Raw genomic sequence first — 346667 nt, forward strand, 5'->3', positions numbered from 1 at the left:
TGATCGTGTCCAACACGACGCTGGAGCGGCCCGGGCGGCGGCGGCGGCGGGGGCGGCGGCGGCGGAGCCGCCGGCTCGGCGCCGAACGCATAGCGCAGGCCCAGCGTCACGGTGTGCGACTGGTCGTAGTCGCCCGACATCGAACCGAACGGCACAGCGCCCGCACCCGACACGGAAGTATCGAACTCAGCGTCGCCCGTCAGGTAACGATAGGTCAGGTCGACGTTGGCGCGGTCCGAGATGGACCAGGCCAGGCCAGCCAGCGCCTGAGCGGCGAATTTGTAGGAGCGATCATCCGCTTCGAAGTTCACAGCCGGCGTCTGGCGCAGGCGGCCGACGGTGTCGACGTTGACGCGGTTCACACCGACGCCCAGGCCGACGAACGGACGGATGGTCCATTCCGGCGAACCGAAGTCGTACAGCACGTTGGCCATCAGCGTCGTCGACGTGATGTCGCCTTCCGGCGAGTGGCACGGGCCGGTGGCCGGCGTCAGGTTGCACAGGCCTTGCGGGCCCGAGACGGCGCGCACCTTGCCGATGTCGCCCGAGCGGTAGCCGCCTTCGAGCTCGACGCGCCAGTTCGGGTTGAAGCGGTAGCCCAGACGAGCAAAAGCCGCCCAGCCGTCGTTCACTTCCCAGTTCCAGTTGTGGCCGTTCGTCGACGCTTCCGTATTGATGTCGTCGATGATGTGGTAACCGGCGTCGATCGCGCCGTACCAGCCGTCCGGCTCAGCCGAGGCAGCGCCTGCTGCAAACAGGCCCGCGGCGGCGACACTAGCCAGAAGTTTCAGCTTCATGGTGTCCTCACACTCATAGTTGATCCGATACCCGACACATTTTCACCGCGCCGGCGCTCGAAAGCCGAACGACGTTGCAGTGCAGCGGTTCCCTCGCCTAGCGTTGAATGTGGCGACTGTGGCGCCGTTTCAACATAAGGGTCAGTCGCCGTCGCAAGCCGGACAATAGGGCTTCACTGTAGCGGCGAGCATGAATGGGGAATGAACCGAACATGAGCATGCGCTTCGACGGACAGGTGGCGATCGTGACTGGCGCGGGCGGCGGACTGGGGCGCCAGCACGCCCTGGCCCTGGCGCGACGCGGGGCCAGGGTGGTGGTCAACGACCTAGGCGGCGCCCGTGACGGCAGCGGCGGCTCCGCCAGCGCCGCCGAGGCCGTGGTCGGGGAGATCCGGGCGTTTGGCGGCGAGGCCGTCGCCAACGACGCCTCCGTCACGGACGCGGCGGCGGTCCAGGCCATGGTCGCCGAAACCATGGCCGCCTGGGGCCGGATCGACATTCTGGTGAACAACGCCGGCATCCTGCGCGACAAGAGCTTCGCCAAGATGGAGCTGGAGGATTTTCGCCTCGTCGTGGACGTCCACCTGATGGGGGCGGTGAACTGCACCAAGGCTGTCTGGGACGTCATGCGTGCGCAGAATTACGGCCGGATCGTCATGACGACGTCGTCTTCCGGCCTTTTCGGCAATTTCGGCCAGTCGAATTACGGCGCGGCGAAAATGGCGCTGGTGGGGCTGATGCAGACCCTGTCGATCGAGGGCGCCAAGAACGAAATTCGCGTCAACTGCCTGGCCCCGACCGCACACACCCGCATGACCGAAGACCTGCAGGGACTGCCGCTGGAGGCCCTGGCGCCCGAACTGGTCACGCCAGGGCTGTTGCATCTAGTCAGTCGCGACGCCCCGACCCGCGTCATCCTGGCCGCCGGCGCCGGCGGGTTCGAGCGCGCCTATGTCACCCTGACCCAGGGCGACTTCATCATCGGCGAGGACGCCGCCGAACAGGTCGCCACCCGGTTCGACGCCATTTCGGACCGGACGGCCGAAATCGTACCGGAGATGGGCGCCGCCCAGGGCATGATCGAGTTGAACAAGGCCATGCGCGCCCATGAGGGCTGAAATGCCCTAGGACGGGCCTGCCATCGACAGCGGCGCGGCCATCAACGCTTTCACGTAACGGTCGCGCCAATGGGCGACGTCGGTGTCGCGCACCACCTGCATCAGCGCCTTCCACTTTCGGATACGCTCTTCCAGAGGCATGGTCAGAGCCTTGCGGATGGCGTCCGACAGTTCCTCGCGGCTGAACGGATTGACCAGCAGGGCCTCGCCCATCTGCTCGGCCGCCCCAGCGAAGCGCGACAGGATCAGCACGCCGGGATCCTCGGGATCCTGGGCCGCGACGTATTCCTTGGCCACCAGGTTCATGCCGTCGCGCAGCGGCGTCACCAGCCCCGCCCGAGCGGCGCGATAAATGCCCGCCAGCTGATCCCGTCGATAGGTGCGGTTCAGATAGCGGATCGGCTGCCAATCCATGTCGGCATAAGCGCCGTTGACGCGTCCGGCCAGAGCCTCCAGCCGCCCCCGCATGTCCTGGTAGGTGTCGACGTCATCGCGGGAGATCGGCGTCACCTGCAACAGGAAGACGTCGCCGCGCATGGCGGGATTGTCCTCCAGGAACTGCTCATAGCCGAGCAGCCTCTGCTCCAATCCCTTCGAGTAGTCGAGCCGATCCACGCCCACGATCATGGCGCGGAAGGCGGCCGAGGCCGACATGCGGTCATAGGTCTTCTGACCCAGCAAGGAATCGCGAGCCGCCAGAAAGCCGTCCACGTCAATGCCGATAGGAAAGACCCCGACCTGAACGCTGCGGCCGAAGGCGTGAACACGACCTTCCTCCCCGATCCGCCCCTTGGCTTCGACCTCTACATAGCGCTGGAACAATTCCATCCACTCGCGGGTCTGAAAGCCCAGCAGATCAAAATGGAACATCGATTCCACCAGCCGTCGGTGATGCGGCAGCGTCACCAGCAACTGCCGCGCCGGCCAGGGCGTGTGCAGGAAGAAGCCGATGCGGTTCTTCACCCCCAGGCGGCGCAGATCCCGCGCCATGGGGATCATGTGATAGTCGTGGATCCAGATGACGTCGTCGGGCTGGAGCAACGGCTGCAACACTTCGGCGAAGCGGCGGTTGGTGCGCTCATATCCTTCGCCATAGGACCGTTCATAGGCCGTCAGGTCGACGCGGTGATGGAACAGCGGCCACAGCGTCTTGTTGGCGTAGCCGTTGTAATATTCGTCGACGTCCTGCGGCTCCAGATCAACGGTGGCGACGGTGACGCCTGCGCGGTCCTCGATGTTCAGCTCGCCGGTGAAATGCTCGACCGTCTCGCCGGACCAGCCGAACCACAGGCCGTCGTATTTCCGCAGGGCCGCCGACAGCGCCATGGCCAAGCCGCCGGCCGACCCCGCCGCCGGATCCTTGGGCGCCGAAACGCGGTTGGAGACGACAATCAACCGGCTCATCGCGCGTCCGTCCACGACCGACTGAGCAGAACCGCGCAGTTGATGATGCCCACCAGCGAATAGGTCTGCGGGTAGTTGCCCCACAGTTCGCCGTCCTGGATCGAGATGTCCTCGCTGAGCAGGCCCGCATGGGTGCGGCGGCTGAGCATCTCCTCGAAGATCACCCGCGCCTCTTCGGTGCGGCTGTTCAGGTGCAGGGCCTCGATGTACCAGAAGGTGCAGAAGTTGAAGGCCGTCTCCGGCTCGCCGAAGTCATCGGGATGGATATAGCGGAACAGATAGGGGCCGCGCTTCAGGTCTCGCTCGACCGCCTCGAAGGTCTTCACCTGGCGCGGGTCGCGGGCGTCGAGGAAACCCAGGTCGGTCATCTGCAGCAGGGAGGCGTCCAACTCGGTCCCGCCGAAGCTGGCGGCGAAGCGGCCCTCGTCCGGCAGATAGGCCTCGGCCTCGATGCGCTCGCGGATAATGCGGGCGCGCTCGCGCCAGAACTCGCGCCGATCGTCCAGCCCCAGGTGATGCGCCGCCTTGGCCAGGCGGTCGCAGGCCGCCCAGCACATGACCGAGGAATAGGTGTGCACCCGCGCGATGGTGCGGAACTCCCACAGGCCGGCGTCGACCTGATCGTGCAGGGCGAAGGCGCGGTCGCCGACGGTCTCCAGGGCGCGGAAGTCCTCGATCGTGCCGGGCCGCAGCAGGCGCTGGTCGAAGAAGGCCTGAACCAGAGGCAGGACGATCTGACCGTAAACGTCGTGCTGAAGATGCTCGTGCGCCTGGTTGCCGACGCGCACCGGCTTCATGCCGCGATAGCCCTCGACCGTATCGACGACGCGCTCGACGATGGCGGGCTCCAGCCCTACGCCATAGACCGGCTGGACATGGCCGCCCGCCGCGTCATCGACCAGATTGCGCAGATAGCCGAGATAGCTCTCCAGAATGTCCACCGCGCCCAGCCGGTTCAGCGCCCGCACCGTATAATAGGCGTCGCGGATCCAGCAGTAGCGATAGTCCCAGTTGCGCCCGCTCTCAGGGAACTCGGGCACGGAGGTCGTCATGGCGGCGACGATGGCGCCCGTCTCTTCATAGACGCACAGCTTCAGGGTGATGGCGGCGCGGATCACCGCCTCCTGCCAGTCCAGCGGCAGATAGAGGGTGCGGGTCCAGTGCTTCCAGTGGACGATCGTCTGGTCCAGCGCCGCGTTGACGCCCGCCAGCACCGACTGGTCATAGCCTTCGTCCGGGCCGAGGAAGAAGGCCATCTCCTCTTCCAGCCGGAAGGTCCGTTCATCCAGCACATGGCTGACCGGGCAGTTGGTGGTCAGGCGCAGGGTCACGTCGCTGCACAGATAGCGGATATGGTTGGAGCCCGAGGTGCGCTCCGCCGCCCGCGCGCCCCAATCGGCCGACGGGCGCAGGCGCATGGTGACGCGCGGCGCCCCCGACAGGGGCCGCACCACGCGCCCGAAGGCGATCGGCCTATAGATGCGCGAGTGCTTGAGATGCCGTGGACAGAAATCCAGGATCTCAACCGCTGCTCCGTCTCCGGCCGTCAGCACGGTGCGCAGGACGGCGGTGTTGCGGACATAGGCCTGCTCGACCGCGACCAGCCCCTCAAGCTCCACCGCCCAGAAGCCGTGTTCCGGCGAGGCCCCGTCCATCAGGGCCGAAAAGACGGGATCGCCGTCGATGCGCGGAGCGCAGGCCCAGACGAACCGCCCCTGCCGATCGACCAGTGCGCTGACCGAACAATTGCCGATGGGAGCCAGATCCAGGTTGGGCGTCATGCGCGCGCCTCCTTCTCCTCTGCGGCCGCCGCGGCCAGAGCGCCGAGCCAGTCGAGCACCGTCTCCACGTTTTCGAGCCGATAACGGGCCGCCGTCGGCCGCTCAGGCCCGACCAGGACGCCGAAACCGCCCAAAGCTTCCGCCGCCCGGAAACCCGCCTCGTCGGTCAGGTCGTCGCCGACCATGACGGGCATGGCGCCGGCGAAGGGCGCCTCGGACATGAAGGCGGCGACGGCCGTGCCCTTGTCGGCGCCGGGCGTCTTGAGCTCCAGCACCATCGACCCCGGCTGAAGCGCCAGGCCGGTTTCGTCCGCCAGGGCGGTCGCCAGGGCCAGGGCCGCGTCGGCCTGGCTCGGCGCCTGACGGAAATGCAGCCCCGCCGACAGACCCTTGTCCTCGACCAGGACGCCGGGCCGCGCCTCGGCGAAGTCGTGGAAGGCGGCCAGCGCCGCCTTCACCGAAGGCGCAGGGTCGCGGGCGCTCAGCACGCCGTCTGCGCGGCGACGCTGCAAACCATGCACGCCCGAGGCTGCCCGCGCCGCCCCGTCGACGATACGGTCGATCTCGGCCAGGGTGCGGCCGCTGACCACCGCCACCCGACCGCCCAGGGCGTGGGTCAGCCGCGCGACGGTGCGGGTGCGGCGCGGCTCCGGCCCTACGGCGTCCGGCGTCGGCGCCAGCGGGGCGAGAACCCCATCCAGATCAAGGAAAAGCGCCGCTCCGTTCAGACGGATCGGCGGCGCAGGCAGTGCGGGGCGCGCAAACCCCTGTGCAAAAGACATGCGTTTCAAGTTGCTTTCTGTGCGTGGAACATATGGCAACGCATGACGACCATAATGGTTGTCGCTATTCATCGTTCATTCACCCGCTGCGACGCCATTGTGCCGAACTCTCGAATGAGGCATTTGCCACTGCGCTACGAAGAGCCGCAGAAGCGGCCCCGGCGCCTGGAGCCGTCATGACTGCTTTTTCCGTTCCTTCCTCTCCTGAACAACTCGCGGCCATGTCTGATCGAGCGCGCGAAGTCGTGCGTCTGAACATAGAAGCTCTGGAAGCGCTGGAACGTTCGCTGGATTCCTCGATCGCGCGGGCGGCGGACATCATCCTGTCGCGGCCCGGCTATGTCGTGGTGACGGGCATGGGCAAGTCGGGCCACATCGGCGGCAAGATCGCCGCCACCCTGGCCTCGACCGGAACCAACTCCTTCTTCGTCCACCCGGCCGAGATGAGTCACGGCGACCTGGGGATGCTGCGCCCCGACACCACCCTGTTGGCGTTGTCCAACTCGGGCGAAAGCCGCGAACTGCGCGACCCGCTGATCTTTTGCGCACGCAACGGCATTCCGGTGATCGGCGTCACCCAGCGTCCGCAGAGCTTCCTGGGCCGTCACTCCGCCGTCTGCCTGACCATGCCCAAGGTGGCCGAGGCCTGCCCCAACGGCCTGGCGCCCACGACCTCGACGCTGATGTCCCTGGCCATGGGCGACGCCTTGGCCATGGTGCTGATGGACCGACGCGGCTTCACCCGGGAAGATTTCGGCCTGCACCACCCCGGCGGCGCCCTGGGCATGAGCCTGCAGACCGTGCGCGAATGGATGGGCGACAACGCCGCCGCCCCGGCCAGCGTGCCGCTAGACGCCGGCTTCGGCGCCGTCGTCTCGGCGATCACGGAAGGCCGCAAGGGCGCGGTCGCCGTCCTGGCCGCCGACGGCGCCCTGGCCGGCATCATCACCGACGGCGACGTGCGCCGCGCCTTCGCCAACGACATCTCGGCCCTGCACGCCGAGAACATCATGAGCCGCAGCCCGATCACCGTCGATCCCGAGGCGCGCATGAGCGACGTCGTCGATCTGCTGACGGCCAACAAGATCAGCAATCTGTTCGTGCTCGAGGATCGTCGCCCGGTCGCCATCATCCACATCGCCGAGCTGATGCAGGCGGGCTACGTCTCCTGATGGTCGAGGATGTCCTCTTCGACGCCAGCCGGTTGCTCAGCCGGACCGAGCGTAGCGCCCCGACCGGCGTGGACCGGGTCTGTCTCGCCTATGCCGAATGGCTGATCGAGCACCCGACCTATCGGATGACGCCCGTACGGGCGCGCAAGGACCAACTGGCGCGGGTGGACAATGACTGGTTCCGCGAGCGGCTCGCTGAACTGCGGACGCGCTGGACGGGGCCCGGCGCCGTGACCGAACTCGGACCAGAAGCCCGCAAGCTGTTCGACGCCCTGCGTTCGCCGGACGACAGCGTCTCGATCATAGGGCGCGCGCCCGAAGAACAGGCCCCGCCCAAGACCAAGCCGAAGCGGATCTGGAAGCAGTATTTCAGGTCGCGTCGCATCGCCGCCCCCCCGTCGGCGCGCGCCTACATCAATGTCGGACATACGAGTCTGAACACGCCGGACATCCTCACCGCCCTGGCTGGTGGAGGCATTGAGCGGATCATCATGGTTCATGATCTGATCCCCGTGACCCACCCGGAGTTCTGCCGTCCCGGCGACGGGCTGAAACATGAGCGACGAATGACCAACGTGTTGCGTCACGCCTCGCGGATCATCGTCAATTCCCAGTACACGGCCGACGAGCTGAAAAGCTTCGCCGACCAGTCGAACATCGCCGCCCCGCCGATCGACGTCGCGCACCTGGGGCTGGAGCGCACCTTCGACAGCCGCACCACGATCGCCCCCGCCCGCCCCTACTTCCTGCACGTCGGCACGATCGAGGCGCGCAAGAACCTGGCCTTCCTGCTGACGGTCTGGCGACGGCTTCAGGAGACGATGGGCGCCGAGACGCCGCGACTGGTCCTGGTCGGTCGTTACGGCTGGGAAAACGAGGCCGTGCTGGATCACCTGCAACGCTCGCCCAATCTGCGCGGCCTCGTGCATCAGGCCGAAAACCTGCCCGACTGCGCCCTTTCGGCTCTGATGCGAGGCGCGCGGGCCATGGTCGCGCCGTCATCGGTCGAAGGCTTCGACCTGCCCGCCGTTGAGGCCAGCGCCATGGGCGTGCCCCTCATCGCCTCCGACATCGCCGCTCACCGCGAACTGGTGCCGCACGCCCGTCTCATCGATCCGCTGGACGGCCTGGGATGGCTGGCCGCGCTTGAGAACTGGACGCGCAACCCGCCCGTCGCGCCGCCCTATTCCGCGCCCAACTGGGACCAGCATTTCGATGTCGTCCAGAAACGGGTGCTGTCTGCCTCTGGCGGCGCGACCGCCTGAAGGGTAAGCATCTGATGAAATTGAACAGAGGCCCCATGACCAGAACCGCCGCCAGCCTGCTCATCGTCGCCCTTCTGGCCGGGTGCTCGACCCTGCCCCGCGACGGGCCGTCCGGCCGCAACGTGGTTCAAGGCTCGTCCACCCCGGAACGGACGGGCGACTACGCGCTGGTCGACCTGGACTTTGCGCTGAGCGAACGCCTGAAGGCCGCGCCCCCGCCGTCCTTCTCGACCCTGGCTCTGGCTTCCAGCGACGCGCCTACGGACGTGATCGGCGTCGGCGACACCCTCGCCGTCAGCATCTTCGAGCCTGGCGGCAGCCTGTTCGGCGGCGGCTCGTCACGCGACGGCGCCAGCAGCGGCAACCAGACCCTGCCGCCGCTGATGGTCAACCGCAACGGCGCCGTTCCCATCCCCTTCGCCGGCGAAGTGCCCGTACAAGGACTGACCCCGTCGCAGGCCTCGGCGGTCGTGCGCCGCGCCCTGACCGGCAAGGTCGCCAATCCGCAGGTGATCGTCACCATCGCCGGCAACGCCTCCAACGCCGTCACCGTGCTGGGCGACGTCCGCAACCCGGGTCGTCAGCCTCTGTCGGCCAACAGCGACCGCATTCTCGACGTCATCGCCGCCGCCGGCGGCCCGTCGCGCTCGCTTCACGACATCGACGTGCGTATCCAGCGTGACGGCAAGGTCTATACGGCTCCCATGTCGATCGTCACGACCGAGTTCAACGAGAATGTGCGCCTGCAACGCGGCGATCAGGTCAACCTGGTCTATAAGCCCCGCCGTTTCAGCTCCTTCGGCGCCTTCAACGCCGTGGCGCGCAGCGAACTTCCGCCCGGCCCGCTGACCCTGGCCGAGGCGCTCAGCGGCGTCGGCGGTCTGGATTCCAACATCGCCAACGCCCGTTCGGTGCTGATCTTTCGCTTCGAACGGCCGGAAGTGGCCCAGGCGCTGGGCATCCAGCAGCCCGTCACCTCGCGCGGCGTGCCGGTGGTCTATCGCCTGAACCTGAATGAGGGCGAAGGCTTCTTCATCGCCAGCAACTTCCAGATGCAATCAGACGACCTCATCTATACGCCGCGCGCAGGCGCGGCCGAGATGCGCAAATTCTTCGAAGTGGTCCAGAGCATCACCCGCGTCGTCTATGACGTCTCGGTCACCGGCAATCTGAGCCTAAACTAAAGGCGATGCTGAGCCGCTTCGGACGCCGTCGCGACGCCCCGGGCAGCGAGCAGGCTGTCGCGCTTCGTGACGCCGTGCCGGACGGCGTGGACAGCCTGCTTGGGGAAATCGCCGCCATAGAGGCGGCCGCGTGCGACGTCTATGACCGCCATAATCTGCCCGCCCAGTGGGGTCAGTATCGCCGACAAGGTGAGAACGGCGCCTGGGAGAAACTGGCCGATCAACTCAGCCCTGCCGAAAAATGGGCGATGATCCAGGCTGCGCCGTCCGAAGAAGGCTGGCGCTTTGCCTCGCTGGACGGCATAGGCGCCCTCTCTGCGATCCCAGAGGTGCGACACGCCTCCGCCGTTCTGGCGGCCTGTCGCGGCCTGCGTCAGAGATTAACCGACGCCGAACCCATAACGCCGCAGGATTTGGCCGACGCCATCCGCCTGGGCGCCGCCTGGCGTCGCCTGGACGCCGAGAGCGCCGCCTCTCCCCTGCTGTTCCAACCGCTCGCCAGCAGCCGCTAGGCGGACGCCAGTCCGGTCGCCGCGGCGAGCAGCTCGAGAGAGCGCACGCGGGCGGCCGGATCCCAGATCTGGCTGGTCAGCATCAGCTCGTCCGCCCCGGTCTGGGCGATGAAGGCGTCGAGGGCGGCCTTGGCCGTCGCGGGCGCGCCCACCGCCGAACAGGCCAGGGCGGCGTCGATCATGCCGCGCGCCGCGCCGTCCAATCGTTCGTAATAACCCTCGACCGGCGGCGGCAGCTTGCCGGGACGGCCGGTCCTCAGGTTGACGAAGGCCTGCTGGACCGAGGTGAACAGCAGGCGCGCCGCCTCATCCGTGTCGGCCACAAAGGCGTTGTAGCCCAGCATGACGTAGGGCTTCGCAAGATGCGGCGACGCACGGAAGGTCTGACGATAGATGTCGAGGGCCCGCATCATCTCGCCCGGCGCGAAATGGCTGGCGAAGGCGTAGGGCAGGCCCAGGTGCGCCGCCAGTTGGGCGCCGTAGGTCGAGGAGCCGAGGATCCAGACCGGCACGGCCTGCCCCTCGCCCGGATTGGCGATGATGCGCTGATCCGGCGTCGCAGGCGCGAACCACTGCATCAGCTCCATCACGTCCTGAGGGAAGGCGTCGTGATCGCCCTGAAGCGTGCGGCGCAGCGCCCGCGCCGTCGCCTGGTCCGATCCAGGCGCGCGGCCCAGGCCCAGGTCGATCCGGCCGGGGTGGAGCGCGTTCAGGGTGCCGAACTGCTCGGCGATGACCAGGGGGGCGTGGTTGGGCAGCATGACCCCGCCGGCGCCGACGCGGATGGTCTTCGTCGCCGCCGCCACCGCGCCGATGACGACCGAGGTCGCGGCGCTGGCGATGCCCGGCATGTTGTGGTGCTCGGCCAGCCAGTAGCGGCCGTAGCCCAGCCGCTCGGCATGGCGGGCCAGATCGATGGTGTTGGCGAGCGCCTGGCCCACGTCGGAGCCTTCCGGCACGGGGGCGAGGTCGAGAATGGACAGAGGGATCATCCGACCGATATGGGGCCGCTTTCCAGCGACGCCATACCGGCCGTGACGATCAATCGTCTATGGGCGGGCGCTTACTGACCGGCGGGGCAGTCGCCGATGCGCTCGGCGGTCATGGTAACCTTGGTCTGGGCCATCTGCGGCGTCGGCGCCGGGTCCATCTTGGTCGTGACCTCGGTGACGTAGCGGCTGTTGAAATCGCCGGTCACGCGGATGGTGGAATCCGCCTTCATATTGCCCGGCAGGGTGCAGGACGAGGCGGCGACCATGGCGTCGCCCTGACGCGCGAACGGCTGGGTCGTACAGTCGGCGCCCGGCTGCTGGGCGCTGGCCGGGGCCTCCAGCTTGGCTTCCTTGATGCAGATTTCCTGCGGCGGCACGGCGGCGCCGCCCGACATGCCTTCCATGGTCGTGGACACGCGCCACAGGCCCGGCTTGGGCGCATCGAGCGTCGCCGGCGCGGCGGCCGTCGAGGCGGTCTCAGCCCCGTCAGCGGCCGGGGTTTCGGCCTTGTTGCTGTTTCCGCAGGCCGACAGACCCAGCAGGCAGGCGACGGCGACGCCGCCGATAATCGCTGAACGCATGGAGCGCTCCCCTCTCGTTAAGAACCGAGGGGACAACGCCGTTCCGGCTTAACGGTTCACGCGGATGTGAGATTCAGTCGAGGACGACGCCCGTGGTGCGCATGATCTCGGCGCGCAGCTCGGGCAGGCCGAAGCCCTTTTCCGACGAGGTGACGGCGACGTGCGGATAGGCGGCCGGGCGCTTGGAGATGGCCTTCAGCGTCGCCGCCTGGACCTTCTCCGCCTCGCCCTTCTTCAGCTTATCGGCCTTAGTCAGGACGATCTGATAGGAGACGGCCGACAGGTCGAGGGCGTTCAGCGCCTCGTCATCCACCTTCTTCAGCCCGTGACGGGCGTCGATCAGCAGATAGACGCGCTTCAGCGTCACCCGACCGCGCAGATAGTCGCGGCCCAGATCCTGGAACTTCTTGACCGTGGTCTTGGACGCCTTGGCCCAGCCGTAACCGGGCAGGTCGACCAGACGCATCCGCCCGTCCAGGTCGAAGAAGTTGACCTCGCGCGTGCGGCCCGGCTCGTTCGAGGCCCTGGCTAGCTTGTGCATGCCGACCAGGCCGTTGATCAGGCTGGACTTGCCCACGTTGGAGCGCCCGGCGAAGGCGATCTCGGGCAGATCCGGGGTCGGCAGCTGCTCGATCTTGGCGCAGCCCAGGACGAAGCTGGCCTGGCGCGCGAACAGGACGCGCGCCGCCTCGACCTCGGCGTCCGAATACTCACCGACCTTGGGCTCGTCAGAAGCGTCCAATCGATCAGGCCTTCTTGAAGCGGGCGAGGAAGGTGTCGATCGGGTTTTCGGCCTTGAAGCGGTGCATGATCACATACTGCTGGATGATCGACAGCACGTTGTTCCACGCCCAATAGATCAGCAGGCCGGCCGCGAACGGGGCCATGATGAAGGTGAAGACGATCGGCATCAGGGCGAAGATCTGACGCTGCATCGGATCCTGCGCCGGCGGGTTCATCGCCATCTGCAGCCACATGGTGAAGCCATAGACCAGCGGCAGCACGCCCAGATGCAGCGGGCCGTTCAGAATGCCGCCCAGAAGCGGCAGGGTCGCCGGATCCCACGGAATGGCGCCGAACAGGTTCCACACCGTCGAAGGGTCGCGCGCCGACAGGTCGCGGATCCAGCCGAAGAAGGGCGCGTGACGCATTTCGATGGTCACGAACAGCACCTTGTACAGGGCGTAGAAGACCGGGATCTGCACCACCATCGGCAGACAGCCCGCCAGCGGATTGATCTTCTCCCGCTGATAGAGGGCCATCATTTCCTGCTGCTGCTTCTGCGGTTCGGAGCCGTGCTTCTTCTTGATCTCCTCCATCTTGGGCTGGAGGTTCCGCATCTTCGACAGGCTCTCGTACGACTTGTTGGCCAGCGGAAAGAGGATCAGCTTGACCACCACCGTCAGGGCCAGGATGGCCAGGCCGAAGTTGCCCAGGACGCCGTAGAAGAACTCCACCACGGTAAAGATCGGGCGCGTCAGGAACCAGAACATGCCCCAGTCGATGGCGTAGACGAAGCGCGGCAGGTTCAGCGACTGCTCATAGGCCTTCAGCACCTCGGCGCGCTTGGCGCCGGCGAACAGACGCTGGGTCTCCTCGATCTGGCGGCCCGGCTGGATGGTGTGGGTGGCGCCCAGCATGGCGGCTTCGTGGATGTTCATCCCGTTGGCGTCGCGCACCGAGAAGCGGCCCTCGATGGTCTCGTCCTGGGTGGGGATCAGGGCCGCCAGCCAGTATTTGTCGGTGATGCCCAGCCAGCCGCCGGTCGACTGGTTCTCGATGCGCGGCTTCTTGGCCCAGTCCTTGTACTTGACCTGTTCGGTCGAATAGCCGTCCTCGTCGCCGAAGGTGCCGATGGCGCCTTCGTGCAGGATCATCTGCTTGCCCAGGTCGACCGGAACGCCCTGGCGCTCGACGCGGCCGTAGGGGGCGATGGCGATGGCCTGGGTTCCCAGGTTGGCGACCGTGTCCTTGACCGTGAACATATACTGCTCGTCGATCGAGACGACGCGCGTGAAGCGCAGGCCCGAGCCGTTGTCCCAGGTCAGTTCGACCGGGGTGGTCGGCGTCAGGGTCGAACCCTTGGTCAGGCGCCAGACGGTGTTGGGGCCGGGCACGCCGCCGGCGACGTTCGGGCCGCTCCAGCCGAACTGGGCGAAATAGGCGTGCTCCATGCCCTGCGGGCGGAACAGCTCGACCGGCGGCGAATTCTTGTCCAGCGTTTCCTTGTAGTTCGTCAGGTACAGGTCGTCGATGCGCGCGCCCTGCAGCGACAGCGAACCCTTCAGGGTCGGGGTCTGGATCGGCACCCGCGCGACCGTGCCCAGAGCCTGGGCGCGGTCCTTGATGAAGACGCCCGGCGCGGCGCCCGACGGCGTCAGGCCGGCGTCGGCCGAGGCCTCGCGCGCCTTCTGCTGCTCGGCGGCGACGATCTGCGCCTGACGGCGGCTCTCGGCCTGCGGGCGCATCACCATGAAGTAGTAGACGCCCATGATCAGGGCCGCGCACACGAAGAAGATGATGGTGTTGCGCGAGTTCTCGTTCTGCATCGGGATCAGCGGTCCTGGTCGGCGGGGCGCGGGTCGGGGGCGGCGCGGTTCGATATCTGGGCGGGCGAAACGGCCCGGTCTCCCATATCGGGAGCCGCGCGCGGGGTTGCGAGCCTTGTAAGGGCCGATTTCACATCGTCAAGCAAGCGGTCCCAGTCGCGGTCCGCCGTGCCCATGCGGGCGATGAACACATAGTCGCATCCCGCCCGCCCGTGCAGGGGCGTCAGCAGCCGGGCGGCCTCGCGCAGACGCCGCTTGGCGCGGTTGCGCACGACGGCGCCGCCGATCTTGCGGGTGGCGGTGAATCCCAGGCGCACCGAAGGGTCGCCGTCGCCGCGATCCAGTTGCTGGACCACCACGGCGCCGCGGGCCTGAGAAACGCCTTTGGCGGCCGCCAGAAACTGGGGCCGCCTCAATAGGCGATCGATTTTCATCAGATCGGTCATGCGCCCCGCCCTGAAGGGTAATGGGCGCGTGACGTCAGGCCGTCAGGCGCTTACGGCCTTTGGCGCGGCGACGCGCGACAATCTTTTGACCGTTCTTGGTGGCCATCCGCGAACGGAAGCCGTGACGGCGCTTGCGCACGAGTCGCGACGGCTGATAGGTCCGCTTCACGGTCGGCTCCGGGTTACTGGGGTTGGCGACAGACACAAGCGTCAGCCGCGAGAGAGGCGGGCGTATAAGCGGCGGCAGGACGAGAGTCAACGCCGAAGCGGCTTTTCCACATCGCCGACAGGGGCGCACGGCGTCTGGAAATACGCTAAGGATGTCAGGAAGAAGAGGACGGAGCGCGGCTTGGACCGGGTCAAAAGATTTCTGCCCCTGGCCCTGCTGCTGGCCGCCGTCGCCCTGATCTTCGGCATGGGCTGGAATCGCTACCTGTCGCTGGACACCCTGCGCGAGCATGGAACGGCGCTGGAGGCCCTGACCGCCCAGCACTATCTGCTGATGCTGGGCGCCCTGATGCTGATCTTCGCCCTGCTGACGGCCAGCGTGGTGCCGGGCGTGGTCTTCATCACCGTGACGGCGGGCTATCTGTTCGGGCCGTGGGTCGGCGGCGTCGCCACAGCCTTCGCCGCCACCGTCGGCGCCCTGGCCGTCTATTATGTGGGGCGCACCGCCCTGGGCGATTCCCTGCGCCGCCGCGCCGCCGCCGATACGGGTCTGCTGAACAAGGTCTGCGCCGGAGTGGACAAGAACACCTTCTGGTATGTGCTGGTCGCGCGCCTGGTCGTCACCGTGCCCTTCCACATGATCAATGTGGCGGCGGGCGTGATGGCCGCGCCGCTGCGGCCCTATGTCGTCGCCACCTTCATCGGCCTGTTGCCCGCGCACACCATCTATTGCTGGATCGGCGATAGCCTGCACGACGTTCTGGTCACGGACCCGAATCCTGACATTCGGAGCCTGTTCGCGGAATTCTTCTGGCCTCTGATGGGGGTAGCCTTCCTGTCCATGCTGCTGCCCCTGCTGCTCAAGCTGGCCCAGAAGCTGCGCGCCCGCCCCCGCATGGAGGCGTCATGACGGAACGCGAGGCCCTTCCGACCGACGTGCAGACGCCCCTGTCCCCCGCGACGGCCGCCAGGCCGCCTGCGACGCGCCCCGCCCCGTGGAACGTCCTGCGCCAGCGGCTGCAACCCCGCGCGCCCGACGGCCTGTCCAGCCGCCTGCTGCTGCTGACCGTCGCCTTCACCCTGGCGGTCGCCGCCCTGATCATCGTGCCCAGCGCCGCCTCCTTCCAGGAGCGGTGGCTGATGGACCGGCTGCAGGCGGCTGAGCTGGCCTCGGTCGGGGTCGAGGCCCTGCCCTATTCCGCCGTCGAGGACTCCACCGCCGAACAGTTGCTGAGCATCGGCGGGGTGCAGTCGGTCGTCATCGGCGAACAGGGGGTGCGGCGCCTGCTGCTGCAAGCCCCCAACCTGCCGCGCGCGCCCGAACTGATCGACCTGCGCCAGCGCAACGTCGGGGCGCGGCTGCTGGACCCGTGGAAGACCCTGTTCGGCCACCCCGACCGTTCGCTGCGGGTGCAGGCGGCGCCGCGCTATCGCTCGGGCGATCTGGTCGAGATCCTGGCCCCGGCCCAGCCGCTGAAGAAGGAGCTGGAGGGCTTCCTGGTCAACAGCCTGATGATGTCGCTGCTGATCGCGGCGGTGGCGGGCGGCCTGCTCTACGCCTCCCTGTCGATGCTGGTGCTGCAGCCCCTGCGCCGCGTCACCCGCTCGATCGAGCGTTTCGCCGCCAATCCGGAAAGCCCGGCCGAAACGCCCTCGGACCGTCAGGACGAGATCGGCCGGGTCGAACGCGAACTGGCCCGCATGCAGGAGGAGGTGCGCCAGTCCCTGCGCTCGCGCGCCCGCCTGGCCGCGCTGGGCGAGGCGGTGGCCAAGATCAACCACGACCTGCGCAACATGCTGACCTCGGCCCAGATGGCGTCCGAGCGGCTGTCGACCTCGTCCGATCCTCTGGTGGCGACGGCCCTGCCCCGGCTGGAGCGGGCGCTGGACCGGGCCTCGACCCTGGCGCGCAACGTCCTGGCCTACGGCAAGACCGAGGAGCCGGCGCCCCAACTTCAGAAGATGCTGCTGGCCCGCGCGGTGGCCGCCGCCGCCGAGGACGCGGGGCTGGAGCCGGACGGCGTGCGGCTGGTGCGCGACCTGCCCGCCCGCTTCACCGTCAACGCCGACCCGGACCAGCTTCATCGCATCCTGGTCAATCTGATGCGCAACGCCCGCCAGGCCATCGAGGCCGCGCCGGAAAGCCACGCCGCAGGCAAGGGCAAGGGCTCGATCACGGTCAGCGCCGAGGCCCGCGACGGCATGGCCGCCATCGGCGTGCGCGACGACGGCCCCGGCATCCCGCCGCGTCTGGCCGATCGTCTGTTCGAGCCCTTCGTCAGCGGCGGCGGGGCCGACGGCACGGGCCTGGGCCTGACCATTTCGCGCGAGCTGGCGGCCAACCACGGCGGCGCCCTGACTCTGCTGGACACCGGACCGCAAGGCACGCGTTTCGAGCTTCTGCTGCCGCTGTAGGACGCCGCACGGCAGCCTTACGCCGCGCCAGACGTTGTTTCCTCTGAAAGCCGAAAGCGCCAAGCTTGCGGTCTTTCTCATCCTCCCCTGCAAGGAGAGCCCCATGACCCGCCCACTGTCCTCGCAAACCCGCCCCATCCGTCCTCTGGCGGCGCTGATGCTGACCACGACCCTGGCCGTCTCGCTGACGGTCGGCTCCGCCTACGCCCAGAGCCAGACCCGTCCGCAACCGGCGCCGAAAGATCCCGTGGCCGAAATGCTGCTGTCCAAGGGCGAGCGCTATCATCGCGCGCCGGATTCGGCTCAAGACCCCGACGAGTTGCGCCAGACCCAGGCCCTGAACGCCGAGATCGTGGCCCAGAACGACCTGGCCGAAAATGAAGACCGCGCCAATCAGTCCGCCCAGGCCGAAGCCCAGCGCCGCTGGCAGGCCGAGGTGGATCAGATCGAGGCCCAGGCGCGCGCCGATCGCGAACGTCACGAGGCGGACCTGCGCGCCGCCGACGAGGCCCAGGCCCGCTATGAGCGCGACATGGCCGACTGGCGCGCCACCGCCGCCGCCTGCGAGCGCGGCGACACGGCGCGCTGCAACGCAGGCCGCAAGACGCCGAACTGAGGCTTCAGACAAGCAAAGGACGCCGCCGACCTGCGTCGGGGCGCCCTTTGTTCATGTCGCTCGGCGACCGGATCAGGCCTCTGCGGATTCCGTGCGGCGTTTCATCATGTTGTCGAAGCTGTCCCAGACGCCGTCGGCGCCGTGCCAGGCGCCTTGCGTCGCGGCCTTGGAGTATTCGGTGGCGCGCGCCTCAAAGAAGTTGGCGTGTTCGACGCCCGACAGCAGGGCCTGCAGCCACGGCAGCGGGTTTTCCGTCACGCCATAGACTTCCGGCAGGTGCAGCTGGCGCAGGCGCCAGTCGGCGATGAAGCGGATGTAGGCCTTGATGTCGTTCGGCGTCATGCCGTTCACCGGGCCCATTTCGAAGGCCAGGTCGATGAACTTGTCCTCCATTTCGATCACCGTCTTGCAGCAGTCGACGATGTCGTCGGCCACGGCCTTGGTGACGGCGCCCGTCTCCTTGTTGAAGGCGTGGTACAGCTTGATGATGCCTTCGCAGTGCAGGCTCTCGTCGCGCACCGACCACGACACGATCTGACCCATGCCCTTCATCTTGGACTGGCGCGGGAAGTTCATCAGCATGGCGAAGCTGGCGAACAGCTGCAGCCCCTCCGAGAAGCCCCCGAACATGGCCAGGGTCCGGCAGATGTCGGCGTCGGTGTCGACCCCGAACTGGCCCATGTAGTCATGCTTGTCCTTCATGGCCTCGTATTCCATGAAGGCGCCGAACTCGCTCTCGGGCATGCCGATGGTTTCGAGCAGCAGGGCGTAGGCCGCGATATGGATGGTCTCCATATTGGCGAAGGCGGCCAGCATCATCTTCACCTCGGTCGGTTTGAACACCCGGCCGTAGCGCTCCATGTAGTTGTCCTGCACCTCGATGTCCGCCTGGGTGAAGAAGCGGAAGATCTGGGTCAGCAGGTTGCGCTCGCCGTCGTTTAGATTGGCGGCCCAGTCCTTGACGTCCTCGCCCATCGGGACTTCCTCGGGCATCCAGTGGACCTGCTGCTGCTTCTTCCACATGTCGAAGGCCCACGGATAGCGGAAGGGCTTGTAGGCGGCCGAGGGGGTCAGCAGGCCGGGCGTGCCGGGACGAATGATCGTGGCGGGAGCGTTCATCGAAGAAGACCTGGGGCGAATCCGGAGAAGGTGCGTTCACCATGCGTCCACCGACGCGCGGGGACAAGGGAAGATGCGCATATCTAGCGATCACTTTTCACCCGACCGCTAGATATGGTGTTTCCATGACAGGAAACTGGGGAGGAAGATGGGGATGGTTTTCACGCTTTACGGCGCAGCCGGTTCGGGCTCGACCCCGGTCGAGGCGACGCTGCGGCTGATTGGACTGGACTATCAGGTCATCGAGGCCGCGACCTGGGAGGGCGAGGCCGAGCGGGACAAGGTGGCGCAGGTCAATCCGATGCGCCAGGTGCCAGCCCTGGTCACGCCGGGCGGCGAGATCATCACCGAAAGCGCCGCCATCCTGATCTGGCTGGCCGATTCCCACCCGCAGGCGCAACTCTCGCCCGCCCTGGACGATCCACGCCGGGCGCAGTTCCTGCGCTGGATGAGCTTCATCCCCGCCGCCGTCTATTCGATGTTCTGGGTGCGCGACGAACCGTCCCGTCTCGGCGGCGACAATCCTCAGGCCCAGGTCGAGATCCAGCGACGCACCGTCGAGCGCATCGCCGACTGCTGGCGGATGATGGACGCCCAGATCACGCCCGGGCGCTTCCTGCTGGGCGAGGAGATGACGGTGCTGGACCTCTACGTCGCCGTCGCCAGTCGCTGGACGCCGCAGCGTCGCCGCTTCTACGCCGAGGCGCCGGGCATGGGCGAGGTCGTGCGCCGCATCGACGCCCTGCCCGCGCTTCAGCCGTTCTGGGCCGAGCGGTTTCCCTTCGACGACGGCTGGGAGGGCTAGGCCGCCAGACGCGCGTGCGCCGCGCGGAACGCCTGGTCCACGGCGGCGTAGAGCCGTTCATGGGTGATCGGCTTGGCCAGATGGCCGTCCATGCCCGCGCCGAGACAGCGCACGGCGTCCTCAGGCATGGCGTCGGCCGTCACCGCCAGCACCGCCGCCAGCGATGAAGCCGAACCGCCGCTGCGAATCATCTGCGTCGCCTCCAGCCCGTTCAGGCGCGGCATCCTCACGTCCATCAGGATCAGGTCGAACGCCTCGGCCGATGCCTGTTCGACGGCCTGTAGCCCATCCGCCGCATCGACCACCCGGCACCCGGCCGCCTCCATCATGATCCGCAACATCAGGCGGTTGGTCGGATGGTCGTCCACCACGAGAACGCGCGTGACCTGCCCGTCGGAGGACGCAGGCGCCGCCGCCTCCGCCGCACCGTCGCTCTCGCCCGCGCCCGCGCCCGCGCCCGCGTCCAGTCGCACGGCCAGAATGAATACCGAGCCCTGCTCCGACGTTTCGCCTAGAACCACGTCTCCACCCATGGCGCGGGCGTGGCGACGCGCGGCGGGCAGGCCCAGCCCCGCCCCCCCGTGCCGCCGGTTCAGGGAATCGTCGCCCAGTTGGAATAGGTCGAACAGCGCCGGCTCCAGGTCCGGTGCGATTCCCGGCCCCGTGTCCCGCACCGTCAGGGTCAGGCCTTCGGCGTCCAGTCGGGCCTCCAGCTCGATCCGGCCTCTCTCGGTGAACTTGACCGCATTGGACAGAAGATGCCTCAGGGCCGAGGCCAGCCGACGCGGATCGCCCATGCGCAAGGCCATGTCCGGCGCGTCTAGCTTCAGCTCGAACGCCACCCCCTTGGCGCGGGCGGCGACCGCCGCCGGGGCGCAAAGGTCGCGGATCAGGCCTGTCGCATCGAAGGGTTCGGCCCGCACCGCATCATCCCCGGCCGAGGCGTCCAGAACATCCTCGACCAGTCGCCGCATCTCCTCCCCCGCCTGACGAACCGCCTCGACGTAGGTCTGCGCCTCCTCCGTCAGGTCGTCGCGCTGAGACAACAGGTCGGCGTAGCCGCAGACGCCGTTCAGCGGGGTGCGCATCTCATGGCTCATAACCGCCAGGAACCGCGCCTTGGCGGCGGCGGCGGCCTCAGCCCGACGCCGTTGCTTCAAGGCCAGGGCGGTGCGCCGCGCCAGCCGCGCGACGCCGGCCCGACGCTCCGCCATCAGGGCGCTGAGCGGCAGGGAGGTCAGGACCAGCACCATCAGGAAGACATGGTACAGCGGCATCTGCCGCAGCCGCAGGGGCAGCTGGGCCAGGGCCGCGACCTCCGCCACCGGCGCGGCGGCGACGGGACCGTATCCCTCCAGCGTCAGAATGCAGCTGATCCCGACGGACACCAGGATCGTCGCGGCCATCCACGGCGGCGACAGACGATAGGCCGCCAGCATCAGCGGCGGAAAGATGAGAAACAGCAGCGAACTCGGCTGGCTGAAAACCCAGAAGACCATCGCCGCCGTCAGCCCGGTCATGCCCAGCGCGAGCCAGGGGGCGGTCGCCTCGTCGCGGAACCTTCGGGCCCGCGCCAGGAACAACAGATTGGGCGTGACGATCAGCAAGCCCAGCGCCTCCATCATGAACAGGTGCGTCCAGATGAAAGCCGTCAGTTCCGGCGCATAGTCGCGCAGCCACGCCGCCAGGAGGCAGGAGAGGGTAGTGGTCAGGAACACCGCCGGCGCGACGGCGCCCAGGGCGAAACACAGGAAGCGGCGCGGGCGCCGCAGATCCAGCGCCGCGCCGCACAGTCGACGCGCCAGCACGCCCGCGATCAAGACCTGACCCAGATTCAGCAGGGGGTTCAGCCACACGAAGGGCTGGGAATCCCCTCTCAACACCGCGCTGACCAGGTTCAATCCGAGGCAGACCAGCAGGGTCGCCGTCGCCTTGCGTCGAGGAAGCAGCAGATAGGCCGCCAGAAGCACGCCGTTGGCGGGCCAGACGATCACGGCGCTGTAGGTCGCCGCGCTCCATTGGCCGATCAGCAGGCACAGGACGAACAGGACGACATAGGCCGCCGCCGGAGGGCCGGCCTCGCGGCCGGCCGCATGACGAAACATCCGCCAGCGTGCCTGCATTGCTGTCTTCACCCTCCCCGGTTGGTCGCCAGCTTCTCCCGGAAGAAGTTAAGGAAATCTCCCCCGAAGCGCGTCAGAGCAGCCCCATCGCCCTCGCCTCGCGCTCCAGCCCCTCACGGAACTCGGGCGCGGCCAGATCGATCAGGGCGCGAGCGCGGGCGTCGTCGGTCAGCCCCTTCAGATTGGCCGCTCCATGCTCGGTGACGACATAGTGAATGTCGTTGCGCGGGGTCGTCACCGGACCGTCCAGCCGCGCCACGATGCGCGAGGCCGCCCCCTTCGCCGCGGTCGAGTGGCAGGCGATGATCGACTTGCCGCCCTCGGACGCCGCCGCGCCGCGCACGAAATCCAGTTGGCCGCCCGACGCCGTATATTGCCGCCCGTTCAGATGTTCCGAGCAGCAGGCGCCGAACAGGTCGATCTGCAAGGTGGCGTTGACCGAGATCATCCTGGCGTTGCGGGCGATGACGGCGGGGTCGTTCACATAGTCGACGGGGCGGGCTTCAAAGGCCGGGTTCTCGTGCAGGAACTCATAGGTCGAGCGGTTCCCCATCGAAAAGGTGAAGACCGTCTTGCCCGGATGCAGGGTCTTGCGCGCATTGGTGACGACGCCCGCCTGCATCAGTTCGACCAGACCGGGCGTCAGCATCTCGGTGTGGATGCCTAGGTCGCGATGGTCATGAAGGGCCGCGCACACCGCGTCCGGCAAGGCGCCGATGCCCATCTGCAGGGTCGCGCCGTCCTCGACCATCTCGGCGATCAGGGCGCCGATGGCCAGATCCTGCGGCTGCTGCGGCGCCTTGCCCGCCTCCAGCAGGGGCGCCGCATGCTCGACCAGGGCCGCGACCTGAGAAACATGGACGCGGCAGTCGCCGAACACGCGCGGCATGTGCGGATTGACCTCGAGGATCACCCGCTGCGCCGTCTTCGACACGGCCAGGGCGTAGTCGGTGTTGGTCCCCAGGCTGAAATAGCCCTCGGCGTCCATCGGCGAGACGGTCGCCAGCAAGGTGTCGACACCGATCTCGCGCGTCAGCACGCGCGGCGTCTGCTGAAAGCCGGTCGGCACGAACCAGACGGCGCGGCGGCCCTCTTCGATCCCGCGCGCCTCCAGCTTCCGCTCGATGGCGCCGTGGAACAGGCTGTACGGACGGATGCGGTCGGTCAGTTCGTAGCGCATCACCGTCTCGCCCGCGATGGCGGTGGACAGCAGATAGTAGAGGTCGACGTCCCCCACCTGCCGCGCCTCGGCCCGGTCGGCCAGGGCCTTCAGCAGGGCGGGCGGCTGGCCGACGCCCAGGGCCATGGCGACCTTGGCGCCTGACGGGATCAGGGCCGCCGCCGCTGCGGGCGTCGTCAGGCGTTCGGCGTAGAGGGCGGCGAAATCGGTCACGGGGAAACTCCTGAAGCGTCGTCCTGAAGGGGCGTCCGTCGCTGCGCGGCGACGGCTTCTGGGACCACTATCCGACAGCCGCGCCCGGTCGCGGCGCTAGACCTTGGTCTAACCTAGGGCGCGTCCTGCAAGGGCGCGTCGTGCAGGCGCTGGCGGCGTTCGGCGGCGTAGGCGACCAGCCACAGGGCCATCGACCAGGCGGCGCCCACGCTCCAGCCCGCGAACACGTCAGACGCCCAGTGCGCGCCCAGGTAGATTCGCGTCAGCCCGATCAGAAGGGCGATCACCACCGCGCAGCCCAGGACGTAGGCCTTCAGCCGCTTGCGCGGAAAGGCGCGCGTCAGCATGACGCCCAGCGTCAGGTAGAAGACGGTCGACAGCAGGGCGTGGCCCGAGGGGAAGCTGGCGTTCAGCGTGTCCACCGCCTGATAGATCTCGGGCGGCCGTTCGCGCTCGAACAGGGCCTTCAGGCCTTCGCTCAGGGCCACCCCGCCCGCCAGGCCGACGACCAGCATCAGCGCCGACAGCCGCTTGCCCATGATGAGCAGAAAGCCGATGGCGATGACGGCGAACAGGGTCAGCACCGATATGCCGCCGAGCGAGGTCAGATCCGCCGCCGCCTCGTGCAGCCACCACGGCCCCCAGGGCCGCCCCGGATCATCGGCGAAGGGCCGCACCGCCGCCAGAACCGCATGGTCGAAGGCCTGTCCGTCAGCCTCGCGCATGTCGTCGGCCACCTCGATGAAGGTCAGCACCCCCAGGGCGACCACCAGCATGGCCGCCACGGCGGCGATCTCCGTGCGGGCGACGCGCAGGGCGCGGGTCAGGAAGGCGGTGGGATGCGGGGCCATGGGGCGCTAACGGCCAAGCTAGTGTCTCGTTCCCGCCGATTTTCCGAGCCCGCCGGGGCGTCATCGCCGCCATTTCTACATCACAGCGGGATCGCAACGCCCGCCCCGTACCGACCCGCCGCCATGCAAGCGAAAAATCACACTTCGGAGACGATAAATTGGTTGGCGCCCCCGCCGCCTTAACACTAGATTTAGATAGTCGAGGTGTTATCCACACAACATCTGGCGTTATCCACATAGGCACTGGGGACTGACGATGGCAGGCGGCGAAGCGTTGCAGACGACGGAATTCTCTACGGTTTCCTCGGCTCCGTCCGAGACCAAGCCGGAGCTGACGGTGGTCGGCGGTCTGAAACTGGACCGCACGCGCGACGCCCTGCTGACCGAGTTCGGCAAGAAGACGCTGGAAGACCGTTACCTGCTGGCGGGCGAAAGCTATCAGGACATGTTCGCCCGCGTCGCCACGGCCTACGCCGACGACGCCGACCACGCCCAGCGCGTCTATGACTATATGTCGAAGCTGTGGTTCATGCCGGCGACGCCGGTGCTGTCGAACGGCGGCGCGGATCGCGGCCTGCCGATCTCCTGCTTCCTGAACTCGGTCAACGACAGCCTGGACGGCATCCAGAACGTCTGGAACGAGAACGTCTCCCTGGCCTCGAACGGCGGCGGCATCGGCACCTATTGGGGCGGCGTCCGCTCCATCGGCGAGAAGGTCAAGGGCGCGGGCCAGACCTCGGGCATCATCCCCTTCATCCGCGTGATGGATTCGCTGACCCTGGCGATTTCGCAGGGCTCGCTGCGTCGCGGCTCGGCCGCCGTCTACCTGGACATCCACCACCCGGAAATCGAGGAGTTCCTCGAAATCCGCAAGCCGTCGGGCGACTTCAACCGCCGCTCGCTGAACCTGCACCACGGCATCAACATCACCGACGCCTTCATGGAGGCGGTCCGCGACGGCAAGCCGTTCGACCTGATCTCGCCCAAGAACGGCGAGGTCCGCAAAACCGTCGACGCCCGCAACCTGTGGACCAAGATCCTGGAAATCCGGATGCAGACGGGCGAGCCCTATCTGATCTTCTCGGACACGGTGAACCGGCAGATGCCGCAGCACCAGAAGGATCTGGGCCTGTCGGTCAAGCAGTCCAACCTGTGCTCTGAAATCATGCTGCACACGGGCCTGGACCATAAGGGCGTCGAGCGCACCGCCGTCTGCTGCCTGTCGTCGGTCAACGCCGAGACCTTCCTGGAGTGGCGCGAAGAGCCCCGCTTCATCGAGGACATCATGCGCTTCCTCGACAATGTGCTCGAGGACTTCATCACCCGCGCCCCGTCGTCGATGGCCGCCGCCGTCTATTCGGCCCAGCGCGAGCGTTCGGTGGGCCTGGGCCTGATGGGCTTCCACTCCTTCCTGCAGTCGCAGGGCGTGGCCTTTGAATCGGCCATGGCCAAGAGCTGGAACATGCGCCTGTTCAAGCACCTGCGCCGCGAGGCCGACAAGGCCAGCCGCACCCTGGCCGAGGAAAAGGGCCCCTGCCCCGACGCCGCCGATCGCGGCGTGATGGAGCGGTTCAGCCACAAGCTGGCCATCGCCCCGACCGCCTCGATCTCGATCATCTGCGGCGGCGCGTCGGCGGGCATCGAGCCGATCCCGGCCAACATCTACACCCACAAGACCCTGTCGGGCTCCTTCGCGGTCAAGAACCCCTATCTGCAGGATCTGCTGGGCGAAAAAGGCATCGACACCGAGGCCGTCTGGTCTTCGATCCTCGAGAACGAAGGCTCGGTCCAGCACCTGGACGCCCTCAGCGACGACGAGAAGGCCATCTACAAGACCGCCTTCGAGCTGGATCAGCGCTGGGTCATCGAACTGGCCGCCGACCGCACCGGCGACATCTGCCAGGCGCAGTCGCTGAACCTGTTCATCCCCGGCGACGTCAACAAGTGGGATCTGCACATGCTGCACTGGTCGGCGTGGGAGCGGGGCCTGAAATCCCTCTACTACCTGCGCTCCAAGTCGGTGCAGCGCGCCGCCTTCGCCGGCGCCGAGGACAAGAAGGAAGAAGAGATCGATCCGAACCAGCCGGACCTCTTCTCCATCGCCCGCACCGACTACGACGAGTGCCTGGCCTGCCAGTAAGGCAAGCCCTCACACTCAACGCCATCGCCTTTGAGCCGCCCGGGGAACCCTCTCCGGGCGGTTTCGTTCGTCATAAAGGAATATGGCGTAAAAGAGTCCGTTGCGGTTCCCCGGCGTTCGTGCACAGTGGGGGCGTTAACGGATCGGGAGGCACCGTTGATGCGTCGGATGGCATGGGCAGGATGGATCATCGCGGCGGTCGCGCCGACGGCCGCCTTCGCCATGCCGCAGACCGTGGCGGAAGGCCCCATCGCCGCGCGGGGCGGCGACGCCGTCCGGTTCGAGGACGCCGCCGCCCGGCTGGACAGCCGCCTGCCCTTCACAGCGGAACCTGACGCCGCCTTCGGCGCCCCGGTGCAGTTCAACGATGTCGCCCGATTGAGCGCCGATCAGGGCGAACTGCGCCAGGAGGCCTGGTTCGCCGGCGACGGCTTCACCGACCGGCTGCGGATCACCACGACAGGCGAACTGCGCCGCGCCGACGGCTCGCCCGCGCCGCCCCGCGCCCTCGACCCCGTCGCCTTCTCGGGCGAGAGCTATGACGTCACCTATACGCGCGGCTGGACCGCCGCCAAGGGCCGCACGGCCTCGGGCCTGGAGGTGTCGCTGACGCCCCACGCCGGCTTCGGCGTCGGCAGCGACGGCCCCTCGGCCGAGGCGGGCGCCACCCTGCGCATCGGCGAGAATCTGGACCGCCTGGCCCCCAACGGCGACGAAGCCTTCGGCGAACGGCCGCGCTGGTATCTGTACGCGGCAGGCTCCAAGCGGGCGGTCGGCTACAACTTCGCCCGCACGCGCGACGGCGACTTCGCCCGCTCGGGCGTCAGCCAAGACGCCGGAACCTATCTGGGCGACGCCTCCATCGGCGTGGCCTATCGCCGGGGCGCGGTGCAGAGCTCCTTCGGCGTCGTCTATCGCGAGATCGAGGCCAAGGGCCTGCGCGGCTATCAGGGCATCAGGACCGATGTGTCGGAAGGTCTGGTGGCCTTCCAACTGACGATCCGCCCGCCGCGCTAGGCGACCTCGCCCCCTTACTGCGTCCGCGCCACGCCCTCGCGGCGGCTGTCGGCCGCCCCGTCCCAGCGCCCGTTCCGCCACAGCCCGCCATGCAGGCCCGAGGTCTCGGTCGTATTGGGCCGCAGCTCGACGCCGCGCGCCGCCATGCCGTCGCGCACCGCCTCGGGGAAGCCTTCGGTGTCGGCGCCGAAGTCGTCGCCCTTGGCCACTAGGTTCGGCAGGTCGAAGGCCTGTTGCAGCGGCAGGCCCCAGGCCAGGGCGCCGATCAGGGCCTTGGCGTTATAGGCCAGGATGGACGAGCCGCCGGGCGAGCCCAGCAGGCCGACCAGACGTCCTTCGCGATCCAGGATCAGGGCCGGCGACATGGACGAGCGCGGACGCTTGCCCGCCGCCACGGCGTTGGCCGCCGGCGTGCCGTCGGTCGCCGTCGGGACCAGGGAGAAGTCGGTCAGCTGATTGTTCAGGAAGAAGCCGCCCGCCATCCGGCCCGAACCGAACAGGCTCTCGACCGTAGTGGTCATGCTGACGGCGTCCCCCTTCGCATCCACCACGACCAGGTGCGAGGTGCCCGCCGGTTCGCGCGTGGCGTCCGCGCCGACATTCGGCGCCCCTGCCGGCACGCCATAGGGCGCCGCCCCGCGCAAGGCCGGCGCCAGGGCCGCGCGCTCGGCCACATAGGCCGGGTCCAGCAGGCCCGCGACCGGCACGGAGACGAAGGCCGGATCGCCGAAATAGCGATCGCGGTCGGCGTACATCAGCCGCTGCAGCTGGCCGAAGGCGGCCCAGGCCTCGGGGCTGTCCGGACCCTTGTCGATGTCCGGCGTCTGCTCGGCCATGGCCAGCAGTTCCAGGATGGAGGCGCCGCTGGACGGCGGCGGCGGCACGCAGATGGTGTAGATCTTGTAGGGACCGCACACGGCCTCGCGCACCACGGGGCGATAGCCGGCGATGTCGGCGGTGGTCAGGGCGCCGGGACGCGGGCCTTCGTTCACGGCCGCGACGATGGCCTCGGCCAGCGGGCCCTGCTGCAGGGCGGCGGCGCCCTCGCGGGCGATGCGGCGCACCGTTTCGGCGTAGGCCGGATTGCGCAGGGTCTCGCCCGCCTGATAGCGCGCGCCGTCCGGCTTGGTGAAATACTTGGTCGCCCAGCGCGTCTTCGCCTGGGGCGCTGAACCGTTGATCATGCCCGCCAGACGCGGGCTGACGATGAAGCCGTCCTGCGCCAGCGTTTCGGCGTCGCCGAACAGCTCGGACCAGGCCAGGGCGCCGTGCTGCTTCTGGGCCAGGGCCAGCATGGGCACCACGCCCGGCGCCCCGGTCGAGCGCCCGCTCAACACCGCATCCCCGAACGCCAGAGGCTTGCCGTTCTCATAGAAGAGCTCGGGCGTGGCGGCGGCCGGCGCGGTCTCGCGCCCGTCATAGACGGTGACGGCGCCGCTTTCGGCGTCATAGAACATCATGAAGGCGCCGCCGCCCAGACCCGAGGACTGCGGCTCGGTCAGGCCCAGCACCGCCTGGATGGCCACCGCCGCGTCCACGGCCGAACCGCCGCGCGCCAGCACCTTCATCCCCGCCTCGACCGCCAGAGGATTGGCCGCCGACACGAACGGTCCTCTGGCGACGGACGCTTGCGCCCCGATCGGCGCCTCAGCCGGAACCGGCGCCGCCTCGGCCCGAACCCCTTCCGTCGTCGTCGCGCAGCCCGTCAGCAACAGGGCCGCCAGCGCCGTCCCGGCTGTGAGAGAGGAAATCCTGCGTGCAGGACGCAGATGGGAGAAGGAAAAGGCGCGCACTCAAGCACTCCGGGGCATTACAGGGAGGCTTTATGCCTAGGCCCGCAGGCCCCCGAGGCCAACCCCGCATTTTCTCAAGATTTTCTGAGAAAACCTGCTTGCCAGCCCCGAAGCGACCCGCTAGATACCCGGCCCTGCCCGCAAGGCAGTGCGCACCCGTAGCTCAGCTGGATAGAGCACCAGACTACGAATCTGGGGGTCAGGAGTTCGAATCTCTTCGGGTGCGCCATTCTCTCCATGTCGTTATATTTCAATGACTTGAGACCGCTCTCGCGGCCGTTTTCCATCGCTTTTTACAACGCCTAGGTCATCTGGATGCGGCCTGCTGGACGCGAGATTAGCGCTAGCGATAATTCCACGATCAACCCAGGCTGACGCGAACATGCCTCCCTTCGTCGTGAGGGCGATTATCGTGGGGCCTCTGGGATCGACGGCCTGCCCTCATCTGCGGCAGAATGGACAAGCAGTGATGGGCGAACCGTCTCCGTTCACGAGCCAAGGCGCCCAGTCGCTCCTTCAGTGAATCTCGCCCGCCCCTTTCGTCCAGCCTGCAAGGACCGGCTCTGGTTGCTCGCGGAGGAAATTCTTAGGGGCAAACCTTTTTAAGTTCGCCTTCGTTCAGCGTAGCTAAAGCTTAGCTACGCGCGATGATTTCCGCGTCCGGATAGTCTCGAGCTTTTTTGTAGAGGATCACGTATCCCAGCAGCTTGGTGGCTTGCCATCCGGCAGGCAGCTGCTTGACAATAACCTCAATAGATTGCCGCGCGGTCCGGACGCCCGGTTCCAAGCGAACGATCGTATCGGCAAGATCAGCATGCGGCGGCCCATTGGACGTGCGCCGTTGAGCTCTCAAACTCCATGGAACTCTAGCGCGGATTGCTGCCAAAGCAACGGAAACAGGCCCTTCAAACGCAACCTCGAATTCCAACGGAAGATCGATATCGGCCGGGTATAGAGCATCGAAATTTGTAGGCTTGTTTTTGGTCGTGTCTCGCTCTCGCCCCGGATCGTTTGAGCCAAACCCGCTACCGTTCCAGGCCCGAGCCCGAACGCCCCCCATAGCTCTTATGAGGTCCGTTTCTATATCCATTGCCATGAAGACGTAGATTCTCAGCGCTTTGAACGTGACCTTAGATGGGTCAAGGTTTCGCCGATGAAGAATTTTACGGCTATGCCGAAGTAGTCGATGAGCCGACCCAGCGTCAGGCCGAAGCCTCGATATGGCGCTATTCGCGCGCCCCGTTTCGGAAAACCTCGCGGGGAAACTCGTGGCCGTTCCCAAGAACCGGAACAGCGGTGTTTCTCAATGCCAACCCAACTTCTTTCGTCAAGCGACCTTAGATTATGGATGGCTTAGCAAGCAAACACTCGTCGCCGGTACCGGTTCCAGCTTGACGAGATGCCGTCACTCTGCCGGACTTTCGTGCAGAAAGCCTTGCGAGGACGGGGTGTCAGCCGCTAACCAGCCATACGCTGCCTTACGCTGAATGCCGGGTTTGCTGGCGGCAATGAATGACCGCTCCTGGCGCAAGGCGGAAGGGTCAGAGAGCCCGACGACTTAGACTGGCGCGTGCAACTGCTCGATCCTCTCTAGTTCCCCGCGCCCCTCGATTGCGGCCTTGGACAGATCATGCGTGGTCTGGAGATTGATCCAGTACTGGGGCGACGTGCCAAACACCTTGGCCAGGCGCAGAGCCGTGTCGGCCGTGACCGACTGCTTCTCACGCACCAGACGCTCGATACGGGCACGATCCTTCAGTCCCATGGCCTTGGCGAGAGCGCCGGCGCTGAGACCGTAGGCGGGCAGGTAGTCTTCCCGCAGGTGTTCGCCAGGATGCGGCGCCGGCGCCGCGAAGTTGGCGAAGTCATGCATCCCCATCGGCGAACTTCTCTCTTCCTGGTCCGATCCGGACCGCTCCACCAAGCCTCCGCTCAGTGGTAATCTACAAACTCAACATCCTCCGGCCCCTGATCGGTCCATCGGAAGCAGATGCGGAATTGGTCGTTCACACTGATCGACCACTGCCCCGCCCGGTCCTCGTGCAGGCGGTGCAGGCGGTTCCCCGGCGGATGTTTGAGATCATCGAGCCGCGTCGCCGCATCCAGCTGAAAGAGGCTGCGCCGCACCCGCTTGAAGAGGTCGGCCGGAAAACCTTTGGGGCAGTTGCCCTCAAAGACCTCCCTAGCCTGTTTGCTCTTCCAGCTGAGGATCACGGCTAAAGCCTTCCATACGCAGTTTGTAGCGAGACGTGCTACATAAATCAAGCTATTTGTAGCGCGATTCGCTACATGTTGAACGGCTGGGCCTGGGCGGATTTTATAGTCAGGCTTTCAGTCGGACGCCGGGGCCGCCGGAAGAATCGGGCGGAAGGAAGACCACACCGGCAGATTCCAGAGCCTCCTGCATACGCTTCATATTGGTCGTGAGGATCGCACCCTTCCCGCTCTCAAAACGGAGAATGGTGGAATCGGCCACGCCTGACATTTGCGACAGCTCGCGGACGCTGATTTTTAATGCGGCGCGGGCCATTCGTATCTGACTCGGCTCCAGCATAACCGAAATTCCTCCTCACGTGATGAAATTTCGTTGACATCGTCGCGGAAATTCGGTGGAGTGTAGGTGAAATTCTATCAAACTCCACCGTTCAGCATGATCTGAGCGACCGGGCGGCTGCGCGGGAGGCCACGCATGCCTGACCACCAGGATACCCAAAGACGTGCGATTCCTCCTCGCGGGAAAGAGACACTGAGCTCAGCGAGTGCGGTGTCATGAGAAACCGACCGCGCGATCCTGACCTCCACCTTGCGCGGGCGTTCGCCCATAACGCCCGCGCCTTCCATGCGATGGCCTGGACCGATGATGACCGCATCGGCGCCCGGTCGGCCTACCACTCCGCCATCGCCATCGAACTCGGCCTTAAAGCCTAACTGCTCCATCGTGGGCTCTCCGACGACTGGAACCTCACCTACCTCCGTCACGATCTGACCAAGGCGCTTCGGTGCGTCCGGATGCTGGGGTTTCAAAACATCCCAGACGGCATCGCCGACATACTCGGACCGTTCTACGCCTCTGGCGCCCTGCGCTCCGGTATGTGCAATCCAGAACTGCCGCTACCGCCCGACGCGATCGACGAAGCCATCTGCGACCTCCTCAGCGCAGTGGAGGCCGCCATCGGGGTGGAATGTGAGGCGACCCCATGAGGCGCTGGCCCTCGCCGCTCCGACGGCACCCTCGTCGATCCGCCGAAGATCGCCAGCGCCGGATTCTCGTCCGGGCGATCCGCCGACTGCCACGCGACTATCGCGACGTCTTCGTTCTCCATCGCTTCGCCGGAATGTCGCTGGAGCAGATCGCCGAACATCCGGGTATCGACCAGCAGGCGGTTGAAACGCGCCTGACGGAGGCGCTCGTAAGGCTCAGCCGCGCCGTCGATGAGGCGGGCGGTTGGGAGCCTTCTGAAGGGCAATGAGGGTCTAGGGCAGGATAGGCTTTGCGCCGGCATTATCTGACAAGCGGAGCCGTATTGACCCTCATTAGTGGTTGAAGAACAGCGCCGTCCGCCCGCTTCAACGCCGCTTCGCGCCCTGCGGGCTGCGGCAGGCGCCGCAGGCGTTGACCCGGTCGGCCGCCGCCGCTGGGGGCCCGGCATGGATCGAGGGATCGATCCGTTTTGCGAGAAAGCGGCGGCCGGAGATTTGCGAGGGAGAGGTTACGAATATGCGCGCGCTTATAGAGCGGACAGCCTGGCGGGCATGCACGTCCAGCCGTCATCAGAGCCGCAGGTGCGTCGGCGCCCGACTCCGCCAGTGCGGCGAGTTGGCGTACAGTCGGTCGTCCGCGTCACCGACACCTGGCCCGATGATCTCCCGATCAGTCCGGCCGAGCTTCTGGCGGTGGAGGCGTGGCTTGGCGAGGTGCTCGACGAGATTCTGGGGCCGCGCCTCTGAGAGGAGCAGGGCATGAGCTGGAAACCTATTGCCACAACAGCAGGCGTCCAGACCCGCGCCGCCCTCTATCTTCGGGTCTCGACCGGGCGGCAGGCCCTCAACGATCTGTCGATCCCCGACCAGCGCCGCCAGCTTGAATCATACTGCGAGACCAAGGGATGGAAGCGACGGCGGAATATGTCGAGCCGGGCAACACCGCCACGGGCGACCGGCGCCCGTCCTTCCAGTCGATGATCGAGGCGGCGCTGACCAAGCCGCCCCCCTTCGACGTGATCCTGGTGCACAGCTTCTCGCGGTTCTTCCGCGATCAGTTCCAGTTCGAGCTCTACGTTCGGAAGCTGGCGAAGAACGGGGTGCGGCTGGTCTCGATCACCCAGGAGCTGGGCGATGATCCCATGAGCGTGATGATGCGCCAGATCATGACGCTCTTCGACGAGTATCAGTCCCGCGAGAACGCCAAGCATACCCTCAGAGCCATGAAGGAGAACGCCCGCCAGGGCTTCTGGAACGGCGCACGGCCGCCCATCGGCTACCACATCGTCGCGGCGGAGCAGCGTGGGGCCAAGATCAAGAAGACGCTGGAGATCGATCCGCTTCAGGCTGAGACGGTGCGGACTATCTATCGCTGGGCGCTGACGGGCGACGGCTCGTAGGGGCCGATGGGATTGAAGACAATCGCCACCAAACTGAACGAACAGAACATCAGAACCCGCGATGGCGGACGCTGGGGCGTCGGCACCGTGCATCAGATTCTGACGCGCTCCACCTACATGGGTGAGCACAGGTTCAATACGCGCGATCACCAGACGAGGACGCCGAAGCCGGAATCCGAGCACGCCGTGATGGCGGTGCCGCCCATTGTCTCGAAAGCGGACCATGACGCTGTCCGGGCGCGCCTGGCGTCGCGGAATCCCAAGTGGACGCCGCCGCGCGTGTCGATCGGCCCGAACCTGCTGACGGGCATATGCTTCTGTGGGTTCTGCGGCGGCGCCATGACCCTGAGGACTGGGAAGGGCCAGGCGGGGGGCCAGTATCGCTACTACGCCTGTTCGACCAGGGTGCGGATGGGCGAGGCGGGATGCACTGGGTTGGCCGTCCCCATGCACAAGCTGGATGACGCGATCATCAACCACCTCGAGACCCGGCTGCTCGATCCGGATCGCCTCGCGGCGCTGATGGAGCAGCTTCTGGATCGTCGAGAGGAATGGGCCGATCAGAGGCGCGGCCGCATCGCGGAGATGCGCAAGCGCGCCACCGAAGCCGAGGCCAAGCTGAACCGGCTCTATGAAGCCATCGAGAATGGCCTCCTCGCGCCGGACGACGCTTCGCTGAAAGATAGGGTCGCTGAACTGTCCGGCATCCGCGATCAGGCAAGGGCGGACGCCGATCGGATCAGCACCTCAGTGGAGCGGTTTGCGCCCACGATCACGTCGGACGCCTTGGCGCGGTTCGCCACCGCCGCGCGGCGTAAACTGCGGGATCGCACAAGCGGCTATCGTCCGGATCACCTGCGCGCCCTGACGCAACGCGTGGAGGTCATCAGCAAGACCGAGGCGCGCATCATCGGATCGCGAACCGAGCTTTTGCGGGCTTTGGCGTCTAGCGATGGTGGGAATTACGCCGCCGCCGGCGGAGTTCTCGGTTCTGAACGGAAGTGGCGCACCCGAGAGGATTCGAACCTCTGACCCCTGCCTTCGGAGGGCAGTACTCTATCCAGCTGAGCTACGGGTGCGTCTGCGGCGCGAGGGCCGGACGGCGGTGCTTACAGCATGGGCCGGATCGCCTCAATCCCTGATCTGTTTCCGCAGCCGCTTCTTGGCGAGAGGGACGCAAGAGCCTAGCGTCACGGCCGAAGAGAGGGAGTCTCCATGCGCGTCACCACCATCGCCGCCCTGGCGGGCGCCGCCGTCCTGCTGGCCGCCTGCGCCGCATCGCCGAAGTCGGGAAGCGACAGTCTGGACGCCGTGGCGCGCGACTATGTCGCCCTGACGCTGGAGATCGGCGAGCGCGAGCCGGGCTATGTCGACGCCTATTACGGCCCCGCCGAATGGGCCGAGGCGGCCAAGGCCAATCCGCGCGCCCTGCCCCAGTTGGCCGAAGGCGCGGCCGCCCTGACCCGACGCCTTGAGGCCCTGCCCGAACGGGGACTGGACGACCAGAGCCGCCAGCGCCGCGCTTATCTTCTGGCCCACGTCTCAGCCGCCTCGGCGCGGCTGCGGATGCTGCAGGGTGAGAAGCTGGGGTTCGCCGACGAGGCTGAGGCCCTGTTCGGGGTCCGGCCGGAGTTGCGGCCGCTGGCGTCCTATGATCCGGTTCTGGCCCGCATCGACGCCCTGGTTCCCGGCGAAGGGCCGCTGGCGGAACGAGTGGCCGCCTTCCGCGCCCGGTACGTCATCCCCAAGGACCGGCTGGATACGGTGATGCGCGCGGCCATCACCGAGTGCAAGGCGCGCACCGAGCGCCATATGGCCCTGCCCGCAGGCGAAACCTTCACCCTGGAGTTCGTCAACGACAAGCCCTGGTCCGGCTACAACTGGTTCAAGGGCGGCGCCTTCAGCCTGATCCAGGTGAACACCGATCTGCCCATCTACATTGACCGTGCGGTCGATCTGGGCTGCCACGAAGGCTATCCCGGCCACCACGTCTACAACGCCCTGCTGGAGCAGACCTTCGTCAAGGACAAGGGCTGGGTCGAGATGAGCGTCTATCCGCTGTTCAGCCCCATGTCCTTCATCGCCGAGGGCAGCGCCAACTACGGCATCGACCTGGCCTTCCCCGGCCATGAGCGCACGGAGTTCGAGGCGCGCGTGCTGTATCCGCTGGCGGGGCTGGACCCGACGACGGCCGAGGCGCAGACGCAGCTTCTGGCCCTGACGCGCGAGCTGGCGCGGGCGGAGTATACGGTGGCGGACGACTATCTGGCCGGGCGGATCGACCGCGAGACGGCGCTGGACCAGCTGCAGAAATACAACCTCGTCGCGCGCGACCGGGCGGCGCAGCGGCTGAGCTTCATCGAGACCTATCGCTCCTATGTCATCAACTACGGCCTGGGCCGCGACATGGTGCAGGCCTGGGTCGAGCGTCAGGGGCCGGACCACTGGAAGACGACGGAACGGCTGCTGGCCAGCCAGACGCTGCCGGTCGATCTGGACTGAGGCGGTTCGCAACCCGCGGCGGGCCAGAGGCGTTAAGGCCAAGGTTCAAATCTCAGAGGGGCTTTCACCCATGCGTATTCGTATCCTGACCATCGCCGCCGCCTCGGTCCTGGCGCTCGGCGCCGCCGCCTGCACCCAGGCTGAACAGCAGAAGGCCGAGGCCAACGCCGAAGCCGCCGGCGACAAGGCCGCCGACGTCGCCGCCCAGACGGGCGAAGTCGTCGAGTCCGGCGCCATGAAGGCCGCTCAGGCCGTCGAGGAAGGCGCGGGCAAGGTCGCCGACAAGCTGGAAGACAAACAGGCTGAAGCCGCCGCCGAGGGCCGCCCCGGCGCTGTCGATCCGGCCACGGACACCCGCGTTCCAGCCAACAACTGACGGCAGGCGCCAGAGACATCAAGGGGCCGCGCGACTTCGATCACGCGGCCCCTTTTTATTCTCCCCATTGCGGGAGTCTGAGGGTCAAGTCGCGTCAGATCGGGAGGCCCCGAAGGGCCAACGATCGCGGCCTGCTCAACTGCGCTCAAGCAGCGAGCGACCGCGTCGCGAGCGATAGCGCCCTCAGATATGAATGGCGTGGCCCAGCGCGCGCAGGGACGCCTCGTGGAAGGCTTCGCCCAGCGTCGGGTGAACGTGAATGGTTCCGGCCACGTCTTCCAGCACCGCGCCCATCTCCAGCATCTGGGCGAAGCTGTTGGACAGCTCCGACACGTGCTGGCCGACGGCCTGAATGCCCAGCAGGCGGTGGTCCGTCTTCGAGGCGATGACGCGGACGAAGCCGCCGTCCTCGCCCGCCTCGATGGCCAGGGCGCGGCCGATGGCGGCGAAGGGGAAGACCGCCTGGATCACGTCATCGCGGCCCTTCACGTCATCGAGACCGAGGCCTGCCGAGACGATCTCCGGCTCGGTGAAGCAGACGGCGGCGATGGTGGTCGGGTCGAACACGCGATCATGTCCGGCGATGATCTCGGCCACGACCTCGCCCTGGGCCGAGCCCTTGTGCGCCAGCATGGGTTCGCCGGTCAGGTCGCCGATGGCCCAGACGTTCTTCATGCTCGTGGCGCAGCGATTGTCGATCTTCACGAACGGGCCGTTCATGGCGACGCCCATGTTCTCCAGGCCCCAGCCCTTCGTCCGCGCGCGGCGGCCGACAGTGACCAGCACCTTGTCGGCGTCCAGCTGCATCGGGTTTCCGTCCCTGTCGGTGACGTTCAGCTTGCCGTCCCCGAAACCGCCCGCGCGGGCGCCGAGCAGCAACTGCACGCCATGCTTCTCCAGCCACTTGGCGACCGGGTCGGTCAGAGCCTTGTCGTAGAGCGGCAGGATGCGCTCGGCCATCTCGACGATGGCCACCTCGGCGCCCAGCTTGCGGAAGGCGATGCCCAGCTCCAGGCCGATGTAGCCGCCGCCGACGACGACCAGCTTCTTCGGAACCTCGGGCAGGCTCAGGGCCTCGGTGGACGAGATCACGTCGCCGCCGAAGGGCAGGAAGGGCAGCTCGACCGGCTCCGACCCCGTGGCCAGGATGACGTGTTCGGCGGTGATGCGGATGTCGCCGTCGTCGGTCTTCACCGTGCAGGTCTTGGCGTCCGAGAACTCGGCCCAGCCCTTGATGACCTTGACCTTGGCCTTCTTCAGCAGGGCGGCGACGCCCGTGTTCAGCTTCTTGACCACGCCGTCCTTCCATTCGACCGTCTTCGACAGGTCGATGGCCGGGGTGGAGGCGGTGATGCCCAGCGTGCCGTCGCCGGCGGCCTTGGCCACCGTCTCATACTTGCCCGCTGCGTGGATGATGGCCTTGGACGGGATGCAGCCGACGTTCAGGCAGGTGCCGCCGAGGCCCGGCGAGGCGTCCACCAGCACGGTCTCCAGCCCCAGCTGGCCGCAACGGATCCCCGCCACATAGCCGCCGGTCCCGGCGCCGATGATCAGGACTTTGGTCTTGAGGGTCTGGGTCATTGGGCTCGTTTCAACTCTTGAAAGCGGCGCAGAACGCGTTGGGTGTCAGGGGCGTTGTCTACCAGGATGATGAAGTCCCAAGGCGCGGAAGCGTCTTCGAGTCGGCCAAGCAAGGTCACGCCAAGGCCGTTTCTTACGACCGGCAAGCCCGGATGCTCTCCATATTGATCCACGGCGGCGTGCAGATTTCCGTGCGCGCAGTTCACGAAATACTCCCACGGAATTGCAAGCCGGTCTGGTTCGCCCCGCCCCCAGAATGTCTGGGTTCGACGGATTTCCATGGTGGCGTTTCCATATCGGCCATCGGGCTGCTGATAGTTTTCGATGATCCCACGGAACAGCACCGTGGCGCGCCGAAGGCCCTGATCCTCGTATTCCTGCCTACGTTCCACGTAGTTGGGCGAAGGCGTGCAGGCGAGAACAGGCGCGGCGCAGACTGTAGCGAGCATGGCAGCGATGATCAGGGTGCCAGTTTTCATCTGCGACATCCTCTCCTCCGCTCACCCCCGCCTTAGCAGGGATGAGCAAAAGGGGTTGAGTTCGATCAGTTCATCCACAACGTCGCCGGGTTCTCCAGCAGGTTCTTGATCTTCTGCACGAAGACCGCCGCGTCGTGGCCGTCGACGATGCGGTGATCGAAGCTGGAGGACAGGTTCATCATCTTGCGCACGACCATCTGGCCGTTGCGCACCACGACGCGCTCCTCGATCTTGTTGGGACCGACGATGGCGACTTCGGGGTGGTTGATGATGGGCGTGTGCACCACGCCGCCGAGCGTGCCCAGCGAGGTGATGGTGATCGTCGAGCCGCTAAGCTCCTCGCGCTTGGCGCTGCCGTCCTTGGCGGCGCCCGAGACGCGGGCGATCTCCTCGGCCGTATCGTAGGCGTCGCGCGCCTCGGCGTGGCGGACGACCGGGACCATCAGGCCGTTCGGCGTCTGGGCGGCGATGCCCAGATGGACGGCGTTGTGCTGGGTCAGCACGCCCGCTTCGTCATCATAGGTGGCGTTGATGTTCGGCTGATCCTTCAGGGCCACGACGATGGCGCGGGCGATGAAGGGCAGGACGTTCAGCTTGGCGCGTCCGGTGCCCTTGTTCTGGGCGTTCAGGTGGGCGCGCAGCTCCTCCACCGCCGTCATGTCTATGTCCTCGACATAGGTGATGTGCGGGATCCGACGCACGCTCTCGGCCATCTTCTCCGCGATCTTGCGGCGCAGGCCGATGATGCGGACCTCGTTGGTTCCCTCGGCCCGGGCGTAGAGCGAACCGCCCGAGGCCGCAGCCGGGGCGAACGTGCCGCCGCGCGCGACGAAGGCGTCCAGATCGGCGTGCTCGATGCGGCCTGCGGGGCCGCTGCCCGGCACGAAGACCAGGTCGATGCCCAGATCGCGCGCGCGGTTGCGCACGGCGGGGGAAGCCAGCGGGCGCTCGCCCGGCTGGCGGCCGGTCAGGGCCGGAACGGGCTTGGGGTCAGCCTTGGGCGCAGCCGCAGGCTTGGCGGTCGGTGCGGCCACGGGCGCTGATGCGGTCTTCTCAGCCTTGGCGACGGGCGCCGGAGCGGCGGCCGGAGCTTCGGCGACATTGCCCTTGCCCTCGACCTTGAAGCTGACCAGCGGGCCGCCGACGGCGATCTGCTGACCGGCTTCGCCGTGCAGGGCGACGACGACGCCGGAGACGGGGCTGGTCAGTTCGACCGTCGCCTTGTCGGTCATGACCTCGGCCAGGATCTGGTCTTCCTGAACCGCGTCGCCGACCTTGACGTGCCAGCCGACCAGTTCGGCTTCGGCCGTGCCTTCGCCCACGTCGGGCAGTTTAAAGACGTGGTTCGCGCCGGCGGCGACGACGGGCGCCGCAGCGGCTTCAGCCTTCGGCGCTTCGACGGCGACCGGAGCGGGCTCAGGGGCAGCGGCCACGGGCGCGGGGGCCGGTTCATCGGCGGCGGCGTTGCCTTCGCCCTCGACCTCGAACTCGGCCAGAGGGCCGCGTACGGCCATCATTTGACCGGGCTCGCCGTGCAGGGCGGTGACGACGCCCGCGACCGGGCTGGTCAGTTCGACCGTGGCCTTGTCGGTCATGACGTCGGCGACGATCTGATCCTCGGCGACCGTATCGCCGACCTTGACGTGCCAGCCGACGAGCTCGGCTTCGGCGGTGCCTTCGCCCACGTCAGGAAGCTTGAAAACAAAACGACCCATCTTAGCGACCTCCCGTCATGACGGCTTTCAGCGCGTCGGCGACCCGCTGCGGTCCGGGGAAATATTCCCATTCAAAGGCGTGCGGATAGGGCGTGTCCCAGCCGGTCACGCGCGCCACCGGCGCCTCCAGGTGATAGAAGCAGCGCTCCTGAACCAGAGCGCTCAGTTCGCCGCCGAAGCCCGAGGTTTTCGGCGCCTCATGCACGATGACGCAGCGGCCGGTCTTCTTGACCGAGGCCTCGATGGCCTCGATGTCCAGCGGCACGAGGGTGCGCAGGTCGATGACCTCGGCGTCCACGCCCGCATGTTCGGCGCCCGCCAGCGCCACCCAGACCATTGTGCCGTAGGCCAGGATGGTGACGTCGGACCCTTCCTTCATCACGCGGGCCTTGCCGATCGGCTCGATGTATTTGCCGGTCGGAACCTGGGCCAGTTCCTGGGCCTTCCACGGGCTGACCGGCTTTTCGTGCCAGCCGTCGAAGGGGCCGTTGTAGAGGCGCTTGGGTTCGAAGAAGATGACCGGATCGTCGTCCTCGATCGCCGCGAGCAACAGGCCCTTGGCGTCATAGGGGTTGGACGGGATCACCACCTTCAGACCGGCGATGTGGGTGAACAGGCTTTCCGGCGACTGACTGTGCGTCTGGCCGCCGAAGATGCCGCCGCCATAGGGGCTGCGCACCACCATCGGCGTGGTGAACTGGCCGCCCGAGCGATAGCGCATCTTGGCCGCTTCGGAGACGATCTGGTCGTAGGCCGGATAGATGTAGTCGGCGAACTGGATCTCGACCACCGGGCGCAGGCCATAGGCGGCCATGCCGATGGCGGCGCCGACGATGCCGGTCTCCGAAATCGGCGCGTCGAAGCTGCGGTTCATGCCGTGCTTCTTCTGCAGGTGGTCGGTGACGCGGAAGACGCCGCCGAAATAGCCCGCGTCCTCGCCGTAGGAGACGACGGTGGGGTCTTCGGCCATCTTGACGTCCAGGGCCGAGTTCAGGGCCTGGATCATGTTCATCGGCGCAATGGCGGGCGCGTCCGGGGCGACCGACGCCGGGGCGTCCTTCTGATCGACCATGTCGGCTTCAATCTTGTCGTTGATCTCGGCCATCACTCAGACTCCCACTTCGCGGCGCTGTTCGACCAGGCGCCAGTCCTCGGTCGCATAGACCTCCTCGAACATGGTCTTCACGCTGGGACGCGACTGGCCCAGGGTGCCGATGGCTTCGGATTCCTTGGCGGCGGCGCGGACCTTCTCGACCGCTTCCTTCTCGGCTTCTTCCTGCTGTTCGTCCGACCATTCTCCCAGACCGATCAGGTGCTGCTTCAGGCGAGCGATCGGGTCGCCCAGCGGCCACTTCTCGTGCTCGTCGCCAGGGCGATAGCGGCTGGGGTCGTCCGAGGTCGAGTGCGGGGCGCCGCGATAGGTGAACAGCTCGATGATCGTCGCGCCCTGATTGGTGCGGGCGCGCTCCTCGGCCCACTGGGTCGCGGCCCAGACGGCCAGGAAGTCGTTGCCGTCGACGCGCAGGGCGGGCAGGCCATAGCCGATGCCCTTGGACGCGAAGGTGGTCTCAAGCCCGCCGGCGATGCCCTGGAAGGACGAGATGGCCCACTGGTTGTTGACGATGTTCAGGATGACCGGCGCGCGATAGACGGCGGCGAAGGTCAGGGCCGAGTGGAAGTCGCTCTCGGCCGTCGAGCCGTCGCCGATCCAGGTGATGGCGATCTTGTCGTCGCCGCGGATGGCCGAGGCCATGCCCCAGCCCACGGCCTGAATATACTGGGTGCCCAGATTGCCCGAGATGGTGAAGAAGCCGTAGTCCTTGGCCGAATACATGATCGGCAGCTGGCGGCCCTTGATGGGGTCTTCGGCGTTCGAATAGATCTGGTTCATCATGGTCGCGAGCGGATAGTCGCGCGCGATCAGAAGGCCCTGCTGGCGATAGGTGGGGAAGCCCATGTCCTCGCGGCTCAGGATCATGCCCTGGGCGACCGCGATGGCCTCTTCGCCGGTGCACTTCATATAGAAGCTGGTCTTGCCCTGGCGGTGGGCGCGGTGCATCCGGTCGTCGAAGGCGCGCGTCAGGATCATGGCCTTCAGGCCGCGACGCATCGTCTCAGGGTCCAGCTTGGGATCCCACGGGCCGACGGCCTTGCCTTCATCGTCCAGCACGCGGATCAGGCGGAAGGCGTGATCGCGCATTTCAGCAGGCGTCGTGCTGACCTCCGGGCGGTCGACAGCGCCCGGCGCATCGAGCTTCAGATGGCTGAAATCAGGCGCATCGCCCGGGCGGCCCGAAGGCTCCGGCACGCGCAGCGACAGGGTCGGGGTGTTTTTCATTATGCCTCCCGTCCGGTTGAACCGTCCGCGTTTCCTCTATGCAGAGGGCATAGCATGGCGCGTGATTGTTGGCTCTCCTAAAAATACCCTTGCCAAAAGCCAATTTGAGGTATTTTATTGCGCCGAAACCTAATTCGGAGAAAGCCTTTGGCCGACGAACTCGATCCTATCGACGCGCGCATCCTCGACATCCTTCAGCAGGACGCGGGCCTGTCCGTCGCCGAGGTGGCCGATCGGGTCGGTCTCTCCGCTTCGCCCTGCTGGCGACGGATCAAGAGATTGGAGGATAGCGGCCTGATACGCAAGCGCGTCACTTTGCTCGACGCTGGCCTCCTGGGCCTGGACTTCGAAGTTTACGCCATCGTCAAGCTGAGCCTGCCGACCCGCGAGAACCTCACCATCTTCGAGGAAGCCGTCGAGGGCTGGCCCGAGGTGGTGCAATGCGCCACCATCACCGGTCGCGAAGACTATGTCCTGCGCATCATCACCACCGACATGCATGCCTTCGACCAGTTCCTGCGCGACAAGCTGCTGACGCTTGGCATCGTCTCCAACTGCGAGAGCCACATCGTCACACGCGGCGTGAAGAGCGTCACCACCCTGCCCCTGGGCATCGTCACGCCGCACGTCGGCTGACCCCCTGACCTTGGTCGCGCCGTCGTCTTTCGTCAGCTCAGGCGATCGAAGGCGACGGCGTGAACCTTGTCCCGCCCCAGCAGGGCGGTCAGCGGCGGGACGGGAAACAGGCCCGTGATCGCCGGATCGCGCACGTCCAGCCCGCCGGTGAAGGCGCCGAAGGCGGGCAGGATCAGCCGCCGCCCGTCGGTGACGAAGCAGGGGCGGCGCACGCCCCGGCCATAGGCGGCGACCCGGGCGGCGGGATGCAGATGGCCCGCCACTTCGCCCGGCGCGGGCTCGACCTGCGGCTCATGGATCAGGAACAGGCCGCCCAGCGCCATCGTCTCGACCACCCGGCCCGGCAACTGGTCCAGCGCCCCGGCCAGAGCGTCGAGGTCATGGTTCCCCTCCAGCCAGACCCAGTCGCGCCCGGCCGCCAACTTCTCCAGCCGCGCCAGCTGGGCGCCGTCCATGCGCGACACCGCTTTTGAATCGTGGAAGCTGTCGCCCAGCAGCACGACCATGCGTGGGTCCAGCGCCTCGATCTCGGCCTCCAGCCGCGCCAGGGTTGCGGGGCTGTCATAGGGCGGCAGCATCTGACCGCGCGCGGCGAAGGCCGAGCCCTTCTCCAGGTGCAGGTCCGAGGCGATCAGGGTTTGATGCGTCGGCAGCCACAGGGCGCCGGAACAGCGCAGCACGCAGGCTTCGCCGTTGACCGTCAGCTTCAGCCCGCCGCACGGATGGCGGAACGGGGACAGGGTTGCGCGCAGGGCGTCGTTCACGCCGCCCCTTTCAGCGCGTCAGGCGCGTCTTCCATGACTTCGGCGATCAGGGCTTCAGCGCTTTCATCCAGAATCATCTCGGCGGCGTCTCCCCCGACGCGTTCGCGCCCGATCTGCACCAGCACCGGCACGCTGAAGGGCGAGGGCCTGTCCAGCGCCTTATGGACGATGCGGCCGTGGATGCGGCTCAGTAGTTGGCCCAACCGCGCCACGTCCAGCAGGCCCGTCGCCGCATCCGCCCGCGCCGTCCTCAGCAGCAGATGGTCCGGCTGATGCCGCCGCAGCACGTCGTAGATCAGGTCGGTCGAGAACGTCACCTGCCGCCCGGTCTTCTCCGCCCCCGGCTGGCGCTGCTCGATCAGGCCCGAAATCAGGGCGCAGTTGCGGAAGGACCGCTTCATCATGAAGCTCTCCTCCAGCCAGGCCTCCAGGTCGTCGCCCAGCATGTCCGGTTCGAACAGGGCGTCCAGATCGAGGTCGTCCATCGGCCGGATCGACCAGATGGCCAGCGAATAGTCCGTCACCACAAAGCCCAGCGGCCCGACGCCCATCCGGTCCAGCCGCCGCGTCAGCAGCATGGCCAGCGTCGTATGCGCCAGCCGCCCCTCGAACGGATAGGCGACCAGGAAATGCCGCGTCCCGCGCGGGAAGGTCTCGACCAGCAGAGTCTCGGCTTCGGGGATGGCGCTGCGCAGGTCTTGCAGCTCCAGCCACTCCTGCACATCGGGCGGCAGGACGCGCCAGTGATCGCGGTCCTGCACCATGCGCCGCACCCGTTCGGCCAGCGACGTGCCCAGCGGGAATTTGGAGCCGCCGTAGGAAGGAATCTTCGGGTCTTTATCGACGGCGGGCGAGACGAGGGCGTCGGTCTTGACGATGCCCTGAAAGGCCCAGACCTGACCGGCGAAGACGAAGGTGTCGCCGGGCGTCATCTGCTCGAAATACCACTCCTCGGCCTCGCCGATCTTGCGGCCTGCGACCAGGTGTTTGCCGCCCGCGCGTCGCCCCGCGACCCGCACATTCAGGTTGGCGGCCGAGACGATGGCGCCGACGTTCATCCGGTGCCGCTGGGCCATCTGGGCGTTGCGCACCGTCCATTTGCCGTCGCCCGTCCGCACGATGCGGGCGAAGCGGTCATAGGTCCGCAGCGCATAGCCGCCGGTGGCGACCAGATCGACCACCTCCTCGAAGGCTTCATAGGTCAGGCCGCGATAGGGACCGGCCGTCGTCACCTCGGCGAACAGGTCGGCCAGGTCGAAGGCTTCCGAGCAGGCGCAGCCCATGACGTGCTGGGCCAGCGTATCCAGCGTGCCGGTATGCTCCGGCTCCCAGTCGAAGGCGTTCTCGGCCACGGCCTCGCGCGCCGCCTGGCACTCCAGCATCTCGAAGCGGCTGGCAGGCACCATCAGGGCGTGCGACGGCTCGTCCAGCCGGTGATTGGCCCGGCCGATGCGCTGGACCAGACGGCTGGCCCCCTTGGGCGCGGCCAATTGGATGACCAGATCGACGTCGCCCCAGTCGATGCCGAGGTCCAGCGTCGAGGTGCAGACCACGGCCTTCAGATCGCCGCGCGCCATCGCCGCCTCGACCTTGCGCCTCTGTTCGGCCGCCAGGGAGCCGTGGTGCAGGGCGATCGGCAGGTCGTCCTCATTGATCGCCCACAGCGACTGGAAGACGAACTCAGCCTGCCAGCGGGTGTTGACGAAGATCAGGCTGAGGCCTGCCTGCTTGATGGCGTCGTAGACCTCGGGGATGGCGTGGACGCCGGTGTGCCCGGCCCAGGGCACGCGGCCCTCGCTGACCAGCACGTCGATCATCGGCGGCGCGCCGGGGTCGCCGAGGACGACGCGAATTCCTTCTCCCCTTGTGGGAGAAGGCGGGCCCGAAGGGCTCGGATGAGGGGTGCCTTCGGGGCTGGATGAAGAGGGTTCGGAAACGTTGCGAGACCCCTCATCCGTCAGACTTCGCCTGCCACCTTCTCCCACAAGGGGAGAAGGGGAGAGCCAGTCGGCGATCTTTTGCGGATCGTCCACCGTGGCGCTCAAGGCCACTCGCCGCATCTTCGGCGCGAACGTCTGCAACCGCGCCAGCCCCAGCGCCAGCAGATCGCCGCGCTTGCCGCTCCAGATGGCGTGGACCTCGTCCAGCACCACGCACTTCAGATCGGCGAAATAAGACCGCGCCCCTTCCCAGGCGCAGAACAGGGCCAACTGCTCCGGCGTGGTCAAAAGGATGTCGGGCGGGAAGTCGCGCTGGCGCTGCTTCTTGGACTGTTTGGTGTCGCCGGTGCGGCTCTCGACGTGGATGTTCAGCCCGATCTCGCGGATGGGCGTCATCAGATTGCGCTCGACGTCGGTGGTCAGGGCCTTCAGCGGCGACAGATAGAGGGTATGGACGCCCGCCCCCGGCCCGGTCTGCGGCCTTGCCCCCCGCTCGGCCAGATCGATCAGGCTGGGCAGAAAGCCCGCCAGCGTCTTGCCCCCGCCTGTCGGCGCCACCAGCAGGGCGTGCTGTCCGGCCTTCGCCGCCGCGACCATGTCCAGCTGATGCCGACGCGGCGACCAACCCCGACCGGCGAACCAGTCGGCGAACAGGGGCGGAAGCGTTGCAGTGATCAGCGTCGTCACGCCAAGCCTATAACATGTTCCCGTTCCGTTTCATCACCTCTGGCGCTATTGAGCGAGGGTGACTGCTGAATCCGCCGACATCCGGACCGTTCCGTCCCTGACGTTCGACCTGCCGCCCGCGCTGGCTACGCCGCCGGGGGCCGGGGCCGTGTGCGACGATCAGGGCGCGCGAAAGATCGGGCGGGGCGCGGCCGAAGGCCTGTTCACGGGCGCCGACGTCATCGTCGCCCACGCCGGATTGACGGCGCGACGGCTGGGTCTGGCGCCGCCGCCGCGCTCGACCGAAATGCTGGATGCGCTGGAGCTGTTCGCCTTCGTGCGCCCGGCCCGGTTCTGCGCTCCGTCGGCCAGCGGACTGGCGCTGGCGCTCGGGCGCGAGGAGCCGAGGGGGGCCGAGGCCCAGGCCGCCGCCCTGCGCGCCGCCGCCGCCGACCTGCTGGCCGAGCTGGCCGCGCCCGCCTATCCGGGGCGGGAGGAGGCCTATACGCTGGCCCTGACGCTGGAGCGGGCGGGCTGGGGCTGGGCGTCGCGGGTGCTTCAGGCCCTGCGCGCCGGGCCGTTGCGGAGCCGCCAGCAGCGCGGCTCGGGCCTCGACGTCTGGGCGCGGCTGCAGGAGTGGGAGGACGAGGCGCCGCGCGGCGAGGCCGGGTCGGCCCCCGTCGATTCTGAGAGCGCCCGCATCCGTCTGGACAAGCTGCTTCAGGCCTCGGGTCTGGACGAGACGCGGCCCGCCCAATCCGACTATGCAGCCGAGGCCGCTTATGCCTTCTCGCCCCGCAATGAGGAGGGCCGCCCGCGCGTCCTCCTGGCCGAGGCGGGGACCGGCACGGGCAAGACGCTGGGCTATCTGGCGCCCGCCAGTCTGTGGGCCGAGCGCAACGCCGGGGCGGCGTGGATCTCCACCTACACCCGCGCCCTGCAACGTCAGATCGATCGCGAGAGCCGCGCCCTGTGGCCCGATGAGGCCGAGCGCCGCCGCAAGACGGTGGTGCGCAAGGGGCGCGAGAACTACCTGTGCCTGCTGAATCTTCAGGACATGGTGCAGGCGGCGCAGCTGGGGAACGGCGACCTGATCGGCATGGCCCTGGCCGCGCGCTGGGCCGCCCATACCCGCGACGGCGACATGACCGGGGGCGACTATCCCGGCTGGCTGTCCGGCCTCTATGCCACCGCGCCCATGCATCAGGCGGGCCCGGCCAATCTGGTCGACCGGCGCGGGGAGTGCGTCCACGCCGCCTGTCCCCACTATCGCCTGTGCTTCGTCGAAAAGACCATTCGCGCCAGCCGTCGCGCCGATCTGGTGGTGGCCAATCATGCGCTGGTGATGACCCAGGCCGCCTTCGACGGCGCCCGCACCGCGCGCGGCCTGAAGCAGGACGGCGAGACGGCGGCGCTGAAGCGCATCGTCTTCGACGAGGGCCACCACCTGTTCGACGCGGCGGACAGCGCCTTCTCCGCTTGTCTGTCTGGGCAGGAAGCGGCCGAGCTGCGCCGCTGGATCCGGGGGCCGGAGGGGCGCGGCCGTCGCGGGCGCGGACTGGAACAGAGATTGGGCGATCTGACCGCCGACAATGAAGCCGCATCCAAGGCCCTGAAGGACGCGCTTCAGGCCGCCGCCCAACTGCCGGGCGAAGGGGTGTCAGGTCGCATCGCTCCGGCGTCCGGCGAAGTGAACCCCATCGGGCCGATCGAGCGGTTTCTGGTCGCGGCGCTGGAGCAGCTGCGCGCCCGCGCGGCCGAGACCGGCGGCGCCGAGTTCGGCCTGGAGTGCGCCCTGCGCCCCGTCGCCGAGCCGGTGCTGGAAGCCGCGCGCGAGGCCGCCCGCGCCATCGCCGATGTCGAGGCGCCCCTGCTGGCCCTGTCGCGCCATCTGGAAGACATCCTCGACGAGGAGGCGGCCGAACTGGACGGCGCTGCCCGCGCCCGCATCGAGGGCTCGCTGCGCGGGCTCGACCGGCGCGCGCGCATGACCCTGCCGGGCTGGCGCTCCATGCTGGCGGCGCTGGAGGAAGGGGGCGACGAACCCGACCCCGACTTCGTCGACTGGTTGTCAGCCGAAGCCGCCTTCGGCCGCATCCACGACGTGGCCCTGCGTCGCCACTGGATCGACCCCACCGTGCCCCTGGGGGCGGCGGTGGTCATGCCGTCGCACGGGGTGCTGGTGACCAGCGCCACCCTGACCGACCCGGCGGCGGAAGACCCGTTCGACCTCGCCCGGATGCGCACCGGGGCTGCGCGCCTGATCGAACCGGCGCGCACGCTGAAGGTCGACAGCCCCTTTGACTATGCGACCAACAGCCGGGTCATCGTCGTCAACGATCTGGTCAAGGACGACCCGCGCCAGATCGCGGCGGCCATGCGCGAGCTGTTTCTGGCGGCGGGCGGCGGAGGACTGGGCCTGTTCACCGCCATCCGGCGGCTGAAGGCGGTCTATGAGCGGCTGGGGCCGGAGCTGGCGCGGGCGGGTCTGCCGCTCTACGCCCAGCACGTCGATCCGCTGGAGGTCGGGGCGCTGGTCGACGTCTTCCGGGCTGAACGGGACAGCTGTCTGCTAGGCACCGATGCGGTCAGGGACGGCGTGGACGTGCCGGGGCGGTCCTTGCGCGTTCTGGCCTTCGACCGCGTGCCGTGGCCGCGCCCTGACCTGTTGCACAAGGCGCGGCGCGAGCGGTTCGGCACGGGTTCGGGCGGTCGCTCCTGGGACGACGCCCTGGCGCGCGGGCGCATCGCCCAGGCGTTCGGACGCCTGATCCGTCGGGCCGACGACCGGGGCGTCTTCGTCATGCTGGACGCCGCCTGCCCGACCCGCCTGTTCGCCGCCCTGCCGCCGGGGACGGAGGTGCTGCGTCTGGGGCTGGCCGAGACGGTGGAGTTGACCAAGGGCTTCCTGGCGGAGCAGATCGGCTGACCATGTCGCGCACCACCCCCGCCACCGTCGCCCTGAGCAAGGCCGGCGTCGCCTTCGAACTGCACCCCTACGACTACGATGCCGACGCGCCGCGCGTGGGGTTGCAGGCGGCCGAGGCCCTGGGCTGGGCGCCCGAGCAGGTGTTCAAGACGCTGATGACCTTGGTGGACGCCAAGCCCGTCTGCGTCGTCGTGCCCTCCGACTGCGAGGTCAGCATGAAGAAGCTGGCCGCCGCCGCCAGGGGCAAGTCGGCGCAGATGATGAAGCCCGCCGACGCCGAGCGTCTGACCGGCTTCAAGGTCGGCGGGGTCAGTCCCTTCGGCCAGCGGAAGGCCGTCCCGACCTTCATCGACGAGACGGCGATCCTGTTCGACCGGGTGCTGATCAACGGCGGCCGGCGCGGCCTGCTGCTGGAGCTGGCGCCCGACGAGGCCGCGCGGGCCTGCGCGGCGACGTGGGCGGACCTGACGGCCTGATCAGCCTAGCTCTCGAACGTCACGACCACGCTGTCGGCGGAACGCTCGGCCTCGCCGTGGAACACCGCCTCGATGTTGTTGCCGTCCGGGTCCAGCAGGAAGGCGGCGTAGTAGCCGGGGTGATAGGGCCGCTCGCCCGGCGCGCCGTTGTCGGTTCCGCCCGCCGCCAGGCCCGCCTTGTGGAAGGCCTCGACCATGGCGCGATCCTTGGCCTGGAAGGCCAGGTGGCAGCGGCCGGTCGGCCGACCCTGCGCCGCGATGCTGTCCACCGCCGAGACGAACAGCTCGTCGGCCCAGAAAAAGCGTTCGGCTTCGCCGGCGATCGGCACGCCAAGGGCCTCCAGCACCGCGCCGTAGAAGCGACGACTGGCCTCAAGGTCCGGCGTCACCAGTTGCAGGTGGTCGATCAGCCGACCGCGATGAAGCTGCTGCGTCTCCATGGTCTTCGTCTCCTGTCAGATTGCGATTCGAACGGGCGGCAACCTGGCCTGTTCCTGCTGACAGGACGTGTCAGCAGCCTCGCGTCCTGCTAAAGCGCGCACATGACCGACACGAGCGCCGCCGCCCCGCATCACAGCCGCAAGGGGCTGATCATTCCCTTCGTCATCGTCGCCGTGGGCCTGGTCCTGTGGACCGGCTGGTGGTTCTTCCTGACCCAGCAGATCGAGCACCGCATGGAGGCCAAGATCGCCGGGTTGCAACAAGGCGGCTGGACGATCGAGCACGCCGGGATTTCCACCACCGGCTGGCCCATGCATGCGCGGGTGACGATCAAGCATCTGGACGTCGTCGCCCCGTCCGGCCATGCGATCGCGGCGCCCGAGATGATCGCCCAGGCCAACGCCTACAATCCCACGCGCTGGGTGCTGGCGGCGCCGGACGGCCTGACCGTCACGCGCGGCGAGAAGGGCAAGACCGCCATCCGCGCCGAGGGCATCCGCATGAGCGTGCACGGCCTGACGCAGCGCTGGCCCAATGTGGCGCTGGAGCTGGAGAAGCCGGTCTTCACCGCCCTGCCGGACGCCGAGCCCTTCCCGGTGAAGCAGGCGCGTCTGGTGCAATTCTACATGCGGCCGCACCTGGTCGGCTCGGACACGCCGACCGATGATGTGGACGTGCTGTTCCGTCTGGTCGACGGCGAGGGCCGCCCGAACGGCCCGGTCGAAGGCTTTACCCAGTCGGGGATGCTGAACGCCCAGATCGAGGCGGTGATCGAAAAGGCCTCGGCCTTGCGCAAGGGGGCGGACGCCAAGGGCTTGCTGACCGCCTGGACGGCGGCGGGCGGTCGTTTCATCGACGTGAAGGGCCAGCTTCAGGCGGGCGAGAGCAAGGCTTTCGTCTCCAGCGACGCCCTGTCGGCGGACGCCAAGGGGCGGCTGGAGGGTCAGGTCTTCGTGCGCGCCGAGAAGCCGCTGGCGGCCATCGTCGGCCTGGCGGGCGCCCAGCAGGGCGGGGCGCTGGACCGCGCCGCCGCGGCCAGGGCCGCCGCCGCGACGCCTCAGGGCGGGACCGGCGACGCAGGTCAGGGCGTGGAGCTGGCCATCCTGTTCCGCGGCGGGCGCACCTATCTGGGGCCGTTCGCCCTGGCGCCCGCGCCGCAGCTGTTCTGATGCTGCCATTGTCATGCTGATCGAGCCGCCCGCCGACGAAGCGCGCCTGTCGCTGGAGCGGGCCGTGGCCGTGGCCGCCCGCGCCCGGCTGGCGGCGGGGCCGCGCGGCTCGGTCGACGGCGACGCCATCGCCCTGCGGGCCGTTCTATCGGGAACGAGCCTGTCGGAAAAGGCGGCGGTGCGCGCCGTGCTGGGGCGGCTGGAGGCGGCGGACGGGCGGCCCTTGATCGCCTGCGGGGCGCTGTCGCAGGTGCTGGCGGCGGATCGCTGGGGGCTGGCGGCGCGGCCGATGGCCGAGGCGGATCAGGCCCTGATCGCCGTGCGCGACGGCGCGGCGCAGAAGGCGCGCGCCCTGATCGATCTGTCGGCGCGGCCGTGGTGGGGGCGGTTGCTGGCCCTGCCCATGCTGAAGATCATCGCCGCCCTGCCGGATGACGCGGCCGGGACGCCGCGCGCCCTGATGGTCGGGACCGAGGCGCCGGGGCCGACGGGCGACGACCGCACCTTCTGGGTCACGGACAGCGCCTGGCCGGATGCGCGCATCGTCGAGGCTCTGGGGCAGGCGGGTCTGGCGGCCGAATTTCTGTCGGGCGGCGGCGGGTTGAAGCTGTTCGTCCTGACGGGCTATGTGCAGGCGGAAGACGTCAGGCTGGACGGCGCGCCCGGCGGCCTGACCGGCGTCATCGGCGCCGCTCCCGTCTTCTGACATATTGCGGCTGACATATATTGCGACCGGCAGGGGATGACGCGCGCATGACCGAAGCGAAACAGGCGCCGTCCGGCGGCGCGCCTCAACCCAAGAGCGGCGTGCTGGACATCGCCCCCTATGTCGGCGGCAAGAGCGCCATCGCCGGGGTGGCCAAGCCGATCAAGCTGTCCTCGAACGAAAACGCCCTGGGCGCGGGCGAGAAGGCGCGCGAGGCCTTCGCCACCGCCGTCTCTTCGATCCACCTCTATCCCGACGGCCGGGCCGACCGCCTGCGCGCGGCCGTGGCCGAAGCGCATGGGCTGGAGCCGGAACGACTGATCTTCGGCAACGGCTCGGACGAGGTCTTCGCCCTGCTGAACCAGACTTATCTGGAGGCTGGGGACAACATCGTCACCAGCCAGTACGCCTTCGTCGCCTATCAAATCTCGGCCCGCGCCTGTCAGGCCGAGATCAGGCTGGCGGCTGAGCCGGGCTTCCGCGCCGACGTCGACGCCATGCTGGCCCTGGTCGATGCGCGGACCAAGCTGGTCTATCTGTCGAACCCGGCCAATCCGACCGGCAGCTTCGCCACGGGCGAGGAGATCCGCCGCCTGCACGCGGGCCTGCCCGCCCACGTCATCCTGGTGATCGACGAAGCCTACGCCGAGTTCGTGACCGAGCCGGACTGGGAAAGCGCCTTCGATCTGGCGCGCACGGCGCCCAACGTCGTCGTCACCCGCACCTTCTCCAAGCTGCACGGCCTGGGCGGCCTGCGGGTCGGCTTCGGCTATGCGCCGCCGGCGGTCGAGCAGGCGATCGACCGCATTCGCCTGCCGTTCAACGTCTCCGTTCCGGGGATCGAGGCGGCCATCGCCGCCCTGGGCGACGAGGCGCACCAGAAGGCCTCGCGCGATCTGGTGGCCGAGTGGCGGCCGCGCCTGATCCAGGCCGTGCGCGGCTTCGGGTTCGAGGTGCTGCCCGCCTCGGGCAACTTCATCCTGATCCGCTTCCCGGATGCGAAGCGCCCCGCCTCGGCGGCGCAGGACTATCTGCAGTCCCAGGGGATCATCGTGCGCGGCGTGGCGAGCTACGGCCTGCCGGACTGCCTGCGGATCACGGTCGGAACGGCGGACCAGAACCGCGCCGTCATCGACGCCCTCAGCGAGTTCGCGGCGCGCTGAGGCCTCAGGGTCTAGTCCCCGCTGTTAAAGCGCACCACGCCGATCACCCCGGCGCGCCAGATGTAGTCGTCCTCGATCAGGGGGCTGTCCTTGATGTCGCCCAGGCGCTGTTCATAGTTGACGAAGGCGCCCATGCCGTAGCGATCGCCGATCGGGATGGCCAGCAGGGCCGCCGCCCCCGCCGCCGACAGTCCGCCCGAGGGTTCGAAGGCGGTGAAGCCGCTGCTTGAGGCCTCGGCTGCGCTGACGCCGTAGTAGCGCTGGACCCGTTCATCGTCGGCGGCGCGCATATAGGCCATGGTCTGCAGCAGGCCGACGCGAGTCACGCGCTGGTGGCTGATGGAGCCGTAGTATTCCATTCCGGCGTCGTCGCCGGTGGCATCATGTTGGATGCGGCCGCCCACGACGATGTTCCCCGGCAGGCGCTTGTAGGCGTAGAGCGCCGCATCGGCGCCCAACTCCGGGCGATCCATGCCGTCGATGTCGCCCGCCGCGAAGCGGGGGCGCAGTTGGACGCCGGCGTGGAAACCGTCGCGCTTGATCGCATTCCAGCCCAGGCCGTCCAGGCCGTTGGCGTAGACGATATCGCGATAGGAGGCCGAACCCCAGGCGGTGAAGCTGGCCTCGTCGCTATTGTTGCCGGTGGCGCTGAAGCCGCGCACCACGCCGCCGCCGATGTCGACCTTCCACGTCTGCGGGGCCTCTGCCGGTATGAACGGCTGCGACTGCGCCATGGCTGCGACAGGCAGGCCCGCGACGGCGACGGTCAGCAGAGCGAGGCGGAGGTTGGTGCGTGAAATCATGAGCGAGTCCCAGGTCAACGGCTGATGATATAGAGGCCCGCTCTCCAAAGCCTAGGTTTTAGGCGGCAACAAGGCGGTCGAGGCCCCTTCGATCCGGCTTTCCAGCTCAGCCATGAAGGCGGCGCGCTTCAGACCGGCCGGGATCGGCGGCAGGAATTCGAAAACGACCGTACCCGGATAGCGTTTGAAGCCGTGCGCCGGCCAGTGGACGCCCGAGTTGGTGGCGACGGGCCAGCAGGGCGCCTCGACGTCGCGATAGATGGCGGCGACGCCGGGCTTGTAGTCGGCCGGTTCGCCCGGCGTCGTGCGGGTGCCCTCGGGGAAGATCAGGATCTGACGGCCCTCGGCCAGACGCGCGCGGGTCTGGCGCACCATGTCCTTCAGCGCCTTGGCGTGGGCGGCGCGGTCGACGGCGATCATCTTCGTCTTCCAGGCGAACCAGCCGAAGAAGGGCAGAGGCATCAGCTCCTTCTTCATCACGAAACAGGCGTCGTCCAGGAAGGCGAAGGGGGCGATGACGTCCAGCATGCCCTGGTGTTTGGCGGCGATCAGGGCCGGGCCGGTCGGGCGATGCTCAAGCCCGCGCACCTCGACCTTGACCCCGGCGATCCAGCGCAAGCCGAACAGGGCGAAACGCGCCCACAGCTTGATCACCCCCATGGCGACCCCGTGCGGCATCAGCAGCGCCGGCGACAGGCCGACGGCGAACAGCGGCATCGACAGGTAGAGCCACAGGGTGAAGATCAGGGATCGGACGGTCGTCATGCGGCGGTCTTGCTCGGTTCGGAGGCGTCGGCCTCAGCGGTCGGGCCAGGGCGTTCGGGGTGACGGCCGGTCAGGCGGTGCATTCCCTCGCGGCCCAGCACGGCCAGGTACTTCATGTATTCCAGCGCCATGCGCCGAGCGGTCTCGGTCGCGCGCCACCACCCGGCGTCGTCCAGCGAGGGCGTGGAGACCGCATACGGCGTCAGCTTCACCCCCGGCGCGGCCCCGCGGATTTCCAGCAGGCTGCGCGGCATATGGTAGTCGGAGGTGACGACGATCAGATGGTCATAGCCCTTGGACCGCGCCCAGGCGGCGATCTCCTGGGCGTTGCCGACGGTGTTCTCAGCCTCGAAACCCAGGTCGACGCAGCAGTTGAACAGCTTGCTGGAGCCCGGCGTCAGGGCGCGCAGCTCCTGACGGCGGACCTCGCGATTGACGCCCGAGATCAGCAGCCGGTCGCCCTTGCCCTGCTCCAGCAGGCGGATGGCCGCGTTGACGCGCTCGGCCGAAGGGCCGGTCAGGGAGACGACGGCGTCGGCCCGTGCGGGGTCGGGCGCAGGCGTGAACTCGCGCACCCGCTCGGCGAAGACGAACAGGCCCGTCAGCCACATCAGCGCCACCACGGCGATCAGCGTCAGGAACTTCATAGGAGACTAACTAGCTACGCTGGCCCAGCTTCGCCAGCGCCGTGAGGCGGGCGGCCAGCACGGCGACGGCGCCGGCCAGCAGCGGGCAGGCGATCAACACCAGCAGATCGACCCAGGCCAGCGGCAGGGCCGGGGTCAGTCCGCCTTCGCCGCCGATCAGGCGCAGCGCGGCCAGCATCAGCGCCGCCAATCCCGCGCCCGCCGCGCCCGCGGTCGCCGCCAACAGGCCGAACCGCTGCTGAAACAGCGCCGCGATCGCTCCGTCCGAGGCGCCGTTCAGCTCCAAAGTTTCAATTACCGCGGCCTGCGCCGCCATTCCTGCGCGGGTGGCGTAGGCGATAGCCGCCCCCGTCGCCGCCGCGATCAGCAGGAAGGCCGCACCCGCCAGCGCAGTGATGAAGCCCGCCGAGCGCTCGACCTCGCCGCGCCAGAGGCTGTGATCATCAACCGTAGCGTCCAGGCCCGCTTCAGCCAGAGCCCGACTCATCGTCGGCGCGCCCGCCGGCGCCTCTGCGTCGAGACGGGCCGTCACCAGATACGGCAGAGGCAGATCCGGCAGCACGGCTTCTCCCACCCAGGGCCGCAACAGGGTCTCCGCCGCCTTGCGGTCCAGCGCCTCGGCCTCGGACACCCCCTTGACCCCGGCCAGAACTTCAGCGGCGCGCGCAGCGGCGGCGGGTCCGGTCTCATCGACGCGCGGCCGCACCTGAACCGTGACCTCGGCCCGCAGGCGCCCGGCCCAACCGTGCGCCGCCCGGTCAGCCGCCATGGCGCCGACGGCGGCGATGGACGCCAGGAAACACAGGACGGCGATGACCACGACCAGCCAACGCTCGCCGCCCGTCTCACGCGGCAGAAGTTCAGGACGGGCTGAACGCCGTCGACCGATCATGACGCCGTCTCCGAAGCGGCTTCGCGGATCAGGCCCAGTCGTCCGCCTTCCAGCCGCAGGACGCTCGCACCGCTCCGCTCGGCCAGGACTTCGTCGTGGCTGGCGATCAGGACAGTGGCGCCCAGTCGGTGCAGCGACTGGAACAGGCGCATCAGCTTCTCAGCCATGGCCGCGTCAACGCTGCCCGTCGGTTCGTCGGCCAGGATCAGCCGGGGGCGCGTGACCACGGCCCGGGCGATGGCCAGGCGCTGCTTCTCTCCGCCCGACAGCGTCGGCGGCAAGGCGTCCAACCGCTGACCCAGACCGACCCAGCGCAGCATCTCTCGCACGTCCTCGGCGTAGTCACCCGTCCCCTCTCCCGCCAGACGCAGCGGCAGGGCGGCGTTGTCGAACGCCGACAGATGGTCCAGCAGGCGGAAGTCCTGGAAAATCACGCCCATGCGACGGCGAAAGGCGGGAACGTCGCGACGCGGCAGATGCGTCACCTCGCGGCCGAACAGGCTGATTCGCCCCGCCTGCGGCCGGGCCGCCAGGGTCAGCAATCTCAACAACGACGACTTGCCCGCGCCCGAAGGTCCGGTAAGGAAGTGGAAAGAGCCGTTTGGCAGTGTAAGGTTAACGTCCCGCAGCACGGCGGGCCTGTCCGTATAGCCGAAACCCACGCCCTTCAGGCGGACGGTGTCGGGTGTGGAATCCGGGTCAGCGGCGCGGCGGTTCGAATCAGGCATCGGGTTTCGTATTGGACCGGGGCGTTGCGCCGCGACAGGAGGGGGCGATAAGCCTCGCAGTCAGCTGACATGATACTGACCTGCCCCGCCTGCGCCACTAGCTATTTCGTTTCAGATGAGGCGATCGGCCCCAACGGTCGCCGCGTGCGCTGCAAGACGTGCGGCCATGACTGGCGCGCCAGCCTGGAAGACGCGCCGCTGGAGTTGGAGCCCGCAGCGGGCGCCAACGCCGTCACGCCGACCGAAACCATCGAGGAAACCTCGCCCGAGAGCCTGGCGGAGACGCCCGCGCCCGAACTGCCCCGCGCCTTCCGCGCCAAGGCCGAGCGCAAGCGCCGGGTGCGCAAGGCGGCGGCGGCAGGCGCCGCCTGGGCGGCGGCGGCGGCGGTCGTCCTGGGCCTGATCACCGGCGGCGTGCTGTTCCGCGAGGAGATCGTCCGGAAATTCCCGGTCACCGCCGGCGCCTATGAAACGCTGGGCCTGGACGTGAACATCGTGGGCCTGGAGTTCGAGGCCCAACGGGCGCGCGTCGCTTCGCACGATCCGGGCAAGGTCGTCGTCTCCGGCGCCGTGCGCAATATCCGCGAGACCGAAGTGGTCTCGCCTCCCATTCGCGCCGTGCTTCAGGACGAGCGCGGCGTGGAGGTGGCCAGCCGCGTGGTGCGCCTGGACGGGCCGCCCGTCCTGCCCGGCCAGGTCAAGGGCTTCGCCGTAGTCATCGCCGACCCCCAGGGCAAGGGTGCAAAGATGACGACAAAATTCATCCTCATGCCTCCCGCCAAGGCTCCGCCTCGGCCACATGAAGAAGCATCCCCGCGTGAAGACGGCGGCCTGCGCCGCTGAACGCCTTCGACCTTGGTCAAGCGCCTTCGCCTCTCGACTCACCCCCTGTCCAGGCGGTATCGCCGGGCATGGCTGACATCCAAGCGCCCCCCGCCCCCACGGTTCTTCTGTCCCAGGCCGAGATCGAGGCCGTCGTGGCCGATCTGGCGCGGCGCATCGCCCCCCATGTCGACGATGAGACGGTGGCCGCCGTCCTGCTGACCGGCGGGCTGTGGTTCGCCGCCGACCTGACCCGCGCCCTGGCGCGCGAGGGTCGCAACGTCCGCTTCGACGCCCTGTGGCTGGCCTCCTACGGCGACGAACAGACCAGCCGGGGCCGGATCGAGGTCCGCGCCCCCTATCAGCGCTCGCTCGACGGGCGGAAGGTGCTGATTCTGGATGACGTGTTCGACACCGGCCTGTCGCTGGCCGAGGCGGTGCGGATCACGCGGGAGGCGGGCGCCGCCGAGGTGTTGACCTGCGTCTTCGCCCGCAAGCCCTGGCCCAAGCCCCGCGCGCCCGAGCCCGACTTCGTCGGCTGGGAGGCGCCGAACCGCTTCCTGGTGGGCTATGGCCTGGACCACGCGGGCGGAATGCGCGGCCTGCCGGACATCTGCGCGCTGGACTGAGGCTTAGAGCCAGTCCGCCATCGGCTCGCGGGCGAACATCTCGTCATAGGTCGGGCGTGGGCGGATGACGGCGTAGCGGTCGCCGTCGACCAGAACCTCGGCGGCCAGGGGGCGGGTATTGTATTCGCCGCTCATCACCGCGCCATAGGCTCCTGCGCTCATGAAGACCACCAGGTCGCCTGCCTTCAACGGCGGCAGGTCGCGATCGCGCGCGAAGGTGTCGCCGGTCTCGCAGACCGGGCCGACGACATCGTGGGGCAGGGCTTCGCCCGCCGTCGGCCGCACCGGCTTCAGGTCGTGGAAGGCGTCGTAGAGGGCCGGACGCATCAGATCGTTCATCGCCGCGTCCAGCACCAGGAAGCGACGGCCGTCCGTCCGTTCATTGACCTGAATGACCCGGCTCAGCAGGACGCCGGCGTTGGCGGCCATCAGGCGCCCCGGTTCGAAGGCCGCCTCGACATCCAGCCCGTCCAGCACTCGCGCAGCCATGGCGATGTAGTCGGCCGGGGACGGCGTCGCCGTCTCGCCGTAGTAGGGCACGCCCAGGCCGCCGCCGAGATCGAGGCGGGTGACGCCGTGTCCCTGGGCGCGCAGGTCTTCCGTCATCTGGCGCAGCACCCGGAAGGCGGCCTCCAGCGGAGCCAGGTCGGTGATCTGGCTGCCGATGTGGCAGGCCAGACCCACAGGCGTCACGTGAGGCGAGTTTGATGCGCGGGCGTAGAGGGTCATCGCCTCTTCCACCGGCACGCCGAACTTGTCGCCCGCGCCGCCGGTGGTGATCTTGGCGTGGCCGCCGGCGCCGATCTTGGGATTGACGCGGATGGCGATGGCGGGGGCGGCGTCCTTGGCGGCCGCGACGGCGATCAGCCGGTCCAGTTCGGCCGAGGATTCGACGTTGATCTGGCGCACGCCGACATCGATGGCGAAGGCCAGTTCGGCGTCGGTCTTGCCCACGCCCGAGAAGATGATGCGCTCGCTCGGAACGCCCGCAGTCAGGGCTCGGCGGATCTCGCCCTCGGACACGGTATCTGCGCCGCAGCCGAGTTTCGCCAGGGTGGCCAGCACCGACAGGTTGGAGTTGGCCTTGACCGCGAAGGCGATCAGGGCCTCGCCCAGCGCGTCCTTATGCCCGTCGCACGCCTCGCGCAGCAGGCCGTAGTGACGGCGCAGCGTCGCCGAGGAATAGACGTAGGTCGGGGTGCCGACCGTCTCCGCCAGCGTCTCCAGCGAGACGCCCTCGGCGTGCAGGACGCCGTCCTTGAGATCGAAATGGTGCACCGGCGGGGCGTCCAGTCAGAAGGTCGGAGCGAAGGCTCAGTTCACCTGCGGCGGCTTGCCGAACGGGTCGGACGCGCCGTTGTCGATGGGCATCTGGCGCGGCGGCAGGTTCTGCATCGCCGGCTCGGGCAGGTGCTCGGCCGAGCGGTCGCGGATGGCGCGCTCGGTCTGCTTCTTCGGCGTCGCGCCTTGCGGCGGTTCGAGGTCGGCCATGCGGCCGCAAGCCGAGAGCAGAAGGGCGGCGGCGCCCGCCAGGATCAGGGTCTTCTTCACAGACGTCTTCGTCACAGGCGGCTTCTCCAGTCGGCGATGCGCGCGCGGACCTGTTCCGGCGCCGTGCCGCCGAAGCTCTGGCGGCTGGCGCAGGAGGCTTCGGGCGTCAGCACTTCATACACGCCTTCGGTGATCCGGCCATCCAGGGCCTGCAATTCCGTCAGCGGCAATTCGCCCAGCCCCAGGCCCAGGGCCTCGGCCCGCTTCACAGCGGCGCCGGTGACGTGGTGCGCCTGGCGGAAGGGCAGGTTCAGCTCGCGCACCAGCCAGTCGGCCAGATCGGTGGCGGTCGAGAAGCCCGCGCCGGCGGCGGCGGCCATCTTCTCGGTGTTGGGGCGGATCACGGCGACCATGGCGGTCATGGCCGTCAGCGCCAGGTCGAGCGCGTCGAAGGCCTCGAACACCGGCGGCTTGTCCTCCTGCATGTCCTTGGAATAGGCCAGCGGCAGGCCCTTCATCACCGTGGTCAGGGCGATCAGGGCGCCGTTGATGCGGCCCGTCTTGGCCCGCACCAGCTCGGCGGCGTCGGGGTTGCGCTTCTGCGGCATGATGGACGAGCCGGTGGTCAGGTCGTCGGGCAGGGTGGCGAAACCGAACATCGGCGTCATCCACACCACGATCTCCTCGGCCAGACGGGACAGGTGGCCCGCCGCGATGGAGGCGGCGGCCAGGCTTTCCAGGGCGAAGTCGCGATCCGAAACGGCGTCCAGGCTGTTGGCCATCGGGCGGTCGAAGCCCAGCGCCTTGGCCGTCATGTGGCGGTCGATGGGGAAGGGCGACCCGGCCAGGGCGGCGGCGCCCAGCGGGTTCTCGTTCATGCGGGCGCGGGCGTCGGCGAAGCGCCCGGCGTCACGGCCGAACATCTCGACATAGGCCATCAGATGGTGGCCGAAGGTCACCGGCTGGGCCGTCTGCAGATGGGTGAAGCCCGGCATCAGGTCGCCCGCGTGCTGTTCCGCCCGGTCCAGCAGGGCGGCCTGCAGATCCTTCAGTTGCGCCACGGTGCGATCGCAGGCGTCGCGCACCCACAGGCGGAAGTCCGTCGCCACCTGATCGTTGCGGCTGCGCGCCGTGTGCAGACGCCCCGACGGCTCGCCGATCAGTTCCGACAGGCGGGCCTCGACGTTCATGTGAATGTCTTCATAAGCGTCGCGGAAGGGGAAGGAGCCGTCCCGGATTTCGCCCTCGATGACGTCCAGACCGCCCAGGATGGCCTCGGCGTCGGCCGGCTGGATGATGCCCTGCTGGGCCAGCATGCGACAATGGGCCCGCGATCCGGCCAGATCCTGCGCCCACAGGCGTTTGTCGACGCCGATGGAGACGTTGATGGCCTGCATGATGTCGGCGGGCTTGGCGCTGAAGCGCCCGCCCCATAGAGACTGCCCCTGAGCGGGGACATCTTGCTGTGGTTTGGAAGGCGTATCGGACATGAGCGGCTCTGGGCGGACTTGGGCGGGCGTGGCGACGTTCGCGGTGATCGGCGTGATCGGCGTGGGCGCGGCGCTGCTATACGTCAATCATCATCAGGGGCGCAAAGACTCCGCGCCCGTTTCAGCCGCGCCGAAACAGCCGAGCACGCGGCTGATCACCTATGCGCGCGGCTCCCTGGCCCGGTTGCAGGCGCCGCCGCCCGCCCCGGCTCCCGACTACGCCTTCCGCAACGCCGCCGGACAGGAGGTGCGCTTCGCCGACTTCGCAGGCAAGGTGACGGTGGTGAATCTGTGGGCCACATGGTGCGCCCCGTGCCGGATCGAGATGCCGACCCTGGCCGCCCTGGCCGACCACTACAAGACGCGCGACGACTTCGCCGTAGTGACCGTCAGCATGGACGCGGAAAAGACCGTCGACGACGCCCGCGCCTTCATCGCCGACCACGCGCCGCTGGAATTCTACATCGATCCCAAGTTCCAGCTGGCCTTCGAATTCCCCGGCAAGGGCGCCATGCCCCAGACCATGGTGCTGGACCGCCGGGGTCAGGTTCGCGCCGTGCTGGTCGGCGAGGCCGACTGGGCCAGCCCCGAGGCCAAAGCCCTGATCGACGACCTGCTGGCCGGAGGCTGAGGCCAGCCTCCGGCGCTGCTTGTCGGAGACGGCCCAAAGGGTTGATCCTCCAGCCGCACAGGAGGCTGCAATGAGCGTTGAGACCCATTACCTGGCCGTCTTCACCAGCGACAAGACCGGCCCCAAATGGCGGGCCTGGCGCGCCATGAGCGAGGCCGAGCAGGCCGAGACGGCCCGCCTCGGCGTCGCCGCCGTCGCCGAATGGGAAGAGGCGCACCGCGACTCCATCGTCTTTCAGGGCGGCCCGCTGGGCCCGACCAAGCGCATCGACGACGACGGCGCCGTGACGGACGTGGTCAACCTGCTGACCGTCTTCATGGTCGTGCGCGCCGACAGCCACGAGGCGGCGGCCCGCCTGTTCGAGAACCACCCGCACATGAACCCCTTCCCCTGCGACGGGGTGGAGGTGATGCCGGTGCTGGGGTGAGTGCGCTTCTACCTATGCCATCATCTGATTCGATACTTGGTTCAGGTGACATCAATCGGCAAGTCACTACACAACTAACCGACGTATGCGATCTTCCCAGTCGCTCCCATGAATAATTCGGTCGCGATGCAACCCACCAGTCAACACTTCAGCTTTAGTCAAGCGTGATACCGTTTGCCAATCATCGCCAAAAACGTAGGTAGCATTGCCACCTTTAGTGCTTTCGAGGATTGCGAGCTTCTTTTTGGGGAACACGAACGCAACGTAGTCCCGGAACCCCCCCGCCCCGACATACACAGCGTCAGGCTCAAGCAGACCTAGAACTTGGTGACGCCACATGACCGGACCAGCATACCGCGCGCTCCGTCGGCCAATAGCCTGCTGGACATGCTCCCGGATTGCAGACCACGGGTATTGACCGGAGGGCAACAAATGCCAATTCACGCGACGGATGGGCGGCGGTTTGACAGAGGCCAAATCTTGGGTCCGGACATCGCAGCTTCCAAACAGTTCCAAGAACACATTAACGGCGTGCTGCACTTCGTCGGAAGTCGCGCTCGACCAGAGCAACTCATCTGAAACGATGTAGCCGCTCCCAACCACAGCCATGAACGTGAGCTCAATGGCGGGGGGCGCAACGAAGGTCCGCGGGTAGCACGAGCGGTAGATGGCCTTGTAGTCGGTGACCGTTTCAGTTCCGCCGCCAGGCAGCCATTGCTCCCAGCTCCACTCGATCGTGGTTATATACCGTTCTTCTTTAGGCCGATCCCTGTGGACAATGTAACGCCCCTCGGCATTGAATCGAGTGATGGGCCCAATTGCGCTCGGAAGAACCGCATCCCCCTCAACCGGATCATCGAAACCGACACGAACTAACCGGTCAGGCGTCGAGTCCACAACGACCCTCAGACGTTGCCCTTCAGGCAAGTGCCCCAGGTGACGGGCAATGTTACGAATTCGTTTTTGGTTAAATATCATCAGGCGCACTCCTGCTGACATAACGCCGTGATTCGACGCGCAACCTCAACGAGTCAATTAACAACTATCGCAATATTGCCCTCACCTAGGGTCGCTTCCACAGTCTGACCCTCAATGCACCCGCGCCTTCCCGATCTCCAGCCCGTCGGCGCCCGCTGACACGGCCACCACGCTGCCGTCCTCGATCTCTCCGGCCAGCAGCTTCTTGGCCATGGGATCGACCAGTTCCTTCTGGATGACGCGCTTCAGCGGCCTTGCGCCGTACACCGGGTCGTAGCCCTTGTCGGCGAGCCAGGTCAGGGCGCTGTCGTCCAGGGCCAGCGTCAGGCGGCGATCGGCCATCAGCTTCTCCAGACGCGCCAGCTGGATGCGGACGATGCCGCCCATCTGTTCGCGGCCGAGGCGGTGGAACAGGATGATCTCGTCGATGCGGTTCAGGAACTCGGGCCGGAAGTGGGCGCGGACCTGTTCCATGACCAGGGGGCGAACGGCCTCGACGTCTTCGCCTTCCGGCTGGTCGGCCAGAAACTGGCTGCCCAGGTTGGAGGTCATGATGATCAGGGTGTTCTTGAAGTCGATGGTCCTTCCTTGCCCGTCGGTCAGGCGGCCGTCGTCCAGCACCTGAAGCAGCACGTTGAAGACGTCGGGGTGGGCCTTCTCGACCTCGTCGAACAGGACGACCTGATAGGGGCGGCGGCGCACCGCCTCGGTCAGGGCGCCGCCCTCGTCATAGCCGACATAGCCCGGAGGGGCGCCGATCAGGCGGCTGACCGAGTGCTTCTCCATGTATTCGGACATGTCGATGCGGGTGATGGCGTTGTCGTCGTCGAACAGATAGCCCGCCAGCGCCTTGGTCAGCTCGGTCTTGCCCACGCCCGTGGGGCCGAGGAAGAGGAAGCTGCCCAGCGGCTTGTTGGGGTCGTTCAGACCGGCGCGTGCGCGGCGGACGGCGTCGGAGACGGCGGCCAGGGCCTCGTCCTGACCCACCACGCGGCGACCCAGTTCGTCCTCCATCTTGAGCAGCTTCTCGCGCTCGCCCTCCAGCATCTTGTCGACGGGCACGCCGGTCCAGCGGCTGACCACGGCGGCGATCTGTTCGGCGTCGACGACTTCAGGCGTCAGCGGGGCGGCGACCGCCGCCGGGGATTCGGAGTCCGCGAGTTGCTTCTCCAACTGCGGGATCTGGCCATAGGCGATCTCTGAGGCGCGGCCGAGGTCGCCGGCGCGCTGGGCGGCGGCCAGTTCGGCGCGCAGGCGGTCCAGGGTCTCGCGAAGTTGCGCGCCCTGCCCCACCTTGTCCTTTTCCGACTTCCAGCGGGCGGTCATGTCGTCGGACTGGCCCTCCAGATCGGCGATCTCGTCCTCCAGCTTTTCGAGACGTTGCCGGGAGGCGCTGTCGTCTTCCTTCTTCAGGGCCTCGCGCTCGATCTTGAGCTGGACCAGACGGCGGTCGATTTCATCCAGGGCCTCGGGCTTGGAATCCACGGCCATGCGGACGCGCGAGGCGGCCTCGTCGATCAGGTCGATGGCCTTGTCCGGCAGGAAGCGGTCGGTGATGTAGCGGTTCGACAGGGTGGCGGCGGCGACGATGGCGCTGTCGCTGATGCGGACCCCGTGGTGGACTTCGTATTTTTCCTTGAGGCCGCGCAGGATGGACACCGTGTCCTCGACGGTGGGTTCCGAAACGAAGACCGGCTGGAAGCGACGGGCCAGGGCCGCGTCCTTCTCGACGTGCTTGCGGTACTCATCCAGGGTGGTCGCGCCGACGCAGTGCAGTTCGCCGCGCGCCAGGGCGGGCTTCAGCAGGTTGGAGGCGTCCATGGCCCCGTCGCCCTTGCCCGCGCCGACCAGGGTGTGCATCTCGTCGATGAAGAGGACGATCTGGCCCTCGGCGGCGGCGACCTCGTTCAGCACGGCCTTCAGCCGCTCCTCGAACTCGCCGCGGTATTTGGCGCCCGCGATCAGGGCGCCCATGTCGAGCGACAGAACCTTCTTGTCCTTCAGGCTTTCCGGCACGTCGCCGTTGACGATGCGCAGAGCGAGACCCTCGACGATGGCGGTCTTGCCGACGCCCGGCTCGCCGATCAGGACGGGGTTGTTCTTGGTGCGGCGGGCCAGCACCTGAATGGTGCGGCGGATTTCTTCATCGCGGCCGATGACGGGGTCGACCTTGCCGTCGCGCGCGGCCTCGGTCAGGTCGCGGGCGTAGCGTTTCAGGGCGTCGAAGCTGTCCTCGGCGCCGGCGCTGTCGGCGGTCTTGCCCTTGCGGATTTCGGCGACGGCGTCGTCCAGCTTCTTGGCCGTGACCCCGGCGGACTTCAGCGCCTCGGCGGCGGCGCCGCCCTCCTTGGCGATGGCGGCCAGCAGGCGTTCGGTGGTGACGAAGGCGTCGCCGGCCTTTTTCGCGGCCTCTTCGGCGGCGCTGAAGACGCGGGCGGTGTCACCGTCCAGATAGAGCTGACCCGAGCCGCCCTCGACCTGGGGCCGCTTCTTCAGCAGCCCCTCGGTGACGAGTTCGACGGCGGACGGATCGCCGCCCGCCTGATCGATCAGCTTGCGGGCCAGGCCGTCGCGCTCCTCGAGCAGCACCTTCAGCAGATGCTCGGGCGCGAACTGCTGGTGGCGGCGGGCCAGCGCCAGCGACTGGGCGGACTGGACGGCCTGTTTGGCGCGGTCGGAATAGAGGTCGAGATTCATGTCGTTCGGTTTCCCCTCAGGAGGCGGATTTCGACTCAATGCGCCCTTTCACGAAGCGACGCCTTGAGCTGTCGCAAAGGAGGTGGGTGTGGCCGGGAGGACACGCAAGAGAGGGGCACAAAAACGCCCGCCGCCAAGACAGGCGACGGGCGTCGGAATCCGATTTGACGACAGGGTCAGCCGCCGGACGGGCCGGTCGAGAAGTCGAACTGTTCGGGCTGGCGACGGGGACCGCCAAAGGACCAGCTCAGACCCAGGTAGAAGGCGCGCAGGTTCAGATCCTGATCGAAACGCTCGCGGAACTGCGGCGTGTCGTAGGTGGTGGCGCCGCCGAAGGAGTTCAGGATATCGCGGGCGGTAAACTGCAGCGACAAGGTGTCGGTCAGCTTGCGACGATAACCGAAATTCAGCATGCCGCCGCTCTCCCGCGTCCCCTGGGCCAGTAGTTGATCACCCTGCCAGAAGCCCATCAGTTGGACGAAGTCCTTGGGCGTAGCCTGCCAATTCAGGCTGAGGCGGCCGGTTACCATCTCGCCCTCGCGGTCGCGGCCGCCCGGGATGCCGGCCGCGTCGATCTCCTGACGGAAGGCGTTGACGCTGGCGTTGTAGCGCAGGGTCGGGTGCAGGCGGCCGCTGGCGGTCAGCTCGACCCCCAGATCGCGCCGGGCGCCCAGATTTTCGGGCCGGGTCAGCAGGACGCCGCCGCCGACGTCCGTCGCCACGTCGGTGAAGGCCTTGGTCGTATCGCGGAAATAGGCCGTGGCCTGATAGAAGCTCTGCCCGCGCCGCATCTGCCACATGGCCTCGAAGCTGTCGGTCTCCTGCGGCTCCAGATCCGGATTGCCCGAGCGCAGGTTCAGCGGATCGCCGTAAACGATGAAGGGATTCAGCTGCGACGGCTGAGGCCGCTGGATGCGCCGCGAATAGCTGCCGCGCAGCGTCTGCGTCTCGGTCAACTGATACTGAAGATGGAAGGTCGGGTAGGCGCGGAAGTAGTCCTGGGACGCGCGTACGGCGTTGGTGACGTCCTCGACCTCGATGTCCGCCTGCTCCAGTCGCAGGCCGAACTGGCCGGACAGCTTCTCGCCGAACGGGCGCTCATAGGTGGCGTAGAGGGCGTAGACGATCTGCTCCGCCTCGAACCGATTGCTCTGCGACGGCACGAGGGCCAGGGCGTTCTCGGACGGCCCGCGCCGCACCTCATTCTCCTGATCCGGCCGGGTGAGGTTCAACTCATAACCCGCGCGCAGCTTGGCGCCCTCGCCCATCGGCCGAGTATAGGCGCTGGTGAAGCCAATCGTCTCCTGCGCGTTCAGACCGCGCTGGGCCTCATACACTGTCGGCTCCGTCGGGACGCTGAAGACGTTGGCGGCCAGGGAGTCGTTCTCATGGTCGTTGCGGTCGTAGCGCAGCTCGTTCGACCACTCATGCCCCGAGGCGTCGAACTGGTGCAGCACCCGGCCGGTGACGCCCCAACCGTCCATGGCGAAGCCGCCCGAGCCGTCGCGGCTATAGGCGCGGGTCAGGGCGCCCGAGCCGTCGCGGGTCTCGAACAGGCCGCCCACATCGCTGTCGACGTCGAAACGGTTGGCGCGCGCCTCGCCGGTCAGCATGGTCTTGTCGGTCAGCCGGTATTCAGCCGCCACCCGGCCGAAGAAACCACCCTGGGTCGAGTCGATGCTCTGAGCCGTCGTGGTCGTGCCGACGGTCGCGCCCGAAGCGTTGAGCTGTTCGCGCAGGCGGTCGAAAGTCATGCTCTGCTCGTCATGGCGATAGCTGAGATCGCCGGTCAGGGTCAGCTTGCCGCGCTGGCGCGAGCCGCTGGCGCCGACGTTCCAGCGCCCGTTGTCGCCGACGTTGGCGCGCAGCGAGCCGGTCGTCACGGTCGCGCCCGGCGCTCCCGTAGCTGCGGCGGCGGCCACCGCCGCAGGAACCGGCTTGGTGATCAGGTTGATGACACCGCCGGAGCCCTCAGGACTGTAGGCGGCGGATGGATTGGTCATCACCTCGATGCGGGCGTAGCGGTCGGCCGGCAGTTGCAGCACCGCATCGGCGCGGTTCGGGCCCGACAGGATCGCCGAGGGACGCCCATCGACCAGGATGGTGACGTTACCATCGCCGCGCAGAGAGACGTTGCCCTGAGGATCGACATCAACGGAAGGCACATTGCGCAGGGCCTCCGCCAGGGTGCCGGTCGCCGCCTGGAGATCATCGGCCAGGCTGTAGCTGATCGAATCGATCGAGGTGCGGACATCGTTGGCGCGGGCGCTGACGACGACGTCGCCCACGGCCGCGGGTTGATCGTCCTTGTCGGCCTTCTGGGGCGGGGTCTGCGCCGGCGGGCTCTGGGTCTGCTGTGCGCCGACGGCGGGCTGCGCCGTCTGCGCCAGAACGCCCGTCGCAGGCAGGGCCAAAACCACCCCCAGCAGGGGCGCGAACTTGTATTTCGTCATGGTTGGGCGTCCTCGCACGGACGTCCCTCAACGTCCTTCACAGTCGCCGATATCAGCGCCTCGACGTATAACCGAGTTACATCTTTTTCATCCCGAAGGCGGGTCTGTGGCTTCGATTTGGAACCCCAAGCGTAGCCGTGCGTTGGGGGCCCATGCTGACATCCAAAATGAACCCTCGAGTCTTCTGGGGGGCCAGCGCCATTGCAGGCGGGCTGTTGCTGCTCGCCCTGACGGCGCCCGCCACGTCCGGCCTGCTGTTCGGGCGCGCCCAGGCCTGGGTGATCGACACCTTCGGCTGGTTCTACGTGGCCTCCGTGGCGGGGTTCCTGCTGTTCGTGGCGGTGCTGGCCGTGGGGCCGACCGGGCGGCTGAAGCTGGGACCGGACGACGCCGAGCCGGACTTCCCCTATGTTTCCTGGCTGGCCATGCTGTTCGCAGCGGGCATGGGCATCGGCCTGATGTATTTCGCCGTCGCCGAGCCGGTGCAGCACTACATCGCCCCGCCCGAGGCCCAGCCCGGCACCTTGACGGCCGCGCGCGAGGCCATGGTCATCACCTACACCCACTGGGGCGTCCATGCCTGGGCCATCTACGCCGTGGTGGGCCTCAGCCTGGCCTATTTCGCCCACCGCAAGGGCCTGCCGCTGACCATGCGCTCCAGCCTCTATCCCCTGCTGGGCAAGCGGGTGAACGGGTGGGTCGGCGATGCGGTCGACATCTTCGCCATCTGCGGCACCCTGTTCGGCATCGCCACCTCCCTGGGCCTGGGCGTGGCGCAGATGAACTCAGGCCTGCACTATGTCTTCGGCCTTCCCAGCAGCGTCATCATGCAGGTCGGCCTGATCGCCGTGGTCATGGGAGCCGCGACCATTTCCGTGCTGACCGGCGTGGACAAGGGCGTACGGCGCCTGTCCGAGCTGAACCTGGTTCTGGCCGTCTGCCTGATGCTGTTCGTGCTCATCGCGGGACCGACGCTGTTCCTGCTGCGGGCCTATGTGCAGAATTTCGGCCTCTACCTGGATCATTTCTTCGTCCGCACCTTCACCCTCTACGCCTATGAGCCGCGCGCCTGGATGGCGGACTGGACGCTGTTCTACTGGGCGTGGTGGATCGCCTGGTCGCCGTTCGTGGGCATGTTCATCGCCCGCATCTCGCGCGGGCGCACGGTGCGGGAGTTCCTGATCGGCGTGCTGCTGGTGCCGACGGCCTTCACCTTCCTGTGGATGACGGTCTTCGGCAATACGGCCATGAGCCTGGATCTGGGCGTGGCGGCGGGAGCGATCTCGGACGCCGTGCAGGCGGATTTGTCGACGGCCCTGTTCCGCTTCCTGGAGTATCTGCCGGGGACGGCGATCACCTCGGTCCTGGCCATCGCCCTGGTGGCGGTCTTCTTCGTCACCTCGGCGGATTCCGGCTCCCTGGTCATCGACACCCTGGCCTCGGGCGGCGCCGAGGAGACGCCGCGCTGGCAACGGGTCTACTGGTGCGTGCTGCAAGGACTGGCGGCGGCCCTGCTGCTGTTGGCGGGCGGTCTCGGCGCCTTGCAGGCGGCGACCCTGGTGGCGGCCCTGCCCTTCGCCGTCATCATGATCCTGGCCTGTTTCGGCCTGGCGCGACAGATGAACGCCGACCTGAGGGGCGAGGCCGTCGAGACCGAAGCGCCGCCGCTGCGCGAACAGCTCAAGCGCATCCTGGCCCCGGCCAGCCGCCGCGACATCGACCGCCAGATCGCCCGCCACGGCGCCCCGGCGCTGGAAGAGGTGCGCGCCGCCGTCGCCGCCGAGGGGCTGGAAAACAGCGAGGTTCAGAGCGACGACAACGGCGTCTGGCTACGGGTCGAGCACGCCAACGGGCGGGACTTCCTGTATCGCCTGGGCGCCCGATCCAGACCCCTGCCCGCCCTGACCGCGCTAGAGGCCCCCGAGAACCGTCGCGCGCTGGAGTGGCGGCTCAGCGCCGTGACCGGCGACGGCATGCGTCCGCGCGACGTGACCGGCTTCACCCGCGCCCAGATCGTGGCGGACGTGCTGGAGCACTTGCAAAGGTGGCGGCTGGCGGCATAGGGCGCGCGACGCCCCTTGGCCCGGCGGACGGGCGGCGTTAGCGTCGCCGTTCAGTCTTCGGGAGCGTCCTTGATGTCCATCCGCCTGTCGCGCCGCGCCGCGCTGATCTCTTCCGCCGTCGGCGCCGCCGGCGCGGCCCTGCCCGCTACCGGCTGGGCGCAGACCAGCGCGGACACGCGCACGGATGAGGAGATCGCCGCCGCCGCCGACGCCTGGGTGCAGCGGTGCATGGCCGCCTGGCCGGACCAGCCCGCCGTCTCCCTGGCCCTGGTGCGCGATGGCAAGACGGTGCTGGCCAAGGGCTACGGCGTGCGCCGTCAGGGCAAGGCCGAGCCCGCCGACGAACACACCCTGTTCGCCATCGCGTCGAACTCCAAGAACGTCACCGCCGCCTGCCTGGCCATTCTGGTCGATGAGGGCAAGGTGAAATGGGACGAGCCGATCCGCACCTATCTGCCCGGCTTCACCCTGTCGGACCCGATGGTGGGCGAGCGCATCACCGTGCGCGACACCCTGAGCCATCGCGCCGGTTTCGGCCTGGGCGCCGGCGACCTGCTGTTCTGGCCCAACAGCGACCGGACGCGCGCCGAGGTCTTGGCGCAGGCCGCCTTCGTGCCGATCGAGGACGGCTTCCGCGAGGACTACCACTACTGCAACCTGATGTTCGTGGTGGCGGGCGCGGTAATCGAAAAGGTCTCGGGCCTGTCCTGGGAGGACTTCGTCCAGACCCGCATCTTCGACCGCGTGGGCATGAGCGAGAGCGTGCCCCTGGCCCGCCTGGCCGATCCGGCGAAGTCCGCCCTGCCTCACGGCCGCGTCGGGCCGCCCCTGCGCTATCAGGGGGCAATGACCCAGATCGCCGAGTCGATCGTCGAGGTGTGGAACTGGGATTCGGCGGCGGCGGCGGGCGGCATCTGCGCCAGCGCCCACGACTGGGCCAAATGGATCGCCGTACGCCTGAACGACGGCAAGCTGGCCGACGGCTCGCGCCTGTTCTCCGAAGCCGCCGCGCGCGAGATGTACAAGCCGAACATCGTGGTCTCCTCATCCAACGGGCCGACGGCGGCCCTGCCGAACCGGGCCGTGGCCTCGACCTACGCCATGGGCTTGCAGGTGCAGGACTATCGCGGCGAGCGGCTGGCCACCCACGGCGGCGGCTCGCCCGGCGGCATCTCGGCCACGGTGCTGATCCCCGGCCGCAAGATCGGTTTCAGCGTCTTCACCAACGCCGAAGAGAGCTTCCTGCTGCGCGCCCTGCGATCGGGCCTGTCGGACATCGCCATGAACAAGGTCGACGTCGACTGGATCGCCGATTCCAAACGAATTGAGGCCGAAGGGACCGAAAAATCGCTGAAGGCCGCCGTCGAGATCGACGCCAAACAGGCGGCGGGCGCGGCCCCGTCCCTGCCGCTGGAGGCCTACGCCGGAACCTGGCGCGATCCCTGGTACGGCGACATCGTCATCGAGCCGAAGACCGAGGGGCGCGGCCGCAACCGCAAATCCGGCCTGTGGGTGCGCTTCACCCACACCCCGGCGCTGCAGGGGTGGCTGGAGCCCTACGACGGCGAGACCTTCCGCACCCGCTTCCCCGACAAGCGCGAGGAAGACGCCTTCATCACTTTCAGCATCGGCACGGCCAAGCCTGCAACCGCCACGGTCAAGGGCGTCTCGCCCGACATCGACTTCAGCTACGACTATCAGGATCTGCGGCTGACGCGAGCGTGAGGCCTCGGACGCCGTCCAAGCTCACCCTTCGCCCGCCGCCTCCAGCCGGGCGATGCGGCGGTCCATGTCGGCGACCTGATCCTTCAACCGTCGCGCCTCGGACGCCATGTCGACCGGCGTGCCGTCGTCATAGGTCAGTTGCGCGCCCTTCTCGATCAGGTCGAGACGGTAAAGGGCGGTGACGCGGGTCGCCTTGAACCGCTCCAGCTCGCTTTCCGGGGAGATGACGCGGGCCATGTCAGCGCGCCGCCACGACGATGACTTCGACGAGGTAGTCGGGCGTGGCCAGCTTGGCCTCGCAGGTGGCGCGGGCGGGCGGATGGGCCGGATCGACCCAGGCGTCCCAGACGGCGTTCATCGCCTCGAAATCGGCGATGTCGGCCAGCCAGACCTGGGCCGACAGTATCTTCGTCTTGTCGCTGCCGCACTCGGCCAGGATCGCCTCGACCTCGGCCAGAGCGGTGCGCGTCTGGGCGGCGACGTCCTCGCCCGGCTCGCCGACCTGTCCGGCCAGATAGAGGGTCTGGCCGTGGGCCACGGCCTGGCTCATGCGGCTGTCGGGCTGGATGCGGGTGATCATGGCGGCTCCTTGCGGTTGACGCCGGACTTATACGCGGCGAGACGAACGCTCCAAGGACAAACGCCCGGCGCCTCCGCATCTTCCTAAACCCCAAAAGCCGTGTCACAGGATGCGGCCATGGAAACGATCCGCATCGAGAACCGCATCGGCGTGCGCGCCCCGGCTGAACGCATCTGGGACGTGCTGACTGATTTTGCAGGATGGAGACGCTGGAACCCGCACGAGACGGACATCGAAGGCGTCCTCGGCTTCGGTGCGGCGATCCGCCTGACCGAACGCCTGCCGGACCTGGGGGAGCGTCGGATCGAGGCCCGGCTGGGCGAATGGCAGCCGAACGCCCAGCTGGTGTGGGCCGAGCGGCGCGGCTTCCTGTTCCGCACCCTGCGCTACTATGAAATCGACGAGTTGGAGCGCGGCAGCTGCATCCTGTCTCACGGGACCATCTTCAGGGGCCTGCGCGCCGAGCTATTCCATGACAAGCATCGGGCGCGCATCCGCCCGGCCTATGAAACAATCGGTGAAAATCTGAAGCGGATCGCCGAAGAGGGCTGACGTCGCCGAACGTCAACCGCCCTTGATCGTATCGGTGATGTTGATGATCGCCGGTCCCAGGATGACGACGAACAGCACCGGCAGGAAGAACAGGATCATCGGTACGGTCAACTGGGCCGGCAGGGCCGCCGCCTTCTTCTCGGCCGCCGCCAGACGCAGGTCGCGGTTCTCCTTGGCCATGACGCGCAGCGCCGAGCCCAGGGGCGTGCCGTAGGTCTCGGCCTGGGTCATGGCCGTGGCCACGGCGCGGATGCCCGGATGCTGAGTCCGCTTGGCCATGCCCTCATAGGCCAGTCGGCGTTCGGGCAGATAGCTCAGCTCGGCCGACAGCAGGGACAGCTCCTCGGCCAGTTCGATGGACTGACCGCCGACCTCCTGGCTGACCTTCTGGATCGCCGCCTCGATGGACATGCCGGACTCCACGCAGATCAGCAGCAGGTCCAGCGAGTCGGGGAAGGCCGCCACGATCGACTGGCGTCGCTTGTCGATCAGATTTTTCAGATAGATGTTCGGCGCATAAAAGCCCACGCCCGCCGCCAGAATGACGATGGAAAACAGGGTGAAGCCCGGCAGGTCCGGCTTGATGACGACGAACAGGTAGAAGGCCGTCAGCGCCATCAGGATGAACGGCAGCGAAAAGCGGAAGAAGTAGAAGGTGTTCAGCGGCCCCGGCCCACGGAAACCCGCCTGGATCATGTTCTCGGCGACCTTTGGGTCTTCCAGCAGCTTCATCAGATTCAGCCGCGCCACGACCCGACTGCGGAAGCTGTCGTCCGTGCGGCGCAGGCCGCCGCCCATCTCGCCCGCGCCGCCGCGCATGGCCTGACGCGAACGCCGGCGCAGTTCCTCGCGACGCTCGGCCACCGCCTTCATCCGCTTGTCCAGCCGCGCCCCGCCGCCGATGAAGGAGCCCAACATGGTCAGGACGCTGGCGAAGACGGCGACGCCCACGCCGATGCTCAGCAGGTTCTGCGGGTCTGTGATGAAGCGCATGAAGGCGTTCATGATCAGGACTTCCCCCTCAGAACTTGAAGTTGATCATGCGCTTCATCACGAAGACGCCGGTGGCCATCCACAATACCGCGCCCAGCAGCATCACATGACCCCGAACATCCGTGAACAGCAGCATCATGTAGCTGGGGCTCGTCACCGTCACCATGATCATAACCGCCGGCGGCAGGGAGCCGATGATGCCGGCCGACGCCACGGCTTCGGACGACATGGCCTTGATCTTTTCGCCCATCATCCGGCGGGCGCGCAGCACTGAGGTCAGATTGCTCAGCGCCTCGGCCAGGTTGCCGCCCGACTTCTGCTGGATGGCGATGACGATGGCGAAGAACTTCAGCTCCGGCGTCGGCATGCGCTGATACATCTTGTCCAGCGCGTCGGCGAGCGTCAGCCCCACCCCCATGCCTTCGACCAGCAGGCGAAATTCCCCGCCCAGCGGCTCGGGGCTTTCACGCGCGATGACCTTGAAGCAGTCGTGGACGGGCAGACCCGTCTTGATGCCGCGCACCAGAACGTCCACGGCGTCGGGGAAAGCCAGGGAGAACTTCTTCATCCGCGCCTTGGCCTTCATGTTCACGATCCAGCGCGGCACGCCCAGACCCATGGCCACGCCGACGCCCAGCACGATGAAGATGTTGGCGCCCAGAACAAAGGCCAGCAGCGAGCCGCTCAGCCCCATCACCACGCTGATGATGACAAAGGTCCGCATCGACAGGCTCAGGCCCGCCTGCTTCAGTTTTGCGCTGGTGCTCATCCGCGCCTTGCGCTCGCGCCGGTCGACTTCGCGCAGCTGGACCATGATCTGCTTGCGGCGCGCTTCGGGCGTATTGGCGGCCGCGGCGCGCTTGGCCGCCGCCACGGCCTCGGTCCGACCGGCCGCCAGGCCCTTGGCGCGCTTGACCGCCTGCCCCGAAGAGTCGTCGCCGCCGACCAGCACCCAGCCGACGCCGCCGATGGTGATGAAGGCCAGGACCGCCGCGAGGATCGGAAGAAGCATCGGCCCTACTCCGCCGCGTCCAGAGCTTCGGCCAGTTCCCGTTCCAGCCCGTAATAGCGGGCGCGGTCCCAGAAGCGCGGGCGGGCGATGCCGGTCGAACGATGGCGGCCGGTGATCTTGCCGTGCGTGTCTTCACCGGTGATGTCGTAAACGAACAGATCCTGAGTAACGATGACGTCGCCTTCCAGCCCCACCACCTCGGTGATGTGGGTGATGCGACGGCTGCCGTCGCGCAGGCGCGCGGCCTGGACGATGACGTCGATCGAGCCGACGATCATCTCGCGGATGGTCTTGGACGGCAGACCGTAGCCGCCCATGGTGATCATGGATTCCAGACGGCTGATCGCCTCACGCGGGCTGTTGGCGTGCAGCGTGCCCATCGAGCCGTCGTGGCCGGTGTTCATGGCCTGCAGCAGGTCGAAGGCCTCGGGGCCGCGCACCTCGCCGACGATGATGCGTTCGGGGCGCATCCGCAGGCAGTTCTTCACCAGGTCGCGCATGGTGATCTGGCCCTGCCCCTCAAGGTTCGGCGGGCGGGTCTCCAGACGCACGACGTGCGGCTGCTGCAACTGCAGCTCGGCGGCGTCCTCGCAGGTGATGACGCGCTCGGTCGGGTCGATGAAGGCCGTCAGGGTGTTCAGCAGGGTCGTCTTGCCCGAGCCGGTGCCGCCCGAGATGACCAGATTGCATCGCGCCGCGCCGATGACGCCCAGAACGCGCGCCCCCTCGGGACTGATGGAGGCGTACTCCACCAGGTTGCGCATCGTCAGCTTGTCCTTCTTGAACTTTCGGATCGTCAGCGTCGGTCCGTCGATGGCCAGCGGCGGGGCGATGACGTTGACGCGGCTGCCGTCGGGCAGGCGGGCGTCGCAGATCGGGCTGGCCTCGTCCACGCGGCGGCCGACCTGGGACACGATCCGCTGGCAGATGTTCATCAGCTGGGTGTTGTCGCGGAAACGGACATTGGTCAGCTGCACCTTGCCGCCGACTTCGATGAAGACCCGCCCGGCCCCGTTGACCATGATGTCGGCGATGTCGTCGCGCGTCAGTAGCGGCTCCAGCGGGCCGTAACCGAGGACGTCGTTCAGGATGTCCTGGACCAGGTGCTCCTGCTCGGCCACCGACATGGAGACGTTCTTGATCGCCACCAGCTCGGCGACGATGTCGCGAATCTCCTCGGACGCCGCCTTCTGATCCAGCTGGGCCAGCTGGGCCAGGTCGATGGTGTTCATCAGGGCGTTGAAGATGGTCGTCTTCGTCGCGTGATAATAGTCGCTCTGCTCGCGCACGATTTCGGCGACGGCCTGGGCGTTCTTCAGCTGGGCCAGCCCCGCCGTGGCGCGCGGCCCCGCGCCGCCGGACGTCGGACGCGCGACCGGATCGCCCTGCCCCAGCGCGTGCTCGAACGGATCTGGCCGCTTGGGAGTCGCCGGCGTCAGCGGGTCCAGTTCCTCAGGCGGGAAGGCGTCGACGGGATCCAGCGCCCTGTGCGACGACCGTTCCGCAACCGCGGCTAGGTCCGGCTCTGGCGAAGCGGCCGGACGCAGCGGCGCAACCGCAGCTCCCGATGCTGTCCGTTTCCCGAACACCTAGCCGCGCTTCTTGCTGAACAGGCCGGCGAACAGGGACGATCCCCCGGCCGAACCCTTGGCGGCGCGCGCCTGTCCGGCGGTCGTGGGCAGTTCACGATGGGACACGATCTGGGCCAGAGTCTCGAACGCCTCGGCCGCCTTGGTTCTGGCCGCCGAGTCCACGATCATCTGGCCGTTGTTGGCGGCCGCGCCGAAGACCTTGGCGTCGAAGGGAATGACCAGGCTGGGGTGAACGCCCAGCGCGGCGCCGAAGTCCTTGACCGGGATCTCGGGACGTCCGGGAACGCCGACCTGGTTCAGCACCAGACGCGGCGGCGCGTCGTTCGGTCGCCCCTGCCTGATCAGATCGATCATGTTCTTGGCGTTGCGCAGGGAGGCCAGATCCGGCGTCGCCACCACCACCACCTCGTCCGCCGAAATCAGCGCCCGACGCATCCAGCCCGACCACAGGTGCGGCAGGTCCAGCACGACAAAGGGCGCCGTGGAACGGATGCGGCTCGTAACCTCCTCGAAGACTTCGGGCCCGAAATCCCAATCGGCGTCCAGGGTCGCGGGCGCCGCAAACAGGCTCAGCTTGTCGGTGCAGCGAACCGTCATCCGGTCCAGCAGGGTCGCGTCCAGGCGCTCGGGCTGCTTCAGGGCGTCAGCGACGCCGCCCAGCGGATCCTGGTTGAAATCCAGCCCCGCCGTGCCGAACGGCAGGTCATAATCGACGATGACGGTGTTGACGCCGATCCGCTCGCTCATGGCGTAGGCGGTGTTGTGCGCCACGGCCGAGGCCCCCGCCCCGCCGCGCGCGCCGACGAAGGCGATGGTGCGCCCGACGAAGGGCTGGGCCGGATCGGCGAACAGGCCGCCGATAGCCGCGATGAGCTGCAGCGGTTGAATCGGAGCGACCAGGTACTCGCTGACCCCGCGCCGCATCAGTTCGCGATACAGCAGGATGTCGTTGGCCGCGCCGATAATCACCACCTTGGTGCCCGCGTCGCAAACCTGGGCCAGGGCGTCGATCTCGGCCAGAAGGCTCTGCGCGTCCTTCAGGCTTTCGACGATGACCAGGGGCGGTGTCGGTTCGCCCTGATAGGCCTCGATGGCCGCCTGAACGCCGCCGAGACGGATCTGGGTGGCCGCCCGCGCCATGCGGCGATCCTGGCCAGCGCGTTCAGCGGCGGCGGCCGTGTCCTGGCGCTCGGCGAAGACATGGACCCCGATACGCGGAATGGAGACCTCGACCGTCGCGCCGATCGGGCTAAGGCCGGACGACGTCGCCAGGGGCGCGGGCGCGGCGTCCACGACGGGCGACGCGGCGGGTTCAACCGGCGCCGGCTCGATCTCGGGCCGGACCGCCTCAGCCGCCATCGGGGCCGCAGTGTTCATGGAAACCGCAGATCCCGCCCCCGGAGACGCAGCAGCGCCGCCCCGGTCGTTGCGAAGGTCCAGAAACTCGTCGTCCAGATCAAAACCATCCAGGGCGTCGAACACGCTCGGCGCTTGGGGCTTGGCCAGGTTGCTCATTGAATGGCCTGTGAGATGCGCATCTGCGACAGCAAAGGCTCTCGCGTCGCTGAGGTGGCGGAGCCCTTGCGATAGGCGTCGAACACGACAGAGCGCCGCCCGGCTTCGGACGGCGTCATGCCGCGCGGCGCGACAATGTCGCGCGGGTCGGCGATCTGGGCGGCCAGGTTAGCGGTGACGGCGCAGCCGAAGTTCGAAGCGGACTGGTTGTCGCCGCTGCGGCCCAGATTGCCCCACTGCGTCCCGCACTGCGGAACCACGGCGCGGACCGTCTCGAAGCCGACCAGCACCGGCGCACGCGGGTCCGGCGCGGCGTAGGCCGCGACCTTGATACGGTTCTCGGGCACGCCCGCCTGGTGCAGGGCCGCCTTGACGCCCCAGGCCGCTTCGCTCGCCACCGGGTCGCCGCCCGACGGCGCCTCGATCACCAGCACAGGCGCGCCCTCCATAGCGAAGCGGTTGACCAGATCGCCCAGCGCCGCGCGCTGATTGCCGGACAGGCCCGTCTCGTGAACCGCCAGGGCGATACGCTCCAGCCCCGGCTCGACCTGGAGCGAGAAGCGCGATGTCGGCGTCAGGGGCGGCTCGCCGCCCAGACTCGCCGGGCCGCCGACGCAGGCCGACAGCGCCAGCCCGCCCAGGGCCAGGGCGATCAGGGGAAGAAAACGCGAGGCAGGTCGGGTCATGGCGTTCACTCGATCACATAGCCGACGGGTCCACGCCATCCGGCGCCCGCCTGGGCGGTCGGCGCAGGCGAGCCGTAGACCTGGTTCAACTGGCCGAAGAAGATGGTCTGGGCGTCATGGGCGATGCGCAGGCCATCGGCCGGCGTCTGCATCCGGCCCGGCGCCGTCGGCGTGACGATGTAGGGTTCGACGATGACCACCAGCTCGGTCTCGCCCATCAGATAGTCACGCGATCGGAACAACTGGCCCAGCACCGGGATGTTGGTCATGCCCGGCAAGGAATCCACCGCCTGACGCGTGCTTTCCTGCAACAGGCCTGCGATCATCATCGATCCGCCCGAGGGCAGCTCGACGGTGTTTTCACTGCGCCGCACGGACAGGCCGGGCAGGGTGACGGAAGAGGGCGTGCCGGCGCCGATGGTCAGGCCGCCGCTGGGCGTCAACTCAGACACCTCCACCTTGACCTGGAGACTGATACGTCCGCCGGAAAGCACCACCGGCCGGAAGCCCAGCGCCACGCCGTAGGGTTTGTACTGAACCACGATCTGACCATCGCGATCACGACCCGTGGGAACCGGAAACTCGCCGCCGGCCAGGAAACTGGCGGCCTCGCCGTTAACCGAGGTCAGATTGGGCTCGGCCAGGGTGCGGACCAGGCCGACCCGCTCGAACGCCTTCAGGGTCGCCGAACCCTTGTTCAGGCCGTCCGAGCCGGGCCCCGTACCCGGCTGGGCCGTCTCCCAGTTCACGGGATCACCCGGGCCGCCATCGACGATGACCGGACACATGGCGCCGTCCGGCCAGCCCGGCCCGATGCACGGCGCCTCCATCTGGAAGTTCTTGGTGGTGTCGCGGGCGATGCCCCCGGCGATCCCGCCCAGAAGAGAGCCGTTGACGCCCCAGGTCGCGTTGTTGCCCAGCAGCCACTGGGTGTCGCCGACACGACCGATCACGGCCTGGGTGTCAAAGCCCAGTTGCTTGATGACGTTGCGCTGCACCTCGACCACGCGGACCTTCAGCGTCACCTGGTCCGAACCGGCGACCGTGATCATGTTCATGACCTTCTCGGGCGCGGTGACGAAGGCGCGCGCCACCTGGGCGGCGCGGTCGGCGTCGGCGGGGCTGGCGGCCACCCCGGTCAGGATGATGCTGTCGTTGACCGCCTCGGCCTGCAGGTTAGAGCCCGGCGCGACGCGGTTCAGCGTATCCTGAAGGGCGCTGACGCCCGCATCCACCCGTACCCGCAAGGCCAGGATGGCGCGCCCCGAAGCGTCCAGGAAGACCGCGTCCGTCTCGCCGCCCTCCAGGCCGATCATGGTGATGCGGCGCGGCGTGTGCAGCATGGCCTCGGCCACGCGCGGATTGGAGATGATGATGTCCCTTGCGTCGGAGGGCAGATCGACGGCGAAGGAGGTGCCGCGCGGCAGGTTGACCAATTGCGGGGCCGAGCCCGCCGTAACCGCGGCGCGCGTCGTCTGGGCGTCGGCCTGATCCATGGGCGCGCTCGCCCCGCTCAGGGCGAGTACGGCGACGCAGGCGGCGGCGGCGAAACGGTTCATGCTGGAGATCCTCATGGCGTCGCCACGTCCTGGGGCGCGCCGCCGCCGCGATAGACCTTCACCACCGAGCCCTGTCGTTCGCCTCCGCGTCGCACGGCGCCGGGGACATGACCCGAAGGCCCCGCCGTATCGGCGTAGGAGCGCAGCACCAAGGACAGATCTCCCTCGGACCGCGCCAGCGCCAGTAACTCGGCGTCGCGCTCGCTGACCGCCAGGGTGGCGGTAGCGCCGACCACGGCCTGCTCGTCTTCGGCGGCGCGGGTGCTCTGGTCGATGGCCAGAACCTTCATGTTGCGCATGATGGTCGCCGTGGTGAAGCGCGGCCCGGCGCCGCTGTCGTTGTTCTTGATTTCGCGCGTCATCAGCACGTCCACCCGGTCGCCGGGCAGGATGAAGCCGCCGGCGGCGGTCTCGACGGTGACGCGAATGGCCATGGCGCGCGTGCCCGGCTCCAGATAGGCGGCCATGTAACCGCTGTCCCCGGCGCGGACGATCTTGCGCGCCACGATGGGTTCTCCGGCCAGGATGGGTTCGCGCACCACGGCGCCGATGTAGTCGGCCTTGGCGCCGGGACCGTTCAGTTCGGCGGCGGCCTTCATGGCCCGATCAACCGCCTGGGCGCGGGCCTCCTCGCGGGTCGGCTTGTCCTTGGCCTTGCCATCGACCGCCGCGTTCTCTGCGGCGGCGCCTTCAGGCTTGGCCGGAAGCGGGGTCGAGCCGTCGGTGATGAATAGGGGATTCAGCTCCTCGACCGGCCAGTCCTTCCAGCTCAGGTCGGCGTCGGCCAGGCGGCGCCCCGGCTCCAGATCGCGCGCGGCGACCAGCACCTTGGCCATAGGCCGCGCCTCGACGGCGGCCGATACGGACGCGGCCGGTTCGCGGCCGGGCGACCCCATGGCGCGCACCACCAGCGCCAGGCCGACGGCGGCCAGGGCGGCGATGCAGATGACGGCGATTTTGGCGGGCTTCATCGACGGTCTCCGGCAGACGCGGATCCGCGCGGATCGCCCCCTGCCGTTAACAATGATGAGGGATCGAGGTTAACACGTCCCTAAGCGGGACAGCCCTTGGGGAACATCGATCATCCGGCGATGAAGGCCGCCATCACGGGACTGGCCGGATAGGCCAGAAGCGCGCCGATGGCGATGGCGACTCCATAAGGGATGTCTCCCTTGGGCTGCATCAGCCGCATCATCCAGCCCGGCCCGGTCTGGGCCAGAATGGGCAGACGGCTGCGCGCCGTCAGCAACAGCATGCAGAACGCCCCGCCCGCCAGGCCCGTGTAGAGCAGAAAGTGCAACGTGCCCGACAGGCCCATCCACAGCGTGGCCGCAGCCAACAGCTTGGCGTCGCCGCCGCCGATCCAGTTCAGGGCGAACATGCCCGCGCCGATGAACAGGCCCGCCACAGCCATCCCGGCCGAAACCCCGACCACGCTCAACGGCAATCCCAACGCCAGCGCTGTCGGGAAGAAGCCGACAACCAAGGCGATCGAGATCCAGTTCGGAATCTTCATCGTCGTCAGATCGTACAGGGCCGCGACGACGGCGAGAACCGGAAGAATGGCGAGGAGAAGAAGCGAAAGCTGGTCCATGCCGTCAGCCTGACCTCAAGTCTTTAAGACTCAGTTTCCTGGTGAAGTTCTGCAAGATGACTCTCGGTCAAAGGAAAACGGCCGGAGCTTTCGCTCCGGCCGTCGCAACCAAAACCTGGATAAGGTCTTAGCCTTCCTTAGCAGGAGCAGCCTTGTCCAGCTCGGTGTTCACGCCGTCGAACATGCCTTTGACCTTCGGGCCAATGGCGACAAGCGCGCCGATGATGACCACCGAGATCAGGGCGGCGATCAGGCCGTATTCAATGGCCGTGGCGCCCGATTCGTCTTTGGCGAAGCGATTGATGAAGTTACGCATGAGATGTCTTCCCTTTAGTTATAAGCGAGCAACAGTTCCACCATTCAGGGTCACCGGATTTGCCCGCTTGACCCCCGTTTGCATGACGACAATGCCGCCGCGTGGATTAAGGACGAGTAAAATCTACCAGCCTCCCGCATGAATATGATGGTTACTTTGATGTTTACTATAAAAGCCCCTGCCGACCGACATTCTCTGGAATTTCAGGAAATCTTGACCTTTGGGTCGCACCTTTCGTGCGCGGCGTCGCGCGCGCCGGTTCCTTTAACTCCGGAGGCCCCGACATGCCGGCATCGGCCAAGCCCAAGGGCGCAAGCCTGATCCGCACCCTGTTCGTCGCCTTGCCGATCGCGCTGGGCGCAGCGCCGGCATCGGCGCAGGAGCGGCCGCTGGAGGTTCGAATTCATCAGGCGACGCGCGTCAATCTGAGCGCAGCCGCCGGATCGGTCATCGTGGCCAACCCCGGCATCGCCGACGTGGCGGTGACAGACGCCCGGACCCTGTTCATCACCGGCAAGGATTACGGCGTGACCGAGGTCATCGCCGTCGACGCCCTGGGCCGGCCCCTGTTCCAGCGCCAGGTCGTGGTGGCCCCGGCCGGGACCGGCGCCGTACGAGTCTGGCGCGGCCGCGAGGCGACCGAAGTGACCTGCGGCACGGCTTGCGCCCCCGCCGGGCGCGGCTCATAGGCCCGGCCTTGTCAACGCGCCGCCAGGCTCGGGATCGACGCGAAGGCTCGACGGCGATCGAGTTCGGGCTGGTTGCGATCCCGTTCTTCCTGCTGCTCTTCGGCATTCTGGAGATCGGCCTGATGCTGCTGGTCGACGCCCTGGTCGAGACGGCCGCCTCGGACGCTGCGCGGCAGATCCGGACCGGCCAGGCCCAGGAAGAGAAGCTGACGCCGGAACAGTTCAAGACCCACTTCTGCTCTGAAATGGGCTTCTTCTCCAGCAACTGCGGCAGCCGCGCCTTCATCGATGTGCGCGTCATCGACGATTTTTCGCTCAACGATCCGAACAATCAGCCGCCTGACCCGATGAGCGGCGCGCGGTTCGACTCCAGCCAGCTCGGTTTCGAACCCGGCGCGCCGGGCGAGCGGGTTCTGGTGCGCATCTGGTACGAACAACCGATCTTCACCCCTGTGATCGCCCAGGCCGTAACGCGCACCAGGGATAACCGAGTGATGCTGACGACCACACTGGCTTTCCGCAACGAGCCCTACAAATGAGCCGGCGCCCGCGCTTCACCCCCCTAAGGCGTCTGCCTCGCGACCAGGGAGGCGCGACAGCGATCGAATTCGCCCTGATCGCGCCGATCATGATTCTGCTCTATTTCGGCCTGGTCGAGTTCAGCCAGGGCTTCATGGCCCAGCGCCGCGCCAGCCACGCCGCCTCGGTCGTGTCCGATCTGATCGCCCAGAGCGAGCAGACCAGCCGCGCAGGCATCGACGCGGTCTTTGCGGTCGGCGGACTGATCATGCGTCCCTTCCCCGCCAGCGAGCTATCGGTCCGGGCCTCCAGCATCGCCGTCGACGCCAACGGCAAAGCGACGGTGGAATGGAGCCACGGCAACGGCAAGGCGCTGGCCCCGCTCCAACGCGACGATCCGATCACCGACCTGCCGTCCGAGGTGGTCGAGAAGGAACAGACCATCATCATGGGCGAGACGGAATACGTCTATCAATCGCCCTTCGCCGCGGTCCTGCCCAAACCGGTCACGCTGTCTCGCCGTTACTTCTTGCGCCCGCGAACCGTCGATCGCGTCGTCTGCACCGACTGCTGACCTAACCGACCAGGGCCTCCTTCAGCGCCAGGATCTTGGCCTCGGTCTCCAGCCGCTCGGCGTGCGGGTCGCTGTCGGCGACGATGCCCGCGCCGGCCTGGGCGCGCCAGCCCCAGCCCGCCGCATCCTGCACAAAGGCCGCCGTCCGGATCAGCACAGACGCCGTCAGCGCCTGATCACCGTCCAGCCCCAGGCCGAACAGGGAGCCGCACCACGGCCCGCGCGGCGGCTCATGGCCCGCGATCACCTTCATGGCCTGATGCTTGGGGGCCCCGGTGATGGAGCCGGGCGGAAAGGCGGCTTCCAGCACGTCGGCCGGGCCGAAACCGTCCGCCGCCTGGGCGCTGACCGTCGAGACCAGATGATGCACGGTCGGATGACGCTCGACCTCGAACAGGCGCTCGACCCTGACCGAGCCCGGTCGCGCCGCCCGCGCCAGATCATTCCGCATCAGATCGACAATCATCAGGTTCTCGGCCCGATCCTTGGCGCTGGCGGCCAGTTCAGCGGCCAAGACGGCGTCGATGGCCGGATCGGGATCACGCGGACGCGTGCCCTTGATCGGCCGGGTTTCCATCCGCCCATCGACGCCGTCAAAGGTCAGGAACAATTCGGGCGAGTTCGACACGATGGCCCGCCCGCCTAACCGCCAGAAGGCGCCGTAGGCCGCGCCGCGCGCCGCCGATAGCCGAAGAAAGACGTCGAACGGGTCTCGCCCGGCCTCCAGCCGCCCGGACCAGGCCCGAGCGATATTGGCCTGGAACAGCTCGCCGGCCGCGATACGCGCCACGACGTCCGCCACCGCCGCCTCATAGACCTCAGGCGGCGCCTCGCCGTCAAAGGCGGATGCGGGCGCGGACGGCGCATCGGGCGCTTCGGTCAGCGTCAGCCATCCCGCCGCCCGGCGGACCTGCTCTCGCGCCTCCGCCGCCGTGCGCCCGCGCCCCACGGCATGGACGACCTTTTTCTGATGATCGAAGGTCAGCACGGCCGGATAGCGGGCCAGCATCAGGTCCGGCCAGCCCCCGCTCCGCTCGCCCGTCGCGGAACGCGCGCCGGCGTCATAGCTCATCAACCCGACAACGCCGCCCCCCGCAAAGCCCGGATCACGCAGAGCCTGGAACAAGGCCGCGTCATCCGCCCGCCCCGCCACGCTCAGATCCGGCTCGCAAGCGACAAAAGACAGCCTCCCGCCGTGCGCGGCGGGATCGCCCGCCCCGGCGATCAGCGCCAGCGCGCCCTCGCGCCGGTTCAACCCCGCCGCGACAGCCAGCGGATCGACCCAGCCGCACGGCTCGATCTGCAGAGCTTTCAGCGACACAGCCGCGCCCGGATACGATCGGCCCGGTCCGCATCCACGCCCAGAGCCTGATCCAGATAGGCGCGGATCGAGCCATACCGCATCTCGATGGCGGTGAAGGCGGCCTGCAGATAGCCGCCCTCCACCCCGAGAAAGGCGACGACGGCCCCGTGCGAAGCCATGCGGCCGGTGAAGGCGGTCAGCTTGCGCGCCATCTCCTCGGCCCGCTCGCCCAGCCTCACAGCCTGATTGGTCAGCAGGTAGTCCGCCATCAGGTCGTCGTGGGCCACGCCCAGCAGGCTGTGAGTCAGGGCCGCCAGCAGGCCGGTCCGGTCCTTGCCCGCCGCGCAGTGGATCAGCACCGGCCCCTCGACCTCGGCCAACAGGCGGAAGTAGCGGCCGAACAGGTCGACATGAGCCGCTTCGAAGGGCAGCCGGCGATAGGTCTCGGTCATGAAGGCGCGACCGGACGCCTCGGTCAGGTCGGCGGTCTTCAGAAAAGTCAGGTGCGGCGCCTCGCCGCCGTCGTCATGGTCGCTTTCGATCAGCGTCCCGCCCCAGCCGACCGGACGGCGCGAGGGCTGGGCTCGGCGCTCGCTCGGGCGGCGCAGATCGACCACGGCGGCCAGCTTCAGCGCCGCCAGCCGCGCCACGTCGGCGTCGGTCGCCCGCGCCTGATGCGCCGCGCGATACAGCCGCCCGCGCGCCAGCAGGCGATCGTCCACGGCGTAGCCGCCATAGTCGCGGAAGTTGTCGATGGCCTCGAACGGCGAAAGGCGGTCGCTCATGACCGCCTTCCTTAGACTGTTCCTCGAACGACGCCAGTCGCCTAACGCCCCGCCACCAGGGCCGACATGGCGTCCAGATAGGTAAGGAAGGCGTCGCGGCCTATCTCTGTCATGCTGGCCCGCGTCAGGGGCTTGCGGCCCTGAAAGCTCTTGGACACGGCGACGAAGCCCGCCTCCTCCAGCTTGCGCAAATGCACCGACAGATTGCCGTCCGTCGTCTGCAGCCGGGCCTTCAGTTCGCCGAAGTCGGCGCTCTCCACCCCGGACAGATAGGCCATGATCCCCAGGCGCACCCGGCCGTGGATCACCTCGTCGATGCGGGCGATGTCGAAGTTCGAGGTCTCGTCCTCGACGTTCATCTCAGCCCGCCTTCTTCGTTGCGCCGCGCACCAGGATCAGTCCGGGCGCGAGGGCGACGGCGATCAGCAGGACCAGATAGACCGGATAGATGAGCAGGGGATCGCCCAGTCCGGCAAGCACCACGGCGCCGGCGTAGGAGATCAGGCCCACGACGTTGAGCCAGGCTTTGCGGCTGATGGCGGCCACTACCATCCAGGCCGAACCGTAGGCGCCCATGACCACCGTCGGCATCAGGGCCATCACGCCCCAGTCGCCGGTGCGCCAGCCGAAGACCATCAGGGCCGTCCAGGTGACGAAGATGCCGTAGCCGATGGCCGACCAGGCCGCGCCGACCGACCGGTTCATGGCGCTGGCGCCGCCGCTGGCGCTTTCGATGCGGCGGATGAGCACGACCAGAGCGATCACGAATACTGCGGCTGCACCCAGCCACAGCGACAGGCTTTCCCAGCCGCCGTTGGGGATGCGACCCAGCGCCATCATCCACTGGCCGACCGTGGCGACCCCGAAGATTACGGCCGCGGCGACCAGCACCGATCCGCCCAGAAGCGGCGCCTGGCGCCCCTCCTGGGCGAGCGCCTTCATATAGGCGATGTCGTCGTGAACGGATTGAACCTGGTCGCGGGTCATGGCGTCTCTCCCTGCCTGTTGAAAGCGACAATAGGCCAAGGACTTTATTTTGTAAAGTTCTTTCTTGAAATCGCACCATACGACCCTCCCAGCGCCCAAGCAAAAGGGCGCCGGGGGAGCCCCCAGCGCCCTCATCAGGTCAGCGGGTCGTCTTACCGGAACGGCGGCTCGTCGAAGGCGCGCAGCTTGCGGGAGTGCAAACGGGCGCCTTCGGCGCGCAACAGGTCCACCGCCTGAATGCCGATCTGCAAATGCTCGGAGATCGAGCCTTCATAGAAGCGGTTGGCCTGACCCGGCAGCTTGATCTCGCCGTGCAGCGGCTTGTCCGAGACGCACAGCAGCGTCCCGTAGGGCACGCGGAAGCGATAGCCCTGGGCCGCGATGGTGGCGCTTTCCATGTCGATGGCGACGGCGCGGCTCTGGTTGAAGCGCAGAGCCGACTTGGAATAGCGCAGCTCCCAGTTGCGGTCGTCGGTAGTGACGACCGTGCCGGTGCGCAGCCGCTTCTTGACCTCTTCGCCAGGCGCGCCCGAGACCAGCTTGGTCGCATCATAGAGGGCGCGCTGCACCTCGGCGATGTTGGGGATGGGGATGTCGGCGGGCAGGACGGCGTCCAGAACATGGTCGTCGCGCAGATAGGCGTGGGCCAGCACATAGTCGCCGATGGTCTGGCTGCCGCGCAGGCCGCCGCAGTGGCCGATCATCATCCAGGCGTGCGGACGGGTGACGGCCAGGTGGTCGCAGATCGTCTTGGCGTTCGACGGCCCGACGCCGATGTTGACCAGGGTGATGCCCTGGCCGTCCGGCCGGGTCAGGTGATAGGCGGGCATCTGATGGCGGCGCCAGGCCGCGTCCATGATGGCGACTTCCGGGTTCGGCGTGGCGCGGTCGATGACCACGCCGCCGGCGCACGACAGGGTCTCATAGGGGCTGTCCGGATCGGCCAACTGGGCGCAGGCCCAGCGCACGAACTCGTCGACGTAGCGATGATAGTTGGTGAACAGCACATAGGACTGCACGTCCTCGACCGGGGTGCCGGTGTAGTGACGCAGCCGCGCCAGCGAGAAGTCGGTGCGCAGGCCGTCGAACTGGGCCAGGGGAAAGTCCTCGCCCGGCTCGAACAGGCCGTCCGAGATTTCATCGCCGATGTGGGCCAGGTCCGTGGTCGGGAACCAGCGGGCGATGGCCGCCGTCATGGAGCTGTCCAGCACCACGCCGGAACCGTCCAGCACATAGGGGAAGGGGATTTCCTGTTCCGACGGCTCGACCGTGATCCGGGCGCCGTATTCATCGGACAGCAGCGTCAGCTGCTCCAGCAGATAGGCGCGGTACAGGTCAGGACGGGTGACGGTGGTCGTATAGACGCCGGGGCGCGACAGGCGGCCGAAGGCGCGCGTCTCGAGATCCTGCGGGCGATCGCCGAACCAGCTGATGGTCAGTCGGGGATAGGCGAACAGGCCGGCGGCCCGGGCTTCGGGATCGGCGCGCTCGCCGGTCTCGATAAAACGCTTCACTGCGGTGCGCAGGTTGGCGACGGATTGGCTGTAGAGGGTTTCGAGGCGGTCCAGCGCCGCCTGGGGGGTCATCTTGTCTGTCATGGCTTCCTCTAGCGGAAAACCGTGACCTTGGCGAGACGGGGGAAACACGCTGACACGACAGTTGACCGCAGACGCGCCCGCGCGCTTCCTCGTGCAACTGGAGGATTTCCCATGGTTCGATGCTCGTTTCCGCTCATCGTCGCCGCCCTGCTGGCCGTCATCTCTGTTCCGGCGCCCGCCTGGGCCGAGGTGAAGTCGGCCGCGCCGCATGGGTTCGAGGTCGGCGGGACGCTGACCCTGAACGCGCCGCCCGCGCGGGTCTGGGCGATGTTGACCGCGCCCGACGCCTGGTGGAGCCGCGACCACCGCTGGTTCAAGAACTCAGTCCTGTCGCTGGACCTGTCGCCCGGCGGCTGCTGGTGCGAGCGGGCGGCGGACGGCCGCGTCTCGCGCCATCTGGAGACGGTGCTGGTCGAGCCGGGATCGAAGCTCGTGCTGCAGGGCGGCCTCGGCCCGCTGCAGAGTCAGGGCGCGGCAGGCGGCCTGACGTTCAGCCTGAAGCCGGAAGGCGACGGGACGACCCTGACCTGGACCTATGTCGTCGGCGGCTACGCGAGCGGCGGGCTGGAAGCCTGGGCTGCGCCGGTCGACGGAGTGCTGTCGGCCCAACTGGCCAATCTGAAGACGCAGGCCGAGCGGGCCGACTGACGTCTCAGCCCAGCGCCTGGCGCAGGAAGGCGATCGCGCCCGTCCTATCGCCCGCCGCTCCGCGCCAGACCGACGCCGCGTCGGAGGCGCCGCCATAGGCGGACGGGTCGGTGAAGGTCGCGTCCGGTCGCGGCGGCGCGTCCAGGGCCGCCGCCGCGCGCACCGCGGCGGGCGCGCCCGCCGCCGCCAGATAGCGACGGTCCAGCGCCAGCATCAGGGCCGCACGACCGCCCTCGCCCTGGCCCAAAACGCCGATCCGCCTCGCGTCGCCGCCCAGATCATCCGCCCGCCGCGCCGCCCAGGCGACCGCCGCCGCCGCATCGGCGATGAAGGCTGGATAGGGACTGCCCGGCGCCGCTCGACGGTCAGCCAGGACCGCCACGAAACCCTGCTCGGCCAGATCGCGCGCCATGCGTTCATCCGCCGCCTCGGGCGCGCCGTCCGGCAGCAGGACCAGGATCGGCGAGCCGCCCGCCCGCGCCGGGCGATAAAGACGCAGGCTCTGACGCGGGTCGGCGCCATAGGCCGCGCGCGCCGAACGCCAGCCGGGCGGCCCCAGCGGAACCGGAGCCACGCCCTCGCCGACCAACGGCGCGCAGGCCGCCGTCGCCACGGTCGCCAGCAGCGGCGCCAGAAGCCCTCGTCTCGTCATTCCGCCTCCCCGAAAGCCGAAGGGGCGCGGCCCTGTCGAACCGCGCCCCGAAGTCAGGCCGAGCCTTACTTGGCCAGATGCTTATCCAGCCAGCCGAACACCTCATTGTGCCATTGCAGGCTGTTGGCCGGCTTCAGCACCCAGTGGTTCTCGTCCGGGAAGAAGACGAAGCGGCTCTCGATCCCGCGCCGTTGCAGGGCGGTGAAGGTCGACAGGGCCTGAGACGTCGGGATGCGGAAGTCGAGGTCGCCCTGGACCACCAGCATCGGGTCGCGCCAGTTCTGCACGTGGTTGGCCGGGTTGAACTTCTGATAGCCCTCCGGGTTTTCCCACGGCGTGCCGCCGTATTCCCACTCGGTGAACCACAGCTCCTCAGTGCCGTAGCCCATGCCGAAGGTGTCGAAGACGCCGTCGTGGTTGACCAGGCATTTGAACTCGCCCGGCCAGTTGCCGGCGATCCAGTTGATCATATAACCGCCGTAGGAGGCGCCCAGGGCGCAGGCGTTGTCACCGTCCAGGAAGCCGTACTTCGATTGGGCGAAAGCCCAGCCCTTCTGCAGGTCTTCCAGCGGGCGGTCGCCCCAGTGCTGGCTGATGGCGTCGGTGAATTCCTGGCCGTAGCCGGTCGAGCCGTGGAAATCGATCATCACCACCGCATAGCCCGCGCCCGCATAGGTCTCGGGGTTCCAGCGGTAGGACCAGCCGTTGCCGAACGAGCCCTGCGGCCCGCCGTGGATCAGGAAGGCGACCGGATACTTCTGGCCCTCGACGTAGTTGGCGGGCTTGATGACGTAGCCGTGGACCGTCTCGTCGTTCCAGCCGGGGAAGCTGAACTGCTCGGCCTCGCCGAAGGCCTTGGTCGCCAGCTGCGGGTTCACGTTCGTCAGGCGGCGCGGCATTTCGCGGCCGCGATAGGTCTTGAAGAACAGGTCGCTGGGCGAGGTCAGGGTGTCGACCGCCATGACGAAGCCCGAGGGCGTCTGCTGGAAGGCGCCGACGTGGCCCTCGCCTGTCAGCGGCGTCACCACCCCGTTGCGCGCGTCGATGGCGAACAGGCGGGTCTGACCGACGTCGCCCGCCGTCGTATAGAGGGTGTTCCCGTCCTTCGACCATTGCAGCGTATCGGCCGAACGGTCCCAGTTGGCCGCGATCTGGCGCGTCTGGCCGGTAGCGACGTCGCGCAGGAAGATCGAATATTTGTCGGCCTCGAAGCCCGGACGAGCCATGGCGCGGTAGGCCAGGGTCTGACCGTCGGGCGAGAAGACCGGGCCGGTGTCCCAGGCCGGGTTGGCCTCAGTCAGATTGGTCAGTTGGCCCGGCGCCGAGACGGCGACGCTGTAGAGGTCGAAGTTCGTGCTCCACGGCTCGCTGTTCCCGGCCTTGCGCGCCGAGAAGACCAGCGACTGCCCGTCAGGGGCGAAGGTGAACTCGCTCTCGTCGCCGAACGGCTTGGAGGGGGTGTCGCCGTCGAAGCCTTTCGTGACCCAGACCGGCTCGCCGCCCGCCTTGCCGTCGGCGCCGATCGACTGGACGAAGAGGTGGTTCTGGGTGTGGTCGTTCCACGTATCCCAGTGACGCACGAACATGCGGTCATAGACCTGGCCGGTCGACTTGCGCTCGGCCTCGGTCTTGCCGCGCGCGACCGAGGCGTTCAGATCCGCCGCATCCGGGTAGACGGCCAGGGACACGGCCACGGCATCGCCCGCGCCATTGATGCGATAGGCGTTGACGTCGGTCGGCAGGGCCGTGACCTGCGTCGCCGTCGCGCCCTTGTCGGCCGAGACCCAGACCTGGCTGGAGCCCGAACGGCTCGACAGGAAATACAGCTTGCCGTCGGCGCCCCAGCGGGCGGTGTTGGCGCCGCCTTCGGAGATGGCCAGCTTCTGCGGCTGACCCTCGCCCTTCAGGCCCAGGATGTAGAGGGCGCTGGAGCGCTTGTTGGCCGCCACGTCCGTCTGGGTCAGGGCATAGACCACCCACTCGCCGTCCGGCGACACCTGGGGATCGCCCAGCCGGTTGGCCGAGATCATGTCCTGATAGGTGAAGGCCGTACGGGCCTGGGCCGTCGCCGCGGCCGGAACGGCGGGCGCCCCCTCGGCCAGGGCCGGCAGGGCCGTGGCGGTCAGCAGGGCGGCGGCGCTGAGGCCGGGCAGGAGATGGGGCAGGCGGCGCATTCAGGCGCTCCTCATGCGGATGTGAAGTCTGGCCGAAGGCCTAACACCGCCGCGCGCCGCCCGCAAAGCCTCCTGTCTAAGGGGCCGTTTGCTGACCTTCCTTCGTCCAGTCGGCCGTCCAGTCCAGAATCTCCTGCTGCCACTCGACCCAGGTCTGCGGCTTCAGCACCCAGTGGTTCTCGTCCGGCACATGGACGAAACGGCTGGGGATGTTCAGCCGTTGCAGGGCCGAGAAGGTCGCCAGCCCCTGCTCCATCGGCACGCGGAAGTCCTTGGAGCCGTGCAGCACCAGCATCGGCTTCTTCCAGTCGCCCGCATAGGTCTCGGGATTGTGGGCGTCATAGACGGCCTTGCGGTCCCAGGTCGCGCCGCCGAACTCATGGATAAAGGTCGAGATGTCCATGGCGTTCATCAACTGCGGCACGTCGAACACCCCCGCGTGGTTGACCAGGCAGCGCCACGGCTCGTTCCACTGGCCCGCGATCATATTGACCATATAGCCGCCGTAGGAGGCGCCCAGCGCGCAGGCCCGCTGGCCGTCGATCCACGGATTGGCCGACAGCGCCGCCTGCCAGCCCTTGCGCAGATCTTCCAGCGGACGATCGCCCCAGTGATCGTTGATGGCGTCGGTGAAGGCCTGGCCGTAGCCCGGCGAGCCGTGGAAGTTGACCATCACCACCGCATAGCCCGCCGCCGTATAGACCTGGGGGTTCCAGCGGTAGGACCAGCTCTCGGTCCAGGGCGACTTGGGTCCGCCGTGGATCAGATAGACGGCCGGATATTTACGGCCCTCGACGAAGCCTGCGGGCTTGAACACCCAGCCGTGCGTCGTCTCGTCGTTCCAGCCGGGGAAGCGGATCTCCTCGGGGCGCGGCAGGTCGATGCGGGCCAGCAGTTCGGCGTTGTGCTGGGTCGCCTGGCGCGCAGCCTGGCCGTTCCGGACGATGAAGACCTGCGTCGGGGCGGTGAAGCTCTCATGGGCGTAGGCCAGCACGCCGCCGACCTCGTCGAAGTCGCCGACCGAGCCGATGTCGGTCAGGGCCTTCACCGCGCCGGTGCGGGCGTCGATCTCGAACAGGCGGTTCTGGCCCTCGTCGGCGGCCGTGACATAGAGCGCCCGGCCGTCCGAGCGCCAGGTCAGGCCGCTGGGACCGCGATCCCAATTGGTCAGGGCGCGGGCGTTCGCGCCGTTCGCATCGGCCACCATGACCACCGGCTGATCGCCGCCGACGTTCTCGCGCGGGGCCGCCAGCCAGGCCAGACGGCGTCCGTCGGGCGACAGGGCGGGCGCCCCGTCCGGTCCAGAATGGCCCTCGGTCAGATTGACCGGCGCGCCGCCGTCCAGGCTCAGGCGATACAGGTCGCTGTCGTTGGTGAAGGCGGCGCGGTCCGCCTGCTTGCGCGCCGCATAGATGAAGGCGCGCCCGTCGCGCGCGATCGTCAGCCCGCCCTCGCCGACGCTGACATCGCCGTCCAGTCCGGCGGTCAGGTCGCGCGGCTGGCCCTCGGCGAAGCCCGAGCCGTTCAGCGGCTGCAGGAAGATGTGGCTCTGGCGGCCGTCGGCCCAGCGGTCGAACACCCGCAGCGGCATCCGGTCATAGACCTGCTGGTTCGACTTGGCCCGTTCGGCCAGGCGATCCTTGGTGCACTCCAGAGTCTCACAGTCCGTATAGACCGACACGCCCAGCACCAGGGCCTTGCCGTCCGGCGTGAAGCGGAAACCCGACAGGGACACCGGCAAGGTCGTCACCTGAGCCGCCGCCATGCCCTCGCGGTCCGTCCGCCACACCTGGGTCGATCCCCCGCGCGGCGACAGAAAGTAGATCGACTGCCCGTCCGGCGCCCAGCGCGCGCCCGAGACGCCGCCCTCGGAGATCGGCAGGCGACGCGGCGCCGTCGCGCCGTCGACATCGACCATCCACAGGCCCGTCAGGTTGCGGTTGCCGTCCCAGTCGGTGCGCGTCACGGCGTAGATGACGCGGCGGCCGTCAGGCGAGACGCGCGGATCGCTGACCCGCTCCATCATCGCCAGATCCTTCAGGCCGAGGCGGTCCGAGGCCTCGGCCTGAGCCGGCGCAACCGCCGCGGCCGGCGCTTCCTGGGCCAGAACCGGCGTCGCGGCCAAGCCGCCCGCCAGCAACAGCATCTGGACGGCCGCAGCCGTCATCCAGTGTGATCGGGTCATTACGCTACACTCCCCCAAAGAATGGTCAGGTTTCCTGCATAGGCGGCGATCCGGTCCTAGCCAAGCTGGATGGCGCTTGCCCGACGCCGCCGCCTCGGCGACAAGCAGGCGATGAGTCCGGCTCCGCACATTGTCGACGTCCTGATCGCCGAGCGCGCGCCCCGCCTGACGGGATCGGCCGCCTGGCCTCTGGCGCGGCCCGCCCTCTACGGCCTGCTCGACTACGCCAAGGCGCGGCGCATGGCCGACGCCATCGGCCCGATGGGCGGTCGCCAGGCGCTGGACTACGTCTCCGACCTGCTGGAGCTGACGGTGCGGACGGCGCATCTGGATCGCCTGCCCGCCTCGGGCCGCTGTCTGGTGGTGTGCAACCATCCGACCGGCATCGCCGACGGCCTGGCCGTGCATGACGCCCTGCGCACGGTGCGAAACGACCTGATCTATTTCGCCAACGCCGATGCGCTGCGCGTCTCGCCGCGCCTGTCGGAGACCGTCGTCCCCGTCGAATGGGTCACGGCCAAGCGCACGCGCGAAAAGACCCGCGCCACCCTCCAGGCCGCGAAAGAGGCGTTCGAGGCCGAACGCTGCGTCGTCATGTTCCCGGCCGGACGCCTGGCCCGCGTCGGCCCGGACGGTCTGCTGACCGACCCCGAATGGGCCGCCACCGCCGCTTCGCTGGCCCGCAAGTACGAGGCGCCGGTGATCCCGATCCACGTCTCCGGCCCTAGCAGCCGCCTGTTCCACCTGTTCGACAAGGTGTCGCAGGAGCTGCGCGACATCACCCTCTTCCACGAACTGCTGAACAAAAAGGGCCGCGCCTTCGACCTGATCGTCGGTCGCCCCATCCCGCCGCTGGCCCTGGACGTCGACGCCCAGGCCGCCACTCTGAAACTGAAAACCTTCGTCGAGCGGACCCTGGCCGCCGATCCGGACGCGACCTTCGCCTGATGCCCTCCGCATGACGACTTTCGACCTTCCCGACGCCGACGCCACCACCCGCCTCGGCGAAGCCATCGCCCCCCTGCTGGCGCCGGGCGAATCCGTCCTGCTGTACGGCCCGCTGGGCATGGGCAAGTCGACGCTGGCGCGCGGCCTGATCCGCGCCCTGACGCGCCCTGACGAGGACGTGCCGTCGCCGACCTTCACCCTGGTCCAGTTCTATGAGAGCGACCCGCCCATCGCCCATTTCGACCTCTATCGCCTGACCCTTCCGGAGGAGGCCTTCGAGGTCGGGCTGGACGAGGCGCTGGACGAGGGGTGCGCCCTGATCGAATGGCCCGAACGGCTGGGCGACGATCCCGGCCGGATGCTCGGCCCCGACCGTCTGACGATCGAAATCTCGGAACCCGCCCCTCAAGCAGCCGCCCTCCGCGAGGGCGGCGATAGGGGCCTCTCTGGAAGAGTTGCGACCGTTTCCGGCGCAGGTTCGTGGGAAGCCAAACTGAAGGAACTCCATGTCTGACCGCGAAGCCCTCCGTCTCGACTTCCTGCGCTCGGCCGGTCTGGCCGAGGCCGTCCGCGCGCCCCTGCCCGGCGACGCCTCGACACGCCGATACGAGCGGCTGACCACGCCGTCCGGCGCCTCCCTGATGCTGATGGATCAGGCCCCCGCCGCCGAAAGCCGGCCCTGCGATCCGTTGTGGACGCCGGAACAGCGCCACGCCCACGGCTGGAACGCCGTCGCCCGCCTGTCCGCCGGTCGCATCGAAGCCTTCGCCGCCGTCGCCGCCCATCTGACGTCGCTCGGCCTGTCCGCGCCCGAAATCGTCGCCGTCGACGCTCCTAACGGTCTGGCCGTGATCGAGGATTTCGGCGACGCCCTGTTCGCCCGCGTCATCGAGGACGGCGCCGATCCCGCTCCCCTCTATCGCGCCGCCGTCGAGGCTCTGGCCGTCCTGCACGCCGCCCCGACGCCCGATGTCCTGACCGGCCCGGCCGGCGACTGGCCCCTGCTGACCTATGACCAGACGGCGCTGCAAGGCGGCGCCGACCTGTTCGTCGAATGGCTGCCCAAACTGATCCCCGCCCTCAGTTTCGACGAGGCCGCCGTCGCCGAATGGCGCGCGGCCTGGGCGCCGATCACGGCGATGGGCGAGGCGGGCGCGACCGTCATGGCGCACCGCGACTATCACGCCGAGAATCTGATCCGGCTGGACGGCAGAACCGGCGCCGCCTCGGTCGGGATGATCGACTTCCAGGACGCGGTGAAGGCCCACCCGTCGTGGGATCTGCACTCCCTGCTGCAGGACGCCCGCCGCGACGTAGCGCCCGAGCTGGAGGCGTTCGCCCTCGACCACTATTTCGCCCTGCGCCCCGAGACAGACCGCGAGGCCTTCATGGCCGCCTACGCCGGCCTGGCCGCCCTGAACGAGGCGCGCATTCTCGGGATCTTCGCCCGCCTGATCGCCCGCGACGGCAAGCCCCGCTACGCCGCCTTCATGCCGCGCATGTGGGCGCACCTGAACGCCAATCTGAAGGCGCCGGGCCTCGAAGCCGTCGCCGCCTGGATGGATCGCCACGTGCCGGAGGACGTGCGTCGATGACGTCTCCCACAACCGCCATGGTTCTCGCCGCCGGGCTCGGCACGCGGATGCGCCCCCTCACGAACGACCGGCCCAAGGCGCTGGTCGAGGTCGACGGCAAGGCGCTCATCGACCATGTGCTCGACCGGCTGGCCGAGGCGGGCGTGACCGACGCCGTGGTCAATGTCCACTGGTTCGCCGACCGGCTGGAAAGCCATCTGGCCGCCCGCCCCCGCCCGGGCATCCGCATCTCCGACGAGCGCGCCGAACTGCTGGAGACCGGCGGCGGGCTGAAGAAGGCCCGTCCCCTGCTAGGCGATGCTCCCGTCTTCGTCGCCAATATCGACAGCGTCTGGATCGACCGAGGCGACGCCTTGGGCGACCTCATCCGCCTGTGGGATCCCGCGCGCATGGACGCCGCCCTGCTGCTGGCCCGGCGCGAAGGCTCCATCGGCTTCGAGGGCGGCGGCGACTTCTTCCTCGCCGACGACGGCGCCCTGACCTTCCGGGGCGAGGCCGCCAGCGCCCCCTACGCCTATATGGGCGTCCACATCACCCGGCCCGATTACGCCGACCACGGGCCCGACGGCCCCTTCTCGCTCAGTCCCCTGTGGCGCGCCTCGGCCGCCGAGGGGCGCCTGTTCGGCTGCGTGCTGGACGGCGACTGGATGCACGTCGGCGACCCGCAGGCGCGCGACGAGGCCGAGGCGCGGCTGAAGGCGGAGGCCTGATCATGACGGGGGGGCGCTTCGATCCGTTCGCCGGAAGCGGGCCGCGCTGGCGCGCCGTGCCCGCCTGGCGGCCCTTCCTCGAAGATCTCGCCGCCGGGGTGCTCGACTGGCTGGGCGACGCCCCGCCCGAGACCCTGACCGACGCTGTCATCCTGCTGCCCAACCGCCGCGCCGCCCGCGCCTTCTCCTTCGCCCTGGGCAAGCTGGCGGGCGAGCGCCCCGTGCTGCTGCCTCAGGTCCGCCCGCTCGGCGATCTGGAGGAGGACGAGCCGCCCTTCGCCCCCGGCGAGCTGGGTCTGGACCTGCCGCCCGCCATCGCCCCCCTGACGCGCCGCTTCGAGATGGCGCGCATGATCGCCGAGGATTTCGAGCCGGGGATGAAGCCCCTGCGCGCCCTCGAAATGGCCGATGCGCTGGGCGCCTTCCTCGATTCCTGCCAGCTGGAAGAAGTCTCCGACCTGTCGCGCATCGCGACCCTGGCGGAACAGGATCTGGCCGAGCACTGGCGCGAGAGCGCTCGCTTCCTCGGCCTTGCCGTCGAGGCCTGGCCCAAACGGCTGGAGGCGCTCGGCCTGGTCGATCCGGCCTGGCGCCGCGCCACCCTGCTGCGCCGCCTGGCCGAGGCCTGGGACGCCCGCCCGCCGCAACAACCCGTCATCGCCGCCGGCTCCACCGGCACCGTCCCGGCCGCCGCCGATGTACTGAGGGCCGTGGCCAAGTCGCCGCAGGGCGTGGTCGTCCTGCCCGGTCTCGACCTCGATCTAGCCGCCGACGCCTGGGACCGCATCGACGACCAGCACCCGCAGGCGGCGCTGAAGGCGCTGCTGGCCCGCGCCGAGGTCGCGCGCGAGGCCGTCCAGCCCTGGTTCCAGCCCCCCCTCGAACCGGCCGACGAGGCGCGCGGTCTGGCCCGCCAGCGCCTGATCAACGAGGCCCTGCGCCCCGCCGAGGCCACCGACGACTGGCGAGCCGAGATCAAGCGACTTCGCGCTCGCTCGGCCGAGGCGGGCCGCGCCGCCGATCCCATCGCCGAGGGCCTGTCGGGCCTGACCGTCCTGTCTGTCCGCGCCGAGGAAGAGGCCGCAACCGCCGTCGCCCTGATGATGCGCGAGAGCCTTGAGCACCGCACGCCCGACGGCCGTCCGATCACCTGCGCCCTGGTGACGCCGGACCTGCAGCTGTCGCGCCGCGTCGAGGCGCGGCTGACGCGCTGGGGCATCGTCGCAGACTCCTCCACCGGCCAGCCGCTGTCGCGGATGACGGCGGGAGTGCTGGTCGACCTTTGCGCCCGCTTCCTGGCCGAACCGCTGAAGCCCCAGACCCTGCTGGCCCTGCTGAAGCACCCGCTGGTCCGCCTCGATCTGGGCGAGACCTCGCTGCACGACGCAGCCGAGGCGCTGGAGGAACACGCCCTGCGCGGCCCGCGTCCACGCCGCTGGTCCCAACTTCAAGAACGCCTGCTGAAGGCGGCCGAGCCCCGGCGGGGCGGCCTGCCGCTGGCCGACTGGAAGCTGGCCCGGCTGAAGGGCGCGCAGGCCCTCGCCGACCGGCTGGAGGCGCTGGCGGCCGCCCGCCCCTGTCCGCCGGACGAGGCCGCCCGCACCCTGACCGCCCTGATCGAGGCCCTGGCCGGTCAGAACGCCTGGGCCGGACCGGACGGCGAGGCGGCGGCCGCCCTGCTGTCCGCCCTGATCGAGGGCGGCGGTCCGCTGGGGCAGACCACGCCCGCCGAGTTCGCCGATCTGATCGCCGCCTTGCTGGCCGAGACGACGGTGCGGACCGGCGGCGCCACCCATCCGTCGCTTCGCATTCTCGGCGCCATCGAAGCCCGTCTGGCGCGGGCCGACCGTATGATCCTGGCGGGACTGGAGGAGGGCGTCTGGCCCAACGCCGCTCCGGTCGATCCATTCCTGTCGCGGCCGATGCGCGCCGCCCTGCCCCTGCCCGCGCCCGAGCGGCGTCTGGGCCAGACGGCGCAGGACTTCGTTCAGGCCGCCTGCGCCGACGAAGCCGTCCTGGTCCACTGCGAACGACGCGGCGGCCAACCCGCCGTGCGCTCGCGCTGGCTGTGGCGGCTGGAGATGCTGACGCGCGGCGCAAACGCGCCCGACACCCCGGTCAGCCTCAGCGCCCCCGAAGGCGTCGCCGACTGGACCCGCGCGCTCGACGCCCCGCCGCCCGGACAGGCCCGGCTGGCCCCGCGCCCGGCGCCCAAGCCCCCGGTCGAGCGCCGCCCGCGCAGCCTCTATGTCACCGGGGTCGAACGCTGGGTCCGTGACCCTTACGCCCTCTACGCCCGCCGCATCCTGAACCTCGAACCGATGAACCGCCCCGGCGCCTCGGCCGAAGCGCTGGATCGCGGCAACGCCGTGCACAAGGCCATCGAACGCCTGACCGAGGACTGGCCTCACCATCTGCCCGACGATCTCGACGCGGTGATCGAGCGCCTGCTGCTGGAGGAGCTGACCGCCCACGGCTTCGAGGACGCCGCCATGGCCCGCGAGGCGCCGTTGGCGAAAAACGCGGCCCGTTGGCTGGCCGGGTTCGAGACCGAGCGCCGCGCGCGCGGCGTGGCCCTGCTGATCGAGCAGCAAGGCGCATTAGAGTTTGACGCCCCTGGCGGCCCCTTCACCGTCAAGGCCTACGCCGACCGCATCGAGATCGGCGCCCTGACCGCCGCCGTCATGGACTTCAAGACCGGCCAGGTTCCCTCGGCCAAGCAGATCAAGGAGGGCTTCGCGCCTCAACTGACCCTGACCGGCGCCATCCTGGCCGCCGGCGGCTTCAAGGCGACGAACGGCCCCGTCCCGCCCGAAGAGCTGGCCTACGTTCGCGTCATCGGCCGCAAAAAGGCGGGCGAGGTCGCCGTACGCGCCGCCGGGCCGGAAGCGCAAATCCTGTCCGACGCCGCGCTGCAAGGTCTGAAGGCGCGCGTCGCCGACTTCGACAAACCGGAAACGCCCTACACCTCCTGGGCGGCACCGCAATTCATGGGCAGCTACAGCCCCTACAACCTGCTGGCCCGCGTCTGGGAGTGGCACGTCATCGGCGGCGGCGAAGAAGGAGAGGCGGAATGAACCTCCACGTTCGGGACGGCCTCAACCCCCAGACACGCGCCGCCGATCCGGCCCGCTCGGTCTTCGTCACCGCCAACGCCGGGTCGGGCAAGACATCGACGCTCGTCAGCCGGGTGGCGCGCCTGCTGCTGGGCGGCGCCGCGCCCTCGGCCATCCTGTGCGTGACCTACACCAAGGCCGCCGCCGCCGAGATGCAGGCCCGCCTGTTCGAGCGGCTCGGCAAATGGGCCGTCATGGACGACGGCGAACTGTCGGCCGAACTGGCGAAACTGGACGACAGCGACCCCGCCGCCCTCAACCCCGCCCGCCTGTCCGAGGCGCGCCGCCTGTTCGCCCGTGCGCTGGAGACCCCCGGCGGGCTGAAGATCCAGACCATCCACGCCTTCTGCGAAAAGTTGCTGCGCCGCTTCCCCATCGAGGCGGGCGTGTCGCCGCGCTTCACCGTGCTGGAGAACGAGGCGGCGATCGCCCTCAGCCACGCCGCGCGCGAAGACCTGGCCCGCGCCGCCCTCGCCGACGCCGAGGGGCCGGTCGGCGAGGCCTACAGCCATTTCGCGGTCGAGCTGGACTGGGGCCGGTTTCAGGATCTGCTGGCCCTGATCGAGGCCAAGCGCGCCGAACTGACCGACTATGTGGCCCGCGTCGCCGACGGCCGCGCGCCCGGCCCCTACGTCCTGACCGGCGCCGATCCGCAAAAGACGCCGGAAGACATCGAGGCCGACTTCCTGCGTTGGCTGGACCGGGGCGAGGTCCGCCGCATGGCCGAGCTGATGGCCACCGGCTCCAAGACCGACAAGGATCGGGCCGCCGAGCTGATCCACGCTCTCGACCACGACTGGAGCTTCCACGGCCTGGGCGTCGTCTTCCTGACCGGCTCCGGCTCGCCCCGCAAGTCGATGGCGACCAGGCAGGCGCCGCCCGACGCGGCCGGCTGGCTGGCCGATCTTCAGGACAAGTTCCTGGCCGCGCGCGACCAGCTGCGCGCCGCCAAGGTCGCCGACGACACCATCAGGCTGCTGACCCTCGCCAACGCCCACGCCGCCCTATACGAGGCGGCCAAGACGGCCCACGGCGCGCTCGACTTCTCGGATCTCGTGGCGCGCACGGTCGAACTGCTGACCGTCCGCTCGACCGCCGCCTGGGTGCTGTACAAGCTGGACGGCGGCGTCGACCATGTCCTGATCGACGAGGCCCAGGACACCGCCCCCGAACAGTGGGCCATCATGCGCGCCCTGACCGGCGAGTTCTTCACCGTTCCCGATACGGACCGCACCGTCTTCGCCGTCGGCGACGAGAAGCAGTCGATCTACTCCTTCCAGGGCGCCCGGCCCGAACGGCTGCGGCAGGAAGCGCAGGTCTACGACAGCCTGATCACCGGGGCGGGCGGCGACTTTCAAGGCGTTGAACTGGCCACGTCGTATCGATCGACCGAGGCCGTCCTCAACTTTGTCGACGCGGTCTTCGCCACGCCGGAACGGACCTGCGCCCTGGTCGGCGAAGACGTCGCGAGCATCCCGCCCCACATCGCCTCTCGCCAGGGCCAGCCCGGCGCCGTCGAACTGTGGCCCCTGTTCGTGGACGAGGCCCCGCCCGAGCGCGACGCCTGGACCGACCCCGTCGATCAGGAAGGAACCGCCAGCGCCCGCAAGCGCATGGCCCAGACGCTGGCGTTCGAGATCAAACGACAGGTCGAGACCGGCGCCGTCGTCTTCGACAAGGGCGGCGCCGCGCGCCCCTGCGGCTACGGCGACTTCCTGATTCTGGTCCGCCGCCGCGACGCGACGTTCGAGGAGATCATCCGCGCCCTGAAAGCGGCGGGCGCGCCCGTGGCGGGCGCCGACCGGCTGAAGCTGTCCCAGCACATCGTCTTCGACGACCTGAAGGCGCTGGCCCGTTTCGCCCTCTTCCCCGGCGACGATCTGACGGTGGCCGAGGTGCTGCGCGGCCCCTTCTGCGACGTGGACGAGGACAGCCTGTTCGACCTCGCCGGTCTCAAGGATCGCAAGGGCCTGTGGCGCGAACTGAAACGCCGCGCGGACGAGCGGCCCGAGTGGGGCCGGGCGCTGGTCCTGCTTCGCACGGCGCGCGACGCCCGCGACCTCGACCCGTTCGGCTTCTTCTCCAGTCTGCTGAATCGGGTGGACGCGACGGGCGTCTCAGGCCGCGCCCGCATCCTGACCCGTCTGGGCCGCGAGGCCGAGGAAGCCGTCGACGAGACCCTCAATCAGGTGTTGGCCGCCGAGGGACGCGGCGGGACCGATCTGGAGACCTGCCTCGCCCTGCTGGAAGCCGCCGACGTCGAGGTGAAGCGCGAACTGGAAGGCCCGCGCGGCGAGGTCCGCGTCATGACCGTTCACGGCGCCAAGGGGCTGGAGGCGCCGGTCGTCATCCTGCCCGACACGACGATGAAGGCGAAGGCGCAGGGGCCGTCGTTGATGCCGGTCCCCACCGAGAGCGGCGAAGCCTGGCTGATGTGCCCCGGCTCTTCCAAGGAGGACTGCCCCGTCTCGGCCGACGCCCGCACCGCGCGCGAGGCGCGGGTCGGCGATGAATCCCTGCGCCTGCTCTACGTCGCCCTGACCCGCGCGCGGGACCGGGTGATCGTCATGGGACGCGGCTCCAAACGCGCGCCCGAGGCCGGGGACTGGTGGTCGGTGATCGAAGAGACCTTCGACCGGCTGGGCGATCAGGTGCGCGACCTGGACGGCGGCGTGCGCCGCTACGGCGCCGACCCCGACAGCCTGCCCGCCGCCGTCGCCGCCGCCGAAATGCGCCCTGAGGCCCCCGACTGGGTGCGGACTGAGCCGCCGCGAGACGCCGCCGCCCGCTTCGCCTCGCCGTCGCAGATGCAGGAGCAGAAACGCATACCGGCGCCGTCGCCCCTGGCGCGCGGCGAAGGCCCCGGCGCGGGGCTGGGCCGCTTCCGACGCGGCGACCTGATCCACCGCCTGCTGGAGCGCCTGCCCGACCTGCCGTCGCCCGACCGCCCCGACGCCGCCCGCCGCATGCTGGCGCGCGAGCGCGATCTGACCGAGGACCAGCGCGCCGAGATGATCGCCGCCGCCTTCGGGGTGCTGGACGACGCCCGCTTCGCCCCCGTCTTCGGCCCCGGCAGCCGCGCCGAGGTCGCCCTGACCGGAACCGCGCCCGACCTGCCGTCCGGCGTGTCGATCTCGGGCCGCATCGACCGGCTGGTGGTCACGCCCGAGCGGGTGCTGGTGGTCGACTTCAAGTCCAACCGTCCCGCGCCCGACCGCATCGAGGACGCCGATCCGGCCTATATTCTGCAGATGGCGACCTACGCCGCCGTCCTGCGCCGCCTCTATCCCGACCGCGCGGTCGAGGCGGCCCTGGTCTGGACCGACGGGCCGAAGCTGATGGCGGTTCCTCAAGCCTTGATGGACGCCGCTCTCGAAAATGCGCGTTGATTTGTCGGGGATTCGCACCCACATCTGTGCCTGAACGCTGACGCCGCCGTCAGCGGGAAACATGTTCTGCGCTCAAGCAGCGAGCCGCCGCGCGGCGAGCGATAGCGCCCTTAAGGAGACTAAAATGGCGACTGTGAAAGTCACCGACGACAGCTTCGACGCCGACGTCCTGAAGTCCTCGACCCCCGTGCTGGTGGACTTCTGGGCCGAGTGGTGCGGCCCCTGCAAGCAGATCGGCCCGGCGCTGGAGCAGATCGCCGACGAACTGGCGGGCAAGGTCACGGTCGCCAAGGTCAACATCGACGACAGCCCCATGGTCCCGTCCAAGATGGGCGTGAAGGGCATTCCGACCCTGATGCTGTTCAAGGATGGTCAGATGACCTCGATGAAGGTCGGCGCCATGCCGAAGGGCAAGATCGTCGAATGGCTGGCCGAAGCCGGCGTGAAGGCGGACTGACACCTGACATTCTCCCTCCCCTTCATGGGGAGGGCGGCTGAGCCCGCAGGGCGAAGTCGGGTGGGGGCGGCGTTTCGAAAGAGGCGCCGCCTTTTCTTTGCCCGCTTCGCCCAAGCCCTCCCCACCCGGTCGCTTCGCGACCATTCTCCCCATGAAGGGGAGGGAGAGGCGGCGCGTTTGCTTATACGGGCCAGGTCTCGCGGCTTGCGCCCAGAACCTCGCCCGCCAGATACAGCGAGCCGCAGATGACCACCCGTCCGGCGCCCAGGGCCAGGGCGCGGTCCAGCGCGGCGTCCACCGATCCCGCCGCCATGGCGCCGAAGCTCCGTCCCTGCGCGACGGCGGCCAGGGCCTCCGGCTCGGCGGCCGTTCCGTCGAAAGCGACGGTGAAGACCTGGGCGTCGATCCCCTTCAGCGCCTCGAAGAAGCCGCCGGCGTCCTTGTTGGCCAACATACCGACAATCAGGGCCGTCGGGCGCGGCGCACGCGTCTGACGGTCGGCCAGGGCGCGGGCCAGGGCGCGGGCGGCGTGGGGGTTGTGCCCGCCGTCCAGCCACAGTTCGGCGTCGGCCTTCTGAGCCTTCTCGGCATAAAGACCGGCGGTCAGACGCTGCATCCGCGCGGGCCAGCGCACGGCCTTCAGCCCCTCGGCGACAGCCGTTTCTGGCAGGTCCAGCTCCAGCGCGGCGGCGATGGCCACGCCCGCATTGTCGAACTGATGCGCGCCGGACAGGGCGGGCGCGGGCAGGTCGAGGAACCGCTCATGATCCTGATAGACGAGGCCGCCGCGCTCGGCCCAGGCGTCAAAATCCACGCCCATGACGGTCAGGGGCGAGCCGACCTCGGCCGCGCGGCGCGTGATCACGGCCATGGCCGCTTCGGACTGGCGCGCCACGACGCCGCGCGCGCCCGCCTTGAGGATGCCCGCCTTCTCGCCCGCCACGCCCTCGATCGTCGTGCCCAGAAACTCGGCGTGGTCCAGATCGACCGGCGTGATAACGCTGAGCAGGGGCCGGGCGATGACATTGGTGGCGTCCAGCGATCCGCCGAGGCCCACCTCGATGACAGCCAGGTCGGCGGGCGTCTCGCTCATGGCCAGAAGACCCGCCGCCGTGGTGCTCTCGAACACGGTGGCCTGGCCGCCGGTCTCGGCCATCGCCGCCTCGACCCGGTCGAGGATGGCGTTCAGCGCCTCATCGGTGATCAGCGTCCCGGCCAGCCGGATACGCTCGTTGAAACGCACCAGATGCGGCGAGGTATAGGCGTGGACGCGCAGGCCCGCAGCTTCCGCAATGGCGCGGATCAGGGCGACCGTCGAGCCCTTGCCGTTGGTGCCCGCGACATGAACCACCGGCGGCAGTCTGTCCTGCGGATTCCCGAGCGCGGCGCACAAGGCCCGCATCCGATCCAGCGACAGGTCGATGCGCTGGGGATGCCGGGCGCGCAGGCGTTCCGAAATCGGGTCCATGGCAAAAGCCTGCGGTTAGGCAGCCTTCTTCTGGGCCGCGCCGCCCATCAGCATGGACAGGATCAGGCCCAGGGTCGTCGGCAGGTCGCCGCGCGACACCACCTTGTCGACCATGCCCTTGTCCTTGAGGTATTCGGCGCGCTGGAAGCCCGGCGGCAGCTTCTCGCGGATGGTCGTCTCGATCACGCGCGGACCGGCGAAGCCGATCAGGGCGCCCGGCTCGGCCAGGTGAACGTCGCCCAGCATGGCGTAGGAAGCCGTGACGCCCCCCGTGGTCGGATCGGTCAGCACCACGACGTAGGGCAGCTTGGCCGCCTTCACTTCCTGAACGGCCAGGGTGGTGCGGGCCATCTGCATCAGGCTGAGGGCGCCTTCCTGCATCCGCGCCCCGCCGGCGGCGGTGTAGCAGACCAGGGGAACATTGCGCTTCACCGCTTCACGCGCGGCGGCGATGAAGGCCTCGCCCGCCGCCATGCCCAGCGACCCGCCCATGAAGGTGAAGTCCTGCACGATGACCACGGCGGGCGCGCCGCCGATGCGGCCGTAGCCGATGGCCATGGTGTCCTTGCGGCCCGCCGCCTTGCGCGCCGCCGACAGGCGGTCGCGATAGGGTTTGCCGTCCGAGAACTTCAGGGGGTCTTCCGGCACGTCAGGCGTGTCGATCGCCTCATACAGGCCGTCGTCGAAGGTGGCCTTCAGGCGCGTCGGCGCATTGATCCGCATGTGACGGCCCGACGGCGTGACCCACAGGGCCGCCTCCAGGTCCGAGCGGAACAGCATCTCGCCCGTGTCAGGATCCTTGACCCACAGATTGTCCGGGGTGTCGCGCGGGCTGACGATCTTGCGCACGCCGGGCGCGAAACGCGACAGCCAGCCGCCGCGTGCCTTGTTCTCGGTGTTCTTATCGACCATGAGCGGGGCCTTTAAACGGTTTCCGTCACGGAAGCACTAGTTCTCGCCGTCTTCACAGCATCGGCCAAGGCCTTCACCTTGGCCAGAACGCGGGGAACGGCCGGTTCGTTCGCCCCGAGCGCGGCGGCCACTTCGTCGACGAAGACCGAGCCGGCGACCACGGCGTCGGCGACGCGGGCGATCTCGGCGGCGCGTTCGGGCGTCCTGACGCCGAAGCCGACAGCGACAGGCAGGTTCGCCGCGCGGCGCACGCGCTCGACGGCGGGCGCCACATCGGCGGCCACGGCCTCCTTCACCCCCGTCACCCCGGCGACTGAGACGTAATAGACAAAGCCCGAGGTGCCCTCGGCGATGACCTTCAACCGCGCGTCGTCGGACGTCGGCGTGGCCAGGCGGATCAGCGACAGATCGGCGGCCTTCAGCGCAGCCAGCAGGGGCGCCGCCTCTTCCGGCGGGCAGTCGACGACGATGATTCCGTCCACCCCGGCCTCGGCCGCATCGCGGGCGAAGACCTCATAGCCGTAGGATTCCACCGGGTTCAGATACCCCATCAGGATCAGCGGCGTATCCTGATCGCCCTTGCGGAAGTCAGCGACCAGATCGAGCGTGCCGCGCAGGGTCATCCCCGCCTTCAGCCCGCGCAGGGCGGCGCGCTGGATCGGCGGCCCCTCGGCCATCGGGTCGGAAAAGGCCAGACCCAGTTCGATCAGATCGGCCCCTGCGGCGGGCAGGCCCTTCAGGATCTCCAGCGCCTCATCCCGGCTGGGATCGCCGGTCATGACATAGGGCACGAAGCCGGCCCGCCCCTCGGCCTTCAGCTTGGCGAAACGGGCGTCGATGCGTGCGGTCGTCATTGCGGCAGCGTGCCCGCGACCGGCGACGCCGTACAGACGTCGCCCGGAATGACCGCGAAGCCCAGATAGCCCGGCGCCGTCGCTTCGGCCGGCTTTTCCTGATCATAGAAGGCGACCATCTGCATGCCGTCGCAGCCGCCGCCCTCGCGACGCTTGACGAAGATGACGCGGTTGTCGTCGCCGTCGGCGGGCAGCCAGCCCTGCCCCTGCAGATGCGTCGTATAGGCTTCGGCCAGGGCGCCGATCTGATCGATCTGAGCGGTCACGCAGAAGGCCGCGGTGCGCAGCAGGCCGCCGCAGTCGGCGGATTCCGTCGCCGGAGGCAGGACCGGCACGCCCGTCGCCGGCGGCCCGGGCGGAATGGTCGGCGCTGTCTGCACCGGCGCCTGGGCCGCGGGCGCTTGTGGCGCAGGCGCCGTGTTCTGCGCCAGGCTCAGGGTCGGCGAAACGGCCGCCAAGGCGGCGGCGATCAGCAAGGTCTTCATCATTACAACTCCACGCCCAGGTGTTGCGCCACGGTGTTAATGTCCTTGTCGCCTCGACCCGACAGGACGACCACCAGATCGCCGTCCTTGCCGATCTGCTTGGCGACCTCGCCCGCACGCGCCAGGGCGTGCGAGGACTCCAGCGCCGGGATAATGCCTTCCAGCTTGCACAGCGCCTGGAACGCCTCCAGCGCCTCATCGTCGGTCGCCGACAGATACTCGGCGCGGCCCAGATCGTGCAGCCAGGCGTGCTCCGGTCCGATGCCCGGATAGTCGAGGCCCGCCGAGATGGAGTGACCCTCAAGGATCTGGCCGTCCGCGTCCTGCAGCAGATAGGTGCGATTGCCGTGCAGCACGCCCGATCGCCCGCCCTTCAGGCTGGCGGCGTGTTCGGGGGTGTCCAGGCCGTGGCCCGCCGCCTCGACCCCGATCAGGCGCACGCTCTCGTCTTGAATGAAAGGGTGCATGGCGCCGATGGCGTTCGATCCGCCGCCGATGCAGGCCATGACGGCGTCGGGCGGGCGGCCGATCTGGCGCTGGCTCTGGGCCTTGATCTCCTTGCCGATCACCGACTGGAAGTCGCGCACCATGGCCGGATAGGGGGCCGGCCCCGCCGCCGTGCCGATGATGTAATAGGTGTCGGCGACATTGGTGACCCAGTCGCGCATCGCCTCGTTCATGGCGTCCTTCAGCGTCGCCGCACCGGCCGTCACCGGGTTCAGCTCGGCCCCCAGCAGCTTCATGCGGAAGACGTTCGGCTGCTGCCGAGCCACGTCGACGGCGCCCATATAGACCGTGCAGGGCAGGCCGAAGCGGGCGCAGACGGTGGCCGAGGCGACCCCGTGCTGACCGGCGCCGGTCTCGGCGATGATGCGCGTCTTGCCCATGCGGCGGGCCAGCAGGATCTGGCCCATGCAGTTATTGATCTTGTGCGCGCCCGTGTGGTTCAGGTCTTCGCGCTTCAGCCAGATCTTGGCGCCGCCGAAATGCTCGGTCAGCCGCTCGGCGAAATAGAGGGGGCTGGCGCGGCCGACGTAGTGCTCCAGATAGCCGTCGAGTTCGGCCTGGAAGCTGGGATCCGCCTTGGCCCCCGCATAGGCCGCCTCCAGCTCGTGGATCAGCGGCATCAGGGTCTCGGGCACGAAACGACCGCCATAGGGGCCGAAACGCCCCTCGGCGTCAGGCCAGGCGTAGGAATTCGAGAGAGCGTTCACGGTCTGGGGCACAACGTAAAGTCTTCAGGGAGGAAGGCGACGAAATCAGGACCGCGATGCGGCGTCCAGAAAAGCTTTGATCAGGGCCCGGTCCTTAACACCCGGCGCGCTTTCGACGCCAGAGGAGACATCGACCATCGGCGCCCCAGAAATCCGCACCGCCTCGGAAACATTTTGCGGGTCCAGCCCGCCCGCGAGGAACCAGTTTGCCGGAAGCGCCCGGTTCTGCATCAGCCTCCAGTCGAACGAGGCCCCCACCCCGCCGGGCAGGTCCGCGCCCTTGGGCGGCCTGGCGTCGAACAGCAGATGATCGGCGACGCCGGTCCAGTCGGCGACGCTCGCAAAGTCCGCCTCGTCCCGGATCGACAGGGCCTTGATGATCCCCGCCCCCGTCAGCCTTCGCGCCTCGGCCGCACGCGCAGGCGTCTCATGGCCGTGCAGCTGGATCAGATCGGGCCGCAGGATCAGGGCGACCTCGCTGAGCAGGGCATCGTCGGGGTCGACCAGGACGGCCACGATCTTAGCTTTTCCGCGCGCCCGATCGAACAGGGTGGCGGCGTGCAGCGGCGGGATGTGGCGCGGGCTCTTGGGAAACACCACCGCTCCGACAAAGGCCGCCCCGCCCTCCAGCGCCGCATCCAGCGTATCCGGCGTCGTCAGGCCGCAGATCTTGGTCAGTGTCATGGCGGTGAGGTGCGCGACTGCGGAGGACAGGTCAAGCGCCAGCCCTCTACCTCCCGCTCACCCCGGCGGACGCCGGGGCCCAGTTCTTTGGCTGCAAGCGCAGCGTATGAGGTTTTCACGGGATCCCGACGTCCGCCGGGATGAGCGGAGTTTAAGAGACGAAGATCGAAGCGATCTCGTCCTCGCTCAGCAACCGCCACGCGCCCGGCGCCAGATCATCCGGCAGCATCAGCCCGCCCAGCCGCTCGCGGTGCAGGGCCTCGACGTGGTTGCCCGCCGCCGCGAACATCCGACGCACCTGATGATAGCGCCCCTCCGTCACCGTCAGCAGGGCCTCGGTCGGCGACACTACCTCCAGCACGGCGGGCGCCAGCGGCTTGTCCTCGCCCTCCAGCACCAGCTCGCCCGAAGCGAACAGCGCCCCTTCCGTCCCGTTCAGGGGCCGCGCCAGCGTCGCGCGATAGACCTTGGCCACATGGCGCTTGGGGCTGATCACCCGGTGCAGCAGGTCGCCGTCGTCGGTCAGCAGCAGCAGGCCGCTGGTCTGCTTGTCCAGCCGCCCGATGGTCGAGATCGCCGGATCGCGCCGCCGCCAGCGGTCGGGCAGGACGTCATAGACCAACGCCCCGTCCTCCTTGTGCGAACAGGTCATGCCCAGCGGCTTGTTCAGCAGGACGACCAGACCGGCGACCGGGTCCAGCGGCTCGCCGTCGATCTCCATGCGGTTCGGCAGGTCGGGCGTCACCGGGATACGCTTGGACACATCGGTCAGATCGGCGCCGTCCAGCACGATGCCGCCCGCCTTTCCCAGCCGCGCCATCTCGGCCCGCGAGCCGTAGCCCATCGAGCCCAGCAGCTTGTCCACGCGGGAGGTAAGGGTCTTCTTGCTCATGCGCCTGCTCCCCCTGCCGTCATCCTCGGGCTTGACCCGAGGATCCAGAGACTCGACGCCGCCGTCGGCGTGCAGCCTTCGACGCTCGGCGTATATGGACCCTCGGGACAAGCCCGAGAGTGACGATGAAGAGGGAAGTTCACTTCACCGCCTCGAAAACCTTGTAGCCGCCCTGGTCGACCACCATCCGCACGCGCTTGAAGGCGGCGTCCAGTTCGGCCTCATAGGGCAGGTGACGGTTGGCGACGATCCAGGCGGTTCCGCCCTTCTTCAGCATCTCGGCCGCCTTGCGGATGAAGGCCTGGCCCAGCCGCCGGTCCTCGTCTCCGCCGTCATGGAAGGGCGGATTGCTGACGATGAAATTCAGGTCGCCTGCCCCCTCCAGCGTCCGCACGTCGGCCCAGTCGAAGCCGGCCCGCGCGTCCTCGACGTTGCGCTTCGCCGCCTCGACCGCGCGCCGGTCGACGTCGATCAGCCGTAGGGCCGTCACGGCGGGCGACCGCAACACCACCGTCGACAGCGCCCCGAAGCCGCAGCCCAGATCGGCGCCCGTCCCCTTCAGCGGCGGCAGCACCTGCGCCAGCAGCGCCGTGCCCGGATCGATCCGGTCCCAGGCGAAGACGCCCGGCTGCGACCAGGCCTCCAGTCCCGGAACCACGCGCGGCGCGCCCGCCTCGATCGCCGCGTCCAGCCCCTCGGCCGCCTCGGGCCGGATGACGATGCAGCGGCGATGGTGCGCCTTGGCCGTCTCTGCGACCTCCAGCCCGAAGCCCTTCAGCTCCTTGCCCAGACGCGAGCCGCCCTTGTCCTTGGGCGCCATGACGTCCAACCGACCGCCGGGCTTCAACGCCTTCAGCGCCAGCGCCAGCGTATAGCGCCGCTCAACCGCGCCGGGCGGCGCATAGAGCATCACCCCGTCGGCCGATCCGGGCGCGACCGTCTCCAGCGCCGTCGAGCCGGGGATCAGGGGCGAGGTCTGGGTCGCCGTCGAGGGCGGATCGAACACCGCAGGAGGGCGGCCGTAGAGAAGCATGGTCATCCCCCGCCTATAATCCCTTCTACCCTCGCCCGAGAAGCCGCGCGCGCCTAAGCTGACGCCCATGCCCGAATTACCCGAAGTCGAAACCGTCCGTCGCGGCCTGGAGCCTGTGCTGGAAGGCGCGCGTCTGACCGCGCCGCGCCAGAACCGGCCGGACCTGCGCTTCCCTTTCCCGGAGCGCTTCATCGAGCGGCTGGAGGGGGCGACGGTGCTGCGTCTGGAGCGGCGGGCGAAATATCTGCTGTTCCCCCTGTCGACCGGCGAGACCTGGATCACCCACCTGGGCATGACCGGCCGCTTCACCCTGGAAGGCGTCGCCCCCGGCGCGTTCAAGACGGACGCTCCCGTCGTCGGCAAGCATGAGCATATGAGCCTGACGGCCGACCGGGGCGGGGTGCTGACGCGGCTGGGCTACGCCGATGCGCGGCGTTTCGGCTTCATGGGCCTGATCCCGACCGAGGCGGTCGAGGGGCACGCCTGGTTCGCCAGGCTGGGGCCGGAGCCGCTGGGCAACGCCTTCTCGGGCGCGCATCTGGCCGAGGCCTTCGCGGGCAAGGCGCAGAACATCAAGGTCAGCCTGCTGGACCAGAGCATCGTGGCCGGTCTGGGCAACATCTATGTGTGCGAGGCGCTTTACCGGGCGCGTATCTCGCCCCTGACGGCGGCGGGTGAGATCAGCCGTCCCCGGCTGGAGCGTCTGGCGGTCGAGGTGCGTAATGTGCTGGGCGACGCCATCGCGGCGGGGGGCTCGACCCTGAAGGACTTCGCAAATGTCGAGGGCGGCCAGGGCTATTTCCAGCACCGCTTCGACGTCTATGGCCGCGAGCATGAGCCGTGCCGCACCGAGGGCTGTCGCGGCGTGGTGAAGCGCATCGTGCAGGGCGGCCGCTCGACCTTCTTCTGCGCGGCCTGCCAGAAGAAGTAATGTGTCGCAAAATTTAGACTCAATGTAAAAAATAATAGATAAAACGTCCGCTTTGTGTGACATTGCTCCGCGACAGAGCAGCCAGGGAGCGCGCCATGAGCTTTCGCGAGAAGCACCTGTGGGTGGCCATCATCGCCGGGTTGGCGGTCTGGGGCGCCTACGCCTGGAGGTTCGGCGAGCGGGTGTTGGCCGGAGGGCTGAAGCAGGCGGACTTCGCCGCCGACATGGGCGGTCTGTTCATCTTGGGCCTGATCGCTGTGGTGGTTCTGGAAAGCGGGCTGACGGCCCTGGCCATGCTGACGACGCCCAAGGCCGAGCGCCAGGCGCGCGACGAGCGTGAAGGCGCAGCGACGCTGCAGGCCAGCCATGTGTCTCTGATGCTGTTGATCGGCCTGCTGGTGACGATCTCGGCGGTCGCCTATGGGGTCGGCTTCTGGGGCAGCCTCAAGCCTGAGGGGCTGGCGCGGTGGATGATCCCCGGCAACGGCCTGGTGCTGGCGGCCAATGCGGTGCTGGGCTGCGTCATGCTGTCCGAACTGGCGCGCTGGGCCCTGTCCCTGGCCCTGCTCCGTCGGGGGCGCTGATGGGCAAGCCGCCGCCGCCCATCCGGAACCGCATCCGCGAACTGCGCTTCCATGCCAATGAGATGACTCAGGCCGACCTGGCCGCGCGCATCGGCATGACGCGCCAGACCATCGTCGCCATGGAGCAGGGCAAATACTCGCCCAGCCTCGAAGCCGCCTTCCGCATCGCCCAGGTCTTCGGCGTCGAGATCGGCGAGGTGTTCCAGTGGGAGGGCTGAGGCGCTAGACCACCCTGCAACGAGCATAGAGGAGCGCCTGATGGCCGACGCCTATTCCACCCTGCTGATCGAACGCCACGCCGACGGCTATGCGGTCGTCACCCTGAACCGGCCCGAGGCGCTGAATGCGCTGAACACCACCCTGACCGGCGAGCTGGGCGACTTCCTGGAGAGCGTGGCCGATGACGACAGCGTGCGCTGCATCGTCCTGACCGGCTCGGTGAAGGCCTTCGCGGCGGGCGCCGACATCAAGGAGATGGCGGATCAGGCCTATGCCGACATGTATCGCGGCAACTTCTTCGCCCGCGCCCACGACCGGGTGGCGAACTTCCGCAAGCCGATCATCGCGGCGGTGTCGGGCTATGCCCTGGGCGGCGGCTGCGAACTGGCCATGCTGTGCGACTTCATCATCGCCTCGGACACGGCCAGGTTCGGCCAGCCCGAGATCAACCTGGGCGTGGCGCCCGGCATCGGCGGCTCTCAGCGCCTGACCCGCGCCGTGGGCAAGGCCAAGGCGATGGACATGTGCCTGACCGGCCGGATGATGGACGCGGCCGAGGCCGAGCGTTCGGGTCTGGTCTCGCGCGTCGTGGCCGCCGACGCCCTGCTGGACGAGGCGCGCGCCGCCGCCGCCAAGATCGCCGGCCAGTCGGTCCTGGCCGTCATGGCCAACAAGGAGCTGGTCAACGCCGCCTTCGAGACGACCCTGGCGCAAGGGGTGGTGTTCGAGCGCCGCCTGTTCCACTCCCTGTTCGCCTTCGACGACCAGAAGGAGGGCATGGCCGCCTTCGTCGAGAAGCGCAAACCGGCTTTCACGGGTCGCTGAATCCGTGTCGGGGCCGGACGCTGCGGGGCGCAAACCCCGGCCCCGACTCAATTCCCGCCGGATCGCGTTGACCGTTCGGGGGCTTTCCGCTATAGCCGCCCGCTCTTGAGATTTTCTCGCCGTGGACGTGTGGTTTGCGGCGTTTTCGTTCGAAGGTTTTTACCCGATGGCCAACAATGCAGGCGCCCGCAAGGCGATCCGCAAGATCGAAGCGCGGACCGAAGTGAACAAGGCCCGCCGCACCCGCGTGCGCACCTACCTGCGCAAGTTCCAGGAAGCCCTGACGGGCGGCGACGTCGAAGCCGCCAAGGCCGCCTTCATCACCGCTCAGTCGGAACTGATGCGCGCCGTGTCGAAGGGCGTGGTTCACAAGAACACCGGCTCGCGCAAGGTCAGCCGTCTGGCCGCCCAGCTGAAGAAGCTGTCGGCCGCCTGATTTCGCAGGGCGCTCGGACGGGTCTTCACGGCTTCGTCAAACGGCGCAATGTGACGGCTACGGAGGGCCTGTAACGGGCATTTCGTAAAAGAATGTAAGAATTTCAACGGCGAGGAAGCGCAAGCTCCCTCGCCGTCTTGCTGTCTGCTCCTAAGTCGCGCTTACGGATTCGGGTTATGGATTGGGGCGAAATCGCCATTTTCCCAAGCCCTGCCGAGGTTTGCCGGAGTCAATCAATTTAAGTGCGAATCTCGACTCGAATCAGCGTTGATCTCCGCCGCGCCGGGGGTAAGTTGAAGGGGTAACGCGCTTCCGTCCTGTTGGGATGAAGACGAGGGAAATCAATGATTTCCCTTGGCGCGAGATGTCTGTCTGTGAGTACGACCCCGCTTGCGAAGCCCCGCTTCGCGAGGCGAGAGAAGTCGTCCCTGGACGTGGCGTCTCGAAGGGCGTTCGTCGGTGATAACTCTTGTGGCGGGTGTTCTGAATGATCGGGGGCGCGGTAATGGCGGGAATGACGGATCCCAACCGTATCTGGACCGAGGCGGCGGACCGCCTGAAGGCTGAGATCGGGGATGGTCCCTTCAGCTCCTATATCGCGCCTTCCGCCGTGCGCGTGGACTCCCAGGGCAATCTGATCCTGGTGACCCCGACGGCCTACGCCCGCGACTGGGTGCGCAAGAACGCCCTGCGCCGCATGAACGAGCTGTGGCTGGGCCTGGACGGCCTGTCGCGCCGTCTGGAGGTGCGCTGCCGCGCCGAGATGGGTTCGGCGCCGCCGTCGGGCCTGCGCGACGCCCCGCGCCTGGCTTCGATCAGCCCCGCCCCGATCGCTCCGGCCGCCGCCGCGCCCGCCTTCGCCGCCGCGACCGACGGCGCCCGCGCCGTGCGCGCCGCCGGTCTGCAGGAGCGTCTGACCTTCGACAGCTTCGTCGAGGGCCACGGCAACGCCTTCGCCCTGGCCATCGCCAAGCAGGTGGCGACCTGGGCGGACGGCCACTTCAACCCCGTCTTCTTCTGCGGCCCCTACGGCTACGGCAAGACCCACCTGCTGAACGCCATCGCCTGGGAGGCCCAGCGCCTGCGCCCGGACGCCAAGGTGGTCTATCTGACCGCCGAACGCTTCCTGTCGACCTTCGTGCGCGCCATGCAGGACCGTTCGACCGCCGCCTTCAAGGAAAGCCTGCGCTCGGCCGACATGCTGTTGCTGGACGACGTCCAGTTCGTCGGCGGCAAGACGAGCACCCAGGAAGAGCTGCTGAACACCCTCACGGCCCTGATCGAGGACGGCAAGCGGATCGTCCTGTCGGCCGACCGCGCGCCCATGGCCCTGACCGATGTCGAGCCGCGCCTGCGCAGCCACCTGGCCGCAGGCCTGACCTGCCCGGTCGAGGCGGCGGACCGCGACCTCAAGGTCGCCGTGGCCCAGTCGCGCCTGAACGCCCTGGCCCAGTTGGGCGTCGTCACGGGCGAGGCCCGCGCCGACGTGCTGGAGCATCTGATCGACCGCACCCCCGGCTCGATGCGCGAGCTGGAAGGCGCCGTGAACACCCTGGCCGCCGTCGCCGGGAGCCGTCTGTCGGCTCTGACGGTGGACGAGGTTCAGTCCCTGCTGGGCGCCGCCCTGCGCACGGGCCCCGAGCGCCGCATCACCGTGGACGAGATCCAGAAGACGGTGGCCGAGCACTTTAACCTCAAGCAGGCCGACCTGCTGAGCGAGCGCCGCACCCGCGCCATCGCCCGTCCGCGTCAGGTCGCCATGTATCTGTGCAAGCAGCACACGACCCGCTCCTATCCCGACATCGGCCGCCGCTTCGGCGGGCGCGACCACACGACCGTCCTGCACGGGGTCCGCAAGATCGAGGAGCTGATGCCCAAGGACGACCAGATCGCCCGCGACGTCGAGGCCCTCACGCGCAAACTGCGCGGCTAAAAGGAAAGCGACGCGCAAACTGCGCAGGTAAGCTCTCCCTCCGCTCATCCCAGCGAGGACTGGGATGAGCGGATTTCAGGGGCGCCCAGCCTGTGGAAACCGGGGGCAAGCGCCTCTGGCCGTTGCCCCCCGCGCTCAATGCGCTAGTGTTCCTGCCCATATTTACGGCGACGCTGCTTCGGCGGGGTCGCGACCGGGCGAGACCAAATGCAGCTGACCATCGAACGATCCGCGCTTCTTCGGGCCCTGGGGCACGTCCAGAGCGTGGTCGAGCGTCGCAACACCATTCCGATCCTGTCCAATGTGCTGCTGAGCGCCGGGCGCGACCGCTTGTCGTTCGCCGCCACCGACCTGGACATGGAGATGGTCGACGAGGCCGAGGCCCAGGTGAACGTCGAGGGCCAGATCACGGCCCCGGCCCACACCCTGTATGAAATCGTGCGCAAGCTGCCGGACGGCGCCGAGGTGTCGCTGACCTATTCGGGCGACGATCCGCGTCTGGTGGTGGCGGCGGGCCGGTCGCGCTTCAACCTGCCGGTGCTGCCGGCGGGCGACTTCCCGGTCATGTCGACCGAGGCGTCGGGCGCGCGCTACACCCTGCCCAAGGAAGACCTGGCCCGCCTGATCGACAAGACGCGCTTCGCCGTCTCGACCGAAGAGACGCGCTACTATCTGAACGGCCTGTATCTGCACACCGTGGCTGACGGCGGCATTCCGCTGCTGCGCGCCGTGGCCACCGACGGCCACCGCCTGGCCCTGGCCGAGACCCCGGCGCCGGAAGGCGCGGCGGGCGGCCCCGGCGTCATCGTGCCGCGCAAGACCGTGGATCAGGTCCGCCGCCTGCTGGACGACGGCGCCGGCACGGTCGAGGTCCAGGTCTCGGCCCAGAAGATCCGCTTCGAGTTCGGCGAGGCCAGCCTGACCTCCAAGGTCATTGACGGCGCCTTCCCCGACTATCTGCGCGTCATCCCCAAGGGCAACGACAAGCAGGCCGACATCGACAACAGCCTGTTCGCCAAGGCCGTCGACCGCGTGGCCACCATCTCGGCCGAGAAGAGCCGCTCGGTGAAGCTGGCCTTCGACAACGACCGCGTGAAGCTGACCGTCCGCAACATGGAGGCCGGTCAGGCCGAGGAAGAGGTCGAGATCGGCTATTCCGACGAACCGTTCGAGATCGGCTTCAACGCCCGCTACCTGCTGGACGTCGCCGGCCAGATCACCGGCGAGACGGCCCACTTCAAGTTCGCCGACCCGGCCAGCCCGACGCTGGTGCTCGATCCGGCCGACGTGGGCGTGCAGTACGTGCTGATGCCGCTGCGGGTTTGATCGAGCTGGCGCAGCTCCTTTTTCCGCTCATCCCGGCGGACGCCGGGACCCAGTGAGAGCCGGGAGCGGTCGGTCGGATGTTCTACGTCTACATTCTGGCCAGCCGCCCCAACGGCACGCTCTACACGGGCTCAACCGACGACCTGCTGAAGCGGGTTGTCGAGCATCGCGAGAAGCTGCGCGGCGGGTTTACCGCGAAGTACGCTGTCTCCCGCTTGGTCTGGTACGAAGTCCACGACTCTCGAGAGGCCGCCTTTGTTCGCGAACGCCGCATCAAGGAGTGGCGACGTGAGTGGAAGCTGGACCTGATCGAGCGTATGAACCCTGAATGGGCCGATCTGTTCGAGACGCTCCTTTGAACCGCGCCGCTTGCGGCCAAAGCACTGGGTCCCGGCGTCCGCCGGGATGAGCGGATAGATTGAGCCTCACCTCCCTCGCCCTCACCGACTTCCGCTCCTACGCGGGCGCGACCCTGCCGGTCTCCGGCGGAACCGTCGTGCTGCATGGGCCGAACGGAGCGGGGAAGACCAATCTGCTGGAAGCCGTCAGCCTGCTGACCCCCGGCAAGGGGCTGCGCGGGGCGACGGCGGCCGAGATGGGGCGGCGCGAGCCGGGCGAGGCGGTCGGGCGGCCGTGGGCCGTGGCGGCGACGCTTCAGGGCGCGGACGGCGATGAGGTGCGCCTGGGCACCGGCGTGCAGACCATGGGGCCGTCGGCGCGGCGTATCGTGCGCATCGACGGCGAGACGGCGCCGCCGGGACGGCTGCTGGATCATCTGCGCCCGGTCTGGGCCACGCCCGAGCAGGACCGGCTGTTCTCGGACGCGCGGGCCGAGCGGCTGCGGTTCTTCGACCGGCTGGTTTTCGCCGCCCATCCCGATCATGCGGCTGTCGTCTCCACCTATGAAAAGGCCCTGCGCGAGCGGTTGCGGCTGCTGACCGACGAAGCGCGCCCGCCCGATCCCTTGTGGCTGGACGCGCTGGAGGCCCGGTTGGCCGAGAGCGGGGCGCGGGCGGCTATGGCGCGCGCCGCCGCGCTTAAGGCGCTTCAGGCCGGGATCGACGCCCGCGCCGACCGTCCCTTCCCCCAGGCCGATCTAGGGCTGGCCGGTCCGGCCGAGGAGATGGCGGCGGCGGGCGCGGACGAGGCCGACATCGTCGAGGCGCTGGGCGAGGGTCTGATGCGCGCCCGCGCTCGCGACGCGGCGGCGGGACGCAGCCTGTTCGGGCCGCACCGTTCGGACCTGACGGCCCTGCATCGCGAGAAGAACCGGCCCGCCGCCGAGGGGTCTTCCGGCGAGCAGAAGGCCCTGGTGCTGAACCTGATCCTGGCCCAGGTGGCGCGTCTGGCGGATCAGCCCGCGCAGCCCGTCTTGCTGCTGGACGAGGCGCCCGCCCATCTGGACGAAGCCCGCCGCGCCGCCCTGTTCGACGAGATCGAGGCGCTGAAGCTGCAGGCCTTCATGACGGGCACCGAGCGCCCGCTGTTCGCGGCGCTGGAGGGGCGCGCGCAGTTCGTGGCGGTGGAAGGCGGCGGCCTGTCCGTCTAGGGCTTAAAGGCTCGCTTTTCCCGTCGAATTTCCTATATATCGAGGACTTCGGGGCGCGCTGATTTGCGCCCCTGAGACGGGCGGTCGAAGGGCCGCCTCTTCCCTGTCCGTCCACGGACCCTGAGCCGACGTTTTCATGACCGAACAGACTGCTCCCTCGCCTGAGTACGGCGCCGATTCCATCAAGGTTCTCAAAGGCCTGGACGCGGTGCGCAAGCGCCCCGGCATGTATATCGGCGACACGGACGACGGCTCGGGCCTGCACCACATGGTCTATGAGGTGGTGGACAACGCCATCGACGAGGCCCTGGCCGGCCACGCCGACCTGGTGACGGTCACCCTGAACGAGGACGGCTCGGTCACCGTGACCGACAACGGTCGCGGCATCCCGACCGCCATTCACGCCGAGGAAGGCATTTCCGCCGCCGAGGTCATCATGACCCAGTTGCACGCCGGCGGTAAGTTCGACCAGAACTCCTACAAGGTGTCCGGCGGCCTGCACGGCGTGGGCGTGTCCGTGGTCAACGCCCTGTCGGACTGGCTGGAGCTGGTCATCTATCGCGACGGCAAGAAGCACAGCGTCCGTTTCGAGCGCGGCGAGACCGTGCGCTCGCTGGCCGTCGTCGGCGAGGCGCCGATGCGCGAGGACAAGGGCCGTCTGCTGACCGGCACCGAAGTCACCTTCTTCCCCTCGGTCACGACCTTCAGCCACATCGACTTCGACCTGAAGACGCTGGAGCACCGTCTGCGCGAGCTGGCCTTCCTGAACTCGGGCGTGGTCATCAAGCTGTCGGATCATCGCGGCGCTGAGCCCATCGAGATCCTGCTGCACTATGAGGGCGGCGTCGAAGCCTTCGTGCGCCACCTCGACAAGTCCAAGACGCCGATCCTGAAGGACGTCATCGTCATTCGCGGCCAGAAGGACGGCATCGAGCTGGACCTGGCCCTGTGGTGGAACGACAGCTACCACGAGACCATGCTGTGCTTCACCAACAACATCCCGCAGCGGGATGGGGGCACCCACCTGTCGGCCTTCCGCGCCTCGCTGACCCGCGTCATGGGCAGCTATATCGAGAGCTCGGGCCTGGCCAAGAAGGAGAAGGTCGCGCCTACCGGCGAGGACGCCCGCGAGGGCCTGACCTGCGTCCTGTCGGTCAAGGTGCCGGACCCCAAGTTCAGCTCGCAGACCAAGGACAAGCTGGTCTCGTCCGAGGTGCGCCCGGCGGTCGAGAACCTGTGCTCCGAGGGGCTGTCCGAATGGTTCGAGGAACACCCGGTCGAAGCCAAGCTGATCGTCTCCAAGATCATCGAGGCGGCGTCCGCCCGTGAAGCCGCTCGCAAGGCGCGCGACCTGACCCGCCGCAAGTCGGCGCTGGAGATCAGCTCCCTGCCCGGCAAGCTGGCCGACTGTCAGGAACGCGATCCGGCCAAGTCCGAACTGTTCATCGTCGAGGGCGATTCCGCCGGCGGTTCGGCCAAGCAGGCGCGCAACCGCGAGAACCAGGCCGTCCTGCCCCTGCGCGGCAAGATCCTGAACGTCGAACGCGCGCGCTTCGACCGGATGCTGTCGTCGGACCTGATCGGCACGCTCATTCTGGCGCTGGGCACCGGCATCGGCCGTGACGACTTCAACGCCGACAAGCTGCGCTATCACAAGATCATCCTGATGGCCGACGCCGACGTCGACGGCGCCCACATCCGCACCCTGCTGCTGACCTTCTTCTATCGTCAGATGCCGGAGCTGATCGAACGCGGCCACGTCTATATCGCCCAGCCGCCGCTCTATAAGGTGTCGAAGGGCAAGCAGCACCGCTACGTCAAGGATCAGGCGGAGATGGACGCCTATCTGATCGAGGAAGGCAGCGCCGAGGCCGTGCTGGAACTGGCCTCGGGCGAGGTGCGCGCCGGTATGGACCTGCAGGAGCTGGTGCGCGAGGCCAAGGGCTTCAAGGCGCTGGTCGACCGGCTGGCGACGCGGGCTCCGGCCTTCGCCATCGAACAGGGCGCCCTGGCCGGTCTGTTCAGCGAGAACGCCGGCGAACTGGCCGACCGCGCCGCGCGTGCGGCCGAACGGCTGAACCTCTACGCCGAGGAAGGCGACGGTCCGTGGAGCGGCGAACTGGCCGCCCAGGGCGGGGTGGCGTTCAACCGCGTGCGCCGCGCCGTCAGCGAGACCATAGTGCTGGACGAGGTGCTGGGCCGCTCGCTGGACGCCCGCCGTCTGGCCGAACGCGCAGCCGCCTTCGACGGCCTGTTCTCGGCCCCGGCCGTCTATCGCCGCAAGGACAAGACCACGACCATCCGCGGCCCGCTGGACCTGCTGGCGGCTGTGCTGGACGCGGGCAAGAAGGGCATCGCCATCCAGCGCTACAAGGGTCTGGGCGAGATGAACCCGGAACAGCTGTGGGAGACGACCCTGGACGCCAACGCCCGCACCCTGCTGCAGGTGAAGGTGGAGCATGGCGACGACGCCGACGACCTGTTCGCCAAGCTGATGGGCGACGTGGTCGAGCCGCGCCGCGAGTTCATCCAGGACAACGCCCTGGACGCCGCCGTCGACGCCTGATCTCGTGGGCGGTTCGCGGCGCCGTCAGGCGCCGCGACGGTCCAGTTCGACCCGGTTCCGGCCGTTCTGCTTGGCGCGGTACAGGGCGTCGTCGGCTGACTTGATCAGATAGTTCTCGTCCGGGTGGCCGTAATGTTCGGCGACGCCGACCGACACCGACACGTTGAAAGGCGCCAAGCCCGCCGCCGTAATGGCCTTGGCCGCTAGGGCCAGGCGCATCCGCTCTGCGATGGTCGCGGCTTGGTGCAGGCTGGTCTCGACCAGGACCACCAGGAACTCCTCGCCGCCGTAGCGGAAGACGAAGTCGCTGGGGCGGACGTTTTCGGTCACGGCCTCGGCCACCTGGCGCAGCACCTCGTCGCCGACCGGGTGGCCGTGCGTGTCGTTGATCCGCTTGAAGTGATCCACGTCCAGCAGCAGCACCGACAAGGGCGTGTGATTGGCGTTAGCGAAGCCGATCTCGCGGCTCAGGATCGACGACAGGAAGCGCCGGTTCAGGGCGCGGGTCAGCGGGTCGCGCCCGCCCTCCATGCCCGCCAGCCCCTGGAACATCTCGTTCAACAGGAAGGCGACCTCCTCGACGGCGGCTTCGAGCGCCTTGAGGGGCGCGGCCAGGTCGGCCGGGGCGGCGTCCGGCGTGAAGCGGGGCAGAAGCTCGCTGTCGATCCGCTCCATGGTCGCGTTCAGCCGCGCCAGATGCGGCGAGCCGTCGAACAGGAAGTCGGCCCGGTGGCGGATCCACAGGCCGAACGGCGAGGCGCCCAGCGCGCCCGCCCCATCGACGCCGCCTGATCCCAGGATGCGGAACAGGGTCTTCTGGCTCCATTCCATCAGGCCCGCACGCTGGCTTTCGCGCTCGAAATGAATGTCCTGATCCAGGGAGAACAGCCGATAGGCTTCGTCCAGGCGCGCGCGGTTGCTGGCGCCCTTCTCATAGGACTGGCTCATCAGGCGAAGGGCGTGGTCGATGCGTTGGTCCGCTAGCCGCAGCAAGTCGAAGGCCGCCGGATCGTCGGCCAGGTCGTCCGCCAGCCGCGTCTTCAGCACCGCCGCCCCCGCCATGACCAGGTGCATGGGAATCTTGATGCGGGCGTGGACCTCGCCGATCTTCATCTGCCGCGCGATGAAAGCCGCTTCGGCCAAGTCGGCGCCGGGCGCGAACAAGTCCACCAGCCAGTTGCGCAGCGACGGACTCAACCGCTCCTGCACCACCGAATGATGCAGGAAGGTCCGCGCCTCCTCATGCGCCAGAAGCGTCTCATAGAAAGCCGCCACAAGGGCGTCGGCGCGGTTCTGGATCAGTTGGCGAAGACGGTTCGACAACGCCAAGTCAGCGGCGCCGACCAGATCGGCGACCACGAGAGAGGAAAGCGGCAAGGGATTACTCGATACTGTACTGGGCTTCGCGGCGACGCCACGGCGGCCTTAGCCCCAAGCGGCCAAGGGAACAACCCGAAGTCGGGCCCAACCACGCCCTGGCGGATCAGCGCGAGTCGGGCCGCCCCGCTTCGACGAAGGCGCGGATCGTCGGAAAGGACGCCGCCCCGCGCTTGCTCTCGCAGACGATCTCCTGGACGTAGGAATCGAGCGAGTTGCGGGCTATCGGCTCGAAATCATAACCATCGTCGATCCGCTCCTGCTCGGCGCCGTCGGGACCGTAATAGACTTCCTCGCCGGATTTCGATTGATTGGCGGAGCAGCGGAAAGAGATAACACCGACGCTGTGCGACAGGTCGCCCGGGGCGCCCGTCGCAGGCACGCGCGCCAATCGGGCGCTGGTAACGCCGTCGGCCTGGGCGATCGAATCCACATCGACCATGAAGGCAGTGGCGGCGCTGCGCGAAATGACGTTCCAATTCTCAGCCAGGGCGGGTGATGCGACCAGGCCCAGAACAGCGGACAGGATGGTGATTGATTTCTTCATGAGAACCTCCCCAGGTCGGACGATTTCACTCCTGATCGAAAAAAATTACAATCCAGGTCCGCTGCGTGACGCTGTCGAGGTTTCGCCGCTATCTGTCGGCAGGTTGCCGTCATGAGCCGGTTTTTCGCTGTCCTGACCGCCCTGTCCCTGAGTCTTGCGACGTTCGCCGCGCCTGCAGACGCCCGCGCGCCTGCGGCCGTCGCTTCGGCGCAGCCCGCCTCGTTTCAGTCGTCGCGTATCCTCGTCGAGACCCGCGGACAGGGGCCGGACGTCGTTCTGATTCCGGGCCTGGCTTCGACCTCGGCGGTCTGGAGCCGAACCGCCGACGCCCTGCAGAACCGCTATCGCGTGCATCTGATCTCGGTGCGCGGCTTCGGCCAGATTCCGGCGGGCGGCAACGCCGAGGGACGCATCAGCGGCCCGGTGGCGGCCGAAATCCTGCGCTACATCGACGAAGAGAGCCTGACTCGCCCGGCCCTGATCGGCCACTCCATGGGCGGACAGGTCGCCCTGCGCGTCGCCGCCGACGGCGGACGCAGGGTCGGGCGCGTCATGGTGGTGGACGCCTCGCCCTTCTTTCCGTCCCTGATCAGCCCAGGCTCGACCGTAGGCGATGTCGAACCCCTGGCGCGACTGGCCTATCAGGGCCTGATGCTGCTGGGCGACGAAGCCTTGCGCACACAGGCCGCCTCCATGGGGCTGGAGCTGGGCGGCGCCGCCGACAGCCTGTTCAACGGCCTGGGCTGGCAGGGCGGCGACCGGCGCGTCCTGGCCCAGGGCCTGTACGAGGTGATGACCGTGGACCTGCGTTCGCGCCTGCCGCTGATCCAGGCGCCGGTGACCGTCGTCTATGGCTGGAGCCCCGACGCCGAAAGCCCGCGCGGCCACGTCGATGACCTGTTCCGTGCGGGCTACCGCTCCCTGCCGCGCCCCGCCGCCTTCGAGAGGATCGAGGGAGCCGAACACATGGTCATGATCGACCGCCCCCGTCAGTTCCAGCAGGCGGTCGAACGCTTCCTGCGCTGAGGCGTCAGTTCGGCTGAAGCCGACGGATCGAGGCCAGCAGGGCCGCGTCGTCGCCCATGTCGCCCTCGATGACGTACTGGGGGCGTTGCGGCTCGTTGTTGCCGCGCGCGCGGCCGCGATAGACCTTCATCGGCACGGCGATCTCGGCAAGGCCGCTGGGCAGGGTCGGCTCACGGATCTCCATGTAGACGGTGTCGGCCGAGGTCTCGCGCCCGACCTGGACGGCGCCAACGGTCTTCCACAGATCGACGGCGTCCAGGCAGGCCGAGCCGCAGCTGGAATCGGTCAGGACATAGACGCGGCCCTTCATCAGTTGCGGCGCGGGCGGCGGCGGAGCGGCGTCGGCAGGCTCATCATTGGCGCTGCGCCAATAGACCTGGCCGGCGGCCTTCGCCGCCTTCATTCCGTTTATGGCGTCTTCGGCCCAGGCGATCAGTTCGGGCGAGCCGTTCGAGGCGCGCAGCTTGTCGAGGAAGGCGGAGATTTCGGCGATGTTGCCGTCCGAGGCGCGCCAGTCGACGCCCTCGATCGCCGGTTCAGGGTGGGCGGCCATCCAGTCGTCGCCCCACAGAACCTGGGCCATCAGCTGGCTCCAGTGCGAGGAGCCGCCGCCGTTGCCGCGCAGGTCCAGCACCACATAAGGGGCGGCGCGCAGGGCGTCCTGCTTGGCCTTCATGTCGGCGACCAGGGCGGTCAGTTCGGCGTGGGCCTCGCTGGCGGGATCGCCGTTGAAGGTCGGGGTCGAGATCCAGAAGCCCCCGTCGTCGAAATGCTTCAGGGCGAAGTCGGGCCGGGCGCCGGACGTCAGGCGGGCGCGGCGATCGCTCAGATCATCGGGCGTCGCGCGCCAGTTGAGGGCGTAGGTCCGGGTCGCGCCGCCCGTCTCGAACCGGCAGGTCGTCATCTCGGTCTGCCACGGGTTTTCCGCGCTCAGGAACATCCAGTCGCCGAAGCGGGTCTTGATCGCCTCCAGGAACCAGCGCCCCCGGAACTGGCCGATGCGCTGTTCGGCCAGGGACGCGGCGTCCACCCCGTCGCAGTCGATCAGCCGGGCGCCCAGAGGCGGGGCGGCGGCGTCGGCTTCATCGCGATCCGCCACCACCTGATCGGCCCCGCGATAGACGGTCAGGAAGCCGGGCCAGCGGGTCGGGAAGCCGAAGTCCCTCTGGGTCATGCTGATCTGAACGTGCCCGTCCTCGAAGCTGGCGACATAGGCGCGCATCGCCCACCACCAGCCGCCTCGATCCGTAGTGGTCTTCGCCCGCTCCAGCGCCGTGGCCAGGCCTTGATCCAGGCGGGCGCGGAAGCCGGGATTGAGCGGATCATGCACGCCCGGATGGCTGTCGATCATGACGGCGTGCAGGCCGGTTGCATCCTGGACCAGAGTCGCAGACCAGTCGCGCGGCTGTTCCATCGGCTTGGGCGACGCATCAGGCGCCTCCTGAGCCTGAGCCGCGCCGGTCACCGCCAGGCAGGCCACGCCCGCCGCCAACAATCGCTTCATGAGCATCCCCTCGTCTCTTGTCGCCGCAAGGGGTGACAGGCGGAGGGACGGCTCGCCAGTTAAGCTTTGGTCATGGAGATCGTCACGCGACCGCCGCCAACGCCTCCAGCACCGCCAGGCCGTAACGGTCCAGCTTACCCGCGCCGACGCCAGGAATACGGGCCAGATCGTCCAAGCCGCGCGGCTCCTGCACCGCGATCTCGACCAGGGTCTTGTCCTGGAAGATGACATAAGGCGGCACCCTCTGCTCGACCGCGCGGTCACGACGCCAGGCGCGCAGCGCCTCGAACCGCGCGCGCACGTCGCCGTCCAGCGCCTCGGCCGCCAGATTGCGACCGGCGTTGCGGCGCGGCTTGTCGATCGCGACCGCGCGCACAGGCGCCTGGCGCACCCGCACCGGCCGCTCGCCGCGATAGACGGCGCGCACGGCCTGAGCGTCGCCCAGGCGGATGATCGGCTTGCCGTCATTGGGATCCTCGACCAGCAGGCCCTCGAACAGCAGGTGATCGATTACGTCACGCCAGGCGGCCAGCGACAGGTCGGCGCCGATGCCCCAGGTCGACAGCCCCGCCTCCCACGGCTGGACGTCCTTGGTCTTGCCCAGCAGGTGATCGACCACGCGCGTCCGGCCGAAGCGTTCGCCCAGACGCTGGACCGCCGCCAGCGCCTTCTGAGCGGGCACCACGGCGTCGAAGGTGGCGGGCGGGTCGCCGCAGATGTCGCAGACGCCGCACGGCTGGGCGTCCTGCTCGCCGAAATAGCGACGCACCGCCTGGGGTCGACAGGTTGCGCCGTCCAGCATGGCGAACAGCTGGCGCACCTTGCGGGTCTGGACCTGCTTGACCTCCTCGGCCATCGGCCGCCCCTCAAGGCGGCGCAGGGACCAGGCGATGTCGGAAGGGCCGTAAAGGGTGATTCCCTCGGCCGGCTCGCCGTCGCGCCCGGCGCGGCCGATCTCCTGCCAGTAGGCCTCCAGCGAGCCCGGCGGATCGGCATGGATGACGAAGCGGACGTCCGGCTTGTCCACCCCCATGCCGAAGGCGATGGTGGCGACCATGACGGCGCCGTCCTCGGCCAGGAAACGCTCCAGCCGTCGGTCGCGCTCGCGGGCGTCGAAACCGGCGTGATAGGCGATGGCGTTGCTGCCGGCGTCCCTGAGCGCATCGGCCACCCGCTCGCAACCGTCGCGGCTGCCGCAATAGATCACGCCCGACTTGCCGCGCCGCTCGCGCACCAGCTCGATGACGGCGGCGTCGGTCCGGGCGCGCGAGCCGTTGATCTTGCGCTCGGCCGACAGTTGCAGATTCGGCCGGGCGAAGCTGTCGACGAAGACCCGCGCTTCGCCCAGCCGCAGCGAGGCCAGGATATCGTCGCGCGTGCGGGCGTCGGCGGTCGCCGTCACCGCGATGCGCGGCACGCCGGGGAAGATTTCGGCCAGTCGGCCCAGGGTGCGGTAGTCGGGCCGGAAGTCATGCCCCCACTGACTGACGCAGTGCGCCTCGTCGATGGCGATCAGGCTGATGGGCAGCTCGGCCAGACGTTCCAGCATGGCGCCTGACGCCAGGCCTTCCGGCGAGACGTAGAGCAGGTCCAACTCGCCCGCGCGCGCCGCGCGCCACACGGCCGAACGTTCGTCCATGGTCAGGCCGGAATCCAGCCGGGCGGCGGCCACGCCCTGCTGCTTCAGGGCCTCGACCTGATCGGTCATCAGGGCGATCAGCGGCGAGACGACCAGGCCGACGCCGGGGCGCAGGATGGCCGGCACCTGATAGCAGACGCTCTTGCCGCCGCCGGTCGGCAGCACGGCCATGACGTCGCGCCCGGCCAGAACCTCGACGATCACCGACGCCTGCAGGCCGCGAAAATCAGCATGACCCCAGACCCGCTCCAGCAGCTTGCGCGCCTCGTCCAGGGTCGGAGAAGCGGCGTCGGTCGGGCGGGGGTCGAACATGGCGGGCGTTGTGCCGCATTCGCTCCGAGGTGTCATCCCGTCATCCGCGCACACGACGGATACGCCGCGACCCGTTGTCACGGCCGCGCTTTCAGGCTTACTTCCGCGCAACAGCTGAAAAGAGCCCCGCATGACGGACAAACCCGCCGGAACCGGCAAACGCATAGAACTGACCATCCGCGCCCTGATCCTGGGCTGCTTGCTGGCGGCGGTCTTCACGGCGGCCAACACCTATCTGGGGCTGAAGGTCGGCCTGACCTTCGCCTCGGCCATTCCGGCGGCGGTCATCTCCATGGCCCTGCTGCGCGCCTTCCGGGGCTCGACCATCTGGGAGAATATGACGGTCCAGACCGTCGCCTCGGTCGGCGGCGCCATGAGCTCGATCATCTTCGTCCTGCCCGGCCTGGTCATGATCGGCTGGTGGATGAACTTCCCCTTCTGGGAGTCGGTGATGATCTGCATCCTGGGCGGCGTCCTGGGGGTGACCTTCTCCATTCCCCTGCGCCGGACCCTGGTCGTCCAGGGCGGCCTGCCCTACCCCGAGGGCGTCGCCGCCGCCGAGGTGCTGAAGGTCGGCTCTCCCGGCGCCGAGCAGACCGAGGAGGCCGTGCGTGAGAACAAGTCCGGCCTGTTCGTCGTCGTCGGCGGGGCGATCGCCTCGGCCTTCTTCGGCTTCCTGGCCTCTGCCCGCATCTTCGCGCATGAGACCACCGCCTTCCTGCGCCTTCCAGCCGCGATGGGCGGCGGTGCGACCGGCGTCGGCTTTTCCATGCAGTTCGCCCTGCTGGGCGCCGGCCACCTGATCGGCCTGGCGGTCGGTCTGACCCAGCTGTTCGGCCTGGTCCTGGCCTGGCTGATCTTCGTGCCCATCTTGACCTCGCCCGAGTTCGTCGCCTGGGCCGCCGCCAACGGCGTGCCCTCCATCGCCGCCGGGGTTCCCGCCGACGCCGGCGCCGAGGGCCTGGCCATGAGCGTCTGGTCCCAGGAGGTCCGCTTCATCGGCGCAGGCGTCATCGGCGTCGCCGCCCTGTGGACCCTGGCCAAACTGGCCAAGCCCCTGGTCGCGGGTCTGGCCTCGGCCGTCTCGGCCCAGTCGCGCCGCGCCCACGGCGAGATCCTGGACCGCACCGAACAGGACATTCCGATCAAGATCGTCGGCCTGCTGTCCGTCGCCGCCCTGGTCGGCATCGCCGTGCTGCTGGCCGTCATCGCCCAGGGCACGAGCCTGGCCGCCTCGGCCCCGCTGCTGGTGATCGGCGGCCTGGTCTATGTCGTGGTCATCGGCTTCGCCGTGGCCGCCATCTGCGGCTACATGGCCGGTCTGATCGGCTCGTCGAACAGCCCGGTGTCAGGCGTCGGCATCCTGGCCATCATCATCGCCTCCCTGCTGATGCTGGGCGTGTTGGCGGTCGCCGGCGTGCCCGCCGATCCGTCGGTCATCGCCTTCGCCCTGATCGTCACCGCCATCGTCTTCGCCGTGGCCGTCATCTCCAACGACAACCTTCAAGACCTGAAGACCGGCCAGTTGGTCGAGGCCACGCCGTGGCGTCAGCAAACCGCCCTGCTGGTCGGCGTCGTCGCCGGCGCCCTGGTCATCCCCTTCGTGCTGGACATGATGAACCAGGCCTTCGGCTTCGAAGGCGGCCCGCCCGCCATCGTCCAGGGCTCTCAGACTCTGGCCGCGCCCCAGGCGACCCTGATCTCGGCCCTGGCCAAGGGCGTCATCAGCGGCGACCTGCGTTGGGATCTGATCGGCATCGGCGCGGTGGTCGGCGTTCTGGTCATCATCCTCGACGTGGTCCTGCGCCGCGCCACCAAGGACCGGATCAAGCTGCCGCCGCTGGCTGCGGGCATCGGCGTCTATCTGCCCGCCGCCGTCACTACCATGCTGGTCATCGGCGCGGTCTGCGGCTGGCTGTACGACCGGGCGGTCAAGTCGACCCGCTACGCCGATGTGGCCCGCCGCATGGGCGTGCTGCTGGCGTCCGGCCTGATCGTGGGCGAGAGCCTGTTCGGCGTCTTCACCGCCGCCGTTATCGTCGGCACCAAGAAGGAGGCGCCCTTCGCTCTGCTGCCCGCCGGCAGCGGCTGGCCCGCCATGTGGGCCGGGCTGATCGCCTTCGCCGTCCTGACCTACGCCCTCTACGCCTGGGTGCGCCGCCGTTCGGCGCAAGTCTAAACGCGACTATAGAGCGGCGGCGAAGGCCTCCGCCGCCCGGCTGGCCCCGCGCTCGCGGTGCCGCAGCCGATAGAAGGGCCGCTCGGGCAGTTCGAGCGGCAAACGAACCAGCCGCCCCGCCTCGATCAGGGGCCGGGCGGCCAGTTCCGAGACCGCCGTGACCAAGCCGCCGCTGTCACCGGCGCTGGCCGCCACCGCCGTCAGGATCGCCTCATTGGACGGCAGCACCAGCGCCGTCTTCAGGTCCGACGCCGCCAGGCCGCGCGGCAGGGCCGCCTCGAACTCGCTGCGGGTGCCCGACCCCGCCTCGCGCAAGGCCCAGTCCAGCGCCTTCAGGTCAGCCGCCGCCAGCTCCCTGTCTCGGTCCGCCAGCGGATGCCCCGGCGCCGCCACCACGATCAGCCGATCGGCGGCGATGCGCGTCCGCTCCAGTCGGGGGGCGTCCTCGGCGCCCTCGATCAGACCCAGCTCGGCCTCGCCCGTCAGCACCGCCTCGACCACCTGATGGGTGTTGCCGATCGACAGATGCAGTTCGATGCCCGGATGGCTCTGGGCGAAGGCGGCCATGCGCGGCGGCAGCCAATAGGCGGCGATGGTCTGGCTGGCGAACAGCCGCACCGAGCCGCGCTTCAGCCCCGCCAGTTCGTCCAGCAGCCGCTCGGCCGCCTCCGCCCGCGCCAGCACGGCCCGCGCCTCGGGCAGGAAGGCCGTTCCCGCCGCGTTCAGGGCCAGGCCGCGCCCGACCCGGTCGAACAACCGCGCCCCGTGTCGCGTCTCCAGCGCATTGACCGCCGCGCTGACCGCCGATTGCGTCAGATGCAGCGCCTCGGCCGCCCGCGTCATGTGCAGGCGCTCGGCCACGGCGACGAAGATGCGCAGCTGTTCCAGCGTCATGCGTTATTGATCGATTATATTGATCGTTAAGTCCATAACTACGCGTTGGATCGATCAGATCGCGGAGCGGATAAGAGCCGCATGACCGTCGCCCTCGCCCCCGCCGCTTCACCTCGCCGCCTGACCGGCGTGGCGCGCTTGTTGCCCGGCGTGGCGCTGTCGGCGGCCATCGGCGCCGTCGCCTATGGGCTGCAGATCGTCGAGACCCGACTGTTCGAGCATCCGTGGATCGAGGGCCTGGTGCTGGCCATCCTGATCGGGGCGGGGCTGCGCCTGGTCTGGACGCCGTCGTCGCTGTGGACGCCGGGCGTCGCCTTCAGCGCCAAGACCCTGCTGGAAGTCGCCGTGGCCCTGCTGGGCGCCACGGTGTCGGGCGCGGCGGTCGTGGCGCTCGGTCCCTGGCTGCTGCTGGCCATCGTCGGCGTGGTCGCCGTCGCCATTGTCGGCGGCTACGCCCTGGGTCGGGCGTTCGGCCTGCCGCACGCCATGGCCCTGCTGGTCGCCTGCGGCAACGCCATCTGCGGCAACTCGGCCATCGCCGCCGTCGCCCCCGTCATCGAGGCGGAGGGAGAAGACGTGGCCGCCGCCATCGGCTTCACCGCCGTGCTGGGCGTCGCCGTGGTGCTGCTGGTTCCCGCGGTCGGGGCCATGATGGGTTATGACGCCACGCGCGTCGGGGTGCTGGCGGGCCTGACCGTCTATGCGGTGCCGCAGGTGCTGGCCGCCGCCGCGCCCGCCGGTCTGGCCGCCGTCCAGACGGGCGCCGTGGTCAAGCTGGTGCGCGTGCTGATGCTGGGGCCGGTCTGCCTGGTGCTGGGCCTGATGCGCTCGAAACAGAGCGAAGCCGGGCGCGGACCCAAGCTGCACCAGATGGCGCCCTGGTTCATCCTGGTCTTCCTGGTCCTGATGGCCGTCCGTTCGCTGGGCTGGCTGCCCGAGGCGATCCTGCCGCCGCTGCAGGCCTCCGTCTCGGCGCTGACGCTGATCGCCATGGCGGCGCTGGGGCTGATGGTCGATCCGCGCGCCGTGGCGCGGGCCGGACCGCGCGTCGCCGCCGTCGCCGCCCTGTCGGCCCTGCTGATCGGACTGCTGGCGCTGGCGGTGATCGCCTTCCTGCCGCTGGGCTGAAGTCTGGCGGCGGCGGCCGCTGAACGCGATCACGCACTGGACTGGCGTTTTGGCCCGCATCCCTGTAAGAGGCGCGCCGAACCCTTCCCTTCTCTGCAACCTTCTTGCAGCGGCGCGGCCCTTCCGTGACCGAACACAGTCCGCCCGAGCCCGAAATGAACCTGCGCAACATCGCCATCATCGCCCACGTTGACCACGGCAAGACGACCATGGTTGACGCCCTGCTCGCCCAGTCGGGCCTGTTCCGCGCCAATGAGGCGACCACGGAACGCGCCATGGACTCCAACGATCAGGAGCGCGAACGCGGCATCACCATCCTGGCCAAATGCACCTCGATCCTGTGGAACGGCAAGGCCGGCGAGACCCGCATCAACATCATCGACACGCCGGGCCACGCCGACTTCGGCGGCGAGGTCGAGCGCATCCTGGGCATGGTGGACGGCTGCGTCCTGCTGGTCGACGCCGAAGAGGGCGTCATGCCCCAGACCAAGTTCGTGCTGACCAAGGCGCTGAAGATGGGCCTGCGTCCCATCCTCTGCATCAACAAGGTCGACCGCGCCCACGCCGATCCGGACCGCGTGCTGAACGAGACCTTCGACCTGTTCGCCGCCCTGGGCGCGACGGACGAGCAACTGGACTTCCCGGTCATCTACGCCTCGGGCCGTTCGGGCTGGGCGACGCTGGACCTGGCCCAGCCGAACGACAACCTGCACCCGCTGTACGATCTGATCGTCGACCACGTCCCGGCCCCGGCCGCCCAGGATCGCGTCAACGAACCGTTCCAGATCCTGAACGTGCTGATCGAAAGCGACCCCTTCCTGGGCCGCCTGCTGACCGGCCGCATCCACTCGGGCAAGGCGGTTCCGGGCATGGCCATCAAGGCCCTGTCGCGCGACGGCAAGACCATCGAGCAGGGCCGCATCACCAAGGTGCTGGCCTTCCGCGGCCTGAAGCGCCAGCCGGTCGACGAGGGCGCCGAGGCGGGCGACATCGTCGCCATCGCCGGCATGTCCAAGGCCACTGTGGCGGACACCCTGTGCGCCCTGGAAGTGACCGACGCCCTGGACGCCCTGCCGATCGACCCGCCGACCATCTCGATGACCGTGGGCGTGAACGACAGCCCCCTGGCCGGTCGCGAAGGCGACAAGGTGCAGTCGCGCGTCATCCGCGACCGCCTGCTGAAGGAAGCCGAGGCCAACGTCGCCATCCGCATCACCGAGACGCCGGGTTCGGACGCCTATGAAGTCGCCGGTCGCGGCGAACTGCAACTGGGCGTGCTGATCGAAAACATGCGCCGCGAGGGCTTCGAACTGTCGATCAGCCGTCCGCGCGTGGTCTATCAGACCGGCGAGAACGGCGAACGCATGGAGCCGATCGAAGACGTGGTCATCGACGTCGACGACGAATTCTCGGGCGTGGTCATCGAGAAGCTGTCGGCCCGCAAGGCCGAGCTGACCGACATGGGCCCCTCGGGCGCCGGCAAGACCCGAATCCAGCTGAAGTGCCCGTCGCGCTCGCTGATCGGCTATCAGGGCGAGTTCCTGACCGACACGCGCGGCTCGGGCGTGCTGAACCGCGTCTTCAGCCACTATGAAGGCCACAAGGGCGCCATCGAGGGCCGCCTGAAGGGCGTGCTGGTGTCGAACTCGGACGGCGACACGGCGGCCTACGCCCTGTGGAACCTGGAAGAGCGCGGCGTCATGTTCGTCGGCGCCGGCGAGAAGACCTATCAGGGCATGATCATCGGCGAGAACAGCCGCTGGGACGACCTGGACGTCAACCCGATCAAGGGCAAGCAGCTGACCAACGTCCGCGCCTCGGGCAAGGACGAGGCCGTGCGCCTGACCCCGCCGCGCAAGATGAGCCTGGAACAGGCCATCGCCTATATCGAGGAAGACGAACTGGTCGAGGTCACGCCCAAGTCGATCCGCCTGCGCAAGGAAATCCTGAACCCCTCCTTCCGCAAGAAGCGCGTCCGCGCCGACTGATCCGGCGCCCCGCCGAAACGAAGAAGGCGGCCCCTGCGGGCCGCCTTTTTTGTGCGCGCTCTCCCAGCGAAGGGCTCTGCTCTACTTCTTCAGCCCCAGCAGACCCAGCCAGCCGCCGCTGGTCAACAAGGCCACGTCCAGCAGGGCCAGCGCCAGAGGCGTGGTCGTCGGGGCGGCGATGAATTTGGGCCGCCAGACGGGGCCGAACTTGGCTTTGTAGGCGCGCAGGCCCTGGAAGCCGTAGACGGCGCCCCCCTCCTCGAACACCAGGGCGCCGACGCGGGCGAAGACCGGCGCCATGCGGCGGTCCTCCAGACCCGACAGAGGGGCCATGCCCAGATCCAGCCGCTCCATCCCTTGCTCGCGCGCCCACTGGGCCGTGCGGGTGAACAGATAGTCCATGATCCCATGCGGTCCCTCGGGATCATGACGCATGAGGTCGATCATCGCCTCGCGCCCGCCGGCCCCGACCAGAAGATTGGCGAAGGCGACGATGCGGCCGTTCTCGCGCACCACGGCGATCGGCGAGCGGTCCAGATAGTCGAGGTCGAACCGACCCAGGGAGAAAGCCTTCTCCGAGCCGTTGTGATGCTTGAGCCAGGCGTCGGACACGGCGCGCAACTCGACCTCCAGCGCCCGCGCCGCGCCGGGCGGGACCACCTCGAAGCCGGCGCCCTCGCGCTCGGCCCGGTTCACGGCAGTGCGCAGGTTCTGCTTGCCCTTGCCCTCGGTCGTGAAATGGGCGGCGTCGATCACCGCGGCCTCGCCCACCTTGCGCATGGCCAGGCCCAGCGTCGCCAGATCGGCCAGCAGCCCTTCGCCCACCGAATAAAAGACCGCCGCCCCGCCATAGCTGTCGGCCATCTCCGCGAAGGCCCAGAGAAGCTCCAGCCGCTCTTCCTTCAGCCCGGCCGGTTCGCTCATGGCGATCCAACGGCGGCCGCGCACGCGATAGGCGATGAAGCTGCGCCCTGACGGGCTGAACAACAGGGCCTTGTCGCCCAGCAGAGCCAGGCCCGCCTCGGGCGTGGCGATCTCGGCCGTCTCCAGTGCCTGACGGGCGCGCTCGACATCGACCGGCGCGGCGGGGCCGTGACTGCGGGCGCCCGGCGCCGTCAACAGGGAGCGCACTCCGACCGCCAGGGTCAGCAGGGCCAGCACCGCCCCGGCGCGCAGGAAGCCCGAGGCCTGCTTGTCGACCAGGAAGGTCCACCACAGCTCGTCGGTATAGGCCGTGTCGCGATAGGCGAAGAGGCCCAGCCACAGCATGGCCGCCACCGCCGCCGCCAGCATCAGCAGCCAGCCCGGCCGCAGCGGCTCTCCCAGGCGCGAGCGACGATTGAAGGCCGACCGGCACGGCGTCAGCAGGGCCGCCGCCAGGGTCAGCTCGATCGCCTCCTCCCAGTCCAGCCCCTTCATCAGCGAGAAGACCGCCCCGACCATCAGGACCGCCAGCGCGGCATAATAGGCGCCGCGCCGCCGTCGCCACAGCCCCGCCGAGATCAGCAGCAGGACAAAGCCGGTCACGCTGGCTGCGAAATGGGACAGGTCGATCAGCAGCGGCGGATAGAAGCGCCCGATCGCGCTCAGCCGGTCGCTGAAGGCGGGCGTCGCCGCCGACAGCAGCATCACCCCGCCCAGCAGGAAGGTGGCGACCGCGAACATCTGGGGCGTCAGCTCATAGGCCAGCCCCGCCAGTCGCCGCGTGATGCGCCAAGGGTCGTGTTTTGCGCTCGGTTTGGTCAATCGCTCTCCAGAGAGCAAGAATCGGTCGTTTGGGGCGAGTAGAAGGTCATTTCAGGGCAGACGAAACCAACCTCCATCACGCGGGTTCATTTTTTCGCGAGCGCCGGGCTCGCGCTTCCAGGAGTTCCTCATGATCCGCAAGACCGCCCTGCTGACCGGCATCGCCGGCGCCCTGTTCATCGCCGCCCCTGCCTTCGCCCAGGACGCGCCCCAGACGCCCGAACCGGCCCCCGCTGAGGCGCCTGCGGCTCAACCCCAGAGCTTGACCCTCACGCCGGGCTCGACCGTCAAGGGCAGCGACGGCGCCGAGATCGGCAAACTGGTCGGCGTCCAGAACGGCGCCAACGGTCAGGAACTGACCGTCCGCACCGCCGATGGCCAGGTCCGCCCCGTGCCGCTGGCCGGCATTCGCCAGGACGGCGCCGACATCGTCGTCGACGCCAGCGCCTCGGACATTCAGTCGGCCGCTCCGATCGCCTCGGACACGGCTGAGCCGACCCCGGACGCAGCGGCTGACGCCCCTCCGGCTGACGCGCCGCCGGCCGATGAGCCGACCAGCGACAAACCGCATGGCGATGAACCGCACTAAGGGTTCATCGACCTGAAGAAAAGGGGCGGTCCCTAGCGGGCCGCCCCTTTTTACATCCTAAAGCAGGACGTCAGCCTCGGCGCTTGATGAGGCCCAGCAGGAACAGCAGCACTACGGCGCCGATAGTGGCGACGATGATGCCGACGATCCAGTTGCCTGCGGCGTCCACGCCCAAGAGGTTGTTGGCCAGGAACCCGCCGATCAGGGCGCCGACGACGCCGACGATCAGATTGGTCAGCAGGCCATGCTCCCGCTTCATGATCTTCTCCGCCAGCCACCCGGCGACGATGCCGATGATGATCCAGGCGATAAATCCAAATCCACCCATGCTTCTTCCTTCCTGAAAGGCTCTCTGCCTTGGCCGTTAATGCGCGGCCGGCTTCGCGGTTGCCTTGACCGTCGCGTCTTCCCCGCTGAGGGGAAGTCGGCACGCCGTTTGCGAGGAGCCTTCCGTCGCGTGCCGAACCGGCACAGCATGAGAGACGGGAGAGCCTCATGGCCGCCGAGATCGACCTGCACCTGGGCCGCCGCCTGCGTCGTCGTCGTCGTCTTCTGGGCCTGACCCAGCAGCAGCTCGGCGATCGCGTGGGCGTCCGCTTCCAGCAGATCCAGAAATACGAATGCGGCGCCAACCGCCTGTCCGCCGCTCGCCTATGGGAGTTGGCCGAGGCGCTGGAGACGCCGGTCACCTATTTCTACGACGGCCTGACCGCCGATCCCGTTCCCGTGCAGCAACCCGCCCCTCACGCCACGCTCAACGCCGCCTGAGACGGAACCGCCCACCCCTCTCGTCGCTGGCGGTCGGACGGTGTATCCCGCCGGCATGACCGAGCTGGAATCCTTCGCCGTCGCCCTGTCGCATGAAGCGGCCCGCGTCGCCCTGCCCTTCTTCCGCGGCGACTTCACGCAGGAAGACAAGGGCGGCCCCGGCGCCTTCGACCCCGTCACCGAGGCCGACCGCGCCGCCGAGGCGGCCATCCGTCGCCTGATCGCCGCCCGCTATCCCGACCACGGCGTCATCGGCGAGGAATACGGCGAGGATCGCCCCGACGCCGCCCATGTCTGGGTGCTGGACCCCATCGACGGCACCCGCGCCTTCATCGCCGGCCTGCCCCTGTGGACCACACTGATCGCCCTTCGCCACGAGGGCGCGCCCGTGATCGGCGCCGTGGGCCAGCCCTATCTGGACGAAGTCTTCCTGGGCGGCCCGTCGGGCGCGCGCCTGCTGAAGGGCGGACACGAAACCCTGCTGAAGACCCGCGCCTGCCCCGATCTGGGTCAGGCCCTGATCGCCACCACCGATCCCGAGATCTTCGTCGGCGCCGACCGCGCCGCCTGGGATCGCCTGCGCGCCTCGGTCCGCCTGGCCCGACTGGGGTGCGACGGCTACGCCTACGCCATGGTCGCGGCCGGACGCATCGACCTGGTGGCCGAAAGCGAGCTGAAGGTCTGGGACTGGTCGGCGCACAAGCCCCTGGTCGAGGCCGCGGGCGGCCGCTTCACCGACTGGCGAGGCGGCGCGCCGCACGACGCCGACGGCCGCGTCCTGGCGGTCGGCGACGCGCGTCTGACCGATCAGGCCCTGCCCCTGCTCGGCCTGTCCTGACGGATCAGCCCGGTTCGGCGGTCCGCGCGGCCGGAGAGGCCGAAGGCGCGGCGGCGGCCGGCGCCACATAGTCGGCCAGGGCGTCGAACTCGTGCAGGAAGACGCCGCGCAGGTCGTCGACCTCCATGATGACCTCATGCCTGGCGGTCGGCACCTCGACATAGCGGCCGCGGCCCATGCGCCGGGCCGCCCAGCGGTTGGTCTGCTTCCACACCTTGTCGTCCTCGGCCGCCTGAACCACGCAGACCGGGATCTTCACGCTCTTGAGCGCGCGGGGCTTCAGCGCCCGCTCGCCCGCATCCAGTGCGAAGGCCAGCCAACCCCAGGTCGGACCGCCGATGGCCAGGTGCGGGCAGGCGTAGAGCTGCTGCCGCCACAGGTCGTAGCGCGCCTGATCCGAGGTCAGGCCGTCCTTCTCGAAGGTGTGGTCGAAGGGATCGTCCGGATCGTCCAGCACATAGTCCCCGGCCTTGCCGTGGCGCAGGGCCCAGCGCACCGCCAGCTTGACCGTCCACATCGAGCGCTTGCCGGTCTTGATGCGCAGCATGGGGCTGGACAGGACAGCCCCGGCGAAGCGGGTCTCATCACCCTCCAGCGTCAGCAGGTTCAGGGCGCCGCCCATCGAGTGGCCGACCATGATCCACGGCTTGGGCGCCCGCGCCTCATAGGCGTCCAGCAGGCGGGCGTAGTCGTCGAGGAACTCTTCGACCGCGCGGGCGTGGCCGCGCAGGCGGTCCGGCAGCAGCCGCGCCGACAGCCCCTGACCGCGCCAGTCATGCGCCAGGACGCAGAAGCCGCGCGCCAGGAAGTTGCCGATCAGTTCGAAATATTTCTCGATCGGCTCGGTGCGGCCGGGGCTGAGGACGACCGTCCCGCGCGGCGTCTTGGCCTGCAGGGTCGAGGGCGTCCAGAACCCGGCGCGCAGACGCAGGCCCCCGGCCCCGCGGAACCAGTCGCCCTCGCCTCCCGGCGGGCTGGCGGCGCCGGGTACTCCCATCAGGGGCGCATGGGCGGCGAAGGCGGCGGTGCGGCTCACTCGGGCTTCCTGAACTTCAGCGTCATGCGGTCGCTTTCGCCGATGGCGTCATACTTGGTCCGATCGAACTCGGGATCGGCGGGCTGCCCCAGGGGCGCCGTCAGGCGGCGCGGCGCCAGGGTCTCGACGCCGAAGGGATGGTCCTTGGTGTCGGCCGGATTGGCGTTGATCTCGGACGCCTCGACAAAGATGAAGCCGGCTTCCTGGGCCAACTGCTTGACGAAGGCCTCCTGCACATAGCCGTTGGCGGCGGCCGGATCCTGATCCTCGTCCGGCTGAAGGCGATGCTGTTCGATGCCCAGGACGCCGCCGGGGCGCAGGGCCGCGAAGGCGTCGGCGAAGGCCTTTTCGGCGATCCCCGCCGCCATCCAGGCCTGGATGTAGCGCATGAACAGCACCATGTCGGCCGTCCCCGCCGGGGCCACCGGCGGCGAGCCGGGACCGAAGGCGGTGAACTGCACCGGGCCGTACAGCTTCTTGTCGGCCAGGATGCGGGCCTTCAAGGCGTTGTTGATGGCGACCTGGGCCGGGTCGGCGTTCGCCCCCTCGACGAAGCCCGCCAGATAGAGGGCGCCGCCGCCCTTGTTCAGATAGGGGGCCAGGATTTCGGCGTACCAGCCGCTGCCGGGCCAGAAGTCGACCACCGTCATCTTCGGCTGCAGGCCGAAAAACCGCAGGGTCTCCACCGGGTGGCGCCAGACGTCGCGCGCCTTGTCGTCCGCCGGACGCCACGCCCCGGCGACCGCCCATTCCAGCGAGCCTTCCGGCGGGCCCTTGGGCGCTTCGGGGGCGGCGGGCGTCGGCGCCTCTTCCTTGCGGCCGCAGGCGGCCAGGCCGAACAGGGGCGCGACCAGGGCCAGGGCGCCGGCGCCGGTCAGGACGGATCGCCGCGTCGATCGTTCTGTCATGCGCGCTTCCTCTCGCCGCCGGATGTCTTCGCTTGGGGCTTAAGGCGCTTCTGCGCCAGCGTCAAAACCACGCACTGCATTGTCATCGGGCCGTCAGTCCGCCGCGTAGGGCTTGCGGAAACGCAGGGTCATTCGGTCGCTCTCGCCGATGGCGTCCAGCGCCGCGCGCTCATCCGCCGTCAGGGTCCGGCCGTCGCGTTCCGAGGTGCGCGTAGGCTTCAGCGTCCACACCCCGAACGGGTGGTCGCGGTCGTCCTTGGGGTTGGCGTTCAGCTCGCTGCGGGCCTCCAGTTCAAAGCCGGCGCGGCGGGCGGCGTGAATGACCCAGCTCTCGGGCACATAGCCGTTCGGCGCCGTCTCGGTCACGTTCAGGCCCTCGGCCGCGCGGTGCTGCTCGACCGCCAGCACGCCGCCGGGCTTCAGCGCCGTGAAGAAGGCCGCCAGATAGGGCTCGGCCCGGCCGTCGCGCGACCAGTTGTGGAAGGCGCGGGCCACCACGACCATGTCCGCCGTCCCGTCGGCGACGCCCATGCCCTCGGTCGGGCGATTGACCGGGAAGTACCGCCCGCCGGTCGCCGCCGCATAGGGCTCCAGAATGTTGCGCCACCAGCCGGCGCGGCCCGGCTCGATCTCCACCACCGTCAGGCCCGGTTGCAGCCCCCAGAAGGTCAGGGTCTCGAACGGATGACGCTCGCCGTCGCGGGCGCGGTCGGCCTCGGGCCGGGTCGTCGCGGCCACGGCCGCCTGAAGCGCCGCATCCTCCGAGAAGCTCGGCATCTCCATCGACAGGCCCTGGCGGTGCGGCAGCGACGCGGCCTCCGGCGGGCCCGATTGGGCGAGGGCGGGCGAGGCGAGCAGACACGCCGCGACGGCGCTGAGGGCGAAGGTTCGCATGGCGGGCTCCGGTCGATCCTGGACGAGAAAGGGTAAACCCTTACGGCGCTTCGCGGCCACGGCAAGGCGCAGAGGCCGAAAGCGACGATTTCGCGCGCCCCTTGCGCTCGGAAAACGGCCTCCTACCTCTTCATCCGAGAGCGCCGATCCCGGGCTCTCCAGACCTGACGGGGCCGATTACGGACCGCCGGGACTGAAACCCTCCGTCGTCCGGGGCCAAATCGCCGGGCGGCTCGACCTTGCTGAATGTCAGAAGGATGACCCATGCGTACCTATGATTTCTCACCGCTGTACCGTTCCGCCGTCGGTTTCGACCGCCTGGCCCGCCAGTTGGAAAGCGCCGCGCGCTCCAGCCAGGAGAACGGCTGGCCTCCCTACAACATCGAGACGACCGGCGAGGACGCCTATCGCATCGAGATCGCCGTCGCCGGTTTCTCGGCCGATGAGCTGAACATCGAGGCGAAGGAGAACCTTCTGACCGTCACCGGCAAGAAGGCGGCCAACGACGACGGCGCCCCCCAGAAGACCTATCTGCATCGCGGCCTGGCCGAGCGCGACTTCGAGCGCCGCTTCCAGCTGGCCGACTATGTGGTGGTCAAGGGCGCAGCCCTGGCCAACGGCCTGCTGACCGTCGAGCTGAAACGCGAACTGCCCGAGGCCCTCAAGCCCCGCAGCATCGAGATCGCCACCGGCTCGACCCTGATCGAAGGCAAGGTCGAGACCAAGGCCAAGAAGGCGGCCTAAAAGGCCACACGCCTGACTGAAAAGTCGAAGGGGCGGCGTTCGCGTCGCCCCTTTTTCGTGCGCGCCCCCTAGGCCGCGTGCAGGTCCGCCGGGTCCAGCCCGCGCGCGCCGCTCGTCTGGGCGCCGGTGAAGTCGGCCTGTTTGGTCTGGGCGCCGTGCAGGGTCGCCCGGCTCAGATCGGCGTCGACCATCACAGCCCGGCGCAGGTCCGCTCCCGTCAGGTCGGCGCCGCGCAGGATCGCCCCGGTCAGGTCGGCGGGCAGCAGGCGATCCGCCGCCAGCATCAACGGCCCCAACTGGGCCTCGCGCAGATCCGACCCGTTCAGCCGCGCCCGCGTCAGCCGCGCGCCTCGCAGATCGGCCCGGCGCAGATTGGCCGAGCGCAGGTCCGCGCCCTCCAGTTGCGCGCCCTGAAGCTGCACCCCCTCCATGTCCAGGCCGTAAAAGACCGCCCCCTTGGCCGACAGCGCCGTCAGGTTCAGCCCGCGAATAGACTCCAGCGGCCGCAGATCCACCCCGTCGAACACCGAGGGCTGGCCCTCGGCCCCGCCCGTCTCGCACCATTGGGCGTGGTCGCGCAGCATCTCGGCGGCGGGCATCTGGCTGACCGGCTCGCCCGCCGGGCGGTTGTCCACCAGGGCGCCGTCCATATTGGCCCCGTCCGTCCGCCACATGGCGGCCTTGACCCCCACCAGGACGGCGTCGCTGAGGTCCGCCCCCGACAGGTCGGCGCCCGACAGGTCGGCCCCGGCCAGATCGGCGCCGCGGAAGCTGGCCTGTTTCAGATTGGCCCGGACCAGCTTGCAGTCCTTCATGACGGCGTCGGTGAAATCGGCGGCCACGGCGACGACGCCGGTCATGCGCGAGCGCTGCAGATTGGCGCCCGCCAGCACGGCGCCCTGCGCCTGGGTGTCGGCGCGCTTGCGCGCCTCGACGACGCGGAAGCCCAGCTTGGCGTCCTTGGCGGCGATGGTCCCTTCGCGCAGGTCGGCCTCGAACAGGTCAGCCCCCGACAGGTCGGCGCCGCGCAGGCAGGCCCCGCGCAAGTCGGCCCGCCGCATGCTGGCGTCGATCAGGGTCACGTCCTGCATGTCCGCGCCGAAGAAGTTGGCGTTGTCCAGCTTGGCGCCCGTCAGGTCGCAGCCGATCAGGCAAGCCGCCGTGAAGTCGGCGTCGGCCAGGTTGCGACCGCGCAAGGACACGCCCGACAGGTCCATCCAGGCGAAGACCGCCCTCGCCCCGCCCGGCCGCGCCTGCCACAGGCGGTCGTGCTTCAGGCAGACGGCGTCGACCTCTTCCTGGGTCAGCTTCCTGCGGACGGGTTCGACGGCCTCGCTCATGGGGGCGATCATGGCTTACGGCGGATTAAGGAAGCTTTGCGGAAACAATCGTTTTCGCGCCGTTCCCGCCCGCCGTCGCCACGCCCTACTCCGTCAACAGACCCTGATCGCGCAGGGCCTCGGCCAGCTCGCCCTCCTGGGTCCACAGACGAGTGTAGCCCGCCTCGCCCAGCCGGTTCAGCTCGGTCGTCAGATCGGCGCGCGCGGAGGCGGCGAAGCGGCCGTCGAAGCCCGCCCCGTCGAGGCTGACGCGCACCATCGGGCGGCCCGTTTCCAGACGGTGCAGGAAGCCTTCGCTCAGCACCGAGGCCTCTTCGCACAGCAGGCCCGTCTCGACCGTCAGGCCCGACTGACGCAGCCGCTCCGTGCCCCGGCCCGAAGCGAAGGGCGAGGGATCAAGCGCGGCGATCACCACCCGCTCGACCCCGGCCTCGGCCAGGAAGTGAGCGCAGGATTTGCGTCCCGACGAGCGGGCGCCGCACGGCTCCAACGTCACATAGGCGGTCGCGCCCTTCACGGCCTCGCCCGCCTCGGGCACGGCCTGCTCCTCGGCGTGCGGGCGGCCGCCCGGCGCCGTCGCCGCCTCGGCCAGCACGACCCCGTCCTTGACCAGGACGCAGCCGACCGCCGGATTGGGCCAGGTCTCGCCCATGCGGCTGAGGGCCAGATCAATGGCCCGCCGCATGAAGACGGCGTCTTGCGCCTGCCCGCTCACGCGATCACTCTCGCGATTGGGGGCAGGGCCTGCGCCCGCCCCTCGTCCAGATAGCGGGCGGCGACCGGCTTCAGGTCGGCGTCCAGGTCGATCTCCAGCGGGTTGCCGGTCGGGATCTCGACATCGACGATCTTGTCGTCCGGCACGGCGAACAACAGTTTGACGATGGCGCGCAGGGAATTGCCGTGGGCGGCGATCAGCACGTCCTCGCCGGCCTTCAAGCGCGGAGCGATCTCGGCGTCCCAATAAGGCTGCACCCGGTCCAGCGTGGTCTTCAGGCTCTCGGTGTCCGGGATGGCCTTGCCGGCATAGCGGGGGTCAGCGTCGAAATCGAACTCGCCGCCCGGCGCCAGCGGCGGCGGCGGCACGTCATAGCTGCGGCGCCAGACCTTGACCTGGTCCTCGCCGTGCTTGGCCGCCGTCTCGGCCTTGTCCAGCCCGGTCAGGCCGCCGTAGTGGCGCTCGTTCAGACGCCAGTCCTCGATCACCGGCACGTCCTTCAGACCCGCCGAATCCAGCGCCAGGGCGCCGGTGCGCTTGGCCCGCTTCAGCACCGAGGTGAACATGACCGCAGGCTTGAACCCCGCCTCGGCGATCAGCTCGCCGCCGCGCCGGGCCTGAGCCTCGCCCTCAGCCGTCAGGTCGACGTCGACCCAGCCGGTGAAGCGGTTTTCCAGGTTCCATTGGCTCTGGCCGTGGCGCAGCAGGATCAGGCGGGTCATCAGGGTCTCCGGGAAACATCCGTATCTAGGCTCCTCGCTAGGCCCCTGACGCGGGGGCGGTCAAGGTTTCACTGCTCGATGAAATCGTCCACTGACGCAGCGCAGCGATAACAACGGTCAAGCGTTGTGGCCTGTTGCGAGAGAGGGCGTTATACGGCCGCGTCGAACTTCGGCCCGCGCGCCTTTCAAGACCTCACGATCAGGAAGACTTATGCAAAAGCCCCGTCAGGACATCCGCCCCAACACCGCGGAGTATGAAACCCTGCCCCTGGTCAAGCCGACCGGCTTTCGCGAATACGACGCCCGCTGGATTCTGGAAAAAGAGATCAACCTTCTGGGCATCCAGGCCCTGGGCCTCGGCCTGGCCACCTATGTCCACGAGATCGGCCAGACGCCCAAGATCGCCGTCGGCCACGACTTCCGCGGCTATTCTCTGTCGGTGAAGCAGGCGCTGATCCTGGGCCTGCTGGAAGGCGGGATGGAGGTGCTGGACATCGGCCTGGCCCTGTCGCCGATGGCCTATTACGCCCAGTTCGCCCTGGACTGCCCCTGCGTCGCCATGGTCACCGCCAGCCACAATGAGAACGGCTGGACCGGGGTGAAGATGGGCGCCCAGGCCCCCCTGACCTTCGGTCCCGACGAAATGGGCCGCCTGAAGGAGATCGTCCTGAACGGCCAGGGCGTCGCCCGCCCCGGCGGCAAGCTGGAGCGCGTCGAGGGCTTCCGCGAGACCTACATCAAGGACGTGGCCTCCAAGGTGAAACTGTCCCGCCCGCTCAAGGTCGTGGCCGCCTGCGGCAACGGCACGGCCGGAGCTTTCGCCCCCGATGTGCTGCGCCTGATGGGCGCCGAGGTGATCGAGATGGACACCGACCTCGACTACACCTTCCCCAAATACAATCCGAACCCGGAAGATCACGCCATGCTGGTGCAGATGGCGGCCAAGGTGAAGGAGACGGGCGCCGACCTGGCCCTGGGCTTCGACGGCGACGGCGACCGCTGCGGCGTGGTCGACGACACAGGCGAGGAGATCTTCGCCGACAAGATCGGCCTGATGCTGGCCCGCGACCTGTCGGCCCTCCACCCGAACGCCACCTTCGTCGTCGATGTGAAGTCGACCGGCCTCTACAAGACCGACGAGGTGCTCAAGGCCAACGGCGCGACCACCGTCTATTGGAAGACCGGCCACTCCTACATCAAGCGCAAGACCGCCGAACTGGGCGCCCTGGCCGGGTTCGAGAAATCGGGCCACTTCTTCCTCTCGGGCGATCTGGGCCACGGCTATGACGATGGTCTGGTGGCGGCGGGCGCCGTCCTGGCCATGCTGGACCGCAATCCCGGCAAGAGCCTGTCGGAACTGAAGACCGCCCTGCCCGACGCCTGGACCAGCCTGACCATGTCGCCGCACTGCGACGACGAGCTGAAGTACGACGTCCTGGCGAAGATCGTGAAGGAATACGAGGAACTGGCGGCCTCCGGCGGCGAAATCCTCGGTCGCAAGATCGTCGAAGCCATCACCGTCAACGGCGTGCGCGTCCACTTGGAAGACGGCTCCTGGGTGCTGGTCCGCGCCTCCAGCAACAAGCCCGAACTGGTCGTGGTGGTCGAAAGCATGCGCTCCGCCGACGACATGCGCGACCTGTTCCGCAAGGAAGTGAAGCCGCGCCTGGCCGCCCACCCGGAAATCGGCGCCTTCAACCAGGAAATCTGATTCCGGTTTGACCGGCGGCGGCGCCGTGGACGATGCTTGTTCCATGAACGACGCCGCCGCCTCCCTCCCCGTGGTCATCGTCGGCGGCGGGTTCTCCGGCGCCATGCTGGCTGCACGCCTGGCCGAACGGGGCCAGGCCTCGGTCCTGATCGAGCGCGGCGAACAGGTCGGCCTCGGCGTCGCCTATTCCACGCCGCTGGACGACCACCGGCTGAACGTCCGCGCCGAGCGGATGAGCGCCCGCCCCGACCGACCCGCCGACTTCACCGACTGGCTGGCGCTCCACGCCCCGGCCTTCGCTGATCCGAACGGCTTCGCCCCGCGCCGCCTCTACGGCCTCTATGTGCAGGCCCGCCTGGCCGAGGCCGAGGCCGCCCATCCCGGCCTGATCCGTCGTGTGAAGGGCGAGGCCGTCCGCATCGAGGGCGAGACCGTCATCCTCAGCGACGGCGCCCGCATCCCCGGCCGCGCTGTGGTGCTGGCCACCGGCAACCCGCCGCCCCGCCAAGCCGTCGCGGGCGAAGACCCCCGCCGCGTCGCCGATCCCTGGCGGCCCGACGCCCTGGCCGCGATCGCCGCCGACGACGACGTGCTGATCCTCGGCTCCGGCCTGACCATGGTCGATGTCGTCCTGGCGCTTCAGGCCCAGGGCTGGCGCGGCCGGGCGACGGTCGTGTCGCGGCGCGGCCTGCTGCCCCAGGCTCACGGCGCCCATCACGACGCCCCGATCGACCTGCCGCCCGAATCGCTGACCGGCGCCCTGTCGCACCGCCTAGCCTCAGTGCGACGACTGGCCCGCGGCCACGGCTGGCGCCGCGTCATGGAAGGCTATCGTCCCATCACCGCCGAGTTGTGGCGAGCGGCGACGACCGCCGAACGCGCCCGCTTCCTGCGCCATCTGCGCCCGTGGTGGGACGTCCATCGCCACCGCATCGCGCCCGAGATCGCCGCCGTGCTGGAGACGCTGACGGCCGCGAACCGCCTGACCGTCGTCGCGGGCCGCGCCCAGGCGACGAAAGCCGATGACCGGGGCGCGAGCCTGACCGTCCGCACACGGAATGGCGAGACTCAAGTGTTCTCCGCCGTCTGGCTCATCGACTGCACCGGGCCCGGCCACGACGCCGCCCGCGCGCCCCTGACCGCCGCCCTGATCGCCGAAGGCCGCGCCCGCCTCGACGCGGTCGATCTGGGTCTCGACCTCGACGCCGAGGGCCGCGTGCTGCACGGCGACGGCGCCGCGGATCCCGCCCTGTGCGTCCTCGGCCCGCCCGCCCGCGCGGCCTTCTGGGAAACCATCGCCGTCCCGGACATTCGCCAGCGCATCGAGGCCCTGGCCCGCGCCCTCGCCGGTTGACGCGCGCCGTTCAGGCGGTCGGAATTTCCAAGGCTTCGCGCCTTCCTCTGCGAGACTTAGCGTCTGGCGAGCCTTTCCTGGGTCGGCTATCACCGTCTCAGGAGAGGAAACACAAAAATGAACCGTCACCGCACCCGCGTACTTGGAGATCGCACCCTCGCGCCTGAAACCCTGATGATGGGCTACGGCTATGATCCGACCCTGTCGGAGGGCGCGATCAAGGCGCCGCTGTTCCAGGCCTCGACCTTCGTCTTCAAATCGGCCGAGGACGGCAAACGCTTCTTCGAGGTCGCCTACGGCCTGCGCCAGCGCGATCCGGACGAGGCCCTGGGCCTGATCTATTCGCGCATCAACAACCCGAACCTCGAGATTCTCGAAGACCGTCTCGCCGTCTGGGACAAGGCCGACAAGGCCCTGGTCTTCTCCAGCGGCATGGCCGCCATCTCGACCGCCATGCTGGCCCTGGTGCGGCCCGGCGACGTCATCCTCTATACGGCTCCAGCCTATGGCGGCACCGAATATCTGTTCGACCGCATCCTGCCCCGCTACGGCGTCAAGGCGATCAGCGTCCCCGCCGCCGAAGGCGCCGACGCCCTGGACGCCGCCATGATCTCCGCCGCCGCCGAGGCGAAGACGACGGGTGGGCGCCTGGCCGCCGTCTATCTGGAGACCCCCGCCAACCCGACGAACCAACTGGTCGACATCGCCCGCGCGGTCGCCGGAGCCAAGGCCCTGGATCAGGCCGAACCGCCCGCCATCGCCGTCGACAACACCTTTCTCGGCCCCCTGTGGCAGAGCCCGCTGGAGCTGGGCGCCGACCTTGTCCTCTATTCCCTGACCAAATACGTCGGCGGCCACTCGGACCTGATCGCGGGCGGCTGCATGGGCGGGGCCGACATCATGGCCCGCGTCGGCGAGATGCGGACCATCTGCGGCACCACCGCCGATCCGCATACCGCCTGGCTGCTGCTGCGCAGTCTGGAGACCCTGCACATCCGCATGGAGCGGGCGCAGGACAACGCCCTGATCCTGGCCGAGCGGCTGCGCGCCGATCCGCGCGTCAGCGCCGTCCTGACCGCCGGCGGCCCGGACGCCTCGCCCGAACAGCAGGCGATCTTCGACGCCCAGTGCAAGGGCTCCGGCTCGACCTTTTCGCTCGAACTGCCGGGCGGCGAGGCCGAGGCCTTCCGTATGCTGAACGCGCTTCGCCTGTTCAAGCTGGCCGTCAGCCTGGGCGGCGCCGAGAGCCTGGCGTCGCACCCCTCCAGCATGACCCATTCGGACTATACGCCCGAAGCCAAGGCCCGCAGCGGCATCGGCGACAATCTGGTGCGTCTGTCGGTCGGCATCGAGAACGTCGACGACCTGTGGGCCGACCTGGATCAGGCCCTGTCCGCCGCCTGACCGTCTCAAGGATCAATCCGCCAGAAAGGCCTTCAGCTCGGCGGACTGATCCGAGGCCATGAACCTCTGCAGCAACACCACATTGGCGGCCAGAGGCGCCGACACCTGCGCCAGCCGCCCCGCGTCCCAGGCGATCAGCTGATCCAGCGGAAGGGCTTCATGCCCTTCCGTCCACAGCCGCTCCTGTCGCGATACGCGGATGTCGGCGACCGGTCGTCGCAGGGCCGTGACCGCAAAGACCTCGGGCTTGCCCCCGCGGTAGAGATAGCGGCCGAAGCCCACCAGCACGGTCTTCAGCTCCGTCGCGCTGAAGACGCAGTCCGTCTCTTCAAACAGCTCGCGCTCGATCTCGCGACGGCAGAATTCCTGAAAGGTCAGGCCGGGGCGAACGGCCAGCTTCTGATAACGCGCCAGGTCGAACGAACCCGACCCGGTCGGCGCCAGCAAGCCCGAGCTTTCCGCGCTGGTGGCGGCTTGTCGGGTCAGATAGGCCATGCCCGACTGGTCGATCATGATTGTCGACCCGCCCAGTTGGTTCGACGCCGACGCCTGCTCCAGCCGGATCAGCTCGTCATCGCAGAGGAAATGGTCTCGACCCGCCCAGACCCGCCGGTTGCGCGCCTTGGCATAGACGTCGAACCGCAGCACCTCATTGGTTGTCCGGTCGAAGAAATAGGTCGTCTTCTGCAGCCGCACAGGCGCGGCGCCCTGAACGAAGCCGCTGTCGATCTCAGTCCGAAGCCCCAGCTTCTGTTCATTGACGACCAGGGGATTCATCGCCTGTTCGGCCAGCCGCGCCGCCTGCGCCAGTTCGTGCGGCCAACTGTAAGGCGGCTTCAGCAGAACCAGCCCGTGACGTCCCTGATCCAAGCGGGCGTCGACGCCCATGTTGAGCGCCACCGGCCCGTTGGCCCCGGTCACGACCTGGATCACGTCGCGCGATCCTTCCAGACCCGAGACGGACGCCACCGGCCGGGCGAGCCTCAACTCATAGTCGTCCGCCGCCGGGCGCAGGCGACGAATGAGGGCGCGCGCCAGTCCGATCAGTCCGATCACCGCCAAGATGAAGGCCACGCCTTTGAACATCCAGCCCAGCACGGACCAGAACGGCCCTTGAAACAGATGATCCGTGAACGGACTTATGAAGTCGCCAAGCCCGGCGAAAGCGCCCAGCACGAACAGGACGGCGGCGTTGCGCGTCTTGAAAGCGCGGAACCAGAACTGCTCCCAGCCCGCCCGCAGACGTCGCCCGAGCTGTTCGCGGCGAAAACGAATCCGCTGCTTCAGGCCGTCTTCGCCGCCCCCCTGCGTCATAGCCGTACTAGCCCGCCGCCTTCACCGCCTCGGCGACCTCGTTGACCACGCGCTTGACCAGGGCCTCGTCGTCGCCCTCGGCCATGACGCGAATCAGCTTCTCCGTGCCCGACGGCCGGACCAGCAGGCGGCCCGAGCCGTTCAGCGCCGCCTCGGCCTCAGCCATGGCCGCCTTGACCTTGGCGTCCTCCAGCGGCTTTCCGGCGGTGTAGCGGACGTTCTGCAGCAGTTGCGGCACCGGCTCGAACTGACGCGCCAGCTCGCTCATCGGCACGCCCGCCTCGACCAGGACGGCCAGCACCTGCAGCGCCGCCATCAGGCCGTCGCCGGTCGTGGCGTGGTCTTTCAGGATGATGTGGCCCGACTGTTCGCCGCCGATGTTGAAACCGCCCTCGCGCATCCGCTCCATGACGTAGCGGTCGCCGACCTTGGTGCGCTCCAACGTCAGGCCCTCGGCCTTCAGACGGCGCTCCAGGCCCAGGTTGGACATGACGGTGGCGACCACGCCGTTGCCGTTCAGCCGCCCGCGCTTGGCCCAGTCCAGCCCGATCAGGGCCATGATCTGATCGCCGTCGACCACATGCCCCTTCTCGTCGCAGATGATGACCCGGTCGGCGTCGCCGTCCAGCGCGATGCCGATGTCGCAGCGATAGCGTTTCACCGCCTCGGACACCGCCTCCGGATGGGTCGAACCGCATTCGGCGTTGATGTTCAGACCGTTGGGCTCGACGCCTACAGGAAAGACCTCGGCGCCCAGTTCATAGAGGGTCGTCGGCGCCACGCGGTAGCCCGCGCCGTTGGCGCAGTCGATGGCGATGCGCAGGCCCTTCAGGCTGAGCCGCTTGGGGAAGGCCTGTTTGGCGATCTCGATGTAGCGCGGCGGGGCGTCGTCGATGCGCTTGACCCGGCCCAGCTTGTTCGACGGCGCCAGATCCTGATCCAGGGCCCCGTCCATCATGGCCTCGATCTTCAGCTCGATCTCATCCGACAGCTTGTAGCCGTCCGGCCCGAACAGCTTGATGCCGTTGTCCGCATAATCGTTGTGCGAGGCCGAGATCATAATGCCCAGATCGGCGCGCATCGAGCGGGTCATCATGGCCACGCCCGGCGTCGGCAGCGGCCCGAACGTCCGCACGTCCATCCCGACCGAGGCGAGACCCGCGACAAGCGCCGGCTCGATCATATAGCCGGACAGACGGGTGTCCTTGCCGATCACCACCAGATGGCGGCGGTCGTCGTCGGTGCGGAACAGCCGACCGGCGGCCAGGCCGACGCGCAGGGCCACCTCGGCCGTCATCGGATGGGTGTTGGCCCGGCCGCGAATGCCATCGGTGCCGAAGTATTTTCTCTCGCCCAAGAGGCCGTCCTTCGCTGGCGGCCCCGGAATTGCAAAGAAACCTTCCGAAACCCATTTTTTGATGTCGTCGCCCCCGCGATTTCCTAGAGCGGAGATCAAGGGCGGAGGCTGAACCCTCTCGCTTACCTCAATTTCGCGGCCCTGCGCAAAAAGCGTCGGCCGCATCCGATCGGAGCAGACCTCATGTGCGGCATCATCGGCGTCACCGGAACCGGCCCCGTCGTCCCTCGCCTGATCGACAGCCTGAAGCGGCTGGAGTACCGCGGCTATGACTCGGCCGGCGTCGCCGTGCAGAACGACGGCGGCGTCGAGCGCCGTCGCGCCAAGGGCAAGATCCGCGAGCTGGAGGCCGTGCTGGCCGCCGACCCGATCGCCGGGACCGTCGGCGTCGGCCACACCCGCTGGGCCACCCACGGCGCCCCGACCACGACCAACGCCCACCCGCACAAGGCCGGTCGCGTCTGCCTGGTCCACAACGGCATCATCGAGAATTTCGCCGAGCTGAAGGCTGAGATGGAGGCCGAGGGCCGCGTCTTCGAAAGCCAGACCGACACCGAGGTCGTGGCTCATCTGCTGGATCACAAGCTGGCGGCTGGGATGGCCCCGCTGGACGCCTTCAAGGCCACCCTCGACCGCCTGACCGGCGCCTACGCCCTCGCCGTCCTGATCGAGGGCGAGGACGAGCTGATCCTGGGCGCGCGTCGCGGCAGCCCTCTGGTCGTCGGCTGGGGCGAGGGCGAGATGTATCTGGGCTCGGACGCCTTGGCCGTCGGCCCCTTCACCCAGAAGATCTCCTATCTGGAAGAAGGCGACTACGTCGCCGTGACCCGCACCGGCGCGCGCATGTTCGACGCCTCGGGCCGCCCGGCCGACCGCGCCGTGGTCCAGGTCTCCGCCTCCTCTGCCCTGGTCGAGAAGGGCGAGTACCGCCACTTCATGGAAAAAGAGATCCACGAACAGCCCGACAGCGTCCAGCACACCCTGTCGGAATACCTCGACCTGGTCTCCGGCAAAGCCAAGGTGCAGGCCGTCGACTTCGCCGCGATCGAGCGCATCCAGATCGTCGCCTGCGGCACCGCCTTCTACGCCGGCCAGATCGGCAAATACGCCTTTGAACGCTATGCGGGCCTGCCCTGCGACGTCGAGATCGCCTCGGAGTTCCGCTATCGCCATCCGGCCGTGAGCAAGGGGACGCTGGCCGTCGCCGTCAGCCAGTCGGGCGAGACCGCCGACACCCTGGCCAGCCTGACCTGGTGCAAGGCGCAGGGGCTGAAGACCGCCGCCGTGGTCAACGTCCACACCTCCTCCATGGCGCGCGAGGCCGAAGTCCTGTGGCCGACCCACGCCGGGCCGGAAATCGGCGTCGCCTCGACCAAGGCCTTCACCGCCCAGGTCGCCGCCCTGCTGTCGCTGGCCGTGGCGGCGGGCGTGGCCCGCGGCAAGATCGACGCCGCCCAGGAGGCCGAACTGGTCAAGGCCCTGTTCGAGGCCCCGCGCCTGATCGCCGAGGCCCTGCAGATGGATGCGGGCATCCACGCCCTGACACTCGACCTGGCCAAGGCGCGCGACGTGCTGTTCCTGGGCCGCGGCCCGATGTTCCCGCTGGCCATGGAAGGCGCGCTGAAGCTGAAGGAGATCAGCTATATCCACGCCGAGGGCTATGCCGCCGGCGAGCTGAAGCACGGCCCCATCGCCCTGATCGACGAAGCGACCCCGACGGTGGCGCTGGCCCCGCTGGACGACCTGTTCGAAAAGACCGCCTCCAACCTGCAGGAAGTCGCCGCGCGCGGCGGTCCGGTCATCATGATCGCCCCGGAAAAGGCGCCCGACCCGCACGGCGCGGGCATCCGCCGCGTCCATGCGCCGGACTGCCCCGCCCTGATCTCGCCCCTGGTCTACGCCGTGCCGATGCAACTGCTGGCCTATTACACCGCCGTACAGAAGGGCACGGACGTCGACCAGCCGCGCAACCTGGCCAAGTCGGTGACGGTGGAATAGGCGAACCCGATCAGCCTGAGGGCGTTTGGAAGCTTCACGAATTACGCCTATGACAGGCGCCCCAAGGCTGATCAGGACGATCCATGACGACCTCTCCCGCCCGCCTGCGCAAGGCGGTCCTGCCCGTGGCCGGTCTCGGCACGCGGGTTCTGCCCGGCACCAAGACCACGCCGAAGGAGCTGCTGAACGTCGTCGACCGACCGATCCTCTCCTACATCGTGGAAGAGGCGCGCGAGGCGGGGATCGAGCACATCGTCTTCGTCACCGGCCGCGCCAAACAGGCGATCGAGGACTATTTCGACCACCAGATCGAGCTTGAGGCCCAGCTCCTGGCCAAGGGCAAGACCGAGATCCTGGAGATCATGAACGCCGAGCTGGCCCAGGCCGGCGAGATGAGCTTCACCCGCCAGATGCAGCCCAAGGGGTTGGGCCACGCCGTCTGGTGCGCCCGCGACATCATCGGCCACGAGCCCTTCGCCGTCATCCTGCCCGACGTCATCGTGGATTCTCAGCCCGGCGCCCTGAAGCAGCTGGCCGAGGTCTACGCCCAGGTCGGCGGCAACGTCATCGGCGTCGAGGCCGTGCCCGAGGCCGACACCCATAAATACGGCATCATCGACCCCTCGTCCCAGAACGGCCGCCGCTACGGCATGAAGGGCATGATCGAAAAGCCCGCCCAGGGCGCGGCGCCCTCGAACATGTCGATCTCGGGCCGCTACATCCTGCAGCCGGAAATCTTCGACCTGCTGGCAACGCAGGAGCGCGGCGCCGGCGGCGAGATCCAGCTGACCGACGCCATGGACCGGCTGATGAAGACGCAAACCTTCACCGCCTATGAGTATGAGGGCGTGACGCACGACTGCGGCGACAAGATCGGCCTGCTGCGCGCCAACGTCGCCCTGGCCCTGAAGCGCCCCGACCTCGGCGACGCCGCCCGCAAGGCCATCGAAAGCCTGTTGTAACCTCGCTTCTCCTCTTTTGTGATCGTGAAGCGCTCAAGCCGCCAGCGCGGCGACACGCTCAAATCCTTCTCCCACAAGGGGAGAAGGACGTAGGACGCCAGCATAACGAGCGTCAAAAATCGCTTTGATTTCAAAGTCCCCTTCGCTGCAGACCGGCTTCAACCCGCCTTACTTGCCCGCCACTTCATCATCGCTGGTCAGCCCCGATAACTCCTCCGAGTTCAGACGAATTGGACTCTGTTTTTCCGCCCTGCGTCGCTTTCGCCGCGCGCCTCACGCCACGCTTTCGCCCCCTCGCGCGTTCGGCTAGGCAGGTTAGAGTGCTGAAAACGAGGTTCGACTGATGCGCGTGATGATTCTGGGCGGCGACGGCTTCTGCGGCTGGCCCACGGCCCTGCACCTCTCGGCGCGCGGCTGGGACGTGTTGGTCGTCGACAACCTCAGCCGCCGCAACATCGACAATGAGCTGGAAATCCGCTCCCTGACCCCGATCCGCACCATGGGCGAGCGCATCGCCGCGTGGCAGGAGGTCTCGGGCCGCACCATCGACTTCGTCAATCTGACCGTCGGCAAGGAGTTCGATCGCCTGGTCGCCCTGATCAAGGACTGGGCGCCCGACAGCGTCGTCCACTTCGCCGAACAGCGCGCCGCCCCCTATTCGATGAAGTCGGCGCGGCACAAGCTCTACACCGTCGACAACAATCTGAACGCCACCAACCACCTGCTGGCCGCCATCGTCGAAAGCGGGCGGGACGTCCACCTGGCCCACCTGGGGACCATGGGGGTCTACGGCTACACCACGGCGGGCCTGCGCATTCCCGAGGGTTATCTGAAGGTCACGGTCGACACCGACCACGGCCCGACCGAACAGGAAATCCTGTTCCCGCCGAACCCCGGCAGCATCTATCACATGACCAAGACGCAGGACGCCCTGCTGTTCCAGTTCTACGCCAAGAACGACGGGCTGCGGATCACCGACCTGCACCAGGGCATCGTCTGGGGCGCCCAGACCGAGGAAACCCGCCAGGACGAGCGCCTGATCAACCGCTTCGACTATGACGGCGACTACGGCACGGTGCTGAACCGCTTCCTGATGCAGGGCGCGCTTGGCTATCCGCTGACGGTGCACGGCTCGGGCGGGCAGACGCGGGCCTTCATCCACATCCAGGACACGGTGCGCTGCGTCGAACTGGCGCTGAAAAACCCGCCCAAGCGCGGCGACCGGGTCAAGATCCTCAACCAGATGACCGAGAGCCGCCGTGTCCGCGATCTGGCGCAGATGGTGGCCGGGATGACCGGCGCCGAAATCCACAACGTCGCCAATCCGCGTCAGGAGGCCGACGAGAACGAACTGGTCGTCGCCAATGACCAGTTCCGCGAACTGGGGCTGAAGCCGATCACCCTGGCCGAAGGTCTGATGGCCGATGTGACCGACATCGCCCGCCGCTACGCCGACCGCGCCGACCGGACCAAGATCCCTTGCGTCACCGCCTGGAACGCGGGCCGCGCCGAAGCCCTGCGCGACGAGGCTGAAGCGACCTCCGCCCCTTCCCCCGTCCGCGTCCTGTCCGCCTGAAAGACCAAAGCCCGATGACCGAACCCGCCGCCGCCCCCTCCCTGCTGGTGTTCGGCGGCGGCTATCTGGGACAGGCGGCGGCGCGCGAGACCCTGCGGCGCGGCGGCCGGGCCTTCGCCACCTCGCGCGATCCGGAAACCCGCCAGGCGCTGGCCGGGCAGGGAATCACGCCGGTCCATCCCGCCGACGCCCTTGCCCTGGGCGCAGCCCTGACTGCCGCTCAGGCCGTGCTGATCACCACGCCGCCGGACGCCCACGGCTGCCCCGCCCTGCGCGCCCTGACGCCCCTGGCCGCTGACGCCTGGCCCGACTGGATCGGCTATATCTCCTCCACCTCTGTCTACGGCGACCGCGCGGGCGGCTGGGCCTTCGAGGGCGATCCGCTGAACGCCGCCACGCTGGAGGGCGCCCGCCGCGCGCGGGTCGAGCGGGACTGGCTGGACGGGGCGCAGGGCATGGGGCTGACGCTTCAGGTCTTTCGCCTGCCCGGCTTCTACGGCCCCGGCCGCAGCGTCCTCGACCGCCTGCGCGCCGGAACCGCCCGGCTGGTCAGAAAACCCGGCCAGGTGTTCAACCGCATCCATGTCGACGACATCGTCTCCGGCCTGTTCGCCTCCATGGCCCGGCCGCGCCCCGGCGGCGTCTACAACCTGACCGATGACGAACCGACCTCGGCCGACGTCGTCACCGCCTGGGCGGCTGAACGCCTGAAGCTGCCGCGCCCGCCTGAGGTCGGCTGGACCGACCCCGAGGTCAGCGACGCCATGCGCCGCTTCTATCTGGACTCCAAGCGCGTCTCCAACGCCCGCGCCAAGGCCGAACTGGGCTGGCGTCCCCGCTACCCATCCTACCGCGAGGGGCTGGAAGCCATCCTCGCCGAGGAAGCGCCCTGACATGCGAAAGGCGCGCCGACCGAAATCGACGCGCCTATTTTTTCGCTCAAGCCGCGAGGGTCCGCGACCCGAGCATAGCGAACCTAGAATGGCAGGATGTTGCGCTGGCGGCTGTAGCTCATGGTGCCGACGTTGGCGCCCAGACGCACGCCGACGCCGGTGCGGATCGGGGCCAGGACGATGCCGTCCGCGCGCTGATAGTTCACGCCCAGACCGGCGACCAGATAGGCCGAACCCTCGACGCCCGGATAGCGGCGATAGAGCATGTCGGGATGGAACAGGCCGTAGACCAGGGTGAAGACCCGGCTGGCGTTGCCGCCCCAGTCCCAACCGATGGAGGCGCCCTGCCAGAACACCTCCTGCGAAGCCGACAAATCCTTCATGTGCAGGGCCCCGCGGCCGTAGCGCAGGCCGGCCACCACGGCGCCCGCGCCTTCCTCGCCCGCGATATAGGCGGTCGGGCGGTCGCCCTGTTCGGCGAAGATGCGTTCGATGGCGCCGCCTACGGCCTCGGCGGCGATACCCAGCTCGCGCGAACCGGCGGCGACCAGCTCGTCGAAGGTATAGGCCTGGGCGTTCTGATCCGAAGCGATCGGATAGTTGGGATCGGCGGGCGGACGGCTGGCGCAGGCGCCGAGACCGGCGGGCAGGGCGCCGGCGGCGGCGAGGCCGAGGCTGGTGCGGATCAGTTGGCGGCGGTGCATGGTCGAGGCTCCCGGCTAAGGACGGTCCGCCCGTCGTCGCGGGCTTGGCCTACCGTCCGTGCCTTTTACGGCAGCCTTGGGGCTTTAAGGTTAACCGAAGATTGCCCGCACCTCGTTAAAGCGTTCCGGCGGATCAAGCCTGCGTCATGCAGACCGGAAATTCGCCGGGCCGTTCAATGCTTGTCGGTCTTGGCCGCGATCCAGTCCATCAGGGCCAGAAGCACGCCCGAGGCGATGAAGGTCAGATGGATGATCACCGCCCACATCAGCGCCGCCTGGTCCAGCGGATGGCCCGGCTTGCCGATGTTCATGAAGCTCTTGAGCAGATAGATGGCCGAGATCGCCACGATGGAGGCGATCAGCTTCATCTTCAGACCCGAGAAGTCCACCGAGCCCATCCACGGCGGCCGATCTACCTGGTTCTCGTCCAGGTCCAGCTTGGAGACGAAATTCTCATAGCCGGAATAGAGGACGATCAGCAGCAGATTGCCCGCCAGAGACAAATCCACCAGGCTGAGAATGGCCAGGATGGCGGTGTCGGACGTCATGTGGCCGTCGCCGACGATGAAGGCCTGCGGCAGGTAGTAGAACAGCTCCCGCACGAAGACGACCAGCAGCATCACCAGGGCCAGGACCAGACCCAGGTAGAACGGCGCCATCAGCCAGCGCGCGCGGAACAGGTTGCGTTCGAACTGGGTCTCGGCCCAGGGCTTCTTGTCCGTCATGCTCAGCTTCTCAGGATTCCGCCCGCCTTGGCGGCGGCGGCCTTGACCTTGGCTGTCAGAGCTTCGATTTCGGCCTCGGCCAGGGTGGCGCCGCGGGGCTGGATCTCGACCTCGATAGCGACCGACTTCTGGCCCTCGGGCACGCCCTGGCCGCGATAGACGTCGAAGACGCGCACCTCGGCGATCAGGGCCTTGTCGGCGCCCGCCACGGCGCGGGTCAGGTCGCCCACGGCCTTGGCTTCATCCATCAGGAAGGCGAAGTCGCGGGTCAGCGGCATCAGGTTCGGCAGGTCCGCCGCGCCGCGCGCCTTGCCCGCTTTGCCGCGTGGTTCCGGCACGGAATCCAGCACGATCTCGAAGGCCAGCATGGGGCCGTCGGCGTCCAGGGCCTTCAGCACGCGCGGGTGCAGGGCGCCGAACTCGACGATGACGTTCTTGGGCCCCAGTTGCAGCCGCGCCGAGCGGCCGGGATGCCACCAGTCGCGGTTCGACCCTTGCGTCAGTTGCAGGGAGGCGACCGGCGCGCCGATCTCTTCCAGCAGGGCCATCAGGTCGCCCTTCAGCGCGAACAGGGGGTCTTCCCCCGCTCCGCCCCAGTGACGGTCGGCGTGCGGCGCCACGAGGCCCGCAATGACGGTGCGCTGGCCGTTCGGCTGATCGTCCAGATAGATGGGGCCGATCTCGAACAGGGCGACGTCGGCGTGGCCGCGCGCGGCGTTGCGCGCCGCCGCCTGGATCAGGTTCGGCAGGGCCGAGGGCCGCATGCAGTCCAGATCGGCCGCGATCGGGTTCTCCAGCACCAGACGCTCGTCCCCGCCGCCGAACAGGGCGGCGATCGACTGTTTGGTGAAGGACCAGGTGACGGCCTCGGCATAGCCCAGGGCCGCCAGGGCGCGGCGCGCCGTGCGCACGCGCGCCTGACGCGGGCTCAGCACTCCGCCGGGGGCCGGCGCGACCGCCGGCAAGGGCGTGTCGGGCAGGGCGGCGTAGCCCTCGATGCGGGCGACTTCCTCGACCAGATCGGCCGGGCCTTCAACGTCGCGGCGCCAGGACGGCGGCGTCACCGACCAGGGCGAGCCGCGCATGACGGTGAAGCCCAGGGCGAACAGGATCTCGAAGACCCGGTCCTCGCCCAGGTCCATTCCCGACAGCCGCTTCACATAGGAAGGGTCGAAGGCGAAGGCGGCCGGGGCGGCCGGGGCCTGGCCCGCCACCGTGACCATCGACGGCTCGCCGCCGCACAGGTCCAGGATCAGCTGCGTCGCCAGCTCCAGACCGGGGACGACCGAGGCCGTGTCGACGCCGCGCGCGAAGCGGTACTGGGCGTCGGAGCTGACGCCCAGCGAGCGGCCCGTCTGGGCGATGGCGATGGGGTCGAACCAGGCGCTCTCGACGAAGACGTCGACCGTCTCGTCCGAGCAACCCGTGGAGACGCCGCCCATGACGCCGCCCAGGCCGATGGCGCGCTGACCCTCGGCGTCGGCGATGACGCAGTCGGCGCCGCCGGGCGCATAGGTCTTGCCGTCCAGCGCCTCGATCCGATCGGCCTCGCCGCGACCGGCGCGCACCACGATCCCGTCGCCCGACAGGCTCGCCAGGTCATAGACGTGCAACGGCCGCGCGCGGTCGTAGGAAACCAGGTTGGTGATGTCGACGAGGCGGTTGATCGGACGCAGGCCGATCGCCGTCAGCCGCTGTTGCAGCCACTCCGGCGACGGGCCGTTCCGCACGCCCCGGATCACGCGACCGGCGAAGACCGGGCACAGTTCGGGCGCCTCCAGCGTCACCGAGACGGGGCTGTCGAAAGCCCCGACGACCGGCGCGATCTCCGGCGTCGTCAGCCTGCCGAGCCCGGCGGCGGCCAGGTCGCGGGCGATGCCCGCCACGCCCAGCCAGTCGGGACGGTTCGGCGTCACCTCGAAGTCGATGACCGGCTCGGCGCCGAAAACGCCCGCCGCAGGCTGGCCGACCCGCAGGTCGTCGGACAGCTCCAAAATGCCGTCGCTGTCGTCGGGCAGTTCAAGCTCCGCGCCCGAGCACAACATGCCGTTGGACACCACGCCGCGCACCGGCTTCTCGACCAGGGTCACGCCCAGGCCGGGCACATAGGCGCCGATGGGGGCGTAGATGGTGGTCAGGCCCGCCCGTGCGTTCGGCGCGCCGCAGACGATCTCCTTCAGACCGTCCACGGTCTCGACCTGGCAGACCTGCAGCCGGTCGGCGTTCGGGTGGCGTTCGGCCGAAACGATCTTGGCCACGGTAAAGGGCGCCAGGGCGGCGATGGGGTCGTGGACCTCCTCGACCTCCAGCCCGGCCATGGTCATGGCCTCCGCGACCTGATCGACCTCGGCCTCGGTGTCGAGGTGGGCCTTCAGCCAGGAAAGCGTGAACTTCATTGGGCCGTCCCAGGCTGAGAAAGGGCCCCGACCATATTGTCGAGGAAGGCCGCCGAGCCGGTGAAGCCGACGCCGAGGAAGTTGCAATTGATGAACTGGCAGTTTCGGAACGGAATCGGGCCGGTGACACGCTGCGGTCCTTGCGGGCTCAGCATCAGGTTGCGCGGGTCGCCCTGGGCGTCGCCCATGTCGCAGCCGTCAAAGTTGCAGCCTTCCAGCGGCAGCAGGACCGCCGGTCCCTCCATCAGGCAATTTTCAAAACGGCGGCCTTCGATAGCCGACAGCCCTGCGCGAGCGGCTTCCATGAACAACTGCGGCAGCCACACATTTTTGCGGACATAGTTCGGGCCAGGGCCAAGCGCCTCAAGTGTGATGGTGGTGTCAGTCATATCGATCTTTCACAAAACAGAAGGGACGAGCATCGCCGCATCGCGCGGTCGCGCGCACTATCCCTTCGCCTGAGCCTCCGCCTCAGCGCGCGCACTGAGCAGGCCCTGCTCCAGTTCGTCCAACGCCTCCTTGGCGCCGGTGAAGCCTACCTGGACAAAACGGCAGCGTACGAAACGGCAATTGGACATGCCGATCACGCCAGCGATCATGTCGCCGCGCGGGTCCAGCAGCAGGGTGCGCGGATTCTGGGCCACGCCCATGTTGCAGCCGTCAAACGTCGTGCCGTTCATGATGGCCATGACCGCCGGACCTTCGATCAGGCATTCAGTGAAGGTCTTGCCGTCAATGAAGACCTGTCCGCCGTTCATGTGGTGCACGGCCAGGGATGGCAGCCAGACGGCTTCCTTCTCAAAAGACGTGCGGGCGATAAGTTCGCGACCCAGCTTCTCTTCGGGCGACATCGCGGTCTGATCGATCATCGGTATTTCCAGTTCAGCTGAGGCCTGAGGCCGGGTTCGGCGCGGCGAAGGCGGAGAAGCCGTAGTGCGCCAGCCAGCGCGTATCGGCCTCGAACATGGGGCGCAGGTCAGGCACGCCGTATTTCAGCATGGCCAGGCGGTCGACGCCCATGCCGAAGGCGAAGCCCTGGTACTCGTCCGGATCGATGCCCGCGTTGCGCAGGACGTTCGGATGCACCATCCCGCAGCCTAGGATCTCCAGCCAGTCCTCGCCCTCATTCAGGGTCAGCTTGCCGCCGGAGCGATCGCAGCGAATGTCCATCTCCGCCGAGGGTTCGGTGAAGGGGAAGTGGTGCGGGCGGAAGCGGGCGTGGACATCGTCCAGCTCGAAGAAGCGGGCGATGAAGGTCTCCAGCGTCGTCTTCAGATGGCCCATGTGGATGTCGCGGTCGATCACCAGGCCTTCGATCTGGTGGAACATCGGCGTGTGGGTCGCGTCGGAATCCTTACGGAAGGTGCGGCCCGGCGCGATGATTCGGATCGGCGGCTTCTGCGACATCATGGTGCGCACCTGCACCGGGCTGGTGTGGGTGCGCAGCACCTTGCGTTCGCCCGTTTCCGGATCGGGCTTCAGGAAGAAGGTGTCGTGCATCTCCCGCGCCGGATGCTTGGGCGGGAAGTTCAGGGCCGTGAAGTTGTGGAAGTCGTCCTCGATGTCCGGCCCCTCGGCGACCGAAAAGCCCATGTCGGCGAAGACGGCGACCATCTCGTCCATGACCTGCATGGTCGGGTGCACCCCGCCCTTGCGGCGCGGGCGGCTGGGCAGGGTCAGATCGACGCGCTCGGCCAGCAGGCGGGCGTCCAGTTCGGCGGCTTCCAGCTCGGCCTTGCGGGCGGACAGGGCCGACGACACCCGGTCGCGCAGGCCGTTGAGGACGGGGCCGCGCTCGCGGCGCTCATCGGGGCTCAGCGCCCCCATGCCTTTCAGCAGGCCCGAGATCGAGCCGGACTTGCCGAGGGCGGCGACGCGGATGTCCTCCAGACCCGCCACGCTCTCGGCCGAGCCGATGGCGTTGATGAGGTCCAGTTCCAGTTGAGCGAGATCGGTCATGCAGGTCGTCTAGCCGCTAGGATCGAAAGCAAAAAGCCCCCCGGCGCGAACCGGAGGGCTTTTGCTTCATCCCGTGAGGGAGGAAAACTTAAGCGAGGGCCGCGCGAACCTTGTCGGCGATGCCCTTGAAGCTGGCTTCGTCGGCGGCGATCGTCGACAGAACCTTGCGGTCCAGCTCGATGCCGGCCTTGGCCAGGCCGTGCATGAACTGCGAATAGGTGAAGCCTTCCAGGCGAGCGGCGGCGTTGATGCGCTGGATCCACAGGGCGCGGAACGAGCGCTTCTTGTTGCGACGGTCGCGGTAGGCGTATTGACCGGCGCGATCCACCGCAGCCTTGGCGGTGCGGATGGTGTTCTTGCGGCGGCCGTAGAAGCCCTTGGCCTGCTTCAGGACTTTCTTGTGCTTGGCGTGGGACGTAACGCCCCGGGTGACGCGAGCCATTGTAAATTTCCCTTCGGGAAGTCCCTATCGCTCGGCCCGCGGGGCCTTGCTGCTTGAGGGACTTAGTTCAAATTCTATGCGGTTGAGAGATCGTGTCTGCGTGCGCCGATCAGGCGTACGGCATGTAGGACTTGATCTTCTTGGCGTCGGCGTCGGCCATGACCGAAGTGCCGCGGTTCTGGCGGATGTACTTCGAGTTGTGGCTGATCAGGCGGTGGCGCTTGCCGGCCACGCCAGCCTTGACCTTGCCCGTCGCGGTGAATTTGAAGCGCTTCTTGGCGCCCGACTTCGTCTTCAGCTTCGGCATTTTCACTCTCTGTCTTTTAGAGGGCTACCGCTCTTCGAGCTACTTGAGCCCGACCAGCGCCAGCCTGATTTAAGACCGCCCAGGCATGCCTGTTCGCCCGGCGGTCCGGTACGCGAAGGCGCGGCTTCTACGCCAAACGGCTGCCCGAGGCAAGAAGAGTCCGCTTCGACCGCTCAGACAGCGATCGCGCGACGACGCGCGGCGCGCCCGGCGTTGATCGCCATCATCGCCGCCGGAACCGTCAGCACCGCTCCGACCAGGAAGGGCCAATCCGGCCCCACAGCGGAATAGAGAACCCCCGCGACCATAGGGCCGACGATGCGCGCCATCGACCCCGCCGCCATGTTCAGCCCCAGCATGGCCCCCTGCCGATCCGGCGGCGACGAACGGCTGATCAGGGCCGAGATGTTGGGCATGGCCAGCGACATGCCGCAGGCGCCGATCCCCATGACGATGGGAATGATCCACCCGGCCGACACCGGAATGACGAACAGCCCCAGGTCGATCTGCGTCGCAGGGAACCAGGCCGGCGGCGCGACCACCTGCAAGATAAGCGACGTCCCGAACAGCAGCATGCCCGCCGCCAGCACCCGCGCCTCGCCGAAGCGCCGCGCCAATCGACCGGCCAGAAGCCCCTGGTTCACGGCCGAGACCAGGCCCACGATCATGAAGCTGAGCCCCACCTCGCGCGCCGTCCAGGCGTAGCGATGCTCGGCCCACAGGCCGAAGGCGGCCTCCATCGCCGAGAAACCCGCCAGATAGATCAGGCTGACCACCAGGACGCGCGACACCACCTCGTCCGTGCGGGCGAACTGAATCCCCGACAGGAAGGCGGGGCGCGGCGCCGCCGGATCGGCCTTGGCCCGGCTTTCGCGCAGGAAGAACATCACCCCCAGCGCCGCCAGCACCGCCGCGCCGGAGGCGGCGAAGATCGGCAGCTGATAGCCGACATGGCCCATCTGCGGCTGGGCCAGCAGCCCGCCCATGCCCGGCCCGACGATGAAGCCCAGGCCGAAGGCGGCGCCGATCAGCCCCATGCGCCCGGCCCGGCGCTCGGGCGGGGTGACGTCGGCGATATAGCCTTGGACCGTCGAGATATTGCCCGCGCCCAGCCCGGTGAACATCCGCACCAGAATCGCCGCCCAGATGTTGGGCGCGAAGGCCAGCAACAGATAGCCCACGGCGTTGGCCGCCAGGGTGATCAGCAGCACCGGCTTGCGCCCGATCCGGTCCGACAGCCGTCCCCAGAAGGGCTCGGCGAAGAACTGGCCCAGGGAGTAGGCCGAGAACATCAGCGTGATCTGCCACGGCTCAGCCTGAAGGCTCTGGGCGAAGAAGGGCAGCAGCGGCACCACCAGGCCGAACCCGACCAGATTGATGAAGACCACGGCGAACAGCACCGCCAGGGTCGGCGCTTGGGCCTTGGGCTGGGCAGGCGGGAGCACGGTCATGCCTCCGCCTTAGCGCGCCGCACTCGCATCGGAAAGCGTCTCTAGGGCATCGCAATCATTCGACCGGATTATGAAGCTCCAGGAAGCGCACCGTCTCGCGCAACATCTGCTGGCGGGTATCCGAGCGGGACATCCAGTGATCCTCGCCCGTCAGCTCGATCAGCTCGACCGGCTTGCCGGCGCGGCGCATGGCGTCCGCCATGACGCGACTCTGCTCAATTGGAACGACGGTGTCGTCCTTGCCATGGATCAGCAACAGGGGACTGTCGACCGCATCCGCCAGCATAGCCGGCGACAGGGCGTCGAGCGCCCGATCGTTCAAGCGCGCCGCCCCCATGAAACGGTTCCAGTAGCGCACGACATGACTGTTCGCCCGCCCCTGCTGGCGCGCCTCCCAATTGACCATCCGTCGCAGATCGGACACCCCGCTGACGGCCACGCCGCAACGATAGACATCCTTGTCGAGCGTTAGTCCGGCCATGGCTGCGTAACCGCCGTAGCTGGCGCCGACGATGCAGACGCGAGCAGGATCGATGACGCCTTCGGAGGTCAGCCAGCGCACGCCGTCGGACAGGTCCGTCTGCATTTTGCGGCCCCACTCGCCATAGCCCGCCTCCAGGAAGGCGCGACCATATCCGGTCGAGCCGCGGAAATTGGCCTGCAGCACCGCATAGCCGCGCGAGGCCATGGCCTGGGCCCAATAGTCAAAACCAGCGACATCCCGCGCCGCCGGCCCGCCATGCGCCAGAACGATCAAAGGCAGGCCCTGCGGCGTCTCCACGCCAGGCGGCAAGGTGAGGTAGCCCTGAATCTCCAGTCCGTCCGCCGCCGCATAGCGGATCGGACGAACAGCCCCGACGTGCTCGGCCAGAATGGCCGGATAAGCCTCGCCCACCACATCGGCGACGCCCCGTTCAAAGTCCACGAGCCGATAGAGACCGGATTCGCCGCCATCGATGAAGACCAGAACTGACGTCAGATCATCGCTCCAGGAGACGAGACGCGGCGCCTTGCCGGGAAAGGCGCGCTCGATGGCGCGCCACCGCCTCGCCGCTCCAGGCTCGCTGAACTCATATCGAACGCCCTCCTCCTCTACGCGGCCGCCGCCGATCAGCAAACGGCTCCGTGGGTGGTGGAGGAGGAAGTCAGGACGACGTTCGAACGGCAGCGGCGCCCATTCCCCCGTGTCCACATTGACCTCGAACAGCACATTCCCCGTTTCGGGATCAGCACTTTCAGAACTCAATTCCGGCCGATCCGCGCCAACGATGATCGAGCGCGCGCTGCGCCCCATGCCGTGCAGCGACGGCGTATCGACAAGCGCGTCTACCGTCCAAGCCTCGCGAAAGCGCCGGCCCTCAGGCAGGCGCAACGACCAACGTCCGCTGCGCTCGACATAGCGGGCCATAGCGATCACCTCGCCCTCGCCATCCATCACATAGTCGTCCGTATTCCGGTCCATGGAGACGATCGTGCGCCCCCGCCCGGTGTTCAGGTCGATTCTGTGCAGGTCGATCTGGCCGTTGGCGACGTTGACGCCGCGAGCGAACAGGGCGTCGCCTTGCGCCGTCCGACGAACCGCGGCTGCGCCATAAAGCGTAGCGAGTACGTCAGGCGTCCGCTTCAGCACCTGGACAAGCGCCTTCGTCTCCAGGTCCAGGATCATGCCGAAGAACAGCTCTGAACGAGGCACGCCCAACTGAGGAATGGCTTGCGTCTCAGAGGAGACGATCAGCACCCGCCCCTCACCGATCCAGCGCAGATCACGCACCTTGGCCTCGCCGATCGGAGCAGCGAGAAGATGCTCGCCCGTCTTGATCCGCGTGACGGCGATGGCGCGCGTTTCGCCTACGACCACGATCCGGGCGATCAGTTCGCCGCTCGGCGACAACTCGATGTAGTCGATGGCCGGCGATGCGCCATAAGCCTCAAGAGGCGGCGTCTGCGCCCCGGCGCCGTTCCCCAACGCTCCGCCCGCCGCCATGACGACAGCCAGAACGATCGCCCTCATTCTCAACCCCAGCATCCTGCGCCCCGCCGACTTCCTCAGACAAGCCGGGATCGCATGGCGCGAATCCGCATGACAAGAACAAAAAACCTCGTTCTTTCGAACGAGGCTCTTTATCATTTGACGATGGTCGCGGTCAGCGCGGCGCCAGGATCATGATCATCTGGCGGCCTTCCATCTTGGGCGCGAACTCGACCTTGGCCTCTTCCTCGAAATCGGCCTGGACCTTGGTCATCAGCTTCATGCCCAGTTCCGGGTGGGCCATTTCACGGCCGCGGAAACGGATGGTCACCTTGACCTTGTCGCCGTCCCCGAAGAAGCGATGCATGGCCTTGGCCTTCACGTCGTAATCGTGCGTGTCGATGTTCGGCCGAAGCTTGATTTCCTTCAGCTCGACGACCTTCTGACGCTTGCGCGCCTCGGCCTTCTTCTTCTGTTCCTGGAAACGATGCTTGCCGTAGTCCAGAATCTTGCACACCGGCGTTTCGGCATTGGCGACGATCTGAACCAGGTCCAGGCCCGCCTCTTCGGCGGCCTCCAGCGCGGCGGACAGCGGCATGACGCCCTGTTTTTCCCCGTTCTGGTCGATGAGCAGAACGCGGGCGGCGCGGATATCCTGGTTGATGGGCGGCCCGTCCTTTACGGGCGGCGCTTGCATGGGACGGCGAATGGGCGTCGTTTCCTTATGTGATCAGAAGATAGGCGAAACTGGTTGCGAGGATTCAGCGCGCAAGGCTGCGGCTGCGTTCCAAGCGGCCGGAATATGGCGACGCAAGGCCGCTATTTCAAGGGATTTCGGGCCTTCAGGCCTTTGCGGCCCCTTCAGCGACATAGGCGTCGTACAGGTCCAGCACCGCGTCGAAGACATGATCGACGCTCAGATCCTCGATCGGGGCGAACTGGCCGCGCGTCTCGTTGGACGCCGCCGTGCGCGTCTTCGGCCCCCACGGCCCATAGAGCCACCACTCGGTCGGGCCGAACAGCCCCAGCGTCGGCCGCCCCAGCGCCGCCGAGACGTGCATCAGGCCGCTGTCGTTGCCGACGAACAGGGTCGCCCGGTCGATGGCGGCGGCCGAACACAGGATGTCGCCCTTGCCCACGCAGTCGATGCCGCGCGGTCCCGCCGCCTCCAGCGCCGGGGTCGCGGGCGGCCGGTCGCCGGGACCGCCGACGGGCATGAAACGCCAGCCGTCGAAGCGCGGCTCGGCCTTCAGCTTCTCGACCAGTTGACCCCAGCGGTCGGCGGGCCAGGACTTGCCCGGCTGGTGCGCAATGGGGGCGAGCGCGATGATAGGCCCGGCGCCCGGCCCGGCGGCCAGTTGCGGATCGATGACGGCGGCGGCCTCGACACGGGCCCGAACGTCGAGGAAGATTTCCGGGTCCAGCGGCGTCGGCGAACCCATCAGGCGCGACACCATCTCGACCTTGCGCAAGCCGGTCTCCCAGCGGCGATTGTAGACGATGCGCCGCTTGGCCGGGATCAGATAGGCCAGGGCCGAGCCGCGGATGTCGACGACCATGTCCCACTTGGTGCCAGCTACCTGCTTCCACAGATCGACCCAGTGTCCGGCGGCCTTCTTCTTGTCGAGGATGATGACGCGCTCGACGTTCGGCGCGGAGCGGAAGAAGGGGGCGGGCGGGCGGCCGCAGGCGACGGTGATCTGAACCCCCGGCAGTTGGCGCGCGATCTCGCGGATCACGCCCGAGGAGATGACGCAGTCGCCGATCCGGTTGGAGCTGACGAAGAGGGCTTTGGGTGCGGACAAGCGGGCGCCTCGCGGCCTGTGAACAATCGTCGTCTCTGCTAAAGCCATTCCGCGAGGAATGACAGTCCGAGGAGTTTTCATGTTCGACGCCCAGCCGCTGCAACGCCCCGACGGTGAAACGCTGGCCTATAAGGCGATCAAGGGCGACGGCCCGACCGTCATCTGGATCGGCGGCTTCCGCTCGGACATGGAGGGGACCAAGGCGCTGGCGCTGGACGCCGCCGCCCGAGAGCGCGGATGGAACTATGTGCGCTACGACCACTTCGCCCACGGCGTGTCGAGCGGCGACTGGAAACAGGCCACCATCGGCCGCTGGCGTGAGGACGCCGTCGCCCTGATCGACAGCCTGGACGGGCCGGTGATCCCGGTCGGCTCGTCGATGGGCGGCTGGATCGCCCTGCTGGCGACACTGGCCCGGCCGGAGCGGGTCAAGGGGGTGGTGCTGGTCAATCCGGCGCAGGACTTCACCGAAAAACTGATGTGGCCCGGTCTGGCGGATCATGAGCGCCAGGCCATCCTGCGCGAAGGCGAGACGGTCATCACCGAGGAAGGGCTTGGCTCCTACGTCCTGACCCGGCGCATGTTCGAGGAGGCGCGCGACTGGCTGCTGCTGGACGGCCGGATCAACATCACGGCGCCGGTCCATGTTCTGCAGGGCCGCGCCGACGACGTGGTGCCGTGGCGCCATCAGGTCGAGCTGGCCGAACGCCTGAGCGGCGGCGACCTGCGGCTCGACCTGATCGAGGGCGGCGACCATCGGCTGTCGAGCCCTGCGGAACTGGAGCGGTTGGTGGAAGCGGTGGAGTCGATGCGGGGCTGAGCCTGCAACACCCACAACCAACGCTCCGTCATCCTCGGGTCAAGCCCGAGGATGACGAAGGGGCGAAGGCTTACGTGACGGCGTTCTAGATCACAGGATGAACCGGCTCAGATCGACGTTCTTGGCCAGGTCGCCGACCTTTTCGCGCACCTTGTCGCCGTCGAAGGTCAGGGTCTGGCCCGACAGGTCCGAGGCCTTAAAGCTGGTTTCCTCCAGCACCCGCTCCATCACCGTCTGAAGACGGCGCGCGCCGATGTTCTCGACGGTGGAATTGGCGGCCACGGCGGCGTCGGCCATGGCCTCGACCGCGTCATCGGTGAAGACCAGTTCGACCCCTTCGGTCGCCAGCAGGGCCTGATTCTGACGGATCAGATTGGCCTCGGGCTCGGTCAGGATGCGCTTGAAGTCGTCGCGGGTCAGGGCCTTCAGCTCCACCCGGATCGGCAGGCGGCCCTGAAGCTCGGGCAACAGGTCCGACGGCTTGGCGACGTGGAAGGCGCCAGAGGCGATGAACAGCACATGGTCGGTCTTCACCGGCCCATACTTGGTCGACACCGTCGTACCCTCGATCAGGGGCAGCAGGTCGCGCTGAACCCCTTCGCGCGAGACGTCGGCGCCGCCGCCGCGATCCTGGCGTGCGGCCACCTTGTCGATCTCGTCCAGGAAGACGATGCCTTCGTTCTCGGCCAGCAGCAGGGCCTCCTTGGTCAGGCTTTCCTGATCCAGAAGCTTGTCGCTCTCTTCGGTGACGAGGGGGGCCAGGGCGTCGCGCACGGTCAGCTTGACCGTCTTGGTGCGGCCGCCGCCCATCTTGCCCAGCATTTCCGACAGGTTCAGCAGGCCGACGTTGCCGCCGCCCGGCATGTCCAGCCCCTGCAGCGGCGAGGCCGTATCGGCCAGGGCGATCTCGATCTCCTTGTCGTCCAGTTCGCCCGCGCGCAGCTTCTTGCGGAAAGACTCGCGCGTCGCGGGCTGCGAGCCCGGTCCGACCAGGGCGTCCAGGATGCGTTCCTCGGCCTGACCTTCGGCGCGGGCCTTGACGCCCGAACGGCGCTTGTCGCGCACCATGACCAGGGCGCTTTCGACCAGGTCGCGCATGATCTGATCGACGTCGCGGCCGACATAGCCGACCTCGGTGAACTTGGTCGCCTCGACCTTGAGAAAGGGCGAGCCCGCCAGACGCGCCAGACGCCGGGCGATCTCGGTCTTGCCCACCCCCGTCGGGCCGATCATCAGGATGTTCTTGGGCGTGACCTCGTCACGCAGGTCGTCCGGCACGCGCTTGCGGCGCCAGCGGTTGCGCAGGGCCACGGCCACGGCGCGCTTGGCGTCGTCCTGACCGACGATGAAGCGGTCCAGCTCGGAGACGATTTCACGGGGAGACAGATCAGTCATGGTTCAGACGGTCCAGAAATACGCATATCAGGCGCTCAAGCAGCAAGCCGCCGCGCGGCGAGCGATAGCGCCCTACAGACTTTCAATGGTGAGATTGCCGTTGGTGTAGACGCAGATGTCAGCGGCGATCTTCATGGCCTTGCGGGCGATCTGTTCGGCGTCCAGTTCGGTGTGCTCGTCGATCAGGGCGCGGGCGGCGGCCAGGGCGTAGTTGCCGCCCGAGCCGACGGCGGCCACGCCGTATTCCGGCTCCAGCACGTCGCCGACGCCGGTGACGTTCAGGATGGTGTCCTTGTCGGCGACCAGCAGCATGGCCTCCAGCCTCCGCAGATAGCGGTCGGTGCGCCAGTCCTTGGCCAGTTCGACGCAGGCGCGGGCCAGTTGGTCCGGGTACTGCTCCAGCTTGGCCTCCAGCCGCTCGATCAGGGTCAGGGCGTCGGCCGTGGCTCCGGCGAAGCCCGCCAGCACCTTGCCGTTCGCCAGGGTGCGCACCTTGCGCGCCGCGCCCTTGACGATGGTCGGCCCCATGGAGACCTGGCCGTCGCCGGCGATGACGGTGCGGCCGTTCTTGCGCACCGCCAGAATAGTGGTGCCGTGCCAGTCGGGAAAGTTCGAGGCGCTCGTGTTCATGGCGGATGACATGGCGAAGCCCGCCGTCCGCCGCAAGATCAGGCTTTGTCGCAACCGCCCGCACAAAGCTTAACCATAAGAGATTCTTAATCGACCCATGACAGGGGAACGCCCCCGGCCACCCCATCATCTCGCCGTCCGCGAGGCGGGGGAGGCTGCGTTTGCGTTTCGAGTTCCCTTGCCCCTGCACCGCGCCATCTATGTCAGCGACGCCGTCGGCGGCGCGGCGACCAGCCTCCTGATCCTGGCGGAGATCCTCGGCGAGTCCGAGCGCAACAACCGCCGCGAAGGCTTGACCAGCGCCCTGATGCGTCATGGCGGCCAGTTCCTTCAGCTCATCGAAGGCCGCCGGGCCGATATCGACCGCCTGATGGACCGGCTGCGGATCGACCCGCGCCATGAGAACTTGCGCCTGTTGTCCGACATGGCCGTCTCCGGCCGCCGGTTCGGCGACTGGCCCATGATCCTGGCCGAGCTGACGCCCGAGGCGGCCCGCCTGTTGAACGGCGAGTCCCTGGACCAGCTCAGTCCCGCCCGCGCCGAGACCCTGCTGGCCCTGGCCGTCGGGGTCGCGCCCGTTCCGGCCTGACGCATCCGTCCGACTGCGCTAGACAGTCGGCGTGACCCAGCCTTCCGCCCCTCTCGCCCCCGTGCGCTTCTCCGACGAAGAGGTCGAGCGCTACGCCCGCCAACTGGTGCTGTCCGAGATCGGCGGCCCCGGCCAGCAGGCGCTGAAACGCGCCCGCGTGCTGATCGTCGGCATGGGCGGGGTGGGCAATCCGGCCGCCCTCTACCTGGCCGCCGCCGGGGTGGGGACGCTGGGCCTGATCGACGACGACACGGTCGCCCTGTCCAACCTGCAACGCCAGATCGCCTTCACCACCGACGACCCCGCCCGCGCCAAGGTCGAGGCGGGCGCCGCGCGGCTGAATGCTCTCAACCCGCACGTCACGATCCAGACCTTCAACCAGCGCGTCACGCCGGACAGCGCGGCCGCCCTCATGCAGGACTTCGACCTGGCGCTGGACGGCACCGACGATTTCGAGACGCGACTGGCCGTCAACGCCGCCTGCGTGGCGGCGGGCAAGCCGCTGGTGTCCGGCGCCCTGGGCCGCTGGTCGGGGCAGGTGTCGGTGTTCGAGGGGCGACCCTGCTACCAGTGCCTGGTGCCCGAGATTCCGCCCGTCGCCGAGACCTGCGCCCGTGTCGGCGTGGTCGGCGCCCTGGCCGGCGTCATCGGCGCCATGGCGGCGCTGGAGGCGATCAAGCTGATCACCGGCGCGGGCGAGCCGCTGACCGGCCGCCTGATGCTGTACGACGGCCTGGCCGGAAACAGCCGCGTCGTGAAGATCGCCGCCGACCCCGCCTGCCCCGTCTGCGGGTCAGCTCACGCCTAGAGCATCGCCGGGATGACGCGGTCAGGCGGGCGGTGCCCGTTCTGATAGGTCATGATGTTGGCGATCACGCGATCGCCCATGTCCTGACGCGCCTCAAGTGTGGCCGAGCCGAGGTGGGGCAGCAACACCACGTTCGCACGGCCGAGCAGACCCGGATGCACCTTCGGCTCGTTCTCGAACACGTCCAGGCCGACGCCGAACAGGGCGCGGCGGTCCAGCGCCTCGACCAGGGCGGCTTCGTCGATCAGCTCGCCGCGCGCGGTGTTGACCACGATGGCGTGCGGCTGAAGCCGGGCCAGACGCTCGGCCGACAATAAGTGGTGCGTCTCCTTCGTCGCCGGGCAGTTCAGCGAGATGACGTCCATCCGCGCCAGCATCTGGTCCAGGTCGTCCCACCAGGTCGCGCCCAGCTCCTCGGCGATCATGTCGGGGACAGGCTTGCGGTTGTGATAGTGGACCTGCATGCCGAAGGCCTTGGCGCGGCGGGCCAGGGCCTGACCGATGCGGCCCATGCCGACGATGCCCAGACGCTTGCCCCACAGCTTGCGACCGCACATCCAGGTCGGGCTCCAGCCCTCGAAGCGGCCCTCGGCCACCACCTCGGCGCCTTCCACGATGCGGCGACTGACCGCCAGAATCAGGCTCATGCCCAGGTCGGCCGTGTCCTCGGTCAGGACGCCCGGCGTATTGGTGGCGATGATCCCACGCCCGACGGCGGCGTCGATGTCGATGTGATCCACGCCCGCGCCGAAATTGGCGATCATCTTCAGCTGCTCGCCTGCGCCCGCGATAAGTTCGGCGTCCAGGTGATCGGTGATGGTCGGAACCAGCACTTCGGCCCGTTGCAGGGCGGCGGCCAGGTCGTCGCGCGACATCGGCCGGTCGGTCAGGTTCAGCTCGGCGTCGAAAAGTTCGCGCATCCGCGTTTCGACCGCGTCAGGCAGGCGTCTGGTTAATACGACCTTAAGCTTGCGAGCGGACATAGGAGACCTGGGTTTTCTACGGGCGGCGCCCGTTCGGAACGGGTCGGTATTCGGTGTCTAGCAAAGCTGCGGTCAGGTTCAAAAGGGCGCCTCGCGTCGCGGCCCTCGCCGCTGTCCTGATGACCGGCGTTCTGATGGCGGCGGGCTCGACCATGCCCGACGGCCGCCCGACCCCTACAGGGCTTGAGGTACCGCGCTGGGTGACGCTGAAATCCTCGCAGGTGCGAGCGCGCCAGGGACCGGGCCTCGACTACCGCATCCTGTGGGAATACCGCGCCGCCGGCCTGCCGGTTCAGGTGATCGCCGAGACGCGCGAATGGCGCAAGATCTGCGACCCGGAAGGGTCCGTCGCCTGGATCCACCGCACCGTCGCCTCGGGCCGCCGCAGCGTCTTCAACCGCTCGGACGAAGCGGTGCCGATCCGCACGGGCCGGTCCGAGACCGCCTCGGTCCGCGCCCTTTTGTCGCCGCACGCCCTGATCCCCCTGGACGAATGCGAGGACGGCTGGTGCCGTGTGCGGGCGCGCAAGCTGCGCGGCTGGGTGCAGCAGAGGGCGGTCTTCGGCGCCCAAGAACGGGCCCTGTGCAACGCCGCCCGCCCGGCCGGCGCCGGCCGCGCCTCCTGATCTCATATAGTGACGGCATGGTTGAGCGCGGCCTCTGGGTCGTGTAACCCGCCAGCAACACCTTTCGGAGCCGATTTCCCTTGAGCCAGTCGCAATATCCGTCGTCGTTCGATCACGAAGGCCTGCTGGCCTCGGGCCGGGGCGAGCTGTTCGGTCCGGGCAACGCCCAGCTGCCGGCCCCGCCCATGCTGATGTTCGACCGGATCAAGACCATCAGCGCCGACGGCGGCGACTACGGCAAGGGCTATGTCGAGGCTGAACTCGACATCAACCCGGACCTCTGGTTCTTCCAGTGCCACTTCATCGGCGATCCGGTCATGCCGGGCTGCCTGGGTCTGGACGCCATGTGGCAGCTGGTCGGCTTCTACCTCGGCTGGATCGGCGGACCGGGCAAGGGCCGGGCGCTGGGCGTCGGCGAGGTCAAGTTCACCGGCCAGGTGACGCCGGACGTCAAGAAGGTGGTCTATAAGGTCCACCTGAAGCGCGTCATCAACCGCAAGCTGGTCATGGGCATCGCCGACGGCGTGCTCGAAGCGGACGGCGAGGTCATCTATACCTGCGCCGATATGCGCGTCGGCCTGTTCGGCGGCGCGGCTCCGGTGGAACCGGACGCCGCCTGACCCCACTTGATGGATAGCCGCGGCCAACGCGGCGTCCGAAGACTTTGAGGATTGGAAACACCATGCGGCGTGTCGTCGTCACCGGACTGGGCATCGTCTCTTCCATCGGCACCGGCCAGGATCAGGTCGCGGCCTCCCTGCGCGACGCCAAGTCTGGCGTCCAGCACGCCGCCGACCACGCCAAATACGGCTTCCGCTCCCAGGTCTGGGCGCCCCCGGCCCTGGGCCACACGGCCGAGGACTGGGCGCCGCTGGTCGACCGCCGCGCCGCCCGCTTCCTGGCCAACGGCACGGCCTGGGCGCACATCGCCTTTGAAGAGGCGCTGAAGGACAGCGGCCTGTCCGCCGAAGAGATCAAGGACGAGCGCATCGGCCTGATCGTCGGCGAGGGCGGCCCCTCGACCCAGGTCATCCTGCAGGCGGCGGCCACCACGGTCGAAAAGGGCTCGCCCAAGCGCGTCGGCCCCTTCGCCGTGCCCAAGGCCATGGCGTCCGGCCCCTCGGCCGTGCTGGCCACCTGGTTCGAGCTGAAGGGCGTCAACTATTCGATCAGTTCGGCCTGCGCGACCAGCGCCCACTGCATCGGCGCGGCCGCCGAACAGATCGCCTGGGGCAAGCAGGACGTGGTCTTCGCCGGCGGCTGCGAGGATATCGACTGGTCCATGTCGAACATGTTCGACGCCATGGGCGCCATGTCCTCCAACTTCAACGACACGCCCGACAAGGCCAGCCGCGCCTATGACACGACGCGCGACGGCTTCGTCATCGCCGGCGGCGCCGGCATCGTGGTGCTGGAAGAATACGAGCGCGCCGTGGCGCGCGGCGCGACCATCTACGCCGAAGTCACCGGCTACGGCGCCAACTCGGACGGCTACGACATGGTGGCCCCCTCGGGCGAGGGCGCCGAGCGCTGCATGAAGATCGCGCTGGAGATTGCGGGCAATCCGAAGATCGACTACCTGAACCCGCACGGCACCTCGACGCCGGTCGGCGACTTGAAAGAGATGGGCGCGGTGCGCAACGTCTTCGGCGACGCCATGCCGATGATCTCCTCGACCAAGTCGCTGACGGGCCACTCGCTGGGCGCGGCGGGCGCGCAGGAAGCCATCTACTGCCTGTTGATGATGAAGCACGGCTTCGCCGCCGAGAGCGCCCACATCGAGAACCTGGACCCCGAGTTCGAGGGCATGCCGATCCTGCGTCAGCGCCACGACGGCGAACTGACGCATGTCATGTCCAACAGCTTCGGCTTCGGCGGCACAAACGCCACCCTGATCCTGTCCAAGGTCTAAGCTTCACCAATCGGGAAAATCCGAAACGACACGAAAACGCCCCCATTCGGTCCTTCGTCCGCCCGGAACGCTGATCAGAACTACATCATCGGCTCGTCGGAGTTCGGAAAAGTCCCGGATCCTGAACAGCCCCCCCAGCCCCCTGGATTTTTCCGCTTAGGGCTTCGGCGGGTCGATGCTTCCTCCAAGCGAGACGCCCGCGCCTGCCTCCCCTCCCCCTCCCGGCAGCGCGGGCGTTTTGCTGTCTGCTCCCTATCCGACGCACAAGACTTCGCCCGCGCGACGGCCGTCACGCGGGCGATTCCGTAGAGCTTCAGACGGCGTGATCAGGCCGGCAGGTCGATCTCGACCCGTTCATTGTCGCGCAGGACGATAATCGGCACGACCGCCTCGCCCGCCGCCTGAAGCCGCTGAGCCAGATCCCTCATGTCCGCAATCTCGGCCCCGTTCGCCTGAACCACCACATCACCGGCCTGGAAGCCGGCGGCGGCGGCGGAAGACCCGGCCTCGACCACCGCGATCTGAGCCCCGCGTCCTGAAGCCGGATTGCGCACCGTCAGGCCGCGCGCCATGGCCGCTTGCGCGCCGACGCGCACCGGCGCCGGATCGGACGGCTCGATCGTCAGCCGGGTCGAGGCCTCTCGGCCGTCGCGCAGATAGACGACCGGCATCTGGGTTCCGGCGCGGGCGATGCCGACCGTGGCCTGGACCGAACCGGCGTTGGCCACCGGGCGGTCCTGGATGCGCGTCAACACGTCGCCGGGCTTCAGCCCCGCCTTCTCGCCCGCCGAGCCCGGCTCGACGTCATAGACCACGGCGCCGCGCACGATGTTCAGCCCGACCTCGCGCGCACGCTCGGCCGTCAGGGAGCCGAGACCCAGGCCGACGCGGCCGCGCTTGACCTCGCCGGTGGCGCGCAGCTGGTCGACCACGAACATCATGATGCGCGTCGGCACGGCGAAGGCGATGCCGTCGTTGCCGCCGCCGAAACCGCCCGACAGGATGGCGGTATTGATGCCGATCAAGCGGCCCCGACTGTCCAGCAGCGGCCCGCCCGAATTGCCCGAGTTCACCGCCGCATCGGTCTGGATGTAGTCCTCGATGGCGTCGCCCATGCCCGAGCGGTTCAGGCCCGAGATGACGCCCATGGTCAGGGTCTGGTCCAGGCCCAGGGGATAGCCGACGGCGAAGGCCAGGTCGCCGCTGCGCAGGGTGTCGGAATCCACCGTCGCCACCTGCGACAGGCCCGTGGCGTCGATCTTCAGCACGGCGATGTCCGTCGCCTTGTCGGCGCCGATGAGGGTGGCGTCGAACAGGCGGCCGTCGATCAGGTCGACCGTGAACTTCTGTCCGTTCTCGATGACGTGGTGGTTGGTGACGATGATGCCTTCGCGCGCGTCGATGATGACGCCCGATCCGCCCTGCGACGGCTTGGGATTGTTTTCCGAGCTGGGACCGCGCGACTGGCCCAGGGTCGTCACCTGGACCACGGCGGGCAGGCTTTGCTCCAGCCCGGCGGCGAAGGTGAAGACGCCGCGTCGGGCGTCATAGGGCATGGCCGCGACAGGCGACTGGACGGTGGTCGCCGTCGGGGCCGCGGGCGCAGCCTGGGCCATGCCGCTGAAGCTGAAGATCGCCAGGGCGGCGCCGGCCAGCAGGCTGTGTTTCGTCATTCCGGTTTCCTTCAGGCGCCGACCGCCTTCGGCCGACAGACGGGCGAGCATCGCCGCCCCGCAGGCGAGACAAACGCGCGACAACGGCAAAGGATCGTCGCGTCGCGCGTTTTCTGCAACGCTTGGGATCAGAAGGCCGCTTCGCCCGTGATCGCACGACCCAGGATCAGGGCGTGGACGTCGTGCGCGCCCTCATAGGTGTTGACCGTCTCCAGGTTCATGGCGTGGCGCATGACGTGCAGCTCGCCGGTGATCCCGGCCCCGCCGTGCATGTCGCGGGCCTCGCGCGCCACGGCCAGGGCCTTGCCGCAGTTGTTGCGCTTCATCAGGCTGATGGCCTCGGGAACCCAGGCGCCCGTGTCCAGCAGACGGCCCAGGGCGTAGGCGCCCTCAAAACCCAAGAAGATCTCGGTCTGCATGTCCGCCAGCTTCTTCTGCACCAGCTGGCGCGACGACAGCGGGCGGCCGAACAGGGTGCGCTCGGCCACATAGTCGCGGCTGGCGTGGAAGCAGAACTCGGCCGCGCCCATGGCGCCCCAGGCGATGCCGAAGCGCGCCTTGTTCAGGCAAGAGAACGGCCCCCGCAGGCCCTGGACGCCCGGCAGCAAGTTGGCTTCCGGCACGAAGACGTCGTTCAGGCCGATGTCGCCCGTCACGGAGGCGCGCAAGCTGAGCTTGTCGCCGATCTTGCCCGTGCTGAAGCCGTCGAAATCGCGCTCGACGATGAAGCCGCGGATCACGCCGTCAAGCTTGGCCCAGACGATGGCCAGGTCGGCGATGGGCGAGTTGGTGATCCAGTATTTGCCGCCGTTCAGGCGATATCCGCCCTGGACCGCGACCGCCGTGGTCTTCATCGAGGCCGGGTCCGACCCGCCGTCCGCCTCGGTCAGGCCGAAGCAGCCGACCAGCTCGCCCGCCGCCATCTTCGGCAGGAATTTCGTCTTCTGCTCTTCGGAACCGAAGGCGTAGATCGGGTACATGGCCAGGGACGACTGCACCGACATGGCCGAACGATAGCCGCTGTCGATCGCCTCGACCTCGCGGGCGATCAGGCCATAGGCGACGTGCGACGCTTCGGAACCGCCGTACTGTTCCGGCAGCATGGCGCCCAGGAAGCCCATCTCGCCCATCTCGGTCATGATCGCGCGGTCGAACACCTCATCGCGGAAGGCGGCGACGACGCGCGGCAGCAGGGCCTCGCGCGCATAGGATCGCGCCGCATCCTGAACCATCCGCTCCTCGTCGGTCAGACGGCCCGTCAGGTCGAAGGGGTCTTCCCAGCGGAAGGTCTGAGCGGAAATGGTCTTGCCGTCGGCCATGTGTCGTCCTCTTGAGCATCAGAGAGGAGGCTTCTCCGCGCCCGCGTCACGCGGGGTTGAAGCGGCGTGACGAAGCGCCCTCTGTTCCTGGCGCGGGTTTAGGCCAGAATGCGGAGGCCGGGTAGAGGGACCGGCGCGAACACGCTAGGCTGTCTTCATGTCGAACGCTTTCAACCGTCTGTTCCGCGATCACCCGCGTGAGGTCGATGAGACCTATCTCGAGCATATGGCCGCTTCGTCGCGCTTCGGCTTCAAGCTGATGCGCCTGGCCGGATGCGCCTTCATCCATGCGGTGACGCCGGGTCTGCACAAAACGACCGTATCTGACGCCATTCGCGGCATGGCCCACGACATGGGCGGCCGCGCCGCAGAGGCCCGCGAATGCCGCATGCGCGACGCGGGCGTCTGGGACGTCGGCCTCTAGCCCCTGACGCGCCGTCAGTCCGGCGTCTGGGTGCGGCTGTAGAAGCCCGAGATGTCGGAGCCCATGCCGCAGAAGCGGCTGGCGGCCGTGCTGTCCTCGACGAAGGCGCCTTCCGGCCCCACGCGCACCTTCACCACCGGCGCGTCGGCGCCGATGTCGGCCGCCGTCAGTTCATTCAGCTCGCCTTCGAACGGGATCAGCTTGGCGTGGATGACGTCGTCGCGGTCCTGAGCGCCGCGCGCCTGAAGCTCGCAATCCGCCGCCGTGGCCCCGCCGTTCGGAACGCCCCCCGCGCGGATCAGCACGCGCCATTCGGCGCCTTCCTCAATCAGCTTGAGGTCGGCCTGGGCCGGATCGGTGCGGCGGAAGTCGGCGCTTCTCTCGGCGACAGCCGGGGCCGTTGCGGGCGCAGCCGCCGCAGCGTCTTCCGCCTTGGGCGCGGCGGCCGGCGCTTCGGCCGGGGCCGGCCCGCAGGCCATGAGCGCCGCCGCCAGGGTCAGGGCGCCGGACGCAGGGATCAGATTGAGACGCAAACAAACTCTCCATCACAAGGAAGCGGGGCGAAGCTCCGTCATTTTCAACGCGCCCGTCAACCGCCCGCAACGCCTCAACCCAGGGCGCCGTTCACAGACGCCCACAAATAGGCGCCCCCGGACAGCAGCAGGATCGCCGCAATCAGCGCCAGTCCCGCCCACTGCAGCGCGCTGAAGCGACGCGGCATGGCCGTGCCGACAAAGCCGCCTCCGGTCGCGAAGGCGAACAGGGCCAGTCCGCGCGACGCCGCGCGAACCGTCGAATCCGGCCCGTCCAGATCATCGCCTTCATCGGTCGCGAATTCCCCGTTCCCGGCGCGCGCCAGCAGGTCGCGCGCCCGCGCCGCCTGATCCGCCCGTCCCATCAGCCGGATGCCCAGGGCGCGCTGCATCAGGGGGTCGATCGTGGTCTGGAATCGCTCGGTCACCGACACCTCGATGTCGTGCGACGACAGGAAGGCGGCGGCCAGATCGGCCTCATAGACGTCTTGATAGCGGGCGATCTCGACCAGGCTCATGGCGGCAGCCTAACACGCCTGCAGGACGCGCAATTGAAAACGGCGAGATCCGAAGATCCCGCCGTCGTCAGTCGTTCGCGTGGTGCGAAGCTTACAGGTCCAGCAGGGCGCGCGCCGGGTCTTCCAGCAGTTCCTTGATGCGGACGAGGAAGGTCACGGCTTCCTTGCCGTCGACGATGCGGTGATCGTAGCTGAGGGCCAGGTACATCATCGGACGGATCTTGACCTCGCCGTTGATGGCCATCGGGCGCTGCACGATGTTGTGCATGCCCAGGATGCCCGACTGCGGCGCGTTCAGGATCGGCGTCGACATCAGCGAGCCATAGGTGCCGCCGTTGGTGATGGTGAAGGTGCCGCCCTGCATCTGGTCCATGGTCAGGGCGCCGTCACGGGCGGCCTTGCCCAGGGCGCCGATGCCCTTCTCGATGCCGGCCAGCGACAGGGCGTCGGCGTCGCGCAGCACCGGAACCACCAGGCCCTTGTCGGTGCCGACGGCGATGCCGATGTCGTAGTGGTTCTTGTAGATGATGTCCGTGCCGTCGATCTCGGCGTTGACCGCCGGGATTTCGTGCAGGGCCTGCACCACGGCCTTGGTGAAGAAGGACATGAATCCGAGTTTGACGCCGTGACGCTTCTCGAAGACTTCCTTGTACTGGGCGCGCAGGGCCATGACGTTGGTCATGTCCACCTCGTTGAAGGTGGTCAGCTGGGCGGCCGTGTTCTGGGATTCCTTCAGGCGACGGGCGATGGTCTGACGCAGGCGCGTCATCTTCACCCGCTCTTCACGCGGTTGGTCGGCGCGCGGCGCGGCCGGGGCGGCCGCGGCGGGCGCAGCCGGAGCGGCGGCGCCGATGGCGGCGATGGCGTCGGCCTTGGTGATGTTGCCCTTCGGACCCGAAGCCGACAGCGAAGCCGGGTTGATGTTGTTTTCCGACACCACGCGCTGGACGGCGGGCGACAGGTGGGTCGAGGTCGGAATCTGGGCCGAACCGGCGTTGGCCGGGGCGGCGGCCGGAGCCGGTGCAGCAGCCGCCGGAGCAGCCGCAGCGGCCGCGCCTGAGGCGGCGACCGAACCGATCACCTGGCCGGGGGTCACGGTGTCGCCGTCAGCGGCGATGATGGTCAGAACGCCGGCGGCCGGGGCCGAGACTTCCACGGCCACCTTGTCGGTCTCGATCTCGACCAGCAGTTCGTCCTTGGCGACGGTGTCGCCCGACTTCTTCAGCCAGGTTCCGATAGAACCTTCGGCGACGCTCTCGCCCATGGTCGGCACGGCGATGTCGACCGCAGCGCCGCCCGAAGCGGCCGGAGCGGCGGCGGGGGCTGCAGCCGCCGTAGCCGGGGCAGGGGCCGGGGCCGAGGCGGCGGCCGCGCCGCCTTCGCTCACCGAGCCCAGCACCGTGCCGGGAACGACGGTGTCGCCGTCATTGGCGTTGATCGCCGACAGCACGCCGTCGGCGGGGGCGACGACTTCGAGCGAGACCTTGTCGGTTTCCAGCTCGACCAGGACTTCGTCCTTCTTCACGGCGTCGCCGACCTTCTTGGTCCACTTGGCGATGGAGGCTTCGGCGACGGATTCACCGAGGGCGGGGGTCAGGATATCGGCCATCTTCAGTGTCTTTTCGTGTCTGAACTTTGCTTGTCTTTTAGGTCAGGCGCGGCGGTCAGGCCATGGCCTCGGCGAGGAAGGTCTCGAGTTCCTTCAAGTGTCGGCTCATCAGGCCCGCGGCGGTCGAGGCCGAGGCCGGGCGACCGACGTAGCGCGCGCGCTTGGCCTTCACGTCCAGCTTCTCGAGCGTCAGCTCGATCCACGGATCGACGAAGGTCCAGCCGCCCATGTTCTTGGGCTCTTCCTGACACCAGACCAGGTCGGCGTTGGGGAAGCGCGCCAGCTCCGCCGAGATCGACTTGATCGGCCACGGATAGAACTGTTCCAGACGCAGGATGTAGATGTCGTTGACGCCCGCCTTCTCGCGCGCGTCCAGCAGGTCGTAATAGACCTTGCCCGAGCAGACGACGACCTTGCGGATGTCCTTGTCGGCCTTGAGCGTGACGCCCGCCACGTCCGGACGCAGCTCGGCGTCGTCGCGCAGCACCCGGTGGAAGGAGCTGCCCTCGGCCATGTCGGCCAGGGTCGAGACGGCCTTCTTGTGACGCAGCAGCGACTTGGGCGTCATCAGGATCAGCGGCTTGCGGAACGAGCGGTGCAGCTGGCGACGCAGGATGTGGAAGTAGTTGGCCGGCGTCGTGCAGTTGGCGACCTGCATGTTGTTCTCGGCGCACTGCTGCAGGAAGCGCTCCAGGCGGGCCGAGGAGTGCTCGGGGCCCTGGCCTTCATAGCCGTGCGGCAACAGCATGGTCAGGCCGCTCATCCGCAGCCACTTGCGCTCGCCCGAGGAGATGAACTGGTCGATCACCACCTGGGCGCCGTTCACGAAGTCGCCGAACTGGCCTTCCCACATGGTCAGGGTGTTCGGGTCGGCCAGCGAATAGCCGTACTCGAAGCCCAGCACCGCCTCTTCCGACAACGCCGAGTCGATGACCTCGAAATGGGCCTGGCCATCGCGCAGGTTGTTCAGCGGGAAGTAGCGCTGCTCGGTCGTCTGGTCGGTCACGCCCGAGTGACGCTGCGAGAAGGTGCCGCGCACCGAGTCCTGACCCGACAGGCGGATGTTGTAGCCTTCATCCAGCAGGCTGGCGAAGGCCAGGCTCTCGGCCGTGGCCCAGTCGATGTTCGCGCCGCTCGACACCGCATCGCGACGGCCGTCGATGACGCGCTTCAGCGTCTTGTGCATGTCGACGCTGTTCGGGATCGTCGTCAGGCGGTGGCCGTAGTCGAGCAGCTTCGCGGCCGGAACCCCGGTCTTGCCGCGCTGTTGCTGATCATCGCCCGCATCGACGCCCAGACCCTGCCACTGGCCGTCCAGCCAGTCGGCCTTGTCGGCCTTGAAGGTCTTGCCGGCTTCGAACTCGGCGTCGAGGAAGGCCTCGAAACGGGCGATCTCGGCGTCGGCCTCGGCCTGGCTGAGAACGCCTTCGGCGACCAGGCGCTTGACGTAGATCTCCAGCGTGGTCGGCTGGTTCTTGATCTTCGCGTACATCAGCGGCTGGGTGAAGGTCGGATCGTCGCCTTCGTTATGGCCGAAGCGGCGGTAGCAGAACATGTCCACCACCACGTCCTTGTGGAACTTCTGACGGTATTCCGTGGCGACCTTCGAGGCGAAGACGACCGCTTCGGGATCGTCGCCGTTGACGTGGAAGATCGGCGCCTGGACCATCAGGGCGACGTCAGACGGGTAGGGCGACGAGCGCGAGTTGCGCGGCGCCGTGGTGAAGCCGATCTGGTTGTTGATGACGAAGTGCAAGGTGCCGCCGGTGCGGTAGCCCTTCAGCCCCATCAGGGCGAAGCACTCGGCCACCACGCCTTGCCCTGCGAAGGCGGCGTCGCCGTGGATCAGCAGCGGCACGACCTTGGAGCGGTCCAGCACCCATTCGTTGTCCGGCTTGCCGACGTTGACCTCGGCCTCGCGGATGTCGAAGGCCTGCTTGGCGCGCGCCTTGCCCAAGACGACCGGGTTGACGATCTCGAGGTGCGAGGGGTTGGCGGTCAGCGACAGGTGGACCTTGTTGCCGTCGAACTCACGGTCCGACGAGGCGCCCATGTGGTATTTGACGTCGCCCGACCCTTCAATGTCCGACGGCACGGACGAACCGCCCTGGAACTCGTGGAAGATGGTCTTGTAGGGCTTGCCCATGACCGCGGCCAGGGTGTTCAGGCGGCCGCGGTGCGCCATGCCGAAGACGATCTCGTCGACGCCCAGGGCGCCGCCGCGCTTGATCACCTGCTCCAGGGCCGGGACCATGGCCTCGCCGCCGTCCAGGCCGAAACGCTTGGTGCCGGGGAAACGCTTGTGCAGGAAGCGCTCGAAGCCCTCGGCCTCGACCAGCTTCTTGAAGATGGCCAGCTTGCCTTCCTTGGTGAAGGCGTTCTGCTCGAACTTGTCCGGGCCTTCGAAGCGCTGCTGCAGCCAGGCCTTCTCGTCCGGCTCGGCGATGTGCATGAACTGCACGCCGATGTTGCCGCAGTAGGTGCGCTTCAAGATCTCCAACACCTGGCGGACCGAGCCGGTCTCCAGGCCCAGGACGCCGTCCAGGAAGATCGGGCGATCCATGTCGGCGGCGGTGAAGCCGTAGAACTCGGGCGTCAGCTCCGGGTTCTGGATCGGCGGCTCGATGCCCAGCGGGTCGAGGTTGGCCTGCAGGTGGCCGCGCACGCGATAGGCGCGGATCAGCATCAGGGCGCGGATGGAATCGTGGGCGGCGGCGCGCACGTCGGCGGCCGAAACGGCGCCCGAGGCGTCAGCAACCGGAGCGGTCGGGCGAGGGCCGGGCTTGCCGGCGGCCTTGGGATCGACCTTAGGGGCGGGCCAGCGGCCGTCGAACACGGCGGTTTCCTCGGTCGGCTCGGAAGCGCCCGAGCGGCCCCAGGAGCCGGCGGCGGCTGACTGCTTCACCAGGTCGGCGTTGTCCTTCAGCTGATCGAAGAAGGCGCGCCATTCCCCCGACACCGAGCCGGGGTCCGCAGCCCATTTTTCGTGCAGGTCCTCAATGAAGGCGGCGTTCGCGCCATAGAGGAAGGAGGTCTCGGCAAAGACCTGGTTCAGCCGACCCGCATCGTCCGCCATTTTTCTCTCAATCGTCCCTTTACAACCGCCCGCGCACAGCCGCGCGGAGAGCAGCGCCGTTCATATAGGCCCTGTTTCCTTACTGGTCATGACCGAAGGGAGGCGGACCGGGTGGAAATTGGTCGAATCGGCAAGAAAAAACGCCCCCGGACGATTCCGGAGGCGTTACAAAAGGTCACACGGCGCGAAAAACACCCCCGGAACGCGGATAGATCAGACTTTGGTCCAATCCGCCGCCCGCCCGGCGCCGAAGCCACTCGGAAGTGAATCCGGCGCTCAAGCAGCGAGCGACCGCGTTGCGAGCGTTAGCGCCGCGCCTCCAAAGAGGCGCTGAAGCAGCGAGCCGCCGCGCGGCGAGCGGTAGCGCCCGCACGCGCAGCGTGCGCCGCTGAAGGGCTTAACCCTTCAGCACTTCCACCAGGGTCGCGCCCAGACGCGCCGGCGACGGCGAGACGCGGATGCCTGCGGCCTCCATGGCGGCGATCTTGGATTCCGCATCGCCCTTGCCGCCCGAGACGACGGCGCCGGCGTGGCCCATGGTGCGGCCCTTCGGAGCGGTACGACCGGCGATGAAGCCGGCCATCGGCTTCTTGCGGCCCTTCTTGGCTTCGTCGATCAGGAACTGGGCGGCGTCTTCTTCGGCCGCGCCGCCGATCTCGCCGATCATGATGATCGACTCGGTGGCGTCGTCGGCCAGGAACATCTCCAGCACGTCGATGAACTCGGTGCCCTTGACCGGGTCGCCGCCGATGCCGACGGCCGTGGTCTGGCCCAGGCCTTCGTTCGTGGTCTGGAACACGGCTTCATAGGTCAGGGTGCCCGAACGCGAGACGATGCCCACGTTGCCCTTCTTGAAGATGTTGCCCGGCATGATGCCGATCTTGCACTCGTCCGGGGTCAGGACGCCGGGGCAGTTCGGGCCCAGCAGGCGCGAGTTCGAACGGTCCAGGCGGGCCTTGACGCGCACCATGTCCTGCACCGGGATGCCTTCGGTGATGCAGGTGATGAAGGGGATCTCGGCCTCGATGGCCTCGATGATGGCGTCGGCCGCGCCTGCCGGCGGGACGTAGATGACCGTGGCGTCGGCGCCGGTGCGCTCCTTGCCTTCGGCGACCGAAGCGAAGATCGGCAGGCTTTCACCGTGCGAGCCGGTCCAGGTCTGGCCGCCCTTGGTCGGGTGCACGCCGCCGACCATCTGGGTGCCGTGATAGGCCAGGGCCTGTTCGGTGTGGAAGCCGCCGGTCTTGCCGGTCAGGCCCTGGACCAGGATCTTGGTGTTCTTATTGACGAGGATGGACATGTGTCTGTGCTCTGAATTCTGTGTGTCTGCTGGGCGGTAGCGGTGCTTACGCGACCGCCGCGACGATCTTCTGGGCGGCGTCGTCCAGGTCGTCGGCGGCCTGGATGGTCAGGCCCGACTCGTTCAGGATCTTCTTGCCCAGCTCGGCGTTCGTGCCTTCCAGACGCACGACCAGCGGCACCTTCAGGCCCACTTCCTTCACCGCGGCCACGACGCCTTCGGCGATGACGTCGCACTTCATGATGCCGCCGAAGATGTTGACGAGGATGCCCTCGACCTTCGGGTCGGCGGTGATGATCTTGAAGGCCGCCGCGACCTTGTCCTTGCCGGCGCCGCCGCCGACGTCGCAGAAGTTGGCGGGCTCTTTGCCGTACAGCTTGATGATGTCCATCGTCGCCATGGCCAGGCCGGCGCCGTTCACCATGCAGCCGATGTTGCCGTCCAGCGCCACATAGGCGAGATCCCACTTCGAGGCCTCGATCTCCTTGGCGTCTTCCTCGGTCTCATCGCGCAGGGCGCGGATGTCTTCGTGGCGGTACAGGGCATTGCCGTCGAAGCTGACCTTGGCGTCCAGAACGCGCAGACGGCCGTTCTCCATGACGATCAGCGGGTTGATCTCGAGCATGTCCATGTCCTTCTCGACGAAGGCCTTGTACAGGATCGGGAACAGCGACTTGCCGTCTTCGGCGGCGTCGCCCGTCAACTCCAGCGCGGCGTTGATGGCGGCGATGTTCTCGGCGGTGACGCCGGCTTCCGGGTTGATGGCGATGGTGTGGATCTTTTCCGGGGTGGCGTGGGCCACTTCCTCGATGTCCATGCCGCCCTCGGTCGAGACGACGAAGGCCGTCTGACCGACCGAACGGTCGACCAGCAGCGAGCAGTACAGCTCACGGGCGATGTCGGCGCCGTCTTCGATGTACAGGCGGTTGACCTGCTTGCCGGCCTCGCCCGTCTGGGCGGTCACCAGGGTGTTGCCCAGCATTTCCTTGGCGTGGGCGACGGCTTCCTCGATCGAGAAGGCCAGACGCACGCCGCCCTTGGCGTCGGCGCCCAGTTCCTTGAACTTGCCCTTGCCGCGGCCGCCGGCGTGGATCTGGGACTTCACGACATAGAGCGGGCCAGGCAGCTGCTTGGCGGCGGCTTCGGCCTGGTCGGCCGAAGTGATGGCGACGCCCGCCGCGACCGGGGCGCCGAAGCCCTTGAGGACCTGCTTGGCCTGATACTCGTGAATGTTCATGTCTGGATCCGCGCCGTTAGGGAGGTTTGTGGAAACTTTGGCCGCGCTTATAGGCGTCGCGCCTTCGCCTGCGCAACCGTCTGTCGTCTTATGGCCCGGCAAGGCTTTTCTTATGCACGGCGACCGCCCCTACGCCGCGACCGCCATTGGATCGACAACGGATCAGGATCAGTCGACCCAGTCCTTCTTCAGCGTTCGCGATGCGCCGAACAACAGGATGGAAGCCATGAGATAGAAGCCCATGCCGGTGTAGATGGCCCAGCGCAGGCTCTCGTCGCCGAAGGTCGGGCGCAGCAGGTCGCTCATCCAGCCGAAGTAGTAGAAGCCCACGGCCAGACCGAGCAGGTTGTTGATCAGCAGGAAGATGGCCGAGGCGGTCGAGCGCATCGGCGCCGGCGCCAGATGCTGCACCGCCGCCGTCACCGGCCCCAGCCAGGCTAGGTTCAACCCCGTCGGAATCAGGAAGATCAGGAAGGCCAGCGCAAGAGCCATGGCGTGACTGCCGCCGCCCGGGATCAGGCCGATCAGCCAGGGCGAGTTCATCGCCAGGATGAAACAGGGCGCCGAAATGATGAAGGCCACGGCCGGCACCAGCGGATAGGCTCCCTTGGACCGGCGCGCCATCTTGTCCGCCAGCGAACCGCCCAGCCAGATGCCCAGCAGTCCGCCGATCAGGGCGATGCCGGCGTAGTACCAGCTGACCTGCGCCAAGGTCAGGCCGAAGCTGCGCATGAAGAACAGCGGCAGCCAGCCCGCCACGCCGTAGCCGCACACCGAGGACGACGCGGCCCCCAGCGCCAGCAGCCAGAAGCTGCGCTTGCGCATGATGACCGAGCCCGTCGCCCGCGCGATGAACAGGGAGACGCCGATCACCGCGAACAGACCTGCGCCGAAGAAGGGAACCAGCGGGTTGTCGAGACCCGCGCCGAACAGGGACAACAGGCCCAGTCCGGCCAGGACGCCGGCGACGCCGAAGCAGACCAGGGCGACCTTGCGGCCCAGGCTGACATCGCCCTCAATCGGAACCGAGGCCGGCGCCGTAACCGCGGCCTCAACCTTGGCGGCGGCGTCCGCACCGCCGCGCTGCGGATCACGCACCGTCAGCCGCAGCAGGGGCGCGACCAGGACGCCGAGCACCCCCACGACGATGAAGGCGGTGCGCCAGCCGTACTGCGCCGCCAGCAGGCCGCCGACCAGCGTGCCGCCCGCCGTGCCCAAGGGAATGCCGAAGGCGAAGGCGGCCAGGGCCCGCGCCCGCTGGTTGGGCGGGAAGTAGTCGGCGATCAGCGAGTAAGCCGGGGCCACCCCGCCGGCCTCGCCTACGCCCACCCCCATGCGGAACAGGAACAGCTGGCCAAAGGATCCCGCCACCCCGCACAGGGCGGTGAAACCCGACCAGACCGTCAAGGCGCCGGTCATGATCCACACCCGGCTGGCCCGATCGGCCAGCCACGCCAGGGGGATGGCCAGGGTCGAATAGACCGAGGCGAAGGCGATGCCGCCCAGCAGGCCGAACTGTTCGTCGCTGAGCTGGAACTCCTGCTTCAGCGGCGCCGCCAGGATGCCGATGATCTGCCGATCCACGAAGTTCAGCATGTAAACAAAGATCAGGATCGCCAGCACATAGTAGCGATAACCTGGCGAGACGGCGCTTCCCTCGGCCCTTGCGGCTTCGATCTGGCTCATGGACGTTTCCCGACTGATTTACTTGCGACGACGGTAGCGGCCGCGCCGCTCTGCGCCACGAAAAAAGAAGGGCGGCGGCTCCAACGAACCGCCGCCCGCGATCAGATGATCAGGCGTTCAGGAGAAAGCTCCAGATCAGAACTTGTACTGCAGCGACGCCGTCACGGTGCGCGGCGGGCCGTAGTAGCCGATCACGGAGTCGTTGTAGAAATCGCCGACCGGCGTCTTGGCGAAGTTGTAGCCGCCGACGCGGTATTCCTCATCGGTCAAGTTCTTGCCGTACAGGCCGACGGTCCATTTGTTGCTGGGGTCCGTCCAGACGATGGACAGGTCCACCAGGGCGAAGGCTTCCTGGTCCAGATCGGCGTTCGGATACTCGAACTGGCTGTAGTCGTCGCGATAGCTGACCGACGGCGTCACGGCCAACGCCCCGCCCGCCAATTGTCCCTGCCAGGTCAGGCCCAAATAGCCGGTCCACTTCGGCGCGTTCTGCAACACGACGAGATCGGAGATGTCCTCATACTGCTGGGTGACCAGATTGTAGCGAATGAACTTCTCGAACTTGGAGTCCAGGTAGCCGACAGCGAAGTTTGCAGTCAGGCTATCGGTCAGGATCAGCGAGCCCTCAAACTCCGCGCCGTGGAATTTGGAGGCGCCGACATTGTCGACGAAGCTGGCGATGCCGCCCGGCGCCGGAACCTGGGTCGTGATCTGCTGGTCCTGGTACTCGTTATAGAAGATCGCCGAAGCGAAGTTCAGACGACGATTGAAGGCCGACCCCTTCAGGCCGATTTCATAGGAATCGACGGTTTCAGGCTCATAGCCGTTGACGGTATCCGGCGTCAGGATCGCATCGCCGCGCATGTCGAAGCCGCCCGACTTGTAGCCCTTCGAATAGGAGGCGTATCCGGTGATGCGGTCCGAGAAATCGTAGGACAGCGAGACCTTCGGCGTGAACTGATCAAAGGACTTGGAGCGGGTGTAATCCGTGCGCAGCAGGATCGGATTGCGCGCCGTGCCGCCCAGCAGCGGGCTGCGCGTCGCGCCCAGATAGTTGGCGCGGAAGACGTGGCCGGTCTTGTCGTCGATCGTGTAGCGCGCGCCCAGGCCCAGGTGCAGACGGTCGGTCAGGTCCAGATTGACGTCGGTGAACAGGGCGACGCTGGTCGTCTCCACATAGCCGGCCGTGCCGATCACGATGCCGAAGTTCTGGGCGATCGTATCGAAGGCGCCCGACGCCGTACCGTCCAGATAGAAGATCCCCGCCACGCCCTGGATCCGGTCCGTGCTGAACAGCGCCTGGAGCTCCTGGGTGAACTGGTGGTCACCGTACACCGCAGGGACGTCCAGCGTCGGCGCTGGCGTGTTGTCGAAATCGATCAGGGTGTCCGTGTCGCCCGTGCGATAGGCTGTAATCGATTTGAAGGTCCAGACATCGTTGAGGTCGACCTGCGCCGTCAGCGACACGCCCTCGGTCGTGACCTTGTTGCGATCGCCCAAGCCCGCATAGGTATCGTACACGCTGTCCGGCACGCCCGCGCCCGGGCCGACGCCCGGCCGCTCGCGGTGGCCGTGACGGGGGTTGGAGCGGTCCTCGACCCGATCATAAGCCAGGCGGAAGAAGGCGTTGTCGTAGGGCTGGAACTCGACGCTGACCCGCCCGGCGATGACGTCCTTGTCGTAATGCTCGGCTCCGGTGTTCAGGTTCTTGCCGAAACCATCACGATTGTAGCTGGCGACAGCCGCGCCGATACGTAACTTGTCGGTCACCGGCATGGAGCCCTGAGCCAGGAGATCGATCTGGTTATAGCTGCCGTAGGCGCCGCGTAGCGTCAGTTCCGGCATGTCCGAATCCAGTCGCGACGTCACGTACTTGATGGCGCCGCCGACCGTGTTGCGGCCGTACAGCGATCCTTGCGGCCCGCGCAGAACCTCAATCCGCTCAATGTCGAAGATGTCGAGCACGGCGCCTTGGGGGCGCGCCACATAAACATCGTCGACATACAGGCCCACGCCCGGCTCGAAGCCCCACAGGGGATCCTGCTGGCCGATGCCGCGAATAAACGAAATGAGGGTGGAGTTGGAGCCGCGCGCCACCTGCACCGTCGCGTTGGGCGTCTGCTGCTGCAGGGCGGTGATATCCGTGGCGCCGGTCTGTTCCAGGCGCTCGGCGCTCATGGCCGACACCGATACCGGCACGTCCTTCAACGCTTCATCGCGACGGCGCGCGCTGACGATGATGTCGTCGACCGACGAAGCCTGTTCGCCGGTCGAGGGCGCATCCTGGGCCCGAGCCTGGGCGGCCGAGGCCATCACGCCGAATGCGGCGCCCGCCAAGAGGGCGGTCTTCACGAGTCTGTTCATTTGCATCCCAATCCTGTTTCCAGCCCGAGCGACGCTTTTATTCAGCGTTCAATGATTTTTTGCATTGGTGACGATCTTTCGCCCGCCTGTCAAACAGCCAAGCCTGATTTTCGCCACGGAAGGGTCCGCCCTGTGGCGCCGTTGCACTAACCCCCAAAGCGCGACTAGCTTCCGGCCATGACGAAGAGCGACCTGCCGCCGCCCCAGATTCCGCCGCTGCCCCTCGCGCCCGCCCGGCGCGGACGGCCCAAGAAGTCCAAGGCGGCCGCGGCGGGCGAGACGCGCGACGCCATTCTGAACGCGGCCGAGGATCTGTTCTCCAAGCACGGCTTCTACGGCGTCACCATCCGCGAGGTGGCGCGCGAGGCGGGCGTGGATACGGCCCTCGTCCACTATTATTTCGGAGCCAAGAAGGAGCTGTTCGACGCCGTCTTCAACCGTCGCGCCGAGGTGTGGAACGCCGAGCGCGTCGCCGCCGTCAATCGTTACGCCGAGGCTGCGGGCGACGCCATGACGCTGGAAGGGCTGTTCGAGGCCTTTCTGCGCCCGCCGTTCCAGTGGTCGCTGAAGGGCGGGCCGGGGTGGAAGCACTACGCCGCTCTGGTGGCCCAGACCAACGCCAACCCGGCCTTCGGCGGAGAGACCATGGCCCGCTATTTCGACCCGGCGATCCGTCGCCTGCTGGAGCTGGTCAAGCGCATCATGCCCGAGGCGGACGAGGCCGATCTGTACTGGGCCTATCACAATCTGTCTGGCGCCCTGACCCTGACCCTGGGCGAGACAGGGCGCCTGGACCGCCTGTCCGGCGGCCTGTGCCAGTCCGGCGATCTGGACAGCGCCTGCGACTACATGGTGCGGTTCGCCGCCGCCGGCTTCCGCGCCGTCTGCGGTTCGAGGCGCGCGTGACGGCTCGACTGGATTTCTCGCCGGGGTCCAAGGCGCGGGACTTCCTGCGCGGCCTGGCGGTGGCCGTCGGGGCGGGCGTCTTCCTGGCGCTGGGCGGCGCCTTCGGCTCCAACGGCGCGCCGCTGGCCCAGCGTCTGGCCTATTGGGTGCCCGTGCTCGTCGTCGGCGGCCTGTGGGGGCACCTATGCAGCCTGCTGGTCGAGCGCTTCATCGACGTGGACGCGCGCCCCTGGCTGGGCGTCGCCGCCCTGACCCTGGTCATCACCGGGCCGCTGACGCTCATGGTCTGGGCCATGACCGGCCTGATGTTCGAAGGCCGGCTGCGCCACGCCGACGACCTGCGCCACTTCTTCCCGCCGGTGGCCCTGATCACCGCCGTGCTCAGCATCCTGAACGTCTTCCTGGGCCGCAAACAGCCGGTCGAAACCCACGCCGCCGCGCCGGGCGGCGCGCCCGCCCGTTTCCTCGACCGCCTCCCGCCTCGCTTGCGCGGCGCGCGGCTGATCGCCGTCCAGGCCGAGGACCACTATCTGCGCCTGCACACCGACAGAGGCTCGGACCTGATCCTGATGCGGCTGTCCGACGCCCTGACTGAGCTGGAGGGGCTGGAGGGCGCCCAGACCCACCGCAGTTGGTGGGCGGCCAAGAGCGCCGTGGCCTCGGTCGTGCGCGGCGACGGCCGCGCCGCCCTGACGCTGGACGGCGGTCCCGGCGGCGAACTGGTCGTCCCCGTCAGCCGCCGCTACGCCAAGGCCCTGCGCGACGCGGGCTGGTGGTGAGCCGCTACAGCCAGCGCTTCTTGCGGAAGACGAGATACGGCAGGGCGGCCGACAGGATCATCGCCCCCACCGCCGCCGGGTAGCCGTACGGCCAGTGCAATTCCGGCATCACGTCGAAATTCATGCCGTAGATGGAGGCGATCAGCGTCGGCGGCAGCAGGGCCACGGCCGCGACCGAGAAGATCTTGATGATCTGGTTCTGCTCCAGATTGATCAGGCCCAGCGTCGCATCCATCAGGAAGGTCACCTTGGACGACATGGAGACGCTGAGTTCGCTCAACGCCGCCGCATCGCGTTGCAGCAGACGCACGGTCTGGCGCGCCTCGCGGTCCGCCTTGCCCCCGGCGCGCGCGCCCGACAGCGCCGCGTGATAGGCCAGCAGTCGTTGCAGGCTGGACAGGCTCTCGCGGATCAGGGCCAGGAAGTCGCCCGCCCGGCCGATGTCCTGGATCACCAGTTGCAGGTTATGGCTCTCCACCGCCTTGGGATCGCGCTTGCGGAAGATCTGGCGCGAGATGGCGTCCAGCTCCAGCCCCTTCATCTCCAGGGCGTCGGCGTAGCGGTCGATGACGGCCTCGATCAGCCCCATCATGATGGCCTCGCCGCCGGCCAGCTTCTCGCCCGGCTTGTGGGTGGCGCGGGCGATGAACAACTGGAAGGAGCGCGGCTGGCCGTAGCGCACCGTCACCAGCCGCCCGCCCCTGAGAATGAAGGTCACGGGCGTCTTGACCGGATCGTGCGTCTCCAGATCCGTGGCCACGGCGGCGATCATGAAGACGCCGTTGTCTTCGGCGTAGAGACGGGCGGACGGCTCGACGTCGTCCATCTCGTCCCGGCTGGGGATGTCGATGCCGGTCAGGGTTTCCAGCGCCGCCACCTCATCGGCGGTCGGGGAGACGAGATCGATCCAGCAGGCGGGGCCGTGATCCACGGCCGTATCCAGGCGCACGAGCCGATCGGCGCGCCAGTCATAGGCGTTCAGCATAAGTCGCTTCCTTTCGCGAGGACGCCCTCGCGCGGAAGCGGAGCGTCCTCAGAGCGTCGAAGAAGTTGAAGACGGACTTCGGTCTTCGGGGTTCATCTGAGGGTTTCCAAAAAGACGCCGCCCCAGGATAGGCATCTGGGCGGCGAAGGGGTCTTGGCCCGTTCGGCGGCGGGGGTCAACCGCGCGCCGAACGGGCCGTCGCGAGGCGATGGCGCGGTGTGGCTTTCACGCCCAGTTTCCATGGAACGCCGCCGGCAAGGCCACGTCGGCGCGCCAGGTGGCGACCGGACCGTCCTCGACGTGCATCAGGTCCAGGACGTGCAGTTCGCTGACCCCCGCTTTCAGATTGATGGTCGGGCCGACCAGCCAGGCGTCGGCCTCGTGCGTCCCGCCGGGCTTGGGGACATAGACCATCTCGTCCGTCACATGGCCGGGGCCGAAATCGAAAGACCGCGTGCGGCCGGACGACCAGTCGGTGACGGCGACCGCCGAAGCCAGGGGTCGGTCGGCGCGCTCGCCCGTGGTGTGCAGGCTGAAGCGACGCGCCAGGCCGGCGCGGCGCGGGTCGCTGCGCGGGAACTCGCCGACGACGCCGGTCCGCTCCAGCCGCCCGCGCCCGTTCGGCGACAGCACGACCATGGCCAGCTCGGCCGGTTCGCCGCCCAGGGGCACGCCGTTCAGCACCTCCTGGGCGCCGCGCGCGGCGAAGTCCATGTCCTTGTGCGCGCACAGGTCGAAGCGGATCGTGCCGTCCGCCTCGTCCCAGGCGTCGCCGACGTGGAAGAAGCCGAAGGGCGGCAGGTCGTAGATCCGCCGCTGGGTCAGGTCGCCTTTGTCGATCACCAGCACCTGCGTCCCCGCCTCGGGCGTCCAGTCGAAACCCGCCGACATCGGCGCGACGTTGCGGACATGCACCCAGGGCTGCAGCACGATGACCAGATGCCGGGCCGTGGCGCTGAAGTCGTGGATATAGCTGGCGCGCGGCAGGGCGATCACCTCGGCGTCCTCCAGCGCGCCGTCCGCCGCCAGACGCCAGACCATGGCCTGACGACCGTTCACGCCCAGGTTCCAGATGCGGCCGTCCGGCTCGATGCGCGGATGGGCCAGGAAGGGCATGTTCTTCAGATCGGGCCGCAGCGTGACGAAGTCCTCGGTCGCCAGGGTCTCGGGGTCCATGGCAAGGGGCGAGCCCGCCTCCCACAGAGCCCACAGCTTGCCGCCGACCTTGTGCACCGAGGTGTTGGCCGGACTGGCGTCGTCGGCCGAGCCGATGCGGGCGCGCGGATCCGCCACCGTGCCGAAGCCGGGCATCAGCATGGCGCCCACCTCGGCCTCCTGGCGCCGCTTGCGGGTGTCGGCGAAGCGGGCGGCCAGGCTGGCCTGACCGTCCTGCACCCGCCAGCGACGGATCAGGCCGTCGCCGTCGAACCAGTGCTGGGATGAACCGCCGGGCCGCCGAAACTTGGCCGGCCCGTTGCGATAGAGGCTGCCCGCCAGCCCCTGCGGCGCCCGGCCGTGGACGAGGCGCAGGGCGCGTGGGGCGATGTCGTCCTCGACGTCCGCAGTAGCCAAGGACCAGTCGGCGGTCGCCGCCAAGGCTTGCAGAGCATAGGCCCGATCAGGGGCCAGGACGCGGGCGGCGGCGAGCGCGGCGGCGCCCATGAACAGGGTGCGGCGGGTCGGGATCATGGCGGTCTCTTCAGACAACGGGGCTTAGCGGATGCGGATGGTCTGGGCCGTGGCGCCGGAAACGTCGAAGCGGGCGCGCTCCCACCTGGCCGGCCCCATGTTGCCGACGGCGTTGTTGGAGAAGGCGAAGGGTTCGGTCGGCATGCCGAACGGATTCACATCCATCTTTCCGTTGCCGTTGACGTCGTGAAACGCCTTCATGCCGTAGGCGCCGGCGGGCAGGTTCTCGAACACGGCGGCGCGCTCGCCCGCCGCCACATCGACCCGCGCCGCGCGGCTGGGCGCGCCGCTCTCATAGGCGGCCTCATCGGCGTAGAGGGCGACCATGACGGCGCCCGTCTCGGCTCCCGTCTCGAAGGTGAAGGTCAGGCGGCTGTCGGCGGATTGGGCGGCGGCCGGAACGGCGACGGACAGGGGGGCGGCGGCGAGGGCGGCGGCGATAACGAAAAGGCGGATCATGCAGAGCGTCCTTATGGGCGGGGCGAGAAGTCATCGCCTTCCTTCCTCGCCGCACCGAACCCCGCCAGCGACCTTGCGTCCGCGACCGCCGCGCCTTCGCCAACGACCACCGCCCGCCGTTCACGAAGCGCCAATGACCGGCTTGGACGCGGCCTGCGGCAGCAGCCCGGCTTGCTCCCCGCGCCGAGGGGCCGTAAGTCGCAGAACCATGACCCAGACGTCCGCGACCGCCGCCCCGCTGATCTGCCCCTCCATCCTGGCCAGCGACTTCTCCAAGCTGGGCGAGGAGATCCGCGCCCTGGAGACCGCCGGCGCCGACTGGATCCACGTCGACGTCATGGACGGCCATTTCGTGCCCAACCTGACCATCGGCCCGGACGTGGTGAAGGCCCTGCGCCCGCACACCAGCCTGCCGTTCGACGTGCACCTGATGGTCGCGCCGGTCGACAATTGGCTGGAGGCCTATCGCGCGGCGGGCGCCGACATCATGAGCGTCCACCCCGAAAGCGGCCCCCACGTCCACCGCACCCTCGGCCAGATCCGTCAACTGGGCGCCAAGGCGGGCCTCGTCTTCAATCCGGCCACGCCGCTGAGCGTGCTGGAAGAGGCGGTCGAACTGGTCGATCTGGTGCTGATCATGTCGGTGAACCCCGGCTTCGGCGGTCAGAAATTCATCGAGACCTCGCTGAAGAAGATCGAGCGCGCCCGCGCCATCCTCGACCGCGCCGGGTCAAAGGCCCGCCTGCAGGTCGACGGCGGCGTGGTCGCCGCCAACGCCGGGGCCTGCGTCGCCGCCGGGGCCGACGCCCTGGTCGCCGGTTCCTTCGTCTTCAAGGGCGGGCCGGACGCCTACGCCGCCAACATCCAGGCCCTGAAGGCCGCCGCCGCGTGAGCCCTCTCGGCCCCTTCGCCCCGCGCGACAGCGACGTCCCTTTGGCCGAAGGGCACATCCCCGGCCTGAAGGGCGCCCCGATGCGCACGCCCGTGCGCCCCGCTTCGGGCGCCCGCCCCGATCCGCGCCTGTGGGCCTCGGTCGCCAAGGGGCTGGCCGCGCGCCAGCTGTGGGTGGAGCTGTACGGCCTGCCTGGCTACGGCCTGACGCTGGGCGGACCGACCGCCGAGGGCTTCGCCGTCAGCCCGCGCGACTTCCGTCCCCTGCCCGAAGAGGCCCCGCGCCCCCTGCTGTCAGGCAAACTGACGCTGGCGGGCCTGAGCCTGGACGCCGACAGCCCGGTGGCGCTGTGGAACAGCCCCACCCCCAGCCGCGCCTTCGCGGTCGAGCTGCACAGCTTCAACTGGATGCCCGCCATGATGGCCCAGGGCGATCGCGGCGCGCGCGAGGCCCTGGCCATGACCCTGGCCTGGCGCGAGGTGTTCAGCCGTTGGTCGCCCTTCTCCTGGGATCCCGACATCCTGGCCCGCCGCGTCTATCACCTGGCCTGCGCCGGGCGGCGGCTGGCGGGCGCGGCGACCGAGGTCGAGCGCTTGCAACTGACCGACATCCTGGCCCATCAGGCGCGCCAGCTGCTGCGGCCGCCCGGCGGGATCATGGGCCGGGCCGAGCGTCTGACGGCCGCCGCCGTCGCCGGCTGCGCCCTGGCCGGCAAGGCCGGCGCCGCCATCCGCAACAAGGCGCTGAAACGCCTGCCCGGCGCCCTGGCCGCCACGGTCGCCGCCGACGGCGCCCACGCCACGCGCGCGCCGGAGATGGGGCTGGAGCTGCTGCTCGACCTGCTGACGCTGGACGACGCCCTGGCCCAGCTGTCGGAGGTGACGCCCGAGCCGGTGGCCGAGGCCATCTCGCGCCTGACCCTGGCCCTGCGCCTCCAGACCCTGCCCGATCGACGCCTGGCCGTATTCCAGGGCGGCGGCCCCTCGACGCCCGAGCGCGTCGCCGCCGCCCGCGCCCATGACGATGCGCCCGCCGCCCCGCCCAGCGGCGCCGTCGGGGGCCTGCTGCGCGTCTCCAGCCCGCTGCTGACCGTCATGGTCGATGTCGAAGCCCCGGCCCGCAACGCCTGGTCGGCCGCCGCCTGCGGCCAGCCCGCCGCGCTGGAGGTCGTCTGCGGCCGCGACCGCCTGTTCACCTCGGCCGGATGGACGCCGCGCGCCTTGGACCGCCAGGCCCTGCGCCTGACGCCCGGCGCCTCGACCCTGACGCTGGGCGAACAGCCGCTGGGCGAGCCCCTGTCCGGCTGGAAGAGCGAGCTTCTGGGCCCGCGCCTGGTCGGCCCCGCCCTGCACGTCACGCGCCAGCATCAGGACGGCGACGGCGCCGTCTGGCTGGAGGTCGAGCACGACGGCTGGATGCCCGGCTATGGCCTGATGCACCAGCGCCGCCTCTACATCGACCAGCGGCTGGATGAACTGCGCGCCGAAGAGCGGCTGCATCCGCCCGAAGGCCGACCCGAGGCGACCCGCGCCATCGCCGCCCCCTACGCCCTGCGCTTCCAGCTCGAGCCCGGCGTCCAGGCCTCCCTGGCCCGCGACCGCCGTTCCATCCTGCTGCGCGGCCCGTCCGGGCGCGGCTGGTGGTTCCGCAGCGACGGCCCCGACGTGGCCATCGAGCCCGCCGTCCACATCGACGAGGGCCTGACCCGTCGCTCCTTGCAGATCGTCGTACGCGGCTCGGCCCGCACCGACGCCGAGACCAAGGTCCGCTGGAAGCTGAGCCCGGCGGGCGCGAGCGGCGATCCGAGCTAAACGCCGTCGAGGCGGCGGAGGAAGGCGCTGACGCTTCCTTCCCCCTCTCCGTCATCCTCGGGTTTGACCCGAGGATCGGGCGCCAATCCAAACAGGCTGGGATAGAGGTCTTGCCACCGCGGGTTGGTCTTCTCGATCAGCTCCAGCTTCCAGGCGCGGTTCCAGCGCTTCAGCGCCTTCTCGCGCCGGATCGCCTCGGTGACGAAGCCGTGCGTCTCATACCAGACCAGCGCCTTGCAGCCGTAACGCTGAGCAAAGCCTTCGATGCCGTCCTCCCGATGCTGGCGGATGCGTTCGTAGAGGTTCGAGGTCATGCCGACGTAAAGGACGCCGAGCGGGCGGCTGGCCAGGATATAGGTCGCGATGAAGGGACGGCGCTCGTTCATATGCCGTCGAGCGACGGGCAACTCGATCCTCGGGTCAAGCCCGAGGATGACGGCGTGCATGGACCCAAGGGCTGACGCCGCCGCCTGTTGGTGCTAGAGGCCCCGCCATCTCCCCGCCCAGCCGTAAACGGACGCCGCCCATGCCCGCCGCTCCCGACTTTCCGCCCGCCCCGGACGCGATCAAACCCGTCCGCGCCCTGATCTCTCTTTCGGACAAGGCGGGGCTGGAGGACGCCGCGCGCACGCTGGCGGGACTGGGCGTCGAACTGGTCTCGACCGGCGGCACCAAGGCGGCGATCACGGGCTTCGGCCTGCCGGTCAAGGACGTGGCCGATCTGACCGGCTTCCCGGAAATGATGGACGGCCGGGTCAAGACCCTGCACCCGGTCGTGCACGGCGGCCTGCTGGGCGTGCGCAACGCCCCGGCCCACGCCGCCGCCATGAGCGAGCATGATATCGGCGCCATCGATATCGTCTGGATCGACCTTTACCCCTTCGAGAAGACGGTCGAGGACGGCGGCGGCTTTGAAGCGGCCATCGAGAACATCGACATCGGCGGCCCGGCCATGATCCGCTCGGGCTCCAAGAACCACGGCCACGTCGCCGTCGCCGTCGACGCCGAGAGCATCAACCTGATCGTCGAGGCTCTGAAGGCCGACGGTTCCACGACCCTGGCTCTGCGCAAACAGCTGGCCGCCCGCGCCTTCGCCCGCACCGCCGCCTATGACGCCGCCGTGTCCGGCTGGTTCGCCGCTCAGCTGGAGGACGCCGCCCCGGCCCGCAAGTCGATCGCCGGAACCCTGGCCCAGACGCTGCGCTATGGCGAGAACCCGCATCAGACCGGCGCCTTCTACCGCACCGGCGAGCGTCGTCCGGGCGTGGCCTACGCCACCCAGGTCCAGGGCAAGGAGCTGGGCTACAACAACATCGCCGACGCCGACGCCGCCTATGAGCTGGTGGCCGAGTTCGAAGCCCCGGCCTGCGTCATCGTCAAGCACGCCAACCCCTGCGGCGTGGCCGTCGGCAAGAATCTGTCGGAAGCCTACGCCCGCGCGCTGGAATGCGACGCGGTGTCGGCCTTCGGCGGCGTCATCGCCGTCAACCGGCCGCTGAACGGCGAAGACGCCCGCGCCATCACCGGCATCTTCACCGAAGTCGTCATCGCGCCGGGCGCCGATGAAGAGGCCAAGGCCGTCTTCGCCGCCAAGAAGAACCTGCGCTTGCTGATCACCGACGGCCTGCCCGACCCGCACGGCGCGGGCGAGGTGTTCCGCTCGGTGGCCGGCGGCTTCCTGGTCCAGTCGCGCGACCGCTCGCTGATCAAGCCCTCGGACCTGAAGATCGTCACGCGCCGCCAGCCGACGCCGACCGAGATCCAGGACATGCTGTTCGCCTTCACCGTGGCCAAGCACGTCAAGTCCAACGCCATCGTCTACGCCAAGGACGGCCAGACGGCGGGCATCGGCGCCGGCCAGATGAACCGCCGCGACAGCGCCCGCATCGCCGCCATCCGCGCCAAGGAAGCCGGCGAGGCCAAGGGTCTGGCCCACTCCCTCGCCGAGGGTTCGGCCTGCGCCTCCGAAGCCTTCTTCCCCTTCGCCGACGGCCTGCTGGAAGCCGTCGCCGCCGGCGCCACGGCGGTGATCCAGCCGGGCGGCTCGATCCGCGACGAGGAGGTCATCGCCGCCGCCGACGAACGCGGCATCGCCATGGCCTTCACCGGCGTGCGCGTCTTCCGGCACTAGGCCGGAAGGGCGCTAAATGCGGGCGGCGCGGCCGCCTGCTGCTTGAGCGCAAAGAAGAGGGCGCTGCCGGTCGTCGGCGGCGCTCTTTTCTTTGGCCAAGGCCCGGTCGGGCCTCAGTCCTCGATCACCTCGTGCGATCCGGCGCGGCCCAGACGCCAGTAGCCGGCGACCTTCATCCATTTCTGGTTGAACGGCCGGGCGGCCAGCAAGGCCGCGCGCATCGAGCGGGCGACCGAGGACTCGCAGGCGACCCAGACATAGGCGTCGGCCGGATCGATCCGTTTCGCCGCCGCGACCGCCGCCGCCGTCAGGGCCTCAGGGCGGCCGCGCGGGCCGCCGTTGCGATGCACCCAGACGATCTCGACGTCCGCCGGACTGGGCAGGTCCAGCTCTCCGCCCGCGTCGTTCACCTCGATGCAGGCGATGGCGCGCGCGGTCGCAGGCAGCTCCTCCAGGCGCCGAGCGATGGCGGGGATGGCCGCCTCGTCGCCGACCAGAAGATGTTCGGCGAAGCTGGTCGGGATCAGGAAGGAGCCGCGCGGCCCGCCCAGCCCCAGTTCGTCGCCCGGCCGCGCATCTTCGGCCCAGGCCGTCGCCGGACCGCCATGGCCGACCGCGAAATCGATGGTCAGCCGACGATTGGCGGCGTCGAAAACACGCGGCGTGTAGTCGCGCGCCACGGGCCGGGGCTCGGGAAACACCGGCCCGTCCGGCCCCAAGGTCGGCAGCACCAGAGGCTCGCCGCGTGGTACGGGAAAGATCTTCACATGGTCGTCGAAGCCGGGGCTGAAGAAGCCCTCCAGCTCCTCGCCCGTCAGGACGATCCGCTTCAGCACGGGGGTCAGTTGCTCCACCGCCTCCACGCGCGCGCGGCGGAACTTCAGCTCGTGCCGCACGCGGCGAGGTTGTCTCAGCAGGGCGTCGTTCATGCCTGTCTCACCTTTTCGGCGGCGGCCTCGATCAGATCGGCGATGGCCTCGACCTGAGCCTCACTGAGCGGCGGTTGCTGGCTCAGACGCTCATGGGTCGCCGCGCGAAAGGCCTCGATGGCCTGGGCGATGCGGGCCGGACGGTCGGCGCGGCCGCGCAAGACCTTCATCTTGCGCTCGGCGTGGGCCAGGGCCTCGGCGTTCTCGCCCAGCAGGCGACGGCCTTCATCGGTGACGGCGTAACGCTTCTTGCCGCCCTCGGCGACGACGCTGACGGCGCCCATGTCCTCCAGCAGGGTCAGGCTGGGGTAGATGACGCCGGGGCTGGGCGTATAGGTTCCGCCCATTCGGGCCTCGATGGCCTTGATCAGTTCATAGCCGTGACTGGGCTTGTCCGCGATCAGCGACAGCAGCACCCAGCGCAGGGCGCCGTGCTCGAACATGCGGCCGCCGCCGCGTCGGCCGTGGCCTTCGCCGCGCGTCCGGCCCTCGCCCTGGCGCCGCCCCTCCGGCCACATCGACCGCGCATGGCCGCCGTGCCCGAAAGCGTTCCAGCCGCGCCCAAATCCATGGCCTCGACCCTGGTCCAGGCCGTGGCCGCGCTTTCCGATCCCCTTGGATCCTCTCATTTCATCTCTCACTTCGATATATCTAACTTGCAAACAGATATATCGATATATCGAAAGCGCAAGACCCCTTTCTTCGGCGACGGGACGGATTAAGCTGCGCCGATGGACACCGTCGCCGCCCGCTGGGCCCAGTTGGAACCGCATGTGCATGTCGTCGGACCGGACGATGATCGCCCCCGCCCGGCGGTGCTTCTGTTCCATGGCTGCGGCGGCCTGCGCGCCCACCTGCCCCGCTACGCCGAGGCGGCCAAGGCGGCGGGCTGGCGCGCATTCATCGTCGATTCCTACGCCCCGCGCGGCTGGGGCCGGAGCTTCACCCTGGTCGCCGTCTGCACCGGCCTGGCCTTTCGCGGCTATGAGCGGGCGGGCGACGTGCTGGGCGCCATTCACGGGATTTCGCAACGGTCCGACGTGGACGCCTCGCAACTGGCGCTGGGCGGGTGGAGCCACGGCGGCTGGGCCGTCATGGAGATGATGAGCGAGACGCCCGAGCCGGGCCGTATGGGCGTGTCCGATCCCGCAACCGTCGACCTGTCGGGCGTGAAGGCCGTGTGGCTGGCCTATTCCTATATCGGCCCGTGGGCCTTCAACCGGATGAAGCCGTGGCGTCATTGCCCGCGCGTCCTGGCGTTGACGGCCAAACGCGATCACCTGACCACCGTGCGCAACGCCGAACGGGTCAACGCCATGATCCGCGACTGCGGCTCGGAGGTCGAAAGCTGGGTCGCCGACGGCACCCACGCCTTTGACGAGCCGACCAACAACGGCCCGATGCGCCACCACCCCGAACTGACCGAAGAGGCGCTGCGCCGCTTCAGCGCCTTCCTCAAGGACAGCGCGCCCCACGCCTGAAGACAACCTGCTGGAAATAATTCCTGGACCGCGCCTTGACGCGCGCCCCATCACGTAACAATTGAAGTTACATGAAAAGAGACTCCCGCCTCTCCAACATTCTCCACGCCCTGCTGCACATGGCCGAGCACGAACAGCGCTGCGGCCGGCCGATGACCTCAGACATGCTGGCGACCTGCCTGTCGACCAATCCGGTCGTGGTCCGCCGCACCATGGCGGGCCTGCGCGAACAGGGGCTGGTCGTATCCGAGAAAGGCCACGGCGGCGGCTGGCGGCTGGCGCGCCCGCTGACGGCCGTCACCCTGGGCCAGGTCCACGCCGCCCTGGGCGAGCCCGGCCTGTTGCCGGAGACGCCCCCGGTCGAGGCGGAGGGTTGCCTGATCGAGGCCGCCGTCAACGACGCCCTGTCCGACACCTACGCCGCCGCGCGCGCCCTGCTGGCCGCGCGGCTGGACTCCATCACCCTGGCCGATCTGGCGGCGGACTTCTCGCGCCGGCTGGCCGCCCATCCCAAGAGAGACCTGCTCCATGCGCACCAGCGAAAATCCGATGCCCCATGACGCCGTCGTCATCGGCGGCTCCTACGCGGGCCTGTCCGCCGCCCTGCAACTGGTGCGGGCGCGCCGCCGCGTCCTGGTCATCGACGACGGCCGCCCCCGGAACCGCTTCGCCGCCCGCGCGCACGGGGTGCTGAGCAACGACGGGCGTCCGGGCGCAGAGATCGCCGCCGCCGCCCGCGCCCAGGTCGCGGCCTATCCCACCGCCGCCTTCCGCATGGCCGAGGCGGTGGACGCGGCGCGCATCGACGGCGGCTTCTCGGTCGCCTTCGCCGACGGCAGCCGCACCGCGGGCCGTCGCCTGATCCTGGCCCACGGGGTCGAGGACGTCCTGCCCGACCTGCCCGGCGTGAAGGAGCGTTGGGGCCGCACCGCCCTGCACTGTCCCTGGTGCCACGGCTATGAGGTCGGCGGCGGGCCGATCGGCGTCCTGGGGCGCGGCGACCATGCGGTCCAATATGCCAGCGTCGTCGCCGAATGGGGCCAGGCCGTGCTGTTCATCGACCCGGCGCGCCTGAGCGAAGACGAGGCGCGCATACTGGCCCGACGCGGCGTGACCATCGAGCCGACGCCCGTCGAACGGCTGGAAGGCGAGGCGCCGACCCTGACCGGGGCGCGGCTGACGGACGGCCGCTTCATCCCGCTGAAGGCCGTCTTCGTCGGCGCCCATGTGCGGCAGTCCGGCGGCTTCGCCGAAAGCCTGGGCTGCGAGATGACCGACACCCCCATGGGCCGCATCGTCAAGGTCGACGCCCAGCAGCAGACCAGCCAGCCGGGCGTCTTCGCCGCCGGCGACCTGGCGCGACCGGCGGGCAACATCACCCTGGCGACGACGGACGGCATGACCGCCGCCCACGCCGCCTTCCGCTCCCTGATCGAAGAGGAGACGGCCTAAGGGAGACTCAGCGCGGCTCGATCTTCACCTCGGCGCGAACCGAGTTGGCGATGTAGCAGACGTCATGGGCGCGGTGATGCAGGTCGGCGATGGCCGCCGCATCCGGCAGCTTGTCGCCCGACCAGGTCACGGCCGGGCGCAGAACGATCTCGGTGATCGACATCTTGCCGCGCTCATCCTTGCCCAGGGTTCCTTCCGCCTCGTCGCGATAGGAGTCGACCACGAAGCCGTCCTTGCGGGCGTAGGCCAGGAAAAACAGCATGTGGCAGCTGGACAGAGCGGCGACCAGAGCCTCTTCCGGGTCCACCGCCGCCTCTTCCGACAGGGGCGGCGGGATCATGGGCGAGGGCGCCGACGACCCCCGCACCACCGCGCCGCCGTCGAAGCGCCAGTCATGGCCGCGGCCGTATTTGTTGTCGCTGAAGGGCTGATCGCCCCGGTTCCATGCGACGACGGCGACGTGCTGGCTCATGACAGGCTCCGAAACAAAGGGTCGAAGCGAAGCTAGGCGCCCTCAGCGGGTTTCGCCAGATCACCCTGGGCCAGCATCCGCATCTGCATCTGCGCCCGGATGGTGAAGCCCAGCGAATGATACAGGGCGATGGCCCCGGCGTTGTCGGCGTAGGAATGCAGGAAAGCCGTCTCGCCGCGCGCCAGGATGCGCGCGATCACCGCCCGCATCAGCGCCCCGGCGTAGCCCCGCCCGCGCGCGTCGGGATGGGCGCAGACGCCCGACACCTCGGTGAAGCCGTCGGGCTTCAGCCGCTCGCCCGCCATGGCCAGCAGCCGCCCGTCCTGCTTGACCCCGAAGAAGTCGCCCAGTCGGTGCGTCTTGTCGAAGAACGGCCCCGGCTCGGTCAGCGTCGCCAGGGCCAGCATGGCGGGCGCGTCGGCCTCGGTCAGGGGCTCGATGGCGATGTCGCGCGCCTTGGCGGGCGTCAGGTCGACCAGCACCATCTGCGTCAGCACCGCTTCCTTCAGCGCCGTCAGGCCAGGCGGAACGGGGGTGCGCTCCGCCTCGACCGTGGCCAGCAGGCCCTCGGGCTGCTCCAGCGCCGCCACGGCTGCCAGGCTTTCCGGCGACTGATCGACGCTGGCGACGAAGACGCCGTAACCCGGCGCCAGCCGCAGCGCCCCGCCCGCCCCCACGGCCAGGGACGCCTGACGCGCCGACGTCAGGGCGTTCCAGACCGGACGGTCGAGCGGGTGCGCCATTCGGCTCAGCCCTGCCAGAAGCCGACGATCTTCTTGACCTCGGTGATGGTCGGCTCGGCGATCTCACGCGCCTTTTCGGCGCCCGCGGCCAGGGCGCGGTCGATTTCGGCCGGGTCGTTCATCAGACGGCGCATCTCGGCGGTGACGTTAGCCATCGAGGACACGGCCAGCTCCGCCAGCTTGGGCTTGAAGGCGCCGAAGCCCTGGCCCGCGAACTCGGCCAGCACGGCCTCGCGCGTCGTGTCGGACAGGGCGGCGTAGATGGCGACCAGGTTCTTGGCCTCAGCCCGGCCTTCCAGACCCTCGAGCGTTTCCGGCAGCGGCTCCATGTCGGTCTTGGCCTTGCGGATCTTGTTGGCGATGGCGTCGGCGTCGTCGGTCAGATTGATGCGCGACAGGTCCGACGGATCGGACTTGGACATCTTGGCCGCACCGTCGCGCAGGGACATGACCCGCGTCGCCGGACCCTGGATCAGCGGCTCGGGCAGGGGGAAGTAGCCCGGCGCGCCGAAGTCGTTGTTGAACTTCTGGGCGATGTCGCGGGTCAGCTCCAGGTGCTGCTTCTGATCCTCGCCGACCGGCACTTCGGTCGCCTTGTAGAGCAGGATGTCCGCCGCCTGCAGCACCGGATAGGTGTAGAGGCCGACGCTGGAGCGTTCCTTGTGCTTGCCCGACTTCTCCTTGAACTGGGTCATCCGGTCCAGCCAGCCCAGGCGGCCGACGCAGTTGAATATCCAGGCCAGTTCGGCGTGGGCGGGCACGGCCGACTGGGGGAAGATGACCGCCTTGGCCGGGTCGAGGCCCGAGGCCAGATAGGCCGCCGCGATCTCGCGCGTCTGGGCGGCCAGCTTCTCCGGCTCCTGCCAGACGGTGATGGCGTGCATGTCGGCGACGAAGACGAACAGGGGCGCGCCCGTCGCCTGCAATTCGGTGAAGCGCTTCAGCGCGCCCAGATAGTTGCCCAGGTGCAGGGCGCCGGAGGCCTGGATGCCGGACAGGATGCGGCGCGGACCGGTGTATTGGGCCGGAGTCTGGTCAGTCATGATGATGGATCTCGGAAGTCGAAAGGCGAATGTCGGCGCGCGTCATCCCGCGCGAAAGGCAGGCGTGCGAAGGCACGAGGCGGCAGGTCAGCCGCGCCATCGTCCGTGAGCGAGTTTTCGTCCCGAAAGCGCCATGTCCTCGCGCTTATCGGTTCGGGGCGCGAAGAGCAACACTCCTGCGGCGGTTCGCACGTCGCCGCGATCATGGAACGGTGTTAGCCTCTTCTTCCATCGGCATGGAGGGTAGGACATGGACGAGTTCGAAGTCGCCCCGCCCGAGGGTTTCGACTCTCGCCTGGCGCTGACGCGGATGCTGGCGCTGCTGCGCCACCTGATCGACATGATCGCCGAGTTCAGGGAGACGCTGATCCTGACCAGCGGCGGCGCCCCCGCCGACCCGGTGCTGGACGAGGCCTTCCTGACGGCGAGGAGCCTGGCGCTGGAAGACGTCGACGCCCTGATCGCCTTGGTCGATGCGGCCGACTTCACCGCCCCGGCCATGGTCGAGCATCGCCTTCAGGGCGAGGCGTTGCGCTTCAAGATGCTGGCGATCCTGGCGGCCTATCGCCTGGTCGTCGCCGCTCAACCCAACCAGAATCCGGGCATGAGCCGAGGCTGGTCCCTGTACCGCCGCGCCCTGCGCGCGACGCTGGCCGCCATCGACGGGCCGCTGGAATCCCTGACGGCGGCGCTCGGCGCCAAACAGGGTCTGGTGGAGTTCAAGAAGGCGCTGGAGGTTCTGCTGGACCTATGACCGGGCCGAGCGCCGGACCAACCCCTTGACCTCGGCCACCGTCACGGCGCGCGTCAGGAAGGCCAGGACGACATAAGCTAGACCGCCCGCCGCCACGACCAGCAGCAGGGTGACCTCCTTGGCGCCGTGGGTCGAACCCGCCATCGCCAGCAGGTCCGCGACCGGCGCCTGCAACATCGGCCGCGCCCAGGAGGCGACGCCGACCACCGCCGCCAGACCTGCGCTGGCCAGGGCGATGCGTCCCAGACGCCAGACCGCGTGCGGACTGGGGCGGTAATGACCGCGCCGCCACAGGGTCGCCGCCAGCAGGATGACATTGGTCCAGGCCGAGGCGCTGACCGCCGCCGCAATGCCCGACACCCCCATGCCCAGATAGAACAGGCCGATCGCCAGCGTCGCGTTCACCGCCACCGACACCAGGGCGAACACCATGGGCCTGCGCGTATCGCCGCGGGCGAAGAAGGCGGGCGCCAGGATGCGGATCAGGACGAAGGCGGGCACGCCCCAGCCGAAATGCAGCAGGGCGTGAGCCGTGTTGACGGCGTCGATCTGAAGGAAGGCGCCGCGCGTGAACAGGGCGTCGATCAGGAAATAGGGCATGGCCATCAGGGCCGCCGCCGCCGGCAGGGTCAGGGCCATGGACAGGATCAGCGCCTCGTCCATCGAGGCCTGCTGCTGGCCCCTGTCTTCGGACGCCACCGCCGCCGACAGCTTGGGCAAAAGGGCGATGCCGATCGCCACCCCGACCAGCCCCAGCGGCAGCTGATACAGCCGGTCCGCCGTCGCCAGCCAGGTGCGGCCGCCGTCGACGAAGCTGGACAGGTTGCCGGAGATGAAGACGTTGATCTGGGTCGCGCTGTTGCCGATGGCGGCGGGAACAGCGGTGATGATGATGGCCTTCACCGCCGGGGTCATCTTCGGCAGGCTGAGACGGATGTTCGCCCCCGCCTTGCGCGCCGCCCACCAGCAAAGCCCCGCCTGGGCCACGCCCGCGACCAGCACGGCCCAGGAGGCGGCGTAGGCGGCTTCGATCTGGTCGCCCTTCACCGGGATGACGGCGGCCAGCATGATCAGGTTCAGCAGGATCGGATAGGCGCCCGAGACGATGAAGCGCCCCCGCGCGTTCAGCACCCCGCTGAGCAGGGAGGCGATCGCCATACAGGGCAGGTAGGGCATGGTGACCTGGGTCAGGATCACCGCCAGCTTGAAGCGCGCCGGATCGTCCAGAAAGCCGATGTTGATGACGGTCATCAGCCACGGCATGGCCAGCTGGGCGACCACGGTCAGGGCCACGGTGACGGCGGCCACGGCGGCCAAGGCGTCGGTCGCCACCTTGTCGGCCGCCGCCTCGCCCTCGCTCTTGAGCGTCTTGGCGTAGGCGGGCACGAAGGCGGCGGCGAAGGCCCCCTCGGCGAAGATGCGCCGGAACAGATTGGGGAAGTTCAGCGCCGTGTAATAGGCGTCGGCCGCCGGTCCCGCCGAGGCCCCCAGCGCCGCCGTGATGACCAGATCGCGCGCGAACCCGGCCAGACGGCTGAGCAGGGTCATGGCGCTGAAAATGGCCGAGGACCGCGCCACGCCGCCCGTCTTGGGCTTGGCCGTCGCGGCAGAGGCGGGGGGCTGGACCACCGGCTCGACCGTGGCGTTTGCCGCAGAAATCGGCGTGGCCGGTTCGATGGGATCGGTCTTGTCGTTCACGGCTGTTCCTGCGCTCGGTCCCGAAACGCCTTAGCGCGCCTGCGGGCCGCTGGATACGGGCGAACGGCCCAGCGCGCCTTCCAGATCGGAGACGTCGCGCACGCTGGCGCGCACGGGGACGATGCGCCGCCCCGCCGGGCCTTGCGGCGCGCGATCCAGCACCTCCAGAAGATCTGTCTTCAGAGCCTCCAGCTTGGCCTTGTTCTTTGGTTTTCGGCCGTCGGCGTCGGTGATGTAGAAGCCGTCCACCGCCCGCTCGCCGAAGCTGGCGACATGGGCCGAACGGGTCGAATAGCCGTGCGCCGAGATCGTCCGCGCTAGGTCCGCCAGCAGGCCGGGCCGGTCGGCGCCGGAGACCTCGATCACCACGGCGCTGGTGCCGGTATCGGCGTCGATCCGCACCACCGGCCGCACATCGAAGACGGCGCGGCGGGCGCTGACGCGCGGCGCCTCCAGGGTCGAGGTCCGCGCCCCCTTCAGCACCGCCCGCTCCATCGCCTTGACCAGAATGGCCAGACGTCGCGGCTCGCGCCCGCCATAGGGCTCGCCCGCCCCGTCCTGAATCTCGAACACGTCCAGCGCCATGCCGTCGTCGGCGGTGGCCAGCCGCGCGCCCACCACATCGGCGCCCGCCATCGACAGGGTGGCGGCCAGGTCAGCGAACAGGCCGGGCCGGTCGCGCGCCGCCACGGCCACGCGGGCGGTGGATTCCAGCGGCCCTTCGGCGGGCAGGGCCTCGACCGCCGCCCCCTCGCGCCGCGCTCGTTCGACCAGAGCGGGGTGATCGGCCAGAGGGTCTTCGCGCGTCACGGCGTCGCCCCGGAACAGGGCCTCGGTCGCCTCGAACAGGGCGCGCATCAGCTGCCCCTTCCAGCCGTTCCACACCCCCGGCCCGACGGCGCGGATGTCGGCCACGGTCAGCACCATCAGCATCCGCAACCGCTCCGGGTCGCCCACCGCCTCGGCGAAGGCGCGCACGGTCGAGGGGTCGGACACGTCGCGCTTCTGGGCGTAGTCGCTCATCAGCAGATGATGACGCACCAGCCAGACGACCAGCTCGATCCGGCGCGGATCGACGCCCAGCCGCTCGCAGGCCCGGCGCGCGGCGATGGCGCCGTCCTCCAGCTGGCCCCGGTCGCCGCCCTTGCCCACGTCATGCAGCAGCATGGCCAGCATCAGGACTTCGATGTCGGCGATACGGGGGACGATGGCGGTCGAGGCCGGGTGATCCGCCTTCAGCTTGCCGCGCGCGATGTCGTTGATGATCCCCACCGCCTGCAGGGTGTGCTCGTCCACCGTATAGGCGTGATACATATTGAACTGGGTCTGGCCGACGATCCGCCCCCACTCGGGCAGGAAGCGGCCGAGAAAGCCCGTCTCATTCATGATCGACAGGATGCGATAGGGCCGCTGGCCGTGCGCCAACACCGTCAGGAAGGCCTCGGCCGCGCGCGGATCGCGGCGCAGGGCGGGCGTCACCAGGGTCAGCGAACGGATCACGGCGGCGAAGGCGTCGGGGTGCAGGTCCAGATCCAGCCGGTCCGCCTCGACGAACAGCAGTAGCAGGCGCACCGGATCGCGGGCGAAGACATTGGCCCCCGTGACCGTCAGCCGCCCCTCCTCCACCGCCAGACCGTCGAAGGCCAGCTTGACCCGGCGCCGCCGAATCAACCGCGACAGGCCGCGCGCCAGCCCTTCGGCCTTCTTCTGCTGACGCGCCTCCAACTGGGCCGAGACGGCGCGGGTCAGGGCGCCGACCTCGCGCGCGAACTGGAAATAGCGGCGCATGAAGCGCTCGACCGCCAGTTCGTCGCCGCGCCCGCGCCAGCCCATGCGCCGGGCGATCTCGGGCTGGACGTCGAAGGTCAGCTTCTCCTCGGCCCGCCCGGCGACCAGGTGCAGCAGGATGCGCACCCGCCACAGGAAGCCGATCGCCTCGCGGAAGCTGCGCAGCTCGCGCGCGGTCAACAGGCCCTCCAGCGCCGCCTGCCCTCGCTCGCTGTCCGGCGCCAGCGAGCGAGCGATCCAGAACAGGGTGTTGAGGTCGCGCAGCCCCCCCTTGCCGTCCTTGACGTTCGGCTCGACGCGGTAGCGGACGGCGCCGGTCTTCTGCAGGCGCACGTCGCGCTCGGCCATCTTGGCGGCGATGAAAGGACGCGGATCGACGCGGGCGACGGCGGTACGAAACCGCTTCAGCAGGCTTTCGCCCAGGGCCGCATCCCCGGCCAGCACCCGCGCCTCCAGCAAGGTCGTTCGCACCGTCATGTCGTCGCGCGCCAGGGTCAGCGTCTCGCCGATGGAGCGGAAGGCCGACCCGACCTTCAGCCCCAGATCCCACAGGACATAGTGGACGAACTCGACCACCGCCTGAGCGCGCGGGCTGATCGCCTGCCCCGGCCGCAGGAACAAAAGGTCGAGGTCCGAGAACGGCGCCAGCACCCCGCGCCCATAGCCGCCGACCGCCAGCAGGGTCAGTCGCTCGTCGGGGGCTGGATGAACCTGTTCGGCGGCGAAGCGCCACAGGGTCGCCAGCAGGGCGTCGGCGGCCTCGGCGTAGAGACGGGCGGCCTCGGCGCCGTCGGTCGAGTTCTCGGCCCGGCGGGCGGCGCGGGCGCGGTCGGCGTCGAAGCTTTCGCGCAGGAACGCGGTGACGGCGGCGCGCGGGTCCGGCGCCGAGACGGCGTCGAGAACGGCGGACGGGAGCGGGCGCGAAGCGATCACGCTGGAGAGCATAGCACGCTCCCTATCTCCCGCTCATCCCGGCGGACGGCGGGATCCAGTGAGAGCTTCACCCTCGACGCCCGAAAAGCGCTTCGTGTCCAAGCGCGCGGATGGAGCCAAAGGACTTGATCCCGGCGTCCGCCGGGATGAGCGGGAATTTAGGTCTTCGCCAGATTTTTCAACCGATACAGCGCCTCCAGCGCCTCGCGCGGGGTCAGTTCGTCGGGGTCGATGGCGGCGACGGCTTCGTCGAGCATGGACTTCATTGGCGGCGGAGGCGGCTCAGCGGCGGCGAACAGGGGCAGGTCGTCCAGACGCGCGGTCGCCGCCTTCTCATTCTCCAGCCGCTCCAGCACCTCGCGGGCGCGGCCGACGACGGCGGTGGGCACCCCGGCCAAACGCGCCACCTGCACGCCGTAGGAACGGTCCGCCGCGCCGGGCGCCGCCTCGTGCAGGAAGACCAGTTCGCCGTTCCACTCGCGCGCCTTCATCGACAGGTTGCAGACGTGGTCCAGCCGTTCCTCCAGCTGGGCCAGCTCATGATAGTGGGTGGCGAACAGGGTGCGGGCGCGGTTAGTCTCGTGCAGGGCCTCGGCCGTGGCCCAGGCGATGGCCAGGCCGTCATAGGTGGCGGTGCCGCGCCCGATTTCGTCCAGCACGACGAAGCTGCGCCCGGTCGCCTGGGTCAGGATGGCGGCCGTCTCGACCATCTCCATCATGAAGGTGGAGCGGCCGCGCGCCAGATCGTCGCCCGCGCCGACGCGGCTGAATAGACGGTCGACCACGCCCAGCTTCATCGACCGCGCCGGCACGAAGGCCCCGGCCTGAGCCAGCACGACCAGAAGCGCGTTCTGGCGCAGGAAGGTCGACTTACCCGCCATATTCGGGCCGGTGACGATGGACAGGCGCGAGGCCCCGACGCCGTCGCCCGCCAGCTGGCAGTTGTTGGGGGTGTAGGGCAGGCCCTGCGCCTTCACCGCCGCCTCGACCACCGGGTGACGGCCCGCCTCGACGGCGAAGCACAGGCTGTCGTCGACGGCGGGGCGCACGGCCCCGACCTCTTCGGCCCATTCGGACAGGGCGGCGTGGGCGTCCAGTTCGGCCAGGGCCTCGGCCACGCCCTGAAGCGGTCCGGCCAGACGCGCGGCCTCGCGGCGCCAGCCCTCGAACGTCTCGGCCTCGATGGCGAGAGCGCGGTGCCCGGCCTGGCTGATCTTGGCGTCCAGCTCCGACAGTTCGACGGTTGTGAAGCGCACCTGATTGGCCAGGGTCTGGCGGTGGATGAAGGGGCTGTCCGGTCCCGCGCGCAGCAACGGCTCAGCCGCCTTGGCGCTGGTCTCGAGGAAATAGCCGAGGACGGCGTTGTGGCGCACCTTGAAGGCGACGCCGCTGTCGGCGACGGCTTTGGCCTCCAGTTCGGCGATGACCTTGCGGCTGTCGTCGCGCAGGGTGCGGGCGGCGTCCAATTCAGGGCGATGGCCGGGATTCACATAGCCGCCGTCGCGCGCCAGGTGCGGCGGCTCGTCCATCAGGCCGTCGGTCAGTTCGGCCAGCAGGTGCGACAGGTCGCCCTCAAGCGCCAGCCGGTCGAGGCAGGCCGTTACGCGCGCAGGCGGCCCGGCCAGCGGATCATTGGCCGTGGCGGTGAAGAGGGCGCTGAGCCCCTCAGCCGTCTTCAGCCCCGAGCGGATCGCCGCCAGATCGCGCGGCCCGCCACGTCCCAGCGCCAGTCGCGAGGTCGCCCGCGCCACATCAGCCGAGGCGCGCAAAGCTTCGCGCAGGTCGCGTCGCAAGTCGCGCCGCTCCAGCAGCCATTCGACCGCATCCAGCCCGGCGTTGATCGCCGCCGGATCGCGCAGGGGTCGCGAGATGCGCTCGGCCAGCGCCCGCGCCCCGCCCGAGGTCACGGTGCGGTCGATGGCGTGAAGCAGGGAGCCGTCGCGTTCTCCCCTCTGGGTGCGGTCGATCTCGAGGCTGAGACGGGTCGCGGGATCGATGGCCAAGAAACCGCTCTCGCCCGAGCGGCGCGGCGGGGTCAGGGCGGGAATCCTGCCCGCCTGCGTCGTTTCCAGATAGGCGGCGATCAGGCCCAGGGCCGAAACCTCGGCCTCTTCAAAGGCGCCGAAACCGTCCAGCGCCGAGACGCCGTAAAGCCGCTGCACCCGGTCCTTGGCCCCGACCGGCTCGGCCAGGGCCTGGGGCATGGCCTGAACCACGCCGCCCGAGCCGTCCAGCGCCCCCTTCATCGTCTCATCCGAGAACAGGCGGTCGGGGACCAGCACCTCCGACGGACGGAACGCCGCCAGCGCCGCGCCCAGATCCGACAGGTCGCAGGCGACCGAATCCACCACCCCCGCCGACAATTCGACCACCGCCACGGCGGCCCTTCCTTTACGGATCGCCACGGCCGCCAGCCGGTTGGCGCCGCGCGCGTCCAGCAGGGCGTCCTCGGTCAAGGTGCCGGGCGTCACCACCCGCACGATGTCGCGATGGACCACGGCCTTGGAGCCGCGCTTCTTGGCCTCGGCCGGATCTTCCAGCTGTTCGCAGACGGCGACCTTGAAGCCCTGACGGATCAGCCGCGCCAGATAGCCGTCCATGGCGTGGACCGGTACCCCGGCCATGGGAATGTCCTCGCCCTGATGCTTGCCGCGTTTGGTCAGGGCGATGCCCAGCGCGGCGGCCGCCTTCTGCGCGTCCTCGAAAAACAGCTCGTAGAAGTCGCCCATGCGGAAGAACAGCATGGCTTCGGGCTGGCCGGCCTTGACCGACAGATACTGGGCCATGACCGGCGTGGTTCCGGCGTCCGGCTTGAGGTCGGTTTTGGCCAAGGTCTGGGGCGGGTGGGAAAGCGGCGCGTTCATCTGGCCCGCAGGGTGGCGGATCGGGGCGGCGGCCTCAAGCGCGGGCGGCGTCCCTCATGCACAGGCGAAAGGCGACCTGTGGACAGCTCTGTGGATCAGGCGGCGCTGACCAGCCGCAGACGTGGGCGCGAAGCCAGGGCGGCAGGCGTCTCGTCCAGCGCCAGGGCGTCCCAGTCGATGTCGGGGCGCGGGGCGTGGGAGGCGGCGATGATGGCGCGCAATTCGGCCGAGGAGGCCACGCTGGCGATGACGGAGGCCACCCCCGGCAGGGTCAGGGCGTAGGCCAGCGCCGCCTGCATCGGATCGACCCGCGCCTCGGCCAGACGGCGGCGCGTGCGCGACAGGGCCATGCCGTGCGCGGCCAGTTCGGGCGGCAGGCTGTCGCGGTTGGCGAACAGCAGGCCCTGGGCGAAGACCGAGGCCAGATGCACCTCGACCCCTTGGCTCGCCAGCTCGGCGATGACGCCGCATCGCGCCGCGCGCTGGTCCAGGATGTTGCAGGTCAACTGCACCACGTCCGGCTGGAAGCGCCGGGCCAGCAGGCCGGGGCCGTCCTCGACCGTGGCGATGAAGCCGACCTTGCGGAAGACGCCCCGCGCCTTCAGCGCCTGCAGCCGGTCCCACAGGGCGCGGCCCTCGGCGCCGGCCAGATCGGCGGCGTTCTGCACCAGGACCGCGTCGCCGCGCGGCAGGCCCATGCGCTCCAGCGAACGACGGGCGCGAGCCTCGACCCGGTCCAGGCCGTCGGCCAGAGGCACGGTGCGGACGGTGACGCGGAAAGGCGAGGGGAAGGGCCAGGCCTGGCCCAGCATCCGCTCGACGTCGCCTTCGGGCCGGGTGGCGACCAGGCCGATTCCGGCGTCGCCCGCGGTCTGTAGCAGGTGGCGCGTCGCCTCCTCCCGCTGGCCGGGCGGCAGCGGGCGGGACCGATCAGGCTCAACCACCAGGGCGATGGCGAGTTTGTCGGCCGGAGAGGGCGGAACGGCGAATCTCACACCGCCACTTTCGCTGTCAAAGCTTAAGGGAGATTGACCGAAATCAAGGTCGTTGGTGAATGAAGACGCTTAATCCGCGTCCGGCTGGTTTTCCGGCAGGGCGGCGATGAAGGCCGGATGCGCCTCGGCCCGCGCCTCGATCTCCAGCAGGCGGGGGAAGGCCGCCAGATCGACGTTAAACCGCCGCGCCGAATAGAGCTGCGGCATCAGGTAGCAGTCGGCCAGGGTCGGCGCGCCGCCGAAGCACCAGCCCTCGCCGTGACGCACGACCAGAGCCTCCAGCGCCGTGAAGCCGTCGATGATCCATTGACCGGCCCAGGCGTCCACCCCCGCCTGATCGGCGCCCAGACCGCGTACCGCCTTCAGCACTCGCAGATTGTTGAGCGGATGGATGTCGCAGCCGATCACCGCCGCCATGGCCCGCACCTGCGCCCGGCCCGCCGCATCGCGCGGCAGCAGGGGCGGCTCGGGATGGGTCTCCTCCAGCCATTCCAGAATGGCGGGGCTCTGGGTCAGCACCAGGCCGTCGCCCGTCTCCAGCGCCGGGACCAGGCCTTGCGGATTGAGCCTGAGGTAGGCGTCGGACTTCTGCGCGCCCGTGCGCAGGTCCAGCGCCGCCTGCCGATATTCGACCCCTTTGAGATTGAGGGCGATGCGGGTGCGGTAGCTGGTGCCCGAGCGCCAGTAGCCGTGCAGGATCATGATTGCACCGTGAAGTTGAGGGAGGGCAGGCCCGCGATGACCGCCTCGACCCGATCACCGGGATTCAGCGGACCGACGCCCTCGGGCGTGCCGGTGAAGATCAGGTCGCCGGGTTGCAGCGCCCAAAGTTCGGACGCCTTGGACAGGACGCCGTCCACATCCCAGATCATGTCGGACAGGCGGCTGGACTGACGGACCTCGCCGTTGACCTTCAGCTCAATGGTCGCGTCGGACGCGGGCGGCGTCAGGCTGAGCGCGCCGCAGGGCGCGGACTGATCGAAGGCCTTGCTCGCCTCCCACGGCCGCCCCTTGGCTTTCGCTTCCGCCTGAAGATCGCGCCGCGTCAGATCGACGCCGACGGCCCAGCCGACCGGCCGGGCGTCCGCGCCCAAGGCCACGACCAGTTCGACCTCATAATGCAGGTTCTGCGTCGCCGACGGATAGGCCGGATGGGCCCCGTCCACGACCAGGGCGTCGCCCGGCTTGGCGAAGAAGAAGGGGGCGGGCTTGTCGGGATCGGCCCCCATTTCGCGGGCGTGGGCGGCGTAGTTCTGGCCCACGCACAGGATGCGTCGCACGGGCAGGCGGCGCGCCTCGCCTTCGATCGGCAGGGACGGCGTCGGGGCGGGCGAGAACAGCCATTCAGTCATGACGCCCGTTCTAGAAGCGACGCGCGCGTCGCGCCAGATGGGGGTCTTGCGACCTTCAGCCATGCTGCATTGCAGGAACCTTGATCGTCGGTGTGGCGTTCCGGGCAGGGCTTCTCTATTTAATCGTCAAGCTTACACAAGGAGCGGAGCGCGCATCATGGCCACGTCCAAGGCTCGTGAAGACATCAAGAACGACCTCAAGACCCTGAAGGAGGACCTCAAGGCCGGCGCCCGCGAGGAAACCCAGCGTCTGAAGGAAAAGGCCTCCGAGGCCGAAGCCCGCCTGCGCGAGCAGGGTGAGGAGCTGCGCGAGAAGGCGCGCGGCTACTACGACGAGGCCAAGGTGCGCGGCCGCGAATATTACGACGAGGCCGCCGAGAAGTTCGACGAAGCCCAGCGCTATGTCGTCGAGCGCGTGCAGGAGCGTCCGATCCAGTCGACCGCCATCGCGCTCGGCGTCGGCGTCGTCCTGGGCCTGCTGCTGGCCGGGCGTCGGCGCTGATGATCGGGCGGGGGCTCATCAACCGCGCGGTGGCGACCTTCGTCGCCGCCGGCGCGGCCTTCGTGGCCATGGTCGCCCTGGGGGCTACGGTCTATTACCTGCTGCTGCTGGTCGTGCCGCCGCTGATCGGCGCCGCCCTGACCGCTTTGCTGTTCGCCCTGATCGCGGCCGTCGTCGCCCTGGTCTTCGTGCGACGAGCGCATGGTGATGACGAGGACGAGGAATACGACGAGCCCGAGGGCCTCGGCGTGCGGGCCTTCCGGCTGTTCCAGCAGCGTCCGATCCTGGGCGCTGCGGCGGCTCTGGCCGGCGGCTTCATCTTCCTGCGCAACCCGGCGCTGGCCACCATGGTAGCGGCCGCCTTCACCGAGAAAAGCAGAGTCCGAAACCGACGCTAAAGGAACAGCCAAGTCTCGGAGGCGTTGTTTCAGGCAAGCGGCGCTGTCGACGGGAGAGGTCGAAAGCTCGCTCCCGTCAACATTTCTCGGAGGGTTCCGCCTATGCTTCGTTGGGCTATTATTTTCTTCATCATCGCCTTGGTCGCAGCCGTGCTCGGCTTTGGCGGCATCTCGGGCATGTCGTTCGAGATCGCCAAATTCATCGCCATCATCGCCGTCATCCTGTTCGTCGTCTCCCTGCTGGTCGGCGGCCTGAGGGGACGCGGCGGGCCGCGCATCTAGCCGAACTGCCAGACATCGAAATCAGGGCCGCGACCACGCCGTCGCGGCCCTTTTTCATGACTGAAACCAGGAGCCGTCAGGCGCGGCGACGCGGCAGACGCCAGGTCTGGTGATCGGCGAAAGCCCGACCATCCCAGGCCACGGCCGAAACCGTCACCGCCTCGGCGTCCCATTCGATGCGGTTGAAGCTGGGCGGCGATCCGCGCTCGCGATGCGACAGCGTCCCGCAACCGACCGCGTAGGAGCAGTGGTCCCCCACCCCGATCGGCAGGGCGAAGGGCACATGAACGTGGCCGGTGACGATCAGGTCGACGCCCGCCTCGGCGAAGATGCGGGCGGCCCGCTCGCCGCGCTTGACCTCGCCGGTCATCGGCGCGCCGATCATCTCGACCAGGGGGTGATGGCAGGCCAGGACGCGCAAGGCCCCGGCCGGAGCCTGACGCAGAGCCTCGGCCGCGCGGCGCGTCTGATCCAGATCGATGACGCCCTTGGACCAGTTGGGCCGCGCCTGCCAGCCGCGCGCCGTCGTCACCCCGCGCACCATCAGATCCTCGCGACGGAACTGATGGTCATGCGCCGGATGGCCGGTCGCCTGCTCGAACGCCCGCCAGGGCCAGAACAGCCGGGCCATCACATCCCAATAAGGCACGTCATGATTGCCGACGGTGACGAAGACCGGCTCGGGCAGGGCGCGGATCCATTCGCCCGCCGCCGCGAATTCACGCGGATAGCCCCTCTGGGTGATGTCGCCGGTGATCAGGATCAGATCGGCCCCGGCCGCGTGGGCGTAGTCGGACGCCGCCGCCACCGCGTGTTCATGCTCGCATCCGAAATGAACGTCCGAGAACTGAAGAACCAGACCCACTAGACGCTGTCCCTGCCCGCCGGAGGCTTGGGCGCCAGAGCCATGAAGGCGCGTGGTACGAATTTCACCGCCGTCTCGCGGCCCAGCAGCATCGGCTCGCCGTCGATCACGGCGGGAATGCGCGAACGGGCCTCCACCTCGATCTTGCGCGCCCCGCGCGTCGTGACGGTCGGATCCTGGCGCCAGTCGTCGAACAGGGCGTGGGCGGCCAGACGGAAGGCCTGGGCCGCGTCGGCGGTGTTCATGGCCGCCGCCTCCAGCCCGTCGCACTTGACCATGGCCTTGGAGATCAGCGGGCTGATCAGCACCAGCGCCTCGGCCTTTTCCCGCGCGCCGCCGTCCAGCGCATAGCGCACACGGCCCGAGAAGGCCTTCTTCAGCGCCCGGCGGCCATAGGTCCAGGCCATCTTCAGCTTGCCCTCGCGGATGGCCTCGCGCGCCGGGGCCCACAGAGCGGGCGAGCCCAGGATGGCGGCGCAATAGAAGGCCTCGCCCTCGACCTCGCCGCCGGACACGCACTGGGGCGCGCCTTCCTCCAGCGCCAGCCGAAGCGCCGCCTTCCAGTCCGCCGTGCCGTACAGAGCCTTGGGCAGCATGTTCATGGTGCCGCCGGGCAAGGGGGCGATCAGCGGCCCGTCCGGTCCGGCGCGGGCGGCGACCGAGCGCGCCGTCCCGTCGCCCGCCAGGATGAACAGGGCGTCCGGCCGCGCCGCCAGGGCTTCGCCGATCTGATCCGGAATGCGCGCGCCCTCCAGCACCACCACCTCGGCCTGCAGCGGATAGACGGCCAGCAGGGCGGCGGCTTCGTCGGCCGCCTGCGGCCCGACGCCGCCCGACAAGGGATTGACCAGGATGATGACCCGCTCCAGCCGGACCTCCCCGGTCAGAGGGCGAGGCTCCTCGACCGTGTCGTGCGACGAAGGGGCGGCGGCCAGGGCGCTCAGGAAATTCGGGGCGTCGATCATGGGCGGCGAACGCCTGCGCGGGCGGCCAGTTCCGCACCTGCGACAGTGAGAGAAAAATAAAGTGAAGCTTGTGGCGTTTTGCCTCGGAACCGCCCTCTTCGGACTGCGTTATCGAAGCTTCAGGGGTGCCCCCTAAGGGATGAAGGACAGAACCATGAACAAGGCGATTCTCGCCATTGCCGGCGCCGGTCTTCTGGTGACCGCCTGCGCCAGCGACCCGTATTACGGCGGCGGCGCCGGCTCGAGCCAGGCCGTCCGTCAAGGCGCCGTCGGCGCGGGCCTGGGCGCCGTGGCCGGCGCCATCATCGGCAACAACGTCGGCGGCGGCAACGCAGCCACGGGCGCGGCCATCGGCGCGCTGGCCGGCGGCGCGGCCGGGGCCATCCGCGGCTCGAACCAGGACCGCAACAACCAGCAGCGTTACCGCGACAACCAGGGCCGCTACTACTACTGCTACGACAACCGCCAGACCGAGTGCTACTGGGAGAACGGCCAACGCCGTTATTGATCCAGGCTTCTAGCCTCTGGCGCCCGAAGCGTTTTCGGGACACTCTGAAAGGGCGATCCGCATGGCGCGGGTCGCCCTTTTTGCTGGAGGGCGCGCACGCCGCACGGCGCGCGCGAGGGGCCTGACATGAAGCTTGTTTCCGTCGTCGTTCTGCTGACCGCCGGCCTGGCCTTAGCCGGGTGCGCCGCCACGAGCGGCTATAAGGAGCGCAGCGATCTGGTCAGCGACCCGTCGGCCTGCGCCGACAAGCGGTTCGAGGTCTATTTCGTGCCCGACCGCGCGACCCTGACCGACGCCGCCCGCCAGGCCATCGGCATGACCGCGACCCAGCTTCAGGGCTGCCAGATCAAGCACGTCAAGGTGACGGGCCTGGCCGACGCCCGCAGCGGCAGCGCCGCCGCCAATCAGACCATTTCCGAGCAACGCGCCCGCGCCGTGGCCGAGGCCCTGGCCGGCGCCGGCCTGCCCGCCCCGGCCTTCGACATCGAGGCCGCCGGCGCCCAGGGCGCCGTGGTCGGCGGCGTCAACGATCCCCTGCGGCGCCGCACCGAGGTGCTGATCGAGGTCGTCGCTCCGCGCTGACGCCCCAGGCGGCTGAACTGCGACCCGCCGTCGCGGGCCGTGGATAGGCGCGGCTTGAGGGTCTAAGGTCGCGCCTTTCCCTGATCCTGTTCCTGGCGTCGCCCTTGCGCATCCTGCTTCTTCTGCTGACCTGGCTCGCCCTCGCCCTTCCGGCGGCGGCGTCCCCATCTGCGCCTGCATCCGAGGCCGCCTTGCGCGACGCCCTGGCCGCCGGGGCCGCGCCCGCCGCCAAGACCGCCGTCGCGCCGGGGCCCCAACGCACCGAGCGGATCGAGGCTGAACTGGTCGCCATGGGCGCCTGGGCCACGCCCGGCTCGACCGCCGTCGTCGCCATCCGCCAGAAGATCAAACCCGGCTGGCACACCTATTGGCGCAATCAGGGCGACTCCGGCGGCCCGACGACCCTGACCTGGGCCTTGCCCAGCGGCCTGGCGCCCGGCGACATCCTGTGGCCCCTGCCCGAGCGTCAGCGGCTGCAGAGCCTGATGAACTACGGCTATTCGGACACGGTCTTCCTGCCCGTGCCGATCGAGATTCCAGCGGACACGCCGCCGGGGCGCAGCCTGCCCCTGCGCGTCACCGCCCATTTCTACGTCTGCAGCGACGAGATGTGCGTGCCGGAAGACCTCGACCTGGCGCTGGACCTGCCGGTGCGCGCGGACGCCGCGCCGCTGGACGCCCGCTTCGGCCAGGCGGTTCAGGACGTGGTCGCCGGCGCCCCCCGCCCCGCCGGCATCGACGCCCGCGCCGCCCTGGTCGACGGCAAGCTGACCCTGACGGCGATCGGCGGTCCGCTGACCGGAGCCGCGCCGAAGTGGGCATATTTCTATCCGTTCGAGGGCGGGGTGATCGACCACGCGGCCGCCCAGTCGGGCGAGCGCGGCCCGCAAGGGCTGACGGTAACGATCACCGCCGGACGCGGCCTGACGACCAACGGGCTGAAAGGGCCGATCGACGGCGTCCTGTCCACCGATCTGGGCGCCTGGGAGATCACCGCCGAACCGGGCGCGGCCCTGACCGGCGTCACGGGCGACGGCGCGATCGGCGACGGCGAGGGCGCACAAACCGCGGCGGCCGCCACAGGCCTGTCCGACTTCGCCAAGGCGGCGTTGTTCGCCCTGCTGGGCGGTCTGATCCTCAATCTGATGCCCTGCGTCTTCCCCATCCTGGCGATGAAGGCCGCTTCGCTCAGCCGCGCCGCCCATGAACCGGCCGAGGCGCGCCGAGACGGCCTGGCCTTCCTGGCCGGGGTGCTGGCGACCTTTCTGCTGCTGGCGGGGGCGCTGCTGGCCCTTCGCGCGGGCGGCCAGGTTCTGGGCTGGGGCTTCCAGCTCCAATCGCCGGGCGTGGTGGCGGCCCTGGCCCTGCTGATGCTGGCGGTGGCGCTGAACCTGTCGGGCGTCTTCCACGTCGGCGCCGGGCTACAAGGGGCCGGACACGGTCCCCTGTCGCGCCTGCCCGGCGCGGCGGGCGCCTTCTTCACCGGGGTGCTGGCGGTGATCGTCGCGGCGCCCTGCACCGCCCCCTTCATGGCCTTTGCGCTCGGCGCCGCCCTGTTCATGCCCTGGCCGATGGCCCTGGCGGTCTTCCTGATGCTGGGGCTGGGCCTGGCCCTGCCCTATGTGCTGATCAGCCTCAATCCGCGCCTTCTGGCCCGTCTGCCGAAACCCGGCCCGTGGATGGAGACGCTGCGCAATCTGCTGGCCTTCCCCATGTACGGCGCCGCCCTGTGGCTGGCCTGGGTCTATGGCCGCCAGACCGCCGACGCCCTGGCCCTGCTGTTCGGAGCCGGGCTGATGCTGGCCCTGGCGCTATGGCTCTACGGTCGAGCGCAGCTCGCCGCACCCGGCAAGAGTCGGATCGCGGGGATCGCCGCCCTGCTGGCCCTGATCGCGGCGCTGGGCTTCGGCGTCCTGGCGGGGCGCGCCGCGCCCGCCGCCCCGGACAGCGCAGGCGCTTCGACGCATCTGCCGTCCCAGCCCTGGTCCGAACAGGCGGTGAAGGCCGCCCTGGCCGAAGGGCGCCCGGTCCTGGTCAACTTCACCGCCGACTGGTGCGTGACGTGCAAGGTGAACGAAAGCACGGCCCTGTCCTCGGCCCGTACGGCTGAGGCGCTGGAACAGGCGAACGGCGTCTATCTGGTCGGCGACTGGACGCGGCGCGACGACGCCATCACCGCCGAACTACAGCGCCACGGCCGCTCGGGCGTGCCCCTGTATCTGGTCTATGCGCCGAGCCGGCCCGAGCCGCGCATCCTGCCTCAACTCTTGACCGAAGGCGTCGTCATCGACGCCCTGAAAGACGCCGCCGCCCGCTGACCTACCACCCCGAGGAGACCGCCATGTTCCGCCTGCTGACCGCCGCCTCCGCCTCGCTCCTGCTGCTCGCCGCCTGCCAGCAGCAGCCCGCCGCATCGCCTGAACGGTCCGAAACCGCCGTCGTCGCGCCCGAAGCGACCGAGGCGCCCGCCCCTGGCGAAACGGCCCCGGCCTTCACCCTGGTCGACGCCGAGGGACAGCAGCGCTCCCTGGCCGATTTCCGCGGCAAGACGGTGGTGCTGGAATGGACCAACGAAGGCTGTCCCTTCGTGAAGAAACACTACACCGGCGCCATGCAGGCCCTGCAGCGCGAGGCGACCGCCGACGGCGTGGTCTGGCTGACCATCATCTCCTCGGCGCCGGGAACCCAGGGCTTCGTCGAGGGCGAGGAGGCGCAAGCCTGGAAGGCCAAGCACCAGGCCGCCTTCACCCACCTGCTGCTCGACCCGACCGGCGAGGTCGGCAAACGCTACGACGCCAAGACCACGCCCGATATGCGCGTCATCGATCCCGAGGGGCGGTTGATCTACGTCGGCGGCATCGACGACCGGCCGACCAATAAGGTCGAGGATCTGGACGGAGCCAACAACTTCGTCCGCGCCGCCCTGGCCGACGCCAAGGCCGGGCGCGCAGTGCAAACCGCCTATGCCGCGCCCTACGGCTGCGCCATCAAATACCCCGAGACCGTCGAGGGCTGAGGACGGCCTTTGCGGCCGTCCTCCCGTCGGGCTTCAATTCGCGCGAAGCGCGCTAGCCCCGGCAATCCAATCCCAAGCCGAGGTTAGGCCTCGGGTTGAGGCGGCGAGATGATGACCTCGACGTTGTCGTTCAGCAGATAGGACAGCTCGTCGAGGGCCAGCTTGCGCGCGGCGGCGTCAGAGGCGCTCTCCAGCGCCGCGACCTTGACCGGAATGTCTTCCGAGATGCCGCGCAGAATGCACTTCAGATCGTTGTCGGTGCCGCGCTCCTTGAGGATCAGATGACCCTGCATGTCGCGCTGGGCCAGGTCCGCCGCCTGTGTCTTGAACGCTCCATAGGCCGCGCCGGTGAAGAAGCCGGCCTTGTCCGCCTCGCCCGAGGCCGCCCAAGCATCGACGATCGTCTTCAGAGCGCCCGAACGGGCCACCAGGTCAGCGAACAGAGGCTCCTGGGCCACCGAGACCGGAGCGGCGGGCGCCACCGGCGGCAGGGCGGCGGCTTCGGCGACCGCGGGGTCGGCCAGCATCAGGGCGACGGCGAGAGCTATTCCGCAGGACATGGCGTGCCTTTCACAAGGGACCGGAACGACGGACTTCCACCAGGAAATCCTTGTTGACCCAGTCTTGGATTGAACTCTTCACGGCCTGGGCCGTAAACCAGAGCTTGCAAGCGCCGGGCCAAAAGGCCGGGACCGCCATAGGAGACGATGATGCCGCACGCCGCCTGGGCCGAACTCGAGGCCGCCGCCCGACGGGACGCGGATGCGCGAATCCAGGAGCAATTCACCGCCGACCCCGACCGGCTGACGCGGCTGACGCTGGACGTGGCCGGCCTGCACATCGACCTATCCAAGCAGAGCTGGACCCAGGCGGGCCTGAAAGCGGCGCTGGCGCTGGCCCGCGCCTGCGACGTCGAGGGTCGTCGCGCGGCCCTGTTCAATGGCGAGGCGGTCAATCTGACCGAAGGCCGCGCCGTGCTGCACCCGGCTCTGCGCGCGCCGGACGGCGCCGCCTTCCACGCCCTGGGCGAGCCGGTCTCGGCCGAGGTCGAGGCCGTGCGCGCCGAAATGAAGGCCTATGCCGAAGCGTTGCGGTCCGGGAATGAAACAGGTGCAAGCGGGCGCCCCTTCAAGACGGTGCTCCATATCGGCATCGGCGGTTCCGATCTGGGACCGCGCCTGATCTGGGACGCCCTGCGGCCCCTGGATCCGGCCATCGACCTGCGCTTCGTCGCCAACATTGACCCGCGCGACATGGCCGAGGCCCTGATCGGGCTGGATCCTGAAACCACCCTGGTGATCGTCGTCTCCAAGAGCTTCACCACTCAGGAAACCCTGCTGAACGCCCAGGCCGCCAAGGCCTGGCTGGCCGCCGCCCTGCCCGCCGAGGGAATGGCGAAACACTTCATCGGCGTCACCGCCGCGCCGGACAAGGCGGCGGCGTTCGGCTGCGGCCGCACCTTCGCGTTCCGAGACTGGGTCGGCGGGCGCTATTCCCTGTGGTCGGCGGTCAGTCTGTCCTGCGTCATCGGCCTGGGCTGGGACGCGTTCCAGGGCTTCCTTGACGGCGCCGCCGCCCTGGACCGTCACTTCCTCGAGGCCCCGCTGGAGAGGAACGCGCCGGTGATGCTGGCCCTGGCCGAGATCTACAACGTCGACGGCCTGCACCGCCCGGCGCGGACGGTCGCTCCCTACGCTCACGCCCTGCGCCGTCTGCCCGCCTTCCTGCAGCAACTGGAGATGGAGTCAAACGGCAAGCGTGTCCGCTGCGACGGCTCGCCCGTCGGTCGCCAGACCTGCCCCATCGTCTTCGGCGAAGCCGGCACCAACGGCCAGCACGCTTTCTTCCAGCAGATCCATCAGGGGCCGCAAGTCGTCCCGTCTGAATTCATCATCGTCGCCTCCACCAACCAGAGAACCCTGGAAAGCCCTCTCTGGGCCAACGCCTTGGCGCAGGCCCAGGCCTTGATGCAAGGCAAGACCGAGGCTCAGGCCCGCACTGAACTGATCGCGTCGGGCGCATCGGAAGACGAGGCCGACCGTCTGGCGCCGCACAAGACCTTCCCCGGCAATCGGCCCTCGACCGCCATCCTGATGGAACGGCTGACGCCCCAGACCCTCGGCGCCCTGATCGCCCTCTATGAACACAAGACCTTCGTTGAAGGCGTGCTGTGGGACATCAACAGCTTTGACCAATGGGGCGTGGAACTGGGCAAGGTTCTGGCCAAGGCCCTGCTGAAGGACGCCGCCACGGGCACGCCTTCGGCGGATCTCGACCCCTCCACGGCGGACCTGCTGCGGCGGCTGACGGCGTGACCGTCGTCGCCCCCACCTGGCAGCGGCTGGAGGGGCTGGCCCTGCTCGTCCTCGCCGCCTTGGCCTATGGCCGCTTCGGTCAGGGCTGGGCGCTGTTCGCCGTTCTCTTCCTGGCCCCCGACCTGTCCTTCGCCGGCTACCTGGCGGGTCCGCGCGTGGGAGCCTGGGCCTATAACCTGGCGCACAGCCTGATCGGGCCGCTGCTGCTGGCGGGCGCGGGCCTGCTGACCGCCGCGCCCTTGGCGACCGCGCTCAGCCTGATCTGGCTGGCGCACGTCGGCTTCGACCGCGCCCTCGGCTACGGCCTGAAGTCGCCGGAGGCCTTCGGCCTCACCCACCTGGGTTTGGTCGGCCCGGCCAAGCGCGCCGCTCGCCCGTCATGATCGGCGGAATCGAAAACAGCGGCGCCATGGACATGACCGTCGAACTGCTGACCGCGACCGTCATGGTGCTGACGACCGTGGGTCTGCACGCCGTCGGCCTGTTGACCCTGGGCCGGGTGCTGGCCGCCGGAGACGCCAAGGCGGGGCGCGGCCAGGCTGTGCGTCTCAACCCTTTGTCGCCGCGCGGCGCCGCCTATACCGTCACCGTGGTTTTGGGGCTGTTCATCCTGCACGGGGTCGAGATCTGGCTCTACGCCGCGCTCTTCTATCTGCTGGGCGCCGTGCCCGACCTGCGCGAAGCGGTCTATTTCTCGTCGATCAGCTACAGTTCCATCGGCTATGGCGACGCCTCCATCGATCCGGACTGGAAGCTGCTGGGCGCGATCGAGGGCATCAACGGCGCCATCCTGCTGGGCTGGACCGTGGCCTTCTTCGTCGCCGTCATGGGGCGGTTGCTGCCGACGAGCGAGCGAGGCAGCGGCTTCGAATAAGGCCCGTCCATGAAAAAAGGCCCGGCCATGCAGCCGAGCCTTTCCTCATCTCACGCGCCGCCTACCAGCGACGGTCGTAGCGATAGTTGCGATCCCGATCGCGGTCGCGGCGGTTCTGATGGCTGCGCCATTCGCCGTGGTTCCGCCAATAGCGGCCGTCGCGATAGTAGCGACCGTCGTTCCGCTCATAGCGGCCGTTGTAATAGCCGTCGCGGCTGTTGATGCCGTGCTCGCGCTCCCAGTGGCCCTGGTTCCGATAGCAGCGGCCGCCGCGGTAATAGCCGCAGTCGTCGTTGTTCGAGGACGAGGCCGCGCCTAGGGCCGCGCCCGCCAGGGCGCCGCCCGCGACATAGCGTCCGTCGCCTTGACCGATCAGGGCGCCGGCGACGCCGCCGACCACGGCGCCCAGGACGGCGTCACGGCCGGTGTTGTCGCGATCGCGGTCGCGATAGTGCTGGGCCGCAGCCGGCGTCGAAGCCAGCATCGTCAGGGCGATAGCGCCGACGCCGATCTTGGACAGGGTCTTCATGGCGGGCTCCTTTCGAAAGCCGGTTGATCCGTTGTCCCCCTTTTAGCGCCGCCTGTCTGAACGACCCCGGCGGGGTGCGTTCATTTTCGCTTCATCTTGAGACCGGATTTCGGGCGTCGTCGCCCTTGACGCCTCCCGCCCCCCTGCCTAACTCCCCGGTCGTTAGCACTCGGGGAGGGCGACTGCCAAAGTCGCGGGCTCCGGGGGCTGGAACCAACATCCTAACGGGAGTTACTCAGATGGCGTTTCGTCCGCTCGGCGACCGCGTGCTGGTCAAGCGCGTTGAAGAAGAATCCAAGACCAAGGGCGGGATCATCATCCCCGACACGGCCAAGGAAAAGCCCCAGGAAGGCGAAGTCGTCGCCGTGGGCCCCGGCGTCCGTGACGAAGACGGCAAGTTCGTCGCCCTGGAGCTGAAGGCCGGCGACCGCGTCCTGTTCGGCAAGTGGTCGGGCAGCGAAGTGAAGATCGACGGCGAAGACCTGATCATCATGAAGGAATCCGACGTCCTGGGCGTGCTGTCGTAAGACGCGCCCCGGTTTCCGGTTTCTGATTTAAAATCTTATAGATAGGAGCAGCCCGCATGGCCGCTAAAATCGTAAAGTTCAACACCGACGCTCGCGACAAGATGCTGAAGGGCGTTAACGTCCTGGCTGACGCCGTCAAGGTGACCTTGGGCCCGAAGGGCCGCAACGTCGTGATCCAGAAGTCCTTCGGCGCCCCGCGCTCGACCAAGGACGGCGTTTCGGTCGCCAAAGAGATCGAGCTGGAAGACGCCTTCGAGAACATGGGCGCCCAGATGATCCGCGAAGTCGCCTCCAAGGCGAACGACAACGCGGGCGACGGCACCACCACCGCCACCGTCCTGGCTCAGGCCATCGTGCAAGAGGGCCTGAAGGCCGTCGCCGCCGGCATGAACCCGATGGACCTGAAGCGCGGCATCGACCAGGCCGTCGCCGTGGCCCTGGACGAAGTGAAGACCATCTCCAAGCCGGTCTCCAACAACTCGGAAATCGCCCAGGTCGGCACCATCTCGGCCAACGGCGACGCTGAAATCGGCGAGCTGATCGCCCTGGCCATGGCCAAGGTCGGCAACGAAGGCGTCATCACCGTCGAAGAAGCCAAGACGGCCGAAACCACCGTCGACATCGTCGAAGGCATGCAGTTCGACCGCGGCTACCTGTCGCCCTACTTCATCACCAACCCGGACAAGATGGAGGTCGCCCTCGAAGAGCCGCTCATCCTGCTCCACGAGAAGAAGCTGACCTCGCTGCAGCCCATGCTGCCGGTGCTGGAAGCCGTGGTTCAGTCGGGCCGTCCCCTGCTGATCATCGCCGAGGACATCGAAGGCGAAGCCCTGGCCACCCTGGTCGTCAACAAGCTGCGCGGCGGCCTGCGCGTCGCCGCCGTCAAGGCTCCGGGCTTCGGTGACCGCCGCAAGGCCATGCTGGAAGACATCGCCATCCTGACGGGCGGCCAGGTCATCTCTGAAGACCTGGGCATCAAGCTGGAAACCGTCACCCTGGACATGCTGGGCAAGGCCAAGAAGGTCTCCATCACCAAGGACGACACCACCATCGTCGAAGGTTCGGGCGAGAAGGACGGCATCGAGGCCCGCGTCGGCCAGATCAAGCGTCAGATCGAGGACACCACCTCGGATTACGACAAGGAAAAGCTGCAGGAACGTCTGGCCAAGCTGGCCGGCGGCGTCGCCGTCCTGCGCGTCGGCGGCTCGACCGAAGTCGAAGTGAAGGAAAAGAAGGACCGCGTCGACGACGCCCTGAACGCGACCCGCGCCGCTGCCGATGAAGGCATCGTCCCGGGCGGCGGCGTGGCCCTGCTGCAAGCCTCCAAGAAGCTGATCGATCTGAAGGGCGTCAACGCCGATCAGAACGCCGGCATCAACATCGTGCGCCGCGCCCTGCAGGCTCCGATCCGTCAGATCTCCGAGAACTCGGGCGTCGAAGGTTCGATCGTGGTCGGCAAGGTCATGGACTCGACCGAGGCCTCGTTCGGCTTCAACGCCCAGACCGAAGAGTACGGCGACCTCGTCCAAATGGGCGTGATCGATCCGGCCAAGGTCGTCCGTTCGGCTCTGAAGTCGGCCGCCTCGGTCGCCGGCATCATGATCACCACGGAAGCCGCCATCGCTGACGCGCCGAAGAAGGCCTCGGCCGGCGGCGCCCCCGACATGGGCGGCATGGGCGGTATGGGCGGCATGGACTTCTAAGTCCAAGTCACCTCACGCTGAGACTGCGGAAGGGGCGGGATCTAAAGATCCCGCCCTTTTCTTTTCCTTCTCCCCTTGCGGGAGAAGAATTAACGCCCCGCCTCCCCGACCTCGCGCCCCGCCAGCCGCGCCCCCTCGACCACCGCCGGGTCGGTCCGCGCCGTGTCCAGCACCCAGTCGCGGAAGCGGGCGATCTTGGGGGTCAGGCGACGGCCGGGCGGGTAGCAGAGCCAATATCCCTCGGCCAGGGCGACCGTCTCCTTGAACGGCCGGACCAGAAGTCCCCGTTCGATCTCGCGGCCGTAGAGGATGGGCGACCCCAGGGCCACGCCCTGATCGCCCAGCGCCGCCGCCACCTCCATCGCCTGATTGTCGGCGGTCAGGCGCGGCGGCGCGGCGGCGTCGGCGGGGGCCACCCCGGCGGCGGCGAACCAGGCCGCCCATTCCTGCGGCTCTCCGACCAGATGGGCGCGCTTCAAGTCCGCAGGCGTCTTCAGATCCAGCCGGTCGCGCATCGCGGGCGTGCAGACGGGCGTGAAGACGGCGGGCATCAGGAAACGGCTCTCCAGTCCCGGCCAGCGGCCCGAACCGAACCGCAGCGCCACGTCCAGCCCATCCGCCCCCAGGCCGGACAGGACCGGACTGGTGTCCACCCGCACCGCCAGATCCGGGTTGGCCAGCTGGAAAGACCCCAGCCGCGTCGCCAGCCACTGGGTCGCCAGGGTCTGGAGCGTGGTGACGGCCAGCACCCCTTGATCGGTCTCGATCACCTCGGCCACGGCGCGGCGCAGCAGGGTCATCGCCTCGGTCGCCGCCGTGGCCAGCCGCTCGCCTTCGGGCGTCAGGGCCACCTGCCGCGTGCCGCGCGTGAACAGGGGCCGCTCCAGCCGCTGCTCCAGGTCGCGGATGCGCCAGCTGACCGCCGCCTGGCTCATGCCCAGAACCTCGGCCGCGCGGGTGAAGCTGAGCAGACGCGCCGCCGCCTCGAACACGCGAAGCGCGTCGACCGGGATGCGGGAAAGAGGATCAGACATAAGTCAACCTTATGGATGAACGCCGTCGTCTCGTTTGTGATAGTCGCCACCATGCGCCATTCTGATGATCTCAGAAAGGAGGACGAACAATGGAAGACATTCACCGCACTCATAAGGAACCCGCGTGGGGCTGGATCGGCGCCTTGCTTGACGCCCACCGCCTTTCACGCCGCGAAACCGGCGATGTCCGTCTCAGGGCCCGACCCTGCCCGACGCCCCCGCGTCCGGCGGCCTGCTGACGGCCGCCGCTGCGCCGGGCGCGGCCTCTAGCGCGCGACAAGCGCGACAAGGCGTCGCGCCCGGCGTCCTTCCGCCAGCGGAGCGGTTGCCCCCGCGCGGCGCCCCCGCCCATAAAGGCGCCTTCATCGTCACAGAGGGGGCCCTGATCGATGCGCCGCACCACCCGTATTTCGTCCTTCGCCGCAGCCGCGCTGATCGCCGCCGCCGGCCTGACCGTCGCCGTTCCGGCCGAAGCTCAATCGCGCCGCGCCGCGCCCGCCATCGAGCGTTCGGACTGGCCCGCGCGCGCCGCCCCGGCCCAGACGCGCGCCGTGACCTTCGCCGCATCGGCGGCCCCGTCGGGCGCCCTGGTTCTGCCGCTGTCGTCGGAGGCCGAGCTGGCCGCGCGCGGCGCCGCCCTGGACGCCGGGACGCGCCAGGCGATCGCCTCGGCCCTGACCGCCGCGCGCTTCGACTACAAGGCGCGCCAGACGTTGAATCTGCACGGCGTTGGCGGCTGGGACCGCATCCTGGTCGTCGGTCTGGGCGCAGCGCCCAAGGCCGCAGACATTCAGACCGCCGGGATCGTCGCCGGCCGCGCCCTGAACAGCCAGCCCGGCGCCCTGACCGCCCTGACCTCGGGCCTGTCGGCTGATCTGGCCTCGGAACTGGCGACCGGCCTGGGCATCGGCCACTATCGCTCGGATATCTATGTCACCACCGGCCGCGACCGCCCGACGCCCGGCGCCCTGACCGTCATCGCCGATGACGCATCGGGCGCCCAGGCGCATCACCGTCGCGGCGCCGCCCTGATCGAGGCCATGGCTTGGACCCGCGACGTGTCCAACGAACCGGCCAACGTCATCTATCCGGAAAGCTTCGTCGAGCGCGCCCGCGCCGCCTTCGCCGGCGTGCCGGGGGTCGAGATCACCGAACTGGACGTGCCCGCCATGCAGCGCCTGGGCATGGGCGCCCTGCTGGGCGTCGGCCAGGGCTCCAGCCGCCCGCCGCGCCTTCTGGCCGTGCGCTATCGCGGCCAGGGCGCGTCCAACGACGGCCCGATCGCCCTGCTGGGCAAGGGCATCACCTTCGATTCCGGCGGCATCTCCATCAAGCCGGGCGCCAATATGGGCAATATGAAGATGGACATGTCCGGCGCCGCCAGCGTTGTCGGCGCGGTCCTGGCCCTGGCCAAGGGCGGGGCGCCGGTGGACGTGGTCGCCGTCGCCGCCCTGGCCGAAAACATGCCCGACGGGAACGCCATCCGCCCGGCCGACGTGCTGACCGCCATGAACGGCAAGACCATCGAGATCATCTCGACCGACGCCGAGGGACGCCTTGTATTGGCCGACGCCGTGGTCTGGGCCGACACCACGCTGAACCCCGCCGCCATCGTCGACGTGGCCACCCTGACCGGCTCGGTCGGCGGCGCCCTGGGCAATGACTATGCGGGCCTGTTCAGCCGCCACGACGCCCTGGCCGATCAGTTGAAAACCGCGGGCGACGCCACGGGCGAGACGCTATGGCGCCTGCCGCTGCACCCCTCCTATGTGCGGGCCACCTCCTCGACCATCGCCGACATCAAGAACTCGGGCGACGGCGGGGCGGGCGCGGGCACGGGCGCCCACTTCATCGGCTATTTCGCCCGGCCCGAGACGCCCTGGGCGCATCTGGACATCGCCAACATGGCCTTCGGCGGCGCCAGCGACGTCAAGCCGGCCGGTTCTGCGGGCTACAGCGTGCGCCTGCTGGAGCGTTTCGTGCGCGACTTCCAGCCGGTGGCCAAGGAGAAGGGAACGGGCGGCTACTGAACCGCCGCATCCTCAATCGACGGCGACGATCTCGACCGACTGGCCCGCCACGGTCGCATCGTCGCCGACCCGCTTGCCCATCAGGGCGCGGGCCAGGGGCGAGACATGGCTGACGCTGCCCTTGGCCGGGTCGGCCTCGTCCTCGCCGACGATGCGCCAGGTCTGGCTGCGGCCGTCCTCGCGCTCGATGGCGACCGATCCGCCGAAGCGCACCCGCCCGTCCGACGCCGTCTCCAACAACTGGGCCGAGGCTCGGCGCGCCGACCAGTAGCGCAGGTCGCGCGTGGCGCGGGCCATGGCGGTGCGGTCCGCCTCGATCGACCCCTGAGTCTGAGCGCGGGTATAGGCCGCCCGCGCCGCCGCCAGCTCGGCCTCAATCAGGGCCAGCCCCTCGGCCGTGACATGGTTGGGATGGGGCGAGATCGGGCGGTCCACCAGGTCGGCGGCCGTGGCTTCCAGATCTTCTTCTCGGGTGAAGGCGACGCTCATGATGATAGAGCCTATGCCCCGCGCAATCGTTCCGGTCTAGGAAGGTCGAATGACGCGCTCCCCGCACACAATCGCCGTGATCGGCGCCGGTCCCGCCGGACTGATGGCCGCTGAACGTCTGGCTCAGGCGGGCCTGCGCGTCGTCATGCATGAGCGGATGCCCTCGGTCGCGCGCAAGCTGCTGATGGCCGGGCGCGGCGGGCTGAACCTGACCCATTCGGAGCCGCCCGAGCCGTTCCTGAACCGCTATGACGCCGCCGCGCAGGCGCGCATCAAGGGCTGGCTGGACGCCTTTTCGCCCGCCGATCTGATCGCATGGGTCGAGGGGCTGGGCCAACCGACCTTCGTCGGTTCGTCCGGCCGGGTGTTCCCGAAGGCGATGAAAGCCTCGCCCCTGCTGCGCGCCTGGCTGGCGCGGCTGGAGGCGTTGGGCGTGGAGATCCGCACCCGCTCGTGCTGGATCGGCTGGCAAGACGAAGCCCTGACCTTCGACACGCCCGACGGCGAGCGAACAGAACGCCCCGACGCCGTGATCCTGGCTCTGGGCGGCGCCAGCTGGGCCAAGCTCGGCTCCGACGCCGCCTGGGTTCCCGCGCTGGAAGAAGCGGGCGCCGCCGTCGTCCCCTTTCGCCCCGCCAATGTCGGCTTCGACGTCGCCTGGTCGCCCATGTTCCGCGAGCGTTTCGCCGGAACGCCGCTGAAGGGGATCGCCCTGACGCATGAGGGCCGCACGGTGCGCGGCGAGGCCATGATCGCCGCCTATGGGATCGAAGGCGGCGGCGTCTATGCCCTGTCCGCCGGGCTACGCGCGGCGATCGAGCGCGATGGAACGACCTCGCTGATGCTCGACCTGCGGCCCGATCTGAGCGTCGAGGCGCTGACGCAACGCCTGTCGAAACCACGCGGCAAGGACAGCCTGTCGAACTGGCTGCGCAAGGCAGCGCGGCTGGACGCCGCCGCTGTCGCCCTGTTGCGCGAAGGCGGTCCGCTGCCCGCAGACCCGGCCGAATTGGTTGCCCGGATCAAGGGCGTCGCCCTGACTCTGACCGGGGTGCAGGGCCTGAGCCGCGCCATCTCCTCGGCCGGTGGCGTGGCGCTGGACGCCGTGGACGAGCGGCTGATGCTGAAGGCGCGGCCCGGCGTCTTTGCGGCGGGCGAAATGCTGGACTGGGAGGCGCCGACCGGCGGCTATCTGCTCCAGGCCTCCTTCGCCTCAGGCGTCGTCGCGGCGGACGGCGTGCGCGCCTGGCTGGACGGGCGCTGAGGCCTTTCAGGGTCGACAGCGACGCCCTCAGGGGGCAGCGTGACGCAAACCTTTCAGATGTCGAGCCTGCCCATGTCGCTGTCCCGTTCCATCGCCGTCGGCCTGATCGCTGTCCTGATGTGTTCGACCTCCGCGCTCGCCCAGACCGGCCGCGTCGATCCGGCCCGACTGAACGAGGCGACGCGCGTTCTGGCGTCAGACGCATTCGAGGGCCGCGCCCCGGTCACGCCCGGCGAGGACCGCACCATCGAATGGCTGACGCAGCAGTTCCAGGCGCTCGGTCTCGAACCCGGCGGCCCCAACGGATCATGGGTGCAGGTCGCCCAGGTCAGCCGCACCAGTCAGGACGGCCCCGCCGCCATCAGCGTCACCGCCAACGGCCGCACGACCGAACTGCAGCGGGCCACGGACGTCATCGTCTCGTCCGACCGGCCGGTGGAGCGCATCAGCCTGACCGACGCGCCTCTGGTCTTCGTCGGCTATGGCGTCGACGCGCCCGAGCGCGGTTGGGACGACTACAAGGGCGTCGATCTGACCGGCAAGATCATGCTGGTGCTGGTCAATGATCCCGACTTCGGCGCGCCCGAAGGCCATCCCGTCGCGGGCAAGTTCGACGGCCAGGCCATGACCTTCTATGGCCGCTGGACCTATAAGTTCCAGGTCGCGGCACGGCACGGCGCGGCGGGCGTTCTGGTCATCCACGACACGCCGGGCGCGGGCTATCCGTGGTCGACGCTGGAGAATTCCTCGACCGCGCCCAAGTTCGACATCGTCCGCGCCGACCCGGACAAGGAACGCGTGGCGGCGCAGGGCTGGATTCAGGGCGCGATCGCCGAACAGCTGTTCCGGGACGCAGGCCTCGACTTCGCCGCCCTGAAGGATCAGGCGCGCACGCCGGACTTCCGCCCCGTGGCGCTGGACGGCGTGACCCTGTCCATCGACTTCGGCCAGAAAGCCGACCGGGTCGAGACGCGCAACGTCATCGGCCGCCTGCCCGGAACCAAATACCCCGACGAGACGGTGATGTTCGGCGCCCACTGGGACGCCTATGGCCGCGCCACGCCCAAGAACGGCGACGACATCTATAACGGCGCCGTCGACAATGCGACGGGCGTGGCCGGGATCATGGAAATCGCCCGCCTGTTCGCCGAGGGGCCGCGCCCCGAACGCTCGACCGTCTTCGTCAGCTGGGCGGCCGAGGAAACCGGCCTGCTGGGCGCCGAATACTATGCCGCCAACCCGGTCTGGCCGCTGGAGACGACGGTCGCCAACATCAATATGGACAGCCTGTTGCCGGGGACCGAGATCGACCCGAACATCGTCGTCATCGGCGCGGGCAAGAACGATCTGGACGACCGGCTGGCGGTGCTGGCCGCGCGCGAGGGTCGCCGCCTGATCCCCGATCCCGCGCCGCACGCGGGGGCCTTCTACCGCTCGGACCACTTCCCCCTGGCGCGCAAGGGCGTACCCGCCCTGTTCGCCGCCGCCGGCTTCACCGGGCATAATGAAGCGAGCCGCGACTACGTCGCCAATCGCTATCATCAGCCCTCGGACGAATGGACGCCGCAGTGGAAAATGGACGCCGCCGCCGCCGATGTGCAGCTGCTCTATGAAGTCGGCCGCGATCTGGCCAACTCGCGCGATTGGCCCGCTTGGAAGCCGGGCGACGAGTTCGAAGGCGCGCGCAACGCCTCGGCCTCAGCGCGCCAGTAACCGGCCCCAAGTGACGTGAAGCCGCCAAGGCGCTAGACCGCATCCATGACCAGCCTCCCCGACCTCCATGGCGTTTGCCCGCCGCGTTTCAATGCGGTGAAGGACGCCTTCGCCGCCAACTTCACCGACGCCCCCGAAGGGCTGAACGAACTGGCCGCGCGCTTCAGCGTGACCATCGACGGCGAGGTGGCTGTCGATCTGTGGGCCGGGTCGGCCGATCTGGCGGGAAAGGCGCCCTTCGCCGAGGACACGCTGGTCCCGGTCTTCTCGACCGGCAAGGCGGTGATGGCCCTGATGATCGCGCGCTGCGTGGACAAGGGGCTGCTGTCCTATGAGGACCGGGTCGCCGACCACTGGCCCGCCTTCGGCGCGGCGGGCAAGGACCAGCTGACCGTCGGCCAGCTGATGAGCCACCAGTCCGGCCTGCCGGGCTTTTCCGACGGCGTGGAGCCGGCCATCTGGTTCGACCGTCAGGCGGTGCTGGACAAGCTGGCGGCCCAGACGCCGCTTTGGGCGCCGGGGACGGCGTCCGGCTATCACCCCATCACCATCGGCTATCTGGCGGGCGAGCTGTTCCGCATAGTCGACGGGCGGACCATGGGAGCGGCCCTGCGCGAAGACTTCGCCCAGCCGTTTGATCTGGACCTGTGGATCGGCCTGCCGGAAAGCGAACACGGCCGCGTCGCCCAACTGCGCAAGCCCGCCGCCGCACCGGACCTCGGCCCCATCGACGCGATCAAGAAGGCCGCCTTCCTGGACCGCGGCTCGGCCCCCGGCGGGCGCGGCTCGACCGAGTGGCGCATGGCGGAGATTCCGTCCGCCAACCTGCACGGCACGGCCAAGGATCTGGCGCGGATGATGTCCATCATAGCCACGGGCGGCGCGCTGGATCATCTGCCTGTGCTGTCGGAGGAAACCCTGGCCCAGGCGACGCGCGAACGCATCCACGGACCGGACAGGGTGCTGCCCTTCGACATGAGCTGGGCTGCGGGCTTCACCCGCAACCAGGGCCTGAACATCTTCGGCCCCAATCCCGAGGCGGTCGGCCACTGCGGCTGGGGCGGGTCGATGGCGTTCGCCGATCAGGCGGCAGGCGTCTCGGCCGCCTATGTCATGACGCGCCAGTCGCCCCACCTGCTTGGCGACCCGCGCGCCCTTCGGTTGGTCGAAGCGCTCTACACGGCCTTGTAGGGGGCGTCTTAGGCCTCTGGTCCCCAGGCCAGCTGGTCGTGGACGATCAGCCAGCCGTCGACCGTGCGGCGCAGGATGCGGGTGAACAGGCCGCGATGGGTCTTACCGTCGCGCGTCATCACCGCACGGCCAGAGACCACCGCCGTATTGACGTCGAACTGTATGGTCTCGAACCACTCATAGGACAGCGCGCCCAGGCCGCCGGGCGCCGCCGCGCGGGCGTCCAGGGCGACGCGCACGCTGTCGGGCCCCTTCAGCGGGGTGTCGCCCAGGAAGACCAGCAAGGGCTCGTCGTGGACATAGGTGGCCATGACCGCATCCACCTGCCCCGAGGTCCAGGCGGCGGCGGCGGCGTCCAGGGCGTCGCTGACCGCGTCGAAGGTCTCGGCCGTGGTCGGCGGGGCGGCCACGGCGACGGGCGCGCCCGGCGCGGCGGTCGGCGCGGCCTCGCGGCTGCCCCCGACGCGAGCGGTGCGGATCACTTCATCGCCGCCGGTCTGAGGCGCGCCATGGGCGCAGGCCGTGGTCCCTCCGGCGAGCAGAACGGTTGCGGCGACGGCGGCGAGGAAGCGAGAACAGATCATCATCGCCTTCTTCTTTAGGACGGGACGGCGCCCGACCTCAACGCACAGGCGGCGGATTCTCGCCGAGGGCGTCCATGCGGTCCTCGGCCGGGTCGTCCAGCAGGCCCGGTTCGGGCGCCACTATGGTCTCGGCGGTGTCCGACGCGCGGCGCACCTTGAGCACGGCGCCCAGGGCGAAGACGGCGGCCCCGACCCAGATAAAGGCGAAGGAGGCGATGCGCAGGCTTCCCAGAGCCTCGCCCTGCAAGGCGCCGATGACGAAGACGATGGTCGGCGCCAGGAACTGCAGAAAGCCCATGCTGGACAAGGGCATCCGGCGCGCCGCCCAGGCGAACAGGGCCAGAGGGATGACCGTCGCCGGTCCCGCGAACAGCAGCCAGGCGGTGGCGGCGGGGGAGGCGGTGAAATGGCCCTGACCCGTCGCCTCGATGAAGACGACCCAGGCCAGGCCGGGCAGGGCCAACAGCAGGCATTCCATGAACAGGCCGGTCTGGGCGTCGACCGAGACCCGTTTGCGGATGATGCCGTAGCCGGCGAAGCTGAAAGCCAGCAGCAGCGACACCCAGGGCGCATGGCCCAAGGCGACCGCCTGAAGCACCACGCCGATCGCCGCCAGGACAATGGCGATGACGCCGAAACGATCGATCCGCTCACGGAACAACCAGGCCCCGGCGGCCATGTTCAGCAGCGGATTGAGATAATAACCGAGCGAAGCGTCCAGCGTCCGGCCGTTGTTCACCGCCATGACGTAGGTGGTCCAGTTGGCGGCGATCAGCACCGCCGACAGGGCCAGCCAGCCCAGCACCCTGGGCTGTCGGAAGACGGCGACCACCTGGGCCCACTGGCGCGACAGCATGACCAGGATCAGGGCCCAGACCAGGCCCCAGAGGGCGCGGTGGCCCATGATCTCCCAGGCGTCCGCGCCCTGATGCGCCATCTGCTGGAACACCAGGGGAATGAAGCCCCACAGCAGGTAGCAGAGCACCCCCGCCGCCAGGGCGGCGCGGGCTTCGGACGCAGGAGCAGCAGGGGAGGCGCTCACACTGGAACCTTTCGATCCCCGCCGCATCGCCGACGCGACGGGGGACAACACGACTGACGCCCCTCAAGCAGCCTCGCACCGCGTGCGAGGCGTTAAGGGCCTCTTCTTAGACAGTCAAAGTGCGGTAGCCGCTCTTGGGCGAGATAACGCCGGTCTCGTCCAGCAGCTGGGCGATCTGCACGGCGTTCAGGGCCGCGCCCTTGCGCAGATTGTCCGACACCACCCAGAACGACAGGCCGTTCTCGACCGTCGGATCCTTGCGGATACGCGACACATAGACGGCGTGCTCGCCCGCGGCGTCGACCGGGGTGATGTAGCCGTCGTGCTCCTGCTTATCGACGACCAGGATTCCCGGCGCCTCGCGCAGGATTGCGCGCGCCTCGTCCGGCTCGATCGGGCGGTCGAACTCGACCGTCACGGCCTCCGAATGGCCGACGAAGACCGGCACGCGGACGCAGGTGACGGTCAGCTTGATCGACGAGTCGAGCATCTTGTGCGTCTCGTCCCACATCTTGGCTTCCTCGTCGGTGTAGCCGTCGTCGCGGAACGAACCGATGTAGGGAATGACGTTGAAGGCGATCTGCTTGGGGAACTTCTTCGGCGTGGCGTCGCCGAGGCCGTAGATGGCCTTGGTCTGGTTCCACAGCTCGTCCATGCCTTCCTTCCCGGCGCCCGAGACGGACTGATAGGTCGAGACGACGACGCGCTTGATCTTGGCCGCGTCATGCAGCGGCTTCAGCGCCACCACCAGCTGGGCGGTCGAGCAGTTGGGGTTGGCGACGATGTTCTTCTTGGTCGCCAGCTTGGCGTCGTCCGGATTCACCTCCGGCACGATCAGCGGCACGTCCGGATCCTGACGGAAGGCCGAGGAGTTATCGATGACGATGGGGCCGGCCTTGCCGATCTTCTCGGACCATTCGCGCGACACCCCACCGCCGGCGCTCATCAGCACCAGGTCGACGCTCGAGAAGTCGAACTGCTCGATGTCCTCGCACTTGATCGTGCTGTCGCCGAAGGAGACCTCGACGCCTTTGGATTTTCGGGAGGCGATCGCGTGCATTTTCTCGACGGGGAAGTTCTCTTCCTCGAGGATGGCCAGGATTTCCCGACCGACATTGCCGGTGGCGCCTACGACGGCGACGCGATAGCCCATGATGAAATCATCCTTTGTTCGGGGGCGTTTGGGAGAAACGCTTCTGCATTTGGGTCTTTCGCAGTCGCGAAGCAACCAGAATCCTCCAATTCGTCGCCCGAATCCGCGAGCGCCTTCCCCCGGCCCCATACGAGGGCTATCTGCTGGCCATGACCTCCCGTATCCGCAACGCTTACGACATCCGCGTGGAAGAGGGCGTGATCACGCCCGAACCGGCCCAGGCCGCCCTGATCGGCGCGCTGGAACGGCTGGAGACCGACCTGTCGAAGAAGGGGCTGTTCGGCGCCCTGCCCGAGGTCAAGGGCATCTACATCTGGGGCCCGCCCGGACGCGGCAAGTCCATGTTGATGGACCTCTTCTATTCCTCAACGCCCGAGCAGAAGAAGGTCCGCGCTCACTTCCACGCCTTCATGGCGCGCATCCACGACCTGGTGAAGCAGTGGCGCGACGGCACGCCGCGCAACCGCAAGGACGTGTTCGGAACCAGCAAGGGGGACGACCCCATTCCGCCGATCGCGGCCCTGATCGCCTCGGAGGCGCGCCTGCTGTGCTTCGACGAGTTGCAGGTCACGGACATCGCCGACGCCATGATCCTCGGCCGGCTGTTCGAGGCCCTGTTCGAGAAGAAGGTGGTGCTGGCCGTCACCTCGAACCGCGCGCCCGAAGACCTCTACAAGAACGGCATCAACCGCCAGCTCTTCCTGCCCTTCATCGACATCATCCGCCGGCGTTGCGACGTGGTCGAGACGGCGGGCGCCCGCGACTTCCGCCTGGACCGCATGGCCGGGGCCAAGGTCTGGTTCTCGCCGCTGGACGCCGAGGCGCGGCAAGGCTTCGAAACCCTGTGGTCCGACCTCAAGGGCGGCGAGCCGGAAGAACCCATCGCCCTGCCGGTGCTGGGCCGCGAGGTGAAGCTGGAGCGCACGGTCGGCGGCATGGCGCGCGCGACCTTCAACGAGCTGTGCGGCCGCCCCTTGGGGCCGCAGGACTATCTGGCCGTCGCCCGGCGCTTCCACACCCTGTTCCTGGCCGACGTCCCCCTGCTCAGCCCGGCCAACCATCATGAGGCGCGCCGCCTGGTGACGCTGGTGGATGCGCTCTATGAGGCCAAGACCCGTCTGGTCGTCCTGGCGCAGGCCGCACCCGAAGCGCTCTACACTGAAGGCGTCGGCGCCTTCGAGTTCGAACGGACGGTCTCGCGCTTCAACGAGATGCAGAGCGAGACCTGGCTGGAGCAGCGCGAGGAAGCCGAGGCGGCCTGAGCCGTCCACCCACAAGGTCATCCCTGCCGTAGCGCCGCCCCACCCTCCGTCATCCTCGGGCTTGACCCGAGGATCGGGCCATCCGCCTAGCGCCCGCCGTCCAAGGGCCCGCGTCCGTTCGGCGCCCTCCCGCCCGCTGACCGCTCGATCCTCGGGTCAAGCCCGAGGATGACGGCGAAAGAGAGAGACCCCACGAAAAAGGGCCGCACTCGAAAATGCGGCCCTTTCCAATTTAGACGCCTAAGCGCTCAAGCAGCGAGCCGCCGCGCGGCTCACGTCAGCGCCCTCAAGCCAAGGAAGGCTCAATATCCTTACAGGCCTGGATCAGGCCCTGGACCGAAGCGACCGACTTGGCGAACATCGCCTTCTCGTCGTCGTTGGTGGTGAACTCGATGACCTTTTCGACGCCGTTCGCGCCGATCAGGGCCGGGACGCCGACATAGAGGTCCGACAGGCCGTATTCGCCCGACAGCCAGACGGCGCACGGCAGGACGCGCTTCTGGTCCAGCAGGTAGGACTTGGCCATGGCGATGGCGGATTCAGCCGGGGCGTAGAAGGCCGAGCCGGTCTTCAGCAGGGCCACAATCTCGCCGCCGCCCTTGCGGGTGCGTTCGACGATGGCGTCCAGGTCAGCTTGCGACAGGAAGCCCGCGGCGACCGCGTCCGGCAGCGGCAGGCCGCCGACCGTCGAGTGGCGCACCATCGGCACCATGTCGTCGCCGTGACCGCCCAGGGTCCAGGCGTGGATGTCCTGCACCGACACGCCGGTCTTTTCAGCCAGGAAGTAGGCGAAGCGGGCCGAGTCCAGCACGCCGGCCATGCCGATGACCTTCTCCTTGGGGAGCCCTGAGAACTTCTGCAGGGCCCAGACCATCGCGTCGAGCGGGTTGGTGATGCAGATGACGAAGGCGTTGGGGGCGTGCTGCTTAATGCCCTCGCCGACGGCCTTCATCACTTTCAGATTGATGCCGATCAGGTCGTCGCGGCTCATGCCCGGCTTGCGCGGCACGCCGGCGGTGACGATGCAGACGTCGGCGCCCGCGATGTCGGCGTAGTCGTTGGCGCCCTTCAGGGCCACGTCCTGACCGAAGACGGCCGAGGCTTCGGCGATGTCCAGAGCCTTGCCCTGGGGGGTGCCTTCGGCGATGTCGAACAGGATGACGTCGCCCAGCGCTTCGCGCGCGGCCACGTGGGCCAGGGTTCCGCCGATCATTCCGGCGCCGATGAGGGCGATCTTCGCGCGAGCCATTCAGGTCTCTCCAGTCGATATTGCGTGTGCGAAACGGTAGTCGCTGGAACGGCGGTCTAGACCTGTCGGCCGGTCGCGGCAAGCGTTCCGCGTTGCGCCTTTCGTCGGGGCCTGCGAGGCTGCGGCCATGGCCAAACCCACGGACGCTCCCCCGATGACGGACGCCGCCTATGAGGCGCGCGCCCTGGCCGAGGCCCTGGCCTGGCGCGACCGCCAGCTGAAACGGCCCGGCCTGTGGGACAAGACCACCCGCGCGACCCAGGACCGCATCAACCGCGTCATTCCCGAGCGCGTGCACGAGATCGTGACCGGCGCTGTGCAGCAGATGACGCGCGGTCTGCTGGCCGGGTCGGAGTGGACCACCGCCCGCCCCCTGACCGAAGGCGCCCTGCAAGAGCGCGAGGCCAGGGTTCGCACGCGCGTCGAGCTGTATCGCACCACCGCCAGCGTCGAGGGCGGGGTAGCGGGCGCAGGGGGCTTCCTGATGGCGGCGGCGGACTTTCCCGCCCTGATGGCGATCAAGGTCAAGATGCTGTTCGAGATCGCCGCCCTCTACGGCTATTCCGGCCGCGACCTGAAGGAGCGGGTGATCGTCCTGCGCATCTTCCAGATGGCCTTTTCCAGCGCCCGGCATCGGCCCGAAGCCCTGGCCGCGCTGGAGGCCGCCATGTGCGCGCCGGACGATCCCGACGCCCTGAAGGCCTTCGACTGGCGCAAGTTCCAGCTGGAGTACCGCGACTACATCGACGTGGCCAAGCTGGCCCAGCTGCTGCCGCTGGTCGGCGCGCCGATCGGGGCCGTGGTCAACTGGCGCCTGACCCAGCGTCTGGCCGAGACGGCGATGAACGCCTATCGCCTGCGCCTTCTCGCCGATCAGGACGTCGCATGAGCTTCACCGCCGACCCCGCCTTCGAGGCCGCCTCCGTCTTCGCCGCCGACTGGCCCCTATGTCAGGTGCGGCTTCAGGACGACGGCCGCTTTCCCTGGCTGATCCTGCTGCCGCGCGTCCCCGGCGCGGTCGAGCTGGAAGACCTGACGCCCGACCAACGCGCCCTTCTGAGCGAGGAGATCGTCCGCGCCGGCGCCCTGGTGCGTGAACTGGGCGCCCTGCGCGATGCGCCCGTCGACAAGCTGAACGTCGCCGCCTTGGGCAATGTCACGGCCCAGCTTCACGTCCATGTCGTCGGCCGCCGCCGCGACGACCCCCTGTGGCCCGATCCGGTCTGGGGGCGCCCCGGGGCGGTTCCTTGCACAACCGAAACGCGCGATGCGGCCCTGGCGCACGTCGCTTCCTTCTGATCCGAGCATTGGGGACCGACTTTCGTTTGGAATCGCCCCCCTTCGTTGACACCGGCCCGTCTGCGTCACTAAAGCCTGTTGCACTGCAATCCGGCCCTGAATTTCCTCGGGTTTTTTGAGAATCATTCGCATGTCGAACACTCCCCCGGCTGCGGGCGAAACTGGCGACCGGACGGGCCGCTACGTCCGTCACCCCAACGGGCACGTCGCACCGATGTCGCCCTTCACCGATATCTGGCGCTGGCACATGACCATGGTCGCGTCGATCCTGTTCCGCGTCACCATCGGCGCGGCCAGCGTGGGCGCCGTCCTGCTGCTGGGTTGGGTCGCGATCGTCGCCTGCGGCCCGGACGCCTTCGCCTCAGTCGTCGCCTTCTCGGGCTCGCCGTTCGGCCTGTTCATCTGGTTCGGCCTGACGTGGGTGCTGTTCTCCTTCCTGCTGAACGGCGCGCGCCACCTGATCAACGACGCGGGCAAGGGGCTGGATATCAAGTCCGCCAACCTGATGGCCCAGATCGCCGTCTGGGGTCCGATCGTCCTGGCCGTCCTGTTCTGGGTCGTGCTGTTCGCTACCGGAAAGGTTTCGCTGTGAGCGCCGCGCCCAAATTCAAGAACAATGTGAAAATCTCCGAGCGCCACGGCGCCGGGGAATGGAAGCTCGAAAAGCTGGCTCTGCTGGCCCTGATGCCGCTGGGCCTGTGGGCTCTGTCGACCGGCTTCACCCTGGCCGGCGCCGACTACGGCGCGGTCGTCGCCTGGTTCGGCAGCACCCTGAACGCCGGCCTGCTGGCCGTGACGGCGGTGGTCTTCTGCCTGTTCGCCAGCCTGGCCTGGAAGGTGATCCTCGAGGACTACGTCCCCGCTTCCTCCCGCTCGTCGCTGATCCTGGTGTCGAACCTGGTCTTCCTCGTGCTGGCGGCCGCCAGCGTCTTCTTCATCGTGCGTCTGGCGCTGGGCTCGGCCCCGCTGCCGGCCGGAGTCTGATCCCGCCATGGCTGCATACGAGCTTATCGATCACGAATACGACGTCGTCGTCGTCGGCGCCGGGGGCTCCGGCCTGCGCGCCGCCCTCGGCGCCGCCCAGCAAGGCCTGAAGGTCGCCTGCGTCACCAAGGTCTTCCCGACCCGCTCGCACACCGTGGCGGCGCAGGGCGGCATCTCCGCCTCGCTCGGCAACATGGGCGAGGACAGCTGGCAGTGGCACATGTACGACACCGTCAAGGGGTCGGACTGGCTGGGCGACCAAGACGCCATTGAGTACCTGGTCCGCAACGCGCCGCAGGCCGTTTACGAGCTGGAACACTGGGGCGTGCCCTTCAGCCGCACCGATGAAGGCAAGATCTATCAGCGCGCGTTCGGCGGCATGACCCGCAACTTCGGCGAAGGCCCGGTGCAGCGCACCTGCGCCGCCGCCGACCGCACCGGCCACGCCATCCTGCACACCCTGTACGGCCAGTCGGTCCGTCGCGAGGTGAAGTTCTTCATCGAGTATTTCGCGCTGGACCTGATCATGCAGGACGGCGCTTGCACCGGCGTCACCGCCCTGCAGCTAGACACCGGCCAGTTGCACCAGTTCCGCGCCAAGATGGTGGTGCTGGCGACCGGCGGCTACGGCCGCGCCTATTTCTCGGCCACTTCGGCCCACACCTGCACCGGTGACGGCAACGCCATGGTGCTGCGCGCCGGCCTGCCGCTGCAGGACATGGAATTCGTGCAGTTCCACCCGACCGGCATCTACGGCGCCGGCTGCCTCATCACCGAGGGCGCCCGCGGTGAAGGCGGCTATCTGACCAACTCGGAAGGCGAGCGCTTCATGGAGCGCTATGCGCCGACCGTGAAGGATTTGGCCCCGCGCGACATGGTCAGCCGCTCCATGACCATCGAAATCCGCGAAGGCCGCGGCGTGGGTCCGAACAAGGACCACATCTTCCTGCACCTGGATCACCTGGATCCCAAGATCCTGCACGCGCGTCTGCCGGGCATCTCGGAAAGCGCCAAGATCTTCGCCGGCGTCGATGTGACCAAGGAGCCGATCCCGGTCCTGCCGACCGTCCACTACAACATGGGCGGCATCCCGACGAACTATCACGGCGAGGTGCTGACGCTGCGCGACGGCAACCCCGACAGCGTGGTTCCGGGCCTGATGGCCGTGGGCGAGGCCGCCTGCGTTTCGGTGCACGGCGCCAACCGTCTGGGCTCCAACTCCCTGACCGACCTGGTGGTGTTCGGCCGCGCCGTCGGCCTGCGCTGCGGCGAGGTCGTGGATAAGAACTCGGCCGTGCCCTCGGCCTCCAAGGCCCAGACCGACGCGCACCTGGCGCGCCTGGACCGCTTCCGCAACGCCTCGGGCTCGACCCCCACGGCGCACCTGCGTCTTGAGATGCAGCGCGCCATGCAGGCCGACGCCGCCGTATTCCGCACCGGCAAGACCCTGGACGAAGGCGTCCAGAAGCTGCGCTCGATCGACGCCGCCGGCTCGGACATCAAGACCACGGACCGCGGCCTGATCTGGAACACGGACCTGGTGGAGACGCTGGAGTACGACAACCTGATCGCCCAGGCCGTCGTCACCATCGAAGGCGCCGCCAACCGCACGGAATCGCGCGGCGCCCACGCCCGCGAGGACTATCCGGACCGCGACGACGCCAACTGGATGAAGCACACCCTGGCGTGGAAGCGTCCGGGCGAAGGCGTCCAGATCGACTACCGTCCGGTACACAAATACACGATGACCGACGAGGTCTCGTACATCGAGCCCAAGGCTCGGGTTTACTAAGGGGGATCGCAGATGGTTCAGCTCAACCTCCCGCGCGGCTCCAAGCCCACGACCGGCAAGGTCCACAAGGCCCCGGCCGGCGCCAAGAACGTCAAGACCTACAAGGTCTATCGCTACGACCCGGAGACGGACGCCGATCCGCGCTGGGACTCCTACGAGGTCTCGACCGACGATCACGGCCCCATGCTTCTGGACGCCCTGATCCACATCAAGAACGAGATCGACCCGACCCTGTCGTTCCGTCGCTCGTGCCGTGAAGGCATCTGCGGCTCGTGCTCGATGAACATCGACGGCCGCAACACCCTGGCCTGCACCAAGGGCTGGGACGAGTGCTCGTCGCACAACATCACCATCGCCCCCCTGCCCCACCAGCCGGTGGTCAAGGATCTGGTGACGGACCTGTCGCTGTTCTACGCCCAGTACGACTCGATCCAGCCCTACCTCCAGTCGGACACGCCCGACCCGGAGAAGGAGCGTCTGCAGTCGCCGGAAGATCGCGAAAAGCTGGACGGCCTGTACGAGTGCATCCTGTGCGCCTGCTGCTCGACCTCGTGCCCGAGCTACTGGTGGAACCAGGAGGAATACCTCGGCCCGGCGGCCCTGCTGCAGTCCTACCGCTGGATCTCGGACAGCCGCGACGACGCCACTCAGAAGCGCCTCGACGACCTGGAAGACCCGTTCAAGCTGTATCGCTGCCACACGATCATGAACTGCGCCCAGGTCTGCCCCAAGGGGCTGAACCCGGCCAAGGCGATCGCCGAGACCAAGAAGCTGATGGTTTCGCCGTCCCGCAAGAAGACGGCCGCCTGATCCAGCCGGTCCGAACGAAAAGAAAAGCCCCCGGCGCCGCCTGGTTCCGGGGGTTTTCCTTGGCCGGCGCGTAGCAAGGCTTGCCAACCCTGCATCCAGAGTTAAGACCGCTTCCATGCCCAAGATCACCTACATTGAACACGACGGAACCGAGCACACGGTCGAGGTCAAAAAGGGCCTGTCCGTGATGGAGGGCGCGATCCGCAACAATGTGCCGGGCATCGACGCAGATTGCGGCGGCGCCTGCGCCTGCGCCACCTGCCATGTCTATGTCGACGAGATTTTTGCCGCCGAGACGGGCCGCCCCTCGGCCATGGAGGAGTCCATGCTGGACTTCGCCGAGAACGTCGAACCGAACAGCCGCCTGTCCTGCCAGATCCGCGTCACCGACGACCTGGACGGCCTGATCGTGCGCCTGCCGGAAAGCCAGCACTGAGATGATCGACGCCCGGCTGCTGGACGCGGTCGGGTCTCTGGCCGCCCTCAATGCCCGGCCGGACCACATTCCCCTGATCGGGATCGCCGGAGCGCAAGGCTCCGGCAAGACCACCCTGGCCCGCGCGGCGGCCGAACGGCTGGGGGCCGCGCATCTGTCGCTGGACGACGTCTATCTGACCAGGGCGGAGCGCCAGGCCCTGGCCCGCGAGGTCCATCCCCTGTTCGCCGTGCGCGGCCCGCCGGGGACGCATGATCTGGGCCTGCTGGAGCGAACCCTGGCCGACCTGCGCGCCGCCGGCGCCGACAGCCGCACGCCGCTGCCCGCCTTCGACAAGCTGGTCGATGATCGCGCGCCCAGAACGGACTGGCCTGTGTTTGCGGGCCGCCCGTCGGCGGTGCTGGTCGACGGCTGGTGCCTGGGCGCGACGCCGCAGGCCGAGGCTGACCTCGCCGCGCCCGTCAACGCCCTGGAGGCCGAACGAGACGGACAGGGGATCTGGCGACGCGCCGCCAACGCCGCCCTGGCCGGTCCCTACGCCGAAGTCTTCTCTCGCTTCGACGCGGTGCTGTTCCTCAAGGCGCCGTCCTTCGACGCCGTGCTGGACTGGCGCTGCGAGCAGGAGGCGGTGCTGATGAATCTGCCGCCCGCCGACCTTCCGCCCGCCCGGCGCGCCGAACTGGCCGTCTTCATCCCGCATTTCGAGCGGATCACCCGCCATATGCTGGCAGGCGGAATACAAGCCGACATGACTTTTGCTCTGAACCGCAGCCGACGCCTCCTCGCAACCTGAAGGCTCAGTCCCGCATCGTCCGGAGCGCGCCCAGGCGAGCGAAGGCCAGGGTCAGGGCCTTGCGGCGCGCGGGCGCCAGGGGGGTGACGGGCGCGTCGCGCACCACCGCCCCGCCAAAGCCGTCGGCGACGATCAGGCCCGGCTCGTCCGGCAGCACGCCTTCGGGGAACTCCGGCGCGACGGCGAAGTAGAAGGCGTCGCAGAAAGGGCCGTACTCCTGCCATTTGCGGTCGACGCGGTAGTCGTCGACGCCCGACTTCACCTCGCAGATGACGATGTCGCCCTTGGGCCCCAGGGCCATGACGTCGGCGCGCCGTCCATTGGGCAGGCAGACCTCCAGCAGGGGCGCATAACCCATGTCCAGCATCAGCCGCGCCGCCCCCCGCGTGACGGACAGGGTCGTTTCGGGGCGGCTGAAGACCAGTTCGAGGTGAAGCGCGGCGGCGGCCATGCGCCTTTATGTTCCGCCTATGTTCCTACCGCAAGCGCTGCCGGTTCACGCGCCACTCGTCCCGCGTCTGGCCCCACAGGTTGACCGCGTGCTCATGGAAGGGCGGCGGCATGACGCCCGGCCCGCGATTGGCCGAGCCCAGCCGCTCGGCCACCTTCTCCGACGCCCGGTTGTCGGGGTCGATGCAGTGGATGACATCCGGCCAATCCAGCACGTCGCAGGCGTAGTCCATTGTCGCCGCAGCGGCCTCGATCGCATAGCCCTTGCCCGTGGCGTCGCGGTGCAGGCTCCAGCCCACCTCGCGGCCCGGCCAGCCATAGGGATGCAGCGGCCCGATGCGTCCCATCCACAGGCCGGTCGCCTTCTCGATCAGCGAGAACATGCCCTCGCCGTGCAGCGCCCACATGCCCGCGACCGAGGCGATGGCGCGCCACACCTCATGCCGGGACTGCACCCCGCCGATGAAGCGCGTCGTCTCGGGGTCGCTCATGAAGTCGGCCCAGCGCGGAAAATCCTCCAGCGTCGGCGGGCGCAGAAACAGGCGTTCGGTCTCCAGCGTGGGACCGAGGGGCGATGTCGGGCGATCGATCACAACAGATACTCGCGTTCCAGGGTGTAGACGCTGCCGTCCCCGGTCAAAACGCTGGAGTAAAGCCCGAAGCGATCCACCCGGATCGGCGGCGACTTCAGCAGATTGTGCCCGGTGATCCAGGCGCCGATGCGATCGGGGTTCGCCTGGGGCTTCAGATAGGCCAGGGTGACGTGCGGCCGGTATTCGCGTTTTTCCGGCGGAACGCCCGCCCGCTCGCCCGCCGACCGGCAGCGCCCGGCCAGGACGTTCAGGCGCTCGGACCGCTCCAACCCCGCCCACAGGGTATGGCTGCGATGCGCGTCGCCAAAGGCGCCGACGCCGTTCAGGGTGATCTCGAACGCCCCGCCGCCCTCGGCGCGGGTCAGTTCCGAAGCCAAGTCGTCGGCCGTGCGCTCGGAGGCCTCGCCATAGAAGGCCAGGGTGACGTGCAGGGCGTCCAGCGGCCGCCAGCGCGCGCCGGGCAGGCCGGATTGACGCCGCGCCAGGGTCTCGGCGACGTCCTCGGGAATGGCGATGGCGGTGAACAGGCGCAACATGCGACCCTTGGTAGCGGGCGGAACCGGCGACCGGAAGTCCGGTTTTTCTTGCAAGGATGCGTCTGCATCCCGATATTTCAGCCAAAGGTCGGGACATTCCCGGCCGAATGGGAGACTTCTTTCGCGATGAGCGATTTCAACAACGGCTATGCGCGCCCGCTTCCGCAGTCGGCGGACATGTCCGTCGACGCCGGTCTGCGCGCCTTCATGCTGGGCGTCTACAACAAGCTGGCGATCGGTCTGGTCGTCGCGGGCGCCCTGGCCTACGTCACCGGCAACGTCCCGGCGGCTCGCGACCTACTCTACATTCAAGGCCCCGACGGCCGCACCGGCCTGACGATGCTGGGCATGATCGTCCAGTTCTCGCCGCTGGTCATGCTGTTCGGCTCGATGTTCTTCATGAAGAACCCGACCGCCAAGGGCGTGAACATGCTCTACTGGGCCGTGGTCGCCACCATCGGCGCGGGCCTGGGCGTGCTGTTCCTGCGCTACACCGACGGTTCGCTGGCCTCGACCTTCTTCGTCACCGCCGCGGCTTTCGCTGGTCTGAGCCTGGTCGGCTACACGACCAAGAAGGATCTGACCGGCATGGGCACCTTCCTGATCATGGGCGTGATCGGCCTGGTCATCGCCTCGATCGTGAACATTTTCATGCAATCGGGCGTGATGTACCTGATCATCTCGGGCGCCGGCGTGCTGATCTTCTCGGGCCTGATCGCCTATGACACCCAGCGTCTGAAGATGACCTACTACGCCCTCGGCGGCGACAAGAACGCGATGGGCGTGGCGACGGGCTTCGGCGCGCTGAGCCTGTTCATCAACTTCATCAACCTGTTCCAGTTCCTGCTGGCCTTCATGGGCAGCCGCGAATAGGGGCTTTCCAAGGCGCTATGGCCGTGACGCGGTCACGGCCGACTTGAGCGCAGGCCTCAAGCAGCCCGAAGGGCGATAGGCCAAAAAAGAATGAGGCCCCGGCAGCAACGCCGGGGCCTTTTTCTTAGCTGCGTTCACGTTGAGGGTTGGCGACTGCCTGGCTCCGCGCATCCCGGCGGACGCCGGGATGCGCGGGAATGAAAGGGCGCTCTCTACTCCACCACCGTGAATCTGCGGCTGTCGAAGACGCGCAGCACCTGGGCCAGGTCTCGGCCGCGCTTCAGCACATGGCCGCCCTCGCCGATCACGGCCCACTGTCCCTGTTTCAGGCGTAGGGCCGGACGCTTCTCGATCCGATAGAGCGGCGCGTCGCCGTGGCGGCGAAAGACGGCGAACTCGGCGTGGTCCTTCTGGCCGGCCATGGCGTAGTCGCGCCATTCGCCCGCCGCCACCATCCGCCCATAGACCCGCAGCATCTGGTCCAGTTCGCGGCGGTCGAAGAAGACCGGCCCCGCCTCCGGTTGCGCATTCGGACTGTCGACGTCGAAGCTCATGGCTTCAACTTAGGCCGCTCGCCGCGAAACGCCAGCGGCGGATCACGGGGCGGATCGGGGCCTGAACGCTTGTCACCCGCCGCGCGCCCGTCCAAAAGGCGGAACAAGTTCTAGATACGGAGACGAACCCATGGCGACGAGCGAAGGCTGGGACATGCCCACCGGAGACCTCATGAAGGGCAAGAAGGGCCTGATCATGGGGGTCGCGAACTCCAGCTCCATCGCCTGGGGCATCGCCTCGCAGTTGGCCGCCCAGGGCGCCGAGCTGGCCTTCACCTACCTGGGCGAAGGTCTTGAGCGCCGCGTGCGCCCGCTGGCCGAGAGCGTCGGCGCCAAGCTGCTGATCCAGGCCGACGTCACCGACGACGCGTCCATGGACGCCGCCTTCGCCGAGCTGGAGAAGGAATTCGGCACGATCGACTTCGTCGTCCACTCGGTGGCCTTCGCCAACAAGGACGAGCTGAAGGGCTCCTTCGTCGACAACACCACCCGCGACAGCTTCCTGCTGGCCATGAACATCTCGGCCTTCAGCTTCGTCGACGTGGCCAAGCGTTCGGCCAGGCTGATGCCGAACGGCGGCTCGATGATCACCCTGACCTACCTCGGGTCCGAACGGGTCATCCCGAACTACAACACCATGGGCGTGGCCAAGGCCGCCCTGGAAGCCGCGACCCGCTACATCGCCCGCGACCTGGGTCCGAAAAACATCCGCGTCAACGCCATCTCGGCAGGCGCCATGCGCACCCTGTCGCTGGCGGGCATCTCGGGCGGGCGCGGCCTGCACTCCAAGTCGGCGCAATTCTCGCTGATCAAGGAAGAGACTTCGATGGAGGGCGTCGCCGGCGCCGCCCTGTGGCTGTGCTCGGACCTGGGCCGCTCGACCACGGGCGAAGTCGTCCACGTCGACGCCGGCTTCCACGCCGTCGGCCTGCCGGACGACATGGAAGGCTGAACCCGACCGGGTTTTGGATAGACAGAGGGCCGCCGGGACACCGGCGGCCCTTTTTGCATCTCCCCACTACCCGCTCATCGCGGCGTATGCCGGATGAGCGGAAAGGCGCATTTCTGCTTTCAGGCGCCCGCCGCCCGGCCTAGCTTGGGCGCATGAGTTCCATACGCCTGCCCCCGCCCGCCAGTTTCTCGGCCGCCGCCGTGGCGACCGTCGTCGGTTTCGGCGGCACGGTCGCCCTGGTGGTGCAGGCCGGACAGGCCATGGGGGCGGCGCCCGTCCAGATCATCTCCATGGTCACGGCCCTGTGCCTGGGCATCGGCCTGCCCGGCGCTGTGCTGAGCTGGCGGCTGAAGATGCCGGTCGTCCTGGCCTGGTCGACGCCGGGCGCGGCCCTGCTGGCCGCCTCGACGCTCGGCCTCGGCTGGTCGACGGCCGTGGGCGCCTTCGTCATCGCCGGGCTGATGATGGTGCTGACCGGGTTGATCCCCGCACTGGGTCGACTGGCCGAGCGCATTCCCGCCGCCGTCGCCTCGGCCATGCTGGCGGGGGTGCTGCTGCCTTTCTGCCTCAAGCTGTTCCTCGTCTTTCCGACCGATCTGATGCTGGCGGCGGGACTGCTGCTGGTCTTTCTAGTCATGCGTCGTCTGGCGCCCGCCTGGTCCCTGCCCGCCGTTCTGGTCGCCGCCTTCGCCGTTCTGGCCGTGCGCGGCCAGGTCGCCCTGCCCGAGGGGACCGGTCTGTTCGGCGGCCTGTCGCCGGTCATGCCCGCCTTCGACTGGAAGGCGGCGGTCAGTCTGGCCCTGCCGCTCTATCTGGTGACGCTGGCGTCGCAGAACCTGCCCGGTCTGGTGGTGCTGCGGGCCGCCGGCTACGCTCCGCCTGCCGGCAAGCTGATCTTCTGGGGCGGGCTGACCAGCACGCTTCTGGCCCCGTTCGGGGCGCACGGCGTCAACCTGGCCGCCATCACCGCCGCCATCTGCACGGAGCCGGACGCCCACCCGGACGCCGCCAAACGCTGGACCGTGGGGGTGATCTACGGCCTGTTCTACCTGGTCGTCGCCCTGTTCGCGGCGCCGCTGGCGGGCCTGTTCATCGCCATGCCGACGGGGGCGCTGGCCGCCATCACCGGCCTGGCCCTGATCGCGCCCCTGACCGGATCGCTGGGGGCCATGATGGGCGAGGCCAAGGATCGCGAGGCGGCCGTCCTGACCTTCGCCGCCACGGCGTCGGGGGTGGCCCTGTTCGGGGTCGGCTCGGCCTTCTGGGGGCTGGCGGTCGGCTTCCTGGCCCTGGCGGCGCGACGCTGGATTCCCACGCGCGGCTGAGCCGCTTCTCCGCCTTTTACACTTCGCGCCCTTTACGGCCCGAGCGGGACCGTGGCAGCTTCTTCGCCTCGGCCGACTGGCGGCCGTCAGAGCGAGACGATCATGGCGCACAAGTTCGAAGTCTATCAGGACAAGGCCGGCGAGTTCCGCGTCCGGTTCAAATACAACTCCGAGATCATCTTCTCGACCGAGGGCTATTCCGACAAGTCGGGCGCCAAGCGCGCCATCGAGTCGATCAAGAAGTACGTCGGCGACGCCCCGACCGAAGAAGTCTGAGCGTGCGCGGGGCGCGGCGCACCGCCGCCCCCGCAACCTCGCCTTACGGCTGCGCCGGGACGTTCAAGCCCCGCTGCACGGCCGGACGGGCCAGCCCGCGCCCCAGCCAGGCGGCCACGCGCGGAAAATCCGCATAGCCGACCAGTTCGCCCGCCCCATAGTGTTCGACCAGGTTGCGCACCCAGCCGAGGATGGCGATGTCGGCGATGGTGTAGTCGTCGCCCATGATCCAGGTTCGGCCCTCCAGACGCCCCTCCAGCACGCCCAGCAGACGCCGCGATTCCGCGACGTAGCGATCGCGCGGCCGCTTGTCCTCGAATTCGCGGCCCGCGTATTTATGGAAGAAGCCGACCTGGCCGAACATCGGACCGATGGCCGCCATCTGGAAGAAGACCCACTGCAGCGTCTCATAGCGCGCCGCCGGATCGGTCGGCAGGAAGCGCCCCGTCTTCTCCGCCAGATAGACCAGGATGGCGCCGGACTCGAACAGGGCCAGCGGCTTCCCACCCGGCCCGTCGGGGTCGATGATGGCGGGGATCTTGCCGTTGGGGTTCAGCGACAGGAATTCCGGCGTCCAGGTCTCATTGTTGAGGATATCGACCAGGTGCGCCTCATAGGGCAGGCCCAGCTCCTCCAGCAGGATGGAGACCTTCACCCCATTGGGCGTCGCCAGCGAATAGAGCTGCAGCCGGTCGGGATATTGCGGCGGAAACGGACGGGTGACGGGAAAGGCGGACAGATCGGCCATGGGGCGCTCCAGGTCGGGTTGAGCCCCTAATGTCGGGAGCTTCAGCCAAACCGCAACCGCTTCGGCATCAGTCTTCGTCGCGATCGCTGACTTCGGTCGGGCGGACGATGCGCAGCCAGCCCTCATTGATGTGCAGTTCCGGCGCCGCCTCGCGGGTGAAGGGCAGATACCAGGTCGGGCCGCCCTCGGCCGGGGCGATCTCCAGCATGTCGTCGGCGCCGAAGTTCTGGACCGACTTCACCTTGCCCAGCACCACATCGGCCGGATCGCGGCCCTCCAGCCCGACCAGATCGGTCAGGTAGAACTCGTCTTCATCAGGCTCTGGCAGGGCGTCGCGGGTGACGAACAGCTTCTGGCCGCGTCGGGCGTCGGCCTCTTCCTTCGTCGCGATCTCCTTGACCTTGGCCACCACGCCCGCCTTGTCCGGCCGCGCCGAGAGCAGGGTCAGCACCGGCTTGCCGTCGGCGCCCAGCAGCGGCGAATAGCCGACCAGGGCCATGGCGTCGGCGGTATAGGCGCTGATCCGCACCTCGCCCTTCACCCCGAAGGCGCCGCCGATCTGGCCGACCAGGATCAGTCTGTCTTCGCTGCTCATGGCCGGGCTCCGTTTGCCGATGCGATGGGTCCAGATAGCAGAAAAGCAGCGCCCCGGAAGGACGCTGCTTTCCCGTTTCAACCGGCCAGGGCCGGATGAGAAATAAGGCTCAGGCCTGTTCTTCGGTCGCCTCGGCGGCGACTTCAGCCGCAGGGGCTTCTTCAGCAGGCGCTTCTTCCACGGCCGGAGCGGCGGCGGCGGCGGCGGCTTCAGCGGCCTCGGCCTTGGCGGCGGCTTCGGCTTCCAGGCGGTCGGCTTCGCGCTGGGCGCGCTCGGCGGCGCGTTCCTGGGCCTTCTTGCCCGGCTCGCCCTTCTTCGGGTTGTTGCTCTGGGTCCACTTGACCTTGCCGACCAGAACTTCGTCCTGGCTCTGGCTGATGAAGCGGGCGACGCGGTCAGTCGGCTGAGCGCCCTTGGCCAGCCATTCCGAGATGCGGTCAGCCTTCAGGACGATGCGCGGGGTGGCGCTGTCCTTCGGCAGCATCGGGTTGTAGCTGCCGACGCGCTCGATGAACTTGCCGTCGCGCGGGCTGTGCGAGTCGGCGATGACGATGTGGTAGTAGGGGCGCTTCTTGGCGCCGCCGCGAGCCAGACGAATCTTCAGCATTTTCAGTCTCTTTCTAGAAAGGCGTTAGTTCTTTTTGGGGAAGCCCGGCAGACCCGGAAGGCCCCCCGGAAGTTGTCCGCCGCCCAGGCCCGCCAAGCGGTCCTGAATGGCTTTCATTTCATCGGCCGAGGGTTCCGGCATCTTGCCGCCGCCCAGAGCCTTCAGGCGGTTCATATCAGGACCGCCGCCGCCCATGCCGGGCAGGCCGCCCATCATGGAGGCCATCTTCTGCAGGTTCTTGCCGCCGCCCTTAGACAGCGACTTGACCATGTCGGCCATCTGCCGGTGCTGTTTCAGCAGGCGATTGATATCCTGAACCTCGACGCCAGCGCCCTTGGCCACGCGCTTCTTGCGGCTGGCGTTCAGCAGGTCGGGCTTCTTGCGCTCGGCCTTGGTCATGGAGCTGATGACGGCCAGCTGGCGGTCGATCATCTTGTCCGAGACGTTGTTCTCGGCCATCTGGTTCTTCAGCTTGGCCACGCCGGGCAGCAGGCCCATGATGCCCTGAAGACCGCCCATCTTCTTCATCTGGTTCAGCTGGCCCGCCAGGTCGTCCAGGTCGAACTGGCCCTTAGCCAGCTTGCGGGCCATCTTCTCGGCCTTGGCCTGGTCCAGCTCGCCCGCGGCCTTTTCGACCAGGGCGACGATGTCCCCCTGACCCAGAATACGACCGGCGACGCGGCGGGCGTCGAAGACGTCCAGCGCATCGACCTTTTCGCCCGCGCCCAGATATTTGATCGGCAGGCCGGTGACGGCGCGCATCGACAGCATGGCGCCGCCGCGTCCGTCGCCGTCCGCGCGGGTCAGCACCAGGCCGGTCAGCGGCAGACGCTCATGGAAGGCGGCGGCGGTGCGCACCGCGTCCTGACCGGTCAGGCTGTCGGCGACCAGCAGGGTCTCGATCGGCTTGGCGATCTCGGCGACCTCAGCCACCTCGTTCATCAACCCTTCGTCCAGGGTGATGCGGCCGGCGGTGTCGAGGATCAGGACGTCGAAGCCCTGAAGCTTGGCCGACTGCAGCGCGCGGCGGGTGATCTGGACCGCGCTCTCGCCCGCCACGATGGGCAGGGTCGCAATCTCGATCTGCTGGCCCAGAGTGGCCAGTTGCTCCATGGCCGCCGGACGACGCGTGTCCAGCGAGGCCATCATGACCTTCTTCTTGTCGAACTTCGACAGACGCAGGGCCAGCTTGGCCGAGGTCGTCGTCTTGCCCGAGCCCTGCAGACCGGCCATCAGCACGACGGCGGGCGGGGTCGCATTGGTGTTCAGCGGAACCGGCTCTTCGCCGCCCAGCATCTCGACCAGACCGTCATAGACGATCTTGACCACCTGATCGGCGGGCTTGACCGCGCGGATGACTTCCTCGCCGGTCGCGGCCGTCTTGGCGCGGGCGATGAAGTCCTTGACCACCGGCAGGGCGACGTCGGCCTCGAGCAGGGCGACGCGGACCTCGCGCAGGGCCTCCTCGACATCCTTTTCGGACAGGGCGCCGCGGCCGGTGATCCGGTCGAAAACGCCTGTCAGCCGCTCGTTCAGAGCCTCGAACATTCAAACCCTTTCATGCGCCTGGGCCTTAAGCCTCCATGAGAAACGCCCATAGGCGGGCGACCTCTGCGAACGATCACGTCGACAGAGGCCCTCTCCGGGCTCATCCATCCATGAAAGGATGGGGTCGTCCCGGTGGAGGCGCAGGTTCAATTGCGCCGGAAGTCGCGGCTTATGGCGGAAAAGCAAGGTGATGTCGACTCCGTTTCTCGCGACGAAAGGCGACCACACGAAGGGTTTCTGCGTTGCAGCATGGGCTGGCGCGTTCGGATCCCGCTGATACGGTTCCTGCCCGGCCTCCCCGCTGAGAGACAATCCACATGACCCAGACCTCCGAGTTTCCCCATGATCGTCTCCGCGACGAGGTCCGGCTGCTGGGCGCCTTGCTGGGCGAGGTGATCCGCGACGAGGGCGGCCAGGCGCTCTACGACCGTATCGAGGCGGTGCGTCAGGCCTCGGTGGCCTATCATCGCGATCCGGGATCGGACGGCGCCTCGGAGCTGGAGCGGCTGCTGGGCGAGCTGTCGCTGGATCAGGCCATCGGCCTGACGCACGGCTTCGCCGCCTTCTCCCTATTGGCCAATGTCGCCGAGGACCGGGCGGGCAAGCGCCGCGCCCAGGCCCAGGCCGAGGCGGGCGAACGGGCCGACACTCCCGAGGGCGCGCTCAAGCGTCTGGCCGAGGCGGGCGCCGACAGGGCGGCGGTGCGCGACCTGCTGGCCCAGGCCCTGATCTCGCCGGTCCTGACCGCCCACCCGTCCGAAGTGCGGCGCAAGAGCGTCATCGACCGCACCACGGCGGTCGGCGAGCTACTGGACGGCTGCGACCGCGACGGGATCGCCTGCGACGCCGAAACCCTGAAGGCGGCCCTGCGCCGTCAGATCGTCATCCTTTGGGCCACGCGGCTAACCCGCGCATCGGCCCTGGTGGTGCAGGACGAGATCGACACCGTGGTCGACTGGCTACAGCGCATCTTCCTGCATGTCGCCCCGGCCCAGCTGGCCGAGTGGCGCCGCCTGCTGGACGCGCCGGATCTGACGCCCTTCGTGCGCATCGGCTCCTGGGTCGGCGGCGACCGCGACGGCAATCCCAACGTCGACGCCGACACCCTGCGCGCCGCCTTCCGCAGCCAAGCCCGCGCGGCGCTGGGCTTCTATCTGGACGAGGTGCACGCCTTGGGCGCCGAACTCAGCCTGTCCATCGACCTGAGCCGCGTCACGCCTGAACTGGCCGCCCTGGCCAAGGGATCCGGCGACGCCTCCATCCAGCGCGCGGACGAGCCCTATCGCCGGGCGCTCAGCCAGATATACGCCCGCCTGTCGGCCGCCCACCCCGCCCTGACCGGCGAGCCGACGCCGCGCCCGGCCCGTTTCGAGGCCCCGGCCTACGACGGCCCCGACGCCTTCCGCGCCAATCTGAACGTGCTGCACGACAGTCTGGTGCGGACCCACGGCGCCGTCTTCGCCGATGACCGGCTGGCGCGGCTGATCACGGCGGCGGACGTGTTCGGCTTCCACATGGCGACGCTGGACCTGCGCCAGAACTCGGACGTGCATCAGCGCGTGGTCTCCGACCTGCTGAAGGTCGCGGGCGTCTGCCCCGACTACGCCGCCCTGGACGAAGTCGAACGGCTGGCCGTGCTGGCGCGCGAGTTGGCCAGTCCCCGTCCCCTCTTCTCACACTATGCCGACTATGCGGCCGAGACGCTGAAGGAGCGCGCCATCCTTCAGGCCGCCGCCGAGGCCCTGGCGACCTTCGGACCGCAGGCGATCCGCACCCATATCGTGTCCAAGACCGACGCCGCCTCGGACATGCTGGAGGTGTATCTGCTGCTCAAGGAGGTCGGTCTCTACGACCCGGCCGCCCCCGGCGCCTGTCCCATCCAGGCCGCGCCCCTGTTCGAGACCATCGACGACCTGCGCGCCGCCCGCGCCACGCTGGAGCGCGTCCTGGCCGAGCCTTCCGCTCGCGCCGTGGCCGAGGCGCGCGGGGTGCAGGAGGTGATGATCGGCTATTCCGACAGCAATAAGGACGGCTCCTACCTGACCTCGGGCTGGGAACTGCACGAGGCCTCGCGCGCCCTGCTGGAGGTCACGCGCGCGGCGGGGGTGCGGCTGCAGCTTTTCCACGGCCGGGGCGGCGCCGTGGGGCGGGGCGGCGGTTCCGCCTTCTCGGCCGTTCTGGGCCAGCCCGCCGGCACCGTCGCGGGCCGCATCCGCGTCACCGAACAGGGCGAGGTCATCGCCAACAAATACGGCGAGCCGGAGGTGGCCCAGCGCAACCTGGACGCCCTGACCTGCGGCGCCCTGCTGGTCTCGCTGGGGCCGCAGTCCGACGCGGGCTACAGCGCCCAGCACGGCGCCACGGCCGCGCGCCTGTCCGCCGCCTCGATGAAGGCCTATCGCGCCCTCGTCTATGAGACGCCCGGATTCGTCGACTATTTCCGCGCCGCCACCCCCATCGCCGAGATCGCCGACCTGAAGATCGGCTCGCGCCCGGCCAGCCGCACGGCCTCACCCGCCATCGAGGATCTGCGCGCCATTCCCTGGGTGTTCAGCTGGTCGCAGTCGCGGGTCATGCTGCCCGGCTGGTTCGGCTTCGGCTCGGCGGTTCAGGGCGAAGACCCGGCCGAACTGCGCGCCATGGCCGAGGCCTGGCCCTTCTTCCGCACCGTGGTCCAGAACATGGAGATGGTGATGGCCAAGGCCGACATGGCCATCGCCCGCCGCTACGCCGGCCTGGTCCCCGACGCCGCCCTGGCCGAGCGCATCTATGACGCCATCCGCGCCGAGTGGGACCGCACCGTCGCCGCCGTCCTGTCGATCACCGGCCAACAGGCTCTATTGGGCGGCCAGCCCGAACTGGACCGGCTGATCCGCCAGCGGATGCCCTATGTCGAGCCGCTGAACCATGTGCAGATCGAACTGATCCGCCGCCGCCGCGCAGGCGACGATGACCCGCGCGTCCGCAACGGCATCCTGCTGGCCATCAACGGCGTGGCCGCGGGCCTCAGGAACAGCGGCTGATCACAGCCACCGGGTCCGCTTGAAGGTGACGTACAGGCCGATGCAGATGGCGACGATCAAGGCCAGCACCGCCGGATAGCCATAGGTCCAGCGCAGCTCGGGCATGTAGTCGAAATTCATGCCGTAGATGCCCGCCACCGCCGTCGGCGTCGCCAGGATGGCGGCCCAGGCGGCCAGTTTGCGGGTGATCACGCCCTGGCGCTGCTGCTCCAGCAGGTTGGACACTTCGAACACCGAGGCCAGGATGTCGCGCAGGCCCGCCGCCCGGCTGGCGACGCGACGCACATGGTCGGCCACGTCGCGGAAGTAAGGGCGGACCTCGCGGTCGATGCAGGGCAGGTCCAGCGACTGCAGCTTGACGCAGACCTCCTCCATCGGCCCCAGCACCCGGCTGAACTTGAGCAGTTCGCGGCGCAGCTGGAACAGGCGGGTGATGTCGGCGCGCGACAGGAAGCTGTCGAGGGCGACCTGCTCCATCTCCAGCACCTTGTCCTCGATGGCGTCGATGATGGGGATGTAGCCGTCGACGATGAAGTCCAGCACCCCGTGCAGGATGAAATCCGGCCCGTGGCTCAACTGGTGCGGCGAGGCCTCCAGCTGGGCGCGCAGCTGGGTATGGGCGCGCGCCGAGCCGTGACGGATGGTGATGACGTAGTTGGGGCCGACGAAGACGTGGGTCTCCCCGTACAGGATGCGATCGCCCTTGGCCTGGGCCGTGCGCGCGACGATGAACAGCTCGGAGCCATAGACCTCCAGCTTGGGGATCTGGTGCGCCGTCAAGGCGTCCTCGACCGCCAGGGGGTGCAGGTGAAAGCGGCGGACCAGAACGTCGAACTCATCGTCCGTCGGCTCATGCAGGCCGATCCACAGGTATTCGCCCTTGGCCAAGGCCAGGCCCTGATCCGTCAGCGGCGCCTCGCGCACCCGCTTGCCGTCCTTGTAGACGTAGGAGGCGACGACGCTCATGGGCGCTCCTTCTTTGCTGGGCCGCGATCAGAAAGCTCCGCCTTGGCCGCTTCGCGCCGCCCTTCGGGTCTCGACGCGACGCGACCCGTGACACAGCCAAGGCTTAGCATGAACACCGACGCCGTCGAGACTTCTCCCTCTTCGTCATCCTCGGGCTTGACCCGAGGATCAAGCGCCGACGCGCGCGCGTCCGATCATCGCTGAGCAGGCTGACCGTCCGATCCTCGGGTCAAGCCCGAGGATGACGGCGTGAGAACAGGCATAAGAAAAGGCCCGGCGGATTTCTCCACCAGGCCCCTTCAACTTTGTTAGCCAACGGCCTCAAGCAGGCCGAAGGCCGATAGGCCACTCAAAATGAGCGGTAGGCCCCTTAGGAAACAGGGAAGCCGCGCACCTTCAGCAGGGCCGCCACGTCCGGGTTGCGGCCGCGGAACTGGCGATAGGCGTCGCCGCGGTCCGTGGTGTTGCCCGGCGCCAGGATGATCGACTTGAAGCGGCCGCCGATGTCCGGGTTGAAGACGTCGCCCGACTCCTCGAAGTAGGCCCAGGTGTCGGCGTCCATCACTTCCGACCACAGGTAGGAGTAGTAGCCGGCCGAATAGGCGTCTGAGGTGAACAGGTGATTGAACTGCGGCAGGCGGTGCCGCATCACGATCTCCTTGGGCATGCCCAGACGGCCCAGCGAGGCCTTTTCGAAGGCGTCGATGTCGGTCGGCGGCGTCGCCTGGGTGTGCAGGTCCATGTCGACCAGGGCCGAGGACAGGTAGCTGACCGTGGCGTAGCCCTGGTTGAAGGTCGAGGAGGCCTCGATCTTGTCCACCAGCGCCTGCGGCATCGGCTGCTTGGTCTCGACGTGCTTCATGTAGCCGTCGAGGATCGGGCGGCTCAGCACCCAGTGCTCGTGCACCTGCGACGGGTATTCCACGAAGTCGCGCGGCGTGTTGCCGAACGACGGATAGGTCACCACCGACGAGAAGTAGTGCAGGGCGTGGCCGAACTCGTGGAACAGGGTCTCGGCGTCGTCCAACGAGATCAGCAGCGGCTGACCGTCCGGCGCCTTGACGAAGTTGTTGTTGTTCGAGGCCAGGATCGGCTTCGAACCCGTCAGCTTCGAGAACGAGCGATAGGTGGTCATCCAGGCGCCCGAACGCTTGCCCGGACGGGCGAAGTCGTCGGCGTAGAACAGGCCGATCAGCTTGCCGGTGGCCTTGTCCGTGACCTCATAGGTGGTCACGTCCGGCTCGAAGGTCGAGACGGTTCCCTTGGGCAGTTGCTTGAAGACGAAGCCGTACAGGCGCTCGGCCATGTAGAAGGAGGCCGCGCGCACGGCGTGCAGTTCGAAGTAGGGCTTCAGCTCGTTCTGATCGAGGTCGTACTTCGCCTTACGCACCTTCTCGGCGTAGTAGAGGTAGTCCCACGGCTCGATGTCGTGACCGGCGATCGCCTTCATGTCGGCGACCTCCTCGGCGACGCGGGCCTTGGCCGGGGCCCAGACGCGCTGCATCAGGTCCATCGCCGCGGCCGGGGTCTTGGCCATGGTGTCCTGCATGCGCCATTCGGCGTGGTTGCCGAAGCCCAGCAGGCGGGCGCGCTGCTGACGCAGGGCGACGATGCGGGCGATAGTCGACTTGGTGTCGTTGGCGTCGCCGTTGTCGCCGCGCTTGGCGAACTTGGTCCAGACCTGCTGACGCAGGGCGCGGTCGTCAGCGAAGGTCAGGAAGGGATCGACGCTGGAGCGGGTGTTGACGATGGCCCAGCCCTGAACGTTGCGCGTGCGCGCGGCGGCGGCGGCGGCGGCCTTGTTCGAGTCCGGCAGGCCCTTCAGACCCGCCTCATTGGCGATGACGGTCCAGGTGTTCTCGTCGGCGACCACCTTCTGGCCGAAGCCAGTGAAGGCGTTCGACAGGTCGGTGTTGATGCGGCCCAGTTCGGCCTTGCCGGCGGCGTTCAGGGCGGCGCCGTTGCGCACGAAGGCGTCGCGGCTGCGTTCGGCCAGACGCTTCTGCTGGGCGTTCAAGCCCGCCGCGTCGGCGCCGTCGGCCACGGCCTTGATGCGGGCGAACAGCTTCTCGTTGAAGGTGATCTCGTCCGAGGCGGCCGACAGGATCGGCGACAGCTCGGTCTCCAGCACGTCCCACTGCTCGCCGCCGATGTTCGAGGTCATGACGCTGAACACGTTCATGGCGCGGTCCAGCGGCTCGCCCGCCATCTCCATCGCCGCCATGGTGTTGGCGAAGGTCGGGGCTTCGGCGTTGTTCGCGATCGCGGCGATGTCGGCGCGTTGCAGTTCGATGCCTTCCAGGATGGCTTCGCGCATCTTGGGCGCCGTCACCTTGTCCCACGGCGGCACGCCCTCATAAGGGCCGGTCCAGGGCTGCAGCAGCTCGGCGCGCGGCGCGGCGGCCGGCAGGACGGCGCGGGCGATGCGGGCCTCATCGGCAGTCGTCAGGGCGGCAACGGCGCCGCTCACGGCGTTCTCCACGGCCCCAGCCGAGGCGCAGCCCGACAGGGCGAAGAGGCTCGCGCCCCCGATGAGAAGATGACGTCTGTGCATCCAGGTCTCCCAACCGTTTGTTGTTCTGACGCGGCCGCCTGTCCGGATGACGGAGCCGTCGCATGCAATCGATGTAATCCTAACCATTGGACGGCGAAACCCCGTGGGTCTAAAGGCCGCTCATGGCGATAGGCGTTTTCGACTCCGGCGTGGGGGGCCTGACGGTCCACCGCGAACTCACGACCCGCTTTCCGACGCGGGATTTCATCTATCTGGGCGATCAGGCCCACGCTCCCTATGGCGGGCGCAACGGCGAGGATATCGTCGAACTGACGCGCGCCGGGTGCGAGCGCCTGTTTGAGGCGGGCGCCTCCGTGGTCGTCCTGGCCTGCAACACGGCCTCGGCCATCGCCCTGCGTCGTCTGCAGCAGACCTGGATTCCGGGGATGCGCGAAAAGCTGGGCCGCCCGGTCAACGTCCTGGGCATTATCGTCCCGACCATCGAGGCGGCCACCGGCCTGCCCTGGTCGTTCGAGGCCGAGCGCAACGGACGGCTGGAAGGCGAGAAGAAGCAGGCGATCGACATCACCGGCGTCTTCTGCACCGCCGCCACGGCCATGAGCCGGGTCTATGAGATCGAGATCGACAAGCGCCGCGACGATCTGGCCGTCTTCACCGAGGCCTGCCCCGGTCTGGCCGGTCTGATCGAGCTGGGCGCCCCGCCGGAAGAGCTGAAGGTGGTGGTCGACGACCACGTCGACGCCCTGCGCCGCCGCATCGGCCGCCACCCGGACAAGGCCATCCTGGGCTGCACCCACTATGAGATCGTGGCCGACCTGTTCGCCCAGGCCCTGCCGCCCGGCGTCCAGGTCATCAGCCAGCCCGCCGCCGTGGCCGACTCTCTGGAGCGCTATTTCGACCGCCACCCGGAGTACGACCTGGGCTCGTCGTCGCGCCGCGACTTCCTGACCACGGGCGCGCCCGGCCCGCAGTCGGACCTGGTCGCCCAGTTCTGGGGCGCGCCCCTGACGTTCGATCCGGCCTGAGACAAGGCCCGCTATTCGGCGGAACGCGCCCTGTTGCGTCGCTGGCCGAAGGTCGGGGCCCGCTCCTTCTGCTGCGCCCAATAGGTCGGGCCGTCGTCCGGCTTGAACATGGTGCGCGGCACGCCGTTGCGGTCCACCACGGCGAAGGTGTTGGTCGAGGCCTGATAGAACAGGGTGTCGCCGTTCGACCGCTTCACGGTCTCGGTGCCGGACGGCGTACTCTCGGTGAAGGCCTGAACCTTCTGCAGATAATCCTCGGCCGACCTGGCGCCGAAGTCCGCGCCGTTGCGCTCGTACAGCCGCTGCACCTTGGCGTCGGCGGTTTCCCGCCGATTGGCCGTGACCGGCGGCTTGGCCGCTTCCAGCGGCGCGGCATCCGCCACGCCGTCTTGCGCCCCCTCTGAAACCAGGCCGACCGGCTCGGCCGTGCTGCGATCCCGCGTCTCGACCGCCGAGCCGCCGCTGTCGCATCCCGCCAGAACCAGAATCGCCGCAGCCAGGGCCGCAGACATCCGCATATGCATGGCATCCCCTCCTGAAAATCCGCCGAACACAGTTAGGCATACAATTTTTGTTCCGGCAATGTTCCATTGACGGAAACGTCAGCGACGTCGCTTTGTCTCGACGCCGTCACCCCGCCCGGCTACAGATTTCGCCATGACCGCACCCTCGCTTTCCGGCCGCAAAATCCTGCTGATCGTCGGCGGCGGCATCGCCGCCTATAAGGCGCTGGAGCTGATCCGCCTGTTCAAGAAGGCGGACGCCGAGGTGATGGCCGTGCTGACCAAGGCCGGCGCCGAGTTCGTCACCCCCATGTCGCTGGCGGCCCTGACCGGCCATCCGGTGCGGCAGGATCTGTTCATGCCGGAAGACGAGACGGCCATGGGCCATATTGAGCTGTCGCGCTGGGCCGATCTGGTGGTGGTGGCGCCCGCCACGGCCGGGCTGATCGCCAAGGCCGCCAACGGCCTGGCCGATGATCTGGCCTCGACCACGCTTCTGGCCACGGACAAGAAGGTGCTGCTGGCCCCGGCGATGAACGTGCGCATGTGGCTGCACCCGGCGGTGCGGGCCAATGTCGAGCGGCTGAAGGGCTTCGACGGCTTTCACGGCATGGCCATGGTCGGGCCGGACGACGGGATCATGGCCTGCGGCGAGTTCGGGCCGGGCCGCATGGCCGAACCGCCGGTCATCTTCGACGCCGCCGCCCGCCTGCTGGCGGGACCGGACGGCCGCCCGCTGACGGGTCGGACCGCCGTGGTCACGGCCGGGCCGACCTTCGAGCCGATCGACCCCGTGCGCGGCCTGACCAACCGTTCCAGCGGCAAGCAGGGCTACGCCGTCGCCGCCGCCCTGGCCGAACTGGGCGCGCAGGTGACGCTGATCTCCGGCCCGGTGGCGCTGGACGCGCCCGTCGGCGTGACCCGCGTCTGGGTCGAGGCCGCCATTGAGATGAAGGCCGCCGTCGAGGCGGCTCTTCCCGCCGACATCGCCGTGATGAGCGCCGCCGTCGCCGACTGGCGCGTGGACGGCGTCGCTTCAGGCAAGATCAAGAAGAAGCCGGGCGGCCCGCCGTCGCTGGCCCTGATCGAGAACCCCGACATCCTGGCGGGCGTCTCCGCCCCCGGTCCGCGCCGTCCGACACTGGTGGTCGGCTTCGCCGCCGAGACCAGCGACCTGGAAGCCAACGCCCGCGCCAAGCTCTCGCGCAAGGGGTGCGACTGGATCATCGGCAACGACGTCTCGGACGAGGTCTTCGGTTCGGACGGCAACGCCGTGACCCTGTTCACCCAGGACGGCGCCGAGCCCTGGCCGCGCCAGTCCAAGACCGAGGTGGCGCGCAAGCTGACCCTGCGCATCGCCGATCACTTCAAGGCCTAGAAGAGACCTCCCCGTCATGACCACCATCCGTGTCGAACGCCTGCCCCACGCCGAGGGTCTGGCCCTGCCCGCCTATGAGACCGCCGGTTCGGCGGGCATGGACCTGCGCGCCGCCATCGGCGAGGGCGAGACGCTGGTGCTGGAGCCCGGTCAGCGCAAGCTGGTCCCCACGGGCCTGAAGATCGCGCTTGAACCCGGCTATGAGGCCCAGGTGCGCCCGCGTTCGGGCCTGGCGCTGAAGCACGGCATCTCGGCGCCCAATTCGCCGGGCACCATCGACAGCGACTATCGCGGCGAGGTCGGGGTCATCCTGATCAACCACGGCGAGCTGCCGTTCGAGATCAAGCGCGGCGACCGCATCGCCCAGATGGTCATCGCCCGCTACGAGCAGGCCCGGATGGTCGAGGTCGAGGCGGTGGACGAGACCGCGCGCGGCGGCGGCGGCTTCGGCTCAACCGGACGTTGACGAAAGCGTCACTTTCATCCTTGCAAATATAGCTCTAGCGTAGCCGTCATGAACACGCTGGACCAGCTCGTCTACTGTAGCCGCTCGCAACTGGCGCCGGACGAGGAGGCGGCCGCGATGGCCGACATCGTTCACGTCGCCGCCTTCCTGAACGCCCGCAACGGCATCACGGGAGCGCTGGCCCTGCAGGACGGCGTGTTCGTTCAGTGCCTGGAGGGCTCGCCCACCGCCCTAGACATCCTGATGCTGCACCTGCATTTCGACGAGCGGCACGAGGAGATCGAGATCGTGGCGCGCGGCCGGATCGAGCGGCGCGCCTTCCCCGCCTGGGGCATGACCGCCCCGACGCTCGGTCGGTGCGATGCGCTCAGCCGCCTGATCACTCAGCGCTCCGACGACCTGATCGCCTGGCGCGATGCCATGAGCGCCCTCCTGACCGAACCGGCCTGACACCGCGCTCAGGCAGCGAGCCGCCGCGCGGCGCACGATAGCGCAGGGGCGCGCCAGCGCCCCACCCAGCATCATGCTTGGCGGAAACCCAGCACGTCCTGCATGTCGTAGAGGCCGGGGCGGCGGTTGCGCACCCAGGCGGCGGCGGCCACCGCGCCCTTGGCGAACAGACTGCGATCCATGGCCGAGTGCGACAGGGTCAACATCTCGTCCTCCGAGGCGAACATGACGGTGTGTTCGCCGATCACTCCGCCGGCGCGAAGGCTGGCGAAGCCGATCTTGCCCGTCTCGCGGGGGCCGGTGATGCCGTCATAGGGGGCGCTGCGCAGTTCCTCCAGATCGCGGCCCCGGCCGTTGGCGGCGGCCTCGCCCAGCATCAGGGCCGTGCCCGAGGGCGCGTCGACCTTGCGCCGGTGATGGGTCTCCAGCACCTCGATGTCCCAGTCGCGCGCGTCCAGCCGCAGGGCCGCGTGCTCGACGAGACCGATCAGGATGTTCACGCCCAGCGAGAAGTTGCCGCTCATGACAATGGCGATCTTCTCGGCGGCGGCCTCGATCTCGGCCTCCTGTTCCGGCGTCAGGCCGGTGGAGCCGACGACCAGCGCCGGTCCGCCCGCCTCGGCGCAAGCCTTGGCCAGGGCGACCGACGCCTCGGGCGTCGAGAAGTCGATGATGACGTCGCACAGCTTCAGATCGACCGTCTCGCCACGATCGAAACGAGCGGCGACCACCACGTCCTCGCGGGCGTCCAGAACCTGAGAAACGGCGCGGCCCATGCGGCCCCGGGCGCCGGAGATGCCGGCGTGGAAGATGTCGCTCACGCGGTCTCTTTCGGATTATCGGCGTCGCCGCCCAGGATGTCGGCCCAGAAGCGCTTGGCCTTGCCGGCGAAGCTGGTGTTGCGCGGCGTCTGGGTCTCGCCCAGGGAGTCCGCCAGTTCGGTCAGCAGCTCCTTCTGACGCGCGGTCAGTTCGGTCGGCGTCTCGACGAACAGCTCGACCACCAGGTCGCCGCGACCGCGCCCGTTCAGGTGCGGCATGCCCTTGCCCTTGATGCGGACGGTCTTGCCCGTCTGGGCGCCCGCGGGCACATCGACCGCCGCCCTGCACTTGCCGTCGCACGCGTCGGAGACCAGGCAGGGGGCGTCGACGATGCCGCCCAGGGCCGCCACCGTCATCGGCACCGGCACCGTGACCAGCAGGTCCAGGTTGTCGCGCTCGAACAGCTCGTGCGGCAGCACCGACAGGAAGACATAGAGGTCGCCGCGCGGTCCGCCGCGCTGGCCCGCCTCGCCCTCACCCGACAGGCGGATGCGCGAGCCGTCGTCCACGCCCGCCGGCACCTTGAGGCTGAGCTTGCGGGTCTTGCGGACCTGGCCGTGGCCACGGCAGGTGGTGCAGGGATCGGCGATCATCTCGCCCGAGCCGCCGCAGCGGGGGCAGGTGCGCTCGACCTGGAAGAAGCCGTTGGCCTGGCGCACGCGACCGGCGCCGCCGCAGGTGGAGCAGATGCTCGGCTTGGTGCCCGCCTTGGCGCCCGAGCCGTCGCAGACCTCGCAGGTCATCAGGGTCGGGATGGCGATCTCAACGTCGGCGCCCTTGTAGGCCTGCTCCAGCGTGATCTCGAGGTCGTAGCGCAGGTCCGAGCCCCGACGCGGGCCGCTCTGTTGCTGGCGCCCGCCGCCCCGGCCGCCGAAGGCGTCTCCAAAGGCGTCGCCGAAGACCTGGGAGAAGATGTCGTTGATGTCGTGGAAGCCCTGGCCGCCGCCCTGGCCGAAGGGGTTGCCCCCGCCTGCGCCGCCGCCCACGCCCGCGTGGCCGAAACGGTCATAGGCCGCGCGCTTCTGCTCGTCCGACAGGACGGTGTAGGCCTCGGAGATTTCCTTGAAGCGGGCCACGGACTCTTCGGAGCCGCCGTTGCGGTCCGGGTGGTGCTCCATCGCCAGCTTACGATAGGCGCTCTTGAGCACGACGGCGTCCACCGTCCGCTCGACCCCCAGAATCTCGTAATAGTCACGTTGCGCCATCAGGCGTTCGTCCTCTTACTTTCCCGCCGCGCCAGGGTGCTGTTCTGCCTCTCTTGATCTGGAGGCGTTCCGTTCGCGGATGACCGACGGCCTGCCTGATGACATGGGCGCCCGGTCGAATGATGCAAGTTTCATGAAACGGCCCCGCCTGCCGTCTGGCAAGCGGGGCCGAACATTAGCGAGGCGCCGGGTTAGGCGTCCTTCTTCTCATCCGTGTCCGAGACTTCCTCGAACTCGGCGTCGACCACGCCGTCGTCGGCCGGTTGGCCCTCGGCGTCGCCTTCAGCCCCGCCCTGCTGGGCGGCGTACATGGCCTCGCCCAGCTTCATCGAAGCCTGCGCCAGGGTGTTGGTCTTCTCGCGAATGGCCTCGGGGTCCGTGCCGTCCTTGGCCGACTTCAGGTCGTCCAGAGCCGACTGGATGGTCGCCTTGGTCGCGTCGTCGATCTTGTCGCCGTGCTCGGCCAAAGCCTTCTCGGTCGAGTGGATCAGGCTGTCGGCGCCGTTCTGGGCCTCGACCAGTTCCTTGCGGGCCTTGTCGGCCGCGGCGTTGGCCTCGGCTTCCTTGACCATGTTCTCGATGTCGGCGTCCGACAGGCCGCCGTTGGCCTGGATGCGGATCGACTGCTCCTTGTTCGTCGCCTTGTCCTTGGCCGTCACGTGGACGATGCCGTTGGCGTCGATGTCGAAGGCGACCTCGATCTGCGGCATGCCGCGCGGTGCGGGCGGAATGCCCATCAGGTCGAACTGACCCAGCACCTTGTTGTCAGCGGCCATCGGGCGCTCGCCCTGGAAGACGCGGATCGTCACGGCCGACTGATTGTCGTCAGCGGTCGAGAAGACCTGAGCCTTCTTGGTCGGGATCGTCGTGTTGCGCTCGATCAGGGGCGTGAACACGCCGCCCAGGGTCTCGATGCCCAACGTCAACGGGGTCACGTCCAGCAGCAACACGTCCTTGACGTCGCCTTGCAGAACGCCAGCCTGAACGGCGGCGCCCAGGGCCACGACCTCGTCCGGGTTCACGCCCTTGTGCGGCTCCTTGCCGAAGAACTTCTTCACGGCTTCCTGCACGGCGGGCATGCGGGTCATGCCGCCGACCAGGACGACTTCATCGATGTCCGAGGCCTTGAGGCCCGCGTCCTTCAGCGCCTTGGCGCAGGGCTCGATCGTCCGCTGGATCAGGTCGTCCACCAGAGCTTCCAGCTTGGCGCGCGACAGCTTGATGTTCAGGTGCAGCGGGCCCGAGGCGTTCATGGTGATGAACGGCAGGTTGACCTCGTACTGGGTCGTCGAGGACAGCTCCTTCTTGGCCTTTTCGGCCTCTTCCTTCAGGCGCTGCAGGGCCAGCTTGTCCTGGCGCAGGTCGACGCCCTGCTCCTTCTTGAACTCGTCAGCCAGGTAGTCGACCAGACGCAGGTCGAAGTCCTCGCCGCCCAGGAAGGTGTCGCCGTTGGTCGACTTCACCTCGAACACGCCGTCGCCGATCTCCAGGATCGAGACGTCGAAGGTGCCGCCGCCCAGGTCGTAGACGGCGATCTTCTGACCGTCGTTCTTCTCCAGGCCGTAGGCCAGGGCGGCCGCGGTCGGTTCGTTGATGATGCGCAGGACTTCCAGACCGGCGATCTTGCCGGCGTCCTTGGTCGCCTGACGCTGGGCGTCGTTGAAGTAGGCCGGAACGGTGATGACGGCTTGGGTGACCTTCTCGCCCAGATAGGCCTCTGCGGCCTCCTTCATCTTGCCCAGGGTGAAGGCCGAGACCTGCTGGGGCGAATAGTCCTTGCCGTGCGCCTGGACCCAGGCGTCGCCGTTCGGGCCCTTGACGATCTCGAAGGGCACCATGCCCTTGTCCTTGGCCACCACCGGATCGTCATAGTTGCGGCCGATCAGGCGCTTGATGGCGAAGAAGGTGTTGGCGGGGTTGGTCACCGCCTGACGGCGCGCCGGCTGGCCGACGAGGATTTCGCCGCCGTCCTGAATGGCGACCACCGACGGGGTGGTGCGGGCGCCTTCGGCGTTTTCGATGACCTTGGGGTTCTTGCCGTCCATGACGGCGACGCACGAGTTGGTCGTGCCGAGGTCGATGCCGATGATCTTGGCCATGGGCTTGTCTTTTCACTCCTTGCGGCGGGCGATGCGGCGGCCTTGGATCAAGCGCCGCGCGTGACCGCCCCCAGATGGGCTTTTGAAATCATGCCGCGCCGGGCGAGGCCCGGTTCGGCGGTGGATGGGATCGGCGGACAAGCCCCTAACGAATAGGGGGTTATCGCCGGATTGGCTCGGATATGGGAAAGACCGCAGGGGCTGCAAGGCCTTCCGACCGGTTCCGGGCCGATTCCGCGCCTTATGGCGGACAAGGCGGCGCGGCGCCGCTAAATTCGGCCGATGATCCCGCAAAACCCCCTGCAACCGCCCAGAAAAGAGCTGAGGGAAGCGCCGACCGCCCTGCCCGGCTTTCGTCTGTGGCCCGGCCTGCTGGACGCTGCGGAACAGGCCGAACTGCTGGCCGAGGTGCGGCGAGGGCTGGAGGCGGCGCCCCTCTATCGGCCGGTGACGCCCGGCGGGCGGCCGTTTTCCGTGCGGATGAGCAATTTCGGCGCCCTGGGCTGGGTGTCGGACCGCCAAGGCTATCGCTATCAGCCGACCCATCCGGCGACCGGCGCGCCCTGGCCCGCCATTCCGCCCCGGCTTCTGAGCCTGTGGGACGCCCTGACCGGCTGGCCGAGCCCGCCCGACGCCTGCCTGGTCAACCTCTATCAGGGCGAGGCGAAGATGGGCCTGCATCAGGACCGGGACGAGCGCGATCTGACGGCGCCCGTGCTGTCGATCTCCCTGGGCGACACGGCGGTGTTCCGCATCGGCCCGGCCGAAGGCGGCAGGACGGCCAGCGTGCGCCTGGCCTCGGGCGACGTCTGCGCCCTGACCGGACCGGCGCGGCTGGCGCGTCACGGGATCGATCGACTGCTGACGGGCTCGTCGCGGCTGCTGCCGGGCGGGGGGCGAGTCAACCTGACCCTGCGGGTCGCGGGCTAGACGGAAGGACTCGACGCGGCGGCGAAAGCCGGGGCACTGTCGCGGCTTCCACAGCGCCGACCGGAGACCCGAGATGACCCTGATCACCCGGCCCGAGGGCCTGAGCCCGGACCAGATCGCCCCCAGCCGCCGCAGCCTGGGCGTGGCGACGGCGGGCGGGCTGTTCTTCGCCGCCTACGCCCCCGCCGCCCTCAGCCAGTCGGCCCAGCCGATCGCCACCGACACGGCGGGCCTGGTTACGGCCGACGCGACCTATCCGGCGCCCGACGGCTTCGCCCTGCCCGCCTATGTCGCCCGACCCGACGGCCCCGGCCCCTTCCCCGTCGTGATCGTCGTGTCCGAAATCTTCGGCGTGCATGAATACATCCGCGACGTCTGCCGCCGCCTGGCCAAGGCGGGCTATGCCGCCGTGGCCCCCGCCTTCTTCGTCCGCGTGCAAGACCCGGCTCCGCTCAGCGACATGCAGGCCATCATGCGCATCGTCGCCGCCGCCCGCTACGACCAGGTGATGGGCGACATCGGCGCCACGCTGGACTGGATCGGCGCCCAGCCCTGGGCCAAGGCCGACAAGGTCGGAATCACCGGCTTCTGCTGGGGCGGCAAGGTGGTGTGGCAGGCCATGGCCCGCTTCCCGACGCTGGACGCCGGGGTCGCCTGGTACGGCCGCCTGTCCCCCGCCGACACGGCCACTGACGAACAGAAGACGGCGGGCCGCCCCTGGCCCATCGACCTGGCGGGCGAGCTGAGGGCGCCCGTGCTGGGCCTCTACGGCGGTGCAGACAGCGGCATTCCCAACGACACGGTCAAGGCGATGAACGACGCCCTGAAGGCCGCCGGCCGGAGCGACAGCCAGATCATCCTCTACGACGACGCCCCGCACGGTTTCCACGCCGACTACCGCGCCTCCTACCGCGAGGCGGACGCCAAGGACGGCTGGCGGCGGCTGCTGGCGCTGTTCGATTCGAGATTGAAAAACTGACCCTTCCTTCCGCTCACCCCGGCGGACGCCGGGGCCCAGTCCTTTGGCCGCAAGCGCGGAGCGGGAAGCTAAGCAAAGAAAAACGACCCGGCGCGTCTGCGCCGGGCCGTCGTCGTTTCAGCGCGCGAAGACTATCAGGCCTTGGCGTCGAAATTCCCGCCGGTCGTGTTGGGATCGGCATAGGCGCCGCCCGCCGCCGCGCCCGAGCCCTTGGCCGCGACCACCACCATGGCCGCGCGCACGGTGCGGCCGAACAGGGCGTAGCCCGGCTGCAGCGTCTGGATGACGGCGCCGCCCGGCACGGTGTCCGAGGACTGCTCCATCATCGCCTGATGCAGGTGCGGATCGAAGGCGTCGCCCGGCGCCGGATCGACGCGGGTCAGGCCGTTGGCCTCGAAGGCCGACAGCAGGGACTTCTGCGTCAGCTCCAGCCCCGTGAGCATGGCGGCCGCCGGGCCGTCGGCGTCCTTGGGCGCCGTCGCCAGGCCGCGCTCCAGCGTGTCGGCCACGCCCAGCAGATCCTTGGCGAAGCGCTGGATGGCGTAGGCGCGGGCGTCGTTCTGCTGCGTCTCGGCGCGGCGCTTGACGTTCTCGGCCTCGGCCACGGCGCGCAGGGCGCGGTCCTTCCACTGGTCGCGCTCGGCGATCAGGGCGTCGACCACGGCCGTATCGTCGCCCTCGGGCGCGAGGTCCGCCTCGTGGATGTCCTGCTCGAGTTGGTCCCGCGTCTCGTCGTTGATGTCGTTCACGTCTCTTGTCCGTCCAGAATCCGGCCCAGCACCCGGGCGGTATAGTCCACCAACGGTATGACACGGGCGTAGTTCAACCGCGCGGGCCCGATGACGCCGATGGCGCCCAGCACCCGCTGCCGGCCCGACATATAGGGCGCCGCGATCACGGCGGAACCCGAAAGCGAAAAGAGTCGCGTTTCCGCGCCGATATAGATGCGTACGCCCTGGGCCGCGCCGACGTCGTCCAGCAGGCCGATCAGCTGTTCCTTCTGCTCCAGATCGTCGAACAGGACGCGCACCCGCTCCAGATCCTCGGCCGCGCGAGCGTCCTGCAACAGGTTGCCGCGCCCCCGCACGATCAGGTTACGGTCATGCCCCCCGCCGCCTGCGCCGCCGCTCCAGGCCGCCAGACCATCCTCGACCAGACGGGCGGCGGCCGCGTCCAGATCACGCCGGGCGGCCTCCATCTCAGCCTTCATCTCATGGCGCGCCTCGGCCAGCGGACGCCCCTTCAGTCGCGCGCTGAGGAAGTTCGACGCCTCCTGCAGGGTCGAGGGCGTGACGCCGGACTGAAGGCTCATCAGCCGGTTCTCGACCACCCCGTCGTCGGCGACCAGCACCGCCAGCGCCTGCCCCCCGCCCAGAGCCACGAACTCGACATGACGCACCCCCGCCTCGCGCACCGGACTGGCGACGATGCCCGCTCCGCCCGCCAGACCCGACAGCAGGGAGGAGGCCGCATCCAGCGCCTCCTCGACATTGCGGCCGCCGCCCTTGACGCCCAGCACCGCCAGCCGCGCGTCGATCTCGCGTCGCTCCTCCTGACCGATGTCGCCGACCTCCAGCAGGCCGTCCACGAACAGCCGCAGCCCCGCATGGGTCGGCGCCCGCCCGGCCGATGTATGCGGCGAGGCCAGCAGCCCGGCCTGCGTCAGCGCCTGCATGGTGTTGCGGATCGAGGCGGGCGACAGGTCCAGCCCGGCGCGCGACAGGGTGTGCGACCCCACCGGCTCGCCTGTCTCCAGATAGCTTTCGACCACCCGCCGGAAGATGTCGCGCGCCCGCGCATCCAGCGTCGCCAGACCCGGCGAGGGATGCAGCAGGCTCATGACGCCGTCCTCCGCGCCGCCCAGTCCGCACGGGTCAGGCGATGGACCAGGCAGTCGTCCGTCCCGTTGAAGACGCGCCGCCCCTCCGGCCGGAAGCCCAGCCGCTGATAGAAGCGATGCGCCTCGGTATTGGAGTTGAGCGGATCGATCACCACCGCCTCGACTCCCGGCCTGGCGAAACAGGCGTCCAACGCCAGGGTCATCATCTGCGTCCCGTGGCCCTGATTCAGGGCGTCGGCCTCGCCGATCCAGATATCGAGGGCGCGCAGGTTCGGTTCGATCTCGCCCCAGTAGCCGTTGGGTTCGCCCGCAGGGTCTATGTCCAACATGGCTCCGATCGGACGGCCGTCGACCTCGGCGATGAAGTAGCGGAAGACGTCGGACTGCGCGGCCAGCTCCTCGTCCCAGTCGGCCGCCTCATGATGGTCGGGGTCGTCGGTCAGGCAGGCGACGACGTGCGGCGCCTCATCCCAGCGCGCCAGGGTCGCGGCGTCGGCAGCCACGGCCGGACGAAGACGCACGACAGACGGGTCAGGGCGGGACAGGCTCATGGTTTCAGGATAAGCACGCGCCATCCCGCTTCCAAGGAATTCCCATGCGCCCGTCCGAACGCTCCCCCGAACAACTTCGCACCGTCACGCTGGAAACCGGCGTCAACCGCTACGCCGAGGGCTCGTGCCTGGTGTCCTTCGGCCACACCAAGGTGCTGGTGACGGCCTCGATCGAGGAGAAGGTGCCGGGCTGGATGCGCAACACCGGCCAGGGCTGGGTCACGGCCGAATACGGCATGTTGCCCCGCGCCACCCACACGCGCGGCCGCCGCGAAGCCGCCGCCGGCAAGCAGTCGGGCCGCACTCAGGAAATCCAGCGCCTGATCGGCCGCTCCTTGCGCGCCGTGGTCGACCTGAAGGCGCTGGGCGAGCGTCAGGTGCTGATCGACTGCGACGTGATCCAGGCCGACGGCGGCACGCGCACCGCCTCCATCACCGGCGCCTGGGTGGCGATGGCCTCGGCGCTCAGCTACCTCAAGGACGAGGGCGTGCTGACGACCGACCCCATTCTGGATCAGGTGGCGGCCGTGTCGTGCGGCGTGTTCAAGGATCTGCCGGTGCTGGACCTCGATTATGAGGAAGACTCCACCGCCGAGGCCGACAGCAACTTCGTCCTGACCGGCGCGGGCCAGATCGTCGAAATCCAGGCTACCGGCGAGAAGCGCGGCTTCAGCCGGGGCGAGTTCGACCGCCTGTTCGAACTGGCCGAGATCGGCTGCGGCGAACTGTTCGCCCTTCAGCGCGCCGCCGTCGAAGCCGCCCGCCGATAAGGCTTTTCGCGGAGCCGGATCGGGGCCATCGTCGTTGCACAGGCGAACCCCGATCCCGGAGCCCCGCATGACCCGACCGTACCTTCTGGCCTGCCTGATCCTCGGCGGCCTGCTCGCCGCCTGCCAGCCGCGTCCGGAGCCGGCGGCCTCCGCGCCGGTCCCGACGCCAGCGCCCACCCCGGCCCGCGAACCCGAAGCCCGCCTGCCCGAAGGCCCGGGCATGGCGCCTCAGCCGGTTCCGCTTGACGAACGTCCCTGCCTTGAGACCCTGGGCGAAGCGGCTTCGGCCCGCCTGGTCCAGCGCTGCATCGCCGTCAGCCCCGCGACTCGCCCGCCCTGCCACGCCTCCAACCCCTGCAATCTGATCCAGAGCGAGATCGATCGTTCCTGCGCGATGTGGACCCGCGACGGCGAAACCCCGCCGAAAGAATGCAAGGGCTGACTCCCTCTCCCGCCGGGAGAGGGATGACGCCGCGTTCTGTATCGCCTCAAGCGCGCTCAAGCAGCGCGCGACCGCGTCGCGAGCGATAGCCCATAAAAAAGACCCCGCCGTTTCCAGCGGGGCCTTCTTCATTTCAGCGATGACGCCGAGGCTTAGTCGCGACGGCGACGGCCGCGGTCGCCGCCGTTGCGGTCGCCCTTGGGACGGCCGCCGGTGTCTTCCGACAGCGGGGCTTCGCCGCGTTCAGCGCGCTCGGCGTTGATCTTGTCGGTGATGTCCTCTCCGGTTTCCTGATCGACGACCTTCATCGACAGCTTGGTCTTGCCGCGATCGTCGAAGCCCAGGAACTTGACCTTGACCTCTTGGCCTTCCGACAGGACGTCGGCCGGGTTGGCGACGCGCTCCAGAGCGATCTGGGACACGTGGACTAGGCCGTCCTTGGCGCCGAAGAAGTTCACGAAGGCGCCGAAGTCGACGACCTTCACGACCTTGCCGGTGTAGATGGTGCCGACTTCCGGCTCCGAGGCGATCGATTGGATCCAGGCCTTGGCGGCTTCGATCTTCTCTTGCTCGTTGGCGGCGATCTTGATGGTGCCGTCGTCGCCGATGTCGATCTTGGCGCCGGTCTTTTCCACGATCTCGCGGATGACCTTGCCGCCCGAACCGATCACTTCACGGATCTTGTCGACCGCGATCTTGATGGATTCGATCTTCGGAGCGAACTCGCCCAGCTCGGCGCGCGGGGCCTCCATCGCCTTCGACATTTCGTCGAGGATGTGCAGACGACCGGCCGAAGCCTGCGTCAGGGCCTGCTGCATGATCTCCTTGGTGATGCCGGCGACCTTGATGTCCATCTGAAGGCTGGTGATGCCTTCCGAGGTGCCCGCGACCTTGAAGTCCATGTCGCCCAGGTGATCTTCGTCGCCCAGGATGTCCGACAGGATGGCGAACTCGCCCGACGGCTCCAGAATCAGACCCATGGCGATGCCCGAGACCGGACGGACCAGCGGCACGCCGGCGTCCATCAGGGCCAGCGACGAACCGCAGACCGTAGCCATCGAGGACGAGCCGTTGGACTCGGTGATCTCCGACACCAGACGGATGGTGTAGGGGAAGTCTTCCTTCGACGGCAGCATCGGACGGATGGCGCGCCAGGCCAGCTTGCCGTGACCGATTTCGCGACGGCCCGGCGAGCCCATTCGGCCCGCTTCACCGACCGAATAGGGCGGGAAGTTGTAGTGCAGCAGGAAGGACTCCTTGTAGGTGCCCGTCAGGCTGTCGATGTACTGCTCGTCCTCGCCGGTGCCGAGGGTGGCGACGACCAGGGCCTGGGTTTCGCCGCGCGTGAACAGCGACGAACCGTGGGTGCGCGGCAGGACGCCGACTTCCGAGACGATGGCGCGGACCTTGTCCAGGGCGCGGCCGTCGACGCGGTGGCTGTTCTCGATGATGTCGCGACGCAGGACGTCGGCTTCGCATTCCTTGAACGCCGCCGAGAACTTCGACGAGTCGACGCCCTCGGGGTTTTCGTCGGTCTTCACCAGGGCGGCGGCGGCGGTCTTCTTGGCCGCGTCGACGCCCGAGCGACGCTCGTACTTGCCCGGATGAGCGTAGGCGGCCTTGATGTCTTCGCCGACCAGCTTCTTGATCGAGGCGACGACGTCCGAGTGGTCTTCGGCCTGGAAGTCGAACGGCTCCTTGGCGGCGTGCTCGGCCAGTTCGATGATGGCGTCGATCACCGGCTGCATGCCGGCGTGCGCGAACATCAGGGCCTTCAGCATGGTGTCTTCCGAAAGCTCCTTGGCTTCGGATTCGACCATCATGATGGCGTCTTGCGTACCGGCGACAACCAGATCCAGGGCGCTTTCGCCCATTTGGTCGATGGCGGGGTTCAGCACCAGCTCGCCGTCGATCATGCCGACGCGCGCGGCGCCGATCGGGCCCATGAAGGGCACGCCCGACAGGGTCAGGGCGGCCGAGGCGGCGACCATGCCCAGGATGTCGGGATCGTTCTCAAGGTCGTGCTGCAGCACGGTGACGATGACCTGGGTCTCGTTCTTGAAGCCCTTGACGAACAGGGGGCGGATCGGGCGGTCGATCAGACGGGAGACCAGGGTTTCCTTCTCGGTCGGACGGCCTTCACGCTTGAAGTAGCCGCCCGGGATCTTGCCGGCGGCGAACGTCTTTTCTTGGTAGTTTACGGTCAGCGGGAAGAAATCCAGGCCCGGCTTGGGCTGGCGGCCATAGACGACGGTGGCCAGAACCACGGTCTCGCCGTAGGTCGCCAGCACGGCGCCGTCAGCCTGACGGGCGATGCGACCGGTTTCCAGCGTCAGCGGGCGTCCGGCCCACTCGATCGTCTTGCGTTTGATGTCGAACATTATTCTTCTTTCGTCTCCCGCGGGCGTATTCCCGTCGGGGGTGTGCGGAGCGGCAGGCCGTTCAGTCCTGCGGTCCCCATTAGCCAGGCCGCATCATCGCGGCCGGACGGGTGATTGAGGACCGGATTTCGGGCCCTCGCGTCGGTTGCGCCGGTAAGACCCGCGGCGCACGGGAAAGCGTAGTCTAGGAGCGGAACGAGGCGCGGACGTGTCCGCCCGCGCCTCGTGGAATTATCCGATCCGCAACCGGGGGCGCCTTAGCGACGCAGGCCCAGCTTGGCGATCAGCGCCTGATAGCGGGCGCTGTCGGTCTTGTTCAGGTGGTCCAGAAGGCGACGACGCTGCGAAACCTGCTTCAGCAGGCCACGACGCGAGTGGTTGTCCTTCTTGTGGGTCTTGAAGTGCTCGGTCAGGTTGGCGATGCGTTCCGTCAGGATCGCGACCTGCACTTCAGCCGAACCGGTGTCGCCCGTCGAGCGAGCGTTGTCGGCGATGACTTCAGCTTTACGTTGAGCCGTAATCGACATCGAGAGTCCTTTCTTGCCCTATCGCTCGCGCCGCGGGCGCTCGCTGTTTGAGGGCGTTGGAGTTCCTATCGGCAAGCGGGTGAGCCTGCGTCAGGGGAGGTTGAAAACACGGTCGGGTTCAAGCCGACCGGCCCTGAGATTGCCGAGCGCGACCAGGGTTCCGCCCTCGAAGACCGAAACCAGCCGCGAACCGGCGGTGAGCCGGGCCTTGAGCGTTTCAATCTGTCGGGGGAGCAGAACGATCGGCCGTCCCTGCCTCAGAGAGAGGGCGTCCTGATCCGTCACGGCCAACTCCGGGATGTCGTCCAGAGCGGTCGAAACGGGCAGCAAGCCCTCAAAGGCGGCGCCCTTATGCGCCAACTCTTCCAGAAAATCCAGTGTTACGGCGTTGTCGACCGAGAACGGCCCCACGCGCTCGCGCCGCAGGTCCGAGACATGGCCCTCGGCGCCCAGCATGATCGCCAGGTCGCGCGCCAGGGATCGGACATAGACGCCCTTGCCCGACCGCATCGTGATCTCGACGTGATCGGCGTCGGGCGCGGCCGTCACCGCCGCCTCATGAATGGTCACGCGGCGCGACTGCAGCTCGACCTCGACCCCCGCCCGCGCCAGGTCATAGGCGCGTTCGCCATTGACCCGTATGGCCGAAAAGGCGGGCGGCGTCTGGTCGATTTCGCCGACGAAGGACGGCAGGGCCGCCGTCACCGCCTCGACCGAAGGCCGCACGTCGGAGCGGGCGATGATCTCGCCTTCGCGGTCGATGCTGTCGGTCGAAATGCCCCAGTGGATGGTGAAGCGATAGACCTTCTGCGCCTCCATCATGAAGGGCACAGTCTTGGTCGCCTCGCCCAGGGCGATGGGCAGTATGCCCGAAGCCAGCGGGTCCAGCGTGCCCGCATGCCCCGCCTTCTGGGCGTTGAACAGACGACGGATCTTCGTCACCGCCTCGGTCGAACCCATCTCATAGGGCTTGTCCAGGCACACCCAGCCGTTGACGAGATCGCCCTTCTTGCGTCGCGCCATAACTCAGTCTTCGCCCTGGTCGTCAGCGTGTTCGATGTCGGCGCGCACGCGCGGATCATTGAACAGACGGTCCATGTGGCTGGCCGTGTCAAAGCTCTCGTCGTGGCGGAACTTCAGGTCCGGCGTGAACTTCATGTCGATGCGGCGGCCCAGCTGCCCCCGCAGGAATTTGGCGTGTTCGTTCAGCGCCTTGATGATGGCGCTCTCGTGCCCGGCCGTCTCGGCCGCCTCAATGCCGGCGCCCAGCGGCTCGACGAAGCAGGTCGCGTGGCGCAGGTCCGGGCTCATCCGCACCTCGGTCACGGTGACGGAGACGCCGACCAGGGCCTCGTCGTGGATCTCATGCTCGCGCATCACGTCGACCAGGGCGTGGCGGATCAGTTCGCCGGCGCGCAGCTGGCGCTGCGACGGCCCCAGGGGGCCGCTGGCGTTGCGGGTGTGTTGCTTGCGGGCCATGGTGGGCTCCTCCTGCTCGCGCCGCCGGGGATCGGACGCCGGCTCTGAAACGCGAAGGGGCGGGGTCTAGTCGCCTGCGTCGTTCAAGTCCAGTTCCGCCGCACTCTGTTCCGCCTGCCGGGCCGCCCGCATCACCGCGCCCGAGGTCAGGCTGCGGGCCATCGGCATGGACAGGCCGCCCGCGTTCAGCACCTCGGCCGTCCAGTGATTGCACAGATGCCCGACCCAGAAGGTCTCGCCGCTGGCGTAGAAGACGGCGTCGTCGCCGTTCCTCTGCGCCGAAACCACGGCCTGCCCGCCCTCGTCCAGCCGCAGCGACGCCGCCACCCGCGCGCGCAGGGCGGCGAAGCCCTGAGGCGACAGGCGCAACGTCGCCCTCTCTGCCTCGGCGAACAGCGCCGGATCGGTCGGATCGGGGTCCAGCATGACCACGGACGGATTGCCGCCGGGTTTGAAGAAGGCCCGCGCCCCGTCGGGCAGGCGGCCGCTGATCGCTCCCTGCTCTACATAGAAGACGGAGTCGCCCCAGCCGACCCGCACCCAGTCGCCCGGCGGCAGGGCTCGCACCGCCCGCGCCAGGGCGTCGTCGCCCGCCGCCAGCGCCGCGCGCGGCACGGCCAGGTCGGTGTGAAAGCCGTTGTCGAGCAGATGGACGACGACCGTCGTCTCGGATCGCACAGGTGGGAACAACCCGGGATCGCCTGGCCGTTCGGCGGTCCAGACAGCCGCGGACGCGCCGATCAGAACTGCAAGGCTCCACCGAACCAGCATGTCCGTCGTCCGACTTAGTTGGAACCGTAGGCGGCGGGAGCGTCGCGAGCGGGCGATGCGCCCTGCAGGCGCGACCACTCGCCGCGATAGTCATAGTTCAGCGTGACGCAGTGACGGAACTCGCCGCCAGCCCAGCGACCGACCGTCTCAATGCTTAAGGGATGACCGGCTCGCACACGGCCGACCACGATCCAGGTCTCGTCCGCACCGGGACACAAGGCCCGAGCCAGGGCGCGGCCGTCGCCTTCGGCCGAGATGGCGTAAACGCTTCCGCCGCCAGAGCCTTCCGGCAACACCTGCAACGCCTGGTTCGGCCCGCCCCGCTCGAAGCGCGCCGAACCGCGTGAAGTCGAAGAGAAGAGGTTCTTCAATGAAGTCGCGCCGAACCAGCCGCGCTCAACCTCCAGCGTCACGCCGCGCGTCAGCGCCTGCGTCGTGCGGTCGCGGGCGTCAAAGGACAGGAAACGGGTGTCGGCTAGCGCGGGCGAGGCGACGCTCGTCGCCACAGCGGCCAGGAGTCCCAGAGTCAGGATGGAGCGACGCATGACGGCCTCGTCTGTGAACACGCCCCCCGGCGATTTGCGAACCCTAGTGTCCTCAACGGCTCGGGTGAACCCCCAGAGGCGTCTTGCAGATGAACCAAGGGCGCGGCTCCTTGCGAAACCGCGCCCCTCAATGTCCTTCCGTTGACGGATCCGGCACACCCTAGTCCAGGGTGCGCTTGATCTCTTCGACGGTGAAGCACTCGATGTAGTCGCCTTCCTTGATGTCCTGGAAGCCGGCGAACTGCATGCCGCACTCCTGGCCCGAAGGCACTTCGTTGACCTCGTCCTTGAAGCGCTTGAGCGTGTTGAGCACGCCCAGTTCCAGCACCACCACGTCGTCGCGGATGATGCGGACGCGCGCGCCCTTGCGGACCACGCCCTCGGTGACGCGGCAGCCTGCGACCCGGCCGACCTTGGTGATGTCGAAGGCCTGCAGAACCTTGGCGTTGCCGAGGAAGGTTTCGCGCTGGAGCGGCGCCAGCATGCCCGAGAGCACGCCCTTAATGTCGTCCAGCAGGTCGTAGATGATCGAGTAGTAGCGGATCTCGACGCCTTCGCGCTCGGCCAGGTCGCGCGCCTGTTTCGAGGCGCGGACGTTGAAGCCCAGGATCGGCGCCCCGGCCGACTTGGCCAGGTTGACGTCGCTCTCGGTGATGCCGCCGGCGCCCGAATAGACGGTGCGGGCGCGGACTTCGTCGTTGCCCATCTTGTCCAGCGAGCCGACGATGGCTTCCGCCGTGCCCTGAACGTCGGCCTTGATGAGGACCGGCAGTTCATTGACCTTCTTGGACTGCAGCTTGGACATCATGTCGACCAGCGACAGCGAACCGCCCGAGACCTGGGTCTTCTCGCGCTTCACGCGCTGACGGTATTCCGTCAGTTCGCGGGCGCGGGCCTCGGATTCCACCACGGCGAAGACGTCGCCCGGCGACGGCGCCTCGTCCAGGCCGAGGATCTCGACCGGAACCGACGGACCGGCTTCAGGCAGTTGCTCGTTGCGCTCGTTCAGCAGGGCGCGAACCTTGCCCCAGGCCGAACCGGCCACGACGATGTCGCCGCGCTTCAGCGTACCGCGCTTGACCAGGACGGTCGCGACCGGGCCGCGGCCCTTGTCCAGCTTGGCCTCGATGACCACGCCTTCGGCCGAACGGTCGGCGTTGGCGCGCAGGTCCATGACTTCAGCCTGCAGCAGGATGGCGTCGGTCAGACCGTTGAGGTTGATCTTCTCCTTGGCCGACAGCTCGATGATCTGGGTGTCGCCGCCCAGGCTCTCGGAGATGACTTCATACTGAAGCAGCTCGTTGACGACCTTCTGCGAATTGGCGTCCGGCTTGTCGATCTTGTTGACCGCCACGATGATCGGCGAACCCGCCGCCTTGGCGTGCTGGATGGCCTCGACCGTCTGCGGCATGACGCCGTCGTCGGCCGCCACGACCAGGACGACGATGTCGGTGACGTTGGCGCCGCGCGCCCGCATCGCCGAGAAGGCCGCGTGGCCCGGCGTGTCCAGGAAGGTGATGCGCTGACCGTCGGCCAGGCGCACCTGATAGGCGCCGATGTGCTGGGTGATGCCGCCGGCTTCGCCGCCCGCCACGTCCGTGGTGCGCAGCGCGTCCAGAAGCGAGGTCTTGCCGTGGTCGACGTGGCCCATGATGGCCACGACCGGGGCGCGGATTTCGCCCGCATCGGCGTCGTCGGCGTCGGCGATGAAGCCTTCTTCAACGTCGGATTCGGACACGCGCTTGACGGCCATGCCGTATTCTTCGGCCACCAGTTCGGCGGTGTCGGAATCGATCACGTCGTTGATCTTCATCATCAGGCCCTGACGCATCAGGAATTTGATGATGTCGACGCCGCGCACGGCCATGCGGTTGGCCAGTTCGCCGACGGTGATGGTGTCCGGAATGACCACTTCACGCGGACGGTTGGGCGTTTCGGTCGAGCCGCCGCGGCGCTTTTCCTTCTCGCGTTCGCGAGCGCGGCGCACCGAGGCCAGCGAGCGCATGCGCTCGACGGCGTCCTCGTCGCCTCCCGCCACCGAATGGATGGTCAGGCGGCCTTCGCGGCGCTTGGGCTCGCCGCGCGTGCGGCTGACGGCCTTGCCGGGCGCGTTGTCGGCGAAACGCTTCTCGCGATCGTCCTCACGGCCGGCGGCCGGACGGGCGAAGCCGCCGCCGGCGCGGCTGGGGCGCGCCACTTCGGGCTGGGCCGGAGGCTGGTTCGGAGCCGGACGGGCGCCGGGACGCGAGGCGCCGGGCGCGCCGGTGCGGGCGCCGGGGGCCGGACGCGGGTTCAGCGCCGAATAGCGGACGGTCTGGGCCGGACGCGCAGGACGCTCGGCGCCCTCGCGGCCGCCTTCGCGCGGCGCCTGTTCACGGGCCTGCGGACGCTCGCCGTCGCCCATGGCCTGTTCGCGAGCCGAACGGCCGCCGAAGGCGGGACGTTCCAGCGGCGCACGGCCGGTCGGAATCTTGGGTGCGCGTTGGCCGAAGTTGACCGCCGGGCGCTTGGGCGCAGCCGGAGCGGCCGGGGCCGCCGGTTTGACCGGCTCAGGCTTGGCTTCGACCTTCGCAGCCTCGACCTTGGGCGCTTCAACCTTCGGCGCGACCGGCTTGGCCGGAGCGGACGCCGGCGCGGCGGCGCTCAGCTTGGCTGCTTCGACGCGGGCGGCCTCGGCGGCGGCCTTGGCGGCGGCGGCTTCAGCGGCGGCCTTGGTCGCAGCGGCTTCGGCGGCGGCGGCCTGTTGGCGCTCGGCGGCCTCAGCGGCGGCCTTGGCGGCGACCGCGTTGCGCTCGCGCTCGGCGGCCTGTTGCGTGGCCAGGGCGATGGCGCGGCGACGCGCCTCCTGTTCCTCGGGCGACAGGGCGCCGCCGGCCGGTTGACGCGGCGCGGCCGAACGCGGCGCGCCGCCTTCGGGGCGCGGACGCGCGACGTCGAAGCCCTGCGGACGCTGATGCCCGCCCTGCGGGCCGGCGCGGCGCTTGGTCTCGACGACGACGGTCTTGGAACGGCCGTGGCTGAAGCTCTGTTTCACCGTGCCGGTCGAGACCGAACCCGCCGCACGCGGCTTCAGGCTCAACGGCGCGCGCGGCCCCGTTTGCGAAGGCGTGTTGGCAGGAGTCTTGCCGTCGTTGGAATTGTTGTTTTCGTCGCTCATCCGGTCGCTTTACTCAGGGCGGAGAATTCCGCCTTCGTCTCTCAATCACCCATAGCAGAATGCGGCCCCGCCTCCGTTGTTTCGGAAACAGGCCCGCCGCCGCTCAAACCCTAAGGCTCTCCTTCCGGAGCCGCGCTCCGGTCGTCCTCTGCGCCGTGTTCGGGCCCCGCCCGGTTCCAGCTCTGGGGACAGAGAGGTCGAAATCCCGCCAACCGCTGAACCTCCTGGGTCCAACGATCAGCCCGCCCGCCTCGCAGCAGGACGGCGTGTATCGCATTTTCCAGCCCAAGGGCCAAACTCAAATCGTCCGCGCTGAAGGCCCCGCAGATTTCGGGGGCGGGCGAGGCGTGTCTGGAGAGGGCCAGAAGCTTGCCGCGCCCATCGGCCGAGCCGTCGGCGGCTTCGATCAGCCATGCGGCGTGGCCGCTGCGGATCGCCGCAGCGCATTTCTCGAACCCAGAGATAAGCACGCCTTCGCGCCGGGCAAGACCCAGCTGGTCCAGACAGCGCCGAACCAGCAGGGTCTCGACCAGATCGGGCAGGTCAGGGGCGGGCTTCAGCGGCGCCTTGGCCGCCCGGGCGAACAGGTTCTTCTTGATCGCCGCCTCAAGCGAGGCGCGGTCGGCCGCGACCCACAGGCCGCGCCCCGGAAGCTTACGCCCCAGATCGGGCGCCACCGCGCCGTCCGGGCCGCCGACAAAACGGATCAGGCGAGATTCATCGAGAACCTGGCGTGACGCCAAGTCCTGACGATCCCTATCGATCAACGTCTCGGACGACCTCATGGACAGCTGCGGCTCCCATCACATGTCGCGGGACTGATCGTCGAGGTCGTCAGCGACGACCTCTGCATCAGCGTCAGCGTCGGCTTCATCAGCCTGGGCGTCTTCCTGGCCTTCGCCGTCGAACTCGACGTCGCCTTCCAGCGTCTCTTCCTCGACGTATTCCGGCTGAGGCAGTTCCGAAGCGTCGATCCAGCCGGCGGCCACACGCGCCTGCAGGATCAGCATTTCGGCGTCTTCCTGGCTCAGGTTGAAGGTTTCCAGCACGCCCGGAACCTTGACCCGTTCGCCGCCGCGCACTTCATAGCCGCCGCGGATTTCGTCGGTGGCCAGGTCGGCCAGATCTTCGACCGTCTTCACCCCGCCTTCGCCCAGGGCGACGGCGATAGCGGCGGTCACGCCCGGCACTTCCAGCACGCCGTCTTCGACGCCCAGGGCCACGCGCTTGGCGTCCAGCTCGGCCGCCTGGCGGTCCAGATGCTCGCGGGCGCGGGTTTGCAGCTCTTCGGCCGTGTCCTCGTCGAAGCCTTCGATCTCGGAGATTTCATAAGCCTCGACGAAGGCCAGATCCTCGACCGTGGCGAAGCCTTCAGTGACCAGCAGCTGGGCGATCGTCTCGTCCACGTCCAGGGCTTCCTGGAACAGGGCGGTGCGCTCGGCGAACTCGCGCTGGCGGCGCTCAGAGTCCTGAGACTCGGTGATGATGTCGATCTGCCAGCCGGTCAGCTGCGAGGCCAGGCGGACGTTCTGGCCGCGACGGCCGATGGCCAGCGACAGCTGCTCGTCCGGCACCACCACCTCGACGCGGTCGGCTTCCTCGTCCAGCACCACCTTGGCCACCTCGGCCGGGGCCAGGGCGTTGACGATGAAAGTCGGCTCGTCGTCGTTCCACTGGATGATGTCGATCTTCTCGCCCTGCAGTTCGGCGACGACCGCCTGAACGCGCGAGCCGCGCATGCCGACGCAGGCGCCGACGGGGTCGATCGAGCTGTCGTTCGACAGGACGGCCATCTTGGCGCGCGAACCGGCGTCGCGGGCGGCGGCGCGGATCTCGATCACGCCGTCGTAGACTTCCGGCACTTCCTGAGCGAACAGCTTGGCCATGAAGCCGGGGTGGGCGCGCGACAGCATGACCTGCGGGCCCTTGGCCTCAGGACGGACGTCGTAGATGTAGGTGCGGACGCGGTCGCCGACATTGAACACCTCGCGCGGGATCGACTGGTCGCGGCGCATGATGCCTTCGCCACGGCCCAGGTCGACGATGGTGTTGCCGTATTCGACGCGCTTGACCGTGCCGTTGACGATCTCGCCGACACGATCCTTGAACTCTTCGTACTGGTTGGCGCGCTCGGCCTCACGGACCTTTCCGGTCACGACCTGGCGGGCCATCTGGGTCTGGACGCGGCCGAACTCGAACGGCGGCAGGATCTCGACGTATTCCTTGCCGACCTCGGCCTCGGCGTCGCGCTTCAGCGCGTCGCGCAGGCGCACCATGGCGCTGTCGTTGAATTCTTCCAGCTCGTCTTCCGGCTGCCAGTCGTCGCCGACGATGGTGACGTGACGGGTCAGGCTCAGCTCGCCGGTCTTGTGGTCAATCTTGGCGCGGATGTCGTGGTGCGCGCCATAGCGCGACTTGGCGCCCTTCTGGATCGCTTCCTCGATCGCCTCGATGACGATCTCCCGGTCGATGTTCTTCTCGCGCGCGACGGCGTCAGCGATGGAGAGCAGTTCCAGGCGGTTGGCGGAGATTCCGGTCACGGCCATCAGGCGTCGTCCTTAGTGGAGTCGGAGTTGGATTGTTCAGCGTCGGGCTCGCCCTCGGGCAGGCCGTCGTCTTCGGGTTCGCCGCGCGCCGCGCGCAGGGCCGCGCCGCGTTTCAGCAATTCGTCGGTCAGCACCAGCTTGGCGTCGGCCAGCCAGGCGAAGGGGATCAGGGCGGTCTCGTCCTCGCCGTCCAGATCGATGGCGACGTTCTCGCCCTCGACCCCGGCGACAATGCCCTTGAAGCGTTTGCGGCCCTCGACCATGCGGTCGGTTTCAAGACGGGCTTCCAGACCTTCGAACAGGTCGAAGTCGATCAGGCGCGTCAGCGGCCGGTCGATGCCGGGCGAGGAGACTTCCAGCAGATATTCGCCCGAGATCGGATCGGCGGCGTCCAGCACCTCGGACACGGCGCGCGACAGGCGGGCGCATTCCTCGACCGAGATGTCGTGATCGAGATTGCGCTCGGCCATGATCTGCAGGCGACGACGCAGGGTGCCGCCCATCAGGCGCACGCGCACGACCGCCAGCCCCAGGCTCTCGGCCACGGGGTCGATCAGCTCAAGCAGAGCGCGGTCTTCGGCGGTCTTGGCCCGCAAGCGGCTACTCCAAAAACAAAAGCGACGGTCCGTCCGGGCCGCCGCTTGATACGACGCCGTTGGACGTCGGTCTAACGATGTGAGCGGTCATATAGGCGAAAGCGGGGGCCGTGTCAGCCCCCGCCGTCCCATTCCCGCAAGCGCCCCGCCGTTCAGTCCTGCTTTTCGAATTCCAGGAAGATCGGATCGGTGTCGCCGAGCTTCTTTTCCTCATAGCGGGTGACGACATGGTCTTCGGGCGGGGCGAACCAGTCGGCGCCGGTCTCACGGCGCGTCAGAGCCGACGTGCGCGCCAGCCGCTCCAGCGCCCAGTCGGCGTAGTCCAGCCAGTCGGTGACGAAGCGCACCTTGCCGCCCGGCTTCAGCAGGCGGGCGATCTCCACCGCCGTCTCGTCCTGCAGGAAGCGGCGCTTGTTGTGGCGCGCCTTGTGCCAGGGGTCGGGGAACAGGATCATCACCCGGTCCAGCGAGGCGTCCGGCAGGGCCGCCATCACCGCGCGGGCGTCGTCGGCGTGCAGCCGCACGTTCTCAAGCCCGCCTTCCTCGACGTGGCGCAGGGCCGAGGCGACGCCGTTCAGGAAGGGCTCGCAGCCGATCATCACCGCCTCGGGATGACGCGCCGCCTGGGCCGCCAGATGCTCGCCGCCGCCGAAGCCGATCTCCAGCCAGGCGGCTTTCGCGCCGGGCATCAGGGCTTGAGGGACGATCGGCCCCTTGGCCGGGTCCGGCACGGCGATGCGCGGCATCAGGGTGTCGAACAGGGCCGCCTGCTTCGCCTTGATCGGCCGCGACTTGATGCGCCCGAAGGAACGCAGCGGGCCATGCGCCTTCGCCCATTCGGGGCGATCGGCGTCGGACGGTTTGGGATCGGTCTCGTCGGTCATGGCGCGCGCTCTAGACCATTTTCGGTTCAGTCGAAATCGACTGAACCCAGAACAATGGTCCAGAATTATGCTTGGAGCGAATATCTGTGTTCAGTTGGACACTCGTCCAACTGAACCGATTTCGCTCTAGCGGCTTAAGCCCGCGCACGCAAAGGCCCATCCTTGCGGAAGCCTCAGCCCCACGGCCCGCGCGGCGGCGCGGCGGGCGCGTCGTCGGTCGTCGGCACGCTGGTTCCCCGGATCGGCGCGGCAGAGGGTGCAGGCGAAGGCGCAGGCGCGACGAAGGCCGCCGCCGGACGCACGCGCCCGCCCATGCCCATCTTCGCGCCCAGTTCCATCAGGGCGCGGACGCGATTGCCCGTGGCCGGGTGGGTCGAGAACAGATTGTCCGCCCCCTTCCCGTTCAACGGATTGATGATGAACATATGGGCCGTCGCCGGATTGCGCTCGGCCGGGGCGTTGACCGCGCCCCGCGCATAGGCCTCGATCTTCTGCAGGGCCGAGGCCAGGGCCTGAGGGTCGTTGGCGATCTCGGCTCCGACGCGATCGGCCTCGTATTCGCGGGTGCGGCTGATGGCCATCTGCACCAGGCCCGCCGCCATCGGCGCCAGCAGCATCAGGGCGATGGTTCCGATCATGCCGCCCGGACGCTCGCGGTCGTCGCCGCCGCCGAAGAACAGGGCGAAGTTGGCCAGCATGGCGATGGCGCCCGCCACCGTCGCCGTGACCGTCATGGTCAGGGTGTCGCGGTTCTTCACATGGGCCAGTTCATGCGCCATCACGCCGCGGATCTCTTCGCGCGTCAGCATGTCCAGCAGGCCCGTCGTCGCCGCCACCGCCGCATTCTGGGGGTTGCGTCCCGTGGCGAAGGCGTTCGGCTGATCGTTCGGGATGATGGTGATGTTGGGCAGGGGCATGCCGGCGTCCTGCGCCATCTGCTTCACATCGGCGACATAGGCGCGCACCACGGCGTTGGGGTGGGTCTCGTCCACCGGCTGGGCGCGGTACATCTTCAGGACGATCTTGTCCGCGTTCCAATAGCTGAAGACATTCATGCCCGCCGCCACGACCAGGGCGATCGCCATGCCGGGCCCTTTGCCGATCAGATAGCCGATCCCCATGAACAGGGCGGTCATCGCGGCCAGCAGGGCGAATGTCTTCAGATGGTTCATGCGGGGCTTCAGGCGAAAGGTTTCAGGCGACAGGGGTGGCGTGTTCAGCCGGAACGTCTATTTGAGCCGCAGTATCCCCGCTCTCAAGGCAGGCGACCTGTGACCGAACAGCCCACCCCCCCGACTGAACCTTCCCCCGAGGAAGCCTTCAACGCCGACGTGCCCCACGCCACGCCCGAGCGCCCCCTGAACGAGGTCGCCCGCCGCGCCCTGCTGGAGGCCGCCGAACGCCGCGCCGCCGAGGAAGCCGCTGCGCTTCCGAACGAGGTCGGCGGCCGCAAGGGACCGGAACCGACCCGTTTCGGCGACTGGGAGAAGAAGGGCCTGGCGGTGGACTTTTAAGGCGCTACCGCTCGCCGCGGGGCGGCTCGCTGCTTGAGCGGGTTAGGACGCTACCGCTCGCCGCACGGCGGCTCACTACTTGAGCTGATTTGAGCGCGATCGCTCGGCCGCCGCTTCGCGGTCCCGCTCCCCATGACATGAAGGGAAAAGACCCCGGTTCCCTTGACGGGAGAATAGTGAACGCTCTGGCGATATCCGCATTAACCTTTACGGCTGAAACAAGGAGCGCAGCCATGAAGGCCCTATTTTACGCCGCCGCAGGCGCGGCGGTCCTCATCGCCGGAGCGGCCGAGGCCCATCAGGCCGGCGCCCGATATAACGCCGCCGCCGGCTACGCCCGCGGCCCCGTGGTCCAGAGCCGCGCCCAGACCTGGTACAGCGACACCGGCTGGCAGGGCGGCTACGGCCCGATCGAAAGCTATGGCTATGGCTACGGCTACGGCGGCGCCGGGGTTCGTCCGCCGGTCGTGATCGCCCCGTCGCAGCCGCCGATCCAGCATGGCGGCTACGCCTATTCCGGCGTCACCCGCTCCATGCCCTTCGGCTATCCGGTCGACGGCTACGGCCGCTATCCCTGGGCGCGCGCCGGCTATGGCGGCTACGGCGGCCAGTATCAGGGCCAATATCAGGGCGGCTACCAGCAGGGCTATTATCAGGGCGGATACGGTCACGACTGCGGCCGCTGCGGCCCGCCGCCCCAGCCTATGCAGCCGGTGCATTACCGCGCCGAGCCGATCTATGTCAGCCAGCCGCCGGTCTATGTCTCGCAGCCGCCCGTCTATGTGGAATCGCCGCCGGTCTTCGTGCAGCCGGCCCCGGTCTACGTCGAGCCGGCCCGCGTCCACGTGGCGCCGCCGCCGGTCCATGTGGCCGCCGCCGACGTGCGCGTCGCCCCGGCCCAGGTCGAAGTGGCCCGCCCCAATGTCTACGTCGAGCCGCCGCGCATCGAAACCGCCCCGCCGGTCGTGAACTTCGACCAGGGCTATTACGCCGTGCCGCCCGCCCCGCCGGCGCCGCCGTCTCCGACCGAGCGGCCCTACCGCCAGGAACGCGGCGAACGCGGCTGATACGAAAAAAGGGCGGCGTCCGCAGACGCCGCCCTTCTTGTTTCACGTGAAGCAGACCCCTTACGGATCAAGCTCATAGGCCTCAGACCAGGGCGATCTCCTGGGTGATCGCCTGGGCCGCCGCGCGCGGATCGGCGACGGCGGTGATCGGACGGCCGATGACCAGATGGGTCGCCCCCGATTGCAGGGCGCTGGCCGGGGTCGCGGCGCGCGCCTGATCGTCCAGGGCCGCGCCCGCAGGCCGCACGCCCGGCGTCACGATCAGGAAGTCCTCGCGCCCCGCCGCCATGGCGATCTCACGCGCCCGGCCCGCCTCATGCGGGCTGGAGACGACGCCGTGGATACCGGCCTCCAGCGCCTGACGCACCCGCTGCTCCACCAGTTCGGCCGCCGACAGACTGTGGTCGTCCGCCTTCAGATCGTCGTCGGTCAGGCTGGTCAGGACGGTGACGCCCAGAATCTTCAGGTCGGATCCCGCCGCCCCGCGCGCCGCCGCCGCCATCACCTGGGGCCGGGCGTGGACGGTCAGCAGGTCGCAACCCGCGTTCGCCAGCACCGCCGTCGCCTTCTCCACCGTCGCGCCGATGTCGTGCAGCTTCCAGTCCAGAAACACCCGGGCGCCCGACGCCTTCAGCTCGCGCGCCAGCCCCATGCCGTCCGAGGCGAACAGCTGCAGCCCGACCTTGTAGAAGCCGACCGCATCGCCGATCCGCTCGACCAGGGCGCGCGCCTCATCGGTCGTCGGCACGTCCAGGGCGCAGATGACGCGCGGGTCGAAGGGGCGATTAGGGCGATCTTGCGACATTTCCGGCTCTCGGCGGCTTGCAGGCGCGCGCGGATGCCCCGATAGGTGAGACAAGGGGTCGCGGTCGCGCGGCGGGTTTTCTAAGGCGGGGGCAAGCAATGAACGCGGTCGATCTGGGGGTCAACCTGTTCGTGGCGCTGTTCGCCCTGCTGGACCCGATCGGCAATGTGCCGATCTTCGCGGCGGCCACGGCGGGCGCCTCCCTGCGTCAGCGCATCACCGTCTCGGCCATGATCTGCGCCTTCGCGGCGGTCTTCCTCGGCTTCTTCTTCTTCACGGGCCTGGGCCTGCTGCAGTTCTTCGGCATTTCGCTGGCCGCCTTCCGCATCGCGGGCGGCATCCTGCTGCTGCTGCTGGGTCTGGACATGGCGCGCGAGGACTTCCTGAAGATTTTCGCCGACGCCGACGCGACGACCGACGCCCAGGACGTGCGCGGCTACGCCAAGCGCCGGTTCAAGCGCCTGATCGTGCCCTTCGCCATTCCCCTGATGATCGGACCGGGCGCCATCTCAGCCATCATCATCCAGGCGGGCGAGGCCCAGAAGCTGGGCGCGGCGGGCACGGCCGCGTCGCTGACCGCCATGGTCGCCGCCTGCGTCGTCACCTTCCTGTGCTTCGCCGCCACCGGCCCGATCAGCCGCATCCTGGGCGACGTGGGCATGGCCATCGTGGTGCGGGTGCTGGGCCTGATCCTGTGCGCCCTGGCGATCCAGTTCATCCTGATGGGTCTGGGCGAAGCCCTGCCGGGCATGTTCAGCGCGGGCGTCACCACCCCCTACCCCTCGGGCGGGCACTAAAAGCTCTAGAGGCGGTCCAACCGTTTGGCGTGGCCGCCGACCATCTTCAGCGCCAGGGCGTCCGGCAGCAGCCCGCCCAGCGCGGCCAGCACATTATTGGCGAAGCCCGGCGTCACGCGCGGCCGGTTGGCCTCGACCGCGTCCCAGCCGATGCGGGCCACGCGGTCGGCGTCCATCCACATCCACTTCGGATAGGCGGCCGAGACCTGATCGCGCGAGCCGTTGACGTCGTGGAACTCGGTATAGGTGTAGCCGGGGCACAGGGCGGTGACGTGCACGCCGGTCCCCTGCGTCTCCAGCCACAGCCCCTGCGACGCCTTGATCAGGAAGCTCTTGATCGGACCGTAAAGCGTGTCGCCGCCCGTCGCCGGCATCTGTCCGGCCAGGGAGGCCACGTTCAGCACCCGGCCCCAGCCGCGCGCGACCATGCCGGGCAGCACCATGCGCGACAGCTCGACCGGCGCGCTCAGCATGACGCGGATCATGGCGGCGTGGTCCGCCGGATCGGTCGTCAGAAAGCCCGTGGTGCGACTGAAGCCCGCATTGTTGATCAGGCCGTCGACGCTCAATCCTCGCGCCGCGATCGCCTCGGCCAGACGCACAGGCGCCTCGGGCTCGGCCAGGTCGGCGACGATGACCGTCGCGGCGACGCCGTGCGCGGCGGCCAGTTCCTCGGCCAGGGCCTGAAGCGGCCCTTCGCGCCGGGCGGTCAGGATCAGGTCATGCCCCCGCGCCGCGCAGACGCGCGCCAGGGCGGCGCCGATGCCCGCCGAAGCGCCGGTGATAAGGATGGTGCGCCGCGCGTCCCCCAAGACCGCCACGTCAGGCGGCGTCAGCGTTAGGACAGGCCGGGTGTGGCGCAAAGGCGCGCAACACCTCGGGATCTTCTTCCAGCAAGTCAGCGATGGTGATCTTCGACAGGGCCGCGCCCGCCGCCTGATCCGCCGCCGTCAGGGCCTTGGCCACCTGACGCGGGATGTGTTCGCCGACCGGACAGCCCTTGGCCCCAGCGGGCGGCGAGCCCAGATGGGCGCAGCCGTTCACGGCCTTCAGCACCTCGTCCAGGCAAATGGTCTCGGGCCGGCGCAGCAGCCAGGATCCGCCAGACGCGCCGGGGCGCGTCGCGATCAGCCCCGCCTTCGCCAGCAGGGCCGTGACCCGACGGATCACCACCGGATTGGTCGGCACCGACGCGGCCAGAACGGCGCTCGGCTCGGCCTCGGTCGCCGAATAGGCGCCCTTGTGGGCCAGATAGGCCAGGGCGTGGGCGGCGACGGGAAAACGTTGGCTGTCAGACATCAGGGTTCATGCTCCTGATGGGAAGGTAGGCCTTCCGAGAGCGTTTCACAAATCCATCCGTAACAAAAACTGTTTCCGTATAGCTCCGCTAGGCTCCGGCCTTGCGCGCAAAGCCCCAGGCCGCGTCCGAAAGCGGGCCGACCTGGGCCGCCATCGCCCGCGCATGGGCGCTGGCGGCGGTGCCGTCGCGCACCCGTCCGGCGATGCCCTGGCAGATGGCCGCCAGCCGGAACAGATTATAGGCGAACAGCCAATCCAGGTTCGTCGGCGCCGCCGTCCCGGTCTTCTGCGCATAGCGCTCGACCGTCTCCTCGACCGAAGGAACGCCCAGCGCCTTCAGATCGGACCCGGCCAGGCCGTTGCGCAAGGACGCCGGGATCACCCAGGCGATCAGCAGATAGGAGAAGTCCGCCATCGGGTCGCCCAGGGTCGACAGCTCCCAGTCCAACACCGCGCGCACCTTCGCCTCGGCCGGATCGAGGATCAGATTGTCGAGGCGGAAGTCCCCATGCACGATCCGCGTCGGCCCCTCGGGCGGCAGGCTGTCGGGCAGGAAGGCGATCAGCCGATCCATGGCCGCGATCGGCTCGATCTCGGAGGCGCGATACTGTTTGGTCCAGCGCCCCACCTGGCGCGCGAAATAATTCCCCGCCTTGCCGTAGTCGGCCAGGCCCACAGCCTCCGGCTCCAGCCGATGCAGCGCCGCCAGCGTATCGACCTGGGCGTCATAGACGTCGCGGCGCTCCGGCGGCGTCAGACCCGGCAGCTTCAAGTCCCAGAAGATGCGCCCCTCGACCTTCTCCATGACGTAGAAGATAGAGCCGATGACGCCATCATCCGTACACAGAACATAGGGGCGCGCGACCGGAAAACCCTGGGCGTGCAGGGCCGAGATGACGGCGAACTCCCGGTCCACGGCATGGGCGCTGGCCAGCAGCGCGCCCGGCGGCTTGCGACGCAACACATAGCTCCGGCCCGGCGTGGTCAGCTCATAGGTCGGGTTGGACTGGCCGCCCTTGAACTGGCGGATGGTCAGCGGCCCGGCGTAACCCTCGACGTTCGCCGCCAGCCAGGCGTCCAGCGCCGCCTCGTCCAACCGATGGCGGTCGTCCACCTCGCGCGTGCCCGAAAACGCAGTTTGAGCGTCCAATGTCTGAGCATCCACGGCCTCGGTCATTCTCCCTCCTCCGGCTGGGCGGCGATGATGGCGGCCCTGACCGCGCCGCGCCAGCCCTTGAGCAGCCGCGCCCGCGCCTCGGCTCCCATACGCGGGGTCCAGACGGCGGGCGCCTCGGCCGGAGCGGTCCACAGGGCCTCGGTCAGACCGACGCCATAGGCCGCCAGCCGCGCCGCGCCCATGGCCGTCATCTCCTGGAAGGCAGGGCGTTCGACCTCGACCTCGCAGATGTCGGCGACGAACTGCATGGCGAAGGCGTTGGCGGTGACGCCGCCGTCGACCTTGAGCCGTTTCAGCGGCGGCGCCCCGTCCTTCGTCAGGGCGTCCAGCAGGTCGCGGGTCTGATAGGCCAGGCTCTCCAGCGCCGCGCGGACCATGTGCGCCGGTCCGCTGTCGCGGGTCAGGCCGACGACCGTACCGCGCGCCTCCGGCTCCCACCACGGCGCGCCCAGGCCGGTGAAGCCGGGGACCAGATAGACCCCGCCGTTGTCCTTCAACGTCTGGGCCATCGCCTCGGACTGACGCGAGTCCGACAGCACCTTCAGCCCGTCGCGCAGCCACTGGATCGCCGACCCGGCCGAAAAGATGGACCCCTCCAGCGCATAGGCGGCCTCTCCGCCCGCCGCATAGCCGAGCGTCCCCAGCAGGCGCGAAGTCGAGGCCACCGGCGCCGCCCCGACATTGGCGACCAGAAAGGCGCCCGTGCCGTAGGTGATCTTGGCGTCGCCCGCCGTCAGCGCCCCGTGGCCGACAAGCGCCGCGTGCTGATCCCCCGCCGAGCCGTGAATGGGCAGGGCGCGCCCCAGCAGGGACGCATCAGCCTCGCCCAGCAGGGCGTCGCAGTCGCGGATTTCCGGCAGGGCCTCGATCGGCACGCCGAACAGGTCGCACAGATCCTGTCGCCAGGCGCGCGACGTCAGGTCCATCAAGCTGGTGCGGCTGGCGTTGGTGGCGTCGGTGACGTGGCTGTCTCCGCCGGTCAGCTTCCAGATCAGCCAGGCGTCGATGGTGCCCAGCTTGACCTCGCCGCGCGCCGCCCGCTCGCGCGCGCCGGGCACGGCGTCCAGCAGCCAGGCGTATTTCGACGCCGAGAAATAGGGATCGAGGATCAGGCCCGTCGCCGCCTGCACCATCGCCTCATGCCCTGCCGCCGCCAGCTTGCCCGTCGCCTCGGCCGTGCGTCGGTCCTGCCAGACGATGGCGCGGTGCAGGGGCTCGCCGGTCGCCGCGTCCCAGATGACCGAGGTCTCGCGCTGGTTAGTGATGCCGATGGCGGCGAAGCGGCCGACGCCGCCCGCCTTCCTGACCACCTCGCGGCAGGTCTGCAGCGTCGCGCGCCAGATCTCGGCCGCGTCATGCTCGACCCAGCCCGACTGCGGGAAATGCTGCGCCAGCTCGATCTGGCTGACGGCGACGGCGTGGAAGGCCCCGCCTTCATTCTTGTCGCCTACCGGGCTTCGCCCTGCTTGAGGCTGTGAAACTTCAAACGCGATCGCCCGCGTCGAGGTCGTGCCCTGGTCGATGGCGAGGATCATATTTGCTTGCATGATGTGAGTTATGCAGAGCCTGCGCCGCGACGTAAGAGGGAAGCCATGCATACGCCCAGCTTTAAAGGCGTCGTCGACGCCGCCCGCCAGATCGCCCCCGCCGCCGTCCGCACGCCGTTGATCGAGCATCCGGCCCTGAACGAGGCCGTCGGCGGTCGCGTCCTGATGAAGGCCGAGACCTTTCAGGTGGCGGGCGCCTTCAAATTCCGCGGCGCCTATAATCGCGTCAGCCGACTGAACGAAGAAGAGAAGACGCGCGGCGTCGTGGCCTATTCCTCGGGCAACCACGCGCAGGGGGTGGCGGCGGCGGCCAAGGGCGTCGGCGCGCCCGCCGCCATCGTCATGCCGTCCGACAGTCCAGCGGTGAAGGTCGAAGGCGTGCGCGCCTTCGGCGGCGAGGTGCGCTTCTACGACCGCTGGACCGAAAGTCGCGAGGCCATCGGCGCCGAGATAGCGGCCGAGCGCGGCTCGGTACTGGTCCCCCCGTTCGACGACCCCTTCATCATCGAGGGCCAGGGCACGGTCGGGCTGGAGATGCTGGAGCAGGCGGGCGTACCGATGGACCAGCTGCTGTGCGGCGCCTCGGGCGGCGGGCTGATCGCCGGGATCAATCTGGTCATGGCCGAACAGAGCCCCGACACCCGCGTCATCGTGGTCGAGCCCGACGCCTTCGACGACACCCGCCGCTCGCTGGAGGCGGGCCAGCGCACCGCCCATCCGCAAGGGTCGCCGTCCATCTGCGACGCCCTGATGGCGCCCATTCCGGGCGAGCTGACCTGGCCGATCAACCGGCGGCTGGCGGGCGCCGCGACCGTCACCGACGCCGAGGTCGCCGAGGCCATGCGCTTCGCCTTCCGCTGGCTGAAGCTGGTCATAGAGCCGGGCGGCGCCGTGTCCCTGGCCGCTCTGCTGTCAGGCAAGGTCGAAGCGAAGGGGCTGACCACGGGCGTCGTCCTGTCGGGCGGCAACGTCGACCCCGGCCTGTTCAGCGAAATCATCGAGGGACGCTTCGAGGGGTAGGCCTTGCCTCCGCCCCTTCCCCGCGCAAGGCTGGCGCAAACGGGAGGGGCGTCACATGACCAAGGCCAGCGAACTTCAATCCCTGATCGGACAGGAGGTCGGCGTCAGCCGCTGGTTCGCGCTGGATCAGGCGCGCATCGACGCCTTCGCCGGCCTGACCGAGGACGAGCAGTTCATCCACGTCGACCCCGAGCGCGCCAAGGCGACGCCCTTCGGCGGGACCATCGCGCACGGCTTCCTGACCCTCAGCCTCGCCTCGGCCATGAGCATGGATGCGGTCGCCCCGCTGGATGATCTGGTCATGGGGGTGAACTACGGCTTCGACCGCCTGCGCTTCCTCGCCCCGGCGCCGTCGGGATCGCGCGTGCGCGGCCGTTTCAAACTGCTGTCAGCCGAGGACAAGGGGGGCGGCCGATGGCTGCTGAAGCACGAACTGACCGTCGAGATCGACGGCGGCGACAAGCCCGCCCTGATCGCCGAATGGCTGACGATGCAGGTGGTGAAGGCCTAAACTCTCCCCGCTCATCCCGGCGGACGCCGGGATCCAGTCCTTTGGCCTCAGCCGCCATGCTTGCAGCTCTCACTGGGCCCCGGCGTCCCCCGGGGTGAGCGGCGTATCAGGCGTTCAATCCCCCAGGCACCTCAGCGCCACTTCCAGATTGCGCAGGCCGTCTTCGCCGCTGACCGCCGCCGTCTCGCCGGTGCGGATGGCGTGGATGAAGGCCTCGTGCTCCTTCTTGAGCGGCTCGGCGGGCCAGGCGTTCAGCATCCGCGTCGAGTAGGAGCCGTCCGGCTGCTGGCCGAAGAATTCTGTCACCTGGCGGGTGATCAGGTCGGCGACGATGAAGCGGTTCTTGGTCGCCACCTGCAGGACGCGGGTCTTGTAGGGCGTGACCCAGTTGGTGGTGATGTGGGCGATCACCCCATTGTCCATACGGAACTGCAGCAGGGCCGAATCCTCGCGCGAGGCGTGGGTGTGGCCCAGCAGCGACTGGACCTCGGTCATCTCCGACCCCGTCAGGTGGCGGATGATGTCGATGTCGTGCACCGCCAGGTCGATGACCACCCCGACCTCGCCCATGCGCGGCGGGAAGGGGCCGACGCGGGTGATCTGGATGGAGATAATCTCGTCGCCGTCGATGGCGCGCTTGACCGTCTCGACCGCCGGGTTGAAGCGCTCGACATGGCCGACCATCAGCACGCGGTTGTTGGTCTTGGCCGCGTCGATCATGGCCTGGGCGTCGGCGACCGTGGCCGCGATCGGCTTCTCGACCAGCACATGGACGCCCGCGTTCAGCAGGGCTACGCCCAGTTCGGCGTGATAACGGTTCGGCGTGGCGATGACGGCGGCGTCCAGTCCGGCGGCCACGAAAGCCTCGGCGGTCGTCACGGCGGTCGCCCCATAGGCGGCGGCCACGCCCTCGGCCGTCACGGCGTCGGGATCGAAGACGGTCGTCAGCTCGACGTCGCGCAATTCGGACAGGACGCGCGCATGGTTGCGGCCCATGACGCCGGCGCCGGCGACGCCGATCTTGAGGGGGGTCTGATGGAGGGTCATGCGGATCAGGCCTTGAAGCTGGCGACGGCGGCGATGATGCGGTCCTGGGTGTCCGCGTCCAGATCAGCGTGCATCGGCAGGCTGATCACCACATCCTTCAGCCGCTCGGTGACGGGCAGGCCGCCCGCGCCGCGCGGATAGTGCTCATAGGCGGGCTGAAGGTGCAGCGGGATCGGATAATAGACCGCCGTCGGCACGCCCTGATCCTTCAGATGCGCGGCCAGGGCGTCGCGGTCCGAATGCTCGACCGTGTACTGCGCCCAGTTGGAGACATTGCCCGCCGGGACATCCGGAACCTTGGCGACGTGCGGGTGCAGGCCCTCGTTGTAGCGGGCGGCGGCGGCGTTGCGCCACTCGATCTCCTGCGCGAAGACCTTCAGCTTCTCGATCAGGACGGCGGCCTGGATGGTGTCCAGACGGCTGTTCAGGCCGATGCGCATGTTCAGATATTTGGGATCGTGGTCGAAGGTCCGGTCCTTCAGATCCACCCCGACCGCCTTGCCGTGAACGCGGATGGAATCCATCAGCTGGGCCAGGTCGTCGTCATTGGTCAGCACCGCCCCGCCGTCGCCGTAGCAGCCCAGCGGCTTGGCCGGGAAGAAGCTGGTGGTGGTCACATCGGCCCATTTCAGCGGGTGCGCGCCGTCGATGGTGCAGCCGAAACCCTGCGCCGAATCCGAGATCAGCTTCAGGCCATGTTTGTCGCAGATCGCCTTGAGCGCCGGATAGTCGGCAGGCTGGCCGAACAGGTCGACGGCGATGACCACGCGCGGGGTCAGGCGGCCCTCGGCCTTGATCCCTTCGATGGCGCGCTCCAGCGCGGCCGGGTCCATGTTGTAGGTGTTTTCGTCCACGTCGACGAAGACCGGCTCGGCGTCGAACCAGGGCACCACCTCGGCCGTGGCGGCGAAGGTGAAGCTGGGCACGAAGACGGCGTCGCCGCGCCCGATCCCCCAGGCCATCAGCGGCAGGGCCAGGGCGTCGGTGCCGTTGGCGCAGCCCAGGGCGTGCTTGGCCTTGCCGAAGGCGGCCAGGTCGGCCTCGAACTGTCGCACCTGCGGGCCCATGACCCAGGCGCCGCCGATGACGGCCTCCTGAACGGCGGCCTCGATCTTGCCGCCGAGGCGCAGACGCTGGGCCTGAAGGTCGATGAAGGGAATGGTCATTGCGATGTCGCTCTCTCGATGGGGCCGGCGCGGGCGGAAGTCCAAGGCTCCGGGGCGCGGACGCAAAGGCGGGTCGTCTGTGTCAGCCTGCGTCCTAGCAAAGCGGGGGGGTGCTGAACAAACCCCCCGGAGTCACTTCGCGTTGCCGGATGCAACGAAAACCATGGCTTGGCAAAATCCGCGACCCTGCCTAAGCCCGAACCATCATGATCTTGTCAAACGCACAAATCCGGGTCCGCGACTGGCTGTTTCGCCAAGCCCTGCCGCTGTGGGCGACCGCTGGCGCCGACTCCGAAGGGCGTTTCTATGAGAAACTGGATTTCGACGGTCGGCCCATCACCGGCTTGCCGCGGCGCACACGCGTCCAGGCGCGACAGGTCTATGTCTTCGCCGAAGCGGCTTCGCTCGGCTGGATAGAAGGCGAGGCTTTGGCGCGGCGCGGGCTCGAGGTTCTGATCCGCGACAATCAGCGCGACGACGGCTTGTGGGTCCGCACGACCAACGATGCAGGAGCCGTTCTGGACCCGACGCCGGACCTCTATGACCTGGCCTTCGTCCTGTTCGGGCTAGCGGCCGCCCACCGGGTGCTAAAGGACGAACGCGCCCTGCCCTTGGCCCTGGCGACCCTGGCGGCGATGGAAGCCGGCATGGCCGATTCCCTTCATGGCGGCTGGCACGAGGCCTTGCCGCCGAGCCTGCCCCGACGCCAGAATCCGCATATGCACCTGCTGGAGGCCCTGTTGTTCTGGCAGGCTGCGGCGCCGCATCCCGCCTGGGACAACGCTGCGCGACGCATCCTGGACCTGTTCGCCACGCGTTTCTTCGACGCCCGCTTCGGCGTCCTCGGCGAGTATTTCGCCGCCGACTGGTCCATCGCCCCCGACGCCTTGGGCGAGGTGGCCGAGCCAGGCCACCACATGGAATGGGTCTGGTTGCTGGATCAGGCCCGTCGTCTGGGCCTGCCCGGGCACTCCGACAAGGCCGATGTCCTGTTCCGCGTCGCCCTGGAGCGGGGCTTCGACGCCGAGGGGCACGCCCTGCGCGAGATCGGACGGGAGAAGGGTCTTCTGGACGCCGGCCGCCGCCTGTGGTGCCAGACCGAGACCCTGCGCGCCTTGCGGCTGCGCGGCGAGATGGAACGCGCTGACGCCCTGCTGAACGGCATCTTCGCCACCTATCTGGCCACGACCACGCCCGGTCTGTGGGTCGACACCTACGACGCTGACGGACGCTCTCAGGACGCGGCCGTTCCAGCCTCGACCTTCTATCACCTGATGACGGCCTTTTCGGCCTTGCTGACGGAAACTGCATGACCCAGCGCCCGGCCGCTTTTCTCGACCGCGACGGCGTGTTGATCGTCGACAGCGGCTTTCCTCACCGGCCCGACCAGCTGGTGCTGATCCCCGGCGCGGCCGAGGCGGTGAAGCGGCTGAACGAGGCGGGCTATGTCACCGTCATCGTCACCAATCAGTCGGGCGTGGCGCGCGGCATGTTCAGCGAAGAAACCATGCACGACTTCAACCGCCTGCTGGTCGCGCAGCTGGCCGACGGCGGGGGACGCATCGACGCCGTCTACGCCTGTCCTTTCCATGCCGAGGCGGCGGACGAACGCTATCGCCACCCCGACCACCCCGACCGCAAACCCAATCCCGGCATGTTGTTGAGGGCCGCCGCCGAGCACGACCTCGACCTCTCCCGCTCGCTGATGATCGGCGATCAATCGTCGGACATGGAAGCGGCGCGGCGCGCAGGCGTGGCGGGCCATCGCTTCATCGACGGCGATCTCGATCAATTCGTCCGCAATCTGCTTCCCGGCTGATCGCTATTCTGCATTTGATGAATTAACATCGCTGGAACGGAACTGCTGTTCGGAGACGATCCATGCCGATGACCACCCCGCTGGCCGACCGCCATGTCGAGCGGCGCTGGACCTCGCCGGACGGCCTCAGCCTCTACGCCCGCGACTACGCCCCGGCCGAGGGTCCGGCGCGCCTGCCGGTCATCGCCATCCACGGCCTGACGCGCAACAGCGCCGATTTCGGCGTCATCGCCGGCCTGATCGCCCACAGCGGCCGCCGCGTCCTGGCCGTCGACGTGCGCGGGCGCGGACGCTCGGACCGGGCGCCCGATCCCATGACCTATACGCCGGATGTCTATGCGAAGGATGTCGTGGCCCTGATGGAGCAGGCCGGGATCGAGAAGGCGGTCTTCCTCGGCACCTCCATGGGCGGGCTTATCACCCTGGCGCTGACAGCCATCAAGCCCAAGGCCATCGCCGCCGCCATCCTCAACGACGTCGGCCCCGAGGTCGCGGCCGAGGGCCTGGCCCGCATCGCCGCCTATACCGGCCAGCCGGTCATAATCGAAAGCTGGGACGACGCGACCGCCTACGCTCGGCGCATCAATGAGGCGGCCTTCCCTCACTATACGGACGCCGACTGGGCCGCCTTCGCCCGCCGCGTATTCCGCGAGCGGACCGAAGGAGCGCCCGTGCTGGACTATGACCCCGACATCGCAGCGCCGATCAAGGCGGCGGGGTCCAAGGCGCTGGTTCCCAACCTGTGGCCCTCGTTCTGGGCGCTGGCGCGCAAGAAGCCGACCCTGCTGGTGCGCGGCGGAACCTCGGACCTGCTCAGTTCCGCCATCGCCGACAAGATGAAGAAGGCGGCGCCCGCCATGGCCTATGCCGAGGTTCCCGGCGTCGGCCACGCCCCCATGCTGGATGAGCCCGAAGCGCGCGCCGCCATCTTCGAGTTTCTGGCGGAAGTGGGCTGAGGCAGCCTGCCGGGCCTCCCGCAGCACGAGGCCAGGTCGACCAGCGACATGGGCCTCAAGTAGCGCGAAGCGCGGTAGGCCCCCTAAATTATGCCTTCTTCACGAACTCCGTGCGCAGAACCAGGCCGCGCACCTTCTCGACGTTGGCCTCGATCTCGTCGGGGTCGCCGGTCAGGCGGATGTTCTTGACCAGGGTTCCGCGCTTCAGCGTCACCCCGCCCGAGCCCTTGACCTTCAGATCCTTGATCAGGGTCACGCTGTCGCCGTCCGACAGGAGGTTGCCGTTGGAGTCCTTGGTGACGTCGTCGCTCATGATCAGTCCTGTCTGAAATGGAAGAAGGGCCGCCGCATCAGCGACGACCCTCGTTCAGATGGCCTATTCGCCCTGACGCGCCTGGGCAAGCGCGATGCGCGCCTGAAGGTGCTCGTCCTGAGCCGTGGCGGCGGAAATGGCGTTGAAGCGCTCGATCTCAAGGCCCGAGTTCTGGATGGCGGCGGCCATCTGGGCTTGCTGTTCGGCGTTCGGTTGGGCGCCGTTCAGGGCGCGGGCGATGCCCGAGATCTCGCCCATGGCGGCGGCGAACTGACCGGCTTCGGCGTCGGTGACGCCGGCCCCGACCGAGCCGGGCGCGGACGGCGTCGCGCCCGCCACCGCCGCGCGGGCCTGCAGCATCGGATCAGCCGAAACGGCGGCCGAAATGGCGTTGAACCGCTCGACGGCCAGGCCCGAGTTCTGCACGGCGCCGGCCATCTGGGCCTGCTGCTCCTCGGTGAGCGTTCCGTTCTGGACGGAGGCGGCCACGCTCTGGACGGTCTTCATGGCGGCGGCGAACTGGGCCAGTTCGGCGTCGGTCGGTTCGCCGGCTGCGGCTGGCGCGGCGGCGGGCGCCGGTTCAGCGGCGTCCTGCGCCAGGGCGGGCGCGGCGGTCAGGAACAGGGCGGCCAGAACGGCGGTCGGGGCGGCGGCCGTTGCAAAACGCATGGCGTATCCTTCTTCAGCCCCGAACGCTCAGCCCAAGGCTGACCCGGACAGATCCGGGCTCTCCCGCACGACCGGGTGTGTCAGGCTCACAGAGGGCGGGGAGAAGAAAACGCTAACCCGCGCCGCGCGGGCGGGTAAACCCCAGGCGGGTCGTTTCAACCCCCGCGCGCATCAGTCCGGCGTATTGGCGTCCAGCTCGTCCAGCCACACCCGCGCCGAGGAATCCGACGGCGCCCGCCAGTCGCCGCGCGGCGACAGCGACCCGCCCGTCACCACCTTCGGCCCGTTCGGCACGGCCGAGCGTTTGAACTGGCTGGTCTGGAAGAAGCGGATCAGGAACTTCCGCAGCCACCCCTTGATGGTCGGCAGGTCATAGGCGACGCGCTCGCCCTGCGGCAGGCCGACCGGCCAGGCGCCCGTCGCCGCATCGCCCCAGGCCTGATGCGCCAGATAGGCGACCTTGGACGGCTTCAGGCCGAACCGGCTGATGTAGAACAGGAAGAAGTCGTTCAGCGCATAGGGGCCGACGATGCTCTGCGTCGACTGGATCGCCCCGTCGGCGCCCGCCGGCACCAGCTCGGGCGAGATCTCGGTGGCCAGGATGGCGTGCAGCGTCGGCGTCGCCGCCTCGCCCACCAGACCGCGCTCGGCCACCCAGCGGATCAGGTGCTGGATCAGGGTCTTCGCCACCCCGCCGTTGACGTTGTAGTGGCTCATGTGGTCGCCGACGCCATAGGTGCACCAGCCCAGGGCCAGTTCCGACAGGTCGCCGGTGCCCAGCACGAAGCCGTGGTTCTGATTGGCCAGACGGAACAGATAGTCGGTGCGCAGGCCCGCCTGCACGTTCTCAAAGGTGATGTCGTGCACCGGCTCACCGTCCGCGAAGGCGTGGCCGATGTCGCGCAGCATCTGTTCGGCGGCGGGGCGAATGTCGATCTCGGCCCCCGTCACCCCCAGCGCCTTCATCAGCGCCCAGGCGTTGGACTTGGTGCCGTCCGAGGTGGCGAAGCCCGGCATGGTGAAGGCCAGGATGCCGGTGCGCGGCAGCTCCAGTCGATCAAAGGCGCAACAGGCCACCAGCAGGGCTTGGGTCGAATCCAGCCCGCCCGAGACGCCGATCACCAGCGTCTTCGACCCTGTCGCCGTCATCCGCCGCATCAGGCCCTGAACCTGAATATTGAAGGCCTCGAAGCAGTCCTGATCCAGACGCGCGGCGTCGTCCGGCACGAAGGGGAAGCGGTCCAGCGGACGGATCAGGGCGTCGGTCGTCGCTACGCTGCGCGTCTTGAAGTGGATCGGAGTCGGACGCTCCACGGCCTCGCGACGGGCGCAGTCGGCGAAGGTGCCGTTGCGCAGACGATCCAGACCGATGCGGTCCACATCCACGTCGGCGACCGTCAGATGACTGTGCAGGGCGAAGCGCTCCCCCTCGGCCAGCCTCGCGCCCAGCTCATGGATGGTCGCCTGCCCGTCCCAGGCCAGGTCGGTTGTGCTTTCGCCCCAGCCCGAGGCGGCGAAGACATAGGCCGAGAGCGTGCGCGCCGACTGGCTGGCGCACAGCAGGGCGCGTTCATCCGCCTTGCCGATGACGATATTGGACGCCGACAGGTTGCACAGGATACGGGCGCCTGACAGGGCCAGCCGCGTCGAAGGCGGCAGCGGCGCCCAGAAGTCCTCGCAGATTTCAACGCCGAAGACGAAACCAGAAAAGTCTTCAGCCCCGAACAGCAGGTCCGGAGCCATGGGAACCCACTGCCCCGCCAGCGGCACGTAAGTCGGGCCCGCGCCGATGTCTTGGGCCGAGGCGAACCAGCGTTTCTCATAATATTCGCGGTAGTTGGGCAGATAGGTTTTCGGAACAACCCCAAGAACCTTGGCGTTCGCTACGACTACGGCGCAGTTATAGAGACTGTCGCCGCTACGGATCGGGGCGCCGATGACCGCCGCGACGCCAGCCTCTCCCGCAGCCAGGGCGAGGCGACGAATATGCGCCTCCACTTCCTCCAGCAGGGCCGCCTGCATGTGCAGGTCGTCGATGGCGTAGGCGCTTAAGGACAGTTCGGGGAAGACCAGCAGGTCTGCGCCCGCTTCGCCCGCCTGACGGATCAGCCGTTCATGTTCCTCGGCGTTGGCGGCCGGGTCGGCGACATGGACCACCGGGGTCGCGGCGGCGACGCGCACGAAGCCGTGGGTGCGCGGTGCGTGGAAGGGGTGAGAACCGTGGGAAACCATCAATCCATCCGCTCATCCCGGCGGACGCCGGGAGCCAGTGAGAGCCATAGGCACAGACCTTACGGCCTTCCCGATCAATATAGGGTTGCGCCGCGAAGCCAAAGCACTGGCTCCCGGCGTCCTCCGGGATGAGCGGTTTGTAGTGACCTGCGAACCGCTGTCGGCTAAGGCTCACGTCATGAGCGATACGCCCAAAAAAGGCTGGTTCCAGCGGCTGAGCGAAGGCCTGTCCCGGTCTTCGAAACAGATGACCGATCAGGTCGTCTCGACCTTCGTCAAAGAGCCCCTCTCGGAGGAGGCGCTGGAGCGGCTGGAAGAGCATCTGATCGAGAGCGATCTCGGCCCCGCCGCCTCGGCCCGCATCGTCGAGCGGTTCCGCGAGCTGCGCTTCGGCAAGACCTCCGACGAGCGCGAGGTCAAGGAGGCGCTGGCCGAGGCCGTGGCCGCCGAACTAACGCCGCGTCAGGCGACGTTCGACCCGCTGTCGGGGCCCAAGCCCTACGTCGTCCTGTTCGTCGGCGTGAACGGCTCGGGCAAGACGACGACCCTGGGCAAGATCGCCTCGGACCTGACAGCCAAGGGCGCCAAGGTGATGATCGTCGCCGGCGACACCTTCCGCGCCGCCGCCCGCGAACAGCTCAAGGTCTGGGCCGACCGCGCCGGCGCCCATTTCGAGAGCCGCCGCGACGGCGCCGACGCCGCCGGCCTGGCCTTCGACGCCTTCGCCAAGGCCAAGGAAGAAGGCTTCGACGTCGTGCTGATCGACACGGCCGGGCGGCTGCAGAACAAGTCCACCCTGATGGACGAACTGCTGAAGATCGTGCGCGTGCTGAAGAAGGTCGACCCCGACGCTCCGCACGAGACCCTGCTGGTGCTGGACGCCACCGTCGGCCGCAATGCGCTGGAGCAGGAAAAGATCTTCGGCCGCACCGCCTATGTCTCGGGCGTGGTGATGACCAAGCTGGACGGCACCGCGCGCGGCGGCGTCCTGGTGCCCGTGGCCCAGGCCTCGGACGCCCCGATCAAGCTGATCGGCGTCGGCGAAGGGGTCGAGGATCTGCAACCGTTCGACGCCCGCGCGTTTTCCCGATCCCTGGTCGGGCTTGAGGACTGAAGCGTATGAGTGAAGCGACCGAAACCAAGCGCCCGCAGTGGATTCGTCAGGCCGTCGACTTCGGCGCCCTGGTCGCCTTCATGGCCGCCTATTTCATCACCCGCGACATGATCAAGGCGACCTGGGTTCTGGTCATCGCCTCGATGATCGCCCTGGCGGTGGGCTTCATCCTGGAGCGGCGTCTTGCGCCCATGCCTCTGATCACCGGCGGCTTCGCCCTGGTGTTCGGCGTCCTGACCATCGTCACCGACGACGACCTGTTCGTGAAGCTGAAGCTGACGGTGCAGAACGGCCTGCTGGCCGCCGTCCTGCTGGGCTCGCTGCCGCTGAAGAAATACCCGTTCAAGGCCCTGCTGGGCTCGGCCATCAAGGTGACGGACGAGGCCTGGCGCAAGCTGACCTTCCGCTACGGCCTCTACTTCCTGGCCGTCGCCATCGCCAATGAGGTGTTCCGCAGCCCGACCGCCGTCACCGCCATCTGGTCGGCGCTGAACCTGGGAACGCCCGATCCCAACGGCGTCTGGACGGCCTTCCGCGGCGTGCTGTGGATCGCGGCCTCCGTCTTCGGCCTGTCCCAGGTGCCGCTGATCCTGAAGAACATGACCAAGGACGAGGAACGCGGCCCCGTCTCCCCCGACACGGGCCTTTAGTTTTAGAGCGTCTCGCTTCTCGCCGTCACCCTCGGGTCAAGCCCGAGGATGACGGAGTGAGTGGCCGTTTCACGCACCCATTCCGGGCCTCAAGTAGGGCGAAGCCCGATAGGCCCGCTAAACAAAGGCCTCAAGCAGCGCGAACGCGCGGTAGGCCCGCTTAAATGTCTTCAAACCGTCAGCCTTAACGTCGTCAAAGCGTTAAGCCGGGCTGTTAGCTGTTGCAGCATCATCCGGCCACGGCCGGTATCGGGCTGTTCGGGAACGAAGACGATGATCAAGTCGGGCAAGCAGGCGAAGATCAAGGGCGGGCTGGCGGAATCGCCCAGCCATCTGATGCACCGCGCGTTGCAGCTGGCGCTGGACATCTACGCCGAGGAAGCCGGGCCGGACGGCCTGACCCAGCGCCAGTTCGCCGTGCTGGAGGCCGTGGCCGCCCGCTCGGGCCTGACGCAGACGGACTTGGTCAAGGCCACCGGCATCGACCGCTCGACCCTGGCCGACCTGGTGGCGCGGATGACGACCAAGGGCCTGCTGGAGCGCGAACGCTCGACGCTGGACGCCCGCGCCAAGGCCGTGCGCCTGTCGCCCGAGGGCGAGGCCGCCCTGCTGGCCGCCCGCCCGCGCGTCGAGGCCGCCGACAAGCGGATCATGGGCCTGCTGCCCAAGTCCAAGCGCGACAGCTTCCTGGACCTTTTGTGCAGCCTGTCCGACGCCGCCGACGCCGCGCCCGAACAGGCCCGCGCCGACATCAAGGCGGCGAAGAAGGCGGCCAAGGACGCCAAGAAGGCGGAAAAGGCCGCGCGCAAGGGCGACGGCAAGGCCGACGGCCGCGGCAAGAAGAAGAAAAAGGGCGAGCCGGTCGTGGAGCAACCGCAGACCGAAGATCAGACCGACGCCGTCGTGGTCCCACTCAAGGGCTCGGCTGAAGGCTGACCGCGCCCTAAACCCGAATGTCGAGCAGGGAGCCGGGGCGTTGCAGGCGCGACGTCGGCGCCGTCTGCTCGACCGGCGCAGAAGCCGCCGCAGCGGGACGCGTCGTCTCCTCGACCGCTGTCGGCGCCGCCAGCCCCATGGCCTGGCGGAAGAAGGCCGACTGGGCCGTTCTCAGGGCGTGGGCCGCACCGCCCGCCTGGGGCGGAAAGGCCGGCCGCTCGGACGAAATCGCGGACATGGGCTGAGGATGCCCGTGCTTCGTCTAGATATGGTTAATACGCGATTCACCCTGTTTCGGGCGATCGCCTCAACGCGCGGGGGCGTTCAGGGCGTCGGTCAGCTTCTTCAGGTCCGCGTCGGTCAGGATCGGCCCCGAGGACTTGGCGACGATGGTCCCATAGGCGTCGACGGCGAAGCTCTCGGGCACGCCCGACACGCCCAGGTCCAGCCCGGCGCGCCCCTCGCGGTCGACCAGCACCAGGCGATAGGGATCGCCCAGCTCTTCCAGGAAGGCGTCGGTGGCGACGGGATCGTCCTTATAGGCCACGCCGACCACGGCGATCCCCTGTTCCTTGAGCTTCATCAGATGCGGATGCTCCAGACGGCACGGCGCGCACCAGCTGGCGAACAGGTTGACGATCATCGGCTTGCCGACGCCCGCCGTCTTCAGGTCCAGCAGGTCGTCACTGGCCTTGCCGTCCGCCAGGATGGGCAGGACCGTCGTCTCCGGGATCGGCTGGCCGACCAGGGCGTCCGGCTTATAGGTCGGGCCCGCGGCGGGATCGCCCGCCATCCGGTCCATCTGCGTCATCAGGAAGATTCCCAGCGCCGCCAGGACGGCGATGGGCAAAAGGGCCAGCCAGCGTTTCATTTGCGCGCAGCCTCCAGCCGGGCCAGCTCGCGCTTCCAGCGGCGGGCGGCGATGAGGGCGCGGGCCGACAGGGCGGCCAGCACAACGGCGCTGATCCCCCAGGCGGGCCAGACGAAGGCGCCGTAGGGGCTCATGTCCAGATCAAGCACGAAGCGCCTCCATCAGGCTTCCAGCGCCGCACGGGCGCGAAGGGTCAGAACACGACGGCGACGCACCTCGGTGCGGATCGACGTCAACCAGATCGCCCCGAACAACACGGCGTAGGCCGCCATCATGGTCAGCAGGGCGGGCAGGAAGACCGGGTCCACGCTGGTCCCGCCAGACCTCAGCAGCGAAGCTGGCTGGTGCAGGGTGTTCCACCAGTCGACCGAGAACTTGACGATCGGCAGATTGATCAGGCCGACCAGCCCCAGCACCGCCGCCGCCCGCGCCGCCTTGGCCTCATCGTCGATCGAGGCGCGCAGGGCCATGTAGCCGAGGTAGAAGAGAAACAGCACCAGCACGCTGGTCAGGCGCGCGTCCCACACCCACCACGTCCCCCACATGGGCTGGCCCCACAGGGAGCCGGTGACCAGGGCCAGGGCCGTGAAGGCCGCGCCCGGCACCGCCGCCGCCCGCGCCGCCGCATCGGCCAGCGGATGGCGGAACACCAGGGCGAAGAAGCTGGACACGCCCAGCGCGCCATAGGCCATCAGGCCCAGGCTGGCGGCCGGAACGTGGATGAACATGATGCGGACGGTGTCGCCCTGCTGATAGTCGCCCGGCGCGGCGAAGCTGAACCACGTCCCGAGCAACAGCAGGCCGAGCGCGCAGATCCACAATACCGGAACCAGGGGGCCGGTGAAGCGCATGAAGCGGTCGGGATTGGCGAGGCCGAACATGGGCCGCCGATTACGCGGCCCAGCGCCCCACGGCAAGCGGGCGCCGCCTCCGACCCTTTGTCGCGGCTCTTCTCTTTCTTTCCGTCATCCTCGGGCTTGTCCCGAGGATCCAGCGCGGGGCGTCCCCGTCGGTGAACCGCTTTCACGCCTAGGCTGGACCAGCCTGTCGCCCCGCATCGCCGGACCATGGGCCCTCGGGACAAGCCCGAGGGTGACGATGTTGGAGCGCCGCGGCTCTTAGAGGCTCAGACCTTGCTGCGCCGCCAGGTCTTTCAGCCTCACCATCGGACGCGGGCCCCAGTGAGCGATGACTTCCGACGCGGCCAGCGAACCCAACGCCCCGGCCTGCGCCAGAGACAGACCGCGCGACAGGCCCAGCAGAACGCCCGCCGCGTACTGATCGCCGGCGCCCGTGGTGTCGACGACCTTCTCGACCGGATAGGCGGCGACCTCGACCCGTTCGCCGCCGCGGAACAGCACCGAACCGGCGGCGCCGCGCGTCACGGCCGCCACCTCGACGATGCGGCCCAGGTGGGCGGCGGCGTGGTCGAAGTCCTCGGTCTCGAACAGGGCGTGCAGCTCGGCCTCATTGGCCAGGACGATGTCGGCCGAAGTCTCGATGAAGGCCAGCAGTTCGGCGCGCCAGCGGTGCACCACAAAGCTGTCCGACAGGGTGATGGCGACCTTGCGGCCCGCCGCATGGGCGGCGGCGGCGGCGGCCTCGAAAGCCGCGCGGGCCGGGGCCGGATCGAACAGATAGCCTTCCAGATAGACGATGGCGCTGTCGCCGATCACGGTCGCGTCGACATCGGCCGTGGTCAGCTGGTTGGCGGCCCCCAGGAAGGTGCACATGGTGCGCTGGCCGTCCGGCGTGACGTTGATCAGGCAGCGGCCGGTGCCGAAGCCCTTGCCCGCGCCGTCTTCCAGCACGGGGGTGTCGAAGTGGACGCCGACGGCGCGGATGTCGTGGCTGAAGACCTCGCCCAGGGTGTCCTTGGCCACCTTGCCGATATAGGCGGCGCGTCCGCCGAACGAGCCGACGCCCGCCACGGTGTTGCCCGCCGAACCGCCGGACGCCTCGACCCCCGCCGCCATGGCGTCATACAGGGTCGCGCTCTGATCCTCGTCGACCAGCTGCATCGAGCCGGGGATCAGGCCCTTGGCCTCCAGGAAGGCCGCATCGCACGGAGCCAGGACGTCGACGATGGCGTTGCCCAGGGCGCAGACGTCGAAACGGGCGTTTTGGGCGAAGGCGGGCAGGGATTGGGTCATGTCCGCCCCATAGCGGGCGAGACGGCCGCGCGCCAGTGCGCCGGCCCCGCCTCCCGGCGAAAAGCGGCCCTTCACGCCGATGCAGCGGCGGCCTAAAGCCGATGGACCTGTTGCACACGGCCCCGCCGGGCCTTGCGGAGCCGCGCCCATGACCGACGTCGCCGTCCTGACCCCCGATCCGGCCGATCCCACCTATTCGACCCTGTGGCCCGGCGTGCTGGACCGGCTGGGCGAAGCGCTGGCGACGGCGGGGATCACGGCCCGGCCGACGCCCTGGACCGACCACGTCGAGAACGCCCGCGCCCTGATGGACTTCCCCCTGGTCCTGCCGCTGCTGGTCTGGGGCTATCATCAGGACCACGACCGCTGGGTCCAGGCCTGCACGACCTGGGCCGAGGCGGGCGCGCCCCTGGCCAATCCGGCCGCGACCCTGCGCTGGAACGCCGACAAGCGCTATCTGGCCCGCCTGGCGGAAAAGGGCGTCGCCGTGCCCGAGACGATCTTCGCCGACCACGTCGACGCTGCGGTTCTGGAAGCCGCCTTCGCCGCCACGGGCGCCGAGACCCTGATCGTCAAGCCGACCGTCTCGGGCGGCGCCTGGCGCACCCTGCGGGTGGCGGCGGGCGACCTGCTGGACGCGGCCCTGGCCGACGCCCCCGTCGGCGGCACGATGATCCAGCCCTATCTCAAGGCCATCGAGACCGAGGGCGAGACCTCCCTGCTCTACTTCGGCGGCGAGCTGAGCCACGTCGTGAACAAGCGCCCCGGCGCGGCGGGCGAGTTCCGCATCCAGACCCAGTACGGCGGCCGATACCAGGCGCTGAAGGCCGCGCCCCAAGGCGCGCTCGATCTGGCCGAACGCACCCTGGCCGCCATAGATGAAGACCTGCTCTACGCCCGCATCGACATGACGAAGGACGACGACGGCGACTGGGTGCTGATGGAGGCTGAACTGATCGAGCCGGACTTCTACCTGGCCGCCGCGCCTGAAGCCGGCGCCCGCTTCGGTCAGGCGGTGCGGGCGCGGCTGGAGCGCTAGGCGCTCACACCCCCATGAAGCTGGCGCGTGAGGGGCACAGGTCCGAGATCACGCACCCCGGACATTTCGGCCGCTGCGCCAGACAGGTGTAGCGGCCGTGCAGGATCAGCCAGTGGTGCGCCTTGGTCAGCCAGGCCTCGGGCACCACCTGGTGCAGCTGGACCTCCACCTTGTCCGGCGTCGCCGCATTGGCCAGGCCCAGCCGGTGCGAGACGCGGAAGACGTGGGTGTCCACCGCGATGGCCGGTTCGATCCCCAGTTCGTTCAGCACCACGCTGGCGGTCTTGCGCCCGACGCCGGGCAGGGCCTGCAGGTCGGTACGGTTCAGCGGCACCTCGCCGCCGTGCTTCTCGACCAGCATCCGGGCGGCGGCGATGACGTTCTTCGCCTTGGTGCGGTAAAGGCCGATGGAGGCGATCAGGGGGATCAGCCCCTCCTCGCCCAGGACCAGCATCTTCTGCGGCGTGTCGGCGACGGCGAACAGGGCCTTGGTCGCCTTGTTGACCCCCACGTCGGTCGCCTGGGCCGACAGGGCGACGGCCACCACCAGGGTGTAGGGATTGACGAAATCCAGCTCGGTCTTCGGATCGGGCATGACGCCTGACAGGCGGACGAAGATCTCCTCCACCCGGCCCTCATCCGGCGGCCAGCTGATAATGGCGCCGACGGGGGCCTTCTTCGGCTGGCGCGAACGCTTGCCCGGCGGCGGGGCCAGCCCGGCCTTCTGAACGGCCTTCTTCTGGCGGGAGGCGGATTTCAACGGAGCCATGTCCCCGCTTCGCCTCCCCCGCGCCCGGCGTCAATGTCGCGCGCTCGCGACGCTGCGACAAAAAATCGCAGTCACGCCTTGTATTCTGGACTGCGCCGTCCATTTTACGCGCGAAATCGAAGCGAGCTGTCTCTCCCATGGCCCTCCCCGCCCCGCTCAAGAAGCGCCTGCCCCTGATCGTCGCCGGCGTCGTCGGCCTGGGCCTCGTCGTCGGCGGCGTGGTCTGGTGGCAGGGCAAGCAGCGCTGGGAAGGCACCGACAACGCCTTCGTCCAGGCCGACACCGTGGCCGTCAGCCCGCGCATCGGCGGCGAGGTGGTCGAAGTCCTGGTCAAGGACAACCAGCGCGTCGAGGCCGGTCAGGTGCTGGTCCGGCTGGACGACGCGGACGCCCGCGCCGCCCTGGCCCAGGCCCAGGCCAATCTGGCGGCCCTGACCGCCGCCGTCGCCAACGTCGACGCCCGAACCGAGCAGGAGCAGGCGACCATCGCCGCCCGCGCCGCCGCCGTGACCCAGGCCCAGGCCCAGGCGAACCTGGCCCGCGCCGAGGTCGACCGTTACGGCAAACTGGCCGATCAGGGCTGGGTGTCGCAGCAGCGCATCGAGACCCAGCGCGCCACCGCCGAGACCGCCCGCGCCTCGGTCGCCCAGGCCCAGGCCGCCCTGACCGCCGAACAGCGCACCGCCGCCGTCCTCGGCTCATCCCGCCAGCAGAGCGTGGCCGCCGTCGAACAAGCGCGCGCCCTGATCGATCAGGCGCAGCTGACGCTGGACCGCACCGTGATCCGCGCCCCGGTCGCGGGCGTCGTCGGCGCGCGCGGCGTGCGCCTCGGCCAGGTGGTGCAGGCGGGCGGCCAGCTGATGTCCGTGGTGCCGCTGCAGGACACCTATGTCGTCGCCAACTTCAAGGAGACCCAGGTCGGGCGGATGCGTCTGGGCCAAGAGGTCGAGATCAAGGCCGACGCCTTCCCCGGCCGGTCGCTGCAGGGCCGTATCGACAGCTTCGCCCCGGCCACCGGCTCGGAATTCGCCCTGATCCCGGTCGAGAACGCCACCGGCAACTTCACCAAGATCACCCAGCGCGTTCCTGTCCGCATCGTCGTCCAGCGCGACGCCTCGGGCCAGCCGATCGTCCTGCGGCCCGGCCTGTCGGTCGAGGTCAAGGTCGACCTGAAGAGCCAGGGCGGGCCTGCCTTCGCCGAAGCCCACATGGGCGAGACGGCGCTGGCCCAGGCCGCCGACCCGAGCTCCGCCCGGTGACGGACGCCGCCGCGTCTTCGGCTCAGGCGGCCCCCGCCGATCAGCCCGAGATCAACTGGACCGTCCTGCTGCTCGGCTTCGCCGGCATGGTCATCGGCCAGTTCATGGCCATTCTGGACATCCAGATCGTCGCCGCCTCCCTGCCGCAGATCCAGGCCGGGGTCGGCGCCTCCGCCGACGAGATCAGCTGGATCCAGACCGCCTATCTGATCCCCGAGGTCGTGATGATCCCCCTGTCGGGATACCTGTCGCGGCTGTGGGGCACGCAGAAGGTGTTTCTGGCCTCCTGCATCGGCTTCCTGGTGATGAGCGTGGCCGTAGGCCTGTCGTCGTCGATCGAGACGATGATCGTCTTCCGCGCGCTTCAGGGCTTCGTCGGCGGGGCCATGATCCCGACCGTCTTCGCCGTGGCCTTCACCGCCTTCCCGCCCGAGAAGCGGGTGACGGCCAGCGTCATCATGGGCCTGATCGTGACCCTGGCCCCCACCGTCGGCCCGACCCTGGGCGGGCATCTGACCGAATGGCTCAGCTGGCGCTGGCTGTTCTTCATCAACGTCTTTCCCGGCGCGATCGTGCTGTTCCTAGTCGGACGCTACGCCCATTTCGACAAGGGCGACCCCAGCCTGTCCAAGGGCTTCGACTGGCTGGGCCTGGCCCTGATGGCCGCTTTCCTGATGAGCCTGCAATTCGTGCTGGAGGAGGGCGCCAAGGAGGACTGGTTCGCCGACGACATGATCCTGCTGCTCAGCGTCGTCGCCGCCGTCTGCGGTCCGGCTTTCGTCTGGCGCTCGCTCAGCTACCGCAATCCGATCGTCGAGCTGCGCGCCTTCGGCAACCGCAACTTCGTGGTCGGGGTGCTGATGACCTTCATCGTCGGCGCGGCCCTGTTCGGCGGCACCTTCCTGTTGCCGCTGTTCCTCGGCCGGGTGCGCGACTATTCGGCGGCCGAGGTCGGCACGACCATGATCGTCTCAGGCCTGGCCATGTTCGCCACCGGCCCCATCGCCGGACGGCTGGTGCGCAAGGTCGACGCCCGCATCCTGATGTTCCTCGGCTTCATGATGGCCGCCTGGGGCATGTGGGACGCCCGCATCGTCACGGATCAGTGGGGCTTCTGGGAGTTCGCCGGGGTCCAGGCCATGCGCGGCGCCGGGGTCATGATCGCCATGATCGCCTCGCAGCAGGTGACGATGGCCACCCTGCCGCCGCACATGGTCAAGAACGCCTCGGGGCTGGTGAACCTCAGCCGCAACGTCGGCGGCGCCTTCGGCCTCGCCATCCTCAACACCTCCCTGACCCAGAACACCGCCCTGCACATGGCCGAGCTGACCAGCGCCATCGACCAGACCCATCAGGGGGTGCGCGACATGATGGCCGGCATGGCCGTGCGCTTCGCCGGCTCCATCGACCCCCAGGCCTCGGCGATGAAGGCGATCTACGGCTTGTTGCAGAAACAGGCGACGACCCTGGCCTTCGGCGACGCCTTCGCCCTATTGGCCATCGGCTGCGCCTGCGCCGGTTTCCTGACCCTGCTGTCGAAGCCGGCCAAGCCCAATCCCTCCGCCGCTCCTTCGGACGCCCACTGATGCCTCGCGCCCTCGGCCAGATCGACGAACACAAGAGCCGCGCCATTCTGGAAGCCGCTTCGGCCTTGTTCGTCGAAAAAGGCGCAAAGACCTCGATGACCGAGATCGCCCGTCGCGCCGGCGTCTCGAAACAAACGCTCTACAACCGCTTCCCGACCAAAACCGACATCGGCCGCGCCCTGGCGGCCCAGCGTTCGGACGCCGTAACCGCCCCCCTGACCTCGGGCGCCGGCCCCGAGGAGGTGCTGGCCGCCATCGCCGAGACCCTGATCGGTAAGGTCTGCCAGGGCGGCAAGGGCGCCTCCCTACGCGGCGTGGCCCTGGTCTCGCCCGAGGCGCCGGAACTGGCGCGCGCCATCTACGACGCAGGGCCCGGCGAAAGCGTGCGCCGCATCGCGGCCTGGCTGGAAGCACAAGACGAGGCCGGACGCCTGACCGTTCCAGACGCCCGCGCCGCGGCGGAAATGTTCACCGGCATGGCCCTGGGGCACGGCCACTTGCGGTCCGTGCTGGGCCTGCCGCACCCGGACATTGCCGATCTGCCGGCCCGCGCCCGCGAGGTCGCCCATCGCTTCGTGCGCGCCTTCGCGCCGCAATAGGCGTTCGCGCCCAAGTTGGCCCTGAAGGCGGATCAGCGTAAAGCCGCCCTCAGTCCCCTCACCTCCCGCCCGTCGGAGTCCTTCCCATGCTGATCCACCTGTCGTCCTGGCCCGAGATCGACGAGCGCCTGAAGTCCGGCGCCCTTCTGTCCAAGACGGTGATCGTGCCGATCGGCTCGAACGAACAGCACGGGCCGACCGGTCTTTTGGGCACCGACTGGCTGTGCCCCGAGATCATCGCCCACGCCGCCGAAAAGGGCGACGACAGCCTGGTGATCACGCCGACCTTCAACATCGGCATGGCCCAGCACCACCTGGCGTTCCCCGGCACCATCACCCTGCGCCCGTCGACCTTCATGGCGGCGATCGCCGACTGGGTGTCGTCGCTGACGCGCCACGGCTTCGAGCGCATCTATTTCCTTAACGGGCACGGCGGCAACGTCGCCACCATCGAGGCCGCCTTCGCCGAGATCTACGCCGACTGGTCCTTCACGCCCGAGCCCTGGGCCGAGCGCCCGCCCTTCGTGCTGAAGCTGCGCAACTGGTGGGATCTGCCCGGCGTGCAGAAGCTGTGCGAGGACATCTTCCCGACCGGCCACGGCAGCCACGCCACCCCGTCCGAGATCGCCGTGACCCAGGCCGGCTATCCCGACCGGATCAAGACCGCCGACTATGAGCCGAAGATCGCCCCCTTCGGCCCGATCCGCGACGCCAACGACTATCGCGCCCGCTTCCCCGACGGCCGCATCGGTTCGGACCCGGCCCAGGCGACCCCGGAAAAGGGCCAGCGCATCATCGACGCCGCCGTTCCGGCCCTGATCCGCGACCTGACCGACTTCGCGCAAGAAGTCTTGCCGGTCGCCTGAAACCAGCCCAGGGTCGTTGCATGAGTCCCATGCAGAAGACGGCCCGCAACGCCCTGCGCAACGCCCAGGCCGGTCAGGAACTGGCCCAGGCCTCGGCCGCCGTCATCACGCGGCGGTTCGAGATCATGGGCGAGGCTCTGGCCGACCCCCTGCGCGCCGACCACGCCGAACTGAGCCGCATGGGCGTGGAGAAGGTCGAGGCCATGACGGCCTCGGCCGGGGCCGCCTATACCGGCGCGCTGGACCTGGCCGAACGCGCCGGACGCCTGGCCGCGCGCGAGGGGGCCGAGGCCGCCGACTGCCTGGCCAAACTGGCCCGCGCCGACACGCCGATGGCCTTCGCCGCCGCCCAGACCGACTGGGCCCTGGGCGCCTGGAGCCGGGCGCTGAACGACAGCTGGTCCTTCTACGGCGCGGCGCTGAAGGCGCAGGCTAAGACCATGGCCCCCGTCCACGCCAAGGCCACGGCCAATGCGCGGCGCCTGAAGCGCTGACCTCGCGCGGGCGTGATGGAACGCCCGGCGCCGTCGCCGGATTGCCTTTGCATCCATGCGGAGGAGATCACCATGGCCGAGAAAGACCCCAAAGACCCCCACCCCGGCATGATGGGCGACGGCACCGAGGAGCAGAACCTCAACCAGCCGGGCGACCCCTCCAAGCGGATCACCGAGGAAGAGGTCGACGAAGCCTTCACCAAGGATCCCAAGCTGGTCCCGAAGGAATAGGCGGGACGCGGCTTCCGGCCGCCCCTTCCTCCGCCGTCATCCTCGGGTCAAGCCCGAGGATGACGGCCGTGTTGGGGCTAGTAAAGCCTCACGCCGTGCGGATGACCCCGTCCCGCGCCTCGACCGGCCAGGGCGTCAGCTTGCCGCCCGCGCAGGGTCCGGCGACGCAGGCGCCCGACAGAGGCTCGAACGCCGCCCCGTGCCAACCGCACAGGATCAGCGACCCGTCCGGCGTCAGATAGCGGTCCAGCTCCACCGCGATGGGAAAGCCCGCGTGCGGGCAACGATCCACCCAGCCCGCGACCTGACCGTCCTTCTTCACCACGAAGCCGTGGAAGAAGGCCTCGCCGATCTGCAGCACGAAGCCGCGCGAGCCGGGATCATTGATGTCCGCTTCCAGACACAGGGCCACGTTCGGCGGCGTCTTCCAGACCCGCTTGCGCTCCTGCGTCTCGGCCGCCGGACCCTCTTGCGCCACTATTCGCGCTCGGGCTTCAGCGGGCGGCTCATCAAGCTCTCGATCGCCTGATCCACCGTCAGCTCGCCCGCCAGCACCGCCGCCGTCGCCTCGCAGATCGGCGTGTCGACGCCCAGCTTGCGCGTCAGTTCTCGCACGGCCGGCGCGCTCTCATAACCCTCGGCCACCGAGCGCTTGCCCTCCAGCGCCTGCTCGACGCTCAAACCCTGCCCCAGCGCCAGGCCCAGGCTCATGTTGCGCGACTGCGGGCTGGAGCAGGTCAGCACCAGATCGCCGACGCCGCACAGGCCCGCCACCGTCTCGGCCTTGCCGCCCAGCGCCGTGGCGACGCGGACGATCTCGGCATAGCCGCGGGTGATGACGGCCGCATGGGCGCTGCGGCCCAGTTCGCGGCCCTCGACGATGCCGCAGGCGATGGCCAGCACGTTCTTCAGCGCCCCGCCCGTCTCGGCGCCGATCAGGTCGTCGGCGTAATAGGGGCGGAAGACCGGCCCTGACAGGGCGCCCGCCAGCGCCTCGGCCATCGCCGCATCGGCGCAGGCCAGGGTCACGGCGCTCGGCAGGCCGCGCGCCACCTCGGCGGCGAAGCTCGGCCCCGACAGCACGGCGGCCGTGGCCGAGGGAATCGTCTCGGCCAACACGTCGGTCATCAGCTTCAGCGAGCCGCGCTCAATGCCCTTGGAGCACAGGATGATGGGCAGGCCCGGCCGGGCGTAAGGCGCAAAGGCCGTCAGCGTCGCCCGCATGTGCTGGGCGGGCGGCACGGCCAGGATCAGATCGCAGTCCGCCAGATCCGCCAGATCCGACGTCACGTTGATGGCCGAATCCAGCTCGACCCCCGGCAGGAAGGCTTCGTTGACCCGGCGCGCGCGGATGCTCTCGATCACCTCGGGCTCGCGCGCCTGCAGGACGACGGCCAGACCCGCCGCCGCCGCGCTCTGCGCCAGGGCCGTGCCCCAGGCGCCGCCGCCAATTACGCCTGCCGTATGAAATTCCATGTCTTCTCCGGTCCCCCGACCCCCGCCGAGAGCCAGGCCGCTCAAGCCTTGGCGCCCTTGCGACCCGTTTTCTTGTGCACAGGATCAACGCTCGCGCGCGTCTCGTCCAGAGGCCATCGCGGCCGGGCCGCGACATCGATGTCCGACGTCAGCCCTTTTTCCAGCCGCTCGGCCCCCGCCAGGGCGATCATCGCCGCATTGTCGGTGCAATAGGCCATCGGCGGCGCCAGAAAGGCGAAGCCGTGCTTGGTCGCCAGATCCTCCAGCGTCCGCCGGATCGTCTTATTGGCGGCGACCCCGCCCGCCACGACAAAGAGTCTTTCTTTTTGCCCTATCGCCTCGCCCACGGGGCTCGGCTGCTTGAGGGCGCCGTCAGCAAGTTCCGGATGCGGCTCGGCGTAATCCTTCATCGCCCGCTCGGTGCGTTCGGCCAGCTGGCGCGCGATCGCCTTCTGCACCGCATCGGCCAGATCAGCCCGATCCTGTTCCGTCTCGCAGGTCTGGGCCAGTCGCGACGCCGCCGTCTTCAGCCCTGAGAAGGAGAAGTCGCAGTCCTTGCGCCCCAGCAGGGCGCGCGGCAGCTCGAACCGCGACCCGTCGCCTGACGCCGCCAGCTTCTCCAACGCCGGTCCGCCCGGATAGCCCAGCCCCATGGCCTTGGCGATCTTGTCGAAGGCCTCGCCCGCCGCGTCGTCGATGGTCGTGCCCAGACGGCTCATGTCGCCGATGCCGCGCACCTCCAGCAGCTGGCAGTGCCCGCCCGAGACCAGCAGCAGCAGGAAGGGATAGGTCGTCTCCGCCCCCAGCCGCGCCGACACCGCATGGCCTTCCAGATGGTTGACCGCGATCAGCGGCAACCCCCGCGCCAGCGCCGCCGCCTTGCCGTAGGACAGGCCCACCATGACACCGCCGACCAGACCCGGCCCCGCCGTCGCCGCCACGCCGTCCAGCGCGCTCCAGTCCAGCCCGGCCTCGCTCATGGCCCGGCGCGTCACGCCGTCGATCATCTCCACATGGCTGCGGGCGGCGATTTCCGGCACCACGCCGCCATAGGCCGCATGGTCGTCGATCTGGCTGTGAATGACGCTGGACAGCACCTCGGCGCCCGCCGCCGACAGCCGCACCACCGAGGCGGCGGTCTCGTCGCAGCTGGTCTCCAGGCCCAGCACGGTCAAACCGTCCGACCCGCGTTCGGTTGCCCCGTCCGTCGCCCTGCTATAGTCCGCGTCCATCTTCATTGGGCGGAGTTAGCGACCCGCCCCCCCTTTCGCAACGGCGTCTCGACGTGACTCAACCTCTCCTGCGCATCGGCACCCGACGTTCGCGCCTGGCCCTGGCCCAGTCCGGCATGATGCAGCGCGCCATCGGCCGCGCCCTGGGCGTGCCCGAGGTTGAGGTCGAAACACTGGTGCCCCTGGTCGAGATCGTCACCACCGGCGACCGCATCCAGGACCGCCGCCTGCTGGAAGTCGGCGGCAAGGCCCTGTTCACCAAGGAGATTGAAGAGGCCCTGCTGGACGGCCGCGTCGATGTCGCCGTCCATTCGATGAAGGACGTCCCCGCCGAACAGCCGCCCGGCCTGGCCATCGCCGCCGTGCCCGAGCGCGAAGACCCCCGCGACGCCTTCATCAGCGACCGTTACGCGACCTTCGCCGACCTGCCGCAGGGCGCCCGCTTCGGCACCGCTTCTCTACGTCGACAGGCGCAAGCGCTGGCCCTGCGCCCCGACCTGAATATCGAGATGCTGCGCGGCAACGTCGACACCCGGCTGAAGCGGCTGCGCGACGGCGACTTCGACGCCATCCTGCTGGCCTGTTCGGGCCTCAACCGCCTCGGCCTGGGCGAGGTGATCCGCCAGCGCCTGCCGCTGGACGCCTTCCTGCCCGCGCCGGGTCAGGGCGCCCTGGCCCTGCAGACGCGCGAGGGCGACGTCGACGCCGCCTGGACCCGCGCCCTGAACCACGCCCCCACCGCCCTCGCCGTCGCCGCCGAGCGCGGGGCCATGGCCGCCCTGGAAGGCTCCTGCCGCACCGCCATCGGCGCCTACGCCCACATCGCGGACGGCCGCCTGCGCCTCAGCACCGAAATGCTCAGCCCCGACGGTTCGGGTCGCTGGACCCGCTCCGGCGACATCGCCGCAGACGTCGATCACGCCGCCGCCCGCGCCCTGGGCCTCGACCTCGGCGGTCAGATTCAGGCCGTCGCCGGCGACCAGAAGATCGCGCTCTAGGGCCATGACGCCGCCGATCCGCCGCGTCTGGGTCACGCGCGCCGAGCCGGGCGCCGCCCGCACGGCGGACCGACTGACGGCGCTGGGCTTCACCCCGATCGTCGCGCCCCTGCTGACCTTGGCGCTCCTGCCCGGCGCCCTCGACGCCGCGCCTGACCCGGCCGCCGTCGCCGCCGTCGCCCTGACCAGTCCCAACGGCGTCGAGGCCTTCGCCCCCCTGATCCCGCGCTTTCGCGACCACCCCGTCTTCGCCGTCGGCGACGCCACGGCCGAAGCCGCCCGGGCCGCCGGCTTCGGCGACGTCCGCTCAGCCGCCGGCGACATCCACGCCCTGGCCCGCCTGATCGCCGCCGAAGCTCCGCCCGGCCCCCTGCTGGCCCCCGGCGCGCGCGAACCGGCGGGCGACCTGCCCGCCCTGCTGCCCGACCACCCGGTCCAGCGCCTGCCCGTCTACGCCGCCTTCGAGACCCACACGCCCGCGCCCGAACTTTTCGACGCGGTCATGCTCCACTCCCCCCGCGCCGCCCGCGCGCTGGCCTCCGACCTGCCTCGCGCCGCCTCATCCGGCCGCATCGCCATCTGCATCTCCGAAGCCGCCGCCGGCCCCTTGCGTCCCTTCGATTTCGTCGAAATCCGCACCGCCATCACACCAGACGAACCGGGGATGCTATCGGCTCTTGGCAAGCCTGCCGCTCCCGTATAAAGAGCCCTCCTCGCTCGTTCACGCCTTCGCGCGCGAACGACGCCGGGGCCGCTTTAGCTCAGCTGGTAGAGCACCTCATTCGTAATGAGGGGGTCAGGTGTTCGAGTCACCTAAGCGGCACCACCTTTCCACACCATTACTAGCTTTGACGCCCGGCTGGGATAAGCCGGAAAGTGCTTCCGCTTGGGAACTGTTTGGGTAACCAGTGGGACGTCTATCGCGCTAGTGCATGGGTAAGTTAGCGCAAATAAGCTGTTGACGACGCACTGGGGACGACCGACCTTCGAACGGGGGTTGGTATGCGGAAGCCAGGTTTAATCAGAGCGGTCTACGCTGAGCTTCGAACGATGCTCGGTGATACGCACGCCTCCGGCGACCTTCTTAAGATGGCCAGCCTGCTGGTTAGTGCGTATCAAGACCCCTTCGACGAGATGGCGGAGTTTGGCGTCGCATATGATGGGCGTTCGTTCTCTTCGCTTCCTGTCGACGAAGCTATGGGCGACGGGGGGTGGCGTATCCTTTACTTCGAGTCGAAGCGGCATGTTTCATGGCGCGACCTAAGAGACCCGGTGATAGTTTCTCGTCTTACGGAAATCCTGAACCGCAAGCTTGGGCCGGAATGGCAGCACCACGATTGGATAGGAAATGGCCTCTCTCCCCAGTAACAGCAGCGTTGTTGCCGCCAAAGAGCATCTACTCAGCGGCAACCCGCTGACACGGATGGAAGCCCTAGTGCTTTTCGGCTGCTCGAACCTCCCGGAGGTCATCTTTGAGCTGAAGCGGGACGGCTATCATGTGACAAAGAAGAATGTTGCGTACGCGGCAGCAATGGCCCGGATCAATCAACACGCGGTGTTGAAGCCCCCCGCCAACCTTCCAATCCGCGAGATCACGTTCACGGAGTATCGGGTCAGCCAGTGAGAAGGCTTTTCTCCGCCCGTCAGCGACTGATCCTAGCCCTGGTGAGCGGGGGACGCTGTGCTGAATGCGGCATCAAGCTCAGGCGGGATTTCCACGCAGACCACCGCATTGCCTTTTCGGCCGGTGGTCCAACGATCCTCAGCAATGGGCAGGCTTTATGCGCGCCCTGCAATCTTAAAAAGGGAGCGCGACCAATGAGACTCAGGCCATGGCAACAGCTGGCTCTTCAGAAGGCCATGCAATGGCTAGTGGAGAGGGGCGAAGACAAGCACTTCCTCATCAACGCTGCGCCGGGTGCTGGCAAAACGATCGCAGCCTGCACGATCGCCAAAAACCTGATTGAAGGCGGGCATATCGATCGCGTTGTTGTCATCGCGCCGCGCGTTGAAGTGGTCAGACAGTGGTCCCGAGACTTCAAGCAAGTGACCGGCCGCTTCATGGGCAAGGTCACAGGCGCAGGCGAGGACATCGAGATCGACGTGTGCGCGACTTGGGCAGCGGTGCAAGGTCTACAGGATGGCTTCCAAGCCGTGTGCCGCAACGCGCGAGTGCTGGTGATCTGTGACGAGCACCATCACGCCGCTGTCAAGGCGGCTTGGGGCGACGGAGCGGATACGGCTTTCGCTGATGCTCGCTATGTCCTGGTTCTTACCGGCACCCCCATCCGCTCAGACGGCAAGAAGTCTGTGTGGATGGCGTATGACGATAATGGACGTATCGACCACCCCGAGGCCGGAACCTACACGCTGAGCTATGGAGAAGCTGTCGATCTGCAATATTGTCGACCGGCTACATTTCACCGTCATGAAGGTCACTTCACCGTGGATCTCGACGATGGAGAGAAAGTTCATGTGTCCAGTCAATCAGAGGCGGAATTAACTCCAACCCTCAAGCGCATTCCCGGGCTGCAAAGGGCACTGAATTTCTACAAGTTAGCCTGCAGTCCGCAGTATGAGGCAGACAAGGCAACTCCACGAGAGGACGGCTACCAAGGCACGATGGTTCAGTGGGCCATTGAGAAGTTGGACGACCTCCGCCTCCGAATGGCAAATGCGGGCGGCTTGGTTATCGCACCAACTATCCCGATGGCAGAATATATGGCTCTGCTGATCGAGAAAATGGATGGCGAAAAGCCATCGATCGTTCACAGCCAACTTCAGAACGCTGAAAACCGTATTGACGCGTTTCGCCACACCGACAAGCGCTGGATTGTCTCAGTCGGAATGATCTCCGAAGGCGTTGACATTCCCCGCCTACGCGTCCTGATTTACTTACCTTCGGCGCTGACAGAACTCGCTTTTCGGCAGGCAGTTGGTCGGGTCGTTAGAACGACCGGCCAAGAGGACGATACTCGAGCATACGTCGTCATGCCCTCCTTTGACACTCTCGAAGGCTACGCTCGTCGAATTGAAGCCGAGATGTCCCCGAGCGCTAGGGAAGACAGCGGGCCGCCCAAAACGAAGAAATGTCCGATTTGCACGACGGAGAGCGCTCTCTCGTCCAAGTTCTGTGACGTGTGCGGACATGAGTTTGAGGAGCGCGCGCCACGCTTTAAACAATGCGACAAATGCGATGCGCTGAACCCCATGAGCGCCAAAACGTGCCAAGAGTGCGGAGCGTCGTTTACCCAAGACTTCGTTCTGACGCTTGATGAGGCGTTGAGAACGGGGACGATTGTCAGAGGGATGGACGTTGACGAAACCGAAACTCAGGAGGGCGAAGCCATTGCTGAGGATGTCCGGCGCGTTGTCATGGCTTCGGGTGATGAAAAGCTGGTCAACATGATCAAACAGCTCCCTGAGGAGAGCTGGGGACGGCTCAAGCGGCTCTTCGATGAGGCTGGCTAGCCCCCCGCCATAGCACGCAGCGCATTGATCGCGCGGGGACGAGCTTGGGAGGAGGAAAGTTCACCGTTCACAACCCCTCCCACAATCGCCCCGGCCAAGATGCGACGGGACAATCGTTGAAGTTTGGGCAGACCTGGAAGACTTTGGGCATCATCACCAGCTTCGGACCTAAGAAGGTGAGCTAAAGCCAGCGTTGCCTGCTTCTCGGAAAGGCCGTCGAGTTCGTTGGCGAGCATGTCCGCGTAAAGGCCGAGTTGATCCAACAAGTCAAAAGGACGGGTGCCGCCCGGCCGCGCTCTCGTCCAGACATCTTGTAGCCGTTTCACGTCAGCCTTTCGAACCGCTCGACGGAGGCCTTCGATTGGGGCCGCCAGTTGGGTCAGTATTTTTGGGGGAAGCGTGCACATCACGGCTTCCAGGCAGCCGCCTCCTAAGGAGAGAACCTTGATGTCTTTAGAGTGTCCAAAATAGAAGGCGACATGCCAATCTGGGCAGGTGTCGCCTCGCTTGTTCGCCAACTCAAACCGAACGCCACTTTTGAAATTGAGTGTGGGAATGCTGAAGCGGAACGTTCGATCGGCCGGATATCGTTTGCCAGCGAGATCGACCCTGGTGACGGGCGGCCGTTCGTCGGTCGGGCTGAACAAGCCTATTACCTCACACGGGTCTGGGAGGTCTTCGAGCGTAGTGCCTAGGCAGGCATTACCTACGTAGTAGGCAAAAAGCGGCGGCACAGCGTTGCCAATCATCGTCGCTTTGCGGCCGTGGGAAGAGCCGAAAAACTGGAATGTGATAGGGAACCCCTGCAGCGAAGCGCGTTCGCGCAGAGTAAGTCGACGATACGCCCCGTCGGTCTCGGGAGCGGCGATCACCACACTCTCCCGAGAAACACGTGTGCACGTGGCAGTAATGGTTCGTACGCTCCGATCAAGAGGATCGGGAAAACGCATCGCATTGTAGACTGTATGAGTCGTTTTGGCGGCGCGGTTAACCCGCTCCTCCTCCGCGTCGAGAACCGGTTCGATCACGTGATCGACGAGCTCAGCGCGCGCCAATTTTATCCCATAGATTGGATCATGGACCACCTCGCCCGACAGCGCCGCGACGGTCTCTCCAAGTGTCCGCTGGTTTAGATTAGCCCGATAACTTTCAAGCAAGGCAAAGTCGAAATCCCCGGCAAGACAACGCTTTCTTCGCTGCGGCAACCCCCATTCTTCCATGTTGACGACATGAATCGACGGAGCGAGATAGGCGAACTTCGCGAGTTGACCACCTTCTCTCAGTTCACGACGGAGCACATCCGCGACGCGAGGAACATTCTCCATTACCCACTGCTTGGGCTTAACGTGCTCAACAATCTCGAAGAAGCGGTGGATGTCCTTCAGGCCGTCCGCGATATCACCGCCTCCACCTCGATTCGCATAAGAAAACTGCGTGCAGGGAGGACTGCCCACAACAAGGTCGATACCCCTCGGCAAGTCCTCAAGGCGCATGGTCCGGATATCCGCCTTGATGGCGTCATGCCGGTTGTTCTTTCGGTTTGTCTCATTGGCTGGCTCAAATCGCTCGTATGAGGCAACCACCTCGATACCCGATAGCGCCAGCCCCAAGGACCAGCCACCTACACCTGAATACAAATCGATCGCGCGCATCAGCAAACCCTCTGGTTGAGGGGAGACTGCAGGATCTAGGCCACAAAGGGAAGATCTAGGCGACACTTTCTTGGCGGCGGCACGAGCAGGCGGCACCCGTTTTCGCTCCACCTTTGGAGACGAAACCCTGCGGCGTCCCTAGCCGAGCGCCCTGTTCGTCTGTGCCGTCACTGCTTGGCGATGAGATGCACTTCCACCACGTAGCCCATTAGTTGAATGCGGCTCGCCGCTGCCCGAAGGCTGACTTTACTGAAGAACGGCAGGCCGAGCGTCTTGGACCGCTGGTATGGGTGGCGCATAACCCCATAGATCACCTTGTAGTCGCTGGGGGTTGGCTTCGATCTTCCGTCCGGCAGCAGCCGCTCAAAACCCGCCTTCCCTGCTGCTTTCTGTCGTTTGATGGCCGCGTGGCGCATCGATTTCCGAAACACCTCATCGCGGACGAAATTCTCGGCGGAAACTACGCCTTGGCTCCAAAGATGGCTTATCGGGGCAGATCCGTGCCCATCTTTCAGGTGGATGAATTCCTTCCTCCGGGACAAGAAATCGCAGGGCTCCAAGTTCGCACCCGCAGCTCCAGACGGAGACGCCCTTACCTTGTCGAGGTTGAGCAGGTCGGCGTCCTTATCAAGTTCGGCAATCAGCTCCTGCTCATTGGTCGAGCCGGTTGACGCTAGCAATGGCACAGCGGAAAGAAGTGCTTGGTAATCTTTCTCTACATCCGAGAAAAACTTATCCTCAATACAATACCACTCTCCCGAAAAAAGGACATATGTATTCTCCTTGTGACTCACTTCATAAACGAAGCAGTCATATACACGGCGACGCCTCTTCTTGTCACCCCGACCATCAACGACAACACGAACCTCATGGCTGGCCTTCAGGTCGGCCATCCCCGACACTTCGGCTGGTCGTCCGGCCTTAAACTCCATTATGTAGTCTTCAATGGCAAGTTCACCGAAGCTTGATTTTGCTCCCGATCTTAGACCCGCGCCGAAATAACCAAAATCTCGCCCTTCCTCAGGATCAATGACTTCAGGAAGCGTCATATGAAGGTCAGAAGGCTGATCTTTGATCAGGCGCTGTACTTCCGCAAAAACCAGATCGTCTAGCTCGGCGAGTAGCAATCTATCTCGAACCGGCACTATCTGATCGATGAATGCGTAGTCCTTTTGATAATCGGTCGCATTGAATAGCTGCAGAGCTTTCTTACATTTATTCTGTATATCCTTGGCGGACAGCTTGCTTGTGAGATACAGCGCATCCTTGCCCGCAAGCGAGCTGGCGAAGGTCGTGTCGGTCGGAATGCCACCAGCTAAGCGCAGCAGGTCGTTCTGATAATCGATGCCGAAACCTTGAAGATCGGATTTTCGGCTCGCCTGGATGCGCTTTTGAAGTGTCGTCGAATCCAATGTCGCCACGTCGAGATTCCGCAGGGCGTCGCGCGCTACACAGTTGAGGGTCACGCGTAGTCCGAAGTTGCGGACGAACGCGTCGGGGTCGAGCGCCAAATGACCGCCGCCGAATGCCAGCGCGAAGGTTCGTGCTCGCTTGTCATCGCCATCCGGCGACACGTCGAGAAACAGGACGGACGAGCAACTTTTGTTTTCCAGCTTGATGGAGCCCTCGGCACTGAACTGGTTGACAACGGTCAGCCAGCCTGGGGCGGAGCCCGGAGTTTGCCCTGTAAAAAGACGCCCAGACTTGGCCGGAACCTCTTTTATCTCGCTCGTCCCTCTAACCGCGTCATCAACGCTTTTGTCGTCCCGCAGCAAACGAACCGACAACGTCATGGTTGCTGGTTCATCGCCGCCCTTAGCCTTCTTTCTCTCCGCCACACCCGCCCTCCCCGACGCGGCCCCTGCAACATTACCCTAGATTGCTTGCCTCATTTGAGTGACTACCCTTTAAGCGTAAAGGTTGCGCAAAGATTTTGGAACACGAACGAACGCCGAGTTTACGGGTAAAATCTCAAGGTCTGGGGTCAATAAACGTCCGGAAGATCGCTCGTCGAGATCTTAACTTACAAACTTCCGCAGCAGCTCTGCTGGGTCGTGGCCAAGCGCCTTAGCAAGTTCACAAAACTCGATCACGTCTAAGCGGCGCTCACCGCGCTCCACCTTCGACACGAAGCTCTGTGGCTTCCCAGCCTCTCCGCGAGTTCGACCTGTGTGATCTCGGCCGCCTTCCGCACCGATGCGATGAATGCGATGAGTTCCTGATGCCGCTGAATGAAAATCGATGACGGCAACGCGCGCAAACCGCACCATCTTATTTGAATGATCAGCAAGACGGCGGAAGGCGACTATATCCTCAACGTCCTCGACAGCCTTCTCGTCACCCGTTCGAATAGCTGGGTTGGTTCGGCGTCCATGGCCCTGGCCAGCGCCACGAACTCCAGCACGTCCACCCGTCGCTGACCACGTTCGATGATGGATACGAAGGACTGATCCTTCCCCACCCGCGCGGCCAACTCGGCCTGCGTAAGCCCCGACGTCCGACGCGCTTCCACGAGCACCGCGACAAGGTGCCGATGATCGCCGCCGAAGATCGTCTTAGGCATCGAATGAGCCGCCGAGTCTAAACCGGCAACTCACCTATATGGAAAATCTGCTTATGCGATTTTTCCCTTTTTGGTATGGAATGTTTCCATATTCGGCGAACACAATTCCCCCGCGCCACAACTCCGGAGACCAACCGGCGCAGCACCACCATCGGGTGGCTATGACCCCCAAAAACATCAATCGAACAGAGACAACATCACCTCATGAAAAGCATCTATCCCATCGTCACTGCCTCATCACTTGCCCTGTTTTTGGCATCCTGTGATCGCCCGGCCGAGGCCGCCAGAGCTCCTACACAGGCCGAGGAAATCGCGGAATTCTGCAACCAGGTCGCTGCCGATTTCACCGCCAATCCGTCCGCGCCCACCGGCATGTTTATGGGCAGGGTTCAGCAGAAGATTCTTGAGAAAGAATGGGACCCAAACACCGTTGCCACCGCCTGCTCCGAAGCCCTTCGTCGCAAGAGGGAATTCATTCAGCAACACGCGCAGCCCCTACAAAAGGGTAGCCAATGAAGGCGTTCGTTTATGCAGCCCTTGCCGCAGGTCTCTTGGCCATCAGCGGCTGTGCATCAGCACCCGCGCGGACGCCCGGCTCCTATGTCAGCCAAAGCGAGCCTGTGTTCCTGATCACCGAGGCTCAAGCTGATCGGATTCTCGTGGACGCCATGAACGTAGAGTTCGGCAGCGATCCTATCGTGCGCGTCGAACACCCGAACAAGGGCTATCAGGCCACGATCAAGTTCCTGTTCGACAGCCACCAGATCGTCGCCACCATGGTGCCGTCCAGGGGGCGCTCTGGTGATGGCTCTGTGCAGGACGGCTACTACTTCAGCGTCACGCACAGCGGGACCATGCCGCTCTCGGGCATGTCGCGATCCAAGCGCCTGAGAGAACGGCTTTCTCAGGCCGCCACGGCTCTGTCGCCAAGCGTCCCTGCGGCAAGGTAAGAGGTCGGGCCGATCTGCATGAAGGCTGCCTCGCCCTTCCTCCGTCTGCGAGGCCGGGAAGTCCTGGCTCTTCATAGACTTTGAGCCCGTTCACTACGCCCGCCTGAGGGCCTCTCAAACTTCAACATCACCGACCCCCGTGGCCACGCGCTGCGGGGGTTTTTCTATGCCCGGAAAGGCTATCCAGACCATGCTTTCGCTCACGGACCGCGACGCCGTAACGGCCGCGCTCACAGACCCTGCGCTTGACCCCGACCTACGCGCCCTGATCGGCCTACGGGTCTGGCAGGTGGACACCGACCGTAGGCGTCCCTTGAAGGACATCCTGCAGATCGTGGTCGTCCAGCCCGGCGATCCAGCCGAGGTGATCCATGACGCCGTCGGCTATCCGATCTGCTGGGACCAGGCCGAACAGCCCGGCTGGGAGTGGTTCAACGACCACGGCTCATGGTTCGAGCTGGCCTACGTCCTGACCGACGACTTCGGGATGCTGGTTTTCGTACCCGACCACCCCGAGACGAACTACACCCTCCGCTTCAACTGCCTTGGCGTCGCTGATCGACCACCAGCCGCCGACAAGATCTGAACCACCACCGCCGAAAGGCGATCCGACCATCCATCCGACCCGAGCTCTCCGGCACTTCGCCCGAGGGCTTTTTTTTATGCCTGAAGGACACCTTCCCTATGCTCTGCCTGAACACCCTTGCCGAGGTGGCGAACGCCCTGAGCGATCCAGACCTCGATCCCGACCTGCGTCGTCTTCTCGCTCGTCAGGGCTGGCGCTTCTACGGCCATCCAGAACACCATCCTGACGCCCGCCTGATCGTCATCCACGGCGGCGACACGCCGGATGTCATCAACACAGCCCTGGGGTTCGTCTTCACCGGCGACGATGCGGATGACCTTGCCTTCGACTGGGTAGAGGACCACGGCCTCTGGTTCGAGATCGTCATCACGCGCCCCTTGGGGTCGCCCGTTCGGCTGTTCGTCGAGAACGGGCCCGGTACCGAACTAGGCATCCACTACCGATGCCTTGCCTACTTCTGGAACGAGGAGGCGGACGGTCGATGATGAACAAGCTTCTCCTGCTGCTCATCCTGGGCGTGGCCCTAGCCATTCTTAGGGTGGTCGCCATCGCCCTTGCGGCGCTGGTTCTGGTGACGCTGCTTGTCGCCTTCATCACGCGACCACGACAGACGCTAGCGTTCCTCGGCACCCTAGCGCTGTCAGCCCTCACTGTGGCCCAGCCGATCGCCTGTATTATTGCCGTGGCCACGGTTGCGGTCGTGGTGGTGGTCGTGACGGGACGGCGGCGAAGTTCGTCAGCGACCAAGCGCCTGATCACCAGCCCAAGGCGATAAGCATCAGCGGGGATAGGGATGGATACCATCATCCTATGTCCCCGCCAGCCCCGCCTAAAGCTTCGGCACCTTGATATCTTTGGCTGAGATCGGGCTCTTGATCGTAACCACCTTGTCGGGTCCGTCTCGTGCCGTCCGCAATAGGTCTAGAATCTGTTCGGCCACGGGTAGGAAATCCTCCCCCGCTTCTGTGAGCTGAACAGGCCAGACGTTATCCGCCACCAGCGGACGGTAAAGGCCCCCGCTGAGCCAACGTTCGAGCTTCTGGATGTGCTTTGTCACCGTGGCTTGGCTCACGCCCATCTCAGCGGCGGCGGCTGTTCGCTTTTTGGATCGAGCGGTCCGAACGAAGGCTTCCAACCAACTCAGGCGCATGGCCTCGAACCCGGCCTCCCCCTTTTCCCCTTTTTGGTCCACGGCCGCGCCTCTCGATTCGCCAAATCCTGCCTCTGGATAGCTCGATCCGAAAAATAATGGGCATGCCATTTTGGCAATGTCCTCGCCAACGCACGTAACTCAATACCCAGCGCTTGCCGGAAAGCATTACTCAGGATCGCGATCTATACATCCAAAAAATCTGCCCCGATAACTTCATCAACGACAGAAACACCGGTCGTTTCCACAAGAAACAAAGTTAGAGGAATTTCCGACGCATGGACCCTAAGAAGATACGCATCCACAAGATACAACAAATACACAAAGAAGAGGCGCAGAAACCCCGAACCACCGACACCAAAAGCGAACACTTGTACGATGGAGATGGCGTCTTCACGCCCGCGCCAACCGTCAATCCGACAGTGCAAGCCATGACGGGCTCCAATCTATACCTCGAAGGCCTTGGAGACGGCCGTCACCGCGTCACCTGCCCTTGGGCAAATGAACACCTTCCGACCGACGGCAGCGACGCGGTTTACGCGGAGCCAGACACCGATCATGAGATCGGTCAGTTCAACTGCGCTCACCACCATCCCGAGGCCCGAACAGTAGCGCACCTTGTAGATCACCTTGGCCTCAGCCCTGCAGCGGCAAGAGCCAAGCCTCGTGTTCGCCTGCACGACGGACAGTCTCATCGTGTGGCCGTCGGCAGCGAACGCCTCTTGGCTGACGAAGGCTCATATTTTCATACAGGCGGCCCGATTGTTCGGATTAAGCGCGACGGAGAGAGGGCTTCGGTAGAGCTGGTCAATGACCACACGTTGACGGCCGTCTTGGCGGACAGGGCTTATTGGGAAAGGAAGGGGCGCGGAAACGACTGGACGCGATGCGACCCGCCCCCTCACGTCGTTAGGGCCGTACGACTTGGTCAAGACCGCCCCCATCTCCTCAACCTGTCCGGACTCGCCCACCAACCCTTCTACGGGGCGGACGGCTCGCTGGTAACCACGCCTGGGTATGACGAAGGCACTGGTCTCTACGCGACTTTCAATCGTGCAGATTTCACCCTGAAGGATCCCACCAGAGAAGAGGCAATATATGCTCTCGACTATCTGAAATGGCTCCTGAGAGAGTTCTTCTTCGTCTCCGAGAAAGACATGGCCGCTGCACTTTCAGCCATTCTTACCGCAGCCGTCAGACCGACACTCGATCAGGCTCCTGCCTTCAACATTTCAGCTACACAATCAGGCAGCGGAAAAAGCCACCTCGCCAAGCTCATCGTGCTGGTCGCCACGCCCGATGAAGCCTTCAACACGACCTACCCGGAGAAAGACGAGGAGGCGAAAAAGGTTCTTCTGGCGATGCTGCTGCAAAAGCCGTCGGCGATCGTGTTTGACGACATGCAGGGCAGTTGGAAACCCCTCGGCCCCCTTAATCGGGCACTTACCAGCGCCACGACGACCGAGCGTATTCTCGGTTCAAGCCAAACTGCGACTGCCCGCACCAACACCCTTATCCTGGGCACCGGCAATGGCACAGAACCCGAGGGGGATATGCGTCGACGGGTGGTGTCAATCTATCTTGACCCGAAGGGGAAGAAGGCTGCGCTGCATCGGTATAGCAAGGACGAACCTGTATCGCATGCGCGGAAAAATCGCGGTTCAGTCGTTGTCGCGGCCCTGACAATCATCGAAGCTTTCAGGGCCGCCGGGCAACCGTTTGCTGAGGTGCCTCCGATCGGCACCTTCGAGGAGTGGTCAGCCAAGTGTCGGCACCCTCTTATTTGGCTTGGCGAACCCGATCCGGCCGAGAGCCTGATCGAACAGGTACGCCAAGACCCCGATGGGGACCTGTTAGAGGAACTTCTGGATATCTGGTCGGACCTCTTCGGAACCCGATCCGTCACGGTCAGGAAGGTCATTGAAAAGACCGCTGAGCGCCCGGATCTTCTGGACGTGCTTGCAGACCTCAATTTGCTTGATGGCCGCACCGTCAATCCTGGAAGATTCGGTTGGTATCTGAAAAAGAACCGAGGCCGTCGTGTCGGCTGTTTCCGCATCGAACCCGGTGAGAGCCTGGAGCGGCGGTCTTGGCGGGTCATCATCAACTGACGCCGTAGGTATCCGCCCCCGAACCCCACACTGAAAAGGTGGGAAAAGGGGGTCCCCTATCACCCCTTTTTTGAACTTGGCCCGCCTCTCTCGGCGCGCGCCCAAACGCGGCCCCCTGAGGCCCGCTCCGGGTCCCCATGGCCCGGCTATCCCCGCCCCCGACGCGTGGCCCCTGCGGCCGCCTCTGGGGCCTCGCGGGCCTGACCCGCTCCAGACCACCCCACCCCTACCGACCGCCTCCCCGGCGGCCTGACGGCGCTCGCCCGTCGATCCCCTAAACATGCAAGGAGACTACCCATGCCTAAAGCCCACCTGACTCAGGCCTTCGTCGCCAACGCCGGTTGCGAGGTCGGCAAGAAGAAGACCGACTGGTACGACACCATCGTCACCGGCTTCGTGCTGGAATGCCGCTGCACCGGCGGGAAGACCTACTATCTGCGGTATCAGGATCAGGCTGGCGGCCAGAAGCAGCACAAGATCGGCGGCTTCAACGACGTCACCTTCGCCGCCGCCAAAAAGAAGGCTCAGCAGCTGCGGTCAGAGGTGGTGATGGGCGGCGACCCCGGCGCGAAGAAGGCGCTGGCGAAGTCGATCCCCCTCTATAGTGAGCTGGCGGCCAAACACCTCGCCTTCGCCAAGGACCAGAAGTCGTACGCCGATATTGAAAGCTGCATGCGGGTCCACATCATCCCGAAGTGGGGAAAGACACGCCTGACCGACATCAACAGCCGGTCCGTGGCCCAATGGCTGAGCGAAAAGCGGGCGTCGGGCTTGGCTCCGGCGTCAGTGGAAAAGCTAAGGGTGTTGCTCGGGCGTTCCTACGTCCTTGGCGCCAGCTGGGACATTCCGGGTACGGAAAGGAACCCGACACGCGGCATCCCCCGCGCACCTCTGAACAACGGTCGAGAACGCTTCCTGTCGGCCGAGGAGGCGGCCCGACTGAGGGAGGCGGTGGCGGCATCCCAGAACACTCAGCTTCAGCACATTGTCGGCCTACTGCTCCTCACAGGGGCACGGCTGAGGGAACTGCTGGACGCCCGATGGGAGAATGTCGATGTCGAGCGCCGGTCGTGGTTCATTCCGACCAGCAAGACCGGAAAGTCTCGCTACGTTCCGCTTTCGACGGCCGCCTTGGCGATCATCGAGGAACTGCCGCGCTTCAAGGGCTGTCCTTGGTTGGTGCCGAACCCCGACACCCGCCTGCCCTTCGTGTCGATCAAGCACGGCTGGCAGAAGGCGATCGAGGTGGCGAAACTGCCCGGCCTGAGGCTGCATGACCTGCGCCACTCGGCGGCGTCCTTCATGGTCAACAGCGGTGTGGATCTGTTCGCCGTCGGCAAGGTGCTGGGTCACGCCAGCTATCAATCGACCCAGCGGTACTCCCACCTGGCCAACGACACCCTGCTGAAGGCCGTCGAGGCCGGGGCGGCAAAGCAAGCCGCCGCCTAACCCCAAGCGCTCCACCCGCATCCTGGCATCACGTCGGGGTGCGGGTGGGCGCTTTATTTTTTCCAGTAGCGCGGAGTGCAGGAGAACTAGACCGCCACTGATCGAGGAAATTCGTTCGCAGGTGCAGACATTGTTACGGACGCTTTGATTTCCGAGAAGTCCATAATTCGGACGTAGGGAGCGAGCTCTCCGCTTACGGAATTGCTAGTACCGATCAAAGTGACTGATACGTTTTCATTCTCGACTAGATGCTGGATCACTTCGCTAAAGTCTCCATCACCTGCAATGAGATACAACTTGTTCCAAGCGCGTTTACTGAATGACCGCATAATATGAAACGAAAGACCCACATCGACAGCTTTCTGTGTCTTCGTGACATACTGATCGCCGGATACAGGATGTATGATTGGGCCTCCGCCCATATGTTTGGGCCATTCATGAGCTTTGCTTTGAAGCCAGTATAATTTCACCCTCAACCCCGGGCCGCGGGGAGGAGGAGAGCTTAAAAACCGATGAAAGCCAGTCTGTCCAGCGGACGGCGGATCATTGTCGCAATCAAAATAATATGCGTCCCCCACGACCTCTCCAGCGTCTTCTTCTATATGCCGGCGCAGAAGCGCGTAATCCAAACGGTCGCGACCGGCCACAGACTGCCAAGTCTTGCTCGCATAACCCCCGTCTACAAACCAAGCTGTGGTCATAAGATCCCCATAACAGTAAAAACATCGGCAAAGACGCCGCGCTGGTTTTTGACTACTCGTCGTGCTCGTAGAAAACTGGGTTGTGCATCAGCACAATGTCCGTCTTGATTTCCACGAAGTGGAGCGGTTTTTCTTCAATCCAATGCAGTTCGGACGCCAGTTCGATCCATCGTTCCCGCACGTCCCGCCGGATACCGACTGTAAATCGGTCCTGATCATACCAGAGGGCCATTTGCCATTTCGGGATCACCGCCAGACCCTCGTAGGCTATCTTCTCCAGCAGCTGGTTCAGCTCGTTCTCATGCCGCTTCTTCATTTCGTCCCCTCCACGATCTCGAACAAGGCGGTCGCCCAATTAACGCTCGCTAATTGTTTAATTCGTGTAACGTCATTAGTCCGCGCTAGTCAATCAAATAACACTATGTTGCGCTCGTGGCTCACACACTCTGAAGGCCGTGGAGGCGGCAGAGCCCAGCAGCCGGTGGCCTGAACCCAAGCGCCTCGCCCGCGTCCTGGCATCATGTAGGGGTGCGGGTGGGCGCTATTTTTTGATCGCCGACAATCCTGAGCCTAGAGCGCCACCGTGAGAGAGCGGAGCGAAGGCACCTCATGCGGGTATTCGTCTCACAACCGACAGACGCATCCCCGCCGAGCTTCCAACCTCCACCGAATCAAGCGAACTCCGGTTTCTCAAATGCGAAGGGAGTGAGACGTGAAGCGCCTAAATCTCGGATATCTGTCAGCGGCTTGCTTGGTCCTGGGTGTAATCTGCCTGACCGTGGCGACTGGCTTCGACACCGCGCCTTCTGGCACGCACAACATAGGCTTGATGCAAGAACAGATGCTCTGGTCCAACTTTGCTAGCGTATCGCTAGTAATTGCAGCAGTTCTGTTCGTCGGCCATCATTTTGGGAAAAAACTCGAGTCAGTGATGGGCACACAGGGCACCGTCGAAGGACCGGGCCCACGCAATGAATAGCAGTGGCATTGCTGCGGTTTGCTCAACCCTAATTCTTTTCGGTTGCGGCCCCCATGGCACACCAGACCCACAGCCCCGTCCCCAAACTATCGCCGAGTATAATGCCGCTTTCGAGGCAGCTACAGGCGACCCTACTGAAATTCCCATGTTGCTGCGGGAGGCGAAATTGCGCGCGCTCGACAAGATGGGAGGGAAGGCAGGTCCAGAGGATTTCAAAGGCTCGCCTGATCAAGACCCCGCACTTATCCAGCGCTGGCGAGAGACTGGTATGGCTTACTTCAACGCTCCGTTTGGCACGGTAGAGGAGCGAAGGGCTTGGGAAGCATATATGCGCGCGATTCATGATCCCCGCCTACTCGCGCAGTCACAAGATGTGAAACGCGAAGGGGAGCAGAAGAGGGAAGCGGCTGAATCCTGATCACACACAACTTCACGGGCGCTATATTTCGTACTGCGAAAGGTATTCATGACCGTATAAGGACATCATGTTCGAGTTAGCATCATCCCCTATGGGCGAAGGCATCGTTTACGTCCTCACCAACGAGGCCATGCCGGGAATCGTGAAAATCGGCAGGACATCGGGCGACACGGTTGAACGGCGCGTGGCTGAGTTGAGCCGGGCCACAGGCGTTCCTCTACCCTTTCGTGTGGCCGTCGCCCGCCGCGTCCACGATGCAGTCAAGGTGGAGAAGGCGCTTCATGTCGCCTTCGGTCGAGAGCGTGTGAACCCGGCCCGTGAGTTCTTCTCGATCGAGCCCTTCCGCTTGATCGAACTGCTGAACGCCTTCCCGGGCGACGACCTCACGCCGGAAGCAGAAGCCGCCGCCGAGCGTGAGGTGAAGAAGGACGAACCTCGCGCGTATGAAGCCGAACGGAGCTTCGAACAGAAGAAGCGGCGTCCGCCACTGAATTTCGAAGAGATGGGTCTGTCGATCGGATCGGAGTTGGTTCACGTCGAAACCGGCGACGTCATCGAGATCGTGGAAGCCAAGAAAGTTCGTCTGCGCGACGAGGTGGTGTCGCTGACCCGCGCGCAGATGATCATTTCGGGCGCGCCCTATGCCGTTCAGCCTGGCAGGTACTGGAGGGCAGCCGACGGTCGCACGGTATCTGAGCACTACGAAGCAACCTATCCCCACGATGACGAGGCCGACGTTTGACCGCCGGACCGGGTCGCAAATGCGAGCCTCCGCAGGTATGGTGCAGGTCGAAATTTGAACTTGGTCTGAGTTAGCGCGCGCTAACTAGGAAACGAGTGAACCACGCGATCAGGCCAGAATGGGAAGTGTTTGGGTGGGCCCGCCTTCCAGGGCACGAAATAGCGTCCAAAGCCATACCAGCGCTGGATTTGACCGTCGGGCTTCAAACGAGTTCGTAATGAGGGGGTCGCGTGTTCGAGTCACGCAAGCGGCACCACCTTTCCAGGGCACCACTAGCTTTGACGCCCGGCCGGGATCAGCCGGAAGGCGCTTCCGCTTGGGAGTTGCGTGGGTATGCGGTGGGAAGGGCGTTGGCCCGCTTCTGCCTCGTGGCGCGGTCGGACTGGCCACTTGTGGCGCTCTACCGATACCTGCGATGGGAGGGAGTAGCTGGTTAGCGCGCGGCTTCTGACAGCAGCAGCACCAGTGCCATCACAAGAGACAGCGCGGTCGCCTGACCCAATGATTTGCCTAACTCTTCTGCGTAGGCCGCGAAAAACCTTCTGACGATCGAATCAGGCGGACGCATCATTCTGCGTCCTCGGCCCAGGCGTGCAGCATCTTCCGAAGATCGATGACGGGCTGACCCCGCAGCTCCGGAATCGTCGCGGCCGCTGGGTTCAAAATCTTGGACCTGAAGGACAGAACGCCTACCCGCAGCGTCGGGAAGAGTTGCACGTTTGACGTCGCCTCGTAGCTGCCGACCAAACAGACGGCGCGGTATTTCTTCTCCATCATCCCGACGTGCCTGAAAATATCAGCGTAGAGTGCGCGCTTTTTGAATGTCCGGCTTGGACGGGGAGAAACAAGACCTTCTGCAGTGGCGGCGATCCAACTGGCAAAGTCCATCCAGTCGCGAAGCGCTGCCATGTCATGTTCGGCCTCAGGTCCCAGGTCGGAATCCAAATAGGCGCAAACCGCACCGAGGATTTCTCTAAGCTGCGGCTCCTTTCTGAGAGGAGCCACCTGCACCGGAACCGTGTCAGCCAGCCGAGAGAAGCTATCTACAACCAGCCTTACTGCTTCTTCCTCCGTCCGGCGTATGCGCGGCGCAGTGAAGGTGCCGGGCGGATGGCCAAGAGCCATCCCAATGGCCTCAAGCTTGTCTCTAGAGATTGGCTCGCCCCGTTCGACGCGTTGGATCGTCGAAAGCGAGTGACGTGCCCCTGAGTTTTCATCCAGCGGCGACCAGAGTCCTTGGGTTAGTGATCCGCCCCCGTTTTCTGGAGCATCCGAGGCTGGAGTTTTCCGGCCCGAGTCAGGGTGACAGGCTGGCTATGTCA

General features: G+C 68.1%; 339 protein-coding genes, 3 tRNA genes and 1 pseudogene. 156 read left to right on the forward strand and 187 right to left on the reverse strand.

Annotated elements, in window-relative coordinates; translation table 11 throughout:
- Positions 1 to 797: outer membrane protein (locus EGK63_RS00005; RefSeq protein WP_133411902.1), on the reverse strand; the 797-nt coding region annotated here is incomplete at its 3' end.
- 212 nt (positions 798 to 1009) lie between these two features.
- On the opposite strand from EGK63_RS00005, the gene EGK63_RS00010 reads away from it, so the two are divergent.
- The gene (locus EGK63_RS00010) at positions 1010 to 1915 is read left to right on the forward strand and encodes an SDR family NAD(P)-dependent oxidoreductase (RefSeq protein ID WP_125899333.1); all 906 of its coding nucleotides are present in this window, start codon (positions 1010 to 1012) and stop codon (positions 1913 to 1915) included.
- Positions 1916 to 1921: 6 nt separating this feature from the next.
- Here the strand turns inward: EGK63_RS00010 and EGK63_RS00015 are convergent, their stop codons facing one another.
- From EGK63_RS00015 to otsB, 3 genes are read right to left on the reverse strand one after another with little or no spacing between them, the layout of a single operon-like run.
- The gene (locus EGK63_RS00015; RefSeq protein WP_125899334.1) at positions 1922 to 3319 is read right to left on the reverse strand and encodes a trehalose-6-phosphate synthase; all 1398 of its coding nucleotides are present in this window, start codon (positions 3317 to 3319) and stop codon (positions 1922 to 1924) included.
- Positions 3316 to 5100: a glycoside hydrolase family 15 protein gene (locus EGK63_RS00020; protein ID WP_125899335.1), complete on the reverse strand. Its 1785-nt coding sequence runs from the start codon at positions 5098 to 5100 to the stop codon at positions 3316 to 3318. The genes EGK63_RS00015 and EGK63_RS00020 overlap by 4 nt, the downstream gene beginning before the upstream one ends.
- Positions 5097 to 5882, reverse strand: coding sequence for a trehalose-phosphatase (gene otsB / locus EGK63_RS00025; protein ID WP_125899336.1), 786 nt, complete (start codon positions 5880 to 5882; stop codon positions 5097 to 5099). Before otsB ends, EGK63_RS00020 begins: the two co-directional genes overlap by 4 nt.
- 221 nt (positions 5883 to 6103) lie before the next feature.
- Here otsB and EGK63_RS00030 point away from each other — a divergent pair, with 221 nt between their 5' ends.
- The 4 genes from EGK63_RS00030 to EGK63_RS00045 are packed head-to-tail and all read left to right on the forward strand — an operon-like array spanning position 6104 to position 10015.
- The gene (locus tag EGK63_RS00030; RefSeq protein ID WP_243637506.1) at positions 6104 to 7054 is read left to right on the forward strand and encodes an SIS domain-containing protein; all 951 of its coding nucleotides are present in this window, start codon (positions 6104 to 6106) and stop codon (positions 7052 to 7054) included.
- Positions 7054 to 8319 (forward strand): glycosyltransferase family 1 protein, encoded by a 1266-nt coding sequence (locus EGK63_RS00035; protein ID WP_125899338.1) that lies wholly within the window; start codon positions 7054 to 7056, stop codon positions 8317 to 8319. Before EGK63_RS00030 ends, EGK63_RS00035 begins: the two co-directional genes overlap by 1 nt.
- Before the next feature lie 35 nt (positions 8320 to 8354).
- On the forward strand, positions 8355 to 9503 hold the full coding sequence (locus tag EGK63_RS00040) for a polysaccharide biosynthesis/export family protein (RefSeq protein WP_125899339.1): 1149 nt from the start codon (positions 8355 to 8357) through the stop codon (positions 9501 to 9503).
- 5 nt (positions 9504 to 9508) lie between these two features.
- On the forward strand, positions 9509 to 10015 hold the full coding sequence (locus tag EGK63_RS00045) for a hypothetical protein (RefSeq protein WP_125899340.1): 507 nt from the start codon (positions 9509 to 9511) through the stop codon (positions 10013 to 10015).
- Here the strand turns inward: EGK63_RS00045 and EGK63_RS00050 are convergent.
- The 6 genes from EGK63_RS00050 to rpmH form a co-directional block, all read right to left on the reverse strand.
- Positions 10012 to 11007, reverse strand: a complete 996-nt coding sequence (locus EGK63_RS00050; protein ID WP_125899341.1) for an LLM class flavin-dependent oxidoreductase — start codon at positions 11005 to 11007, stop codon at positions 10012 to 10014. The genes EGK63_RS00045 and EGK63_RS00050 overlap by 4 nt on opposite strands.
- A gap of 71 nt (positions 11008 to 11078) precedes the next feature.
- Positions 11079 to 11588: a DUF3617 family protein gene (locus EGK63_RS00055; RefSeq protein ID WP_125899342.1), complete on the reverse strand. Its 510-nt coding sequence runs from the start codon at positions 11586 to 11588 to the stop codon at positions 11079 to 11081.
- Positions 11589 to 11661: 73 nt separating this feature from the next.
- Positions 11662 to 12330 carry a ribosome biogenesis GTP-binding protein YihA/YsxC gene (gene yihA, locus EGK63_RS00060; RefSeq protein ID WP_125899343.1) on the reverse strand — a complete coding sequence of 223 codons (669 nt, stop codon included), beginning with the start codon at positions 12328 to 12330 and terminating at the stop codon, positions 11662 to 11664.
- Between the two features lie 4 nt (positions 12331 to 12334).
- Positions 12335 to 14137: a membrane protein insertase YidC gene (gene yidC / locus EGK63_RS00065; RefSeq protein WP_125899344.1), complete on the reverse strand. Its 1803-nt coding sequence runs from the start codon at positions 14135 to 14137 to the stop codon at positions 12335 to 12337.
- Between the two features lie 5 nt (positions 14138 to 14142).
- Positions 14143 to 14583 carry a ribonuclease P protein component gene (rnpA, locus tag EGK63_RS00070; RefSeq protein ID WP_125899345.1) on the reverse strand — a complete coding sequence of 147 codons (441 nt, stop codon included), beginning with the start codon at positions 14581 to 14583 and terminating at the stop codon, positions 14143 to 14145.
- A gap of 34 nt (positions 14584 to 14617) precedes the next feature.
- A complete protein-coding gene (rpmH, locus tag EGK63_RS00075) occupies positions 14618 to 14752 on the reverse strand; it encodes a 50S ribosomal protein L34 (RefSeq protein WP_003164000.1) in 135 nt (44 codons plus the stop codon).
- A 180-nt stretch (positions 14753 to 14932) separates the two neighbouring features.
- Here rpmH and EGK63_RS00080 point away from each other — a divergent pair, with 180 nt between their 5' ends.
- The 3 genes from EGK63_RS00080 to EGK63_RS00090 all read left to right on the forward strand — a co-directional run bounded on the left by EGK63_RS00080 (position 14933) and on the right by EGK63_RS00090 (position 17782).
- A complete protein-coding gene (locus EGK63_RS00080) occupies positions 14933 to 15661 on the forward strand; it encodes a TVP38/TMEM64 family protein (RefSeq protein ID WP_125899346.1) in 729 nt (242 codons plus the stop codon).
- On the forward strand, positions 15658 to 17166 hold the full coding sequence (locus EGK63_RS00085) for a sensor histidine kinase (protein WP_125899347.1): 1509 nt from the start codon (positions 15658 to 15660) through the stop codon (positions 17164 to 17166). Before EGK63_RS00080 ends, EGK63_RS00085 begins: the two co-directional genes overlap by 4 nt.
- Before the next feature lie 103 nt (positions 17167 to 17269).
- Positions 17270 to 17782, forward strand: coding sequence for a cell wall hydrolase (locus tag EGK63_RS00090; RefSeq protein WP_243637507.1), 513 nt, complete (start codon positions 17270 to 17272; stop codon positions 17780 to 17782).
- 72 nt (positions 17783 to 17854) lie between these two features.
- Here the strand turns inward: EGK63_RS00090 and EGK63_RS00095 are convergent, their stop codons facing one another.
- On the reverse strand, positions 17855 to 18901 hold the full coding sequence (locus tag EGK63_RS00095) for a ribonucleotide-diphosphate reductase subunit beta (protein WP_125899348.1): 1047 nt from the start codon (positions 18899 to 18901) through the stop codon (positions 17855 to 17857).
- 148 nt (positions 18902 to 19049) lie between these two features.
- On the opposite strand from EGK63_RS00095, the gene EGK63_RS00100 reads away from it, so the two are divergent.
- On the forward strand, positions 19050 to 19706 hold the full coding sequence (locus tag EGK63_RS00100) for a glutathione S-transferase family protein (RefSeq protein ID WP_125899349.1): 657 nt from the start codon (positions 19050 to 19052) through the stop codon (positions 19704 to 19706).
- On the opposite strand, the gene EGK63_RS00105 is transcribed toward EGK63_RS00100, so the two are convergent.
- From EGK63_RS00105 to EGK63_RS00115, 3 genes are all read right to left on the reverse strand, one after another.
- Complete coding sequence (locus EGK63_RS00105) at positions 19703 to 21829, reverse strand: response regulator (RefSeq protein ID WP_125899350.1); 2127 nt, start codon at positions 21827 to 21829, stop codon at positions 19703 to 19705. The two genes, EGK63_RS00100 and EGK63_RS00105, sit on opposite strands and share 4 nt — an antisense overlap.
- Positions 21830 to 21902: 73 nt before the next feature.
- Entirely contained in the window at positions 21903 to 23222 is a 1320-nt protein-coding gene (locus tag EGK63_RS00110) for an acetyl-CoA hydrolase/transferase family protein (protein ID WP_125899351.1), read from the reverse strand.
- A 113-nt stretch (positions 23223 to 23335) separates the two neighbouring features.
- A complete protein-coding gene (locus EGK63_RS00115) occupies positions 23336 to 24073 on the reverse strand; it encodes a phosphatase PAP2 family protein (protein ID WP_125899352.1) in 738 nt (245 codons plus the stop codon).
- 256 nt (positions 24074 to 24329) lie between these two features.
- Between EGK63_RS00115 and EGK63_RS00120 the strand changes: the two genes are divergently transcribed.
- Positions 24330 to 26213, forward strand: coding sequence for a ribonucleoside-diphosphate reductase subunit alpha (locus EGK63_RS00120; protein WP_125899353.1), 1884 nt, complete (start codon positions 24330 to 24332; stop codon positions 26211 to 26213).
- A 159-nt stretch (positions 26214 to 26372) separates the two neighbouring features.
- Positions 26373 to 27230, forward strand: a complete 858-nt coding sequence (locus EGK63_RS00125) for a lipid A-modifier LpxR family protein (protein WP_243637508.1) — start codon at positions 26373 to 26375, stop codon at positions 27228 to 27230.
- Between the two features lie 14 nt (positions 27231 to 27244).
- Here the strand turns inward: EGK63_RS00125 and EGK63_RS00130 are convergent, their stop codons facing one another.
- Positions 27245 to 29023, reverse strand: a complete 1779-nt coding sequence (locus tag EGK63_RS00130) for a gamma-glutamyltransferase family protein (RefSeq protein ID WP_125899354.1) — start codon at positions 29021 to 29023, stop codon at positions 27245 to 27247.
- 152 nt (positions 29024 to 29175) lie between these two features.
- On the opposite strand from EGK63_RS00130, the gene EGK63_RS00135 reads away from it, so the two are divergent.
- A tRNA-Arg gene (locus EGK63_RS00135) sits at positions 29176 to 29252 on the forward strand.
- A gap of 405 nt (positions 29253 to 29657) precedes the next feature.
- Here the strand turns inward: EGK63_RS00135 and EGK63_RS16395 are convergent.
- The 4 genes from EGK63_RS16395 to EGK63_RS00155 all read right to left on the reverse strand — a co-directional run bounded on the left by EGK63_RS16395 (position 29658) and on the right by EGK63_RS00155 (position 31553).
- Complete coding sequence (locus EGK63_RS16395) at positions 29658 to 30119, reverse strand: hypothetical protein (RefSeq protein WP_165906493.1); 462 nt, start codon at positions 30117 to 30119, stop codon at positions 29658 to 29660.
- 462 nt (positions 30120 to 30581) lie between these two features.
- Positions 30582 to 30902 (reverse strand): HigA family addiction module antitoxin, encoded by a 321-nt coding sequence (locus EGK63_RS00145; RefSeq protein ID WP_207896315.1) that lies wholly within the window; start codon positions 30900 to 30902, stop codon positions 30582 to 30584.
- 53 nt (positions 30903 to 30955) lie between these two features.
- Positions 30956 to 31237 (reverse strand): type II toxin-antitoxin system RelE/ParE family toxin, encoded by a 282-nt coding sequence (locus EGK63_RS00150; protein WP_125899356.1) that lies wholly within the window; start codon positions 31235 to 31237, stop codon positions 30956 to 30958.
- Between the two features lie 109 nt (positions 31238 to 31346).
- Complete coding sequence (locus tag EGK63_RS00155) at positions 31347 to 31553, reverse strand: helix-turn-helix transcriptional regulator (protein WP_243637509.1); 207 nt, start codon at positions 31551 to 31553, stop codon at positions 31347 to 31349.
- A gap of 239 nt (positions 31554 to 31792) precedes the next feature.
- On the opposite strand from EGK63_RS00155, the gene EGK63_RS16400 reads away from it, so the two are divergent.
- The 6 genes from EGK63_RS16400 to EGK63_RS16570 all read left to right on the forward strand — a co-directional run bounded on the left by EGK63_RS16400 (position 31793) and on the right by EGK63_RS16570 (position 34656).
- Positions 31793 to 31951, forward strand: coding sequence for a hypothetical protein (locus EGK63_RS16400; RefSeq protein ID WP_165906490.1), 159 nt, complete (start codon positions 31793 to 31795; stop codon positions 31949 to 31951).
- 81 nt (positions 31952 to 32032) lie between these two features.
- Positions 32033 to 32224: a hypothetical protein gene (locus EGK63_RS16405; protein WP_165906491.1), complete on the forward strand. Its 192-nt coding sequence runs from the start codon at positions 32033 to 32035 to the stop codon at positions 32222 to 32224.
- The gene (locus tag EGK63_RS00160) at positions 32221 to 32493 is read left to right on the forward strand and encodes a sigma-70 family RNA polymerase sigma factor (RefSeq protein ID WP_125899358.1); all 273 of its coding nucleotides are present in this window, start codon (positions 32221 to 32223) and stop codon (positions 32491 to 32493) included. The genes EGK63_RS16405 and EGK63_RS00160 overlap by 4 nt, the downstream gene beginning before the upstream one ends.
- Positions 32494 to 32806: 313 nt before the next feature.
- Positions 32807 to 32971 carry a hypothetical protein gene (locus EGK63_RS16410; RefSeq protein ID WP_207896316.1) on the forward strand — a complete coding sequence of 55 codons (165 nt, stop codon included), beginning with the start codon at positions 32807 to 32809 and terminating at the stop codon, positions 32969 to 32971.
- 158 nt (positions 32972 to 33129) lie between these two features.
- Positions 33130 to 33624, forward strand: coding sequence for a recombinase family protein (locus EGK63_RS16565; protein WP_207896317.1), 495 nt, complete (start codon positions 33130 to 33132; stop codon positions 33622 to 33624).
- Between the two features lie 6 nt (positions 33625 to 33630).
- On the forward strand, positions 33631 to 34656 hold the full coding sequence (locus tag EGK63_RS16570) for a recombinase family protein (RefSeq protein WP_207896318.1): 1026 nt from the start codon (positions 33631 to 33633) through the stop codon (positions 34654 to 34656).
- Here EGK63_RS16570 and EGK63_RS00170 read toward each other — a convergent pair.
- A tRNA-Arg gene (locus tag EGK63_RS00170) sits at positions 34627 to 34703 on the reverse strand. The two genes, EGK63_RS16570 and EGK63_RS00170, sit on opposite strands and share 30 nt — an antisense overlap.
- Before the next feature lie 136 nt (positions 34704 to 34839).
- On the opposite strand from EGK63_RS00170, the gene EGK63_RS00175 reads away from it, so the two are divergent.
- Together EGK63_RS00175 and EGK63_RS00180 are read left to right on the forward strand one after the other, a co-directional pair.
- Positions 34840 to 36126 carry a hypothetical protein gene (locus tag EGK63_RS00175; protein WP_125899359.1) on the forward strand — a complete coding sequence of 429 codons (1287 nt, stop codon included), beginning with the start codon at positions 34840 to 34842 and terminating at the stop codon, positions 36124 to 36126.
- A 70-nt stretch (positions 36127 to 36196) separates the two neighbouring features.
- The gene (locus EGK63_RS00180; protein WP_125899360.1) at positions 36197 to 36502 is read left to right on the forward strand and encodes a hypothetical protein; all 306 of its coding nucleotides are present in this window, start codon (positions 36197 to 36199) and stop codon (positions 36500 to 36502) included.
- Positions 36503 to 36685: 183 nt separating this feature from the next.
- Here EGK63_RS00180 and lpdA read toward each other — a convergent pair whose 3' ends face one another.
- From lpdA to EGK63_RS00205, 5 genes are all read right to left on the reverse strand, one after another.
- A complete protein-coding gene (lpdA, locus tag EGK63_RS00185; protein ID WP_125899361.1) occupies positions 36686 to 38083 on the reverse strand; it encodes a dihydrolipoyl dehydrogenase in 1398 nt (465 codons plus the stop codon).
- On the reverse strand, positions 38080 to 38562 hold the full coding sequence (locus EGK63_RS00190; protein WP_125899362.1) for a hypothetical protein: 483 nt from the start codon (positions 38560 to 38562) through the stop codon (positions 38080 to 38082). Before EGK63_RS00190 ends, lpdA begins: the two co-directional genes overlap by 4 nt.
- A gap of 65 nt (positions 38563 to 38627) precedes the next feature.
- The gene (locus tag EGK63_RS00195; RefSeq protein WP_125899363.1) at positions 38628 to 40277 is read right to left on the reverse strand and encodes a 2-oxo acid dehydrogenase subunit E2; all 1650 of its coding nucleotides are present in this window, start codon (positions 40275 to 40277) and stop codon (positions 38628 to 38630) included.
- Position 40278: 1 nt separating this feature from the next.
- On the reverse strand, positions 40279 to 41349 hold the full coding sequence (locus EGK63_RS00200; RefSeq protein WP_371412890.1) for an alpha-ketoacid dehydrogenase subunit beta: 1071 nt from the start codon (positions 41347 to 41349) through the stop codon (positions 40279 to 40281).
- Between the two features lie 36 nt (positions 41350 to 41385).
- The gene (locus EGK63_RS00205; RefSeq protein ID WP_125899364.1) at positions 41386 to 42615 is read right to left on the reverse strand and encodes a 3-methyl-2-oxobutanoate dehydrogenase (2-methylpropanoyl-transferring) subunit alpha; all 1230 of its coding nucleotides are present in this window, start codon (positions 42613 to 42615) and stop codon (positions 41386 to 41388) included.
- Between the two features lie 147 nt (positions 42616 to 42762).
- On the opposite strand from EGK63_RS00205, the gene EGK63_RS00210 reads away from it, so the two are divergent.
- Positions 42763 to 43251 (forward strand): Lrp/AsnC family transcriptional regulator, encoded by a 489-nt coding sequence (locus tag EGK63_RS00210; RefSeq protein WP_125899365.1) that lies wholly within the window; start codon positions 42763 to 42765, stop codon positions 43249 to 43251.
- A 32-nt stretch (positions 43252 to 43283) separates the two neighbouring features.
- Here EGK63_RS00210 and pdeM read toward each other — a convergent pair whose 3' ends face one another.
- Positions 43284 to 44015: a ligase-associated DNA damage response endonuclease PdeM gene (pdeM, locus tag EGK63_RS00215; protein ID WP_125899366.1), complete on the reverse strand. Its 732-nt coding sequence runs from the start codon at positions 44013 to 44015 to the stop codon at positions 43284 to 43286.
- Positions 44012 to 46642: a ligase-associated DNA damage response DEXH box helicase gene (locus tag EGK63_RS00220; RefSeq protein ID WP_125899367.1), complete on the reverse strand. Its 2631-nt coding sequence runs from the start codon at positions 46640 to 46642 to the stop codon at positions 44012 to 44014. The genes pdeM and EGK63_RS00220 overlap by 4 nt, the downstream gene beginning before the upstream one ends.
- 58 nt (positions 46643 to 46700) lie before the next feature.
- On the opposite strand from EGK63_RS00220, the gene EGK63_RS00225 reads away from it, so the two are divergent.
- Both EGK63_RS00225 and ybaK read left to right on the forward strand, forming a co-directional pair.
- Complete coding sequence (locus EGK63_RS00225) at positions 46701 to 49550, forward strand: ATP-dependent DNA helicase (RefSeq protein ID WP_125899368.1); 2850 nt, start codon at positions 46701 to 46703, stop codon at positions 49548 to 49550.
- A 2-nt stretch (positions 49551 to 49552) separates the two neighbouring features.
- Positions 49553 to 50026 (forward strand): Cys-tRNA(Pro) deacylase, encoded by a 474-nt coding sequence (gene ybaK, locus EGK63_RS00230; RefSeq protein ID WP_125899369.1) that lies wholly within the window; start codon positions 49553 to 49555, stop codon positions 50024 to 50026.
- Positions 50027 to 50031: 5 nt separating this feature from the next.
- Here ybaK and EGK63_RS00235 read toward each other — a convergent pair whose 3' ends face one another.
- Entirely contained in the window at positions 50032 to 50466 is a 435-nt protein-coding gene (locus EGK63_RS00235) for a VOC family protein (protein WP_088410535.1), read from the reverse strand.
- 102 nt (positions 50467 to 50568) lie between these two features.
- Between EGK63_RS00235 and EGK63_RS00240 the strand changes: the two genes are divergently transcribed.
- Genes EGK63_RS00240 through hisC form a run of 3 tightly spaced genes read left to right on the forward strand, consistent with a single transcriptional unit; the run spans position 50569 to position 53505 of the window.
- The gene (locus EGK63_RS00240; protein ID WP_125899370.1) at positions 50569 to 51636 is read left to right on the forward strand and encodes a DUF2125 domain-containing protein; all 1068 of its coding nucleotides are present in this window, start codon (positions 50569 to 50571) and stop codon (positions 51634 to 51636) included.
- A gap of 13 nt (positions 51637 to 51649) precedes the next feature.
- A complete protein-coding gene (locus EGK63_RS00245; RefSeq protein WP_125899371.1) occupies positions 51650 to 52342 on the forward strand; it encodes a hypothetical protein in 693 nt (230 codons plus the stop codon).
- Between the two features lie 47 nt (positions 52343 to 52389).
- Positions 52390 to 53505, forward strand: a complete 1116-nt coding sequence (gene hisC / locus EGK63_RS00250) for a histidinol-phosphate transaminase (RefSeq protein WP_125899372.1) — start codon at positions 52390 to 52392, stop codon at positions 53503 to 53505.
- Between the two features lie 11 nt (positions 53506 to 53516).
- Here the strand turns inward: hisC and EGK63_RS00255 are convergent, their stop codons facing one another.
- Genes EGK63_RS00255 through EGK63_RS00275 form a run of 5 tightly spaced genes read right to left on the reverse strand, consistent with a single transcriptional unit; the run spans position 53517 to position 57340 of the window.
- Positions 53517 to 54308, reverse strand: a complete 792-nt coding sequence (locus EGK63_RS00255) for a MipA/OmpV family protein (RefSeq protein WP_125899373.1) — start codon at positions 54306 to 54308, stop codon at positions 53517 to 53519.
- A 51-nt stretch (positions 54309 to 54359) separates the two neighbouring features.
- Positions 54360 to 55073 (reverse strand): 1-acyl-sn-glycerol-3-phosphate acyltransferase, encoded by a 714-nt coding sequence (locus tag EGK63_RS00260; RefSeq protein ID WP_125899374.1) that lies wholly within the window; start codon positions 55071 to 55073, stop codon positions 54360 to 54362.
- On the reverse strand, positions 55070 to 55720 hold the full coding sequence (locus tag EGK63_RS00265; RefSeq protein ID WP_125899375.1) for a YdcF family protein: 651 nt from the start codon (positions 55718 to 55720) through the stop codon (positions 55070 to 55072). The genes EGK63_RS00260 and EGK63_RS00265 overlap by 4 nt, the downstream gene beginning before the upstream one ends.
- Positions 55721 to 55730: 10 nt before the next feature.
- The gene (locus tag EGK63_RS00270) at positions 55731 to 56612 is read right to left on the reverse strand and encodes an ABC transporter permease (protein WP_125899376.1); all 882 of its coding nucleotides are present in this window, start codon (positions 56610 to 56612) and stop codon (positions 55731 to 55733) included.
- A complete protein-coding gene (locus EGK63_RS00275) occupies positions 56609 to 57340 on the reverse strand; it encodes a cell division ATP-binding protein FtsE (RefSeq protein ID WP_125899377.1) in 732 nt (243 codons plus the stop codon). Before EGK63_RS00275 ends, EGK63_RS00270 begins: the two co-directional genes overlap by 4 nt.
- A gap of 69 nt (positions 57341 to 57409) precedes the next feature.
- Between EGK63_RS00275 and EGK63_RS00280 the strand changes: the two genes are divergently transcribed.
- Together EGK63_RS00280 and EGK63_RS00285 are read left to right on the forward strand one after the other, a co-directional pair.
- The gene (locus EGK63_RS00280; RefSeq protein ID WP_125899378.1) at positions 57410 to 58183 is read left to right on the forward strand and encodes an MJ0042-type zinc finger domain-containing protein; all 774 of its coding nucleotides are present in this window, start codon (positions 57410 to 57412) and stop codon (positions 58181 to 58183) included.
- Between the two features lie 68 nt (positions 58184 to 58251).
- The gene (locus tag EGK63_RS00285) at positions 58252 to 58791 is read left to right on the forward strand and encodes a phosphoribosyltransferase (protein ID WP_125899379.1); all 540 of its coding nucleotides are present in this window, start codon (positions 58252 to 58254) and stop codon (positions 58789 to 58791) included.
- A gap of 3 nt (positions 58792 to 58794) precedes the next feature.
- Here EGK63_RS00285 and lysA read toward each other — a convergent pair whose 3' ends face one another.
- The 3 genes from lysA to argH are packed head-to-tail and all read right to left on the reverse strand — an operon-like array spanning position 58795 to position 61772.
- The gene (lysA, locus tag EGK63_RS00290; RefSeq protein WP_125899380.1) at positions 58795 to 60069 is read right to left on the reverse strand and encodes a diaminopimelate decarboxylase; all 1275 of its coding nucleotides are present in this window, start codon (positions 60067 to 60069) and stop codon (positions 58795 to 58797) included.
- Positions 60070 to 60105: 36 nt separating this feature from the next.
- The gene (locus EGK63_RS00295; protein WP_243637510.1) at positions 60106 to 60357 is read right to left on the reverse strand and encodes a hypothetical protein; all 252 of its coding nucleotides are present in this window, start codon (positions 60355 to 60357) and stop codon (positions 60106 to 60108) included.
- Positions 60354 to 61772: an argininosuccinate lyase gene (gene argH, locus EGK63_RS00300; protein WP_125899381.1), complete on the reverse strand. Its 1419-nt coding sequence runs from the start codon at positions 61770 to 61772 to the stop codon at positions 60354 to 60356. The genes EGK63_RS00295 and argH overlap by 4 nt, the downstream gene beginning before the upstream one ends.
- Between argH and EGK63_RS00305 the strand changes: the two genes are divergently transcribed.
- Together EGK63_RS00305 and EGK63_RS00310 are read left to right on the forward strand one after the other, a co-directional pair.
- The gene (locus EGK63_RS00305) at positions 61771 to 62403 is read left to right on the forward strand and encodes a TlpA disulfide reductase family protein (protein ID WP_125899382.1); all 633 of its coding nucleotides are present in this window, start codon (positions 61771 to 61773) and stop codon (positions 62401 to 62403) included. The genes argH and EGK63_RS00305 overlap by 2 nt on opposite strands.
- 70 nt (positions 62404 to 62473) lie before the next feature.
- Positions 62474 to 62830: a YciI family protein gene (locus tag EGK63_RS00310; protein ID WP_125899383.1), complete on the forward strand. Its 357-nt coding sequence runs from the start codon at positions 62474 to 62476 to the stop codon at positions 62828 to 62830.
- A gap of 66 nt (positions 62831 to 62896) precedes the next feature.
- Here the strand turns inward: EGK63_RS00310 and EGK63_RS00315 are convergent, their stop codons facing one another.
- From EGK63_RS00315 to EGK63_RS00325, 3 genes are all read right to left on the reverse strand, one after another.
- Complete coding sequence (locus tag EGK63_RS00315) at positions 62897 to 63808, reverse strand: hypothetical protein (RefSeq protein ID WP_125899384.1); 912 nt, start codon at positions 63806 to 63808, stop codon at positions 62897 to 62899.
- Positions 63809 to 63919: 111 nt separating this feature from the next.
- On the reverse strand, positions 63920 to 66505 hold the full coding sequence (gene clpB / locus EGK63_RS00320; protein WP_125899385.1) for an ATP-dependent chaperone ClpB: 2586 nt from the start codon (positions 66503 to 66505) through the stop codon (positions 63920 to 63922).
- Positions 66506 to 66681: 176 nt separating this feature from the next.
- Positions 66682 to 68958: a TonB-dependent receptor domain-containing protein gene (locus EGK63_RS00325; RefSeq protein WP_125899386.1), complete on the reverse strand. Its 2277-nt coding sequence runs from the start codon at positions 68956 to 68958 to the stop codon at positions 66682 to 66684.
- Positions 68959 to 69125: 167 nt separating this feature from the next.
- Here EGK63_RS00325 and EGK63_RS00330 point away from each other — a divergent pair, with 167 nt between their 5' ends.
- Entirely contained in the window at positions 69126 to 71021 is a 1896-nt protein-coding gene (locus tag EGK63_RS00330; protein WP_243637511.1) for a BCCT family transporter, read from the forward strand.
- Between the two features lie 72 nt (positions 71022 to 71093).
- The gene (locus EGK63_RS00335) at positions 71094 to 72746 is read left to right on the forward strand and encodes a serine hydrolase (RefSeq protein ID WP_125899388.1); all 1653 of its coding nucleotides are present in this window, start codon (positions 71094 to 71096) and stop codon (positions 72744 to 72746) included.
- 21 nt (positions 72747 to 72767) lie between these two features.
- Here EGK63_RS00335 and EGK63_RS00340 read toward each other — a convergent pair whose 3' ends face one another.
- Positions 72768 to 72983 carry a hypothetical protein gene (locus EGK63_RS00340; RefSeq protein WP_125899389.1) on the reverse strand — a complete coding sequence of 72 codons (216 nt, stop codon included), beginning with the start codon at positions 72981 to 72983 and terminating at the stop codon, positions 72768 to 72770.
- Between the two features lies 1 nt (position 72984).
- A complete protein-coding gene (locus tag EGK63_RS00345; protein WP_125899390.1) occupies positions 72985 to 73326 on the reverse strand; it encodes a RidA family protein in 342 nt (113 codons plus the stop codon).
- A 117-nt stretch (positions 73327 to 73443) separates the two neighbouring features.
- Between EGK63_RS00345 and EGK63_RS00350 the strand changes: the two genes are divergently transcribed.
- Positions 73444 to 73878 (forward strand): SRPBCC domain-containing protein, encoded by a 435-nt coding sequence (locus EGK63_RS00350; protein WP_125899391.1) that lies wholly within the window; start codon positions 73444 to 73446, stop codon positions 73876 to 73878.
- A 12-nt stretch (positions 73879 to 73890) separates the two neighbouring features.
- Here EGK63_RS00350 and EGK63_RS00355 read toward each other — a convergent pair whose 3' ends face one another.
- The 9 genes from EGK63_RS00355 to EGK63_RS00395 form a co-directional block, all read right to left on the reverse strand.
- On the reverse strand, positions 73891 to 74883 hold the full coding sequence (locus EGK63_RS00355) for a type II secretion system F family protein (RefSeq protein ID WP_125899392.1): 993 nt from the start codon (positions 74881 to 74883) through the stop codon (positions 73891 to 73893).
- Between the two features lie 16 nt (positions 74884 to 74899).
- Positions 74900 to 75883, reverse strand: coding sequence for a type II secretion system F family protein (locus EGK63_RS00360; RefSeq protein WP_125899393.1), 984 nt, complete (start codon positions 75881 to 75883; stop codon positions 74900 to 74902).
- 5 nt (positions 75884 to 75888) lie between these two features.
- Positions 75889 to 77472 carry a CpaF family protein gene (locus EGK63_RS00365; RefSeq protein WP_125899394.1) on the reverse strand — a complete coding sequence of 528 codons (1584 nt, stop codon included), beginning with the start codon at positions 77470 to 77472 and terminating at the stop codon, positions 75889 to 75891.
- The gene (locus EGK63_RS00370; RefSeq protein ID WP_125899395.1) at positions 77473 to 78990 is read right to left on the reverse strand and encodes an AAA family ATPase; all 1518 of its coding nucleotides are present in this window, start codon (positions 78988 to 78990) and stop codon (positions 77473 to 77475) included.
- On the reverse strand, positions 78987 to 79676 hold the full coding sequence (locus tag EGK63_RS00375; protein WP_125899396.1) for a CpaD family pilus assembly protein: 690 nt from the start codon (positions 79674 to 79676) through the stop codon (positions 78987 to 78989). Before EGK63_RS00375 ends, EGK63_RS00370 begins: the two co-directional genes overlap by 4 nt.
- Before the next feature lie 5 nt (positions 79677 to 79681).
- Complete coding sequence (locus EGK63_RS00380; RefSeq protein WP_371412885.1) at positions 79682 to 81235, reverse strand: type II and III secretion system protein family protein; 1554 nt, start codon at positions 81233 to 81235, stop codon at positions 79682 to 79684.
- An 11-nt stretch (positions 81236 to 81246) separates the two neighbouring features.
- Complete coding sequence (gene cpaB, locus EGK63_RS00385; RefSeq protein ID WP_125899398.1) at positions 81247 to 82206, reverse strand: Flp pilus assembly protein CpaB; 960 nt, start codon at positions 82204 to 82206, stop codon at positions 81247 to 81249.
- A gap of 110 nt (positions 82207 to 82316) precedes the next feature.
- The gene (locus EGK63_RS00390; RefSeq protein WP_125899399.1) at positions 82317 to 82829 is read right to left on the reverse strand and encodes a prepilin peptidase; all 513 of its coding nucleotides are present in this window, start codon (positions 82827 to 82829) and stop codon (positions 82317 to 82319) included.
- A 127-nt stretch (positions 82830 to 82956) separates the two neighbouring features.
- Entirely contained in the window at positions 82957 to 83145 is a 189-nt protein-coding gene (locus EGK63_RS00395) for a Flp family type IVb pilin (RefSeq protein ID WP_125899400.1), read from the reverse strand.
- A gap of 284 nt (positions 83146 to 83429) precedes the next feature.
- On the opposite strand from EGK63_RS00395, the gene EGK63_RS00400 reads away from it, so the two are divergent.
- The 3 genes from EGK63_RS00400 to EGK63_RS00410 are packed head-to-tail and all read left to right on the forward strand — an operon-like array spanning position 83430 to position 84927.
- The gene (locus tag EGK63_RS00400; protein ID WP_125899401.1) at positions 83430 to 83834 is read left to right on the forward strand and encodes a pilus assembly protein N-terminal domain-containing protein; all 405 of its coding nucleotides are present in this window, start codon (positions 83430 to 83432) and stop codon (positions 83832 to 83834) included.
- Positions 83835 to 83842: 8 nt separating this feature from the next.
- A complete protein-coding gene (locus EGK63_RS00405; RefSeq protein WP_125899402.1) occupies positions 83843 to 84373 on the forward strand; it encodes a TadE/TadG family type IV pilus assembly protein in 531 nt (176 codons plus the stop codon).
- Positions 84370 to 84927: a TadE/TadG family type IV pilus assembly protein gene (locus tag EGK63_RS00410; RefSeq protein ID WP_125899403.1), complete on the forward strand. Its 558-nt coding sequence runs from the start codon at positions 84370 to 84372 to the stop codon at positions 84925 to 84927. The genes EGK63_RS00405 and EGK63_RS00410 overlap by 4 nt, the downstream gene beginning before the upstream one ends.
- Before the next feature lies 1 nt (position 84928).
- Here the strand turns inward: EGK63_RS00410 and EGK63_RS00415 are convergent, their stop codons facing one another.
- The 5 genes from EGK63_RS00415 to EGK63_RS00435 form a co-directional block, all read right to left on the reverse strand.
- Positions 84929 to 86242: an anthranilate synthase component I family protein gene (locus EGK63_RS00415; protein ID WP_371412891.1), complete on the reverse strand. Its 1314-nt coding sequence runs from the start codon at positions 86240 to 86242 to the stop codon at positions 84929 to 84931.
- The gene (locus EGK63_RS00420; RefSeq protein ID WP_125899404.1) at positions 86239 to 87015 is read right to left on the reverse strand and encodes a tyrosine-protein phosphatase; all 777 of its coding nucleotides are present in this window, start codon (positions 87013 to 87015) and stop codon (positions 86239 to 86241) included. The genes EGK63_RS00415 and EGK63_RS00420 overlap by 4 nt, the downstream gene beginning before the upstream one ends.
- A gap of 41 nt (positions 87016 to 87056) precedes the next feature.
- Positions 87057 to 87374, reverse strand: coding sequence for a transcriptional regulator (locus EGK63_RS00425; protein WP_125899405.1), 318 nt, complete (start codon positions 87372 to 87374; stop codon positions 87057 to 87059).
- 1 nt (position 87375) lies between these two features.
- The gene (locus EGK63_RS00430) at positions 87376 to 88002 is read right to left on the reverse strand and encodes a hypothetical protein (RefSeq protein ID WP_125899406.1); all 627 of its coding nucleotides are present in this window, start codon (positions 88000 to 88002) and stop codon (positions 87376 to 87378) included.
- A gap of 152 nt (positions 88003 to 88154) precedes the next feature.
- Entirely contained in the window at positions 88155 to 89600 is a 1446-nt protein-coding gene (locus EGK63_RS00435; RefSeq protein ID WP_125899407.1) for an AMP nucleosidase, read from the reverse strand.
- A 111-nt stretch (positions 89601 to 89711) separates the two neighbouring features.
- Here EGK63_RS00435 and EGK63_RS00440 point away from each other — a divergent pair, with 111 nt between their 5' ends.
- Positions 89712 to 90248: an SRPBCC domain-containing protein gene (locus tag EGK63_RS00440; RefSeq protein ID WP_125899408.1), complete on the forward strand. Its 537-nt coding sequence runs from the start codon at positions 89712 to 89714 to the stop codon at positions 90246 to 90248.
- Positions 90249 to 90252: 4 nt separating this feature from the next.
- Here the strand turns inward: EGK63_RS00440 and EGK63_RS00445 are convergent, their stop codons facing one another.
- From EGK63_RS00445 to EGK63_RS16940, 3 genes are all read right to left on the reverse strand, one after another.
- A complete protein-coding gene (locus tag EGK63_RS00445; RefSeq protein WP_125899409.1) occupies positions 90253 to 90900 on the reverse strand; it encodes an alpha/beta hydrolase fold domain-containing protein in 648 nt (215 codons plus the stop codon).
- A gap of 65 nt (positions 90901 to 90965) precedes the next feature.
- The gene (locus EGK63_RS00450; RefSeq protein ID WP_125899410.1) at positions 90966 to 93074 is read right to left on the reverse strand and encodes a S9 family peptidase; all 2109 of its coding nucleotides are present in this window, start codon (positions 93072 to 93074) and stop codon (positions 90966 to 90968) included.
- Positions 93075 to 93150: 76 nt separating this feature from the next.
- Positions 93151 to 95259: a S9 family peptidase gene (locus EGK63_RS16940; RefSeq protein WP_125899411.1), complete on the reverse strand. Its 2109-nt coding sequence runs from the start codon at positions 95257 to 95259 to the stop codon at positions 93151 to 93153.
- 69 nt (positions 95260 to 95328) lie between these two features.
- Between EGK63_RS16940 and EGK63_RS00460 the strand changes: the two genes are divergently transcribed.
- The 7 genes from EGK63_RS00460 (at position 95329) to trxA (ending at position 105474) form a co-directional block, all read left to right on the forward strand.
- Positions 95329 to 96207, forward strand: a complete 879-nt coding sequence (locus EGK63_RS00460; protein WP_125899412.1) for a 1-acyl-sn-glycerol-3-phosphate acyltransferase — start codon at positions 95329 to 95331, stop codon at positions 96205 to 96207.
- A 10-nt stretch (positions 96208 to 96217) separates the two neighbouring features.
- Complete coding sequence (gene tsaE, locus EGK63_RS00465; RefSeq protein WP_125899413.1) at positions 96218 to 96721, forward strand: tRNA (adenosine(37)-N6)-threonylcarbamoyltransferase complex ATPase subunit type 1 TsaE; 504 nt, start codon at positions 96218 to 96220, stop codon at positions 96719 to 96721.
- Entirely contained in the window at positions 96714 to 97802 is a 1089-nt protein-coding gene (amgK, locus tag EGK63_RS00470; RefSeq protein WP_125899414.1) for an N-acetylmuramate/N-acetylglucosamine kinase AmgK, read from the forward strand. Before tsaE ends, amgK begins: the two co-directional genes overlap by 8 nt.
- Positions 97799 to 98512, forward strand: coding sequence for an N-acetylmuramate alpha-1-phosphate uridylyltransferase MurU (gene murU, locus EGK63_RS00475; RefSeq protein WP_165906495.1), 714 nt, complete (start codon positions 97799 to 97801; stop codon positions 98510 to 98512). The genes amgK and murU overlap by 4 nt, the downstream gene beginning before the upstream one ends.
- Before the next feature lie 2 nt (positions 98513 to 98514).
- Positions 98515 to 101589, forward strand: a complete 3075-nt coding sequence (addB, locus tag EGK63_RS00480) for a double-strand break repair protein AddB (protein WP_125899415.1) — start codon at positions 98515 to 98517, stop codon at positions 101587 to 101589.
- Positions 101586 to 105017: a double-strand break repair helicase AddA gene (gene addA / locus EGK63_RS00485; protein ID WP_125899416.1), complete on the forward strand. Its 3432-nt coding sequence runs from the start codon at positions 101586 to 101588 to the stop codon at positions 105015 to 105017. Before addB ends, addA begins: the two co-directional genes overlap by 4 nt.
- 124 nt (positions 105018 to 105141) lie before the next feature.
- Positions 105142 to 105474 carry a thioredoxin gene (gene trxA / locus EGK63_RS00490; RefSeq protein WP_003168818.1) on the forward strand — a complete coding sequence of 111 codons (333 nt, stop codon included), beginning with the start codon at positions 105142 to 105144 and terminating at the stop codon, positions 105472 to 105474.
- Between the two features lie 181 nt (positions 105475 to 105655).
- Here the strand turns inward: trxA and EGK63_RS00495 are convergent, their stop codons facing one another.
- From EGK63_RS00495 to EGK63_RS00530, 8 genes are all read right to left on the reverse strand, one after another.
- Positions 105656 to 106942 carry a folylpolyglutamate synthase/dihydrofolate synthase family protein gene (locus tag EGK63_RS00495; RefSeq protein ID WP_125899417.1) on the reverse strand — a complete coding sequence of 429 codons (1287 nt, stop codon included), beginning with the start codon at positions 106940 to 106942 and terminating at the stop codon, positions 105656 to 105658.
- A gap of 15 nt (positions 106943 to 106957) precedes the next feature.
- Positions 106958 to 107854 (reverse strand): acetyl-CoA carboxylase carboxyltransferase subunit beta, encoded by an 897-nt coding sequence (locus EGK63_RS00500; RefSeq protein WP_125899418.1) that lies wholly within the window; start codon positions 107852 to 107854, stop codon positions 106958 to 106960.
- Between the two features lie 11 nt (positions 107855 to 107865).
- Positions 107866 to 108708, reverse strand: a complete 843-nt coding sequence (trpA, locus tag EGK63_RS00505) for a tryptophan synthase subunit alpha (protein ID WP_125899419.1) — start codon at positions 108706 to 108708, stop codon at positions 107866 to 107868.
- Positions 108705 to 109196, reverse strand: coding sequence for a hypothetical protein (locus tag EGK63_RS00510; protein WP_125899420.1), 492 nt, complete (start codon positions 109194 to 109196; stop codon positions 108705 to 108707). Before EGK63_RS00510 ends, trpA begins: the two co-directional genes overlap by 4 nt.
- Positions 109196 to 110407 (reverse strand): tryptophan synthase subunit beta, encoded by a 1212-nt coding sequence (gene trpB / locus EGK63_RS00515; protein ID WP_165906496.1) that lies wholly within the window; start codon positions 110405 to 110407, stop codon positions 109196 to 109198. Before trpB ends, EGK63_RS00510 begins: the two co-directional genes overlap by 1 nt.
- Positions 110408 to 110452: 45 nt before the next feature.
- Positions 110453 to 111091 (reverse strand): phosphoribosylanthranilate isomerase, encoded by a 639-nt coding sequence (locus EGK63_RS00520; RefSeq protein WP_125899422.1) that lies wholly within the window; start codon positions 111089 to 111091, stop codon positions 110453 to 110455.
- Positions 111092 to 111242: 151 nt separating this feature from the next.
- Positions 111243 to 111983: a pseudouridine synthase gene (locus EGK63_RS16945; protein WP_125899423.1), complete on the reverse strand. Its 741-nt coding sequence runs from the start codon at positions 111981 to 111983 to the stop codon at positions 111243 to 111245.
- Positions 111984 to 112122: 139 nt separating this feature from the next.
- The gene (locus EGK63_RS00530) at positions 112123 to 113022 is read right to left on the reverse strand and encodes a class I SAM-dependent methyltransferase (protein ID WP_125899424.1); all 900 of its coding nucleotides are present in this window, start codon (positions 113020 to 113022) and stop codon (positions 112123 to 112125) included.
- A gap of 61 nt (positions 113023 to 113083) precedes the next feature.
- Here EGK63_RS00530 and mutM point away from each other — a divergent pair, with 61 nt between their 5' ends.
- The 10 genes from mutM (at position 113084) to gyrB (ending at position 123385) form a co-directional block, all read left to right on the forward strand.
- Positions 113084 to 113947, forward strand: a complete 864-nt coding sequence (gene mutM / locus EGK63_RS00535) for a bifunctional DNA-formamidopyrimidine glycosylase/DNA-(apurinic or apyrimidinic site) lyase (protein WP_125899425.1) — start codon at positions 113084 to 113086, stop codon at positions 113945 to 113947.
- Positions 113948 to 114042: 95 nt separating this feature from the next.
- Positions 114043 to 114531 carry a hypothetical protein gene (locus tag EGK63_RS00540; RefSeq protein WP_125899426.1) on the forward strand — a complete coding sequence of 163 codons (489 nt, stop codon included), beginning with the start codon at positions 114043 to 114045 and terminating at the stop codon, positions 114529 to 114531.
- Positions 114531 to 114749, forward strand: a complete 219-nt coding sequence (locus EGK63_RS00545; RefSeq protein WP_125899427.1) for a helix-turn-helix transcriptional regulator — start codon at positions 114531 to 114533, stop codon at positions 114747 to 114749. Before EGK63_RS00540 ends, EGK63_RS00545 begins: the two co-directional genes overlap by 1 nt.
- 40 nt (positions 114750 to 114789) lie before the next feature.
- Positions 114790 to 115575 carry an enoyl-CoA hydratase gene (locus EGK63_RS00550; protein WP_125899428.1) on the forward strand — a complete coding sequence of 262 codons (786 nt, stop codon included), beginning with the start codon at positions 114790 to 114792 and terminating at the stop codon, positions 115573 to 115575.
- A 166-nt stretch (positions 115576 to 115741) separates the two neighbouring features.
- Entirely contained in the window at positions 115742 to 116011 is a 270-nt protein-coding gene (rpsT, locus tag EGK63_RS00555) for a 30S ribosomal protein S20 (protein ID WP_040346357.1), read from the forward strand.
- 514 nt (positions 116012 to 116525) lie between these two features.
- A complete protein-coding gene (gene dnaA, locus EGK63_RS00560; RefSeq protein WP_234287882.1) occupies positions 116526 to 117944 on the forward strand; it encodes a chromosomal replication initiator protein DnaA in 1419 nt (472 codons plus the stop codon).
- Positions 117945 to 118151: 207 nt separating this feature from the next.
- Positions 118152 to 119270, forward strand: coding sequence for a DNA polymerase III subunit beta (dnaN, locus tag EGK63_RS00565; protein WP_125899430.1), 1119 nt, complete (start codon positions 118152 to 118154; stop codon positions 119268 to 119270).
- Positions 119271 to 119347: 77 nt separating this feature from the next.
- Positions 119348 to 119629 (forward strand): GIY-YIG nuclease family protein, encoded by a 282-nt coding sequence (locus tag EGK63_RS00570; protein WP_125899431.1) that lies wholly within the window; start codon positions 119348 to 119350, stop codon positions 119627 to 119629.
- Between the two features lie 59 nt (positions 119630 to 119688).
- Positions 119689 to 120819, forward strand: coding sequence for a DNA replication/repair protein RecF (gene recF, locus EGK63_RS00575; protein ID WP_125899432.1), 1131 nt, complete (start codon positions 119689 to 119691; stop codon positions 120817 to 120819).
- Between the two features lie 136 nt (positions 120820 to 120955).
- Complete coding sequence (gyrB, locus tag EGK63_RS00580; RefSeq protein WP_125899433.1) at positions 120956 to 123385, forward strand: DNA topoisomerase (ATP-hydrolyzing) subunit B; 2430 nt, start codon at positions 120956 to 120958, stop codon at positions 123383 to 123385.
- 24 nt (positions 123386 to 123409) lie between these two features.
- Here gyrB and EGK63_RS00585 read toward each other — a convergent pair whose 3' ends face one another.
- A complete protein-coding gene (locus tag EGK63_RS00585) occupies positions 123410 to 124762 on the reverse strand; it encodes a diguanylate cyclase (protein WP_125899434.1) in 1353 nt (450 codons plus the stop codon).
- 106 nt (positions 124763 to 124868) lie between these two features.
- Positions 124869 to 125309, reverse strand: coding sequence for a hypothetical protein (locus EGK63_RS00590; protein ID WP_243637513.1), 441 nt, complete (start codon positions 125307 to 125309; stop codon positions 124869 to 124871).
- Between the two features lie 111 nt (positions 125310 to 125420).
- Here EGK63_RS00590 and EGK63_RS00595 point away from each other — a divergent pair, with 111 nt between their 5' ends.
- Positions 125421 to 126335 carry an alpha/beta fold hydrolase gene (locus tag EGK63_RS00595; RefSeq protein WP_125899435.1) on the forward strand — a complete coding sequence of 305 codons (915 nt, stop codon included), beginning with the start codon at positions 125421 to 125423 and terminating at the stop codon, positions 126333 to 126335.
- A gap of 4 nt (positions 126336 to 126339) precedes the next feature.
- Here the strand turns inward: EGK63_RS00595 and EGK63_RS00600 are convergent, their stop codons facing one another.
- Positions 126340 to 127839, reverse strand: coding sequence for a S41 family peptidase (locus EGK63_RS00600; protein ID WP_125899436.1), 1500 nt, complete (start codon positions 127837 to 127839; stop codon positions 126340 to 126342).
- 82 nt (positions 127840 to 127921) lie between these two features.
- Positions 127922 to 129790, reverse strand: a complete 1869-nt coding sequence (gene recQ / locus EGK63_RS00605; protein ID WP_125899437.1) for a DNA helicase RecQ — start codon at positions 129788 to 129790, stop codon at positions 127922 to 127924.
- A gap of 130 nt (positions 129791 to 129920) precedes the next feature.
- Here recQ and EGK63_RS00610 point away from each other — a divergent pair, with 130 nt between their 5' ends.
- Complete coding sequence (locus tag EGK63_RS00610) at positions 129921 to 131969, forward strand: OPT family oligopeptide transporter (protein WP_125899438.1); 2049 nt, start codon at positions 129921 to 129923, stop codon at positions 131967 to 131969.
- A gap of 6 nt (positions 131970 to 131975) precedes the next feature.
- Here the strand turns inward: EGK63_RS00610 and EGK63_RS00615 are convergent, their stop codons facing one another.
- Positions 131976 to 132863 (reverse strand): LysR substrate-binding domain-containing protein, encoded by an 888-nt coding sequence (locus EGK63_RS00615; RefSeq protein ID WP_125899439.1) that lies wholly within the window; start codon positions 132861 to 132863, stop codon positions 131976 to 131978.
- Positions 132864 to 132944: 81 nt separating this feature from the next.
- Between EGK63_RS00615 and EGK63_RS00620 the strand changes: the two genes are divergently transcribed.
- Together EGK63_RS00620 and typA are read left to right on the forward strand one after the other, a co-directional pair.
- Positions 132945 to 133991 (forward strand): YeiH family protein, encoded by a 1047-nt coding sequence (locus tag EGK63_RS00620; protein WP_125899440.1) that lies wholly within the window; start codon positions 132945 to 132947, stop codon positions 133989 to 133991.
- Positions 133992 to 134146: 155 nt separating this feature from the next.
- Complete coding sequence (gene typA / locus EGK63_RS00625) at positions 134147 to 135979, forward strand: translational GTPase TypA (RefSeq protein WP_125899631.1); 1833 nt, start codon at positions 134147 to 134149, stop codon at positions 135977 to 135979.
- A gap of 81 nt (positions 135980 to 136060) precedes the next feature.
- Here typA and EGK63_RS00630 read toward each other — a convergent pair whose 3' ends face one another.
- Positions 136061 to 137725, reverse strand: coding sequence for a phosphatidylglycerol lysyltransferase domain-containing protein (locus EGK63_RS00630; protein WP_125899441.1), 1665 nt, complete (start codon positions 137723 to 137725; stop codon positions 136061 to 136063).
- Positions 137726 to 137855: 130 nt separating this feature from the next.
- Between EGK63_RS00630 and EGK63_RS00635 the strand changes: the two genes are divergently transcribed.
- A complete protein-coding gene (locus tag EGK63_RS00635; RefSeq protein WP_125899442.1) occupies positions 137856 to 138314 on the forward strand; it encodes a superoxide dismutase in 459 nt (152 codons plus the stop codon).
- A 70-nt stretch (positions 138315 to 138384) separates the two neighbouring features.
- Here EGK63_RS00635 and EGK63_RS00640 read toward each other — a convergent pair whose 3' ends face one another.
- Positions 138385 to 138642 (reverse strand): GlsB/YeaQ/YmgE family stress response membrane protein, encoded by a 258-nt coding sequence (locus tag EGK63_RS00640; RefSeq protein ID WP_125899443.1) that lies wholly within the window; start codon positions 138640 to 138642, stop codon positions 138385 to 138387.
- Positions 138643 to 138809: 167 nt separating this feature from the next.
- On the opposite strand from EGK63_RS00640, the pseudogene EGK63_RS00645 reads away from it, so the two are divergent.
- Both EGK63_RS00645 and hisN read left to right on the forward strand, forming a co-directional pair.
- Positions 138810 to 139025, forward strand: a pseudogene (locus tag EGK63_RS00645) (helix-turn-helix domain-containing protein); the annotation flags it as partial.
- Between the two features lie 112 nt (positions 139026 to 139137).
- Positions 139138 to 139920 carry a histidinol-phosphatase gene (gene hisN / locus EGK63_RS00650; RefSeq protein WP_125899445.1) on the forward strand — a complete coding sequence of 261 codons (783 nt, stop codon included), beginning with the start codon at positions 139138 to 139140 and terminating at the stop codon, positions 139918 to 139920.
- 4 nt (positions 139921 to 139924) lie between these two features.
- Here the strand turns inward: hisN and EGK63_RS00655 are convergent, their stop codons facing one another.
- The 3 genes from EGK63_RS00655 to EGK63_RS00665 form a co-directional block, all read right to left on the reverse strand.
- Positions 139925 to 140956 (reverse strand): alpha/beta fold hydrolase, encoded by a 1032-nt coding sequence (locus EGK63_RS00655; protein ID WP_125899446.1) that lies wholly within the window; start codon positions 140954 to 140956, stop codon positions 139925 to 139927.
- Entirely contained in the window at positions 140953 to 141864 is a 912-nt protein-coding gene (locus EGK63_RS00660; protein ID WP_125899447.1) for a class I SAM-dependent methyltransferase, read from the reverse strand. The genes EGK63_RS00655 and EGK63_RS00660 overlap by 4 nt, the downstream gene beginning before the upstream one ends.
- 93 nt (positions 141865 to 141957) lie before the next feature.
- Positions 141958 to 142758, reverse strand: coding sequence for a class I SAM-dependent methyltransferase (locus EGK63_RS00665; protein ID WP_125899448.1), 801 nt, complete (start codon positions 142756 to 142758; stop codon positions 141958 to 141960).
- 264 nt (positions 142759 to 143022) lie between these two features.
- Here EGK63_RS00665 and EGK63_RS00670 point away from each other — a divergent pair, with 264 nt between their 5' ends.
- Complete coding sequence (locus EGK63_RS00670) at positions 143023 to 143502, forward strand: Hsp20 family protein (protein ID WP_125899449.1); 480 nt, start codon at positions 143023 to 143025, stop codon at positions 143500 to 143502.
- A 68-nt stretch (positions 143503 to 143570) separates the two neighbouring features.
- Here the strand turns inward: EGK63_RS00670 and EGK63_RS00675 are convergent, their stop codons facing one another.
- The 3 genes from EGK63_RS00675 to gpmA form a co-directional block, all read right to left on the reverse strand.
- A complete protein-coding gene (locus tag EGK63_RS00675; RefSeq protein WP_125899450.1) occupies positions 143571 to 144842 on the reverse strand; it encodes a pentapeptide repeat-containing protein in 1272 nt (423 codons plus the stop codon).
- An 85-nt stretch (positions 144843 to 144927) separates the two neighbouring features.
- Positions 144928 to 145557 carry a bifunctional diaminohydroxyphosphoribosylaminopyrimidine deaminase/5-amino-6-(5-phosphoribosylamino)uracil reductase RibD gene (locus EGK63_RS00680; RefSeq protein WP_125899451.1) on the reverse strand — a complete coding sequence of 210 codons (630 nt, stop codon included), beginning with the start codon at positions 145555 to 145557 and terminating at the stop codon, positions 144928 to 144930.
- Complete coding sequence (gene gpmA, locus EGK63_RS00685; RefSeq protein ID WP_125899452.1) at positions 145554 to 146279, reverse strand: 2,3-diphosphoglycerate-dependent phosphoglycerate mutase; 726 nt, start codon at positions 146277 to 146279, stop codon at positions 145554 to 145556. The genes EGK63_RS00680 and gpmA overlap by 4 nt, the downstream gene beginning before the upstream one ends.
- A gap of 211 nt (positions 146280 to 146490) precedes the next feature.
- Here gpmA and EGK63_RS00690 point away from each other — a divergent pair, with 211 nt between their 5' ends.
- From EGK63_RS00690 to EGK63_RS00700, 3 genes are all read left to right on the forward strand, one after another.
- Complete coding sequence (locus EGK63_RS00690; RefSeq protein ID WP_125899453.1) at positions 146491 to 147990, forward strand: phosphomannomutase/phosphoglucomutase; 1500 nt, start codon at positions 146491 to 146493, stop codon at positions 147988 to 147990.
- A gap of 43 nt (positions 147991 to 148033) precedes the next feature.
- Complete coding sequence (locus EGK63_RS00695) at positions 148034 to 149344, forward strand: FAD/NAD(P)-binding protein (RefSeq protein ID WP_125899454.1); 1311 nt, start codon at positions 148034 to 148036, stop codon at positions 149342 to 149344.
- A 117-nt stretch (positions 149345 to 149461) separates the two neighbouring features.
- The gene (locus EGK63_RS00700; RefSeq protein ID WP_125899455.1) at positions 149462 to 150748 is read left to right on the forward strand and encodes a cystathionine gamma-synthase family protein; all 1287 of its coding nucleotides are present in this window, start codon (positions 149462 to 149464) and stop codon (positions 150746 to 150748) included.
- A gap of 12 nt (positions 150749 to 150760) precedes the next feature.
- Here EGK63_RS00700 and EGK63_RS00705 read toward each other — a convergent pair whose 3' ends face one another.
- Positions 150761 to 152062, reverse strand: a complete 1302-nt coding sequence (locus EGK63_RS00705; RefSeq protein WP_125899456.1) for a hypothetical protein — start codon at positions 152060 to 152062, stop codon at positions 150761 to 150763.
- A gap of 7 nt (positions 152063 to 152069) precedes the next feature.
- Positions 152070 to 153419, reverse strand: a complete 1350-nt coding sequence (gene glmM / locus EGK63_RS00710) for a phosphoglucosamine mutase (protein WP_088410667.1) — start codon at positions 153417 to 153419, stop codon at positions 152070 to 152072.
- A gap of 183 nt (positions 153420 to 153602) precedes the next feature.
- On the opposite strand from glmM, the gene glmS reads away from it, so the two are divergent.
- The 4 genes from glmS (at position 153603) to EGK63_RS00730 (ending at position 158848) form a co-directional block, all read left to right on the forward strand.
- The gene (gene glmS / locus EGK63_RS00715) at positions 153603 to 155417 is read left to right on the forward strand and encodes a glutamine--fructose-6-phosphate transaminase (isomerizing) (RefSeq protein WP_125899457.1); all 1815 of its coding nucleotides are present in this window, start codon (positions 153603 to 153605) and stop codon (positions 155415 to 155417) included.
- Between the two features lie 83 nt (positions 155418 to 155500).
- Complete coding sequence (gene galU, locus EGK63_RS00720) at positions 155501 to 156379, forward strand: UTP--glucose-1-phosphate uridylyltransferase GalU (protein ID WP_125899458.1); 879 nt, start codon at positions 155501 to 155503, stop codon at positions 156377 to 156379.
- A gap of 343 nt (positions 156380 to 156722) precedes the next feature.
- Positions 156723 to 157955 (forward strand): NAD-dependent epimerase/dehydratase family protein, encoded by a 1233-nt coding sequence (locus EGK63_RS00725; protein ID WP_125899459.1) that lies wholly within the window; start codon positions 156723 to 156725, stop codon positions 157953 to 157955.
- A gap of 14 nt (positions 157956 to 157969) precedes the next feature.
- Positions 157970 to 158848 (forward strand): SDR family NAD(P)-dependent oxidoreductase, encoded by an 879-nt coding sequence (locus tag EGK63_RS00730; RefSeq protein ID WP_125899460.1) that lies wholly within the window; start codon positions 157970 to 157972, stop codon positions 158846 to 158848.
- A gap of 83 nt (positions 158849 to 158931) precedes the next feature.
- Here the strand turns inward: EGK63_RS00730 and EGK63_RS00735 are convergent, their stop codons facing one another.
- From EGK63_RS00735 to EGK63_RS00790, 12 genes are all read right to left on the reverse strand, one after another.
- Positions 158932 to 159552 (reverse strand): DUF1134 domain-containing protein, encoded by a 621-nt coding sequence (locus EGK63_RS00735; protein ID WP_125899461.1) that lies wholly within the window; start codon positions 159550 to 159552, stop codon positions 158932 to 158934.
- Between the two features lie 173 nt (positions 159553 to 159725).
- Positions 159726 to 160277 (reverse strand): TIGR00645 family protein, encoded by a 552-nt coding sequence (locus EGK63_RS00740; RefSeq protein WP_125899462.1) that lies wholly within the window; start codon positions 160275 to 160277, stop codon positions 159726 to 159728.
- A 2-nt stretch (positions 160278 to 160279) separates the two neighbouring features.
- Positions 160280 to 162673, reverse strand: a complete 2394-nt coding sequence (pheT, locus tag EGK63_RS00745) for a phenylalanine--tRNA ligase subunit beta (protein WP_125899463.1) — start codon at positions 162671 to 162673, stop codon at positions 160280 to 160282.
- On the reverse strand, positions 162670 to 163062 hold the full coding sequence (locus EGK63_RS00750) for a pentapeptide repeat-containing protein (protein ID WP_125899464.1): 393 nt from the start codon (positions 163060 to 163062) through the stop codon (positions 162670 to 162672). Before EGK63_RS00750 ends, pheT begins: the two co-directional genes overlap by 4 nt.
- Positions 163063 to 163119: 57 nt before the next feature.
- Positions 163120 to 163542 (reverse strand): hypothetical protein, encoded by a 423-nt coding sequence (locus EGK63_RS00755; RefSeq protein ID WP_125899465.1) that lies wholly within the window; start codon positions 163540 to 163542, stop codon positions 163120 to 163122.
- A 13-nt stretch (positions 163543 to 163555) separates the two neighbouring features.
- A complete protein-coding gene (pheS, locus tag EGK63_RS00760) occupies positions 163556 to 164632 on the reverse strand; it encodes a phenylalanine--tRNA ligase subunit alpha (RefSeq protein ID WP_125899466.1) in 1077 nt (358 codons plus the stop codon).
- 88 nt (positions 164633 to 164720) lie between these two features.
- On the reverse strand, positions 164721 to 165074 hold the full coding sequence (rplT, locus tag EGK63_RS00765; RefSeq protein WP_087141803.1) for a 50S ribosomal protein L20: 354 nt from the start codon (positions 165072 to 165074) through the stop codon (positions 164721 to 164723).
- Between the two features lie 109 nt (positions 165075 to 165183).
- The gene (gene rpmI, locus EGK63_RS00770; protein ID WP_003166435.1) at positions 165184 to 165381 is read right to left on the reverse strand and encodes a 50S ribosomal protein L35; all 198 of its coding nucleotides are present in this window, start codon (positions 165379 to 165381) and stop codon (positions 165184 to 165186) included.
- Between the two features lie 173 nt (positions 165382 to 165554).
- Entirely contained in the window at positions 165555 to 166832 is a 1278-nt protein-coding gene (locus EGK63_RS00775; RefSeq protein ID WP_125899467.1) for an MFS transporter, read from the reverse strand.
- 55 nt (positions 166833 to 166887) lie between these two features.
- A complete protein-coding gene (locus tag EGK63_RS00780) occupies positions 166888 to 168843 on the reverse strand; it encodes a S9 family peptidase (RefSeq protein WP_243637514.1) in 1956 nt (651 codons plus the stop codon).
- A 133-nt stretch (positions 168844 to 168976) separates the two neighbouring features.
- Positions 168977 to 169498 carry a translation initiation factor IF-3 gene (gene infC / locus EGK63_RS00785; RefSeq protein ID WP_125899469.1) on the reverse strand — a complete coding sequence of 174 codons (522 nt, stop codon included), beginning with the start codon at positions 169496 to 169498 and terminating at the stop codon, positions 168977 to 168979.
- A 145-nt stretch (positions 169499 to 169643) separates the two neighbouring features.
- Entirely contained in the window at positions 169644 to 170606 is a 963-nt protein-coding gene (locus EGK63_RS00790) for a glycosyltransferase family 9 protein (protein WP_125899470.1), read from the reverse strand.
- A 79-nt stretch (positions 170607 to 170685) separates the two neighbouring features.
- On the opposite strand from EGK63_RS00790, the gene EGK63_RS00795 reads away from it, so the two are divergent.
- On the forward strand, positions 170686 to 171426 hold the full coding sequence (locus EGK63_RS00795; RefSeq protein WP_125899471.1) for an alpha/beta fold hydrolase: 741 nt from the start codon (positions 170686 to 170688) through the stop codon (positions 171424 to 171426).
- A 90-nt stretch (positions 171427 to 171516) separates the two neighbouring features.
- Here the strand turns inward: EGK63_RS00795 and hslU are convergent, their stop codons facing one another.
- Both hslU and hslV read right to left on the reverse strand, forming a co-directional pair.
- Positions 171517 to 172821, reverse strand: a complete 1305-nt coding sequence (gene hslU, locus EGK63_RS00800; RefSeq protein WP_125899472.1) for an ATP-dependent protease ATPase subunit HslU — start codon at positions 172819 to 172821, stop codon at positions 171517 to 171519.
- Between the two features lie 72 nt (positions 172822 to 172893).
- Entirely contained in the window at positions 172894 to 173463 is a 570-nt protein-coding gene (gene hslV, locus EGK63_RS00805; RefSeq protein WP_165906497.1) for an ATP-dependent protease subunit HslV, read from the reverse strand.
- Between the two features lie 166 nt (positions 173464 to 173629).
- On the opposite strand from hslV, the gene EGK63_RS00810 reads away from it, so the two are divergent.
- Both EGK63_RS00810 and EGK63_RS00815 read left to right on the forward strand, forming a co-directional pair.
- Positions 173630 to 174040: a BLUF domain-containing protein gene (locus EGK63_RS00810; protein WP_125899474.1), complete on the forward strand. Its 411-nt coding sequence runs from the start codon at positions 173630 to 173632 to the stop codon at positions 174038 to 174040.
- 61 nt (positions 174041 to 174101) lie between these two features.
- On the forward strand, positions 174102 to 174848 hold the full coding sequence (locus EGK63_RS00815; RefSeq protein ID WP_125899632.1) for a molybdopterin-synthase adenylyltransferase MoeB: 747 nt from the start codon (positions 174102 to 174104) through the stop codon (positions 174846 to 174848).
- Here the strand turns inward: EGK63_RS00815 and EGK63_RS00820 are convergent.
- Positions 174845 to 175831, reverse strand: a complete 987-nt coding sequence (locus EGK63_RS00820; protein WP_125899475.1) for a D-glycerate dehydrogenase — start codon at positions 175829 to 175831, stop codon at positions 174845 to 174847. The genes EGK63_RS00815 and EGK63_RS00820 overlap by 4 nt on opposite strands.
- Positions 175832 to 175950: 119 nt before the next feature.
- Here EGK63_RS00820 and EGK63_RS00825 point away from each other — a divergent pair, with 119 nt between their 5' ends.
- The 3 genes from EGK63_RS00825 to fabB all read left to right on the forward strand — a co-directional run bounded on the left by EGK63_RS00825 (position 175951) and on the right by fabB (position 178369).
- Positions 175951 to 176457, forward strand: coding sequence for an SH3 domain-containing protein (locus EGK63_RS00825; protein ID WP_125899476.1), 507 nt, complete (start codon positions 175951 to 175953; stop codon positions 176455 to 176457).
- Positions 176458 to 176537: 80 nt separating this feature from the next.
- Positions 176538 to 177077 (forward strand): 3-hydroxyacyl-[acyl-carrier-protein] dehydratase FabA, encoded by a 540-nt coding sequence (fabA, locus tag EGK63_RS00830; protein ID WP_125899477.1) that lies wholly within the window; start codon positions 176538 to 176540, stop codon positions 177075 to 177077.
- Between the two features lie 62 nt (positions 177078 to 177139).
- On the forward strand, positions 177140 to 178369 hold the full coding sequence (gene fabB, locus EGK63_RS00835; RefSeq protein WP_125899478.1) for a beta-ketoacyl-ACP synthase I: 1230 nt from the start codon (positions 177140 to 177142) through the stop codon (positions 178367 to 178369).
- 326 nt (positions 178370 to 178695) lie between these two features.
- Here the strand turns inward: fabB and EGK63_RS00840 are convergent, their stop codons facing one another.
- Positions 178696 to 180042: a S1C family serine protease gene (locus EGK63_RS00840; protein ID WP_125899479.1), complete on the reverse strand. Its 1347-nt coding sequence runs from the start codon at positions 180040 to 180042 to the stop codon at positions 178696 to 178698.
- A gap of 128 nt (positions 180043 to 180170) precedes the next feature.
- Complete coding sequence (locus EGK63_RS00845) at positions 180171 to 181361, reverse strand: acyl-CoA dehydrogenase (protein ID WP_125899480.1); 1191 nt, start codon at positions 181359 to 181361, stop codon at positions 180171 to 180173.
- A 157-nt stretch (positions 181362 to 181518) separates the two neighbouring features.
- On the opposite strand from EGK63_RS00845, the gene EGK63_RS00850 reads away from it, so the two are divergent.
- On the forward strand, positions 181519 to 181785 hold the full coding sequence (locus EGK63_RS00850) for a DUF6356 family protein (protein ID WP_125899481.1): 267 nt from the start codon (positions 181519 to 181521) through the stop codon (positions 181783 to 181785).
- Between the two features lie 14 nt (positions 181786 to 181799).
- On the opposite strand, the gene EGK63_RS00855 is transcribed toward EGK63_RS00850, so the two are convergent.
- From EGK63_RS00855 to EGK63_RS00890, 8 genes are all read right to left on the reverse strand, one after another.
- Positions 181800 to 182318, reverse strand: coding sequence for a hypothetical protein (locus tag EGK63_RS00855; protein WP_125899482.1), 519 nt, complete (start codon positions 182316 to 182318; stop codon positions 181800 to 181802).
- A gap of 74 nt (positions 182319 to 182392) precedes the next feature.
- Positions 182393 to 182836, reverse strand: coding sequence for a hypothetical protein (locus EGK63_RS00860; RefSeq protein WP_125899483.1), 444 nt, complete (start codon positions 182834 to 182836; stop codon positions 182393 to 182395).
- A gap of 91 nt (positions 182837 to 182927) precedes the next feature.
- Positions 182928 to 184445, reverse strand: a complete 1518-nt coding sequence (gene odhB / locus EGK63_RS00865) for a 2-oxoglutarate dehydrogenase complex dihydrolipoyllysine-residue succinyltransferase (protein WP_125899484.1) — start codon at positions 184443 to 184445, stop codon at positions 182928 to 182930.
- A 55-nt stretch (positions 184446 to 184500) separates the two neighbouring features.
- Positions 184501 to 187521 (reverse strand): 2-oxoglutarate dehydrogenase E1 component, encoded by a 3021-nt coding sequence (locus tag EGK63_RS00870; RefSeq protein ID WP_125899485.1) that lies wholly within the window; start codon positions 187519 to 187521, stop codon positions 184501 to 184503.
- A gap of 397 nt (positions 187522 to 187918) precedes the next feature.
- Entirely contained in the window at positions 187919 to 188821 is a 903-nt protein-coding gene (gene sucD / locus EGK63_RS00875) for a succinate--CoA ligase subunit alpha (RefSeq protein WP_125899486.1), read from the reverse strand.
- Positions 188822 to 188867: 46 nt separating this feature from the next.
- Positions 188868 to 190058, reverse strand: a complete 1191-nt coding sequence (gene sucC / locus EGK63_RS00880; protein ID WP_087141821.1) for an ADP-forming succinate--CoA ligase subunit beta — start codon at positions 190056 to 190058, stop codon at positions 188868 to 188870.
- A gap of 168 nt (positions 190059 to 190226) precedes the next feature.
- Positions 190227 to 191744, reverse strand: a complete 1518-nt coding sequence (locus EGK63_RS00885; RefSeq protein ID WP_125899487.1) for an MFS transporter — start codon at positions 191742 to 191744, stop codon at positions 190227 to 190229.
- Positions 191745 to 191879: 135 nt separating this feature from the next.
- Positions 191880 to 194108 (reverse strand): TonB-dependent receptor, encoded by a 2229-nt coding sequence (locus tag EGK63_RS00890; protein ID WP_125899488.1) that lies wholly within the window; start codon positions 194106 to 194108, stop codon positions 191880 to 191882.
- Between the two features lie 177 nt (positions 194109 to 194285).
- Between EGK63_RS00890 and EGK63_RS00895 the strand changes: the two genes are divergently transcribed.
- Together EGK63_RS00895 and EGK63_RS00900 are read left to right on the forward strand one after the other, a co-directional pair.
- On the forward strand, positions 194286 to 195014 hold the full coding sequence (locus tag EGK63_RS00895) for a TetR/AcrR family transcriptional regulator (protein ID WP_125899489.1): 729 nt from the start codon (positions 194286 to 194288) through the stop codon (positions 195012 to 195014).
- A complete protein-coding gene (locus EGK63_RS00900; RefSeq protein ID WP_243637515.1) occupies positions 195011 to 195793 on the forward strand; it encodes a LytTR family DNA-binding domain-containing protein in 783 nt (260 codons plus the stop codon). The genes EGK63_RS00895 and EGK63_RS00900 overlap by 4 nt, the downstream gene beginning before the upstream one ends.
- Positions 195794 to 195797: 4 nt before the next feature.
- Here EGK63_RS00900 and EGK63_RS00905 read toward each other — a convergent pair whose 3' ends face one another.
- The 3 genes from EGK63_RS00905 to EGK63_RS00915 all read right to left on the reverse strand — a co-directional run bounded on the left by EGK63_RS00905 (position 195798) and on the right by EGK63_RS00915 (position 198926).
- Positions 195798 to 196778 (reverse strand): magnesium transporter CorA family protein, encoded by a 981-nt coding sequence (locus EGK63_RS00905; protein WP_125899490.1) that lies wholly within the window; start codon positions 196776 to 196778, stop codon positions 195798 to 195800.
- Positions 196779 to 197003: 225 nt separating this feature from the next.
- A complete protein-coding gene (locus tag EGK63_RS00910; protein WP_125899491.1) occupies positions 197004 to 198467 on the reverse strand; it encodes a carotenoid oxygenase family protein in 1464 nt (487 codons plus the stop codon).
- 24 nt (positions 198468 to 198491) lie between these two features.
- A complete protein-coding gene (locus EGK63_RS00915; RefSeq protein ID WP_125899492.1) occupies positions 198492 to 198926 on the reverse strand; it encodes a DUF2141 domain-containing protein in 435 nt (144 codons plus the stop codon).
- Positions 198927 to 199134: 208 nt separating this feature from the next.
- Here EGK63_RS00915 and rpe point away from each other — a divergent pair, with 208 nt between their 5' ends.
- Both rpe and EGK63_RS00925 read left to right on the forward strand, forming a co-directional pair.
- On the forward strand, positions 199135 to 199818 hold the full coding sequence (gene rpe, locus EGK63_RS00920) for a ribulose-phosphate 3-epimerase (protein WP_125899493.1): 684 nt from the start codon (positions 199135 to 199137) through the stop codon (positions 199816 to 199818).
- Positions 199815 to 201629: a heparinase II/III family protein gene (locus EGK63_RS00925; RefSeq protein ID WP_125899494.1), complete on the forward strand. Its 1815-nt coding sequence runs from the start codon at positions 199815 to 199817 to the stop codon at positions 201627 to 201629. The genes rpe and EGK63_RS00925 overlap by 4 nt, the downstream gene beginning before the upstream one ends.
- Here the strand turns inward: EGK63_RS00925 and EGK63_RS00930 are convergent.
- Entirely contained in the window at positions 201626 to 202015 is a 390-nt protein-coding gene (locus tag EGK63_RS00930) for a GIY-YIG nuclease family protein (RefSeq protein ID WP_125899495.1), read from the reverse strand. The two genes, EGK63_RS00925 and EGK63_RS00930, sit on opposite strands and share 4 nt — an antisense overlap.
- 140 nt (positions 202016 to 202155) lie before the next feature.
- On the opposite strand from EGK63_RS00930, the gene purH reads away from it, so the two are divergent.
- Positions 202156 to 203760 (forward strand): bifunctional phosphoribosylaminoimidazolecarboxamide formyltransferase/IMP cyclohydrolase, encoded by a 1605-nt coding sequence (gene purH / locus EGK63_RS00935; protein ID WP_125899496.1) that lies wholly within the window; start codon positions 202156 to 202158, stop codon positions 203758 to 203760.
- Positions 203761 to 203873: 113 nt separating this feature from the next.
- On the opposite strand, the gene EGK63_RS00940 is transcribed toward purH, so the two are convergent.
- Both EGK63_RS00940 and EGK63_RS00945 read right to left on the reverse strand, forming a co-directional pair.
- Positions 203874 to 204689, reverse strand: coding sequence for a siderophore-interacting protein (locus EGK63_RS00940; protein WP_125899497.1), 816 nt, complete (start codon positions 204687 to 204689; stop codon positions 203874 to 203876).
- Positions 204686 to 205318, reverse strand: a complete 633-nt coding sequence (locus EGK63_RS00945; RefSeq protein ID WP_165906498.1) for a PadR family transcriptional regulator — start codon at positions 205316 to 205318, stop codon at positions 204686 to 204688. Before EGK63_RS00945 ends, EGK63_RS00940 begins: the two co-directional genes overlap by 4 nt.
- A gap of 102 nt (positions 205319 to 205420) precedes the next feature.
- Here EGK63_RS00945 and EGK63_RS00950 point away from each other — a divergent pair, with 102 nt between their 5' ends.
- The 3 genes from EGK63_RS00950 to EGK63_RS00960 all read left to right on the forward strand — a co-directional run bounded on the left by EGK63_RS00950 (position 205421) and on the right by EGK63_RS00960 (position 207622).
- Positions 205421 to 206170 carry a dienelactone hydrolase family protein gene (locus EGK63_RS00950; protein ID WP_125899499.1) on the forward strand — a complete coding sequence of 250 codons (750 nt, stop codon included), beginning with the start codon at positions 205421 to 205423 and terminating at the stop codon, positions 206168 to 206170.
- A 71-nt stretch (positions 206171 to 206241) separates the two neighbouring features.
- On the forward strand, positions 206242 to 206730 hold the full coding sequence (locus EGK63_RS00955) for an Rrf2 family transcriptional regulator (protein WP_125899500.1): 489 nt from the start codon (positions 206242 to 206244) through the stop codon (positions 206728 to 206730).
- Positions 206699 to 207622 carry an NAD(P)/FAD-dependent oxidoreductase gene (locus EGK63_RS00960; RefSeq protein WP_243637516.1) on the forward strand — a complete coding sequence of 308 codons (924 nt, stop codon included), beginning with the start codon at positions 206699 to 206701 and terminating at the stop codon, positions 207620 to 207622. The genes EGK63_RS00955 and EGK63_RS00960 overlap by 32 nt, the downstream gene beginning before the upstream one ends.
- Positions 207623 to 207629: 7 nt before the next feature.
- Here the strand turns inward: EGK63_RS00960 and EGK63_RS00965 are convergent, their stop codons facing one another.
- Genes EGK63_RS00965 through trpS form a run of 3 tightly spaced genes read right to left on the reverse strand, consistent with a single transcriptional unit; the run spans position 207630 to position 209880 of the window.
- Positions 207630 to 208094, reverse strand: coding sequence for an OsmC family protein (locus tag EGK63_RS00965; RefSeq protein ID WP_125899501.1), 465 nt, complete (start codon positions 208092 to 208094; stop codon positions 207630 to 207632).
- A 32-nt stretch (positions 208095 to 208126) separates the two neighbouring features.
- The gene (locus tag EGK63_RS00970; protein ID WP_125899502.1) at positions 208127 to 208837 is read right to left on the reverse strand and encodes a GNAT family N-acetyltransferase; all 711 of its coding nucleotides are present in this window, start codon (positions 208835 to 208837) and stop codon (positions 208127 to 208129) included.
- Between the two features lie 5 nt (positions 208838 to 208842).
- Positions 208843 to 209880 carry a tryptophan--tRNA ligase gene (gene trpS, locus EGK63_RS00975; RefSeq protein WP_125899503.1) on the reverse strand — a complete coding sequence of 346 codons (1038 nt, stop codon included), beginning with the start codon at positions 209878 to 209880 and terminating at the stop codon, positions 208843 to 208845.
- Positions 209881 to 210130: 250 nt separating this feature from the next.
- On the opposite strand from trpS, the gene EGK63_RS00980 reads away from it, so the two are divergent.
- The gene (locus tag EGK63_RS00980; protein ID WP_125899504.1) at positions 210131 to 210634 is read left to right on the forward strand and encodes a hypothetical protein; all 504 of its coding nucleotides are present in this window, start codon (positions 210131 to 210133) and stop codon (positions 210632 to 210634) included.
- On the opposite strand, the gene murJ is transcribed toward EGK63_RS00980, so the two are convergent.
- From murJ to EGK63_RS01010, 6 genes are all read right to left on the reverse strand, one after another.
- Positions 210629 to 212332 (reverse strand): murein biosynthesis integral membrane protein MurJ, encoded by a 1704-nt coding sequence (gene murJ / locus EGK63_RS00985; RefSeq protein WP_125899505.1) that lies wholly within the window; start codon positions 212330 to 212332, stop codon positions 210629 to 210631. The genes EGK63_RS00980 and murJ overlap by 6 nt on opposite strands.
- A 30-nt stretch (positions 212333 to 212362) precedes the next feature.
- Positions 212363 to 215065, reverse strand: coding sequence for a [protein-PII] uridylyltransferase (gene glnD, locus EGK63_RS00990; RefSeq protein WP_125899506.1), 2703 nt, complete (start codon positions 215063 to 215065; stop codon positions 212363 to 212365).
- Between the two features lie 146 nt (positions 215066 to 215211).
- Positions 215212 to 217839: a DNA mismatch repair protein MutS gene (gene mutS / locus EGK63_RS00995; RefSeq protein WP_371412892.1), complete on the reverse strand. Its 2628-nt coding sequence runs from the start codon at positions 217837 to 217839 to the stop codon at positions 215212 to 215214.
- 173 nt (positions 217840 to 218012) lie between these two features.
- On the reverse strand, positions 218013 to 218912 hold the full coding sequence (locus EGK63_RS01000; RefSeq protein ID WP_125899508.1) for an aldo/keto reductase: 900 nt from the start codon (positions 218910 to 218912) through the stop codon (positions 218013 to 218015).
- 69 nt (positions 218913 to 218981) lie between these two features.
- On the reverse strand, positions 218982 to 219614 hold the full coding sequence (maiA, locus tag EGK63_RS01005; protein ID WP_125899509.1) for a maleylacetoacetate isomerase: 633 nt from the start codon (positions 219612 to 219614) through the stop codon (positions 218982 to 218984).
- Positions 219611 to 220264, reverse strand: a complete 654-nt coding sequence (locus EGK63_RS01010; protein ID WP_125899510.1) for a fumarylacetoacetate hydrolase family protein — start codon at positions 220262 to 220264, stop codon at positions 219611 to 219613. Before EGK63_RS01010 ends, maiA begins: the two co-directional genes overlap by 4 nt.
- Before the next feature lie 157 nt (positions 220265 to 220421).
- On the opposite strand from EGK63_RS01010, the gene EGK63_RS01015 reads away from it, so the two are divergent.
- The 3 genes from EGK63_RS01015 (at position 220422) to EGK63_RS01025 (ending at position 221446) form a co-directional block, all read left to right on the forward strand.
- Positions 220422 to 220766: a DUF883 family protein gene (locus EGK63_RS01015; RefSeq protein ID WP_125899511.1), complete on the forward strand. Its 345-nt coding sequence runs from the start codon at positions 220422 to 220424 to the stop codon at positions 220764 to 220766.
- Positions 220766 to 221164, forward strand: coding sequence for a hypothetical protein (locus EGK63_RS01020; protein ID WP_125899512.1), 399 nt, complete (start codon positions 220766 to 220768; stop codon positions 221162 to 221164). The genes EGK63_RS01015 and EGK63_RS01020 overlap by 1 nt, the downstream gene beginning before the upstream one ends.
- A 102-nt stretch (positions 221165 to 221266) precedes the next feature.
- Positions 221267 to 221446: a DUF1328 domain-containing protein gene (locus EGK63_RS01025; RefSeq protein ID WP_003166483.1), complete on the forward strand. Its 180-nt coding sequence runs from the start codon at positions 221267 to 221269 to the stop codon at positions 221444 to 221446.
- A gap of 76 nt (positions 221447 to 221522) precedes the next feature.
- Here the strand turns inward: EGK63_RS01025 and EGK63_RS01030 are convergent, their stop codons facing one another.
- Positions 221523 to 222311 carry a metallophosphoesterase gene (locus tag EGK63_RS01030; protein ID WP_125899513.1) on the reverse strand — a complete coding sequence of 263 codons (789 nt, stop codon included), beginning with the start codon at positions 222309 to 222311 and terminating at the stop codon, positions 221523 to 221525.
- Positions 222311 to 223276 (reverse strand): diacylglycerol kinase family protein, encoded by a 966-nt coding sequence (locus EGK63_RS01035; RefSeq protein WP_125899514.1) that lies wholly within the window; start codon positions 223274 to 223276, stop codon positions 222311 to 222313. Before EGK63_RS01035 ends, EGK63_RS01030 begins: the two co-directional genes overlap by 1 nt.
- Before the next feature lie 154 nt (positions 223277 to 223430).
- Between EGK63_RS01035 and EGK63_RS01040 the strand changes: the two genes are divergently transcribed.
- The 4 genes from EGK63_RS01040 (at position 223431) to EGK63_RS01055 (ending at position 227382) form a co-directional block, all read left to right on the forward strand.
- On the forward strand, positions 223431 to 223784 hold the full coding sequence (locus tag EGK63_RS01040; RefSeq protein ID WP_125899515.1) for a YMGG-like glycine zipper-containing protein: 354 nt from the start codon (positions 223431 to 223433) through the stop codon (positions 223782 to 223784).
- 126 nt (positions 223785 to 223910) lie between these two features.
- A complete protein-coding gene (locus EGK63_RS01045; RefSeq protein ID WP_125899516.1) occupies positions 223911 to 224366 on the forward strand; it encodes an OmpA family protein in 456 nt (151 codons plus the stop codon).
- 104 nt (positions 224367 to 224470) lie between these two features.
- Positions 224471 to 226684 carry a protein-disulfide reductase DsbD gene (locus EGK63_RS01050; RefSeq protein ID WP_125899517.1) on the forward strand — a complete coding sequence of 738 codons (2214 nt, stop codon included), beginning with the start codon at positions 224471 to 224473 and terminating at the stop codon, positions 226682 to 226684.
- 23 nt (positions 226685 to 226707) lie between these two features.
- Positions 226708 to 227382 (forward strand): thioredoxin family protein, encoded by a 675-nt coding sequence (locus EGK63_RS01055; RefSeq protein WP_125899518.1) that lies wholly within the window; start codon positions 226708 to 226710, stop codon positions 227380 to 227382.
- An 83-nt stretch (positions 227383 to 227465) separates the two neighbouring features.
- On the opposite strand, the gene EGK63_RS01060 is transcribed toward EGK63_RS01055, so the two are convergent.
- The gene (locus EGK63_RS01060) at positions 227466 to 227942 is read right to left on the reverse strand and encodes a hypothetical protein (protein WP_125899519.1); all 477 of its coding nucleotides are present in this window, start codon (positions 227940 to 227942) and stop codon (positions 227466 to 227468) included.
- Positions 227943 to 228092: 150 nt separating this feature from the next.
- Between EGK63_RS01060 and pgi the strand changes: the two genes are divergently transcribed.
- Genes pgi through EGK63_RS01075 form a run of 3 tightly spaced genes read left to right on the forward strand, consistent with a single transcriptional unit; the run spans position 228093 to position 230571 of the window.
- The gene (gene pgi / locus EGK63_RS01065) at positions 228093 to 229697 is read left to right on the forward strand and encodes a glucose-6-phosphate isomerase (protein ID WP_125899635.1); all 1605 of its coding nucleotides are present in this window, start codon (positions 228093 to 228095) and stop codon (positions 229695 to 229697) included.
- Complete coding sequence (locus tag EGK63_RS01070) at positions 229694 to 230080, forward strand: DUF4260 domain-containing protein (protein WP_165906492.1); 387 nt, start codon at positions 229694 to 229696, stop codon at positions 230078 to 230080. Before pgi ends, EGK63_RS01070 begins: the two co-directional genes overlap by 4 nt.
- Complete coding sequence (locus EGK63_RS01075; RefSeq protein ID WP_243637517.1) at positions 230077 to 230571, forward strand: ion channel; 495 nt, start codon at positions 230077 to 230079, stop codon at positions 230569 to 230571. Before EGK63_RS01070 ends, EGK63_RS01075 begins: the two co-directional genes overlap by 4 nt.
- Positions 230572 to 230632: 61 nt before the next feature.
- Here the strand turns inward: EGK63_RS01075 and EGK63_RS01080 are convergent, their stop codons facing one another.
- Entirely contained in the window at positions 230633 to 231100 is a 468-nt protein-coding gene (locus EGK63_RS01080; RefSeq protein WP_125899521.1) for a hypothetical protein, read from the reverse strand.
- A gap of 239 nt (positions 231101 to 231339) precedes the next feature.
- Between EGK63_RS01080 and groES the strand changes: the two genes are divergently transcribed.
- Complete coding sequence (gene groES, locus EGK63_RS01085; protein ID WP_003166488.1) at positions 231340 to 231627, forward strand: co-chaperone GroES; 288 nt, start codon at positions 231340 to 231342, stop codon at positions 231625 to 231627.
- Between the two features lie 56 nt (positions 231628 to 231683).
- A complete protein-coding gene (groL, locus tag EGK63_RS01090) occupies positions 231684 to 233330 on the forward strand; it encodes a chaperonin GroEL (protein ID WP_125899522.1) in 1647 nt (548 codons plus the stop codon).
- Between the two features lie 89 nt (positions 233331 to 233419).
- Here groL and EGK63_RS01095 read toward each other — a convergent pair whose 3' ends face one another.
- Positions 233420 to 234364 (reverse strand): LysR substrate-binding domain-containing protein, encoded by a 945-nt coding sequence (locus EGK63_RS01095; protein WP_125899523.1) that lies wholly within the window; start codon positions 234362 to 234364, stop codon positions 233420 to 233422.
- A 389-nt stretch (positions 234365 to 234753) separates the two neighbouring features.
- Here EGK63_RS01095 and EGK63_RS01100 point away from each other — a divergent pair, with 389 nt between their 5' ends.
- Entirely contained in the window at positions 234754 to 236394 is a 1641-nt protein-coding gene (locus tag EGK63_RS01100; protein WP_125899524.1) for a leucyl aminopeptidase, read from the forward strand.
- A gap of 12 nt (positions 236395 to 236406) precedes the next feature.
- Here the strand turns inward: EGK63_RS01100 and greA are convergent, their stop codons facing one another.
- A complete protein-coding gene (greA, locus tag EGK63_RS01105) occupies positions 236407 to 236883 on the reverse strand; it encodes a transcription elongation factor GreA (protein WP_125899525.1) in 477 nt (158 codons plus the stop codon).
- 49 nt (positions 236884 to 236932) lie between these two features.
- Between greA and EGK63_RS01110 the strand changes: the two genes are divergently transcribed.
- The 3 genes from EGK63_RS01110 (at position 236933) to EGK63_RS01120 (ending at position 241051) form a co-directional block, all read left to right on the forward strand.
- Positions 236933 to 238147, forward strand: coding sequence for a TIGR03862 family flavoprotein (locus tag EGK63_RS01110; protein WP_125899526.1), 1215 nt, complete (start codon positions 236933 to 236935; stop codon positions 238145 to 238147).
- Between the two features lie 72 nt (positions 238148 to 238219).
- Entirely contained in the window at positions 238220 to 239860 is a 1641-nt protein-coding gene (locus EGK63_RS01115) for a M28 family metallopeptidase (RefSeq protein ID WP_125899527.1), read from the forward strand.
- A gap of 45 nt (positions 239861 to 239905) precedes the next feature.
- Positions 239906 to 241051 (forward strand): serine hydrolase domain-containing protein, encoded by a 1146-nt coding sequence (locus EGK63_RS01120; RefSeq protein WP_125899528.1) that lies wholly within the window; start codon positions 239906 to 239908, stop codon positions 241049 to 241051.
- Positions 241052 to 241059: 8 nt separating this feature from the next.
- On the opposite strand, the gene EGK63_RS01125 is transcribed toward EGK63_RS01120, so the two are convergent.
- The 3 genes from EGK63_RS01125 to EGK63_RS01135 form a co-directional block, all read right to left on the reverse strand.
- Entirely contained in the window at positions 241060 to 241638 is a 579-nt protein-coding gene (locus EGK63_RS01125; protein ID WP_125899529.1) for a DUF4440 domain-containing protein, read from the reverse strand.
- Between the two features lie 34 nt (positions 241639 to 241672).
- Positions 241673 to 242677: an EamA family transporter RarD gene (rarD, locus tag EGK63_RS01130; protein WP_125899530.1), complete on the reverse strand. Its 1005-nt coding sequence runs from the start codon at positions 242675 to 242677 to the stop codon at positions 241673 to 241675.
- Positions 242678 to 242783: 106 nt separating this feature from the next.
- The gene (locus EGK63_RS01135) at positions 242784 to 243830 is read right to left on the reverse strand and encodes an aspartate-semialdehyde dehydrogenase (RefSeq protein WP_125899531.1); all 1047 of its coding nucleotides are present in this window, start codon (positions 243828 to 243830) and stop codon (positions 242784 to 242786) included.
- 149 nt (positions 243831 to 243979) lie between these two features.
- Here EGK63_RS01135 and zapE point away from each other — a divergent pair, with 149 nt between their 5' ends.
- Positions 243980 to 245092, forward strand: coding sequence for a cell division protein ZapE (zapE, locus tag EGK63_RS01140; protein ID WP_125899532.1), 1113 nt, complete (start codon positions 243980 to 243982; stop codon positions 245090 to 245092).
- 286 nt (positions 245093 to 245378) lie between these two features.
- Here the strand turns inward: zapE and mdh are convergent, their stop codons facing one another.
- Positions 245379 to 246341 (reverse strand): malate dehydrogenase, encoded by a 963-nt coding sequence (gene mdh / locus EGK63_RS01145; RefSeq protein WP_003166498.1) that lies wholly within the window; start codon positions 246339 to 246341, stop codon positions 245379 to 245381.
- A 127-nt stretch (positions 246342 to 246468) separates the two neighbouring features.
- Between mdh and EGK63_RS01150 the strand changes: the two genes are divergently transcribed.
- The 8 genes from EGK63_RS01150 to EGK63_RS01185 all read left to right on the forward strand — a co-directional run bounded on the left by EGK63_RS01150 (position 246469) and on the right by EGK63_RS01185 (position 252455).
- Positions 246469 to 247230: an EcsC family protein gene (locus tag EGK63_RS01150; RefSeq protein WP_243637518.1), complete on the forward strand. Its 762-nt coding sequence runs from the start codon at positions 246469 to 246471 to the stop codon at positions 247228 to 247230.
- Positions 247227 to 247640, forward strand: coding sequence for an HIT domain-containing protein (locus EGK63_RS01155; protein ID WP_088410722.1), 414 nt, complete (start codon positions 247227 to 247229; stop codon positions 247638 to 247640). The genes EGK63_RS01150 and EGK63_RS01155 overlap by 4 nt, the downstream gene beginning before the upstream one ends.
- Positions 247641 to 247770: 130 nt before the next feature.
- Positions 247771 to 248232, forward strand: a complete 462-nt coding sequence (gene sdhC / locus EGK63_RS01160; RefSeq protein ID WP_243637519.1) for a succinate dehydrogenase, cytochrome b556 subunit — start codon at positions 247771 to 247773, stop codon at positions 248230 to 248232.
- Positions 248229 to 248624, forward strand: coding sequence for a succinate dehydrogenase, hydrophobic membrane anchor protein (locus EGK63_RS01165; protein WP_125899533.1), 396 nt, complete (start codon positions 248229 to 248231; stop codon positions 248622 to 248624). Before sdhC ends, EGK63_RS01165 begins: the two co-directional genes overlap by 4 nt.
- 7 nt (positions 248625 to 248631) lie before the next feature.
- Positions 248632 to 250416, forward strand: a complete 1785-nt coding sequence (gene sdhA / locus EGK63_RS01170; protein WP_125899534.1) for a succinate dehydrogenase flavoprotein subunit — start codon at positions 248632 to 248634, stop codon at positions 250414 to 250416.
- A gap of 12 nt (positions 250417 to 250428) precedes the next feature.
- On the forward strand, positions 250429 to 251226 hold the full coding sequence (locus EGK63_RS01175; protein ID WP_125899535.1) for a succinate dehydrogenase iron-sulfur subunit: 798 nt from the start codon (positions 250429 to 250431) through the stop codon (positions 251224 to 251226).
- A 115-nt stretch (positions 251227 to 251341) separates the two neighbouring features.
- Positions 251342 to 251662, forward strand: a complete 321-nt coding sequence (locus EGK63_RS01180) for a 2Fe-2S iron-sulfur cluster-binding protein (protein WP_125899536.1) — start codon at positions 251342 to 251344, stop codon at positions 251660 to 251662.
- A gap of 1 nt (position 251663) precedes the next feature.
- Positions 251664 to 252455 (forward strand): kinase, encoded by a 792-nt coding sequence (locus EGK63_RS01185; protein WP_125899537.1) that lies wholly within the window; start codon positions 251664 to 251666, stop codon positions 252453 to 252455.
- 4 nt (positions 252456 to 252459) lie between these two features.
- On the opposite strand, the gene mmcB is transcribed toward EGK63_RS01185, so the two are convergent.
- The 3 genes from mmcB to thpR are packed head-to-tail and all read right to left on the reverse strand — an operon-like array spanning position 252460 to position 254034.
- Complete coding sequence (gene mmcB / locus EGK63_RS01190; protein WP_125899538.1) at positions 252460 to 252906, reverse strand: DNA repair putative endonuclease MmcB; 447 nt, start codon at positions 252904 to 252906, stop codon at positions 252460 to 252462.
- Positions 252907 to 252931: 25 nt separating this feature from the next.
- Positions 252932 to 253498 (reverse strand): GNAT family N-acetyltransferase, encoded by a 567-nt coding sequence (locus EGK63_RS01195; protein ID WP_125899539.1) that lies wholly within the window; start codon positions 253496 to 253498, stop codon positions 252932 to 252934.
- On the reverse strand, positions 253495 to 254034 hold the full coding sequence (gene thpR / locus EGK63_RS01200; protein ID WP_125899540.1) for an RNA 2',3'-cyclic phosphodiesterase: 540 nt from the start codon (positions 254032 to 254034) through the stop codon (positions 253495 to 253497). Before thpR ends, EGK63_RS01195 begins: the two co-directional genes overlap by 4 nt.
- Before the next feature lie 126 nt (positions 254035 to 254160).
- Between thpR and EGK63_RS01205 the strand changes: the two genes are divergently transcribed.
- Complete coding sequence (locus EGK63_RS01205) at positions 254161 to 254907, forward strand: Bax inhibitor-1/YccA family protein (protein WP_125899541.1); 747 nt, start codon at positions 254161 to 254163, stop codon at positions 254905 to 254907.
- Between the two features lie 212 nt (positions 254908 to 255119).
- Here the strand turns inward: EGK63_RS01205 and EGK63_RS01210 are convergent, their stop codons facing one another.
- Positions 255120 to 255461 (reverse strand): DUF2794 domain-containing protein, encoded by a 342-nt coding sequence (locus EGK63_RS01210; RefSeq protein ID WP_125899542.1) that lies wholly within the window; start codon positions 255459 to 255461, stop codon positions 255120 to 255122.
- Between the two features lie 154 nt (positions 255462 to 255615).
- Here EGK63_RS01210 and EGK63_RS01215 point away from each other — a divergent pair, with 154 nt between their 5' ends.
- The 3 genes from EGK63_RS01215 to EGK63_RS01225 all read left to right on the forward strand — a co-directional run bounded on the left by EGK63_RS01215 (position 255616) and on the right by EGK63_RS01225 (position 258014).
- Positions 255616 to 256413 (forward strand): enoyl-ACP reductase, encoded by a 798-nt coding sequence (locus tag EGK63_RS01215; RefSeq protein ID WP_162200520.1) that lies wholly within the window; start codon positions 255616 to 255618, stop codon positions 256411 to 256413.
- A 152-nt stretch (positions 256414 to 256565) separates the two neighbouring features.
- On the forward strand, positions 256566 to 257738 hold the full coding sequence (locus EGK63_RS01220; protein WP_125899543.1) for a benzoate/H(+) symporter BenE family transporter: 1173 nt from the start codon (positions 256566 to 256568) through the stop codon (positions 257736 to 257738).
- A 102-nt stretch (positions 257739 to 257840) separates the two neighbouring features.
- Positions 257841 to 258014 carry a DUF1508 domain-containing protein gene (locus EGK63_RS01225; protein ID WP_076224443.1) on the forward strand — a complete coding sequence of 58 codons (174 nt, stop codon included), beginning with the start codon at positions 257841 to 257843 and terminating at the stop codon, positions 258012 to 258014.
- Positions 258015 to 258057: 43 nt separating this feature from the next.
- Here EGK63_RS01225 and EGK63_RS01230 read toward each other — a convergent pair whose 3' ends face one another.
- From EGK63_RS01230 to ffh, 4 genes are all read right to left on the reverse strand, one after another.
- Complete coding sequence (locus EGK63_RS01230; protein ID WP_125899544.1) at positions 258058 to 258762, reverse strand: glutathione S-transferase N-terminal domain-containing protein; 705 nt, start codon at positions 258760 to 258762, stop codon at positions 258058 to 258060.
- A gap of 67 nt (positions 258763 to 258829) precedes the next feature.
- Entirely contained in the window at positions 258830 to 259357 is a 528-nt protein-coding gene (gene rimM, locus EGK63_RS01235) for a ribosome maturation factor RimM (protein ID WP_125899545.1), read from the reverse strand.
- Positions 259358 to 259466: 109 nt separating this feature from the next.
- The gene (gene rpsP / locus EGK63_RS01240) at positions 259467 to 259964 is read right to left on the reverse strand and encodes a 30S ribosomal protein S16 (protein ID WP_125899546.1); all 498 of its coding nucleotides are present in this window, start codon (positions 259962 to 259964) and stop codon (positions 259467 to 259469) included.
- A gap of 24 nt (positions 259965 to 259988) precedes the next feature.
- Entirely contained in the window at positions 259989 to 261512 is a 1524-nt protein-coding gene (gene ffh / locus EGK63_RS01245) for a signal recognition particle protein (RefSeq protein WP_125899547.1), read from the reverse strand.
- Between the two features lie 317 nt (positions 261513 to 261829).
- On the opposite strand from ffh, the gene ppc reads away from it, so the two are divergent.
- Positions 261830 to 264535, forward strand: coding sequence for a phosphoenolpyruvate carboxylase (gene ppc / locus EGK63_RS01250; protein WP_125899548.1), 2706 nt, complete (start codon positions 261830 to 261832; stop codon positions 264533 to 264535).
- Here ppc and EGK63_RS01255 read toward each other — a convergent pair whose 3' ends face one another.
- Together EGK63_RS01255 and EGK63_RS01260 are read right to left on the reverse strand one after the other, a co-directional pair.
- Positions 264536 to 265501: a magnesium and cobalt transport protein CorA gene (locus EGK63_RS01255; protein WP_125899549.1), complete on the reverse strand. Its 966-nt coding sequence runs from the start codon at positions 265499 to 265501 to the stop codon at positions 264536 to 264538.
- 370 nt (positions 265502 to 265871) lie between these two features.
- Positions 265872 to 268055 (reverse strand): M3 family metallopeptidase, encoded by a 2184-nt coding sequence (locus tag EGK63_RS01260; RefSeq protein WP_125899550.1) that lies wholly within the window; start codon positions 268053 to 268055, stop codon positions 265872 to 265874.
- Between the two features lie 122 nt (positions 268056 to 268177).
- Here EGK63_RS01260 and EGK63_RS01265 point away from each other — a divergent pair, with 122 nt between their 5' ends.
- Positions 268178 to 269041 carry a glutamate racemase gene (locus EGK63_RS01265; protein WP_125899551.1) on the forward strand — a complete coding sequence of 288 codons (864 nt, stop codon included), beginning with the start codon at positions 268178 to 268180 and terminating at the stop codon, positions 269039 to 269041.
- Between the two features lie 11 nt (positions 269042 to 269052).
- On the opposite strand, the gene EGK63_RS01270 is transcribed toward EGK63_RS01265, so the two are convergent.
- Positions 269053 to 269565, reverse strand: a complete 513-nt coding sequence (locus tag EGK63_RS01270; RefSeq protein WP_125899552.1) for an S-type pyocin family protein — start codon at positions 269563 to 269565, stop codon at positions 269053 to 269055.
- 133 nt (positions 269566 to 269698) lie between these two features.
- Between EGK63_RS01270 and coaBC the strand changes: the two genes are divergently transcribed.
- The 3 genes from coaBC to EGK63_RS01285 are packed head-to-tail and all read left to right on the forward strand — an operon-like array spanning position 269699 to position 271838.
- Positions 269699 to 270922: a bifunctional phosphopantothenoylcysteine decarboxylase/phosphopantothenate--cysteine ligase CoaBC gene (coaBC, locus tag EGK63_RS01275; RefSeq protein ID WP_125899553.1), complete on the forward strand. Its 1224-nt coding sequence runs from the start codon at positions 269699 to 269701 to the stop codon at positions 270920 to 270922.
- A 16-nt stretch (positions 270923 to 270938) separates the two neighbouring features.
- Positions 270939 to 271388, forward strand: a complete 450-nt coding sequence (dut, locus tag EGK63_RS01280) for a dUTP diphosphatase (protein ID WP_125899554.1) — start codon at positions 270939 to 270941, stop codon at positions 271386 to 271388.
- 48 nt (positions 271389 to 271436) lie between these two features.
- Positions 271437 to 271838, forward strand: coding sequence for a BLUF domain-containing protein (locus EGK63_RS01285; RefSeq protein WP_125899555.1), 402 nt, complete (start codon positions 271437 to 271439; stop codon positions 271836 to 271838).
- Positions 271839 to 271909: 71 nt separating this feature from the next.
- Here EGK63_RS01285 and dapB read toward each other — a convergent pair whose 3' ends face one another.
- The 3 genes from dapB to dnaK form a co-directional block, all read right to left on the reverse strand.
- Positions 271910 to 272659, reverse strand: coding sequence for a 4-hydroxy-tetrahydrodipicolinate reductase (gene dapB / locus EGK63_RS01290; RefSeq protein WP_125899556.1), 750 nt, complete (start codon positions 272657 to 272659; stop codon positions 271910 to 271912).
- The gene (gene dnaJ / locus EGK63_RS01295; protein ID WP_125899557.1) at positions 272656 to 273864 is read right to left on the reverse strand and encodes a molecular chaperone DnaJ; all 1209 of its coding nucleotides are present in this window, start codon (positions 273862 to 273864) and stop codon (positions 272656 to 272658) included. The genes dapB and dnaJ overlap by 4 nt, the downstream gene beginning before the upstream one ends.
- 191 nt (positions 273865 to 274055) lie before the next feature.
- Positions 274056 to 275963, reverse strand: coding sequence for a molecular chaperone DnaK (gene dnaK, locus EGK63_RS01300; RefSeq protein ID WP_125899558.1), 1908 nt, complete (start codon positions 275961 to 275963; stop codon positions 274056 to 274058).
- Positions 275964 to 276245: 282 nt separating this feature from the next.
- On the opposite strand from dnaK, the gene EGK63_RS01305 reads away from it, so the two are divergent.
- Positions 276246 to 276893, forward strand: a complete 648-nt coding sequence (locus EGK63_RS01305; RefSeq protein WP_125899559.1) for an alpha-ketoglutarate-dependent dioxygenase AlkB — start codon at positions 276246 to 276248, stop codon at positions 276891 to 276893.
- 73 nt (positions 276894 to 276966) lie between these two features.
- Positions 276967 to 277872, forward strand: a complete 906-nt coding sequence (locus EGK63_RS01310; protein ID WP_125899560.1) for a dienelactone hydrolase family protein — start codon at positions 276967 to 276969, stop codon at positions 277870 to 277872.
- A gap of 134 nt (positions 277873 to 278006) precedes the next feature.
- On the opposite strand, the gene grpE is transcribed toward EGK63_RS01310, so the two are convergent.
- Genes grpE through EGK63_RS01325 form a run of 3 tightly spaced genes read right to left on the reverse strand, consistent with a single transcriptional unit; the run spans position 278007 to position 280263 of the window.
- Complete coding sequence (gene grpE / locus EGK63_RS01315) at positions 278007 to 278576, reverse strand: nucleotide exchange factor GrpE (protein ID WP_371412893.1); 570 nt, start codon at positions 278574 to 278576, stop codon at positions 278007 to 278009.
- Positions 278577 to 278617: 41 nt separating this feature from the next.
- A complete protein-coding gene (gene hrcA / locus EGK63_RS01320; protein ID WP_125899562.1) occupies positions 278618 to 279712 on the reverse strand; it encodes a heat-inducible transcriptional repressor HrcA in 1095 nt (364 codons plus the stop codon).
- Positions 279709 to 280263, reverse strand: a complete 555-nt coding sequence (locus EGK63_RS01325; protein ID WP_243637520.1) for a GNAT family N-acetyltransferase — start codon at positions 280261 to 280263, stop codon at positions 279709 to 279711. Before EGK63_RS01325 ends, hrcA begins: the two co-directional genes overlap by 4 nt.
- 44 nt (positions 280264 to 280307) lie before the next feature.
- Here EGK63_RS01325 and rph point away from each other — a divergent pair, with 44 nt between their 5' ends.
- Entirely contained in the window at positions 280308 to 281033 is a 726-nt protein-coding gene (rph, locus tag EGK63_RS01330) for a ribonuclease PH (protein ID WP_125899564.1), read from the forward strand.
- A 67-nt stretch (positions 281034 to 281100) separates the two neighbouring features.
- A complete protein-coding gene (locus EGK63_RS01335; protein ID WP_125899565.1) occupies positions 281101 to 281475 on the forward strand; it encodes a hypothetical protein in 375 nt (124 codons plus the stop codon).
- Positions 281476 to 281627: 152 nt separating this feature from the next.
- On the opposite strand, the gene pnp is transcribed toward EGK63_RS01335, so the two are convergent.
- The 12 genes from pnp to htpX all read right to left on the reverse strand — a co-directional run bounded on the left by pnp (position 281628) and on the right by htpX (position 295533).
- Positions 281628 to 283856, reverse strand: coding sequence for a polyribonucleotide nucleotidyltransferase (pnp, locus tag EGK63_RS01340; RefSeq protein ID WP_125899566.1), 2229 nt, complete (start codon positions 283854 to 283856; stop codon positions 281628 to 281630).
- Between the two features lie 257 nt (positions 283857 to 284113).
- On the reverse strand, positions 284114 to 284383 hold the full coding sequence (rpsO, locus tag EGK63_RS01345; RefSeq protein ID WP_003166644.1) for a 30S ribosomal protein S15: 270 nt from the start codon (positions 284381 to 284383) through the stop codon (positions 284114 to 284116).
- A gap of 90 nt (positions 284384 to 284473) precedes the next feature.
- Positions 284474 to 285406, reverse strand: a complete 933-nt coding sequence (gene truB, locus EGK63_RS01350; RefSeq protein ID WP_125899567.1) for a tRNA pseudouridine(55) synthase TruB — start codon at positions 285404 to 285406, stop codon at positions 284474 to 284476.
- Positions 285407 to 285409: 3 nt separating this feature from the next.
- Positions 285410 to 285862, reverse strand: coding sequence for a 30S ribosome-binding factor RbfA (gene rbfA, locus EGK63_RS01355; RefSeq protein WP_125899568.1), 453 nt, complete (start codon positions 285860 to 285862; stop codon positions 285410 to 285412).
- Between the two features lie 66 nt (positions 285863 to 285928).
- Positions 285929 to 286552 (reverse strand): DUF2459 domain-containing protein, encoded by a 624-nt coding sequence (locus tag EGK63_RS01360; protein ID WP_243637521.1) that lies wholly within the window; start codon positions 286550 to 286552, stop codon positions 285929 to 285931.
- Between the two features lie 95 nt (positions 286553 to 286647).
- The gene (locus EGK63_RS01365) at positions 286648 to 287178 is read right to left on the reverse strand and encodes a hypothetical protein (protein WP_125899570.1); all 531 of its coding nucleotides are present in this window, start codon (positions 287176 to 287178) and stop codon (positions 286648 to 286650) included.
- A gap of 160 nt (positions 287179 to 287338) precedes the next feature.
- Entirely contained in the window at positions 287339 to 290335 is a 2997-nt protein-coding gene (infB, locus tag EGK63_RS01370; protein WP_125899571.1) for a translation initiation factor IF-2, read from the reverse strand.
- Positions 290336 to 290445: 110 nt separating this feature from the next.
- Complete coding sequence (locus tag EGK63_RS01375; protein ID WP_125899572.1) at positions 290446 to 291120, reverse strand: RNA-binding protein; 675 nt, start codon at positions 291118 to 291120, stop codon at positions 290446 to 290448.
- 18 nt (positions 291121 to 291138) lie between these two features.
- Positions 291139 to 292881, reverse strand: coding sequence for a transcription termination factor NusA (gene nusA / locus EGK63_RS01380; RefSeq protein ID WP_125899573.1), 1743 nt, complete (start codon positions 292879 to 292881; stop codon positions 291139 to 291141).
- A complete protein-coding gene (gene rimP, locus EGK63_RS01385) occupies positions 292881 to 293477 on the reverse strand; it encodes a ribosome maturation factor RimP (protein WP_125899574.1) in 597 nt (198 codons plus the stop codon). The genes nusA and rimP overlap by 1 nt, the downstream gene beginning before the upstream one ends.
- 152 nt (positions 293478 to 293629) lie before the next feature.
- Positions 293630 to 294361 carry a tRNA (guanosine(46)-N7)-methyltransferase TrmB gene (trmB, locus tag EGK63_RS01390; RefSeq protein WP_125899575.1) on the reverse strand — a complete coding sequence of 244 codons (732 nt, stop codon included), beginning with the start codon at positions 294359 to 294361 and terminating at the stop codon, positions 293630 to 293632.
- A 173-nt stretch (positions 294362 to 294534) separates the two neighbouring features.
- Positions 294535 to 295533 carry a zinc metalloprotease HtpX gene (htpX, locus tag EGK63_RS01395; protein WP_125899576.1) on the reverse strand — a complete coding sequence of 333 codons (999 nt, stop codon included), beginning with the start codon at positions 295531 to 295533 and terminating at the stop codon, positions 294535 to 294537.
- Between the two features lie 99 nt (positions 295534 to 295632).
- Here htpX and EGK63_RS01400 point away from each other — a divergent pair, with 99 nt between their 5' ends.
- Together EGK63_RS01400 and EGK63_RS01405 are read left to right on the forward strand one after the other, a co-directional pair.
- Positions 295633 to 295875: a DUF1674 domain-containing protein gene (locus EGK63_RS01400; protein WP_125899577.1), complete on the forward strand. Its 243-nt coding sequence runs from the start codon at positions 295633 to 295635 to the stop codon at positions 295873 to 295875.
- A gap of 233 nt (positions 295876 to 296108) precedes the next feature.
- Entirely contained in the window at positions 296109 to 296942 is an 834-nt protein-coding gene (locus tag EGK63_RS01405; protein WP_125899578.1) for a hypothetical protein, read from the forward strand.
- Positions 296943 to 297024: 82 nt separating this feature from the next.
- Here EGK63_RS01405 and pyrF read toward each other — a convergent pair whose 3' ends face one another.
- Positions 297025 to 297747 (reverse strand): orotidine-5'-phosphate decarboxylase, encoded by a 723-nt coding sequence (pyrF, locus tag EGK63_RS01410; protein WP_125899579.1) that lies wholly within the window; start codon positions 297745 to 297747, stop codon positions 297025 to 297027.
- Positions 297748 to 297845: 98 nt separating this feature from the next.
- Here pyrF and EGK63_RS01415 point away from each other — a divergent pair, with 98 nt between their 5' ends.
- The gene (locus EGK63_RS01415) at positions 297846 to 298544 is read left to right on the forward strand and encodes a MarC family protein (RefSeq protein ID WP_125899580.1); all 699 of its coding nucleotides are present in this window, start codon (positions 297846 to 297848) and stop codon (positions 298542 to 298544) included.
- Between the two features lie 5 nt (positions 298545 to 298549).
- Here EGK63_RS01415 and EGK63_RS01420 read toward each other — a convergent pair whose 3' ends face one another.
- The 4 genes from EGK63_RS01420 to glpK form a co-directional block, all read right to left on the reverse strand.
- Positions 298550 to 299356, reverse strand: a complete 807-nt coding sequence (locus EGK63_RS01420; protein ID WP_125899639.1) for an SDR family oxidoreductase — start codon at positions 299354 to 299356, stop codon at positions 298550 to 298552.
- A gap of 10 nt (positions 299357 to 299366) precedes the next feature.
- The gene (locus tag EGK63_RS01425; RefSeq protein ID WP_125899581.1) at positions 299367 to 299843 is read right to left on the reverse strand and encodes an Rrf2 family transcriptional regulator; all 477 of its coding nucleotides are present in this window, start codon (positions 299841 to 299843) and stop codon (positions 299367 to 299369) included.
- Positions 299844 to 299931: 88 nt separating this feature from the next.
- Positions 299932 to 301020 (reverse strand): phosphotransferase family protein, encoded by a 1089-nt coding sequence (locus tag EGK63_RS01430; RefSeq protein WP_125899582.1) that lies wholly within the window; start codon positions 301018 to 301020, stop codon positions 299932 to 299934.
- A complete protein-coding gene (gene glpK / locus EGK63_RS01435) occupies positions 301017 to 302555 on the reverse strand; it encodes a glycerol kinase GlpK (RefSeq protein ID WP_125899640.1) in 1539 nt (512 codons plus the stop codon). Before glpK ends, EGK63_RS01430 begins: the two co-directional genes overlap by 4 nt.
- Positions 302556 to 302612: 57 nt before the next feature.
- Here glpK and EGK63_RS01440 point away from each other — a divergent pair, with 57 nt between their 5' ends.
- Entirely contained in the window at positions 302613 to 303587 is a 975-nt protein-coding gene (locus tag EGK63_RS01440; protein WP_125899583.1) for a threonine/serine dehydratase, read from the forward strand.
- A gap of 55 nt (positions 303588 to 303642) precedes the next feature.
- The gene (locus EGK63_RS01445; RefSeq protein WP_125899584.1) at positions 303643 to 304098 is read left to right on the forward strand and encodes a MaoC family dehydratase; all 456 of its coding nucleotides are present in this window, start codon (positions 303643 to 303645) and stop codon (positions 304096 to 304098) included.
- A 114-nt stretch (positions 304099 to 304212) separates the two neighbouring features.
- On the opposite strand, the gene EGK63_RS01450 is transcribed toward EGK63_RS01445, so the two are convergent.
- The gene (locus tag EGK63_RS01450; RefSeq protein WP_125899585.1) at positions 304213 to 305145 is read right to left on the reverse strand and encodes a Gfo/Idh/MocA family protein; all 933 of its coding nucleotides are present in this window, start codon (positions 305143 to 305145) and stop codon (positions 304213 to 304215) included.
- 5 nt (positions 305146 to 305150) lie between these two features.
- Entirely contained in the window at positions 305151 to 306311 is a 1161-nt protein-coding gene (locus EGK63_RS01455; RefSeq protein ID WP_125899586.1) for a DegT/DnrJ/EryC1/StrS aminotransferase family protein, read from the reverse strand.
- Between the two features lie 206 nt (positions 306312 to 306517).
- Here EGK63_RS01455 and EGK63_RS01460 point away from each other — a divergent pair, with 206 nt between their 5' ends.
- The 3 genes from EGK63_RS01460 (at position 306518) to EGK63_RS01470 (ending at position 309086) form a co-directional block, all read left to right on the forward strand.
- Complete coding sequence (locus tag EGK63_RS01460; RefSeq protein ID WP_243637522.1) at positions 306518 to 307624, forward strand: AGE family epimerase/isomerase; 1107 nt, start codon at positions 306518 to 306520, stop codon at positions 307622 to 307624.
- On the forward strand, positions 307621 to 308130 hold the full coding sequence (locus tag EGK63_RS01465; protein ID WP_125899588.1) for an HAD-IIIA family hydrolase: 510 nt from the start codon (positions 307621 to 307623) through the stop codon (positions 308128 to 308130). Before EGK63_RS01460 ends, EGK63_RS01465 begins: the two co-directional genes overlap by 4 nt.
- Before the next feature lie 62 nt (positions 308131 to 308192).
- A complete protein-coding gene (locus tag EGK63_RS01470; RefSeq protein ID WP_125899589.1) occupies positions 308193 to 309086 on the forward strand; it encodes an alpha/beta fold hydrolase in 894 nt (297 codons plus the stop codon).
- An 88-nt stretch (positions 309087 to 309174) separates the two neighbouring features.
- Here the strand turns inward: EGK63_RS01470 and EGK63_RS01475 are convergent, their stop codons facing one another.
- The 3 genes from EGK63_RS01475 to EGK63_RS01485 all read right to left on the reverse strand — a co-directional run bounded on the left by EGK63_RS01475 (position 309175) and on the right by EGK63_RS01485 (position 312300).
- The gene (locus tag EGK63_RS01475) at positions 309175 to 309399 is read right to left on the reverse strand and encodes an alkylphosphonate utilization protein (RefSeq protein ID WP_003166615.1); all 225 of its coding nucleotides are present in this window, start codon (positions 309397 to 309399) and stop codon (positions 309175 to 309177) included.
- Between the two features lie 63 nt (positions 309400 to 309462).
- Complete coding sequence (locus tag EGK63_RS01480) at positions 309463 to 310068, reverse strand: DUF4168 domain-containing protein (RefSeq protein ID WP_125899590.1); 606 nt, start codon at positions 310066 to 310068, stop codon at positions 309463 to 309465.
- 171 nt (positions 310069 to 310239) lie between these two features.
- The gene (locus EGK63_RS01485; protein ID WP_125899641.1) at positions 310240 to 312300 is read right to left on the reverse strand and encodes an NAD(+) synthase; all 2061 of its coding nucleotides are present in this window, start codon (positions 312298 to 312300) and stop codon (positions 310240 to 310242) included.
- Between the two features lie 178 nt (positions 312301 to 312478).
- Between EGK63_RS01485 and ftsY the strand changes: the two genes are divergently transcribed.
- From ftsY to EGK63_RS01500, 3 genes are all read left to right on the forward strand, one after another.
- Positions 312479 to 313414, forward strand: a complete 936-nt coding sequence (gene ftsY, locus EGK63_RS01490; protein WP_125899591.1) for a signal recognition particle-docking protein FtsY — start codon at positions 312479 to 312481, stop codon at positions 313412 to 313414.
- A 5-nt stretch (positions 313415 to 313419) separates the two neighbouring features.
- Positions 313420 to 314064, forward strand: a complete 645-nt coding sequence (locus tag EGK63_RS01495) for an inner membrane-spanning protein YciB (protein ID WP_125899592.1) — start codon at positions 313420 to 313422, stop codon at positions 314062 to 314064.
- 273 nt (positions 314065 to 314337) lie between these two features.
- A complete protein-coding gene (locus EGK63_RS01500; protein WP_125899593.1) occupies positions 314338 to 315000 on the forward strand; it encodes a MarR family winged helix-turn-helix transcriptional regulator in 663 nt (220 codons plus the stop codon).
- A gap of 7 nt (positions 315001 to 315007) precedes the next feature.
- Here EGK63_RS01500 and EGK63_RS01505 read toward each other — a convergent pair whose 3' ends face one another.
- The 5 genes from EGK63_RS01505 to EGK63_RS01525 all read right to left on the reverse strand — a co-directional run bounded on the left by EGK63_RS01505 (position 315008) and on the right by EGK63_RS01525 (position 318024).
- The gene (locus EGK63_RS01505; RefSeq protein WP_125899594.1) at positions 315008 to 315238 is read right to left on the reverse strand and encodes a hypothetical protein; all 231 of its coding nucleotides are present in this window, start codon (positions 315236 to 315238) and stop codon (positions 315008 to 315010) included.
- A 69-nt stretch (positions 315239 to 315307) separates the two neighbouring features.
- Positions 315308 to 315871 (reverse strand): DsbE family thiol:disulfide interchange protein, encoded by a 564-nt coding sequence (locus EGK63_RS01510; RefSeq protein ID WP_125899595.1) that lies wholly within the window; start codon positions 315869 to 315871, stop codon positions 315308 to 315310.
- A complete protein-coding gene (ccmD, locus tag EGK63_RS01515; protein ID WP_003166605.1) occupies positions 315868 to 316020 on the reverse strand; it encodes a heme exporter protein CcmD in 153 nt (50 codons plus the stop codon). The genes EGK63_RS01510 and ccmD overlap by 4 nt, the downstream gene beginning before the upstream one ends.
- Positions 316021 to 316032: 12 nt before the next feature.
- Entirely contained in the window at positions 316033 to 316752 is a 720-nt protein-coding gene (gene ccmC / locus EGK63_RS01520; protein ID WP_003166604.1) for a heme ABC transporter permease CcmC, read from the reverse strand.
- A 237-nt stretch (positions 316753 to 316989) separates the two neighbouring features.
- Entirely contained in the window at positions 316990 to 318024 is a 1035-nt protein-coding gene (locus tag EGK63_RS01525; RefSeq protein WP_125899596.1) for an adenosine kinase, read from the reverse strand.
- Between the two features lie 148 nt (positions 318025 to 318172).
- On the opposite strand from EGK63_RS01525, the gene EGK63_RS01530 reads away from it, so the two are divergent.
- On the forward strand, positions 318173 to 319063 hold the full coding sequence (locus tag EGK63_RS01530; RefSeq protein WP_125899597.1) for a RimK family alpha-L-glutamate ligase: 891 nt from the start codon (positions 318173 to 318175) through the stop codon (positions 319061 to 319063).
- A 4-nt stretch (positions 319064 to 319067) separates the two neighbouring features.
- Here EGK63_RS01530 and nth read toward each other — a convergent pair whose 3' ends face one another.
- Positions 319068 to 319832, reverse strand: coding sequence for an endonuclease III (gene nth / locus EGK63_RS01535; RefSeq protein WP_243637523.1), 765 nt, complete (start codon positions 319830 to 319832; stop codon positions 319068 to 319070).
- A gap of 137 nt (positions 319833 to 319969) precedes the next feature.
- Between nth and EGK63_RS01540 the strand changes: the two genes are divergently transcribed.
- From EGK63_RS01540 to EGK63_RS01565, 6 genes are all read left to right on the forward strand, one after another.
- Positions 319970 to 321091, forward strand: a complete 1122-nt coding sequence (locus EGK63_RS01540; RefSeq protein WP_125899598.1) for an HlyD family secretion protein — start codon at positions 319970 to 319972, stop codon at positions 321089 to 321091.
- Positions 321088 to 322677 carry a DHA2 family efflux MFS transporter permease subunit gene (locus tag EGK63_RS01545; protein ID WP_125899599.1) on the forward strand — a complete coding sequence of 530 codons (1590 nt, stop codon included), beginning with the start codon at positions 321088 to 321090 and terminating at the stop codon, positions 322675 to 322677. The genes EGK63_RS01540 and EGK63_RS01545 overlap by 4 nt, the downstream gene beginning before the upstream one ends.
- Entirely contained in the window at positions 322677 to 323276 is a 600-nt protein-coding gene (locus EGK63_RS01550) for a TetR/AcrR family transcriptional regulator (protein ID WP_125899600.1), read from the forward strand. Before EGK63_RS01545 ends, EGK63_RS01550 begins: the two co-directional genes overlap by 1 nt.
- Positions 323277 to 323362: 86 nt before the next feature.
- Positions 323363 to 324142, forward strand: coding sequence for a creatininase family protein (locus EGK63_RS01555; RefSeq protein WP_125899601.1), 780 nt, complete (start codon positions 323363 to 323365; stop codon positions 324140 to 324142).
- Between the two features lie 29 nt (positions 324143 to 324171).
- On the forward strand, positions 324172 to 324636 hold the full coding sequence (locus EGK63_RS01560; protein WP_125899602.1) for a phasin family protein: 465 nt from the start codon (positions 324172 to 324174) through the stop codon (positions 324634 to 324636).
- 72 nt (positions 324637 to 324708) lie between these two features.
- Complete coding sequence (locus EGK63_RS01565) at positions 324709 to 324867, forward strand: hypothetical protein (protein ID WP_223850640.1); 159 nt, start codon at positions 324709 to 324711, stop codon at positions 324865 to 324867.
- An 88-nt stretch (positions 324868 to 324955) separates the two neighbouring features.
- Here the strand turns inward: EGK63_RS01565 and EGK63_RS01570 are convergent, their stop codons facing one another.
- Genes EGK63_RS01570 through tsaD form a run of 3 tightly spaced genes read right to left on the reverse strand, consistent with a single transcriptional unit; the run spans position 324956 to position 327575 of the window.
- Positions 324956 to 325345: a Rieske (2Fe-2S) protein gene (locus tag EGK63_RS01570; protein ID WP_125899603.1), complete on the reverse strand. Its 390-nt coding sequence runs from the start codon at positions 325343 to 325345 to the stop codon at positions 324956 to 324958.
- A complete protein-coding gene (locus EGK63_RS01575; RefSeq protein WP_125899604.1) occupies positions 325345 to 326343 on the reverse strand; it encodes an NAD(P)H-dependent glycerol-3-phosphate dehydrogenase in 999 nt (332 codons plus the stop codon). The genes EGK63_RS01570 and EGK63_RS01575 overlap by 1 nt, the downstream gene beginning before the upstream one ends.
- Before the next feature lie 41 nt (positions 326344 to 326384).
- Positions 326385 to 327575, reverse strand: a complete 1191-nt coding sequence (gene tsaD, locus EGK63_RS01580; protein ID WP_125899643.1) for a tRNA (adenosine(37)-N6)-threonylcarbamoyltransferase complex transferase subunit TsaD — start codon at positions 327573 to 327575, stop codon at positions 326385 to 326387.
- 53 nt (positions 327576 to 327628) lie between these two features.
- Here tsaD and hemC point away from each other — a divergent pair, with 53 nt between their 5' ends.
- The 6 genes from hemC to EGK63_RS01610 all read left to right on the forward strand — a co-directional run bounded on the left by hemC (position 327629) and on the right by EGK63_RS01610 (position 332044).
- Positions 327629 to 328573: a hydroxymethylbilane synthase gene (gene hemC, locus EGK63_RS01585; RefSeq protein ID WP_165906499.1), complete on the forward strand. Its 945-nt coding sequence runs from the start codon at positions 327629 to 327631 to the stop codon at positions 328571 to 328573.
- A gap of 4 nt (positions 328574 to 328577) precedes the next feature.
- Positions 328578 to 329276 (forward strand): uroporphyrinogen-III synthase, encoded by a 699-nt coding sequence (locus EGK63_RS01590; protein ID WP_125899605.1) that lies wholly within the window; start codon positions 328578 to 328580, stop codon positions 329274 to 329276.
- 47 nt (positions 329277 to 329323) lie between these two features.
- Positions 329324 to 329399: transfer RNA gene (locus EGK63_RS01595), tRNA-Thr, on the forward strand.
- 224 nt (positions 329400 to 329623) lie between these two features.
- A complete protein-coding gene (locus EGK63_RS01600) occupies positions 329624 to 329941 on the forward strand; it encodes a hypothetical protein (protein ID WP_207896320.1) in 318 nt (105 codons plus the stop codon).
- The gene (locus EGK63_RS01605) at positions 329922 to 330197 is read left to right on the forward strand and encodes a helix-turn-helix domain-containing protein (protein WP_125899607.1); all 276 of its coding nucleotides are present in this window, start codon (positions 329922 to 329924) and stop codon (positions 330195 to 330197) included. The genes EGK63_RS01600 and EGK63_RS01605 overlap by 20 nt, the downstream gene beginning before the upstream one ends.
- Before the next feature lie 41 nt (positions 330198 to 330238).
- On the forward strand, positions 330239 to 332044 hold the full coding sequence (locus EGK63_RS01610; protein WP_165906500.1) for a DEAD/DEAH box helicase family protein: 1806 nt from the start codon (positions 330239 to 330241) through the stop codon (positions 332042 to 332044).
- Here EGK63_RS01610 and EGK63_RS01615 read toward each other — a convergent pair.
- The 3 genes from EGK63_RS01615 to EGK63_RS01630 form a co-directional block, all read right to left on the reverse strand.
- The gene (locus tag EGK63_RS01615) at positions 332041 to 333696 is read right to left on the reverse strand and encodes a DNA cytosine methyltransferase (protein ID WP_125899609.1); all 1656 of its coding nucleotides are present in this window, start codon (positions 333694 to 333696) and stop codon (positions 332041 to 332043) included. The two genes, EGK63_RS01610 and EGK63_RS01615, sit on opposite strands and share 4 nt — an antisense overlap.
- Positions 333697 to 333863: 167 nt before the next feature.
- Positions 333864 to 335534, reverse strand: coding sequence for a DUF6119 family protein (locus EGK63_RS01620; RefSeq protein ID WP_165906501.1), 1671 nt, complete (start codon positions 335532 to 335534; stop codon positions 333864 to 333866).
- Positions 335535 to 336001: 467 nt separating this feature from the next.
- Positions 336002 to 336259 carry a helix-turn-helix domain-containing protein gene (locus EGK63_RS01630; protein WP_125899610.1) on the reverse strand — a complete coding sequence of 86 codons (258 nt, stop codon included), beginning with the start codon at positions 336257 to 336259 and terminating at the stop codon, positions 336002 to 336004.
- A 204-nt stretch (positions 336260 to 336463) separates the two neighbouring features.
- On the opposite strand from EGK63_RS01630, the gene EGK63_RS01635 reads away from it, so the two are divergent.
- From EGK63_RS01635 to EGK63_RS01655, 5 genes are all read left to right on the forward strand, one after another.
- Positions 336464 to 336775 carry a hypothetical protein gene (locus EGK63_RS01635; protein WP_125899611.1) on the forward strand — a complete coding sequence of 104 codons (312 nt, stop codon included), beginning with the start codon at positions 336464 to 336466 and terminating at the stop codon, positions 336773 to 336775.
- Positions 336772 to 337209, forward strand: a complete 438-nt coding sequence (locus EGK63_RS01640) for a hypothetical protein (protein ID WP_125899612.1) — start codon at positions 336772 to 336774, stop codon at positions 337207 to 337209. Before EGK63_RS01635 ends, EGK63_RS01640 begins: the two co-directional genes overlap by 4 nt.
- 190 nt (positions 337210 to 337399) lie before the next feature.
- Entirely contained in the window at positions 337400 to 337795 is a 396-nt protein-coding gene (locus tag EGK63_RS01645) for a hypothetical protein (RefSeq protein ID WP_125899613.1), read from the forward strand.
- Positions 337796 to 337893: 98 nt separating this feature from the next.
- On the forward strand, positions 337894 to 338280 hold the full coding sequence (locus EGK63_RS01650; protein WP_125899614.1) for a hypothetical protein: 387 nt from the start codon (positions 337894 to 337896) through the stop codon (positions 338278 to 338280).
- The gene (locus EGK63_RS01655) at positions 338277 to 338570 is read left to right on the forward strand and encodes a hypothetical protein (RefSeq protein WP_125899615.1); all 294 of its coding nucleotides are present in this window, start codon (positions 338277 to 338279) and stop codon (positions 338568 to 338570) included. The genes EGK63_RS01650 and EGK63_RS01655 overlap by 4 nt, the downstream gene beginning before the upstream one ends.
- A 54-nt stretch (positions 338571 to 338624) precedes the next feature.
- Here EGK63_RS01655 and EGK63_RS01660 read toward each other — a convergent pair whose 3' ends face one another.
- Positions 338625 to 339056 carry a LysR family transcriptional regulator gene (locus EGK63_RS01660; RefSeq protein ID WP_125899616.1) on the reverse strand — a complete coding sequence of 144 codons (432 nt, stop codon included), beginning with the start codon at positions 339054 to 339056 and terminating at the stop codon, positions 338625 to 338627.
- A 167-nt stretch (positions 339057 to 339223) separates the two neighbouring features.
- Between EGK63_RS01660 and EGK63_RS01665 the strand changes: the two genes are divergently transcribed.
- Both EGK63_RS01665 and EGK63_RS01670 read left to right on the forward strand, forming a co-directional pair.
- Entirely contained in the window at positions 339224 to 341056 is a 1833-nt protein-coding gene (locus tag EGK63_RS01665; protein WP_125899617.1) for a hypothetical protein, read from the forward strand.
- A gap of 297 nt (positions 341057 to 341353) precedes the next feature.
- On the forward strand, positions 341354 to 342505 hold the full coding sequence (locus tag EGK63_RS01670; protein ID WP_125899618.1) for a site-specific integrase: 1152 nt from the start codon (positions 341354 to 341356) through the stop codon (positions 342503 to 342505).
- An 86-nt stretch (positions 342506 to 342591) separates the two neighbouring features.
- Here EGK63_RS01670 and EGK63_RS16975 read toward each other — a convergent pair whose 3' ends face one another.
- Together EGK63_RS16975 and EGK63_RS01680 are read right to left on the reverse strand one after the other, a co-directional pair.
- Entirely contained in the window at positions 342592 to 343206 is a 615-nt protein-coding gene (locus tag EGK63_RS16975) for an NYN domain-containing protein (RefSeq protein ID WP_125899619.1), read from the reverse strand.
- 52 nt (positions 343207 to 343258) lie between these two features.
- Complete coding sequence (locus EGK63_RS01680) at positions 343259 to 343522, reverse strand: hypothetical protein (protein WP_046652720.1); 264 nt, start codon at positions 343520 to 343522, stop codon at positions 343259 to 343261.
- A gap of 808 nt (positions 343523 to 344330) precedes the next feature.
- On the opposite strand from EGK63_RS01680, the gene EGK63_RS01685 reads away from it, so the two are divergent.
- Complete coding sequence (locus EGK63_RS01685) at positions 344331 to 344603, forward strand: hypothetical protein (RefSeq protein WP_125899620.1); 273 nt, start codon at positions 344331 to 344333, stop codon at positions 344601 to 344603.
- A 67-nt stretch (positions 344604 to 344670) separates the two neighbouring features.
- The gene (locus EGK63_RS01690) at positions 344671 to 345345 is read left to right on the forward strand and encodes a GIY-YIG nuclease family protein (protein ID WP_125899621.1); all 675 of its coding nucleotides are present in this window, start codon (positions 344671 to 344673) and stop codon (positions 345343 to 345345) included.
- A 433-nt stretch (positions 345346 to 345778) separates the two neighbouring features.
- Here EGK63_RS01690 and EGK63_RS16415 read toward each other — a convergent pair whose 3' ends face one another.
- Both EGK63_RS16415 and EGK63_RS01695 read right to left on the reverse strand, forming a co-directional pair.
- A complete protein-coding gene (locus EGK63_RS16415) occupies positions 345779 to 345916 on the reverse strand; it encodes a hypothetical protein (RefSeq protein ID WP_165906502.1) in 138 nt (45 codons plus the stop codon).
- Complete coding sequence (locus EGK63_RS01695) at positions 345913 to 346470, reverse strand: hypothetical protein (protein WP_125899622.1); 558 nt, start codon at positions 346468 to 346470, stop codon at positions 345913 to 345915. Before EGK63_RS01695 ends, EGK63_RS16415 begins: the two co-directional genes overlap by 4 nt.
- Between the last annotated feature and the right edge of the window lie 197 nt (positions 346471 to 346667).

Origin of the sequence: Brevundimonas sp. 357, from assembly GCF_003938605.1 — a bacterium.
GTDB lineage: Bacteria > Pseudomonadota > Alphaproteobacteria > Caulobacterales > Caulobacteraceae > Brevundimonas.

Bases quoted from the DNA above. Each gene is read 5' to 3' on its own strand.
- EGK63_RS00445 (WP_125899409.1), bottom strand. From the start codon at position 90,900: ATGACGAGACGAGGGCTTCTGGCGCCGCTGCTGGCGACCGTGGCGACG.
- yidC (WP_125899344.1), bottom strand. From the start codon at position 14,137: ATGCAGAACGAGAACTCGCGCAACACCATCATCTTCTTCGTGTGCGCG.
- EGK63_RS00045 (WP_125899340.1), top strand. From the start codon at position 9,509: ATGCTGAGCCGCTTCGGACGCCGTCGCGACGCCCCGGGCAGCGAGCAG.
- EGK63_RS00725 (WP_125899459.1), top strand. From the start codon at position 156,723: ATGCGCGTGATGATTCTGGGCGGCGACGGCTTCTGCGGCTGGCCCACG.
- EGK63_RS01600 (WP_207896320.1), top strand. From the start codon at position 329,624: ATGCTCGGTGATACGCACGCCTCCGGCGACCTTCTTAAGATGGCCAGC.
- EGK63_RS01550 (WP_125899600.1), top strand. From the start codon at position 322,677: ATGCCTCGCGCCCTCGGCCAGATCGACGAACACAAGAGCCGCGCCATT.
- EGK63_RS01045 (WP_125899516.1), top strand. From the start codon at position 223,911: ATGAAGCTTGTTTCCGTCGTCGTTCTGCTGACCGCCGGCCTGGCCTTA.
- EGK63_RS00345 (WP_125899390.1), bottom strand. From the start codon at position 73,326: ATGATCACCCGCATCCAGCCCGACAGCCGCATGAGCCAGGCCGTGGCC.
- EGK63_RS00340 (WP_125899389.1), bottom strand. From the start codon at position 72,983: ATGGCCCGCGTCATCTCCCCGGAAAGCGAGCTGGAGCGGTTCAAGGCG.
- mutM (WP_125899425.1), top strand. From the start codon at position 113,084: ATGCCCGAATTACCCGAAGTCGAAACCGTCCGTCGCGGCCTGGAGCCT.
- EGK63_RS00620 (WP_125899440.1), top strand. From the start codon at position 132,945: ATGACCGTCGCCCTCGCCCCCGCCGCTTCACCTCGCCGCCTGACCGGC.
- EGK63_RS01100 (WP_125899524.1), top strand. From the start codon at position 234,754: ATGCGCCGCACCACCCGTATTTCGTCCTTCGCCGCAGCCGCGCTGATC.
- EGK63_RS00275 (WP_125899377.1), bottom strand. From the start codon at position 57,340: ATGCCTGATTCGAACCGCCGCGCCGCTGACCCGGATTCCACACCCGAC.
- EGK63_RS01375 (WP_125899572.1), bottom strand. From the start codon at position 291,120: ATGAGGTCGTCCGAGACGTTGATCGATAGGGATCGTCAGGACTTGGCG.
- ybaK (WP_125899369.1), top strand. From the start codon at position 49,553: ATGTCGCGCACCACCCCCGCCACCGTCGCCCTGAGCAAGGCCGGCGTC.
- EGK63_RS01225 (WP_076224443.1), top strand. From the start codon at position 257,841: ATGGCGCACAAGTTCGAAGTCTATCAGGACAAGGCCGGCGAGTTCCGC.
- EGK63_RS00020 (WP_125899335.1), bottom strand. From the start codon at position 5,100: ATGACGCCCAACCTGGATCTGGCTCCCATCGGCAATTGTTCGGTCAGC.
- EGK63_RS01185 (WP_125899537.1), top strand. From the start codon at position 251,664: ATGATCGACGCCCGGCTGCTGGACGCGGTCGGGTCTCTGGCCGCCCTC.
- lpdA (WP_125899361.1), bottom strand. From the start codon at position 38,083: ATGACCCAGACCCTCAAGACCAAAGTCCTGATCATCGGCGCCGGGACC.
- EGK63_RS00010 (WP_125899333.1), top strand. From the start codon at position 1,010: ATGAGCATGCGCTTCGACGGACAGGTGGCGATCGTGACTGGCGCGGGC.
- EGK63_RS00420 (WP_125899404.1), bottom strand. From the start codon at position 87,015: ATGAGCGACCGCCTTTCGCCGTTCGAGGCCATCGACAACTTCCGCGAC.
- EGK63_RS01505 (WP_125899594.1), bottom strand. From the start codon at position 315,238: ATGTCCGCGATTTCGTCCGAGCGGCCGGCCTTTCCGCCCCAGGCGGGC.
- trxA (WP_003168818.1), top strand. From the start codon at position 105,142: ATGGCGACTGTGAAAGTCACCGACGACAGCTTCGACGCCGACGTCCTG.
- EGK63_RS00840 (WP_125899479.1), bottom strand. From the start codon at position 180,042: ATGACGAAACACAGCCTGCTGGCCGGCGCCGCCCTGGCGATCTTCAGC.
- dnaK (WP_125899558.1), bottom strand. From the start codon at position 275,963: ATGGCCAAGATCATCGGCATCGACCTCGGCACGACCAACTCGTGCGTC.
- EGK63_RS00190 (WP_125899362.1), bottom strand. From the start codon at position 38,562: ATGAAAACTGGCACCCTGATCATCGCTGCCATGCTCGCTACAGTCTGC.
- EGK63_RS01670 (WP_125899618.1), top strand. From the start codon at position 341,354: ATGCCTAAAGCCCACCTGACTCAGGCCTTCGTCGCCAACGCCGGTTGC.
- EGK63_RS00310 (WP_125899383.1), top strand. From the start codon at position 62,474: ATGAGCGTTGAGACCCATTACCTGGCCGTCTTCACCAGCGACAAGACC.
- infB (WP_125899571.1), bottom strand. From the start codon at position 290,335: ATGAGCGACGAAAACAACAATTCCAACGACGGCAAGACTCCTGCCAAC.
- EGK63_RS00305 (WP_125899382.1), top strand. From the start codon at position 61,771: ATGAGCGGCTCTGGGCGGACTTGGGCGGGCGTGGCGACGTTCGCGGTG.
- EGK63_RS16940 (WP_125899411.1), bottom strand. From the start codon at position 95,259: ATGACCCGATCACACTGGATGACGGCTGCGGCCGTCCAGATGCTGTTG.
- argH (WP_125899381.1), bottom strand. From the start codon at position 61,772: ATGTCCGATACGCCTTCCAAACCACAGCAAGATGTCCCCGCTCAGGGG.
- EGK63_RS00015 (WP_125899334.1), bottom strand. From the start codon at position 3,319: ATGAGCCGGTTGATTGTCGTCTCCAACCGCGTTTCGGCGCCCAAGGAT.
- EGK63_RS00050 (WP_125899341.1), bottom strand. From the start codon at position 11,007: ATGATCCCTCTGTCCATTCTCGACCTCGCCCCCGTGCCGGAAGGCTCC.
- EGK63_RS00860 (WP_125899483.1), bottom strand. From the start codon at position 182,836: ATGAGCCTGGTCGAGATCGCCCGCTATCAAGACGTCTATGAGGCCGAT.
- EGK63_RS01155 (WP_088410722.1), top strand. From the start codon at position 247,227: ATGAGCTTCACCGCCGACCCCGCCTTCGAGGCCGCCTCCGTCTTCGCC.
- EGK63_RS00635 (WP_125899442.1), top strand. From the start codon at position 137,856: ATGATCCGCAAGACCGCCCTGCTGACCGGCATCGCCGGCGCCCTGTTC.
- EGK63_RS01110 (WP_125899526.1), top strand. From the start codon at position 236,933: ATGACGCGCTCCCCGCACACAATCGCCGTGATCGGCGCCGGTCCCGCC.
- EGK63_RS01055 (WP_125899518.1), top strand. From the start codon at position 226,708: ATGTTCCGCCTGCTGACCGCCGCCTCCGCCTCGCTCCTGCTGCTCGCC.
- gyrB (WP_125899433.1), top strand. From the start codon at position 120,956: ATGACCGAACAGACTGCTCCCTCGCCTGAGTACGGCGCCGATTCCATC.
- EGK63_RS00495 (WP_125899417.1), bottom strand. From the start codon at position 106,942: ATGGACCCGATTTCGGAACGCCTGCGCGCCCGGCATCCCCAGCGCATC.
- EGK63_RS01120 (WP_125899528.1), top strand. From the start codon at position 239,906: ATGACCAGCCTCCCCGACCTCCATGGCGTTTGCCCGCCGCGTTTCAAT.
- EGK63_RS00120 (WP_125899353.1), top strand. From the start codon at position 24,330: ATGGCAGGCGGCGAAGCGTTGCAGACGACGGAATTCTCTACGGTTTCC.
- EGK63_RS16415 (WP_165906502.1), bottom strand. From the start codon at position 345,916: ATGATGCGTCCGCCTGATTCGATCGTCAGAAGGTTTTTCGCGGCCTAC.
- EGK63_RS01530 (WP_125899597.1), top strand. From the start codon at position 318,173: ATGACCGACGTCGCCGTCCTGACCCCCGATCCGGCCGATCCCACCTAT.
- otsB (WP_125899336.1), bottom strand. From the start codon at position 5,882: ATGTCTTTTGCACAGGGGTTTGCGCGCCCCGCACTGCCTGCGCCGCCG.
- rpsO (WP_003166644.1), bottom strand. From the start codon at position 284,383: ATGTCGATTACGGCTCAACGTAAAGCTGAAGTCATCGCCGACAACGCT.
- EGK63_RS01425 (WP_125899581.1), bottom strand. From the start codon at position 299,843: ATGTCTGACAGCCAACGTTTTCCCGTCGCCGCCCACGCCCTGGCCTAT.
- EGK63_RS00590 (WP_243637513.1), bottom strand. From the start codon at position 125,309: ATGAAGAAATCAATCACCATCCTGTCCGCTGTTCTGGGCCTGGTCGCA.
- EGK63_RS16400 (WP_165906490.1), top strand. From the start codon at position 31,793: ATGAGAAACCGACCGCGCGATCCTGACCTCCACCTTGCGCGGGCGTTC.
- rph (WP_125899564.1), top strand. From the start codon at position 280,308: ATGCGCCCGTCCGAACGCTCCCCCGAACAACTTCGCACCGTCACGCTG.
- EGK63_RS00035 (WP_125899338.1), top strand. From the start codon at position 7,054: ATGGTCGAGGATGTCCTCTTCGACGCCAGCCGGTTGCTCAGCCGGACC.
- EGK63_RS01645 (WP_125899613.1), top strand. From the start codon at position 337,400: ATGCTTTCGCTCACGGACCGCGACGCCGTAACGGCCGCGCTCACAGAC.
- EGK63_RS01655 (WP_125899615.1), top strand. From the start codon at position 338,277: ATGATGAACAAGCTTCTCCTGCTGCTCATCCTGGGCGTGGCCCTAGCC.
- EGK63_RS01470 (WP_125899589.1), top strand. From the start codon at position 308,193: ATGCCGATGACCACCCCGCTGGCCGACCGCCATGTCGAGCGGCGCTGG.
- greA (WP_125899525.1), bottom strand. From the start codon at position 236,883: ATGAGCGTCGCCTTCACCCGAGAAGAAGATCTGGAAGCCACGGCCGCC.
- EGK63_RS01040 (WP_125899515.1), top strand. From the start codon at position 223,431: ATGAACAAGGCGATTCTCGCCATTGCCGGCGCCGGTCTTCTGGTGACC.
- EGK63_RS00530 (WP_125899424.1), bottom strand. From the start codon at position 113,022: ATGACCATGCTTCTCTACGGCCGCCCTCCTGCGGTGTTCGATCCGCCC.
- sdhA (WP_125899534.1), top strand. From the start codon at position 248,632: ATGGCTGCATACGAGCTTATCGATCACGAATACGACGTCGTCGTCGTC.
- EGK63_RS01495 (WP_125899592.1), top strand. From the start codon at position 313,420: ATGAGTGAAGCGACCGAAACCAAGCGCCCGCAGTGGATTCGTCAGGCC.
- EGK63_RS01220 (WP_125899543.1), top strand. From the start codon at position 256,566: ATGAGTTCCATACGCCTGCCCCCGCCCGCCAGTTTCTCGGCCGCCGCC.
- EGK63_RS01210 (WP_125899542.1), bottom strand. From the start codon at position 255,461: ATGAGCTTCGACGTCGACAGTCCGAATGCGCAACCGGAGGCGGGGCCG.
- trpS (WP_125899503.1), bottom strand. From the start codon at position 209,880: ATGACTGACCAGACTCCGGCCCAATACACCGGTCCGCGCCGCATCCTG.
- EGK63_RS01310 (WP_125899560.1), top strand. From the start codon at position 276,967: ATGACCCTGATCACCCGGCCCGAGGGCCTGAGCCCGGACCAGATCGCC.
- EGK63_RS01135 (WP_125899531.1), bottom strand. From the start codon at position 243,830: ATGGGCTATCGCGTCGCCGTCGTAGGCGCCACCGGCAATGTCGGTCGG.
- EGK63_RS00285 (WP_125899379.1), top strand. From the start codon at position 58,252: ATGGCTGACATCCAAGCGCCCCCCGCCCCCACGGTTCTTCTGTCCCAG.
- EGK63_RS01305 (WP_125899559.1), top strand. From the start codon at position 276,246: ATGATCCCGCAAAACCCCCTGCAACCGCCCAGAAAAGAGCTGAGGGAA.
- pyrF (WP_125899579.1), bottom strand. From the start codon at position 297,747: ATGTCGCAAGATCGCCCTAATCGCCCCTTCGACCCGCGCGTCATCTGC.
- EGK63_RS00970 (WP_125899502.1), bottom strand. From the start codon at position 208,837: ATGGCGCACCCGCTCGACCGTCCGGTCTGGAACGCCCTGACGTCGGCG.
- EGK63_RS00315 (WP_125899384.1), bottom strand. From the start codon at position 63,808: ATGATATTTAACCAAAAACGAATTCGTAACATTGCCCGTCACCTGGGG.
- rpsT (WP_040346357.1), top strand. From the start codon at position 115,742: ATGGCCAACAATGCAGGCGCCCGCAAGGCGATCCGCAAGATCGAAGCG.
- EGK63_RS01150 (WP_243637518.1), top strand. From the start codon at position 246,469: ATGGCCAAACCCACGGACGCTCCCCCGATGACGGACGCCGCCTATGAG.
- EGK63_RS16565 (WP_207896317.1), top strand. From the start codon at position 33,130: ATGGAAGCGACGGCGGAATATGTCGAGCCGGGCAACACCGCCACGGGC.
- EGK63_RS00825 (WP_125899476.1), top strand. From the start codon at position 175,951: ATGACCGGCGTTCTGATGGCGGCGGGCTCGACCATGCCCGACGGCCGC.
- pheS (WP_125899466.1), bottom strand. From the start codon at position 164,632: ATGACCGATCTCGCTCAACTGGAACTGGACCTCATCAACGCCATCGGC.
- EGK63_RS01335 (WP_125899565.1), top strand. From the start codon at position 281,101: ATGACCCGACCGTACCTTCTGGCCTGCCTGATCCTCGGCGGCCTGCTC.
- EGK63_RS00085 (WP_125899347.1), top strand. From the start codon at position 15,658: ATGACGGAACGCGAGGCCCTTCCGACCGACGTGCAGACGCCCCTGTCC.
- EGK63_RS00550 (WP_125899428.1), top strand. From the start codon at position 114,790: ATGGCCGACGCCTATTCCACCCTGCTGATCGAACGCCACGCCGACGGC.
- EGK63_RS00570 (WP_125899431.1), top strand. From the start codon at position 119,348: ATGTTCTACGTCTACATTCTGGCCAGCCGCCCCAACGGCACGCTCTAC.
- EGK63_RS00460 (WP_125899412.1), top strand. From the start codon at position 95,329: ATGGCGCTTGCCCGACGCCGCCGCCTCGGCGACAAGCAGGCGATGAGT.
- glnD (WP_125899506.1), bottom strand. From the start codon at position 215,065: ATGCTCTCCAGCGTGATCGCTTCGCGCCCGCTCCCGTCCGCCGTTCTC.
- EGK63_RS00775 (WP_125899467.1), bottom strand. From the start codon at position 166,832: ATGACCGTGCTCCCGCCTGCCCAGCCCAAGGCCCAAGCGCCGACCCTG.
- EGK63_RS01080 (WP_125899521.1), bottom strand. From the start codon at position 231,100: ATGAAGACCCTGTCCAAGATCGGCGTCGGCGCTATCGCCCTGACGATG.
- trpA (WP_125899419.1), bottom strand. From the start codon at position 108,708: ATGACGACCGCACGCATCGACGCCCGTTTCGCCAAGCTGAAGGCCGAG.
- EGK63_RS01685 (WP_125899620.1), top strand. From the start codon at position 344,331: ATGTTGCTGCGGGAGGCGAAATTGCGCGCGCTCGACAAGATGGGAGGG.
- EGK63_RS00730 (WP_125899460.1), top strand. From the start codon at position 157,970: ATGACCGAACCCGCCGCCGCCCCCTCCCTGCTGGTGTTCGGCGGCGGC.
- EGK63_RS00155 (WP_243637509.1), bottom strand. From the start codon at position 31,553: ATGGCCCGCGCCGCATTAAAAATCAGCGTCCGCGAGCTGTCGCAAATG.
- EGK63_RS01205 (WP_125899541.1), top strand. From the start codon at position 254,161: ATGAGCGATTTCAACAACGGCTATGCGCGCCCGCTTCCGCAGTCGGCG.
- mutS (WP_371412892.1), bottom strand. From the start codon at position 217,839: ATGGCCCAGTATCTGTCGGTCAAGGCCGGCCAGCCCGAAGCCATGCTG.
- EGK63_RS00370 (WP_125899395.1), bottom strand. From the start codon at position 78,990: ATGAGCAACCTGGCCAAGCCCCAAGCGCCGAGCGTGTTCGACGCCCTG.
- EGK63_RS01215 (WP_162200520.1), top strand. From the start codon at position 255,616: ATGCCCACCGGAGACCTCATGAAGGGCAAGAAGGGCCTGATCATGGGG.
- rbfA (WP_125899568.1), bottom strand. From the start codon at position 285,862: ATGGCCCGCAAGCAACACACCCGCAACGCCAGCGGCCCCCTGGGGCCG.
- EGK63_RS00095 (WP_125899348.1), bottom strand. From the start codon at position 18,901: ATGAACGCTCCCGCCACGATCATTCGTCCCGGCACGCCCGGCCTGCTG.
- EGK63_RS00850 (WP_125899481.1), top strand. From the start codon at position 181,519: ATGTCGAACGCTTTCAACCGTCTGTTCCGCGATCACCCGCGTGAGGTC.
- EGK63_RS16570 (WP_207896318.1), top strand. From the start codon at position 33,631: ATGGGATTGAAGACAATCGCCACCAAACTGAACGAACAGAACATCAGA.
- cpaB (WP_125899398.1), bottom strand. From the start codon at position 82,206: ATGAAGCCCGCCAAAATCGCCGTCATCTGCATCGCCGCCCTGGCCGCC.
- EGK63_RS00500 (WP_125899418.1), bottom strand. From the start codon at position 107,854: ATGGTCGATAAGAACACCGAGAACAAGGCACGCGGCGGCTGGCTGTCG.
- EGK63_RS00450 (WP_125899410.1), bottom strand. From the start codon at position 93,074: ATGCGCCGCCTGCCCCATCTCCTGCCCGGCCTCAGCGCCGCCGCCCTG.
- EGK63_RS01180 (WP_125899536.1), top strand. From the start codon at position 251,342: ATGCCCAAGATCACCTACATTGAACACGACGGAACCGAGCACACGGTC.
- rplT (WP_087141803.1), bottom strand. From the start codon at position 165,074: ATGGCTCGCGTCACCCGGGGCGTTACGTCCCACGCCAAGCACAAGAAA.
- EGK63_RS16395 (WP_165906493.1), bottom strand. From the start codon at position 30,119: ATGGCAATGGATATAGAAACGGACCTCATAAGAGCTATGGGGGGCGTT.
- EGK63_RS00440 (WP_125899408.1), top strand. From the start codon at position 89,712: ATGGTTCGATGCTCGTTTCCGCTCATCGTCGCCGCCCTGCTGGCCGTC.
- EGK63_RS00665 (WP_125899448.1), bottom strand. From the start codon at position 142,758: ATGCGAACCTTCGCCCTCAGCGCCGTCGCGGCGTGTCTGCTCGCCTCG.
- EGK63_RS00090 (WP_243637507.1), top strand. From the start codon at position 17,270: ATGACCCGCCCACTGTCCTCGCAAACCCGCCCCATCCGTCCTCTGGCG.
- EGK63_RS16405 (WP_165906491.1), top strand. From the start codon at position 32,033: ATGCTGGGGTTTCAAAACATCCCAGACGGCATCGCCGACATACTCGGA.
- htpX (WP_125899576.1), bottom strand. From the start codon at position 295,533: ATGAACCATCTGAAGACATTCGCCCTGCTGGCCGCGATGACCGCCCTG.
- EGK63_RS01690 (WP_125899621.1), top strand. From the start codon at position 344,671: ATGTTCGAGTTAGCATCATCCCCTATGGGCGAAGGCATCGTTTACGTC.
- EGK63_RS00670 (WP_125899449.1), top strand. From the start codon at position 143,023: ATGCGTACCTATGATTTCTCACCGCTGTACCGTTCCGCCGTCGGTTTC.
- nusA (WP_125899573.1), bottom strand. From the start codon at position 292,881: ATGGCCGTGACCGGAATCTCCGCCAACCGCCTGGAACTGCTCTCCATC.
- EGK63_RS00260 (WP_125899374.1), bottom strand. From the start codon at position 55,073: ATGACGACCGTCCGATCCCTGATCTTCACCCTGTGGCTCTACCTGTCG.
- EGK63_RS01125 (WP_125899529.1), bottom strand. From the start codon at position 241,638: ATGATGATCTGTTCTCGCTTCCTCGCCGCCGTCGCCGCAACCGTTCTG.
- mdh (WP_003166498.1), bottom strand. From the start codon at position 246,341: ATGGCTCGCGCGAAGATCGCCCTCATCGGCGCCGGAATGATCGGCGGA.
- EGK63_RS00425 (WP_125899405.1), bottom strand. From the start codon at position 87,374: ATGAACGTCGAGGACGAGACCTCGAACTTCGACATCGCCCGCATCGAC.
- glmS (WP_125899457.1), top strand. From the start codon at position 153,603: ATGTGCGGCATCATCGGCGTCACCGGAACCGGCCCCGTCGTCCCTCGC.
- typA (WP_125899631.1), top strand. From the start codon at position 134,147: ATGAACCTGCGCAACATCGCCATCATCGCCCACGTTGACCACGGCAAG.
- EGK63_RS00660 (WP_125899447.1), bottom strand. From the start codon at position 141,864: ATGACAGAACGATCGACGCGGCGATCCGTCCTGACCGGCGCCGGCGCC.
- EGK63_RS01500 (WP_125899593.1), top strand. From the start codon at position 314,338: ATGATCAAGTCGGGCAAGCAGGCGAAGATCAAGGGCGGGCTGGCGGAA.
- nth (WP_243637523.1), bottom strand. From the start codon at position 319,832: ATGGCTCCGTTGAAATCCGCCTCCCGCCAGAAGAAGGCCGTTCAGAAG.
- EGK63_RS01640 (WP_125899612.1), top strand. From the start codon at position 336,772: ATGAAGGCGTTCGTTTATGCAGCCCTTGCCGCAGGTCTCTTGGCCATC.
- EGK63_RS01475 (WP_003166615.1), bottom strand. From the start codon at position 309,399: ATGAGCGACGACGTCACCAAGGACTCCAACGGCAACCTCCTGTCGGAC.
- rimM (WP_125899545.1), bottom strand. From the start codon at position 259,357: ATGAGCAGCGAAGACAGACTGATCCTGGTCGGCCAGATCGGCGGCGCC.
- EGK63_RS01455 (WP_125899586.1), bottom strand. From the start codon at position 306,311: ATGACCATTCCCTTCATCGACCTTCAGGCCCAGCGTCTGCGCCTCGGC.
- EGK63_RS01285 (WP_125899555.1), top strand. From the start codon at position 271,437: ATGAACACGCTGGACCAGCTCGTCTACTGTAGCCGCTCGCAACTGGCG.
- dnaA (WP_234287882.1), top strand. From the start codon at position 116,526: ATGACGGATCCCAACCGTATCTGGACCGAGGCGGCGGACCGCCTGAAG.
- EGK63_RS01650 (WP_125899614.1), top strand. From the start codon at position 337,894: ATGCTCTGCCTGAACACCCTTGCCGAGGTGGCGAACGCCCTGAGCGAT.
- ftsY (WP_125899591.1), top strand. From the start codon at position 312,479: ATGAGCGATACGCCCAAAAAAGGCTGGTTCCAGCGGCTGAGCGAAGGC.
- EGK63_RS01015 (WP_125899511.1), top strand. From the start codon at position 220,422: ATGGCCACGTCCAAGGCTCGTGAAGACATCAAGAACGACCTCAAGACC.
- EGK63_RS01555 (WP_125899601.1), top strand. From the start codon at position 323,363: ATGCTGATCCACCTGTCGTCCTGGCCCGAGATCGACGAGCGCCTGAAG.
- ccmC (WP_003166604.1), bottom strand. From the start codon at position 316,752: ATGTTCGGCCTCGCCAATCCCGACCGCTTCATGCGCTTCACCGGCCCC.
- groL (WP_125899522.1), top strand. From the start codon at position 231,684: ATGGCCGCTAAAATCGTAAAGTTCAACACCGACGCTCGCGACAAGATG.
- EGK63_RS00675 (WP_125899450.1), bottom strand. From the start codon at position 144,842: ATGAGCGAGGCCGTCGAACCCGTCCGCAGGAAGCTGACCCAGGAAGAG.
- EGK63_RS01615 (WP_125899609.1), bottom strand. From the start codon at position 333,696: ATGCGCGCGATCGATTTGTATTCAGGTGTAGGTGGCTGGTCCTTGGGG.
- EGK63_RS01510 (WP_125899595.1), bottom strand. From the start codon at position 315,871: ATGAAACGCTGGCTGGCCCTTTTGCCCATCGCCGTCCTGGCGGCGCTG.
- hisC (WP_125899372.1), top strand. From the start codon at position 52,390: ATGACCGAAGCGAAACAGGCGCCGTCCGGCGGCGCGCCTCAACCCAAG.
- EGK63_RS01035 (WP_125899514.1), bottom strand. From the start codon at position 223,276: ATGATCGACGCCCCGAATTTCCTGAGCGCCCTGGCCGCCGCCCCTTCG.
- EGK63_RS00115 (WP_125899352.1), bottom strand. From the start codon at position 24,073: ATGGCCCCGCATCCCACCGCCTTCCTGACCCGCGCCCTGCGCGTCGCC.
- EGK63_RS01485 (WP_125899641.1), bottom strand. From the start codon at position 312,300: ATGGTTTCCCACGGTTCTCACCCCTTCCACGCACCGCGCACCCACGGC.
- EGK63_RS00915 (WP_125899492.1), bottom strand. From the start codon at position 198,926: ATGATCCGCCTTTTCGTTATCGCCGCCGCCCTCGCCGCCGCCCCCCTG.
- sdhC (WP_243637519.1), top strand. From the start codon at position 247,771: ATGTCGAACACTCCCCCGGCTGCGGGCGAAACTGGCGACCGGACGGGC.
- mmcB (WP_125899538.1), bottom strand. From the start codon at position 252,906: ATGGCCGCCGCCGCGCTTCACCTCGAACTGGTCTTCAGCCGCCCCGAA.
- ffh (WP_125899547.1), bottom strand. From the start codon at position 261,512: ATGTTCGAGGCTCTGAACGAGCGGCTGACAGGCGTTTTCGACCGGATC.
- EGK63_RS01480 (WP_125899590.1), bottom strand. From the start codon at position 310,068: ATGCGTTTTGCAACGGCCGCCGCCCCGACCGCCGTTCTGGCCGCCCTG.
- EGK63_RS01560 (WP_125899602.1), top strand. From the start codon at position 324,172: ATGCAGAAGACGGCCCGCAACGCCCTGCGCAACGCCCAGGCCGGTCAG.
- tsaE (WP_125899413.1), top strand. From the start codon at position 96,218: ATGACGACTTTCGACCTTCCCGACGCCGACGCCACCACCCGCCTCGGC.
- EGK63_RS00695 (WP_125899454.1), top strand. From the start codon at position 148,034: ATGAACGACGCCGCCGCCTCCCTCCCCGTGGTCATCGTCGGCGGCGGG.
- addA (WP_125899416.1), top strand. From the start codon at position 101,586: ATGAACCTCCACGTTCGGGACGGCCTCAACCCCCAGACACGCGCCGCC.
- EGK63_RS01365 (WP_125899570.1), bottom strand. From the start codon at position 287,178: ATGCGTCGCTCCATCCTGACTCTGGGACTCCTGGCCGCTGTGGCGACG.
- pheT (WP_125899463.1), bottom strand. From the start codon at position 162,673: ATGAAGTTCACGCTTTCCTGGCTGAAGGCCCACCTCGACACCGAGGCC.
- EGK63_RS00105 (WP_125899350.1), bottom strand. From the start codon at position 21,829: ATGCAGGCACGCTGGCGGATGTTTCGTCATGCGGCCGGCCGCGAGGCC.
- purH (WP_125899496.1), top strand. From the start codon at position 202,156: ATGCCCGCCGCTCCCGACTTTCCGCCCGCCCCGGACGCGATCAAACCC.
- EGK63_RS01175 (WP_125899535.1), top strand. From the start codon at position 250,429: ATGGTTCAGCTCAACCTCCCGCGCGGCTCCAAGCCCACGACCGGCAAG.
- EGK63_RS00325 (WP_125899386.1), bottom strand. From the start codon at position 68,958: ATGACGAAATACAAGTTCGCGCCCCTGCTGGGGGTGGTTTTGGCCCTG.
- EGK63_RS01630 (WP_125899610.1), bottom strand. From the start codon at position 336,259: ATGCCTAAGACGATCTTCGGCGGCGATCATCGGCACCTTGTCGCGGTG.
- EGK63_RS00735 (WP_125899461.1), bottom strand. From the start codon at position 159,552: ATGCACCGCCGCCAACTGATCCGCACCAGCCTCGGCCTCGCCGCCGCC.
- odhB (WP_125899484.1), bottom strand. From the start codon at position 184,445: ATGGCCGATATCCTGACCCCCGCCCTCGGTGAATCCGTCGCCGAAGCC.
- EGK63_RS01680 (WP_046652720.1), bottom strand. From the start codon at position 343,522: ATGAAGAAGCGGCATGAGAACGAGCTGAACCAGCTGCTGGAGAAGATA.
- EGK63_RS00750 (WP_125899464.1), bottom strand. From the start codon at position 163,062: ATGACTGACACCACCATCACACTTGAGGCGCTTGGCCCTGGCCCGAAC.
- EGK63_RS00350 (WP_125899391.1), top strand. From the start codon at position 73,444: ATGGAAACGATCCGCATCGAGAACCGCATCGGCGTGCGCGCCCCGGCT.
- EGK63_RS00955 (WP_125899500.1), top strand. From the start codon at position 206,242: ATGAAAAGAGACTCCCGCCTCTCCAACATTCTCCACGCCCTGCTGCAC.
- EGK63_RS00755 (WP_125899465.1), bottom strand. From the start codon at position 163,542: ATGATCGATCAGACCGCGATGTCGCCCGAAGAGAAGCTGGGTCGCGAA.
- EGK63_RS00965 (WP_125899501.1), bottom strand. From the start codon at position 208,094: ATGAGCCAGCACGTCGCCGTCGTCGCATGGAACCGGGGCGATCAGCCC.
- coaBC (WP_125899553.1), top strand. From the start codon at position 269,699: ATGACCGCACCCTCGCTTTCCGGCCGCAAAATCCTGCTGATCGTCGGC.
- EGK63_RS00175 (WP_125899359.1), top strand. From the start codon at position 34,840: ATGCGCGTCACCACCATCGCCGCCCTGGCGGGCGCCGCCGTCCTGCTG.
- EGK63_RS00255 (WP_125899373.1), bottom strand. From the start codon at position 54,308: ATGATTTCACGCACCAACCTCCGCCTCGCTCTGCTGACCGTCGCCGTC.
- tsaD (WP_125899643.1), bottom strand. From the start codon at position 327,575: ATGGACGCGGACTATAGCAGGGCGACGGACGGGGCAACCGAACGCGGG.
- zapE (WP_125899532.1), top strand. From the start codon at position 243,980: ATGACCTCCCGTATCCGCAACGCTTACGACATCCGCGTGGAAGAGGGC.
- EGK63_RS00330 (WP_243637511.1), top strand. From the start codon at position 69,126: ATGAACCCTCGAGTCTTCTGGGGGGCCAGCGCCATTGCAGGCGGGCTG.
- EGK63_RS00355 (WP_125899392.1), bottom strand. From the start codon at position 74,883: ATGAACGCCTTCATGCGCTTCATCACAGACCCGCAGAACCTGCTGAGC.
- EGK63_RS00950 (WP_125899499.1), top strand. From the start codon at position 205,421: ATGGACACCGTCGCCGCCCGCTGGGCCCAGTTGGAACCGCATGTGCAT.
- EGK63_RS01445 (WP_125899584.1), top strand. From the start codon at position 303,643: ATGACCAAGGCCAGCGAACTTCAATCCCTGATCGGACAGGAGGTCGGC.
- infC (WP_125899469.1), bottom strand. From the start codon at position 169,498: ATGCAAGCGCCGCCCGTAAAGGACGGGCCGCCCATCAACCAGGATATC.
- EGK63_RS00910 (WP_125899491.1), bottom strand. From the start codon at position 198,467: ATGATCCCGACCCGCCGCACCCTGTTCATGGGCGCCGCCGCGCTCGCC.
- EGK63_RS01405 (WP_125899578.1), top strand. From the start codon at position 296,109: ATGAAGGCCCTATTTTACGCCGCCGCAGGCGCGGCGGTCCTCATCGCC.
- amgK (WP_125899414.1), top strand. From the start codon at position 96,714: ATGTCTGACCGCGAAGCCCTCCGTCTCGACTTCCTGCGCTCGGCCGGT.
- EGK63_RS00820 (WP_125899475.1), bottom strand. From the start codon at position 175,831: ATGTCCGCTCGCAAGCTTAAGGTCGTATTAACCAGACGCCTGCCTGAC.
- groES (WP_003166488.1), top strand. From the start codon at position 231,340: ATGGCGTTTCGTCCGCTCGGCGACCGCGTGCTGGTCAAGCGCGTTGAA.
- EGK63_RS00205 (WP_125899364.1), bottom strand. From the start codon at position 42,615: ATGAAAAACACCCCGACCCTGTCGCTGCGCGTGCCGGAGCCTTCGGGC.
- EGK63_RS00360 (WP_125899393.1), bottom strand. From the start codon at position 75,883: ATGCTTCTTCCGATCCTCGCGGCGGTCCTGGCCTTCATCACCATCGGC.
- dnaJ (WP_125899557.1), bottom strand. From the start codon at position 273,864: ATGGCGCAACGTGACTATTACGAGATTCTGGGGGTCGAGCGGACGGTG.
- EGK63_RS00235 (WP_088410535.1), bottom strand. From the start codon at position 50,466: ATGGAGACGCAGCAGCTTCATCGCGGTCGGCTGATCGACCACCTGCAA.
- EGK63_RS16945 (WP_125899423.1), bottom strand. From the start codon at position 111,983: ATGAGCAAGAAGACCCTTACCTCCCGCGTGGACAAGCTGCTGGGCTCG.
- rpe (WP_125899493.1), top strand. From the start codon at position 199,135: ATGACCCAGACGTCCGCGACCGCCGCCCCGCTGATCTGCCCCTCCATC.
- EGK63_RS00055 (WP_125899342.1), bottom strand. From the start codon at position 11,588: ATGCGTTCAGCGATTATCGGCGGCGTCGCCGTCGCCTGCCTGCTGGGT.
- dnaN (WP_125899430.1), top strand. From the start codon at position 118,152: ATGCAGCTGACCATCGAACGATCCGCGCTTCTTCGGGCCCTGGGGCAC.
- EGK63_RS00600 (WP_125899436.1), bottom strand. From the start codon at position 127,839: ATGAAGCGATTGTTGGCGGCGGGCGTGGCCTGCCTGGCGGTGACCGGC.
- EGK63_RS00430 (WP_125899406.1), bottom strand. From the start codon at position 88,002: ATGACCCGCGACCAGGTTCAATCCGTTCACGACGACATCGCCTATATG.
- EGK63_RS00795 (WP_125899471.1), top strand. From the start codon at position 170,686: ATGTTCGACGCCCAGCCGCTGCAACGCCCCGACGGTGAAACGCTGGCC.
- EGK63_RS00870 (WP_125899485.1), bottom strand. From the start codon at position 187,521: ATGGCGGACGATGCGGGTCGGCTGAACCAGGTCTTTGCCGAGACCTCC.
- truB (WP_125899567.1), bottom strand. From the start codon at position 285,406: ATGGCGCGACGCAAGAAGGGCGATCTCGTCAACGGCTGGGTGTGCCTG.
- EGK63_RS00160 (WP_125899358.1), top strand. From the start codon at position 32,221: ATGAGGCGCTGGCCCTCGCCGCTCCGACGGCACCCTCGTCGATCCGCC.
- EGK63_RS00335 (WP_125899388.1), top strand. From the start codon at position 71,094: ATGTCCATCCGCCTGTCGCGCCGCGCCGCGCTGATCTCTTCCGCCGTC.
- EGK63_RS00375 (WP_125899396.1), bottom strand. From the start codon at position 79,676: ATGACCCGACCTGCCTCGCGTTTTCTTCCCCTGATCGCCCTGGCCCTG.
- EGK63_RS00380 (WP_371412885.1), bottom strand. From the start codon at position 81,235: ATGAACCGTTTCGCCGCCGCCGCCTGCGTCGCCGTACTCGCCCTGAGC.
- rpsP (WP_125899546.1), bottom strand. From the start codon at position 259,964: ATGCTGAAGATTCGTCTGGCTCGCGGCGGCGCCAAGAAGCGCCCCTAC.
- EGK63_RS00245 (WP_125899371.1), top strand. From the start codon at position 51,650: ATGCTGATCGAGCCGCCCGCCGACGAAGCGCGCCTGTCGCTGGAGCGG.
- EGK63_RS01465 (WP_125899588.1), top strand. From the start codon at position 307,621: ATGACCCAGCGCCCGGCCGCTTTTCTCGACCGCGACGGCGTGTTGATC.
- EGK63_RS00640 (WP_125899443.1), bottom strand. From the start codon at position 138,642: ATGGGTGGATTTGGATTTATCGCCTGGATCATCATCGGCATCGTCGCC.
- EGK63_RS00615 (WP_125899439.1), bottom strand. From the start codon at position 132,863: ATGACGCTGGAACAGCTGCGCATCTTCGTCGCCGTGGCCGAGCGCCTG.
- EGK63_RS00845 (WP_125899480.1), bottom strand. From the start codon at position 181,361: ATGGCCGACGGCAAGACCATTTCCGCTCAGACCTTCCGCTGGGAAGAC.
- galU (WP_125899458.1), top strand. From the start codon at position 155,501: ATGACGACCTCTCCCGCCCGCCTGCGCAAGGCGGTCCTGCCCGTGGCC.
- EGK63_RS00040 (WP_125899339.1), top strand. From the start codon at position 8,355: ATGACCAGAACCGCCGCCAGCCTGCTCATCGTCGCCCTTCTGGCCGGG.
- EGK63_RS00125 (WP_243637508.1), top strand. From the start codon at position 26,373: ATGCGTCGGATGGCATGGGCAGGATGGATCATCGCGGCGGTCGCGCCG.
- EGK63_RS01115 (WP_125899527.1), top strand. From the start codon at position 238,220: ATGTCGCTGTCCCGTTCCATCGCCGTCGGCCTGATCGCTGTCCTGATG.
- EGK63_RS01010 (WP_125899510.1), bottom strand. From the start codon at position 220,264: ATGACTGAATGGCTGTTCTCGCCCGCCCCGACGCCGTCCCTGCCGATC.
- sucD (WP_125899486.1), bottom strand. From the start codon at position 188,821: ATGTCCATCCTCGTCAATAAGAACACCAAGATCCTGGTCCAGGGCCTG.
- EGK63_RS01260 (WP_125899550.1), bottom strand. From the start codon at position 268,055: ATGCACAGACGTCATCTTCTCATCGGGGGCGCGAGCCTCTTCGCCCTG.
- EGK63_RS00395 (WP_125899400.1), bottom strand. From the start codon at position 83,145: ATGCGTAACTTCATCAATCGCTTCGCCAAAGACGAATCGGGCGCCACG.
- EGK63_RS01440 (WP_125899583.1), top strand. From the start codon at position 302,613: ATGCATACGCCCAGCTTTAAAGGCGTCGTCGACGCCGCCCGCCAGATC.
- EGK63_RS00610 (WP_125899438.1), top strand. From the start codon at position 129,921: ATGACGGACAAACCCGCCGGAACCGGCAAACGCATAGAACTGACCATC.
- EGK63_RS00905 (WP_125899490.1), bottom strand. From the start codon at position 196,778: ATGCTGAACGCCTATGACTGGCGCGCCGATCGGCTCGTGCGCCTGGAT.
- EGK63_RS00930 (WP_125899495.1), bottom strand. From the start codon at position 202,015: ATGAACGAGCGCCGTCCCTTCATCGCGACCTATATCCTGGCCAGCCGC.
- clpB (WP_125899385.1), bottom strand. From the start codon at position 66,505: ATGAATCTCGACCTCTATTCCGACCGCGCCAAACAGGCCGTCCAGTCC.
- EGK63_RS01060 (WP_125899519.1), bottom strand. From the start codon at position 227,942: ATGTCCTGCGGAATAGCTCTCGCCGTCGCCCTGATGCTGGCCGACCCC.
- EGK63_RS00545 (WP_125899427.1), top strand. From the start codon at position 114,531: ATGGGCAAGCCGCCGCCGCCCATCCGGAACCGCATCCGCGAACTGCGC.
- EGK63_RS01230 (WP_125899544.1), bottom strand. From the start codon at position 258,762: ATGGCCGATCTGTCCGCCTTTCCCGTCACCCGTCCGTTTCCGCCGCAA.
- EGK63_RS00030 (WP_243637506.1), top strand. From the start codon at position 6,104: ATGTCTGATCGAGCGCGCGAAGTCGTGCGTCTGAACATAGAAGCTCTG.
- rnpA (WP_125899345.1), bottom strand. From the start codon at position 14,583: ATGACCGATCTGATGAAAATCGATCGCCTATTGAGGCGGCCCCAGTTT.
- EGK63_RS16975 (WP_125899619.1), bottom strand. From the start codon at position 343,206: ATGACCACAGCTTGGTTTGTAGACGGGGGTTATGCGAGCAAGACTTGG.
- EGK63_RS01270 (WP_125899552.1), bottom strand. From the start codon at position 269,565: ATGCATATGCGGATGTCTGCGGCCCTGGCTGCGGCGATTCTGGTTCTG.
- EGK63_RS00690 (WP_125899453.1), top strand. From the start codon at position 146,491: ATGCAAAAGCCCCGTCAGGACATCCGCCCCAACACCGCGGAGTATGAA.
- trmB (WP_125899575.1), bottom strand. From the start codon at position 294,361: ATGACCGACGAGACCGATCCCAAACCGTCCGACGCCGATCGCCCCGAA.
- EGK63_RS01460 (WP_243637522.1), top strand. From the start codon at position 306,518: ATGATCTTGTCAAACGCACAAATCCGGGTCCGCGACTGGCTGTTTCGC.
- EGK63_RS01025 (WP_003166483.1), top strand. From the start codon at position 221,267: ATGCTTCGTTGGGCTATTATTTTCTTCATCATCGCCTTGGTCGCAGCC.
- EGK63_RS00960 (WP_243637516.1), top strand. From the start codon at position 206,699: ATGCGCACCAGCGAAAATCCGATGCCCCATGACGCCGTCGTCATCGGC.
- EGK63_RS01415 (WP_125899580.1), top strand. From the start codon at position 297,846: ATGAACGCGGTCGATCTGGGGGTCAACCTGTTCGTGGCGCTGTTCGCC.
- EGK63_RS00180 (WP_125899360.1), top strand. From the start codon at position 36,197: ATGCGTATTCGTATCCTGACCATCGCCGCCGCCTCGGTCCTGGCGCTC.
- murU (WP_165906495.1), top strand. From the start codon at position 97,799: ATGACGTCTCCCACAACCGCCATGGTTCTCGCCGCCGGGCTCGGCACG.
- EGK63_RS00885 (WP_125899487.1), bottom strand. From the start codon at position 191,744: ATGAGCCAGATCGAAGCCGCAAGGGCCGAGGGAAGCGCCGTCTCGCCA.
- EGK63_RS01635 (WP_125899611.1), top strand. From the start codon at position 336,464: ATGAAAAGCATCTATCCCATCGTCACTGCCTCATCACTTGCCCTGTTT.
- maiA (WP_125899509.1), bottom strand. From the start codon at position 219,614: ATGATCCTGCACGGCTACTGGCGCTCGGGCACCAGCTACCGCACCCGC.
- EGK63_RS01665 (WP_125899617.1), top strand. From the start codon at position 339,224: ATGGACCCTAAGAAGATACGCATCCACAAGATACAACAAATACACAAA.
- EGK63_RS00390 (WP_125899399.1), bottom strand. From the start codon at position 82,829: ATGGACCAGCTTTCGCTTCTTCTCCTCGCCATTCTTCCGGTTCTCGCC.
- EGK63_RS01575 (WP_125899604.1), bottom strand. From the start codon at position 326,343: ATGGAATTTCATACGGCAGGCGTAATTGGCGGCGGCGCCTGGGGCACG.
- EGK63_RS01660 (WP_125899616.1), bottom strand. From the start codon at position 339,056: ATGGCATGCCCATTATTTTTCGGATCGAGCTATCCAGAGGCAGGATTT.
- addB (WP_125899415.1), top strand. From the start codon at position 98,515: ATGACGGGGGGGCGCTTCGATCCGTTCGCCGGAAGCGGGCCGCGCTGG.
- EGK63_RS00945 (WP_165906498.1), bottom strand. From the start codon at position 205,318: ATGAGAGGATCCAAGGGGATCGGAAAGCGCGGCCACGGCCTGGACCAG.
- glpK (WP_125899640.1), bottom strand. From the start codon at position 302,555: ATGATCCTCGCCATCGACCAGGGCACGACCTCGACGCGGGCGATCGCG.
- EGK63_RS00280 (WP_125899378.1), top strand. From the start codon at position 57,410: ATGATACTGACCTGCCCCGCCTGCGCCACTAGCTATTTCGTTTCAGAT.
- EGK63_RS00240 (WP_125899370.1), top strand. From the start codon at position 50,569: ATGACCGACACGAGCGCCGCCGCCCCGCATCACAGCCGCAAGGGGCTG.
- EGK63_RS00100 (WP_125899349.1), top strand. From the start codon at position 19,050: ATGGGGATGGTTTTCACGCTTTACGGCGCAGCCGGTTCGGGCTCGACC.
- EGK63_RS00700 (WP_125899455.1), top strand. From the start codon at position 149,462: ATGAACCGTCACCGCACCCGCGTACTTGGAGATCGCACCCTCGCGCCT.
- EGK63_RS00195 (WP_125899363.1), bottom strand. From the start codon at position 40,277: ATGGGTCGTTTTGTTTTCAAGCTTCCTGACGTGGGCGAAGGCACCGCC.
- EGK63_RS00510 (WP_125899420.1), bottom strand. From the start codon at position 109,196: ATGATGAAGACCTTGCTGATCGCCGCCGCCTTGGCGGCCGTTTCGCCG.
- fabB (WP_125899478.1), top strand. From the start codon at position 177,140: ATGCGGCGTGTCGTCGTCACCGGACTGGGCATCGTCTCTTCCATCGGC.
- EGK63_RS00940 (WP_125899497.1), bottom strand. From the start codon at position 204,689: ATGAACGACGCCCTGCTGAGACAACCTCGCCGCGTGCGGCACGAGCTG.
- pgi (WP_125899635.1), top strand. From the start codon at position 228,093: ATGCCGCACGCCGCCTGGGCCGAACTCGAGGCCGCCGCCCGACGGGAC.
- EGK63_RS01095 (WP_125899523.1), bottom strand. From the start codon at position 234,364: ATGTCTGATCCTCTTTCCCGCATCCCGGTCGACGCGCTTCGCGTGTTC.
- EGK63_RS01450 (WP_125899585.1), bottom strand. From the start codon at position 305,145: ATGACCCTCCATCAGACCCCCCTCAAGATCGGCGTCGCCGGCGCCGGC.
- EGK63_RS01590 (WP_125899605.1), top strand. From the start codon at position 328,578: ATGACGCCGCCGATCCGCCGCGTCTGGGTCACGCGCGCCGAGCCGGGC.
- hslV (WP_165906497.1), bottom strand. From the start codon at position 173,463: ATGTCATCCGCCATGAACACGAGCGCCTCGAACTTTCCCGACTGGCAC.
- EGK63_RS01540 (WP_125899598.1), top strand. From the start codon at position 319,970: ATGGCCCTCCCCGCCCCGCTCAAGAAGCGCCTGCCCCTGATCGTCGCC.
- EGK63_RS00410 (WP_125899403.1), top strand. From the start codon at position 84,370: ATGAGCCGGCGCCCGCGCTTCACCCCCCTAAGGCGTCTGCCTCGCGAC.
- EGK63_RS00980 (WP_125899504.1), top strand. From the start codon at position 210,131: ATGGACGAGTTCGAAGTCGCCCCGCCCGAGGGTTTCGACTCTCGCCTG.
- EGK63_RS00435 (WP_125899407.1), bottom strand. From the start codon at position 89,600: ATGACAGACAAGATGACCCCCCAGGCGGCGCTGGACCGCCTCGAAACC.
- EGK63_RS00890 (WP_125899488.1), bottom strand. From the start codon at position 194,108: ATGAACAGACTCGTGAAGACCGCCCTCTTGGCGGGCGCCGCATTCGGC.
- hrcA (WP_125899562.1), bottom strand. From the start codon at position 279,712: ATGAGCCTGCTGCATCCCTCGCCGGGTCTGGCGACGCTGGATGCGCGG.
- EGK63_RS01255 (WP_125899549.1), bottom strand. From the start codon at position 265,501: ATGAGCGTCGTCGCCTCCTACGTCTACAAGGACGGCAAGCGGGTGCGC.
- EGK63_RS00270 (WP_125899376.1), bottom strand. From the start codon at position 56,612: ATGATCGGTCGACGGCGTTCAGCCCGTCCTGAACTTCTGCCGCGTGAG.
- EGK63_RS00265 (WP_125899375.1), bottom strand. From the start codon at position 55,720: ATGAAGTTCCTGACGCTGATCGCCGTGGTGGCGCTGATGTGGCTGACG.
- EGK63_RS00540 (WP_125899426.1), top strand. From the start codon at position 114,043: ATGAGCTTTCGCGAGAAGCACCTGTGGGTGGCCATCATCGCCGGGTTG.
- EGK63_RS01325 (WP_243637520.1), bottom strand. From the start codon at position 280,263: ATGAGCCTGTCCCGCCCTGACCCGTCTGTCGTGCGTCTTCGTCCGGCC.
- EGK63_RS00895 (WP_125899489.1), top strand. From the start codon at position 194,286: ATGACGAAGAGCGACCTGCCGCCGCCCCAGATTCCGCCGCTGCCCCTC.
- EGK63_RS01565 (WP_223850640.1), top strand. From the start codon at position 324,709: ATGGCCGAGAAAGACCCCAAAGACCCCCACCCCGGCATGATGGGCGAC.
- EGK63_RS00520 (WP_125899422.1), bottom strand. From the start codon at position 111,091: ATGACACTGACCAAGATCTGCGGCCTGACGACGCCGGATACGCTGGAT.
- EGK63_RS00145 (WP_207896315.1), bottom strand. From the start codon at position 30,902: ATGGGGATGCATGACTTCGCCAACTTCGCGGCGCCGGCGCCGCATCCT.
- EGK63_RS01695 (WP_125899622.1), bottom strand. From the start codon at position 346,470: ATGGCTCTTGGCCATCCGCCCGGCACCTTCACTGCGCCGCGCATACGC.
- EGK63_RS01605 (WP_125899607.1), top strand. From the start codon at position 329,922: ATGGCCTCTCTCCCCAGTAACAGCAGCGTTGTTGCCGCCAAAGAGCAT.
- pnp (WP_125899566.1), bottom strand. From the start codon at position 283,856: ATGTTCGACATCAAACGCAAGACGATCGAGTGGGCCGGACGCCCGCTG.
- recQ (WP_125899437.1), bottom strand. From the start codon at position 129,790: ATGTTCGACCCCCGCCCGACCGACGCCGCTTCTCCGACCCTGGACGAG.
- EGK63_RS00780 (WP_243637514.1), bottom strand. From the start codon at position 168,843: ATGAGGGCGATCGTTCTGGCTGTCGTCATGGCGGCGGGCGGAGCGTTG.
- sucC (WP_087141821.1), bottom strand. From the start codon at position 190,058: ATGAACATTCACGAGTATCAGGCCAAGCAGGTCCTCAAGGGCTTCGGC.
- ppc (WP_125899548.1), top strand. From the start codon at position 261,830: ATGACCCAGACCTCCGAGTTTCCCCATGATCGTCTCCGCGACGAGGTC.
- rpmI (WP_003166435.1), bottom strand. From the start codon at position 165,381: ATGCCGAAGCTGAAGACGAAGTCGGGCGCCAAGAAGCGCTTCAAATTC.
- EGK63_RS01265 (WP_125899551.1), top strand. From the start codon at position 268,178: ATGGCGATAGGCGTTTTCGACTCCGGCGTGGGGGGCCTGACGGTCCAC.
- gpmA (WP_125899452.1), bottom strand. From the start codon at position 146,279: ATGACCCGCCTGATCCTGCTGCGCCACGGCCAGAGCCAATGGAACCTG.
- hisN (WP_125899445.1), top strand. From the start codon at position 139,138: ATGACCGAGCTGGAATCCTTCGCCGTCGCCCTGTCGCATGAAGCGGCC.
- EGK63_RS00400 (WP_125899401.1), top strand. From the start codon at position 83,430: ATGCCGGCATCGGCCAAGCCCAAGGGCGCAAGCCTGATCCGCACCCTG.
- EGK63_RS01525 (WP_125899596.1), bottom strand. From the start codon at position 318,024: ATGACCCAATCCCTGCCCGCCTTCGCCCAAAACGCCCGTTTCGACGTC.
- EGK63_RS00705 (WP_125899456.1), bottom strand. From the start codon at position 152,062: ATGACGCAGGGGGGCGGCGAAGACGGCCTGAAGCAGCGGATTCGTTTT.
- EGK63_RS01075 (WP_243637517.1), top strand. From the start codon at position 230,077: ATGATCGGCGGAATCGAAAACAGCGGCGCCATGGACATGACCGTCGAA.
- EGK63_RS00200 (WP_371412890.1), bottom strand. From the start codon at position 41,349: ATGGTCGATCAGAAGGACGCCCCGGCGTCGGTCGCCCCGGACGCGCCC.
- EGK63_RS00740 (WP_125899462.1), bottom strand. From the start codon at position 160,277: ATGACGGACAAGAAGCCCTGGGCCGAGACCCAGTTCGAACGCAACCTG.
- thpR (WP_125899540.1), bottom strand. From the start codon at position 254,034: ATGTTGCGCCTGTTCACCGCCATCGCCATTCCCGAGGACGTCGCCGAG.
- EGK63_RS01020 (WP_125899512.1), top strand. From the start codon at position 220,766: ATGATCGGGCGGGGGCTCATCAACCGCGCGGTGGCGACCTTCGTCGCC.
- EGK63_RS01430 (WP_125899582.1), bottom strand. From the start codon at position 301,020: ATGACCGAGGCCGTGGATGCTCAGACATTGGACGCTCAAACTGCGTTT.
- dut (WP_125899554.1), top strand. From the start codon at position 270,939: ATGACCACCATCCGTGTCGAACGCCTGCCCCACGCCGAGGGTCTGGCC.
- hslU (WP_125899472.1), bottom strand. From the start codon at position 172,821: ATGACTGATCTGTCTCCCCGTGAAATCGTCTCCGAGCTGGACCGCTTC.
- EGK63_RS00595 (WP_125899435.1), top strand. From the start codon at position 125,421: ATGAGCCGGTTTTTCGCTGTCCTGACCGCCCTGTCCCTGAGTCTTGCG.